434 protein-coding genes, 15 tRNA genes, 3 rRNA genes, 4 other RNA genes, 2 pseudogenes and 1 other annotated feature (1 of these 459 cut by a window edge) are annotated in these 461373 nt (G+C 55.5%); of the genes and pseudogenes, 268 read left to right on the forward strand and 190 right to left on the reverse strand.

Translation table 11 applies throughout. The annotated features are described in order from the left end of the window. Positions 1-61: 61 nt before the first annotated feature. Positions 62-145, reverse strand: a complete 84-nt coding sequence (gene leuL, locus AC6I8J_RS03205) for a leu operon leader peptide (RefSeq protein WP_099257765.1) — start codon at positions 143-145, stop codon at positions 62-64. 730 nt (positions 146-875) lie between these two features. On the opposite strand from leuL, the gene ilvI reads away from it, so the two are divergent. The 22 genes from ilvI (at position 876) to mutT (ending at position 26730) form a co-directional block, all read left to right on the forward strand. Further along, positions 876-2600 carry an acetolactate synthase 3 large subunit gene (ilvI, locus tag AC6I8J_RS03210; protein WP_497825083.1) on the forward strand — a complete coding sequence of 575 codons (1725 nt, stop codon included), beginning with the start codon at positions 876-878 and terminating at the stop codon, positions 2598-2600. 2 nt (positions 2601-2602) lie between these two features. Next, positions 2603-3094: an acetolactate synthase small subunit gene (gene ilvN, locus AC6I8J_RS03215; RefSeq protein WP_009092152.1), complete on the forward strand. Its 492-nt coding sequence runs from the start codon at positions 2603-2605 to the stop codon at positions 3092-3094. A 196-nt stretch (positions 3095-3290) separates the two neighbouring features. Next, positions 3291-4301, forward strand: coding sequence for a catabolite repressor/activator (gene cra, locus AC6I8J_RS03220; RefSeq protein ID WP_013356758.1), 1011 nt, complete (start codon positions 3291-3293; stop codon positions 4299-4301). Between the two features lie 494 nt (positions 4302-4795). After that, positions 4796-5254 (forward strand): division/cell wall cluster transcriptional repressor MraZ, encoded by a 459-nt coding sequence (gene mraZ / locus AC6I8J_RS03225; protein ID WP_009092149.1) that lies wholly within the window; start codon positions 4796-4798, stop codon positions 5252-5254. Positions 5255-5256: 2 nt separating this feature from the next. After that, complete coding sequence (rsmH, locus tag AC6I8J_RS03230; RefSeq protein WP_222924567.1) at positions 5257-6198, forward strand: 16S rRNA (cytosine(1402)-N(4))-methyltransferase RsmH; 942 nt, start codon at positions 5257-5259, stop codon at positions 6196-6198. Further along, complete coding sequence (gene ftsL / locus AC6I8J_RS03235) at positions 6195-6515, forward strand: cell division protein FtsL (protein ID WP_003854764.1); 321 nt, start codon at positions 6195-6197, stop codon at positions 6513-6515. The genes rsmH and ftsL overlap by 4 nt, the downstream gene beginning before the upstream one ends. Positions 6516-6531: 16 nt before the next feature. After that, positions 6532-8301 (forward strand): peptidoglycan glycosyltransferase FtsI, encoded by a 1770-nt coding sequence (locus AC6I8J_RS03240; RefSeq protein WP_013356760.1) that lies wholly within the window; start codon positions 6532-6534, stop codon positions 8299-8301. After that, entirely contained in the window at positions 8288-9775 is a 1488-nt protein-coding gene (gene murE / locus AC6I8J_RS03245) for a UDP-N-acetylmuramoyl-L-alanyl-D-glutamate--2,6-diaminopimelate ligase (RefSeq protein WP_497825084.1), read from the forward strand. The genes AC6I8J_RS03240 and murE overlap by 14 nt, the downstream gene beginning before the upstream one ends. After that, the gene (gene murF / locus AC6I8J_RS03250) at positions 9772-11130 is read left to right on the forward strand and encodes a UDP-N-acetylmuramoyl-tripeptide--D-alanyl-D-alanine ligase (protein ID WP_497825085.1); all 1359 of its coding nucleotides are present in this window, start codon (positions 9772-9774) and stop codon (positions 11128-11130) included. The genes murE and murF overlap by 4 nt, the downstream gene beginning before the upstream one ends. Continuing rightward, a complete protein-coding gene (gene mraY / locus AC6I8J_RS03255; protein ID WP_013356763.1) occupies positions 11124-12206 on the forward strand; it encodes a phospho-N-acetylmuramoyl-pentapeptide-transferase in 1083 nt (360 codons plus the stop codon). Before murF ends, mraY begins: the two co-directional genes overlap by 7 nt. Positions 12207-12208: 2 nt before the next feature. Continuing rightward, positions 12209-13525, forward strand: a complete 1317-nt coding sequence (murD, locus tag AC6I8J_RS03260; RefSeq protein WP_497825086.1) for a UDP-N-acetylmuramoyl-L-alanine--D-glutamate ligase — start codon at positions 12209-12211, stop codon at positions 13523-13525. Continuing rightward, entirely contained in the window at positions 13525-14739 is a 1215-nt protein-coding gene (gene ftsW, locus AC6I8J_RS03265) for a cell division protein FtsW (protein ID WP_222924564.1), read from the forward strand. The genes murD and ftsW overlap by 1 nt, the downstream gene beginning before the upstream one ends. Further along, positions 14736-15794 (forward strand): undecaprenyldiphospho-muramoylpentapeptide beta-N-acetylglucosaminyltransferase, encoded by a 1059-nt coding sequence (murG, locus tag AC6I8J_RS03270; RefSeq protein ID WP_161731624.1) that lies wholly within the window; start codon positions 14736-14738, stop codon positions 15792-15794. The genes ftsW and murG overlap by 4 nt, the downstream gene beginning before the upstream one ends. A gap of 70 nt (positions 15795-15864) precedes the next feature. Continuing rightward, a complete protein-coding gene (murC, locus tag AC6I8J_RS03275; protein ID WP_161731622.1) occupies positions 15865-17343 on the forward strand; it encodes a UDP-N-acetylmuramate--L-alanine ligase in 1479 nt (492 codons plus the stop codon). Beyond that, positions 17333-18253: a D-alanine--D-alanine ligase gene (locus AC6I8J_RS03280; RefSeq protein ID WP_161731620.1), complete on the forward strand. Its 921-nt coding sequence runs from the start codon at positions 17333-17335 to the stop codon at positions 18251-18253. Before murC ends, AC6I8J_RS03280 begins: the two co-directional genes overlap by 11 nt. Position 18254: 1 nt before the next feature. After that, positions 18255-19094, forward strand: coding sequence for a cell division protein FtsQ (gene ftsQ / locus AC6I8J_RS03285; protein ID WP_161731618.1), 840 nt, complete (start codon positions 18255-18257; stop codon positions 19092-19094). Further along, positions 19091-20347, forward strand: a complete 1257-nt coding sequence (gene ftsA / locus AC6I8J_RS03290) for a cell division protein FtsA (protein ID WP_010253890.1) — start codon at positions 19091-19093, stop codon at positions 20345-20347. Before ftsQ ends, ftsA begins: the two co-directional genes overlap by 4 nt. A 71-nt stretch (positions 20348-20418) precedes the next feature. After that, the gene (gene ftsZ, locus AC6I8J_RS03295; RefSeq protein WP_003854738.1) at positions 20419-21573 is read left to right on the forward strand and encodes a cell division protein FtsZ; all 1155 of its coding nucleotides are present in this window, start codon (positions 20419-20421) and stop codon (positions 21571-21573) included. Positions 21574-21674: 101 nt separating this feature from the next. Then, entirely contained in the window at positions 21675-22592 is a 918-nt protein-coding gene (lpxC, locus tag AC6I8J_RS03300; RefSeq protein WP_031376704.1) for a UDP-3-O-acyl-N-acetylglucosamine deacetylase, read from the forward strand. A gap of 301 nt (positions 22593-22893) precedes the next feature. Beyond that, positions 22894-23400 (forward strand): secA translation cis-regulator SecM, encoded by a 507-nt coding sequence (secM, locus tag AC6I8J_RS03305; protein ID WP_374206929.1) that lies wholly within the window; start codon positions 22894-22896, stop codon positions 23398-23400. A 74-nt stretch (positions 23401-23474) separates the two neighbouring features. Further along, positions 23475-26180 carry a preprotein translocase subunit SecA gene (gene secA, locus AC6I8J_RS03310; protein ID WP_222924558.1) on the forward strand — a complete coding sequence of 902 codons (2706 nt, stop codon included), beginning with the start codon at positions 23475-23477 and terminating at the stop codon, positions 26178-26180. Positions 26181-26334: 154 nt separating this feature from the next. Further along, positions 26335-26730 (forward strand): 8-oxo-dGTP diphosphatase MutT, encoded by a 396-nt coding sequence (gene mutT / locus AC6I8J_RS03315; RefSeq protein WP_497825087.1) that lies wholly within the window; start codon positions 26335-26337, stop codon positions 26728-26730. Between the two features lie 27 nt (positions 26731-26757). On the opposite strand, the gene yacG is transcribed toward mutT, so the two are convergent. Genes yacG through coaE form a run of 3 tightly spaced genes read right to left on the reverse strand, consistent with a single transcriptional unit; the run spans position 26758 to position 28320 of the window. Beyond that, positions 26758-26955 (reverse strand): DNA gyrase inhibitor YacG, encoded by a 198-nt coding sequence (gene yacG, locus AC6I8J_RS03320; RefSeq protein WP_497825088.1) that lies wholly within the window; start codon positions 26953-26955, stop codon positions 26758-26760. An 8-nt stretch (positions 26956-26963) separates the two neighbouring features. Next, a complete protein-coding gene (gene zapD, locus AC6I8J_RS03325) occupies positions 26964-27707 on the reverse strand; it encodes a cell division protein ZapD (RefSeq protein ID WP_161731607.1) in 744 nt (247 codons plus the stop codon). A 4-nt stretch (positions 27708-27711) separates the two neighbouring features. After that, positions 27712-28320 carry a dephospho-CoA kinase gene (gene coaE, locus AC6I8J_RS03330; protein ID WP_161731605.1) on the reverse strand — a complete coding sequence of 203 codons (609 nt, stop codon included), beginning with the start codon at positions 28318-28320 and terminating at the stop codon, positions 27712-27714. 234 nt (positions 28321-28554) lie between these two features. On the opposite strand from coaE, the gene AC6I8J_RS03335 reads away from it, so the two are divergent. After that, complete coding sequence (locus AC6I8J_RS03335) at positions 28555-29595, forward strand: GMP reductase (RefSeq protein WP_161731603.1); 1041 nt, start codon at positions 28555-28557, stop codon at positions 29593-29595. Between the two features lie 25 nt (positions 29596-29620). On the opposite strand, the gene hofC is transcribed toward AC6I8J_RS03335, so the two are convergent. The 4 genes from hofC to nadC form a co-directional block, all read right to left on the reverse strand. After that, on the reverse strand, positions 29621-30820 hold the full coding sequence (gene hofC / locus AC6I8J_RS03340; RefSeq protein WP_285086442.1) for a protein transport protein HofC: 1200 nt from the start codon (positions 30818-30820) through the stop codon (positions 29621-29623). Then, positions 30813-32198 (reverse strand): type II secretion system protein GspE, encoded by a 1386-nt coding sequence (gspE, locus tag AC6I8J_RS03345; RefSeq protein ID WP_497825089.1) that lies wholly within the window; start codon positions 32196-32198, stop codon positions 30813-30815. Before gspE ends, hofC begins: the two co-directional genes overlap by 8 nt. After that, positions 32185-32640: a prepilin peptidase-dependent pilin gene (ppdD, locus tag AC6I8J_RS03350; protein ID WP_260059191.1), complete on the reverse strand. Its 456-nt coding sequence runs from the start codon at positions 32638-32640 to the stop codon at positions 32185-32187. The genes gspE and ppdD overlap by 14 nt, the downstream gene beginning before the upstream one ends. Before the next feature lie 174 nt (positions 32641-32814). Further along, positions 32815-33711 carry a carboxylating nicotinate-nucleotide diphosphorylase gene (nadC, locus tag AC6I8J_RS03355; RefSeq protein ID WP_222925501.1) on the reverse strand — a complete coding sequence of 299 codons (897 nt, stop codon included), beginning with the start codon at positions 33709-33711 and terminating at the stop codon, positions 32815-32817. A 197-nt stretch (positions 33712-33908) separates the two neighbouring features. On the opposite strand from nadC, the gene ampD reads away from it, so the two are divergent. Next, positions 33909-34460: a 1,6-anhydro-N-acetylmuramyl-L-alanine amidase AmpD gene (gene ampD, locus AC6I8J_RS03360; RefSeq protein WP_161731595.1), complete on the forward strand. Its 552-nt coding sequence runs from the start codon at positions 33909-33911 to the stop codon at positions 34458-34460. Positions 34461-34476: 16 nt separating this feature from the next. Further along, complete coding sequence (ampE, locus tag AC6I8J_RS03365; protein WP_161731593.1) at positions 34477-35331, forward strand: beta-lactamase regulator AmpE; 855 nt, start codon at positions 34477-34479, stop codon at positions 35329-35331. On the opposite strand, the gene AC6I8J_RS03370 is transcribed toward ampE, so the two are convergent. The 4 genes from AC6I8J_RS03370 to aroP all read right to left on the reverse strand — a co-directional run bounded on the left by AC6I8J_RS03370 (position 35313) and on the right by aroP (position 39584). Beyond that, positions 35313-36272, reverse strand: a complete 960-nt coding sequence (locus AC6I8J_RS03370) for a glycoside hydrolase family 43 protein (RefSeq protein ID WP_161731591.1) — start codon at positions 36270-36272, stop codon at positions 35313-35315. The two genes, ampE and AC6I8J_RS03370, sit on opposite strands and share 19 nt — an antisense overlap. Further along, positions 36269-37681 carry a glycoside-pentoside-hexuronide (GPH):cation symporter gene (locus AC6I8J_RS03375; RefSeq protein ID WP_161731589.1) on the reverse strand — a complete coding sequence of 471 codons (1413 nt, stop codon included), beginning with the start codon at positions 37679-37681 and terminating at the stop codon, positions 36269-36271. Before AC6I8J_RS03375 ends, AC6I8J_RS03370 begins: the two co-directional genes overlap by 4 nt. Positions 37682-37858: 177 nt before the next feature. Next, a complete protein-coding gene (locus tag AC6I8J_RS03380) occupies positions 37859-38104 on the reverse strand; it encodes a hypothetical protein (protein WP_222924547.1) in 246 nt (81 codons plus the stop codon). 124 nt (positions 38105-38228) lie between these two features. Continuing rightward, the gene (gene aroP / locus AC6I8J_RS03385; RefSeq protein ID WP_161731585.1) at positions 38229-39584 is read right to left on the reverse strand and encodes an aromatic amino acid transporter AroP; all 1356 of its coding nucleotides are present in this window, start codon (positions 39582-39584) and stop codon (positions 38229-38231) included. 515 nt (positions 39585-40099) lie between these two features. Here aroP and pdhR point away from each other — a divergent pair. From pdhR to lpdA, 4 genes are all read left to right on the forward strand, one after another. Continuing rightward, positions 40100-40864, forward strand: coding sequence for a pyruvate dehydrogenase complex transcriptional repressor PdhR (gene pdhR, locus AC6I8J_RS03390; RefSeq protein WP_033731582.1), 765 nt, complete (start codon positions 40100-40102; stop codon positions 40862-40864). Between the two features lie 101 nt (positions 40865-40965). Then, on the forward strand, positions 40966-43632 hold the full coding sequence (aceE, locus tag AC6I8J_RS03395; protein ID WP_497825090.1) for a pyruvate dehydrogenase (acetyl-transferring), homodimeric type: 2667 nt from the start codon (positions 40966-40968) through the stop codon (positions 43630-43632). Positions 43633-43646: 14 nt separating this feature from the next. Then, on the forward strand, positions 43647-45551 hold the full coding sequence (gene aceF, locus AC6I8J_RS03400; protein ID WP_161731581.1) for a pyruvate dehydrogenase complex dihydrolipoyllysine-residue acetyltransferase: 1905 nt from the start codon (positions 43647-43649) through the stop codon (positions 45549-45551). A 160-nt stretch (positions 45552-45711) separates the two neighbouring features. Continuing rightward, entirely contained in the window at positions 45712-47136 is a 1425-nt protein-coding gene (gene lpdA, locus AC6I8J_RS03405; protein WP_010253950.1) for a dihydrolipoyl dehydrogenase, read from the forward strand. Positions 47137-47397: 261 nt separating this feature from the next. On the opposite strand, the gene AC6I8J_RS03410 is transcribed toward lpdA, so the two are convergent. Together AC6I8J_RS03410 and AC6I8J_RS03415 are read right to left on the reverse strand one after the other, a co-directional pair. Continuing rightward, positions 47398-48033: a hypothetical protein gene (locus AC6I8J_RS03410; protein WP_222924545.1), complete on the reverse strand. Its 636-nt coding sequence runs from the start codon at positions 48031-48033 to the stop codon at positions 47398-47400. A 142-nt stretch (positions 48034-48175) separates the two neighbouring features. Continuing rightward, positions 48176-49075, reverse strand: a complete 900-nt coding sequence (locus tag AC6I8J_RS03415; RefSeq protein ID WP_253421093.1) for a LysR family transcriptional regulator — start codon at positions 49073-49075, stop codon at positions 48176-48178. Positions 49076-49180: 105 nt separating this feature from the next. On the opposite strand from AC6I8J_RS03415, the gene AC6I8J_RS03420 reads away from it, so the two are divergent. From AC6I8J_RS03420 to yacL, 4 genes are all read left to right on the forward strand, one after another. Further along, positions 49181-49690: a phenolic acid decarboxylase gene (locus AC6I8J_RS03420; protein WP_010253965.1), complete on the forward strand. Its 510-nt coding sequence runs from the start codon at positions 49181-49183 to the stop codon at positions 49688-49690. Between the two features lie 86 nt (positions 49691-49776). After that, positions 49777-50622, forward strand: a complete 846-nt coding sequence (locus AC6I8J_RS03425; RefSeq protein ID WP_497825091.1) for an MBL fold metallo-hydrolase — start codon at positions 49777-49779, stop codon at positions 50620-50622. A gap of 424 nt (positions 50623-51046) precedes the next feature. Continuing rightward, a complete protein-coding gene (gene acnB, locus AC6I8J_RS03430; RefSeq protein WP_161731573.1) occupies positions 51047-53644 on the forward strand; it encodes a bifunctional aconitate hydratase 2/2-methylisocitrate dehydratase in 2598 nt (865 codons plus the stop codon). Between the two features lie 190 nt (positions 53645-53834). After that, positions 53835-54212, forward strand: a complete 378-nt coding sequence (gene yacL / locus AC6I8J_RS03435; RefSeq protein ID WP_013356797.1) for a protein YacL — start codon at positions 53835-53837, stop codon at positions 54210-54212. Positions 54213-54260: 48 nt separating this feature from the next. Here the strand turns inward: yacL and AC6I8J_RS03440 are convergent, their stop codons facing one another. From AC6I8J_RS03440 to AC6I8J_RS03460, 5 genes are all read right to left on the reverse strand, one after another. Further along, the gene (locus AC6I8J_RS03440) at positions 54261-54932 is read right to left on the reverse strand and encodes an SDR family NAD(P)-dependent oxidoreductase (protein ID WP_222925500.1); all 672 of its coding nucleotides are present in this window, start codon (positions 54930-54932) and stop codon (positions 54261-54263) included. Positions 54933-54940: 8 nt separating this feature from the next. After that, a complete protein-coding gene (locus tag AC6I8J_RS03445; RefSeq protein WP_222924544.1) occupies positions 54941-56137 on the reverse strand; it encodes a sialidase family protein in 1197 nt (398 codons plus the stop codon). 1 nt (position 56138) lies between these two features. Beyond that, positions 56139-57554, reverse strand: coding sequence for a sodium:solute symporter family protein (locus tag AC6I8J_RS03450; RefSeq protein WP_161731567.1), 1416 nt, complete (start codon positions 57552-57554; stop codon positions 56139-56141). A gap of 79 nt (positions 57555-57633) precedes the next feature. Then, on the reverse strand, positions 57634-58518 hold the full coding sequence (locus tag AC6I8J_RS03455) for a dihydrodipicolinate synthase family protein (protein WP_497825092.1): 885 nt from the start codon (positions 58516-58518) through the stop codon (positions 57634-57636). Positions 58519-58529: 11 nt separating this feature from the next. After that, positions 58530-59678 carry an iron-containing alcohol dehydrogenase gene (locus AC6I8J_RS03460; protein WP_161731563.1) on the reverse strand — a complete coding sequence of 383 codons (1149 nt, stop codon included), beginning with the start codon at positions 59676-59678 and terminating at the stop codon, positions 58530-58532. A gap of 187 nt (positions 59679-59865) precedes the next feature. On the opposite strand from AC6I8J_RS03460, the gene dtnK reads away from it, so the two are divergent. Genes dtnK through AC6I8J_RS03475 form a run of 3 tightly spaced genes read left to right on the forward strand, consistent with a single transcriptional unit; the run spans position 59866 to position 62869 of the window. Next, the gene (gene dtnK / locus AC6I8J_RS03465; protein WP_497825093.1) at positions 59866-61125 is read left to right on the forward strand and encodes a D-threonate kinase; all 1260 of its coding nucleotides are present in this window, start codon (positions 59866-59868) and stop codon (positions 61123-61125) included. After that, the gene (locus AC6I8J_RS03470) at positions 61118-62098 is read left to right on the forward strand and encodes a D-threonate 4-phosphate dehydrogenase (protein WP_497825094.1); all 981 of its coding nucleotides are present in this window, start codon (positions 61118-61120) and stop codon (positions 62096-62098) included. The genes dtnK and AC6I8J_RS03470 overlap by 8 nt, the downstream gene beginning before the upstream one ends. Positions 62099-62104: 6 nt before the next feature. Beyond that, a complete protein-coding gene (locus AC6I8J_RS03475) occupies positions 62105-62869 on the forward strand; it encodes a DeoR/GlpR family DNA-binding transcription regulator (RefSeq protein ID WP_222924537.1) in 765 nt (254 codons plus the stop codon). Positions 62870-62949: 80 nt separating this feature from the next. Here the strand turns inward: AC6I8J_RS03475 and AC6I8J_RS03480 are convergent, their stop codons facing one another. The 4 genes from AC6I8J_RS03480 to AC6I8J_RS03495 form a co-directional block, all read right to left on the reverse strand. Then, positions 62950-64242: a glycoside hydrolase family 28 protein gene (locus tag AC6I8J_RS03480; protein WP_161731555.1), complete on the reverse strand. Its 1293-nt coding sequence runs from the start codon at positions 64240-64242 to the stop codon at positions 62950-62952. Positions 64243-64416: 174 nt separating this feature from the next. Then, positions 64417-65226: an adenosylmethionine decarboxylase gene (gene speD / locus AC6I8J_RS03485; RefSeq protein ID WP_003854677.1), complete on the reverse strand. Its 810-nt coding sequence runs from the start codon at positions 65224-65226 to the stop codon at positions 64417-64419. A 28-nt stretch (positions 65227-65254) separates the two neighbouring features. Beyond that, positions 65255-66118: a polyamine aminopropyltransferase gene (gene speE, locus AC6I8J_RS03490; protein ID WP_161731553.1), complete on the reverse strand. Its 864-nt coding sequence runs from the start codon at positions 66116-66118 to the stop codon at positions 65255-65257. Positions 66119-66220: 102 nt separating this feature from the next. Beyond that, a complete protein-coding gene (locus AC6I8J_RS03495) occupies positions 66221-66568 on the reverse strand; it encodes a YacC family pilotin-like protein (protein ID WP_150010759.1) in 348 nt (115 codons plus the stop codon). A 181-nt stretch (positions 66569-66749) separates the two neighbouring features. On the opposite strand from AC6I8J_RS03495, the gene cueO reads away from it, so the two are divergent. After that, positions 66750-68345 (forward strand): multicopper oxidase CueO, encoded by a 1596-nt coding sequence (gene cueO / locus AC6I8J_RS03500; RefSeq protein ID WP_497825095.1) that lies wholly within the window; start codon positions 66750-66752, stop codon positions 68343-68345. On the opposite strand, the gene AC6I8J_RS03505 is transcribed toward cueO, so the two are convergent. After that, positions 68346-69629 (reverse strand): cystathionine gamma-synthase family protein, encoded by a 1284-nt coding sequence (locus tag AC6I8J_RS03505; RefSeq protein ID WP_253421104.1) that lies wholly within the window; start codon positions 69627-69629, stop codon positions 68346-68348. A gap of 235 nt (positions 69630-69864) precedes the next feature. Between AC6I8J_RS03505 and hpt the strand changes: the two genes are divergently transcribed. Next, positions 69865-70401 carry a hypoxanthine phosphoribosyltransferase gene (gene hpt, locus AC6I8J_RS03510; RefSeq protein WP_105099563.1) on the forward strand — a complete coding sequence of 179 codons (537 nt, stop codon included), beginning with the start codon at positions 69865-69867 and terminating at the stop codon, positions 70399-70401. An 81-nt stretch (positions 70402-70482) separates the two neighbouring features. On the opposite strand, the gene can is transcribed toward hpt, so the two are convergent. After that, entirely contained in the window at positions 70483-71139 is a 657-nt protein-coding gene (gene can / locus AC6I8J_RS03515; RefSeq protein ID WP_033784496.1) for a carbonate dehydratase, read from the reverse strand. 108 nt (positions 71140-71247) lie between these two features. On the opposite strand from can, the gene AC6I8J_RS03520 reads away from it, so the two are divergent. Next, positions 71248-72177 (forward strand): ABC transporter ATP-binding protein, encoded by a 930-nt coding sequence (locus AC6I8J_RS03520; RefSeq protein WP_161731547.1) that lies wholly within the window; start codon positions 71248-71250, stop codon positions 72175-72177. Next, positions 72174-72944 (forward strand): ABC transporter permease, encoded by a 771-nt coding sequence (locus AC6I8J_RS03525; RefSeq protein ID WP_161731545.1) that lies wholly within the window; start codon positions 72174-72176, stop codon positions 72942-72944. The genes AC6I8J_RS03520 and AC6I8J_RS03525 overlap by 4 nt, the downstream gene beginning before the upstream one ends. Before the next feature lie 230 nt (positions 72945-73174). Here AC6I8J_RS03525 and panD read toward each other — a convergent pair whose 3' ends face one another. The 9 genes from panD to thpR form a co-directional block, all read right to left on the reverse strand. Then, a complete protein-coding gene (gene panD, locus AC6I8J_RS03530; RefSeq protein ID WP_497825096.1) occupies positions 73175-73555 on the reverse strand; it encodes an aspartate 1-decarboxylase in 381 nt (126 codons plus the stop codon). Positions 73556-73602: 47 nt separating this feature from the next. Further along, positions 73603-74457, reverse strand: a complete 855-nt coding sequence (gene panC / locus AC6I8J_RS03535) for a pantoate--beta-alanine ligase (RefSeq protein ID WP_497825097.1) — start codon at positions 74455-74457, stop codon at positions 73603-73605. A 15-nt stretch (positions 74458-74472) separates the two neighbouring features. Continuing rightward, a complete protein-coding gene (gene panB, locus AC6I8J_RS03540; RefSeq protein WP_253421108.1) occupies positions 74473-75267 on the reverse strand; it encodes a 3-methyl-2-oxobutanoate hydroxymethyltransferase in 795 nt (264 codons plus the stop codon). 83 nt (positions 75268-75350) lie between these two features. Continuing rightward, positions 75351-75836, reverse strand: a complete 486-nt coding sequence (gene folK, locus AC6I8J_RS03545; RefSeq protein ID WP_161731539.1) for a 2-amino-4-hydroxy-6-hydroxymethyldihydropteridine diphosphokinase — start codon at positions 75834-75836, stop codon at positions 75351-75353. Next, positions 75833-77251: a polynucleotide adenylyltransferase PcnB gene (gene pcnB, locus AC6I8J_RS03550; RefSeq protein ID WP_222925499.1), complete on the reverse strand. Its 1419-nt coding sequence runs from the start codon at positions 77249-77251 to the stop codon at positions 75833-75835. The genes folK and pcnB overlap by 4 nt, the downstream gene beginning before the upstream one ends. 86 nt (positions 77252-77337) lie before the next feature. Further along, the gene (gene gluQRS / locus AC6I8J_RS03555; protein ID WP_161731535.1) at positions 77338-78216 is read right to left on the reverse strand and encodes a tRNA glutamyl-Q(34) synthetase GluQRS; all 879 of its coding nucleotides are present in this window, start codon (positions 78214-78216) and stop codon (positions 77338-77340) included. Between the two features lie 73 nt (positions 78217-78289). Next, the gene (dksA, locus tag AC6I8J_RS03560) at positions 78290-78745 is read right to left on the reverse strand and encodes an RNA polymerase-binding protein DksA (protein ID WP_008925615.1); all 456 of its coding nucleotides are present in this window, start codon (positions 78743-78745) and stop codon (positions 78290-78292) included. A gap of 247 nt (positions 78746-78992) precedes the next feature. Then, a complete protein-coding gene (gene sfsA / locus AC6I8J_RS03565) occupies positions 78993-79697 on the reverse strand; it encodes a DNA/RNA nuclease SfsA (RefSeq protein WP_222924527.1) in 705 nt (234 codons plus the stop codon). Beyond that, positions 79675-80232, reverse strand: a complete 558-nt coding sequence (gene thpR, locus AC6I8J_RS03570; protein ID WP_161731531.1) for an RNA 2',3'-cyclic phosphodiesterase — start codon at positions 80230-80232, stop codon at positions 79675-79677. The genes sfsA and thpR overlap by 23 nt, the downstream gene beginning before the upstream one ends. A 30-nt stretch (positions 80233-80262) precedes the next feature. On the opposite strand from thpR, the gene hrpB reads away from it, so the two are divergent. From hrpB to fhuB, 6 genes are all read left to right on the forward strand, one after another. After that, positions 80263-82746, forward strand: a complete 2484-nt coding sequence (hrpB, locus tag AC6I8J_RS03575; RefSeq protein WP_497825098.1) for an ATP-dependent helicase HrpB — start codon at positions 80263-80265, stop codon at positions 82744-82746. A 98-nt stretch (positions 82747-82844) separates the two neighbouring features. Then, a complete protein-coding gene (mrcB, locus tag AC6I8J_RS03580; RefSeq protein WP_497825099.1) occupies positions 82845-85391 on the forward strand; it encodes a bifunctional glycosyl transferase/transpeptidase in 2547 nt (848 codons plus the stop codon). A gap of 201 nt (positions 85392-85592) precedes the next feature. After that, positions 85593-87815: a ferrichrome porin FhuA gene (gene fhuA / locus AC6I8J_RS03585; RefSeq protein ID WP_161731525.1), complete on the forward strand. Its 2223-nt coding sequence runs from the start codon at positions 85593-85595 to the stop codon at positions 87813-87815. Positions 87816-87854: 39 nt separating this feature from the next. Continuing rightward, a complete protein-coding gene (gene fhuC / locus AC6I8J_RS03590) occupies positions 87855-88649 on the forward strand; it encodes a Fe3+-hydroxamate ABC transporter ATP-binding protein FhuC (protein WP_497825100.1) in 795 nt (264 codons plus the stop codon). 10 nt (positions 88650-88659) lie between these two features. Beyond that, the gene (gene fhuD / locus AC6I8J_RS03595) at positions 88660-89538 is read left to right on the forward strand and encodes a Fe(3+)-hydroxamate ABC transporter substrate-binding protein FhuD (RefSeq protein WP_285088444.1); all 879 of its coding nucleotides are present in this window, start codon (positions 88660-88662) and stop codon (positions 89536-89538) included. Next, positions 89538-91517, forward strand: a complete 1980-nt coding sequence (gene fhuB / locus AC6I8J_RS03600) for a Fe(3+)-hydroxamate ABC transporter permease FhuB (protein ID WP_161731521.1) — start codon at positions 89538-89540, stop codon at positions 91515-91517. The genes fhuD and fhuB overlap by 1 nt, the downstream gene beginning before the upstream one ends. 331 nt (positions 91518-91848) lie before the next feature. On the opposite strand, the gene hemL is transcribed toward fhuB, so the two are convergent. After that, positions 91849-93129: a glutamate-1-semialdehyde 2,1-aminomutase gene (gene hemL / locus AC6I8J_RS03605; protein WP_161735470.1), complete on the reverse strand. Its 1281-nt coding sequence runs from the start codon at positions 93127-93129 to the stop codon at positions 91849-91851. A gap of 203 nt (positions 93130-93332) precedes the next feature. On the opposite strand from hemL, the gene erpA reads away from it, so the two are divergent. After that, positions 93333-93680, forward strand: a complete 348-nt coding sequence (gene erpA / locus AC6I8J_RS03610; protein ID WP_008925625.1) for an iron-sulfur cluster insertion protein ErpA — start codon at positions 93333-93335, stop codon at positions 93678-93680. 30 nt (positions 93681-93710) lie between these two features. Here erpA and AC6I8J_RS03615 read toward each other — a convergent pair whose 3' ends face one another. From AC6I8J_RS03615 to mtnN, 3 genes are all read right to left on the reverse strand, one after another. Beyond that, positions 93711-93962, reverse strand: a complete 252-nt coding sequence (locus AC6I8J_RS03615; protein WP_285086405.1) for a hypothetical protein — start codon at positions 93960-93962, stop codon at positions 93711-93713. Between the two features lie 123 nt (positions 93963-94085). Then, positions 94086-94880, reverse strand: coding sequence for a vitamin B12 ABC transporter substrate-binding protein BtuF (btuF, locus tag AC6I8J_RS03620; RefSeq protein ID WP_260059228.1), 795 nt, complete (start codon positions 94878-94880; stop codon positions 94086-94088). Then, positions 94873-95571 carry a 5'-methylthioadenosine/S-adenosylhomocysteine nucleosidase gene (mtnN, locus tag AC6I8J_RS03625; protein WP_161735476.1) on the reverse strand — a complete coding sequence of 233 codons (699 nt, stop codon included), beginning with the start codon at positions 95569-95571 and terminating at the stop codon, positions 94873-94875. The genes btuF and mtnN overlap by 8 nt, the downstream gene beginning before the upstream one ends. 92 nt (positions 95572-95663) lie before the next feature. On the opposite strand from mtnN, the gene dgt reads away from it, so the two are divergent. The 3 genes from dgt (at position 95664) to AC6I8J_RS03640 (ending at position 100076) form a co-directional block, all read left to right on the forward strand. Next, complete coding sequence (gene dgt / locus AC6I8J_RS03630) at positions 95664-97154, forward strand: dGTPase (RefSeq protein ID WP_161735478.1); 1491 nt, start codon at positions 95664-95666, stop codon at positions 97152-97154. 134 nt (positions 97155-97288) lie between these two features. Next, positions 97289-98734: a serine endoprotease DegP gene (gene degP / locus AC6I8J_RS03635; protein ID WP_161735480.1), complete on the forward strand. Its 1446-nt coding sequence runs from the start codon at positions 97289-97291 to the stop codon at positions 98732-98734. A 184-nt stretch (positions 98735-98918) separates the two neighbouring features. Further along, positions 98919-100076 carry a CdaR family transcriptional regulator gene (locus tag AC6I8J_RS03640; RefSeq protein WP_013356833.1) on the forward strand — a complete coding sequence of 386 codons (1158 nt, stop codon included), beginning with the start codon at positions 98919-98921 and terminating at the stop codon, positions 100074-100076. A gap of 60 nt (positions 100077-100136) precedes the next feature. On the opposite strand, the gene AC6I8J_RS03645 is transcribed toward AC6I8J_RS03640, so the two are convergent. The 4 genes from AC6I8J_RS03645 to map all read right to left on the reverse strand — a co-directional run bounded on the left by AC6I8J_RS03645 (position 100137) and on the right by map (position 105177). Then, positions 100137-100529, reverse strand: a complete 393-nt coding sequence (locus AC6I8J_RS03645; RefSeq protein WP_033731626.1) for a DUF3461 family protein — start codon at positions 100527-100529, stop codon at positions 100137-100139. A gap of 224 nt (positions 100530-100753) precedes the next feature. Further along, positions 100754-101578, reverse strand: a complete 825-nt coding sequence (dapD, locus tag AC6I8J_RS03650; protein ID WP_161735481.1) for a 2,3,4,5-tetrahydropyridine-2,6-dicarboxylate N-succinyltransferase — start codon at positions 101576-101578, stop codon at positions 100754-100756. Between the two features lie 83 nt (positions 101579-101661). Then, complete coding sequence (gene glnD, locus AC6I8J_RS03655) at positions 101662-104316, reverse strand: bifunctional uridylyltransferase/uridylyl-removing protein GlnD (RefSeq protein ID WP_260059230.1); 2655 nt, start codon at positions 104314-104316, stop codon at positions 101662-101664. Positions 104317-104382: 66 nt separating this feature from the next. Beyond that, a complete protein-coding gene (gene map, locus AC6I8J_RS03660) occupies positions 104383-105177 on the reverse strand; it encodes a type I methionyl aminopeptidase (RefSeq protein WP_161735485.1) in 795 nt (264 codons plus the stop codon). Positions 105178-105495: 318 nt separating this feature from the next. Here map and rpsB point away from each other — a divergent pair, with 318 nt between their 5' ends. The 21 genes from rpsB (at position 105496) to AC6I8J_RS03765 (ending at position 129522) form a co-directional block, all read left to right on the forward strand. Beyond that, entirely contained in the window at positions 105496-106221 is a 726-nt protein-coding gene (gene rpsB / locus AC6I8J_RS03665; protein ID WP_031375276.1) for a 30S ribosomal protein S2, read from the forward strand. A gap of 181 nt (positions 106222-106402) precedes the next feature. Beyond that, positions 106403-107254, forward strand: coding sequence for a translation elongation factor Ts (gene tsf / locus AC6I8J_RS03670; RefSeq protein WP_497825101.1), 852 nt, complete (start codon positions 106403-106405; stop codon positions 107252-107254). A gap of 157 nt (positions 107255-107411) precedes the next feature. Continuing rightward, the gene (gene pyrH / locus AC6I8J_RS03675; RefSeq protein ID WP_013356840.1) at positions 107412-108137 is read left to right on the forward strand and encodes a UMP kinase; all 726 of its coding nucleotides are present in this window, start codon (positions 107412-107414) and stop codon (positions 108135-108137) included. Positions 108138-108280: 143 nt separating this feature from the next. Continuing rightward, positions 108281-108838: a ribosome recycling factor gene (gene frr / locus AC6I8J_RS03680; protein WP_161735487.1), complete on the forward strand. Its 558-nt coding sequence runs from the start codon at positions 108281-108283 to the stop codon at positions 108836-108838. 111 nt (positions 108839-108949) lie between these two features. Continuing rightward, positions 108950-110146, forward strand: a complete 1197-nt coding sequence (gene ispC / locus AC6I8J_RS03685) for a 1-deoxy-D-xylulose-5-phosphate reductoisomerase (protein WP_161735489.1) — start codon at positions 108950-108952, stop codon at positions 110144-110146. Between the two features lie 181 nt (positions 110147-110327). Then, positions 110328-111080, forward strand: a complete 753-nt coding sequence (gene ispU, locus AC6I8J_RS03690) for a (2E,6E)-farnesyl-diphosphate-specific ditrans,polycis-undecaprenyl-diphosphate synthase (RefSeq protein ID WP_009091989.1) — start codon at positions 110328-110330, stop codon at positions 111078-111080. An 18-nt stretch (positions 111081-111098) separates the two neighbouring features. After that, on the forward strand, positions 111099-111956 hold the full coding sequence (gene cdsA, locus AC6I8J_RS03695; protein ID WP_161735491.1) for a phosphatidate cytidylyltransferase: 858 nt from the start codon (positions 111099-111101) through the stop codon (positions 111954-111956). Between the two features lie 12 nt (positions 111957-111968). Continuing rightward, complete coding sequence (rseP, locus tag AC6I8J_RS03700) at positions 111969-113315, forward strand: sigma E protease regulator RseP (RefSeq protein ID WP_161735492.1); 1347 nt, start codon at positions 111969-111971, stop codon at positions 113313-113315. 51 nt (positions 113316-113366) lie between these two features. Then, on the forward strand, positions 113367-115778 hold the full coding sequence (gene bamA, locus AC6I8J_RS03705; protein WP_222924509.1) for an outer membrane protein assembly factor BamA: 2412 nt from the start codon (positions 113367-113369) through the stop codon (positions 115776-115778). A gap of 110 nt (positions 115779-115888) precedes the next feature. Beyond that, positions 115889-116386 (forward strand): molecular chaperone Skp, encoded by a 498-nt coding sequence (gene skp / locus AC6I8J_RS03710; RefSeq protein ID WP_003852644.1) that lies wholly within the window; start codon positions 115889-115891, stop codon positions 116384-116386. 3 nt (positions 116387-116389) lie between these two features. Beyond that, positions 116390-117415 carry a UDP-3-O-(3-hydroxymyristoyl)glucosamine N-acyltransferase gene (gene lpxD, locus AC6I8J_RS03715; RefSeq protein ID WP_013356846.1) on the forward strand — a complete coding sequence of 342 codons (1026 nt, stop codon included), beginning with the start codon at positions 116390-116392 and terminating at the stop codon, positions 117413-117415. Positions 117416-117567: 152 nt separating this feature from the next. Beyond that, entirely contained in the window at positions 117568-118023 is a 456-nt protein-coding gene (gene fabZ, locus AC6I8J_RS03720) for a 3-hydroxyacyl-ACP dehydratase FabZ (RefSeq protein ID WP_003852639.1), read from the forward strand. A 3-nt stretch (positions 118024-118026) separates the two neighbouring features. Next, on the forward strand, positions 118027-118815 hold the full coding sequence (gene lpxA / locus AC6I8J_RS03725; RefSeq protein ID WP_013356847.1) for an acyl-ACP--UDP-N-acetylglucosamine O-acyltransferase: 789 nt from the start codon (positions 118027-118029) through the stop codon (positions 118813-118815). Positions 118816-118818: 3 nt separating this feature from the next. After that, positions 118819-119967, forward strand: coding sequence for a lipid-A-disaccharide synthase (lpxB, locus tag AC6I8J_RS03730; RefSeq protein ID WP_497825102.1), 1149 nt, complete (start codon positions 118819-118821; stop codon positions 119965-119967). After that, entirely contained in the window at positions 119960-120586 is a 627-nt protein-coding gene (gene rnhB, locus AC6I8J_RS03735; protein ID WP_497825103.1) for a ribonuclease HII, read from the forward strand. The genes lpxB and rnhB overlap by 8 nt, the downstream gene beginning before the upstream one ends. A 31-nt stretch (positions 120587-120617) precedes the next feature. After that, positions 120618-124100, forward strand: coding sequence for a DNA polymerase III subunit alpha (gene dnaE, locus AC6I8J_RS03740; RefSeq protein WP_161735500.1), 3483 nt, complete (start codon positions 120618-120620; stop codon positions 124098-124100). Between the two features lie 12 nt (positions 124101-124112). Then, positions 124113-125069 (forward strand): acetyl-CoA carboxylase carboxyl transferase subunit alpha, encoded by a 957-nt coding sequence (accA, locus tag AC6I8J_RS03745; protein WP_013356851.1) that lies wholly within the window; start codon positions 124113-124115, stop codon positions 125067-125069. A 169-nt stretch (positions 125070-125238) separates the two neighbouring features. Then, positions 125239-127389 (forward strand): lysine decarboxylase LdcC, encoded by a 2151-nt coding sequence (locus AC6I8J_RS03750; protein ID WP_161735502.1) that lies wholly within the window; start codon positions 125239-125241, stop codon positions 127387-127389. A gap of 64 nt (positions 127390-127453) precedes the next feature. Continuing rightward, a complete protein-coding gene (locus AC6I8J_RS03755) occupies positions 127454-127843 on the forward strand; it encodes a VOC family protein (RefSeq protein WP_161735504.1) in 390 nt (129 codons plus the stop codon). Between the two features lie 52 nt (positions 127844-127895). Further along, positions 127896-129275 (forward strand): tRNA lysidine(34) synthetase TilS, encoded by a 1380-nt coding sequence (tilS, locus tag AC6I8J_RS03760; protein ID WP_497825104.1) that lies wholly within the window; start codon positions 127896-127898, stop codon positions 129273-129275. Next, entirely contained in the window at positions 129214-129522 is a 309-nt protein-coding gene (locus AC6I8J_RS03765; RefSeq protein WP_161735506.1) for a c-type cytochrome, read from the forward strand. The genes tilS and AC6I8J_RS03765 overlap by 62 nt, the downstream gene beginning before the upstream one ends. 40 nt (positions 129523-129562) lie before the next feature. Here AC6I8J_RS03765 and rof read toward each other — a convergent pair whose 3' ends face one another. Both rof and AC6I8J_RS03775 read right to left on the reverse strand, forming a co-directional pair. Further along, the gene (rof, locus tag AC6I8J_RS03770) at positions 129563-129823 is read right to left on the reverse strand and encodes a Rho-binding antiterminator (RefSeq protein ID WP_150010675.1); all 261 of its coding nucleotides are present in this window, start codon (positions 129821-129823) and stop codon (positions 129563-129565) included. Then, entirely contained in the window at positions 129810-130010 is a 201-nt protein-coding gene (locus AC6I8J_RS03775) for a YaeP family protein (RefSeq protein WP_003852623.1), read from the reverse strand. The genes rof and AC6I8J_RS03775 overlap by 14 nt, the downstream gene beginning before the upstream one ends. A 217-nt stretch (positions 130011-130227) precedes the next feature. On the opposite strand from AC6I8J_RS03775, the gene arfB reads away from it, so the two are divergent. Further along, a complete protein-coding gene (gene arfB, locus AC6I8J_RS03780) occupies positions 130228-130638 on the forward strand; it encodes an alternative ribosome rescue aminoacyl-tRNA hydrolase ArfB (protein WP_003852622.1) in 411 nt (136 codons plus the stop codon). A 204-nt stretch (positions 130639-130842) separates the two neighbouring features. Here the strand turns inward: arfB and proS are convergent, their stop codons facing one another. The 6 genes from proS to metN all read right to left on the reverse strand — a co-directional run bounded on the left by proS (position 130843) and on the right by metN (position 136406). Continuing rightward, positions 130843-132561 carry a proline--tRNA ligase gene (proS, locus tag AC6I8J_RS03785; protein ID WP_161735508.1) on the reverse strand — a complete coding sequence of 573 codons (1719 nt, stop codon included), beginning with the start codon at positions 132559-132561 and terminating at the stop codon, positions 130843-130845. An 89-nt stretch (positions 132562-132650) separates the two neighbouring features. Next, positions 132651-133355: a tRNA (N6-threonylcarbamoyladenosine(37)-N6)-methyltransferase TrmO gene (gene tsaA / locus AC6I8J_RS03790; RefSeq protein ID WP_161735510.1), complete on the reverse strand. Its 705-nt coding sequence runs from the start codon at positions 133353-133355 to the stop codon at positions 132651-132653. Next, positions 133352-133750, reverse strand: a complete 399-nt coding sequence (rcsF, locus tag AC6I8J_RS03795; RefSeq protein ID WP_013356860.1) for an envelope stress sensor lipoprotein RcsF — start codon at positions 133748-133750, stop codon at positions 133352-133354. Before rcsF ends, tsaA begins: the two co-directional genes overlap by 4 nt. A 128-nt stretch (positions 133751-133878) precedes the next feature. Next, positions 133879-134694, reverse strand: coding sequence for a MetQ/NlpA family lipoprotein (locus tag AC6I8J_RS03800; protein ID WP_161735512.1), 816 nt, complete (start codon positions 134692-134694; stop codon positions 133879-133881). Positions 134695-134728: 34 nt separating this feature from the next. Then, positions 134729-135382 carry a methionine ABC transporter permease MetI gene (locus AC6I8J_RS03805; RefSeq protein ID WP_031375299.1) on the reverse strand — a complete coding sequence of 218 codons (654 nt, stop codon included), beginning with the start codon at positions 135380-135382 and terminating at the stop codon, positions 134729-134731. Next, positions 135375-136406, reverse strand: coding sequence for a methionine ABC transporter ATP-binding protein MetN (gene metN / locus AC6I8J_RS03810; protein ID WP_150010669.1), 1032 nt, complete (start codon positions 136404-136406; stop codon positions 135375-135377). Before metN ends, AC6I8J_RS03805 begins: the two co-directional genes overlap by 8 nt. A gap of 189 nt (positions 136407-136595) precedes the next feature. Here metN and gmhB point away from each other — a divergent pair, with 189 nt between their 5' ends. The 7 genes from gmhB (at position 136596) to AC6I8J_RS03845 (ending at position 143062) form a co-directional block, all read left to right on the forward strand. Beyond that, a complete protein-coding gene (gmhB, locus tag AC6I8J_RS03815) occupies positions 136596-137156 on the forward strand; it encodes a D-glycero-beta-D-manno-heptose 1,7-bisphosphate 7-phosphatase (protein ID WP_260059237.1) in 561 nt (186 codons plus the stop codon). 407 nt (positions 137157-137563) lie between these two features. After that, positions 137564-139103 (forward strand): 16S ribosomal RNA (locus AC6I8J_RS03820). 73 nt (positions 139104-139176) lie between these two features. Next, positions 139177-139253: transfer RNA gene (locus tag AC6I8J_RS03825), tRNA-Ile, on the forward strand. A gap of 141 nt (positions 139254-139394) precedes the next feature. Then, positions 139395-139470 (forward strand) — tRNA-Ala (locus AC6I8J_RS03830). A gap of 207 nt (positions 139471-139677) precedes the next feature. Beyond that, positions 139678-142585, forward strand: a 23S ribosomal RNA gene (locus AC6I8J_RS03835). A 197-nt stretch (positions 142586-142782) separates the two neighbouring features. Continuing rightward, positions 142783-142898: ribosomal RNA gene (rrf, locus tag AC6I8J_RS03840) — 5S ribosomal RNA — on the forward strand. Together the 16S, 23S and 5S rRNA genes with 3 tRNA genes alongside form the textbook arrangement of a ribosomal RNA operon. Positions 142899-142985: 87 nt before the next feature. Then, positions 142986-143062: transfer RNA gene (locus AC6I8J_RS03845), tRNA-Asp, on the forward strand. 144 nt (positions 143063-143206) lie between these two features. Here AC6I8J_RS03845 and yafC read toward each other — a convergent pair. Then, a complete protein-coding gene (gene yafC / locus AC6I8J_RS03850) occupies positions 143207-144109 on the reverse strand; it encodes a DNA-binding transcriptional regulator YafC (protein WP_161734554.1) in 903 nt (300 codons plus the stop codon). A gap of 263 nt (positions 144110-144372) precedes the next feature. Here yafC and AC6I8J_RS03855 point away from each other — a divergent pair, with 263 nt between their 5' ends. Further along, positions 144373-145164, forward strand: coding sequence for an endonuclease/exonuclease/phosphatase family protein (locus AC6I8J_RS03855; RefSeq protein ID WP_161734552.1), 792 nt, complete (start codon positions 144373-144375; stop codon positions 145162-145164). 108 nt (positions 145165-145272) lie between these two features. Here the strand turns inward: AC6I8J_RS03855 and mltD are convergent, their stop codons facing one another. Next, entirely contained in the window at positions 145273-146649 is a 1377-nt protein-coding gene (gene mltD / locus AC6I8J_RS03860; RefSeq protein ID WP_013356866.1) for a murein transglycosylase D, read from the reverse strand. 71 nt (positions 146650-146720) lie between these two features. Continuing rightward, entirely contained in the window at positions 146721-147476 is a 756-nt protein-coding gene (gloB, locus tag AC6I8J_RS03865) for a hydroxyacylglutathione hydrolase (RefSeq protein ID WP_161734558.1), read from the reverse strand. A gap of 42 nt (positions 147477-147518) precedes the next feature. Here gloB and AC6I8J_RS03870 point away from each other — a divergent pair, with 42 nt between their 5' ends. Then, a complete protein-coding gene (locus AC6I8J_RS03870) occupies positions 147519-148256 on the forward strand; it encodes a class I SAM-dependent methyltransferase (protein WP_150012952.1) in 738 nt (245 codons plus the stop codon). Here the strand turns inward: AC6I8J_RS03870 and rnhA are convergent. Beyond that, a complete protein-coding gene (gene rnhA / locus AC6I8J_RS03875; RefSeq protein ID WP_161734560.1) occupies positions 148238-148804 on the reverse strand; it encodes a ribonuclease HI in 567 nt (188 codons plus the stop codon). The genes AC6I8J_RS03870 and rnhA overlap by 19 nt on opposite strands. On the opposite strand from rnhA, the gene dnaQ reads away from it, so the two are divergent. Continuing rightward, the gene (gene dnaQ / locus AC6I8J_RS03880) at positions 148758-149489 is read left to right on the forward strand and encodes a DNA polymerase III subunit epsilon (RefSeq protein ID WP_013356870.1); all 732 of its coding nucleotides are present in this window, start codon (positions 148758-148760) and stop codon (positions 149487-149489) included. The genes rnhA and dnaQ overlap by 47 nt on opposite strands. Positions 149490-149623: 134 nt before the next feature. Further along, positions 149624-149700, forward strand: a tRNA-Asp gene (locus AC6I8J_RS03885). 49 nt (positions 149701-149749) lie between these two features. Here the strand turns inward: AC6I8J_RS03885 and AC6I8J_RS03890 are convergent. Then, positions 149750-151258 (reverse strand): NCS1 family nucleobase:cation symporter-1, encoded by a 1509-nt coding sequence (locus AC6I8J_RS03890; RefSeq protein ID WP_161734550.1) that lies wholly within the window; start codon positions 151256-151258, stop codon positions 149750-149752. A gap of 144 nt (positions 151259-151402) precedes the next feature. On the opposite strand from AC6I8J_RS03890, the gene AC6I8J_RS03895 reads away from it, so the two are divergent. From AC6I8J_RS03895 to puuE, 3 genes are read left to right on the forward strand one after another with little or no spacing between them, the layout of a single operon-like run. Next, the gene (locus tag AC6I8J_RS03895; RefSeq protein ID WP_222924499.1) at positions 151403-152125 is read left to right on the forward strand and encodes a GntR family transcriptional regulator; all 723 of its coding nucleotides are present in this window, start codon (positions 151403-151405) and stop codon (positions 152123-152125) included. Beyond that, a complete protein-coding gene (gene hpxA, locus AC6I8J_RS03900) occupies positions 152122-152853 on the forward strand; it encodes an allantoin racemase (protein WP_161734546.1) in 732 nt (243 codons plus the stop codon). Before AC6I8J_RS03895 ends, hpxA begins: the two co-directional genes overlap by 4 nt. Positions 152854-152887: 34 nt before the next feature. Continuing rightward, on the forward strand, positions 152888-153841 hold the full coding sequence (puuE, locus tag AC6I8J_RS03905; protein ID WP_161734544.1) for an allantoinase PuuE: 954 nt from the start codon (positions 152888-152890) through the stop codon (positions 153839-153841). 49 nt (positions 153842-153890) lie between these two features. On the opposite strand, the gene hpxZ is transcribed toward puuE, so the two are convergent. From hpxZ to AC6I8J_RS03925, 4 genes are read right to left on the reverse strand one after another with little or no spacing between them, the layout of a single operon-like run. Beyond that, positions 153891-154271, reverse strand: a complete 381-nt coding sequence (gene hpxZ / locus AC6I8J_RS03910) for an oxalurate catabolism protein HpxZ (RefSeq protein ID WP_161734541.1) — start codon at positions 154269-154271, stop codon at positions 153891-153893. Continuing rightward, positions 154271-155668: an AtzE family amidohydrolase gene (locus AC6I8J_RS03915; protein ID WP_222924497.1), complete on the reverse strand. Its 1398-nt coding sequence runs from the start codon at positions 155666-155668 to the stop codon at positions 154271-154273. Before AC6I8J_RS03915 ends, hpxZ begins: the two co-directional genes overlap by 1 nt. Beyond that, positions 155665-155847, reverse strand: a complete 183-nt coding sequence (hpxX, locus tag AC6I8J_RS03920; RefSeq protein ID WP_222924495.1) for an oxalurate catabolism protein HpxX — start codon at positions 155845-155847, stop codon at positions 155665-155667. The genes AC6I8J_RS03915 and hpxX overlap by 4 nt, the downstream gene beginning before the upstream one ends. A gap of 12 nt (positions 155848-155859) precedes the next feature. After that, complete coding sequence (locus AC6I8J_RS03925) at positions 155860-157446, reverse strand: gamma-glutamyltransferase family protein (protein ID WP_497825105.1); 1587 nt, start codon at positions 157444-157446, stop codon at positions 155860-155862. Positions 157447-157584: 138 nt separating this feature from the next. On the opposite strand from AC6I8J_RS03925, the gene hpxU reads away from it, so the two are divergent. The 9 genes from hpxU (at position 157585) to uraH (ending at position 164783) form a co-directional block, all read left to right on the forward strand. Continuing rightward, a complete protein-coding gene (hpxU, locus tag AC6I8J_RS03930; RefSeq protein ID WP_222924491.1) occupies positions 157585-158424 on the forward strand; it encodes a MurR/RpiR family transcriptional regulator HpxU in 840 nt (279 codons plus the stop codon). A 191-nt stretch (positions 158425-158615) separates the two neighbouring features. Continuing rightward, complete coding sequence (locus AC6I8J_RS03935) at positions 158616-159401, forward strand: transporter substrate-binding domain-containing protein (protein ID WP_161734531.1); 786 nt, start codon at positions 158616-158618, stop codon at positions 159399-159401. A 10-nt stretch (positions 159402-159411) separates the two neighbouring features. After that, a complete protein-coding gene (locus tag AC6I8J_RS03940; RefSeq protein WP_161734529.1) occupies positions 159412-160080 on the forward strand; it encodes an amino acid ABC transporter permease in 669 nt (222 codons plus the stop codon). Next, complete coding sequence (locus AC6I8J_RS03945) at positions 160080-160736, forward strand: amino acid ABC transporter permease (protein ID WP_161734556.1); 657 nt, start codon at positions 160080-160082, stop codon at positions 160734-160736. Before AC6I8J_RS03940 ends, AC6I8J_RS03945 begins: the two co-directional genes overlap by 1 nt. Next, a complete protein-coding gene (locus AC6I8J_RS03950; protein WP_061061686.1) occupies positions 160717-161448 on the forward strand; it encodes an amino acid ABC transporter ATP-binding protein in 732 nt (243 codons plus the stop codon). Before AC6I8J_RS03945 ends, AC6I8J_RS03950 begins: the two co-directional genes overlap by 20 nt. 20 nt (positions 161449-161468) lie before the next feature. Then, entirely contained in the window at positions 161469-162704 is a 1236-nt protein-coding gene (locus AC6I8J_RS03955; protein ID WP_260057563.1) for a pyridoxal-phosphate-dependent aminotransferase family protein, read from the forward strand. After that, complete coding sequence (gene hpxK, locus AC6I8J_RS03960; protein WP_161734525.1) at positions 162701-163954, forward strand: allantoate amidohydrolase; 1254 nt, start codon at positions 162701-162703, stop codon at positions 163952-163954. Before AC6I8J_RS03955 ends, hpxK begins: the two co-directional genes overlap by 4 nt. Positions 163955-163956: 2 nt before the next feature. After that, positions 163957-164451, forward strand: a complete 495-nt coding sequence (uraD, locus tag AC6I8J_RS03965) for a 2-oxo-4-hydroxy-4-carboxy-5-ureidoimidazoline decarboxylase (protein ID WP_161734523.1) — start codon at positions 163957-163959, stop codon at positions 164449-164451. Next, positions 164448-164783 (forward strand): hydroxyisourate hydrolase, encoded by a 336-nt coding sequence (uraH, locus tag AC6I8J_RS03970; RefSeq protein WP_161734521.1) that lies wholly within the window; start codon positions 164448-164450, stop codon positions 164781-164783. Before uraD ends, uraH begins: the two co-directional genes overlap by 4 nt. A 23-nt stretch (positions 164784-164806) precedes the next feature. Here the strand turns inward: uraH and AC6I8J_RS03975 are convergent, their stop codons facing one another. Further along, a complete protein-coding gene (locus tag AC6I8J_RS03975) occupies positions 164807-165574 on the reverse strand; it encodes an amidohydrolase (protein ID WP_161734519.1) in 768 nt (255 codons plus the stop codon). Continuing rightward, on the reverse strand, positions 165562-166722 hold the full coding sequence (locus AC6I8J_RS03980; protein ID WP_497825106.1) for a pyridoxal phosphate-dependent aminotransferase: 1161 nt from the start codon (positions 166720-166722) through the stop codon (positions 165562-165564). The genes AC6I8J_RS03975 and AC6I8J_RS03980 overlap by 13 nt, the downstream gene beginning before the upstream one ends. A gap of 341 nt (positions 166723-167063) precedes the next feature. Here AC6I8J_RS03980 and AC6I8J_RS03985 point away from each other — a divergent pair, with 341 nt between their 5' ends. Genes AC6I8J_RS03985 through AC6I8J_RS03995 form a run of 3 tightly spaced genes read left to right on the forward strand, consistent with a single transcriptional unit; the run spans position 167064 to position 168902 of the window. Continuing rightward, entirely contained in the window at positions 167064-167678 is a 615-nt protein-coding gene (locus AC6I8J_RS03985; RefSeq protein ID WP_161734515.1) for a methylthioribulose 1-phosphate dehydratase, read from the forward strand. Then, positions 167675-168358, forward strand: coding sequence for an acireductone synthase (mtnC, locus tag AC6I8J_RS03990; RefSeq protein ID WP_253421141.1), 684 nt, complete (start codon positions 167675-167677; stop codon positions 168356-168358). Before AC6I8J_RS03985 ends, mtnC begins: the two co-directional genes overlap by 4 nt. Before the next feature lies 1 nt (position 168359). Then, a complete protein-coding gene (locus AC6I8J_RS03995) occupies positions 168360-168902 on the forward strand; it encodes a 1,2-dihydroxy-3-keto-5-methylthiopentene dioxygenase (protein WP_061061694.1) in 543 nt (180 codons plus the stop codon). 56 nt (positions 168903-168958) lie between these two features. Here the strand turns inward: AC6I8J_RS03995 and mtnA are convergent, their stop codons facing one another. Beyond that, positions 168959-169981, reverse strand: coding sequence for an S-methyl-5-thioribose-1-phosphate isomerase (gene mtnA / locus AC6I8J_RS04000; protein WP_222924480.1), 1023 nt, complete (start codon positions 169979-169981; stop codon positions 168959-168961). Positions 169982-170102: 121 nt separating this feature from the next. Between mtnA and mtnK the strand changes: the two genes are divergently transcribed. Continuing rightward, the gene (gene mtnK / locus AC6I8J_RS04005; protein ID WP_161734507.1) at positions 170103-171302 is read left to right on the forward strand and encodes an S-methyl-5-thioribose kinase; all 1200 of its coding nucleotides are present in this window, start codon (positions 170103-170105) and stop codon (positions 171300-171302) included. 395 nt (positions 171303-171697) lie between these two features. On the opposite strand, the gene fadE is transcribed toward mtnK, so the two are convergent. Further along, positions 171698-174148, reverse strand: coding sequence for an acyl-CoA dehydrogenase FadE (fadE, locus tag AC6I8J_RS04010; protein WP_161734505.1), 2451 nt, complete (start codon positions 174146-174148; stop codon positions 171698-171700). Between the two features lie 253 nt (positions 174149-174401). Here fadE and lpcA point away from each other — a divergent pair, with 253 nt between their 5' ends. Together lpcA and AC6I8J_RS04020 are read left to right on the forward strand one after the other, a co-directional pair. Continuing rightward, on the forward strand, positions 174402-174980 hold the full coding sequence (lpcA, locus tag AC6I8J_RS04015) for a D-sedoheptulose 7-phosphate isomerase (protein ID WP_013356896.1): 579 nt from the start codon (positions 174402-174404) through the stop codon (positions 174978-174980). A 51-nt stretch (positions 174981-175031) separates the two neighbouring features. Further along, positions 175032-175799 carry a class II glutamine amidotransferase gene (locus AC6I8J_RS04020; RefSeq protein ID WP_013356897.1) on the forward strand — a complete coding sequence of 256 codons (768 nt, stop codon included), beginning with the start codon at positions 175032-175034 and terminating at the stop codon, positions 175797-175799. Here the strand turns inward: AC6I8J_RS04020 and dpaA are convergent. After that, positions 175770-176513, reverse strand: a complete 744-nt coding sequence (dpaA, locus tag AC6I8J_RS04025; protein WP_161734503.1) for a peptidoglycan meso-diaminopimelic acid protein amidase — start codon at positions 176511-176513, stop codon at positions 175770-175772. The genes AC6I8J_RS04020 and dpaA overlap by 30 nt on opposite strands. A 244-nt stretch (positions 176514-176757) precedes the next feature. Between dpaA and dinB the strand changes: the two genes are divergently transcribed. Then, a complete protein-coding gene (dinB, locus tag AC6I8J_RS04030) occupies positions 176758-177813 on the forward strand; it encodes a DNA polymerase IV (RefSeq protein WP_161734500.1) in 1056 nt (351 codons plus the stop codon). A gap of 36 nt (positions 177814-177849) precedes the next feature. Here the strand turns inward: dinB and AC6I8J_RS04035 are convergent, their stop codons facing one another. The 4 genes from AC6I8J_RS04035 to pepD all read right to left on the reverse strand — a co-directional run bounded on the left by AC6I8J_RS04035 (position 177850) and on the right by pepD (position 183164). Further along, on the reverse strand, positions 177850-178917 hold the full coding sequence (locus AC6I8J_RS04035; RefSeq protein ID WP_497825107.1) for a sugar ABC transporter substrate-binding protein: 1068 nt from the start codon (positions 178915-178917) through the stop codon (positions 177850-177852). A gap of 25 nt (positions 178918-178942) precedes the next feature. After that, a complete protein-coding gene (locus AC6I8J_RS04040; protein WP_161734495.1) occupies positions 178943-179944 on the reverse strand; it encodes an ABC transporter permease in 1002 nt (333 codons plus the stop codon). Continuing rightward, the gene (locus AC6I8J_RS04045; protein ID WP_497825108.1) at positions 179941-181446 is read right to left on the reverse strand and encodes a sugar ABC transporter ATP-binding protein; all 1506 of its coding nucleotides are present in this window, start codon (positions 181444-181446) and stop codon (positions 179941-179943) included. The genes AC6I8J_RS04040 and AC6I8J_RS04045 overlap by 4 nt, the downstream gene beginning before the upstream one ends. Before the next feature lie 260 nt (positions 181447-181706). After that, positions 181707-183164 (reverse strand): beta-Ala-His dipeptidase, encoded by a 1458-nt coding sequence (gene pepD / locus AC6I8J_RS04050; protein WP_497825109.1) that lies wholly within the window; start codon positions 183162-183164, stop codon positions 181707-181709. Between the two features lie 254 nt (positions 183165-183418). Between pepD and gpt the strand changes: the two genes are divergently transcribed. The 3 genes from gpt (at position 183419) to crl (ending at position 185773) form a co-directional block, all read left to right on the forward strand. Beyond that, positions 183419-183877 carry a xanthine phosphoribosyltransferase gene (gpt, locus tag AC6I8J_RS04055; RefSeq protein WP_003851171.1) on the forward strand — a complete coding sequence of 153 codons (459 nt, stop codon included), beginning with the start codon at positions 183419-183421 and terminating at the stop codon, positions 183875-183877. Between the two features lie 115 nt (positions 183878-183992). After that, entirely contained in the window at positions 183993-185240 is a 1248-nt protein-coding gene (frsA, locus tag AC6I8J_RS04060) for an esterase FrsA (RefSeq protein ID WP_497825110.1), read from the forward strand. Between the two features lie 131 nt (positions 185241-185371). Beyond that, positions 185372-185773, forward strand: coding sequence for a sigma factor-binding protein Crl (crl, locus tag AC6I8J_RS04065; protein WP_161734487.1), 402 nt, complete (start codon positions 185372-185374; stop codon positions 185771-185773). Between the two features lie 408 nt (positions 185774-186181). On the opposite strand, the gene ompC is transcribed toward crl, so the two are convergent. Continuing rightward, a complete protein-coding gene (ompC, locus tag AC6I8J_RS04070; RefSeq protein WP_161734485.1) occupies positions 186182-187294 on the reverse strand; it encodes a porin OmpC in 1113 nt (370 codons plus the stop codon). A gap of 238 nt (positions 187295-187532) precedes the next feature. On the opposite strand from ompC, the gene proB reads away from it, so the two are divergent. The 11 genes from proB to ymcF all read left to right on the forward strand — a co-directional run bounded on the left by proB (position 187533) and on the right by ymcF (position 196225). Continuing rightward, positions 187533-188636: a glutamate 5-kinase gene (gene proB, locus AC6I8J_RS04075; protein ID WP_497825111.1), complete on the forward strand. Its 1104-nt coding sequence runs from the start codon at positions 187533-187535 to the stop codon at positions 188634-188636. 10 nt (positions 188637-188646) lie between these two features. Then, entirely contained in the window at positions 188647-189900 is a 1254-nt protein-coding gene (proA, locus tag AC6I8J_RS04080) for a glutamate-5-semialdehyde dehydrogenase (protein WP_497825112.1), read from the forward strand. Between the two features lie 360 nt (positions 189901-190260). Further along, positions 190261-190992 (forward strand): S24 family peptidase, encoded by a 732-nt coding sequence (locus tag AC6I8J_RS04085; protein WP_161734481.1) that lies wholly within the window; start codon positions 190261-190263, stop codon positions 190990-190992. A 423-nt stretch (positions 190993-191415) separates the two neighbouring features. Continuing rightward, positions 191416-191694 (forward strand): transcriptional antitermination N peptide, encoded by a 279-nt coding sequence (locus tag AC6I8J_RS04090; protein WP_161734479.1) that lies wholly within the window; start codon positions 191416-191418, stop codon positions 191692-191694. 204 nt (positions 191695-191898) lie between these two features. Then, positions 191899-192366, forward strand: coding sequence for a glycoside hydrolase family protein (locus AC6I8J_RS04095; protein WP_013356911.1), 468 nt, complete (start codon positions 191899-191901; stop codon positions 192364-192366). Continuing rightward, on the forward strand, positions 192363-192710 hold the full coding sequence (locus AC6I8J_RS04100; protein WP_497825113.1) for a DUF7940 domain-containing protein: 348 nt from the start codon (positions 192363-192365) through the stop codon (positions 192708-192710). The genes AC6I8J_RS04095 and AC6I8J_RS04100 overlap by 4 nt, the downstream gene beginning before the upstream one ends. Further along, on the forward strand, positions 192707-193000 hold the full coding sequence (locus tag AC6I8J_RS04105) for a hypothetical protein (RefSeq protein WP_161734475.1): 294 nt from the start codon (positions 192707-192709) through the stop codon (positions 192998-193000). The genes AC6I8J_RS04100 and AC6I8J_RS04105 overlap by 4 nt, the downstream gene beginning before the upstream one ends. Before the next feature lie 204 nt (positions 193001-193204). Continuing rightward, on the forward strand, positions 193205-194959 hold the full coding sequence (locus AC6I8J_RS04110; protein ID WP_161734474.1) for a putative phage tail protein: 1755 nt from the start codon (positions 193205-193207) through the stop codon (positions 194957-194959). 243 nt (positions 194960-195202) lie between these two features. Next, entirely contained in the window at positions 195203-195538 is a 336-nt protein-coding gene (locus AC6I8J_RS04115) for an Ivy family c-type lysozyme inhibitor (RefSeq protein ID WP_237566711.1), read from the forward strand. A 300-nt stretch (positions 195539-195838) separates the two neighbouring features. Further along, complete coding sequence (gene cspE / locus AC6I8J_RS04120; protein WP_003854408.1) at positions 195839-196051, forward strand: transcription antiterminator/RNA stability regulator CspE; 213 nt, start codon at positions 195839-195841, stop codon at positions 196049-196051. A gap of 3 nt (positions 196052-196054) precedes the next feature. Further along, positions 196055-196225 carry a cold shock small protein YmcF gene (ymcF, locus tag AC6I8J_RS04125; RefSeq protein WP_098053076.1) on the forward strand — a complete coding sequence of 57 codons (171 nt, stop codon included), beginning with the start codon at positions 196055-196057 and terminating at the stop codon, positions 196223-196225. 226 nt (positions 196226-196451) lie between these two features. Here ymcF and AC6I8J_RS04130 read toward each other — a convergent pair whose 3' ends face one another. The 3 genes from AC6I8J_RS04130 to AC6I8J_RS04140 all read right to left on the reverse strand — a co-directional run bounded on the left by AC6I8J_RS04130 (position 196452) and on the right by AC6I8J_RS04140 (position 199524). Next, the gene (locus tag AC6I8J_RS04130; RefSeq protein WP_497825114.1) at positions 196452-198029 is read right to left on the reverse strand and encodes a methyl-accepting chemotaxis protein; all 1578 of its coding nucleotides are present in this window, start codon (positions 198027-198029) and stop codon (positions 196452-196454) included. Between the two features lie 302 nt (positions 198030-198331). After that, complete coding sequence (locus AC6I8J_RS04135) at positions 198332-198481, reverse strand: hypothetical protein (RefSeq protein WP_202604978.1); 150 nt, start codon at positions 198479-198481, stop codon at positions 198332-198334. Between the two features lie 80 nt (positions 198482-198561). Then, complete coding sequence (locus tag AC6I8J_RS04140; protein ID WP_013356916.1) at positions 198562-199524, reverse strand: chemotaxis protein; 963 nt, start codon at positions 199522-199524, stop codon at positions 198562-198564. A 167-nt stretch (positions 199525-199691) separates the two neighbouring features. Between AC6I8J_RS04140 and AC6I8J_RS04145 the strand changes: the two genes are divergently transcribed. Continuing rightward, positions 199692-200084, forward strand: coding sequence for a YgiW/YdeI family stress tolerance OB fold protein (locus AC6I8J_RS04145; protein ID WP_161734468.1), 393 nt, complete (start codon positions 199692-199694; stop codon positions 200082-200084). Between the two features lie 35 nt (positions 200085-200119). Here AC6I8J_RS04145 and dbpA read toward each other — a convergent pair whose 3' ends face one another. From dbpA to AC6I8J_RS04160, 3 genes are all read right to left on the reverse strand, one after another. Further along, a complete protein-coding gene (dbpA, locus tag AC6I8J_RS04150; RefSeq protein ID WP_161734465.1) occupies positions 200120-201502 on the reverse strand; it encodes an ATP-dependent RNA helicase DbpA in 1383 nt (460 codons plus the stop codon). A gap of 1061 nt (positions 201503-202563) precedes the next feature. Beyond that, the gene (locus AC6I8J_RS04155) at positions 202564-203952 is read right to left on the reverse strand and encodes an amidohydrolase (RefSeq protein ID WP_497825115.1); all 1389 of its coding nucleotides are present in this window, start codon (positions 203950-203952) and stop codon (positions 202564-202566) included. Between the two features lie 90 nt (positions 203953-204042). Next, positions 204043-204903 (reverse strand): LysR family transcriptional regulator, encoded by an 861-nt coding sequence (locus AC6I8J_RS04160; protein WP_497825116.1) that lies wholly within the window; start codon positions 204901-204903, stop codon positions 204043-204045. 87 nt (positions 204904-204990) lie between these two features. On the opposite strand from AC6I8J_RS04160, the gene AC6I8J_RS04165 reads away from it, so the two are divergent. The 6 genes from AC6I8J_RS04165 to yniD all read left to right on the forward strand — a co-directional run bounded on the left by AC6I8J_RS04165 (position 204991) and on the right by yniD (position 210693). Continuing rightward, the gene (locus AC6I8J_RS04165) at positions 204991-206160 is read left to right on the forward strand and encodes a cyanate transporter (protein WP_222924460.1); all 1170 of its coding nucleotides are present in this window, start codon (positions 204991-204993) and stop codon (positions 206158-206160) included. 205 nt (positions 206161-206365) lie between these two features. Beyond that, complete coding sequence (gene lldP, locus AC6I8J_RS04170; RefSeq protein ID WP_161736670.1) at positions 206366-208021, forward strand: L-lactate permease; 1656 nt, start codon at positions 206366-206368, stop codon at positions 208019-208021. After that, positions 208018-208791: a transcriptional regulator LldR gene (gene lldR / locus AC6I8J_RS04175; protein ID WP_497825117.1), complete on the forward strand. Its 774-nt coding sequence runs from the start codon at positions 208018-208020 to the stop codon at positions 208789-208791. Before lldP ends, lldR begins: the two co-directional genes overlap by 4 nt. After that, positions 208791-209978: an FMN-dependent L-lactate dehydrogenase LldD gene (gene lldD, locus AC6I8J_RS04180; protein ID WP_150037845.1), complete on the forward strand. Its 1188-nt coding sequence runs from the start codon at positions 208791-208793 to the stop codon at positions 209976-209978. The genes lldR and lldD overlap by 1 nt, the downstream gene beginning before the upstream one ends. A gap of 57 nt (positions 209979-210035) precedes the next feature. Beyond that, on the forward strand, positions 210036-210464 hold the full coding sequence (locus AC6I8J_RS04185) for an OsmC family protein (protein WP_161736668.1): 429 nt from the start codon (positions 210036-210038) through the stop codon (positions 210462-210464). A gap of 121 nt (positions 210465-210585) precedes the next feature. Then, complete coding sequence (gene yniD, locus AC6I8J_RS04190) at positions 210586-210693, forward strand: small membrane protein YniD (RefSeq protein ID WP_022625163.1); 108 nt, start codon at positions 210586-210588, stop codon at positions 210691-210693. Between the two features lie 115 nt (positions 210694-210808). On the opposite strand, the gene AC6I8J_RS04195 is transcribed toward yniD, so the two are convergent. From AC6I8J_RS04195 to AC6I8J_RS04205, 3 genes are all read right to left on the reverse strand, one after another. Beyond that, positions 210809-211039 (reverse strand): hypothetical protein, encoded by a 231-nt coding sequence (locus AC6I8J_RS04195; protein ID WP_497825118.1) that lies wholly within the window; start codon positions 211037-211039, stop codon positions 210809-210811. A 99-nt stretch (positions 211040-211138) separates the two neighbouring features. Continuing rightward, a complete protein-coding gene (locus AC6I8J_RS04200) occupies positions 211139-211309 on the reverse strand; it encodes a hypothetical protein (protein ID WP_003850083.1) in 171 nt (56 codons plus the stop codon). A 174-nt stretch (positions 211310-211483) separates the two neighbouring features. Then, complete coding sequence (locus tag AC6I8J_RS04205; RefSeq protein ID WP_161736666.1) at positions 211484-212134, reverse strand: CPBP family intramembrane glutamic endopeptidase; 651 nt, start codon at positions 212132-212134, stop codon at positions 211484-211486. A 213-nt stretch (positions 212135-212347) separates the two neighbouring features. On the opposite strand from AC6I8J_RS04205, the gene AC6I8J_RS04210 reads away from it, so the two are divergent. The 3 genes from AC6I8J_RS04210 (at position 212348) to AC6I8J_RS04220 (ending at position 215996) form a co-directional block, all read left to right on the forward strand. Beyond that, positions 212348-214951, forward strand: a complete 2604-nt coding sequence (locus AC6I8J_RS04210; RefSeq protein ID WP_222924459.1) for a bifunctional diguanylate cyclase/phosphodiesterase — start codon at positions 212348-212350, stop codon at positions 214949-214951. Positions 214952-215226: 275 nt separating this feature from the next. Then, positions 215227-215523: an I78 family peptidase inhibitor gene (locus AC6I8J_RS04215; protein WP_013356930.1), complete on the forward strand. Its 297-nt coding sequence runs from the start codon at positions 215227-215229 to the stop codon at positions 215521-215523. A 155-nt stretch (positions 215524-215678) separates the two neighbouring features. Continuing rightward, a complete protein-coding gene (locus tag AC6I8J_RS04220) occupies positions 215679-215996 on the forward strand; it encodes a hypothetical protein (RefSeq protein WP_161736664.1) in 318 nt (105 codons plus the stop codon). A 9-nt stretch (positions 215997-216005) separates the two neighbouring features. Here the strand turns inward: AC6I8J_RS04220 and AC6I8J_RS04225 are convergent, their stop codons facing one another. Continuing rightward, positions 216006-216257: a biofilm development regulator YmgB/AriR family protein gene (locus tag AC6I8J_RS04225; RefSeq protein WP_161736663.1), complete on the reverse strand. Its 252-nt coding sequence runs from the start codon at positions 216255-216257 to the stop codon at positions 216006-216008. 434 nt (positions 216258-216691) lie between these two features. Here AC6I8J_RS04225 and AC6I8J_RS04230 point away from each other — a divergent pair, with 434 nt between their 5' ends. After that, the gene (locus AC6I8J_RS04230; protein WP_497825119.1) at positions 216692-217966 is read left to right on the forward strand and encodes a multidrug efflux MFS transporter; all 1275 of its coding nucleotides are present in this window, start codon (positions 216692-216694) and stop codon (positions 217964-217966) included. Here the strand turns inward: AC6I8J_RS04230 and AC6I8J_RS04235 are convergent. Then, entirely contained in the window at positions 217848-220985 is a 3138-nt protein-coding gene (locus AC6I8J_RS04235; protein ID WP_497825120.1) for a beta-galactosidase, read from the reverse strand. The two genes, AC6I8J_RS04230 and AC6I8J_RS04235, sit on opposite strands and share 119 nt — an antisense overlap. 253 nt (positions 220986-221238) lie before the next feature. Between AC6I8J_RS04235 and AC6I8J_RS04240 the strand changes: the two genes are divergently transcribed. The 3 genes from AC6I8J_RS04240 (at position 221239) to AC6I8J_RS04250 (ending at position 223634) form a co-directional block, all read left to right on the forward strand. Continuing rightward, the gene (locus tag AC6I8J_RS04240) at positions 221239-221385 is read left to right on the forward strand and encodes a hypothetical protein (RefSeq protein WP_253421186.1); all 147 of its coding nucleotides are present in this window, start codon (positions 221239-221241) and stop codon (positions 221383-221385) included. A 201-nt stretch (positions 221386-221586) separates the two neighbouring features. Further along, positions 221587-221889, forward strand: coding sequence for a PsiF family protein (locus AC6I8J_RS04245; protein WP_161735318.1), 303 nt, complete (start codon positions 221587-221589; stop codon positions 221887-221889). 218 nt (positions 221890-222107) lie between these two features. After that, a complete protein-coding gene (locus tag AC6I8J_RS04250) occupies positions 222108-223634 on the forward strand; it encodes an FAD-dependent oxidoreductase (RefSeq protein ID WP_497825121.1) in 1527 nt (508 codons plus the stop codon). 52 nt (positions 223635-223686) lie between these two features. Here the strand turns inward: AC6I8J_RS04250 and proC are convergent, their stop codons facing one another. Continuing rightward, positions 223687-224499: a pyrroline-5-carboxylate reductase gene (proC, locus tag AC6I8J_RS04255; RefSeq protein WP_497825122.1), complete on the reverse strand. Its 813-nt coding sequence runs from the start codon at positions 224497-224499 to the stop codon at positions 223687-223689. 168 nt (positions 224500-224667) lie between these two features. Between proC and AC6I8J_RS04260 the strand changes: the two genes are divergently transcribed. Further along, complete coding sequence (locus AC6I8J_RS04260) at positions 224668-225123, forward strand: YaiI/YqxD family protein (RefSeq protein WP_003850071.1); 456 nt, start codon at positions 224668-224670, stop codon at positions 225121-225123. Here AC6I8J_RS04260 and AC6I8J_RS04265 read toward each other — a convergent pair. Then, positions 225120-225848, reverse strand: coding sequence for a DUF2076 domain-containing protein (locus tag AC6I8J_RS04265; RefSeq protein ID WP_285086329.1), 729 nt, complete (start codon positions 225846-225848; stop codon positions 225120-225122). The two genes, AC6I8J_RS04260 and AC6I8J_RS04265, sit on opposite strands and share 4 nt — an antisense overlap. 316 nt (positions 225849-226164) lie before the next feature. Between AC6I8J_RS04265 and aroL the strand changes: the two genes are divergently transcribed. The 3 genes from aroL (at position 226165) to ppnP (ending at position 227536) form a co-directional block, all read left to right on the forward strand. Beyond that, the gene (aroL, locus tag AC6I8J_RS04270) at positions 226165-226689 is read left to right on the forward strand and encodes a shikimate kinase AroL (protein WP_161735310.1); all 525 of its coding nucleotides are present in this window, start codon (positions 226165-226167) and stop codon (positions 226687-226689) included. Positions 226690-226800: 111 nt separating this feature from the next. Beyond that, positions 226801-226992, forward strand: a complete 192-nt coding sequence (locus AC6I8J_RS04275; protein WP_161735308.1) for a YaiA family protein — start codon at positions 226801-226803, stop codon at positions 226990-226992. 247 nt (positions 226993-227239) lie between these two features. Further along, positions 227240-227536 (forward strand): pyrimidine/purine nucleoside phosphorylase, encoded by a 297-nt coding sequence (gene ppnP / locus AC6I8J_RS04280; RefSeq protein WP_003850060.1) that lies wholly within the window; start codon positions 227240-227242, stop codon positions 227534-227536. A 60-nt stretch (positions 227537-227596) separates the two neighbouring features. Here the strand turns inward: ppnP and rdgC are convergent, their stop codons facing one another. After that, positions 227597-228508 carry a recombination-associated protein RdgC gene (rdgC, locus tag AC6I8J_RS04285; RefSeq protein ID WP_150013087.1) on the reverse strand — a complete coding sequence of 304 codons (912 nt, stop codon included), beginning with the start codon at positions 228506-228508 and terminating at the stop codon, positions 227597-227599. A gap of 146 nt (positions 228509-228654) precedes the next feature. Here rdgC and mak point away from each other — a divergent pair, with 146 nt between their 5' ends. After that, positions 228655-229566, forward strand: coding sequence for a fructokinase (mak, locus tag AC6I8J_RS04290; RefSeq protein ID WP_161735307.1), 912 nt, complete (start codon positions 228655-228657; stop codon positions 229564-229566). An 84-nt stretch (positions 229567-229650) separates the two neighbouring features. On the opposite strand, the gene eat is transcribed toward mak, so the two are convergent. Continuing rightward, positions 229651-231015 carry an ethanolamine permease gene (gene eat / locus AC6I8J_RS04295; protein ID WP_497825123.1) on the reverse strand — a complete coding sequence of 455 codons (1365 nt, stop codon included), beginning with the start codon at positions 231013-231015 and terminating at the stop codon, positions 229651-229653. Positions 231016-231264: 249 nt separating this feature from the next. On the opposite strand from eat, the gene AC6I8J_RS04300 reads away from it, so the two are divergent. Both AC6I8J_RS04300 and qhpR read left to right on the forward strand, forming a co-directional pair. Further along, positions 231265-232269 carry a phosphotransferase enzyme family protein gene (locus AC6I8J_RS04300; RefSeq protein ID WP_222925496.1) on the forward strand — a complete coding sequence of 335 codons (1005 nt, stop codon included), beginning with the start codon at positions 231265-231267 and terminating at the stop codon, positions 232267-232269. A gap of 162 nt (positions 232270-232431) precedes the next feature. Then, entirely contained in the window at positions 232432-233499 is a 1068-nt protein-coding gene (gene qhpR, locus AC6I8J_RS04305) for an AraC-like transcriptional regulator QhpR (protein ID WP_161735303.1), read from the forward strand. On the opposite strand, the gene AC6I8J_RS04310 is transcribed toward qhpR, so the two are convergent. After that, positions 233496-233888 (reverse strand): cell envelope integrity TolA C-terminal domain-containing protein, encoded by a 393-nt coding sequence (locus AC6I8J_RS04310; protein ID WP_161735301.1) that lies wholly within the window; start codon positions 233886-233888, stop codon positions 233496-233498. The genes qhpR and AC6I8J_RS04310 overlap by 4 nt on opposite strands. A 154-nt stretch (positions 233889-234042) precedes the next feature. On the opposite strand from AC6I8J_RS04310, the gene AC6I8J_RS04315 reads away from it, so the two are divergent. The 3 genes from AC6I8J_RS04315 to AC6I8J_RS04325 are packed head-to-tail and all read left to right on the forward strand — an operon-like array spanning position 234043 to position 235744. Then, the gene (locus AC6I8J_RS04315) at positions 234043-234720 is read left to right on the forward strand and encodes a CsgG/HfaB family protein (RefSeq protein ID WP_161735299.1); all 678 of its coding nucleotides are present in this window, start codon (positions 234043-234045) and stop codon (positions 234718-234720) included. 11 nt (positions 234721-234731) lie between these two features. Further along, positions 234732-235091 (forward strand): DUF4810 domain-containing protein, encoded by a 360-nt coding sequence (locus AC6I8J_RS04320; protein WP_161735297.1) that lies wholly within the window; start codon positions 234732-234734, stop codon positions 235089-235091. Continuing rightward, positions 235088-235744, forward strand: a complete 657-nt coding sequence (locus AC6I8J_RS04325; protein ID WP_161735295.1) for a DUF799 domain-containing protein — start codon at positions 235088-235090, stop codon at positions 235742-235744. Before AC6I8J_RS04320 ends, AC6I8J_RS04325 begins: the two co-directional genes overlap by 4 nt. A 29-nt stretch (positions 235745-235773) precedes the next feature. On the opposite strand, the gene AC6I8J_RS04330 is transcribed toward AC6I8J_RS04325, so the two are convergent. Next, entirely contained in the window at positions 235774-239448 is a 3675-nt protein-coding gene (locus AC6I8J_RS04330; RefSeq protein ID WP_497825124.1) for an AAA family ATPase, read from the reverse strand. Then, positions 239445-240644: an exonuclease subunit SbcD gene (gene sbcD, locus AC6I8J_RS04335; protein WP_161735292.1), complete on the reverse strand. Its 1200-nt coding sequence runs from the start codon at positions 240642-240644 to the stop codon at positions 239445-239447. Before sbcD ends, AC6I8J_RS04330 begins: the two co-directional genes overlap by 4 nt. A gap of 197 nt (positions 240645-240841) precedes the next feature. Between sbcD and phoB the strand changes: the two genes are divergently transcribed. The 6 genes from phoB to proY all read left to right on the forward strand — a co-directional run bounded on the left by phoB (position 240842) and on the right by proY (position 248203). Continuing rightward, complete coding sequence (gene phoB / locus AC6I8J_RS04340; RefSeq protein ID WP_003852491.1) at positions 240842-241531, forward strand: phosphate response regulator transcription factor PhoB; 690 nt, start codon at positions 240842-240844, stop codon at positions 241529-241531. A gap of 14 nt (positions 241532-241545) precedes the next feature. After that, positions 241546-242859: a phosphate regulon sensor histidine kinase PhoR gene (gene phoR, locus AC6I8J_RS04345; protein ID WP_222924441.1), complete on the forward strand. Its 1314-nt coding sequence runs from the start codon at positions 241546-241548 to the stop codon at positions 242857-242859. A gap of 19 nt (positions 242860-242878) precedes the next feature. Continuing rightward, positions 242879-243799 carry a PstS family phosphate ABC transporter substrate-binding protein gene (locus AC6I8J_RS04350; protein ID WP_222924440.1) on the forward strand — a complete coding sequence of 307 codons (921 nt, stop codon included), beginning with the start codon at positions 242879-242881 and terminating at the stop codon, positions 243797-243799. Between the two features lie 163 nt (positions 243800-243962). After that, positions 243963-245069, forward strand: a complete 1107-nt coding sequence (locus AC6I8J_RS04355; protein WP_260057607.1) for a cobalamin-independent methionine synthase II family protein — start codon at positions 243963-243965, stop codon at positions 245067-245069. A 391-nt stretch (positions 245070-245460) separates the two neighbouring features. Continuing rightward, entirely contained in the window at positions 245461-246780 is a 1320-nt protein-coding gene (gene brnQ / locus AC6I8J_RS04360) for a branched-chain amino acid transporter carrier protein BrnQ (RefSeq protein WP_222924439.1), read from the forward strand. Positions 246781-246850: 70 nt separating this feature from the next. Further along, positions 246851-248203, forward strand: a complete 1353-nt coding sequence (proY, locus tag AC6I8J_RS04365) for a proline-specific permease ProY (RefSeq protein WP_033731734.1) — start codon at positions 246851-246853, stop codon at positions 248201-248203. 522 nt (positions 248204-248725) lie between these two features. Here proY and AC6I8J_RS04370 read toward each other — a convergent pair. The 3 genes from AC6I8J_RS04370 to AC6I8J_RS04380 form a co-directional block, all read right to left on the reverse strand. Beyond that, on the reverse strand, positions 248726-249982 hold the full coding sequence (locus AC6I8J_RS04370; protein WP_222924438.1) for a histidine-type phosphatase: 1257 nt from the start codon (positions 249980-249982) through the stop codon (positions 248726-248728). After that, on the reverse strand, positions 249983-250795 hold the full coding sequence (locus tag AC6I8J_RS04375) for an inositol monophosphatase family protein (RefSeq protein ID WP_161735280.1): 813 nt from the start codon (positions 250793-250795) through the stop codon (positions 249983-249985). 207 nt (positions 250796-251002) lie between these two features. After that, complete coding sequence (locus AC6I8J_RS04380; RefSeq protein WP_161735276.1) at positions 251003-251584, reverse strand: ACP phosphodiesterase; 582 nt, start codon at positions 251582-251584, stop codon at positions 251003-251005. Between the two features lie 103 nt (positions 251585-251687). On the opposite strand from AC6I8J_RS04380, the gene queA reads away from it, so the two are divergent. The 5 genes from queA (at position 251688) to secF (ending at position 257170) form a co-directional block, all read left to right on the forward strand. Beyond that, positions 251688-252758 carry a tRNA preQ1(34) S-adenosylmethionine ribosyltransferase-isomerase QueA gene (gene queA / locus AC6I8J_RS04385; protein ID WP_222925495.1) on the forward strand — a complete coding sequence of 357 codons (1071 nt, stop codon included), beginning with the start codon at positions 251688-251690 and terminating at the stop codon, positions 252756-252758. A 79-nt stretch (positions 252759-252837) separates the two neighbouring features. After that, on the forward strand, positions 252838-253986 hold the full coding sequence (gene tgt / locus AC6I8J_RS04390; RefSeq protein ID WP_033731739.1) for a tRNA guanosine(34) transglycosylase Tgt: 1149 nt from the start codon (positions 252838-252840) through the stop codon (positions 253984-253986). Continuing rightward, on the forward strand, positions 253986-254318 hold the full coding sequence (yajC, locus tag AC6I8J_RS04395; protein ID WP_009091760.1) for a preprotein translocase subunit YajC: 333 nt from the start codon (positions 253986-253988) through the stop codon (positions 254316-254318). Before tgt ends, yajC begins: the two co-directional genes overlap by 1 nt. Positions 254319-254343: 25 nt before the next feature. After that, the gene (gene secD, locus AC6I8J_RS04400) at positions 254344-256191 is read left to right on the forward strand and encodes a protein translocase subunit SecD (protein ID WP_222924435.1); all 1848 of its coding nucleotides are present in this window, start codon (positions 254344-254346) and stop codon (positions 256189-256191) included. A gap of 10 nt (positions 256192-256201) precedes the next feature. Beyond that, positions 256202-257170: a protein translocase subunit SecF gene (secF, locus tag AC6I8J_RS04405; RefSeq protein WP_497825125.1), complete on the forward strand. Its 969-nt coding sequence runs from the start codon at positions 256202-256204 to the stop codon at positions 257168-257170. Between the two features lie 59 nt (positions 257171-257229). Here secF and AC6I8J_RS04410 read toward each other — a convergent pair whose 3' ends face one another. Next, positions 257230-257808 carry a SadB/YajI family lipoprotein gene (locus AC6I8J_RS04410; protein WP_161735270.1) on the reverse strand — a complete coding sequence of 193 codons (579 nt, stop codon included), beginning with the start codon at positions 257806-257808 and terminating at the stop codon, positions 257230-257232. Positions 257809-257824: 16 nt separating this feature from the next. Further along, on the reverse strand, positions 257825-258262 hold the full coding sequence (gene lysM / locus AC6I8J_RS04415) for a peptidoglycan-binding protein LysM (protein WP_161735268.1): 438 nt from the start codon (positions 258260-258262) through the stop codon (positions 257825-257827). A 186-nt stretch (positions 258263-258448) separates the two neighbouring features. Between lysM and nrdR the strand changes: the two genes are divergently transcribed. The 6 genes from nrdR (at position 258449) to pgpA (ending at position 262519) form a co-directional block, all read left to right on the forward strand. Beyond that, positions 258449-258898, forward strand: coding sequence for a transcriptional regulator NrdR (nrdR, locus tag AC6I8J_RS04420; RefSeq protein ID WP_009091750.1), 450 nt, complete (start codon positions 258449-258451; stop codon positions 258896-258898). Positions 258899-258901: 3 nt separating this feature from the next. Further along, positions 258902-260002: a bifunctional diaminohydroxyphosphoribosylaminopyrimidine deaminase/5-amino-6-(5-phosphoribosylamino)uracil reductase RibD gene (gene ribD / locus AC6I8J_RS04425; protein ID WP_161735267.1), complete on the forward strand. Its 1101-nt coding sequence runs from the start codon at positions 258902-258904 to the stop codon at positions 260000-260002. Between the two features lie 90 nt (positions 260003-260092). Continuing rightward, positions 260093-260563, forward strand: coding sequence for a 6,7-dimethyl-8-ribityllumazine synthase (gene ribH / locus AC6I8J_RS04430; RefSeq protein WP_161735265.1), 471 nt, complete (start codon positions 260093-260095; stop codon positions 260561-260563). Positions 260564-260582: 19 nt separating this feature from the next. Further along, a complete protein-coding gene (gene nusB / locus AC6I8J_RS04435; protein ID WP_009091744.1) occupies positions 260583-261002 on the forward strand; it encodes a transcription antitermination factor NusB in 420 nt (139 codons plus the stop codon). Positions 261003-261057: 55 nt separating this feature from the next. Continuing rightward, complete coding sequence (thiL, locus tag AC6I8J_RS04440) at positions 261058-262035, forward strand: thiamine-phosphate kinase (protein ID WP_497825126.1); 978 nt, start codon at positions 261058-261060, stop codon at positions 262033-262035. Further along, complete coding sequence (pgpA, locus tag AC6I8J_RS04445) at positions 261980-262519, forward strand: phosphatidylglycerophosphatase A (RefSeq protein WP_161735261.1); 540 nt, start codon at positions 261980-261982, stop codon at positions 262517-262519. The genes thiL and pgpA overlap by 56 nt, the downstream gene beginning before the upstream one ends. Before the next feature lie 59 nt (positions 262520-262578). Here the strand turns inward: pgpA and AC6I8J_RS04450 are convergent, their stop codons facing one another. From AC6I8J_RS04450 to xseB, 4 genes are all read right to left on the reverse strand, one after another. Then, positions 262579-263553: an aldo/keto reductase gene (locus AC6I8J_RS04450; RefSeq protein ID WP_161735259.1), complete on the reverse strand. Its 975-nt coding sequence runs from the start codon at positions 263551-263553 to the stop codon at positions 262579-262581. Between the two features lie 81 nt (positions 263554-263634). Then, positions 263635-265500: a 1-deoxy-D-xylulose-5-phosphate synthase gene (gene dxs / locus AC6I8J_RS04455; RefSeq protein ID WP_161735257.1), complete on the reverse strand. Its 1866-nt coding sequence runs from the start codon at positions 265498-265500 to the stop codon at positions 263635-263637. Between the two features lie 19 nt (positions 265501-265519). Then, entirely contained in the window at positions 265520-266419 is a 900-nt protein-coding gene (ispA, locus tag AC6I8J_RS04460; protein WP_161735255.1) for a (2E,6E)-farnesyl diphosphate synthase, read from the reverse strand. Next, complete coding sequence (xseB, locus tag AC6I8J_RS04465) at positions 266419-266661, reverse strand: exodeoxyribonuclease VII small subunit (RefSeq protein ID WP_161735253.1); 243 nt, start codon at positions 266659-266661, stop codon at positions 266419-266421. Before xseB ends, ispA begins: the two co-directional genes overlap by 1 nt. Before the next feature lie 232 nt (positions 266662-266893). Here xseB and thiI point away from each other — a divergent pair, with 232 nt between their 5' ends. Beyond that, positions 266894-268342 carry a tRNA uracil 4-sulfurtransferase ThiI gene (gene thiI / locus AC6I8J_RS04470; RefSeq protein WP_222924433.1) on the forward strand — a complete coding sequence of 483 codons (1449 nt, stop codon included), beginning with the start codon at positions 266894-266896 and terminating at the stop codon, positions 268340-268342. Positions 268343-268422: 80 nt separating this feature from the next. On the opposite strand, the gene yajL is transcribed toward thiI, so the two are convergent. Both yajL and panE read right to left on the reverse strand, forming a co-directional pair. Next, positions 268423-269019, reverse strand: coding sequence for a protein deglycase YajL (gene yajL, locus AC6I8J_RS04475; RefSeq protein ID WP_033731753.1), 597 nt, complete (start codon positions 269017-269019; stop codon positions 268423-268425). After that, positions 268973-269893: a 2-dehydropantoate 2-reductase gene (panE, locus tag AC6I8J_RS04480; protein ID WP_033731754.1), complete on the reverse strand. Its 921-nt coding sequence runs from the start codon at positions 269891-269893 to the stop codon at positions 268973-268975. The genes yajL and panE overlap by 47 nt, the downstream gene beginning before the upstream one ends. Positions 269894-270028: 135 nt before the next feature. Between panE and AC6I8J_RS04485 the strand changes: the two genes are divergently transcribed. Then, positions 270029-270520 (forward strand): YajQ family cyclic di-GMP-binding protein, encoded by a 492-nt coding sequence (locus AC6I8J_RS04485; protein ID WP_003852530.1) that lies wholly within the window; start codon positions 270029-270031, stop codon positions 270518-270520. 498 nt (positions 270521-271018) lie between these two features. Here AC6I8J_RS04485 and AC6I8J_RS04490 read toward each other — a convergent pair whose 3' ends face one another. The 8 genes from AC6I8J_RS04490 to AC6I8J_RS04525 all read right to left on the reverse strand — a co-directional run bounded on the left by AC6I8J_RS04490 (position 271019) and on the right by AC6I8J_RS04525 (position 279847). After that, positions 271019-272383, reverse strand: coding sequence for an MFS transporter (locus tag AC6I8J_RS04490; protein ID WP_222924431.1), 1365 nt, complete (start codon positions 272381-272383; stop codon positions 271019-271021). 132 nt (positions 272384-272515) lie between these two features. Next, entirely contained in the window at positions 272516-273403 is an 888-nt protein-coding gene (cyoE, locus tag AC6I8J_RS04495; RefSeq protein WP_010255394.1) for a heme o synthase, read from the reverse strand. A gap of 13 nt (positions 273404-273416) precedes the next feature. Beyond that, positions 273417-273746, reverse strand: coding sequence for a cytochrome o ubiquinol oxidase subunit IV (locus tag AC6I8J_RS04500; protein WP_008924889.1), 330 nt, complete (start codon positions 273744-273746; stop codon positions 273417-273419). Continuing rightward, positions 273746-274363 carry a cytochrome o ubiquinol oxidase subunit III gene (locus AC6I8J_RS04505; RefSeq protein ID WP_009091720.1) on the reverse strand — a complete coding sequence of 206 codons (618 nt, stop codon included), beginning with the start codon at positions 274361-274363 and terminating at the stop codon, positions 273746-273748. The genes AC6I8J_RS04500 and AC6I8J_RS04505 overlap by 1 nt, the downstream gene beginning before the upstream one ends. Further along, a complete protein-coding gene (gene cyoB, locus AC6I8J_RS04510) occupies positions 274363-276345 on the reverse strand; it encodes a cytochrome o ubiquinol oxidase subunit I (RefSeq protein WP_013356988.1) in 1983 nt (660 codons plus the stop codon). The genes AC6I8J_RS04505 and cyoB overlap by 1 nt, the downstream gene beginning before the upstream one ends. A gap of 4 nt (positions 276346-276349) precedes the next feature. Continuing rightward, positions 276350-277276 (reverse strand): cytochrome o ubiquinol oxidase subunit II, encoded by a 927-nt coding sequence (cyoA, locus tag AC6I8J_RS04515; protein ID WP_150037820.1) that lies wholly within the window; start codon positions 277274-277276, stop codon positions 276350-276352. Positions 277277-277720: 444 nt separating this feature from the next. Further along, positions 277721-279211: a muropeptide MFS transporter AmpG gene (ampG, locus tag AC6I8J_RS04520; protein ID WP_253421214.1), complete on the reverse strand. Its 1491-nt coding sequence runs from the start codon at positions 279209-279211 to the stop codon at positions 277721-277723. Between the two features lie 57 nt (positions 279212-279268). After that, positions 279269-279847, reverse strand: coding sequence for a lipoprotein (locus tag AC6I8J_RS04525; protein ID WP_161736019.1), 579 nt, complete (start codon positions 279845-279847; stop codon positions 279269-279271). Between the two features lie 286 nt (positions 279848-280133). Between AC6I8J_RS04525 and bolA the strand changes: the two genes are divergently transcribed. From bolA to AC6I8J_RS04570, 9 genes are all read left to right on the forward strand, one after another. Continuing rightward, positions 280134-280448 (forward strand): transcriptional regulator BolA, encoded by a 315-nt coding sequence (gene bolA, locus AC6I8J_RS04530; protein WP_033731761.1) that lies wholly within the window; start codon positions 280134-280136, stop codon positions 280446-280448. A 293-nt stretch (positions 280449-280741) separates the two neighbouring features. Next, entirely contained in the window at positions 280742-282046 is a 1305-nt protein-coding gene (gene tig / locus AC6I8J_RS04535; RefSeq protein WP_161736020.1) for a trigger factor, read from the forward strand. A gap of 335 nt (positions 282047-282381) precedes the next feature. Continuing rightward, on the forward strand, positions 282382-283005 hold the full coding sequence (gene clpP / locus AC6I8J_RS04540) for an ATP-dependent Clp endopeptidase proteolytic subunit ClpP (RefSeq protein WP_010255410.1): 624 nt from the start codon (positions 282382-282384) through the stop codon (positions 283003-283005). A 136-nt stretch (positions 283006-283141) separates the two neighbouring features. Further along, a complete protein-coding gene (gene clpX / locus AC6I8J_RS04545; protein WP_003850494.1) occupies positions 283142-284413 on the forward strand; it encodes an ATP-dependent protease ATP-binding subunit ClpX in 1272 nt (423 codons plus the stop codon). 186 nt (positions 284414-284599) lie between these two features. After that, positions 284600-286954, forward strand: a complete 2355-nt coding sequence (gene lon / locus AC6I8J_RS04550; RefSeq protein WP_497825127.1) for an endopeptidase La — start codon at positions 284600-284602, stop codon at positions 286952-286954. Positions 286955-287168: 214 nt separating this feature from the next. Next, complete coding sequence (gene hupB, locus AC6I8J_RS04555; protein WP_033731763.1) at positions 287169-287441, forward strand: nucleoid-associated protein HU-beta; 273 nt, start codon at positions 287169-287171, stop codon at positions 287439-287441. A 247-nt stretch (positions 287442-287688) separates the two neighbouring features. After that, positions 287689-289557, forward strand: coding sequence for a peptidylprolyl isomerase (ppiD, locus tag AC6I8J_RS04560; RefSeq protein ID WP_497825128.1), 1869 nt, complete (start codon positions 287689-287691; stop codon positions 289555-289557). A gap of 140 nt (positions 289558-289697) precedes the next feature. Beyond that, the gene (locus AC6I8J_RS04565; RefSeq protein ID WP_161736023.1) at positions 289698-290057 is read left to right on the forward strand and encodes a helix-hairpin-helix domain-containing protein; all 360 of its coding nucleotides are present in this window, start codon (positions 289698-289700) and stop codon (positions 290055-290057) included. 100 nt (positions 290058-290157) lie between these two features. Beyond that, positions 290158-290556, forward strand: coding sequence for a YbgC/FadM family acyl-CoA thioesterase (locus AC6I8J_RS04570; protein ID WP_150013161.1), 399 nt, complete (start codon positions 290158-290160; stop codon positions 290554-290556). A gap of 50 nt (positions 290557-290606) precedes the next feature. Here the strand turns inward: AC6I8J_RS04570 and queC are convergent, their stop codons facing one another. Together queC and AC6I8J_RS04580 are read right to left on the reverse strand one after the other, a co-directional pair. After that, positions 290607-291302: a 7-cyano-7-deazaguanine synthase QueC gene (gene queC, locus AC6I8J_RS04575; protein WP_161736024.1), complete on the reverse strand. Its 696-nt coding sequence runs from the start codon at positions 291300-291302 to the stop codon at positions 290607-290609. A gap of 41 nt (positions 291303-291343) precedes the next feature. Further along, positions 291344-293062, reverse strand: coding sequence for an SgrR family transcriptional regulator (locus tag AC6I8J_RS04580; protein WP_440829486.1), 1719 nt, complete (start codon positions 293060-293062; stop codon positions 291344-291346). 92 nt (positions 293063-293154) lie between these two features. Here AC6I8J_RS04580 and cof point away from each other — a divergent pair, with 92 nt between their 5' ends. Further along, positions 293155-293976 carry an HMP-PP phosphatase gene (gene cof / locus AC6I8J_RS04585; RefSeq protein ID WP_440829522.1) on the forward strand — a complete coding sequence of 274 codons (822 nt, stop codon included), beginning with the start codon at positions 293155-293157 and terminating at the stop codon, positions 293974-293976. 34 nt (positions 293977-294010) lie between these two features. Here cof and AC6I8J_RS04590 read toward each other — a convergent pair whose 3' ends face one another. Continuing rightward, positions 294011-295045, reverse strand: coding sequence for a PLP-dependent cysteine synthase family protein (locus AC6I8J_RS04590; RefSeq protein WP_161736026.1), 1035 nt, complete (start codon positions 295043-295045; stop codon positions 294011-294013). A gap of 117 nt (positions 295046-295162) precedes the next feature. Here AC6I8J_RS04590 and AC6I8J_RS04595 point away from each other — a divergent pair, with 117 nt between their 5' ends. The 5 genes from AC6I8J_RS04595 to amtB all read left to right on the forward strand — a co-directional run bounded on the left by AC6I8J_RS04595 (position 295163) and on the right by amtB (position 301103). Further along, entirely contained in the window at positions 295163-295624 is a 462-nt protein-coding gene (locus AC6I8J_RS04595; RefSeq protein WP_033782182.1) for an Lrp/AsnC family transcriptional regulator, read from the forward strand. Between the two features lie 24 nt (positions 295625-295648). Beyond that, complete coding sequence (locus AC6I8J_RS04600) at positions 295649-297418, forward strand: SmdA family multidrug ABC transporter permease/ATP-binding protein (RefSeq protein ID WP_161736027.1); 1770 nt, start codon at positions 295649-295651, stop codon at positions 297416-297418. Continuing rightward, positions 297411-299186, forward strand: a complete 1776-nt coding sequence (locus AC6I8J_RS04605; RefSeq protein WP_161736028.1) for a SmdB family multidrug efflux ABC transporter permease/ATP-binding protein — start codon at positions 297411-297413, stop codon at positions 299184-299186. The genes AC6I8J_RS04600 and AC6I8J_RS04605 overlap by 8 nt, the downstream gene beginning before the upstream one ends. 257 nt (positions 299187-299443) lie before the next feature. After that, positions 299444-299782, forward strand: coding sequence for a P-II family nitrogen regulator (gene glnK / locus AC6I8J_RS04610; RefSeq protein ID WP_003850469.1), 339 nt, complete (start codon positions 299444-299446; stop codon positions 299780-299782). Between the two features lie 34 nt (positions 299783-299816). Continuing rightward, positions 299817-301103, forward strand: a complete 1287-nt coding sequence (gene amtB / locus AC6I8J_RS04615; protein ID WP_161736029.1) for an ammonium transporter AmtB — start codon at positions 299817-299819, stop codon at positions 301101-301103. Between the two features lie 58 nt (positions 301104-301161). Here amtB and tesB read toward each other — a convergent pair whose 3' ends face one another. After that, the gene (gene tesB, locus AC6I8J_RS04620; RefSeq protein WP_161736030.1) at positions 301162-302025 is read right to left on the reverse strand and encodes an acyl-CoA thioesterase II; all 864 of its coding nucleotides are present in this window, start codon (positions 302023-302025) and stop codon (positions 301162-301164) included. Positions 302026-302215: 190 nt separating this feature from the next. Between tesB and AC6I8J_RS04625 the strand changes: the two genes are divergently transcribed. Continuing rightward, on the forward strand, positions 302216-302773 hold the full coding sequence (locus AC6I8J_RS04625) for a YbaY family lipoprotein (RefSeq protein ID WP_033731772.1): 558 nt from the start codon (positions 302216-302218) through the stop codon (positions 302771-302773). A gap of 29 nt (positions 302774-302802) precedes the next feature. Here AC6I8J_RS04625 and AC6I8J_RS04630 read toward each other — a convergent pair whose 3' ends face one another. Further along, a complete protein-coding gene (locus tag AC6I8J_RS04630) occupies positions 302803-303123 on the reverse strand; it encodes an MGMT family protein (protein WP_161736031.1) in 321 nt (106 codons plus the stop codon). Between the two features lie 187 nt (positions 303124-303310). Here AC6I8J_RS04630 and ffs point away from each other — a divergent pair. Then, an RNA gene (ffs, locus tag AC6I8J_RS04635) (signal recognition particle sRNA small type) lies at positions 303311-303407 on the forward strand. A 138-nt stretch (positions 303408-303545) separates the two neighbouring features. Here ffs and hha read toward each other — a convergent pair. The 3 genes from hha to AC6I8J_RS04650 form a co-directional block, all read right to left on the reverse strand. After that, entirely contained in the window at positions 303546-303761 is a 216-nt protein-coding gene (gene hha / locus AC6I8J_RS04640) for a hemolysin expression-modulating protein Hha (protein WP_003850458.1), read from the reverse strand. A 24-nt stretch (positions 303762-303785) separates the two neighbouring features. Beyond that, the gene (tomB, locus tag AC6I8J_RS04645; protein WP_161736034.1) at positions 303786-304163 is read right to left on the reverse strand and encodes an Hha toxicity modulator TomB; all 378 of its coding nucleotides are present in this window, start codon (positions 304161-304163) and stop codon (positions 303786-303788) included. A 147-nt stretch (positions 304164-304310) separates the two neighbouring features. Continuing rightward, the gene (locus AC6I8J_RS04650; protein ID WP_222924426.1) at positions 304311-304664 is read right to left on the reverse strand and encodes a hypothetical protein; all 354 of its coding nucleotides are present in this window, start codon (positions 304662-304664) and stop codon (positions 304311-304313) included. Between the two features lie 326 nt (positions 304665-304990). Between AC6I8J_RS04650 and AC6I8J_RS04655 the strand changes: the two genes are divergently transcribed. From AC6I8J_RS04655 to AC6I8J_RS04665, 3 genes are read left to right on the forward strand one after another with little or no spacing between them, the layout of a single operon-like run. Beyond that, a complete protein-coding gene (locus AC6I8J_RS04655; protein WP_222924425.1) occupies positions 304991-305659 on the forward strand; it encodes a metal ABC transporter ATP-binding protein in 669 nt (222 codons plus the stop codon). Then, complete coding sequence (locus tag AC6I8J_RS04660; RefSeq protein ID WP_260057635.1) at positions 305656-306495, forward strand: metal ABC transporter permease; 840 nt, start codon at positions 305656-305658, stop codon at positions 306493-306495. The genes AC6I8J_RS04655 and AC6I8J_RS04660 overlap by 4 nt, the downstream gene beginning before the upstream one ends. 15 nt (positions 306496-306510) lie before the next feature. Further along, a complete protein-coding gene (locus AC6I8J_RS04665; protein ID WP_497825129.1) occupies positions 306511-307389 on the forward strand; it encodes a metal ABC transporter substrate-binding protein in 879 nt (292 codons plus the stop codon). Between the two features lie 47 nt (positions 307390-307436). Here the strand turns inward: AC6I8J_RS04665 and ykgO are convergent, their stop codons facing one another. From ykgO to AC6I8J_RS04685, 4 genes are all read right to left on the reverse strand, one after another. Further along, the gene (ykgO, locus tag AC6I8J_RS04670) at positions 307437-307577 is read right to left on the reverse strand and encodes a type B 50S ribosomal protein L36 (RefSeq protein ID WP_009091664.1); all 141 of its coding nucleotides are present in this window, start codon (positions 307575-307577) and stop codon (positions 307437-307439) included. An 11-nt stretch (positions 307578-307588) separates the two neighbouring features. Beyond that, complete coding sequence (locus AC6I8J_RS04675; protein ID WP_033782196.1) at positions 307589-307843, reverse strand: type B 50S ribosomal protein L31; 255 nt, start codon at positions 307841-307843, stop codon at positions 307589-307591. 161 nt (positions 307844-308004) lie between these two features. Beyond that, complete coding sequence (locus tag AC6I8J_RS04680) at positions 308005-311160, reverse strand: efflux RND transporter permease subunit (protein WP_222924419.1); 3156 nt, start codon at positions 311158-311160, stop codon at positions 308005-308007. A 16-nt stretch (positions 311161-311176) separates the two neighbouring features. Continuing rightward, on the reverse strand, positions 311177-312370 hold the full coding sequence (locus AC6I8J_RS04685) for an efflux RND transporter periplasmic adaptor subunit (RefSeq protein ID WP_161731955.1): 1194 nt from the start codon (positions 312368-312370) through the stop codon (positions 311177-311179). A gap of 142 nt (positions 312371-312512) precedes the next feature. On the opposite strand from AC6I8J_RS04685, the gene acrR reads away from it, so the two are divergent. After that, entirely contained in the window at positions 312513-313151 is a 639-nt protein-coding gene (acrR, locus tag AC6I8J_RS04690; protein ID WP_497825130.1) for a multidrug efflux transporter transcriptional repressor AcrR, read from the forward strand. Here acrR and rsmS read toward each other — a convergent pair. From rsmS to priC, 3 genes are read right to left on the reverse strand one after another with little or no spacing between them, the layout of a single operon-like run. Beyond that, positions 313148-313300, reverse strand: coding sequence for a pleiotropic regulatory protein RsmS (gene rsmS / locus AC6I8J_RS04695; protein WP_161731957.1), 153 nt, complete (start codon positions 313298-313300; stop codon positions 313148-313150). The genes acrR and rsmS overlap by 4 nt on opposite strands. Positions 313301-313308: 8 nt before the next feature. Next, entirely contained in the window at positions 313309-313554 is a 246-nt protein-coding gene (locus tag AC6I8J_RS04700) for a GlsB/YeaQ/YmgE family stress response membrane protein (protein ID WP_161731959.1), read from the reverse strand. A 57-nt stretch (positions 313555-313611) separates the two neighbouring features. Then, on the reverse strand, positions 313612-314142 hold the full coding sequence (priC, locus tag AC6I8J_RS04705; protein ID WP_253421227.1) for a primosomal replication protein PriC: 531 nt from the start codon (positions 314140-314142) through the stop codon (positions 313612-313614). A gap of 57 nt (positions 314143-314199) precedes the next feature. Here priC and AC6I8J_RS04710 point away from each other — a divergent pair, with 57 nt between their 5' ends. The 6 genes from AC6I8J_RS04710 to htpG all read left to right on the forward strand — a co-directional run bounded on the left by AC6I8J_RS04710 (position 314200) and on the right by htpG (position 320477). After that, complete coding sequence (locus tag AC6I8J_RS04710) at positions 314200-314589, forward strand: DUF454 family protein (protein ID WP_161731963.1); 390 nt, start codon at positions 314200-314202, stop codon at positions 314587-314589. Positions 314590-314733: 144 nt separating this feature from the next. Beyond that, the gene (gene apt, locus AC6I8J_RS04715) at positions 314734-315285 is read left to right on the forward strand and encodes an adenine phosphoribosyltransferase (RefSeq protein WP_013357022.1); all 552 of its coding nucleotides are present in this window, start codon (positions 314734-314736) and stop codon (positions 315283-315285) included. 157 nt (positions 315286-315442) lie between these two features. Further along, a complete protein-coding gene (dnaX, locus tag AC6I8J_RS04720; protein WP_285086243.1) occupies positions 315443-317512 on the forward strand; it encodes a DNA polymerase III subunit gamma/tau in 2070 nt (689 codons plus the stop codon). Continuing rightward, positions 316854-316915 (forward strand) — a sequence feature (DnaX frameshifting element). It overlaps the preceding gene by 62 nt. A 55-nt stretch (positions 317513-317567) precedes the next feature. Continuing rightward, on the forward strand, positions 317568-317900 hold the full coding sequence (locus AC6I8J_RS04725; RefSeq protein ID WP_003850423.1) for a YbaB/EbfC family nucleoid-associated protein: 333 nt from the start codon (positions 317568-317570) through the stop codon (positions 317898-317900). Continuing rightward, entirely contained in the window at positions 317900-318505 is a 606-nt protein-coding gene (gene recR / locus AC6I8J_RS04730) for a recombination mediator RecR (RefSeq protein WP_222924412.1), read from the forward strand. Before AC6I8J_RS04725 ends, recR begins: the two co-directional genes overlap by 1 nt. Before the next feature lie 97 nt (positions 318506-318602). After that, on the forward strand, positions 318603-320477 hold the full coding sequence (htpG, locus tag AC6I8J_RS04735) for a molecular chaperone HtpG (RefSeq protein WP_161731969.1): 1875 nt from the start codon (positions 318603-318605) through the stop codon (positions 320475-320477). 345 nt (positions 320478-320822) lie between these two features. Here the strand turns inward: htpG and AC6I8J_RS04740 are convergent, their stop codons facing one another. Beyond that, positions 320823-321692, reverse strand: coding sequence for a LysR substrate-binding domain-containing protein (locus AC6I8J_RS04740; protein ID WP_497825131.1), 870 nt, complete (start codon positions 321690-321692; stop codon positions 320823-320825). Between the two features lie 187 nt (positions 321693-321879). Between AC6I8J_RS04740 and AC6I8J_RS04745 the strand changes: the two genes are divergently transcribed. From AC6I8J_RS04745 to AC6I8J_RS04760, 4 genes are all read left to right on the forward strand, one after another. Further along, positions 321880-322755 carry a DUF6024 family protein gene (locus AC6I8J_RS04745; protein WP_161731973.1) on the forward strand — a complete coding sequence of 292 codons (876 nt, stop codon included), beginning with the start codon at positions 321880-321882 and terminating at the stop codon, positions 322753-322755. A 114-nt stretch (positions 322756-322869) separates the two neighbouring features. Next, positions 322870-323514, forward strand: coding sequence for an adenylate kinase (gene adk / locus AC6I8J_RS04750; protein ID WP_013357027.1), 645 nt, complete (start codon positions 322870-322872; stop codon positions 323512-323514). A 113-nt stretch (positions 323515-323627) separates the two neighbouring features. Continuing rightward, positions 323628-324587, forward strand: a complete 960-nt coding sequence (gene hemH, locus AC6I8J_RS04755; protein ID WP_222924409.1) for a ferrochelatase — start codon at positions 323628-323630, stop codon at positions 324585-324587. Positions 324588-324644: 57 nt separating this feature from the next. Then, positions 324645-325946, forward strand: a complete 1302-nt coding sequence (locus AC6I8J_RS04760) for an inosine/guanosine kinase (RefSeq protein ID WP_497825132.1) — start codon at positions 324645-324647, stop codon at positions 325944-325946. Positions 325947-326246: 300 nt separating this feature from the next. On the opposite strand, the gene ybaL is transcribed toward AC6I8J_RS04760, so the two are convergent. After that, entirely contained in the window at positions 326247-327941 is a 1695-nt protein-coding gene (ybaL, locus tag AC6I8J_RS04765) for a YbaL family putative K(+) efflux transporter (protein WP_161731981.1), read from the reverse strand. Between the two features lie 555 nt (positions 327942-328496). Here ybaL and ushA point away from each other — a divergent pair. Continuing rightward, positions 328497-330263, forward strand: a complete 1767-nt coding sequence (gene ushA / locus AC6I8J_RS04770) for a bifunctional UDP-sugar hydrolase/5'-nucleotidase UshA (RefSeq protein ID WP_497825133.1) — start codon at positions 328497-328499, stop codon at positions 330261-330263. Between the two features lie 34 nt (positions 330264-330297). Here the strand turns inward: ushA and AC6I8J_RS04775 are convergent, their stop codons facing one another. Beyond that, entirely contained in the window at positions 330298-330729 is a 432-nt protein-coding gene (locus AC6I8J_RS04775) for a multidrug/biocide efflux PACE transporter (protein WP_161731985.1), read from the reverse strand. Positions 330730-330818: 89 nt separating this feature from the next. Here AC6I8J_RS04775 and AC6I8J_RS04780 point away from each other — a divergent pair, with 89 nt between their 5' ends. After that, positions 330819-331688 (forward strand): LysR family transcriptional regulator, encoded by an 870-nt coding sequence (locus AC6I8J_RS04780; RefSeq protein WP_161731987.1) that lies wholly within the window; start codon positions 330819-330821, stop codon positions 331686-331688. Here the strand turns inward: AC6I8J_RS04780 and ybaK are convergent. The 3 genes from ybaK to copA form a co-directional block, all read right to left on the reverse strand. Beyond that, positions 331685-332164, reverse strand: coding sequence for a Cys-tRNA(Pro)/Cys-tRNA(Cys) deacylase YbaK (gene ybaK, locus AC6I8J_RS04785; protein ID WP_161731989.1), 480 nt, complete (start codon positions 332162-332164; stop codon positions 331685-331687). The genes AC6I8J_RS04780 and ybaK overlap by 4 nt on opposite strands. Positions 332165-332337: 173 nt before the next feature. Continuing rightward, a complete protein-coding gene (locus AC6I8J_RS04790; RefSeq protein WP_161731991.1) occupies positions 332338-333141 on the reverse strand; it encodes a TraB/GumN family protein in 804 nt (267 codons plus the stop codon). A gap of 71 nt (positions 333142-333212) precedes the next feature. Then, positions 333213-335726, reverse strand: coding sequence for a copper-exporting P-type ATPase CopA (copA, locus tag AC6I8J_RS04795; protein ID WP_253421239.1), 2514 nt, complete (start codon positions 335724-335726; stop codon positions 333213-333215). A 97-nt stretch (positions 335727-335823) separates the two neighbouring features. On the opposite strand from copA, the gene cueR reads away from it, so the two are divergent. Further along, the gene (cueR, locus tag AC6I8J_RS04800; RefSeq protein ID WP_161731995.1) at positions 335824-336228 is read left to right on the forward strand and encodes a Cu(I)-responsive transcriptional regulator; all 405 of its coding nucleotides are present in this window, start codon (positions 335824-335826) and stop codon (positions 336226-336228) included. Here the strand turns inward: cueR and AC6I8J_RS04805 are convergent. The 5 genes from AC6I8J_RS04805 to tesA form a co-directional block, all read right to left on the reverse strand. Then, entirely contained in the window at positions 336216-336662 is a 447-nt protein-coding gene (locus AC6I8J_RS04805; protein WP_222924402.1) for an NfeD family protein, read from the reverse strand. The two genes, cueR and AC6I8J_RS04805, sit on opposite strands and share 13 nt — an antisense overlap. After that, the gene (locus tag AC6I8J_RS04810) at positions 336662-337576 is read right to left on the reverse strand and encodes an SPFH domain-containing protein (RefSeq protein WP_260057646.1); all 915 of its coding nucleotides are present in this window, start codon (positions 337574-337576) and stop codon (positions 336662-336664) included. Before AC6I8J_RS04810 ends, AC6I8J_RS04805 begins: the two co-directional genes overlap by 1 nt. Positions 337577-337633: 57 nt before the next feature. Continuing rightward, the gene (locus AC6I8J_RS04815) at positions 337634-338491 is read right to left on the reverse strand and encodes a thioredoxin family protein (RefSeq protein WP_161732001.1); all 858 of its coding nucleotides are present in this window, start codon (positions 338489-338491) and stop codon (positions 337634-337636) included. Positions 338492-338570: 79 nt separating this feature from the next. Continuing rightward, on the reverse strand, positions 338571-339344 hold the full coding sequence (locus AC6I8J_RS04820) for an SDR family oxidoreductase (protein ID WP_497825134.1): 774 nt from the start codon (positions 339342-339344) through the stop codon (positions 338571-338573). A 30-nt stretch (positions 339345-339374) separates the two neighbouring features. Continuing rightward, complete coding sequence (gene tesA / locus AC6I8J_RS04825) at positions 339375-340001, reverse strand: multifunctional acyl-CoA thioesterase I/protease I/lysophospholipase L1 (RefSeq protein WP_202604849.1); 627 nt, start codon at positions 339999-340001, stop codon at positions 339375-339377. Between tesA and ybbA the strand changes: the two genes are divergently transcribed. After that, positions 339969-340655 carry a putative ABC transporter ATP-binding protein YbbA gene (ybbA, locus tag AC6I8J_RS04830; protein WP_010259059.1) on the forward strand — a complete coding sequence of 229 codons (687 nt, stop codon included), beginning with the start codon at positions 339969-339971 and terminating at the stop codon, positions 340653-340655. The two genes, tesA and ybbA, sit on opposite strands and share 33 nt — an antisense overlap. Next, on the forward strand, positions 340652-343069 hold the full coding sequence (gene ybbP / locus AC6I8J_RS04835) for a putative ABC transporter permease subunit YbbP (RefSeq protein ID WP_497825631.1): 2418 nt from the start codon (positions 340652-340654) through the stop codon (positions 343067-343069). The genes ybbA and ybbP overlap by 4 nt, the downstream gene beginning before the upstream one ends. A gap of 84 nt (positions 343070-343153) precedes the next feature. On the opposite strand, the gene purK is transcribed toward ybbP, so the two are convergent. From purK to ppiB, 4 genes are all read right to left on the reverse strand, one after another. Further along, the gene (gene purK / locus AC6I8J_RS04840) at positions 343154-344218 is read right to left on the reverse strand and encodes a 5-(carboxyamino)imidazole ribonucleotide synthase (protein ID WP_497825135.1); all 1065 of its coding nucleotides are present in this window, start codon (positions 344216-344218) and stop codon (positions 343154-343156) included. Beyond that, complete coding sequence (purE, locus tag AC6I8J_RS04845; protein ID WP_161732007.1) at positions 344215-344721, reverse strand: 5-(carboxyamino)imidazole ribonucleotide mutase; 507 nt, start codon at positions 344719-344721, stop codon at positions 344215-344217. The genes purK and purE overlap by 4 nt, the downstream gene beginning before the upstream one ends. A gap of 130 nt (positions 344722-344851) precedes the next feature. After that, the gene (gene lpxH, locus AC6I8J_RS04850) at positions 344852-345568 is read right to left on the reverse strand and encodes a UDP-2,3-diacylglucosamine diphosphatase (protein ID WP_497825136.1); all 717 of its coding nucleotides are present in this window, start codon (positions 345566-345568) and stop codon (positions 344852-344854) included. Then, on the reverse strand, positions 345568-346062 hold the full coding sequence (ppiB, locus tag AC6I8J_RS04855; protein ID WP_013357047.1) for a peptidylprolyl isomerase B: 495 nt from the start codon (positions 346060-346062) through the stop codon (positions 345568-345570). Before ppiB ends, lpxH begins: the two co-directional genes overlap by 1 nt. A gap of 212 nt (positions 346063-346274) precedes the next feature. Here ppiB and cysS point away from each other — a divergent pair, with 212 nt between their 5' ends. Continuing rightward, entirely contained in the window at positions 346275-347660 is a 1386-nt protein-coding gene (gene cysS / locus AC6I8J_RS04860) for a cysteine--tRNA ligase (RefSeq protein WP_033782242.1), read from the forward strand. Between the two features lie 33 nt (positions 347661-347693). Next, positions 347694-348800, forward strand: a complete 1107-nt coding sequence (locus AC6I8J_RS04865) for an AAA family ATPase (protein ID WP_497825137.1) — start codon at positions 347694-347696, stop codon at positions 348798-348800. 27 nt (positions 348801-348827) lie between these two features. On the opposite strand, the gene ybcJ is transcribed toward AC6I8J_RS04865, so the two are convergent. Continuing rightward, a complete protein-coding gene (gene ybcJ, locus AC6I8J_RS04870) occupies positions 348828-349040 on the reverse strand; it encodes a ribosome-associated protein YbcJ (RefSeq protein ID WP_013357050.1) in 213 nt (70 codons plus the stop codon). Next, positions 349041-349907, reverse strand: a complete 867-nt coding sequence (folD, locus tag AC6I8J_RS04875) for a bifunctional methylenetetrahydrofolate dehydrogenase/methenyltetrahydrofolate cyclohydrolase FolD (protein WP_161732013.1) — start codon at positions 349905-349907, stop codon at positions 349041-349043. Positions 349908-350080: 173 nt separating this feature from the next. On the opposite strand from folD, the gene AC6I8J_RS04880 reads away from it, so the two are divergent. Beyond that, positions 350081-350584, forward strand: coding sequence for a DUF1198 family protein (locus AC6I8J_RS04880; RefSeq protein ID WP_497825138.1), 504 nt, complete (start codon positions 350081-350083; stop codon positions 350582-350584). Between the two features lie 94 nt (positions 350585-350678). Further along, positions 350679-350755, forward strand: a tRNA-Arg gene (locus AC6I8J_RS04885). An 18-nt stretch (positions 350756-350773) separates the two neighbouring features. On the opposite strand, the pseudogene AC6I8J_RS04890 reads toward AC6I8J_RS04885, so the two are convergent. Beyond that, positions 350774-351082: pseudogene (locus AC6I8J_RS04890) on the reverse strand (tyrosine-type recombinase/integrase); the annotation flags it as partial. Between AC6I8J_RS04890 and AC6I8J_RS04895 the strand changes: the two are divergent. Both AC6I8J_RS04895 and AC6I8J_RS04900 read left to right on the forward strand, forming a co-directional pair. Beyond that, positions 351078-351278 (forward strand): annotated as a pseudogene (locus AC6I8J_RS04895) (tyrosine-type recombinase/integrase); the annotation flags it as partial. The pseudogenes AC6I8J_RS04890 and AC6I8J_RS04895 sit on opposite strands and share 5 nt — an antisense overlap. A 328-nt stretch (positions 351279-351606) precedes the next feature. Then, positions 351607-354858 (forward strand): hypothetical protein, encoded by a 3252-nt coding sequence (locus tag AC6I8J_RS04900; protein ID WP_497825139.1) that lies wholly within the window; start codon positions 351607-351609, stop codon positions 354856-354858. 666 nt (positions 354859-355524) lie between these two features. Here AC6I8J_RS04900 and AC6I8J_RS04905 read toward each other — a convergent pair. After that, positions 355525-355851 (reverse strand): SymE family type I addiction module toxin, encoded by a 327-nt coding sequence (locus AC6I8J_RS04905; RefSeq protein WP_497825140.1) that lies wholly within the window; start codon positions 355849-355851, stop codon positions 355525-355527. A 514-nt stretch (positions 355852-356365) separates the two neighbouring features. Here AC6I8J_RS04905 and ddpX point away from each other — a divergent pair. Continuing rightward, complete coding sequence (gene ddpX, locus AC6I8J_RS04910) at positions 356366-356947, forward strand: D-alanyl-D-alanine dipeptidase (RefSeq protein WP_497825141.1); 582 nt, start codon at positions 356366-356368, stop codon at positions 356945-356947. A gap of 169 nt (positions 356948-357116) precedes the next feature. On the opposite strand, the gene AC6I8J_RS04915 is transcribed toward ddpX, so the two are convergent. Beyond that, entirely contained in the window at positions 357117-357353 is a 237-nt protein-coding gene (locus AC6I8J_RS04915) for a DUF2171 domain-containing protein (RefSeq protein WP_305820004.1), read from the reverse strand. A gap of 355 nt (positions 357354-357708) precedes the next feature. Here AC6I8J_RS04915 and AC6I8J_RS04920 point away from each other — a divergent pair, with 355 nt between their 5' ends. The 4 genes from AC6I8J_RS04920 to AC6I8J_RS04935 all read left to right on the forward strand — a co-directional run bounded on the left by AC6I8J_RS04920 (position 357709) and on the right by AC6I8J_RS04935 (position 361219). After that, a complete protein-coding gene (locus AC6I8J_RS04920) occupies positions 357709-358305 on the forward strand; it encodes a DUF1349 domain-containing protein (protein ID WP_497825142.1) in 597 nt (198 codons plus the stop codon). Between the two features lie 96 nt (positions 358306-358401). Continuing rightward, positions 358402-359421 carry a DUF481 domain-containing protein gene (locus AC6I8J_RS04925; RefSeq protein ID WP_497825143.1) on the forward strand — a complete coding sequence of 340 codons (1020 nt, stop codon included), beginning with the start codon at positions 358402-358404 and terminating at the stop codon, positions 359419-359421. Positions 359422-359522: 101 nt separating this feature from the next. After that, entirely contained in the window at positions 359523-360488 is a 966-nt protein-coding gene (locus tag AC6I8J_RS04930; protein ID WP_161732028.1) for a magnesium and cobalt transport protein CorA, read from the forward strand. A gap of 497 nt (positions 360489-360985) precedes the next feature. Next, entirely contained in the window at positions 360986-361219 is a 234-nt protein-coding gene (locus AC6I8J_RS04935) for a BssS family protein (RefSeq protein WP_222924380.1), read from the forward strand. Positions 361220-361226: 7 nt separating this feature from the next. Here the strand turns inward: AC6I8J_RS04935 and AC6I8J_RS04940 are convergent, their stop codons facing one another. Next, a complete protein-coding gene (locus tag AC6I8J_RS04940) occupies positions 361227-362156 on the reverse strand; it encodes a lipid kinase (protein WP_497825144.1) in 930 nt (309 codons plus the stop codon). A gap of 168 nt (positions 362157-362324) precedes the next feature. Between AC6I8J_RS04940 and AC6I8J_RS04945 the strand changes: the two genes are divergently transcribed. The 3 genes from AC6I8J_RS04945 (at position 362325) to AC6I8J_RS04955 (ending at position 363491) form a co-directional block, all read left to right on the forward strand. Continuing rightward, complete coding sequence (locus AC6I8J_RS04945) at positions 362325-362597, forward strand: cupin domain-containing protein (RefSeq protein ID WP_253421259.1); 273 nt, start codon at positions 362325-362327, stop codon at positions 362595-362597. 12 nt (positions 362598-362609) lie between these two features. Then, positions 362610-363035, forward strand: coding sequence for a DUF4186 domain-containing protein (locus AC6I8J_RS04950; protein WP_161732037.1), 426 nt, complete (start codon positions 362610-362612; stop codon positions 363033-363035). 138 nt (positions 363036-363173) lie between these two features. Further along, positions 363174-363491, forward strand: a complete 318-nt coding sequence (locus AC6I8J_RS04955; protein WP_161732039.1) for a KPN_00521 family repetitive protein — start codon at positions 363174-363176, stop codon at positions 363489-363491. A 64-nt stretch (positions 363492-363555) separates the two neighbouring features. Here AC6I8J_RS04955 and AC6I8J_RS04960 read toward each other — a convergent pair whose 3' ends face one another. Next, entirely contained in the window at positions 363556-364794 is a 1239-nt protein-coding gene (locus AC6I8J_RS04960; protein WP_161732041.1) for an AI-2E family transporter, read from the reverse strand. 352 nt (positions 364795-365146) lie between these two features. On the opposite strand from AC6I8J_RS04960, the gene AC6I8J_RS04965 reads away from it, so the two are divergent. After that, positions 365147-365476 carry a hypothetical protein gene (locus tag AC6I8J_RS04965; protein WP_222924375.1) on the forward strand — a complete coding sequence of 110 codons (330 nt, stop codon included), beginning with the start codon at positions 365147-365149 and terminating at the stop codon, positions 365474-365476. Between the two features lie 14 nt (positions 365477-365490). Here AC6I8J_RS04965 and AC6I8J_RS04970 read toward each other — a convergent pair whose 3' ends face one another. Continuing rightward, positions 365491-369252, reverse strand: a complete 3762-nt coding sequence (locus AC6I8J_RS04970; RefSeq protein WP_285086210.1) for an NAD(P)-binding protein — start codon at positions 369250-369252, stop codon at positions 365491-365493. A gap of 579 nt (positions 369253-369831) precedes the next feature. Here AC6I8J_RS04970 and AC6I8J_RS04975 point away from each other — a divergent pair. After that, on the forward strand, positions 369832-370524 hold the full coding sequence (locus AC6I8J_RS04975; RefSeq protein WP_161732047.1) for a DUF421 domain-containing protein: 693 nt from the start codon (positions 369832-369834) through the stop codon (positions 370522-370524). Here AC6I8J_RS04975 and AC6I8J_RS04980 read toward each other — a convergent pair. Next, positions 370521-371273: a GNAT family N-acetyltransferase gene (locus AC6I8J_RS04980; protein ID WP_260057659.1), complete on the reverse strand. Its 753-nt coding sequence runs from the start codon at positions 371271-371273 to the stop codon at positions 370521-370523. The genes AC6I8J_RS04975 and AC6I8J_RS04980 overlap by 4 nt on opposite strands. A gap of 188 nt (positions 371274-371461) precedes the next feature. Here AC6I8J_RS04980 and AC6I8J_RS04985 point away from each other — a divergent pair, with 188 nt between their 5' ends. Beyond that, positions 371462-371668 (forward strand): hypothetical protein, encoded by a 207-nt coding sequence (locus AC6I8J_RS04985; protein WP_161732051.1) that lies wholly within the window; start codon positions 371462-371464, stop codon positions 371666-371668. A 65-nt stretch (positions 371669-371733) separates the two neighbouring features. Here AC6I8J_RS04985 and AC6I8J_RS04990 read toward each other — a convergent pair whose 3' ends face one another. After that, a complete protein-coding gene (locus AC6I8J_RS04990; RefSeq protein ID WP_161732053.1) occupies positions 371734-372927 on the reverse strand; it encodes a zinc-dependent alcohol dehydrogenase in 1194 nt (397 codons plus the stop codon). A 150-nt stretch (positions 372928-373077) separates the two neighbouring features. Next, on the reverse strand, positions 373078-373668 hold the full coding sequence (locus AC6I8J_RS04995) for a hypothetical protein (RefSeq protein WP_161732055.1): 591 nt from the start codon (positions 373666-373668) through the stop codon (positions 373078-373080). A 363-nt stretch (positions 373669-374031) separates the two neighbouring features. On the opposite strand from AC6I8J_RS04995, the gene AC6I8J_RS05000 reads away from it, so the two are divergent. From AC6I8J_RS05000 to AC6I8J_RS05015, 4 genes are all read left to right on the forward strand, one after another. Beyond that, on the forward strand, positions 374032-375318 hold the full coding sequence (locus tag AC6I8J_RS05000; RefSeq protein ID WP_497825145.1) for an HAAAP family serine/threonine permease: 1287 nt from the start codon (positions 374032-374034) through the stop codon (positions 375316-375318). A gap of 221 nt (positions 375319-375539) precedes the next feature. Beyond that, positions 375540-376637, forward strand: a complete 1098-nt coding sequence (locus tag AC6I8J_RS05005) for an ABC transporter substrate-binding protein (RefSeq protein ID WP_440829466.1) — start codon at positions 375540-375542, stop codon at positions 376635-376637. 271 nt (positions 376638-376908) lie between these two features. After that, positions 376909-377391 (forward strand): RcnB family protein, encoded by a 483-nt coding sequence (locus AC6I8J_RS05010; RefSeq protein ID WP_497825146.1) that lies wholly within the window; start codon positions 376909-376911, stop codon positions 377389-377391. 102 nt (positions 377392-377493) lie between these two features. Further along, complete coding sequence (locus AC6I8J_RS05015; protein ID WP_497825632.1) at positions 377494-378330, forward strand: Cof-type HAD-IIB family hydrolase; 837 nt, start codon at positions 377494-377496, stop codon at positions 378328-378330. Positions 378331-378409: 79 nt separating this feature from the next. Here AC6I8J_RS05015 and AC6I8J_RS05020 read toward each other — a convergent pair whose 3' ends face one another. Next, positions 378410-379558, reverse strand: coding sequence for an iron-containing alcohol dehydrogenase (locus AC6I8J_RS05020; protein WP_161732063.1), 1149 nt, complete (start codon positions 379556-379558; stop codon positions 378410-378412). Between the two features lie 291 nt (positions 379559-379849). Between AC6I8J_RS05020 and gntT the strand changes: the two genes are divergently transcribed. Further along, a complete protein-coding gene (gene gntT, locus AC6I8J_RS05025) occupies positions 379850-381166 on the forward strand; it encodes a gluconate transporter (protein ID WP_013357083.1) in 1317 nt (438 codons plus the stop codon). Between the two features lie 173 nt (positions 381167-381339). Here gntT and AC6I8J_RS05030 read toward each other — a convergent pair whose 3' ends face one another. Next, on the reverse strand, positions 381340-381585 hold the full coding sequence (locus AC6I8J_RS05030; protein WP_013357084.1) for a hypothetical protein: 246 nt from the start codon (positions 381583-381585) through the stop codon (positions 381340-381342). Between the two features lie 257 nt (positions 381586-381842). On the opposite strand from AC6I8J_RS05030, the gene AC6I8J_RS05035 reads away from it, so the two are divergent. The 7 genes from AC6I8J_RS05035 (at position 381843) to tatE (ending at position 385354) form a co-directional block, all read left to right on the forward strand. Next, entirely contained in the window at positions 381843-381926 is an 84-nt protein-coding gene (locus AC6I8J_RS05035) for a small membrane protein YohP (RefSeq protein WP_441339522.1), read from the forward strand. A gap of 160 nt (positions 381927-382086) precedes the next feature. Further along, positions 382087-382299, forward strand: a complete 213-nt coding sequence (locus AC6I8J_RS05040) for a hypothetical protein (protein ID WP_497825147.1) — start codon at positions 382087-382089, stop codon at positions 382297-382299. Positions 382300-382890: 591 nt separating this feature from the next. After that, on the forward strand, positions 382891-383100 hold the full coding sequence (gene cspE / locus AC6I8J_RS05045) for a transcription antiterminator/RNA stability regulator CspE (protein ID WP_006118399.1): 210 nt from the start codon (positions 382891-382893) through the stop codon (positions 383098-383100). A 227-nt stretch (positions 383101-383327) separates the two neighbouring features. Continuing rightward, positions 383328-383759 (forward strand): GNAT family N-acetyltransferase, encoded by a 432-nt coding sequence (locus AC6I8J_RS05050; protein WP_161732067.1) that lies wholly within the window; start codon positions 383328-383330, stop codon positions 383757-383759. 265 nt (positions 383760-384024) lie between these two features. Next, positions 384025-384183: a hypothetical protein gene (locus tag AC6I8J_RS05055; RefSeq protein ID WP_161732069.1), complete on the forward strand. Its 159-nt coding sequence runs from the start codon at positions 384025-384027 to the stop codon at positions 384181-384183. 46 nt (positions 384184-384229) lie between these two features. Continuing rightward, positions 384230-385018 (forward strand): deaminated glutathione amidase, encoded by a 789-nt coding sequence (locus AC6I8J_RS05060; protein WP_161732163.1) that lies wholly within the window; start codon positions 384230-384232, stop codon positions 385016-385018. Between the two features lie 132 nt (positions 385019-385150). Continuing rightward, positions 385151-385354, forward strand: coding sequence for a twin-arginine translocase subunit TatE (tatE, locus tag AC6I8J_RS05065; protein WP_003854033.1), 204 nt, complete (start codon positions 385151-385153; stop codon positions 385352-385354). Between the two features lie 110 nt (positions 385355-385464). Here tatE and lipA read toward each other — a convergent pair whose 3' ends face one another. From lipA to leuS, 13 genes are all read right to left on the reverse strand, one after another. Then, positions 385465-386430: a lipoyl synthase gene (lipA, locus tag AC6I8J_RS05070; RefSeq protein WP_161732071.1), complete on the reverse strand. Its 966-nt coding sequence runs from the start codon at positions 386428-386430 to the stop codon at positions 385465-385467. A 169-nt stretch (positions 386431-386599) separates the two neighbouring features. After that, on the reverse strand, positions 386600-387259 hold the full coding sequence (gene lipB / locus AC6I8J_RS05075) for a lipoyl(octanoyl) transferase LipB (RefSeq protein ID WP_161732073.1): 660 nt from the start codon (positions 387257-387259) through the stop codon (positions 386600-386602). Positions 387260-387338: 79 nt separating this feature from the next. Next, positions 387339-387602, reverse strand: coding sequence for a DUF493 family protein YbeD (gene ybeD / locus AC6I8J_RS05080; protein WP_013357093.1), 264 nt, complete (start codon positions 387600-387602; stop codon positions 387339-387341). 100 nt (positions 387603-387702) lie between these two features. Further along, positions 387703-388914 carry a D-alanyl-D-alanine carboxypeptidase DacA gene (gene dacA, locus AC6I8J_RS05085; protein WP_033732040.1) on the reverse strand — a complete coding sequence of 404 codons (1212 nt, stop codon included), beginning with the start codon at positions 388912-388914 and terminating at the stop codon, positions 387703-387705. A gap of 131 nt (positions 388915-389045) precedes the next feature. Beyond that, positions 389046-390140, reverse strand: coding sequence for an endolytic peptidoglycan transglycosylase RlpA (gene rlpA, locus AC6I8J_RS05090; protein WP_253421294.1), 1095 nt, complete (start codon positions 390138-390140; stop codon positions 389046-389048). Between the two features lie 10 nt (positions 390141-390150). Then, the gene (mrdB, locus tag AC6I8J_RS05095; RefSeq protein WP_033743010.1) at positions 390151-391263 is read right to left on the reverse strand and encodes a peptidoglycan glycosyltransferase MrdB; all 1113 of its coding nucleotides are present in this window, start codon (positions 391261-391263) and stop codon (positions 390151-390153) included. Positions 391264-391271: 8 nt separating this feature from the next. After that, positions 391272-393176, reverse strand: coding sequence for a peptidoglycan DD-transpeptidase MrdA (mrdA, locus tag AC6I8J_RS05100; RefSeq protein WP_161732077.1), 1905 nt, complete (start codon positions 393174-393176; stop codon positions 391272-391274). Positions 393177-393210: 34 nt separating this feature from the next. Next, the gene (gene rlmH / locus AC6I8J_RS05105) at positions 393211-393681 is read right to left on the reverse strand and encodes a 23S rRNA (pseudouridine(1915)-N(3))-methyltransferase RlmH (protein WP_013357098.1); all 471 of its coding nucleotides are present in this window, start codon (positions 393679-393681) and stop codon (positions 393211-393213) included. Between the two features lie 3 nt (positions 393682-393684). Continuing rightward, on the reverse strand, positions 393685-394002 hold the full coding sequence (gene rsfS / locus AC6I8J_RS05110; protein WP_111139027.1) for a ribosome silencing factor: 318 nt from the start codon (positions 394000-394002) through the stop codon (positions 393685-393687). A gap of 92 nt (positions 394003-394094) precedes the next feature. Beyond that, positions 394095-394739, reverse strand: a complete 645-nt coding sequence (nadD, locus tag AC6I8J_RS05115; RefSeq protein WP_161732079.1) for a nicotinate-nucleotide adenylyltransferase — start codon at positions 394737-394739, stop codon at positions 394095-394097. Continuing rightward, the gene (gene holA / locus AC6I8J_RS05120; protein WP_161732081.1) at positions 394732-395763 is read right to left on the reverse strand and encodes a DNA polymerase III subunit delta; all 1032 of its coding nucleotides are present in this window, start codon (positions 395761-395763) and stop codon (positions 394732-394734) included. Before holA ends, nadD begins: the two co-directional genes overlap by 8 nt. Beyond that, on the reverse strand, positions 395760-396359 hold the full coding sequence (gene lptE, locus AC6I8J_RS05125) for an LPS assembly lipoprotein LptE (protein WP_161732083.1): 600 nt from the start codon (positions 396357-396359) through the stop codon (positions 395760-395762). Before lptE ends, holA begins: the two co-directional genes overlap by 4 nt. Positions 396360-396373: 14 nt before the next feature. Then, a complete protein-coding gene (gene leuS / locus AC6I8J_RS05130; protein ID WP_161732085.1) occupies positions 396374-398956 on the reverse strand; it encodes a leucine--tRNA ligase in 2583 nt (860 codons plus the stop codon). A 222-nt stretch (positions 398957-399178) separates the two neighbouring features. Between leuS and AC6I8J_RS05135 the strand changes: the two genes are divergently transcribed. Further along, positions 399179-399661 (forward strand): zinc ribbon-containing protein, encoded by a 483-nt coding sequence (locus AC6I8J_RS05135; RefSeq protein ID WP_033731844.1) that lies wholly within the window; start codon positions 399179-399181, stop codon positions 399659-399661. A gap of 45 nt (positions 399662-399706) precedes the next feature. On the opposite strand, the gene AC6I8J_RS05140 is transcribed toward AC6I8J_RS05135, so the two are convergent. From AC6I8J_RS05140 to AC6I8J_RS05155, 4 genes are all read right to left on the reverse strand, one after another. Then, on the reverse strand, positions 399707-400432 hold the full coding sequence (locus AC6I8J_RS05140; RefSeq protein ID WP_161732087.1) for an amino acid ABC transporter ATP-binding protein: 726 nt from the start codon (positions 400430-400432) through the stop codon (positions 399707-399709). Continuing rightward, positions 400433-401110 carry a glutamate/aspartate ABC transporter permease GltK gene (gltK, locus tag AC6I8J_RS05145; RefSeq protein WP_013357106.1) on the reverse strand — a complete coding sequence of 226 codons (678 nt, stop codon included), beginning with the start codon at positions 401108-401110 and terminating at the stop codon, positions 400433-400435. Continuing rightward, positions 401110-401850 carry an amino acid ABC transporter permease gene (locus AC6I8J_RS05150; protein WP_161732091.1) on the reverse strand — a complete coding sequence of 247 codons (741 nt, stop codon included), beginning with the start codon at positions 401848-401850 and terminating at the stop codon, positions 401110-401112. Before AC6I8J_RS05150 ends, gltK begins: the two co-directional genes overlap by 1 nt. Before the next feature lie 280 nt (positions 401851-402130). Then, positions 402131-403027 (reverse strand): amino acid ABC transporter substrate-binding protein, encoded by an 897-nt coding sequence (locus AC6I8J_RS05155; RefSeq protein ID WP_013357108.1) that lies wholly within the window; start codon positions 403025-403027, stop codon positions 402131-402133. Between the two features lie 142 nt (positions 403028-403169). Here AC6I8J_RS05155 and AC6I8J_RS05160 point away from each other — a divergent pair, with 142 nt between their 5' ends. After that, on the forward strand, positions 403170-403298 hold the full coding sequence (locus tag AC6I8J_RS05160; protein ID WP_256497707.1) for a hypothetical protein: 129 nt from the start codon (positions 403170-403172) through the stop codon (positions 403296-403298). Positions 403299-403463: 165 nt separating this feature from the next. Here the strand turns inward: AC6I8J_RS05160 and lnt are convergent, their stop codons facing one another. From lnt to miaB, 5 genes are all read right to left on the reverse strand, one after another. Next, positions 403464-404987, reverse strand: a complete 1524-nt coding sequence (lnt, locus tag AC6I8J_RS05165) for an apolipoprotein N-acyltransferase (protein WP_260057672.1) — start codon at positions 404985-404987, stop codon at positions 403464-403466. A gap of 4 nt (positions 404988-404991) precedes the next feature. Continuing rightward, positions 404992-405873 (reverse strand): CNNM family magnesium/cobalt transport protein CorC, encoded by an 882-nt coding sequence (gene corC / locus AC6I8J_RS05170; RefSeq protein WP_013357111.1) that lies wholly within the window; start codon positions 405871-405873, stop codon positions 404992-404994. An 82-nt stretch (positions 405874-405955) separates the two neighbouring features. Beyond that, positions 405956-406429 (reverse strand): rRNA maturation RNase YbeY, encoded by a 474-nt coding sequence (gene ybeY / locus AC6I8J_RS05175; protein ID WP_222924366.1) that lies wholly within the window; start codon positions 406427-406429, stop codon positions 405956-405958. Then, entirely contained in the window at positions 406426-407487 is a 1062-nt protein-coding gene (locus AC6I8J_RS05180; RefSeq protein ID WP_161732097.1) for a PhoH family protein, read from the reverse strand. The genes ybeY and AC6I8J_RS05180 overlap by 4 nt, the downstream gene beginning before the upstream one ends. Positions 407488-407696: 209 nt before the next feature. Beyond that, positions 407697-409121, reverse strand: a complete 1425-nt coding sequence (gene miaB, locus AC6I8J_RS05185) for a tRNA (N6-isopentenyl adenosine(37)-C2)-methylthiotransferase MiaB (RefSeq protein ID WP_161732099.1) — start codon at positions 409119-409121, stop codon at positions 407697-407699. A 172-nt stretch (positions 409122-409293) separates the two neighbouring features. Between miaB and ubiF the strand changes: the two genes are divergently transcribed. Further along, a complete protein-coding gene (gene ubiF, locus AC6I8J_RS05190; protein ID WP_497825148.1) occupies positions 409294-410466 on the forward strand; it encodes a 3-demethoxyubiquinol 3-hydroxylase in 1173 nt (390 codons plus the stop codon). A gap of 103 nt (positions 410467-410569) precedes the next feature. Here the strand turns inward: ubiF and AC6I8J_RS05195 are convergent. The 12 genes from AC6I8J_RS05195 to nagB form a co-directional block, all read right to left on the reverse strand. Continuing rightward, positions 410570-410644: transfer RNA gene (locus AC6I8J_RS05195), tRNA-Gln, on the reverse strand. Between the two features lie 28 nt (positions 410645-410672). Next, positions 410673-410747: transfer RNA gene (locus tag AC6I8J_RS05200), tRNA-Gln, on the reverse strand. A gap of 6 nt (positions 410748-410753) precedes the next feature. Continuing rightward, positions 410754-410830, reverse strand: a tRNA-Met gene (locus tag AC6I8J_RS05205). Positions 410831-410852: 22 nt separating this feature from the next. After that, positions 410853-410927 (reverse strand) — tRNA-Gln (locus AC6I8J_RS05210). A 35-nt stretch (positions 410928-410962) separates the two neighbouring features. Continuing rightward, positions 410963-411037 (reverse strand) — tRNA-Gln (locus AC6I8J_RS05215). 22 nt (positions 411038-411059) lie between these two features. Beyond that, positions 411060-411144: transfer RNA gene (locus AC6I8J_RS05220), tRNA-Leu, on the reverse strand. A 9-nt stretch (positions 411145-411153) separates the two neighbouring features. Further along, positions 411154-411230: transfer RNA gene (locus tag AC6I8J_RS05225), tRNA-Met, on the reverse strand. A 218-nt stretch (positions 411231-411448) separates the two neighbouring features. Beyond that, entirely contained in the window at positions 411449-413116 is a 1668-nt protein-coding gene (gene asnB / locus AC6I8J_RS05230; protein ID WP_013357116.1) for an asparagine synthase B, read from the reverse strand. Between the two features lie 308 nt (positions 413117-413424). Next, positions 413425-414177: an HAD-IIA family hydrolase gene (locus AC6I8J_RS05235; protein WP_013357117.1), complete on the reverse strand. Its 753-nt coding sequence runs from the start codon at positions 414175-414177 to the stop codon at positions 413425-413427. A 39-nt stretch (positions 414178-414216) separates the two neighbouring features. Next, positions 414217-415437, reverse strand: a complete 1221-nt coding sequence (gene nagC / locus AC6I8J_RS05240) for a DNA-binding transcriptional regulator NagC (protein ID WP_161732104.1) — start codon at positions 415435-415437, stop codon at positions 414217-414219. A gap of 7 nt (positions 415438-415444) precedes the next feature. Continuing rightward, entirely contained in the window at positions 415445-416593 is a 1149-nt protein-coding gene (nagA, locus tag AC6I8J_RS05245) for an N-acetylglucosamine-6-phosphate deacetylase (protein WP_497825149.1), read from the reverse strand. Between the two features lie 62 nt (positions 416594-416655). Then, the gene (gene nagB, locus AC6I8J_RS05250) at positions 416656-417456 is read right to left on the reverse strand and encodes a glucosamine-6-phosphate deaminase (protein ID WP_013357120.1); all 801 of its coding nucleotides are present in this window, start codon (positions 417454-417456) and stop codon (positions 416656-416658) included. A 328-nt stretch (positions 417457-417784) separates the two neighbouring features. On the opposite strand from nagB, the gene nagE reads away from it, so the two are divergent. The 3 genes from nagE to AC6I8J_RS05265 all read left to right on the forward strand — a co-directional run bounded on the left by nagE (position 417785) and on the right by AC6I8J_RS05265 (position 422264). Beyond that, on the forward strand, positions 417785-419812 hold the full coding sequence (nagE, locus tag AC6I8J_RS05255; protein ID WP_161732108.1) for an N-acetylglucosamine-specific PTS transporter subunit IIBC: 2028 nt from the start codon (positions 417785-417787) through the stop codon (positions 419810-419812). 152 nt (positions 419813-419964) lie between these two features. After that, on the forward strand, positions 419965-421632 hold the full coding sequence (glnS, locus tag AC6I8J_RS05260) for a glutamine--tRNA ligase (RefSeq protein WP_253421323.1): 1668 nt from the start codon (positions 419965-419967) through the stop codon (positions 421630-421632). A 236-nt stretch (positions 421633-421868) separates the two neighbouring features. Beyond that, complete coding sequence (locus AC6I8J_RS05265) at positions 421869-422264, forward strand: hypothetical protein (RefSeq protein ID WP_260057678.1); 396 nt, start codon at positions 421869-421871, stop codon at positions 422262-422264. A gap of 65 nt (positions 422265-422329) precedes the next feature. On the opposite strand, the gene fur is transcribed toward AC6I8J_RS05265, so the two are convergent. From fur to ybfF, 4 genes are all read right to left on the reverse strand, one after another. Beyond that, a complete protein-coding gene (gene fur, locus AC6I8J_RS05270; protein WP_009091454.1) occupies positions 422330-422773 on the reverse strand; it encodes a ferric iron uptake transcriptional regulator in 444 nt (147 codons plus the stop codon). Between the two features lie 347 nt (positions 422774-423120). Next, on the reverse strand, positions 423121-423651 hold the full coding sequence (gene fldA, locus AC6I8J_RS05275; protein ID WP_013357124.1) for a flavodoxin FldA: 531 nt from the start codon (positions 423649-423651) through the stop codon (positions 423121-423123). Between the two features lie 132 nt (positions 423652-423783). Continuing rightward, positions 423784-424059 carry a LexA regulated protein gene (ybfE, locus tag AC6I8J_RS05280; RefSeq protein WP_161732113.1) on the reverse strand — a complete coding sequence of 92 codons (276 nt, stop codon included), beginning with the start codon at positions 424057-424059 and terminating at the stop codon, positions 423784-423786. A gap of 168 nt (positions 424060-424227) precedes the next feature. Next, on the reverse strand, positions 424228-424992 hold the full coding sequence (gene ybfF, locus AC6I8J_RS05285) for an esterase (RefSeq protein ID WP_033782330.1): 765 nt from the start codon (positions 424990-424992) through the stop codon (positions 424228-424230). Positions 424993-425242: 250 nt separating this feature from the next. Between ybfF and seqA the strand changes: the two genes are divergently transcribed. After that, positions 425243-425791 (forward strand): replication initiation negative regulator SeqA, encoded by a 549-nt coding sequence (gene seqA, locus AC6I8J_RS05290; protein WP_497825150.1) that lies wholly within the window; start codon positions 425243-425245, stop codon positions 425789-425791. A gap of 26 nt (positions 425792-425817) precedes the next feature. Next, positions 425818-427458: a phosphoglucomutase (alpha-D-glucose-1,6-bisphosphate-dependent) gene (gene pgm / locus AC6I8J_RS05295; RefSeq protein ID WP_033731859.1), complete on the forward strand. Its 1641-nt coding sequence runs from the start codon at positions 425818-425820 to the stop codon at positions 427456-427458. Positions 427459-427806: 348 nt separating this feature from the next. On the opposite strand, the gene kdpE is transcribed toward pgm, so the two are convergent. After that, positions 427807-428481, reverse strand: a complete 675-nt coding sequence (gene kdpE, locus AC6I8J_RS05300) for a two-component system response regulator KdpE (protein WP_222924359.1) — start codon at positions 428479-428481, stop codon at positions 427807-427809. Between the two features lie 257 nt (positions 428482-428738). Here kdpE and AC6I8J_RS05305 point away from each other — a divergent pair, with 257 nt between their 5' ends. The 11 genes from AC6I8J_RS05305 (at position 428739) to nei (ending at position 437966) form a co-directional block, all read left to right on the forward strand. Beyond that, a complete protein-coding gene (locus tag AC6I8J_RS05305) occupies positions 428739-428939 on the forward strand; it encodes a DUF2517 family protein (RefSeq protein ID WP_013357130.1) in 201 nt (66 codons plus the stop codon). A gap of 154 nt (positions 428940-429093) precedes the next feature. After that, positions 429094-430050 carry a YbgA family protein gene (locus tag AC6I8J_RS05310; RefSeq protein ID WP_161732118.1) on the forward strand — a complete coding sequence of 319 codons (957 nt, stop codon included), beginning with the start codon at positions 429094-429096 and terminating at the stop codon, positions 430048-430050. Positions 430051-430062: 12 nt separating this feature from the next. Then, on the forward strand, positions 430063-431487 hold the full coding sequence (gene phrB / locus AC6I8J_RS05315; protein WP_497825151.1) for a deoxyribodipyrimidine photo-lyase: 1425 nt from the start codon (positions 430063-430065) through the stop codon (positions 431485-431487). A gap of 18 nt (positions 431488-431505) precedes the next feature. Continuing rightward, positions 431506-432249: a type 2 GTP cyclohydrolase I gene (locus AC6I8J_RS05320; protein WP_161732122.1), complete on the forward strand. Its 744-nt coding sequence runs from the start codon at positions 431506-431508 to the stop codon at positions 432247-432249. A 159-nt stretch (positions 432250-432408) separates the two neighbouring features. After that, a complete protein-coding gene (gene pxpB, locus AC6I8J_RS05325) occupies positions 432409-433065 on the forward strand; it encodes a 5-oxoprolinase subunit PxpB (RefSeq protein WP_161732124.1) in 657 nt (218 codons plus the stop codon). Further along, positions 433059-433988, forward strand: coding sequence for a 5-oxoprolinase subunit PxpC (gene pxpC, locus AC6I8J_RS05330; RefSeq protein ID WP_497825152.1), 930 nt, complete (start codon positions 433059-433061; stop codon positions 433986-433988). Before pxpB ends, pxpC begins: the two co-directional genes overlap by 7 nt. Beyond that, positions 433978-434715: a 5-oxoprolinase subunit PxpA gene (pxpA, locus tag AC6I8J_RS05335; RefSeq protein WP_161732129.1), complete on the forward strand. Its 738-nt coding sequence runs from the start codon at positions 433978-433980 to the stop codon at positions 434713-434715. Before pxpC ends, pxpA begins: the two co-directional genes overlap by 11 nt. 52 nt (positions 434716-434767) lie before the next feature. Continuing rightward, positions 434768-435496, forward strand: a complete 729-nt coding sequence (locus tag AC6I8J_RS05340) for a DUF969 domain-containing protein (RefSeq protein WP_161732131.1) — start codon at positions 434768-434770, stop codon at positions 435494-435496. Beyond that, positions 435496-436512 carry a DUF979 domain-containing protein gene (locus AC6I8J_RS05345; protein WP_161732133.1) on the forward strand — a complete coding sequence of 339 codons (1017 nt, stop codon included), beginning with the start codon at positions 435496-435498 and terminating at the stop codon, positions 436510-436512. Before AC6I8J_RS05340 ends, AC6I8J_RS05345 begins: the two co-directional genes overlap by 1 nt. 6 nt (positions 436513-436518) lie before the next feature. Then, positions 436519-437166 carry a pyroglutamyl-peptidase I gene (pcp, locus tag AC6I8J_RS05350; RefSeq protein WP_161732135.1) on the forward strand — a complete coding sequence of 216 codons (648 nt, stop codon included), beginning with the start codon at positions 436519-436521 and terminating at the stop codon, positions 437164-437166. Between the two features lie 11 nt (positions 437167-437177). After that, positions 437178-437966: an endonuclease VIII gene (gene nei / locus AC6I8J_RS05355; RefSeq protein ID WP_161732137.1), complete on the forward strand. Its 789-nt coding sequence runs from the start codon at positions 437178-437180 to the stop codon at positions 437964-437966. 367 nt (positions 437967-438333) lie between these two features. Here nei and AC6I8J_RS05360 read toward each other — a convergent pair whose 3' ends face one another. Continuing rightward, positions 438334-439617 (reverse strand): citrate synthase, encoded by a 1284-nt coding sequence (locus AC6I8J_RS05360; protein ID WP_497825153.1) that lies wholly within the window; start codon positions 439615-439617, stop codon positions 438334-438336. Positions 439618-440249: 632 nt separating this feature from the next. On the opposite strand from AC6I8J_RS05360, the gene sdhC reads away from it, so the two are divergent. From sdhC to AC6I8J_RS05485, 25 genes are all read left to right on the forward strand, one after another. After that, positions 440250-440639 (forward strand): succinate dehydrogenase cytochrome b556 subunit, encoded by a 390-nt coding sequence (sdhC, locus tag AC6I8J_RS05365; RefSeq protein ID WP_029519433.1) that lies wholly within the window; start codon positions 440250-440252, stop codon positions 440637-440639. Further along, the gene (gene sdhD, locus AC6I8J_RS05370) at positions 440633-440980 is read left to right on the forward strand and encodes a succinate dehydrogenase membrane anchor subunit (RefSeq protein WP_009091417.1); all 348 of its coding nucleotides are present in this window, start codon (positions 440633-440635) and stop codon (positions 440978-440980) included. Before sdhC ends, sdhD begins: the two co-directional genes overlap by 7 nt. Beyond that, on the forward strand, positions 440981-442747 hold the full coding sequence (gene sdhA, locus AC6I8J_RS05375; protein WP_161732139.1) for a succinate dehydrogenase flavoprotein subunit: 1767 nt from the start codon (positions 440981-440983) through the stop codon (positions 442745-442747). It begins immediately after the preceding gene. 14 nt (positions 442748-442761) lie between these two features. Next, positions 442762-443478, forward strand: coding sequence for a succinate dehydrogenase iron-sulfur subunit (locus AC6I8J_RS05380; RefSeq protein ID WP_090962958.1), 717 nt, complete (start codon positions 442762-442764; stop codon positions 443476-443478). A gap of 200 nt (positions 443479-443678) precedes the next feature. Continuing rightward, on the forward strand, positions 443679-446486 hold the full coding sequence (gene sucA, locus AC6I8J_RS05385; RefSeq protein ID WP_161732141.1) for a 2-oxoglutarate dehydrogenase E1 component: 2808 nt from the start codon (positions 443679-443681) through the stop codon (positions 446484-446486). Positions 446487-446501: 15 nt separating this feature from the next. After that, positions 446502-447725, forward strand: coding sequence for a 2-oxoglutarate dehydrogenase complex dihydrolipoyllysine-residue succinyltransferase (odhB, locus tag AC6I8J_RS05390; protein ID WP_497825154.1), 1224 nt, complete (start codon positions 446502-446504; stop codon positions 447723-447725). Between the two features lie 67 nt (positions 447726-447792). Next, the gene (sucC, locus tag AC6I8J_RS05395; protein ID WP_003853151.1) at positions 447793-448959 is read left to right on the forward strand and encodes an ADP-forming succinate--CoA ligase subunit beta; all 1167 of its coding nucleotides are present in this window, start codon (positions 447793-447795) and stop codon (positions 448957-448959) included. After that, complete coding sequence (gene sucD / locus AC6I8J_RS05400) at positions 448959-449834, forward strand: succinate--CoA ligase subunit alpha (RefSeq protein ID WP_161732145.1); 876 nt, start codon at positions 448959-448961, stop codon at positions 449832-449834. The genes sucC and sucD overlap by 1 nt, the downstream gene beginning before the upstream one ends. Before the next feature lie 576 nt (positions 449835-450410). Next, the gene (gene cydA, locus AC6I8J_RS05405; RefSeq protein ID WP_161732147.1) at positions 450411-451982 is read left to right on the forward strand and encodes a cytochrome ubiquinol oxidase subunit I; all 1572 of its coding nucleotides are present in this window, start codon (positions 450411-450413) and stop codon (positions 451980-451982) included. A gap of 11 nt (positions 451983-451993) precedes the next feature. Continuing rightward, positions 451994-453133 carry a cytochrome d ubiquinol oxidase subunit II gene (cydB, locus tag AC6I8J_RS05410; protein WP_161732149.1) on the forward strand — a complete coding sequence of 380 codons (1140 nt, stop codon included), beginning with the start codon at positions 451994-451996 and terminating at the stop codon, positions 453131-453133. 15 nt (positions 453134-453148) lie between these two features. Further along, on the forward strand, positions 453149-453253 hold the full coding sequence (gene cydX / locus AC6I8J_RS05415) for a cytochrome bd-I oxidase subunit CydX (RefSeq protein WP_013357150.1): 105 nt from the start codon (positions 453149-453151) through the stop codon (positions 453251-453253). Then, positions 453253-453546 (forward strand): cyd operon protein YbgE, encoded by a 294-nt coding sequence (gene ybgE / locus AC6I8J_RS05420; RefSeq protein ID WP_161732151.1) that lies wholly within the window; start codon positions 453253-453255, stop codon positions 453544-453546. Before cydX ends, ybgE begins: the two co-directional genes overlap by 1 nt. 177 nt (positions 453547-453723) lie before the next feature. Further along, positions 453724-454128, forward strand: a complete 405-nt coding sequence (ybgC, locus tag AC6I8J_RS05425; protein WP_010260759.1) for a tol-pal system-associated acyl-CoA thioesterase — start codon at positions 453724-453726, stop codon at positions 454126-454128. After that, positions 454125-454811 carry a Tol-Pal system protein TolQ gene (gene tolQ / locus AC6I8J_RS05430; RefSeq protein WP_003853142.1) on the forward strand — a complete coding sequence of 229 codons (687 nt, stop codon included), beginning with the start codon at positions 454125-454127 and terminating at the stop codon, positions 454809-454811. Before ybgC ends, tolQ begins: the two co-directional genes overlap by 4 nt. 13 nt (positions 454812-454824) lie before the next feature. After that, complete coding sequence (gene tolR / locus AC6I8J_RS05435; RefSeq protein WP_013357153.1) at positions 454825-455253, forward strand: colicin uptake protein TolR; 429 nt, start codon at positions 454825-454827, stop codon at positions 455251-455253. Between the two features lie 27 nt (positions 455254-455280). Further along, positions 455281-456606 carry a cell envelope integrity protein TolA gene (tolA, locus tag AC6I8J_RS05440; protein ID WP_222924350.1) on the forward strand — a complete coding sequence of 442 codons (1326 nt, stop codon included), beginning with the start codon at positions 455281-455283 and terminating at the stop codon, positions 456604-456606. A 115-nt stretch (positions 456607-456721) separates the two neighbouring features. Further along, complete coding sequence (tolB, locus tag AC6I8J_RS05445; protein WP_013357155.1) at positions 456722-458017, forward strand: Tol-Pal system beta propeller repeat protein TolB; 1296 nt, start codon at positions 456722-456724, stop codon at positions 458015-458017. A gap of 51 nt (positions 458018-458068) precedes the next feature. After that, complete coding sequence (gene pal, locus AC6I8J_RS05450; RefSeq protein ID WP_003853135.1) at positions 458069-458596, forward strand: peptidoglycan-associated lipoprotein Pal; 528 nt, start codon at positions 458069-458071, stop codon at positions 458594-458596. 9 nt (positions 458597-458605) lie between these two features. Continuing rightward, complete coding sequence (gene cpoB / locus AC6I8J_RS05455; protein WP_161732155.1) at positions 458606-459400, forward strand: cell division protein CpoB; 795 nt, start codon at positions 458606-458608, stop codon at positions 459398-459400. Between the two features lie 164 nt (positions 459401-459564). After that, a tRNA-Lys gene (locus tag AC6I8J_RS05460) sits at positions 459565-459640 on the forward strand. A gap of 70 nt (positions 459641-459710) precedes the next feature. Next, positions 459711-459786, forward strand: a tRNA-Lys gene (locus AC6I8J_RS05465). 46 nt (positions 459787-459832) lie between these two features. Further along, positions 459833-459908, forward strand: a tRNA-Lys gene (locus tag AC6I8J_RS05470). A 43-nt stretch (positions 459909-459951) separates the two neighbouring features. Continuing rightward, a non-coding RNA gene (locus tag AC6I8J_RS05475) (RtT sRNA) lies at positions 459952-460085 on the forward strand. Positions 460086-460128: 43 nt separating this feature from the next. After that, a non-coding RNA gene (locus AC6I8J_RS05480) (RtT sRNA) lies at positions 460129-460262 on the forward strand. 43 nt (positions 460263-460305) lie between these two features. Then, positions 460306-460439, forward strand: a non-coding RNA gene (locus AC6I8J_RS05485) — RtT sRNA. Between the two features lie 397 nt (positions 460440-460836). Here the strand turns inward: AC6I8J_RS05485 and AC6I8J_RS05490 are convergent. Further along, positions 460837-461373 carry the 3' portion of an AlkA N-terminal domain-containing protein gene (locus tag AC6I8J_RS05490; protein WP_161736260.1) on the reverse strand. Its footprint extends 939 nt past the window's final position, so the window shows 537 of its 1476 coding nt (coding positions 940-1476); the start codon falls outside the window, past its right edge; the stop codon is at positions 460837-460839.

Raw genomic sequence — 461373 nt, forward strand, 5'->3', positions numbered from 1 at the left:
TGGCAACGAGCATAAAAAAACCCGCGACAGGCGCGGGTTTTTAACTTTCAGCAGGTTTGAATCAGTGTTTGATTCCGCCCACAAGTCTACCGCGCAAGCTGAGTGCGTTTAGTAGTAGACCGAGAAGGCGAACAGAACGAAACATGGATTCAAACCTTATAAAATGTTGTGCTGTACATATTGGTACTGGAATCGCTCAGGGATGTCAACCTTCAATGCAGGGGTATTATCCGGGACGATGAAGAAAGATATTCTGTTATTTAACGGTCCGGCAGCGTAATGAACAGCGCGTCAGTTGCGGCGGAAGCGAACATTGTCAGAATGCACTCTTTTACGGGCTGGTTGATGATTTATTTAATTGAAAGTAAAAGATTTTATTGGTCTTGTGTCCAGCGGCGTCACAGGATTTATCACCTGCCGGTTAGCATAATCGAATGCGCTTGCGTGATTTACTGGTTAATTACGCCAGAAAAGAAAAGTGTCAGGCGATTGTGGGCTATTGCAGGCGGTAATAAGTTTTCGTTATTTCTTATATCACGCTGAAAATAATTTCTTACTTAGCATTTTCGTCTGCGGTTCTGCGACGTAATTAGTTTAATCCGCGCAGCCAATTCTTATCAGGCAGAGCCTTTACGTCCCGGCCTTTTAATTTACGCGGGTTTGTGGTTTGCCTGCCCGGTTAACTGCGGTTATGGTAATTGACCTACTCTCATAACAATGAACTCAACAGATTTCTCTGTAACAGGACAGCGGCACATGTTTTCGCTGTCGTGCATAAACATAAGATTTTGATTGGCAAAGCAGGCACCAGGGCAACGTGTTACGCACCAACGGGCGTAGTAACCGGGCCGGGTCCTCAAGCCTGGAGGCAGAAGATGGAGATGTTGTCAGGAGCCGAAATGGTCGTCCGTTCGTTAATCGATCAGGGCGTTAAGCAGGTATTCGGTTATCCGGGTGGCGCAGTCCTGGATATCTATGATGCGCTGCAAACCGTCGGGGGTATCGATCATATTCTGGTGCGCCATGAGCAGGGCGCAGTGCATATGGCTGACGGCCTGGCACGCGCCACTGGCGAAGTCGGCGTGGTGCTGGTCACCTCAGGACCGGGTGCAACCAATGCGATTACCGGTATCGCTACCGCCTATATGGACTCGATTCCGCTGGTGATTCTGTCGGGTCAGGTTCCTTCGTCGCTGATTGGCTATGACGCCTTTCAGGAGTGCGACATGGTCGGCATCTCTCGTCCGGTGGTGAAGCACAGCTTCCTGGTGAAAAGCACCGAAGAGATCCCAACCGTGCTGAAAAAGGCGTTCTGGCTGGCCTCCAGCGGACGTCCGGGACCAGTGGTGATCGACCTGCCAAAAGATATTCTGAATCCGGCCAATAAACTGCCTTATCACTGGCCAGAGTCAGTGAGCATGCGCTCTTATAACCCGACTATTCAGGGTCACAAAGGGCAGATTAAGCGTGCGCTGACGACGCTGCTGGCTGCGAAAAAGCCGGTGATCTACGCGGGTGGCGGTGCCATTACCGCAGGCTGCGAAGCGGAACTGTTACAGCTGGCTGAGAGCCTGAATATTCCGGTAACGACCTCGCTGATGGGCCTGGGCGCTTTCCCGGGTACCCATCGTCAGTGCGTTGGTATGCTGGGTATGCACGGTACCTATGAAGCCAACATGACGATGCACAATACCGACCTGATTTTTGGTATTGGTGTTCGCTTCGATGACCGCACCACCAACAATCTGGCGAAATATTGTCCCAACGCCACGGTGATGCATATCGATATCGACCCGACCTCTATCTCCAAGACGGTATCGGCGGATGTCCCGATTGTGGGTGATGCAAAACAGGTGCTGCAGCAGATGCTGGAGTTGCTGGCGCAAAGCGACACTCTATCGCGCGCTGAGAGCCTGCACGAGTGGTGGCAGGCAATTGAGGGCTGGCGCAGTCGTCACTGTCTGGCGTTTGATCGCACCAGCGACAAAATCAAGCCGCAGGCCGTGATTGAAACTATCAGCCGTCTGACCAAAGGCGATGCGTACGTCACGTCGGATGTGGGACAGCATCAGATGTTTGCGGCGCTCTATTATCCTTTCGACAAACCGCGCCGCTGGATCAACTCTGGCGGTCTCGGCACCATGGGCTTCGGTCTGCCCGCAGCACTTGGCGTGAAGATGGCGCTGCCAGAAGAGACCGTCATCTGTGTAACGGGCGATGGCAGTATCCAGATGAACATTCAGGAGCTCTCTACCGCGCTGCAGTACGATCTGCAGGTGCTGGTGCTGAACCTGAATAACCGGGTGCTGGGCATGGTGAAGCAGTGGCAGGATATGATCTATTCCGGTCGTCACTCCCAGTCTTATATGGAATCGCTGCCTGACTTCGTGCGTCTGGCGGAAGCTTATGGACATGTCGGCATCGCGATTGAGCACCCGGCTGAGCTGGAAGAGAAGCTGACGCTGGCGCTGGAAACGCTGGCGAAAGGACGTCTGGTGTTTGTGGATGTCACCGTTGACGGTAGCGAGCATGTTTACCCGATGCAGATTCGCGGTGGCAGCATGGATGAGATGTGGTTAAGCAAAACGGAGAGGACATAATTATGCGTCGCATTTTATCAGTTCTGCTGGAGAACGAATCCGGCGCATTATCCCGTGTCGTCGGTCTGTTTTCGCAGCGCGGCTATAACATTGAAAGCCTGACCGTGGCACCGACCGACGATCCGACACTGTCGCGGATGACCATTCAGACAGTGGGCGATCAGAAGGTGCTGGAGCAGATTGAAAAGCAGCTGCACAAGCTGGTGGATGTGTTGCGTGTCACCGAGCTGGGGCAGGGCGCCTATGTTGAGCGCGAAATCATGCTGGTGAAGATTCAGGCCAGCGGTTATGGCCGTGAAGAGGTGAAGCGTAACGCCGAGATCTTCCGCGGTCAGATTATCGACGTGACGCCGACGCTGTACACGGTTCAGCTGGCAGGCACCAGTGACAAACTGGACGCCTTCCTGAATAGCGTTCGCGAGGTTGCCGAAATTGTTGAAGTGGCACGCTCCGGTATCGTGGGCGTTTCACGTGGCGATCGCATCATGCGTTAATCACGCTGCGTCACCATCGATCCTCACCTAACCCGGCGAAATGCCGGGTTTTTTTATTTTTTATGCGCCAGGCGGGTTACATTCAGAAAAGCGGTTGCTCCGCGCACTTTTCTGCTGTTAGATGATAGTCATAAGTTATCCATAGCTTAACTGCGGCTATTTTTGCCGTTAAAGCGGATTTGATGGTGGGGTTATCGTGAAACTGGATGAAATTGCGCGTCTGGCAGGCGTATCGCGCACCACGGCCAGTTATGTGATCAATGGCAAAGCGCGGCAGTATCGTGTCAGCGACAAAACCGTTGAGAAAGTCATGGCGGTGGTACGTGAGCATAATTATCACCCTAATGCGGTGGCTGCCGGGCTGCGCGCCGGGCGAACGCGCTCTATTGGGTTAGTCATTCCCGATCTGGAAAATACCAGCTATACCCGTATTGCGAACTATCTGGAGCGACAGGCGCGTCAGCGCGGCTATCAGCTGCTGATTGCCTGTTCTGAAGATCAGCCTGATAACGAAATGCGCTGCATTGAACATCTGTTACAGCGGCAGGTCGATGCGATAATCGTCTCTACCTCGTTACCGCCAGAGCATCCCTTTTATCAGCGGTGGATCAACGATCCCCTGCCGATTATCGCGTTAGACCGCGCGCTGGATCGTGAACATTTCACCAGCGTAGTGGGTGCCGATCAGGATGATGCACAGACGCTGGCCGCTGAATTGCGTCAGCTTGAGGTTAAAAATGTGCTGTTCCTTGGCGCGTTACCTGAGCTCTCAGTGAGTTTTCTGCGGGAGATGGGGTTCCGCGATGCCTGGAAAGACGATCCCCGCCCGATTGACTATATCTACTGCAACAGCTTCGAACGTACAGCCGCTGCGGCGCTGTTTGAAAAATACCTGGAAGATCACCCGATGCCGGAGGCGCTGTTTACCACCTCATTTGGTCTGCTGCAGGGTGTCATGGATGTGACGCTGAAACGTGACGGAAGACTGCCGACCGAGCTGGCCATTGCCACGTTTGGCGACCACGAATTACTGGACTTTCTTGAGTGTCCGGTCCTGGCGGTAGGGCAGCGTCATCGTGACGTAGCAGAGCGCGTACTGGAATTAGTTTTAGCCTCTTTAGATGAACCCAGAAAACCGAAACCGGGTTTAACCCGCATTCGTCGTAATTTATACCGTCGCGGACAATTAAGCAGAAAAGTTAAATGAGTAACGGGCAGTATTACGCTGCCCGCCCATTTTATTTCCGTAATGTACTGATTAAATAAACAGGTCGACGTAAAAAAGCGTAAATTCTGCTCATCAAATCTAACAAAGTCGAAAGGCTTATTTTTATTATCTGCTTACAACTTCAACAAACTTCCTGCCCCGTCTGGCCTGAAGCTGCTGTGCTTCCTTTCGGAAATCCCCTAAAATGCCGCCGCTGTCTCAGAAACTACGATAAATATTCAGCGCTTCACATTGTTTCATTTTTAGTCATTTTTACCCGGATCCTTATTTTTATTCAGGTATTCATTGGCTTAATTTTTATATTCCTTTTTTATTCGTTTATATCGTCGCCAGAAATTAATTTTGCGCTCTGTAAAGAGTGATATTCAACTACCGCTCCGGCTTGACAAGGATTTCATGGGATCCTTAAACTCGTTTCGTGGTAAAAAGTGGGATAAAGTGGCGTAAATGGGTGACCAGGAGGAGAGACTGGCATGTTCCGCGGAGCAACGTTAGTCAATCTCGACAGCAAAGGGCGGCTCGCCGTACCCACGCGATATCGCGATTTGCTGATTGGGGAGTCTCAGGGGCAGATGGTCTGTACCATCGACCTCCACCAGCCATGCCTGTTGCTTTATACCCTGCCCGAATGGGAAATCATTGAAAAAAAGCTGGCACGCCTTTCCAGTATGAATCCACTTGAGCGTCGCGTGCAGCGTTTGCTGCTGGGACATGCCAGTGAATGTCAGATGGACAATGCAGGCCGCCTGCTGCTGGCAAATACGCTTCGGCAGCATGCAAAATTAACCAAAGAAGTGATGCTGGTTGGACAGTTCAACAAGTTTGAGCTGTGGGATGAACAGACCTGGTATCAACAAGTCAGGGACGATATTGACGCAGAACAGTCGGCTCAGGAGCCTTTATCTGAGCGGTTGCAGGACTTGTCGCTATAGCTATGCAGGAAAATTTTAAACATACCACCGTACTGTTGGATGAGGCGGTTAACGGCCTCAATATCAGGGAAGACGGTATTTACATCGACGGTACTTTTGGCCGTGGTGGTCACTCACGCCTGATTCTTTCGCAACTGGGAGAGAAGGGAAGGCTGATCGCTATCGATCGCGATCCGCAAGCTATCGCCGCTGCTGCGGAGATCACCGACCCGCGTTTTTCAATTATTCATGGCCCTTTTTCCGCACTGGCAGAGTATGCCGCTGAACGGGATTTAGTCGGAAAAATTGACGGCATTTTACTCGATCTGGGGGTTTCATCACCGCAGCTGGATGATGCCGAACGCGGCTTCTCCTTTATGCGTGACGGACCGCTGGATATGCGCATGGATCCTTCGCGCGGTCACTCCGCCGCAGAATGGTTGCTGCACGCGGAAGAAGCGGATATCGCTTTCGTCCTGAAGACCTACGGTGAAGAACGATTCTCTAAACGTATTGCCCGGGCCATTGTCGAGCGCAATCGTGAACAGCCGATGACTCGCACCCGTGAGCTGGCTGAAGTCATCTCTGTCGCCATGCCCGTGAAAGATAAGTTTAAGCATCCGGCTACACGCAGCTTCCAGGCAATTCGTATCTGGATTAACAGCGAACTGGAAGAGATCGATATTGCGCTGAAAGGGGCGGTTGAGGTGCTGGCACCACAAGGTCGCCTCTCTGTCATCAGCTTCCATTCACTGGAAGATCGGCTGGTGAAGCGCTTCATGCGCGATCAGAGTCGCGGGCCACAGGTGCCTGCCGGGATACCGATGACTGAACAGCAGCTGCGAGCCCTGGGCGGGCGTGAACTGAAGCTGCTTGGCAAGATGTCGCCAGGTGACGCTGAAGTCTCTGAAAATCCACGTGCGCGCAGTTCGGTATTACGTATCGCGGAGAAAACCGACGCATGATCGGCAATGAGCGCCACAGTCTGCCCGCCGTCATCGGCGGGGATTTGCTGCGAAAAGGCAAGATTCCGGTGCTGTTGCTGATCGCTGTGGTGGTGTCTGCCGTGCTGGTGGTCACCACCACCCATAAAACACGCCTGCTTACCGCGCAGCGCGAACAGCTGGTGCTGGAGCGTGATGCGCTGGATATTGAGTGGCGCAACCTGATTCTGGAAGAGAATGCGCTGGGCGACCATAGCCGGGTTGAACGCATCGCCACCGAGAAGCTGCAGCTGCAGCACGTTGATCCTTCACAAGAAAATATCGTGGTGCAGAAATAAGGATTTCAGATAGCGAATGAGCGGCACAGGCAGAACGCTGAAGTTAAAGAAACCGGAAGATAAAGCCAGCTTTGTAAGCTGGCGTTTTGCGTTGCTGTGCGGCTGTATTTTACTGGCGCTGGGCGGTTTGCTGTCGCGTGTGGCCTGGCTGCAGGTGATCAATCCGGGCAAGCTGGTGAAAGAGGGCGATCTGCGCTCGCTGCGTGTTCAGGCTGTGCCGACTTCACGCGGGATGATCAGCGATCGCGCTGGCCGCCCATTGGCAGTCAGTGTACCGGTTAATGCCATCTGGGCTGATCCAAAAGAGCTGCATGCCGGTGGTGGCGTAACGCTGGACAGCCGCTGGAAAGCGCTGTCTGATGCGCTCTCTATTCCGCTTGATCAACTGGCGGCCCGCGTCAATGCCAATCCTAAAGGCCGCTTTGTCTATCTGGCGCGCCAGGTCAATCCCGCCATCGGTGAATACGTCAAAAAACTCAAACTTCCCGGTATTCATCTGCGCGAAGAGTCGCGTCGTTACTACCCTGCCGGGCAGGTGACCTCCCATCTGATTGGCTTTACCAATATCGACGGCCAGGGCATTGAAGGCATTGAAAAGAGCTTTGATAAATGGCTGACCGGTGCGCCGGGCGAGCGGACGGTACGCAAAGACCGTTATGGTCGCGTTATTGAAGATATCTCGTCAGTGGACAGCCGCGCCGCCCATAACCTGACTCTGAGTATTGATGAGCGCTTACAGGCGCTGGTCTACCGGGAACTGAATAATGCGGTGGCCTTTAACAAAGCGGAATCGGGCACCGCGGTGCTGGTGGATGTGAATACCGGTGAAGTGCTGGCGATGGCCAACAGTCCGGCTTACAACCCAAATAATCTCACCAACACGCCTAAAGATCTGATGCGTAACCGCGCAATTACCGACATCTTCGAGCCGGGTTCTACCGTGAAGCCGATGGTGGTGATGACCGCGCTGCAGCGCGGCGTGGTCAGAGAGAATAGCGTCCTGAATACCGTGCCGTACCGGGTCAATGGTCATGAGATCAAAGATGTGGCGCGCTACAACGAATTGACCCTGACAGGGGTTTTACAGAAGTCGAGTAACGTCGGTGTTTCACGTCTGGCGTTAGCGATGCCTTCCTCAGCGCTGGTAGAAACTTACGCGCGCTTTGGACTGGGCAAACCGACCAATTTGGGGCTGGTCGGGGAAAGCAGTGGCTTATACCCTAAAAAACAACGGTGGTCTGACATAGAGAGGGCCACCTTCTCTTTCGGCTACGGGCTAATGGTAACGCCGTTACAGTTAGCGCGAGTCTACGCAACGATTGGCAGCTATGGCATTAATCGCCCGCTGTCGATTACCAAAGTGGATCCGCCCGTCGCGGGACAACGCGTTTTCGATGAGTCACTGGTGAAAACCGTGATGCACATGATGGAAAGCGTGGCGCTGCCCGGTGGCGGTGGCGTTAAAGCGGCAATCAAGGGTTATCGCATTGCGATAAAAACCGGTACGGCGAAAAAAGTCGGGCCGGATGGACGCTACGTCAATAAATATATTGCTTATACCGCAGGCGTGGCGCCTGCCAGTCATCCCCGATTCGCGCTGGTGGTGGTGATCAACGATCCCCAGGCCGGCAAGTATTACGGCGGTGCGGTTTCTGCACCGGTGTTTGGTGCCATCATGGGCGGCGTACTGCGCACCATGAACATCGAGCCGGACGCATTACCGACGACCAATGACAGGAATGAGTTGGTGACTAACAGAAGTGAGGAATCAAGTGACAGATCGTAACCTGCGCGACTTACTCGGCCCCTGGGTGCCAGGTGCGCCGGCGCGCCCACTGCGCGACATGACCCTGGATAGCCGCATGGCGGCGTCTGGCGATCTGTTTGTCGCGGTTGCAGGCCATCAGGTCGATGGACGCCGTTTCATTCCGCAGGCGATTGCGCAGGGCGTCGCCGCCGTAGTGGCTGAAGCTGAGGATGAAGCGACCGACGGCGAAATCCGTGAGATGCACGGCGTACCGGTTATCTATCTGGCGCAGTTGAATCAGCGCCTTTCAGCCTTAGCAGGCCGCTTTTACCAGCAGCCGGGCGAGAAGCAGACGCTGATTGGCGTCACCGGCACCAACGGTAAAACCACGACTACCCAACTGCTGGCGCAGTGGGCGACGCTGCTGGGTGAGGCCAGTGCGGTGATGGGCACCGTCGGCAACGGGCTGGTGGGGCACTTAGTCGCCGCAGAAAATACGACCGGTTCAGCAGTGGACGTTCAGCATACGCTGCACGAACTCGCTGAAAAAGGAGCGACCCTGACCGCGATGGAAGTCTCGTCACACGGTCTGGTGCAGCATCGCGTTGCAGCACTGCCGTTTGCCGCTGCGGTCTTCACCAACCTCAGTCGCGATCACCTCGATTACCACGGTGACATGCCGGGCTATGAGTCGGCCAAATGGCTGCTGTTTTCTGAGCATCAGGTTGGACAGGCGATTCTTAACGCTGATGATGAAGTTGGTCGTCGCTGGCTGGCGCGCTTACCTGATGCGGTTGCCGTCACCATGGAGGATAACCTTCAGCCGGGCTGCCATGGCCGCTGGCTGAAAGCCGATGCGGTGGAGTATCACGACAACGGTGCGCATATCCGTTTCAGCTCAAGCTGGGGCAACGGTGAAATCGACAGCCCGCTGATGGGCGCGTTCAACGTCAGTAATCTGCTGCTGGCACTGGCGACCCTGCTGTCACTGGATTATCCACTGGCGACGCTGGTCAGTGTTGCACCACGGTTACAGCCGGTTAACGGGCGTATGGAAGTCTTCAGCGCTGCAGGAAAACCGACGGTCGTAGTGGATTATGCCCACACGCCGGATGCGCTGGAAAAAGCGCTGGAAGCGGCACGTCTGCACTGCAAAGGAAAACTCTGGTGCCTGTTTGGCTGCGGCGGGGACCGTGACAAAGGCAAACGCCCGTTAATGGGTGCGATTGCTGAGCAATATGCGGATGTGGTGGTGATCACCGACGACAATCCGCGTAGCGAAGATCCGCAGGCGATAGTAAAAGACATTCTGACTGGTTTGCTCGAACCGGGCCGCGCCCGCGTGGTATCGGGTCGTGCGCAAGCGGTCACTAACGCCATTATGCAGGCACAGCCTGACGATATCGTGCTGGTGGCGGGTAAAGGCCATGAAGATTATCAGATCATCGGCAACCGTCGTCTCGACTACTCCGATCGTGCCACAGTAGCGGCACTGCTTGGAGGCGCAGCATGATTCCGGTTTCATTAAAGATCCTGGCGGAAATTACCGGCGGCACGCTGCACGGCAGCGATTTAACCCTGAATGATGTGACCACCGATACCCGCAAAGTGACGGCGGGCAGCCTGTTTGTCGCGCTGGTGGGCGAACGCTTTGATGCCCATGACTTCGCCGTAGATGCCATTGCTAGTGGCGCACAGGCGCTGCTGGTAAGTAAGCATTTACCTGTCGCCGTGCCTCAGGTGGTGGTTGAGGATACCCGGGTTGCCTTTGGCCGACTGGGTGCCTGGGTTCGTCAGCAGTCGACCGCCCGCGTAGTCGCGCTGACCGGCTCTTCCGGCAAAACCTCGGTTAAAGAGATGACCGCAGCTATTCTGCGTCAGTGTGGCGAGACGCTCTACACCTCGGGCAATCTCAACAACGATTATGGCGTACCGATGACGCTGCTCCGCCTGACCGCAGAACATCAGTACGCGGTTATCGAGCTGGGTGCTAATCATCAGGGCGAAATCGCCTACACCACTGACCTGGTTAAACCGGAAAGTGCACTGGTGAATAATCTGGCCGCGGCACACCTGGAGGGCTTTGGCTCACTGGCCGGTGTCGCTAAAGCGAAAGGTGAGATCTTTCAGGGTCTGCCGGCTCACGGCATTGCAATTCTCAACGAGGAGAGCAACGACTGGCCAAACTGGCAGACCACGCTGCAGGACAAAACCGTGTGGCGCTTCTCGCCGCAGGCGGCTGAGTGTGATTTCTCCGCCCGGGATATCCGCATTGCGCAGGATGGCACCCATTTTGTGATGAACACACCGCGTGGCACAGCTGAGATCGTATTACCGTTGCCGGGTCGTCATAACATCGCTAACGCTCTGGCGGCGGCGGCACTGGCTCTGTCGGTAGATGCGCCGCTTAGCGCCGTTCAGCAGGGACTGAAAAACCTGCAGTCGGTGCCAGGTCGCCTGTTCCCGGTACGTCTCTCTGCGCATCAACTGCTGCTGGATGACAGCTACAACGCTAACGTCGGATCGATGACCGCCGCCGTCCAGGTCCTGTCAGAGATGCCTGGTTACCAGGTGCTGGTCGCGGGTGATATGGCGGAACTGGGTGAAGAGACTGAAAAATGCCACCGCGAAATTGGCGAAGCGGCACGCGAAGCAGGCCTTGACCGCGTACTGACCTGTGGAAAATTCAGCCAATTCATCAGTGAAAGCAGTGGCGTTGGTGAACATTTCAGCGATAAGACGGCGCTGACTGAACGTTTACGAGAATTGTTGTCCCAACACTCAGAAATTACCGTCCTGATAAAAGGTTCACGTAGTGCCGCCATGGAGCAGGTAGTACAGAGCTTAAAGGAGAAAGGAACATGTTAGTTTGGCTGGCCGAGCATCTGGTCGCTTTTTATTCGGGCTTTAACGTCTTTTCCTATCTGACGTTTCGCGCCATTGTCAGCCTGCTGACCGCACTATTTATCTCACTCTGGATGGGGCCGCGCCTGATCGCCTGGCTGCAGAAATTACAGATTGGCCAGGTCGTCCGTAACGATGGCCCGGAATCGCACTTCAGTAAGCGCGGGACGCCTACCATGGGCGGCATCATGATTCTGACCTCCATCACCATTTCGGTGCTGATGTGGGCCTATCCGTCGAACCCCTATGTCTGGTGCGTGCTGTTCGTGCTGGTCGGCTTTGGCATCATCGGCTTTGTCGATGACTACCGTAAAGTGGTGCGCAAAGACACCAAAGGCCTGATCGCCCGCTGGAAATATTTCTGGATGTCGGTGATTTCGCTGGGTGTGGCGTTCGGACTCTATGCGGCGGGCAAAGATACCCCCGCGACTCAACTGGTCGTGCCGTTTTTCAAAGACATCATGCCGCAGCTTGGCCTTTTTTATGTGCTGCTTGCCTACTTTGTGATCGTCGGAACGGGTAACGCGGTCAATCTGACCGATGGCCTGGATGGGCTGGCGATTATGCCAACCGTCTTTGTCGCTGCGGGCTTCGCGCTGGTTGCCTGGGCAACCGGTAATGTGAAGTTTGCTGAATACCTTCATATTCCCTATCTGCGTCACGCCGGTGAGCTGGTGATTGTCTGTACCGCTATCGTCGGGGCAGGGCTGGGCTTCCTGTGGTTCAACACCTATCCGGCTCAGGTCTTTATGGGCGACGTCGGCTCGCTGGCTTTAGGCGGCGCGCTGGGCACTATCGCGGTGTTACTGCGTCAGGAATTTTTACTGGTGATCATGGGCGGCGTATTTGTGGTTGAAACGCTGTCGGTGATCCTGCAGGTGGGATCGTTCAAGTTGCGCGGCCAGCGTATTTTCCGCATGGCGCCGATCCATCACCACTATGAACTTAAGGGCTGGCCGGAACCGCGCGTTATCGTGCGCTTCTGGATTATTTCGCTAATGCTGGTGCTGATTGGCCTGGCCACGCTGAAGGTGCGTTAATCATGGCTGACTATCGGGGTAGAAAAGTCGTCATCATCGGACTGGGCCTTACCGGGCTCTCCTGTGTTGATTTCTTTTTAGCGCAGGGCGTCACGCCTCGCGTGATGGATACCCGTGTCTCGCCGCCGGGACTGGATAAATTACCCGGGCAGGTTGAACGCCATCTGGGCGGCATTAATAGTGACTGGTTACTGGCGGCCGATCTGATTGTTGCCAGCCCAGGCGTCGCGCTGGCGCATCCGATTCTCAGCGAAGCGGTTGAAGCCGGAATTGAAATCGTCGGTGACATTGAGCTGTTCTGCCGCGAGGCGCAGGCACCCATCGTGGCAATTACCGGTTCCAACGGCAAAAGCACCGTGACCACGCTGGTGGGTGAGATGGCGAAAGCCGCAGGCTGGCAGGCCGGCGTCGGCGGCAATATTGGTCTGCCCGCGCTGAGTCTGCTGCAATCACCGGCCCAACTCTATGTACTGGAACTTTCCAGCTTCCAGCTTGAGACTACGCACAGCCTGAAAGCGGCTGCGGCAACCGTGCTTAACGTTACCGAAGATCATATGGATCGCTATCCGCTGGGTATGCAGCAGTATCGTGCTGCCAAGCTGCGGGTCTATGAGAATGCGCAGATCTGCATCGTTAACGCCGATGATGCGCTGACGATGCCAGTACGTGGTGCGGATAAGCGCTGCGTCAGTTTTGGTGTCGATTTCGGCGACTACCACCTCAACAAGCAGCAGGGCAGTATCTGGCTGCGGGTAAAAGGCGAGAAAGTCCTGAACACCGCTGAAATGAAGATGGTGGGACAGCACAACTACACCAACGCGCTGGCGGCGCTGGCGCTGGCTGATGCGGTGGGTCTGCCACGCGCCTCCAGCCTCGCGGCTTTAACGCACTTTAACGGTCTGGCGCATCGCTTCCAGCTGGTCCATGAACACCAGGGTGTGCGCTGGATTAATGACTCCAAAGCGACCAACGTCGGCAGCACCGAAGCGGCGCTGAATGGTCTGCAGGTAGAGGGAACGCTATGGCTGCTGATGGGCGGTGATGGTAAGTCAGCCGACTTTACGCCGCTGATCCCCTGGCTGCAGGGCGACAATGTGCGTATCTACTGTTTTGGCCGCGACGGCGATGCGCTGGCAGCGCTGCGTCCTGAGATCGCCGTACGCACGGAGACGATGCGTCAGGCGATGGAGCAGATCGCGCCGCAGGTCAAAGCAGGCGATATGGTTCTGCTGTCGCCGGCCTGCGCCAGCCTTGACCAGTTCCGTAACTTTGAGCAGCGCGGTGAGCAGTTCGCGCAACTGGCGAAGGAGCTGAGCTGATGCGTATTCCTGGCGCCGGACTGGCGGGTTACTTCTCAGGACGCCTGAAAGACTGGGTGATGGGCGCTCGCGAAAGTGATGACTCATCGCTGGTGCTTTATGACCGCACACTGTTATGGCTGACGCTGGGCCTGGCGGTAATTGGTTTTGTGATGGTGACGTCGGCGTCAATGCCGGTAGGTCAGCGTCTGAATGACGATCTTTTCTACTTCGCCAAACGTGATGCGTTTTACATCGTGCTGGCTTTAGGTATGGCGCTGGTCACGCTGCGGGTGCCGATGGATTTCTGGCAGCGCTACAGCAACGTGATGCTGATGGTCACGGTGGCGATGCTGCTGATTGTTCTGGTCGTCGGCAGCTCGGTTAACGGTGCCTCGCGCTGGATCGCGCTCGGGCCGCTGCGTATCCAGCCTGCGGAGCTGTCGAAGCTCTCCCTGTTCTGCTATCTCGCCAGCTACCTGGTGCGCAAAGTGGAAGAGGTGCGAAACAACTTCTGGGGCTTCTGTAAGCCGATGGGCGTGATGGTCGTGCTGGCTGTGTTACTGCTGGCGCAGCCGGACCTGGGTACGGTGGTGGTGCTGTTTGTCACTACGCTGGCGATGCTGTTCCTGGCCGGTGCCAAACTGTGGCAGTTCATGGCGATTATCGGCTCCGGTATTTTTGCGGTAATTCTGCTGATTATTGCCGAACCTTACCGTATGCGTCGTGTGACCTCGTTCTGGAACCCGTGGGAAGATCCGTTTGGTAGCGGCTACCAGCTGACGCAGTCTCTGATGGCATTTGGTCGCGGGGAATTCTGGGGGCAGGGGCTCGGTAACTCGGTGCAAAAGCTGGAATATCTGCCGGAAGCGCATACCGACTTTATTTTCGCCATCATCGGGGAAGAACTCGGCTATGTCGGTGTGGTAATGGCACTTTTAATGGTATTCTTCGTCGCTTTTCGTGCGATGTCGATTGGCCGTCGTGCTCTGGAACTGGATCAGCGTTTTTCCGGGTTTTTAGCCTGTTCAATCGGTGTCTGGTTCAGCTTCCAGGCGCTGGTTAACGTCGGGGCTGCAGCCGGTATGTTACCGACCAAAGGCCTGACCTTACCGCTGATCAGTTACGGTGGTTCGAGTCTGATCATTATGTCGACCGCCATCGTCTTTTTATTACGCATAGATTATGAAACGCGCCTGGCGAAAGCGCAGGCGTTTACCCGAGGTGGTCGATGAGCGGTAAGCGATTGATGGTGATGGCAGGCGGAACCGGTGGACATGTCTTTCCCGGTCTGGCTGTCGCCCATCATCTGATGGAACAGGGCTGGCAGGTTCGCTGGTTAGGCACCGCCGACCGTATGGAAGCCGATCTGGTGCCAAAACATGGCATTGACATCGACTTCATCCGCATCAGCGGGTTACGCGGGAAAGGCATGAAAGCGCTGCTGCTGGCACCGCTGCGCATCTTCAATGCATGGCGTCAGGCGCGTCGCATCATGAAAGCCTGGCAGCCGGATGTGGTGCTGGGCATGGGCGGCTACGTTTCTGGTCCTGGCGGCTTAGCGGCGTGGAGCTGTGGTATTCCTGTGGTGCTGCATGAGCAGAATGGGATCGCCGGGCTGACCAACAAATGGCTGGCGAAAATCGCCACCAAAGTTTTGCAGGCGTTTCCGGGCGCGTTTCCCGCCGCCGATGTGGTGGGAAATCCGGTTCGTACTGATGTTCTGGCTCTGCCTTTGCCCGCGCAACGTCTGGCGGATCGTCATGGCCCGATTCGGGTACTGGTGATTGGCGGCAGTCAGGGTGCGCGGATTCTGAACCAGACGCTACCGCAGGTTGCGGCGCTGGTGGGTGATGAGATCACCCTGTGGCATCAGACGGGTAAAGGGGCACAGCCCGAAACAGAGAAAGCGTATCAGCAGGTCGGACAGACGCAGCATAAGGTCACTGAGTTTATTGATGACATGGCTGCCGCCTACGCCTGGGCTGATGTGGTGGTATGTCGCTCCGGCGCATTAACCGTGAGCGAAGTCGCTGCCGCCGGATTACCGGCGATTTTCGTGCCGTTTCAGCACAAAGATCGCCAGCAGTACTGGAACGCGCTGCCGCTGGAGAAAGCGGGCGCCGCCAGAATTTTTGAGCAGCCGCAGTTTACTGCGGAGGCTGTAGCGGATCTGCTACGCCACTGGGATCGCGTAACACTGCTGACGATGGCTGAGCAGGCCCGTCAGGTGGCGATTCCCGATGCGACTGAACGAGTCGCTCAGGAAGTGGCTCGCGCCGCAAAGTAATCATTCCGGTCAGCGTGTCTGACCTGTACCCCGAGTGGGTACAAACTGAAATAGCAGGTAACTGAGAGCGATGAATACACAACAATTGGCAAAACTGCGTTCTATCGTGCCTGAGATGCGTCGCGTCCGGCACATCCACTTTGTCGGCATCGGTGGTGCTGGCATGGGCGGTATTGCCGAAGTGTTAGCAAATGAAGGCTACCATATCAGCGGTTCAGATCTGGCCCCTAACCCGGTGACACAGAACCTGATTGCGCTGGGGGCCACCATTTATTTTAACCATCGCCCCGAAAATGTGACCGATGCCAGCGTCGTAGTCGTCTCCAGCGCCGTATCGCAGGATAACCCGGAACTGGTGGCAGCACGTGAGCAGCGTATCCCGGTGATCCGTCGCGCGGAGATGCTGGCTGAACTGATGCGTTTCCGTCACGGCATCGCCGTTGCGGGTACGCATGGCAAAACGACCACCACGGCGATGGTGTCGAGTATTTATGCGGAAGCGGGTCTTGATCCAACCTTCGTTAACGGCGGTCTGGTTAAAGCAGCGGGTACTCATGCGCGTCTGGGTCACAGCCGCTATCTGATTGCCGAAGCAGATGAGAGCGATGCGTCGTTCCTCCATCTGCAGCCGATGGTGGCGATTGTGACCAACATCGAAGCTGACCATATGGACACCTATCAGGGCGATTTTGAGAACCTGAAGCAGACGTTTATTAACTTCCTGCATAACCTGCCGTTTTACGGTCGTGCGGTGATGTGTGTGGACGATGCGGTCATCCGTGATCTGATACCGCGTGTGGGACGTCATATCACCACGTACGGTTTCAGTGACGATGCTGATCTGCGCATTGAAAATTATGAGCAGAGTGGCGCGCAGGGGCATTTCACCCTGATCCGTCAGGACAAGGCGCCACTGCAGATTACGCTGAACGCGCCGGGTCGCCATAACGCCCTGAACGCGGCGGCAGCGGTCGCCGTCGCCACTGAAGAGGGCATTGAAGACAATGCCATACTGGCTGCGCTGGAGAGTTTCCAGGGTACGGGGCGTCGCTTTGATCTGCTGGGTGAATTCCCGACAGAGCCGGTCAATGGACAGCCGGGCAGCGCGATGCTGGTAGATGATTACGGTCATCATCCCACCGAAGTGGACGCGACGATTAAAGCCGCGCGCGCAGGCTGGCCGGATAAAAAACTGGTGATGGTGTTTCAGCCGCACCGTTACAGCCGCACCCGCGATCTGTTTGATGATTTCGCCAACGTGCTGTCGCATGTCGATGTGTTGCTGATGCTGGATGTGTACTCCGCCGGTGAAACCGCGATTCCGGGTGCCGACAGCCGTTCGCTGTGCCGTGCCATTCGTAACCGGGGCAAGGTTGATCCGATTCTGGTGCCGGAACATGACGCGCTGCCGGAGATGCTGGCACCGCTGCTGTCAGGCAATGACCTGATTCTGGTACAGGGCGCCGGTAACGTCGGCAAGGTTGCCCGCAAGCTGGCGGAGACTAAGCTTCAGCCGGAACGCAAAGCGGAGGATCGTCATGGCGGATAAAGTTGCCGTATTAATGGGCGGCACCTCAGCAGAGCGTGAGGTTTCGCTGAACTCGGGTCAGGCCGTCGTCGCCGGACTGCGTGAAATGGGCATCGATGCGCATGGCATTGATACCCGCGATGTGTCGGTGCTGACGCTGAAAGAGCAGGGCTTTACCAAAGCCTTTATCGCGCTGCATGGCCGGGGCGGAGAAGATGGCACGATGCAGGCGGTACTGGAGTTTCTGCAACTGCCTTACACCGGCAGCGGCGTAATGGCATCGGCTGTGACCATGGATAAGCTGCGCACCAAACTGCTGTGGCAGGGTCGCGGATTACCGTCAGGAAAATTTGTCTGGCTGACGCGGCAGCAGTTCGATGCCGGGCTGGATGCCGAGAGCAACGCGGCGATTACAGCGCTGGGTCTGCCACTGTTTGTTAAGCCAGCCTGTGAAGGCTCCAGCGTGGGTATCAGCCGGGTTAACGAGCTGAGCGCGCTGTCTGCCGCACTGGAAATGGCGTTTAAGTACGACAATGACGTACTGGTCGAGGCGTTTCTCAGCGGCGCGGAGTATACCGTCGCGATTGTGGGCGATCATATTCTGCCCTCAATTGAAATAAAGAGCGCCAGTGAGTTCTATGACTATGAAGCTAAATACATTTCTGACGATACTCAGTACGTCTGTCCGGCCGGGTTAAGCGCTGAACGTGAAGCTGAATTACAGCAGCTGGTGCTGGCGGCCTGGCGTGCACTGGGCTGTCGTGGCTGGGGACGGGTTGATGTGATGACGGATGGGGCAGGGAATTTCCAGCTACTGGAAGCCAATACCTCGCCGGGCATGACCAGTCACAGTCTGGTTCCTATGGCAGCGAAACAGGCGGGCATGAGTTTCCCGCAGCTGGTTGCCCATATTCTGGAGCTGGCCGACTGATATGTCACAGGCGGCGATGAGAGTTCGAAACCGTGAACCGCAGGAGCGTATTCGCACCGGGCGCAGTAACGGAGCCCGACTGTTCGGCATTGTTTTTCTGCTGATCGTTATCGGGATTATGGTTGCTGGCGGGCTGGTAGTGTTGAAGTGGATGAACGATGCGTCCCGGCTGCCGCTTTCAAAGCTGGTGGTAACAGGACAGACGCACTACACGACTCACGACGATATCCGTCAGGCGATTCTATCGCTGGGTCCGCCTGGCACGTTTATGTCTCAGGATGTGGATATCCTGCAGCAGCAGATTGAGCGACTGCCGTGGATTAAGCAGGTCAGCGTACGTAAGCAGTGGCCAGACGAACTGAAAATCCATCTGGTGGAGTATACGCCAGTGGCGCGCTGGAACGATTTGCATATGGTGGATGCTGAAGGTGTCTCCTTCAGCGTACCCGCCAGTCATGCCGGCAAAGAGACAATGCCGATGTTGTATGGGCCTGAAGGGAGTGAGAAAGAGGTCCTGGCGGGCTATCACAGCATGGATGATGTGCTGAAAGCCCGGAAGTTTACTCTGAAGGTGGCGTCGATGACGGCCCGTCGTTCATGGCAGCTGGTTACCAGTGATGATGTACGCATCGAACTGGGGCGCAGCGACACTATGAAACGACTGAATCGCTTTATTGAGCTCTACCCGGTGCTGCAACAGCAAGGTCAGAACGAGAGCAAACGTATCAGCTACGTGGATTTGCGATACGACTCTGGCGCTTCTGTTGGCTGGACACCGGTCGTGATGGAGCCACAGGACAGTAATCAGCAACAGAACCAGGCACAGGCTAAACAACAATGATCAAGGCAACGGACAGAAAACTGGTAGTTGGACTCGAAATCGGCACTGCAAAGGTTGCCGCCCTGGTTGGGGAAGTTCTGCCCGATGGTATGGTCAACATTATTGGGGTGGGCAGTTGCCCTTCCCGCGGTATGGATAAAGGTGGCGTAAACGACCTTGAGTCGGTGGTGAAATGCGTTCAGCGCGCCATCGATCAGGCTGAGCTGATGGCAGATTGCCAGATCTCCTCCGTCTACCTTGCTTTATCGGGCAAACATATCAGTTGTCAGAACGAAATCGGGATGGTTCCGATTTCGGAAGAGGAAGTGACTCAGGATGATGTAGAGAACGTTGTACATACTGCCAAATCGGTAAGAGTACGTGACGAGCACCGCATCCTGCACGTGATTCCTCAGGAATACGCAATTGATTATCAGGAAGGGATTAAGAATCCGGTCGGACTGTCCGGCGTGCGCATGCAGGCAAAAGTGCACCTGATCACCTGCCACAACGATATGGCGAAGAACATCGTTAAAGCCGTTGAGCGTTGCGGACTGAAAGTGGATCAGCTGATTTTTGCCGGCCTCGCCTCCAGTTTTGCGGTTCTGACTGAAGACGAACGTGAGCTGGGCGTCTGTGTTGTCGATATTGGTGGCGGTACAATGGACATAGCCGTATATACCGGCGGCGCTTTACGGCACACTAAGGTGATTCCGTATGCAGGCAACGTTGTCACCAGCGATATCGCGTATGCGTTTGGTACACCACCAACGGATGCTGAGGCGATTAAAGTGCGCCATGGTTGCGCGCTGGGCTCGATTGTCGGCAAAGATGAGAACGTTGAAGTGCCGAGCGTAGGCGGACGTCCACCGCGCAGCCTGCAACGTCAGACGCTGGCGGAAGTGATTGAGCCGCGTTATACCGAACTTTTGAATCTGGTCAATGACGAGATTCTGCAGTTACAGGAACAACTGCGTCAGCAGGGCGTGAAACATCATCTGGCCGCAGGCATTGTCCTGACCGGTGGTGCAGCGCAAATCGAAGGACTGGCGGCCTGTGCGCAACGCGTATTCCATACGCAGGTGCGTATCGGACAGCCGCTGAATATTACCGGCCTGACTGACTATGCGCAGGAATCGTACTACTCCACCGCCGTGGGACTGTTGCATTACGGCAAAGAGTCGCACATGAACGGTGATGCAGAGACCGAAAAACGGGTTTCAGTAGGTAACTGGTTCAAGCGTATTAACAGTTGGTTAAAAAAAGAGTTTTAATTTTTGTGAAAGGGGATCATGCTGTTTTCTTTAGTGATCTCCAGGCGACAGGCACATAACGGAGAGAAATCATGTTTGAACCTATGGAATTAACCAACGACGCGGTGATTAAAGTCATCGGCGTCGGTGGCGGCGGCGGTAACGCCGTAGAGCACATGGTACGCGAACGTATCGAAGGTGTGGAATTCTTTGCTGTGAATACCGACGCGCAAGCGCTGCGTAAAACAGCTGTCGGCCAGACCATCCAGATCGGTAATAACATTACCAAAGGTCTGGGTGCGGGTGCGAACCCGGAAGTGGGCCGTAACTCTGCAGAAGAAGATCGCGAAGCACTGCGGGCTGCGCTGGAAGGGGCAGACATGGTCTTCATCGCAGCAGGCATGGGCGGCGGTACCGGTACCGGTGCAGCGCCTGTGGTCGCTGAAGTGGCCAAGGATCTCGGTATCCTGACGGTGGCAGTTGTCACCAAGCCATTCAACTTCGAAGGCAAGAAACGCATGGCGTTTGCCGAGCAGGGGATCGCTGAACTCTCCAAGCATGTCGATTCACTGATCACCATTCCAAACGACAAGCTGCTGAAAGTGCTGGGTCGTGGCATTTCCCTGCTGGATGCGTTTGGCGCGGCCAATGACGTGCTGAAAGGCGCAGTACAGGGTATCGCCGAACTGATCACCCGTCCGGGCCTGATGAACGTCGACTTTGCTGACGTGCGTACAGTGATGTCCGAAATGGGCTATGCAATGATGGGTTCAGGCGTGGCGTGCGGTGAAGATCGTGCGGAAGAAGCGGCTGAAATGGCGATCTCCAGCCCGCTGCTGGAAGATATCGACCTGTCAGGTGCCCGTGGCGTGCTGGTCAACATTACTGCGGGCTTCGACCTGCGTCTGGATGAGTTCGAAACCGTGGGTAACACTATCCGCGCCTTCGCTTCTGACAACGCGACCGTGGTAATCGGTACGTCGCTGGATCCGGAAATGAACGATGAACTGCGCGTTACCGTGGTGGCAACCGGTATCGGTATGGACAAGCGTCCGGAAATCACCCTGGTGACGAACAAGCCAGCCAGTCAGCCTGTGATGGATCATCGCTATCAGCAGCACGGTATGTCACCGCTGCCGCAGGAGCAGAAGCCTGCTGCCAAAGTCGTTAACGACCAGGCTGCGCAGTCGAATAAAGAGCCAGACTATCTTGATATTCCGGCCTTTTTACGTAAACAGGCCGACTAGGATTAACCCTATAATTGGGATTCTCCGCTCTTTGTGCTAAAGTGTCTGTCCGCTGGTAAAGTATACTGGCGGTCGGAAAGGTGATACTGCGAGATAATGCGATGATCAAACAAAGGACATTAAAACGTATTGTTCAGGCGACTGGTGTCGGTTTACATACCGGCAAAAAAGTCACACTGACATTACGCCCTGCGTCGGCTAATACCGGGGTCATCTATCGTCGCACCGACTTGAATCCACCGGTAGATTTTCCGGCTGATGCAAAATACGTGCGCGACACCATGCTGAGTACCTGCCTGGTGAACGATGAAGGCGTGCGTATTTCAACGGTTGAACACCTTAATGCCGCCCTGGCGGGTCTGGGTATTGACAACATTATTGTTGAAGTCGATGCACCAGAAATCCCGATCATGGATGGCAGCGCAGCACCGTTTATCTATCTGCTGATGGATGCGGGCATCGAGCAGCTCAACAGCGCGAAGAAATTTGTGCGTGTTAAGCAGACCGTGCGTGTGGAAGAGGGTGACAAATGGGCTGAGATCAAACCGTATAACGGTTTCTCACTCGATTTCACCATCGACTTCAAACACCCGGCTATCGATTCCAGCTCACAGCGCTATGCGATGAACTTCTCTGCTGACGCCTTTGTTCGTCAAATCAGCCGGGCGCGTACATTTGGCTTTATGCGTGAAATCGAATATCTGCAGTCTAAAGGCCTGTGCCTGGGCGGTAGCTTAGATTGTGCGATAGGTCTGGATGATTTCCGCGTACTGAATGAAGAAGGTCTGCGTTTTGAAGACGAGTTTGTCCGTCACAAAATGCTGGACGCGATTGGCGACTTGTTTATGTGTGGTCACAACATCATTGGCGCATTCACTGCGTTCAAATCGGGCCACGCGCTGAACAACAAGCTGCTGCAAGCAGTTCTGGCTAAGCAGGAAGCCTGGGAATGGGCAACCTTCGAAGACGAAGCCGAACTGCCGCTGGCATTCAAAGCACCGAACCTGGTTCTGGCTTAATTACCCCAGAACGAGAAACGGCTGGTTATGCTGACACCCTCTCCGGTCAGCGGCACCAGCCGTTTTTTTATTGCCTTCCATAACACACCTGATAACGGCGACCTCGCCCGCAAAGCGTTGTCTGTTCTGCTGAATTGCTGAACAATTACACGCGTTTTCTCTCGCCGCCTCTTTAATCCCAGGTGTGGATGCCCCACATTAATGTTACTATCTGTGGCGCTTTTACAGGCCGAAATCCGTTGCGGCTCGCGGCGGGTACCAGAAAACAAGAGCGCAACAGAGCATGCGCGATGGAAAGGTTGTGATCGGGATTCTTCTGCGCTGGCGACAATTAGGTAGACGCTACTTCTGGCCCCATCTCCTGTTAGGGATGGTAGCGGCCAGCTTTGGCCTGCCAGCCTGTGCGCAAAGCTCCGAACTCAACGCCTCGTCTGAATCGCCGGCCAGCAGTCTCTTTCTGGGCAATGCTACCCGCTTTGATCATTTAATCCGGCTTCAGGAAGTATCCCGGCGACCGAGCTTCAGCGTGGATTACTGGCATCAGCACGCCATCCGCACCGTTATCCGTCACCTCTCTTTCACGCTGGCACCTCAGGTGCAGGCGGAGCAACAGCAATTACCGCTGGCGGCACAAAAGCTGGCGCTGATCGACTCACTGCATAATTTACTGACATCACATTCTGCGCTGCACACTGCACCGCAGCAGATATCTGCCCCCCCTCTTTTCATGGCCGCTACCCGCTCATGGGTAGAATGGCATGCCAGTGTGCATGGCATTCGCGCCGGACCCGCCCGATTGTTCTGCTAATATTTTTGGTTTTATTCACTCTGTTTAGATTTCGCAGTCCGGAATGCGCCGGCTGAATTGAGAATATATTTACTATGTTAAGCAAAATATTGACCAAGGTTTTTGGTAGCAGTAACGATCGTACGCTGCGCCGTATGCGCAAAGTGGTGGACGTCATCAATAAGATGGAGCCCGATTTTGAGAAGCTCACTGACGATGAACTGAAAGCGAAAACCGACGAGTTCCGCGAGCGCCTGAAAAAAGGTGAATCGCTGGAAAGCCTGATCCCTGAAGCGTTCGCGACCGTGCGTGAAGCGAGTAAACGTGTGTTCGGTATGCGTCACTTCGACGTGCAGCTGATCGGCGGCATGGTGCTGAACGACCGCTGCATCGCTGAGATGCGTACCGGTGAAGGTAAAACCCTGACCGCAACGCTGCCAGCCTATCTGAATGCACTCTCTGGCAAAGGCGTTCACGTCGTGACCGTCAACGACTATCTGGCACAGCGTGATGCGGAAAACAACCGTCCACTGTTTGAGTTCCTGGGGTTAAGCATCGGTATCAACATGTCGGGCCTGCCAGCGGTGGCGAAGCGTGAAGCTTACGCTGCTGATATTACCTACGGCACCAACAACGAATATGGCTTTGATTACCTGCGCGACAACATGGCTTTCAGCCCGGAAGAGCGCGTGCAGCGTAAACTGCACTATGCGCTGGTGGATGAGGTCGACTCCATCCTGATCGATGAAGCGCGTACGCCGCTGATTATCTCCGGTCCGGCAGAAGACAGTTCTGAGCTTTATACCAAAGTGAACAAAATCATCCCTCATCTGGTACGCCAGGATAAAGAAGATACCGAAACCCATCAGGGTGAAGGCGACTTCTGGGTTGATGAGAAAGCGCGTCAGGCTCATATGTCTGAGCGTGGTCTGGTGAAAGTGGAGGAGCTGCTGGTCAGCCAGGGCATCATGGAAGCAGGCGAGTCTCTCTACTCACCGACCAACATCATGCTGATGCACCACGTCACTGCGGCGCTGCGTGCGCACGCACTCTTTACCCGCGATGTTGATTACATCGTGAAAGATGGCGAAGTGGTGATTGTTGATGAGCACACCGGCCGTACCATGCAGGGCCGTCGCTGGTCCGATGGTCTGCATCAGGCGATTGAAGCGAAAGAAGGCGTTGAGATTCAGAACGAGAACCAGACGCTGGCCTCTATCACCTTCCAGAACTACTTCCGTATTTACGAGAAGCTGGCCGGTATGACCGGTACTGCCGATACTGAAGCGTTTGAATTCAGCTCTATTTACAAGCTCGACACCATTGTGGTGCCGACTAACCGTCCGATGGTGCGTAAAGATCTGGCCGATCTGGTCTACATGACCGAGAAAGAGAAGATCGATGCCATTATCGAAGATATCCGTGAGCGTACTGCCAACGGTCAGCCAGTGCTGGTGGGAACCATCTCGATTGAAAAATCAGAAGTGGTTTCTAACGAACTGACCCGTGCCGGTATCAAACATAACGTCCTGAACGCCAAATTCCACGCCCGCGAAGCGGATATCGTGGCGCAGGCCGGTCAGCCGGGTGCGGTCACTATTGCCACCAACATGGCCGGACGTGGTACGGATATTATGCTGGGCGGTAGCTGGCATGCCGAGGTGGCTGAACTGGAAGAGCCAACTGAAGCGCAAATCGAAGAGATCAAAGCGGCATGGCAGATTCGTCATGATGCGGTGCTGGCGTCAGGTGGTTTGCACATCGTCGGTACTGAGCGTCACGAATCACGTCGTATCGATAATCAGCTGCGCGGTCGTGCCGGCCGTCAGGGTGATGCCGGTTCTTCGCGTTTCTACCTGTCGATGGAAGATGCGCTGATGCGTATTTTCGCCTCAGACCGCGTCTCCAACATGATGCGTAAACTGGGCATGAAGCCAGGCGAAGCGATTGAGCATCCATGGGTCACCAAAGCGATTGCCAATGCACAGCGCAAAGTTGAAAGCCGTAACTTCGATATTCGTAAGCAACTGCTGGAATATGATGATGTGGCGAATGACCAGCGTCGCGCAATCTACAGTCAGCGTAATGAGCTGCTGGATGTGTCTGATGTTAGCGAAACCATTAACAGCATTCGTCACGATGTTTACAAAGTGACGATTGATACCTACATTCCGCCACAGTCGCTGGAAGAAATGTGGGACGTGCCAGGCCTGGAAGAGCGTCTGCGTGCTGACTTCGATCTGAACCTGCCGATTGCAGAGTGGCTGGATAAAGAGCCTGACCTGCACGAAGAAGTGCTGCGTGAGCGCATCATGACCCACGCCACGGAAAGCTACGCTGAGAAAGAGCAGATCGTTGGCGCAGAGATGATGCGCAACTTCGAAAAAGGCGTGATGCTGCAGACGCTGGATTCATTGTGGAAAGAGCATCTGGCTGCGATGGACTACCTGCGTCAGGGTATTCATCTGCGCGGCTATGCGCAGAAAGATCCTAAGCAGGAGTACAAGCGTGAATCCTTCGCCATGTTTGCTGCGATGCTTGAATCACTGAAATATGAAGTGATCAGTACGCTGAGCAAAGTGCAGGTGCGTATGCCAGAAGAAGTTGAAGCGATGGAGCAACAGCGTCGTGAGGAAGCTGAACGTCTGGCGCAGCAACAGCAGCTAAGCCATGTAGAAGAAGATCTGCTGGCAGCCGAGCCTGTGGCGGAGCAGAGTGGTGAACGCAAAGTCGGCCGCAACGACCCCTGCCCATGTGGTTCCGGCAAAAAGTACAAACAGTGCCATGGCCGTATTGCCTGAGACTGAATGCTGATGAAAAAGGAGCCAATGGCTCCTTTTTTTATGCGCTCTGCTAACGTAATCTCTGCGCCAGCGCTGAGCTAAAGCGGTTAACTTCCGCTCCGGCATGCTCTAGAATCAGCCTTCATTCACCTATGACGACCGGATAGTTTCCATGAAGCACCTGCAGGTTGCAGTTGGCATCATTCGCAATGCCAATAAACAGATTTTCCTTGCCCAGCGCGCGGCAAGCTCTTACATGGCGAACAAGTGGGAGTTTCCTGGCGGTAAGATTGAAGCGGGCGAAAGCGCCGAACAGGGACTGATCAGGGAGCTACACGAAGAGACCGGGATTGACGTCACTGAGGCGCGCCCGATTGGTCATGCAGACCACAGCTATAACGATCTGCGCGTAACGCTGCATTTCTTTCTGGTTGAAGGGTGGAACGGCGAGCCGTGGGGCAAAGAGGGTCAGCCACAGCGTTGGGTTGATCAGCATGCGCTGGTGGCGGAGGAGTTTCCACCCGCGAATCACCAGCTGATTGCGCGACTGGTCGCGGGCGAACTCTGACTGAATGGGGCAGTGCGCCCCATCTTATCAACGATGTTCTTCACTCCAGTTGTCACTGTCGTTCATGTCGTTGCTGCTGGGAATGCGTTTTTCTTCTGCGGCCCATTCCCCTAAATCGATGAGCTGGCAGCGCTTACTGCAAAAAGGGCGCCACGGGCTGAGCTCATCCCAGATCACATCTTTGCCGCACTGCGGACAGGAAACGGTCATCACTTCTTGCTGCATTTTTACCTCTAACAACAGGCCAGTTGAAAATTAAGGCGGGCCGGAACTTCACCACGCTCACTATCAAGCGGCATAAAACGAATGGCGTAGCGGCTTTTATGTCCGGACACCTGTGGATAGAGCGCATCCTCCAGCGACAACTGCAGTCGCAGCAGATCGGCGCCTTCGGCATTATCCTGATAAAAACCATTAAGGCTGGTCTGCACATGAAACGCGCCAGACTGGCGGATCAGATCCAGTATCATCGCCAGCGCATGATGCAGTGGCTCCAGCGTCAACATCCAGGCTTCGACCTGCGCATCGCGTGCTTCCTGCGGCAGATGGAGCCAGATGTGCAGGCCCGGTAAATCAAAGCTGCAGCATCCACCGGGGATGCTCAGACGCTGCCGCACCAGGGCAATCAGACGATCCTCGCGGAGTTGCTGGCCCATACGTGGGGCATTCATCAACTGCGTTGACTGAATTTTGATCTTATCGCGCAGGGCATCCACCAGCGTCATATCGACGCCGGGCACGTCAGCCCACGCCCGTAATTTTTGCTGCTGGCGCTCAAGCTCTTTCAACAGTTCTGTCCGCATATCGCCGCGCTCAAAAATATCGAGCAGCTCGCTAATCAGGCGAAAAAAGGTCAGCGCATTAACGGTTTTATCCAGTGGTGTCGTTTCATCTAACTGATTAATCAAAAACTCAACCCGTAACCAGGTTCGCATTTTTTCATTCAGTGGGTGTTCAAACAGAACGGGTGTGCTCATGGTATTAATCCTGTTTCGTTGCCGCCAGCCTGAGATAGCGCTGATGGAGTTCGGCAACCTGTGGCAAGGCGTCGTCGGGCTCGCCACTGTTATCAATAATGTCGTCGGCACAGGCGAGGCGCTGCTGGCGCGTGGCCTGTGCGGCAAGAATACGTTTCGCCTGTTCGACGGAAAGATGGTCACGTTGCTGGGTGCGCGCTAACTGCGTTGCCTCATCAACATCGACTACCAGCACCCGATCAGCCTGGTGCTGTAACTGATTTTCCACCAGTAATGGCACCACCCAGAGCACATAAGGTGAGGTGGCCTGGGCGATCAGTTCTCGTGTCCGGGCGTTAATCAGCGGATGGAGCAGCGCGTTTAACCAGCTTTTCTCTTCCGGCTGCTGAAAAATAATGTCGCGAAGCTGTTTACGATCAAGCATTCCCTGATCCGTCACGATTGACGCGCCATAGCGTGCCTGAAGAGCCTGCAAAGCGGGCGTGCCAGGTTCAACAACTTCTCGGGCGATCAGGTCAGCGTCAATAATTTCCACACCAGACGCGGCGAATGCCTGGGCAATCGTACTCTTTCCACTGCCGATTCCCCCTGTAAGCGCGACGATATAGGGCATGTTTCTCACCTGACTTCATATTCCGACATAGGTTCAGGGTAATGATCTGGCTAAAAAAGGCAAAAATGCGCGGCAGATCACACCGATAAAGCACAACTAAATTTAACGGATTGTAGCGTAAATAAAGTGTAATTCGCAGTCTTGTCGCGCAGCGAGAGGCGCGTATCATAACGTCACTGGAGCTGTGCTTACTTCGTGAACGACGATTCATTGCCACTTACCAGGACACTGTTTATGCGTATTGAAGAAGATTTGAAACTGGGCTTTAAAGATGTCTTGATCCGCCCCAAACGTTCAACGCTGCAAAGTCGCTCACAGGTTGAGCTTGAGCGCAGCTTTACCTTCAGACATTCAGGTCTCAGCTGGAGCGGCGTACCGATCATCGCCGCCAACATGGATACCGTCGGCACATTTTCAATGGCTGAGGCGCTGGCCAGCTTCAATATCCTCACTGCCGTCCATAAGCATTACAGCGCAGACGACTGGCGGGCGTTTATTCAGCGCGTCCCCGCGACGGTATTGAAACATGTGATGGTTTCAACCGGCACGTCAGAAGCCGACCTCACTAAACTGGTCGCGATTATGGCGCTGTCTGACGATCTGCAGTTTATCTGCATTGACGTGGCCAACGGCTACTCACAGCATTTTGTCGATTTCCTGCAGCGTGCACGTGAAACCTTCCCGACTAAAACTATCTGTGCCGGAAACGTGGTCACAGGCGAAATGGTAGAGGAGCTCATCCTCTCCGGCGCGGATATCGTCAAAGTCGGTATTGGCCCGGGTTCGGTCTGTACAACCCGGGTGAAAACCGGCGTGGGCTATCCGCAGCTTTCTGCAGTCATTGAGTGTGCCGATGCGGCGCATGGCTTAAGCGGACAGATTGTCAGTGATGGCGGTTGTTCCGTGCCGGGTGATATTGCCAAAGCCTTTGGCGGCGGCGCTGACTTTGTGATGCTGGGTGGCATGCTGGCAGCACATGATGAGTGTGAAGGGCAGGTCGTCGAAGAGAATGGCGAAAGCTTTATGCTCTTTTACGGCATGAGTTCCGAATCAGCGATGAAGCGTCACGTTGGTGGTGTCGCCCAGTACCGTGCCGCCGAAGGTAAAACGGTGAAACTGCCATTGCGGGGGCCGGTCGCTGACACCGCGCGCGATATTCTGGGTGGACTGCGTTCTGCCTGTACTTACGTCGGAGCGGAGCGCCTGAAAGAGCTGACCAAGCGCACGACCTTTATCCGCGTTAACGAGCAGGAGAACCGGGTCTTCAACCGATAGGCATCCGGGGCGCAGCCCGCGCCCCTTAATGCATTACATCCCCCAGCCCGAACACCGGCAGATACATTGCAATCACCAGCGTGCCGACAATGCCGCCAATCACCACCATCATTATCGGTTCCAGCGACGCCGCCAGTGTGTCAGCGCGCTCTCGTGTTTCTGCCTCATGCCATTCCGCCAGCCGGGCCAGCATCAAATCCAGTGCGCCCGCCTCTTCCCCAACCCGAACCAGCTGACCACATAAGGGCGTGAACAGCGGATGCTGCATCAGCGCCTGATGCAGAGGACTCCCCTGGGCAATATGCTGCTGCAGTCCGGCCATCGCTTCCCGCCAGAGTAATGAGGAGAGCGTGACTTCAACAGCAGCCAGTCCCTGTAACAGCGTTAACCCGGCTCGCTGTGTCAGATTCAGAATGGTGTAGATCTGCGTCAGCTGCGTGCCACGCCATAACCCGGAAAGCAGCGGGATGCGCAGGAAAATCGCCTGCTCACGGCGTTGCCAGCCCACAGAGCGTCGTCGTAACTGATGCCAGGCCACCAGCATCAGCGATACGCCGATGGCTAACACCGCTCCCCACTCCTGAAGTGCGGCAGATAACTGCATGACCGTGGCTGTAAAAGCGGGCAGAGGCGCGTCAAAAGAGTCATACACCGCAACGAACTCTGGCAGCACGAACAGCAACATGCCGCAGGTGACAGCGATTGCCACCAGCAGAATGAAGAGCGGATAGCGTAACGCCTTTGCCACCTGATGCCATAACTGCTGCTGGCGGATCTGCTGCTGAGCCAACTCACTGCAGCAAACATCCAGCTGCCCCGTCAGTTCGCCCACTTCCATCAGCGCCGGGTAGAGCGGCGGAAAAATCTGCGGCCATTCACGCAAAGCCTGTGAAAAAGGGGCACCGCTGAGTACCCGATGATGAAGGGCGAGCATCAGAGCCCGCCAGCCTGCATGAGGATGCCCCTCAGCCAGTAAAGCCAGACTTTCTGCCAGTGGCAGGCCCGCTTTGAGCAGGGTAGCCAGCTGACGAATCAGATCGGTTTTGTGCTGCCACGTCCAGTCCCTCTGACGCCAGATTTTTTCCCGCTTCCAGCTCACCGGCAGAAGATCGCGCTGCTCCAGGATGAGTAGCAGGTTGTCAGTGTCGACAGCCAGTAGCTGACCACTGAGTAACTGGCCCTGGCTGTCGACCGCCTGCCAGCTGAATAAAGCTGCGTTAGCCATCGTCCAGCCCAATCACCCGTTGCATCTCTTCCAGCGAGGTATCGCCCCGGCTTACCGCTTCCAGGCCGGAAACCAGTAAAGTGCGCAATCCTTGTTGTTTCGCCAGATTGAGGAGATTCTCCAGCGGCATCTCGGCTGCAATCGCATTCTGCAGCCTGGCATTGATCGGCAGAAGTTCAAACAGCGCCAGCCGACCAAAATAACCGGAAAAGCAGTGGTCGCAGCCGGACGCCCGCCAGGTTTGCAGGGTGCCGGGCCAGAGTTCCGCAGGATAGTGCGCCACCGCCTCAGCGGGTTGACGGCAATGGGGGCACAGGCGCCGCACCAGACGCTGCGCAACAATCAGTTTCAGCGCCGACCCCAGCAGATAACCGGGAATCCCCATCTGTCGCAGCCGGGTCAGCGTCTCGGCGGTGGAGTTAGTGTGCAGCGTTGACAGTACCAGATGCCCGGTCTGCGCCGCTTTCACCGCAATCTCCGCTGTTTCGGCATCGCGGATCTCGCCCACCATGATCACATCCGGATCCTGTCTCAGCAGCGCCCGCAGCACACGGTTAAAATCAAGACCGTTTTTAGTGTGGATCTGTGTCTGGTTAATGCCGGGCAGCGGAATCTCAATCGGATCTTCAACGCTGCACAGATTTTTTTCTGGTTTATTCAGGGCACTGAGTCCGCTATAAAGCGTAAACGTCTTGCCGCTGCCGGTGGGGCCGGTGACCAGGATCAGTCCCTGCGGCTGGGCCAGTGCGTCACAGAACCGACGCAACTGGGCAGCCGGTAAGCCGAGCTTATCCAGAGACAGCGCCGCGCTTTCACTCTGCAGCAGCCGGACCACCGCTTTCTCGCCACCATAGATGGGTAAGGTCGCCAGGCGAAAAGAGGCGGGTTTACCTGCAATCTCCATGCTGAACTGACCATCCTGCGGTAACCGGCGTTCGGCGATATCCAGCCCGCCAAGGATCTTCAGTCGTGCCAGCAACGCCGCAGGCTGAGTGAAAGGCAGTGAAGAGAGCGGATGCAGTACGCCATCAATACGCAGTCGCACACGCAGACCCTCGCGGCAGGGTTCGATATGCACATCGGAGGCCCGTCGCTCCAGTGCCTGACGCAGGATGAGCTGTGTCGCTTCTATTGCTGACTCGGTGGGTGTCTCTTCGCGCGCCACCAGCCCTTTATCAGCGTGCTGGAGCTGGTCAAGCCGGGCCTGCGGCCAGCATTCGATCTCAATCTGACACTGGCTGGCAAAATTGAGCGCTTCAGCCAGTCCGGGCGGCACGCTCTCCGCAACGGCAACGCGCAGCAGACTGGCATCATGGTGCAGAACCAGAGCGCGATAGCGCTGGCATAATGCCATAATCGTCTCATCAGGCTTGCTCATCGCTGGCTCCTTTATCCGCAAAGCGGAATTGTTCCCGGCAATTGTCCCGCAGGCTGGTGTTATTGCTGGTGCAGCTGCGTTGCCAGCTGATGCCGCCCTCTATGCTGTCCCAGATTGGCAACATTTCAACACTCAGGCCATTCAGACTCTCCTGGCCAGTCAGCGTAATCACCCCGTTGGTTACGCTCAGTGCCGAGACATAGCGCGATCCTCTGGCGGCAGGAATACCCGCTTCTCCGGCCTGGCACTGCGTCGGGCCGCCGCGCTCCATGGCGCAAAGCTCTACGGCGGTCTTAAAGGGCACCATGGTTTGCAGCATGTCGGTAAGGGCAGCACGCTGCAGATAATTTTGATAAGCGGGCAGGCCGATGGCACTTAAGATTGCCACAATACCCACCACAATCATCAGTTCAACCAGCGTAAATCCACGTTGATAATTCATCACATCGTCTCCGTATTAAGAAGGCGACAGGGTAAAAATCGGGGACGGTGAAAGACAGTCAGAGATCGGCGAACTGGAAAGCATGATGTGAAGAGATTTCAGACTTACAGCGCAGTCGAAACTGCGCCGGAAGCGGGATCGCAAAATCGCTGTGTTGAGTGACGGCGAGGCAGGCTATTTTTGTTTAAAGCGCATCGAGAGATCCAGCGCCCGCACATGCTTGGTCAGCGCACCGACCGAGACGTAGTCCACGCCGGTCAGGGCGATCTGTGGCAGGGTGGTTTCGGTGACGTTGCCGGAGACCTCCAGCAGCGTCCGCCCCTGGTTGAGTTCGACGGCTTCACGCATCGCTTCCAGGCTGAAGTTATCCAGCATCACGATATCGGCTTCCGCTTCCAGCGCCTGACATAACTCCTCCAGCGATTCCACCTCAACTTCAACCGGCACATCGGGCTGCAGCCATTGCGCTCTTTCCACTGCCTGCTGAATCGAGCCGCTGGCAATAATATGGTTCTCTTTGATGAGATAAGCGTCAGAGAGACCCAGGCGATGATTGCTGCCTCCGCCGCACAGTACCGCATATTTCAGCGCAGTCCGCAGTCCGGGCAGGGTTTTACGCGTGTCCAGCAGTTGCGTCTGGCTTCCCGCCAGCAGCGCGACATAGCGGCTGACTTCGGTGGCAACGCCTGAGAGCGTCTGCACAAAATTAAGCGCCGTTCGCTCGGCGGTCAGCAGCAGCCGGGCAGGCCCCTCGATTTCAAACAGCAACTGGTCAGCCTCGATCTGATCACCATCTTCAACATGCCAGATCAGGGTCGCGTGCGAGCCGAGCTGAATGAAGACCTCTTCAACCCAGCGTTTACCACAGAAAACACCGGCTTCACGGGTGATGACCTGCGCATGGGCCTGGGTTTCAGCAGGTAACAGCTGCGCAGTAATGTCGCGTTCAGCGTCGATTTCACCACCGAGATCCTCTTTTAACGCCAGCGCAACCGCATCCGGAATGTCACTTTCACTACGTTTAATCAGTGCGTGACGGCGATTGTCGGGATCATAACCACGGGATGACATAGGCATTTTACTCCAGAAACAGAAAGGACAGAGGCGGTCACAATAGCCTGAACCGGCATCAGGTTCCAGCAACGGATGCTATTTTGTTTAGTATCCTTAACAATGGGCTATTTAATGTCACCGGACCTACACACTAAGAGGCAAGAATCCTTTATTATTCATGCTATTCTCAGCCTGGTGATATAAGGAAAAGCGGTATGAAAATCAAACAGGGCTGGCTGACCGGTGTGCGTCACGTGCCGTCAACACACTGCAATGAACGCCCTGACAATGAGGTGCCTTCACTGCTGGTGATCCACAATATCAGCCTGCCACCCGGTGAATTTGGCGGACCCTGGATCGACAGACTGTTTACCGGCACATTACCGCCTGATGCCCATCCCTATTTTGCGGATATCGCCGCGCTGAAAGTGGCAGCACACTGCCTGATTCGTCGTGACGGGGAGATCGTGCAGTATGTCCCTTTTGACAAACGCGCCTGGCATGCAGGCATTTCGCAGTTCGAAGGACGTGAGAACTGCAACGACTTCTCCATCGGTATTGAGCTGGAAGGAACTGACAGCGAGCCGTATAGCGAGGCGCAATATCGGGCCTTGCAGCAGGTCACGCAGTTACTGCTGCAACACTATCCGGTAACGCCTGCACGTATCACGGGGCACAGCGATATCGCGCCGGTACGCAAAACCGATCCCGGGCCTGCTTTTGACTGGGACTACTACAAACAGCTGTTAACGCAGCAAAAATCCTGATTTTTGCGGAGTCAGTATGACGTTGTTTACCTTGTTGTTGGTTTTAGGCTGGGAGCGCCTGTTTAAACTGGGCGAGCACTGGCAGCTCGAACACCGGCTGGAGCCGATTTTTCGCCATCGTCGCCATTACTCCATGATGCGTACTTTGCTGATGACCCTACTGGCAATGGCGCTGACCGCACTGGTGGTCTGGAGTCTGAAAGGATTGCTGTTTGGCGTGCTGCAGTTGCTGTTCTGGATTGTTGCCGGACTGCTCTGTATCGGTGCCGGCTCAGTGCGTCAGCACTACCATAACTATCTGAAGGCGGCCAGCCATGACGACGACGCGGCACATCAAGCGATGGCGGCTGAGCTGACGCTGATCCATGGTGTGCCGGTGGAGTGCAGCGAGCGTGAGTTTCTGCGCGAGCTGCAGAATGCGCTGATCTGGATAAACTTCCGTTTCTATCTCGCCCCGATGTTCTGGCTGGTGGTGGGTGGCCCGTGGGGGCCGGTGCTGCTGGTGGGTTACGCGTTTCTGCGCGCCTGGCAAGGCTGGCTGGCAAAATTCGGCACACCAATGGCGCGAGCGCAATCAGGCGTGGATGCGATTCTGCATTTGCTCGACTGGATCCCGGTGCGGCTGGCGGGTGTCGCTTACGCGCTGCTGGGCCATGGCGAAAAAGCGCTGCCCGCCTGGTTTGCCTCGCTGACCGATCGTCACCGTTCTCAGTATCACGTGCTGACGACGCTGGCGCAGTTCTCACTGTCGCGCGATCCGCACACCGATAAAGTTGAAACGCCACGGGTGGCCGTGGCGTTAGCGAAACGGACTTCGCTGGTGCTGGTTGTTGCCGTCGCGTTGCTGACGATTTACGGCACGCTGGTGTAATCAGCAGGTGGCACGCCGAAATCAGGCGTGCCATCTTCCCGCCAGCTGAAATATTTCAGTCGGGTATGGCGGTTCGGATCCCATAACGGATCGCCTTCAATTTCAGTGTAGTTACGCGCGTGGTACACCAGTACGTCGCGTCCTGCCTCATCCTGGGTAAAACTGTTGTGGCCCGGCCCGTACTGGTGGTTGTCCCAGCTGGTCACAAATACCGGACGCGCTGATTTCTGCCAGGCTGCGACATCAAGCGGGTTGGCATTCGCGGCAATCGACAGTATCCCCAGACAGTAATTTTCATCGGTGGCGCTGGCGGAATAGGTCACAAACAGCCGATCGCCGTGACGGATAACCGCCGGTCCTTCATTAACGCTGAACCCTGCACACTCCCACTCATATTCCGGCCGGCTCAGCATTACGGGCGTACCTTTTAGCGTCCAGGGATTCAGCAGCTCATCCAGGTAGAGGTTAGAGTTGCCGGGAATCAGGGGATCTTTCTGCGCCCAGAGATACCAGTTTTTGCCCTGATGCACGAAGTGGGTTGCATCCAGTGAGAAGCTGTCCAGGTGGGTGAAGACCCTGCGGCAGGGCTGCCATTCGCCCTGCAACGGATCTGCCGCCTCACACACCAGCGCATACATCCGGTGCTGAAACAGTCCCTCTTTGATTTCGCGTGTGGGTGCTGCTGCGAAATAGATGACCCACTGTCCGTTAATGTAGTGCAGCTCAGGTGCCCAGATTAACTCGCTAAAGGGGCCGCTCTCGGGCTTGCGCCAGACGACCACCGGCTCGGCGCTGCGCAGGCCGGCCAGCGTCGTGGCGCGACGGATCTCCAGCCGGTCATACTCAGGCACCGATGCCACAAAGTAATAGTACTGTTCATGACGCAAAATAAAGGGGTCGGCACGCTGCTCGATAAAAGGATTCGGCAAGATTGCGGTCATTTAACATCTCCGGTTGGCGTGACAACACCGTCGCGCAGGCGAACAGTGTGTAACTCATGGAAGTTTTCGCGGCGCAGCGCGAGATCCTGCTGGATGGTAATCATCATTTTGCGGTCGACCTTCATCAGTCGTACCACACCTGCGGTAATCAGATAGCCGACGCCAGGAATAATGGTGAAGAGCAGCATGATGCCGTTAATCGCCTCAGGTGACTGCTGCTTAGCGCCCGCATTGTAGCCATAGATCGACAGCAGAAAGCCGACCATCGCACCGGCCACTGCCAGCCCTACCTTAAGGAAAAAGAGGTTGCCGGAAAAGCTGATACCGGTAATGCGTTTGCCGGTTTTCCATTCGCCGTAGTCATCCACATCGGCCATCAGTGACCAGTGCAGCGGAGAGGGGATTTGATGCAGAATGTTCAGCACAAAATAGGCGACCACCACCATCACGGTAGCGTGGGGATCGATCCAGTAGAAGGCGCTGGAAAAAAGGGCCAGTGCGATATTGGTCCAGAAGAAGACTTTGAGTTTGCACCAGCGATCGGTGAGCAGTTTTGCCAGCGTGCTGCCGACCATCATGCCAATGACTCCCAGGCTGATAAACAGCGTGGCAAAGTGCGTTGACTGGCCCATGACCCAGGTCACGTAATACATGGTGGCCGCCATGCGGATGAAGCCAGGGCAGACGTTACAGAAGGTGAGCAGCAGAATGCGCACCCACTGGTCATTTTTCCAGACATCACGCAGATCTTTCTTCAGATCATCATTACTCGGCACGGCCGGGCGGATACGTTCACGTACCGTGGCAAAGCAGAACAGAAACATTGCCAGGCCAATGGTTGCCAGTACCGCCATCGCCATCTGGTAGCCGCGCGCTTTGTCTTCGCCACCGAACCACTCTGCCATCGGCAGCAGGGACAGAGAGAGTATCAGCGTGGCGATGCCGACCATGACAAAGCGATAAGACTGACAGGAGACACGCTCACCGGGGTCGTTGGTAATCACGCCGCCCAGAGAACAGTAAGGAATGTTAATCGCTGTGTAAGTTAGCGACATCAGGAAATAGGTGACGAAGGCCCAGATCACCTTGTTGTGGTAAGTCCAGTCTGGCGTGGTGAACATCAGTACGCTGAAGACCACATAGGGCACGGAAACCCACAGCAGCCAGGGACGAAAACGGCCCCAGCGACTCTGGGTGCGATCGGCGATGGCACCCATAATCGGATCGGTGACTGCATCGAGCACCCTGACCGAGAGCAACAGAGTTCCCACCAGCGCCGGAGCCAGCCCGAAAACATCGGTATAGAAGTAGTTCAGGAACAACATGATGGCACCGCCAATCATGTTGCATCCGGCATCGCCCATGCCATAACCCAGCTTTTCTTTAAATGAGAGTGCTGCGGGCTTCATTTTGCTTCTCCTGCAAACCGTGAAGCCAGTGATTATTAGGGTCGAAGCCGTCTGTGACGCAGCAGCAATTGGTTACAAAGATGGACAAAACAGGCGGGCGCAAAAAAATGTGAACTGGTACGCACCAGCGAGCCAGTTCACATTAGTTTATAGAGGGTATTTTTAACGAAAGGGTGTTTACGCAGCGCTTTTGTTCTGGCCTTCAACCAGTCCGCCAACGAAGCTGCCGAGCCAGCCACCAATATTGCCAAAGAGAGTGCTGGCAACAGAACCTACTAAACCGGAAATAAATGGCACCGGGATCAGGGAGCCGAGTATGTTACCGATTAATGAACCGGCCTGCTTACCCACGGTGGTAGTAATATCCTGAATCATGCCACAGCCACTTACGGCCAAAATTTCTGATGGTGCGAGTTCCCGCATAATAATTTTTTCCTTAATCAGGTTAGAAGCAGGAAAAAATTACCATCTCAAGCCAGTAATAAAAATAGTAATAGAGCTAAAGTGGCCGGTGCGCCTGACAGCGCGCACCGGATGAGCAAAAAGATCAGGCTTTCTGCGTCTGGTTCTTAATAAAGTAACCAATACCCAGAATGACCAGCCAGACCGGGATAAGCCAGACAGAGATCGCCATGCCCGGCGTGGTCACCATCAGCACCAGAATCGCCGCCAGGAAGACCAGGCAAATCCAGTTACCCGCCGGATAGAGCAGCGCTTTGAAGCGGGTGGTGACGCCCTGCTGATCTTTCTTACGACGGAACTTGAGGTGCGCCAGGCTGATCATTGCCCAGTTGATGACCAGCGCGGAGACGACCAGCGACATCAGCAGGCCAAACGCTTCGCCCGGCATCAGGTAGTTGATCAGCACGCACAGTGCAGTGGCAACAGCCGAGACCAGAATCGTTAACACCGGCACACCGCGACGATCGACTTTCAGCAGCGCTTTCGGCGCATTGCCCTGCTGTGCCAGACCAAACAGCATACGGCTGTTGCAGTAAACGCAGCTGTTATAGACCGACAGGGCCGCCGTCAGGATCACCACGTTCAGCGCATTCGCCACCATGGCATCGCCCAGCTCGTGGAAGATAAAGACAAACGGGCTGACTTCTGACGTGACACGACTCCACGGCATCAGAGACAGCAGCACTGCCAACGAACCAATGTAGAAAATCAGGATACGCCACAGCACCTGGTTAGTTGCTTTTGGAATGCTCACTTCCGGGTTATCAGCCTCTGCTGCGGTGATACCTACCAGCTCCAGTCCGCCGAACGAGAACATGATAATTGCCATGACCGCGACGAGACCGCCGATGCCATGCGGGAAAAAGCCGCCCTGTTCCCACAGGTTGCGCACGGTCGCCTGCGGACCCGCGTGACCGCCGAACAGCAGCCAGCCACCGAACAGAATCATGCCGATGACCGCAACCACTTTAATGATGGCGAACCAGAACTCCATCTCACCGAACACTTTCACGTTGGTCAGGTTGATGGCGTTGATCATCACGAAGAAGATGGCGGCTGAGGCCCAGGTAGGAAAGTCTGGCCACCAGAACTGGATATATTTACCAACGGCAGTAAGTTCTGCCATGGCAACCAGTACGTAAAGGACCCAGTAGTTCCAGCCTGAGGCGAACCCGGCAAAGTTGCCCCAGTATTTATACGCGAAGTGGCTGAAGCTGCCGGCGACCGGCTCTTCCACCACCATTTCACCCAGCTGACGCATGATTAAAAAGGCAATAAAACCGGCAATCGCATAGCCCAGAATAACGGCCGGTCCGGCGGATTCAATGACCGATGCGCTGCCCAGAAACAGCCCGGTTCCCACTGCACCACCCAGCGCGATGAGCTGAATATGGCGGTTCTTAAGACCACGTTTCAGCGCTTCGCCTTGCTGTTGTTCCATACAAACCTCGTGATGTTTTTATTCTTCGTTCGCAGCGCAGTCCGCTGTAATGAAGTAGTTACAATAACGTATTGATTATTTTACGGTATCCGGCGTGCTGAATGCTGCCATCTGCTACCCTGGCGACAAGAATAGTGATAAGCGAATCGCTTTGCACCTGCTTTCGCCTTTCGTGCTGAGAGTTGACTGAAAAAACGCCGTCCTGGTCACGTCTGCCCACAGCAACTTCTGCCATGAAATGCCGTTAATGACGAATAGGTTTCACTTATGCCTGCCGCTGCGCTAACGCGCTAAGCGGGTGTAAGGTTTGGTAAAAGTGAAATTATTTAACATTTGTGGCAACGCGAATTTTTCATTTTTTTAACCGCAAGTTAGCGCCAGCACAGGCTTTGGGGGCAGGTGAATGTCGCAGACACCATATAGACACAAGGTGAATACTTTGTTACTTTACCGGCACCTCTTTGCAATTGGTATTACCAATTTACTCCGGACGATTGGCTTAATAAGAAGGGACGATGGCTTACAGTAAGATTCGCCAACCTAAGCTCTCCGACGCTATCGAGCAACAGCTCGAATCGCTGATTATGGAAGGGACCCTGCGTCCGGGAGAGAAGCTGCTGCCTGAGCGCGAACTCGCTAAACAATTCGATGTCTCACGTCCGTCCCTCCGCGAAGCGATCCAGCGCTTAGAAGCCAAAGGATTATTGCTGCGCCGACAGGGTGGCGGAACATTTGTACAGGAGCATCTCTGGCAAAGCATGAGCGATCCCCTCGTTGAGCTTCTCGCCGACCATCCGGAATCACAGTTTGATCTGCTGGAAACGCGCCATGCCTTAGAGGGCATCGCGGCCTATTACGCGGCACTGCGCGGCACAGAGGAAGACCTGCTGCGCATTCGCGACTGCCATGTGAATATCCAGCAGGCGCAGGACAGCGGCGACTTAGACGCCGAAGCGGACGCAGTGATGCAGTATCAGATCGCTGTCACAGAAGCGGCCCATAATGTTGTGCTTTTACATTTGCTACGCTCAATGGGCCCTATGCTGGAACAAAACGTCCGTCAGAATTTCGAATTGCTCTACTCGCGCCGGGAAATGCTGGCAAAAGTGAGCGGTCACCGCGCCAGAATCTTTGAGGCGATTGTGGCCCGTGAGCCAGAAAAAGCGCGCGAGGCTTCACACCGTCACCTGGCGTTCATAGAGGAAATCTTGCTGGACAGAAGTCGGGAGCAGAGCCGTCGGGAACGCTCCCTGCGTCGTTTACAGCAACGTAAGGAATAACGTGCGACAAAGATCGTACTGACATCAGACGAGCCTGCCGGCATCTGCTTTAACAGGCTCCCGATTATTCAACGTATTAGACACAGATAAGGAACACACCCATGTCAGAACGTTTACACAATGACGTGGATCCGATTGAAACTCGTGACTGGCTACAGGCGATCGAATCGGTCATCCGTGAAGAAGGTGTTGAACGTGCACAGTATCTGATTGATCAGGTACTGGGTGCAGCCCGCAAAGGCGGCGTAAAAGTGGCTGCAGGTTCGTCTGCAATCAGCAACTATATCAACTCTATTGCCGTTGAAGATGAACCCGATTATCCGGGCAACACCTCTCTTGAACGTCGTATCCGTTCCGCAATCCGCTGGAACGCCATCATGTCGGTGCTGCGCGCGTCGAAGAAAGATCTGGAACTCGGTGGCCACATGTCCTCCTTCCAGTCTTCTGCGACGATTTATGAAGTGTGCTTCAACCACTTCTTCCGCGCGCGAAGTGAGAAGGATGGCGGCGATCTGGTCTATTTCCAGGGCCACATCTCTCCGGGTATCTATGCCCGTGCGTTCCTTGAAGGTCGCCTGACCGAAGATCAGATGAATAACTTCCGTCAGGAAGTTGATGGCAAAGGCCTCTCTTCTTATCCGCACCCGAAATTAATGCCGGAGTTCTGGCAGTTCCCGACCGTATCAATGGGTCTGGGTCCATTGTCAGCGATCTATCAGGCGAAGTTCCTGAAGTATCTGGAACACCGTGGCCTGAAAGACACCTCTGCCCAGACCGTTTACGCCTTCCTGGGTGACGGTGAGATGGATGAGCCGGAATCAAAAGGTGCGATCACCATCGCCACCCGTGAAAAACTGGATAACCTGGTCTTCATTATCAACTGCAACCTGCAGCGTCTGGATGGCCCGGTAACCGGTAATGGCAAGATCATCAACGAGCTGGAAGGCATCTTTGCCGGTGCTGGCTGGGAAGTGATCAAGGTCATCTGGGGCGGTCGCTGGGACGAGCTGCTGCGCAAAGATACCAGCGGTAAGCTGATTCAGCTGATGAACGAAACCGTTGACGGTGACTACCAGACCTTCAAATCCCGTGATGGTGCCTACGTGCGTGAGCACTTCTTTGGCAAGTATCCGGAAACCGCGGCGCTGGTTAAAGATATGTCCGATGATGAAATCTGGGCATTGAACCGTGGCGGCCACGATCCGAAGAAAATCTATGCGGCACTGAAAAAAGCGCAGGATACCAAAGGCAAGCCAGTACTGATCCTGGCGCATACCATCAAAGGTTATGGTATGGGCGACACCGCGGAAGGCAAAAACATTGCCCACCAGGTGAAGAAGATGAACATGGATGGCGTACGCTATATCCGTGATCGCTTTAACGTGCCGGTTGCTGACGATAAAATCGAAGAACTGCCGTACGTCACCTTTGAGAAAGGCTCAGAAGAGCATACTTATCTGCACAGTCAGCGTGAGAAGTTAGGCGGTTACCTGCCAACGCGTCAGCCGAAGTTCACTGAAAAGCTGGAAATGCCAGCACTCGAAGAGTTCAGTGCGCTGCTGGATGAGCAGAACAAAGAGATCTCGACCACTATCGCCTTTGTGCGTGCCCTGAACGTGATGCTGAAGAACAAGTCGATCAAAGATCGTCTGGTTCCGATCCTCGCCGATGAAGCGCGTACCTTTGGTATGGAAGGTCTGTTCCGTCAGATCGGTATCTACAGCCCGAACGGTCAGCAGTATACCCCGCAGGACCGCGAGCAGGTTGCCTACTACAAAGAAGACGAGAAAGGCCAGATTCTGCAGGAAGGGATCAACGAGCTGGGCGCAGGTTCATCCTGGCTGGCTGCGGCGACCTCATACAGCACCAACAACCTGCCGATGATCCCGTTCTACATCTATTACTCGATGTTCGGCTTCCAGCGTATTGGCGATCTGATGTGGCTGGCGGGCGACCAGCAGGCGCGCGGCTTCCTGGTCGGCGGTACCTCAGGCCGTACGACGCTGAACGGCGAAGGTCTGCAGCATGAAGATGGTCACAGCCATATTCAGTCTCTGACTATCCCGAACTGTATCTCTTACGATCCATCTTACGCTTATGAAGTCGCAGTCATCATGCATGACGGTCTGGTGCGTATGTATGGCGAAGCGCAGGAGAACGTTTACTACTACATCACCACGCTGAATGAAAACTACCATATGCCAGCAATGCCGCAGGGCGTTGAAGAAGGTATCCGTAAGGGTATCTATAAGCTGGAAACGGTAGAAGGCAGCAAAGGTAAAGTGCAGCTGCTGGGCTCAGGTTCTATCCTGCGTCACGTGCGTGAAGCTGCGCAGATCCTGGCGAAAGATTACGGTATCGGCTCTGATGTCTACAGCGTGACCTCGTTCACCGAGCTGGCGCGTGATGGCCAGGATTGTGAGCGCTGGAACATGCTGCATCCGACTGAAGAAGCGCGCGTACCTTACATCGCTCAGGTGATGAACGACGCACCCGCTGTTGCTTCAACCGACTACATGAAACTGTTCGCTGAGCAGGTTCGTAGCTATGTCCCGGCCAGCGATTATCGCGTACTGGGTACCGATGGCTTTGGTCGCTCTGACAGCCGTGAGAATCTGCGTCATCACTTCGAAGTGGATGCATCTTATGTGGTGGTTGCCGCGCTGGGTGAGCTGGCTAAACGCGGCGAGATCGAGAAGAAAGTGGTGGCCGATGCGATCACCAAATTCAATATCGATGCCGATAAAGTTAACCCGCGTCTGGCTTAAGAGGTAATAGAGTAATGGCTATCGAAATTAAGGTACCGGATATCGGGTCTGACGAAGTTGAAGTCACCGAGATTCTGGTGAAAGTTGGCGACAAGGTGGAAGCCGAGCAGTCGCTGATCACCGTGGAAGGCGACAAAGCCTCAATGGAAGTGCCGTCGCCACAGGCTGGCGTAGTGAAAGAGATTAAGATCTCTACCGGTGACAAAGTTGAGACCGGCTCACTGATCATGGTGTTTGATGCTGAAGGCGCTGCGGAAGCAGCACCAGCACCGGCCGCAGAGAAAAAAGCGGACGCGGCGCCTGCGCCAGCCGCTGCTGCGGCGACGGCCAGCAAAGAAGTGGCTGTGCCGGATATCGGCGGTGACGAAGTCGAAGTCACTGAGATTCTGGTTAAGGTTGGCGACAAAGTCGAAGCCGAGCAGTCACTGATTGTGGTGGAAGGTGATAAAGCCTCAATGGAAGTTCCGGCTCCGTTCGCGGGTGTGGTCAAAGAGATCACCATTGCGACCGGCGACAAAGTCAGCACCGGTTCAGCCATCATGGTCTTTGAAGCAGAAGGCGCAGCACCGGCCTCTGATGCGAAGCCAGAAGTGAAAGAAGAAGCAGCATCGGCACCCGCTGCTGCTGCAGGCGCAAAAGAGGTCAACGTTCCGGATATCGGCGGTGATGAAGTCGAAGTTACCGAGATCCTGGTCAAAGTTGGCGACAAAGTTGAGGCTGAGCAGTCACTGATCGTGGTTGAAGGCGACAAAGCCTCAATGGAAGTCCCTGCGCCGTTTGCAGGTACTGTCAAAGAGCTGAAAGTCGCCACGGGCGATAAAGTCAGCACCGGCTCACTGATCATGGTGTTCGAAGTCGAAGGTGCTGCTCCGGCCGCCCCTGCGGCCGCGAAACAGGACGCCGCTCCGGCGCCTGCTGCGAAATCTGAGGCTAAGCCAGCCGCCGCGGCGCCAGCAGCCAAAGCCAACAGCAAAGGTGAGTTCGCAGAGAACGACGCTTACGTTCACGCGACCCCGGTGATCCGTCGCCTGGCGCGCGAGTTCGGTGTTAACCTGGCGAAAGTCAAAGGCACCGGCCGTAAAGGTCGCATTCTGAAAGAAGACGTGCAGACTTACGTGAAAGAGGCCGTGAAACGCGCTGAAGCAGCGCCTGCTGCGGCAAGCGGCGGTGGTCTGCCGGGCATGCTGCCATGGCCGAAAGTTGATTTCAGTAAGTTTGGCGAAATCGAAGAAGTCGAACTGGGTCGTATCCAGAAAATTTCTGGCGCGAACCTGAGCCGTAACTGGGTGATGATCCCGCACGTTACGCATTTCGACAAAACCGATATCACCGATCTGGAAGCGTTCCGTAAGCAGCAGAATGCTGAAGCAGAGAAGCGTAAGCTGGATGTGAAATACACGCCTGTCGTGTTCATCATGAAAGCGGTCGCGGCGGCGCTTGAGCAGATGCCACGCTTCAACAGCTCGCTGTCTGAAGATGCGCAGAAACTGACGCTGAAGAAATATATCAACATCGGTGTGGCGGTTGATACGCCAAACGGCCTGGTTGTTCCGGTCTTCAAAGACGTGAACAAGAAAGGCATCACCGAGCTGTCGCGTGAACTGATGGCAATTTCGAAGAAAGCGCGTGACGGTAAGCTGACAGCGGGCGACATGCAGGGCGGATGTTTCACCATCTCCAGCCTGGGCGGCCTGGGTACCACACACTTCGCGCCGATCGTTAACGCGCCGGAAGTGGCTATCCTGGGTGTCTCTAAATCGGCGATGGAGCCGGTGTGGAATGGTAAAGAGTTTACGCCGCGTCTGATGATGCCGATTTCTCTCTCCTTCGACCACCGCGTGATCGACGGTGCTGATGGTGCGCGATTCATCACCATTATCGGCAATATGTTGTCTGACATTCGTCGTTTAGTTATGTAAATGTGAAGAAGGCCGGCGGATGCCGGCCTTCCTTTAACGATTCGTCGCGCCGCTGTTGGCAGTTTGTTAACAATTCTGTAAACTCTTGCGGTGAAAGTCCCGGTGGAATAAGGGCATTATAAGAACGTCTGACCCGCCGGATATCAATTAAGAGGTCATGATGAGTACAGAGATTAAAACCCAGGTCGTGGTACTTGGGGCAGGTCCTGCAGGTTACTCTGCAGCCTTCCGTTGTGCGGATTTAGGTCTGGAAACCGTACTGGTAGAGCGTTACAGCACCCTCGGTGGTGTTTGTCTGAACGTCGGTTGTATCCCATCTAAAGCGCTGCTGCACGTTGCTAAAGTGATTGAAGAGGCAAAAGCCCTTGAAGAGCACGGCATTGTGTTTGGCCAGCCATCTACTGATATCAACAAGATTCGCAGCTGGAAAGAGAAGGTTATCAACCAGTTGACTGGCGGCCTGTCAGGTATGGCAAAAGGTCGTAAAGTCACCGTGGTGAATGGCCTGGGCAAATTCACCGGTGCTAACACCCTGGTGGTTGAAGGAGAAGGCGGCGCGACCACCATCAACTTCGATAATGCTATCATCGCTGCGGGTTCACGCCCAATCGAACTGCCATTCATTCCACATGAAGATCCACGCGTCTGGGACTCTACCGATGCGCTGGAACTGAAAGAAGTGCCGAAGCGTCTGCTGGTCATGGGCGGCGGTATCATCGGTCTGGAAATGGCGACGGTCTATCACGCGCTGGGTTCAGAGATCGATGTGGTTGAGATGTTCGACCAGGTTATCCCGGCTGCGGATAAAGACGTGGTGAAAGTCTTTACCAAGAAAATCAGCAAGAAATTTAACCTGATGCTGGAAACTAAAGTGACCGCCGTTGAAGCAAAAGACGATGGCATTTACGTTTCAATGGAAGGCAAAAAAGCACCAGGCGAAGCGCAGCGTTATGACGCGGTGCTGGTTGCTATCGGTCGTGTGCCGAACGGTAAAGGTCTGGATGCCGGTAAAGCGGGCGTGGAAGTGGACGATCGCGGCTTCATCCGCGTCGATAAACAGATGCGCACCAACGTGCCACACATCTATGCTATCGGCGACATCGTCGGTCAGCCAATGCTGGCGCACAAAGGCGTGCATGAAGGCCACGTAGCGGCTGAAGTGATCTCTGGTCTGAAGCACTACTTCGATCCGAAAGTGATCCCTTCAATTGCCTATACTGAGCCAGAAGTTGCCTGGGTCGGTCTGACCGAGAAAGAAGCGAAAGAGAAGGGCATCAGCTACGAGACCTCCACCTTCCCGTGGGCTGCCTCAGGCCGTGCTATCGCTTCTGATTGTGCAGACGGCATGACCAAGCTGATTTTTGACAAAGAGACGCACCGTATTATCGGTGGCGCGATTGTCGGTACTAACGGCGGCGAGCTGTTAGGCGAAATCGGTCTGGCGATTGAGATGGGTTGTGATGCGGAAGATATTGCGCTGACCATCCATGCTCACCCTACCCTGCATGAGTCAGTCGGTCTGGCTGCAGAAATCTTCGAAGGTAGCATCACCGATCTGCCTAACGCGAAAGCGAAGAAGAAGTAAGTTTCTGCTGCTGCAAAGAGAAAGCTCCCGTTATGGGGGCTTTTTTTTCGCTGTCATTTTGATCATAAGTGTCAGTAGATTCTGCCATTCATTCCTCTGACAGACACGTTAGGCCGAGGGAAAATCGCCCGGAATCGCACTTCAATATTACTGATATTCAGCCTTTGTGCTGCCGGACTAGCAATGACAGTAAGCCGTTAACCCCTAACCGTGAAGCGGTGTGTCAAAAAGCCCGGCAGGGGATGTGGGGCATCAGAACGGCTATATAGATTTAAGAGAAGGCATGTTACCTGCCAGAAATGTGCGGATGGCATTATCGATGACTTCACGCGTCAGCTCTGACTCTGCGACGATAATTTGCAGACCAATACCACTACGATAGCCGTGCTGGATGCGATAACCAGGGGTGATTACGGGTGGGGTGTCGCGGAGAATATCTGCCACGCGCTTGTTAATGTAATCATGATATGTCATCCCGCCGAACTGGGGATAAGCAACGCGGGTGCGTTTGACCTGCTTATAGCTGACAATCTTTCCTTTCGCGTCATAGCTGGACACTGTCTCTAAACGGAATTCATCCTCCAGTTGGGTCTGGTCAAGCATTGCAGTGGCCTCATTGAGTACCCGGTTTTCGATGATATCCATGCGAGCGACATCAGCAGTAACGATCTCAGCGTTCCAATAGATGGTGGGATCTTGATCATCCAGGAAAAGTACATCACTCCAGGTCCAGACCCAGCCCGCCGCAATAGCCTCTGCGTTTTCAGAATCACAATCATCGTAATGTAGCCCACCGCAGCGCTCACGCTCGCGATGGATAAGATTTTTGATGTGCTGAACACGCGTGCGACGGTGGCGGCGGGAAAGTGAGGTGAAAGGCTTGAATTTGCGGGTCATGGATTACTCTGCGCAATTTATGCTGGGAGGAATCCAGCCCCGCAGTTTAGCGAAAGGAAATGATGAGAGCTAGCGAAATAGCGGGGTTATAAGGAGCGAGCGGCCAGAAAGAGCTGCTGTACGCGTGCCCTTCGATTTACGTTCAGCGACGCACTTCCCACGCCGCCACCCGTTCAACAAACATCTGCGCCAGTTCAGCAATAGCGCTGTTGCCGGGCAGCCTCTCTTCATTGATGTACATCACCAGCGTACTACTGCGCCGGCGACCCTGGAGCAGCGGCAGGGGACGGAGTTCACCGCTCTCTAAGAGCCCCGCGATATTCTGTTCCGGCAGCCAGCCATAGCCTAGCTGGTGCTGGACCGCTTCAATTGCTGCCGACAGGGTAGTGAATGACCAGTTTTCTGCCTGATCGCCACTCACCTCTGACTGCTGCTGTTGCTGGCGATCCAGAATGGTAATACAGGGCCAGCGCGCCAGTGTGGCAGCATTAAGCGGGGCAGGTTCACTGTGCAGCGGGTGATGGCGATGTGCCACGGCAACGAAATCGACGCTCATCAGGCTTTCGCCAGCCAATGGTTCAGCGCCATATTGCGCCACCAGCCAGAGATCGGCCTGTTGTTCCGCCAGCCTGTCTGGCGTTTCGCTGCGGACAATTTCGCTGAACCAGATGCGCACATGTGGATAGCGTTGCTGAAATATACTGAGCACGTCGAACAGCAGAGGTTTAGGAAAAGTAGCATCTACCATTAAATCAATGCGCGAACGTTCACCCCGTCTCAGGGCACTGGCCTTAGCTTCGAGCGCGCTAAATCCTTCCAGCAGTGGACGTACCTGCGCAAGTAACTGATGTCCTTCAGCACTCAGAACGGCACGGCGTCCCACCTGCTCCAGCAGTTCCATGTCCAGCCGTTGTTGAAGCAGACCCAGCTGATAGCTTAATGAGGACTGGCTACGATTATTTTTCTCCGCTGCCAGCGCAAAACTCCCTTCCTTTACGACGGCGTCGAGCAGATACCATTGTTCCAGCGTTGTTTTGTACATGACAACCCATCTAAAAATTGAATTATTTAGTGCTAAAAATAGCGTTATTCATCGCTTTTGTAACGCGCAATAATCACCTCAAGGAAAACAAATGAGGAATTCATTATGAGCACTTTTGATAAACATGACCTGTCTGGCATCGTTGGCAAACATCTGGTTTACACCTATGACAATGGCTGGAATTACGAGCTTTACATTAAAAATGCCAGCACCATCGACTATCGCATTCACAGTGGCATGGTCGGCAATCGCTGGGTTAAAAACCAGCATGTTTATGTGGTTCGCCTGGCACAGGATGTCTATAAAGTTTCCTGGACTGAACCCACCGGCACTGATGTCAGCCTGGCCGTCAATCTGGCGGATAAAATTTTCCACGGCACCATCTTTTTCCCACGCTGGGTCATGAATAATCCGGAAAAAACCGTCTGCTTCCAGAATGATCATCTGGAAGAGATGGCGAAATTCCGCGAAGCGGGCCCGGCTTATCCAACCGAAGTGATTGATGAGTTCGCGACGCTGACCGTAATCCGCGATGTCGGTGAAAACAACGAAAGCGTCATTGACTGTCCGCCTGATCAGCTGCCCGCCAATTTTCCGGAAAACCTGAAAAATTAAGAGTGAACAGAAGAGGTCATCATGACCTCTTCTGCTTAGTTGTTTCTGACGTGCAGCTTCTGATGTGTAACGTATGAGGACGAAAAATGGATTTATCGACGAAGGTTTTTATCAGCAGCGATCAGCACGACGGTTTCGGTGTCAGTTCCACCATCATCATGGGCGAGAAAGAGGCGATGTTAGTCGACGCCCAGTTCACGCTGGCGAATGCGCATCGTTTAGTCGCTGAGATTATCGAAACCGGTCTCGACCTGAAACGCATCTTTATTACCCATCTGCATCCCGATCATTTTCTGGGTCTTGAAGTGATTAAGTCGGTTTTTCCGGCTGCTGAAATTCTCTCTTACAGGCAGGTCGCCGAAGACGTTAATGACGCCTTTGATTTCAAAATTGATTACTGGGGTAAGCAGGTTTTAAAAGAGAACGGTGCCCGCACTAAGTTTGCGATCACCGAACTGGAAGAGGATACGATCTGGCTGGAAGGGCAGGAGATTAAAATCCTGAGCGATCTCAGTGGCGATTGCATCCGGGTGACACCGCTCTGGATCCCCTCGACGAAAACATTGATCGCCTCCGATGTGGTCTTCGCGGATGCACATGTCTGGATTGCCGATATGCGCACGCCGGAGCGCATGGCGAAATGGATGGGCAGTCTGGATAAACTCGAAGCGCTGGCGCCGAAAGTCCTGATCCCTGGCCATTCGCGAACGACGCCATCGCTTAGCCCCTCAGCAATAGGCTTTACCCGCACCTATATCAACGATTTCATTAAGACGCTGCACAAGGTCAAAAACAGCGAAGAGCTGGTGCAGGAGATGGGGCGAATCTATCCCAACCTGCCGGTGAAAATCTGTCTCGACTACAGTGCGCGGATTCTGAAAGATCACTACGTCTGGCCGGTATCACTGCGGGAAATGAAAACCACGTTGTAATCCTCTGACGCGAGAAGAGCACCAGGCTGATTTGCAGCCTGGTGTTGATCTGCTCCCGAACCCTCCTCTACTGTACACCAGACGCCTGCTGTTTCTATTCCTGCCAGTTATCTATTTCACTGAATCATTTCGTTAAAACCGCGGCAAAGCTGACGTCCTCGCGCTGTCATTTGAGCGGAATGCGGTACGCTGCTGAGAGAGCCAATCAGCTGACTTAGCTGGCTGATGCGGGATAATAAGCGGGTAAAATGGGCGCAGTGGATTATGTTGTATTTTTGTAAACAGATTAACAAACAGACGAAATCCTGCTATTCTGCCCTCCGCGAAACCGGGCACCTCAACCTGGACGAGAAAGGGAAGTGTGTTCTCCATAAGTGAGCAAGGTGGTCGGAAAGCCCTACATAATGAGAGCGAGGATAACGTCGTGCTAGAAGAATACCGTAAGCACGTTGCCGAGCGTGCTGCCCAGGGAATTGTACCTAAGCCTTTAGAGGCTTCCCAGATGGCCGCGCTGGTTGAACTGCTGAAAAATCCACCTGCGGGTGAAGAAGAATTTCTGACCGATTTATTGGTCAACCGCGTCCCACCTGGCGTCGATGAAGCGGCGTATGTCAAAGCCGGTTTCCTGGCGGCTGTCGCCAAAGGCGAAGCAACCTCTCCTCTGATATCTCCTGAAAAAGCGGTTGAACTGCTTGGCACCATGCAGGGCGGTTACAATATTCATCCGCTGATTGAGGCGCTGGACGATAGCAAACTGGCTCCGATTGCCGCGAAAGCCCTTTCACACACGCTGCTGATGTTCGACAACTTCTATGATGTCGAAGAGAAAGCGAAAGCGGGTAATGAATACGCGAAGCAGGTGATGCAATCCTGGGCAGATGCGGAATGGTATCTGTCACGGCCTGAACTGGCAGAGAAGATCACGGTTACAGTGTTTAAGGTCACTGGCGAAACCAACACCGACGATCTCTCTCCGGCCCAGGATGCCTGGTCACGTCCAGACATTCCTCTGCACGCCCTGGCGATGCTGAAAAATGCCCGTGAAGGCATTGAGCCTGATGAAGCGGGCAATATCGGCCCGATCAAACAGCTCGAAGCTCTGAAGACCAAAGGCTTCCCGCTGGCCTATGTCGGTGATGTTGTCGGAACCGGTTCTTCACGTAAATCCGCCACCAACTCGGTGCTGTGGTTTATGGGCGACGACATCCCGAACGTGCCAAATAAAAAAGGCGGCGGCGTGGTGCTGGGCAGCAAAATTGCACCCATCTTCTTCAACACCATGGAAGATGCGGGCGCACTGCCCATTGAAGTGGACGTAAACAACCTGAACATGGGCGATGTGATCGACATCTATCCATTCAAAGGCGAAGTCCGCAACCACGAAACCAATGAGCTGCTGGCCAGCTTCGAGCTCAAAACCGAAGTAGTGATTGACGAAGTGCGCGCCGGTGGCCGTATTCCGCTGATCATCGGTCGCGGTCTGACCACCAAAGCGCGCGAGTCGCTGGGTCTGCCGCACAGCACCGTATTCCGTCAGGCGAAAGATGTCGCGGAGAGTACCCGTGGGTTCTCGCTGGCGCAGAAAATGGTTGGCCGCGCCTGTGGCGTAACCGGCGTTCGTCCGGGTGCCTATTGCGAACCTAAAATGACCTCGGTTGGCTCGCAGGATACCACCGGCCCGATGACCCGTGACGAGCTGAAAGATCTGGCTTGCCTGGGCTTCTCGACCGATCTGGTGATGCAGTCCTTCTGTCACACCGCCGCCTATCCGAAGCCTGTGGATGTGAGCACGCACCATACACTGCCAGACTTCATCATGAACCGTGGCGGTGTGTCACTGCGTCCGGGTGACGGCATTATCCACAGCTGGCTGAACCGTATGCTGCTGCCGGATACCGTGGGTACCGGTGGTGACTCCCATACCCGTTTCCCTATCGGCATCTCTTTCCCGGCGGGTTCAGGCCTGGTGGCGTTTGCGGCAGCGACGGGCGTTATGCCGCTCGACATGCCGGAATCAGTGCTGGTGCGCTTCAAAGGTAAGATGGAGCCAGGCATTACCCTGCGCGATCTGGTTCACGCCATTCCGCTGTATGCCATCAAACAGGGTCTGCTGACCGTTGAGAAGAAAGGTAAGAAGAACATCTTCTCTGGCCGCATCCTTGAGATTGAAGGTCTGCCGGATCTGAAAGTCGAGCAGGCGTTTGAGCTGTCCGATGCGTCAGCCGAGCGTTCCGCTGCGGGCTGTACTATCAAGCTGGATAAAGCGCCGATTATCGAATACCTGAACTCCAACATCGTGCTGCTGAAGTGGATGATCGCAGAAGGCTACGGCGATCGTCGTACGCTTGAGCGTCGCGTTGAAAGCATGGAGAAATGGCTGGCCGATCCTCAGTTGCTGGAGCCGGACGCGGATGCTGAATATGCTGCCGTGATCGAAATCGATCTGGCTGAAATCAAAGAGCCGATCCTCTGTGCGCCAAACGATCCGGACGATGCCCGTCTGCTCTCTGACGTTCAGGGCGAGAAGATCGACGAAGTGTTCATCGGTTCGTGCATGACCAACATTGGTCACTTCCGTGCTGCCGGTAAACTGTTGGATAGCCACAAAGGCCAGCTGCCAACCCGTCTGTGGGTGGCTCCGCCAACCAAGATGGATGCGGCACAGCTGACCGAAGAGGGCTACTACAGCGTATTCGGCAAAAGCGGTGCGCGTATCGAGATCCCGGGCTGTTCACTCTGCATGGGTAACCAGGCACGTGTGGCTGATGGTTCGACGGTGGTGTCCACTTCGACCCGTAACTTCCCGAACCGTCTGGGTACCGGTGCTAATGTCTACCTGGCGTCAGCGGAGCTGGCTGCGGTCGCGTCTCTGCTTGGTAAACTGCCAACGCCGGATGAGTATCAGCAATTTATGGCGCAGGTCGATAAAACGGCCAGCGACACGTATCGCTATCTCAACTTCGACCAGCTGACGCAGTACACCGACAAAGCTGATGGCGTGATTTTCCAGACCGCGGTCTGATTCTTCACCTGTCAGTTATGACTAAGGGGCGATGATTCGCCCCTTTTTTACGTCTGTACATGGGGTAGAGAGACGATCAAAAGCTGGCTTTCGGCAGGCAGCCTGTAATAATGCGCGACGTGTCACACTGTGCCGCGAGAGCAGCACGAACACTTACCAGGTGACGCGATGACGTTAAGAGGAACGGGCGATGGAATATGAATTTTTACGCGATGTGACCGGACAGATTAAGGTTCGTATGTCGATGGATCATGAAGCGGTCGGCCACTGGTTCAACGAAGAGGTGAAAAACGATCCAGGATTGCTGGATGAAGTGGAAGCCGCAATCGAAGACGTCAAAGGCAGCGTGCGTCAGTGGCAGCGCATCGGCAGCGAGTACACCATCCTGCTGGATGAGGAAGAGGTGATGATTCGCGCTAATCTGCTGGCACTGGAAGATGACGGCATGGAAGAGGGGATGAATTACTACGACGAAGAGAGCCTCTCCTTCTGCGGTATTGAAGATTTTCAGCTGGTGATTGCCGCTTATCGCCAGTTTGTGAACCAGTATGGTAAACCCGTACGGTAATTTTTACGCTAATACAGGCCGGGCCACCTGAGCTGCCCGGCCTGCTAATTAATTCAGCGACGCACCACCGCACATCACCAGCTGCTGACCGGTGATCGCCGCTGCCGCCGGCGAAAGCAGGAAGCCGACCAGCCCGGCCACTTCCTGCGGCTGAATATAACGCCCGATTGGCGGCAAGCGCGGTGGTGAACTGGCCCGGCCCGGCTGTTGCAGCATCGGCGTTTCGGTGGCGCCTGGCGCTACAATATTTGCCGTAATGCCGAGCGGTGCCAGCTCTGCCGCCCAGCTGCGCACCATGCCGATCATCGCCGATTTGGTGGCCACATACTGACTGCGGCCCGACGCACCGCCTGACGTGCGGCTGCCCAGCAGCACGATTCTGCCACCCGCGCTCATCCGGGGCGCAAAATGATTGGCCAGCTGTTCTGCAGCGGCAACATGCAGTTGCCACAGGCGTGTGCTGGCGTTCAGATCCAGCTCCCCGAGCGGCGCGGCCTGCATCATTCCCGCTGCATGGATCACCGCCTGCGGCACCGGCAGTTTGTCCAGTAAAGCCTGCAATGCTGCGCTGTCGCTGATGTCGACCTGATGGCTCTGCCAGCCCGCGTCTGCCCGATTTATCGCCGAGCGGCTCAGGCCGGTAACCTGCCAGCCCTCATCAAGCAGGCAGTCCACAATCGCCTGACCGATGCCGGAGCTGGCTCCGGTCACCAGCGCCATCTTTTCAATCACGCATCACCCCCCCGCACCCAGGACTCGTCGACCCTCACATACTTGATCGCCTGGCGATACCAGGTGTAGGCGATATGCAGTTCGCCGTTTACGCCCTGTTTGATGCTGGGGTAAGAGAACTCACGGTTTAACTTTTGCTGAGAGTTATTGGTCATGCAGTAGCCATCGCCTTCGTCCAGATTGCGCTGTAGCGGCCAGCTTTTGCCGCCATCCGTTGAGATAGCGAGCGTCATGGGCGCACGTGGCGCGCCCCAGAAGGCGGTCCGCCCGCTGTGCACCACCGGCTCGGCGGCAACCGCAACGTCACTGTCCTCTTCATCATCTTCAATTTCGTCATACAGCGACAACCGGCGCTCGCTGGCACCTTCGGCGCTCATGGCATTGAACACCAGCGCCAGATGACCGTTGCGCAGCGTTGTGACCTGAATGGACGAGTTATTGTTGGGCAGCGACAGCGGCTCAGGCGCACTCCAGCTTTCACCCTGATCAAACGAGCGGCTCTGGTAGATATGGTCGGCCCAGCGACTGCGGTAGAGAGCCAGCAGCGAACCATCATCCAGCAGGGTGACGTTCATATGAACGCAGCCGGTGCTGTCAGGCACGCTGACGTCGCGCCAGCTCTGGCCTTTATCTTCCGAGATTTTTACCGCGCTGACGTCATAACTGCCGACCCACTTTTCGCCGGGCTGCGTCAGGCAGTAGAACACCGGCAGCAACCAGTTGCCGTTGGGCAACACCACAATCGGCTGGCGGATAAAGGTGCCGGGCTTATCCAGCAGCGTTTTGATCTCGCCCCAGTGCTTGCCGAAATCGTGAGACTGGCGATAGCGCACAATCGCGGTGTCCTGATTGCCCGATTTCTGTGCCGTCCACAGCAGCCACAGTATCTGGTCCGGATCGAGAAACAGCACCGGGTTCTGTTCTGAACGACCCGGATCGTCAGACAGCTTCTGCGCGTCACTCCAGCGATCGCTGCCTTTTGTCAGCCGGGAACACCAGACCGAGATATCGGCAATCCCTTCCTGCGTGCCACCAAACCAGACGCAAAGCAGATCGCCATCGGGCAGCGGCAGCAGGTTAGCCGCGTGGTTTTGCGGGCAGGAGGAGGGCAGCATCGCAATCTGCTGGGCGCTATCCTGCGGGTGCGGCGCAACCAGGCCGGTGCGTTCTGCGGTGACGGTTTCCTGAGTCATATTAGGCTCCACTATTTTGTGCATTGTGTTGCGGTTGAGGCTGAGACTGGCGTGACGGGATACAGCGGTCAATTACCATAATGATGGCCGGTGTAATCAGCGCCACATACATATTGTCGATACCGAAGGGGTTACCCATCAGGAACCAGACGGATGTGACCACGCAGGCACCAATCAGACCGGCGTTGGCACCGCGCGTGCTCTTAAACCATGGCAGATAGAACGCCATAATCGCTACCACGGTGATCGACAGGCGAATTGCGCGGGTAAAGAAGGAGAGCTTCAGCACTTCAGGGAAGAACAGGACAAACAGCAGCGGGAAGAAGCCGATGCCAATCGAAATCCAGCGCGTCATTTTGAATTCGCGCTCTGGCGTCGGGTTACGCCAGGGCACGTAAAAGTCTTTTACGACCAGCGAGGCGATGGCCAGCGCAACGGTGCCGACGCTGACGAAAATCGAGGCCACCAGCGAGGTGGTGACAATGCCTGCCAGCCACGGTGACATATCCTGCAGAAACACGGGCAGCGCATAGAGGCTCTTGATATCGGGGTGCGCAAACTTCGCCGCCACACCAATCAGCGCCATCGCCAGACCGATTGGCAGGCAGAAAATGAAGGCAACCCAGGTAGCGCGTTTCGCTGACTTCACATCTTTGGTGGATGAGATCGCCTGGATCACAAACTGCGTACAGAAGATCGAACCCACGGTCCCGATCAGCCAGGCCACAATGGTGCTGGCCCCGACGTGGCCATCCCACGTCCAGTAGAACGCCGGCATTTTCTCGATCATCGGAGCGACGCCGCCGGTCATCTTCAGTGCCACATAGAGGATGATCAGAATCCCCATATACTTGATGGCGCTGTGCAGCAGCGTAACCCACGCAACGCCTTTCATGCCGCCAAATGCAAAGTAGAAAGTACTTACCACTGCGGTAATAAAGGCCGCCTGCGTCAGGTCGATCTTCAGCACGGTTGAGATCGCCGCCGCACCGCTGATGTAGTTCCCGACGTTCACCAGCAGCAGCGCATAGATCATGATCAGCGAGATAATGTTCCTGGTCGAACGGCCATATTTCTCGGCGATAGCACCAGAGATCGTGATCTTCCCGGTGTTATAAATGCGTTTGACCAGAATCAGGCCAAACAGCGGAAAACCTATCGCGGCACCGATGACCGACCAGGAAGCGGCGAAGCCATCCTCAAAGGCTGCCTGCGCCGTGCCGATGGTCGATTTTGCCCCGATATACTCTGACATCAGCATGATGCCGACGATAAAGGCCGGCATGGCGCGGGAGCCTTCCATAAAGTCGCCGCTGGTTTTACTGCGTAAGCGCCATGTCAGCCAGGTGGTGAACAGGATATAGGCGACCACCATGCCGACGATCAGTAAGGTGCTCTCAGTTGAGAATGCTTTCATCGTAACCTCAATTGTTCTGGCAGATGGCGACCATCAGGTTCGTTCTCATCTGACCGATAGGGTGCAAAGGCGATGGACGTTATTGCAGGTAGTGGTTCACAATTTGACGGATCTGCTGCTGTTCGTCGGCGCTGAACTGCACCGCATAGCGGCTTTCACCCACTTCAAAGCCCTGCAGGCTGACCGCTTTTTTCACGGCGGCCGGTGAGAAACCGATGCTGTACAGCGCGGTGCGCAGGCCGGTAACGTTCTCCTGTGCCTGATGCGAACCGGCAATGTCACCGGCACTGAAGCGCGCCCAGATGGCGTTAATTGCTTCCGGTGCCACGTTTGCCAGCCCGGAAATGGAGGCGGAGCAGCCATCAACGAATCCCTGATGAATCAGCGAGTCAGGGCCGTTTAGCACATCAAAGCCCTCACAGTCGGCGGTAGCCTGCAGAAAGCCGCTCAGACTTTCATAGCTGCCTGCGGAGTCTTTAATGCCGATGATGTTCGGGTGCGCGGCCAGCGTACGAACGGTCTCTGGCTGCAGGGTATTGCCGGTTCGCGCCGGAATGTTGTAGAGGAACAGCGGCACCGTCAGCGCGTCAGCCACGCGCTGATAGTGGTCGATCAGCTCCTGCTGCTTCAGCGGCACAAACCATGGCGTGATCGCCGAGACGGCATCCACGCCAAGGCGGGCGATCTGTTTGCCGAGCCGGATCGTTTCACGGGTCGAAATCTCGCCGATATGCGCCACGACGGCCGCACGGCCATTGACTTCATCGACGCAGGTGGTGGTAACGGCAATCTTCTCCTGCTCGTTCAGCACAAAGAACTCGCCGTTGGTGCCGCCACAGAAGATGCCGTTTCCGGCGTTGATCTGGCGTCTGACCTGCTCAAGCTGCCTTACCGGGTCAAAGGCACCTTCACGGTCAAAGGTGGTGACGATGGCGGTCAGTACGCCGTTGATTTTCTTATTCATGACAATCCTCATTACGCCTGGCAGGAAGGGAACAGCGTCAGGTAGACGGCGCGCACATCATCGGCGGTGACCGCCATCGGCACGTTTTTCATGAGGCGCTGCACGTCGAGTGCCGCTTCCACTAAATAAGGCAGGTGATCCGGGCCGATGCCCAGCGCTTCCAGGCTGGCAGGCAACTGCAGCCGCGCAACCAGCGCGGTGAAGTAGTCGACCAGCGCGTGTGATTTCTCTTCATCGCTTAAACGGACGTCAGCGTCGGGCAGCAGGTCATAGGCCTGAGCGAATTTGCTCACTGCGGCCGGACGGACAAAGCGCATGCAGGGGGCCAGCAGAATGGCGTTGGCAACGCCGTGTGGCAGGTGATATTTGCCGCCAAGCGGATAGGACATCGCATGCACCAGATGCGTCCCGGCATGGGCAATCGATGCGCCGCCATAATAAGAGGCCCAGAGCATCTCCAGCCGTGCCTGCAGATTCTCCGGCTCGCGCAGCGTGGTTTCGAGATTCGCGAACAGCTTCTTCATCCCAATCAGCGCATAGTTGTCGCTGACCGGATTGGCAACGTTGGCGGTGAAGCACTCAATCAGGTGACACAGGGCATCAATGCCGGTAGACGAGGCGATGTGCGGCGGCATGCTGGTGGTGAGTTCCGGCACCAGCGCCACCACATCGGGCAGCATCACCGGTGAAATAATGCCGACTTTGGTCTCTTTCTCCGGGATCGCCAGAATCGCATTCGGGGTCGCTTCAGAGCCGGTGCCAGCAGTGGTCGGGATGAGCATTGAACGGGTGCGACGCTGCGGTTTTTCGCCTGCCAGCAGGGCGTCCAGCGACGGTGCGCCGTTGATGCACAGCACCGAGAGCAGCTTCGCCACATCCAGTACGCTGCCACCGCCGATGCCAATCACCATGTCGGCCTGGCGCTGCGAGAGCGTTTCTATAATCGCGGCCACATCATGCTGGCTCGGTTCAGGTGGAACGCTGTTGACCACGCTGATACGCGGGATCTGATCCCGGAGTTGCCCCATCAGCGCCTGTACCGCCGGAATCGCCTCAATGTTCCGGTCAGTGACCACGACTGCCGTCGCTATCCCATCCAGCAGATAGCGCATGTCGTTTAACGCCTGATAACCGCTGATCACCGTGCTGTTAATGTTCATTTCATACCCTTATTTCTGTCATGTCTGAGCAGATGATTAATTTTGCTCAGCGCAATGCGATGTCAGTCACTCTCTGTGGCTAATTTTATAAGGCATATCGATTTCGATTAATTTGAACTTGCTCACATATAATCAATCATGATTGAATATAATCAAATGCAGCGGCAATAGCCTGACAGGAGTGAGGATGGGCTCATCAGTATGGAAAACCCCGGTGCTGGTTATCGCCGATGACTTTACCGGTGCCAACGATGCAGGTAGTGGACTGGCACAGGCCGGTGCCCGTGTAAATGTGCTGTTCGGCTCCGCAGCAACGTTACCCGACGAGGCGGCGGATGTACTGGTAATCAGCACCGACAGCCGGGCTGTCAGTGCCACTCAGGCTGCAGAGCGCGTTACGCAGGTGGTGCAGCATTACGCGGCACAGCTTCAGCAGGGCTGGCTGTTTAAAAAGATAGACTCCACGCTGCGCGGCAATATCGGGGCTGAAACGGTGGCGGCACTGCGCGCCAGCGGCAAAAGGCTGGCGCTGGTGGCACCGGCCGTACCGCGTCTGGGCCGCACCACACGTGAGGGCAGCGTGTGGGTCAATCAGCGGTTACTGACAGACACCGAATTTGCCAGCGATCCTAAAACCCCGATCCGCAGCGCCCGCGTCATTCATCAGATGCAGATCGACGGCATGGAGATCGATCTCGCGACGCTGCATAGCGATCGGCTTGATGCTGTGTTAGCCGAAGCAGATGGCGTCGTGGTAGTGGATGCCGAAACGGAGGCCGACCTGGCGCGACTGATAACCGCTGCGTCGCGGCTGAGTGAGACGCCCCTGCTGGTCGGGGCCGCCGGATTAAGCGATGCGCTGGGCGCTGCGCTCTCCGTTCGCCCGTCGCAACCTGTGCTGGCGATGGTGGGATCGATGAGTCGTCAGGCAGAGCAGCAGATCGCCGCGCTGCGTACTCAGCGCGCCGTTGAGGTCGTCGATGTCGATATCCGTCAGCTGTTTCAGCAGTCCGCCTGGCCTGAGCGGGATCGCTGGATCGAACAGGCGGCCACCGCACTGCGTGCCGGTCGCCATACGGTGATCCGCACCTGCCAGCATGCATCCCAGCGGCACGAGATCGAGGATCTTTGCCAGCAGCACCGCGTGACGCGCCAGCAGCTGGGTGAGGCGATCTGTCAGCTGCTAGGCGAAATCACCCTGAGTCTGTGTCGGGCACGGCTGCCGCATGCGCTCTATCTGTCAGGCGGCGACGTGGCGATTGCCGTCGCGCAGGCGCTGGGGGCCAGCGGCTTTAAAATTCAGGGTCTGGTGGCGGGCTGTGTGCCGCACGGGGTCCTGCTTAACAGTGAATTTACTCTGCCGGTGATGACCAAAGCGGGTGGCTTTGGTGATGAAAATACCCTGGTAGCAGCCATTAGTTTTATTGAGGAGAAGTCGAGTGAGTAAAATTATTGCGATCACCATGGGCGATCCGGCGGGCATCAGCCCGGAAATCATCATCAAAGCGCTCTCTGAAGGTGAGCTGAATGGCATCCCTGCCGTGGTGATTGGCTGTGCCAGTACGCTGCGCCGCATTATGGCGATGAACATCACCCCACAGGCCGAGCTGCGGGTGCTGGATCGGGTAGCCGAGGCGCGCTTTGCGCCCGGCATTATCAATGTGATCGATGAGCCGCTGGCCGATCCCGACGCGCTGAAACCTGGCGTGGTACAGAAAGAGGCGGGTGATCTGGCGTGGCGCTGCGTGAAGCGTGCCACCGAACTGGCACTGGCCGGTGACGTGCATGCGATTGCTACCGCGCCGCTGAATAAAGAGGCGATGCACGCGGCGGGCCACCTCTACCCGGGTCACACCGAACTGCTGGCGCATCTTACCGACACCAAAGATTACGCTATGGTGCTCTATACCGATAAGCTCAAGGTGATTCATGTCACGACCCATATTGCGCTGCGTAAGTTCCTCGATACGCTCAACCAGACACGCATCAAAACGGTGATTGGTATGGCGGACACCTTCCTGCGTCGTGTCGGTTACAGCGCACCACGCATCGCCGTCGCGGGTGTCAATCCGCACGCCGGTGAGAACGGGCTGTTTGGCGATGAGGAGATCACCACCGTTGCTCCCGCGATTGAAGCGATGAAAGCGGAGGGGATTGATGTCTCCGGGCCTTGCCCGCCGGACACGGTATTCCTGCAGTGCCAGGATGGACGCTATGACATGGTGGTGGCGATGTACCACGATCAGGGACACATCCCGCTTAAACTGCTGGGCTTCTATGATGGCGTGAACATTACCGCAGGCCTGCCGTTTATCCGCACCTCTGCTGACCACGGCACGGCATTTGATATCGCCTGGACAGGTAAAGCGAAGTCTGACAGCATGGCGATCTCGATTAAACTCGCGATGCAGCTCGCATAGGGAAATATGAAGGGACAGAGCCGTCTTGACCAGATTATGGATTACCTGAAAAGCCATAATCTGGTGACTGTTGAGCAACTGGTCAGTGCGATTTCCGCCTCACCCGCCACGATTCGACGTGATTTAATTAAGCTGGATAAAGAGGGCGTGATCAGCCGCAGTCATGGCGGCGTCACCCTGAATCGTTTTATTCCTGCCCAGCCGACCACGCTGGAGAAAATGCAGCGGAATTTGGCCGAGAAGCAGGCGATCGCGGAGTGCGCCGCCAGCTTTGTCCGGGCGGGGGATGCGGTGGTACTGGATGCCGGTACGACTATGCTGGAGCTGGCGCGACAGCTCACGCATCTGCCGCTGCGGGTGATTACCGCCGACCTGCACATTGCGCTGTTTCTGTCTGAGTTTAAGCAGATCGAAGTAACGATCATTGGCGGGCGGATTGATGACTCCAGTCAGTCCTGCGTGGGCGAACATGGACGGCGGTTGCTGCGCAGCATCAATCCGGATATCGCCTTTGTCAGCTGTAACTCATGGAGCCTTGAGCGCGGCATTACCACGCCGACTGAAGAGAAAGCGGGGCTGAAACACGATCTGCTGGCCAATGCGGCGCGCCGGGTCCTGCTGGCGGACAGCAGTAAATATGGCTCCTGGTCGCTGTTCTGCGCCTCACCGGTTGATGACCTGACCGATGTGGTGACCGACAGCCGGTTAGATCAGGAGGTGTGCCGCACGCTGCGCGAGCGTGGCATTACGCTGGCGCTGACTTCCACCTGAACTGAACGCGCCATGCTTCTCTGACCTTATCCTGAAGCAGGGCGCGAGCAGCACCGCGCGTTTATCTTCTGCAATTGCCGCTAACGCGCGTAGGCGTCATGCTCTTCGCGCGTCATTGCCGGCGCGTCTACCGTAACCCGTTCAAAACTCAGATTCCTTACGCCCGCTATTTTGCCAAACTCCTGCGCCTGCAGTGTGATGTCGCTGAAACTCAGCCGTTCAATCGGATTTTCCGGCGTGCCTTCAATAAAAAAGGCGCGGGAAAACGCCGCAGGCTCAGTCAGGCTGCTGCTGATATGACTGATACTGATATTCTCAACCCGCGTCAGGCCAGCATCACCTGTGACGCCCGATGCCAGCTTACGCCAGTGTGGCGGCTGTTCGGTGTCGGCGGGCTGCTCACTGTAGCTATACTGCGGGAACCAGTTCAGCTGCAGCATAAACGGATAACAGACATCCTCCATCTTCAGATGGCGAACCACGATGTTTTTGATCCAGCCGCCGCGATTACGGGCTGACTTGATGCGAAAGCCGACACCCGTGCCGGAGAAACGGTTGTGTTCGATGATGACATTTTCGATACCGCCAGAGGTTTCGCTGCCCAGGGTAATGCCCGAGCCTTTCAGCAGAGTGCAGTCGCGAATAATGATATCGCGTGCGGTTCTGCCGAGCTGCTGTGCTTCCGCGCCGCGACCCGATTTCACGCAGATATTGTCGTCATTGCAGGAGACCGTACAGCCTTCAACGCGAACCAACTGGCTGGAATCAATATCAATGCCGTCGGTGCTGGGTCCGGTAGCGTTCATCACACGTAGCCGCTGCAAATTAACCTGTTTCGAATAACAGACGTGCAGGTTCCAGAAGCCGGAATCCTGTGAGGTAAAGTCCTCCAGCGTCACGTATTCACTCTGATAAACCACCACGTTACGTGGACGTTTGCAGTCGTAATCCACCACCCAGCGCAGGCCGCGACGGGTATAGTCCGCCAGCATCCCGCTGTTTTCGTCTTCGCCCCAGAATTTATGCCACCAGACGGCACCGTGTCCGTCGAGCGTGCCATTGCCGCAGACAGTGACGTCGCGGCAATGATTGATGTTAAGCATCGCCGCGGGCCAGACCATATCAATCCCCGCCACGCGCGTAGCGATATCTGGGTAATCCTCCAGCCGCTCGCTGCCGAGCAGCACGGCATCTTTCGCCAGCTCCAGCGTCATCTCACTTTTCAGAAACAGCGCGCCCGTCAGAAAGCGGCCTGCCGGGATCAGCACCGTGTCGCCTGCTGATGCGCTATCAATCGCGCGCTGTATCGCCTGAGTGGAAAGTGAGGTGGCGTCCGGGACGGCAGCGAAATCAATAATGTTAATTCTTGCCATTTTTTTGCCTGTAGTCGATGAAGAAATAAGCGTTCAGCGCTGAAAGTAGCACGCTCTGACAGGCAAATTATTGCTGACGATCAGGGAATGCCGGCGGTTACCGTGATGAGAAGTCGGAGGGATAAGCGGGAAGAGACGCGCAGGTTATGGGGTGTCACGCTGCGCGTCTGATAATCAGAGGGTCTTCAGGCCCACTGAGGGGATATTTCTGCCGTAGTAGATCTCACGCATCTCTTTCCACAGCAGGTCAGTAATACGCTTATGCTCCTGCGGGCTGAGATCTTCCGGGCGGGTGTTAAACAGATAGTGTTTCAGGTCAAACTCTTTCAGCAACATCTTGGTGTGGAAGATGTTCTCCTGATAGACATTCACATCCACCATGTCATACATCGCTTTCATATCGTCGGACATGAAGTTCTGAATCGAATTGATCTCGTGATCGATAAAGTGCTTCATCCCTTTCACGTCACGGGTAAAACCGCGCACCCGGTAATCGACGGTAACAATGTCTGACTCCAGCTGGTGGATCAGGTAGTTCAGCGCCTTGAGCGGTGAGATCACGCCGCAGGTTGAGACTTCAATGTCCGCGCGGAAGGTGCAGAGCCCGCCTTCAGGATGGCTTTCCGGATAGGTGTGCACGCAGATATGGCTTTTATCCAGATGCGCCACCACCGAATTGGGCAGCGGGCCAGGATGCTCGGAGTTATCGATATCTTTGGGATCGATCGGCTCTTCGCTGACCAGAATCGTGACGCTGGCTCCCTGCGGTTCATAATCCTGGCGTGCAATATTAAGCACGTTAGCCCCGATAATGGAGCAGGTTTCGGTCAGGATTTCCGTCAGACGGTTGGCGTTATATTGTTCATCAATGTAGGCGATATAACCATCGCGTTCAGCTTCAGTATTCGCATAGCAGATATCGTAAATACAAAAACTCAGGCTTTTCGTCAGGTTGTTGAAGCCATGTAGTTTTAGCTTTTGCAATTTTGTTCACCCCCTTAAAAATGCACTGTCAGCACGCGGCCGATAGCGCATTTAACAGATATTGCGGCAGGGCAAAGCTGCCGGTATGGATCGCTGGTGTGTAGTAACGACACGCCAGGCCAGCGGCCTCGAAACGCACCTGCAGGGTGGCGGTATCGAGCTGGCGCAGCGCCGGATTATCGCTCGCCCAGGCAAAGGTCATGATGCCGCCGTAATAGGTCGGAATCGCCGCCTGATAGAAACTGACATCCGAAAAGTAATGGCCCAGCTTGCGATGGCTGTTTACGGCCTCATCCTGCTGCAGGAAGCAGACGCCATTCTGCGCCACGAAGATGCCATTTTCATTAAGGGCCGCTTTACAGCCGGCATAAAATTCGGAGGTAAACAGGCTCTCGCCCGGACCAATCGGATCGGTGCAGTCGGAGATGATGACATCGAACTTTTCCTGCGTCTGATTAACGAAGTTAACCCCGTCATCGATCACCAGCGTAAAGCGCGGATCGTCATAGGCACCTGCGCTGTGGTTCGGCAGATACTGGCGACAAAAGGTCACCACGCCTGCATCGATTTCCACCATGGTAATCTTTTCGATTTCCGGATGACGTGACACTTCGCGCAGCATTGCGCCGTCACCGCCGCCGATGATCAGGACGCTCTTCGCCGCGCCGTGCGCCAGCAGCGGAACGTGGGTCATCATTTCATGGTAGATAAATTCGTCGCGTTCGGTGGTCTGCACCACGCCGTCCAGCGCCATTACGCGGCCCATCGCGGCATTTTCGAAAATGATTAAATCCTGATGCGCAGTTTTTTCACGGTACAGCTCTTTATCTACCGTGAAATACTGGCCAAAACCGGCATGAAGGGTTTCATACCACGTTTCATTGTGGGCCATGGTGCTCTCCTCTGATGACATCGCCATGAAGATGGGCGGCACATGATAGCTAACACTGACCGTGGTTGCACGGTCAATGTCCGGCAGCAGAGGGCAGAGTAATTACCTGACGTAGGCCAGCAGGCTCAGTGAATCACGGGCCAGTGACTTGCACTTTTTGTCATTGGTGATGGCGATGCCGCTGAGATCGCGATAGCTGTCTTCACCCAGCGCTTTCATGTTGTAGTTGCTGTAGTTGCTTAAATCCCAGCGGTTCTGCTGAGCAAAAAAGACCAGCGCTTTGCGAATCTGTGCGTCCGGTAAATCCTGATAGCCACAATCATTTTTCAGATAGACGAAAACCGCCGTGAGATCGGCCAGATCTTCCGCTTCGGATTCGCTCAGGGCAAAACTGGTGGAGGAGAAGCCAAGGAGTCCCGTCAGCAGCAGGATCTTGATGCTTTGCTTCATAGTCGTTCTCTTCAATGGATATTGCTCATGACGTTAGCACAGTTATTCTCAGGTTTTCGATTAATTTGGCGCTGTGAGCCGCTGCACCGCCTTTTTTCATCAGATTCTCACGGCTAACACTTGACCTTCCCATAAGGTCAGGGTTTAGGCTGTGCGCTCTGATGTCACAAGGATGATCACCATGCAACGTCGTCACTTCCTGAAACTTACCGCCGCACTGAGTGCAGCCGGAGCCTTGCCGCTCTGGAGCCGTTCGCTGATGGCAGCCTCCCGTCCACTGCTGCCGATTCCATCACTGCTGGAAGCGGATGCCAGGGGCAGCTACAGCCTTACCGCGATGCAGGGCACCTCGCAGTGGAATGGCAAAGCCGTGCCGACCTGGGGCTATAACGGCAGCCTGCTGGGACCGGTGCTGAAGTTGCAGAGTGGCAAACCGGTGACGGTGAACATCCATAATCGACTCAGCGAAGCGACTACCCTGCACTGGCACGGGCTGGAAATCCCCGGCGCGGTAGATGGCGGTCCGCAGGCCGTGATTGCGCCTGGTGCTTCGCGTCAGGTCTCTTTTACCCCTGACCAGCCCGCCGCAACCTGCTGGTATCATCCGCATCTGCATGGCAAAACCGGGCATCAGGTCGCACACGGACTCGCGGGACTGATTTTGCTGGAAGATAAGGAGAGCGGCACACTGCGCCTGCCTGTGCAGTGGGGCGTGGATGATGTGCCACTGATTTTCCAGGATAAGCAGCTGAGTAAAGATGGCGGCCGGATCGATTATCAGCTCGACGTAATGCGCGCAGCCGTGGGCTGGTTTGGCGACATGATGCTGACCAACGGCGTGCAGTATCCGCAGCATGCGGTGCCGCGCGGCTGGCTGCGTCTGCGTCTGCTAAACGGCTGTAATGCCCGTTCGCTGCACGTTGCCGCCAGTGATAAACGTCCTCTTTATGTGATCGCCAGCGACGGTGGCCTGCTGGCTGAGCCGGTGAAGCTCGACGCACTGCCGATGCTGCCGGGCGAGCGTTTTGAGGTGATGATCGATACTTCTGACGGTAAAGCGTTTGATCTGGTGACGCTGCCGACCGAACAGATGGGCATGACGCTGCCGCCGTTTGACCAGCCGCTGCCGCTGGTGCAGATCCTGCCGCTGCGGGTGATGGCCAGCGCCACGCTGCCGGATAAGCTGGCGACGCTGCCTGCGCTTCCCGCCACCGACGGACTGACGACACGCTGGCTGCAGCTGATGATGGACCCGCAGCTGGACCAGCAGGGGATGCAGGCGCTGATGCAGCGCTACGGCGAGAAAGCGATGGGCAAGGGCGGTCATCATTCGATGCCGGAGAAAACGGCTGCCGGGCCGATGCCGCCGATGGAAAACATGGAAGGGATGGATCACAGCATGCACGGCATGGCGAAGCCCGCCAGTTACGATTTCCGCAATGGCAATAAGATCAACGGCCAGGCTTTTGATATGACAAAGCCGTCATTTGCGGTGAAGCTGGGTGATTATGAGAAGTGGACGATTTCAGGAGAAGGCGACGCCATGCTGCATCCCTTCCATATTCACGGCACCCAGTTCCGCATTCTCTCCGAGAACGGCAAACCGCCCGCCCCGCATCGGCAGGGCTGGAAAGATATGGTGAATGTCGACGGCTGGCGCAGTGAAGTGCTGGTGCGCTTCAACTATGTCGCTGCCGCCGAACACGCTTACATGGCCCACTGTCATCTGCTGGAGCATGAAGATACTGGCATGATGCTGGGCTTTACCGTGAGCTGATTACGCCTGATCCAGCGCCAGTCTGATGTCTTCAATCAGGTCACCGGCGTTCTCGATGCCAATCGACAGCCGCACTGTGGCGTCAGTAATACCAATACGCTGACGCACCGCCTGCGGCACGCCGGAGTGGGTGGTGCTGCCAGGATGGCTGGCCAGCGACTCGGTTCCGCCCAGGCTCACCGCCTGTTTGAACAGCGACAGCGCATTGAGAAAACGGAACGCAGCGGGCTGATCGCCGACGATATCGAACGAGAAGGTCGAACCCGCGCCGCTGCACTGCTCGCGATAGGTTTTCCCTTCGGCGCTCTCCGCATCCAGATAGGGCAGCCAGTGCAGCTTCGCCACTTTCGGGTGATCGCGCAGAAAGGCCGCGACCGCTTCTGCATTGTGAAAGGCTTTCTCCATCCGCAGCGACAGCGTTTCCAGCGAGCGGCTGAGCATCCAGCTTGAGTGCGGGTCCAGCTGCGTACCAATGGCGCTGCGCAGGGCGCGCACTTTCGCCATCAGCGCTTTACTGCCCATCGCGGCACCCGCAATCAAGTCAGAGTGACCGCCAACATATTTGGTCAGTGAGTAGAGTGACAGATCCGCGCCCAGCGTCAGCGGCTGCTGGAACAGCGGGCCGAGCAGGGTGTTATCACAGGCGATAATCGGTCGTGAACCCTGTTGCTGGTCAATTTCATCGGCAATGCGCGCCATCAGGCGGATATTGACCAGGCTGTTAGTCGGATTTGCGGGTGTTTCAATCAGGATGACCGCGACCCGACCCTGGGCCATCGCCTGCTGAGCGGCTTCGCGCACCCTGACTTCATCATTCCCGTCGCTGAAACCAACTGCTTTAATATCCAGATTGTGCAGTGTTTTGCTGAGCAGCGTTTCGGTGCCGCCATACAGGGGCTGGGAGTGCAGGATCACCTCGCCCGGGCGGGCAAACGTCAGCAGGGCCGTGGAGATAGCGGCCATCCCGGAAGAGAAGAGTGAACAGCTCTCTGCCTGCTCATAGACCGCCAGCCGGTCTTCAACAATTTCGCTGTTCGGATGGTTAAAGCGCGAATAGACCAGCCCGCCCGATTTGCCTTCCGGCGGCTCACGACGACCAGAGACGTAATCAAAGAAATCCCGTCCCTCTTCGGCGCTGTCAAAGACAAAGGTCGATGTCAGAAACACCGGCGGCTTTACCGCACCTTCAGAGAGGCGGGGATCATAGCCATAGTTCAGCATCTGGGTTTCGGGGTGCAGCGGCCTGTCGCCGATATGCGTCTTTTTGCTTGATGATGAAGTCATTGTGATCTCCGGCCAGTGGCGCGAGTAGGGTAACGATCTGTTGGATAAAGGCTACCACGCAGCGAATCATGCTGGTAAATGCCAGAATGTTCTAAGGTAATGCGCCTTTCAGTGACTTAAAGGCCACAGGTAATAATTTTCGCGACGTAATCGTTTGCATACAGGGTCGCACAGTCGTCGCTGCGGCGTCTGTGATAGACTTCGGGGCTTTTCTGACGTAACCGGGCTGAACGCAATGAAACACACTGTTGAAGTGATGATCCCTGAACAGGCAATCGCCACGCGCATCGCTGAACTGGGGAAAGAGATTAACGAGCACTACCGCGACAGCGGCAGCGATATGGTGCTGGTGGGGCTGCTGCGCGGCTCATTCATGTTCATGGCTGATCTCTGTCGCGCCATTGATGTGCCGCATGAAGTCGACTTTATGACGGCGTCCAGTTACGGCAGCGGCATGTCCAGCACGCGTGATGTGAAAATCCTGAAAGATCTGGATGAAGACATTCGTGGCAAGGATGTGCTGATCGTCGAAGATATCATCGACTCCGGTAACACCCTGAGCAAAGTGCGTGAGATTCTGCAGCTGCGTCAGCCAAAATCACTGGCGATCTGTACTCTGCTGGATAAGCCTGAGCGCCGTGAAGTTGAAGTCAATGTCGAGTATGTCGGCTTTGCGATTCCGGATGAGTTTGTGGTGGGCTTTGGTATCGACTACGCTCAGCACTATCGCCATCTGCCTTACATCGGCAAAGTGGTGCCGCTGGAATCCTGATACTGCTCTGACCGCACATTCTTCCAAGGCCTGCACCGGTTGCCTGGTGTAGGCTATGTCGCGCTTTACGCCGCGATCGGCTCAGGCCTCGCCGTTCATCTGCAGATTAGCAATGCCGTGACGATAGCGCTGTTCAAGGATCTCCCGGCTGTTTGCCGTGACATCCAGGTTACGCAGGCAGCCATCCTGAATGCCGTAAACCCAGCCGTGCAGGGAGACATCCTTGCCACGTTTCCAGGCAGATTGCAGAACGGTCGAGTGCCCCAGGTTATAGACCTGTTCAATAACGTTGATTTCGCACAGTTTGTCCAGGCGCTTATCCGGCGGGAGTTCCCCCAGCAACACGCTATGCTTGTACCAGAGGTCGCGGATGTGCAGCAGCCAGTTGTCGATTAATCCCAGCTCCGGGTTATCCATCGCCGCCTGCACGCCGCCGCAGCCGTAGTGGCCGCATACGATAACGTGTTCCACTTCCAGCACTTCGATAGCGTACTGCACCACGGACAGACAGTTCAGATCGGTGTGGATTACCAGATTGGCGACGTTGCGGTGAACAAAGAGTTCGCCTGGCTCCAGTCCGGTCAGACGTTCGGCAGGGACACGGCTGTCAGAACAGCCAATCCACAGGAAGCGCGGTTTTTGTGCCTGGGCGAGCCGCTCAAAAAAACTGGGATCTTCTTCAACCAGCAGTTTTGACCATTCGCGGTTGTTTCTGATCAGGGTATTGATGTCTGTCATGGCGTTGAGCGACCGGTTACTGCGCAAAGTGCGCGCGCGTACTATATGCCAGGGCCTGATAAATTTAAACGGCATTGCAATGCCATCAAAACAGGGTATGGATGCAGAATGACTTATGCACTGGAACTTTCCCGGCTGACTAAGACCTATCCCGGCGGCGTGCAGGCGCTGAAGGGCATTGATCTTAACGTTGAAGCGGGTGACTTTTATGCGTTGCTGGGGCCAAACGGTGCCGGTAAATCGACCACCATCGGGATTATCAGTTCGCTGGTAAACAAATCCGAAGGCAGCGTGCGGGTGTTTGGCTACGATCTGGAAAAAGATGTGGTGAATGCCAAGCGCCAGCTCGGGCTGGTGCCGCAGGAGTTTAACTTCAACCCGTTTGAGACGGTGATGCAGATCGTCGTGAATCAGGCGGGTTACTACGGCGTTGAGCGTCGTGAAGCCAATGAGCGTGCGGAAAAGTATCTGAAGCAGCTCGACCTGTGGAGCAAACGCACTGAGCGTGCGCGCATGCTCTCCGGCGGGATGAAGCGCCGCCTGATGATCGCCCGTGCACTGATGCACGAGCCAAAACTGTTGATTCTGGATGAGCCAACGGCTGGCGTGGATATCGAACTGCGTCGCTCAATGTGGGTGTTCCTGAAAGATCTCAATGCCAAAGGCACTACCATCATTCTCACTACCCACTATCTGGAAGAAGCCGAGATGCTGTGCCGCAACATCGGCATCATCCAGAGCGGTGAGCTGGTGGAAAACACCTCGATGAAAGAACTGCTGTCCAAGCTCAAATCAGAAACCTTTATCCTGGATCTGGCGCCGCGCAGTCCGCTGCCCAGGCTGGAGGGGTTCCAGTACCGGCTGACCGATACTTCAACGCTGGAAGTGGAAGTGCTGCGTGAGCAGGGCCTTAACAGCGTGTTCAGCCAGTTAAGTGCGCAGGGTGTGCAGGTGCTGAGTATGCGCAATAAAGCCAACCGTCTTGAAGAGCTGTTCGTTGGCCTGACGACGCAGGGAAAAACAGGAGCAAAAGCATGACACATTTGTACTGGGTGGCGCTGAAAAGCATCTGGGCCAAAGAAGTTAACCGTTTCGCCCGTATCTGGATCCAGACGCTGGTGCCGCCGGTCATCACCATGACGCTCTATTTCATCATCTTTGGCAACCTGATCGGGTCGCGCATTGGTGAAATGCACGGCTTCAGCTATATGCAGTTTATTGTGCCGGGATTGATCATGATGGCGGTGATCACCAATGCCTACGCCAATGTGGCATCGTCCTTCTTCAGTGCCAAGTTCCAGCGCAACATTGAAGAACTGCTCGTTGCACCCGTGCCGACCCACATTATCATTGCCGGCTATGTGGGCGGCGGTGTGGCGCGTGGCGTCTGCGTCGGCATTCTGGTGACGGCTATTTCGCTGTTCTTTGTGCCGTTCCACGTGCACTCCTGGTCGATGGTGGCGATTACGCTGCTGCTGACCGCGATTCTGTTTTCACTGGCCGGTTTGCTCAACGCCGTCTTTGCGCGCACCTTTGACGACATCAGCCTGATCCCGACCTTTGTGCTGACGCCACTGACCTATCTGGGCGGCGTATTCTATTCGCTGAGTCTGCTGCCGCCAATCTGGCAGGCTATCTCTAAACTGAATCCAATCGTTTATATGATTAGCGGATTCCGTTATGGCTTCCTGGGCATTAATGATGTGCCACTGGTGTTTACGCTCTCGGTACTGGTGGCCTTTATTCTGGTATTCTACTGGCTGGTCTATGCGCTGATTCAGCGCGGACGCGGACTGCGCACCTGACAATACATTGAATAGTACGGGCCACGCTGCGATAAGGGCGTGGCTTTTTTTTGGTGAGTGAAAAACAACCCGAACGACGGTTCTCCCTGGCCTCGAAATCATCCTGAAACCTGCCTGCGATGAAAAAGTCATCGAAGCCGATGACAACCAAAGCGGTTTAATTGCAGAAGCAGAAATAAAAAGGGCCGCCCATTTTAATGGCGGCCCTTTTTTGTCAGCTGATCGATTACTCAGGCGATTTGTACCGGCACTGCTTTCGCCAGACGCTTCATCTGGTTGTCACCTTCAAAATAGGCGACCTTAGGCTGCCATTGACGCGCGACGGCATCCTCAACCTGCACATACGAGCAGATAATTAAAATATCGCCTTCGCAGGCGCAGCGGGCAGCAGCACCGTTGACCGAAATAATTTTCGAGCCACGCTCAGCCGCGATAGCGTAGGTAGAGAAGCGCTGACCGTTAGTGACGTTATAAATATCGATCGCTTCATATTGCAGAATGCCGGAAGCATCCAGGAAATCCTGATCGATAGCGCAGGAGCCTTCGTAATTGAGGTCCGCCTGCGTCACTTTTACGCGGTGCAATTTGCCTTGCAGAACTGTGCGAATCATAGCCAGAAACCTTATCAGAGAAATAAAATAACCTGCAGCGGGCGTACTTACAGCGTCAGGTCAACAGTTTGATTATCAATCAGTCGGGCTTTACCCAGCCAGGCGGCCATCAGCACCACCGCACGCTGGCTGTCCACCGTCAGCGGCTGCAACGTGTCCGCATCACAGATTGCCAGGCCATCAGGACGCAATCCCTGTGCCAGCAGTGTCTCGCTGGCTGCCTCAATGATCTCTTCAATGTGACGCTCGCCGTTCTCAAGTTGCTGAGCCATCTGATGCATCACCTGGCTCAGCACCGGTGCCAGCTTACGCTCATTGTCTGTCAGGTAGCCGTTGCGCGAACTCAGCGCCAGGCCATCTTTGGCCCGCACTGTTGGCACACCAACAATCTCAATGTCGAAGCCCATATCAGCTACCATCTTACGAATGATAGCCAGCTGCTGAAAATCCTTTTCACCGAAACAGGCAATATCGGGCTGCACCAGATTAAACAGTTTGCTGACGATGGTCGCCACGCCGCGAAAATGGCCTGGACGCGTCGCGCCTTCCAGCAGGGAAGAGAGCACCGGCACCTCAACAAAGGTCTGATTCTGCGCGCCCTGCGGATAGACTTCAGCCGGTGACGGGGCAAAAACCACGTCAACCTGGTGACGGTTCAGCTTTTCACAATCTTCCTGCAGGGTGCGCGGGTAGCGGGCTAAATCATCGGCGCGATCGAACTGCATCGGATTGACGAATATCGAGACAATGACGATGTCCCCGCGCGACCGGGCTTCATCCACCAGCGTCAGATGGCCTTCATGCAGGTTGCCCATGGTCGGCACCAGCGCAATGCGTTTACCCTGCTGACGCCAGCGACGGACTTCCTTGCGCAGCATCAGCAGCGTTTCAATAATCAACACGGTGACTCTCCTGAATTACTGGAAACTGTGCTCTGCCGCCGGATAGGTTCCGGCCTCGACGTCGGCGATATAGTGGCGAATCGCCGCGCGAACATCGCCGGTCTCCGCCAGGAAATTTTTGGCAAATTTGGGAATGTGGCCGCCGGTCACGCCCAGCGCGTCATGCATCACCAGAATCTGACCATCGGTGACGTTACCGGCACCGATGCCGATCACCGGGATAGTGAGCGCCTCGGTGATCCGCTGGGCCAGCGACACCGGGACGCACTCCAGCACCATCAGCTGTGCGCCTGCCGCTTCCAGCGCCAGCGCATCGGCCAGCAGCTGATCGGCACCGGCTTCATCACGGCCCTGCACTTTATAGCCGCCAAAGATATTGACCGATTGCGGGGTCAGGCCAAGATGACCGCACACCGGCACGGCGCGTTCGGTCAGCATCTGTACGGTCTCAGCCAGCCAGCTGCCGCCTTCCAGTTTCACCATATTGGCACCGGCACGCATCAGCTGTGCGGCACTCTCAAAGGTCTGCTGTGGCGTGGCATAACTCATAAAGGGCAGATCGGCGAGCAGCAGGGCCTGTGGCGCACCACGGCGCACGGCAGCGGTGTGATAGGCGATATCGCTGACCGTGACCGGCAGGGTGGAGTCGTGCCCCTGTACCGTCATCCCTAAGGAATCACCAACCAGCAGCACCTGAATGCCTTCATCGGCAAACAGACGGGCAAAACTGAAATCGTAGGCGGTCAGCGTCGCGAATTTTTTACCGCTGGCTTTCGCCTGACGCAGATGTGAAATCGTGGTGGGTTTCATGGCGCTCTCAACTCAGGAATTCTGATGGGCGCAGTTTACTGGATAGCGTGAAAGAGCGGAATCAGAGATGTGCGTTTGTCTGATCAGCCATGCCACAGCGTGATGCTGCGACTGTCCAGGGTGGCCAGAACGGAGCTGAGTGCGCGGCCATCGGGCAGGCGGGCATCGGGCGCAATCGCCAGCAGGGGTACCAGCATAAAGGCGCGATTCAGCAGGTCGTAGTGCGGCACAATCAGCCGCTCAGTGTTGATTGCTGCGTCGCCAAACAGCATCAGATCGATATCCAGCGTGCGCGGCCCCCAGCGTTCCGCCTTACGCACCCGCCCATGATCCCGCTCAATCTGCTGGGTATGGTCAAGCAGGGTTTCTGCGCTGAGATGGGTTTCCAGCGCCACGGCGGCATTGAGAAAATCGGGCTGATCGGGCGGGCCATAAGGCGGTGTACGGTAGAACGGCGAGGTCGCGATACGTTGCGTCTGCGGCAATGCATCCAGTGCCGTCAGCGCTGCATCAACCTGATGCAGCGGGTCGGCCAGATTACTGCCTAATGCGAGGTAAACTCGTGTCATGACACGTTTTGATTGTCACGACGTGGTGCGGAAGAGCGGCGGCGCGGACGGCGTGATTTATTGCGCGGCACCGGATCGTCACCCAGATTATTCAGCATGTTTTTCTGATGCGGCGGTGCAGCCACCTGGAATTCCCCCCACCACTGGCTCAGACGCAGCAGTTCCGGGTTATTTTCCACTTCTGCACGCAACGCCAGCAGATCGTAAGCAGCGCGGAATTTCGGATGCTCCATCAGCTTCCAGGCGCGTTTACCGTGACGGCGTGACATGCGTAACTGCAGCAGCCAGATATCGCGGATCAGCGAGGTAATACGTTTTGGAATTGCCAGCGCACGGCAGGCTTCGTCCAGCGTATCGTTCATCGCCATCGCAAAGGCTTCGAAGTAGGTCAGGCCACTCTCCTGCGCAATGCGTTCGGCCGCTTCAAGCTGCGGATACCAGAACATCGCAGCAAACAGGAACGCCGGATTCACGCGCATATCATTATGAATGCGGTTGTCGGTGTTTTTCAGCACCTGTGCCAGCATCCGCTCCATGTGGCTGTCACTGTTTTCCGTGAAGTTGCGTGCCAGCGTCGGGAAGAGCGGCTGGAACAGCTGATATTCACACAGCTTGAGATAAGTACTGTAGCCATAACCTGCCTGCAATAGCTTCAGCGACTCTTCAAACAGACGCGCGGGCGGAATATCACGCAGCAGCGAGGCCAGACGTGGAATCGGCTCGGCGGTTTCCGGCGCAATGCTCATATTGAGCTTGGCGGCAAAGCGTGCGACGCGCAGCATGCGAACCGGATCTTCGCGGTAGCGGGTTTCCGGATCGCCAATCAGGCGAATGATGCCCTGTTCGAGATCGCTGATGCCACCAACGTAGTCACGTACGCTGAAATCAGCCACGCTGTAGTAGAGGCTGTTGATGGTGAGATCGCGGCGCTGGGCATCATCTTCAATAGAGCCGAAGATATTATCGCGCAGCAGCATACCGCTCTGGGCGCGCTGCGAACTGTTACGATCTTCTGCGATCTCTTCAACCTGATGATGGCCACGGAAGGTAGCGACTTCGATCACTTCCGGGCCAAACATCACGTGAGCCAGACGGAAACGCCGACCCACCAGGCGACAGTTGCGGAACAGCTTACGCATCTGCTCAGGCGTGGCGTTGGTGGTCACATCGAAATCTTTAGGTTTTTGCCCCAGTAGCAAATCGCGCACGCCACCGCCTACCAGATAGGCTTCATAACCGGCTTTATTCAGGCGATAGAGCACTTTGAGGGCATTTTCGCTGATGTCTTTACGTGAGATGTTGTGGCTTTCACGAGGGATAATGGCCATCAGACGTTCTGGTTCAACCTCTGCAGGGGCTTCCTCTTCATCACGCTTCAGGACTTTTCGGCAAAAATTAGCTACTCGGGTAAAAATGGGACACCTCGACAGTGGCAATTAGGGTGTAGGTAAAATCAGCGGCTAATCATAGCCTGTTGAGAACCGTTTGAGAATGCTGTTGTCTATGCATCCGGTTTCAGGGCGTTCTGTTGCGGCATCAAAGCGATATTCCACTGTGCTACCGCATCAGACAGCAGTTTGTCCTGCGTTAAGTCCTGCCAGCCACCTGAAACAGGCTGCCCGAGGAAGCGTAATGCCGCTACCAGCAGGGGTCTGGCATCGCCATCAGGCAGGGAAGGAGCATGATTCTGCTTCGATAACTTATTGCCATCGTGATTAAGCGCCAGCGGCAGGTGCAGCCAGGCCGGCACCGGCCAGCCAAACTGCTGATAAAGTGCAATCTGCCGTACCGTCGGCTCAATCAAATCTGCGCCGCGCACCACTTCGGTAATGCCCTGAAAATGATCGTCGACGACCACCGCCAGGTTGTAGGCAAACAAACCATCGCGACGGTGAATAATAAAGTCTTCCTGTGCCAGACGTCTGTCCGCTTCTACGCACCCGCGTAATCGGTCTTCAAACGCAAAGACCGGCGCATGCTGGCGTAAACGCAGCGCGGCATTCTCTGGTCCGCGTTGCCGTTCACGGCAGTAACCATCATAGAAACCGCCAATCTCCTGAATGCGACGTCGGGGACAGGTGCAGAAATAGCTCTGACGATGCTGCTGCAGCCAGGCGAGCGCGTCACGGTAGGCCTCATGACGTTGCGACTGCCACAGCACTTCGCCATCCCACGTCAAACCATAGTGTTCCAGCTGATGCAGGATGCGGCTGGCGGCACCCGGCACTTCCCGCGGCGGATCGATATCTTCAATTCTCACCCGCCAGATGCCGTTTTGCGCGCGCGCGCTCAGGTAACTGCCCAGGGCAGCAATCAGCGAGCCAAAATGAAGTTCACCAGAGGGAGAAGGGGCGAAGCGACCAATGCAGGAGGATGACATAGGATTCAGAAGTGACCACGCAGTGGACAAAAAAGTCATTGTTCCACCGCGCGGTAACAGGATGGACGCGGCATCAGCCGGCCATTTGTTTCTCACGAATTTCTGCTAACGTCTTACAGTCGATGCAGAGATCGGCAGTAGGACGTGCTTCGAGACGGCGGATACCAATCTCAACGCCACAGGAATCGCAATAGCCGAAGTCGTCATCTTCAACTTTCTTCAGCGTCTTCTCGATCTTTTTAATCAGTTTACGTTCGCGATCGCGGTTACGCAGCTCCAGGCTGAACTCCTCTTCCTGCGCGGCACGGTCAACCGGGTCCGGGAAGTTAGCAGCTTCATCCTGCATATGCGATACGGTACGATCGACTTCGTCCCGCAATTGATTACGCCAGGCTTCCAGAATCTTGCGAAAATGGGTCAGCTGCGCGTCGTTCATATACTCTTCGCCAGGCTTAACCTGATAAGGCTCAACGCCAGCGATAGCGAGAATACTCAGGGACGATGTTTTACGGTTTTGACCTTCTTGCATGTTGCTTCTCCTGGATAACACGCACTATACCCTCTGACTGACGTCCCGCAGGGGCGTTGCTGCCGGCCTGCATCTGACGTCTGCGGGGTACATCGATCCCCCATTGGGGAAAAAAACAGGCCGCTATAAATAACAGAAGCAGTCAGGGTTGGCAATTCTTCATGAACACACCTTGACAAGCCTGTGAGGAACAGCGTAATCAGCCCTTAGCTCAGAACATTCTTACCACATAAAATTGCAAAAGATATTACAAGGTTACGTTGATCGGCGATTTAAGAAACATTCCCTCCGCCGATAAGTCTGCCTGATACGCTAAAACCTCTACACCTTCCCGTTGCGCCTGAGCCAGTTGTTCTGCATACGCCGCATCAATGTGGCGTGCCGGGGAAACGTCCTCAATCCCCGAGTGCAAAACGGCAAACAACAAAACGGCCCGATGACCCTCTGCCGCCACTGTCGCCAGCTCGCGCAGGTGTTTCTGTCCTCGAATCGTCACCGCATCCGGAAAATAGCCTTTACCTTCATGTAAAAGGGTTACGGATTTCACCTCAATATAGCAGTTGCGCCGTGCCTCTGCTTTGAGCAGGAAATCAATTCTGCTTTTTTCACTGCCATATTTTACTTCAGCCTGTCGATGCGAATAACCAGCCAGCAATGGCAACCGATCCTGGTCCAGCGCTTCAGCCACCAGCTGATTCGCGCGCAGGGTATTCACGCAGATCCAGTGGCCCTGTTGCGTTTCGGTCAGCTCCCAGCTGTGGGGATATTTGCGCGTCAGGCTGTCGGACGTGGAATACCAGACCCGATCGCCCGGCGTGGCGCAGCCGGTCATGGCACCGGTGTTGGCGCAATGAATCGTCAGCACCTCGCCCTCAGGCGTCTCGACATCGGCCAGGAAACGTTTGTAACGGGCGATCAGGCGGGCGGATTTAAGGGGCGGAGAGAAGTGCATGCGGATCCTGAGACGTTAACGGCCAGCTGGCCAGAGCGCGATAGCGGGTACGACCTCTGGCATAGTCAGAGGCGAACAGTGAAAAGGTGGAGACGCGAAAACGCCAGTGAAAACCGCGTGGCGGTAATGCAACCGGCTGGGTGGCCTGGCGTAACAGCGTGATGTGCGGATGAAACGGCTGTGGGCTTTGATAACAGCCATGCCGGGCGGCCTGGGCCCGCAGCAGGCTGGCGAGCTGTAACAGATCGCGTGGCGCGCGCTGGCAGCCGAGCCAGACCACGCCGGGGCGCGGCCAGTGCCCGGCATCATCCAGGTCGAGATCGAAACCGGGCTGGACGATACGGGAGGCCAGCGTCTGCAGGCGTTGTGAGGTTTCCGGTGCGACCTCACCCAGAAACGCCAGCGTCAGGTGCAGGTTTGCTGCGACCACTGGCTGGCCGACCTCTGCAGGAAAGGTGTCCGCCCGCCAGCGCACCAGCTGTTGCTGCATTTCGTCAGGCAGGCTGATGGCAAAAAATAAGCGTTGTGTCGCCATGGCGCTCTCCGGCAAATATCACGTGCTACAATGCGCGCCATCTTAGCACAGGCAGAAGCGGAGTTTGCTGTGAGCGATTTACCGGTCAGCGCGGTGCTGCCTGACATCCTGGCGGCGCTGCGTGACGCCTCTCAAATCCTGCTGGCCGCCCCTACCGGCGCGGGCAAATCGACCTGGCTGCCGCTGCAGTTGTTGCAGCAGGCGGCGTTGCCGGGACGCATCATTATGCTGGAGCCACGCCGGCTGGCGGCACGTAATGTGGCGCAGCGGCTGGCAGAACAGCTCGGCGAACAGCCGGGAGCCACAGTGGGATTCCGGATGCGTGGCGAAAGCTGCGTCGGGCCAGAAACCCGGCTGGAAGTGGTCACCGAAGGGATGCTCACGCGCATGCTTCAGCACGATCCGATGCTGGAGGGCGTATCGCTGGTGATCCTCGATGAATTTCACGAGCGCAGCCTGCAGGCCGACCTGGCGCTGGCGCTGCTGCTCGATGTGCAGCAGGGGCTGCGCGACGATCTTAAAATCATGCTGATGTCGGCCACGCTGGATAATGCCCGGCTGGCGGCGCTGCTGCCGGATGCGCCACTGATTATTTCAGAAGGGCGCAGCTATCCGGTTGAACGGCGTTACGCGTCGCTGAATCAGAACGTACGCTTTGAAGAGGCGGTCGCGCGTGAAGTCGCCCAGCTGCTGCGCGACGAAGACGGCTCCCTGCTGCTGTTTCTGCCGGGCGTGGCGGAAATTGAACGCGTGAAACGCGAGCTGGAATCACGCATTAGTGACGATGTGGATCTGACACCGCTCTATGGCGCACTGCCGCTGGCGGCGCAGCGACGGGCGATCCTGCCCGCCGCCGCCGGACGTCGCAAAGTGGTGCTCGCCACCAATATCGCCGAGACCAGCCTGACCATTGAAGGGATTCGTCTGGTAGTCGACAGTGCGCTGGAACGCAGCGCCCTGTTTGACGCCCGCAGCGGCGTAACGCGTCTGCAGACGCAGCGCATCAGCCAGGCATCAATGATCCAGCGCGCAGGTCGCGCCGGGCGACTGATGCCGGGGATCTGTCTGCATCTTCTGCCGCAGGAGCAGGCGTCTCGTGCGGCGGCGCAGAGCGAACCGGAAATGGTTAACAGTGACCTTTCGTCGCTGTGGCTGGACCTGTTGCAGTGGGGCTGTACCGGGCCGCAACAGCTGCAGTGGCTGGATCAGCCGCCCGCCAGAAATCTGATGGCAGCGCAACAACAGCTGACCCGTCTGGGTGCACTGGACAGCAACGGCCTGCTTAACACGCTGGGACGGCGTATGGCAAAGCTGGGTTGCGATCCGCGGCTTGCTGCTATGCTCTGTGCCGCAGGCGATGAGCCGGATGCGGTCGCCAGCGCCGCACTGCTGGTGGCGATTCTGGAAGATCCTCCGCGCAGCGGCAGTGCCGATCTGCGTGATGCGCTGCATCGGCCACAGGCCCAATGGCAGCGGCGGGCGCAGCAGTGGCAGCAGCGGCTTAAAATTCGGGGCGGACGGGTCGATGAAGATCGCTTCGCTGGCCTGCTGGCGGTAGGGTTTGGCGATCGGCTGGCGCGGCGTCGCGACCAGAGCGGTCGCTATCAGCTGGCTAACGGGCTGGGGGCCAGACTCGATGAGCAGGATGGCCTGACGCGCAACGAATGGCTGATTACACCCGCCCTGTTGCAGGGCAGTGCGACGCCGGATGCCCGGATGTTGCTGGCACTGCCGGTCGATATTGAAATGCTATGCCAGCATCAGCCAGCGCTGATTGAGCGTCGGACCGAAGTGGAGTGGGATGAAGAGAAGGGCACGCTGCGTGCGTTCAGACGTGAGCAGATTGGCGCCCTGATCCTGAAGACCCAGCCGATGGCGCGCCCGGAGCCGGACGTGCTTCACGCGGCTATGCTGCGCTGGATCGCCGAAAAAGGTCTGTCGGTATTGGGCTGGACGCCGGATGCCGGGCAGTTGCGCCTGCGCATTCAGTGTGCTGCGCAGTGGCTGCCGGAAGAGAGCTGGCCCGCCATGGATGACGAAAGCCTGCTTGAGAGCCTGCCGCAGTGGCTGTTGCCGCAGATGTCAGCAGTGCGCGATCTGCGCAGCCTGCAGGCGGTGAACCTGACCACGGCGCTCTTACATTTACTCACATGGTCACAACGTCAGCGGCTGGATACTGTGCTGCCAACTCATTACACTGTGCCGACCGGAAGCCGGCTGCCAATCCGCTACGATGCGGATAAGCCGCCCGCGCTGGCAGTCAGGATTCAGGAGATGTTTGGCGAAGCGCAGAATCCCACCGTGGCGGAAGGACGCATCCCGCTGGTGCTCGAGCTGTTATCGCCCGCCCAGCGTCCGTTGCAGATCACCCGAGATCTGGCGGCGTTCTGGCGCGGTGCCTGGCCGGAGGTCAGGAAAGAGATGAAGGGACGCTATCCGAAACACCTCTGGCCAGAGGATCCGGCCACCGCCTTGCCAACAAGGCGAACCAAAAAAATGTCCCCGCAGGGTTGAGTCCGCTGGATCGAATTCAGAGGGTTCTGCCATGCGGCACGCGAGAAAGCAGTTAGAGTAGCGGCGCTGCCGTAAGCACTGCCTGGAGAAGAAAAGTAATGTCTGGGAACGATCGCGAACCAATAGGGCGCAAAGGTAAACCGTTGCCGCCGCGCAGCAGTGCGGGCCGGGGACGACGCAGGGATATCGAACAGGATATCGATCAGGACGATTTTAATGATGACGAGGAGGAAGCGCCGGTGCCACGTAAAGGTAAAGGTGGAAAACCGCCGCGCGGCAAACGCCGTTGGCTGGGATGGTTAATTAAACTGTTCCTGGTGTTTGTGGTGGTAATGGTCGCATGGGGCATCTACCTCGACTCGGAAATTCGCAGCCGGATTGACGGTAAGGTGTGGCAACTGCCTGCCACCGTCTATGGCCGCATGGTCAGCCTGGAACCGGGCATGGCCTACAACAAAAGTGAAATGGTGGCGCTGCTGGAAGGGACTCAGTATCGCGAAGTCTCCCGTATCACCCGCCCTGGCGAGTTTTCGGTGAAGGGCAACACCATTGATCTGCTGCGTCGCCCGTTTGATTTCCCCGACAGTAAAGAGGGGCAAATCCACGCGCGCATGAGCTTTACCAAAGATGAGCTGAGCGAGATTAAAAACCTCGAAACCGGCCGTGATTTTGGCTTTTTCCGCCTCGATCCGCGTCTGATCACCATGCTGCAGTCACCCAATGGTGAACAGCGACTCTTCGTGCCGCGCACCGGTTTCCCTGATTTGCTGGTCGATACGCTGATCGCCACTGAAGATCGCCATTTCTATGAGCATGATGGCATCAGTCCGTACTCCATTGGTCGCGCCTTCCTGGCGAACATCACGGCCGGGAAAGCGGTGCAGGGTGGCAGTACGCTGACGCAGCAGCTGGTTAAGAACCTGTTCCTGACCAATGAGCGTTCGCTGTGGCGTAAAGCGCGTGAAGCCTATATGGCGGTGATCATGGATGCGCGCTACAGCAAAGATCGCATCCTGGAGCTCTACCTGAATGAGGTCTATCTCGGTCAGGCGGGCAGCGATCAGATTCGCGGCTTCCCGCTGGCGAGCCTCTACTACTTTGGCCGTCCGGTTGATGAGCTGAGTCTGGATCAGCAGGCGATGCTGGTTGGCATGGTGAAAGGGGCGTCGCTCTATAACCCGTGGCGTAACCCGAAACTGGCGCTGGAACGCCGCAACCTGGTGCTGCGCCTGTTGCAGCAGCAGAAAGTGATCGACCAGGAGCTGTACGACATGCTGTCGGCGCGTCCATTGGGCGTGCAGCCAAAGGGCGGTGTGATCACGCCACAGCCTGCCTTTATGCAGATGGTGCGTAACGAGCTTCAGGCGAAACTGGGCGACAAGATTAAAGATCTCTCCGGCGTGAAGATCTTTACCACGCTGGATCCGGTCTCGCAGGATGCGGCCGAAAAAGCGGTGGTTGACGGCATTCCGACGCTGAAAAAACAGCGTGGTCTGAAGGATCTGGAAACCGCAATGGTGGTGGTTGACCGCTTCAGCGGCGAAGTCCGTGCTATGGTCGGCGGTGCCGATCCGCAGTATGCCGGTTATAACCGTGCGTTGCAGGCGCGTCGCTCTATTGGTTCCCTGGCGAAACCGGCGACCTACCTCACCGCGCTGAGCCAGCCAAACAGCTATCGCCTGAACAGCTGGATCGCCGATGAGCCGATTGCGCTGAAGCAGCCAAATGGCACCATCTGGAAACCGATGAACGACGACCGTCGCTTCAGCGGCAAAGTGATGCTGGTGGACGCGCTGACCAACTCCATGAACGTGCCGACGGTTAACCTCGGTATGACGCTGGGGCTGGATGCGGTAGTCGATACCTGGAACAAGCTGGGCGTGCCGAAAGAGCAGCTGCATCCGGTTCCGGCGATGCTGCTGGGTGCTTTAAACCTGACGCCGGTTGAAGTGGCACAGGCGTTCCAGTCGATCGCCAGCGGCGGCAATCGCGCGTCGCTGTCAGCGGTGCGTTCGGTGATTGCAGAAGATGGCAGCGTGCTCTATCAGAGCTATCCGCAGGCGCAGCGTGTGGAACCGGCGCAGGCCGCTTATCTGACGCTCTACACCATGCAACAGGTCGCTGACCACGGTACTGCCCGTGCACTGGGCGCGCGTTTCCCGAATGCGCATCTGGCGGGCAAAACCGGTACTACCAACGATCTGGTGGACAGCTGGTTTGCCGGTATTGATGGCAAAGAAGTGGCGATCACCTGGGTAGGACGTGATAACAACCAGCCGACCAAACTCTACGGTGCCAGCGGTGCGATGCAGCTCTATCGTCGCTACCTCGACAATCAGGCACCCATGCCGCTGCAGCTGACGCCGCCGGAAGATGTATCACTGATGAATGTGGATTCGGCCGGTAACTTTGTCTGTGGCACGGGCAGCAGCACCTGGCGTTCTCTGCCGGTGTGGGCGCTGGATCCGAATGCGCTGTGTCAGCAACAGCAGCAGCAGGTTCAGCAGCAGCAACAGCTGTTTGACCAGCAACAGCAGCAACAGCAGCAACAGCCGCAACAGCAACCGGCCCAGCAACCGCAGGAGCAGGAGCAGAAAGACAGCGACGGCGTAGCAGGTTGGATAAAAGATATGTTTGGCAAATAAATCAGTCAGACAGGTTAAAAAGGGCGCTTCGGCGCCCTTTTTTGGTTTTTGATCAATACGGGTAAACGGCTCTGCAAACGGCGTCACTGCTGGGATTTCTGCTTGCAGTCGTCGCTGAAGTTCGCATATTATCTAATCCGTTATAATAATCATTATCGTTTCGATTCGCTCGCCTGAGCCTATTTTAAGAGACACCTTTTTATGAATGCGCGAACGACTTTTGCAGACAACACCAAAAAAACATTTTCCCGGCCGCTTCTGGGCGTCATGATTTCACTGAGCCTGAGCTCCTCGCTTTATGCTGCGCAGACGGAGACCATGGTGGTCTCGGCGGATGGCGGCAGCGGCGTCGAGGCGGAAAGCGCCTGGGGGCCGGCACCGACCGTGGCGGCGAAACGCAGCGCCACGGGCACCAAAACTGACACACCGATTGAAAAAAATCCGCAGTCTGTTTCCGTGGTTACCCGCGAAGAGATGGAGATGCGCAACGTGACCAGCGTGAAAGGGGCGTTTAACTATACGCCTGGCGTGCTGACCGGTAACCGTGGCAGCTCAGATGTGATTGATGCGTTATCCATTCGCGGCTTCAGCGAAACCAATACCAATCAGTATCTGGATGGCCTGAAGCTGCAGGGAGATAATTACTCTGAGTTTGCCATCGACCCCTATTTCCTGGAGCGCGCCGAACTGCTGCGCGGTCCGGTGTCGGTGCTCTATGGCAAAAGCAATCCGGGCGGTGTGGTCTCGCTGGTGAGCAAGCGTCCAACCCAGGAAACGCTGCGCGAAGTACAGTTCCAGATGGGCAACGACAACCTTTTTTCGACCGGCTTTGATTTTGGCGGCGCGCTGGATGATAACGGCGTCTACAGCTATCGCCTGACCGGTCAGGCGCGCAGTCAGGATGCGCAGCAGTCGATGAACAAAGAGAAGCGCTACACTATCGCTCCGTCATTCAGCTGGCGTCCCGACGATCGCACCCGCATTGATCTGCTGACCTATTTCCAGAACGAGCCAGAAACTGGTTATTACGGCTGGCTGCCGCGTCAGGGCACTGTGGTGCCGATCACCCGTGCCGATGGCAGCCAGTACAAACTGCCGACCGACTTCGACGAAGGCGAGCAGAGCAATAAGATTTCACGCACTACCAAAATGGTGGGCTATAACGCCGAGCACAGCCTTAACGACACCTGGACGCTGCGCCAGAACCTGCGTTACGCCGACCTGCGCACCGATTACCGCAGTATCTATGGCAATGGTTTCCTGCCGGAGACTCAGCAAATCACGCGCGGTTCGGCAGTTTCAGAAGAGACGCTCAACCAGTTGGCGGTCGATACCCAGGCGCAGGCGAAATTCGCCACCGGCCAGGTTGATCATACGCTGCTGTTGGGCGTGGACTTCCAGCGTACCCGCAATGATATCGACGCACAGTTTGGCACTGCTTCCAGCCTGAATGCAGTTAATCCGCAATATGGCGATAACGGCGTAACGCCATTTGCCGATCCTTATCAGCATCTGAATAAGCAGCGTCAGACCGGCCTCTATGCACAGGATCAGATGGAATGGAACCGCTGGGTGCTGACACTGGGTGGCCGCTACGACTACGCCATGACCTCGGTTTACGATCGGGTGGCGAATAGCGTTGATCGCCAGAACGATCAGGCCTTTACCTGGCGTGGGGGTCTGAACTATGTGTTTGATAACGGAATCGCGCCTTACTTCAGCTACAGTGAAGCCTTTATTCCGAATGCGGGTTCAACCTATGAGGGTCAGGCATTTGATCCGTCACGCGCTAAGCAGTATGAAGCGGGCGTGAAATATGTACCGAAAGATCGTCCGGTGGTGCTCACCGCAGCGCTTTACCAGCTGACCAAAACCAAAAATCTGACTGCCGATCCCGATCCAGACAGAGCTTTTTTCAGCGTTCAGAGCGGTGAAATCCGGTCACGGGGCGTAGAGCTGGAAGCTAAAGCGGCGCTCAATGCCAACGTTAACCTGACGGCCTCCTACACCTACACCGATGCGGAATATACTGAAGACACGTCGCTTAAAGGCAAAACGCCGGTGCAGGTGCCGAAACATATGGCCTCACTGTGGAGCGACTACACCTTCCACGAGACAGCTTTGTCAGGGGTGACGATCGGCGCTGGGGTCCGTTACGTGGGTGAAAGCCAGGGGCTGTATGCTGAAACCCCAACTAATACCTCTGCTGGACTCTCGAACCAGAACTTTAAGGTAGCCGGTTACACCACGGTGGATGCGGCGCTGAAGTATGATCTGGGTCGTTTCGGTCTGCCAGGCTCGACAGTGGGTGTTAACGTGAACAATCTGTTCAACCGCGAGTATGTCGCCAGCTGCTACCGTGAATACGCCTGCTACTGGGGTGCAGAACGCCAGATTGTCGGCACCGCGACCTTCAGATTCTGATTTAACCGGGCGCTTTGGCGCCCGTTCACAGGGATAACCATGCCGCATCCGCACGCAGAAGAGGCAACCTTCAGGCTGGAGAATGCCAGTTTCGAAGTGCCCGGCCGCACTCTCCTCCAGCCCCTGTCGCTGACTTTTCCACCGGGTAAAATGACCGCGCTGATTGGCCACAATGGCTCGGGCAAATCGACGCTGTTGAAAATGCTGGGTCGCCATCATGCGGCCAGCAGTGGAGAGGTTTTGCTGAATCAGCAGCCGGTCGGGCGCTGGCACAGTAAAGCCTTTGCCCGCGAGGTGGCCTATCTGCCTCAGCAGTTACCGGCCGCCGAAGGGATGACGGTGCGTGAACTGGTGGCGATTGGCCGCTATCCCTGGCACGGGGCGCTGGGGCGCTTTGGTCAGGAGGATCGCGATAGGGTAGAGGATGCGATTGCGCAGGTCGGGCTAAAGCCCTTTGCCGGCCGGCTGGTGGACAGTCTGTCAGGCGGTGAGCGTCAGCGCGCCTGGCTGGCAATGATGGTGGCGCAGAACAGTCGCTGTCTGCTGCTGGATGAACCGACCTCGGCGCTGGATATTGCCCATCAGGTGGAGGTGCTGGCGCTGATCAAAGATCTGAGCCAGCAGCGCGGCCTGACCGTGATTGCGGTGCTGCACGATATCAATATGGCGGCACGCTACTGCGATCATCTGGTTGCGCTGCGTCAGGGCGCGATGATTGCCGAAGGTGACGCCGGAGCGATTATGCAGCCAGAGGTGCTCGGTGCAATTTATGGCATTCCGATGGGCATTTTACCGCACCCGCAGGGCGGCGCGCCGGTTAGTTTTGTCTGTTAAGGAAAGGATGATGCCCGATCTTTATCGCCGCCGACTGTTGCTGGCACTGGCGGCCTCGCCGCTGTTCTGTGCGCTTCCTCTGCGTGCTGCCACGCCGGATCCGGGTCGGATTATTGCACTGGAGTGGTTACCCACCGAACTGCTGATTGCATTGGGCGTTACGCCCTGGGGCGTGGCCGATCTGCACAACTACAACATCTGGGTAGGTGAGCCGAAGCTGCCTGCAGACGTCATCGACGTCGGTCTGCGCACCGAACCCAATCTTGAGCTGATGGCGCAAATGCAGCCTTCGCTGATCCTCTGCTCCAATGGCTACGGCCCGCCCAAAGAGAAACTGACGCGCATCGCACCCATCATGGGCTTCGACCTTCACAGCGGCGACGGAAAACCCTTCACCGCCGCGCGCGCATCACTGCGTCAGCTGGCGGCGCGCCTGGGATTAAGCGAGCGGGCGGAGCAGCATCTGCGTGAGGTCGATGATCAGCTGGCAGCGGCGCGTGAGCGGCTGGCACCCTATGCCGGACGCACGCTTCTGCTGATGTCGCTGCTCGACAGTCGTCACGCCATTACCTTCGGTAAAAATAGCCTGTTCCTGGAAGTGATGACCCTGCTGGGCCTGAAAAATGGCTGGCAGGGCGAAACCAATTTCTGGGGCAGCGCAGTGATCGGCATCGAACAGCTGGCGCAGGCCGGAGAGGTGGATGTCATCTGTTTCGATCACGACAATGACGTGGAGATGCAGCAGCTGATGCGCAGTCCGTTGTGGCAGGCCATGCCGTTTGTCCGCACCGGACGCTTTCAGCGCGTCCCGGCGGTCTGGTATTACGGTGCAACGCTCTCGGCGCTGCACTTTGTTCGCGTGCTGGAACGCGCGCTGGAGACGCACTGATGCGCCATGCTCTGTTTCCCGCAGGCCTCCTCAGCCTGCTGTTTCTGCTCTCACTCAGCCTGACGCTGGTTAATCTGCACCAGGCACTGCCACAGGCTGAATGGTGGCAGGCATTCTGGTCACCAGCCGTCGATAGTCTGCCGCAGATGGTGTTTCACTACAGCCTGCTGCCGCGCACGGCGCTGGCGCTGCTGGTGGGTGCCGGACTGGGTCTTGCCGGTCTGCTGTTTCAGCAGATCCTGCGCAACCCACTGGCGGAGCCGACCACGCTGGGTGTCTCTTCCGGCGCGCAGCTGGGGATTACCGTGGCAACGCTGTGGCATCTGCCCGGCGGGGCCATGACCCAGCAGTTTGCCGCGCTTAGCGGTGCGCTGCTGGTGGGCGCGCTGGTGTTTGGTGTGGCCTGGGGCAAACGTCTGTCGCCGGTGACGCTGATTCTGGCCGGGCTGGTGCTGAGCCTGTACAGCGGCGCGGTGAATCAAATCTTCGCTATCTTCAATCACGATCAGCTGCAGAACATGTTTCTGTGGAGCACCGGCGCGCTGAATCAGATGAGCTGGGAAAACGTACAGCAACTCTGGCCGCGTCTGCTGCTGGCGTTTGTGCTGACACTGGCGCTGCTGCGTCCGCTGACGCTGATGGGGCTGGATGATGGTGTCGCGAAAAACCTGGGTCTGGCGCTCTCTGTGGCGCGTATTGGTGGCCTTGGACTGGCGATTCTGCTCAGCGCACAGCTGGTGAATATCGCCGGTATCATCGGCTTTATCGGGCTGTTTGCGCCGCTGCTGGCAAAGCTGCTGGGTGGACGACGACTCCTCAGCAGGATGCTGCTGGCACCGTTTACCGGCGCGCTGCTGCTGTGGCTGGCGGACAGTTGCGTCTTATGGCTCAGCACGCACTGGCGCGATATTCCGACCGGCACAGCCACGGCCCTGCTTGGCGTACCGATTCTGCTGTGGCTGCTGCCGCGACTGCGCACCGGTTCGGTGCCGCCCGCGCTGAATCAGGGTGACCATGTGCCCGCCGAACGACAGAACCTGCTGCGCTGGGCGCTGATCGGTCTCGCTGTTCTGGCGCTGCTGGGGTGGGGAGCTCTCGCGTTTGGACGTGATGCGCAGGGTTGGATCTGGTCAGCGGGCGAGATGCTGCAATCACTGCTGCCGTGGCGCGCGCCGCGCGTGCTGGCGGCGCTGGTAACCGGTCTGATGCTGGGCGTGGCGGGGAGTCTGATTCAGCGGCTGACCGGCAATCCCATGGCCAGCCCGGAAGTGCTGGGCATCAGTTCCGGAGCTGCCTGCGGCATAGTGGTCATGATGTTCTTTGTGCCAGGCGATGCGATGGCCTGGCTGCTGCCCGCCGGTGCTGTGGGTGCCGCACTGACGCTGCTGGTGATTATAACGGTAGCCAGCCGTGGCGGCTTCTCGCCGGAGCGGATGCTGCTGGCGGGTATGGCGCTTAACAGCGCCTTTGTCACCCTGCTGATGCTGCTGCTGGCCAGCGGCGATCCGCGTATGGGCGGGCTGCTGAGCTGGATCTCCGGCTCGACCTATAACATCAGCGGCAGTCAGGCGATTCTGAGTGCCCTCTGTGCGCTGGTGCTGGTCTCACTGGCCCCGCTGGCCAGTCGCTGGCTGACGCTGCTGCCGCTGGGAAGTGCGACTGCACGCTCGGCGGGCATGGCGTTGACGCCAGCGCGGCTGAGTCTGCTGCTGCTGGCCGCCGCGCTGACCGCCAGCGCGACGCTGACTATCGGTCCGCTGAGTTTTGTCGGACTGATGGCACCGCATATGGCGCGGATGCTGGGGTTCCGGCGGGCCTTGCCGCAACTGCTGCTGTCGGGATTGCTGGGCGGGGGATTGATGATACTGGCTGACTGGTGCGGGCGAATGCTGGCATTCCCGGATCAAATCCCAGCCGGGCTGATGGCGACGTTTTTAGGTGCGCCTTACTTTATCTGGCTGCTGCGGCGTTCAGGTTAAAAAAAGACCAGCGCAAACCGGTCTGAGATTACTAACAAAGTCTGGCCCGATTGGCTGTGAGACTGAGCCTGCGAAGGGAACACGGTCAGATCGGAAAGACGCAAAAGCCGTCATCCCTGACACGCTCGGCCCGCGCGATTACGCACCTCATCCCTGAGGTGCGCCCGTAAACGGGCCAACACGTTGCGTTGTTCAAAAACGCCTGCCGTTTTTGTCCCAGGCGCGGAACGTTTTCCTCCTCTGCCCGTGTTCCCTGCGCGTTGAGTTTTATGTTGCTGTGAGATCCTGGACCGGGTGCTGCTGCCGGTCTTTGCCTCTAACGCTGCCGCAATTACAGCTTCGCGAAACAACGACGCGCGGCGTCGACAGTGCGCTGAATATCCTCTTCGCTGTGCGCCAGCGACATAAAGCCTGCCTCATAAGCTGATGGCGCAAAGTAAACACCTTCCTCCAGCATCAGATGGAAGAAGGTTTTAAAGCGCTCTACATCGCAGCGGGTCACATCGGCATAACAGGTCACGCTATCAGCCTCGGTGAAGAACAGGCCGAACATCCCGCCCACATGATTAATCACCAGCGGGATATTTTGCTGTTGGGCTGCTTCGCGCAGACCCTCAGCCAGCTGGCGGGTCAGGGCATCCAGTTTGTCGTGCGTGCCAGGCTGCGCGATCTGTGTCAGGCAGGCAAAACCGGCGGCCATGGCAATGGGGTTACCGGAAAGCGTACCCGCCTGATAAACCGGACCGGTCGGGGCCAGCGCAGCCATCACGTCGCGACGGCCACCAAATGCGCCAACCGGCATCCCGCCACCGATAATCTTTCCGAGACAGGTCAGGTCAGGACGCACATTGTAGTGAGCCTGCGCGCCGCCCAGCGCCACGCGGAAACCGGTCATCACTTCATCAATAATCAGCAGTGCGCCGAACTCATCGCAGAGCGCACGCAGGCCTGGCAGGAACGCCGGCTGCGGCGGAATGCAGTTCATGTTGCCGGCGACCGGCTCAACGATGATGGCCGCGATGGCGTCAGGATATTGCTCAAAGGCGCTGCGCACCGAGTCGAGGTCGTTAAAGGTGCAGGTCAGGGTGTGTTTAGCGAAATCAGCCGGTACGCCCGGCGAGTTTGGCTGACCCAGCGTTAAGGCACCGGAACCCGCTTTCACCAGCAGATGATCGGCGTGACCGTGATAGCAGCCTTCAAACTTGATAATTTTATCGCGGCCCGTAAAGCCACGCGCCAGACGAATCGCGCTCATGGTTGCTTCGGTGCCGGAGTTGACCATCCGCACCATCTCCATAGACGTCACCAGCTCACACACCAGTTGCGCCATGGTCACTTCCATTTCGGTCGGTGCGCCAAAGCTCAGGCCGCGCTGGGCCGCTTCGATCACGGCATTACGGATCGCCGCGTTGTTATGACCCAGCACCATCGGACCCCATGAGCCAACATAGTCGATATAGACTTTTCCATCGGCGTCATAGAGATACGCGCCATCAGCATGTTCAATAAACAGCGGAACGCCGCCCACACCGGTAAATGCGCGTACTGGCGAGTTTACCCCGCCCGGGATCAGGCGTTGTGCCTCGGCAAACAGTTGTTCGGACTTACTCATTTTCGGCTCCAGCGGTTCATAAAAATATTGCACCATTCTACGGAAGAGGGGCAGCAGACGAAAGGCGGATTCACCCGCGGCGCCCTTAACAGAGGTGAAAGCGGCACAGAGTGCGAAGGGCAGAGCTTGATTGCGCTGAGGTGCTGGCTGATAATAGCGTTATTAAGGTCGTTTTCTGACCTGGGCGTTTACCGGAGTAAAACATGAGTGATGAAGTAGTAGCACTGCCGTTGCAGTTTACCGACGCCGCAGCCACCAAGGTGAAGAACCTGATTGCCGACGAAGAGAACCCGGCGCTGAAACTTCGCGTCTATATCACCGGTGGCGGTTGCAGTGGTTTCCAGTACGGCTTCACCTTTGATGATCAACTGAATGATGGCGACATGACGATCGAAAAGCAGGGCGTCTCGCTGGTGGTTGACCCGATGAGCCTGCAATATCTGGTGGGCGGTTCGGTGGATTACACCGAAGGTCTGGAAGGCTCACGCTTTATCGTGACCAATCCAAATGCCAAAACCACCTGTGGCTGTGGCTCTTCCTTTAGTATCTGATGATGAAGGCCGTCATCGCGACGGCCTCGTTTACCACTCGATTGTGACCAGCCGGTTACTCTGTTTCACACTTCCCTGCGACTGAATCTGACTATGGGTTACGCGTGGCTGCGCGCTTGCCTGTCTGCCGCAGTTGATCTGCGGCGCGGGCTGACCGTTAGCCGTGTTGATTTCACAGCGTGAATAGATGACAAGTCTGGCGCCAATAGAGCCATTTATCGATCCTGCAAGGGCAGAACCGGCGATCGACAGCCCTATGGCCAGCAGCAGTGCTCTGGTCATATAAGGTTCCTGGTGTTTTAAAAAAGCGCCGGGGCGCTAAAAGGACGGCGAGCATACGTGGCGCGTTCGTCTCTGGTATTGATCAACGGCAAAAATCGCAGTGACTTTAATTAATTCGCCGATTTATTCATCGGGATGCAGAGCCGCGCAGAGTTGCTGCGCGGCCAGCAGCAGTCGCGGGCCTGGCCGGCTAAGCCAGTCCTCGTTGATGGCAATCACCGGTACATCCAGCTGCGGTCGCCAGAACACACGGATGTTTTCCGCCTGCTGCGCACTGCCACCCGTCACAACGGCCTGAGGATGGCGCATCAGTACCTGCTCACGGCTGACCTGTGGCCAGCTGACACGACTGTCGGCAAAAATATTCCTGCCACCACATAATGTAATTATCTCATTCTGCAGCGTGGCTCTGGCGGCGGTAAAGAGTGGCTGCTGTCCAAACTGCAAAAAGAGCGGAACCGCAGTCAGGTGAGTATAGCGCTGACGCAATGCGGCTTCCTGCTGCCGTAACGCCTGGGCAGCTCTGCTTGCCTGTTCCGGGCTGGGGCTCCAGCGGCCCAGATCGGCCAGCGCTGTGAACATGTCATCCAGCGTCTGCGGATCAATCCATTTAACCGGTACGCCGAGCTGCTGCAACTGGTCAATCTGTCGCTGCGGATTACCGCCTCGCCAGGCTAAGACCAGATCCGGTTTGAGCTGCAGAATGCGTTCGGCCTTGATGCCCTGCCAGTTGGCAACCTGTTCAATCTGTTTCGCCTGCGGCGGATAGTCAGACCATGCACTGACCGCAATCGGCGTAATCCCGGCAGCAAAGGCGAGTTCGGTAAGGTGGGGAGCGAGGGTGATAACACGGGGCGGGGAGGCAAGCAGGCTGCCGCTCAACAGCAGCAGCCAGCAGAAAAGCAGCGTTTTAGCCACGCGCCAGATGCGCCAGCAGGTTCTCCACCAACAGCGAAGATTGCTTTGCCGCTACGCTTAAGAACTCATCAAAGCTGAGGTGAGATTCCTTATCGGCCACGTCGGAAATCGCACGGACCACCACAAACGGTACCTGGAACTGATGACAGACGTGACCGATAGCGGTTGCTTCCATCTCAACGGCAATCGCCTGCGGGAACAGGTTGCGAATGCGTGCCAGCGGTTCGGCACCATTGATAAAGGCATCACCGCTCACCACCAGACCGCGTACGGCATTCAGGTCCAGTTGCTTAATGCAGGCTTCCGCCGCAGCAATCAGCTTGCTGTCTGCCACAAATGCGGCCGGACAACCCGCCATCTGACCCGGCTCGTAACCAAATGCGGTGACATCCGCATCGTGATAACGCACTTCGTCTGACACCACGATATCGCCGACGCTGAGCGACGGCGATAAACCGCCCGCCGAACCGGTGTTGATCACCACATCGGGTTTGCAGAGCTGCAGCAGCAGCGTGGTGCCCAGCGCCGCAGAGGTTTTACCAATGCCCGATTTCAGCAGTGCCACCTCAACGCCCTGCAGGGTGCCGGTATAGATTTCACAACCCGCCAGCGACAGCGTTTGACGGTTTTCAATTTTGTCGCGCAGCAGTGTGACTTCCTGCTCCATCGCGCCAATAATGCCTGCTTTCATAGTGAGTTCCGCTAATGTAAAGAATCAAAATTTAGGGCATAGTCTACCATGGCATTCAGGGGATTAATTCACGAAAAAGTCAGGGGTAATTCATGTCGGCGATCAATTTCAGGAAGAAGATCAGCTTCTCGCGCCCTTATACCAGTCGAAAAGATCCGGAAGGCGAATATTATATTACCCGCCATTTTGAGAGCGACCGTGGACGGATTATCAACTCCGCCGCCATCCGGCGACTGCAACAGAAAACGCAGGTTTTTCCGCTGGAGCGCAATGCCGCTGTCCGTTCCCGACTGACACACTCGCTGGAGGTGCAGCAGACCGGACGCTACATCACCAAAGAGATCCTGCAAACCCTGAAGATGCAGGGCGGGCTGGCGCAGTATGGTCTGGATGAGCTTGAAGGCGCATTTGAAAGCCTGATCGAAATGGCGTGTCTGCTGCATGACGTGGGCAATCCGCCGTTTGGTCATTTTGGCGAGGCGGCGATTAACGACTGGTTTGAAGAGAACCTCGCTGCCGAGCTGGTCGATCCGCTGGTGGCGGGCGTTGAAGGGGATGCGCAGCGTAAAGCCTTTGATGAGCTGAACGCCATGATACGCCAGGATCTCTGCCATTTTGAGGGCAACGCGCAGGCTATCCGTATGGTGCATACGCTGCTGCAACTCAATCTCAGTTATTCTCAGGTCGCCTGCATCCTGAAATATACCGCGCCTGCCTGGTGGCAGGGGGAAAAGCCCGCCGAATTTAGCGTACTCATGAAGAAACCCGGTTTTTATCTCTCTGAGCAGGATTATATTGCCGACCTGCGTGCTGCCACCAATATGGAAGAACACCACCGATTTCCGCTCACCTATATAATGGAAGCCGCAGATGATATCTCCTATTGTATTGCCGATTTGGACGACGCTGTAGAAAAAGATATTTTTAATGTTGAGAGTTTGTTTGAATTTCTCAGTAAAGCCTGGGGGCCGGTGAAAAATAATGACGCCTTTAGCCGGACTATTGGCGAAGCCTGGCGGGAAGCCTGCAGTAAAAAACGCCGCAGCCGCAGCGATCAATTTTTTATGTCATTACGCGTAAATGTTCAGAGCGTGCTGGTCAGTTACGCGGTGAAACGTTTTGTTGATAATCTGCCTGCAATATTCGAGGGAAGTTTTAACCATGCACTGCTGGAAGATGAGGGTGAAGAAGGGCGTTTACTGCAACTGTTTAAGACCGTTGCGCGCCAGCAGGTGTTTAATCACTCCGAAGTTGAGCAGCTGGAACTGCAGGGTTACCGCGTGATTAAAGGGCTGCTGGAGATCTATCAGCCGCTGATGCGCCTTAATTATGAAGCCTTTACCACGCTGATGAATGAAGACTTCCTGCGCCAGCACCCGATTGAAACGCGGCTTTTCCATAAGCTCTCCGGGAAACACCGTAAAGCCTATTTGCACAAGATGCGTAATCTGGTTGTGGAGCATAAATATCAGCGGCTGTTGTGGGAGCGTTATTATCGCTTCCGGCTTATTCAGGATTATATTAGCGGTATGACCGATCTCTATGCCTGGGATGAGTACCGGCGGCTGATGGCAGTAGAATAAGCCGCCGATTGTAAAGAGCGCGAATAAATTTTTACCTTTGGCTTAAACTTTTAAAGGAACTTCGCGCTAAAACATTTATCTCACCTTTCGACCACAGCAATGGTCTGAACAGTAATCTTATTGAGAAACGAAAAATGAAAAAAAAGACTTTAGTGTTAAGTGCGCTGGCATTGAGCCTGAGCATGGCGCTCGCCCCTGTTACTGTTTCTGCTGCGCAAACGGCCTCTTCCGAAAGCCAGCAACTGCCAAGCCTGGCTCCCATGCTGGAAAAAGTGATGCCGTCTGTGGTCAGTATCAGCGTTGAGGGCACTACCACAGTAAAAACGCCACGCATGCCACAGCAGTTTCAGCAATTTTTTGGCGACAATTCGCCGTTCTGTCAGGACGGTTCACCGTTCCAGGGTTCACCCCTGTGCCAGAACGGTGACGGTGCAGGCGGTAACGGTAGCGGACTTGCCCCTGATACCCAGCAGGAAAAATTCCGTGCGCTGGGATCGGGCGTGATCATCAATGCCGAAAAAGGCTATGTGGTGACCAATAACCACGTCGTAAATAATGCCACCAAAATTCAGGTGCAGCTCAGCGACGGCCGTCGCTATGATGCAAAAGTCATCGGTAAAGATCCCAGCTCTGACATTGCACTGGTTCAGCTACAGGAAGCCAAAAATCTGACCGCCGTGAAAATTGCTGACTCCGACAATCTGCGCGTCGGTGACTACACCGTGGCAATCGGTAACCCGTATGGACTGGGTGAAACCGTGACCTCCGGTATCGTTTCGGCACTGGGACGCAGCGGCCTGAATGTAGAAAATTACGAAAACTTTATCCAGACGGATGCGGCGATTAACCGGGGCAACTCCGGTGGTGCGCTGGTTAACCTCAACGGTGAACTGATTGGGATTAACACCGCTATTCTGGCACCGGATGGCGGCAATATCGGTATCGGCTTTGCAATTCCGAGCAACATGGTGAAAAACCTGACGGCGCAGATGGTTGAGTTTGGACAGGTGAAACGCGGCGAGCTGGGTGTGCAGGGCACGGAACTGAACTCCGAACTGGCAAAAGCGATGAAAGTCGACGCACAGCGTGGTGCGTTTGTCAGCCAGGTACTGCCAGACTCTGCAGCTGCGAAAGCGGGCATCAAAGCGGGTGACGTGATTGTCTCCATGAATGGCAAACCGCTGAGCAGCTTTGCTTCACTGCGTGCAGAAGTCGGTTCACTGCCGGTTGGCACCACCCTGAAACTGGGCCTGCTGCGTGACGGCAAACCGGTCGATGTTTCTGTTCAGTTGCAGCAGAGCAGCCAGGCGAAAGTGCAGTCCGCCACCATCTACAACGGCATTGAAGGGGCTGACCTCAGCAATGTTGAAACCGGCGATAAAGGCGTTCGCGTTGATAATGTGAAAGCCGGCAGTGCCGCAGCGCGTATCGGCCTGAAGAAGGGTGATGTGATTCAGGGCGTTAACCAGCAGCCGGTAACCAACCTCGGCGAGCTGCGCAAAGTTCTCGATACCAAACCAGCTGTTCTGGCACTGAATGTGAAGCGCGGCGACAGCAGTATCTACCTGCTGATGCAGTAACGGAACGACCACTGATGAAGAGGCGGACCAGGGTCCGCCTTTTTTATGCCCGGCATTTGCCCTGGCAGAGTGTGATGCTCACCGCAAATTCGGCAAATGACCGCCTGGCTCTGTGCAAATGCACAATGTTCTGCCTGCTTTCCATGCGTATTCTGTTTCTCCCCCTCTTTTTCAGGAGTAATGGATGGCTACCTATCACCTTGATGCCCGGCTGGCACAGGATATCGTGGCGCGCACCATGAAAATTATTGACAGCAATGTCAATGTGATGGATGCGCGGGGCCGCATTATCGGCAGCGGTGACCGGGAACGCATTGGGGAGTTGCACGAAGGTGCGCTACTGGTGCTTTCGCAGGGCCGCGTAGTCGACATCGATGAAGCCGTGGCTAAACACCTTCATGGCGTACGGCCCGGCATTAACCTGCCGCTGCGCATTGATGGTGACATCGTCGGGGTGATTGGCCTGACCGGCGAGCCGCTGGCATTGCGGCATTATGGCGAGCTGGTCTGCATGACCGCAGAGATGATGCTGGAGCAGGCACGGCTTCTGCATATGCTGGCACAGGACAGCCGTCTGCGTGAAGAGCTGGTGCTGAATCTCATCCGCAGCGATACCCTGTCGCCACAGCTGACCGAATGGGCTCAGCGGCTTGGCATCGATCTCAATCAACCGCGTGTGGTGGCCGTTCTGGAGGTGGATAGCGGTCAGCTTGGCGTCGACAGCGCGATGTCAGAGCTACAGCAGTTGCAAACGCTGCTGACCACACCGGAGCGCGATAATCTGATCGCTATTGTGTCACTGACCGAAATGGTGGTGCTGAAACCGGCCCTGAATGGGCATGGACGTTACGATCAGGATGATCATCGCCGCCGCGTCGAGCAGCTGCTGCAGCGGATGAAAGAGAGTGGTCATCTTCGGATGCGTATCGCGCTGGGTAACTTCTTTACCGGGCCGGGCAGCATTGCACGTTCTTATCGGACGGCGCGCACCACCATGATGGTGGGCAAGCAGCGTATGCCTGAAGTACGCAGCTATTTTTATCAGGATCTGGTGCTGCCGGTGCTGCTCGACAGCCTGCGCGGCGGCTGGCAGGCCAATGAGCTGGCCCGGCCGCTGGCGAAGCTCAAGAGCATGGATAACAACGGTTTGCTGCGCCGCACGTTAATCGCCTGGTTCACCCATAACGTCCAGCCGAGCGCTACCGCACGTGCGCTGTTCATTCATCGTAATACGCTGGAGTACCGCCTGAACCGGATTTCTGAGCTGACCGGACTGAATCTGGGTCATTTTGACGACAGGCTACTGCTCTATGTGGCTTTGCAACTGGATGAGCAGGGGTAGGGAGAAGATTTGCGGCATAAAAAAGGCCAGCAAAGCTGGCCTCTCTTGTCAGACAGGACATTAACGGCTGTTACGGGTTAATTTTTCGAGGTCCGATTCAATTTCTGAGATCTTGTGGGCGACCACGCTTTCCAGATGACGCAGGTCATCCAGAATTTTGCGTTTCAGATCCACTTCAACCTGATCGCGCTGGCAAATCTGGTCCAGTTCATCGATGACATAACGCAGATTCGGGCTGATTTCCTGAACTTCTTTGTAGCCCTGAGTCGCGTGATCGGCAACGACAGTTTTGCGCTGGCGCGGATATTTGAATTTAACGCTCTTCGCGAAAAACTCGCCTTTATCTTTACGGAAGTAGATCTTCAGAATGTCGTTATTGGCTTCCTGACGCAGGCTGTAGCGGTCAATGTCGTCCGGGTTACTGATACCTAAGCTTTTCAGATTGTCATACATAGCGTTGTTTCCATCAAAAGTGAGAAGCGCGCAGACTTGTTCATGACGTCCGTCAACTGTAGACATAAATAAGCGGGATGAACATTGCGCGACAGGATTTAACTGGCGCGGATTATGACCTGGATAAAAACTAAACGCACCAGTTAATTCGCGGCGCGAAGCATGTTATTGGGTAATGAGTGTAAAGAAAAGATGACGGGCTGGTTTCCAGCCCGTCAGTTCAATCAGTCGATGGTGCGCAGCAGTTCGTTGATACCGGTTTTTCCCAGCGTTTTCGCATCCACTTTCTTCACGATCACAGCACAGTAGAGGCTGTAGCTGCCATCTTTGGACGGCAGGTTACCTGAAACTACGACGGAACCAGCAGGCACACGACCATAATGTACTTTGCCTGTTTCGCGGTCATAAATTTTAGTACTCTGACCGATGTAAACGCCCATTGAGATCACTGAGCCTTCTTCAACAATCACGCCTTCAACGATTTCAGAGCGTGCGCCAATGAAGCAGTTGTCTTCGATAATGGTCGGGTTGGCCTGCAGCGGTTCCAGCACGCCACCGATACCCACGCCGCCAGAAAGGTGAACGTTTTTACCAATTTGCGCACAGGAGCCAACAGTCGCCCAGGTGTCTACCATGGTGCCTTCATCCACGAAGGCGCCAATGTTGACGTAAGAAGGCATCAGCACCGTGTTGCGGGCGATATAGGCACCCTGACGCACAGCCGCAGGCGGCACGACGCGGAAGCCTGCGGCTTTGAAACGCGTTTCATCCCAGCCGGCAAACTTCATCGGCACTTTGTCGTAAAAGCGGGTTTCTGCACCTTCCATTACCTGATTGTCATTGATGCGGAAAGAGAGCAGCACTGCTTTCTTCAGCCACTGATGCGTTACCCACTCGCCGTCGATCTTCTCAGCAACGCGCAGCTCACCGCTGTCCAGCAGAGAGATCACCTGGTTGATGGCATCACGGGTTTCGCTGTCAACGCTGGCAGGTGTGATGTCAGCGCGACGTTCGAAGGCGGATTCAATAACGCTCTGTAACTGTTGCATATTTTTTTCCTGATCTGTCATGTGCGATGCCGGGCAATAACCCGACACAAGTAAAGAGATTAATGTTTACAAATCGAGTCTGGTCACACTTTATCGTTTGGATTAAGGGCCTCTGTCAACCGTTGTTGCAACGCTTTACGCATTTCTTCATCCAGCGCCTGACGTTCACTGTTGGCCAGAATAAACAAATCTTCGACCCGCTCGCCGATGGTGCTGATGCGTGCGCCGTGCAGCGACACACCGAGATCGGCAAAGACTTCACCGACTCGCGCCAGCAGACCAGGCTGATCCAGCGCCACCAGCTCCAGGTAGCTGCGACGATCGGTATGCGTCGGCAGGAAATTGACCTCTGTATCCACGCTGAAATGCCGGAGTTTGGCTGACGGACGGCGGGTACGCGGCGGCACCCAGTCAGACTGGGTGATCGCCTGCTCCAGCGCCTGAATGATCATCGGATGGCGATCCGGCGACAGTGGGCTGCCATCCGGTTCCAGCACAATAAAGGTGTCCATGGCCATGCCGTCGCGGCTGGTAAAGATCTGCGCGTCGTGGACGCTGAGGTTGCGGCGGTCGAGTTCTCCAGCTACGGCGGCAAACAGGTGCGGACGATCGGGGCTCCAGATGAAAATTTCGGTTCCGCCGCGCGTGGCCTGCGGGCTGACCAGCACCATCGGTTTCTTCAGATCGTGAACCAGTAAGTGGCGGGCATGCCATGCAATCTGATTAGGCGTGTGGCGCAGGAAATAATCTGCGCGGCAGCGATTCCAGATCTGGTGCAGGCGCTCTTCATCGATATTGTCCATCCGTAGCAGCGCCAGTGCCTGCAGACGATGGTGACGCACCCGCTCACGCAGGTCCGGACTGTTTTCCATGCCGCGTCGCAACTGCTTCTCGGTGGCGAAAAACAGCTCGCGCAGCAGGCTCTGCTTCCAGCTGTTCCACAGGCTTTCGTTGGTGGCGCAGATATCGGCGACGGTCAGGCAAACCAGATAGCGCAGCCGGTTCTCATTCTGCATCATCTCAGCGAACTGCTGGATCACCGTCGGGTCCTGAATATCGCGCCGTTGCGCCGTCACCGACATCAGCAGATGATGGCGAACCAGCCAGGCCACCAACTGCGTTTCACGCGAGTTCAGGCCATGCATTTCAGCGAAATCGAGCGCATCCTGTGCGCCGAGAATAGAGTGATCGCCGCCGCGCCCTTTGGCAATGTCGTGCAGCAGTGCTGCCATCAGCAACAGCTCCTGCTGCGGCAGACGCGGCCATAACTCTACGCACAGCGGATGCTGCGGACGCGTGGTTTCATTGGCAAAGCTTTCCAGCTTCTGCAGCACGCGGATAGTGTGCTCATCCACGGTGTAGGCGTGGAACAGATCGAACTGCATCTGCCCGACGATATGGCCCCACAGCGGCGTGTAAGCCCATAACACGCTGTGACGGTGCATCGGCACCAGCGCCCGGCTGACCGCGCCGGGATGGCGCAGAATCGACATAAAGGTGCGTCGCGCTTCCGGAATCTGACACAGCGGTTGTTTAAGATGACGACGCGCATGGCGCAGATGACGCAGGGTAGTGGAGTAGATCCCTTTAATGCTGTCGTTACGCACCATGACATAGAACATGCGCAGAATTGCCTGCGGTTCGCGGGTGAACAGCGTTTCGTCACGCAGGTCGATCAAATCGCCACGCAGCTGGAAATCGTCATCGACAGGCCTCGGTTTTTCGCTGGTAGAGAGCGCCAGAATCGCCTCATCAAACAGCTGCAGCAGCATCTGATTCAGTTCGCCGATGCGCCGCGTGACGCGATAGAAATCTTTCATCATCCGCTCGACCGGCTCATTGCCTTCACCCTGGTAATTCAGGCGCTGTGCCACGCTGAGCTGGCGATCAAACAGCAGGCGGTTATCATAGCGTGGCAGGGAGAGGTGCAGGGCAAAGCGGATGCGCCAGAGAAATTCCTGGCATTCGTTGAGTTCGCTGCGCTCCGCGTCGGTGAGGAAACCAAAGCCAACCATCTCATCCAGCGTTGTGGCACCAAAATGGCGTCGGGCGACCCACTGCAGCGTATGGATATCGCGCAGACCACCCGGACTACTCTTGATGTCCGGCTCTAGGTTATAGCTGGTACCGTGGTAACGCGTGTGGCGTTCCTGCTGTTCTTCAATTTTGGCGGCAAAGAAGGTGGATGAGGGCCAGAAGCCGTCACTGAAGATGTTTTTCTGCAGCTCCAGAAACAGCGCCACGTCTCCGGTCAGCATCCGCGACTCAATCAGGTTAGTGGCAACGGTAAGGTCTGACAGTCCTTCCAGCAGACACTCTTCCAGCGTGCGGACGCTATGGCCTACTTCCAGCCTGAGGTCCCACATCAGCGTCAGCAGATCGCTGGTGCGCTGTGCGGCCTGTTCGTCCAGCGGCTGTCGACTAAGGATTAGCACATCAATATCAGAGAGCGGATGCAGTTCGGCACGGCCATAGCCGCCCACGGCGACCAGCGCGATAGAGGGCATCGCATCAAAGCCAAAGAAGCGCCACAGGCGACGTAGTAGCCGGTCAATAAACAGGGTACGCGCATCAATCAGCGGCTCAACGGCTTCACCGGTATCAAATGCGGCAGCCAGATGCTGCTGAAACTGCTCCAGCCGCGGCTTCAGAATGTCGCGGGTCAGCTGGTCGTCACCCCATTCGGCCGGCGAATCGACCAGACCGTTTTTTACCTCTTCTGACAGACTCACACTCATGCAGCTCTTCTCTTTTTTAGCCAAAAAAAAGCCGGCTCATCGCCGGCTTGATCTGTGTGAGGAAAATTACCCTTCAGCAACGAGCACGGCAGGGATCGTGTCATCTTTACGCAGGGTTAAAATCTCACAGCCGTTTTCCGTCACCACAATAGTATGCTCATACTGTGCGGACAAGCTGCGATCTTTGGTTTTTACCGTCCAGCCATCTTTCATTGTGCGGATGCGGTAATCACCGGCATTGACCATCGGTTCTACCGTAAAGGTCATGCCCGCCTGCAGTACCACGCCGCTATCATCGGCATCGTAATGCAGCACCTGCGGCTCTTCGTGGAAGCCTTTGCCGATGCCATGACCGCAATATTCACGCACGACAGAGAAGTCGTTCGCTTCCACATACTTCTGGATAGCCCGGCCCAGCTCGCGCAGACGAATGCCAGGCTTAATCAGGCGCAGGGAAAGATAGAGGCTCTCCTGCGTGACGCGGCACAGGCGTTCACCCTGAATGGTCGGCTTGCCGACGATAAACATCTTTGAGGTGTCGCCGTGGTACTCATCTTTAATCACGGTGACATCAATATTGACGATATCGCCATCTTTTAACGGGCGATCATCGCTGGGAATGCCGTGGCACACCACTTCGTTAACGGAGATGCAGACCGACTTTGGAAAGCCGTGATAGCCGAGGCAGGCAGAGATTGCCTGTTGCTTTTGGGTAATATGCTCGTGGCAGATGCGGTCCAGCTCACCGGTGGTCACACCCGGTTTCACGTAAGGTTCGATCATCTCCAGCACTTCAGCGGCCATTCGGCCCGCGACGCGCATTTTTTCGATTTCTTCAGGGGTTTTAATTGAAATTGCCATTAAATTAATCCGCAGTTGTCGAAGTTTTCGACAATAATAAGTTCTGTGCTGCCATGTTAGCAGCCAGCAAATGGGCTGCCAAATAGAGAACGCGCTGGCCTCTGTCAGCGATCATTTATTGGCGTCACTGGGCTGGTTGTGGTATAAAGCGCGCCGACGATTCTCTGTATGGCCGTTTCGGTCAGCAGGAAACGCATAACTCTCATTATGTGTACTAAAACACACATGTATCGACACATACGCCGGGGTGCCTTGAAAGAGGTCGGTCGTATGGGATACATGGAGGCCCAACCCCAATCAAACTTTAGAGGTTTTATCATGGCAACTGTTTCCATGCGCGACATGCTCCAGGCTGGTGTTCACTTCGGTCACCAGACCCGTTACTGGAACCCAAAAATGAAGCCATTCATCTTTGGTGCTCGTAACAAGGTTCACATCATCAACCTGGAAAAAACGGTTCCTATGTTCAACGAAGCTCTGGCTGAACTGAACAAGATCGCTTCCCGTAAAGGTAAGATCCTGATCGTAGGTACTAAGCGCGCTGCTGCTGAAGCGGTAAAAGAGTCTGCACTGAGCTGCGACCAGTTCTTCGTAAACCACCGCTGGTTAGGTGGCATGCTGACTAACTGGAAAACCGTGCGTCAGTCAATCAAACGTCTGAAAGATCTGGAGACTCAGTCTCAGGATGGTACTTTCGACAAACTGACCAAAAAAGAAGCGCTGATGCGTGCGCGTGAGCTGGCCAAGCTGGAAAACAGCCTGGGCGGTATCAAAGACATGGGCGGTCTGCCAGACGCGCTGTTTGTTGTTGATGCTGACCACGAACATATCGCAATCAAAGAAGCAAACAACCTGGGTATCCCGGTATTTGCTATCGTTGATACCAACTCAGATCCAGATGGCGTTGATTTCGTTATCCCAGGTAACGACGATGCGATCCGTGCTGTAAACCTGTACCTGACTGCCGTTGCGACCACCGTTCGCGAAGGCCGCTCTCAGGACCTGGCTGAGCAAGCTGAAGAAGCGTCTTTAGAAAACGCTTAATTAAGGTTTGCTCTGCATAAGAGCCCTTAGCATTCAGATGTGATCTGTAAGGGGCCTATAGTGGCCCCTTTATTTATCTCAGTCTGTTACGCCCCCAACCGGACGGCGGGACAGAGTAAATTTTCCGCAAATAAGTGTCTGCAGGTACCTATGTACACAGGCACGAACCGAGGATTCTGGAATGGCTGACATTACCGCTGCATTGGTAAAAGAACTGCGCGAGCGTACTGGCGCTGGCATGATGGATTGCAAAAAAGCGCTGACTGAAGCGAACGGCGACATTGAGCTGGCGATTGAGAACATGCGTAAGTCTGGCGCAATCAAAGCAGCGAAAAAAGCAGGCAACGTTGCTGCTGATGGCGTAATCAAAACCAAAATCGTTGGCGACTACGGCGTGATTCTGGAAGTGAACTGCCAGACTGACTTCGTAGCAAAAGATGGCGGTTTCCAGACGTTCGCAGACAAAGTTCTGGATGCGGCTGCCGCTGATCGCGTCACTGACGTTGAAGTCCTGAAAGCGCAGTTCGAAGAAGAGCGCGTTGCACTGGTTGCGAAAATCGGTGAGAACATCAACATCCGTCGCGTTGCAATCCTGGAAGGCGCAGAGCTGGGCAGCTACCTGCACGGCGCGCGTATCGGCGTTCTGGTTTCAGCGAAAGGCGCTAACGAAGATCTGATCAAACAGATCGCGATGCACGTTGCAGCGAGCAAGCCTGAATTCGTTAAGCCAGAAGACGTTTCTGCTGACGTGGTTGATAAAGAGTACCAGGTTCAGCTGGACATCGCGATGCAGTCTGGCAAGCCAAAAGAGATCGCAGAGAAGATGGTTGAAGGCCGTATGAAGAAATTCACCGGTGAAGTCTCTCTGACGGGGCAGGCTTTCGTTATCGACCCAAGCAAAACCGTTGGCCAGGCTCTGAAAGAGCAGGGCGCTGACGTCATCAACTTCATCCGCTTCGAAGTGGGCGAAGGCATCGAGAAAGTTGAGTCTGACTTCGCTGCAGAAGTTGCAGCAATGTCCAAACAGTCTTAATGCTCTGAAAGAACCGCCAGATGGCGGTTCTTTTTTGTCTGTGAATCGCAACAGACACGTTTTCAGTTTCATCCCAATAGCATTTTCTTTGCGGTAAGCGGATGATCGATCAGAATTTACTTCTCCTTTACACCCAATCTTCCAGGAAGAACTGACCATGGCGACCAACGCAAAACCTGTTTATCAACGTATCCTGCTTAAACTCAGCGGCGAAGCTCTGCAAGGCGCTGAAGGTTTTGGTATCGACGCGAGTGTGCTTGACCGCATGGCACAAGAGGTAAAAGAGCTGGTTGAGCTGGGCATCCAGGTTGGCGTGGTAATTGGCGGAGGGAACCTGTTCCGCGGCGCGAGCCTGCAGCAGGCAGGGATGAACCGTGTCGTAGGTGACCACATGGGTATGCTGGCGACCGTGATGAACGGCCTGGCGATGCGTGATGCACTGCACCGCGCCTATGTGAATGCACGCCTGATGTCAGCGATTCCACTGAATGGCGTCTGTGACAACTACAGCTGGGCAGAAGCGATCAGCCTGCTGCGTAACAACCGCGTCGTCATCTTCTCCGCCGGTACCGGCAACCCATTCTTTACCACCGACTCTGCGGCGTGTCTGCGCGGCATTGAGATTGAAGCGGACGTGGTACTGAAGGCGACCAAAGTTGACGGCGTCTACTCTGCCGATCCGGTGAAAAGCCCGGATGCGACACTGTATGATCAACTGACCTATGCCGAAGTCCTGGATAAAGAGCTGAAAGTGATGGATCTGGCGGCCTTTACCCTGGCGCGTGACCACAAATTACCTATCCGTGTTTTCAACATGAATAAACCTGGCGCACTGCGTCGCGTAGTGATGGGTGAAAAAGAAGGTACCCTGATTACGCATTAATACCCGAGGCGAGATAAAATAAGGTATATTCTGTCAGCGCGATGAGAATGCATCGCGCACCAGTCAGGATTATCGATGATTATCGATCCCGCTTCCGGTTATGCCGGAACTGGCCAGGTCAAACCGAATCCAAGGGTTTCAACGTGATTAACGACATCAAAAAAGATGCTGACACGCGCATGGAAAAATGCGTTGAAGCATTCAAAACGACCATCAGCAAAGTGCGCACCGGTCGTGCGTCACCTACGCTGCTCGACGGCATCGTCGTCGAATATTACGGCACGCCGACGCCACTGCGTCAGCTGGCTTCTGTCACTGTGGAAGATTCACGCACGCTGAAAATCAACGTGTTTGATCGTTCACTGAGTCCGGCAGTCGAAAAAGCGATCATGAAGTCTGATCTCGGTCTGAACCCAAGTTCAGCCGGTACTGACATCCGTGTTCCGCTGCCAGCGCTGACAGAAGAGCGTCGTAAAGATCTGATTAAAATCGTGCGCGGCGAAGCCGAGCAGGGCCGTGTGTCGGTACGTAACGTCCGTCGCGATGCCAACGATAAAATCAAAGCGCTGCTGAAAGATAAAGAAATCAGTGAAGACGACGAACGTCGTGCGCAGGACGAAGTGCAAAAAATGACCGATGCGTACATCAAGAAAGTTGATGCTGCACTGTCAGAAAAAGAGACGGAGTTGATGGATTTCTGATTCCATCACTGCCGGACAAAACGCCGTACAGAGAGGTATTCATATGAATGCGACATCTGGCGGCGTTTTACATTGTGCCTGCGGGCACGCTGACTTCACACGGATAGCCTCATGAAGCGATTAACTCTGCTGGGATCCACCGGCTCGATCGGCACCAGTACGCTGGCGGTGGTTCGCGCCAACCCAGAGCTTTATCAGATTACGGCGCTGGTTGCCGGCCATAACGTGGCGCTGATGGCCGAACAGTGTGCGGCCTTTACGCCACGCTACGCCTGCATGGCAGACGAGGCTTCTGCCGCTGCGCTACGTGAGCGACTGAGAGCAATCAGGGTCAATACTGAAGTGCTCTCCGGCGTTCAGGCAGCCTGTGAGCTGGCTGCGCTGGATGAGGTGGATCAGGTGATGGCGGCCATTGTCGGTGCATCAGGTTTACTGCCAACGCTGGCCGCCATTCGCGCCGGTAAAACGGTGCTGCTGGCCAACAAAGAATCGCTTGTCACCTGCGGCCGTTTGTTTATGGAGGCGGTGCGTCATCATAACGCGCAGTTACTACCGGTCGACAGCGAGCATAACGCCATTTTTCAGAGTTTACCGGCTACCATCCAGCATCAGTTAGGTTACGCTGACCTGCGGGATAATGGCATTGAGTCAATTATCCTTACGGGATCGGGTGGTCCTTTTCGTGACACAGATTTAGCAGATCTCAGCGCCATGTCGCCAGATCAGGCCTGTGCACATCCGAACTGGTCGATGGGGAGAAAAATCTCCGTCGATTCGGCCACCATGATGAATAAAGGTCTTGAGTACATTGAAGCCCGTTGGTTGTTTAATGCCAGCGCAGCGCAGATGGAAGTAATCCTTCACCCACAGTCGGTGATTCACTCCATGGTGCGATACTGCGATGGCAGCGTGCTGGCTCAGTTAGGTTCTCCCGATATGCGTACGCCCATTGCCCATAGCATGGCGTGGCCTTCGCGCATCAAAGCAGGCGTGACGCCGCTGGATTTTACCCGCATGTCGGCGCTGAGCTTTGCAGAACCTGATTTTAGTCGCTATCCCTGCCTGAAGCTGGCCATTGATGCCTGTGAGGCAGGGCAGGCGGCGACCACCACGCTGAATGCAGCCAACGAGGTTGCCGTCGCGGCTTTCCTGAATCACCAGATCCGCTTCACCGACATCGCGGCGCTTAATAGCGCGGTGATGGCGGCACAAGTGTGTCCGGAGCCGGATTCGGTGGACGCTGTCCTTGAAATTGATCGCTCCTCGCGCGCGCTGGCGGCAGAAATGTTGCCGCGCTTCACGTCGTGAAGCCGATCGTTATGAGGCCATTTGTTCGCTTCAGGTGAAAATGGTATAGTCGCTGGCTCGCGTTTCACGGTCTGTCACCGAATTCGGTGTGGCCCGGCACCAAAAGCGTGTCGGGATTTGAACCGGGCGCAATGTATTCAGAAACCACAGCATTTCTGATGAAAGGAATTGGTTAAGCGTTATGTCGTCTAACAATCACAACAACACTGATGACCAGCAGGGAAACGGTCCGCGCCATGTCGCTATCATCATGGATGGCAACGGTCGCTGGGCCAAAAATCAGGGAAAATTGCGCATTTCAGGCCACAAAGCGGGCGTTAAATCGGTGCGCCGTGCCGTCAGCTTTGCGGTCAGCAACAATCTTGAAGCCCTGACGCTTTACGCCTTCAGCAGTGAAAACTGGAGCCGTCCGGCACAGGAAGTCACCGCGTTAATGGAACTGTTTGTCTGGGCGCTCGACAGCGAAGTTAAAAGCCTGCACAAACACAATGTTCGCTTACGCGTCATTGGCGATACCAGCCGTTTCAGCCCGCGTATTCAGGAACGTATTCGCCGTTCTGAGACGCTGACCGCAAATAATAGTGGCCTGACGCTCAACATTGCTGCCAACTATGGCGGCCGTTGGGATATTATCGAAGGCGTGAAAAAACTGGCTGAGCAGGTGCAGGAAGGATTACTGCGTCCTGACCAGATTACCGAAGAGAGCCTGACGTCGCAGCTCTGTATGCAGGAGCTGGCGCCAGTGGATTTAGTGATAAGGACCGGGGGAGAGCATCGGATTAGCAACTTCCTGCTGTGGCAAATTGCCTATGCTGAATTCTATTTTACCGATGTGCTCTGGCCGGATTTCGATGAACACGTTTTTGAAGGTGCACTGAATGCATTCTCTCTGCGGGAGCGTCGTTTTGGCGGCGCTGCACCAGGCGGCGCCTGAGCAATCTGGGGGTAACCTTTGCTGAAGTCTCGTCTGATTACCGCGTTGATATTAATTCCGCTGGTAATCGCTGCACTGTTCTGGTTACCACCTGTGGGCTTTGCTCTCACTACCATCGTTATCTGTATGCTGGCCGCCTGGGAATGGGGTCAGTTTGCAGGCATGGCATCACGGCAACAGCGCGTCTGGCTGGCTGTACTTTGTGGTCTGCTGCTGGCGCTGATGCAGTTTACGCTGCCACCTTATCAACATACGGTGCATCTGCCACAGATCGCGACATCGCTTTGGGCGTCGCTGGTGTGGTGGGGCGCTGCACTGCTGCTGGTGCTCTCCTATCCCGCTTCTGCGGCCTTCTGGCGCCATTCGCGTCCCCTTCGCTTACTGTTTGGCGTATTAACGCTGGTCCCGTTTTTCTGGGGCATGGTGGCGCTGCGCCAGTATCACTATGACACCGACCACTTCGCCGGTGCCTGGTGGCTGCTGTTTGTGTTGCTGCTGGTGTGGGGAGCGGATTCAGGTGCCTATATGTTTGGCAAGATGTTCGGCAAGCACAAGCTGGCGCCAAAGGTCTCACCAGGCAAAACCTGGGAAGGCTTCCTGGGCGGTCTGGTCACCTCGGCGCTGATTGCAGTGCTGTTTGCGACGCTGGCGCCACTGACGGTTTCCACCGGTACGCTGGTGATTTGCGCGATTATCGCGACGCTGGCCTCCGTGCTGGGCGACCTCACTGAGAGCATGTTTAAACGTGAAGCGGGCATCAAAGACAGTGGTAATCTGATTCCTGGTCACGGCGGCATTCTTGATCGTATTGATAGTCTGACTGCGGCGGTGCCGGTGTTTGCCTGTTTATTGCTGCTGGTGTTCCGCACCCTTTAAGGACAGGCAAAGATGTTGAGCATAATCTGGAGTTTCTTCGCCTTTATCGTTGCGCTGGGCGTGTTGATTACCGTTCATGAGTTTGGCCATTTCTGGGTCGCTCGTCGCTGTGGCGTCAAAGTTGAGCGCTTTTCCATTGGGTTTGGTAAGTCGCTCTGGCAGCGCCGTGACCGCCACGGCACGGAATTTGTCATCGCGCTGATTCCCCTTGGTGGCTACGTTAAAATGCTCGACGAACGTGTCGAAAGCGTACCAGCCGAGCTGCGTCATCAGGCTTTTAATAATAAAGCTGTCTGGCAACGCGCCTCCATCATCGCGGCAGGTCCTGTCGCTAACTTCCTCTTTGCCATCTTTGCTTACTGGGTTGTGTTTATTCACGGCGTGCCGGGTGTGCGCCCGGTGATCGGTGAAATTTTAAACGGTTCGGTGGCTGCGGAAGCGCAAATTGCGCCCGGCATGGAACTTAAGGCCGTTGACGGTATCGAAACGCCTGACTGGGATGCTGTGCGTATGGCGCTGGTGGGTAAAATCGGCGACAGCAGCACCACGTTAACGGTGGCACGATTTGGCGAGGATGCGACTCAGCAGAAGCAGCTGGATTTGCGTAACTGGCAGTTTGAGCCTGATAAGCAGGATCCGGTCGTCGCATTAGGCATTCAGCCTCGCGGTCCGCAAATTGAGACCACACTGGCAGAAGTACAGGCGAATTCGCCAGCCAGTGAAGCCGGTTTGCAAGCAGGCGACAGGATCGTTAAAGTCGATGGTCAGCCATTATCGCAGTGGCAGACATTTGTGACCCAGGTCCGGGACAATCCCGGCAAAAGCATGACGCTTGAGGTGGATCGCGGCGGTGAGTCAATTGCGCTGACGATGACGCCAGAAGCGAAAGCTGGCACGACAGCGGGCTTTGCGGGTGTGATTCCGCGCATTGTTCCGCTGCCCGAAGAGTACAAGACGGTAAGGCAGTATGGCGCGTTTGCGGCTATCGGTGAGGCCAGTGTAAAAACCTGGCAGCTGATGAAGCTCACCGTTTCCATGCTGGGCAAGTTAATAACCGGTGATGTGAAGCTGAACAATCTGAGCGGGCCAATCTCGATTGCGCAGGGTGCAGGGTTGTCAGCAGAATATGGGTTGATTTATTACCTGATGTTCCTGGCGTTGATTAGCGTCAACCTGGGCATTATCAACCTGTTCCCTTTGCCGGTTTTAGATGGTGGGCACCTGCTGTTCCTGGCGATCGAAAAGATCAAAGGTGGACCGGTGTCCGAGCGAGTTCAGGACTTTAGTTATCGCATCGGCTCAATTTTGCTGGTGCTGTTAATGGGGCTTGCACTTTTCAATGATTTCTCACGTTTGTAACCGCTGGAACGCGAACATTCGAGGGATGTGTTAGGAAAACGCATAACAACGATGGCGATGAAAAAGTTGCTCATAGCGTCGCTGCTGTTTAGCAGCGCCACCGTTTACGGTGCAGACGATTTCGTGGTGAAGGATATTCATTTCGAAGGGCTGCAGCGAGTCGCCGTCGGCGCGGCTCTGCTGAGCATGCCAGTACGGGTTGGCGATACGGTGAATGACGATGATGTCAGAAATACCATTCGCTCGCTGTTCGCTACTGGCAACTTTGAGGATGTTCAGGTCCTGCGAGACGGTACAACGCTGATTGTCCAGGTCAAAGAACGTCCTACCATTGCCAGCATTACCTTCACCGGTAACAAAGCGGTGAAAGAGGATCAGCTCAAACAAAATCTGGAAGCTTCAGGCGTCCGTGTCGGCGAAGCGCTGGACCGTACTACTATCTCTTCTATCGAGAAGGGACTTGAAGACTTCTATTACAGCGTCGGTAAATATACCGCTAACGTGAAAGCCGTGGTCACGCCACTGCCGCGTAACCGCGTTGATCTGAAGCTGGTCTTTACGGAAGGTGTCTCTGCCAAAATTCAGCAGATCAACATCGTCGGTAATAAAGCCTTCAGCTCAGATGAACTGATCTCCCGCTTCCAGCTGCGCGATGAAGTGCCATGGTGGAACGTGGTGGGCGATCGTAAATACCAGAAGCAGAAACTGGCGGGCGACCTCGAAACCCTGCGCAGCTTCTATCTGGATCGCGGTTATGCACGCTTCAACATCGATTCGACCCAGGTCAGCCTGACGCCAGATAAAAAAGGCATCTACATCACGGTGAATATCACCGAGGGCGATCAGTACAAAATCGCTGGTGTAATCGTCAATGGCAGCATGGCGGGCCATTCAGCAGAAATTGAACATCTGACCAAAATTCCGGCAGGCGAGCTTTATAACGGTGCCAAAGTCACGAAAATGGAAGATGACATCAAGAAACTGCTGGGCCGCTATGGCTATGCCTATCCGCGCGTAGCCACACAGCCTGAAATCAATGACACCGATAAAACCGTCAAACTGCATATCAACGTGGATGCGGGCAATCGTTACTACGTGCGTAACGTCCGTTTCGAAGGCAATGACACGTCAAAAGATTCGGTGTTACGTCGCGAAATGCGTCAGATGGAAGGTGCATGGCTGGGCAGCGATCTGGTTGAACAGGGTAAAGAGCGTCTGAACCGTACCGGTTACTTTGAAACCGTTGATGTGGATACGCAGCGTGTACCAGGTGCGCCGGACCAGGTTGATGTGGTCTACAAGGTTAAAGAGCGCAACACCGGCACCTTCAACTTCGGCGTCGGTTATGGCACTGAAAGTGGTGTGAGCTTCCAGGTCGGGGTAACGCAGGATAACTGGCTGGGCACCGGTAATACCGTGGGCATCAGCGGGACCAAAAATGATTATCAGACCTATGCTGAATTCTCGCTTACTGACCCTTACTTCACCGTTGATGGTGTGAGTCTGGGTGGTCGTCTGTTCTACAACGACTTCAAAGCGGACAATGCGGACCTTTCTGACTATACCAACAAAAGTTATGGTCTGGATGGCACGCTTGGCTTCCCGGTTAACGAAAACAACACCTTGCGTGTCGGTCTTGGCTATGTCCACAACGACCTGTCAAACATGCAGCCGCAGGTTGCGATGTGGCGTTATCTGGATTCAGTCGACAAGCCGCAACAGCTTAATGATAAAGGCGAATTCTCAGCCGATGACTTCACCTTTAACTACGGCTGGACTTACAACACGCTGGACCGCGGCTTCTTCCCGACATCCGGTAACCGTACCAACCTGAATGGTAAGGTAACGATTCCAGGCTCAGATAACAGCTTCTATAAGGCCACGCTGGACACTCAGCAGTATGTGCCGATTAACCAGGATCGTACCTGGGTGCTGCTGGGCCGTGGTCGTGTCGGTTATGGCGATGGACTCGACGGCAAAGAGATGCCGTTCTATGAGAACTTCTACGCCGGTGGTTCGAGCACCGTGCGTGGCTTCCAGTCCAACACCATTGGACCGAAAGCGGCTTACTACAATAACAACTCGTCGAACTGCCGAATTGCCGATCCGAATGGCGTCTGTAAGTCTGACGATGCGGTGGGCGGTAACGCCATGGCGATTGCCAGTCTTGAGCTGATTACGCCAACGCCGTTCCTGAGCGAAAAGTATGCTAACTCGGTGCGTACCTCGGTGTTTGTCGATGCCGGTACCGCGTGGGATACCCATTGGGAAAATACGGATCAAACGCGCGCAGCGGACATTCCCGACTACAGCGATCCTAACAATATCCGCGTATCAAGCGGTGTGGCGCTGCAGTGGATGTCACCGCTCGGTCCGCTGGTGTTCTCGTACGCCCAGCCGATTAAGAAAGTCGATGGAGACAAGTCAGAGCAGTTCCAGTTTAACATTGGTAAAACCTGGTAATGTTCTGAGCATGGATGCATAGCTGAAGTCTTGCTGCCGGGCAGCACCTGTTGCTGTTCCGGAGCAAACACTGTGTCGCTGACACAAACGTTGATGGTAAGGAGTTTATAGTGAAAAAGTTGTTGTGTGCCGCAGGTCTGGGTCTTGCTTTAGCGGTCTCCGCTGGTGTTCAGGCTGCCGACAAAATTGCAGTGGTAAACGTGTCCAGCATTTTCCAACAGTTACCGCAACGTGCGACTGTTGCTAAACAGCTGGAAAACGAGTTCAAAGGCCGTGCAACTGAGTTGCAGAGCCAGGAGCGCGATCTGCAGACCAAAATGCAGCGTCTGCAGCGTGACGGTTCTACCATGAAGGCCAGCGAACGCAGCCGTATGGAAAAAGATGTCATGTCTCAGCGTGAAGCCTTCTCTTCAAAAGCGCAGGCTTTTGAGCAGGATAATCGCCGTCGTCAGATGGAAGAGCGTAACAAGCTGCTGAGCCGTATTCAGGATGCCGTTAAGAAAGTCGCTGACAGCGATGGTTATGACGTCGTGATCGACGCTAACGCGGTGGCTTATGCATCAAACGCAAAAGACATCACTGCTGACGTGCTGAAACAGGTTAAATAATTCATGTCATCTATTCGACTGGCTGATTTAGCCCAGCAGTTGGATGCAGAATTGCACGGAGATGGCGATATCGTCATCTCCGGCATTGCTTCTATGCAATCCGCCACAACTGGCCAAATCACTTTTCTTGCAAACAGCCGTTACCGCGAGCAACTCGCCCTGATAAAGGCCTCAGCCGTGGTGCTGACGGAAGCGGATCTGGAGTGGTGCAAAACCGCAGCCCTGGTAGTCAAAAACCCCTACCTGACCTATGCGCGTATGGCACAGATACTCGATACCACCCCACAGCCAGCGCAGAATATCGCCCCAAGCGCGGTAATCGATCCCTCAGCCCGACTTGGCAATAACGTTGCCATTGGTGCCAATGCGGTGATCGAAGCGGACGTTGAGCTGGGTGATAACGTGGTCATTGGTGCGGGATGCTTTGTTGGCAAAAAAACCCGTATCGGCAGCGGAACCCGCCTCTGGGCCAACGTCTCGGTTTATCACGAGATCGAAATCGGCCAGGATTGTCTGATTCAGTCAGGTACCGTCATCGGTTCTGATGGTTTTGGCTACGCCAATGATCGCGGTAACTGGGTGAAAATCCCGCAGTTAGGCGCGGTAATTATCGGTGATCGCGTCGAAATAGGTGCCTGCACTACCATCGATCGCGGTGCGCTTGATAACACTCTGATCGGCAATGGTGTTATCATAGACAACCAGTGCCAGATCGCTCACAACGTAGTTATTGGCGACAATACTGCGGTTGCAGGCGGTGTGATCATGGCGGGTAGTCTGAAGATTGGACGTTACTGTATGATTGGCGGTGCCAGCGTCATTAACGGCCATATGGAAATCTGTGACAAAGTAACGGTGACCGGTATGGGTATGGTCATGCGTCCTATCACAGAGCCTGGTGTCTATTCGTCAGGCATTCCGCTGCAACCCAACAAAACCTGGCGCAAAACTGCAGCGCTGGTGATGAACATCGATGATATGAGCAAACGCTTAAAAGCCATCGAGCGCAAGGTCGGCAAAGACGACTAACCGCCATCCCAAAACTGACCGGCTTTCATAATAAAAATGTTAAGCAGGGAAGCCCGGCGCCACAGAACCTATTTGCGGCCTGCGGAAGATCATTTTGATCTGTGCAGGCCGTGTTATTGACGTCATCAGATTTTTAGGACAGGAAGAGTATTTTGACTACTGAAACTCATACTCTGAAAATTGAAGAGATTTTAGAGCTGCTGCCGCACCGCTATCCGTTTCTATTGGTAGACCGCGTGCTGGAATTTGAAGAGCACAAATACCTGCGTGCAGTGAAGAACGTTTCTGTTAATGAACCGTTTTTCCAGGGGCACTTCCCTGGTAAACCGATTTTTCCTGGCGTTCTGATACTGGAAGCGATGGCGCAGGCCACCGGTATTCTGGCGTTTAAAAGCGTAGGTAAACTGGAACCAGGTGAACTCTATTACTTTGCCGGTATCGACAGTGCCCGTTTCAAGCGCCCTGTGGTACCAGGCGATCAGATGATCATGGAAGTCACTTTCGAGAAAACCCGCCGTGGTCTGACCCGCTTTAAAGGCGTGGCGACTGTCGATGGTAAAATCGTTTGTGAAGCGACCATGATGTGTGCCCGTAGCCGGGAGGCATAATTCGTGATTGATCCAACCGCCACTATCCATCCCAGTTCAGTCATCGAAGAGGGCGCTGTTATTGGCGCCCGCGTTCACATTGGCCCTTTTTGCTTTATTGGCGCGAATGTGGAGATCGGTGAAGGGACGGTACTGAAGTCACACGTTGTGGTTAATGGCCACACGCGCATCGGTAAAGATAATCAGATCTATCAGTTCGCCTCGATTGGTGAAGTGAATCAGGATCTGAAATATGCCGGTGAGCCAACGCGGGTTGAGATCGGCGATCGCAACCGCATCCGTGAAAGCGTGACGATTCATCGCGGCACCACGCAGGGGGGCCATGTCACCACCGTGGGCAGCGATAATCTGCTGATGGTAAATGTCCATATTGCGCATGACTGCGTGATTGGCAACCGCTGTATCTTCGCTAACAACGCCACCCTGGGTGGTCACGTGACGGTCGATGATTTCGCCATTATTGGCGGCATGACAGCGGTACATCAGTGGTGCATCATCGGTGCTCACGTGATGGTAGGTGGCTGTTCCGGCGTGGCGCAGGATGTGCCGCCTTACGTTATTGCGCAGGGCAACCACGCGACGCCGTTCGGAATCAATATTGAAGGTCTTAAGCGCCGTGGCTTCAGCAAAGAGTCGTTGCACGCCATTCGCAACGCCTACAAGCTGCTCTACCGCAGCGGCAGAACGCTGGAAGAAGTGAAGCCGGAGATTGAAGCCATCGCGCAGCAGCACAGCGAAGTGCAGCCTTTCTACGACTTCTTCACCCGTTCAACCCGTGGATTAATTCGTTAATCCATGTCAGCGCGTCCTTTAACGATTGCCCTGGTCGCCGGAGAAACCTCCGGCGATATTCTTGGTGCGGGTCTCATTCGTGCCCTGAAAGCCCGTCATCCTGATGCACGCTTTGTCGGCGTGGCGGGCCCACTGATGCAGGCTGAAGGGTGCGAAGCCTGGTATGAGATGGAAGAGCTGGCGGTGATGGGCATTGTCGAGGTGCTGGGTCGCCTGCGACGTCTGCTGACAATCCGCCGCGATCTCACCCGGCGCTTTACCGGACTCAGACCCGATGTCTTTGTCGGCATTGATGCGCCCGATTTCAATATCACGCTGGAAGGCAATCTCAAACGCACGGGCATTCGCACGATCCACTATGTCAGCCCTTCGGTGTGGGCATGGCGGCAAAAGCGCGTGTTTAAGATTGGTCGTAATACCGATCTGGTACTGGCCTTCCTGCCGTTTGAAAAAGCTTTCTACGATCGCTATAACGTTCCCTGTCGCTTTATCGGCCACACCATGGCGGATGCCATGCCGCTGCAACCCGACAAACTGGCTGCGCGCCGTCATCTCGGTATTGCCGATGATGCACTGTGTCTGGCCCTGCTGCCCGGCAGCCGTGGTGCGGAAGTGGAAATGCTCAGCGCTGATTTCCTGAAAACAGCTCAACTGTTGCGTCGTCACTATCCGGCGCTGGAAATCGTGGTGCCGCTGGTTAATGCCCGTCGTCGCGAACAGTTTGAGAAAATCAAAGCCGACGTCGCTCCCGAACTGCCGATGCATCTGCTGGATGGTCAGGGACGTGAAGCGATGATTGCGAGTGATGCCGCACTCCTGGCGTCAGGTACTGCCGCACTGGAGTGCATGCTGGCAAAATGCCCTATGGTCGTCGGTTATCGAATGAAGCCGGCCACGTTCTGGCTGGCGAAACGGCTGGTAAAAACGCCTTACGTCTCGCTGCCAAATTTGCTGGCCGGGCGTGAGCTGGTCAAAGAGTTACTGCAGGATGAGTGTCAGCCAGAAGCCCTGGCCGCGGCCTTAGATCCGCTGCTGCATGCCGGGCCTGAGCGCGAAACCCTGCTGCAGACGTTTCATGAATTACATCAACAGATCCGCTGGAACGCCGATGAGCAGGCAGCGGATGCGGTACTGGAGCTGGTGAATGCCTGATTTTATCTATCCTGTCGCCAGGCTGATTGCCGGTGTGGACGAAGTGGGGCGCGGTCCGCTGGTCGGCGCGGTCGTCACTGCTGCAGTCATCCTCGACCCGGCTAATCCGATTTCCGGCCTGGCTGATTCCAAAAAACTGTCGGAAAAGCGCCGCCTGTCGTTGTATGACGAAATTAAAGAGAAGGCGCTGGCCTGGAGTCTGGGACGTGCAGAGCCGGAAGAGATCGACCAGCTCAACATCCTGCATGCCACCATGCTGGCGATGCAGCGCGCGGTCGCTGGCCTGAGTATCCAGCCCGACTATGTACTGATTGATGGTAATCGTTGCCCGGCGCTGCCCATGCCTTCACAGGCTGTCGTCAAAGGGGATAGCCTGGTGGCCGAAATCAGTGCAGCCTCCATCATCGCCAAAGTATCGCGCGATCGCGAGATGGCCGAGCTGGATCTGCTTTTCCCGCAGTATGGCTTTGCGCAGCACAAAGGTTATCCGACGGCGCTGCATATGGAAAAACTGACGCAGTATGGCGCCACGCCGCACCACCGTCGCAGTTTTGCGCCTGTACGCAACGCGCTGCTCGACGCTGAAGTACTGGCTGCCCGCCAGACCCTTACGCTTTAATAGCCTGACGCTGTTTTAACCGGAAACTGATATGGCTGAACCCCGTTTTATACATCTGCGTGTCCACAGTGACTATTCGATGGTTGATGGCCTGGCGAAAACCGGGCCATTGATCAAGAAGGCAGCTGCCCTTGGCATGCCTGCTATCGCAATTACCGACTTCACTAACCTTTGTGGGCTGGTGAAATTTTACGGTGGCGCACACAGCGCAGGGATAAAGCCGGTCATTGGTGCCGATTTCAACGTTGCCAGCGAGTTGATGGGGGATGAGCTGACCCAACTTACCGTGCTGGCTTCAAGTAATACCGGCTATCAGAATCTGACGCTGCTGATCTCCCGCGCCTATCAGCGTGGTTATGGCGTGGATGGACCGATCATCGATCGCGACTGGCTGATCGAGTTGCAGGAAGGATTAATTCTGCTGTCGGGCGGACGGCGTGGCGATGTGGGCCGCAGCCTGCTGCGTGGCAATAACGCCCTGGTGTCGCAGTGTCTGTCGTTTTACCAGCAGCATTTCCCCGATCGCTACTATCTGGAGCTGATCCGCACCGGTCGTCAGGACGAAGAGAGCTATCTGCATGCCGCCGTTGAGCTGGCCATTGCCGAGGGCATCCCGGTCGTCGCCACCAATGAAGTCTGCTTTATCAACGCAGAAGATTTCGACGCGCACGAAATTCGCGTTGCGATTCACGACGGCTATACGCTGGATGATCCCAAGCGTCCGCGCAACTACAGTCCTCAGCAATATATGCGCAGCGAAGAAGAGATGTGCGAGCTGTTCTCGGACATCCCGGAAGCGCTGGAAAACAGCGTAGAGATTGCTAAGCGTTGTAACGTCACGGTCCGGCTCGGCGAGTACTTCCTGCCGCAGTTCCCGACCGGCGACATGACCACTGAAGATTATCTGGTGGTGAAATCCCGTGAGGGACTGGAAGAGCGTCTGGTGTTCCTGTTCCCGGACGAGGCTGAGCGCGCGGAAAAACGCCCGGAATATGATGAGCGTCTGGAAATTGAACTCAACGTTATCAACCAGATGGGATTCCCGGGCTACTTCCTGATCGTAATGGAGTTCATCCAGTGGTCCAAGGATAACGGCGTGCCGGTCGGACCGGGGCGTGGTTCGGGTGCGGGTTCGCTGGTGGCCTATGCGTTGAAAATCACCGATATCGATCCGCTGGAATTTGACCTGCTGTTCGAACGCTTCCTGAACCCTGAACGTGTCTCAATGCCCGACTTCGACGTCGACTTCTGCATGGAGAAGCGCGATCAGGTGATCGAACATGTCGCCGATATGTACGGACGTGAAGCGGTTTCACAGATCATTACCTTCGGCACCATGGCAGCGAAAGCGGTTATCCGCGATGTGGGCCGCGTGCTGGGTCATCCTTACGGCTTCGTTGACCGTATTTCAAAACTGATCCCGCCCGATCCCGGCATGACGCTGGAAAAAGCGTTTATTGCTGAACCACAACTTCCTGCGATGTATGACGCAGATGAAGAGGTGAAAGCGCTCATCGACATGGCGCGCAAGCTGGAAGGGGTGACGCGTAACGCCGGTAAGCATGCGGGTGGCGTGGTCATTGCGCCAACGAAGATCACCGATTTTGCGCCGCTCTATTGCGATGAGCACGGCCAGTTCCCGGTCACCCAGTTCGATAAAAATGATGTGGAATATGCCGGACTGGTGAAGTTCGACTTCCTGGGGCTGCGTACGCTGACCATCATCGACTGGGCGCTGAAGATGATCAACCCGCGCCGGGAAAAAGAGGGACTCGAGCCGATCGATATCGCCGCGATCCCACTGGATGATAAGAAAAGCTTCGATATGCTGCAGCGCTCGGAAACCACCGCAGTGTTCCAGCTTGAATCGCGCGGCATGAAAGATCTGATTAAGCGTCTTAAGCCCGACTGCTTCGAAGATATGATCGCACTGGTGGCGCTGTTCCGTCCTGGTCCTCTGCAGTCCGGCATGGTAGACAACTTCATTGACCGTAAGCATGGCCGGGAAGCGATCTCCTATCCCGACATCCAGTGGCAGCATGAAAGCCTGAAGCCAGTACTGGAGCCAACGTACGGCATCATCCTCTATCAGGAACAGGTGATGCAGATCGCCCAGGTCCTGTCCGGTTACACCCTGGGCGGTGCAGATATGCTGCGTCGCGCCATGGGTAAAAAGAAACCTGAGGAGATGGCTAAACAGCGTTCAGTCTTCCGCGACGGTGCCGAAAGCATGGGCATCGACGGCGAACTGTCGATGAAGATCTTCGATCTGGTGGAAAAATTTGCAGGGTATGGCTTTAACAAGTCACACTCTGCGGCCTACGCACTGGTCTCCTATCAGACGCTGTGGCTGAAAGCGCACTATCCGGCTGAGTTTATGGCGGCGGTTATGACCGCCGATATGGATAACACCGAGAAAGTAGTCGGCCTGGTCGATGAGTGCTGGCGGATGGGGTTGAAAGTCCTGCCGCCCGATATTAACTCCGGTCTCTATCCGTTCCATGTTAACGAAGCGGGCGAGATCGTGTACGGCATAGGCGCGATCAAAGGCGTGGGCGAAGGTCCGATCGAAGCGATCATCGACGCCCGTAACGAAGGCGGCTATTTCCGCGAGCTGTTTGATCTCTGCGCCCGTACCGATACCAAAAAGATCAACCGTCGGGTGATGGAGAAACTGATTATGTCCGGGGCCTTTGATCGCCTCGGACCGCATCGCGCGGCGCTGATGAGTGCACTCAGCGACGCGCTGAAAGCGGCCGATCAACACGCGAAAGCGGAAGCGATTGGTCAGGCAGATATGTTTGGCGTACTGGCAGAAGAGCCGGAGCAGGTTGAGAAATCGTACGCCAGCGTCACACCCTGGCCTGAGCAGGTGCAGCTGGATGGTGAACGGGAAACGCTGGGCTTGTACCTGACCGGCCACCCGATTAATCAGTATCTGAAAGAAATTGAGCGTTACGTTGGCGGGGTGCGGCTGAAAGATATGCATCCTACCGATCGGGGTAAAATTACCGTGGCGGCCGGTCTGGTGATCGCCGCGCGGGTAATGGTGACCAAACGCGGCAACCGAATTGGTATCTGTACTCTGGACGATCGCTCCGGTCGTCTTGAGGTGATGTTATTTACCGATGCGTTAGATAAATACCAGCAGTTGCTGGAGAAAGACCGAATCCTGATCGTCAGCGGACAGGTCAGCTTTGATGACTTCAGTGGTGGGCTTAAAATGACCGCGCGTGAAGTCATGGACATCGACGAAGCTCGCGAAAAATACGCGCGCGGACTTGCTATCTCGCTGACGGACAGGCAAATTGATGACCAGCTATTAAACCGACTCCGTCAGTCCCTGGAACCCCATCGATCAGGGACTATTCCGGTGCATCTCTACTATCAGAGAGCCGACGCGCGAGCGAAGCTGCGCTTTGGTGCAGCGTGGCGAATTTCGCCCAGCGATCGTTTACTTAACGATCTGCGCTCGTTGATTGGATCGGAGCAGGTGGAACTGGAGTTTGACTAGAACAGGAACATTATGAGTCTTAATTACCTGGATTTTGAACAGCCAATTGCAGAACTGGAAGCGAAGATTGATTCGCTGACCTCGATTGGTCGTCAGGATGATAAACACGTTAATCTGGATGAAGAAGTTCAGCGTCTGCGTGAGAAAAGCGTTGAGCTGACCCGTAAAATCTTCGCCGATTTGGGCGCATGGCAAATTGCCCAACTGGCACGCCATCCTTTACGTCCTTACACCTTTGACTACGTTCGCAACGCCTTCGACGATTTCGATGAGCTGGCGGGCGACCGTGCTTATGCGGACGACAAAGCGATTGTCGGCGGGATTGCGCGTCTTGATGGACGTCCGGTGATGATCATCGGGCACCAGAAAGGCCGTGAAACCAAAGAGAAGATTCGCCGTAACTTCGGCATGCCCGCACCGGAAGGCTACCGCAAAGCGCTGCGCCTGATGGAGATGGCTGAACGTTTCAAAATGCCAATCATCACCTTCATCGACACACCGGGTGCTTATCCGGGCGTGGGCGCGGAAGAGCGTGGGCAGTCTGAAGCGATTGCCCGCAACCTGCGTGAAATGTCTGGTCTGAAAGTACCCGTGATCTGTACGGTCATCGGTGAAGGCGGTTCAGGTGGCGCGCTGGCAATTGGCGTGGGCGATAAAGTGAATATGCTGCAGTACAGCACTTATTCAGTGATCTCGCCGGAAGGCTGTGCTTCCATTCTGTGGAAAAGCGCTGACAAAGCACCGCTTGCCGCCGAAGCGATGGGCATTACTGCACACCGTCTGAAAGAGCTGAAGCTGATTGACTCCGTCATCCCTGAACCGCTGGGTGGCGCGCATCGTCGTCCGGTGGATATGGCGCAGTCACTCAAGCAGCAGCTGCTGGCTGACCTGGCCGACCTCGATGGATTAACCACCGAGGAGCTGCTGGATCGTCGTTATCAGCGTCTGATGAGCTATGGCTACGCCTGATTTTAGCCCATCAATAAAAGCGGACTTCGGTCCGCTTTTTTTATGCCGCCAGTTCAGCCCCCGCACGCGGTCTGACGCCTTTCAGCCTCATCTGATCGTCCCCTTGCTACACCTTCCCTGAGTTAGCGGTTATGCTTGTCCGGTTCCACAACAATCAGGGAGAGGGGCATTGAATATTCTGGCGATCATGGGCGCGCACGGCGTGTTTTATAAAGATGAACCGTTACGCGAACTCGACGCGGCGTTAAATCTGCAAGGCTTCCAGCTGCTTTACCCGAAAAACAGTGATGATCTGCTGAAGCTGATTGAACACAATCCGCGTATCAGCGGCGTCATCTTCGACTGGGATGCACACAACAGTCCTGAACTGTGTGGTGAGATTAATCAGCTCAACGAATACCTGCCGCTGTACGCCTTTATTAATACCCACTCACAGATGGACATCAGCATCAATGAGATGCGCATGCCGCTGCACTTTTTTGAATATGCGCTGAATGCCGCCGACGATATCGCGCTGCATATCCGGCAGTATACCGATGACTATCTCGACCACATTACGCCGCCGCTGACCAAAGCATTGTTCACCTATGTGAAAGAGGGCAAGTACACCTTCTGCACACCGGGCCATATGGCGGGCACCGCATTTCAGAAGAGCCCGGTAGGCTGCCTGTTCTACGATTTCTTCGGGGCCAATACGCTGAAGTCGGACATCTCCATTTCAGTGACCGAGCTGGGTTCGCTGCTGGATCACACCGGCCCGCACCTTGAAGCGGAAGAGTACATCGCACGCACGTTTGGCGCCGAGCAGAGTTATATGGTGACCAATGGCACCTCAACGTCGAACAAAATTGTCGGCATGTATGCGGCCCCGGCGGGCAGCACCGTATTGATCGATCGCAACTGCCACAAGTCTCTGACTCATCTGCTGATGATGAGCGATCTGGTCCCGATCTGGCTGAAGCCGACCCGCAATGCGCTGGGGATTCTCGGCGGTATCCCGAAGCACGAGTTCACCCGTGAGAGCATTACGCAGAAGGTCGCGACCACCGATCGCGCTACCTGGCCGGTGCATGCGGTGATCACCAACTCCACTTACGATGGGCTGCTCTACAATACCCAGTTCATTAAAGAGACGCTGGATGTGCCGTCAATTCATTTCGATTCAGCCTGGGTGCCTTACACCAATTTCCATCCGATTTATGCCGGTAAAAGCGGCATGAGTGGCGATCGTATTCCGGGCAAGGTGATATACGAGACGCAATCGACCCACAAACTGCTGGCGGCGTTCTCGCAGGCCTCCATGATTCACATTAAAGGCGACTACGACGAACAGACGTTTAACGAAGCCTACATGATGCACACCACCACCTCGCCCAATTACGCTATTGTCTCCTCAATTGAAACTGCCGCCGCCATGCTGCGCGGTAACCCCGGTAAGCGGTTAATCAATCGCTCGGTGGAACGCGCGCTGCACTTCCGTCGGGAAATCCAGCGCCTGCGCGAAGAGTCTGACAGCTGGTTCTTCGATATCTGGCAGCCGGAACAGATTGATGAAGCGCAATGCTGGGCGATCCAGCCCGGCGACGAAGAGTGGCACGGATTTACGCAGGCCGATCGTGACCACATGTACCTCGATCCGATCAAGGTCACCATTCTGACGCCAGGTATGAGCGAGCTGGGTGAGATGGCGGAAGAGGGGATCCCGGCCGCGCTGGTAGCGAAGTTTCTCGATGAGCGCGGCATTGTAGTGGAGAAGACCGGCCCCTATAACCTGCTGTTCCTGTTCAGTATCGGCATCGACAAAACCAAAGCGATGAGCGTGCTGCGCGGTCTGACCGAGTTTAAACGCGCCTACGATCTCAATCTGCGGGTGAAAAATATGCTGCCGGATCTCTACGCTGAAGATCCCGACTTTTATCGAAATATGCGTATCCAGACGCTGGCGCAGGGGATCCATCAGCTGATCCGCCATCACGATCTGCCGCGTCTGATGCTGCAGGCATTTGATGTGCTGCCCGAAATGAAAATGACGCCGCATCAGGCGTTTCAGCAGCAGGTGAAGGGCAATATCGAAACGGTGGATCTCAGTGAACTGGTCGGGCGGGTGTCGGCCAACATGATTCTGCCTTATCCGCCAGGCGTTCCACTGGTGATGCCGGGCGAGATGATTACGGAGAAGAGCCGTGCTGTGCTCGACTTCCTGCTAATGCTGTGCAGCATTGGCCGGCATTATCCCGGCTTCGAAACCGATATTCACGGTGCCAGCCTGACGGAAGAGGGCGAGTACCGCGTTCGCGTGCTAAAAAACGATCCCGCGTAAACCCTTAAACCACTCACAGCGGCAGGCGGTCTGCGGGCAGCCTGCCTGAATCAGGACATTCACTATGTTGCAGTTAACCGCTATTCACCACATCGCCATCATCGCGTCCGACTATCAGCGCAGCAAAGCGTTCTATTGTGACGTGCTGGGCTTTCGCCTGATGGGCGAAGTTTACCGCGAGGCGCGCGACTCCTGGAAAGGCGACCTGGCCTTACAGGATCGCTATACCATTGAGCTGTTCTCTTTCCCTGAGCCGCCGGCGCGGGTCAGTCATCCCGAAGCATGTGGCCTGCGCCACCTGGCCTTTACCGTGCCGGATGTGGTCGCTGCTGTCGCCACGCTGGCCGATAAAGGTGTTATCTGCGAGCCGATTCGCATTGATGAACTGACCGGTAAACAGTGTACGTTCTTTACGGATCCGGATGGTTTGCCGCTGGAGCTTTATCAGGCGTAAAATAGCGCGTTCAGCGGGCGACATTCAGTGGCCCGATTTTTCGGATGCCGCTATGTCTTTGCCCGCTTTTGACGCTCTGTTGCAACCTGATGCCGCGCTGGTAGTCGCATTCAGCGGCGGACTCGATTCAACGGTGCTGCTGCATCAGCTTCACGGCTGGCAGCAGCAGCATCCTCAGTCGCGCCTGCGGGCGTTGCATGTGCATCACGGTCTTAGCCCGAATGCCGATGCATGGGCCGCCCATTGCCAGACGATATGCGAACAGTTGCAGCTGACATGTGACGTGCTGCGCGTGACGGTGGATGACAGGGAAACCGGGATTGAAGCAGCCGCCCGCACCGCCCGTTATCAGGCGCTGAGCGCCGCGCTCAAGCCGGGCGAGATATTACTTACCGCGCAGCACCTCGACGATCAGTGTGAAACCTTTCTGCTGGCGCTGAAGCGCGGCAGTGGTCCCGCCGGGCTGGCTGCGATGCCATCATCGCGCATGCTGGGTTCCCATCAGCTGGTGCGTCCGCTGCTGAATCAGTCGCGAAAGTCGCTGGAAGCTTACGCCGACGTACATCAGCTGGTGTGGATAGATGATGAAAGCAATCAGGATCTTCGCTACGATCGTAACTTCTTACGCCAGCGGCTGCTGCCTGAGCTTTATCAGCGCTGGCCCCATTTTGCCGAGGCAACGGCCCGAAGTGCGGCATTGTGCAGTGAACAGGAGCAGTTGCTGGATGAACTGCTCGCCGGGCAACTGGCCGAGCTGATCCAGCCTGACGGCAGCCTCTACTTTCCACCTTTAATGAACATGAGCGCGCTGCGTGCTAACGCGTTATTGCGCCGCTGGATCGCCGGACAGGGTGGGGCGATGCCATCCCGTGATGCGCTGAAGCGTATTTGCGATGAAGTGATGGTAAGCCGGGAAGATGCACAGCCCCGGCTACGCTTCGGTCAGGCTGAATTGCGTCGGTACCGTCAGCAACTCTACTGGCTGCCGTTATTCCCGTCACTGCGAGACACTGAGCTGGCATGGCCCGATATTCGCCAGCCGCTGGATTTACCACAGAATCTCGGCACGCTGCGAGCCAGCCAGTCACAAAGCCTGTTACGCTATCCTCAGCCGGATGAGCAGATCAGCGTGCGGTTCCATGCGCAGGGTCACGTTCATGTGGTGGGTCGCAATGGCGGAAGAGAAATGAAAAAGCTTTGGCAGGAGTTACAGATACCGCCGTGGCAGCGAGAACGGCTGCCGTTAATTTTTTACAACCAGGCGCTGGTCTGTCTACCGAATCTCTTTGTCACCCATGCTGGCGCGGCCAGTGATCAGCAGGGCTGGCAGATAGTCTGGGACATGACACCTGCGCAGGAGAGCAATAACAATGAAGCAATGGCTTATCGCCTGTTTAGTGGCCGCCGTGTTACCGGCATGGGCGGCGGGTGATGCGCACCGCGGCGCAGAAAAAGCGGCCAGTTGCATGGCGTGTCATGGCGCAGCGGGCAAAGCGGCGGTGCCGCTCTACCCAAACCTGGCCGGACAACACGCCCCTTATCTGGAGCATGCGCTGCAGGCCTACAAAAAGGGTGAGCGCAGCGGGGGTCAGGCTGAGGTCATGAAGGCGTTTGTGGCGGGATTAAGCGATAGCGATATGGCGGATCTGGCGGCGTACTACAGTTCGTTACAGCCCTGATGTTTAAACGGGCGGGAAGGTCCCGCCCGGAATGCGTGGATTACTCTGCGCTGACCACGACCGTACCCAGTTCGGGATGGGTAAAGCTGGCGATATGATCGAGACGTAATTCGCGATGCTCACCGGAAAGATCGATAGCCAGATATTCCACATTCTTGCGTGAAAAGATCTCTTTAGCCTTTGCCTTGAGCTGCTCGCCATCTTTCATTTCCAGCGACAGCATCCAGTGGTTCTGGCAGGCGAGCTCCAGATTATCGTAATCATCGCAATTGATAGGTTGGTACGCTTCATTTATCAACATAGTCGCTCACCAATAAGTTAGCAGCGGCGTAAGCCGCCTGTTCCCTGACAGAAGAGTTTAGCTCAGTATTTGCGGCAATATCATTAAGTGCCTTTAATGCGCAGCCAATCGCATCCGGTATGTAACCTAAATCCCCGCTGCCGATTTCGGCATATTTCCGGCGAACTAACTCACAATAATTTTGCACGTGGCCCTCCTCAGCAGAGCGTAAATACTCTGGTTAACTGGCGACTATATCATAGCCATTTGGAGGAAATCAGCCTGTGTAAAGCAGGATCAGTGCGCGAATCACTGCTAAAGTGACAGATTCCGCTGTCTCAGGCGGACTGAATCAGAGCACAAAAGGTTAAATTGATGAACAGGTTATCGGAGGTCAACGTGATTAAGGTATGGGGAGAGCGCTAATGATTATGCTATCCCGTTCGGTTGAGATTCCGGAGAGTGAGATCGAGCTGACGGCGATTCGTGCCCAGGGTGCAGGCGGACAACATGTCAACAAAGCCAGCACCGCCATTCATCTGCGTTTCGATATTGCGGCCTCTTCACTGCCTGCGTTTTATAAAGAGCGACTGCTCACCGCCAGCCATCATCTGATTACCGGTGATGGCGTCGTGGTGATTAAGGCGCAGGAGTATCGTAGTCAGGAGATGAATCGTGAAGCGGCGCTGCAACGTCTGGTCAATCTGATCCAGGAGCTGAGCACCGTCGAAAAAGCCCGGCGCGCCACGCGTCCGACACGCGCCTCGAAAGAACGTCGTCTGGAAGGAAAAGCGCGACGCAGTTCGACTAAATCGATGCGCGGCAAGGTGCAATAAAAAACGCCCCGCAGGCGGGGCGTTTGAGTACTTATAACTTCAGGGGCGAGCCTTGAAGAGATTCCGAGCTTTCTCAGGGAACCGGGTCAGACCGGAAAGTCGCTAAAGCCATCCATGGCCGCTTTCCTCTTCTGACCCGGTTCCTTTCACGTTGAACTCATCAGTTGCGGCCAGATTCAGCCCGCTTTGACTAACGCTAAGAACTTACTTATTCAGAGCCTTCAGCAGGAAATCAACGATTTCATCCTGCTTAATCATCTGCTTCTCACCGGCACGACGTGATTTATATTCAATCTCCTGATTGTCGAGATTGCGGTCGCCGATGACGATGGTGTGCGGCACACCGATCAGTTCCATATCTGCGAACATCACGCCCGGACGCTCTTTACGGTCATCCAGAATAACCTCAACGCCCCTGGCTCGCAGGGTGGCATACAGCTCTTCCGCCAGCTCTTTAACGCGGAACGATTTCTGCATATTCATCGGCAGAATTGCCACTTCGAACGGTGCCAGTGCGGCTGGCCAGATGATGCCGCGATCGTCATGGTTCTGCTCAATGGCTGCGGCAACCACGCGAGTGATGCCGATGCCATAGCAGCCCATGCTCATCACCTGATTACGGCCATCTTCACCCTGAACGGAGGCTTTCAGCGCGTCAGAATACTTGGTGCCGAGCTGGAAGATGTGACCCACTTCGATGCCGCGTTTGATCTGCAGCGTACCTTTGCCATCCGGGCTTAAATCGCCTTCGACCACGTTACGGATATCTGCAACGCTGGCCAGCGGCAGATCGCGCTCCCAGTTAATGCCGAAGTAGTGTTTACCATCGACGTTGGCACCGGCGCTGAAGTCGCTCATCTTCGCCACGGTACGGTCAGCAATGATCGGCATCTGCAGACCAACCGGGCCGATTGAACCCGGTCCGGCACCCACTGCGGCGCGAATCTCTTCTTCGGTCGCGAACACCAGCGGTGACGCAACGATCTCTGACTTCTCCGCTTTGATCTCATTAAGCTGATGATCGCCGCGTACCAGCAGGGCAACCAGCGCGTGGCCGCTCTCTTCGGCACCTTTAACAATCAGCGTTTTCACTGTTTTTTCAACAGGCACACTGAATTGCTCAACCAGCTCGACGATGGTTTTTGCGTCTGGCGTCTCAACCAGCTGCATCTCCTGCGATGGCGCGGCACGTTCACCCGCGGGGGCAACGGCTTCGGCCAGCTCAATGTTGGCGGCGTAATCAGAATCGGTAGAGAAGATCACATCATCTTCACCGCTCTGCGCCAGTACCTGGAACTCATGTGATGCGCTGCCGCCGATAGAGCCAGTGTCGGCCTGCACGGCACGGAAATCCAGGCCCATACGGCTGAAAATCTGGCTATAAGCGCGGTACATCGCGTCATAGGTTTCCTGCAGCGATTCCTGCGACGTATGGAATGAGTAAGCATCTTTCATGATGAACTCGCGTGAACGCATCACGCCAAAGCGCGGACGGACTTCATCACGGAATTTGGTCTGAATCTGATAGAGGTTGAGTGGCAGTTGCTTATAAGAGCTCAGCTCATTGCGGATCAGGTCAGTGACCACCTCTTCATGCGTCGGACCCAGCACGAACGGACGTTCGTGGCGATCGGCAATACGTAACAGTTCCGGGCCATACTCCTCCCAGCGACCGCTCTCCTGCCACAGGTCGGCGGGCTGCACAACCGGCATTAAAATCTCAACCGCGCCCGCGTTGTTCATCTCTTCACGCACGATGTTTTCGACTTTCTTCAGCACGCGAACCCCGGTCGGTAACCAGGTGTACAAGCCAGAAGCCAGTTTGCGGATCATACCGGCGCGCAGCATCAGCTGGTGGCTGATCACTTCAGCGTCGGAAGGCGTCTCTTTCTGAGTAGAGAGCAGATATTGAGTAGTACGCATTGATTACGGTTCCAGTTGATCGGAAAGTCACAGACAGAATTTTGCTGGCGGCTAGTGTACCAGTGAGATCACCGGCTCAAAAGCGGGTTTTAACGCGGGTCGATCGCGATTACTTCAGTACCGGCATCATCAATGCGCCAGCGTACATTAAAATCCATCAGCCAGGCCGCATATTCCCGCGCCTGCGTTTCGCTCTGTCGGTAAGCGGGACGAGGATCCTGTGCCAGCACTTCGCTGATAAAACGTGCCAGATTGGGGTAGCGCGACTGCTGCTGAAGCTGCTGCTGGGCCAAAGCGGAGAAGCGAACCGGCATATCAGCGGCAGGTGCCGCCTGAGCAAAACCTGCCTGTGCATGAGGCAGCGCTTCGGCAAAGGGCAGATAAGGTTTGATATCGACCACCGGCGTGCCATCGACCAGATCCAGACTGCCAAGCTGCAGGATCACCTGCTGTTTTTCAATCCTGATACCTTTTAGCTCAACCAGCGACATGCCAATGGGATTGGGACGGAACGTTGAACGTGTCGCAAATACACCCATGCGCGCATTGCCGCCCAGTCGGGGAGGGCGAACCGTAGGACGCCAGCCGCCGGCCATCGTCTGATGGAAGACAAACAGCAACCAGAGATGGCTGAACGCTTCCAGCCCACGCACCGCTTCCGGCTGATTGTAAGGTGGCTGCAGGTGCAGTTCGCCGCCGCCATCCTGCACCAGCCCTGGCTGGCGCGGCACGGCAAACTTCTCCTTCCACGGTGAGCGGATTACCCCAATTTGCGCAAAGGCGAATTCACTCATTGATTGCTGACTTTCAGCGCTGAACCCTGGCAGACGGCCTGACGATAGCAGCCCGGCGTGCCGGTGACGATTTCACACTGATGCAGCAGCACCGCATTGGCTTTCATCTGTGATGCTTTAATCTGCAGACGTTTTCGTGCTGTGGCGATGTTGGCCGGGGAGTTCTGATTACTGATCTGGCAATCTTCAGCGGAGACTTCACCCAGATCGCGGAACGGTTTACTGACCAGATCGGCGGCATCGGTATAGAGCTTAACCGGCGCCGGTCGTACCACAGGTTTGCGGGTCGGTTGGCTGGATTGCTGCGGCCGGGACGGTGCGCTGCTTATCGGGTGATACTCATGAACACACCCTGTCAGCATCAATGCTAACAAGCAGAGCGGTAAAAAACGCATGGCAACATCCTCAGGTTTCAAAAAGTGGCGTTATTGAAACAAGGACAAGAATAAATAACAAGTCGGGCAGGGCACCCAATAACAGAAAGGGCGGCATAGCGCCGCCCTTAAAGAGATGAACAGCTGAATTACCAGCCTTTAACCGCGCCGCCATTAAAGACTTTGTTAGCTTCTGCGTAAACTTCGTCAGACTGGTAAGCCTTGACGAATTTCTTCACGTTTTCCGCATCTTTATTATCTTCGCGCGCGACAATCAGGTTCACGTAAGGTGAGTCTTTATCTTCGACGAAAATGCCATCTTTGGCTGGTGTCAGGCCAATCTGGCTGGCGTAAGTGGTGTTGATAACCGCGAGCGCGATCTGCTGATCGTCCAGTGAGCGTGGCAGCTGCGGCGCTTCCAGCTCAACAATTTTCAGATGCTTAGGATTCTCAGTGATATCCAGCGAGGTTGGCAGCAAGCCCACGCCATCTTTCAGTTTAATCAGCCCCACTTTCTGCAGCAGCAGCAGTGTACGGCCCAGGTTCGTCGGGTCATTCGGAATGGCAACCTGCGCGCCATCCTGCAGCTCATCCAGTGACTTGATCTTCTTCGAATAGCCTGCAATCGGGTAGACGAAGGAGTTACCTACGGAAACCAGCTTGTAACCACGATCTTTGATCTGCTGATCCAGATACGGTTTGTGCTGGAAAGCATTGACGTCGATATCGCCTTTGCTCAGCGCTTCATTCGGCAGCACGTAGTCGTTAAATGTGACCAGCTCAACATCCAGACCATACTTATCTTTAGCCACTTTCTGTGCGGCTTCAGCAACCTGCTGCTCAGCACCAACAATGACGCCCACTTTGATGTGGTTAGCGTCTTTCTCTTTTTGATCGCATCCTGCCAGCGCAATCGCGCCAATCAGTGCACCCACAGCGGCAATTTTTTTGAATCTGAAAGACATATCCTTTCCTTCTTAATAATGTGAGATTGCTGGCTTACTTATGGGACACTGCACGCACGATGCGGTCGCCACAGAATTGAATGAGATACACCAAAACCACTAACAACACCAATACCGTATTCATCACCGTGGCGTTGTATCCGATATAACCATACTGATAACCGATCTGACCCAGACCACCGGCACCCACTGCGCCACCCATGGCGGAGTAACCGACCAGCGTAATCAGGGTAATGGTTGCCGCATTCACCAGGCCTGGCATCGCTTCCGGCAACAGGACCTTACGGATGATCTGCATTGGCGTTGCACCCATGGCACGCGAGGCTTCGATCAGGCCGGTAGGCAGTTCCAGCAAGGCGTTTTCAACCATACGCGCAATAAACGGTGCAGCGCCGACGGTCAGCGGAACGATAGCTGCCTGCAGTCCAATGGAGGTGCCGACGATAACGCGGGTAAAAGGAATCATCCAGACCAGTAAGATAATGAAAGGTATGGAGCGGAAGATATTCACCAGCGCGGAGAGCACGCGGTACAGCCCCTGATTCTGCAGAATCTGGCCCGGACGGGTGACATAAAGTAAAACGCCGACCGGCAGGCCCAGTACAAAACCGAAAAAGCCAGAGACGAAGGTCATCATCAGCGTTTCCCATACGCCTCGTCCCAGCAACCACATCATCGCTTCAGACATAACCTAACACCTCTACTTTCACATGATTCTCTTTCAGCCAGGCTATCGCCTCGCGCGTATCGCTCTCTGCGCCATGCATTTCGGCCAGCATAATGCCGAACTTCACACCACCGGCGTAATCCATCTGGGCACTGATAATGTTGTTATTCACGTTGTAACGGCGGGCCGCTTCGGAAAGCAGTGGCGCATCAACCGATTTACCGGTGAATTCCAGCCGCAGCAGCGGCACGGTGCCTTCAGTGGCAGTGGCTGAAAGACGCTGCTGGTAATCATCCGGGATATCCAGATGCAGGGTAGACTGAATAAACTGCTGCGCCAGAGGCGTCTTAGGGTGTGAGAACACCTCACTGACGCTGTCTTTCTCGATTAACTCACCGTGACTGATGACCGCAACCTGATCGCAGATGCGTTTCACCACATCCATCTCATGAGTGATCAGGAGAATCGTCAGCCCAAGGCGGCGGTTGATATCTTTCAGCAACTCCAGAATAGAGCGGGTTGTAGCGGGATCCAGTGCGCTGGTGGCTTCATCACACAGCAGAACCTTGGGATTACTGGCCAGCGCACGGGCAATCGCGACACGCTGCTTCTGACCGCCTGAGAGATTTGCAGGCCAGGCATCATGCTTATCAGACAATCCCACCAGTTCCAGCAGCTCAGTGACACGAGCGTTGATCTGGGCGCGGGAGAGATTACCGAGTTCCAGTGGCAGAGAAACGTTGCCCGCAACGGTGCGTGAGTTCATCAGGTTAAAGTGCTGGAATATCATGCCAATCTGGCGGCGCGCCTGGGTTAACTGACGTTCATTAAGTGCAGTCAGATCGGCTCCGTCAACCAGTACGCGACCCGAAGTAGGCCGCTCCAGCAGATTCACGCAACGAATCAATGTACTTTTACCGGCACCGGAAGCGCCGATAACGCCATAAATCTGTCCGGCAGGCACGTGCAGACTGACATCCGTTAATGCCGGAATAGTCCGCGAGCCCTGCTGAAACACTTTAGTAATATTTTCTAGTTTAATCATTATGTTATTAATTATCGTGTTGCGTTGTCCGTGGTGTGGGAAGCCTCGTCACTTTTAGTCGCTATAAAAGCTGGATGGATGTTAAGGCATCCAGACGTCTAAATCAATGGAAGTGATTCAATCTGACATTCTCCCTTTTATAGCAATCATGCGATACTGATCGGCAATTTTTACAGCAGGAGTTTCTACGTGGCGAATAAAGTCCCCGCTATTTTTCTTGATCGTGATGGCACCCTTAATGTCGATAGTGGCTATGTCCATGAGATTGATGACTTCCAGTTTATTGACGGCACAATTGAAGCGCTGCAAAAACTGAAGGCAATGGGATATGCACTGGTGGTCGTGACCAATCAATCTGGCATAGCGCGCGGTATGTTTACCGAAGATACCTTTATGCGTCTGACAGAGTGGATGGACTGGTCGCTGGCCGATCGCGACGTCGATCTTGATGGCATTTATTTCTGTCCTCACCATCCTGAAGCAAAAGTAGAAGAATTCCGTCAGGAATGTGATTGCCGTAAGCCACAGCCAGGCATGCTGCTGACTGCACAGGAAGAGCTGCATATTGATATGGCTGCTTCTTATATGGTGGGTGACAAGCTGGAAGATATGCTGGCAGGAAAGGCTGCGGGCGTTGGCACCAAAGTGCTGGTGCGTAGTGGTAAACCCGTCACGGCCGAAGGCGAAGCTGCAGCAGACTGGGTGATTAATAGCCTGGCAGAGCTGCCAGCACGCATTAAACAGGGCTAAAACGGCGCTTTTGTGCAAATTTCAGACGAACAGCAAAAAAGTCTCAATTTGCACTTGCGCTATCTGAGCCGTTCCCTATAATGCGCCTCCACTGACACGGCAAACCGGCAACGGGATGACGGGTTAAGAGGCACAGGAGACTGCGCCGCCGGAGAAAAACTTCTGAGAAAGAGGTTGACTCTGCAGGAGGAAAGCGTAATATACGCCACCTCGCGACAGGACGCTAACGCACTGTTCGCACTGCTCTTTAACAATTTATCAGACAATCTGTGTGGGCACTCGCAGGATTGATATCAGCGTCTTTGGACGCACAAAAATATCAAAGCCTCACGAGTGAACACATAATGAAATTCATTATGACGTTTTACAGATGAGCACCGCTTAACTTGTTTAAGCAAATCAAACTTAAATTGAAGAGTTTGATCATGGCTCAGATTGAACGCTGGCGGCAGGCCTAACACATGCAAGTCGGACGGTAGCACAGAGAGCTTGCTCTCGGGTGACGAGTGGCGGACGGGTGAGTAATGTCTGGGGATCTGCCCGATAGAGGGGGATAACCACTGGAAACGGTGGCTAATACCGCATAACGTCGCAAGACCAAAGAGGGGGACCTTCGGGCCTCTCACTATCGGATGAACCCAGATGGGATTAGCTAGTAGGCGGGGTAATGGCCCACCTAGGCGACGATCCCTAGCTGGTCTGAGAGGATGACCAGCCACACTGGAACTGAGACACGGTCCAGACTCCTACGGGAGGCAGCAGTGGGGAATATTGCACAATGGGCGCAAGCCTGATGCAGCCATGCCGCGTGTATGAAGAAGGCCTTCGGGTTGTAAAGTACTTTCAGCGGGGAGGAAGGCGGTGCGGTTAATAACCGCGCCGATTGACGTTACCCGCAGAAGAAGCACCGGCTAACTCCGTGCCAGCAGCCGCGGTAATACGGAGGGTGCAAGCGTTAATCGGAATTACTGGGCGTAAAGCGCACGCAGGCGGTCTGTTAAGTCAGATGTGAAATCCCCGGGCTTAACCTGGGAACTGCATTTGAAACTGGCAGGCTTGAGTCTTGTAGAGGGGGGTAGAATTCCAGGTGTAGCGGTGAAATGCGTAGAGATCTGGAGGAATACCGGTGGCGAAGGCGGCCCCCTGGACAAAGACTGACGCTCAGGTGCGAAAGCGTGGGGAGCAAACAGGATTAGATACCCTGGTAGTCCACGCCGTAAACGATGTCGACTTGGAGGTTGTTCCCTTGAGGAGTGGCTTCCGGAGCTAACGCGTTAAGTCGACCGCCTGGGGAGTACGGCCGCAAGGTTAAAACTCAAATGAATTGACGGGGGCCCGCACAAGCGGTGGAGCATGTGGTTTAATTCGATGCAACGCGAAGAACCTTACCTACTCTTGACATCCACGGAATTCGGCAGAGATGCCTTAGTGCCTTCGGGAACCGTGAGACAGGTGCTGCATGGCTGTCGTCAGCTCGTGTTGTGAAATGTTGGGTTAAGTCCCGCAACGAGCGCAACCCTTATCCTTTGTTGCCAGCGATTCGGTCGGGAACTCAAAGGAGACTGCCGGTGATAAACCGGAGGAAGGTGGGGATGACGTCAAGTCATCATGGCCCTTACGAGTAGGGCTACACACGTGCTACAATGGCGCATACAAAGAGAAGCGACCTCGCGAGAGCAAGCGGACCTCACAAAGTGCGTCGTAGTCCGGATCGGAGTCTGCAACTCGACTCCGTGAAGTCGGAATCGCTAGTAATCGTGGATCAGAATGCCACGGTGAATACGTTCCCGGGCCTTGTACACACCGCCCGTCACACCATGGGAGTGGGTTGCAAAAGAAGTAGGTAGCTTAACCTTCGGGAGGGCGCTTACCACTTTGTGATTCATGACTGGGGTGAAGTCGTAACAAGGTAACCGTAGGGGAACCTGCGGTTGGATCACCTCCTTACCTGAAGATACCTTCCGGCGCAGTGTCCACACAGATTGTCTGATAAAAAGTAACGAGCAGAAAAAACCTCTACAGGCTTGTAGCTCAGGTGGTTAGAGCGCACCCCTGATAAGGGTGAGGTCGGTGGTTCAAGTCCACTCAGGCCTACCAGATTTGTCCTCATGCTGCGTTGTGTCGACGGCTCGCATAGTTCACTATGCTTCGCATCGACACGCCTTGCCTGAGAAAAAATCGCATTCTTTACATGAAGAATGTTACTCCTGGTAGTAGTGGTCTCTGCAGTAACTGTATGGGGCTATAGCTCAGCTGGGAGAGCGCCTGCCTTGCACGCAGGAGGTCAGCGGTTCGATCCCGCTTAGCTCCACCATACCGTTTATCTGTTTTTTCTGAATACTTCAGAGCGTACCGGCAACGGTGTGCTGCGAAGTATTATGCTCTTTAACAATCCGGAACAAGCTGAAAATTGAAACGACGTGTCGCTTTCATTCTCCGTAACAAGAATGAAAAACGCGGCACGTTCGAGTCTCTCAAATCCCTGCAGTCTGCAGCGTTGCAAAACGCCTGTGGGTTGTGAGGTTAAGCGACTAAGCGTACACGGTGGATGCCCAGGCAGTCAGAGGCGATGAAGGACGTGCTAATCTGCGTAAAGCGACGGTAAGGTGATATGAACCGCTACAGCCGTCGATGTCCGAATGGGGAAACCCGGTGCACTCTGTGCATCATTGCAGCATGAATACATAGTGCTGCAAGGCGAACCGGGGGAACTGAAACATCTAAGTACCCCGAGGAAAAGAAATCAACCGAGATTCCCCCAGTAGCGGCGAGCGAACGGGGAGCAGCCCAGAGCCTGAATCAGCATGTGTGTTAGTGGAAGCGTCTGGAAAGTCGCAGGGTACAGGGTGATACTCCCGTACACAAAAGCACACGTGCTGTGAGCTCGATGAGTAAGGCGGGACACGTGGTATCCTGTCTGAATATGGGGGGACCATCCTCCAAGGCTAAATACTCCTGACTGACCGATAGTGAACCAGTACCGTGAGGGAAAGGCGAAAAGAACCCCGGCGAGGGGAGTGAAACAGAACCTGAAACCGTGTACGTACAAGCAGTGGGAGCCCTCTTTACGGGGGTGACTGCGTACCTTTTGTATAATGGGTCAGCGACTTATATTCTGTAGCAAGGTTAACCGTATAGGGGAGCCGCAGGGAAACCGAGTCTTAACTGGGCGTTAAGTTGCAGGGTATAGACCCGAAACCCGGTGATCTAGCCATGGGCAGGTTGAAGGTTGGGTAACACTAACTGGAGGACCGAACCGACTAATGTTGAAAAATTAGCGGATGACCTGTGGCTGGGGGTGAAAGGCCAATCAAACCGGGAGATAGCTGGTTCTCCCCGAAAGCTATTTAGGTAGCGCCTCGTGAACTCATCTCCGGGGGTAGAGCACTGTTTCGGCTAGGGGGCCATCCCGGCTTACCAACCCGATGCAAACTGCGAATACCGGAGAATGTTATCACGGGAGACACACGGCGGGTGCTAACGTCCGTCGTGAAGAGGGAAACAACCCAGACCGCCAGCTAAGGTCCCAAAGTCATGGTTAAGTGGGAAACGATGTGGGAAGGCACAGACAGCCAGGATGTTGGCTTAGAAGCAGCCATCATTTAAAGAAAGCGTAATAGCTCACTGGTCGAGTCGGCCTGCGCGGAAGATGTAACGGGGCTAAACCATGCACCGAAGCTGCGGCAGCGACACTATGTGTTGTTGGGTAGGGGAGCGTTCTGTAAGCCGTCGAAGGTGTGCTGTGAGGCATGCTGGAGGTATCAGAAGTGCGAATGCTGACATAAGTAACGATAAAGCGGGTGAAAAGCCCGCTCGCCGGAAGACCAAGGGTTCCTGTTCAACGTTAATCGGAGCAGGGTGAGTCGACCCCTAAGGCGAGGCCGAAAGGCGTAGTCGATGGGAAACAGGTTAATATTCCTGTACTCGGTGTTACTGCGAAGGGGGGACGGAGAAGGCTATATCAGCCGGGCGACGGTTGTCCCGGTTTAAGCGTGTAGGCGGAGGGTCCAGGTAAATCCGGTCCCTTATCAACGCTGAGGCGTGACGACGAGGCACTACGGTGCTGAAGTGATAAATGCCCAGCTTCCAGGAAAAGCCTCTAAGCATCAGGTAACACAGAATCGTACCCCAAACCGACACAGGTGGTCAGGTAGAGAATACCAAGGCGCTTGAGAGAACTCGGGTGAAGGAACTAGGCAAAATGGTGCCGTAACTTCGGGAGAAGGCACGCTGGCGCGTAGGTGGAGGGACTTGCTCCCCGAGCCGAAGCCAGTCGAAGATACCAGCTGGCTGCAACTGTTTATTAAAAACACAGCACTGTGCAAACACGAAAGTGGACGTATACGGTGTGACGCCTGCCCGGTGCCGGAAGGTTAATTGATGGGGTTATCCGCAAGGAGAAGCTCTTGATCGAAGCCCCGGTAAACGGCGGCCGTAACTATAACGGTCCTAAGGTAGCGAAATTCCTTGTCGGGTAAGTTCCGACCTGCACGAATGGCGTAATGATGGCCAGGCTGTCTCCACCCGAGACTCAGTGAAATTGAACTCGCTGTGAAGATGCAGTGTACCCGCGGCAAGACGGAAAGACCCCGTGAACCTTTACTACAGCTTGACACTGAACATTGAGCCTTGATGTGTAGGATAGGTGGGAGGCTTTGAAGCGCGGACGCCAGTCTGCGTGGAGCCAACCTTGAAATACCACCCTTTAATGTTTGATGTTCTAACGTAGGCCCGTTATCCGGGCTGCGGACAGTGTCTGGTGGGTAGTTTGACTGGGGCGGTCTCCTCCTAAAGAGTAACGGAGGAGCACGAAGGTCAGCTAATCACGGTCGGACATCGTGAGGTTAGTGCAATGGCATAAGCTGGCTTGACTGCGAGAGTGACGGCTCGAGCAGGTGCGAAAGCAGGTCATAGTGATCCGGTGGTTCTGAATGGAAGGGCCATCGCTCAACGGATAAAAGGTACTCCGGGGATAACAGGCTGATACCGCCCAAGAGTTCATATCGACGGCGGTGTTTGGCACCTCGATGTCGGCTCATCACATCCTGGGGCTGAAGTAGGTCCCAAGGGTACGGCTGTTCGCCGTTTAAAGTGGTACGCGAGCTGGGTTTAGAACGTCGTGAGACAGTTCGGTCCCTATCTGCCGTGGGCGCTGGAGAATTGAGGGGGGTTGCTCCTAGTACGAGAGGACCGGAGTGAACGCACCACTGGTGTTCGGGTTGTCATGCCAATGGCACTGCCCGGTAGCTAAGTGCGGAAAAGATAAGTGCTGAAAGCATCTAAGCACGAAACTTGCCCCGAGATGAGTTCTCCCTGACTCCTTGAGAGTCCTGAAGGGACGTTGAAGACTACGACGTTGATAGGCCGGGTGTGTAAGCGCAGCGATGCGTTGAGCTAACCGGTACTAATGACCCGTGAGGCTTAACCTTACAACGCCAGAGGCGTTTTTGAGAGACACGATTTTCAGCCTGTACCGGATAAAATTAGCGGAAACGAAAGATTTTGCGGCGTGGCAAGGCGCAGAGCGAAGACATCAGCGGGAGCATACTGAGGTATGTGACCGGTGTGGCTGAGCGATGGCAACGCGGTCATGGCGTAAAAGATTCGTTTCGTGCACCAAGATTTGCCTGGCGGCTTTAGCGCGGTGGTCCCACCTGACCCCATGCCGAACTCAGAAGTGAAACGCCGTAGCGCCGATGGTAGTGTGGGGCCTCCCCATGCGAGAGTAGGGAACTGCCAGGCATCAAATTTGTTCCTTTTCCTCTGACAGGGAAAATAACGGGAACAGGCGGTTATCAGCCGGTTGCTGATAAGCGTGAAAGAATCGGTGGAGCGGTAGTTCAGTTGGTTAGAATACCTGCCTGTCACGCAGGGGGTCGCGGGTTCGAGCCCCGTCCGTTCCGCCACTTAATTGGAAAGCCCTGACTTAACGGTCAGGGCTTTTTCCATTGCAGCAAATTCATCGCGGAAAAAGTATCCGCGCTGATTATCTTCGATCTCCAGGATCATACTGTAGCAACAGACCCCGATAAGGCCTGCTCTTATAGATGTCACGTGCGCCACGGCTGCGCAGCTGTCCACTCACTGAGAAAATCGATAAAAGCCCGCACACGCTGGCTTACTCCGATATCGCTGTAGTAGACCGCATTGAAGGGCATCTCGACCGGCAGACGCTGATCGGCCAGCACTTCCACCAGTGATCCCTCCGCGACCTCACGATCAATCATATAGTCTGACAGGCAGGCAATCCCATTGCCGGTAAGACAGAGCTGCTTAATTGTCTCTCCGCTATTCGAAGAGATAGCCCAGTCGATGTCATAAAGTTCGCCGCTTTCACGTGCAATGGGCCAGCGATTGAGCCTCGGGGACTCTTCGAAGCCAAGACAATGATGGTTATCCAGATCGGTCACCTTTTGTGGGACACCGTGCTCATGGAGATAGGCAGGGGAGGCGACAACTTTGCGAAAACTATTGAACAGTAATCTGGCGCGTAGTGTTGAGTCCGTGAGATTGCCAGCACGAATCGCAATATCCACTTTCCGTTCAATCAGATTGATAAAACTCTCAGATGAGATTAACGAAAGCGTCACCCCGGGATAGCGCTGGCGAAAGGGCTTAACCATCGGCATCAGCAAATGCAGAATAACCGGTGTCGCGGCATCAACGCGCAGTAACCCTTTGGGCTCCTGTAAGCTTTCTATCAAATCGCTTTCTGCGGTCGTCATCTCCTGCAAAAAATGCTGAACATGGCGGAAATAGCGTTCACCTTCCTGCGTAAGTGCCAGCTGTCGCGTGGTACGGGTTAGCAGAGCAATGCCCAGCTTGTTTTCCAGTTTTTTTATGGTTCTGCTGACGGCAGAATTAGCCATCTGCAACTGCTCAGCAGCGCGGCTGAAACTTCCACTCTCGACTACACTGACAAACACTTTGAGTTCGTCAGAAGATGCCTTCATTCTTCCTCCCTGTCATGTCGCAGATATTTAGCTATTTTATGGACGATTATACTGGCATAACTCCAGTACAGGCGTCCTCAATGATGACACCGTTGATGTGGCCAGGTTCTGCCTCGTTTAGCTTAGCGAGCTTAAAGTAACGCCTTATTCTGGAAAAGCGTGATGAATTCTGACATTCACCTGCATCCATTGAAACATCGGTCTAGAATCCCTATAACAGACAGGTGTTAACTGTATTTTTGAATTATCAGCCAGGCGGGAAAGTGCGTAAAAAAACTTATGCAATGCGATATGTAGCAGGACAACCAGTGGAGCAGATTTTTCCACCTGGCGCGATGCTCCATCTCGGCCAGGCACTGCCACCCGGCGCACCGTTGCCCGCGCATCCAAACCTTAAAGTTCTGGTATGGAATATCTTCAAGCAGCAGCGTGCAGACTGGATGTCAGTGCTGGAAGGATTTGGTAAGGATGCCCATCTGGTGTTACTGCAGGAAGCGCAGACCACACCTGAACTGGTGCAGTTTGCCACCAGTAATTATCTGGCTGCCGATCAGGTGCCTGCCTTTGTGCTGCCTCAGCATCCCTCTGGCGTAATGACCCTCGCTTCTGCCCATCCGGTCTATTGTTGCCCCTTACGCGAACGTGAGCCTCTGCTGAGGCTGTCAAAATCGGCGCTGGTTACGGCTTATCCTCTGCCTGCGGGAGAAATGCTGATGGTGGTTAACATCCATGCGGTTAACTTCAGCCTGGGTGTCGACGTCTACAGTAAACAGCTGGGGCCTATCGGCGAGCAGATCATGCATCATCAGGGACCGGTCATCATGGCCGGGGATTTCAATGCCTGGAGCCGTCAGCGCATCAATGCGCTCTATCGGTTTGCACAGCGGATGAAGCTGGAAGAGGTGATGTTTACGGCCGATCATCGCCGCAAAGCGTTTGGTCGCCCGCTGGATTTCGTCTTCTATCGCGATCTCAGAGTGAGTGAGGCATCCGTACTGGTGACGCGCGCTTCCGATCATAACCCGTTACTGGTGGAGTTTAGCTCAGGAAGCTAATCCGGTGCATTGAATGTGCCTGCAGAAGAAGAAGCGGGCAGGGTAATGAGTAAATCGTGGCAGATGGATGAAAGAAAAAGGCTGACAATTGTCAGCCTTTTCAACGTATCAGGTATCAGGTGTAGCGTTATTATTCACAAACAGCGTTAAGTTATCGCCGGGCTGAATATCTTTCGCACTGTCCAGCACACTGTTCCAGCGCATCACGTCTTTGATATTGACGCCGTGATGACGGGCAATACTGTCAAGAGAATCACCCTTACGAACACGATAGGTGATGCTATTGCCGTTATCAGCCAGTCGGGTGCCGTTCGAACCGATGGTCAGCGTCTGACCCGGTCGGATATCAGCACCGCGCAGGTTGTTTTCCTGCTTCAGTGTCGAGACGCTAACGCCAAGTTTAGCGGCGATACCCGAAAGCGTATCACCCCGTCGCACTTTGTACCCGCCACTCGCGCTGGCTTTCGCAAGCTGCACAGGCTGTACCGCTGCGATGTCACCGGAGGCCAGTGAGTTACGCAATTTCGCGACGTTCGACTTTGGCACCATAATGTAGTGCGGGCCGTTTGGCGCTGTTGCACCGCCTTTGTAGCCGGTATTGAAGCTCTTCAGTTTCGTGAGCGACATACCCGCCATTTCGGCAGCCTGCGTCAGCTGTATCTGCTGACCCACTTCCACTCGTGCCAGAGCACGACTTTCATTCGGTGTCGGCAGTTTGATACCGTAACGCTTGTTATTTTTGAGCAGTTCACTCAAGGCTAACATTTTAGGCACATACACGGTGGTTTCGCGTGGCAGCGATAAATGCCAGAAGTCAGTCGGCTTACCGCGCGCCTTATTCTGCTTAATCGCTTTGAGCACCCGTCCTTCACCACTGTTGTAAGCAGCAATGGTCAGTAACCAGTCACCGTCAAACATGGTATTAAGACGCTGCATCATATCCAGCGCAACTTTCGTGGATGCGACTACATCACGTCGCCCATCGTAATACTGGTTTTGTTTCAAACCATAATTTCGACCCGTAGCTGCAACAATCTGCCAGATACCAGCGGCATTGGCGGATGAGGTTGCGCGAGGGTCAAAAGCGCTCTCCACTATGGGTAGCAGTACCAGTTCCATCGGCATTTTACGTTTCTGTATCTGCTCGACTATCCAGTACATGTACGGCTCTGCCCGTAATGTTACATCGTGGAGATAGCTCTTATTTTTTAAAAATTTACTTTTTTGTTCGCGGATTGCCGGGTTTTCCGGAATCCCCATCTTCAACTCGTCACTAATGAAACTCCAGAGATCTGCGTCTGCTGCGAGGCCAGTTCCATCTTCCTGCCATCGCGGCGACAAAAACTCGTCTCCGTACTTTCCATTTTCACCTTGACCAGCTGAAGACAGACTCTGTGCATGCTGTTCGGGGATATTGGCATCGTTCCTGGACGCCTGACATCCTACCAGCAAGACTGAGGCGAGTAAGATCGCTTTAGCCTTCATGTGTGTGTCAATAGTTCGCTTAAAAGACGAGCAACTATACGTGACGACTTTTCACAACACAACCCGAAAAATCAAAAAGCGTCTTTCTTTTCGCGTAGAACGGCAAATGTCCGCCATACTGGTTCATCAGTAATGTTAACGTTTAATGCCCTTTGTAAATCAATATCTTGCGTACGAAGAAATAAATTTATTGACCGTTCGTGCGCCAGTTTTGTTGGCAAAGTAATGCCATTTTCGGCGCGTAAGTCCTTAATTTTCTGATATTCGGCCGTTATTTGCGGGTCATGGGGCAGAATAGCCGCAGCAAACTTCAGATTGGATAAAGTATATTCATGCGCACAGCAGACTAAAGTCTCACCTGGTAGCTGGTTAAGCTTTTGAAAGGAATCATACATCTGCTCTGGAGTGCCTTCAAAAAGGCGTCCGCACCCGCCTGAAAAGAGAGTGTCGCCACAGAAAAGATAAGGCGAGCTGTAATATGAGATATGTCCTAAAGTGTGACCAGGAGTATGGATCACTCTGAAGGTCAGGCCCAGTACGGTGACTTTATCGCCTTCGCTGACTATCGTCCTGGCCCCTTTCGCTTCGGTTTCCCGAGGGCCGTAGACCTCAAGGTCAGGGAAGTGCTCACATAATGTTTTCACGCCGCCCGTATGGTCGTTATGGTGGTGAGTCAACAGAATGGCGACTGGCTGCCAGCCGTTTGACGCCATTTTTTCTAACACTGGCTGAGCTTCGCCGGGATCAACGATCAGGCATTTACCCTCATCATCATTCAGCGTCCAGATGTAGTTGTCCTGCAACGCAGGAATACTGGTAAGATTCATCATCACCTCTCGCAGGTCGTAGGAAAAGGAAGAGCGTAAAGCATGAAGCCCGCTAAATCACGCCAGGTTCTGAACGCACCGCTGTCCTGGCGTAACATGCCGTGGGGAGATTACTTCCGCGACGCGCTAACGCAGCAGCTTCAGCCTTATCTCGGAAAGCTTTATGGCTTTCATATGCTTAAGCTTGGCAACCTCAGCGCAGAAATCAACACCGAAAACTGTGCTATTTCACATCAGGTCAATGTGGGCAGCGAAGGCGAGCTATTACAGGTGCGGGCTGACCCGATGCAATTGCCGTTTGAGTCGAAATCGATTGATGCCTGTCTGCTTGCCCATACGCTTGCCTGGAGTCAGGATCCTCACCGGGTGTTACGCGAAGTAGACAGGGTATTAATCGACGATGGCTGGATGATCATCAGCGGCTTCAATCCTTTCAGCCTGCTCGGCGTCAGTAAAATGGTACCGGGATTAACTCGTAAAGCCCCCTGGAGCGGGCGGATGTTCAGCCAGATGCGATTGCTCGACTGGCTGGGACTACTGAATTATGAGGTGGTCTACCGCACCCGATTTCAGGTGCTGCCATGGCATCAGCAGGGCGGGAAACTGATCAGCGCCCACTTACCGGCGCTGGGGTGTCTGAATATTGTGGTGGCGCGCAAGCGAACCTTCCCGCTGCTGCCGACCCGGGCAAAGAAGAGCCTGAGTACCAGCAAGATTCGTCAGACGGTCAATGCCACACGTCAGTTCCGGAAAGCAGAGGATCAGGACTCGGCTTTATAGCCGATATCCTCAAAAGCAGGATTTTCCGCCGCGCTGCGGGCCAGCACATCGCAGCGCTCGTTTTCCGGGTGTCCGGCATGGCCTTTAACCCACTCCCACTGAATCTTATGGGTACTGAGGGCTAAGTCGAGACGCTGCCAGAGATCGACATTCTTCACCGGCTTTTTATCGGCGGTTTTCCAGCCACGCTTTTTCCAGTTATGGATCCAGCTGGTGATCCCCTGACGCACATACTGACTGTCGGTGCTGAGCACCACATCGCACGGCTGGGTCAGCGCCTCGAGCGAGACAATCGCCGCCATCAGCTCCATCCGGTTGTTAGTGGTAAGGCGATAGCCCGCGCTGAAGGTTTTCTCATGCTGACCGTAACGTAAAATCGCCCCGTAACCGCCGGGACCGGGATTTCCAAGACAGGATCCATCGGTGAATATCTCTACCTGTTTGCGCATCTCTGGTAGACTTCCTCTTAAAAAACGCCAAGTCTGACATAAAACGGGTCTTATGAGCACTGCAAATAACCGCCAGATCGTTCTCGATACTGAAACCACCGGCATGAACATGATCGGGGTACATTATGAGGGGCACCGCATCATTGAGATTGGTGCGGTAGAGGTGATTAACCGTCGCCTGACCGGTAACAATTTCCATATGTATCTCAAGCCCGATCGGCTGGTCGATCCCGAAGCTTTTGGCGTCCACGGCATTGCCGATGAGTTTCTGGCCGACAAGCCCGCCTTCAGCGAAATCGCCGATGAGTTTCTCGACTACATTCGCGGTGCCGAATTAGTCATCCATAACGCGCCGTTTGATATCGGCTTTATGGATTACGAATTTTCAAAGCTGAATCGCGGCATTGAGAAAACCGAAACCTTCTGCAAAATTACCGACAGCCTGGCACTGGCGCGTCGAATGTTTCCCGGCAAGCGTAACAGCCTTGATGCGCTCTGCTCACGTTACGAAATAGACAACACCAAACGAACCCTGCACGGCGCACTGCTCGATGCCGAGATTCTGGCAGAAGTGTTCCTGACCATGACCGGCGGGCAGACCTCTCTCTCCTTTTTATCGGAGAGTGAAAGCGCCCGACAGGCTCAGGGAGAGAGCATCCAGCGCATCGTGCGTCCCGCTTCTGCACTGCGTGTGGTCACGGCCAGCGAAGAAGAGGTGGTTGCTCATGAATCCCGTCTGGATCTGGTGATGAAAAAAGGCGGCAGCTGTTTGTGGCGCGGCTGAATTGCGTGATTTTGTTGAGAAAATCAGCGGCAAGCTGAAAAAAACAGCAAACGATTTGTTCGGTCGGAAAAAGCATTGACGCCGTAACAGGCTGCCATTACTATGCGCCTCGTTCCCGACGGGGAACAAAGCGCGGAGCGGTAGTTCAGTTGGTTAGAATACCTGCCTGTCACGCAGGGGGTCGCGGGTTCGAGCCCCGTCCGTTCCGCCAATCTCTTTAAAAAAGCCGATTCAGAAATGAATCGGCTTTTTGCTGTCTGCTATTCAGCCGCGGCTTGCTTCTTCTGCGCCATTCCCTCGCTATGCCAGCGGGTCACATCCTCCGCCTCGCGATCTTCACGGGCGATAAAGCGATAGCAGCCTGCCGCCAGACCGGCACCAATAAACCAGCTGAAGTTCGCTACCTGATGCAGGGAAGGGATAAAGCTAATCACCAGGCAAATTGCCACCGACGGCAGCAGCGCGCCAATCGCTTTAGGGTTAAAGCCACCGCGATACCAGTAACGGCCTGCAGGTGTGTCGTTAAACAGATCGTCGACCGAAATACGTCCACGTTTAATCAGATAGAAATCGGTCAGCAGAATCCCGAACAGCGGCCCGATAAACGATCCCAGCACATCCAGCGTGTAGTGAATCAGCTCAGGCGACTGGAACAGGTTCCATGGTGTTAACAGCACCGAGCCAACGGCAGCGATCATGCCACCAGTACGGAAGCTGATTTTCTGCGGTGAACAGTTGGAGAAGTCAAAAGCGGGTGAAACGAAATTCGCCACGATATTGATGCCGATAGTGGCAGTAATCATGGTCAGCAGACCGATCGCAACGGCCAGATCGTTGCCAACCATGCTCACGGTTTCGATGGGATCGGTAATCATTTTGCCAAACAGCGACTGCGTGCCTGACACAATCACCACCGTCACCACAGAGAACAGCAGGAAGTTAAACGGCAGGCCCCAGCGGTTGCCGCGGCGAATCTCTGACATGTTCTTGCCGTAGCGTGAAAAGTCACCGAAGTTCAGCAGCGGCCCGGAGAAGTAGGAGACCACCAACGCCGTGGCCGTAATCATCTGCCACGTTTGCTCGCCCGCGGTCAGCGATTTGCTTGCCAGGGTAAAGGAGATCCCGTCAAAGCCGGTCTTGTATACAATCCAGCCCGCCAGCGCGACCATCACCACATAAACCGCTGGTCCAGCGACATCGATAAACCGTTTAATGGCGTTCATGCCGTGCCAGAACACCATCGCCTGCAGTAACCACATCACCCCGAAACAGCACCAGCCCAGCAGCGACAGGCCCAGCCAGTGCGGCACGGTCATCGACGTCAGAGAAGGCACGAACTTCAGCAGCACCAGCATCAGGGCGTTCGCCGCCAGATAAGTCTGGATGCCATACCAGGCGAAGGCGATTAGCCCGCGAATGACTGCTGGAATATTGGCACCAAATACGCCAAACGCCTGACGGCAAATCACCGCATAAGGCACGCCCGCCATCTGGCTCGGTTTCGCCACCAGATTCGCACAGATCTGCACGATGCAGATCCCGGCGAGCAGGCAAAGCAACACCTGCCAGCTGGCTAGTCCCAGCGTGAAGAAACTGGCGGCCACCACATAGCCGCCCATACTGTGCACATCGGACATCCAGAAAGAGAAAATGTTGTACCACGACCAGTTCTGATCGCGTGTCGGTGCCAGGTCGTCGTTACAGAGCCGTGGGCTGTAATGGGCACTGGCTTCAGAGGCCGTGCTGGCCACCGTTGATTGATTTGGCATGAAACCTGCTCCTGTACCTGAAAGTGGAATGAATAATCTGGTAGGACGGTATTGCAGGATTCAGGCCAGATCTCTTTTCTTGTATACAATATTTAATTTTCACGTATACGATATGTAGCACACAGCGAGTGACCGGAGCAGGTAATGACGAGTAAAACAGGCCAGCGAGACGCCACCAGGCTGCAGGATAAGGATGAAGGGATCTATCAGGCGTTAATGAACGCCATTGTTGAACATCAGCTACCGCCGGGCAGCAAATTGCCGGAAGAGGCCCTTTCCGGGGTCTTTGGTGTAAGCCGCACCGGCATCCGTAAAGTGCTGCAACGCCTCGCGGCGGTGCAGATGGTGACGCTGACGCCCAAACGTGGTGCGCAGGTGGCGACACCCGGAGTTGAAGAGGCGCGGGACATCTTCTCAACCCGCAGTTTAATGGAGTGCGCTAATCTGCCCGCGGTACTGGCGCATCTGCAGCCTCCCCATCTGGTGGCGCTGGAGCAGCTCATCGAGCAGGAGAACCAGGCGCTTGCCGATCAGGATGGTCCGGCAGCGATCCGGCTCTCTGCGGCATTTCATATCCAGCTGCAGGCGATCTCCGGCAATCAGGTGCTTACCGGCATGGTGACCAGCCTGACGCAGCGCTCCTCGCTGGTGATCGCCGCCTATGGCGCGCCCTGGCAGCGCGGCTGCCGCTGTGACGATCACGACAATCTGCTGAAGTTACTGCGCGCGCGCGCGCAGGAACCGCTGACGCAGGCGCTACAACATCACTTTGAGCATATCGTCTCCAGCCTGCACTTTGAGCGCAGCGGGGAAACCCTGCCCGATTTCTCCCGACTGTTTGCCGCAAACTCTGGAGCTGCCTCATGAGTCTGATTCAGGTGATTAACCCCAACACCAGCCTGGCGATGACCGAAACCATCGGCCAGGCCGCCCGTGCCGTCGCCGCGCCGGGTACCGAAATTCTGGCGGTTTCGCCTTCGCAGGGTGTGCCCTCCATTGAAGGCCACTTCGATGAGGCGATCGCCGCCATCGGTGTGCTGGAGCAGATCAGGCTCGGCAGGGAACAGGGCGTCAGCGGTCACGTCATCGCCTGCTTTGGCGATCCGGGTTTACTGGCAGCACGTGAGCTGGCCAGCGGACCGGTGATTGGCATTGCGGAAGCGGCGATGCACACCGCCACGCTGCTGGCGACGCGTTTCTCTATTGTCACCACGCTGCCGCGCACCCTGGTGATTGCGCGTCATCTGCTGCAGCAGTATGGCTTTACCCATCACTGTGCCGCGCTGCATGCCATCGATCTGCCAGTACTGGCACTGGAGGATGGCAGCGGCCTGGCGCAGGAAAAAGTGCGGCAGCGCTGCATTCAGGCGAAGCGGGAAGATGGCAGCGGGGCGATTGTGCTGGGCTGTGGCGGAATGGCGACGCTGGCTGCTTCGCTGACCCAGGAACTGGGCCTGCCAGTGATCGATGGTGTCAGTGCAGCAGTAAAAATGGTCGAATCGCTGGTGGCGCTTGGCTTTGGCACCAGCAAACATGGCGATCTGGCCTGGCCTTTGCAGAAACCTCTCTCAGGTGCGTTTCAGCATCTAAACTAACGGAACTTTTCCGAATCCCGAAAGGAAGCCAGTGATGACTGACGCTGCAGAGAAGAAAGAGTACAGCTTTAACAAAAACTATCCGCGCGATTTAATCGGTTATGGCGCTAATCCGCCACACGCCGCCTGGCCCAACAACAGCCGTGTGGCGGTGCAGTTTGTTCTGAACTACGAAGAAGGCGCTGAAAACAGCGTGCTGCATGGCGATGCCGGCTCGGAGCAGTTTCTCTCCGATATCATCGGTGCAGCGAGCTATACCGATCGGCACATGTCGATGGAGTCGCTGTATGAGTACGGCTCCCGCGCCGGATTCTGGCGCATCCACAATGAATTTCAGAAACGCGGTCTGCCATTAACCGTGTTTGGCGTGGCGATGGCGCTGGCACGTCATCCGGAAGTCGTTGAGGCGATTAAACAGGCGGATTACGATGTGGTCAGCCACGGCTGGCGCTGGATCCACTATCAGGGTATGGATGCAAAAACTGAACGTCAGCATATGCAGCAGGCGGTCGATGTGCTGGTGGATCTGTTTGGTAAAGCGCCGACCGGCTGGTACACCGGCCGCGACAGCCCGAACACCCGTCGGCTGGTGGTGGAGCAGGGCGGTTTCAGCTACGACAGCGACTACTACGGCGACGATCTGCCGTTCTGGACCCAGGTCACCTGTCAGGATGGCACGGTGAAACCGCACCTGATTATCCCCTATACCCTGGAGTGCAACGACATGCGCTTTGCCTCGCCGCAGGGGTTTAACACCGCCGAACAGTTCTTTACCTATCTGCGTGATACGTTCGATGTGCTGTATGAAGAGGGTGAAACCGCGCCGAAGATGATGTCGATCGGCATGCATTGTCGCCTGCTGGGCCGTCCTGGCAAATTCCGCGCGCTGCAGAACTTCCTTGATCACATCCAGCAGCATGACGATGTCTGGATCTGTACCCGCCAGCAGATCGCCGACCACTGGATCACCACGCACCCGGCACCGTAAGCCGGTTCCGGCGCTTGCCCCTGTTGAGCGGGCGAAGCGCCGGACAGTGTCAGCTCATCAGACTGACCTGCGCCGCCACGATGCACCAGCCGTGGGGCATTCGCACCCAGGTCTGCTGCTGACGGCCAATTTTATCGCTACCGGTGCGGGTAAATTCAGTGCTGCAGACCGCATAATTCTCACCAAAAGTGGTAATCACGGTGTTGCGCAGTGTCCGGTTCAGCCCGGCTGACGGACGCGCGGCACGGAAGGCCCGAATCTCATCAATGCCATACAGGTTCTCACCCGCGCCAAGGCGCACGGTTCGCGGGTCGTGCCAGAACAGGGCATCCAGTTCGGCCACATCATTGCTGACCAGCGCCTGCTCGTAGCGATAAAACTGCGCCGTCACCTCGGTAAGCACCTGCGGTAAATTAATCTCTCTGTTCATCAGGCTCCTGCCATATTGATTTGCGGCATCGTGATGCCGCATTGTTCCAGTGTCCAGGCGGCACGTAACACCGCCTCTTCGTTAAACGGACGGGCGATAAGCTGTAATCCAATCGGCAGACCACTTCGGGTCGCCAGCGGCACGGTACAGACCGGTAATCCCAGGAAGGAGATCGGCTGCGTCAGCATCCCCATGCTCGCCTTAGCAGGCAGCGATTCGCCCTGAATCGTCAGGGTCTGCTGACCGATAGTGATCGCGCTGCAGGGCGTCGCCGGCGCGATCAGCACATCGAAGCGATCAAACAGCGGTAACACCTGCTGCTGGAAATGACGACGGAAGCGCTGCGCCTGCACGTACCAGGCACCTGGCATCATGGCACCCGCCAGCAGACGCTCACGGGAGTTTGGTTCAAACTGCTCCGGTATCTGACGCAGGGCAGGGAGATAGTGATTGCCACCTTCTGCGGCGGTCATGATAAACGCCGCCGAGCGGGCCACCTCTGCGTCCGGCATCAGCACCTCTTCCTGGGCTTCAAGCGCTGCCGCAACCACCGCGACGGCAGCGCGGGCATCCTCATCGCACCAGCGGGCAAAAAAGCCACCCAGCACGCCGCAGCGTAATCCTTCGCTGCCCAGTGACAGCCCCGGCAGCGTCGCGGCCACCGGACGATCGGCCTGAAACGTATCGGTGTGGTCTGCGCCCTGTAACAGATCATATACCAGCGCCAGGTCTTCAACCCGCCGCGCCAGCGGCCCGATGTGATCGAGGCTGGCAACAAACGGATGACTGCCGCTGCGAGATAACCGGCCAAAGGTCGGCTTAAGACCAAAAATACCGCACAGCGACGCGGGCACCCGAATCGAACCGTTGGTGTCGGTGCCGAGCGAAAAGTGGACCAGCCCGGCGGCTACCGCGGCGGCCGAACCGCCTGACGAACCGCCCGCCACGCGGCTGAGATCGCGCGGATTGTGGGTCGCACCATAATGGCTGTTTTCGGTGGTAAAACCATACGCGTAGGCATCCATGTTCAGCATGCCCGACAGCAGCGCGCCAGCATGCCGCAGTTTTCCGACGGCAAACGCATCGGCCTGTGCCGCAGGGCGATCGCGGAACAGGCTGGCACCGGCCAGCGTGCTGTGACCCGCCACATCAAACAGGTTTTTCACCGCATACGGGATGCCCGCCAGCGGGGGCAGCTTTTCGCCACGCTGCCGCTGCGCATCAATGGCGCTGGCCTCTTTTAACATGCGCGGCCCGGTGACCTCCGTCCAGGCATTCAGCGCCGGATTATGCTGCTCAACTGCCTGCAGCGTGCGCTTCGCCACTTCCAGTGCGCTGATCTCACCCTGCTGGATAGCCTGTTGCAGCGTCTGAATTGAAACGTCACCTAATCTCATGCCTGGTATACTCCTGCCACTTCCAGTCGATCATCCAGCGGAAACGCCATCAGCGGCGCAGCCATCACCGCGATACGCGACAGCTGGATCAGCAGTTCAGCGCGGCGGGCGTCATCCAGTTCCAGTTGCAGGATCTGCTCCATATGGCCGATGTAGCTGGCCCACTCGTGTTGATTCATGATTCGCTCCTGTTAAAAACCGGCGGCGCTGCCGTTACTGCGCGGATCGCTTGCGCCCTCGAACATGCCGTTGCTGTGGCGCACAATCGCGCCCGCATGGCCCACGGATTCGCTGAAATCCGGCAGCATTTCCACCTCATGGCCCCACAGACGCAGCATCAATACCGTTTCATCGTCAAAGCGGCCTTCCAGTTTCAGCGAGTCTGACGATTGCCCCCAGGTACGGCCCAGCAGCCAGCGCGGCGCACTGACCGCCTGTTGCAGCGGCAGGCCCTGAATCACATGGCGGGTGAAAATCGCCGCCTGGGTCTGCGGCTGTCCATCGCCGCCCATCGCGCCATACACCATTGTCCGGCCATCTTTCAGCCGTGCGGCGGCGGGATTCAGGGTATGAAACGGCTGCTTGCCGGGCGCAAGGGCCAGCAGATGCTCAGGGTCGAGGCTGAACGCCGCGCCCCGGTTCTGCCAGGTAACGCCCGTGCCGGGCAGCACCACACCACTGCCAAACTCGTGATAGATGCTCTGAATAAAAGAGACAGCCAGACCGCTGCTGTCCATTACGCCCATCCAGACCGTATCGCCCGGTCCGCGTCCGCTGCCCCAGGCGGCGGCCTCGCCATCGGCGATCTGGCTGGCGAGCGTGGCGAGGTGATCGCTTTCCAGCAGCGCCTGCAAATCTTCGGTGACGTGACGCGGATCGGTGATGTGTTTGTCGCGCAGGGCAAAGGCTTTTTTGGTGGCTTCAACGATGCGGTGCACCGTCTGTGCGTCGTCAGCCTCGGCCATCTCCAGTCGATCGGTGATGCCGAGGATCGCCAGCGACACGACGCCCTGGGTCGGCGGAGCGATATTCCAGATGTCGCCTTCGCTGTGGGCGAGATGCAGCGGAGTCGTGCGACGGGCGCGATGCTGCTGCAGATCGGCCAGCGTCACCGGCATGCCCAGCGTCGCCATCTCGTCGGCCATATGGTGAGCCAGCGGACCGCGATAAAAGCTGTCGAGTCCCTCTTCGGTGAGCTGGCTCAGGGTATTCGCCAGCGCGGGCTGGGTAAAACGGCTGCCCGGCTGCGGCACATCGCCGTCGGGCATAAAATGGGCACTAAAGCCGGGCTGATGCTGCAACTCACTGCGGAAGTTCGTGGTCGCGGCGGTCTGTGAGGCGCTCACCGGAATGCCGTCGGCGGCGTAGCGAATCGCATCCCGCAGCAGACGGGCCAGCGGCAGTGGCGGGGTGCCCATCTCCGCAGAGAGCGTCAGGGCCTCCTGCCAGCCGCTGACCGTACCGGCCACCGTCAGCGCCGCTTTCGGCCCACGATGGGGGATCTTCGGGTGATCGGCGTAAAAATCGCGGTGAGCCAGCGAACCGGCGGCACCGCTGGCGTCGATAGCGACAGGGCCGCCGCCGGGCGGCAGAATCAGCCAGAAGCCATCGCCGCCCAGTCCGTTCATGTGCGGATAGACCACAGCGATAGTCGCGGCAGCGGCTACCATCGCTTCAATGGCATTACCGCCATCACGCAGCACCGCGAGCGCACTTTCACTCGCCAGATGGTGTGGCGTTACCGCCATCCCCTGCGGGGCCATATTGCTTTGAATCATCTTTTTCTCGTTCTTTGGGTGACAGAACCCATAACAAAGCAAGAGCTGTTCCAGTTTTCATGCTCCGCTGACGATGCACCGGTTAACCTGGCGTAAATTGTGCTAGCTTCTGCTGAAACAAAAGTTACAGGACGCCTTATGAAACAGCTTGATGAACGACTCAGAAGTCACTATGCCCAGCTCTCTCCGCAGGAGCAGCGTATTGCCGACTTCGTGTTTGACCACTTCGATGATCTGATCAGCTACAACAGCGCCGAGCTGGCGCGGCTCAGTGGCGTGTCGAAAGCCACAGTCAGTCGACTGTTTAAGCGTCTGGGCTATGAGAAGTACAAGGATATGCGTGATGAGCTTCGCATCCTGCGCCAGAGCGGCATGCCGCTGACCGATAACCGGGATGCGGTGCAGGGCAATACGCTGCTGGCACGTCATTACAAGCAGGAGATGGCTAATCTGACGCAGTGGGTAAACAGCCTGGATGCCCGGCACTTTAACGAGGTGATTCAGCAGCTGGCGCAGGCTAAACGTCTCTTTATCATCGGCATGCGCAACGCCTATCCGGTAGCGCTGCATCTGCGACAGCAGCTGGTACAGGCGCGTTCGCAGGTGCATATTCTGCCGCAGCCGGGCCAGACGCTGGCTGAGGAGCTGGTGGATATCACGCCGGACGATATGGTCATTGTGATGGCGTTTCGTCGTCGTCCGCGCATCATTCGCCCACTGATGCAGCAGCTGCAGACGGCTGGCATCCCGCTGCTGGCGCTGTGTGAGCCACAGGCGCAGACGGTGATTGCGCTGGCACGCTGGCAGCTCTGTACGCCGCTCGACAGCGTTTCCGCCTTCGACAGTTACAGTGCCGCCATGAGCCTGGTTAACCTGATCGCCAATGCGCTGCTGCATGAAATGCTGGCACAGGGACGCCAGCGGATTCATCAGATCGCCGACCTTTACCAGCAGTTTGACGAGCTGGAGCACCGTTAACAGGCACCGTTTTGGTGCTTTGCCCCATTTCAGAACACCCCTTCCGCGGCGTGATTGCCCCGATTACGCCCTATTTCCGTAGAACTCTCTGTCGCTTAACCCTTTTTCTGTTGCCGCCCGGATTGGCACATTAGTTGCAGATTGCTTGTCAAAGAATCTTTTGTTTCACGTTAATCTCACCGGGGTGCATAATGAAAAAAGTTTTGATGGCGGTTGCGACAGCGGCATTACTGATGGCACAAACGGGCAGTGCGCTGGCCGATCAATTGCAGGATATCCAGAAGCGCGGCGTCATCCGCGTCGCCGTGCCGCAGGATTTCCCGCCGTTTGGCTCGGTCGGCACTGACCTGCAGCCGCAGGGATATGACATCGACACGGCGAAATATCTGGCAAAGCAGATGAAACTTAAGTTGCAGCTGGTGCCGGTCAGCAGTGCCAACCGCGTGCCTTATCTGCAAACCGACAAGGTCGATCTGGTTATCTCCAGCATGGGTAAAAACCCCGAGCGTGAAAAGGTGATCGACTTTACCCGCGCCTATGCGCCGTTCTTTCTGGGCGTCTTCGGTCCGAAAGGCGATGAAATTAAAGCGGCGTCGGCTCTGAGCGGCAAGTCGATTGGCGTCACGCGCGGTGCGGTAGAGGACATGGTGCTCAGCGAAGTGGCCCCGAAAGATGCGCAGGTGAAACGCTATGAAGACAACAACACCACCTTGTCTGCGTATCTCTCCGGTCAGGTGCAGTATGTTGCGACCGGCAACCTGGTCGTCGCCGCCATTGCGCGCCAGAATCCGGCCAAAGCGCCCGTCGCGCAGTTTATGCTGAAAGATTCACCCTGCTTTATCGGCCTGAAGAAAGATGAGCCTGCGCTGAAAGCGAAAGTGAATGAACTGATTGAGCAGGGCATTAAAGATGGCACGCTGAATAAACTCTCTGAAGAGTGGCTGAAAGCACCGCTGCCTGCGAACCTCGGCGCCTGAGGACGGATTCATGATCGGGCAACTTAACTTTCCCGCCCTGTGGCCCTACTGGCCGGAGCTGCTCTCCGGTCTGTGGGTCACCATCCAGCTGACGGTGCTGGCGACCACCGGTGGCGTGGCGCTGGGCATTGCGGGCGCCGCGCTGCGCAGCGGCAAACCGAGCTGGATGAGCCGTCTGTGGGGCATCTATGTCGAGCTGATCCGCAATACGCCGTTTGTGGTGCAACTGTTCTTTATTGTTTTTGGTCTGCCTGCGCTGGGGCTGAAACTCACTGCGGGTGAGGCGGCGCTGCTGGCGATGCTGATCAATCTTGGCGCCTACAGCACCGAGATCATCCGCGCCGGGATCCAGGTGACGCCCAAAGGGCAGTGGGAAGCGGGACGGGTACTGGGATTAACCCGCAGCCAGACCTTTCTGCGGGTCGTGCTGCCGCCTGCGCTGCAGCGCATTTATCCGGCGCTGGTGAGTCAGTGCATCATCGTCATGCTGGGCTCGTCGGTGGTGTCGCAGGTCTCCTATGAGGAGCTGACCTTCGCAGCCAACCTGATTCAGTCGCGCACCTTCTTAAGTTTTGAGGTCTATCTGGTGACCACGCTGATCTACCTGGCGTTGTCGATTGCGATGCGCCATCTGCTGCTGGCGATTGGCCGTAAATGGTTTGGAGTGCAGGCATCATGATGACGACCTTTACCGACTGGGACATCCTGCGCAATCTGCTGCTGGCGGCGCGCTGGACTCTGTTGCTGTCGCTGGTGGCCTTTGTCGGCGGCACGCTGGTGACGCTGCCGCTGCTGTTTCTGCGACTGCTGCAGCGTAAGTGGCTGACACGCGCGGTACGCGGTTACACCGCGCTGTTTCAGGGCACGCCGCTATTGATGCAGCTGTTCCTGGCGTTTTTTGGCGTCGGCCTGTTTGGTATTGATGTCGCGCCCTGGACCGCCGCCTCGCTGGCGCTGACCTTTTACACCAGCGCCTTTCTGGTCGACATCTGGTACGGCAGCATCCGCGCCCTGCCGAAAGGGCAGTGGGAAGCGTCGCGCTGCCTCGGCCTGACCTTCGGTCAGACGCTATGGCGGGTGGTGGCACCGCAGGCGATCCGCATCGGTATCGCCCCGACCGTAGGATTCGCGGTCCAGGTGATTAAGGGCACCGCGCTGGCGTCAATTATCGGCTTCATCGAGCTGACTAAAGCCGGCACCATTCTGAACAACGTGACCTATCAGCCGTTTAAAGTCTTTGGGCTGGTGGCGCTGGGCTACTTCCTGATGTGTTATCCGCTGTCTCGCTACAGCCAGTATCTGGAGAAAAAATTCAATGCCGCTCATCACCATTAATCAGGTGCAAAAATATTACGGCGACAACCATGTGTTGAAAGGCGTGGATCTGGATATCGACATGGGCGAAGTGATCTCGATCATCGGTCGCAGCGGATCGGGTAAAAGCACGCTGCTGCGCTGCATGAACGGTCTGGAAGGCTATCAGGAGGGCAGCATCAAGCTCGGCGGGATGACGATCACCGACCGCGATTCGCAGGCGCGTGAAATCAGCCGCTCGGTCGGGATGGTGTTTCAGAGCTTCAACCTGTTCCCGCACATGACGGCGCTGGAGAACGTCATGCTGGCGCCACGCCGTGTGCTGAAGAAAAGCGAGGCCGAGTGCCGGGCGCTGGCTGCGCAGATGCTGGAGAAGGTCGGGCTGGGCGAACGCCTTAACTACTATCCTGCCAGCCTCTCCGGCGGTCAGCAGCAGCGCGTGGCGATTGCCCGTGCGCTGGCGATGACGCCGAAAGTTTTACTCTGTGATGAGATCACCTCCGCGCTCGATCCCGAACTGGTGGGCGAAGTACTCAAAGTTCTTGAGCAGCTGGCGGCAGAGGGAATGACGCTGATCCTCGTCACTCATGAAATGAACTTCGCCCGCGACGTGGGCGATCGTGTGGTCTTTATGCATCAGGGGCGTGTCTGGGAGCAGGGCGACAGTAAAACGCTGTTCGCCCAGCCGCAGACGCCGGAACTTAAGCAGTTTATCTCTTCGGTTCGCCTCTGATTCTGAAAAAGGAAAGGAAGATGGATATCAATCACTACCCGCAACTCAATCCGCCACAGCGTCTGCTGATGGGACCTGGGCCGATCAACGCGGATCCCCGCGTGCTGCGCGCCATGTCGAGTCAGCTGCTGGGGCAGTACGATCCCGCGATGACCCACTACATGAATGAAGTGATGGCGCTCTATCGCGGCGTGTTTCGCACAGAGAACCGCTGGACGCTGCTGATTGACGGCACCTCCCGCGCCGGTATCGAAGCCATTCTGCTGTCATCGATCCGGCCTGGCGACAAAGTGCTGGTGCCGGTGTTTGGCCGCTTCGGTCATCTGCTGTGCGAAATTGCCCGCCGCTGTCGTGCGGAAGTCCACACCATTGAAGTGCCGTGGGGTGAAGTCTTTACCCCGGACCAGATCGAAGATGCGATTAAAAAAGTGCGACCGCGCCTGCTGCTGACCGTGCAGGGTGACACCTCGACCACCATGCTGCAGCCGCTGACGCAGTTAGGCGCAATCTGCAAACAGTATGGCGTGCTGTTCTACACCGATGCTACCGCGTCGCTGGCGGGTAACGCGCTGGAAACGGACGCCTGGGGACTGGATGCCGTCTCGGCGGGGATGCAGAAATGCCTGGGCGGCCCATCGGGTACCTCGCCGATCACCCTGAGCGCAGAGATGGAAGCCGTGATCCGCAAACGCAAATGCGTAGAGCAGGGGATCCGTACCGAAGCGCATCAGGATGGCGAAGAGGAGATGATCTACTCCAACTATTTTGATCTCGGCATGATCATGGATTACTGGGGCCCGGAGCGGCTCAACCATCATACCGAAGCCACCAGTGCGCTGTTTGGCGCGCGCGAGTGCGCCCGTCTGATCCTGCAGGAGGGTCTGGATAACGGCATCGCCCGTCACAAACTGCACGGTGAAGCGATGCTGAAAGGCATTCAGGGGATGGGGCTGGAGACCTTCGGCGACCTGAAAAACAAAATGAACAACGTGCTGGGCGTGATGATCCCGTCTGGCGTGAATGGCGATCAGGTGCGCAAACTGATGCTGGAAGATTTCGGCATTGAGATTGGCACCTCGTTTGGCCCGCTGCATGGCAAGGTGTGGCGCATCGGCACCATGGGCTACAACGCGCGCAAAGACTGCGTGATGCAGACGCTGTCTGCGCTGGAAACGGTGCTGACCTATGTCGGCTATCGCACGCCACAGGGTGCCGCCGCGCAGGCCGCCTGGGATCACTACGGGAGCCACGCATGATGATGAGCGCCAGCGAAGCCCAGGCCGCTGCACAGCGCGTTATGGCGCGCTGCGATGCGCTGGCGGCGATCAGCGAAACGGCTGAGGGGCTGACCCGCGTCTACCTCTCCCCAGAACATTTGCGCGCCAACGCCTGCGTCGGTGAGTGGATGCAGGCGGCGGGGATGCAGGTGTGGCAGGATGCGGTCGGCAATATCTGCGGGCGCTACGAGGCGGCAGAAGCGGGTGCGCCTGCGCTGCTGCTTGGCTCGCATCTCGACACGGTGCGCAACGCCGGTCGCTACGACGGGATGCTGGGCGTACTCAGTGCCATTGAAACCGTGCAGTGGCTTAACGAACATCAGTGCCGCCTGCCGCTGGCGATTGAGGTGATTGGTTTCGGCGACGAAGAGGGCACCCGTTTTGGCATTACGCTGCTCGGCAGTCGTGGCATTACTGGCAGCTGGCCGCAAAGCTGGGTGACCCATCCTGACGGCAACGGCATCACCGTAGCGCAGGCGATGGCCGATGTCGGGCTCGATAGCGACAGAATCGCCTCTGCGGCACGGCGGGTTGAGGATATCGTCGGGTATCTTGAGCTGCACATCGAGCAGGGCCCCTGCCTGGAGCAGGAGGATCTGGCGCTGGGCGTGGTTACGGCGATCAACGGTGCGCGCCGGCTCAACTGCCGTTTTACCGGAGAAGCGGGCCATGCGGGCACCGTGCCGATGACCCATCGCAAAGATGCGCTGGCCGCCGCTGCCGAGTGGATGGTGTTTATCGAGCAGACGACGCGTGAGCAGGACCCGCAGCTGGTCGCCACCGTCGGCACGATTAACTGCGCGCCGGGGGCGGTCAATGTCATTCCGGGTGAGATATCACTGTCGCTGGACGTGCGTGGTCCGCTGGATAATCCGCTGGAGACGCTACTCTCCAGCCTGTTAACCCAGGCCGAGGCGATTGCGCTTCGCCGTGGACTTCGCTTCGAGTCGAACGAATATTATCGCATCGGTGCCACCGCCTGTGACTCTGCGCTGCAACAGGCGCTGAGCCATGCGGTTGAAACGGTGCAGGGTCGCAGCCTGTCGCTGCCGAGCGGCGCCGGGCACGACGCTATCGCCATCGCTGAACGCTGGCCGGTCGGCATGTTATTTGTGCGTAACCATCGCGGCATCAGCCATCATCCGGCGGAGTCGGTGGCGGTGGAAGATGTGGCACCTGCGCTGCAGGCTTATTTACAGGCGGTCTCGCTGATTGCCGGACGGAGCTGAACATGGAATTAGCCGCATTTAATCAGCTTTCCGCTGACGAAGCGCAGGCGGCCATCCGGCACTGTGTGGCGCTCCCGCACTGGCAACAGGCGCTGGTGGCGGCCCGGCCTTTTGCCACCACCGATGCATTACTGGCAACTGCCGATGCGCTGGCGCGTCAGTGGCAGCAGCCTGAACTGGAGGCCGCACTGTCGGCACATCCGCGCATCGGTGAACGCGCAAACGGTGCAGATAAAGAAGCCGCGTTGTCGCGCGGCGAGCAGTCTGCAATGCAGCAGGCCGATCACGCTCTGCAACAGGCGATGCAGCAGGGCAATCAGGCATATGAAGCGCGTTTTGGCCGGGTGTTCCTGATACGCGCCAGAGGGCGCAGCGGCGAGCAGATGCTGGCAGAGTTGCAGCGCCGGTTGCAGAATAGTGAGGTTACCGAGCAGCAGGAGGCGCTGGACCAGCTGCGTGAAATTACTCTGTTACGCCTGAAGGAGACGATGCAATGAGTACCGTGACGACCCATATTCTTGACACGGCGCTGGGCAAACCGGCCAGCGGTGTGGCGATTTCACTGGAGCAGAACAGCCCGGAAGGGTGGTTTCCGATTTCTCAGGGTGAAACGGACAGCGACGGACGTCTGAAAGATCTGACGCCTGAGCCGCTTACGCCGGGTCATTACCGTTTAACGGCGGAAATTGGCGACTATTTTGCCGTCGCCGGTCGGGATGCGCTCTACGTCAGCGCGCAGATCGATTTTGTCATTGCCGAGGCGGGCAGCCACTTTCACCTGCCGTTTCTGATTTCGCCCTGGTCGTGGTCAACTTATCGCGGCAGTTAAAGGCTGATGGCCGCGCCTGCGATTTACAGCGAAAAACGATCCGCATCCTGCCAGGCCGGAAAACGCTCGCGGTAAGCATTAAGTGCGTCCAGCGACAGCTCAGCATCCAGTCGGGCGCGCTGATGCGGCTCGGCTGCGCTAAGGATCTCGCCCTGCGGCGAAATAATCTGGCTGTCGCCACTATAGTGATGCTGATTGCCGTCACTGCCGACGCGGTTACAGCCTGCCACATACGCCTGATTTTCAATCGCCCGCGCTAACAGCAGCGCCTGCCAGTGCAGCGCGCGTGGCGCAGGCCAGTTGGCGACATAGAGCGCCAGATCGTAATCGTTGCGGTTGCGCGAGAAGACCGGGAAGCGCAGGTCGTAACAGATTTGCGGCAGGATGCGCCAGCCGCGCCACTCAAAGACCTGACGCTGCTCACCAGGCAGATAGTGATGATGCTCGTCCGCCATGCGGAACAGGTGACGCTTGTCATACTGATGCAGCGTGCCGTCCGGCTCGACCAGCAGGAAACGATTTACCGCGCCGTTTTCGGTCTGGATTGCCGCGCTGCCGCCGATCAGCGCATCGGTGCGACGGGCATGCTGATGCAGCCATTCAACCACCTGCGCCTCTGGCAGGGAGCTCTTTGCCGCCTCCATCGCAAAGCCGGTAGTAAACATCTCTGGCAGCAGAATCAGATCGCGTCCGGTGAATCCGGCCAGCTGCGCGTCAAAATGGCGCAGGTTGGCCTCGCCATCCATCCAGCTCAGCGTCTCCTGCAAAACGGTAATTTTTAAAGCTGACATAAGCGCTCCGCGGCGGCATCTAATGTCGCCGGCTGTTTGGCAAAACAGAGGCGGATCAGTTTATAGGGGAAAGCATCGGCGCAGAACACCGACAGGGGAATCGCGGCGACGCCCACTTCGCGGGTCAGCCACTGGCAGAAACTGACATCATCCAGATCGGAGATGGCGCTGTAATCGACCAGCAAAAAGTAGGTGCCTTCGCAGGGCAGCACCTTAAAGCGGCTGTTGCTCAGTGCCGTCGCCAGTCGATCGCGGCGATCGCGATAGAACGCCGGCAGCTCAAGATAGTGTTCCGGATGCTCACGCAGCATATCGGCGATCGCCAGCTGCGCCGGGGTATTCACCGAGAAGGTCAGGTACTGATGCACCTTGCGCAGTTCGGCGCTGATTGCCGCAGGGGCAATGCAGTAACCCACTTTCCAGCCGGTCATGTGGAACGTCTTGCCAAACGACGATACCGCAATGGCGCGCTGCCGCAGTTCAGGATGGGCCAGCACGCTGGCGTGGCCCGTCTCATCGAAGCAGATGTGCTCATACACTTCGTCGCTCAGCACATAGATTGGGTGCTGAGCAATTGCCTGCCACAGCGCGGCGAAATCCTGCTGCTGCCAGACGGTGGCCGAAGGATTGTGCGGCGTATTCAGGATCACCAGCCGGGTTTTGTCACTCAGTAGCGCAGCAAACGCCTGCCAGTCCACCCGAAAAGCGTGCGGTTGCAGCGTAATGCGTTTCATCACGCCGCCCGACAGCTCCACCGCAGGGGCATAGCTGTCGTAGCTGGGATCAAAGCAGATCACCTCATCGCCTGGCCGCACCAGCGCGGTAATCGTCGCATAAAGCGCTTCTGTTGCGCCCGCCGTCACCGTGATTTCCGCCTCAACATCCGGACGATAGTCATAAAGTCGCGCGGTTTTCTCTGCAATCGCCTCACGCAACGGCAGCGCACCGGTCATCGGCGCATACTGATTCGCGCCCTGGCTGACGTGATACGCCAGTCGCTGCTGCAGATAGTCCGGGCCGCTGAAATCGGGAAAGCCCTGTGAGAGATTGATGGCGTTGTGCTGCTGCGCCAGCGCACTCATCTGGCTGAAAATCGTGGTGCCGAGCAGAGGGAGTTTACTCTCGGGGATCAGGTTGTGCTGCGTCATGGTGTCAGGCCTTAAGCGCGAAGATTGATGCGGTGTCACCCGGTGTTTGTGCCACTATAAACAGGATGGTAGTATTTGGCAATCAAGACGCTTAGACGGCTAAATGCGTCATGCTCCACACCTCAGCTTCGTTAGCTTCGTTTGCTTACCCCGGTCACTGACAAGTGTCAGCTCACGGGGATGCGCGCACTTGCTGCCTCGCTGAGATGCGGATCATTTCGCATTTACATGCGCCATGTTACACACGGTCCATTTAGCATTTACATGCGTCATGAGCTGCGCGTCGGCGGCGTTGGCTACCCGTACTTATCCGGAATTATATTTCACCGCAAGGAACCTTTATGTCGCAGAGTCTTCCGTTAGATCAACTGGTCGCCGCCTGTCACTGGATTGGGGCGAAAGGCTGGGCACCGGCCACCGGCGGGAATATGTCCGTGCGCCGTGATGAACATGTCTGCCTGCTGAGTGAATCGGGCAAAGATAAAGGCACGCTGACGCGGGATGACTTTATCGAGGTCGATATCGCCACCAGCCAGTCGCTCTCTGGCCGTAAGCCGTCGGCAGAAACCGGGCTGCACACGATGATCTATCGCCTCTTTCCGGAGGCGGGCGCGGTGCTGCACACCCACACGGTCAATTCGACCGTACTGTCGCGGGTGGAGCAGGGTGCGGCGCTGCTGCTGCATGGCTATGAGATGCAAAAATCGTTAAGCGGCCAGCACACCCACCTGGATACCCTGGCGATTCCCGTTTTTGACAACAGCCAGGACATTACGGCGCTGGCGTCAGAAATTGAAGATTACGCTGCCCGCTTTCCGCTGCGTTATGGCTTCCTGCTGCGCGGCCACGGCTTAACCTGCTGGGGCCAGGATGTCAGCGAAGCCCGCCGTCATCTGGAAGGTCTGGAATTTTTATTCGAATGTGAACGTCAACGTCGCCTGCTGGAGAAAGCATGATTCGCGCCATTGTTACTGATATCGAAGGCACCACCAGCGATATCCGCTTTGTACATAACATCCTGTTTCCCTATGCCCGCCAGCACCTGCCGGACTTCGTGCGTAACAATGCGCACCAGCCCGAGGTGGCAGCGGCGCTGCAGTCGGTGCGTGAAGAGGCCGATCAGCCGCAGGCCGATCTGAACGGGGTGACGGACATTCTGCTGAGCTTTATGGACCAGGATCGCAAATCCACCGGCCTGAAAGCGCTGCAGGGGATGATCTGGCGTGACGGCTACGTGAACGGCAGTTTTACCGGTCATCTCTATCCCGATGTCCTGCCTGCGCTGCGCCACTGGAAGGCGCAGGGCATTGAACTTTATGTATATTCCTCCGGCTCGGTTGCGGCGCAGAAATTGTTATTTGGCTACAGCGACGAAGGTGATATTACTGGCCTGTTCAGCGGCTATTTTGATACGCGCGTGGGTGCCAAACGCGAAGTCGCGGCTTATCGCGCCATCGCCGCTGAAATTGGTCGGCCAGCGGCACAGCTGCTGTTTCTCTCCGATATTCATCAGGAGCTGGATGCCGCCGCAGAGGCGGGCTGGCAGACAATGCAATTACTGCGTGGCGAAGCGGACGACGAGAGCCGCCATCGTCAGGTGACTGATTTTACCCAGATTAACCCGGAGTCGATTTAGGATGAGCGCACTGACTATTTTTACCGACCGCGAAGCCAGCCAGCCGGTGTGGCACAGCACTGACGCGGAAGCGATTCGTGACCGCCTGAATGCTAAAGGTGTCCGTTTTGAGCGCTGGGAAGCCGATCGCGATTTGGGTGAGAACCCGGATGCCGAAACGGTGATCAACGCCTATCAGCATGCGATTGATCGGCTGGTGGCGGAGAAGGGCTATCAGAGCTGGGACGTGATCAGCATGCGTGCCGACAATCCGCAGAAAACCGTGCTGCGCGAGAAGTTTCTCAATGAGCATACGCACGGTGAAGATGAGGTGCGTTTCTTTGTCGAGGGGGCCGGGCTGTTCTGCCTGCATCTGGATGGTGAGATCCTGCAGATCCTGTGCGAGAAAAATGATCTGATCTCGGTGCCCGCGGGCACGCCGCACTGGTTTGATATGGGATCGTCACCGCACTTCACGGCTATCCGTATTTTCGATAATCAGGAAGGCTGGGTAGCGAACTTTACCGGCGATAAGATTGCGGATGCCTATCCGCGTCTGGCGTAATCAGCCCGTCGTTTTCGCAAGGCGTTTGCCGCTCACGGTAAACGCCTTGCAGACCGTTACTGCGGCTGGAAGATGCCGTTCTGTACCTGGTCAGGCGTGACCACGCCGGTATCCAGCACCCAGCCGCTGATCAGGGCGGCGGGCGTAACATCAAACGCCGGATTGTAAACCTTTGCCGCTTCCGGTGCCCACTGCACGCTGCCAAAACTGCCGGCTACGCCCGTCACTTCGCTGGCGGCGCGCTGCTCAATGGGAATCGCTGCGCCATCAGGACAGCTGCGATCCAGCGTAGTGTGTGGGGCCGCTACGTAAAACGGAATCTGATGATAATGCGCCAGCACCGCCAGGCTGTAGGTGCCGATTTTATTCGCCACATCGCCGTTGGCGGCAATGCGGTCAGCGCCGACCCACACCGCATCCACTTCTCCACGGGCCATCAGGCTGGCGGCCATGGAATCGGTGATCAGCGTGTAAGGAACCGCCAGTTCGCCCAGCTCCCAGGCGGTTAACCGGCCGCCCTGTAACAGCGGGCGGGTTTCATCCACCCAGACATTCTTAATCAGCCCCTGCTGATGGGCGCGGGCAATCACGCCCAGCGCCGTACCGACGCCAGCGGTGGCCAGCCCGCCGGTATTGCAGTGGGTCAGCAACTGGCTATGGGGTTTCACCAGCGTGCAGCCCGCGTCAGCGATGGCATCACACAGCAGCTTATCCTCCTGCACCAGCCGCCAGGCTTCTTCAGCCAGCGCGGGGGTAAAGTCTGGCTGTGCCAAGGCCACTTTCATCCGATCCAGGTTGTTCATCAGATTGACCGCAGTAGGGCGGGCGGCACGCAGGGTCTCCAGTGCCTGCGCCAGTTCAGCGCGCGTCAGTCCCTGTTCTGCCAGCAGCGCCAGCAGCAGCGAGGCGGAGAGGCCGATCAGCGGCGCACCGCGCACCCGCAGCGCGTGGATATGTTCAATCAGCTGAGGCACGCTGTGCGCGGGCAGCCAGTTCTTCTGCTGCGGCAGCGCCTGCTGATCCAGAATCCAGAGCTGATTGTCACGAATCTGTAAACTGGTGGTTTGAAGTGTCTGCATTGTGGGTGAAATCCATGTTGCGTTAATGATGCGTATTGTGCCAACATGCTGAACGGATGTATAGACGTCTGAACGGCTTATTATCCCTGAGTGACCCCCTTCGAATGATAAGGAACAGGCAATGTCGCAATACCGTACCTTTACTGCTGCTGATGCTGTGGAATATGCCCGACAATTTGGCGGCGTGGACAATCCTGCCGCGCTGAGCAGCGCAGAAGAGATTGGTGATGGCAACCTTAACCTGGTGTTTAAAATTTATGACGATCAGGGCAACAGTCGGGTGGTGGTCAAGCAGGCGCTGCCCTATGTGCGCTGCGTGGGGGAGTCCTGGCCACTGACGCTGGATCGGGCGCGGCTGGAAGCGCAGACCCTGGTCGAACACTACAAATATTGTCCGCAGCATACGGTGAAGATCACCCATTATGATGCGGAGCTGGCAGTGATGGTGATGGAAGATCTCTCCAGCCATCGCATCTGGCGCGGCGAGCTGGTGAAAGGCGCGTATTACCCGCAAGCGGCGCAGCAGTTAGGCGACTATCTGGCGCAGACCCTGTTCCATACTTCCGACTTCATCCTGCATCCGCATCAAAAAAAGGCGGAAGTGGCGCGTTTCATTAATCCGGAAATGTGTGAAATCACCGAAGATCTTTTCTTTAACGATCCTTACACCAACCATGAGCGCAACAGCTATCCCGCTGCGCTTGAACCCCTGGTCGCCAGCCTGCGTGATGACGATGCGTTGCGCATTGCGGTGGGCGGCCTTAAACATCGCTTCTTTGCCCATGCTGAAGCGCTGCTGCATGGCGATATTCACAGCGGCTCGATTTTCGTTGCGGACGGCAGCCTGAAAGCGATTGATGCAGAATTTGGCTATTTTGGCCCTATCGGTTTTGATGTCGGCACCGCCATCGGCAACCTGCTGATTAACTACTGCGGCCTGCCGGGTCTGCTGCCTCCGCGTGAGGCCGCCGATGCACGCGAGCAGCGTCTCAGCGATGTTCACACCCTCTGGACGACCTTTGCGTCAGGCTTCCTGGCGCTGGCGGCAGAGAAGACCCGCGATGAGGCGCTGGCTTATCCAGGCTATTCGCAAGCATTTCTGCGTAAAGTGTGGGCCGATACCATCGGTTACTGCGGCACCGAACTGATTCGCCGCACGGTGGGGATGTCTCACGTGGCGGATATGAAGCTGATTGCCGATCCGGCAATGCGTACCGACTGCATCCGCAATGCGATTAACCTGGGACGTACGCTGATTCTGGCAGCCGATCACGTCGAAGATGTGGATGCGCTGATTGCCCGCATCCGTCAGGCGGGATAAAAAAAGCCGACATGATGTCGGCTTTCAGGTAAATCAAAGGCTGGCTGTAAGAGTGTGACCGCGCCGGTAACAGGGTCAGATCGGAAAGTCGCTAAAGCCATCCCTGGCTCGCTCGTCCCGCGCAATTACGCACCTCATCCCTGAGGTGCGCCCGTAAACGGGCCAACGCTTTGCGTTGTTCAAAAACGCTCCCGGCGTTTTTGTCCGTGGCACGGGACGCTTTCCTCTTCTGACCCTGCTCCCTGCGCCTTAAGCTAATCGATTGTGGTCAGATTCACCTGGATTTGTCATTGTCAGCTCTTTTTGGCCGACGAGGCGTCGACCTCTGAAAACAGTGCTGACTCCCATCGCTTTAAGTTCAGTACCCGATGCTGATATCACGTCGGCCCTGAATCTTATGCCGCCTCACTTGCCCGTGACGCAGGCTGAGGGGCTTTCTCTGGCACCGGTACGGCCAGTGCCTCCGGCTCAAACTCATCGACGTTAATCGAACGCAGACGACTGGCTTCAGCACGCTTCAACACGTCAGCCTCTTTAGCATCAATCCAGCCCTGCTCCAGCGCACGCTTCGCCAGCGCGTCCAGCCGGGTAAAGGAGAGGTGCTGTTTCGTCTGTTTACACAGCCTGTCATGGATCACTTCTGCCGCCATCACATCCTGCAGCGCCTGTTCCAGCTGACCGGCAGGGTTGTGCTCACTCGGCGTCAGATACATGCCACGGCCCAGACGGCTGCGGGTAGCCGACGGCTGTTGCAGCATTTTCGCCAGCTGATGATCCAGGCGATCAGATGGCGCAGGGCAGTGATGACCGCCAGCAAAAATGGTCATCCGCAATGCACCCGCCACCAGACGGTTCGGGAAGTTACGCAGCAAATCGTCGATAGCCACTTCCGCCTGATGCAGCGCATCCTGCACGCCCCAGTGAACCAGCGGCAGATCGGCTTCGTTGCGGCCTTCATCGTCATAGCGTTTCAGCGTCGCAGAGGCAAGATAGAGCTGGCTCAGCACATCGCCCAGACGCGCCGAAATACGCTCGCGGCGTTTCAGGCTGCCGCCCAGTACCGCCATCGACACATCAGAGAGCAACGCCAGATTGGCACTGATGCGGTTCAGGTGCTGGTAATAACGGCGGGTGCCATCCCGGGTCGGACTGGCGCTGGTGCGCCCTGCGGTTAAGCCCAGCCACAGGCTGCGCATAGTGCTGCTGCCCACGTGCCCGATATGGCTGAACAGCGCCCCGTCAAACGCATTAACATCGTTGCTGGCTGCGGCCGCCATCTCCTGCAGCACATAAGGATGGCAGCGAATCGCGCCCTGTCCGAAGATAATCATGCTGCGGGTCAGAATGTTAGCGCCTTCCACCGTGATAGCGATCGGTGCGCCCTGATAGGCACGGGCCAGGAAGTTGCTGTTGCCGAGCATGATGCCTTTACCGCCCGCAATATCCATGGCGTCGATAATGGCGCGCTGACCGCGATGGGTGCAGTGATATTTCACAATCGCCGACAGCACTGCCGGTTTTTCACCCTGCATAATCCCGGCGGTAATCAGCGTGGCCGCCGCATCCATCACGTAAGCGTTACCGGCGATGCGCGCCAGCGGCTCTTCAATCCCTTCCATCTTACCGATTGAAACCCGGAACTGACGGCGGATATGGGCATAGGCACCTGTCGCCAGCGCCACACTTTTCAGGCTGCCGGTTGAGTTCGATGGCAGCGTAATACCGCGGCCTACTGACAGACATTCCACCAGCATCCGCCAGCCCTGGCCGGCCATTTCCGGCCCGCCGATAATATAGTCAATCGGTACAAAGATATTGTTGCCGCGCGTCGGCCCGTTCTGGAACGGTACGTTAAGCGGGAAGTGGCGATGGCCAATTTCCACGCCGGGGGTATTCGTTGGAATCAGCGCACAGGTAATGCCAGGATTCTCATTGTCGCTGAGCAGATGCTCCGGGTCGGAAAGCTTGAATGCCAGGCCCAGCACGGTGGCGATTGGCGCCAGCGTAATGTAGCGCTTGTTCCAGGTCAGGCGCATGCCCAGCACCTGCTGACCCTTCCATTCGCCCATGCAGACGACGCCGGTATCGGGGATCGCACCGGCATCTGAACCCGCTTCCGGACTGGTCAGCGCAAAGCAGGGGATCTCATCGCCGCGTGCCAGCCGCGGTAAATAGTGATTTTTCTGATCTTCGGTGCCGTAGTGCTGCAGCAGTTCGCCCGGACCCAGTGAGTTAGGCACGCCCACGGTAATCGCCAGAATCCCGGAAACGCCTGACAGTTTTTGCAACACGCAGGCCTGTGCATAGGCGGAGAAATCGAGTCCGCCATACTCTTTCTTAATGATCATCGCGAAGAAGCGGTGCTCTTTCAGATAAGCCCAGAGTTCCGGCGGCATATCGGCCAGCTCATGGGTAATCTGGAAATCGTTAGCCATGCGGCACGCTTCTTCAACCGGGCCATCGAGGAAAGCCTGCTCTTCGGCAGTCAGGCGCGGCTGTGGATAGTTGTGCAGCTTCTGCCAGTCCGGTTTGCCCTGGAACAGATCGCCTTCCCACCAGGTGGTGCCCGCATCAATCGCTTCTTTCTCGGTGCGTGACATCGGCGGCATCACCTTCTGGAAGCGCTGAAAGATCGGCTTTGAAAACAGGCTGCGGCGCAGTGACGGCAGGTTAAATGGCAGCAGGATGATCGCCAGCGGCAACAGCAGCCACGGCGTCCAGAGATGAGCAACAGCCATCGCCGCAGTCCACAGCAACAGGATGGCGCTGCTGAGCCGCAACGACAGGCGGTGATAGAACAGGGCGCCAATCAGCGCCACAGTGGCAAGTATCGAAACAACCATCATAATGAACCGCTCCAAGTAGTAAGAGGTCTGACCTGTTATGTAGAGAGGTTTAGAGTAGTTGAAGGGATTTATCAATTTGTTTACATCGCAATTACAACCTGCCTCACAAAAACCGTTTTTAGCCCATTTTTGCATCAACTGTGGCAATGATCATCGCCGCCACTATCTGGCCGGACATGGCATGACGCTTTGCGCTGACCGGCCATTCCGTTAAACTTGCTGCGATTAACCTCTCCTAAAAAAGGACATCCCTATGTACCAGGACATCATCCGCTCTGAGCTTAATGAAGCTGCTGATACGCTGACTAAATTCCTCAGCGATGACGCCAATATTCATGCGATTCAACGTGCTGCGGTGCTGCTGGCTGACAGTTTCAAGGCGGGCGGCAAGGTGCTTTCCTGCGGTAACGGCGGTTCACATTGTGATGCGATGCATTTCGCCGAAGAGCTGACCGGTCGCTATCGTGAAAATCGTCCTGGCTATCCGGCGATTGCTATCTCTGATGTCAGCCATCTCTCCTGCGTCAGTAATGACTTTGGTTATGACTATGTCTTTTCGCGCTATGTGGAAGCGGTAGGACGACCAGGCGATGTGTTGCTGGGCCTCTCAACCTCCGGCAACTCTGCCAATATTATTAAAGCGATTGAAGCTGCGCGTGCGCAGGGGATGAAAGTGATCACCCTGACCGGTAAAGATGGCGGTAAGATGGCAGGCAGTGCCGATATTGAAATCCGCGTGCCGCACTTTGGTTATGCCGATCGCATCCAGGAGATCCACATTAAAGTGATCCACATCCTGATGCTGCTGATCGAAAAAGAGATGGTGAAATAACTGCGCTGGCCTCCTGCCTGACGGGAGGCCGCAAAATCAGAGGTGGTGGCTATGTGCGAATTGCTCGGGATGAGCGCCAATGTTCCCACGGATATCTGTTTCAGCTTTACCGGACTGGTTCAGCGGGGCGGTGGAACCGGGCCTCACAAAGATGGCTGGGGCATTACCTTTTATGAAGATAAAGGTTGTCGTACGTTTAAAGATCCGCTGCCGAGCTTTAACTCGCCGATTGCGCGTCTGGTGCAGGAGTATCCGATCAAATCACATTCGGTGGTGGCGCACATCCGCCAGGCGAATCGTGGTCAGGTGTCGCTGGAAAACACCCACCCATTTACCCGCGAGCTGTGGGGCCGAAACTGGACCTACGCACACAACGGTCAGCTTAAAGGCTATCGTCAACTGGAGACCGGTACATTCCGGCCCGTGGGCGAAACGGACAGTGAGAAGGCGTTCTGCTGGATCCTGCATCAGCTGGCGACACGCTATCCACGCACGCCGGGCAACTGGCCTGCGGTGTTTCGTTTTATCGGAGAGCTGGCCGGTTCGTTACGGCAGAAGGGCGTGTTTAACATGCTGCTGTCAGATGGCCGCTATCTGATGGCCTTCTGCTCCACCAACCTGTTCTGGATAACCCGCCGGGCACCGTTTGGCCGGGCGCAGTTACTGGATCAGGATGTGGAGGTTGATTTTCAGCAGCACACCACGCCGCATGACGTGGTGACGGTGATTGCTACGCAGCCACTGACGGCCAATGAAACCTGGCAACGGATTGCGCCAGGTGAATGGGCGTTATTCTGCCTTGGAGAGCGCCAGGAATGAACGTGAAGCGGCTTCGGGACTGGCTAACACCGGTGCCGGGCTGCTGTTCATCACATATTTCCCGCTGGCGACATTGACCATCGGCGGCTGGTGATATTTCGCAAAGTACGCATAGCCCGGCTGCAACTGTTGCCAGAAACTGGCATCGCTGGAGTAGCGGTGACGCTGCATGTTGCTGTCGGTCATGCGGAACGGATAGATGCTGATGCTGACATCCTGCTGGCCGTTACGCAGCGCCGCGTTCACATAAGTAAAAATCTCATCCATATAGGCGTTGGTCATGGCATAGCAGCCAATCGACTTACAGTCGCCATGAATCATCAGGTAGTTGCCGCTATAGCCCTGATTACGATCGTACTGATTCGGAAAGCCAATATTAATCGCGCGATAAAACCGGCTGTCCGGCTTCAGCTGATTCAGCTTCACGTTGTAAAAACCTTCCGGGCTTTTGAAATCGCCTTCACGACGTTTCGGGCCGAGGCCGCCAGAAAAGTTACAGATGCGATAGGTATCCAGCAGGCGGAATTCATTACCGATTTTGCCGTAGAGTTCGAGCGTGCGTTCTTCCTTGAAAATCTGGATATAGACCGGGGTACCGAGTAACTGCTTCTTTAATTCTTTGCTGACCGGTGCCGCTGAGACGGGTTCGGGTGTCATTGCCATGCTGAGGGCTGGCAGTAAAATCATCGCAAACAGGAGTGCGATTTTGCCCATGCTGTGTATACCTTGAGGTGAAGAGAACATGACGCAAAATGTGCGTCTTTGTTTGCATTATCGGAACTGTCCGCTACCGCAGCGCAACATTAAACATTGTCTGTTTTTTTAGCAAGACGCCGACAGCCAGATTCGCGATTTACTGAAAGATATTCGGCCACAAATTTGTAAACTTTAATTGTGGGCGCGACAAATATTGCAGTTACCCCTGCCAACTGTATACTTATCCAGTGCCGGAGGGGGTATGCGTAAAATCATTCATGTCGATATGGACTGCTTCTATGCCGCGGTGGAGATGCGTGATAATCCCCAGCTGCGCGATATCCCGATCGCTATTGGTGGCAGCCGCGAACGCCGCGGCGTGATCAGCACCGCTAACTATCCGGCCCGCAAATTTGGCGTGCGCAGTGCCATGCCAACCGGCATGGCACTTAAGTTATGTCCGCATCTGCGTCTGCTGCCAGGCCGTTTCGACGCCTATAAAGAAGCCTCCGCACAAATTCGCGATATCTTTACCCGCTACACGCCGCTGATCGAACCGCTCTCCCTCGATGAAGCCTATCTGGATGTCACCGACAGTCCGCACTGTCACGGCTCCGCCACGCTAATGGCGCAGGCGATCCGCGCCACCATCTACCGTGAAACCGGGCTTACCGCGTCAGCGGGTATCGCGCCGATTAAGTTTCTGGCAAAGATCGCCTCGGATCTGAATAAGCCGGACGGACAGTATGTGATTACCCCGCCAGAGATGGCCGGTTTTCTGCTGACCCTGCCGCTGGCGAAAATTCCAGGCGTCGGCAAGGTCTCGGCCAAAAAGCTGGAGGAGATGGGGCTGGTCACCTGTGGCGACGTGCAGAAGGCAGATTTAGCGCTGCTGCTGAAGCGCTTTGGAAAGTTTGGCCGGGTGCTGTGGGAGCGCAGTAACGGCATTGACGATCGCGAAGTTATCGTCGAGCGCGAGCGTAAATCGCTGGGGGTGGAACGCACGCTGGCAGAAGATATCAGCGACTGGGACGCCTGCCTGGAGATTATCGACTTTCTCTATGCTGAACTGGATCGCCGGCTGACGCAGATACGACCTGACAAACAGGTGGCGCGGCAGGGCGTGAAACTGAAATTCAGCGATTTCCAGCAGACGACCCAGGAGCATATCTGGCCGGTACTGAATAAAGAGGACATGATTGCCATCGCCCGGAAAACCTGGGATGAGCGTCGTGCCGGGCGTGGCGTGCGGCTGGTGGGACTGCATGTCACCATGGTGGATCCCCAGCTGGAGCGTCAGCTGCTGCTGGGTCTGTAACGATCAGCCTCACCGCCCGATGAGGCTGACCTCCGATTACTTCTTATATTTCGCCGCCAGAGTCGCAAACCACGGGGCAACGAAATCCTCATTGCTGCCCCAGCCCGGAATAATCCTGTTCAGCGATGCAACGTTCACCGCGCCAGGCTGACTGTTGAGCTGCTGCTGAGAGATTGACGCGGCTTTAAACTGGTAAGTCGCTGGTGTCTCTTCACCGGCAATCTTCTTCGCGACCAGACGCATATTCACCGCGCCGATGGTTTTAGGATCGACCGCCACCGTCTGCACCCACGGGCTGTTTTTCTCGCGCATCAGCTGCAAATCCTGGTTCGAGACATCGATGCTGTAGAGCTTGATCTCAGTACGGCCATTCTCCTGCAGCGCTTTGTAAGCGCCCTGGCTGAAGGCATCCCACGCACCCCAGATCGCGTCGATTTTGCCTTTCGGGTATTTCGCCAGAATCGCACCAATCTTGTTGGCCGTATCGCCCTGAACATCCGTCGACACTGCGCCAATCGACTCCAGCTGATGAATGCCCGGATTCTCTTTCAGCAGTTTTTCATACACCACCTGACGGCGCTCCATCGGCGGGAAACCGGCGACCCACAGCTTGACGATATTCGCCTTGCCGTTGAAATCGTGAATAAGCTGGCCAAGCGACAGCTGTGCCAGTGAAGCATCATCCTGCGCCGTGACGGTGACGCCCGGAATCGGATTATCCACCGGGGTATCAAACACGGATAGTCTGATACCGGCATCGGCAATACGCTTCACCAGTCCGCTGGCGTAAGGCGCTTTACCGTGCGACAGCACGATGCCGTCATATTTCTGGCTGATCGCCTGATTTACGAAATCCTGGAAGCGCGCATCGTCGCCGTTGCTGAGAAAGGTGCTGACTTTAAAGCCCAGCTGGCGACCCTGCTGAATGGCACCGGCAACAAACTGGGTGGTGTTGTCATCGGAGCCGAGATTGCGGATCACCGCAATGCGAATCGGGCCATCATGGCTGGCGATTGCCGCAGGCACCGGGATGACGGTGTCTGCGAAGGCGGCGCTGGCGTTCAGCAGGCTCAGGGCCAGTAGCGAGAGTGTTATTTTTTGCATTGTTATCAACTCCGGTAAACGCGCCTCAGCGGCGCTGGATATAGGTGATCGCCAGTGCTAACGCCAGCACCAGCCCTTTAATAATGTCCATGGCGTAATAGGGCACAGAGAGCATGACCAGGCCGTTCTGCAGCACGCCGAGGATGACCGCGCCAACCAGCGTGCCCAGCGCGTTGGGCTTGCCGGAGCCGGCCAGCGAGAAGCCAATCCACGCCGCCGCGACCGCATCCATCAGATAGCCGCTTCCGGCGTTGACCTGCGATGAACCGATACGCGAGGCGAGCAGGATGCCGCCCAGACCGGCCAGCAGAGAGGCAATCACATAAGCCAGCACCCGGTAGCGGGTGGTGCGGATGCCGGAGAGGCGCGCCGCTTCCGGATTACCGCCCAGCGCATACATCCGGCGACCATGTTTAGTCAGCGACAGCGCCAGCTGTGCGGCGACGGTCACCACCAGCATAATGATGACGATGGTCGGCACCTGGCCGAGCAGGCCAAACGTCGCTGGAATGGTACCTTCCGCCATATCACCGCTCGGCAGCACCATATTCTCGGTGATCGACCCGCCAAAGCTGTAGGTCATTGCCACACCCTGAATCACAAACAGGGTTGCCAGCGTCGCCAGCATGTCGGGAATGCGCAGGATCACAATCAGGAAGGCGTTAAACAGCCCGACCAGGGTGCAGAGCGCCAGGGTGAGCAGGATGGCGGTGGTCGTGCCGAAGCCGTACCAGACAAACAGCGAAATCACTAAGGCATTGGCGAGCGAGGCGGTCGAGCCGACCGACAGATCAAAGCCGCCAACCGTCAGGGAGATGGACACGCCGATCGCAATCACCGTAACAATCGCAATCGAGCGCAGAATGTTGATGATGTTGTTGGGTTCAAGGAAGCTGTCGGAGGCCAGGCCAAAGGCAGCGATCAGGAGCACCACCGTAAGCAACATGCCCCATTTATAGAGAAAGTCGAACAACTGGTGACGCCACGGCGAGGGGGTCAGGTTCAGGCGGGTTTCTTTACTGCTCACGCAGGGGTTCCTCCGGTGGAATAGAGCAAAAGCGTCTCTTCGGTCACGTCGCGTGCAGCCAGCTCGGCCACAATGCGTCCATCCCAGAGCACGCAAATCCGGTCGCATAAGCCGACCAGTTCAGAAAATTCCCCCGACGCGTAGATAATGCCTTTCCCTTCGCGCGCCAGGTTATCGATCAGGGTGAACAGCTCGGTTTTGGCTTTGATATCCACGCCTTTGGTCGGCTCATCAAAAATCAGCACATCAGCGTTGTTGCGCAGCCATTTGCCAATGGCCACTTTCTGCTGGTTGCCGCCGGAGAGACGCCGCAGTGTCTGTGCCGGGCCAGTGGTGCGTACCTGCAACTGCTGGATAACCTGCTCAGCCCAGCGCCACGCCTGACGATGCCCGAACAGGCTCCAGCGCGAAAAGCTGTCGTCCGCGCTGACGCTGAGGTTCATCGCGACCGACTCATCAATAAAGATCCCCTCTTTGCGCCGTTCTTCCGGCACTAGCGCCATGCGGCGACTGACGGAGTCGTACGGCGAGCGGGGCTGCCACGGCTGACCATGCAGTTCCCCGCGACTGACGCGGCTTTTGCTGGCACCAAACAGGGCTTTGCAGAGTTCGGTTTTGCCCGCACCGGCCAGACCGGCGATGCCCAGAATTTCGCCTTTGTGCAGCCTTAGCGAGATATCCTGCAGCAGCTGTTCATCGTGAAGGCCTTCCACCGCCAGCAGCAGTGGTTGTGCCTGCTGTGCACGGCGGGCCGGGAAGATATCGGTGAGCTGATGGCCCAGCATCTTCTCCACGATCTGTTCGCCGCTCAGCGCCGCCATCGGGCCGGTTTCAATCAGGCGGCCATCACGCAGCACCGTCAGCTGGTCGCAGATGGCTTTTAGTTCATGGATGCGGTGAGAGATAAACACTACGCCGATCCCACTGGCCTGCAGACGACGCACCACGGCAAACAGCCGCTCGCTTTCGTGCTGATCCAGCGGGGCGGTGGGTTCATCCAGAATCAGGAAGCGGCAGTGGTGCGACAGCGCCCGCGCCAGCAGAATTTGCTGTTTTTCCGCCAGGGTGCAGCGCTCCACCAGTCGGTTGACGTCCAGTGCCACGTCGAGCTGCGTCAGCAAGGCCTGTGCCTGACGGCGGATCTCGCCCCAGCGATAGCGGTGGCCTGGTTCTGCCAGCCGATCCAGCAGAATGTTTTCCGCCACGCTGAGCTGCGGCACCAGGGCGACATCCACTTCCTGCTGAACCAGATGGATACCCAGCTGTTTTGCATCACGCGGCGTGCGGATGGAGACCGGCTCACCATCCAGCATGATCTCGCCGCTGTAGTGGCTATGCGCGCCGGACAGGATCGCCATCAGCGTTGACTTCCCCGCGCCGTTCGCGCCGGTCAGCGCATGGACTGAATGGCCGTCACTGCGGAAATCCACCGACGATAGCGCGGCAAACCCGCCAAAAGCGATGGAGATGTTACGCATCTCAAGGCGGTTTAACCCTGGCATGTCATTACTCTCCTGAAGAAACACTGGCCGCATTTTTTCCTGAACATTCAGGCGCGGCAACAGCCGAAAGCGCATAAGCTAGCACGAAATCTTATTAGCCATCCAGACATCCGGACATAATGGCGGCTGTGACCAGCGAACCGCGGGAACGTGGCGGAATTGCGGGGTAAAGCGCGGAAAAGGCAGCGGATTATGCTGGGCGTGAATGACAGGCATAAAAAAACCAGGCCGGAGCCTGGTTGACTTTTTCTGTGACAGAATTACTTTTCTGGCACCACATTCAGCAGGGTGGTCAGCAGTTTCCAGTAAAGACCAACGCTTTCGATGTGAACCTGCTCATCCGGCGAGTGTGGCCCGGTGATGGTCGGCCCAATCGAGACCATATCCATATCCGGATAAGGCTTTTTGAACAGACCACACTCCAGACCGGCGTGAATCACCTGAATGTTCGGGGTCTTATCAAACAGCGCGATATAGGTCTGACGGGTCAGCGCCATGATGGCGGAGTCCGCATCCGGCTGCCAGCCTGGGTAGCCGCCTTTCGCTTTGGTCTGCGCGCCAGCCAGCTGGCCCAGCGAGGTCAGCATCTGCACCACATAATCGCGGCCGGTGTCGATCAGCGAACGGATCAGGCAGTTGATCTCTGCGTGATCGTTTTCCATCGTCACCACACCGATATTCAGTGAGGTTTCGACCACGCCTTTCGCCACGTCTGAATTGCGGATCACGCCGTTTGGCGTGCTGTTCAGCAGGTTCAGGAAGCGATCGCGGCTGTCTGTGCTCAGGGCATCACCCTGATGCGCCAGCGGCTCGGTGACCAGAGCGATGTTTGGCTCTTTAATGCCGTGCTCGTTTTTGATGGCGCTAAGGAAGTGCGCCGCCGCGGATTTCAGCGCATCCGCTTTGTGGCTCTCGACCGCCACGGTGGCAAAGGCTTCACGCGGAATTGCGTTGCGCAGCGTACCGCCGCTGAACGCCAGCAGACGCAGATCCAGATCAGCCGCGTGTGCCGCCAGGAAGCGCGCCAGCAGTTTGTTGGCGTTGCCGAGGCCCATATGAATATCAGCGCCGGAGTGACCGCCACGCAGTCCTTTCAGCGTCAGCTTCAGGGTCTGGAACTCAGCAGGCACGGTTTCACGGGTCAGCGGCAGGGTAGAGACGAAGTCGATACCGCCTGCACAACCCATGTAGATCTCACCTTCTTCTTCGGAGTCGGTGTTGATCAGGATTTCAGCCTGCAGCCAGTTGGGTTGCAGACCGAAAGCGCCATCCATGCCGGTCTCTTCGGTCATGGTCAGCAGCACTTCCAGCGGGCCATGCGTCAGGCTGTTGTCAGCCAGCACCGCCAGCGCAGAAGCCATACCGATGCCGTTGTCCGCGCCCAGCGTGGTGCCGCGCGCTTTTACCCACTCGCCGTCAATCCAGGGCTGAATCGGATCTTTGGTGAAGTCATGAACGGTGTCGTTATTTTTCTGCGGCACCATGTCCAGATGCGCCTGCAGCGCAACCGGAGTACGGTTTTCCATACCTGTGGTGGCGGGCTTACGAATCAGGATGTTGCCGACCTGATCGCGCTCACACCAGAAGCCCTGCTCTTTAGCCCAGCCAGTGATGTAGTTCGCCAGCGCTTCTTCGTGAAAAGAGGGATGGGGAATCGAGCAGATCTTAGCGAAAATATCCCACAGTGGCTGTGGAGAGAGTTGAGACAATTCAGACACGACAGGTCTCCTGTGTCAGTGTACCGGCGAGGCCGGACATCGCGAGTTTCCAGTGAAAAATCGCCGTCAGAGAATCTGACGAGCCAGGCCTGAGAATATCACTGTTTTTTACCGGGTGCGCTCTCAGACGCGCTAAAAAGCCGCAACCAGCGCGCGGGTGCTGGTTTTTAGTGCGTCAACTCCTTATAATCTCGCGCAACCTTTTCCCCGTTGCACATTTTTACGCCACTTCGGTTGGCTGGGATTTCTATTCTATGAGCGAAAAATACGTCGTTACCTGGGACATGCTTCAGATTCATGCCCGTAAACTGGCCCAGCGCCTGCTGCCTGTTGAGCAGTGGACAGGCATTATCGCGGTGAGCCGCGGCGGTCTGGTACCGGCTTCGCTGCTGGCACGTGAACTGGGTATCCGCTACGTTGATACCGTCTGCATCTCCAGCTATGACCACGATCATCAGCGCGAAATGAAAGTGCTGAAGCGCGCAGAAGGCGACGGTGAAGGCTTTATCGTGATCGATGACCTGGTAGACACCGGCGGCACCGCTCAGGCGATCCGCGAGATGTACCCGAAAGCGCGTTTCTGCACCATTTTCGCGAAACCGGCTGGTCGCTCACTGGTTGATGATTATATCGTCGATATTCCGCAGGATACCTGGATTGAGCAGCCGTGGGATATGGGTGTGGTCTACATCCCGCCGATTGTAAAAAACTGATTGATACACATCAGACAACGCCCGGTTTTCCGGGCGTTGTGCTTTCTGAGCCTCGCACCCCGAATTGGCGTACAGTACACTTAGCCATCGCCGTTTTGTTGCAGGAGAAGTGAGTATGTCGAGCAAAAATCTCAGCGAGGAGCTATTCAAGCCGCGCTTTAAGCATCCTGAAACCTCTTCCCTGGTTCGCCGCCAGCATCACGCTACCCCGGATGTCCACTCAGCCCTGGACGGTAATAGCCAGCGTGGCTGGTATCGCATGCTGAATAAGCTGATGTGGACATGGCGCGGCCTGACGCCGCAGGAGATCAGTGAAGTGCTGGCGCGTATCGCCATCAGTAACGTTGAACATACTGATGAGATGCTGCTCGACACGGTGATTGGTTTCCGCGGCGGCAACTGGCATTTTGAATGGTGCAGACAGGCAGGCATCTGGCAGCAGAAGGCGCTGGAGGCGACCGAAGACAGTGAGGCGGGCGACTACTGGCTGCACGCGGCGCACCTTTATAGCGTTGCCGCTTATCCCTATATAAAAGGCGATGAGCTGGCTGACCAGGCACAGACGCTGGCCAACCGCGCCTATGAAGAGGCCACTCAGCGGTTGCCAGGCGAACTGAAATCCCTGACGTTTGCCATCACGGGCGGCAGCCCGGTCAGCGGCTTTCTGCACATACCGCCGGATGTTGAAGCGCCTTATCCCACCGTGCTGTTCTGCGGCGCGCTCGACTCGTTACAGAGCGATCATTACCGTCTGTTCCATGACTATCTCGCCCCGCGCGGCATTGCGATGCTGACCATTGATGTGCCGTCGGTGGGTAACTCGGTGAAATGGACGCTGAATCAGGACACCAGTTTTCTGCATCAGCAGGTGCTCCGCGATCTGAAAAATGTGCCCTGGGTTGACCACACCCGCGTGGCGGCGTTTGGCTATCGCTTTGGCGCGAACGTGGCGGTGCGGCTGGCCTATCTGGAATCGCAGCGGCTGCGCGGCGTCGCCTGTCTTGGCCCGATTGTGCATGCGCTGCTGACGCAGACGGCGTTGCAGGATGAGATCCCGGATATGTACATGGATATGCTGGCCAGCCGGTTAGGCATGGCGACCGCTTCCGACAGCGCGCTGCGCACCGAACTCAATCGCTATTCGCTTAAAACTCAGGGATTGCTGGGCCGCCGGACGCCGACGCCGATGCTGTCGGGCTACTGGCAGAACGATCTCTTCAGCCCGGAAGAGGAGAGCAAGCTGATCGCTAACTCGTCGTCTGACGGCAAAGCGTTGCTGATTCCGGTGAAGCCGATGATGGCCAGCTTCGATAAAGCGCTGAATGAGATTTGCGACTGGCTGGAGAAGCGTTTAAAAAGGTAACTGGCAAAATTTACAGTATTTGCTACAACTAGTAGCGGAATTCTTCCGGGCTGCCCTATAAAGGCTTATGACGTAATCAGGCCGCCCGGAAATCAGGGCTGTATAGCGGTCAAAACCTATGGAGAATCAGCATGACGTTACCAAGTGGTCATCCCCGCAGTCGCCTGCTTAAGCGTTTTACCGAGCTTGGGCCTTATATTCGCGATGGGAAATGTGACGAAACCCGGTTCTTCTTCGACTGTCTGGCTGCCTGCGTCAATGTGAAACCGGCACCGGAACTGCGTGAGTTCTGGGGCTGGTGGATGGAGCTGGAAGCGCAGGCTGACCACTTTACCTATGTCTACCATATCGGTCTGTTCGATAAAGAGGGTGACTGGTCGGTGGCAACCATCAAGGGCAAAGAGAACACGGCGCGCGTGGAAGAGACCTTACGGAATTTCCATACCCGCCTGAAGGCGATGCTGAAGGAGTTAGATCTGGACCTTATCCCGGCCAGTGATTTCGATGAGAAACCGGTGAAGCTGAGCGCCTGATAGGGTGTTTAGCGATAAAAGGGTGAGTTAAAACGCTCGCCCACAAACTGCTGACAACTCTCAACCAGGGTGAATCTGGCAGCAACGAATAAGCTCAACGCGCAGGTAATCGGGTCAGAAAAGGAAAGCGTCCCGCGGCAGGGACAAAAACGCCGGGAGCGTTTTTGAACAACGCAGAGCGTTGGCCCGGCAACGGGCGCACCTCAGGGATGAGGTGCGTAATCGCGCGGGCCGAGCAGCCATGGATTGGCGTAATCGCCTTTCCGTTCTGACCCGATTACCTGAGCGGGCTCGATCTCACAGCAAACCGGGCCAGATGGTTGAAATAACAAAAGGGCGAGTTGAAAAACTCGCCCTTTTCGATGCTCACAAATTCTGTCGCTCATGCTATGCGGCATGAGCCTGACATCAGAACTGGTAAGTCACACCCATCGCCACAATGTCGTCGTTGTTGATCGACAGCGCGTTGTCATCATCCAGCTGGTTGATTTTGTAATCCACGAAGGCGGACATGTTTTTGTTGAAGTAGTAGGTTGCACCCACATCGATATATTTCACCAGATCCGCATCGCCGATACCGTTTTCGATATCCTTGCCTTTAGTCTGCACATAACCAATAGAAGGACGCAGGCCGAAATCAAACTGATACTGCGCCACCAGTTCGATATTCTGCGCTTTGTTGGCTGCGCCCGCGACGGCAGCGCCGGTATTACGGTTGGTGCCGCTGATTGGCGTCATGTTGCGGGTATCGGTGTAAATCGCCGCCAGGTAAACGCTGTTGGCATCATACTTCACGCCTGCGCCCCAGGAATCTGCACGGTCACCGCCGCCATAGGCGCGCGCCTGCTGCTGGTTGGTGCGATCAGATGAGGTGATGGCACCCATCAGGCTCACGCCGCTATCACCCAGCGCGTAGCCCAGTGAAGCACCATAGCCGTCGCCGTTCTGGCGGTTAATATCGGTGCGGCTGTTGGCGCTGGTGGCGTCGTTCTTGCCCTGATACTGCAGTGCAAATTTCAGGCCATCGACCAGACCAAAGAAATTGTTATTGCGGTAAGTCGCGACGCCGGTGGCGCGCTGGGTCATAAAGTTATCAGAGCGTGCCGTGCCATCACCACCGAATTCCGGGAACACGTCTGTCCAGGCTTCAACGTCATACAGCACGCCATAGTTACGGCCATAATCCACCGAACCATACTGCGAGAATTTCAGGCCAGCAAAACCAAGGCGGGTTTTGTTGCCGTTATTGGCGTCGCTGCCTTCAGAGTTATTAACGTTGTACTGATATTCCCACTGACCGTAACCGGTCATCAGGTCATTAATCTGCGTCTGGCCTTTAAAGCCGATACGGGTATAAGACTTGTCACCGTCTGTGCTGGCATTATCGCTGATGTAGTGCTCAGCTTTAACTTTGCCATATAAATCCAGTTTATTGCCGTCTTTGTTATAGATTTCGGCAGCGTGCGCGGCAGAAGCCAGCGTCAGCGTGGAGACGATCATGGCCAGTGTGCTTTTCTTCATTTGCTATCAATCCCAATGTGAACGCCGTAAAAAAATGAAAGTTTTTGTAAAACACCGACTTTTTACCCGTCCGTGATGAACTTTTTATGACACTTTTCCGGATTTCTTGTTAATGCTGAACTTTTGGTCTACTGCCTTGTCCGCGTAAATTCGTGCTTTTCCCCCGCTGGCTGTTGGCTTCCGTATCGACTCCTGTTAAAACGTCCTTTCGTAAAAATTTTTCACTACGGCAGGAAATATGAGTGGCAGTCAGACCTTAGTGGTCAAGTTGGGTACCAGCGTTCTTACCGGCGGCTCTCGCCGGTTAAATCGGGCGCACATGGTGGAACTGGTTCGTCAGTGCGCGCAGCAGCACGCAGCCGGCCACCGCATTGTGATTGTTACGTCTGGCGCAATGGCCGCAGGACGCGAACATCTGGGCTACCCCGAACTGCCACCGACCATCGCCTCAAAGCAGCTGCTGGCTGCGGTGGGGCAGAGCCGTCTGATTCAGCTGTGGGAACAGTTATTCTCTATCTACGGCATCCATATTGGTCAGATGCTGCTGACCCGTGCTGACATGGAAGATCGCGAACGTTTCCTTAATGCCCGCGACACGCTGCGCGCGTTGCTGGATAACCACATTGTGCCGGTGATTAACGAGAACGATGCGGTTGCGACTGCCGAAATCAAAGTGGGCGACAACGACAATCTTTCGGCGCTGGCAGCGATGCTTGGCGGTGCCGACAAGCTGCTGCTGCTGACCGATCAGCAGGGACTGTTTACTGCCGATCCGCGTAACAATCCAGAAGCTGAGCTGATCAGCGATGTCCATGTGATTGATGATGCGTTACGCGCGCTCGCGGGTGACAGCGTGTCCGGCCTGGGCACCGGCGGCATGTCGACCAAGCTTCAGGCGGCGGATGTTGCCTGCCGGGCAGGAATAGACGTGATTATCGCCTCGGGCAGTCGCAGCGGTGTGATCAGTGATGTGATTGACGGCAAGCCGGTTGGAACGCGCTTTCATGCGCAGCAATCGCCGCTGGAGAACCGTAAACGCTGGATCTTCGGTGCGCCACCGGCAGGCGAACTCACCGTCGATGACGGTGCGCTGGCTGCCATCATTGAACGCGGCAGTTCGTTGCTGCCCAAGGGCATTCGCGCTATTCAGGGGGATTTCTCGCGCGGTGAAGTGATCCGCATCCGCAGCCTGCAGGGCCGGGATATTGCTCACGGTGTTTCTCGCTACAACAGCGACGCGATGCGCATGATTGCCGGTCATCACAGCCAGCAGATCAGCGAAATTCTGGGATACGAATATGGCCCGGTGGCCGTTCACCGCGACGACATGATCGTCAGTTAAGGAGCGGACAATGCTAGAAGAGATGGGAAAAGCGGCGCGTGCCGCAGCTTACACCGTGGCCGATTTGTCGACGGCTGAGAAGAATCAGGTTCTGATGACCATTGCCGATCGCCTTGAGGCGGAAAGCGCAGACATTCTGGCAGCCAATGAGCTGGATTTAGCTGATGCGCGTCAGAACGGCATGAGCGCCGCATTGTTAGATCGGCTGACACTCAACCCGCAACGCCTCAGCAGCATCGCCAGCGATGTGCGCCAGGTCTGTCAGTTGGCCGATCCGGTGGGACAGTTAATCGACGGCGGTCAGCTCGACAGCGGTCTGCGCATTGAACGCCGTCGCGTGCCGCTGGGGGTGGTGGCCGTAATCTACGAGGCGCGTCCCAATGTTACGGTGGACGTCGCCAGCCTGTGCCTGAAAACCGGTAACGCCGCCATACTGCGCGGTGGCAAAGAGACCTGGCGCACCAATGCGGCCACCGTCCGGGTCATTCAGAACGCGCTGCAGCAGCACGGTTTACCGGCAGCTATCGTACAGGCGATTGAAAATCCGGATCGCGAGCTGGTGAATCAGCTGCTGAAGCTGGATCGCTACGTCGATATGCTCATCCCGCGTGGCGGAGCCGGGCTGCACAAGCTGTGCCGGGAAAACTCCACTATTCCGGTGATTACCGGCGGCATCGGCGTCTGTCACATCTACATTGATGAGACGATGGAGATTGAACCGGCTCTTGATTTGATCGTTAACGCCAAAAAACAGCGTCCCAGCGCCTGTAATTCGCTGGAAACGCTGCTGGTGAATCAGGCGATGACCGAACGCTTCCTGCCCGCCTTCAGCGCGCGTATGGCGCAGGAAGGGATTGCGCTGCATGCGGACAGTAACGTGCTGGCGCAGCTGCAGCAGGGTCCGGCGGCGGTCAGACAGGTCAATCCACAGCAGTACAATGATGAGTGGCTGTCGCTGGATCTTAACGTCAAATTAGTGGCGGATATGGATGAGGCGATCGATCACATCCGCACGCACGGCACGCAGCACTCGGATGCTATCCTGACCCGCGACACCCGCAACGCCGCGCGCTTTGTCCGTCAGGTCGACTCTTCCGCGGTCTATGTTAACGCCAGCACCCGCTTTACCGATGGTGGGCAGTTTGGCCTGGGTGCGGAAGTGGCGGTCAGTACCCAGAAACTGCATGCACGCGGGCCAATGGGATTAGAGGCGCTGACCACCTATAAATGGATTGCCTGGGGCGACGACACACTCAGGTCATAACGACGATAATTTTTAACAAAACGGGAGTCTTTCAGAGACTCCCGTTTTTTTTAGCCCGCTTTTTCGATCCAGTGAAAGGTAGAGTTTTCTCCCTGTCTGATTAAATTTCACTCCGATCCTGTCACCGTCGCCCGTTAAGCTGGCTGAATTTTACGCAATTTATTACGGAACATTCCTGAAAGCCGGGGCTGTATGCGGCCTGAGGCAATATTTTTTGTTCAGATGCAGACCGAAGCGGATAATGATAATTAGAAATGCTTGATAAAGCGGTTAGGTAGTAAACGAGCGGTAATATAAAATGAACTGGTAGCAATAATGAAAATAACATCCAGTATCTCTTCTATGGCTGATTATTAACTAATGGTTAAAAAAGAAAGTACAAGACAAGCTTTCACCACCAGGCTGATAGCGGCCTGTGAGAGTGCCGGCATTGCCGGACATGGACGAAACAAACAGGTTGCCAGAGCCCTGCAGCAGCAAGGCTGCAAGATTTCAACGCCGGGAGTGTGGAAGTGGTTTAACGCGCAGTCAGTGCCTGATGGCGGCAATTTACTGGCGCTCAGCCAGCTGCTGGGAGTCAGGGTAGAGTGGCTGCAATACGGTATGGATCAACCCGCTGACCCGGTAACGCTGAGCACGTTCACCGGCCATAAGAATGTGTTTCGGGTTGATAGCCTCGATATCGGGCAGCGAAGTGCTGCGGGACTGCCCGCGCGTGATGAGTTTGTGGAGACCATCCAGGCGATCGAATATGGTCTGGATGAGGCGCGGGTGCTGTTCAATGGGCGTCCGGCGGAGAACATCCGGTTAATTGCCATCAATAGCGACTCTATGGCTGACACCTTTGCACCGCGCGATCAGCTGTTTGTGGATATCAGCGTGCGGATGTTCGACGGTGATGGCATCTACATTTTTACCCTCGATGAGCAACTCTATCTCAAGCGCCTGCAGCTGCAGCATAAGAAAATTGCTGTGATTTCAGACAATAAACGCTATGAAACCTGGTATCTCAATCATGATGACGTCACCAGCCTGAAGGTCCTGGCAAAAGTGATCATGAGTCAGGCGCGTCACTATCAAATTCTCGGCTAAGGCCGCTTTTGCTGCCTTTCTCAGACGGGCTGCAAAAAAATAATCGACATAAATTCATAAATTTAACCAGCGGTAAATAAAAAATTAACCAACAGTGTTTGATAAAGCATAAGAACCTGTTAATAATTTGGATATGGATGAACGAACCAGTTCTTTCACGGATGAGCCGCTCTTAAACAATTGAGGCGCTGCACAAGCGCGAATCATACCACCCAAAAGTCAGTGAACTTTGGGATGGGGTGGATGCGCAAAATGCAGCGTCGTCAGATGCCGTTTATTTCCCCCTCGCTTACTTTCCACCTGGCTGCTAACGCAGCCGGGCGGCGAGCGTGCGAGCGCGATACACGTCATTCGGGCCCGTTCGGATCACCGAAAGCTCGCGCCTGCCACCCCATCGCCAAAGACTCATTCACAGGAGGAGTTATGGCGATAATTCACTATGGCAAAAGCGTTTTTGTGGGCAACGCACGTACTCGTCGCCATCGGCGGCGCCAACCTCTCAGCAGCCTGACTCAGAGCATCGACCAGGCCCTTAACTTTCCAACTGAACCCCCTGTCCTGAGACGTGCAGAGCAAATCTGCCAGCGTCAGGTCGCCCCGCGTGTTGATCGCGCAATCACCGCACCCCGCGTCACCAGTCAGGAAACACCCAGTTTCGACAATTGCTGTCTTCCCCACGTTCATCTCTACGTCGTGAGCTGAAGCGCGAAGACAGCATGCTTTTCCGTTCCGGCTAACTCTTCGTTATCTCCAGCTCTCACTGGACGCAATGTGCTGAATTACTGTTCAGTTTTGCTGCAGGGTCAGTAAGGCCTCTTGCTGCGCCTGAACGGGTAATGATCAGCAGGCGTTATGTATTTCTTTTCACAATGGTGAATTGCTTTAACCCGTCATTAAGGAGTCGTTATGAGCCAGATAATTGCAGTGCTGAATTTTGAAGAGGGGTATGTCGACACGCCTTACCTCGACACGCTGGGCTTTCCCACGGTGGCAGGCGGTATCCGCATCGGACCTAAGGGGGCATCACTGAGTAATTACACTTTCCGCGTGCCGCGGCGCGTCGGGGACGTCTGGAAGCAGTGCATTCTTGAAAACAAAGTTCAGGAGATGCAGGGCAGGGATCTGCTGCGTAATGCGCTGGCGAAGTGTAATGACGCCCGAACGGATGTGTTGCTGAGCATGACGTATCAACTGGGCGTCGAAGGCGTTATGCAGTTTAAAAACATGCTTACCGCCATCGCGGCTGAACAGTTCAATGAAGCGGCTGACGCGATGATGAACAGCCTTTGGGCCCGCCAGACACCGGGCCGCGCCCGACGTCATGCGGAGATGATGCGCAGCGGAACCTATGCGGTTTACAGGGGGCTGCTATGAGATGGCTTATGTTTCTCGTTGCCGTGCTGGCGGCGATCGTCATCCTGCTGCTCTTACAGCGCTTCACTACCCTGCAGTTTGTCTCTCATGCCCGGCTCCTCTTCAAAACCTGGTCCGTCTGGCTCGCGTCACTGGGTTCGATGCTCAGCGCCTGGGCGCAGTCGTTTCCTTCTGCTGTCGTTGATGCCTGGAGCGTACTGCCGGAGGACGTGAAAACGATTCTGCCGCACGACTACCTGGGGCTGGTGGGCGCATTTATGGTGGCGATGGGGGTGATTGCACAGTTTGTTCGTCAGAAAAACCTGCTCAACGCGAAGGAGCAGGCTGAAGGAGCGAAACCATGACTCTGATTACCACCTTACTGGGCGGCAGCTGGCACTGGCTTGCTGCACTGGCAGGCGTTATTGCTGCACTGGGCGCCACTTATTTCGGCGGCAGGAAAATCGGCAAAGTGCAGCAAAAAGCGCGATCTGACGTCGATAACGCACAACAGGAGGCGTCCCGCGTCAGCGCGGTGGCGCAGCAACAACAACATAACCGCGAGGAGGCTAACCGTGTGGCGACCGATAACCACAGTCTTGATGACGCTGCTGCTCGCGACAAGCTGCAGCAGTCGAAATACCACAAACCCTGAGCCGGTGGCGATCACCGACTCTGCCTGCGTACTTTTTTCCCCTCTTTATACCTACGGCGATGACGCGCAAAAAATGGACGTCAGGACAGTGCGCGCCATCAATACCCACAACGATATGTGGGACACCCTTTGCGGCCATCCGGCTGCGGCTAAGTAGTGCGCTGACAATCAGCGCGATATCACATTGATCCTGAGGAGGATTCTATGATCGAAGTTAACTCTTTTGCTGAACTGCGTACCACGGTCCCGCCAAAATCAGGTGAAGTCGCGAGCCTGAAACGCTATTACGACAAAGACTCCAGCTTCCGTGGCGGTGCTGACTTTGTTGGTTTTCTCTCCACTACTACGCTGAAAGATGATGGCGGTACGGTGGCAGTGGGTAACGGTTTCTACTGGAAGCGCACCATCAATGACCCTACTGAAGTGAATGTTCTGCACTTTGGCGCGAGAGGGGATGGCGTGACCGATGACACTGAAGCCTTTAAGCGGATGCTGGCATGGACGCAGTCCTATAACGCCTATGCGAAAGCGATGCCGGTGCGTTTTCCGGGGGGCCGCTTCCTGATTTCACCCATTGATATCAGCGATACAGAGTTGCCGTTTTTTGGTCTGGCAGGTGATGATATCGAACTCGGATCGTCACCGCGCACCACCATTGTCTCTGATAAAAGCGCGAGTGCGGTGTTTAAGGTTAATGCACGCAAAATCGTCATCAAAGGCATCTGCTGGCACGGACAAGCTAATGCCGGGACTGTCGACACCACTCAAAAAGTCACCGTTACGCCTGAACAGTGCAGCAACGTGCAGCCGTTCTTCGAAAATACGATTGTCGGCGGCCAGATCGTCAATATCTTCTGCTTCAAGGCGCAAAGTACCGGTGGAACCGTCTTTAAGCTGCAGGATACGCTCGACAGTAAGTTCGATCAGATTTACAGCTCCTCGACCTATTCACGGGTGTTTGATATCGGCTGGTCAAACACACCGAAGGGGAACTGGGACCACTCAACCGCCATTGAGCTGTGTAATGCCAACTTCCAGTCGGGCTATGGCGACGCCACACTCTACATGCCGCGCGTCACGCAGGGTATCATGCGAAACGTCTGGATTGAGCACACGACCAACCCGGGAGACCTGTCGGATGGTGGGTGGACCATTGATACGCTCAACATTGAGGATTGTGCCGCACCATTCAATCTTAACAATGCCCGCGTGGTGATGCGTCAGATTAACCTGCAGGCGGGGGCGAAAATTACCAATGATCTGGCCGGAAGTAAGTGGTTATCGACCTTTGAATATGGCTATCGTCGGGATGAGAACTTCGGCACGTTCATGACGGGTTCGCTGCGTGCCGGCTATTACAGCGGCTATAAAGTGGTGAACAACACCGATACCGATAACTGGTATCGGCTGGGGCAGCTCTTTTTCCCGGCGCCTAACCAGCAATGGGTGATGGAGTTGATCGGGAAAGCGGATGCCACTACGCCGTCCGGCACCGCCGCTTCACCCGTAAATATGCCTGCTACCGGTAAAACGCTGATCAACCTGCAGCGGCTGGAAACGGTCTGGGCGGATGCTTACCACATGGGGCAGCCTTCCGTGCTGGACATCCGTTATAGCCGGGTAGGAACCACCTATGCAGCGGTATGGGTCAAGCTGAAAGCCAGCAGTGGCGAGACCATGTTCAACCTGAAGACGACCGGTCCGACCCGCTTCGATACCGGCTCCTGCTCGTTGTTCCAGTCCGATATGTCGGTGGTGACGGACATTACCAAAGTTGGCACTCTGAAACCCGCTGCACGCTTCGGCATGCACAATGGACTGGCGGGCATCGGTGCCAATGAAAAAGGGGTCGTTACGCTCGCTACTGCGGCGGGTACACCGACCAATAAAACCGCGCCAACCGGTTTTGTGCTGATCAATATCAACGGCGTTGACCGCAAGGTTCCTTACTACGATTGATGTTCGGCATGTTTTGGGCGAGGCTCCGGCCTCGCCCTTTTTTTGATTTGCCTCTCTGAAGCTTCAATGGCAAGTGTTCCCCACCTGACAAACAGTGGCAAAGCCGATAATGTCCTGTTTAACACAGGCAAAACTCAGGGGTAAGAGGGGCGCGCGATGAATAAAGGTTTACTGGTAGCAGTATTAGCTGGCATGCCAATGTTAGTAAATGCTGCAAATCAGACTTATCTTTCTGATTTCATAATGAATAAACAGACCAGCCAGGCGTATCACCAGCTTATCGCCGGACATGATTTCCCTGCCTGGGTTAAGCAGGGCGGAACCAGTACACCGGCCAGTACAGTTACCCTCCAGGGTGAAACCTGGCAGCTACTCTCCGGCTGTAAGCCACACAACTGTCCGGCACAATCTATTGCTCTCCTTTACTCTCCGGAGAAAGGGGAGATTCATGGTGTTTACTCTGACTACGATCAGAAAAGAGATCGTCAGACGCTGACCTGGCTTAATCTCACTCCAGCAGATGAGGCAAAGATGCGAAACGTGCTGTTTAGGCGGCTGGAGGGTGACGTAGCAGAGTGATCTTTTCTTTCAGGCCGCAGTGTGGGGCAGAGCAGGCTGTAACATAGCAACGTCGCTGTGCGGCTTTCGGGCAACGCTATTTGAGTTTAATTTTAATTACGGCTTGCGTCGCCTGGTGAAGTGTGGCCTAATGAATTGTCGGTTTGATTAACAGACACTATCAAAGTAAGTAACCAAAGCAGTTCTCATCTCTAAGTTTGTCGCGAGACATCCCTTCTTTTTGAGTCTTCTCTTACGTTCTGATTAAAATCTGTTCTCAGGCCATTATGCCGGAAGGCTCGATATATTAAGGATTTAAGCATGTCTAACAAAATTCGCGGTACCGTTAAATGGTTTAACGCAGAGAAAGGCTTCGGTTTCATCTCTCCTGCAGACGGCAGCAAAGATGTATTCGTACATTTCTCTGCAATCCAGGGCACCGATTTCCGTTCATTAGACGAAGGTCAGCAAGTTGAATTCACAGTAGAAAATGGCGCCAAAGGCCCAGCTGCTGCGAACGTTGTTGGTCTCTAAGGACTGAAAATTACTTTTAAATGTCCTCACTGTAATGGCTCACAGTTTCGTACATCACATTTTGATGTTACAAGAGCCAACCCGCATGGAGCGAAATGCATTTTCTGCAAATCTGTCGTTGTTCAGGTGAACGCGGCGAGGATTGCAATTCAGAGCCAGCTTCGCGCTCTCTGATAAAGGCTAGTGAGCTTTATAGCGTTGTTGCATTTACAGTAATAAAAGGCTGCCTCTGGCAGCCTTTTTTGTTTCTGCTGTTTCCATCCGCAATCCCTAATCCTTTCTTCTATAACCCCCGGAATACCTTAGCTTCCCTGCGCAACTTTTTGGTCAACCATCTGTAACCTGTTCGTTTACTGTCACCGATCTGAAAAGGCCCGCCGGAGCAGGCCATTAAAGGGAATCAGCGAAGCACGGGTTGCAGTGCGAGCTTGCCGGTATTAAACACGCTCATTGCCTGTGCCATACGCTCAGCCTGATCCTGCAGTGCCTGTGAAGCGGCTGACGCTTCCTGAACCAGCGCGGCGTTCTGCTGCGTTACCGCTTCCATCTGGGTAATCGCCTGATTGATCTCATTGATACCGCTGCTCTGCTCGCTGCTGGCAATGGTGATTTCGCTCATGATATTCGCCACGCTCTGCACGCTGTTCACCACCTCACCGATGGTCGAACCCGCATGGGTTACCAGTTTGCTGCCTTCATCGACTTTAGCGACCGAATCTTCAATCAGGACCTTAATCTCTTTGGCCGCGGAGGCTGAGCGCTGTGCCAGATTACGCACTTCACTCGCAACCACCGCAAAGCCGCGACCCTGTTCACCCGCACGCGCAGCTTCAACGGCGGCATTCAGTGACAGAATATTGGTCTGGAAGGCGATGGAGTCGATGACGCTGATGATATCGACAATTTTGCGTGAGGAGAGCGCGATCGCTTCCATCTTCTCGATCACTTTCTCCATGACCACGCCACCTTCACGCGCTACGCTGGACGTCGTCGATACCAGGTGATTAGCTTCACGCGCATTGTCGGCATTGTGTTTCACGGTCGACGTCATCTGCTCCATGGCAGAGGCGGTCTCTTCCAGCGAACTGGCCTGTTGCTCAGTGCGGGTTGAGAGGTCAAGGTTACCGCTGGAGATCTGATTAGAGGCGACCGCGATAGTGTCGGAGCCGGTGCGTACTTCAGTCACAATCGACAGCAGGTTATCGTTCATGCGCTGCAGCGCCTGCATCAGGACGCCGGTTTCATCACGCGAGGTTACCTGCATCTGGGTACTCAGATCGCCCGCGGCAACACGTTCAGCAACGTCAACCGCTGCAACCAGTGGACGGACAATAGAGCGGGTCAGGAAGTAGCCCAGCATAATCGCGGCCAGAATGGCCAGCGCGGAGAAAATCAGGGTGATGGTGATGGCTGACTGTCCATTTTCCACAATACCCTGGCCTTCACTGCGCAGCTGGGAATCCTGTGAGTTGGCAAAATTCACCGCATCCTGAAGAAACTTATTCTGTGTAGCGGTCATCGATTTCAGGACATAGATGCTGGCAGCATCAAAATCGCCTGCTTTAATCAGGGTGATCAACTCAGCTTTAACCTTCTCAAACGCCTGAGAAGAGGCCAGCAGACCGGCGATCTTTTTCTTACCTACGGGCGTGACCTGGATATCCTCAATCTTTTTCATCGCGATGTTAGTGCGTTGCGTCGCTTCATCAAGCTGACCATAACGCTTCACATTCATTTCCGGGCGTGTTGTGTCGATCACCATGCCGCGCAGGTATTTGATCTGATCGTTGACGCCATCGCGCACATCAAATGCCAGTCGTACTTTTACATAGCGATCGTCAACGATCGATGAGATCGCGGTATTAATACTGTTAATTCTGGTAATGGATGTTACGCCAATCACTATCAGTAAGGTCACAATAATACCGAAGGCTGCTGCGAGCCGCATTCCCACCTTCATATTCTTGATACTGAACATGTTTTCTTCCCCGTTTTATTATTAATCAATTTGTTAGCAACGCTCAGGTTCTCTGCTGTTGTGCGCAGTGCCTTGCTGATGTCTGTGGTCACAGCCGCAGGCAAAAAGGTGATCTCGCGCATACAGTTATCGGAATACGAACATGTACCTTTAATAATTTTTAAGTAATAACGGTGCGTGAATAAATAGTCACTGAAAAGCTTCAGAAAAGGTTAACAAATAAACAAAGGGGGAAGCGCAGGCAAAAAAAAGGGCCGTCAGCAGGAGTGCTGACGGCCCGATCCAGACAAGCATGACCGGATTCAGAAAACTAAGAAGTAGAGGCCTGTCCAGAATGCGACACTTAACGTGACGGCGGTAATCCAGGCCAGCTGGCGTAAACGGCCACGCAGTGCTTTCTGAGGAGCAGGGGTAGCAGGTGCCGGTGTAACAGGTAAAGTTTCAATGTGCATAGTCGGTTCCTGGTCAGGCCAGCTATTTTGCTGGCTAAAAAGTAAAAACATACCGGGCATTCTTTGCGGCCCGGATTTGTTTAGCGGGCAGTGTCGAGAACGTTGAAAATCACGTCTGACAGCTCATTCAGTTCAAACTTCGCCACATAACCGTCGGCACCCACTTTGCGCACATGATCTTCGTTGGCGCTGCCAGAGAGTGAGGAGTGAATGACGACCGGCAGAACCTTGAGAATCGGGTCCCGCTTGATGTTGCGGGTCAGCGTAAAGCCATCCATCTCTGGCATCTCCAGATCGGTCAGGACCAGCGCAATTTTGTCGTGAATCGACTCTCCCGCGGCCTGTGCTTCCTGGCTCATCAGCTTAATTTTTTCCCAGGCTTCCAGACCGGTGTTAAACATCAGCGCCGGAATGCCCATGCTCTTCAGGCCCTGTTCCAGCAGCTGACGCGCCACTTTGGAATCTTCTGCCACAATGGCGACCGCACCAGGGCGATAGTTGAAGGCACGCGGTCTGGCCGCTTCCGGTTCAACGCCGCGCACTGAAGGGATGATGTCATACAGAATCTGTTCAACGTCCAGCACCATCGCCAGCTCGTTGCTCTGCTTGTCGCTGTCCAGGCAGGCGATGCTGGTAATATTGCGGCCACCGATACCGGCTTCGGCGGTATGCACCTGGCTCCAGTCGAGGCGCACGATGTTCTCTACTGACTCCACGGCAAACGCCTGGGTGTTACGGGCATACTCGGTCACCAGCAGCAGGTTAAGACCGGTTTCAGGTACACAGCCGGCTACCGCTGGCAGGTCGATCACCGGAATGAACTGACCACGAATACTCGCCATACCCAGCAGCGGCGAACGCATGCCCGCGGCTTTAGTGATGGTCGGCATCGGTACAATTTCACGCAGCTTGAAGACGTTAATGCCAAACAGTTCAGACTTGCCTTTCAGCTGATCGGAACCTAAGCGAAACAGCAGCAGCTCAAACTTGTTCGATAACGCGAGGTTCGCTCTTTCATCGATCTCTTTTTGAAAATTATCCATGGTTGCCTCTGCATTAACGCAGCTGGTGAAATAGGGTGTGAACAGGTTATCGGCAGCAAACGGAAAAAGGTGAGAAGAGAAGGGTGAAATAAAACGGATGCCAATTATTGTGCCAGGCTTAACCCTGAAGGTTCAACATGGACACCTTTCCAATAAAGGAGTGTGAAATGAAAAAAGTGATTTTAGCGTCGTTGCTGGTGATGATGAGCGCGGGCGTTTCAGCTGAAGAGGGCGGATACAAAGCTGGTGATACGCCGCCGCCGCAACACAAGCAGGATGCCGGCTATAAAGGTTCGGAAGATACCGGTCAGACCCACATCGATCAGATCCGCGATTTCCGTCAGGGCGGGTATGTGACGCTGGAAGGTTACATTTTGAAGAAAGAGCAGGGCGAGCGGTATCAGTTCCGTGACAACACCGGCACGTTACCCATTATCGCCCCAAAGAAAACCTTTGATGGTAAAACCTACACCGCTGAAGACAAAGTGCGCGTCAGTGGTAAGGTACAGGGCAAAGGGGATAAAACCACGCTGCATGTGTCCCGCATCGAAGAGCCATAACAAAAAGGGCGAGGTCATAACCTTGCCCTTTTTTCTTAGTCTTTCAGCAGAATCGCCCGACAGGTTTTACCTTTGATTTTGCCCTGCTTAAGTTTCACCAGTGCCGCTTTGGCCTGATTTGCCTCAATCGCTACATAGGCATGGGTCGGGGTCAGAACAATTTTCCCGATCTGCTCAGCGCGATAACCTGCTTCACCGGTCAGTGCACCCAGAATATCTCCCGGACGTATCTTGGCTTTACGGCCACCATCAATGCATAGCGTCATCATGGCGGCAGGCAGTGGCTTGCTGCTGCCCTTTTTCAGCGTGCTGGCCGAGACCCACGGCAGCTTCTGCTGCAGAAAATCTTCCAGCGCGTGCGCGCGCGCCATTTCATCAGCCGCGACCAGGCTGACGGCAACGCCATGTTCGCCTGCCCGCGCCGTACGACCGATGCGGTGGAGATGGACTTCAGGATCCCATGCGAGCTGATAGTTGACTACCATCGCCAGCGATTTGATGTCGAGTCCGCGCGCAGCGACATCGGTAGCGACCAGCACGCGACCGCTGCCGTTCGCGAAGCGGATCAGCACACGTTCACGATCGCGCTGCTCAAGATCACCATGCAGTGGCAGAGCACTGATATCACGCGCGTTAAGCGCCGCGGCGACATCGTCACATTCACGTTTAGTGTTGCAGAAGACCACGCAGGATGAAGGCTGGCGATCGCCGAGCAGTGCGATGAGCAGACCCAGTTTTTCATTGTGACTGGCTTCAAAGAACTGCTGGTCGATTGACGGGAGTTCACTGACATCTTCAGTGACGACGCTCAGCGCATCACGCTGGAAGCGGGTGCTGATGGCTGTGATGCCGTCGGGCCAGGTGGCGGAGAAGAGCAGCGTCTGGCGCGAGGCAGGCGTCGCTTCAATGATGGTTTCCATATCATTGAGGAAACCCATCTCCAGCATCCGATCCGCCTCATCCAGTACCAGCGTGTTGAGCTGGTCGAGCTTGAGGTTCTCACGATTGATGTGGTCGAGGATACGACCCGGCGTGCCAACCACGATATGCGGTGGATGCACCAGTGAATCACGCTGTGCGCTCATCGGCTGTCCGCCACACAGGGTGAGGACTTTGATGTTGCGGGTGAAGCGCGCCAGCTGGCGCAGGACATTGCCTACCTGATCCGCCAGTTCACGGGTCGGACAGAGGATCAGTGCCTGCGTCTGAAAGCGGGTGCTGTCGATATGGTGCAGTAAACCAATACCAAAGGCAGCCGTTTTACCGCTGCCGGTTTTCGCCTGCGCGCGCACGTCGCGTCCCTGCAGAATGGCGGGCAGCGTAGCGGCCTGCACGGGCGTCATGCTGGTGTAGCCCATCTCGCGCAGGTTATCGAGCTGGCTATCGGGAAGCGAATTGAGGGTAGAAAAAGCGGTCACGGGCGCGGCCTCTGAGGCTGAAAGTGTAGGGCATTATTGCGGGGCAAGTCTGGCAGAAAGCACGCCTGACAGCAACGGGAACCTCGATGGTTAGCAGTATGCAACTATATCTGCCGGTACGCTTAGGAATAAGCTGAAGTTTACTGAAAAAAGGTGGTTTATTTTTATAGATTAATGCCGGCTTAACGAAGGTGTTCCGGATTGACGATCGGTTAATACCAATGATTATTTTATAAGTGACCGTTTTTAAAAAAATATTTCATTGTTAATCAGACAAATCCTTAACTATGACTCCAGTAATAGAATTAATCATTAAAAAATATCACCACTAGTGCCGATAAAAATCCTGATCTAATTGCTTTATATTTATCGCGCCATATTCCTGGTACAACGACCGGTAGAGGGTATTTGCATTGAGTAATAGCATCCAGGGACCACATGAAAATGTGCTTAAAATAGTAGGCCGCGCCGTACTGACACTGCATGTTCATGGAGAGAGTTTATCTGCGGATAAAATCGCATCCATGATCGGCTGTTATGCGGAAGATGAGCCCTGTGATCAGGAAGATCGTCGCTTATACGCGCTGGCAATGGAACTAATGTCGAATAATCAATGGGCCAAAAGCGCGTAACCCGCACTCCGCTCAGGTAAATGCAGAGCCTCCCTTGTGGAGGCTCTGTTGTTTTTGGGGGAGTGGGTTTGCGTTGTGGGGCGGGTACTGGCTCCCGGCGCTTTAGGTAAGGTGATCGTCTGTAACCGGGCCGGAGCCGGCTCGATCTCTCCGCATTTGCTGAGAAGGCTCAGCGCGGGCGATTACGCACCTCATCCCTGAGGTGCGCCCGTAGCCGGGCCAACGCGTTGCGTTGTTCAAAAACGCTCCCGGCGTTTTTAGTACGCATCTCATCCCTGAGATGCGCCCTTCCGGGCCAACGCGTTGCGTTGTTCAAAAACGCTCCCGGCGTTTTTAGTACGCATCTCATCCCTGAGATGCGCCCTTCCGGGCCAACGCGTTGCGTTGTTCAAAAACGCTCCCGGCGTTTTTGTCCGCAGCCCTGCTGTTTCAGGTCGATGCCAGCGCAAATACCGGTTTACCGCGCGAGAAGGTCGCGACTACCGGTGACATGCGTGCCACGGCTTCGGCAGAACAGCTCGCTGCTACCAGCATCATGCTCGCTTCATCGCCCGGCGCAGGCCACTGACGTTCGCCCTGAGCAGAGAGCGGCAGCCGATCGTCTGTGGCGATGGCCAGCGCCCGCGACAGCGAGAACTCATCTGAACCGCGATAGAGCTGTGCATAGAGATTCGCTTTTTCCAGCATGCTGCCGGTGCCAAACGGAGACCAGTGATCGATCACGCTGTCGGTGCCGGTCATCACTTTAATTCCCGCCGCCTGCAACTGTGGAACTGGCATAGCGAGCTTGCCAATCGGCAAGGTGGAAGCGACGCTGAACTGCTGCTCCGCCAGCCCTTCAATCATTTTATCCAGCGCACTGCCGGTGAGCGTCGCCAGCGCAAAACCGTGGCTCAGCGTCACTTTGCCTTTCAGCGCCGGAGTCTTCGCAACGGTGTCAACCATATACTGAATCGCCGCCACGCCAGCCGGTGAGGTTTCATGCAGATGAATATCCACGCCGCGCTGATAGTCGAGCGCAATCTGAAACATGGCATCCAGCGACTTCTCCATCGCGCCATCCACGTTAGTAGGATCCAGTCCGCCGACATACTCAACGCCGTGCTGCATCGCCTCACGCATCAAGCCATCAACCTGCGAGTGCAGCAGACCGTGCTGCGGGAAGGCAACGATCTCGCACGCAAAGGCGGGATGACGGGCTAATGCCGCCTGCAGATGTTCCAGACTTTTCAGGCCACTGACCGGGTCGATATTGCAATGGCTACGCGCGCGGGTGGTGCCTTTGGCATGCAGCAGGGCGATCAATCCTTCGGCGCGGGCCTGCGAGTGCGGCAGCAGCTGCGGAATCAGTACCTGCTCGCGCGCAATCATATCCATGATGGTTTTGCCCTGACGTGGACGTGGAGCCTGCCACGGACCGCCGTAGAAGGTTTTATCGAGATGGATATGCATGTCCTGCGTAGCGGGCAGCAGCAGCGCCTCCTGCGCATCCCACGACGGCAGCGTGCTGTCACCCTGGCCCGCAGAGGTCAGCTGGTCAATTTTGCCGTCGCGCACGCTGATGTCGTAAAGACCGGTCCGGGTCGCGACGACGGCGTCATCTTCGCGGATAAAGCCCTCTTCCAGTCGCACATTGCGCAGCAGATAGTGATCCTGCCGGGGCAGAGTGGCGGCCTGGTCGGGATTGATGGCGGACAACGATGGGGGAATGGCGGCACTGACCTGACCGAGACCGGCGGCCAGCAAGCCGCCTGCAGCGGTCCAGCGAACGCTTTGCCCCAGGAAATCACGGCGACTCGGCGAAGAGGAAATAGGCATCAGAGGCTCCTGCAAAGAGAACAAGGCTTTAATCTGACAAACGACGCTTCACTCTGCTGCGTTATTTTCCACTGATGGCTATTCGCTATCTCACTGCCAACGCAGCTTGCCAAACGCCGCCAGTGACGCTGCCAGTTCACGTTGCAGCGGATCATGCGGATGACGGCAGAACAACGCCAGTTCAAAGGTATCAATCACCGGCAGACCCTGTTCAGGACCTAATACCCGATGTGCCGGCAGGCGGCAGCTGGCAGGCAGTAACGTCAGACCCAGCCCCTGTGCACTGGCGGCGGCCAGCGCGACCAGGCTGGCGCTGCTGTAACCTATGCGCCAGCTTCGACCCAGCGCATCAAGCGTCTGACAGACCTCATCGCGATAGAGCCCCAACTGGGGAAACAGCACCAGCGGTACCGGCGTCTGCTCAAAGCAGGGCCATTCTGCGCTATCGAGCCACAGCAGGGGTTCAGGACGCGACGCCAGCGGACGCTCGCCAGCGGGCTGTTTAATCAGCATGATGTCGAGCTCTTCACGCTGCCAGGCGCGACGCAGCTCCACCTGCATGCCGCTCATCACGTCCAGCCGCAGCTGCGGATGGTCGCGACTGAAGTGCGCCAGCAGACCGGCCGTGGGCGCGGCGAAATCTTCCGGCACGCCAAGGCGCAGCACGCCATCGCGCCACTGGTCACTCAGCACATCGTGCGCTTCCCCGTTCAGGGCAATAATTCGCCGGGCGTAGCCTAAAAGTTTTTCGCCCTCCTCGGTGATCTGCACCTGATGCGAGGAGCGGACCAGCAGCTCTTTGCCGACCATCTCCTCCAGCCGCCGCACCTGCTGGCTGACGGTGGACTGCGACAGGTGCACCCGGTCGGCGGCGCGGGTAAAGCTGGCGGTTTCGCACACCGCGACAAAGCTGAGCAGCTGTTGCGGAGTAAACATCGGCTGACGATTCATTTTTCCACTACCTGGCAGAGTAATATTTCATTTCCAGATAGTAACGACTGCTGCCAGGCTGGCAACTTTTAATAGCGTAGATTTTATATGAAGAGAGAGAACAACCTGCTGCTGGCGGCGCTGGTGCTGGCCGGGCTCAATATGCGACCGCTGATGACCTCGGTCAGTCCGTTACTCGGCGAGCTGCGGCAGAGCATCGGTCTGTCGCCACTGGCGGCATCGCTCTTGCCTGCGGTGCCGATGATGATGATGGGTGCCATTGCGTTAGTCAGCGCCCCGCTGATGCAGCGCTTTACGGTGCGTAAACTGCTGCTGGGTGGCCTGTTGCTGCTGTTGCTGGCGCTGGTGAGTCGGCTGTTTGTGGCTGACGGAGGCGGGCTGGTGCTGAGTACTGTGCCGGGAGGAGCGGGCATTGGCATCGTGCAGATGGCGATGCCGGGATTGATCCGTCAGCGATTTGGCGGCCGCAGTGCCGGCGTGACCGGACTGTGGGCAGCGGCGCTGATGGGCGGCGGTGGGATTGGCGCGGCGATCTCGCCGTGGCTGAATGGGCAGCTTGGCTGGCAGGGCGCACTGAGCAGCTGGGCGCTGCCGGTGGTGCTGGCCATCCTGCTCTGGCTGTTTATCACCACCCCACGTGCAGCCCGGACGGAGTCCGCCGCTCTGCCTTCGCTGTGGCGAAAAACCCGCGCCTGGACGCTGGCGTTGAGCTTCGGTCTGGTGAACGGCGGATATGCCATCTGTGTCGCCTGGCTGCCCGATTTTTATCATCAACTCGGCTGGAGCGCGCAGGCGGGCGGTTCACTGCTTGGCATGATGATCGGCTGTCAGGTCACGGGTGCGCTGCTGTTGCCCTTGCTGGCGCGGGGCCGCGATCGCCGTCCGCTGCTGCTGCTGACACTATTGATGCAGTTCAGCGGCATGCTCGGTTTCCTGTTTGCGCCACAACTGGCACCGTGGCTTTGGGCAGGGATGGCGGGCTTCGGGCTGGGCGGGGCATTTCCGCTGACGCTGGTGCTGGCGCTGGATCATCTGGAGCAGCCGCAGGCTGGCGCGCGGCTGGTGGCTTTTATGCAGGGCGTCGGCTTTATTATCGCGGGCAGCATGCCGTTTATCGCCGGTCAGCTGCATGCGCTCACCGGAAATTTCACCAGCGTCTGGATTCTGCAGGCGACGATCACGCTGCTGCTGATTGCGCTTAATCTGCGTTTTCATCCGCACAGCTATCAGCGCGCCTTTCGGGATACCAATCCCTGATTTTGGTCCGACCAATCCCGGCAATATTTTTCTCTGGTTCACACTCCGGGAAAATTCGCGCATCTTTTGTTGCCACAGGTTAACAATGCGTTAACTATCTGTTGCCATAAGCCCCGACACAGCGGTTTGGTCTGACCAATCCGGGGCAGATGGCACCAGCGCTGCGGCTGCGTGCCACGTCACCTTTTCCTCTGGAGATACTGGCATGCAGATCTGGCAACAAAACTACGATCCGCTGGGTAATATCTGGCTTTCAAGCCTGATCGCACTGATCCCGATTCTCTTTTTCTTCTTTGCGCTGATTAAGCTGAAGATGAAAGGCTACCTGGCGGCCACCACCACCGTGGTGCTGGCGCTGCTGGTGGCGCTGTTTCTCTATCAGATGCCGGTTGCACAGGCGCTGGCCGCCGTGGTGTATGGCTTTCTCTATGGCTTGTGGCCGATTGCCTGGATTATTGTCGCCGCGGTGTTCGTCTACAAGATCTCAGTCAAAACCGGCCAGTTCGACATTATCCGTGCCTCTATCCTGTCGATTACGCCCGATCAGCGTCTGCAGATGCTGATTGTCGGCTTCTCGTTCGGGGCGTTTCTGGAGGGGGCTGCGGGCTTTGGTGCGCCGGTGGCGATTACCGCCGCGCTGCTGGTGGGACTCGGCTTTAATCCGCTCTACGCCGCCGGGCTCTGCCTGATTGTGAATACCGCGCCGGTGGCCTTTGGCGCGATGGGAATCCCGATTATTGTGGCGGGGCAGGTAACCGGGCTCGACAGTTTTGCCATCGGCCAGATGGCCGGACGCCAGCTGCCGCTGCTCACCCTGATTGTGCTGTTCTGGATTATGGCGATCATGGATGGCTGGCGCGGCGTGAAAGAGACCTGGCCGGCGGTGGTCGTGGCAGGTGGCTCGTTTGCCCTTGCCCAGTTCCTCAGCTCCAACTTCCTGGGTCCGGAGCTGCCCGATATTATCTCGTCGCTCGCCTCGCTGATTTCGCTGACGCTTTTCCTGAGGGTCTGGAAGCCGGTGCGCATCTTCCGCTTTGCCGATGCAGAGGCGAAACAGGGTGCTCCGTTGCTGCCACCGCAGAAGTATCGGCTGGGGCAGGTGATCCGCGCCTGGATGCCATTCCTGTTTCTCACCGCTACCGTCACGCTCTGGAGTATCCCACCGTTTAAAGCGCTTTTCGCCAAAGGCGGTGCGCTCTATGAGTGGGTGCTGGCTATGCCGGTGCCGATGCTGCATGAACTGGTGGCGCGGATGCCGCCGGTGGTCAGCAGTGCGACCCCTTATCCGGCGATCTATAAGCTGGATCTGGTCTCTGCGACCGGCACCGCGATTTTAATTGCGGCGATTATGGCGATGCTGTTCCTGCGTATGAAGCCAAAGGCGGCGCTGCAGACCTTTGGAGAAACGCTGAAAGAGCTGGCGCTGCCGATCTATTCCATCGGGATGGTACTGGCCTTTGCGTTTATCTCCAACTACTCCGGCCTCTCTGCCACGCTTGCCCTGGCGCTGGCGCATACCGGTCACGCATTTACCTTCTTCTCGCCGTTTCTGGGCTGGCTGGGCGTCTTCCTGACAGGATCAGATACCTCATCAAATGCGCTTTTCGCCGCGTTACAGGCCACCACCGCCCAACAGATCGGCGTTTCCGATATTCTGCTGGTGGCGGCCAACACCACCGGTGGCGTGACGGGTAAGATGATCTCGCCGCAGTCGATCGCTATCGCCTGTGCAGCGGTCGGGCTGGTGGGGAAAGAGTCCGACCTGTTCCGGTTTACGGTTAAACACAGCCTGATTTTCACCTGTATGGTGGGTGTGATTACCACGCTTCAGGCCTATGTCTTCCCCTGGATGATCCCATGAGCAACACTGCCGATCCGCTGGTGACACGCCTGCGGACCTATATCACCGAACATCAGCTTGAGCCGGGCATGCGTCTGCCCGCCGAGCGCCAGCTCTCTGCTGAACTCGGCGTCTCGCGATCTTCGCTGCGTGAAGCGATACAGCAGCTAATCAGCAGCGGCATGCTGATTAGCCGGCGCGGCGGCGGCACCTGGATTCGTCAGCAGCTGGCACCCTGGTCGGAACAGCGCATCGTCGAACCGATTCGGCAGCTGCTGCGCGACGATCCCGACTACCGCTACGACATTCTGGAAGCGCGCCATGCCATTGAGGCCAGCACCGCCTGGCATGCGGCATTGCGGGCTACTGACGCCGACAAAGAGAAGCTGCAGTACGCCTTTGACGCCACCCTGAAGCTGAAAGAGAGTGACGATCCCGACCTCGCTGCCCAGGCAGATGTGCGCTTCCATCTGGCGATTGCCGAGGCGTCGCACAATGTAGTGCTGCTGCAGACCATGCGCGGCTTTTTCGAGCTGCTGCAGTCGTCGGTGATGCAGAGTCGTCAGCGCATGTATACCCAGCCAGATATTTTCGCCCGCCTGACGGAGCAGCATCGGGCACTGCTGGATGCGATCCTCGTGGGCGACGCCGACGCGGCCCGTCAGGCGGCGATGCAGCATCTGGGCTTTGTCCACACCACCCTGAAAAGCCTCCATGAAGATGAAGCGCGCCAGGCGCGCATCACCCGCTTACCGGATAACGACACACGCAACCCAAAGGAATCTGACTGATGATTATCTCAGCTGCCAGTGACTATCGCGCCGCCGCGCAACGTATCCTGCCGCCATTCCTGTTTCACTATCTTGATGGCGGTGCTTACGCCGAGCACACCCTGCGTCGCAACGTGGAGGACCTTTCTGACGTGGCGCTGCGCCAGCGCATTCTGAAGAACATGTCGGAACTGAGCCTCGAAACGAAATTATTTAATGAAACCCTGTCGATGCCGGTTGCGCTGGCACCGGTCGGCCTGTGTGGCATGTATGCCCGTCGCGGCGAAGTGCAGGCGGCGCGCGCGGCCGCCCTGAAAGGCATTCCGTTTACCCTGTCGACGGTTTCGGTCTGCCCGATTGAAGAGGTAGCTCCGCAGATCAACCGTCCGATGTGGTTCCAGCTTTATGTGCTGCGTGACCGCGGCTTTATGCGCAATGCGCTGGAGCGGGCCAAAGCCGCCGGTTGCTCAACGCTGGTGTTTACCGTGGATATGCCGACGCCGGGTGCGCGCTATCGCGATGCGCACTCCGGGATGAGCGGCAATCACGCGGCGCTGCGTCGTTACTGGCAGGCGGTCACCCATCCACAGTGGGCGCTGGATGTGGGTCTGCAGGGCCGTCCGCACGATCTGGGAAACATCTCCGCCTATCTCGGCAAGCCGACCGGGCTGGAAGATTATATTGGCTGGCTGGCGAACAACTTTGATCCTTCCATCAGTTGGAAAGATCTGGAGTGGATCCGCGAGTTCTGGGACGGGCCGATGGTGATCAAGGGCATTCTCGATCCGGAAGATGCACGGGATGCGGTGCGTTTTGGCGCTGATGGCATCGTGGTCTCGAATCACGGTGGACGCCAGCTGGATGGCGTACTCTCCTCAGCCCGTGCGCTGCCAGCGATTGCCGATGCGGTCAAAGGTGACATCACTATTCTGGCGGACAGCGGCATTCGTAACGGACTGGATGTAGTACGGATGATTGCGCTGGGCGCAGACAGCGTGCTGCTGGGACGGGCGTTTATCTATGCGCTGGCGACTCACGGACAGCGTGGCGTGGAAAACCTGCTGAACCTGATTGAGAAAGAGATGCGCGTGGCCATGACGCTGACCGGCGCAAAATCGATAAGTGAAATTACCCGCGATTCGCTGGTGCAGGCGGAGGCGCTGCTGACACCAACAAGCACCGTGTCACGTCCTCGCGCCGTGAGTTAGCCTGCGAAAATGAATGTGTTGTCTATACTTAGCTTCTTTACCCACAGGAGGAATGACATGACTATTCATAAGAAAGGTTCGGCGCACTGGGAAGGCAATATCAAAGGCAAAGGCACCGTTAGCACCGAGAGCGGCGTGCTGAGCCAGCAGCCTTATGGCTTTAATACCCGTTTTGAAGGCGGCAAAGGCACCAACCCGGAAGAGCTGATTGGTGCAGCGCATGCGGCCTGTTTCTCTATGGCACTGTCGCTGATGCTGGGCAATGCAGGTCATACGCCGGAAAGCATTGATACCACGGCTGACGTGTCACTGGATAAAAAAGGCGACGGCTTTGCCATCACTAAAGTGGCGCTGACCAGCACGATTTCTCTGCCTGGCATTGATGAGTCGGCCTTCGACGAAATCATCAACAAAGCCAAAGCGGGCTGCCCGGTTTCTCAGGTACTGAACGCGGAAATTACGCTGGATTACACCCTGAACAATTGATGCCGGCAACGGGTCGCCTTTTGGTGGCCCCGACGTTATGCTATGCCTCCCGGTCCTGTTGCTGACCGGAACAGATGCGCCTTCTGGCGCATCTTCGCTTTCTGACAGAGGGGAAACCGAGGTGACAAGATACCGGGCGGCCAAAAAGTACTGGAAGATGGTGTTGGTTCTGCTGTGCATTTGCGGCGCGCTGCTGCTGATCCGCTGGGCTGCGATGATCTGGGCCTGAGCCGATGAAGTGGATGAGTCGCCACTCGCTGGGCATCTTAGTGATGGTAATTATCGTACTGGAAGCGGTTCATTTTCTGCTCACAGCCTCATGGCTGCCGTGGCGATAATCGCCCTCAGACAAAAGCATCCTCGCGCCGTTTAGTCCGCACATCGCTGCGCGCAATACGATAAGCCTTACGCGGATCACCCACCAAAAACTCAAAGGTTGGCGTGTAGTAAAATGGCAACCAGCCGCCATAGCTGCTCTCCCACTCCCATCGGACGGGGCAGGGCCACAGAATGCCATCATACAAAATATAGTAAACCCAGCGTCCACCAGGACGACGGGGGCGTGATGTTTTCATGGGATTCACTACGGTAAAGGTTAACAACAGCTTATATTTTGTACGTTAAAGCGCCAGCTTGCAATGTTGCAGCCCTGCTTTATTGAATCTGGTCCTGAATCAGCGATGGACCTCACCACAAAGCAGTACCACATTCGGTCTGACTTTATGAATACGGTTTGCCATCGTTTCACAGTCCACCTTCGTCGGATAGATGCGCTCCGAGACCGGCAGCGCTTCGCAGGCATCGTAGCCACACGCGCTCACTAACAACACAAATCCTATCAACATAGATCCTCTCCTTTACACGGTCTGGTGGTCCGGACTGTGGTGCTTTTTATCCCTTTTTAACATCCAGTATAGACAAACGTGACGGGGCGGCATTGTCAGTGTGAGCTATGACGCTGCCAGGCAGCGGCCTGCGGCAGGATGAGGGCTGGGTAAGACGAGGACGCTGGCAGGGAGTCAGCCAGCAAAATACCAGGCGGGCAGCAGCGCAATCAGGTTATTCAGGGTGTGCAGGAAGATGGGCAGCGCCAGACTGTTACTCCGCAGCCGCGCATAGCAGAGCAGCAGCGAAAACAGCGTCAGAGCGATAAGGGTCTGCCAGTGCACATACTGTGTATGCATCACCGCAAACAGCAGTGAGGTCAGCAGCATGCAGGCGAAACGGCTGCGCGGCGCCCACAGCAGAAAACCCTGTAACAGGAAACCGCGGAACAGCACCTCTTCAAACACCGGCGCCAGCAGTACGGCGGTCAGCAGCAGGATCAACAGCGAATTGCGTCCCTGCTGGGCCTGCATCACCAGCCAGCCTTCCGGCTGCATGAACTGCATCTGTGCTGCCATCAACAAAAACAGCGCGCCGGTAAACAGCAGGGTTTGCAGCGTGTAAAGCTCACCCAGCGGCAAATCAGTACGACGCTGGCAGTAAAAGCGATAAAGCGGGTAGATAACAGCAAATTCAAACAGGCAGAGTACGGGCACCAGCAGGCCGTCATTACGCAGCACGCTGTAATTAGGGAACAGCGTGATCAGCATGGTAACCAGGTAATAGACCACAAAGCTGCCGACGTAGAACAGCGTCAGGGTCACTCTGTCGGAATTGGTGTTCATAGGCGACTCAGCCAGCGAAGGTAAGCGCATAGTAGCAATGCACCCGATCGCTGTCGAGTGAGCCTGTTACACATTATTTAAGCGCAAAATGTTAGCCGCAGACTAAACACCGGAGCGCCCGGGCCGATAACTGATGAAACTAATCTGGCCAGCAACGCATGTTGTATTGCAGGCCTGTGATCTTAATCCCTGGCTGTGTAGTGAGCACTCTTAATGACTTTTAACCCTCCGGCGCCGCCGTCGCCACCATTCAGACATGCCGCTGAAGATCGCACTGTCCGCTTTACGCGGCGCAGCCTGCGTACGCTTTCGCTGCTGCTGTCTGGTGTGCTGGTGCTCTCGATGCTGATGGTACTGATGATTGCACAGCGTCAGAACAGCGCATCGGTTGAGCATGACCGCATGCTGATGCAGCAGACGTGGCAAAATCGTCAGGAGGCGATGGTCACCGATATCCGGGATTATGCCTTCTGGGGAGAAGCCTGGCGCAATCTCCATGTCAGGGTGAACAAAGTCTGGGCGTTTGACGAAGAGAACTTCGGACCGGGTCTTTACGAAGAGTATCACTATGAAGGCGTGTTCGTGGTCGACAGCAAAGGTCACACCACCTACAGCGTGATTAATGGGCAGATGGCGGATACGCCACTGGAAGCCTGGCTGGGTCATGAGACACGGACGCTAATTGCGGCAGCGCGTCAGCTCAATAATAAAGCGATGACCCGCAATGCGCTGATCAACCATCTGCCCGCGATTGTGGTGGCCGCACCTATCAGCAGCGGTAAACTGCCGAACGTGCCGCCCATGGCCGGGCCTGCATCAATCATGGTGTTCGTGAATCTGTTTACACCCGCCAAATTACAGGCGCTGGGCGCGACGCTGGATATACGCGAACTGCGTCTGCCCGCCAGTGAAGAGGATGCCCTGCATGAACCGCGAATGGTACTACCGTTGCCAGGCGGCGAGCCGATTGTGCTGCGCTGGACGTCAAAAATGCCGGGCATGGGCCTGATCGGGTTGCTGCTGCCACTGCTGCTGCTGACGGCGATCATCATCGGCATCATTACTCATCGCGTCAGCCGCCATGCGCTCTCCAATGCGATTCTCTCTGACCGCCGCTTTGCCATGCTGGCAATCAGTCAGCAGGAGCTTGCCAACAGTGAAGCGCGGTTTCGCGATCTCGCTGAGGCGGCGTCAGACTGGATCTGGGAAACGGATGAAGAGGGTCGCCTGATCTATCTGTCCGCGCGCTTTCATACCCTTACCGGCCACGACATCACACACTGGCTGGGACGTCACATCGATCACTTGCTGACCCATCCCAGCCATTCACTGGTCGCCTGGCTGCTGCGGCAGGAGGCGGAAGAGCAACAGATGCCGCTGCGCTGTCAGTTTATGTCCGCACAGGGTCACCGCCGCATCGGTCAACTGGTGGCGAAAACCATCTGGCATGATGCGCGACGTATCGGATTTCGCGGCACGGTATCGGACATCACCCAGGGCATGGAAGCAGAGGCACGCATTCAGTTTCTGTCGCGTCACGACGTTTTAACCGGTCTGTCGAACCGCGTGCAGCTGCTGGAGTTTCTGACGCTGCACCTTGCGCTGCCTGATGGCGCTGCGCCGCTGACGCTGATTACCCTCGATCTCGATCAGTTCCGGCCAATTAATGAAACCTGGGGTCATGCGGCGGGCGATGAGGTACTGAGCCAGATAGCGCAGCGTCTGAAGCACTGTATCGGCCCGCAGGAGCTGGTGGCGCGGCTGAGCGGTGATGAATTTGTACTGGTGTTGCGGGAAACGAACCGTGAGCGGATCGATCAGCGTTGTGCTCAGCTGGTGCACGAGGTTCAGCAGCCAGTCAGCACCGGTCAGCATGTCCACTATCTCACCATCAGCATGGGCATTGCCTGTGCGCCACAGGATGCCAGCCATCCGGAAGCGCTGTTGCAGATGGCAGATATCGCACTGAATGAAGCACGCGATGCGGGACGTAATCAGTGGGTCTGGTACGCCAATGAAATGGCGAGCCAGCGCGAAGATAAGCGTGAAATGGCGCGGCGCATTGAGAAAGCACTGACTACTAATGAATTCCGTCTGCACTATCAGCCCCGTTATCAGCTGCTGACCGGTCAGCTGGCCGGCGCTGAAGCGCTGATTCGCTGGCAGATTGCCCCGGATCAGTGGATTACGCCAGACCACTTTATTCCGCTGGCGGAAGAGAGTGGTCTGATCGCCACTATCAGCGACTGGGTTCTGATGCGTGCCTGCCAGGATGCGCTGGGCTGGGGTGGCGATCGCTATGTGTCAGTCAATATTTCGCCGATGGAGTTTCGCACCAGCGATCTGGTGCAACGGGTGGCAGATGCGCTGGCGAAAAGTGGTCTGCCAGCGACAAGGCTGGAGCTGGAGATCACGGAGAATGTCACCTTTGAACATCCACAGCATGCGCTGGAGGTAATGCAGGGCTTACGGTCGCTGGGGGTAAGGTTAACCGTCGACGATTTTGGCACCGGCTATGCCGCGCTGGGCTATCTGAAGACATTCCCGTTTAACGGTCTGAAGATTGATCGCTCCTGGATGAAAGATTTCCCGGAGTCGCAGCAGGCGCAATCGGTGGTGGCGGGCATTATTGCGCTGGCACGCGCCTTCGCCCTGACGATCACGGCGGAGGGAATTGAGACAGAAGCGCAGCTGAACCAGCTAAAACAGCTCTCGTGCGAAGAGGGGCAAGGCTACTTCCTCGGTCGGCCGATGCCGCTGGCTGCATTCAGTACGCTTCTGGAAAGAACAACGCAGAATCAGGCTGAGCCGGTTTAACGGACTTTGACCGCCACGGCGGTCATCAGCATTGCGCAGACAACAAAAATAATCAGTTCCATCATGACCTCCACAGGGGTAAGAATAGTCTTAAGATAGTGTAGCGGCTCACTGTGGTTTTTTTAGGCAGTGAGTGCGATTAATCTTAAAAAGAGAGTCTGTGGGACACCCGGATCCGCGCTCACTGTAACAACTTTACCTTTTCCGGCTTCTGGTCAGCAGGCACGCTTTGCTACTCTTGGGGCAGGTTTTACACGTCCAACAGGAGAACAAACGTGAAATTTTATGGAAAAGGGCTGCTGGTAGTGGGTCTGTTTGCATTAACCGCCTGTCAGTCTGCCAGTAAACCTGACACCGCCAGTGTGCCGCAGGATCCTGAAGCCGACCGCTGCGGTGCCTCTCAGTTTCAGAACTATGTCGGCAAACCGTTAACCGTGCTTCAGGGTCAACACTTTGAACAGCAGGTGCGTCCAATCCCCTATAATTCTGCGGTCACCATGGATTTCAACCTTAACCGGCTTAACTTCCTGGCCGATAAAAATGGCAATATCAGCTCAGTTTATTGTGGCTGACGGCCGGTCTGTCATAGGCTTGTCATAACGGCAGGCGAGGATAGCAGCGCGTTTAAGAAACTTCCTCGTCACACAATAAATAGTGCTCGTCTTGTTTATTCCCGCCCCGGCGGGAATTTTTTTAGCGCCTTCGGGCCGGAACAGGAGCGGAGAAGATGAAATGCATAGGGGCACTGCTGCCCACGTTGTTACTCAGCAGCACACTGGCACAGGCGTCCAGTGAAGAGGCCTGGCAGAAGAGCCGCCAGATCATGACACAGGCGTGTATTAATGCCAGCCATCTGAGTAAAGTAAAGGTGCTGGGCGAGCCGATTGAGTATGACGACAACACAGGTTACAGCGCACTGTTGCTGGAGGGGCGCTATCCCCAGCAGCATATGAAAAACAGGCGTGGACGCGAGCTCTGCCTGTTTCAGCTCAGCAGCGGACGGGCCAGCGTCAGCGAAGCGGATAAACTGCGCTGGGTGAAGTAAACCGACGCTTTACACCTCCGGATGCGTGTCGATGAGCTGTGCCAGCAGGGTGCGATACCGCTGCAACTGCGCCTCATCGCCTTCGACTTCCAGTTTGTCGATCACCCGCGCAATCAGTGCCTTACTGGTCGCGGGTTCTCCCGCCTCCATAATTTCACGCAGAATAACCGCCAGCAGATCGGACTCTGGCGGTATTCGCCAGTTCGGGCTATTGAAATAGTCACTGATAGCGCGGCTGGCACTGCTTGTTTGCACTCTCATTTCCCTACCTCCGCTGAAACGCTACCCCGACCCTTACGCAGGTGTAAGGGCATCTATGCACGTCATAAGCTGAACTGCCTCAGCGTAGCCGGATGGTCTGGACCGTTTTTTAGCGGAGGACGTCGCGCCAGGCAGAATGATCGTCACATCGCCACGACTGGCGATTTTTTAAACATAGAAGCGGCGTGAATCGTTGTCAGTAACAGAATGACATATTTTTCCATATTGATGAGGCATGGTTGAGGAAGAGGGTGCCAGGGCAGGCCATCGGCCACGGGATTCACGCTGTAAACCGCTGGTCAGAGAAAATTTTCGCGGGTAATTGCGCTGAATCAAGAGGAATCCTGTCTTTTGCCGTTTGTGCCATGTTATGTCGGTCACGTTAAGAATCGTCGCGTTAAACTAAGCACTCCCTCTCTTTGAATCATCTGCCCATGCCACGCACTATTGAACCCTGGAAGATAAACCTGATCTCAGTCTGGTTTGGCTGTTTTTTTACTGGCCTGGCCATCAGCCAGATTATCCCGTTTCTGCCGCTCTACCTTGAGCAGCTTGGCGTCACCGGAGGCGAGTCCCTGAGTCTCTGGTCGGGGCTCACCTTCAGTATCACCTTCGTGGTTTCGGCGGCGGTCGCCCCGCTGTGGGGCAGTCTGGCCGATCGCAAAGGGCGTAAACTGATGCTGTTGCGCGCGGCGTTTGGTATGGGCGTGGTGATCCTGCTACAGGCTTTTGTCACCGAAGCCTGGCAGTTACTGCTGCTGCGCGCCCTGATGGGGCTGACCTCTGGCTATATCCCCAACGCGATGGCGCTGGTGGCGGCTCAGGTGCCGCGTGAACGTAGCGGCTGGGCGCTGAGCTGTGTCTCCACCGGGCAGATTGGCGGTGTGATTCTGGGGCCGATGCTGGGTGGGCTGCTGGCTGACTGGGTCGGTTTGCGCACGGTATTTATCGTCACCGCGGCGCTGCTGATGGTCAGCTTTATGGTGACGCTGTTCATGATTAAAGAGACCGGTTACACCCCGGTGAGTAAAAAAGAGAAACTCAGCGGACGCGAGGTTTTTCGTTCGCTGGACAACCCAAAGCTGATGCTCTGCCTGTTTTTCACCACCATGGTCATCCAGATGTGCAACGGATCGGTGAACCCTATCCTGACGCTCTTTGTGCGGGAACTGGCACCCACCGCTGAGAATATCGCTTTTCTTAGCGGGGTCATTGCCGCGCTGCCTGGCGTCTCTGCACTGCTGGCCGCGCCTCGTCTGGGGCGACTCGGCGATCGCATCGGCACGCAGCGTATTCTGCTCGCAACGATGGTTATCTCGCTGCTGCTGTTTATCGCCATGTCTTTTGTCACCAGTGCCACGCAGCTGGGCATCTTACGTTTTCTGCTGGGCTTCGCCGATGGCGCGATGATGCCTGCGGTACAGACGCTGCTGGTGCGTCATTCGCGCGACACTATCACCGGCCGGATCTTCGGTTATAACCAGTCGTTTATGTATCTTGGCAATGTTGCTGGCCCATTACTGGGCGCAGCGGTATCGGCGGTGGCAGGTTTCCGCTGGGTCTTTTGTGCCACCGCCGTTGTAGTGCTGATTAATGTCCTGTTCCTGAAACGCTTTTACCGGCGTCCGAAGACTGTGCTGCCCGCGTCGGCTGACAAATCGTCAGCTCAGCCTGCCAGCGCTGCTGAGTCAGCAAAAACTCAGGACTGACGCTGGGGCTCCAGGAGTCATCGCCGCCGACGCCCATATGGAAGGCATCCAGGTGCAGCCAGCAGCCCGCTTCCGGACGCAGAAGGTGGCGGTGGGAGGCTTCACGCAACTGCTCCAGACTGAAGCGGCTCAGCGAGAAAGCAAAATCGCCGCTGACCTGCCAGCTGCCGCTGTCGAGCTGGCGGGTGCCGCCACGCAGACCATTCTCGCTGGGGAAAACGTAGGGCGTTGAAAGCTGATCCAGCGGCAGTTGCCAGCGTGAGAACTGCGCGGCCAGCTGGCGATCGGGATAGTTTTCATGCGGTCCCAGGCCGAGCCAGCTTACCTGCTGCGGGATTTGCGCCAGCGCGCAGCGCAATCCGATGCGTGCAGGCGGTGGTAAACCGCGAGACTGCACAACGGAAAGCTGTAACTGCAACTCACCCTGCGCATTGATCAGATAACGCTTACGGCTGATAAAGGCGAGCTGGTCATTAGCGATCCAGCTATGCAGCGTCTCAATCTGTATCGCCTGCGGCAACGCATTCGCGGCTATCGACACCAGCTGGCTGCTCATCTGGTCATAACCTGCCGCTTTCCAGCGCTCAACCCACGCATTGGGATCCACCCGCTCTGCTTCGCTGGTGCCGATATCGTTGTCCAGCGGCGCGCGAATAAAGCAGTCCTGAAGCGGGGAGAGCAGCGTCGGTGCCTCATTCACAAACCACTGCGTCAGTTCACCGCTGTGGCGTGAAAAATGCCAGCGCTGTTGCTGGTGAGTGACGACAATCTCACTGGCGTCATCATAGAGGACAGGTACTTCAGCTGTTTCCGGCAGCGGGGGGAGCACCAGCAGCGAAGGCAGCGCCCACTGATGCCAGGCGACACACCAGTCCGCAGTACTCCAGCGGGTCGGGTGAATCTGATGAACCGCAACGTTAAGCCAGCATTCGCCCTGTAACGCGGGCGGTGACGGCAGCGTGATCCGCTGCTGACCCTGCGGGCCGATATCCAGTGAGACTTCACCTTCCGTCACCACCTGGCCCTCCTGCTCAATGCGCCAGCGCAGCACTTCATTGTCACTGTGACGGAATAAGTAGTCGCTGCTGACCGTCAAGCTCAGCGGGTCGCCGGGATCGGGCGTAAACTGCCAGAACTGCTGGGCGCGCTGCGCCTCATACAGCGCCGGATGCGGCGTGCGATCGGCAAACACCAGCCCGTTCATACAGAACTGGCGATCGTTGGGCTTATCGCCAAAATCGCCGCCGTAGGCCTGCCATGGCTGGCCCTGATCGTCATAACGGGTCAGGCTCTGATCAACCCAGTCCCAGACGAAGCCGCCCTGCAGACGCGGAAACTGACGGAATGCCTCCCAGTATTTCGCGAAACCGCCAAAGCTGTTGCCCATCGCATGCGCGTACTCACACAGGATCAGCGGACGGGTTTCGCCCGGCAGACCGATCCACTTTTTCAGCGACCACTTCGGCACCGCCGGGAACGGCTGATCTTCATCGACCCTGGCATACATAGGGCAGATGATATCGGTCGCGGCGGTGTCCGCACCGCCGCCTTCATACTGTACCGGACGGGTAGGATCGCTGCTTTTCACCCAGCGGTAGAGCGCATCATGCGTGGTGCCATGTCCAGACTCATTACCCAGCGACCAGATAATAATGCTGCAGTGATTACGATCGCGCTGCACCATACGCGTCACGCGTTCGCTATAGGCAGCGAACCAGCGGGGATCGTCGGAGAGCCGGTTCATTGGTTGCATGCCGTGAGTTTCGATATTCGCTTCATCCACCACATAAAGCCCATACTGGTCGCACAGCCGATACCAGAGCGGATGATTGGGATAGTGCGAACAGCGCACCGCATTGAAATTGTGCTGCTTCATGAGCTCAATGTCGCGGCGCATCGTCGCCTCATCCACCACCTGACCGCGCTCCGGATGGTGTTCGTGGCGGTTGGTGCCACGGATTAGCAGCGGTTTGCCGTTGAGACAGAGCAAGCCGTTATCGATAGTGACCTGACGGAAGCCGACATCATAGGCTTCCACCTCGACCAGCTGCTGATCCCCATCCAGCAGCGCCAGCGTGGCGCGATAGAGATGGGGCATTTCGGCGCTCCACAGTACAGGCCGTTCCACCGGCAGACTGAGCAGGGCGCGTTCAGGATAGTGGCCCCGCTCGTCAATAATGGCGCTACCCAGCGGCTGTTGACACTGCGCAACCGGCTGTTCACCCTGCCACAGCGTCAGGCGCAGCTGATAGTGCGTGGTGACCTCTGGCGGCAGGGCGACGCGGACCTGGGCGCGCAGCGCGGCACGGGTAAACTCCGGGCTGAGCCGGGTTTCCAGCTGCACGTCGGCCAGATGCACCTGCGGCTTATGCAGTAACGTGACATCGCGGAAAATGCCGCTCATCCGCCACATATCCTGGTCTTCCAGATAGCTGCCGTCGCTCCAGCGCAGCACCATCACCGCCAGCCGGTTTTTGCCTGGTCGCAGATAAGGCGTCAGGTCGAATTCGGCGGGCAGGCGGCTGTCCTGAGAGTAGCCAATCCAGCTTCCGTTGCACCACAGATGAAAGGCTGAATTGACACCGTCAAAGATGATGCGTGTCTGCCCGGAAGTGAGCCAGGCAGCGTCCGTGCTGAATGTGAGCGAGTAACATCCGGTCGGGTTCTCTTTGGGCACAAGCGGAGGATTAACCGGAATCGGATACTGCACGTTAGTGTAAATGGGCGCATCAAAACCGTGCATCTGCCAGTTTGCCGGGACCGGAATCGTGCTGGCATCCGGCAGATCCTGCAGTAACCAGCTGGCCGGGACCGCCTCAGGCTGTACAAAGTAACTGAAACCCCACTCCCCATTCAGGCTCTTTAGTGACGCGGAGGGCGTGTCATCTCGCGCTGCCGCTTCATCCCGCCAGCTGGCAAAAGGCGGGTGCGCATCCAGCCGATGCAGCGAGGTTATGACCGGGTTTTCCCAGTCGCGCCGGGAGAGGATGTCACTGAAAGCAGCCTGTGAGAGAGTCATGGTTATATCCTGTAAATGTGATGCGCTCACAATGCGGAATATTGTTCAGGCTGTAAAGCGTTCGCCATCCCGATTTGCACAAATAGTTTGCCCCGAAAGCGGGCCGCACTGTTGAGAATGTGGCGGCTTACTGACTGTAAAACGTTAAGTCTGGTCAGCAAAGATGAATAGCAGCCGGAAGCGGAGGAATCTCACTTGTCGCCATGCGGGTGCCTTCATACACTCAGCCCGATTTCATCACCCTGAGGTAAATATGGTACGAATCGTTAAGCTGGCTGCCGTTGTGGCATTAGTGACTGCATTAAGTGGATGTCTTTTCCCGCCTCCTGGTGGCGGCGGTGGGGGTGGCTGGGGCGGACATGGCGGCGGGCCGGGCCGCGGATTTGTCGATCCCCGTTAAGCCCTGCCTGATGAATGCTGGCAAATGACGATGTGCGCCTGCTGCGCAGTTACATCGAAAAGCTGTTGCGGCATCCCCGCCAGTAACGCCGTTAGTCCCAGACGGGAATGGGATCTTCACGTCACTTTGACCTGAAACATTTTCCGCTTTGCTTATTCGCTGCCAGAATAACAGGTGACAATCCATTGTGGAGATAACAAGATGAAAGTCAGTTTAATGGCGATGATGATGGCGGGCCTGCTGGTCAGTGGTATGGCGGGTGCGGCGGAAAAAACGCCGCAGCAGGAGAAAATGACGATGTGTAACCAGCACGCCAAATCTCAGGATCTCAAAGGGGAAGCACGTAAAACCTTTATGAGTGAATGCCTGAAAAAGGACAGCAAACTGTCGCACATGACGCCGCAGCAGATGAAAATGAAAAGCTGTAACGGCGAAGCTGGCGATAAAAAGCTGGCAGGCGACGCGCGTAAAACCTTTATGAGCCAGTGCCTGAAAAAAAGCTAATCATCCCTCACGGCCACGCAGGTGGCCGCTTCTCCCTGCCGATTCCTTGCCCGCCTGAAGACGATTAAATTATCTTTCACAACAGCAGGTTAACCTTCTGACAAACATTCGGCGTCAGGCTTCCTGGTTCCTTTGCCACACTTACTGTTTGTGAGGATTTGCGCAGGCCTCGTTTTACCGCGCAGCATCAGTCCAGAAACAGCGAAAGGAGCCATGCCGTGAACTATCAATTTACCACCGACCTGAACGATCTGCCTCAGCGACAGCCGGTTAAAAAAACGCTGGGTGAGGTAGAGGTCTTACTGATTCGCGACGGGGACAACGTACGCGCGTATCAGGCGAAATGTCCACACGCGGGCGCGCCGCTGGAGCAGGGCGCCATCTGCGGCGACCGGCTGGTCTGCCCGTGGCACAAAGCCGCGTTTGATCTTGCCGACGGCAAAATGTGTGAACCGCTGGCGCTAGCCGATCTCAAACAGTATCCGCTGCGCATCGAACAGGGGCGGGTGCTGGTGAATCCTAAAGCGATGTCACCCGCTGCCCCCATTGGCAGCGGGGCAGCCGCGCCGGTCTATGTGGTGCTGGGTGGTGGCGCGGCGGGCAGCGCAGCGCTGTGGCGTCTGCGTCATGACGGTTTCAAAGGCCGCCTGATTCTGGTTGAGCGGGAGGCGGACGCACCTTACGACCGCACCGCGCTGACCAAATTTGTGCCGTCGGGCAAAATGGACATCAGCGAGGTGCCACAGCTGCTGAAAGCGGATGTGATGGATCACGTTGAACGAGTGCAGGCAACCGTGAGCCGCCTCGATGCGCAGCAGCAACGGCTGATCTTCGACGATGGCAAAACGCTTGCCTTCGACAAACTGCTGATCGCCAGCGGCGCGAAGCCTGTCCGTCCCGATTTGCCGGGCAGCGATCTTGACGGGGTCTATCTGCTGCGCAGCAAAGCGCAGACCGATGAGCTGCTTCAGGCGGTGGATGCGACCCATAAAATCGTGATTATCGGTAACAGTTTTATCGGCACCGAGCTGGCGTCGGCACTGCGTAACCGTGACATCGACGTTACAGTGATTGCCCGTCAGGCGCTGCCCTTTGCAAAACGGTTTGGCGATCAGATTGGCCGCTATTTCTACCAGTTGCACGAGCAAAACGGCGTGAAATGGGTGCAGGGTGAGATCGCATCACTGCAGGGCGACCAGCAGGTGAGTGGCGTGCAGCTTAAGGGCGGACGGCAGCTGGACGCGAATGTTGTGCTGTTTGCTACCGGCGTTAAACCGGCTACCGACTTTATCCACGATCTGCCGCTGGCAGAGGATGGCAGTCTGCAGGCAGACGAGCATTTACGGGTCGCTGACAATATCTGGGTGGCGGGTGATATCGCCACGTATCCGTCGGCACAGGAGCCGCTGCGCATTGAGCACTATCGCGTCGCGCATCAGCAGGGACAGACTACCGCATGGAATATGCTGGATCAGAACGTCACCTTTGATCGTGTGCCGTTTTTCTGGACGACGCAGTATGGCACCCGTTATGAGTATGTTGGCCACGCAGCAGAATGGGATAATTTCGAGCTGATCGGCTCGCTGGAGGACAAAAAGTTTATGGCGTTTTATGGTCAGCAGGGGCAACTGGCCGCGATCTGCTCATGCGGTATGTACACGCTGACCGCTGAGCTGGTGGAGCGGATGCAGCAACCGATGACGCTTGCCGACGCGGTAGCGCTCTGTCAGGCGCACATCAGTTAAGCTGCGCGCAGGGCGGGCCGCGAGCTGGTCCGCCCTGCGCAATGCCTGACGCTTAGCTGCGGCTCAGTTTTTCGGACTTCGCCATGCACCGCTGCATTGCTTCAATCACTGCCGACCGCATCCCTTTCTCTTCCAGCACCTTCACGGCTTCAATGGTGGTGCCGCCAGGTGAGCAGACCATATCTTTAAGTTCAGCCGGATGTTTACCGCTGGTCAGCACCATCTCCGCCGCTCCTTTTACCGCCTGTGCAGCAAACTGATAGGCCTGGGCGCGCGGCATGCCGCCCAGTACGGCCGCATCCGCCATCGCTTCGATAAACATAAAGACGTAGGCCGGCGCAGAACCGCTGACGCCGACCACGGAGTGAATCAGATATTCATCCACCACGGCCGCTTTGCCGAAGCTCTCAAAAATCGCAACGACCTCGTCGATCTCCGCCTGCTCAACCAGCACGTTGGGCGTGACCGAGGTCATGCCTTCGCTGACCAGCGAAGGCGTATTCGGCATCGCCCGGATGATTTTACGATCGTAGCCCAGCACCGATGAAAGCGAATCCAGCGTCACGCCCGCCGCAATCGACACCACCAGCGCCTCTTTTTTCAGGCTGCCGGCCAGCTCTTTTAATACTTTCAGGATCACATTGGGTTTTACCGCGCCGAACAGGATGTCCACTTCACGTGCCAGCGCATCCGCGCTCTCAGCCGCGTTGATGCCATACTGTTCTGCCATCGCCTGGTTGGTCTCTGCTTTGCGATCGTAAACGAAGATATCAGACGGGGCGATTTTACCGCTATTGACCAGTCCGCCGATAATGGCTTTCGCCATGTTTCCCCCGCCGATAAACCCGATTTTTTTTGCCAGCATCGCCATCTCCTTAGGACATTATTCGGTTTTCTCAGTGGGCTAGCTTACTTCAGCCAGCCCGAATAACAAGTCAGCCGGGTGCGGGCTGGAAAGCGTGCCGCAAATAAAATTTGCCATTCAGGGAGAACCCGGCAAGATCTCAGGCTTCTCTGACTGTAAGGAATCATGATGTTTATCTGGGTCGATGCCGATGCCTGTCCGAATGTGATCAAAGAGGTGCTCTACCGTGCGGCGGATCGCACCGCCACCACGGTCACTTTTGTGGCAAACCAGTTTCTGCGTGTGCCGCCATCGCCTTACCTGCGCACCCTGCAGGTGCCAGCCGGATTTGATGTGGCGGACAATGAGATTGTCAGACGTTGTCAGCCCGGCGATCTGGTGATCACCGCCGATATTCCGCTGGCGGCTGAGGTGATTGAGAAAGGGGCGGCAGCGTTGAATCCGCGCGGCGAGCGCTACTCACCGGCCACGATACGTGAACGCCTGACGATGCGGGATTTTATGGATACTCTGCGGTCAAGCGGCGTGCAGACCGGCGGCCCCGCGACGATGAGTCCGCGTGACCGCCAGCAGTTTGCCAATGAGCTGGACAGCTGGCTCACTCAGCAGAAACGCTCTACTTAAACGAAGCTATCGTCGTCGTCGAAATCGCCGCCGCCAAAATCGTTCAGATCGCTGTTGTCAGCATAATTACTGTCCCAGCCCGAGTTCTGGTCCAGGAAGGCGTTATCATTACCGCCGTTAAAGGCATCGGCGTTGTCATCGCCACCGTTGAAGGTGTTGAGATTATCATTCACCTCCGGCAATGGCGGCTCATTGATGATGTTCACAATCTCTTCCGGCTGTGAATGGTGGAACATGCTGGTCAGCATGTCGGCCATCACGACCCCCCCAGCCACGCCCACCGCTGTTTGCAGTGCGCCGCCAAGGAAACCGGTGCCGCGTGGCGCGGGTGCCTGGGCAGGAGCATATTGCTGCTGTGCCGGTTGCTGCGGTGCACTGTTCCACGGCGACGATTGTTGCTGCTGCTGAACGGGCTGCTGCTGGCGCGAACCGCTGCCAAACAGTCCCGACAGAAAGCCGCCGCTGCTCTGTGCGGGTTGCTGCTGCTGTTGCTGTTGCAACTGTGCAACCTGGCTTTCCAGCGCTGACACTTTCTCATTAAGTTTTTTCAGTGCCGCTTCCTGAATCAGGATCGCCTGCGCCATGTAGTAAGGCGCGCCCGGCTGCGCCTGAAGATGCTGATTAATCAGTTGTTCGGCTGCGGCATCGCGTGCCACGGTCTGGCTTTCAGCCTGTTTCAGACGGCTGAACAGCCCTTCGATCAGTTGTTGTTCTTCGCGTTGCATGATGACTCTCCTGTGGCAATATTTATCAGTATATGTGGGCGCCAGTGAGAAAAGTAAAATCGCGGCGGTAAGCAAATATTGCCAGCGCATTCCGGACGCTACTTTACGCGTTGTTTTATCGTCCTGTTAGCGCCCTGATGCACAAAACGTGCATGCTTTTCCTGTTGAAAATACGAATGTTATCGCTGTTCAGGTAACGAAAATGCGTAAATCATGCCTGACAGGTGGAGGCCATAATAATTTCCAGTTATCATGCGTCGCATTATTAAGCTCACCATGCAGCCGCATCGCGCGGTCAGGCGGAGGAATGGCCCTGATGTCACTACCCATCTTTTTGATTGGCGCTCGCGGTTGCGGCAAAACCACGGTCGGCGAAGCGTTGTCGCAGGCGCTGGGCTACGCCTTTAGAGATACCGATCACTATCTGCAACTCAGCACGCAGCGCAGCGTGGCTGAGATTGTTGCGGCAGAAGGCTGGGAAGGTTTTCGCGCCCGTGAAACGGAATCGCTTAAAGCGGTAACAGCACCCGGGACCGTGATTGCTACCGGTGGTGGTATGATTCTGGCTGAAGAGAACTGCCGCTTCATGCAGGAGCAGGGCCGGGTGATCTGGCTCAGCGCGTCGCCCGAAGTGCTGGCAGAACGACTGGAAAGCGAACCTGAAGCGGCTCAGCGTCCAACGCTGACCGGACGTCCGATTGCCGATGAGATGAGTGATGTGCTGCGTGAACGTGCGCATCTCTACCAGGCGGCGGCCCATCATCAGGTCAACGCCATGCAATCGCCGGCGTGCGTGGTGGAAGAGATTCTGCTGTCACTTTCCCTGGCGCGCGCCAGCTAACCCTCCGATTTTTCCCGCTTTGATCCCGCTTCGGATGGCATTGTCTATACTTACTCTATGACAGGCAGCGGCCTGTCCTGTGGAATGTTATTCAGACAAGAGGGACACAGTATGCCGACCAGACCACCGTACCCACGTGAAGCGAAAGTTGTGCCCGTTGAAAAGGGCACTGAAGGTAATAAAGTCACTTCTTACGAATTGCGTGCTGATCATCCCAAACCGAATTCATTAATCAGCGAGCACGAGACGGAAGAAGAAGCGCATGATGCTAAAGCGCGCTACGAAGACGTCGAAAAAGAGTAACACGTCACGGCTGGCAGGGACGCCAGCCTGCTGCTCAGCTTTAATCTGCCCGTAAGTTGCCTGATCTTTTCCCTCTATGTTTGACTCCCCAAATCCCCATAGCCGAATCAAAACAGTGCTGCCCGGACCACCTGCTTAACGCGCTCTCCCATCGGAAGAGATCACAAACGACCATCATTTCGCGTGACAGATCAGCGGGTTCCCTTCTACACTTCCAGACACACAACATGTGCTCTGGAGAACTATTATGCTCAACGTAAGTGAGTATTTTGACGGAAAAGTTAAATCTATCGGTTTTGACAGTGCGAGCACCGGTCGTGCCAGCGTGGGCGTGATGTCTGAAGGTGAATACACATTTGGAACCGGCCAGCCGGAAGAGATGACCGTCGTCAGCGGCTCGCTTAAGGTGTTGCTGCCGGGTGAGACTGAGTGGAAATGGTTTGAAGCGGGTTCGGTGTTTAACGTGCCGGGTCACAGTGAATTTCATCTGCAGGTCGGCGAGCCAAGTTCCTATCTCTGCCGCTACCTGAAAGACAAAGATTAAAAAAAGGGCCGCTAAGCGGCCCTTTTTTTGGGCAAACCATGTCTGTCCGGGTGATTCTGATTAACGCTGGGCTTCGCCACCTAAGGCTTCCACCAGATTGCTGGTCAGTGCGGCCAGTTCGCTGGTCATCAGAATAAAGTCAGCATCAAAGCGCTGAGCAAAATCTTCGCGGTCGATATCGTCGTTCTGGTCGCGCAGCGTGTCGCTGAACTTCAGACGTTTCACCGAACCGTCATCCGCCAGCACGAACTGAATGCGCTCCTGCCAGTCGAGTGCCAGTTTGGTCACCAGCTTGCCCGCTTCGATGTGGTTGGCGATCTCATCGCATACCAGATCCTGTTTCTTGCAGCGAATGACGCCGCCATCTTCCAGCAGCGCTTTCAGCTCCGCTTCATCCATCAGCGCAAAACCGGCAGGCAGATCGCCCGAACGAACCCACTCGGTCAGGGTCAGCTCAATCGGGTTTTCCAGCGTCAGCGGCACCACCGGCAGTGAACCCAGGCTTTTGCGCAGCAGCGCCAGGGTATCTTCCGCTTTTTTTGCGCTGGCACAGTCCACCATAATCAGATTGTTGACCGTGTCGATCCACAGATAAGTCTGGCTGAAACGGCTGAAGGCGCGCGGCAGCAGGCTGTGCAGCACTTCATCTTTCAGCGAATCTTTTTCGGTCTTTTTGAGCTTGCGGCTCTGCTCAGATTCCAGCTTGTCGATTTTCGCTTCCAGCGCCTGTTTCACGACCGGCGACGGCAGGATTTTTTCCTCTTTGCGGGCGCAAATCACAATCTGGCCTTTGTTCTCATGGGTCAGCGCGTCGCTGCGGTTACCCATCGGCGGGACCCAGCCGGTCTTGCTCATATCCTGACTGCCACACGGTGAAAACGTGAAGGCGTCGAGCTGTTTTTCCATCTCATCTGCGGACAACGGAATGTCACGATTCAGACGATAAACCATCATATTTTTAAACCACAACATCGGGATTCCTTACCGTGGCGCGATCGGGCGCACAAGTCTGCGAGAGTCAGCGCGCATGATAGCGAAACATCGGAGTGGTTTCATTGCCTTTAAGGCAGCCGCCTTCTACTGTATCTCTCACCTGAACGAATAACGAGGAGGTAACCTTGCGCATAGGCATAGATCTGGGTGGCACCAAGACAGAAGTGATTGCATTGTCGGATAAGGGACAGGAGCTGTTCCGCCATCGGGTGAATACCCCGCGTGATGACTATCAGGCAACGGTGCAGGCGATTGTCGATCTGGTCACACTGGCGGAGCAGAAAACCGGCGAGACCGGCACGGTCGGGCTGGGTATTCCTGGCTCGCTTTCGCCCTTCAGTAAGCGGGTGAAAAATGCCAACTCTACCTGGCTCAACGGCCAGCCGCTGGACAAAGATCTGGCTCAGGCGCTGAACCGGGAAGTGCGTATTGCCAACGACGCCAACTGTCTGGCCGTGTCGGAAGCGGTCGATGGTGCGGGTGCCGGACAGTCGCTGGTGTTTGCCGTGATCATCGGCACCGGGTCGGGCGCGGGTGTAGCGATCAATGGGGAGTCGCGCATCGGTGGCAACGGCAATGCCGGCGAGTGGGGCCACAATCCGCTGCCGTGGATGGATGAAGATGAGCTGCGCTACCGTCAGGAAGTGCCCTGTTATTGCGGGCAGCAGGGCTGCATCGAGACCTTTGTTTCTGGCACCGGTTTTGGTATCGACTATCAGCGGCTGAGTGGCGTGCATCGCAAAGGTGCTGAGATCGTGTCGCTGCTGACGCAGCAGGATCCGATCGCCGAACGGGCGATGAGCCGTTATGAGCTGCGGCTGGCCAAATCGCTGGCGCAGGTGGTGAATCTGATCGATCCCGACGTGATCGTGCTGGGTGGCGGGATGAGCAATGTGGATCGTCTCTATCAGACCGTACCGGTGCTGATGAAGAAATGGGTGTTTGGCGGGGAGTGTGAAACGCCGGTGCTGAAGGCGCAGCATGGCGACTCCAGCGGCGTTCGCGGTGCGGCGTGGCTCTGGCCGCTTAACGGCTGAGTGTCCCGCACATCCGCTGACGTTCAGCGCCTGGGTTTCTGGCGCTGAACTTAAGCCCCGGCGCGGCATCCTGCCGCGCCGCGGTTATTCGCCCACCAGCATCGTGTCCTGCGGAGCCCGGTCGCGCTGCGCTTTGGTGGCGAGGAAGTAGAGATAGCCGACCAGCATAATGGCGAAAAACAGTGCGCCAATCACCGGATTAAACCACAGCATCGCCAGCAGGCAGATGACTGACAGCAGCAGAGCGATGCCCGGTACAATCGGATAGCCCGGCGCGCGGAAACTGCGCACCATCTCCGGCGCGCTGCGGCGTAGTTTAAACAGGCTCAGCATGCTCATGATGTACATCACAATCGCGCCAAACACCGCCATGGTGATCATCGCCGCCGTCAGCGTCATTCCCTGCAGATTAATCACGCCATCGCTGTAAATCGCCGCGATGCCCAGCACGCCGCCGAGAATAATGGCGCGATGTGGGGTCTGGAAACGCGACAGTTTTGCCAGCGAAGGCGGCAGATAGCCCGCGCGGGCCAGGGCAAAAAACTGCCGTGAATAGCCGAGGATGATGCCGTGGAAGCTGGCAATCAGGCCAAACAGCCCAATCCACACCAGCATATGCATCCAGGTAGAGTGTTCGCCAACGATCATTTTCATCGCCTGTGGCAGCGGATCGTTAATGTCGGCCAGTTTACGCCAGTCACCTGCGCCGCCCGCCATCAGCATTACGCCAATTGCCAGCACTACCAGCGTCAGGATCCCGCTGATCCAGGCACGGGGAATGGTCCGGGTAGGATCTTTCGCCTCTTCGGCCGCCATCGCGGCACCTTCAATGGCAAGGAAAAACCAGATAGCGAAGGGAATAGCGGCGAAAATGCCGGAGAAGGCGGGCAGTCCGAAGCTGTCACTGCCCGCCCAGCCGTGTGCGGCAAAGTTTGCCAGGCTGAAGCCAGGTGAGACCACGCCCATAAATACCAGCAGCTCAATGACCGCCAGTACAGTGACAACCAGTTCGAACATCGCCGCCAGTTTTACACCGAGAATATTCAGCGTCATAAACAGCAGGTACGCGCCGACCGCCGCGGTTTTCGGATTGAGTTCGGGATACTGCACATTCAGATAAGCCCCGATCGCCATGGCAATCGCCGGAGGCGCAAAGACAAATTCAATCAGCGTCGCCAGACCAGCAATCAGCCCGCCGGTTTCGCCAAAGGCGCGACGGCTATAGGCAAAGGGTCCGCCTGCATGAGGGATCGCGGTGGTCAGCTCGGTGAAGCTAAAAATAAAGCAGGTGTAGAGCGTGGCGATCAGCGCGGTAGTAACCAGAAATCCCAGCGTGCCCGCCACGGCCCAGCCGTAACTCCAGCCAAAATATTCGCCTGAGATCACCAGGCCAACCGCAATCCCCCACAGATGCAGGGTGCCCAGAGTGGGCTTGAGTCCGTTTGTCATTCTGCTATCCCCGTCGTTGTTGGTCTCACGCGGCCTTACACCGCCATAACTACTAAAGTAAGGGGATAATGCCGTTGCATTACTCACCACGACTTGACGCGGGCGCAGTGACTTCTGTCCTCCACGGTCAACTCACAGGCAACAACCGGGCCGGATGCACGCTGCGGTCAACTTTGTCTCTTCTGAGGTCAAGCAACTCACCTTCTGGCAACACATGCTGAGATAACGCAAGTGAAAAGGAGCCGGATGATGAGCGCAAAACAATATGACAACCTGACTGATTCCCAACTCACCCTGATGGCGCAGCAGGCGCTGGCCTGTTATCCCGCTGCGCTGCAGGGGCAGCTCAGCCTGCTGTGCCGCTCAGAGAACGCCACGTTCCTGGTTAAAGCGGCAGGCCGGCGTTATGCGCTGCGGCTGCATCGCGGCGATTACCATCAGAAAGCGGATATCCTTAGCGAACTGCTGTGGCTCGACGCGCTGCGCGAAACCGGCATTATGGTGCCGGAAGCGGTGCCGGACAACGCGGGCGAAACGGTGCTGACGCTGCGGCTGCCGGATGGCAGTGAGCGCTACGTGGTGCTGTTTCACTGGATCGAGGGGGAGATGCCGACCACCGACGTTGATCCCCGCGCCTTTCAGCAGCTGGGACAGATTACCGCGCGGCTGCATCAGCACAGTAAGCAGTGGCAGCCACCCGCGGGTTTCCAGCGCATCATCTGGGATCACCACACCATGACCAGCGCTGAGAGTCACTGGGGACGCTGGCAGGATGCGCCCACTCTGCCTCCCGCCGATCACGGCGTCGTCGAACAGACGATCGCGCAGGTCGGCGCGGCGATGGCGCAGTTTGGTAAGGGATCGGATCGCTATGGTCTGATCCACGCCGATCTGCGGCTGACCAATCTGCTGCTGCACAAGGGCGAAACGCGGGTGATCGACTTCGATGACTGCGGACTTGGCTGGTATCTGCACGATCTGGCGGCGGCGATCAGTTTTGTTGAGCATCATCCGCGCGCACCAGAGTGGATCGATCACTGGATACGCGGTTATGAGCAGGTGGCGCATATCAGCGATGCCGAGATGGCCATGCTGCCCGCGCTGCTGATCCAGCGTCGTATCCAGCTCACCGCCTGGATAGGATCGCATGCTGAAACCGAAATGGCGCGCAGTCTCGGCCCGGAGTGGGCCAGTCACTCGGTCCGCCTCTGCCGCGATTATCTGGCGGGTAAACCGCTGCCGGTCGGCGTCTGATGCACCAGCGGCGGGCGTAGCTGCGCCGCCGCAGTGCCGGATGCCGTGTCCGGGCGCAGTCTGGACCACCCGCAGGCGGTGCGGCGGGGCCTGGGAACCTGGTATGGAATTTGCTCTGATCTCAGGAACGGGTGATCCACCTGACTTCTGACTGAGGCGACCATGAATCCGACACTGATCAAGCCTGATGCATTTGCGGCCTGCTCTGCAGCGGCGGGGGCAGGCAATCACGGCGTGCTGGCTGCGGCGGCGACCGGTTTAAGCGAGTTTATTCATTCTCAGGGCGGCGATGTTGATCGCATTTTTGGCATCAGCGGCATCGATCCGGAGCGCCTGGCCAGCCCGACGCTGAGCCTGGGGCTGGTTAACTATTGTCGGGTACTGGAAGAGGCGGCGCGTCACTCCGGTTTTGATAACTTCGGTTTGCACTACGGCAGGCAGTTTAAACCGCAGTCATTAGGTCTGATCGGCTACATTGGCTTGTGCTCCGATACGCTGGAACAGGCGCTGCACAATGTGGTTAACGCATTTCCCTGGCATCAGCACGACACCTTAACCCGGCTGGTGGATAAGGGAGAGTGCTGGCGGCTCGACTATCAGGTACGGCACGGCGCGATCCTGTCGCGCCGTCAGGATGCCGAGCTGACGCTGGGAATGTTTATGAATCTGATCCGCCACGTCGCTGGCAGACACTGGGCACCACGTGAAGTCCATTTCGAACACCCCCGTCCCGGCCAGTGGCACGATCACTGCAAAGTATTTGATGCGCCGGTCTGGTTCGATCAGCCGTTTAATTCGCTGGTGATCCCGAAACGCGATCTGCTGCGCGCGATGCCGGAGAGCGATCCGATCCTGTTGATGGTGATGCAGGATGCGATCCGGCGGCTGAACCGTGGGACGTCTCAACAGAGCATGATTGAGCAGGCGCGTTCGCAGGTTAATTTATCGCTGATGCAGGGCGAGCCGGTACTGGAAGAGGTGGCGGATAAACTCGGGCTGTCGAGCTGGTCACTGCAGCGACGGCTGCGCGAAGAGGGCAGCAGCTTTACTGCGCTGGTGGATCAGGTGCGCTGCGAGATGGCGACGCACTATCTGCAGCAGAAGCAGCTGCCGATCTCGGAGATGGCGTTGCTGCTGGGCTACTCGGAAGTCAGCGCGTTCTCACGCGCATTTCGCCGCTGGTTTGGCATCAGTCCGCGCCAGTGGCGTCAGGAAGGTCTGGCCAGCTAACCACGCGGCGCAAAGCCAAACCACGCCGGTTGTCCAGGCTCCGGTGGCGGTGGCAGATCGCGCGTTTGTGCCACCAGCTGCCAGGCACGCAGGCAGAGCGCCTCATCCCCCTGAGTCTGCGTCACCGCATAATGTCTGCTATGTTGCTGCCACTCCATCCGTACCAGACATTGCTGACCCGTATAACGTACCGCATCAGTAAACTGCCGATTCAGTACCGGCTGCATTTGATTAGTCCAGTGACAGGATTTACTGTCCGGATCCTTCGCAGGCTCACACAGGTTTGCCACGCTATCACGTTGCTTTGACAAAGGTTGCTGACAGGCACTGAGCGAAAAAGCAATAATCACACCCGGCAACATTCTCACTATTGTATTAATTAAATTCATTAAATTAGCCACTTTTTTCTAAAGATCTTCCGGTCTGCTGCCGACAGTCTACAGACCGGCATGCTGAATGCTATGGCATTCCTCCGACTGTCGGCAGAACCAGAATTTACCGCCCCTGTGCGGATGATGTCTCTTTTCACTTCATGGATTAGAAATGCAGAAAAAATATGCCTTTGCGGCACTCTCCTTGTTAACCACCTCGCTGATCAGCGGCTGTGCCACCGAATCTTCCCGTGCAATTCAGGCGCCGCAGGTTCGCGCAGCCAGCCAGCCGGTTTATCAGGGCGTGCGCAGCCCGATTGCGGTAGGTCAGTTTGATAACCGTTCCTCGTACATGAACGGCATCTTCTCTGATGGCGTCGATCGGCTGGGTAATCAATCGAAAACCATTCTGATTACCCATCTGCAGCAGACCAATCGCTTCAGCGTGCTGGATCGCAGCAACCTGAAAGAGTTGCAGCAGGAGTCAGACTTCAAACGCAGCCAGCAGAATATCAAAGGCGCGAACTTCATCATCACCGGTGATATCACCGAGTTTGGCCGCAAAGAAGTAGGCGATCAGCAGCTGTGGGGCATTCTGGGCCGCGGCAAAACTCAGATCGCCTATGCCAAAGTGAATCTCAACGTGGTGGATGTCGCCACCTCTGAAGTGGTTTACAGCACCCAGGGTGCGGGCGAGTACCAGCTTTCGGCACGCGAAGTGATCGGCTTTGGCGGCACCAGCAGCTATGACTCGACGCTGAACGGTAAAGTGATGGATCTGGCGATTCGCGAAGCGGTTGATCATTTAGTGGATGGAATCAACAACGGCGCATGGCGCCCGGCTAAATAAGGAAGCAGTAAATGAAAATGATGACACTGAGCAGCCTGCTGATGGCAGCAGCGCTGTTGGCCGGCTGTGCGCCAAAAGCGCCGAAAACGATCTACTACTGGGGCGACTATCAGGAACAGATTTATAGCTACTATCAGCAAAGCGGCGATCCGCTGAAGCAGATCGATGCGCTGAATCTGGATGTGGAAAAAGCCCGTGCTGCGGGTCAGCCAGTGCCGCCAGGCCTGCATGCGCAGCTCGGCCTGCTCTACGCTAAAACCGGTGATACCAATAAAGCGTTTGGTCAGTTCGCCACCGAGAAGCAGCTGTTTCCCGAATCGGCACCTTACATGGATTTTCTGATGAGTAAAAAACAAGGAGGGGTACAGTGAAAAAATGGATTGCTCTGAGCGGCGCGCTGATCGTGCTGTTACTGACTGGCTGTGCGCAGCCGAAAAAACCGTATGACTACACGGCGTTTCATGCCAGCAAGCCTGCCTCGATTCTGGTGCTGCCTGCCGCTAACACCTCGCCGGATATCAACGCTGCGCACAGCCTGAACTCGCTGGTGACGCGTCCGCTGGCCGAGGCCGGTTACTACGTCTTCCCGGTAGCGGTGGTTGAAGAGACCTTTCAGCAGAACGGCCTGTCCAGCGCCAGCGACGCCCAGGCGGTCAGCGCGAAGCGTCTGAATGAGATTTTCCACGCCGACAGCGCGCTCTATATCTCGATCAGCGACTATGGCAGCAGCTATCGTGTCATTGACAGCGTGACCACGGTGACCGCCAAAGCACGGCTGGTGGATTTACGCAGCGGCAAAGAGATCTGGCAGGGTTCCGCCACCGCTACCGACAATGATCAGGGCAACAATAACAATAACGGCGTGATCGGTATTCTGGTCAGCGCGGCGATCAAGCAGATCTCCGACAACGTCAGTGACAAAGCCCATACCGTGGCCGGACTGACCAGCAATCGTCTGCTGGCACAGAACGAGCAGGGCGGATTACTCACCGGCCCTCGCTACAAGGTCGTCAGCGCCCGCTGATCAGACTCAGACGGGCGCTCTGGCGCCCGTTATCCCTGCGGCAGCTCCAGCTGGCTGTAACCCAGGCCATTCATTTTGCGCACTTTAATCTGCACCGGGATGCGCTCTTTCATCGCTTCCACGTGGCTGATCACCCCAATGGTTTTGCCGCTGGCGTTCAGCGCGTCCAGGGCATCCAGCGCGGTGTCGAGCGTCTGCGCATCCAGCGTGCCGAACCCCTCATCCAGAAACAGCGATTCGATGCGCGTTTTGTGGCTGACCAGATCTGATAACGCCAGTGCCAGCGCCAGACTGACCAGGAAGCTCTCGCCACCTGATAACGTGCGGGTATCGCGCGCCGCATCGGCCTGCCAGGTATCGACGACATCCAGCTCCAGCAGATCCTGCGCCCGGCGCTGCAGCAGATAACGGCCATGTAGCCGATCAAGCTGGCGATTAGCGAGCGCGACCAGATGATCCAGCGTTAACCCTTGCGCGAAGCGCCTGAACTTGTCGCCGCTGGCGGAGCCGATCAGATCGTTGAGCAGGCTCCACTGCGCCAGTATCACACCATCCTGTTCAATCTGCGTCATCAGGCTCTGCTGTCGGGCGCGGAGACTGGCGTCGCTGTACAGCTGCTGCTGAATCTGACCCTGCTGGCTGGCGTTGTCGCGCAGGGCCAGCCGCAACTGCTCCAGCTGCTGCGCCAGCGCTTCCGCAGATTCCGGCATCGCGTCGGGCTTCGCCTGCTGATGCGCGCTGAGCCGCTGATGCAGATCCGCCAGTCGCGCCTGCTGCTGCTGGCATTGCTGATCGAGCTGCTGCAGCTGCTGGCGCAGTTGCAGTGCAGTCTGCTCATCCAGCAGCGCCTCGCGCAGGCTGGCTTCATCGGCAAATCCGGCGCTCTCCAGTGCCTGCTGCAGTGCGCTTTCCGCCTCTGCCAGTTTGCCGCTGAGGGTCTGACGCTGATTTTCCAGCCCCGACAGCTCACCCTGCAGGCGACTGACCTCGGCGTGCGCCTGTTGCAGGGCGGTGAGCTGCTGTGCCAGCTGTTCATCAGCGTGCTGAACGCGGGTCTGCATCTGCTGACGGGCGAGGGTAACCTCGCGATCGCCGAACAGCGCCAGACGGGCACGGCGCATCTCGCTGAGCTGCGTCTGGCTCTGCTGCTGCTGCTGCTGACGGGTCGTGAGCTGCTGCTGTTCCTGTTCAGCCTGCTGCTGCAGGGCAGTGAGCTGAGTTTCCCCTTTTAACAGCTGCGGCTGCAGGTTAGCGAGCAACTGCTCACTTTCCTGCCAGCGCTGCCAGCGCCGCTGTTGCTCCGCCAGCCACGCATCGCGATGGGCGGCATCGGGCAGGGCAAGACTATGTGCAGTGAACTGCTGCTCCAGACGGCTCTGCAACTGCGCCCAGGCCTGCTGTTCCTGCTGCTGACGCTGTTGCAGCGCATCCAGCGCCTGTTGCAGGCTGGTCAGCGACTGCTGCGCCAGCTGTCCGGCCTGCTGGTGCTGCTGCCAGGCCTGCAATTGCTGAAGATGGTGATCTTTCGCAGCCTGACGCGCCTGTTCAGCGGCCTCCTGAGCCTGTCGCTGCTGCTCAAGCTGACTTTCACGGTCGCTTTGTTGCTGCTGCCACGTGGCTAAGGACTCGCGATCGGCAAGCGGGAAGGTAAGTGCCAGCTCACCGCTCAGCGCCTGCCATTGCTGCTCAAGCTGATCAAGCTGTTGCTGCATCCCGGCGATTTCCTCGCGCAGAGTCTGCTGCTGCACCGTTGATTGCTTCAGCTGTTCGTTTTTTGCCGTGCCCGCTTCGCGCAGTGCCTCGGTTTGTTGTTGCAGCGCAGCCCTGCGCTGCTGGTTAGCACTTACTTCCAGTGTACTGTAGGCCTCGACCGCAGGATGGGTGCAGGAGCCGCACAGCGGACAGGGCTGATCGGCGGTGAGCCGGGCGCGGTAATCGCTGAGGTCGACAATCTGCTGCTCCAGCGCGCAGATTTTTTCGACGTCATCCAGCTGCTGCTTTTCGCGTTTCCACGTCTCGCGCAGGGTCTGAAGTTCCGCTTCACTCTGCTGATGCGCTTTTACCAGCGCGCTCAGCTTTTGCTGGTGCTGGTCCAGCTGCTGGTGCAGCGGCTGCCACTGCGTTGAGAGCAGCAGCAGTTGCTGACGCGCCGGACGACTGTTCTGCAACTGGCTTAATGCCTGGCGCAGTGCAGCCGGTGGATGCTGTTCATGAAGCGAAGTGAGTACCTGCTCCGCCTGCAACAGCGCCTGGCGGGCCTGTTGCTCCGCCTGCTGGCGCGGCAGTGCCTGTTGTGCCTGCTGCTGCTGTTTCGCCTGTTGCGCATCAATCTGTTGCTGCTGCTGCTCGCGCTGTTGTGTCAGTTCCGCTAGCGTCGCCTCACGCTGTGCCAGCAAAGCAAAATTCTCCTGCCATACCGGCAGCGAAGCGCCCCAGTGCGCCAGATCGGCAAGCTGCTCGCGTAACTGATGCTGTTCTGTAATCGCCTGCTGCCAGCCCGCGACCTGCTGCATCTGCTGCGTCAGGCTGGCCTGGGTCTGATCGGCATGCTGCTGCAGACGACTGTTCTCCTGCTGCTGCTCCGCAAGGTGCTGCTGCAGCGTACTCATCCGCTGATCCAGCGGCAGCACCTGTTCCGTCAGCAGGTTTTCCTGCTGCTGCTGTTCCTGCTGCGCCTGCTGGCGGGCCGTCTGAGCGGCTGCGTAGTGCTGCTGATGCTGCTGCTGCTGGTTCTGCGCCAGCGCCGTCGCTGACGTGAGCTGCTGATAGCGGCTCTCAGCCTGCTGCTGTTCGCTGCGCAACGCGTCGCGCTGCTGCAGTTTTATCCGCAGCTTTTCAGCCGGTTCGCTGCGAGCCAGCCGCTGGCGATCCGTCTCTGCCGCCTGTGCGACGGCCTGAGCCTGCTGCAGCGCGGCTTCAGCCTGCGCACTGTCCTGCAGTAACTGCTGTGCCTGCTGCTGCCATTGCTGCTGTTGCTGCGCCAGTTGATAGTGTGCACTGAGCTGCTGTTCCGCGTCAGTCAGAGCGGTGAGCTGCTGTTGCAGGGCGTCACGGGCGTCGCTATCCAGCAGGGCCATCGCCCCCGCCTGGCTGCGCAGCAGATCCAGCTGAGTTTTCGCCTCTTTGTGGCGCTCGTAGATGGCAGCGGAAATCAGGCCGTAAATTTCGGTGCCGGTTAGCTCCTCCAGCAGTTCGGCGCGTTCACTGGCTTTAGCATTGAGGAAGGCGGCAAACTGGCCCTGTGACAGCATCATCGAGCGGGTAAAGCGTTCGAAATCAAGACCTGAGAGGGTTTCGATCAGCTTCAGCTTGTCACCGACTTTATCGGCAACAATGAGGTTGTCGTCACAGCGCGCCAGCTCAACGCGCGGTGCCTGCAGTTTGCCGTCGGCGGTGCCGCGTGCGCGGTTCTGGCTCCAGAAGGCGCGCCAGGCTTCACCTTTGATCTCAAACTCGACCTCAGCCAGACATTCTGCGCAGTCGCGGGTCATCAGGGCATTCTGGCTCTGGGAAATCGCCCCCAGGCGCGGCGTCTGGTGATAGAGCGCCAGGCAGATCGCGTCCAGCAGGGTGGTTTTACCGGCCCCGGTGGCCCCGGTTATGGCAAACAGGCCGTTGCTGGCAAAGGGTTCGGCGCGGAAGTCGATGAACCATTCACCGCGCAGGGCGTTGAGGTTTTTAAACCGTAGCGTAAGAATCTTCATCGGGTCTCTTCCATAGCCGCCAGCGTCTGGCGAAACAGCGTGGTCATCTCGTCAATTTGCGCCGGTTGCAGCGCCTCATCCAGCGCCAGGCGGCGCGCGAAGACCTCTTCCACCTTCAGCTCACTCAGCGTTTCGTTGTCGAGCCGCGCCAGGCTCTGCTGACGCTGTTCACGACTGCGGCGTAACAGCAATACCTCGACCGGCAGCGTAGCGGTCAGTGTTTCGACCTGGCGCTGCAGATCGCTGAGGTACTCCTGGGTGGTAACCTCGATGTCGAGCCAGGTCGGTTTTTCCTGCTCTGTCGTACTAAAGGCGTTTAGCTGCTCCGCAATCTGCGCCAGCGAACCTTTCAGCACCTGCATCGGCTGCGTCTGTGGCACCACCAGCGGCGTAACTGACTGCAGGCCACTGACCGCCAGTTCCAGCAGGAAGACGCTCTTTTCACTCCCCAGCTCATCAAAGCTCAGCGGAATCGGAGAGCCGCTATAGCGGATATGCTCGCTGCCGGCCACGCGCTGGGCGCGATGAATATGGCCGAGCGCAATATAGTCAACAGCCGGAAACGCGCTGGCCGGAAACGCGTCCAGCGTGCCGATGTAGATGTCGCGCACCGAATCGCTCTGGCTGACGCCGACAGTGGTGAGGTGACCGGTAGCAATGATTGGCAGCGCATAGCCCAGCGCCTGGGCAGCGGCGAAACGCTGCTGATAGTGGTGGGCAATCGCCTCCAGCAGCGAGGTCTGTTTGTCGCGGCCCGACTGACCCGCCCGGCTGCGCAGGATATCGCGCGGGCGCAGATAGGGAATGGCGCACAGCAGCGCACCCGGCTCGCCCTGGCGGGTGTTGAGCAGTAGCACATCATCCTGCTCCTGCGGTGTAGCGATCACCCGGGTATTGAGACAGGCCAGCAGCTCGCGTGACTCGTTCAGCGTTGCCACGGAATCGTGGTTACCCGCCAGCACAATCAGCTGACAGCCGGTGGGCTGCAGCGCCACCACAAAACGGTTAAACATCTCGCGGGCGTAGCTGGGCGGCGTGCCGGTATCAAACAGGTCGCCTGCAATAATCAGCGCATCCACCTGATGCTGTTCAATCTGGATCAACAGCCAGTCGAGAAACGCCTGATGTTCGGCTGCCCGACTTTTGTTGTAAAAGAACTGCCCCAGATGCCAGTCCGCAGTATGAATAATGCGCATGATGAGTCCCTGCCGTTGTGATTCGCCGGGCGATTATACTGGCTCTGCGGCCAAAGCAAAAAAATGTCGCTGCGCTGTCATAAATGATTACCAGTGAGGTTACAGGCAGGTTATGTTTTTCATAAAAGTGTCACAAATCTGACGCATAATGGCGCCGCGAATCTCAGTGACAGCCGTCATAATCAGCAGGAGTAATAATGGCTAAGCGCATTTTGGTTGTGGAGGATGAAGCCCCCATCCGTGAAATGTTGTGTTTTGTTCTGGAGCAGAACGACTATCAGCCAATCGAGGCGGAAGATTATGACAGCGCCGTTGGCAAGCTGATTGAACCCTGGCCCGATCTGATTTTGCTGGACTGGATGTTACCCGGTGGCAGCGGTATTCAGTTTATTAAGCATCTGAAGCGCGAGGCGATGACCCGCGATATCCCGGTGATGATGCTGACCGCGCGTGGCGAAGAGGAAGATCGGGTACGTGGCCTGGAAGTGGGCGCCGATGATTACATTACCAAGCCGTTTTCACCCAAAGAGCTGATGGCGCGGATCAAAGCGGTGATGCGCCGCATTTCGCCGATGGCGGTGGAAGAGGTGATTGAGATGCAGGGGCTGAGTCTGGATCCCTCCTCACATCGCGTGATGTCCGAAACCACGCCGCTGGAGATGGGCCCCACCGAATATAAGCTGCTGCACTTCTTTATGACTCACCCGGAACGCGTCTACAGCCGCGAACAGCTGCTGAACCACGTCTGGGGCACCAATGTGTATGTGGAGGATCGCACTGTCGATGTTCACATTCGCCGTTTACGTAAAGCGCTGGAAGTCTCCGGCCACGATCGCATGGTACAAACCGTCCGTGGAACAGGGTATCGTTTCTCTGCCCGCTACTGAACGGAGCCTTTACCGTGCTGGAACGCCTCTCCTGGAAGAGATTACTGACAGAACTGCTGCTGGCCAGTCTGCCTGCTGCGCTGCTGGGCCTGCTGTTTGGCAGCCTGCCCTGGTGGCTGCTGGTGAGCGTGCTGGTGGTGCTGTTGTGGCATTTCCACAATCTGATGCGGCTGTCGCACTGGCTGTGGCTCGACCGCACCATGACGCCACCGACCGGGCGTGCCAGCTGGGAACCGCTGTTTTATGGGCTTTACCAGATGCAACTGCGCAACCGGCGGCGGCGGCGTGAACTGGGCAATCTCATTAAACGCTTCCGCAGCGGGGCCGAATCGCTGCCGGATGCGGTGATCCTGACCACGGAAGAGGGCACTATTTTCTGGTGTAACGGCCTGGCGCAACAGCATCTGGGGCTGCGCTGGCCGGAAGATAATGGCCAGAATATCCTCAATCTGCTGCGTTACCCGGAGTTCTCCCGCTATCTTCGCCAGCGCGATTTTGACAAGCCGCTGACGCTGGTGCTGAACAACAAACTTCATATGGAATTCCGCGTCATGCCCTACAGCGAGGGGCAATGGCTGCTGGTAGCCCGTGATGTGACGCAGATGCATCAGCTGGAAGGGGCGCGCCGTAACTTCTTTGCCAACGTCAGCCATGAGTTACGGACGCCGCTCACCGTGCTGCAGGGCTATCTGGAGATGATGAACGACTCGGTGATGAGCGAGCCTTCGCGCAGCAAAGCGCTGCACACCATGTCGGAGCAGACGCGCCGCATGGACAGCCTGGTGAAACAGCTGCTGACGCTGTCGCGTATTGAAGCCGCCCCCGCGATCGATCTCAAAGAGAAGGTCGATGTGCCGGTGATGCTGAAACTGCTGCAGCATGAGGCGGCGACACTGAGTGGCGGTCGGCACGATATCCATTTTCATACCGATCCCCATCTGAAAGTGTTCGGCAACGACGAACAGCTGCGCAGCGCGATCTCCAACCTGGTTTACAACGCGGTCAATCACACCCCGGAGGGCACGCGGATCGATATCAGCTGGCTGCGTGGCAAGCAGGGCGCAACCTTCCGGGTATGCGACAACGGGCCGGGTATCGCCTCAGAACATATTCCGCGTCTGACCGAGCGCTTCTACCGGGTTGATAAAGCGCGTTCACGCGCCACCGGCGGCAGCGGGCTGGGGCTGGCGATTGTGAAACATGCGCTGAGCCACCACAACGCGCGGCTCGATATCACCAGCGTGCCGCATAAAGAGACCTGTTTTACTTTTACGCTGCCCGCGAGGTTGATTGTCAGCAGCGTGATGCAGGAGAATGCCGTTCATTAATCGCTGCCGGATCTCTCTGATGCGCCTCCTTCTTTTGTTAATCGTCTCTCTGCTGCCGGGCATGGCGCTGGCCCAGCCCGGCGCGCTCTCCGGCAATCTCAGCAGCGTCGGATCCGACACGCTTGGCTATCTGATGACCCTGTGGGGCGAAGATTTCAGCCGCCAGGCACCGGGCGTTAATGTGCAGGTTCAGGCCTCTGGTTCGTCTACCGCGCCGACCGCGCTGGCAGCGGGTGCCGCTCAGCTCGGGCCGATGAGCCGACCGATGCAGGCCGACGAACGCCAGGCCTTTGAGGCGCGCTACGGCTATCCGCCGCTGGCAGTGCCGGTGGCGATGGATGCGCTGGTGGTGGTGGTGAATCAGCGCAATCCGCTGCAGCAGATTGAACCGCGTCAGCTCGATGCTATTTTCTCCATTACCCGCCTGTGTGGCGCGCACGGTGTGCCGCTGCGCTGGGGCGATCTCGGTTTAACCGGCGACCAGTGGCGTAAACGGCCGATTCAGCGTTATGGCCGCAACTCCGCCTCCGGCACGTGGGGTTTCTTCAAGCAGCAGGTGCTGTGCAAAGGCGATTTCCGCAGCGACGTGGCAGAGTTTCCCGGCTCGGCCGCCGTGGTGCAGGCGGTGGCCGGTAATTCGCGCAGCATCGGTTACGCCAGTTTCGGCTTTCATCTCAGCGGTGTAAAAATGCTGGCGGTGATGAACGATCAGGGGCAGGCGATTGTTCCGGATGCCGATGCTATCCGCAGTGGCCGCTATCCCTGGGCGCGTCCGCTCTATCTCTACGTCAACAAAGCGCCCGGCAAACCGTTGCCACCGCTGGTCGCCGCCTTTTTGCAGCAGGTACTTTCTCCTCAAGGCCAGCGGCGGGTCAGCGAAGCAGGCTACCTGCCGCTCTCTGACAGCCAGATGGCACAGGCACGCGCAGCGCTGCAATAATTTCCAACCTGAATTTTTTTCATCATCGCTGAATTTTCTTCAGTTGCAGACAGAGGTTACTCATGTCACTCTGCATTCAGACATATAGCCATCCAGATGGCTATTCATATCAGAATGTAATTATTTCCTGCCGCAATCATTTGCAGGAGAGACAGGAGTGATCATGCAAAGAGAAACCGCCCCGTTCCGCGCCGACACCGTTGGCAGCTTCCTGCGTCCTGCTGCGATTAAGCAGGCGCGCGAACAGTTTTCAGCGGGCGAGATTGATGCCGCAGCCCTGCGTCAGGTTGAAGATGCGGCAATCCGCGATGTAGTCGCGAAACAGCGCGAAAATGGCCTGAAAGTGGTGACAGACGGCGAGTTCCGTCGTGGCTGGTGGCATTTCGACTTCTTCTATGGCCTTGACGGCGTCGAGAGCTATGAAGCGGAGCAGGGCATCCAGTTTAATGGCGTTCAGACTAAAGCGCATGGCGTGAAAGTGGTGAGCAAACTCGGTTTCCCGGCGGATCACCCGATGCTCGGCCATTTTCGCTTCCTGCAGAGTATTGCCGGTGATGCGGTGCCGAAGATGACCATTCCCAGCCCCAGCGTGCTGCACTTCCGCGGTGGACGCAAAGTGATTGATTCGGAAGTCTATCCCGATCTGGCGGACTACTTCGACGATCTGGCGCAGACTTACAAACAGGCGATCAAGGCCTTTTATGACGCGGGCTGTCGCTATCTGCAGCTGGATGACACCGTCTGGGCGTATCTCTGTTCCGAAGATCAGAAGCGTGATATCCGCGCACGTGGCGACGATCCGGACCAGCTGGCCCAGACGTATGCTCAGGTGTTGAATAAAGCGCTGGCGGATAAACCTGCCGATCTGACCGTGGGTCTGCATGTCTGTCGCGGTAATTTCCGCTCAACCTGGATTTCTGAAGGCGGCTATGGACCCGTGGCAGAAATCCTGTTCGGCAGCGTCAACGTGGATGCGTTCTTCCTGGAGTATGACAATGCCCGTTCTGGCGGCTTTGAGCCACTGCGTTACGTCAGGCCGGGCCATCAGCAGGTCGTTCTGGGCCTGATCACCACCAAAGTAGGTGAGCTGGAAGATCCGGCGCAGGTGAAAGCCCGACTGGAAGAGGCGACGCAGTATGTCAGCCTGGACCAGATCTGCCTCAGCCCGCAGTGCGGCTTTGCTTCTACCGAAGAGGGCAATAGCCTGAGCGAAGCGGAGCAATGGCAGAAGATTTGTTTAGTGGTCGATATCGCTAATCAGGTCTGGTAATGCTGTAACGTTGTGCAGACAGGCGCGTAAAACGCGCCTTTTGTGTATCTTCTGGCCCATTTATGCGGGGTTTTCTCACGCTCTGTCTGTTATTTAAGCACATCATCTTGTGTGCCTACGGCAAAAATTAACGCTATCCACTGCCTTTTGAAAAAATGGTGGCATAACCTTCTGGTTTTCCGATCCCGTATTGCCTTTTACCGCTATAAACGTTTTACTTAGCGCCGTTGTCGATCCATCCCTCTGTGAACAGAATAAAAGCAGCTTAAATCACCTGCGCTTTACCCTGCGATGAGCATAATGCGCTGACATTGTCAGCCAGGTCGCGGTTTGCACGCAGCGAGGGGACAACACTAACCCAACTTCCACCGCAACATCAGTGACAGGCCGTATGACACATCGTTTAACTTCGAAGGACATTCTCGCGCTGGGCTTTATGACATTTGCCCTGTTTGTTGGCGCGGGTAACATCATTTTTCCGCCAATGGTCGGCATTCAGTCTGGCGAACACGTCTGGACAGCCGCGATTGGTTTTCTGATTACCGCAGTCGGTCTGCCCGTGATGACCGTGATCGCGCTGGCCCGCGTCGGCGGCGGCGTGGATGCGCTCAGCAGCCCGATAGGCAAGGTCGCTGGTATCGTGCTGGCCACCGTGTGCTATCTGGCTGTCGGGCCGCTGTTTGCTACCCCGCGCACGGCAACGGTCTCGTTTGAGATGGGCATTGCACCGCTGACCGGCGATGGCGCGCTGCCGCTGTTCATCTATAGCCTGATCTACTTCGCGCTGGTGATTGGCGTGTCGCTCTATCCGGGCAAGTTGCTCGACACGGTAGGGCACTTCCTTGCGCCACTAAAAATTATCGCGCTGACCGTGCTGGGCGTTGCTGCGCTGGTCTGGCCTGCAGGCGGGACCATTCCGGCGACGGCTGATTATCAGCGGGCGGCGTTCTCCAGCGGTTTTGTTAATGGCTATCTGACCATGGATACGCTGGGCGCGCTGGTGTTTGGCATCGTGATTGTTAATGCCGCCCGTTCACGTGGTGTTGATAATGCCGCGCTGCTGACCCGCTATACCGTGCTGGCAGGATTGATTGCCGGTCTGGGCCTGACGCTGGTCTACCTCTGCCTGTTTAAACTGGGCGCGGGCAGCGGGGCGCTGGTGGATCAAAATGCCAATGGTGCAGCGATTCTGCACGCGTATGTTCAGCATACCTTTGGCAACATGGGCAGCTTCTTCCTGGCCGCGCTGATCTTCGTCGCTTGTATGGTGACCGCTGTCGGCCTGACCTGTGCCTGTGCGGAATTTTTTGCGCAATACCTGCCGTTGTCGTATAAAACGCTGGTGTTTATTCTGGGTCTGTTCTCGATGGTGGTGTCGAATCTCGGCCTGAGCCACCTGATTCAGATCTCCATCCCGGTACTGACGGCGATCTATCCGCCCTGTATCGTGCTGGTGGTGCTGAGTTTCACCCTCAACTGGTGGAATAAGAGCAGCCGGATTATCGCGCCAGCGATGCTGGTAAGCCTGCTGTTTGGCATTGTTGATGCGATTAAAACTACCGGGTTTAAAGATTTGCTGCCGGCATTCAGTCAGCATCTGCCGCTGGCCGATCAGGGTCTCGCCTGGTTGCCACCGTCGCTGGTAATGCTGCTGATTGCCGCTGTTGTGGATCGGGTGAAAGGACCGGAACAGGTGACGGTTCACTCGTAACAGAGCGCACTGATTCTTCTTTAACCACGGGCTTGCCCGTGGTTTTTTCATTTCACAGGTACAGGTTGTTATGCAAGAAACCAATAAGCTCAAACGCGGACTGAGCACGCGCCACATCCGTTTTATGGCGCTGGGATCGGCGATTGGCACCGGGCTGTTTTACGGTTCCGCCGACGCGATAAAAATGGCCGGACCGAGCGTGCTGCTCGCCTATATCATCGGCGGGGCAGTAGCCTACATCATCATGCGCGCGCTGGGTGAGATGTCCGTTAACAATCCTCAGGCCAGCTCTTTCTCCCGCTACGCGCAGGACTATCTTGGGCCGATGGCGGGCTACATCACCGGCTGGACCTACTGTTTTGAAATCCTGATTGTGGCGATTGCGGATGTCACCGCGTTCGGCATCTATATGGGCGTCTGGTTCCCCGAGGTGCCGCACTGGATTTGGGTGCTGAGCGTGGTACTGATTATCGGTGCCGTCAATCTGATGAGCGTTAAGGTGTTCGGCGAAGTGGAGTTCTGGTTCTCCTTTTTCAAAGTCGCCACCATCATCGTGATGATTCTGGCTGGTTTCGGCATGATTATCTGGGGGATTGGCAACGGCGGTCAGCCGACCGGTATCCATAACCTCTGGACCAACGGCGGCTTCTTCGCCCACGGCGTCGTCGGCATGCTGCTGTCGCTACAGATGGTGATGTTCGCCTATGGCGGCATCGAAATCATCGGTATCACTGCGGGTGAAGCGAAAGATCCGGAGAAGTCGATTCCGCGCGCGATTAACTCGGTGCCGTGGCGCATTCTGGTGTTCTATGTGGGCACGCTGTTTGTGATTATGTCGATCTATCCGTGGAATCAGGTAGGAACCTCGGGCAGCCCGTTTGTGCTGACCTTCCAGCATCTGGGGATCGCGGCAGCCGCCTCTATCCTCAATTTCGTCGTGCTGACCGCGTCGCTCTCGGCGATTAACAGCGATGTGTTTGGCGTGGGTCGCATGCTGCACGGGATGGCGCAGCAGGGTCATGCGCCGAAAGTCTTTATGAAGGTCTCGTCGCGGGGCATTCCGTGGGTGACGGTGGTGGTGATGATGTTCGCCATGCTGATTGCGGTTTATCTCAACTACCTGATGCCGGAAAAAGTTTTCCTGGTGATCGCTTCGCTGGCGACCTTTGCAACGGTGTGGGTCTGGATCATGATTCTGCTGTCGCAGATCGCCTTCCGTCGCAAAATTGGCAAAGAGGCGGCGAGTAAGCTGCAGTTTGCGCTGCCAGGTGGCAGCTGGACGGCTGGCGTTGGCGTTGCGTTCCTCTGCTTTATTATCGGTCTGATTGGTTATTTCCCCGATACCCGCATTTCACTCTATGTTGGCATGGTGTGGATTGTGGTGCTGCTGCTGGGCTATAAACTGGTGCGTAAACCACGCTAATCTCCAGTTCTGCTCTCCCTGTTTTTGGGGGAGCAGAACCCGCAATATTCCTCTTTTATTTTCTCACATCGCTGCTTATTTGCGTGATCTTCGCCACAACGCTGAATTCTTTTATTACGCGTTAACGCTCTGTCAGCGAAATAAGACGCTGCGCCGGTTTATTACGGCGAATGTATCCCGAAAAGATTATTCAAACGGGCAGTGAATATCGCTGAAGGTTACAGGCGGGAAAAATTGTTGATGGGGCTTCATGCGCAGGAATGTGCAGCTATACGGGCAGTGGTGCGCTAAAAAAGCAGAGAGGCGGAAATAAAAAACGGCGAAACCAGTCGCCGAAATACGCAAGAATTACAGGAAAATAGATAATAAAGGGATGATTGACAGGACTATCGTAAATCAAAATGTGTGGCGCTGATAGTCAGATGAATTAAATAAGAAAAGGTCTGAGTGGCGTTAATTAACAGCGGTTAACATTATTAAGGCCGCATTGCGGCTGCGGCCTTAATTTGATTAGCGACAGACTCAGGGCAATATAACCGAAACCGGCAGCACAGCGCTGTTATCCAGGTTTTTCCGGAGCTGAGTCAGTGTGGATTGATAAGGGCAGAGCAGGCCGACATCGGTAACTCTGCAGTCAGGCTGATGCCATTCCTGTTGTAATAACGGATATTTATCATCAATGAGTTGCAACTGGCGGATGCCATCCAGACTCTGCGCCTGAAAATAGATCCGTAAAAAACGCTCGCCGCTGCGGGTGTCGCGCCAGCGCTCCAGCACCAGACTGCTGCCCGGCGGAATGTTACCGCGCGAGTAACCGGGTAACTGCCAGTTAAAGTCCATCAGGGTGCGCACCATCGCAATATTGGTGTCATGCGCGACAAGAATCAGCCAGCGGCTCGGCGAGCTATTGGCAGCGATCGCCTCCAGCATCGTGTTGAGCAGTATCGAGCCACGGCGCTGTGCCAGGTAGAGTACATCGTTGCTGAGATCGTAGTTTGCGGTCAGCAGCGGCAGCAGGGAGGTGATTTGCGCGGCCGAGGTGATATGCCCCCAGGCGAGCTGATCAAACGGCAGATTTTCGCTGTAGCCCAGTCGCAGCGTCTCCACCATGCTCGCCATGACGCTCAGCCCGTAAACGTAACTATTTCCGTTGCGGGTTTGCCGGAACGTCCAGGGCGCATCAAACAGGGGACAAGCCGTTGCGGGGGGACAGACGGCGGTTTTCAGCTGCTGAATCGCCGGTTGCAGTTGCTGTTGCAGATGTGCCAGATTGCCCGCTTTCTGCTGTTTAGCAGTCAGTTCCTGCACGGGGTCGGTCCGGGTGACCGTCAGCTTTTCATTCTGAAACAGGGGATCAACATCGCCCGCGACGTGATGCACGGTTACGCCGCAGCCGGGAAAGGCGCCGTCCGTCAGCGCCGCAGCCGTGGCACGGGTGCGCTGCAGCGGGCTGGCGCGCACGTAGACCTGAGCCGCATCCGGACAGCCCGTGCCCAGCAGGCCGAGCTGGCGATAGTGCTCGCCTTCCCAGCGTCCTTTATTCACCACGGCACTGTAGCCGTGACCCGTCAGCTCGCCATCGGCAGTGGTCCACTGTGTCCAGGGTTGCTGGCTGGCGGCTTCAATCTCTTTTCGATTGCCTGGCGTGGGTGGACGTACGCCGTGACGGCTCAGTTCAACCACTTTCTCCAGCTGGTAATCCGCCGCCTGTGTCGCCGGGCTTAACAGCCAGAGAGAACCGAGGATCAGCGCACAGCGGCACAGGGTTGGCAGCGTCATTTACTCTTCCAGTGCGCCGTTGCCGGTCAGCGCTTTAATTTTTGGATACAGAGCCGCATTGGCCAGCAACACAGGGTTACCGTTTTTCAGGCCTTCATTACGCAGATAATCATTGGTGACACCGCCTGCTTCGCGCATAAGAACGATGCCCGGCAGACTATCCCACGGATGCATATGCGCTTCGTAGTAACCAATCAGCCGACCGGCTGCCGCCCAGGCGCTGGTCAGCGCACCCGAACCGATGCGAATAAACATACCACCCTGTTCAATTAAGCCGCTGATAAGGCGTGAGACGCTTTCGCCCGGCGTCCGGCTGGAGTTGCTGATGCCAAGTAAACCCTCATTGAGATGCGCTGCGTCATGAACCTGCAGGCGACTTTCATTCAGCCATGCCCCCTGGCCTGCCCGTGCGTGGAACAGCTCCTGATGATTAGGATCGCAGACGACGCCGATCACCGGCTGGCCCTCGCAGACCACCGCCAGCGAAACGCACCAGTTAGGCAAACCGTTGACGAAACAGGCGGTGCCATCGATCGGATCGACAACCCAGATAAACGGCGCACCCTCAACCTCGCCGCCGCTCTCTTCGCCATAGACGCTATCCTCAGGAAAACGTTCAGCGATTAAGGTCTTAATTAATGCCTCAACGTTACGATCAGCCTCGCTGACCACGTCCTGCAAATCCCTTTTGTGTTCCACGACCAGAGTCTGACGCTGCTGATACCATGATAAGGCCCGGCTGCCCGCTGCACGGGCGATGTCGCAGGCGTAACGGTAACGCGCGTCTATTTCAGAATGCGAAGCGGATGACATCTTTTCCTCTTATGATTTTTTGCCATAACGAACGGAAGGCGCGCCTGAACAGGCGGTCTGGCTGTGATGTTTACTTCAGTATTGTTAAGAAAGGCTTCATTAAGCCGCAGATAAGCAGCAATGGCAAGATAGTGCTGGGCCGGGTGGCCGGCTTTTTTCATCTGGCAAAAGCGCGTGTCCGTCAGCCCGGCAGCAGAGGATCGGGTTTTACAGGGTTCTGCTGGTCGCCAGCGCCATTAAACGCGGATAAAAAACAAAAAACAGCGCTTCCAGCTGATCATAATGTTGGATGAAATCGTGGTAGGAGTCGCGCAGTGCCGACAGGCGGGGACGGCGACTGGCCATGCCGTGCAGCACCCGCTCCAGCCGGGCAGGCTGGGCATAATGCTCGAACCAGCGCTCGCGCCACATCACCGCGTTGAGTGCCTGAAACTCTACGGGCGTGTCGGCCAGCTGCGGCAGGATTTCGCGCTCGGCGGTGGCAGAAAACTGCACCAGCGTCTGGTCGGGCGTAAATTGCTGCCAGTGACGGGCCAGAAAATGGTCCCAGATGACGTCCAGCGTAATCGGGGCCACACGATAGGTTTCCGCACGGAACAGCTGACGGGCGCTGCGTACTTCCGGCAGTGCATCGGTCATCACATCCAGACGACGATGCATCAGAATGCCGTCTGCGACAGGCGCGGACCAGTGCTGGTGCGGGTTGCCACGCACAAAATCGGCCATTAAATTGCCGAGAAGGGAGCTGTCGGCCAGCTTAGCCAGATGGAGATGAGCAAGAAAGTTCATGCCGCATTATAGGCAGAACTGCCTTTGCGCAGCCAGTTGTTCAGAATTGGTCGGTTTTCCGCTAAACTGTGCCGCCTGTTTTTGCCTGAGAAAGAACATGTCAATGCGTGTCGCCGATTTTGCTTTTGAACTGCCCGAATCCCTGATTGCTCACTATCCCCAGGCGCAGCGCAGCGGCTGTCGTCTGCTGTCGCTCGACGGTCCCAGCGGTGCGCTGTCGCACGGTGTTTTCACCGACGTGCTGGATAAGCTGAATCCAGGCGATCTGCTGGTGTTCAACAACACCCGCGTGATTCCGGCGCGCGTCTTTGGCCGTAAAGCCAGCGGCGGCAAAATCGAGATGCTGGTGGAGCGGATGCTCGACGACAAGCGCGTGCTGGCACATGTGCGCGCCTCAAAAGCGCCAAAACCGGGGGCAGAACTGCTGCTGGGCGAAGATGAGAGCGTGAAAGCGACCATGGTGGCACGTCACGATGCCCTGTTTGAGATCGCGTTTGATGATGAGCGCGCGGTGCTCGACATCCTCAACAGCGTCGGCCACATGCCTTTGCCGCCGTATATTGACCGTCCGGATGAAGAGGCGGATCGCGAACTTTACCAGACGGTTTACAGCGCCCGTCCGGGTGCTGTGGCGGCGCCGACCGCCGGTCTGCACTTCGATGAACCGCTGCTGCAGGCACTGAAAGAGAAGGGCATTGATATGGCCTTTGTGACGCTGCATGTCGGTGCTGGCACCTTCCAGCCGGTGCGTGTCGAGACCATCGAAGAGCATCACATGCATGCGGAGTATGCCGAAGTGCCGCAGGAGGTTGTCGACGCCGTGCTGGCCTGTAAAGCGCGCGGCAATAAGGTGGTTGCTGTCGGCACCACCTCCGTTCGTTCGCTGGAGAGCGCCGCCAAAGCGAGTCAGGATGCCCTGATTGCGCCGTTCTTCGACGATACCCAGATTTTCATCTATCCGGGCTATGAGTATCAGGTGATCGATGCACTGATCACCAACTTCCACCTGCCCGAATCGACTCTGATTATGCTGGTCTCGGCGTTTGCCGGTTATCAGCACACCATGGCCGCGTACCGCGCAGCCGTGGCTGAGCAATATCGTTTCTTCAGTTATGGCGACGCGATGTTTATCAGCAAAAATCCGCAGGCGCCGCTGGAAAAAGTGGGCGACTGATTTATTAACCGATAGCCGGAATCGCCTGTCGTGCGAATGAAGGTTATCTGCATCGGACTGTTTCTCCGATGGAGGCTTTGTGAAATTTGAACTTGATACCACAGACGGGCGCGCACGCCGTGGCCGTCTGATTTTTGATCGCGGTGTGGTGGAAACCCCTGCGTTTATGCCTGTTGGCACCTATGGCACTGTTAAAGGCATGACGCCGGAAGAAGTGCAGGAGACCGGCGCGCAGATCATTCTGGGCAATACCTTCCACCTCTGGCTGCGTCCCGGCCAGGAGATCATGAAACTGCATGGCGATCTGCATGACTTTATGCAGTGGAAAGGGCCGATCCTGACCGACTCCGGCGGCTTCCAGGTCTTCAGCCTGGGCGACATCCGTAAAATCACCGAAGCGGGCGTGCATTTCCGTAACCCGATCAACGGCGACCCAATCTTCCTCGATCCGGAAAAATCGATGGAGATTCAGTATGACCTCGGTTCCGACATCGTGATGATTTTCGATGAATGTACGCCCTATCCGGCGGACTGGGACTACGCCAAACGCTCCATGGAGATGTCGCTGCGCTGGGCGCGACGCAGCCGTGACCGTTTCGACAGCCTGGGAAATAAAAATGCCTTATTTGGCATTATTCAGGGCTCGGTTTACGAAGATTTACGAGATGTCTCGGTGAAAGGTCTGGTAGAGATTGGCTTTGATGGGTACGCTGTGGGCGGCCTGGCGGTGGGTGAGCCTAAGCAGGACATGCACCGTATTCTTGAGCACGTCTGTCCGCAGCTTCCGCAGGATAAACCGCGTTATCTGATGGGTGTCGGCAAGCCAGAAGATCTGGTTGAAGGCGTCCGTCGCGGCGTCGATATGTTTGACTGCGTGATGCCAACCCGTAATGCGCGAAATGGTCACCTGTTTGTAACCGAAGGTGTAGTGAAGATTCGCAACGCCCGCTACAAAGATGACACTGCGCCGCTGGATGCGGAGTGTGATTGTTACACCTGTCGCAATTATAGCCGTGCCTACTTGTATCATCTCGACCGTTGTAACGAAATACTGGGCGCGCGTCTGAATACTATTCACAATTTGCGCTACTACCAGCGTCTGATGGCTGGTTTACGCCAGGCCATCGAAGAGGGTAAATTAGAGCGCTTTGTAACTGAGTTTTACCAACGGACGGGCAAAGAAGTTCCGCCATTAACGTCTGATAATTCATCAATGAGGGAAATTTAATGAGCTTATTCATTTCTGACGCCGTGGCCGCAGCAGGCGCTCCGTCTCAGGGAAGTCCGTATTCTCTGGTGATCATGCTGGTGGTGTTTGGTCTGATTTTCTATTTCATGATCCTGCGTCCGCAGCAGAAACGTGCGAAAGAGCACAAGAAGCTGATGGATTCCATCTCTAAGGGTGATGAAGTGCTGACCAGCGGTGGCCTGGTAGGCCGCGTAACGAAAGTCTCTGACACGGGCTACGTAGCTATTGCGCTGAATGACACCAATGAAGTCGTCATTAAACGTGATTTCGTCGCCGCCGTGCTGCCGAAGGGCACTATCAAGGCGCTGTAATTCTTTCTTCCCTAAGGGAACTGCCGTGTTAAATCGTTATCCTTTGTGGAAGTACGTAATGCTGGTCGTCGTGATTCTCGTCGGCCTGCTCTATGCGCTTCCCAACCTGTATGGTGAGGATCCGGCCGTTCAAATCACTGGTGCGCGCGGAAGCGCCGCCAGTGAGCAGACGTTGGATCAAATTCAGTCCGTATTGAAACAAGACAATATCCAGAGCAAATCTGTTGCGCTGGAAAATGGTGCGATTACCGCGCGCTTCAATAATACGGATGTGCAGTTACGCGCCCGTGAAGCGATCATGAAAGCGCTGGGTGAAAACTACGTTGTCGCGCTGAACCTTGCGCCCGCCACGCCGCGCTGGCTGACGATGCTGTCAGCAGAGCCGATGAAACTCGGTCTCGATTTGCGTGGTGGTGTGCACTTCCTGATGGAAGTGGACATGGACACCGCGCTCAGTAAGCTGCAGGAGCAGAATGCTGACACGCTGCGTAGCGACCTGCGCACTAAAAATATCCCCTACACCAACGTCAATAAAATCGCGAACTACGGCGTGGAAATTCGTTTCCGTGACGCTGCCAGTCGTGATGCGGCGATCTCCTGGCTGAGTTCCCGTCATCAGGATCTGGTGATCAACAGCAGCGGCAGTGATGCGCTGCGTGCCACCATGAGCGATGCCCGTCTCAGCGAAGCGCGTGAATATGCGGTTCAGCAGAACATTACGATTCTGCGTAACCGTGTAAACCAGCTGGGCGTAGCTGAACCACTGGTTCAGCGTCAGGGTTCCGATCGTATTGTGGTTGAGCTACCGGGTATTCAGGATACGGCGCGCGCCAAAGAGATTCTGGGTGCCACCGCGACGCTGGAATTCCGTCTGGTTAACACCAGCGTGGATCCTACCGCGGCGGCCAGTGGGCGTGTACCGGGTGACTCTGAAGTGAAAGATATGCGCGATGGCCAGCCGGTCGTGCTCTACAAGCGGGTAATTCTGACCGGTGACCATATCACCGACTCAACCTCCAGCATGGATGAGTACAACCAGCCACAGGTGAACATTTCACTGGATGGCGCAGGCGGTAACATCATGTCCAACTTCACTAAGGACAACATCGGCAAGCCGATGGCGACCCTGTTTGTGGAGTACAAGGACAGCGGTAAAAAAGATGCCAACGGTCGTTCAGTTCTGGTGAAACAGGAAGAGGTGATTAACGTCGCTAATATCCAGTCTCGCCTGGGGAACAGCTTCCGCATCACCGGTATCAATAACCCGAACGAAGCGCGTCAGCTGTCGCTGCTGCTGCGTGCCGGTGCGTTGATTGCGCCCATCCAGATTGTGGAAGAGCGTACTATCGGGCCGACCATGGGTCAGCAGAACATTACTCAGGGTCTGGAAGCCTGCCTGTGGGGTCTGCTCGCCTCGATCCTCTTTATGGTGGTGTTCTATAAAAAGTTTGGTCTGATTGCGACGAGTGCGCTGCTGGTTAACCTGGTGCTGATTGTCGGCATCATGTCCCTGCTGCCTGGCGCGACCCTGACCATGCCCGGTATTGCCGGTATCGTGTTAACGCTGGCGGTGGCAGTTGATGCCAACGTACTGATTAACGAACGTATTAAAGAAGAGCTGCGAAACGGGCGCTCGGTTCAGCAGGCAATTCATGAAGGCTACAAAGGCGCCTTCTCCAGTATCGTCGATGCGAACGTGACCACCCTGATCAAAGTTATCATTCTTTACGCGGTCGGCACCGGTTCGATCAAAGGCTTTGCGATTACCACCGCAATTGGTATCGCGACCTCAATGTTCACCGCGATTATCGGTACCCGTGCCATTGTTAACCTGGTTTACGGTGGCAAACGCATCAACAAGCTGTCTATCTGAGGAGTGCGTTGTGGCACAGGAATATAACATTGAGCAGTTAAACCACGGGCGTAAAGTCGTCGACTTTATGCGCTGGGATAAGCTGGCCTTCATCATTTCGGGACTGCTGATTGTGGCCGCGATTGCGATCGTGGGCGTGCGTGGTTTTAACTGGGGCCTTGATTTCACCGGGGGTACGGTGATTGAGATCGCGCTGGAGAAACCCGCCGATCTGGACACGCTGCGTAGCGAACTGGTGAAAGCGGGCTTTGACGAGCCGCTGGTGCAGAACTTTGGCAGCAGCCGTGACGTCATGGTGCGTATGGCACCGGTTACCGGCCCGGCAGGTACCGAGTTAGGCAATAAAGTGGTGTCGGTGATCAACCAGACTACGCAGCAAAACGCCACCGTTAAGCGCATTGAGTTCGTGGGGCCGAGTGTGGGCAGCGACCTGGCGCAGGCGGGTGCGATGGCCCTGCTATCGGCGCTGATTGCGATTCTGATCTATATCGGTTTCCGCTTTGAGTGGCGTCTGGCACTGGGCACCGTGCTGGCGCTGGCGCATGACGTGATTATCACCTGCGGCCTGCTGGCGCTGTTCCGCATTGAAATCGACCTGACGATTGTTGCCTCGCTGATGTCGGTAATTGGCTACTCGCTTAACGATAAAATCGTGGTCTCTGACCGTATTCGCGAAAACTTCCGCAAGATCCGTCGCGGCAGTTCTTACGATATTACGAACGTATCACTGACCCAGACGTTAAGCCGTACCCTGATTACCTCACTGACGACGCTGGCGATGATCCTCATCCTCTTCATATTTGGTGGTGCGCTGCTGAAAGGCTTCTCACTGACCATGCTGATTGGTGTGACGATTGGTACGATCTCATCCATTTATGTCTCTTCGGCGCTGGCGCTGAAACTGGGCATGAAGCGTGAACATATGCTGGTGCAGAAAGTCGAGAAAGAGGGCGCCGATCAGCCTTCTATCCTGCCTTAATCGCGCGTCAGTAATAAAAACGGGCAGCCTTTTGGCTGCCCGTTTTTTTTGCACCACGGTTAAGGGTTAGCAGGTGCCGCAGGGGAGGTCTGGGACGGGGTGGCAGCGGACACGTTATGCACGCGGACATAACCCAGTTGCTCCGGGGTCAGGCCACTGAGACGCAACGGGATCGTCGCCGAATGCTGCGGCAGCAGCGAGGCAGGCACCGCGACCGTCTGAGTCAGACTGTCACTGCTCAGCGGTTTACCGGTCGCCGGGTCGAGTTCACCCCAGATCACCGTCGCATGCAGGGCGGGCAAAGGCCGATCGTCCATTGAGCGTACGGTCAGGGTTGCCCGCGAGCCGCTGGCTTCTGCAGTGACAGGGGAGAGCGTCAGTCTCAGCGTGCCGAGCTGAGTCTGCAACGCCACTGGCGTGTTCGCCTGTGGCACCAGCCAGGCACCTTGCTGCAACTGGCTGTTAAGCTGCCCCTGAATCTCCAGCGCGCTGGCCTGTGTGGTCAGATGCTGCATCTGCTGATTGAGCTGACTCACTTCCTGGTGCAGCTCTCTGACCTGCGGGTTACCTGCACTGCTACTGCAGCCGCTCAGCGCCACCAGTGAGAACGCCACCGGAACCCAAACCATCCTGCTCATAAGTGATCCTTGTCCGTTATTTTGGAATACGTAAAACCTGGCCAGGATAGATCTTATCAGGATGGGTGAGCATTGGCTTATTCGCTTCGAAAATCTTGTTATATTCGTTAGCGTTGCCATAAACCTGTTTAGAAATAGCGCTCAGCGTGTCGCCTTTTTTTACGGTATAAAGCTCTGACTCGGCCGCGCTGTCTGTCACGGTGACCTTGTCTTCCACTTTCGTGATGCCTGCCACATTACCTGCCGCGATCAGAATCTTCTCTTTCAGTTCCTGAGAAAGGCCATCGCCGGTCACGGTGACGGTATCACCATTAACTTTTACGTCCACCTTGTCGCTGTCTGGCAAGCCGAGCTTGTTGATGTGATCCTGCAGCTTTTTATTCTGGTCCTCACCGCCATGTACGGCGTCCCAGAGTTTTTCACCGGCTTCTTTCACAAAGTTAAACAGACCCATACAACCTCCAATGTGTTAGTGGAAAATTTTAATTGCCGCTCTTAAAGCGTAGTCCCTTTTGCCGCAGACGAAATTTAGCATCGTTTATCCTGCGATGAGAAGCCCACGAAAGACACGGAAGAGATTTTGTTGATTCACAGTTCGCGCTACACTGTGTGGCCCATCACTCTCGCGTCAGGAAACGTCATGCATTGCCCATTCTGCTCCGCTGTCGACACCAAAGTGATTGATTCTCGTCTGGTTAGTGAAGGCTCCTCGGTGCGACGCCGTCGCCAGTGTCTGATGTGTCATGAACGCTTCACCACCTTTGAGGTGGCGGAACTGGTGATGCCCCGCGTGGTGAAAAGCAATGATGTGCGCGAGCCTTTCAATGAAGACAAAATGGCCAGCGGGATGATGAAAGCGCTTGAGAAGCGTCCGGTCAGCGCTGACGCGGTGGAAAGCGCCGTAAACCATATTAAAACGCAGCTGCGCGCCACTGGCGAACGTGAGATCCCCAGTAAGCTGATTGGCAATCTGGTGATGGATGAGCTTAAGAAGCTCGATAAAGTCGCCTATATTCGCTTCGCCTCGGTTTACCGCAGCTTTGAAGATATTCGCGATTTTGGCGAAGAGATCGCCCGGTTACAGGATTAAAGTATGGACGAACGCTACATGGCGCGTGCGCTGGAACTGGCGCGACGCGGCCGTTTTACGACCATGCCGAACCCGAATGTCGGCTGTGTGATTGTGCGCGATGGCGAAGTCGTGGGTGAGGGCTGGCATCAGCGTGCCGGTGAACCCCATGCTGAGGTCTACGCGCTGCGCATGGCTGGCGAGAAAGCGCGTGGCGCAACTGCCTATGTCACGCTGGAGCCGTGCAGCCATCATGGCCGCACGCCGCCCTGCTGTGATGCGCTGATCGCCGCAGGTGTAACCCGTGTCGTCGCCGCTATGCAGGACCCGAATCCGCAGGTCGCGGGGCGCGGACTGCACCGTCTGCATCAGGCGGGCATTGACGTCAGCCATGGTCTGATGATGCAGGAAGCAGAAGCACTGAATCGCGGCTTCCTCAAGCGCATGCGCACCGGCTTTCCCTGGATTCAGCTTAAGCTGGGCGCATCGCTGGATGGCCGCACGGCCATGGCCAGTGGCGAAAGTCAGTGGATCACCTCTGAGGCTGCACGCCGTGATGTGCAGCGTCTGCGGGCGCAAAGCGCCGCCATTCTCAGCAGCAGCGCCACGGTGCTGGCGGACGATCCCTCTCTGACAGTGCGCTGGTCTGAACTCAATACCGACAGCCAGGCTCTGGTTGATGAACAGCAACTGCGTCAGCCGGTACGTGTGATTATCGACAGCCAGAATCGCGTGACGCCGCAGCATCGGCTCATCTCCCAGCCGGGCGAAACCTGGCTGATGCGTCATCAGCCGGATCAGCAGCACTGGCCCGCCAGCGTGACGCAAATCGCCGTTCCGCTGCGCGAACAGCACCTGGATCGGGTGGCGATGATGATGCTGCTGGGACAGCGACAGATTAACAGCGTCTGGGTTGAAGCGGGTGCCACGCTGGCTGGTGCCCTGTTACAGGCCGGGCTGGTGGATGAACTGATCGTTTATCTGGCACCTAAGCTATTAGGCCATGAAGGACGCGGCTTGTGTCAGCTGCCGGGGCTCAGCCAGCTGGCTGACGCGCCTGCGTTCCGTTTCAGCGATGTCCGGCAGGTCGGTGACGATTTACGTCTGACCCTGACACCGCAATAGCATGCCCGGAAAAGCGAGAGCACGCCGCCTAAGAGTATGATAGAATCCGCCCCCCTGCGCGGGGCCAACCAAACCCCTGAAAGGATAAGTATGAAAGTTATCGAAGCTGCTGTTGCAACGCCTGAGGCCAATGTTGCCATCGTCATCGCGCGTTTTAACAACTTCATTAATGACAGCCTGCTGGATGGCGCAGTTGATGCCCTGAAACGTATCGGCCAGGTCAAAGATGACAATATCACCGTAGTCTGGGTGCCGGGTGCCTACGAACTGCCGCTGGCAGCCCGTGCCCTGGCAAACACCGGCAAATATGATGCGATTATCGCACTCGGCACCGTTATTCGTGGTGGCACTGCGCACTTCGAATATGTGGCGGGTGAAGCCAGCTCCGGTATCGCCAGCGTTGCCATGAACAGCGACATTCCTGTCGCGTTCGGCGTGCTGACCACTGAAAGCATCGAGCAGGCCATTGAGCGTGCCGGCACCAAAGCGGGTAATAAAGGTGCTGAAGCGGCGCTGACTGCGCTCGAAATGATTAACGTATTGAAAGCCATTAAAGCCTGATTTTTGTAAGGGGAATTTTGTGAAACCTGCTGCTCGTCGTCGCGCCCGTGAGTGCGCTGTTCAGGCGCTTTACTCCTGGCAGTTGTCGAATAACGACATTGCCGATGTGGAATACCAGTTTCTGGCGGAACAGGACGTCAAAGACGTCGACATTACCTACTTCCGCGAACTGCTGTCCGGTGTGGCGACCAACAGTGCGTATCTGGATGGATTGATGAAGCCTTATCTGTCGCGTCAGCTCGAAGAGCTGGGCCAGGTAGAAAAAGCTATCCTGCGCATCTCGCTGTATGAGCTGAGCAAACGTGATGATGTGCCCTATAAAGTGGCCATCAACGAAGGCATTGAGCTGGCGAAAGTCTTCGGTGCCGAAGACAGTCATAAATTTGTCAACGGCGTGCTGGATAAAGCCGGTCCACAAATTCGACCCCATCGCAAATAAACAAAAAGGCCGGCTTGCCGGCCTTTTTTCATGAAGAGTTAAGCGGAACGCAATTATGTCTTGTGGTGAATTTGAACTCATCGCACGCTACTTCAACCGCAGAACACGCAGCCGCCGTGATGTCGAACTCGGCATCGGTGACGATTGTGCGTTACTTAGCGTGCCGGAAAAACAGACGCTGGCGATCAGCACCGATACCCTGGTCGCGGGTATGCACTTCTTACGGGATATCCATCCTGCCGATCTGGGCTACAAAGCGCTGGCTGTGAATCTTAGCGACCTTGCTGCCATGGGTGCCGATCCCGCGTGGCTGACGCTGGCCTTAACGCTGCCGCAGGTCGATGAGAGCTGGCTCTCCGCCTTTAGCGAAAGCCTGTTTGAACTGCTGGAATATTACGACATGCAACTGGTGGGTGGCGACACGACCCGTGGCCCGCTGAGCCTGACGCTGGCGATTCACGGTCTGGTGCCGCAGGGCCGCGCCCTGAAACGCTCCGGTGCGAAGCCGGGCGACTGGATCTACGTGACCGGCACGCTGGGTGACAGCGCGGCGGGTCTGGCGCTGTTGCAGCATCACTGTCGCATCAGCGATCCGGCGGTGCATGAAGCGTTGATTAAACGGCATCTGCGCCCAATGCCACGCATTCTGCAGGGCCAGGCACTGCGTTCGCTGGCCTCTTCAGCCGTGGACCTTTCCGATGGCCTGATTTCCGATCTCGGCCACGTACTGAAAGCCAGCGGCTGTGGTGCAAGGCTTAACCTGGATGCGTTGCCGCTGTCGGCGGCGCTGCGTGACCATTTCGACCCTGAGCAGGTATTGCGCTGGGCGCTGAGTGGCGGAGAAGATTACGAACTCTGCTTCACCGTGCCGGAAGTGAATCGCGGTGCGCTTGATGTGGCGCTGGGGCATCTGGGCGTGCCTTATACCTGCATCGGACAGATAGCACCGGAATCAGAAGGCTTAACGCTGCTGGATAATGGCAAGCCCGCCACGTTCCATCATAAAGGGTTTGATCACTTTGATACTAAATAACGACGTGGCGAAGAGCCGCCTGCGGATGAGCAATCCCTGGCATCTGCTGGCCACCGGTTTCGGCAGCGGATTAAGCCCGGTCGTGCCTGGTACCATGGGATCGCTGGCGGCCATTCCATTCTGGTGGCTGATGACCTTTCTGCCGCAGGATCTCTATTCGCTGGTTGTGCTGGTGGGTATCTGCGTCGGTGTCTATCTCTGCCATCGCACCGCCAAAGATATGGGCGTACACGATCACGGCAGTATTGTCTGGGATGAGTTCATCGGCATGTGGATTACGCTGATGGCGATTCCGGTTAACAACTGGCAATGGGTACTGGGCGGCTTTGTCGTGTTCCGTATTCTTGATATGTGGAAACCCTGGCCGATTCGCTGGTTTGACCGCAATGTACATGGCGGCATGGGCATTATGGTGGATGACATTATTGCTGGCGTGATTTCTGCGGCGATGCTCTATGGCTTTGGGGTCTGGCTGGCGGGTTAAACGTCGATGCTAAACGCATGATAAGAGGTGACGCCCGGGCAGGGCGTCACATTCTGGTTTTATTCAAATCCCACCGCCTGATGCGGCTGATAGACCTCTTCCAGCAGGGTAATCTCTTCGTCACTCAGCGTGACATCCACTGCCTTCACCAGATCCTCAAACTGCTCTGCGCGCGATGCACCAATAATCGGTGCCGTAACGGCAGGCTTGCTCAGAAGCCAGGCCAGCGCCACCTGCGCCCGCGTCACGCCTTTGCTTTCCGCTACCTGTGCCAGCCGCTCTGCAATCACGGCATCATTCGCTTCGGTATTGTCATAGAGCTTCGCCATCACCTGGTCGGAGGCGGAACGCGCGGTGTTTTCCCCCCACGGGCGGGTCAGCTTACCGCGCGCCAGCGGACTCCAGGGCAGCACGGCGATTTGTTCTTTCAGGCAGAGCGGATGCATTTCACGCTCCTCTTCGCGCTGAATCAGGTTGTACTGATCCTGCATGCTGACAAAGCGATGCCAGCCCTGTTCCGACTGCATCTGCAACGCCTGAGCAAACTGGCTGGCGTGCATTGACGAGGCACCGATATAACGGGCTTTGCCAGACTGCACTACCTCATGCAGCGCTTCCAGCGTCTCTTCCAGCGGCGTGTCATAATCCCAGCGGTGAATCTGCAGCAGGTCCACATACTCCATGCCAAGACGCTGCAGGCTGTCATCAATCGATTGCAGAATATTTTTGCGCGAGAGTCCCTGTGAGAGATTGGTCAGCGGAAAATAGACTTTGGTGGCGACCACGATCTCTTCACGGTGGGCGAAATCTTTCAGCGCCCGGCCCAGGATCTCTTCACTGCTGCCATCGGAGTAGCTGTTGGCGGTATCAAAGAAGTTGATGCCCGCGTTCAGCGCCTGCTGGATCAGCGGACGGCTGCTCGCTTCAGGCAGCGTCCAGGCATGATTACCGCGCGTTGGCTCGCCATAGGTCATACAGCCAAGACAGAGACGCGACACCTGCAGATCGGTAGTACCCAGTTGAATCGTTTTCATGGTGGAGGCTCCTGCGAAAGTGCAAAGGTTACAGCATAGCAGGATGTTGCGCTCCCCAGGGGGGAGCGCAGAGAGGAGAAGTTACTGCGCCAGCCAGCGGGCGATCTGTTGCTGAATGCCTTCGGCGTCCAGCAGATAGTCATGACGCACTTCATCCTGCGTGCCCTGCGGGATGAACTCATCGGGCAGGCCAATGTTCAGTACCGGAACGGCCAGCCGTTTCGCCATCACAAACTCATTTACGCCGCTGCCCGCACCGCCTTTGATTGCGCCTTCTTCCAGCGTAATCAGCGAGTCGTGGGTTTTAGCGAGCTCGGCGATCAGCGCCTCATCCAGCGGCTTCACAAAGCGCATATCAACCAAAGTTGCATTCAGCACTTCCGCCGTGGCGGCTGCTTCTGGCAGCAGAGTACCGAAGTTCAGAATCGCCAGCTTTTCACCCTGACGTTTCACGACTGCTTTACCCAGCGGCAGACTCTGCAGCGGAGCCAGCGGCGTGCCGATACCGGTGCCGCGCGGATAGCGCACTGCACTTGGGCCAGCCTGATGGTGATAGCCGGTGTAAAGCATCTGCCGACACTCATTCTCATCGCTCGGCGTCATGATCACCATATCCGGCACGCAGCGGAGATAGGCGAGATCAAACGCGCCCTGGTGAGTCTGACCATCCGCGCCAACAATACCACCGCGATCGATAGCAAACAGGACCGGCAATTTCTGGATAGCGACGTCGTGGATCAGCTGATCGTAGGCGCGTTGCAGGAAGGTCGAGTAGATGGCCACAATGGGTTTATAGCCGCCAATCGCCATACCGGCCGCGAAAGTCACCGCATGCTGCTCGGCGATCGCCACGTCAAAATATTGCTTCGGGAATTCACGTGAGAAGGCCACCATGCCGGAGCCTTCACGCATCGCTGGCGTAATCGCCATCAGCTTCGGATCGTCGGCGGCCATTTCACACAGCCAGTTGCCGAAGATTTTAGAGTAGCTCGGCAGACCTTCTGCGCTTTTCGGCAGTTCGCCAATCGCCGGGTCAAATTTAGGAACGGCGTGCCAGGCAATCGGATCTTCCTCTGCCGGGGCGTAGCCTTTACCTTTCTTCGTCATGATATGCAGGAACTGCGGCCCTTTCAGGCTGCGCATGTTGCTCAGCGTATTGACCAGCGTCAGCACATCGTGACCATCAACCGGGCCGATGTAGTTAAAGCCCAGCTCTTCAAAGAGCGTGCCCGGCACGACCATGCCTTTGAGATGCTCTTCGGTGCGTTTGACCAGCTCTTTGATTGGCGGCAGATTTGTCAGCACCCGTTTACTGCCTTCGCGCAGTCGTGCGTATGTTTTACCCGACAGGATCTGCGCCAGGCGATTATTCAGCGCGCCGACGTTTTCGGAGATCGACATCTCGTTGTCATTGAGGATGACCAGCATGTCCGGCTTAATATCACCAGCATGGTTCATCGCTTCAAACGCCATGCCTGCGGTAATCGCACCATCGCCAATAATACAGGCGGTACGACGGCCCTGACCTTCACGTTCTGCCGCAGCGGCCATGCCCAGACCGGCACTGATTGAGGTCGACGAGTGACCGACGCTCAGGACGTCATATTCACTTTCACCGCGCCACGGAAACGGGTGTACGCCGTTTTTCTGACGGATAGTGCCGATGCGATCGCGGCGACCCGTCAGAATTTTATGCGGATAAGCCTGATGACCTACATCCCAGACCAGATGGTCAAACGGGGTGTTATAGACATAATGCAGCGCGACCGTCAGTTCAACCACGCCCAGACCCGATGCAAAATGGCCGCTGGAGCGGCTCACACTGTCTAACAGATACTGACGCAGTTCATCACACAGCGCAGGCAACTTCTCTTTCGGCAGGGCGCGTAGCGCCTGAACGGTGTCTGCCAGCGCCAGTGTCGGGTATTTAGCAATATCAAAACTCATCAGAGACTCATTATGGAAGTTATTTGTCGCGTTCAATTATGAAGCTCGCCAGCGCCTGCAGTGCTGTGGTGTTATAGGAGTGCGCAGCGAGCAATTCTAAAGCATCAAGAGCTTCCTGATACAAATCCCGCGCCTTGGCACGAGCATTTTCAAGGCCTAACAGTGAAGGATAGGTGCTTTTCCCCAGATCCTGATCGGCACCCTGGCGTTTTCCGATCACCGCTGTGTCACCGATCACATCCAGAATGTCGTCCTGCACCTGAAATGCGAGACCAATCGCCTCTGCATAGCGGTCGAGCAGCGGCAGCGCTTCGCGGCCCGCATCGCCTGCCGTTAATGCGCCTAAGCGCACCGCTGAGCGGATCAGCGCGCCAGTTTTATGGCGATGGATCTGTTCCAGCTGATCAAGATCGACGGATTTGCCTTCCGCCGCTAAATCCAGTGCCTGCCCGCCACACATCCCGGCTACGCCGCTGGCTTTTGCCAGTTCGGAGAGCATCAGCAGACGGTATTCGGCGCTGACACCGGGCATTGCTTCATCGGCCAGAATGGAGAAAGCCAGCGTCTGCAGGGCGTCACCCGCCAGAATCGCAGTGTCTTCGCCATATTTAATGTGACAGGTTGGCTGCCCGCGACGCAATGCATCATCGTCCATCGCAGGGAGATCGTCATGAATCAGAGAGTACGCATGAATGCATTCAACTGCGGCGGCAGGGGCATCCAGACTCGCCGGATTGGCGTGGAGCATTTCGCCGGTCGCGTAGACCAGAAAAGGACGCAGACGTTTACCGCCTAATAATGCCCCATAATGCATGGCATTCACCAGAGGAGAACTCTGAAAAGGAAGTGGCTCTATAAAACGCGTCAGCGCGGCGTTGACCTGCTGCTGATAGGCATCGAGTAAGCGGGCAAAATCCATTAGTCGTTTTCCGGCATGAAAGCAGTGAGGTCGGCATCTTTATCATCGTTCAGCAGAATGCGGACCCGCTGTTCAGCCTGCTGCAGCGTCTGCTGACCATTCCGCGCCAGCTGCACGCCGCGTTCAAATTCGTTCAGGGCTTCTTCCAGCGGCAGTTCACCACTTTCCAGACGGCTGACAATCTGCTCCAGCTGCTGCAATGACGTTTCAAAGCTGGCTGGCTGTTCGGCTTTTTTCGGCATATTTCGTGTCGACTCACGGTTGGGACATTATCTCGCAATCGGTCATGGTAGCTGAGACCCTATGATTAGCAAAATAATCAATGCGGCGGCTGATGAAGAAGCAGTCACCTGACAAAGGTGATATACTCCCGCGCCTCGGATGCGGTTGCGCCTTGCAGCCCGCAATTTTGTGATTTTACCAGCTAAGTGCCGCCTGTTTTAGCACTTATTTGCCCAACGAAGCTGTATCGCCATGAAGTTTATCATCAAGTTATTTCCTGAAATCACCATCAAGAGTCCGTCGGTGCGTTTGCGCTTTATCAAGATTCTTGCCAGCAATATCCGCAACGTCCTGAAAACCGTCAGCGACGACATCGCCGTTGTGCGCTTCTGGGATCACATTGAAGTGCGGTCAAAAAATGCGGCGCTGGCTGACATTATTCCCGATGAGCTTTCCCGCATTCCCGGTATCCATCACGTTTTAGCGGTTGAAGATCGTGAGTACACCGATATACATCACATCTTTGAGCAGACGTTAACGCAGTATCGCGACAGTCTTGAAGGCAAGAGCTTCTGCGTACGTGTGAAACGTCGCGGTAAGCATAGCTTCAGTTCACAGGATGTAGAGCGCTATGTGGGCGGCGGCCTGAATCAGCATATTGAAAGCGCCCGCGTGCAGCTTAAAAACCCTGACGTGACGGTGAACCTTGAAGTTGAAGAGAATCGCCTGACACTGGTGACTGCACGTTACGAAGGTCTGGGTGGTTTCCCAATCGGCACGCAGGAAGATGTGCTGTCGCTGATTTCCGGCGGTTTCGATTCCGGCGTATCCAGTTATATGCTGCTGCGTCGTGGCAGTCGCGTACATTACTGCTTCTTTAACCTTGGCGGTGCCGCGCATGAGATTGGCGTGCGTCAGGTTGCGCACTATCTGTGGAATCGTTTTGGTCGTTCACACCGCGTGCGCTTCGTGGCGATCAATTTTGAGCCGGTCGTCGGTGAGATCCTCGAAAAAGTGGATGACGGCCAGATGGGCGTGGTGCTGAAGCGCATGATGGTGCGCGCTGCTTCGACGATTGCTGAACGCTACGGCGTGCAGGCGCTGGTCACGGGTGAAGCGGTGGGGCAGGTGTCGAGCCAGACGCTGACCAACCTGCGACTGATTGATAATGCATCCGATACGCTGATTCTGCGTCCGCTGATTTCTCATGACAAAGAGCACATCATCAGAGTTGCCCGGGAGATCGGCACCGAAGATTTCGCCAGCACGATGCCGGAATATTGTGGTGTGATCTCAAAAAGCCCAACGGTGAAGGCGGTGAAGGCGAAGATTGAAGCGGAAGAGCAGAATTTCGACTTTGCGATTCTGGATCGGGTGGTGGAAGAAGCGACCAATGTCGATATCCGTACTATTGCTGAGCAGACAGAAGAGGAGGTGGTTGAAGTTGAGACCGTCGCGCTTCTGAGTGACAACGACGTCGTGCTGGATATCCGCTCTATTGATGAGCAGGAAGAGAAGCCACTGACGCTGAACGCTACAGAAGTGAAATCACTCCCATTCTATAAACTCAGCACGCAGTTTGGCGATCTCGATCAGAACCGGACCTGGCTGCTCTACTGCGATCGCGGTGTGATGAGCCGTCTGCAGGCGCTTTATCTGCATGAGCAGGGCTTTAAGAACGTTAAAGTTTACCGCCCGTAGTCACCATGTTGAGCCAGTCAGTGCCTGTTCAGGCCTGACTGGCTTTCTCGTTTTAAGCCTTTCTATCAAAGACTGAGTCTTTACGCCTGATAGTCATAAATGCCGGGAGCCAGCACCAGCTGTGCAGCTACCTCACGCGCCATCTCTTTTCCCACCAGCAGATCGATTAACTTCAGCGCAAAATCCATTGCCGTACCTGGCCCCTGGCTGGTCAGCAGATTGACGCGCGGATCCCAGACGACACGCCGCTCCATCCACTTTTCCTCCGGAATTGTCTCTTTCAGACCAGGAAAGCCAGTCATATTGCCGACCGGAAAGAGATCGTGAGGGATCAAAACCGTGCCTGCGGCTGCGCATATTGCCGCGACAATCTTCTCATTGAGGTGAAACTGACGCACCGTTTCGACTAACAGCGGACTGTCACGGAAGGTCTCAGCCCCTTTGAGGCCACCGGGCAGCACAATGGCGGCGAAATCATTGTCGGCGACTTCAACCAGCGTGACATCAGTCAGCAGACGAACACCGCGCGAGCAGACAATCTCACGGCTGCCATCGCTTTCGACGCTGGCGGTAACAACCTTCAGCCCGGCCCGAACCAGCAGGTCGATGGTGGTGACAGCTTCTGTTTCTTCACTGCCATGTGCCAGGCAAACCAGCACCGATGCGTTCGCGGTCATAATGGGACTCCTTGCGTTTTACAATGTCATACAGACGGGTATTCTCCGTGAGCACCAGGCCGTGCGTCCGGGCGCGGCGTAGCAGAAAGCCGCTGATATAGTCGATTTCGGTGAGCCGCTGGGCGCGAACGTCCTGCAGCATGGAAGAGGTGTTGGCCGCAGTGCTTTCGATCACGTCGAAGATGATGTCCTGCAAACTGTCACTGGCCACGTTCTGGCCTTCACGCTCCATGACCCAGCTGATCTCTTCGCACAGCTGCGCGATCTGCTCCGGATACGCGCGTAATGCCCCGTTCTGGCACTCATACTCCACGCTGAGCGGGTTGATGACACAGTTGACGGCCAGTTTGCGCCAGCAGGCCGCCCGGATATTGTCATGCCAGGCAACGTCGGGCAGGGCAGGGTGCAGTATATCGGCGAGATCACTGTAAGCGGCACTTTTGCGGTTACCGGGACCAATGTGGGTGATGCCACTGGCGATGTGCTTGATGACGGTGCCATCACGCATCGCCGCATGCGTGGTGACGCCACGCAGGAGTGGCTGAGTCAGCCCTTTCAGTTCCTCCAGCGTGCCCATACCGTTGTGCAGCAGCAGCACCGGGCAGTTTTCTGGCAGCACACTTTCCAGATTCTTCACGGCGGGTGAGACCTGTGGCGCTTTGAGTGTGACCAGCAGCAGCTGACTTTCCGCCAGAAACAGCGGATCGTTGGCGATAAATGTGCGATTCGAAATGTTGCCCTGTGGATCAATCACATTGGCTGAGCAGTAAGGCTGCGGCACGCGCAGCCATCCCTGTACTTCATGTCCCTGGCGGGCAAGCGCTGTCAGCCAGACCTGACCCAATGCACCGCAACCTAACACGGTAATTTTCATGCTGCCTCCCGCTGGCGGGCTAGCCATCTGTTATTTACTGTCACACTTACATTATAGCGTTGTGTGCAGCCTGATTTTATTTAGCACCTTAAGACGCGTATTATGCATGTCACTTTAGCGTCAGGAGAAGAAGAGATGCCATCTTTCGATATCGTTTCAGAAGTCGATCTGCAGGAAATTCGCAATGCGGTGGAGAATGCCAACCGTGAAGTGTCTACCCGCTTCGATTTCCGCAACGTGAGCGCCGAGTTTGAGCTCAACGAAAAGAATGAAACCATCAAAATCACCAGCGAGTCCGATTTTCAGGTTAAGCAACTGGTCGATATTTTGCGAGAGAAGTTGCTGAAGCGTGGGATTGAAGGCGGTGCTTTAGAGGTGCCGGAAGAGATTGAGCACAGCGGCAAGAGCTGGGCGGTCGATGCCAAACTGAAGAAAGGCATTGAAAGCGACGTGGCGAAGAAGCTGGTGAAGCTGATCAAAGACAGCAAGCTGAAGGTGCAGACCCAGATTCAGGGTGAAGCGTTGCGTGTGACCGGTAAAGCGCGTGACGATTTGCAGGGTGCGATGGCGATCGTGCGCGGCAGCAATCTGGGCCAGCCGTTCCAGTTTAAAAACTTCCGCGATTAAGTGGGGGAGGCTGTTTTTTTGGCCTGAATGCAGTGATAAAAAACCCGGCTCAGGCCGGGTTTTTTGTTAGCACCTTGCTTATATCGCTTTGTGAGATGGATGTCGTCTGGAACATCGCGTTCAGGCTCAGGAAGCCTGTGCCTTTCGCAAAGACGCAAAAGCGCCATCCATGGCTGGCTCAGCGCGGGCCATCCCTGGCCCGCGATGCTTTGCTACAGGCACAGGCTCCCATCGCTTTAAGCTGATTAGTGGTCTGTAAGAAGGATTGTGCTGGGTGATATTTACTCAGAAATTTAAATGCGGCTGAACCTGGCAGCAACGCAAAAGCTAAGGGGCGCAGGGGACACGGTCAGAGGAGGAAAGCGTCCCGCGCCAGGACGGCGCGGGCCGAGCATGCCACGGATGGCGGCTTTTGCGTCTTTCCGATCTGAACGTGTTCCCTGAGCCAGCTCGATCCTGAAGCGAAACGAGCTGACGTTATCACTAAACTTTTTAAAGCTAGCAACTCCCCAGCAGCGCTTCCAGCTCAGGCCGGCTGGTGACCTTACTATCAATTTTGATATACGCGCTTTTCTCTTCCGGCACGATAAACACGGAATTAACGCCTTTCTGAGCCTTCAGACGCTGCTCCAGATTCGGCACAGCCAGTGCAGCATCACTCAGCACAATGCGAAGGCTGCTGACATAAGGCGGCTCCTGCATCGTCATGCTGACAAACAGCCAGGCTGCGGCCACCATCGCGCCCACCAGGAATACGGTCTGTGCATCGAAATGACCAAACACCCAGCCACCCATGCTGCCGCCAACAGCCACACCCAGGAACTGGCTGGTAGAATAAATCCCCATCGCCGTACCTTTGTATCCTGCAGGCGACTCTTTACTGATCAGCGAAGGCAGAATCGCTTCCATCAGGTTGAAGGCGAAGAAGAAGAGCTGAACACCCACCACCAGCGTCCAGAAGTGGCCTTCTGCACCCCAGAGCACGATCTCCGCAATCACAATCATTCCGACACAGCCGACAAAGACACGCTTCATGCGGCGCTTCACTTCGGCATAAATGATGAAGGGGACTACGCCAGCAAAAGCGATCAGCATGGTGGAGAGATAGACTTTCCAGTGTTCGGGTGCCGGGAAACCGGCCTGTTCAAACTGCCCTGGCAACGCAACAAAGCTCGACATTAGCAGGACGTGCAGGCAGAAAATACCAATATTGAGTTTCACCAGACGCGGGTTAGCCATCACTTTGCGGAAGCTGCCTTTCACCATGCCCGATTCACGGTTCAGGACATGATTGGAGGCAGATGGCACTACCAGCAGGGTAATCACGATGCCCAGCGATGCCAGGATCGCAATCATCCAGAACAACGCATGCAGACCCAATGCATGAGTCACAACCGGACCGACCACCATCGCAATCGCGAAGGTCACACCAAAACTGATGCCGATAAACGCCATCGCTTTGGTGCGGTTCTGCTCGCGGGTTAAATCGGATAACAGTGCCATCACGGCAGCGGCAATCGCGCCCGAGCCCTGTAATGCCCGGCCCAGTATAATGCCCCAGATGGAGTCGGTGCAGGCTGCGATAATACTGCCCAGAACAAACAGCAACAGTCCGCCGACGATCAACGGCTTGCGGCCGATGCGATCAGAGAGCAGACCAAAAGGAATCTGAAATATTGCCTGGGCAAGGCCATAGATGCCAATCGCCAGACCAATTAAGGTTTCACTCGCGCCCTGTAATGCCATGCCATAAGTGGTCAGTACCGGCAGGACCATAAACATTCCAAGCATTCGCAGGGAAAAGACCGTACCGAGGCCCCATGTGGCGCGCAGCTCCACCGGAGTCATTTTATTATCGTTCATTCCAACCTCTGTTAATGTGCTGCTTTTATTCTAGGGGGCGGGGCAGGGCGGGTAAAACAATAGTTTTTAAGCAGTGGTAACAAAAAGAAAGGGCGCGAAAATCGCGCCCTTTTCATGCTGTATTGGTGCCGGTTACCAGACGTAGGTCAGCAGGTCCTTCGAAGCCGGAGCCATCGAATCTACTGACATCATCACGCTCAGTGCGGTGATGGTCACGATAGAGAAGACAAACAGCTTACGCGCCCAGACACGGTCATCTGCGGTTTTATAACCCGATAATGCCATGCCCAGCCACCAGACGCTGACCGCAGCGGCCACCACCAGATATTTGTAGCCTGCGTAACCGCCCAGCGTCAGCATCAGCGTGGCAATCATAAACGCCAGGATATAGAGCGTAATATGATTCTTCGCGACGGAAATGCCTTTCACCACCGGCAGAACCGGGATGTTCGCTGCCTGGTAATCTTTAAAGCGGAAGATAGCAATCGCGTACGAATGCGGCATCTGCCACAGGCTAAAGATCGCCAGCAGGATCAACGCGCCAGCATCAAACTGGTTAGAGACCGCGCAGTAGCCGATAACTGGCGGCGCAGCACCTGACAGACTGCCAATCAGCGTTCCGTAAACGGAATTACGCTTCATGTACAGGCTGTAGATGCCCACGTACACCACGAAGCCCATCACCGCCAGCCACATGGCCAGCGGATTAGCACCGAAGTAGAGCAACGCAAAGCCAGCAATACCCAGCACAGTGGCATAAACCAGGCTTACTTTCGCGGAGATAAGGCCTTTTACCAGCACCCGATTCCTGGTTCTCTCCATCTTGATGTCGATGTCGCGGTCAATCACGTTGTTGAAAACACAACCCGATGCAACCACCAGTGACACGCCCACCAGGGTGATGAGAAACAGGGCGTAATCCGTGTTGCCTTTGGAGGCCAACAGGAATCCGCCGATCACAGAAATTAAATTCCCGAAAATAATTCCTGGTTTTGTAACTTGCAGGTATTGCTTAAACATTACGCGTGACTCTTTAGTGAGGCATCATGTTGTAGTTGAGGTTCCACATGATCCACAGTGAGCCTACTACGACAATCAGGATGATGATGGCCGAGAAAACAATGGCTACCATGTTCCAGCCACCCTCAGATTTGCTGTCTAAGTGCAGGAAGTACACCAGGTGAACCAGCACCTGAATGACCGCACACACCAGAACAACACCGAGGATAGTACCGTGAGATGCACTGCCATCCATTACCATCCAGAACGGGATCGCCGTCAGAATGATAGAGAGGATGAAGCCGATCATGTAGGACTTCACGCTACCGTGTGAAGCGCCATGTTCGTTAACAGAATGACTCATTACATGGCTCCCATCAGGTAAACAACGGTGAAGACGCAAATCCAGACCACGTCCAGGAAGTGCCAGAACAGGCTCAGACACATGATACGGGTACGGTTAGTCGCGTTCAGGCCACGTTTGGAAATCTGGAACATCAGGACCAGCATCCAGATCAGACCGGAGGTCACGTGCAGACCGTGGGTACCGACCAGCGTAAAGAAGCCAGACAGGAAGCCACTGCGATCCGGACCAAAGCCTTCAGCAATCAGGTGATGGAATTCATAGATTTCCATCCCGATGAAGCCCAGACCGAACAGGAAGGTCAGCGCCAGCCAGCCGATAACGGCACCTTTTTGCTCCTTGTTCATGGAGATAACAGCCATGCCGTAAGTGATCGAACTCAACAGCAGCAGGGCGGTTTCTACCAGAACAAACGGCAGCTCAAAGATATCTTTACCTGCCGGGCCACCGGCAGTGTTGTTGACCATGACGGCATAGGTCGCAAACAGGGTTGCGAAGATAATGCAGTCACTCATCAGGTAGATCCAGAAGCCAAAGACTTTATTGGCTCCTGCATCGTGATGCCCATGCTCCGCATGGGCGTCGTGGTGATGTTTAATCAGAGTTTCAGTTGACATTATTTCAGACCTGCTTTGCTGATTTCGTCAAAGTGCTGGTTCTCAATCTTCTGAACTTCGGCAACCGGAACGTAGTAATCCACGTCTTCGTCGAAGCTCTTCACGATCCAGGTAACGATCATGCCGAGGAATGAAAGACCCGCCATCCACCAGATATGCCAGATCAGCGCAAAGCCCATCACAGTAGCGAATGCACAGATGACGATTGCCGCACCACTGTTTTTCGGCATATGAATCTCTTCATACGATGCCGGCTGCTTATACGCTTCGCCTTTCTCTTTCATTTCCCAGAACGCATCACGCTCGTGGACATGTGGGATCACAGCAAAGTTATAGAACGGTGGTGGTGAAGAGGTTGCCCACTCCAGCGTACGACCGCCCCACGGGTCACCTGTCACATCACGGTTCTGGTCGCGGTCACGTACCGAGACGTAGAACATGGTCAGCTGACACAGGATACCCAGCGCAATCAGACCCGCACCAACCGCAGCAACCACCAGCAGAGGATGGAACTGTGGATCGATATCCTGGCTCAGACGACGGGTCATACCCATGAAGCCCAGTGCGTACAGCGGCATAAAGGCAACGAAGAAGCCAATGATCCAGAACCAGAATGCGCGCTTACCCCAGGTTTCGTTCAGGGTGAAGCCGAATGCTTTCGGGAACCAGTAGGTCACGCCCGCCATACAACCGAAGACTACACCACCGATGATTACGTTGTGGAAGTGTGCAATCAGGAACAGGCTGTTGTGCAGAATGAAGTCAGCGCCCGGAACGGCCAGCAGTACGCCGGTCATACCCCCTACAGAGAAGGTTACCAGGAAGCCAACGGTCCACAGCATGGCAGAGTGCATCTGAATGCGGCCCTGATACATGGTGAACAGCCAGTTAAAGATTTTAACCCCGGTCGGAATCGCGATGATCATCGTCATAATACCGAAGAAGGCGTTAACGTTGGCACCCGCACCCATGGTGAAGAAGTGGTGCAACCAGACGATGAACGACAGCACGGTAATGGCGATGGTCGCCCACACCAGTGAGGTATAACCAAACAGACGTTTTTTGGAGAAGGTCGCGGTAATTTCTGCGAACACACCAAACACCGGCAGTACCAGGATATACACTTCCGGATGGCCCCAGACCCAGATCAGGTTGACATACATCATCATGTTGCCGCCCATTTCATTGGTGAAGAAATGGAAGCCGAGATAACGATCAAGGGTCAACAGCGCCAGGGTCACGGTCAGAACCGGGAACGCAGCGATGATCAGGACGTTGGTGCACAGCGCAGTCCAGGTAAATACCGGCATTTTGAACAGGCTCATGCCCGGTGCGCGCATCTTCAGAATGGTCACAAAGAAGTTAATACCGGTTAAGGTCGTACCAATACCTGAAAGCTGAAGGCTCCAGATCCAGTAATCGACCCCGACGCCGGGACTATACTCCGCGCCGGAAAGCGGCGGATAAGCCAGCCAGCCGGTCTGTGCGAACTCGCCCACACCCAGAGACAGGTTAACCAGGATCACACCGACCGCGGTAAACCAGAAACTCAGGTTGTTCAGGAAGGGGAACGCAACGTCACGTGCACCAATCTGCAACGGAACGGCGATGTTCATCAGGCCAACCACGAAAGGCATCGCCACGAAGAAGATCATAATCACGCCGTGCGCGGTAAAGATCTGGTCGTAGTGGTGCGGTGGCAGGATGCCCGCTTCACCGGCCGAAGCCATCACCTGCTGGGTACGCATCATAATGGCATCAGCGAAACCACGAATCAGCATGACGAACGCCATGATGATATACATGATACCCAGACGTTTGTGGTCAACTGACGTCAGCCATTCAGACCACAGGTATTTCCACTTACCAAAATAGGTAAGCGCAGCGACCAGCGCAGCACCACCTATCAGGATAGCGGCAACCGTAACCATGATAATCGGCTCATGGTACGGCACTGCATCAAGTGTTAATTTTCCTAACATCGTATTATTCCTCGGCTCCCGCGGAAGCGGCGTGACTCATGTCCATACCTTCATGCTGTGGCATGTCCATTTTCCCGTGGCTCATCTTGAACTTGTCGATGACTTGCATGAACAGTTTCGGATCAGCTGAAGAGAAATATTCCACCGGATGATTTTCGCTTGGCACAGCCACTTTCTCGAAATCTTCCATGGTGGTCAGCGTGTTAGGGGCTGCTTTAACTTTAGCCACCCACTGCTGGAATTCCGCATCGTCTTTGGTTGCAATGGCTTTAAACTTCATGCCAGAGAAACCACGACCACTAAAGTTCGCAGAGATACCGTCGAACGTGCCTGGCTCATTCGCAATCAGATGCAGTTTGGTCTGCATACCCGCCATCGCATAAATCTGGCTGCCGAGTGTTGGAATGAAGAAAGAGTTCATGACGGAGTTAGAGGTGATTTTGAAGTTCACCGGAGTATTTGCCGGGAAGGCAATCTGGTTCACAGTCGCAATACCCTGTTCCGGGTAAATGAACAACCATTTCCAGTCCAGTGCAACCACATCGATCTCAACCGGTTTCACATCAGATTGCAGCGGTTTGCTGGGCTCCAGTGCGTGGGTTGATTTCCAGGTCAGTACGCTGAGGAAGAGAATGATCAGGATCGGAATGGTCCAGACCACGGCTTCCACTTTGTTAGAGTGTGACCAGTTAGGGCTGTACTTCGCATTCGTGTTGGACGCCCGATACTTCCAGGCAAACACCACGGCCATCAGGACTGCGGGAATCACGACGATCAACATCAGGCCAAAGGCAGTCAGTATCAGCGAACGTTGCTCCAGTGCAATCTGTCCTTTGGGATTTAACAATGCACTATCGCAGCCACTCATTAATAAAGTGCCTGCAATTAATGACAAAATCCCCAAACTTTTATTGTATTTACTGAGTCTCATTTAACGACCTCAATGACAAAGGGCTCTATTGTCGTTTAAGTGTGCGCGCATTTTACGGGAAGGTTTATGCAGTGTAAACCAGCTTAAGGATGTGTCAGATACGTGTTGACACCTTTTGCTAAGGGTGTCACAGATGTTGCGCCAGGTGACAAATAATTAACGCAGACAAGCAGTTGGCATCAATATAACAAAAACCAATGGAAGTAACCGTAAAAAAATCAGGGAAAGGAATAACCCTTACTTTTAACTCCCAAATATTTAACAAGTCTGCATCATTTGCGCGATGAAATTTAACTAAAGTAATTGCTAACCGGTTTTTAGTATTTCCGCTACGCCTCCTCAGGATCTATTCTTATTTTTTAAAAATAACACGCGATGATAAATGACGGCGACTTATCCGGATGTCAAAAAATAAGCCGCACCCCGTTAACCTATCGATTTCACTTAAGCATCTGACGCGGGCAACACCGGCGTTCTCTTCAGTGCCCGATAGTCCAGCAAGACCCCGGCAAACACCGCCAGCAGGGAGAGGCTCATGCCCAGCTCAAACAGGCGGGTCAGCAGCGGTGCCAGCGCAGTCAGCCCCAGTGCATTCAGTGCCAGCACGACCAGCCAGAGAGCCAGCACGCCGCAGCCAGCTGCAAACAGACGATTAGTCCAGCGATAGCCATGAGGATAGTAGCTACGTGTGAGGAAATTGCCACTCTGCTCGACCTGATTCAATGTTTGCCGGCAAAAAGCCAGCAGCACCAGGCCTGGCAGACCCGCCATCACCGTGAAAGCATAGAATGTCGGCCAGCCCCAGAGTTCCACCAGCCAGCCCGCCGCCGGGCCGACATAGACCCGGCCGACTGCGGAGAGCGCCGATAACAGGGCAAACTGGGTGGCTGAGAACGACTTATTGCACAGCGTCATTAATAATGCGACAAAGGCCGCGGTGCCCATGCCGCCGCAGAGGTTTTCGACAAAGACTGCACTGGCCATGCTCCACAACTGTTTGTCGGTCACTGCCAGCAGCCAGTAACCAAAGTTCGAGACAGCCTGCAGCAGACCGAAAATCATTAGCGCCCGGAACAGGCTCAGACGCTGCATCAGTACGCCGCCATAAAGCGCGCCGATAATGGTCGCCAGCAGACCCAGCGTCTTATTGACCAGGCCGACGTCACCGGCATTGAACCCGACGCCGCGGATCAGAAAGGTAGTCGTCAGTGAGGCGGCAAAGGCATCGCCCAGCTTGTAGAGAATAATCAGCGTAATGAGTAGCCAGGCGTTGTTGCGCTGAAAGAAATCCTTGAGCGGATCGACAACTGCCTGTCGCAGTGAATGCGGGGTGGAAGTCCGTGTGTCCGGCTCGCTCGCCATCAGTGTGGCAATAATGCCCGGCACCATCATCAGCGCCATCAACCAGTAGGTCGCCTGCCAGCCCAGATAACGGTCAGCCAGCCACAAGGCCAGCCCGCCTGAAATCAGCATCGCCAGCCGATAGCCCAGCACGGTAATGGCTGCGCCGCTGCCGCGCTCTTCAGGTGGCAGAATATCCGTTTTCCAGGCGTCAAAAACGATGTCCTGGGAGGCGGAGCAGAAAGCGATCAGCACTGCCAGCGCCGCCATCAGGGTCAGATCGCGTTCTGGCTGCAGAAATCCCATCGCGACAATCCCGCCTGCCAGCGCCAGCTGACTCAGCAGTAACCAGCCGCGACGCCGGCCCAGAAACGGCGGCGTATAGCGGTCCATCATCGGCGACCAGAGAAATTTAAAGACATAGGCCTGGCCGACCAGCGAAAAGAAGCCGATAGTTTTCAGATCAACATTTTCCACCGTCATCCACGCCTGCAACGTGCCCGAAGTCAGTGCCAGCGGCAGTCCGGAAGCAAAACCAAGTAGCAGTAGTACGGCGGCATTTTTCTGGCTGAAGAGGCGAAGATAGTGGTTCATGCGGATCCTGCAGATAACAAAAAGCCCTGCACGAGGCAGGGCAGAGGTGAGACGATATTAACGGGCGTTCTGCTTGATGAAGTCGTTAACGCTGGTGTCCTGTGCCATATCCGCAATCACATCGCTCATGGTGGCGTTCACCGCGTCAGTAATCTTCTGGTTATTGGCGTTGAATGCGCCTTCTACGCTGTAAGTCTGGCGGTAGTTTTTAACCTGCTTGTTGCCATTTTTCGCGGTCGCAATAATAGAGATGTCCGCTTTGGTAGTGATGCTGTAGCGCACATTGCCCTGCGTCACGTCAGCGTAGAGATTGTTAACCACAATCTGCAGATCGACCGCGCCATCAGGACCAATCATATAACCACGTGCGGTCATCTGCTTCTCCAGCACTTCCTGCAGCAGGAAACGGAGATCGCGCGAAGGCGTCAGGGTCACTAACTGACCATCACGGTTAACTTTTGCCAGCGCCTGATCTTTACGCTGGTCGGCACCGTTGATGCTCACGGTCACGCCCATCAGGCCGGGATCCTGCTGCGGCAGCTGAATTTTAGGCTGGATAGTGAGGGTATTATTGCTGGTTGCACAGCCGGCTAAAATGAACGCAGCCAACAGTGGGAATAACAGTTTTTTCAACATACTTTTTCTCGTTGGTGTCAGGGGGTTGGTTTGCAAAAACTGCGGCCATCATAGCATTGCCCGGCAGTGAAAAAAGCCCTGTTGCGGGTGAAATTGTCTCTGAAACCGTTTTAAGCCTCTTCTCTGACAGGCAGGTTTGCTGATGGTTTCGACTGCGTTATGATGCACACCAGAAGCGGGCTGACATAAAATGCAATATTTAGCGTCCGCCGGCGGGTAAGCGCACTAAAAGCGACTAAGATTGAATGAGATGGGGCACCGCGCTCGCCATTGAGGAGTAATAGCCATGATCCGCGAACAAATAGAAGAAAAGCTGCGTGTGGCGTTTCAGCCAGCTCATCTGGAAGTGCATGACGAAAGTTACCGGCACAACGTGCCTGCCGGATCGGAAAGTCACTTCAAAGTGGTGATTGTCAGCGACTGCTTTGCAGGCCAGCGCTTCCTGGCGCGTCATCGTCTGATTTATAGCGAACTGGCGGCTGAATTAGCGGGCAGTGTCCATGCCTTAGCCCTGCATACTTACACCCTGAAAGAGTGGGAAGGGTTGCAGGATACCGTTCTGGCTTCGCCTAACTGTCGTGGTGCCGGAAGTCTCGCCTGATCTCCCTCCTCTGAAACGGCCTGCTGGCCGTTTTTTCTGTAATTTAGCGAAAAACGCGATCCCTGGCTCAAAAAAGCAGCAAACCTGCTGAAAAGTGGTGAGTTAGCGTCCTCGACTCATTCCAGCGATGCCGCTATAATGCTGCGTCTATTTTTCCGGAATGTCTTCGGGACGCTTCTGGTAACAGGGATCAGGTTCTCTTCACGGAAGCCGTCCCGGTTGTTGGATACGGCGCATTTCACTATGTGTGGTGTCTGAAGTTGACCGAGCACGTGATTTTTTGAGGTAACAAGATGCAAGTTTCTGTAGAGACCACTCAGGGCCTGGGCCGTCGCATTACGATTACTGTTGCAGCTGACAGCATCGAAAGCGCAGTAAAAAAAGAACTGGTTGACGTTGCCAGGAAAGTTCGCATCGATGGTTTCCGTAAAGGCAAAGTGCCGATGAACATCGTGGCGCAGCGTTACGGCGCTTCTGTCCGTCAGGACGTGCTGGGCGAGCTGATGACGCGCAACTTTGTTGACGCCATCATCAAAGAAAAAATTAATCCGGCTGGCGCACCAAACTATGTGCCGGGCGAATACAAAGAAGGCCAGGATTTCACCTACGCGGTTGAATTCGAAGTCTATCCGGAAGTTGAGCTGAAAGGCCTGGAAAACATCGAAGTCGAAAAACCTGTCGTTGAAGTAACTGATGCTGATGTTGATGCCATGCTGGATACTCTGCGCAAGCAGCAGGCCAACTGGATCGAAAGCGACGCAGCTGCAGGCCCGGAAGATCGTGCAACTATCGATTTCAACGGTTCTGTTGACGGTGAAGAGTTCGAAGGCGGCAAAGCCACTGATTTCGTTCTGGCCATGGGCCAGGGCCGCATGATCCCAGGCTTTGAAGAAGGCGTTGTGGGTCACAAAGCGGGCGAAACGTTCACTATCGACGTGAAATTCCCGGACGACTACCACGCAGAAACCCTGAAAGGGAAAGATGCGAAGTTCGAGATCGTGCTGAAGAAAGTTGAAACGCGTGAGCTGCCAGAGCTGACTGAAGAGTTCATCAAACGTTTCGGCGTTGAAGATGGTTCAGTAGCCGGTCTGCGTACTGAAGTGCGTAAGAACATGGATCGCGAGCTGAAAGGCGCTATCCGTAACCGCATCAAAACTCAGGCGATCGACGGCCTGGTTGAAGCGAACGAAATCGACGTGCCAGCTGCGCTGGTTGACAGCGAAATCGATGTTCTGCGTCGTCAGGCTGCACAGCGTTTCGGTGGCAACGAACAGCAGGCGCTGGAACTGCCACGCGAACTGTTTGAAGAGCAGGCTAAACGCCGTGTTGTTGTCGGTCTGCTGCTGGGCGAAGTGATTCGTACCCACGAGCTGAAAGCTGACGAAGCGCGCGTGAACACCATGATCGAAGAGATGGCTTCTGCGTATGAAGATCCGAAAGAAGTCATCGAGTTCTACAGCAAGAATAACGAGCTGATGAACAATATGCGCAACGTCGCGCTGGAAGAGCAAGCGGTTGAAGCGGTCCTGGCGAAAGCTAAAGTGACCGAGAAAGAGACCAACTTCCAGGATCTGATGAATCAGACCGCTCAGGCCTGATCACGCAGTTAACCGTCTGTGCTAAGCCCGTGACTGAAAAGTCGCGGGCTTTTTTGTATTTTGCGTACAGAACGCGACGCTTCGCCGCTATTTGCTTAATTAATCGGCAAATTATTCACGCATCGCTTTTTCCGGGTTAGCGAACAGGGAAAAGATTGTTATGCTTGAAACATGCGTGCAGCATCCCCAGATAGTGGGAGTATGCAGAAATGAGAGTGAGGCTGGCTGATTAACCGTCCTGAAGGTGTCGGAAAAGGTGCGACGTGGAGTTTCCCGAGCGTCTTACGTAGAATCGGTACAGAATGTTGCCAATGAAATTTATCCAGGAGACGGTAATGTCATACAGTGGCGATCGTGAATATACTGCACCGCACAATGCGCTGGTGCCAATGGTGGTTGAACAAACTTCGCGTGGTGAGCGTTCTTACGACATCTACTCCCGTCTGCTGAAAGAGCGCGTCATTTTTCTGACCGGTCAGGTTGAAGACCACATGGCTAATCTGATCGTGGCGCAGATGCTGTTTCTGGAAGCTGAGAACCCGGAAAAAGATATCTATCTCTACATCAACTCGCCAGGCGGTGTGATCACGGCCGGTATGTCGATTTACGACACCATGAAATTTATCAAACCGGATGTCAGCACCATCTGTATGGGACAGGCCTGTTCAATGGGGGCGTTTCTGCTGACAGCGGGCACTAAAGGGAAGCGTTTCTGTCTGCCAAACTCGCGCGTGATGATCCACCAGCCGCTGGGCGGCTATCAGGGCCAGGCGTCAGACATTGAAATCCATGCGCGTGAAATCCTTAAAGTTAAACAGCGCATGAATGAGCTGATGGCTGAGCATACCGGTAAAACGCTGGAAGAAATTGAGCGTGATACCGAGCGTGATCGTTTCCTCTCTGCAAATGAAGCGGTAGAGTATGGATTAGTCGATTCAATTCTGACGCATCGCCAATAAGACCCCGACTTACCGTTGTCACTGGTCTATAGTTAACAGGACAACGGTACTATTTATGGGTTGAATGAATTTCGGCCGTCCCTGTACGGCCTGAGCCGTACGCGGGTATGGCCTGAGAACAAGAAGAGGTTAACTGATGACAGATAAGCGCAAAGACGGTTCAGGAAAGTTGCTGTACTGCTCTTTTTGCGGCAAAAGCCAGCATGAAGTGCGTAAGCTGATTGCCGGGCCGTCAGTGTATATCTGCGATGAGTGTGTTGACCTGTGCAACGACATCATTCGCGAAGAGATTAAAGAAGTTGCCCCGCATCGTGAACGCAGTGCGTTGCCAACCCCACATGAAATTCGCCATCACCTCGATGATTATGTTATCGGTCAGGAAAGAGCGAAGAAAGTGCTGGCGGTTGCGGTTTACAACCACTACAAGCGTTTGCGTAACGGCGATACCAGCAATGGCATCGAACTGGGCAAAAGTAACATTCTGCTGATTGGCCCGACCGGTAGTGGTAAAACGCTGCTGGCAGAAACGCTGGCGCGCCTGCTGGATGTGCCATTCACTATGGCTGACGCCACCACGCTGACTGAAGCCGGTTACGTGGGTGAAGACGTTGAAAACATCATCCAGAAACTGCTGCAGAAATGTGATTACGACGTACAGAAAGCACAGCGCGGCATCGTTTATATCGATGAAATCGATAAAATCTCTCGCAAGTCTGATAACCCGTCGATTACCCGTGACGTGTCAGGCGAAGGTGTACAGCAGGCTCTGCTTAAACTGATTGAAGGCACCGTGGCTGCCGTTCCGCCGCAGGGTGGACGTAAGCATCCGCAACAGGAATTCTTGCAGGTTGATACCTCGAAAATTCTGTTTATCTGCGGCGGCGCATTCGCCGGCCTGGACAAAGTGATCTCCCAGCGCGTGGAAACCGGATCTGGTATTGGTTTTGGTGCCACCGTGAAAGGGAAGTCACAGAAAGCCAGCGAAGGTGAACTGCTTTCACAGTGTGAACCTGAAGATTTGATCAAGTTTGGTCTGATCCCTGAGTTCATCGGTCGTCTGCCTGTGGTCGCGACCCTGAGCGAGCTGAGTGAAGAAGCGCTGATTCAGATTCTGCGTGAGCCGAAAAACGCTCTGACCAAACAGTACCAGGCGCTGTTTAACCTGGAAGGAGTTGAACTGGAGTTCCGTGACGAGGCATTAACCGCTATCGCGAAGAAAGCGATGTCACGTAAAACCGGTGCTCGTGGTCTGCGTTCTATTGTTGAAGGTGCGCTGCTGGAAACCATGTATGACCTGCCTTCCATGGATGACGTGGAAAAAGTAGTGATTGATGAATCAGTTATTGAAGGTCAGTCTGAGCCCATGTTGATCTACGGCAAGCATGAAGCGCAGGCATCTGGCGAATAATTAAACAGATCGTCCATGTTGTTCAATTAAAAAAGGGGAAAATGTTTCCCCTTTTGCTTTTCTCGCCTCTGTGACGTTGAATGTCGGACAATCATCCCCATATACTCAGATACCTGTGGGTTTAACTGCATACCTGCCTGATGCGGTTCCCATCACCTGGCGGACATTAAACAAAGAGAGAGCTCTATGAATCCTGAGCGTTCTGAACGCATTGAAATCCCCGTGTTGCCGCTGCGCGACGTGGTGGTTTATCCGCACATGGTAATTCCGTTGTTTGTTGGCCGGGAAAAATCAATTCGGTGCCTTGAAGCCGCAATGGATCATGATAAAAAAATCATGCTGGTCGCACAGAAAGAGGCTTCAACGGATGAACCTGGCATTAACGATCTCTTTTCAGTAGGGACCGTTGCATCAGTATTGCAAATGCTGAAACTGCCGGATGGCACTGTCAAAGTCCTGGTAGAAGGTTTACAGCGCGCCCATATTACGACGCTGGCCGACAACGGTGACCATTTTGTTGCACAAGCTGAATATCTGGTTTCGCCAGAGATTGAAGAGCGCGAGCAGGAAGTGCTGGTGCGTACGGCGATCAATCAGTTTGAAGGCTACATCAAACTCAATAAAAAGATCCCACCCGAGGTTTTAACCTCACTGAATAACATTGACGATGCGGCCCGCCTTGCTGACACCGTTGCAGCGCATATGCCACTGAAACTGGCAGACAAACAGTCTGTGCTGGAGATGTCCGACGTTAATGAGCGTCTGGAATATCTGATGGCGATGATGGAATCTGAAATCGATCTGCTGCAGGTTGAGAAGCGCATTCGCAACCGTGTTAAGAAGCAGATGGAGAAGAGCCAGCGCGAGTATTATCTGAATGAGCAGATGAAGGCGATTCAGAAAGAGCTCGGTGAGATGGACGACGCGCCTGACGAGTACGAAGCGTTAAAACGCAAAATCGACGCGGCAAAAATGCCGGAAGAAGCGCGTGAAAAAGCAGAAGCTGAGCTACAGAAGCTGAAAATGATGTCCCCGATGTCCGCTGAAGCGACCGTGGTTCGCGGCTACATCGACTGGATGGTGCAGGTTCCGTGGAACACGCGCAGCAAAGTGAAGAAAGATCTGCGTAAAGCGCAGGAGACGCTGGACACTGACCATTACGGCCTGGAGCGCGTGAAGGATCGTATTCTTGAGTATCTTGCGGTTCAGAGTCGTGTCAGCAAAATCAAAGGGCCGATTCTGTGCCTGGTCGGACCGCCAGGGGTAGGTAAAACGTCCCTCGGTCAGTCGATCGCCAAAGCGACCGGACGTAAATATGTGCGTATGGCGCTGGGTGGCGTGCGTGATGAAGCGGAAATCCGTGGTCACCGTCGTACTTACATCGGCTCTATGCCGGGTAAACTCATCCAGAAAATGGCGAAAGTCGGGGTTAAAAACCCGCTGTTCCTGCTGGATGAGATCGACAAAATGTCTTCGGACATGCGCGGCGATCCTGCTTCAGCGCTGCTGGAAGTGCTTGATCCTGAGCAGAACATTGCGTTCAACGACCACTATCTGGAAGTCGACTATGACCTCTCTGATGTCATGTTCGTGGCAACGTCGAACTCAATGAACATCCCGGCACCGCTGCTGGACCGTATGGAAGTGATTCGTCTGTCGGGTTATACCGAAGATGAGAAACTGAACATCGCTAAGCAGCATCTGCTGACCAAGCAGATTGAGCGCAACGCGCTGAAAGTCAGTGAAATTACGGTTGAAGACAGCGCGATTGTCGGCATTATCCGTTACTACACCCGTGAAGCTGGCGTGCGTAGTCTTGAGCGTGAGCTGTCGAAATTGTGCCGTAAAGCGGTGAAATCACTGCTGATGGACAAGACGAAAAAGCACATCACCATCAACGGTGAAAACCTCAAGGACTTCCTGGGCGTACAGCGCTTCGACTACGGCCGTGCTGACAGTGAAAACCGTGTGGGTCAGGTCACTGGCCTGGCGTGGACGGAAGTGGGCGGCGATCTGCTGACCATCGAAACTGCGTGTGTACCGGGTAAAGGCAAGCTGACTTACACCGGCTCCCTGGGTGAAGTGATGCAGGAGTCGATTCAGGCTGCGCTGACCGTGGTGCGTGCCCGTGCCGAGAAACTGGGCATTAATGGTGACTTCTACGAAAAACGTGATATTCACGTTCACGTGCCAGAAGGCGCCACACCGAAAGATGGCCCGAGTGCCGGTATCGCAATGTGTACCGCGCTGGTCTCTTGTCTGACCGGTAACCCGGTGCGTGCGGATGTCGCTATGACCGGTGAAATCACCCTGCGTGGTCAGGTTCTGCCGATTGGCGGTCTGAAAGAGAAACTGCTGGCAGCACACCGTGGTGGCATTAAAACCGTGCTGATCCCGGACGACAACAAGCGTGATCTGGAAGAGATTCCACAGAACGTGATTGCCGATCTGGAGATCCATCCGGTGAAACGCATTGAAGAGGTGCTGAATCTGGCACTGGAAAATGCGCCTTACGGCATGCAGGTCGCAACAGCAAAATAGTGATTAACGGCATAAACCGTTAAAAAGCGGAGCTGGCAAGGCAATTGGCGCTTGCCAGCTTTTTTTTGTGCCGCTAATTTAGGTGGCTGTCGATGCGACGTTCTCAGAGAAATTCCGTTGTTTCGGCTCCACAGGCTTGATATAACTTGCTGCGCGTTCGTACCCGGCCGGAAGCCCGGTACGATGTGAAATAATAAAAGAGGGGATGAAGAGAGTGAATAAGTCACAATTGATCGACAAAATTGCTGCCGATGCTGATATTTCTAAAGCTGCAGCAGGACGTGTTTTAGATGCATTTATGGGCTCAGTTTCAGATGCGCTGAAAGAGGGTGATGAAGTGGCTCTGGTGGGTTTCGGCACATTCTCTGTGCGTGACCGCGCTGCACGTACCGGCCGCAATCCGCAAACCGGTAAAGAAATCACCATCCCGGCTGGTAAAGTACCGGGTTTCCGTGCTGGTAAAGCATTGAAAGACGCTGTCAATTAATAACAACGAATAGATTCATTGACGCATTTTCTTCAGTGGATTAGAGGACGATTAACCCGTTCTCATGTAACATACGGGCACATCAATGAGATGTGCCTTTTTTGTTTTAACCGGTGAGAATCGGGTCGTAAGATGGACCTGGACCGTATTGAGACTGCCAGCCAAGCCAGCAGTTACGTGAGTCGCCAGCCAGTGGCGAGTTGCGACCGAGCTTTACATTCACACTACAGCGGAGCGTTGCCATACCATGATGGACAATTTACGCGCGGCGTCGAACCATGTCGTGCTCAAGATTATTCTGGGACTGATTATCGTCTCTTTTGTGCTGACAGGCGTTGGCAACTATCTGATTGGCGGCAATAACGACTATGCGGCCAAAGTTAACGGTCAGGAGATTAGCCGGGGACAGCTGGAGCAGGCTTTCAACAGTGAACGCAGTCGTCAGCAGCAGATGCTGGGTGACCAGTTCTCGCAGCTGGCCAGCAACGATGGCTTCATGCAGCAGATGCGTCAGCAGGCACTGTCTCAGTTAATCGACCAGGCACTGCTCGACAGCTACATCAAAGATCTCCACCTCAGCATCAGTGACGATCAGGTTAAGCAGGCTATCTTCAATCAGCAGGCTTTCCAGACCAACGGCAAATTCGATAATGCTAAATATCTGGCGCTGATCGGCAACATGGGTTTCAGTGCCGACCAGTATGCTGAAGCGCTGCGTAAGCAACTCTCCAATCAGCAGCTGATCAATGCTGTGGCCAACACAGACTTCACGCTGAAAGGCGAAGCCAGCAAACTGGTGGATCTGGTTTCACAGCAACGTGATATTCGTCAGGCGACGCTGGACGTCAATGCCCTGATGGCGAAACAAACCGTCACCGACGACGAAATCAGTCAGTATTATCAGCAGCATAAAACCAGCTTTATGGCACCGGAGCAGTTCCGTGTCAGCTACATCCTGATGGATGCTGCCAGCATGCAGCAGGATGCCAGCGAAGCGGATATTCAGGCCTGGTACGACCAGCATAAAGCGGACTATTCGCAGCCACAGCGTACGCGCTACAGCGTCATTCAGACCAAAACTGAAGCCGATGCCAATGCGGTACTGGCTCAGCTGAAGGGTGGCGCTAACTTCGCGGATGTGGCGAAAGCCAAATCCATCGACCCAATCTCTGCGCGTAAGGGCGGTGATATGGGCTGGCTGGAACCGTCAACGACCCCTGATGAGCTGAAAAATGCCGGTCTGACGGAGAAAGGCCAGATGTCAGGCGTGATTAAATCTTCAGTGGGCTTCCTGGTGGTTCGTCTCGACGATATTCAGCCAGAGCAGGTTAAGCCACTGGATGACGTTCGCAGCGCTGTTGCCGCGAAAGTGAAGCAGGAGAAGGGCGTTGATGCCTTCTACAAACTGCAGCAGAAAGTCAGTGAAGCGGCCAGCAATGACAATGAGTCACTGGCGGGTGCTGAGCAGGCTTCGGGTCTGAAAGCGAAAGAGACCGGCTGGTTCAGTCAGGACACGCTGCCAGACGCGCTTAACTTTGATGCTGTGAAGCAGGCAATCTTTAACGGCGGTCTGGTGGGTCAGAACGGTGCGCCGGGCAACAACTCCGACATTATTACCGTCGACGGCGATCGTGCCTTTGTGCTGCGTATCAGCGAGCACAAACCGGAAGCGGTAAAACCGCTGGAGCAGGTTAAGGCGCAGATTACGGATACGCTTAAGCATGACAAAGCGACACAGCAGGCGAAAACACAGGCCGATAAACTGCTGACCGATCTCAAAGCGGGCAAGCTGGAAGCACTGACTGCAGCAGGCCTGACGCTGAGCGCCAGCAAAACCGTTGACCGCAATGCGCAGGATCCGGTGGCACAGGCCGCCTTTAATCTGCCTCAGCCTGCTGACAATAAGCCTTCATGGGGTGTCAGCGAAGTTATGCAGGGTAATGTGGTGCTGGTGGCGGTAGATAAAGTTAAAACCGGCAGCATGCCACAGGCGCAGATTGACGAAATGGTTAAGGGCGTCACGCAGAACAATGCGCAGCTGACGTTTGAAGCCTTACTGCAAAACCTCCGTAAAGAGGCGAAAATCAAGTACGGCGCTGCCGCACAAATGCAGTAAGCCTCGCAAAAGCTACGCAACGACTGTAACAATCAAAGGCCGCATTCGCGGCCTTTTCCATTTCTGAAATCCCGCTTTTGAGCCTTGTGCGGTGTAGTGCCACTCTGTCACTGCTGTTTACACACAAGGAGAAACACAGCATGGCTAAACATAAACTTGTTGCCTTTTATCTCTCACTCGCACTGGGCGGTACACTCTGTCACGGCAGCGTCTCTGCGGCACCTGAACCTGCCAGTCCGGCTGTGTCGCAGAACGCACATCCTGCACCTAAGCCGGAGACAGCCGCGCAGCTGCAGCCAAAGCAGGAACAGGTCAGCATCAATGAAGCGACAGCGGAACAGCTCTCTGCTGCTATGAATGGTGTGGGGCTGAAGAAAGCGCAGGCGATTGTGAACTATCGCGAACAGTACGGACCCTTTAGCGCGATTCAGCAACTCAGTGAAGTACCGGGTATCGGTAACGCGCTGATAGAGCGAAATGCGTCCCGGCTGAAATTGTGAGGCAGTACACATCTGTGATGCTTAACCCACGCTAATCAGGTGACTCTGCTAAAGTGAACAGGTCCAACCAGTTAACTTACAGTAGCAGGAGAGCATGATCATGCAGACCACCATAAAAGTGCGTGGCTATCATCTGGATGTCTATCAGCACGTCAACAATGCGCGCTATCTTGAGTTTCTTGAGGAGGCGCGCTGGCAATGGCTGGAAGAGGTTGAAGCGTTCCACTGGTTGCTGGAACAGAAACTGGCTTTTGTGGTGGTCAATATCAACATTAACTACCGTCGCCCGGCCGTGCTGGGCGACGTACTGGCTATCGACAGTGAGATTACGCAGTTAAATGGCAAAAGCGGCATTATTGCCCAGCGGGTGTTGCTGGCAGGTCAGGAGACCGTGGTGGCGGATGCCGCACTCACGTTTGTCTGTATTGATTTGCGGACCCAAAAGGCGGTTGCGCTGGAAGGGGAGTTACGTGAGCGGCTGATGCGTCTGATGGCATGAGCTGATAAAAAGCGGCAAACCTGACTGCTTTGCCGCCATGTCATACCGTCTTAGTTAAGGCCGCTTTTAGCTTTCATGGCAGACATTACGCCCGCCCGATCGCTGAGATAACCCTGCAGGCCATTGGCCCGTAAATGACAGGCAGCACACTCACCACATCCGTCGCCTTTTACGCCGTTATAGCAGGTCAGCGTCTGCTCGCGTACCAGCGAAAGTTGCTGCCAGTAATCTGCCAGCGCCCAGGTTTCCGCTTTATTGAGCCACATCAGCGGCGTCTCAAAACGCACCTCGCGAGCCATGCCAAGCGACACCGCATGGTTCAGCGCTTTGACAAACTCATCGCGGCAGTCGGGATAGCCGGAAAAATCGGTTTCGCAGACGCCGGTGATGACCGCTTCCGCTTCGACCTGATACGCGTAAACTGAGGCCAGCGTCAGAAAGAGAATATTGCGTCCTGGTACAAACGTACTGGGTAATCCACTGGCCTCAGGATTATAAGCCGGCACCGGAATGTTATCCCGCGTCAGGCTGCTGACAGCGAGTTCGTTCAGCATGGTCACGTCCAGCACTTTATGTGCGCGCGCACCCAGTGTCATCGCCAGATCGCGGGCGACATCGATCTCTTCCCGGTGGCGTTGTCCATAGTCGAAAGTGACACAGTGAACTTCATCATAAAGCTGTACAGCCTGAATCAGGCAGGTAGTGGAGTCTTGTCCACCGCTGAAAACTACAACCGCGCGTTTCATGGTGTTTCCCTGATAATTAATTTTGCGCTTATGGTAATGCCTCAGTCCGCTGCTGAACAGCTGCAAGGCGGATCAATGGGCGGTGGAATCCATGCGCGGCTGAAATCAAACCAGCCCAGCGTGTTCAGTTCAATCCCTTCTACGGCAGGGGGCGCATAAATCTGGTAGCGATAATTGAACAGAGGCAGCAGGATGCCGTCCCTCATCAGTTGATGATAAAGCTGCTGTAGCGCACGGGTACGGCTGTCGCTATCTGCTATCTGCTGGATAGCCAGCAGTTGCGCCTGGAGTTCTTCGCCATGCGGTGCAGACCACAGCCGACGCCATAGCGGGTCAATCTGTAACCAGCTCGCCAGTGTGAAGATCGGCGCATCGCCAATCAGCCGATCGCCCATCACGATATCCGCCTCATCAGGCGGGTCGATATGATGCCAGCTTTTCACCGGGTGAAAAACGACGTTCAGAGTACAACCGTGCTGTTTTAACAGGGCGACCAGTGCCTGTGACATCTGATGCAGCTCAACCGGCAGCTGATAATGCAGTGTCAGGGTGGTGGGCAAGGGGACCGGAACATTATCAATCAGCGGCACTTCCCAGCCAGGTAACAGCTCTTTGCTGGGGGTAATTAATCCCTCATCCAGTGGTAATCGGCTGACGATGCCGCTTTGCTGAATCAGCTGGAAAAGCGTGCGCGCCTGATCAGGGGTAAATCCGGCTCGCGGCCGGCAGACCAGATAACAGAAGCCGAGACTGATGCTACTGCTGACCGGCTTCAATGTCCTGAGTTCTGCGGCATCCCCTATCGCAATCTGCACCGGATGACGACAGCTGCTGCCGAGAGCGGGATCAAACAGCTGAGGAGTAATCCAGTACTCCACCGCCTGCAGCAGAGGACGCTGCAGATGCCAGCGCGCATGGCTTTCAATCCTCACCAGCTCAGCGCTGAAATGCCTCAGTTTCCACGGCCCGCTGCCTGTCTTCATATCAGCGGGATGGGGCAGCAGACACAAAAGATGGGCAAGTCGGTGAGGCAACCAGAAATCAGGTCGTCGCAGGGTAAACCGCAGCGCCAGCGGGTGAGGCGCATCCACGCTGACCACATCGGCAAGCAATATCCTGACACGCGTATCCCGCAACAGCTGGCGGAACTGCGTCACCAGTTGTGCGGCCTGCACCGGCTCGTCGTTATGCCACATCAGCTGAGGCCGTAACCAGAATAACCAGCTACATGACGCCTCATCGTGCTGCCAGTGATGCGCCAGGTCGCCGACCGGCGCATCCTGCTCAAAACGGGTCAGACCGGAATAGATCTGACGAACCAGGTGCTGTTCAGCCCGTCCGGTAATCTGGCGCGGCTCGGTACTCTCCATCGGACGATAGTAGGGGATACGCAGAACCGGCGTGTCGTTCTGCCATTGTCCGCCCATTAACGGCCGCAGCATATTGATCAGCCTTTCCGGCGGCAGATCCAGCAGCTGTAAGGCATCCGCCGCATCTCCGGCATCAAGCTGTTTTTGCAACAACTGCTGCCGTAACTGTTCAGGCGTGCGCAGAAACACTAACTGACCCTGTTTGCCACGGCCCGGCTCGCCGTGCCAGCTAAGCCAGCCAGCGTGCTGCCACTGTGACAGTAACGTGCGCAGATGACGCTCGCTGCAGATGCAGTGGCGCGCCATCTCTGCCACGCAGGTCTGCTGAGGGATGCCCTGGCTCTGCTGCCACAGGCGCTGAAACTGATTAAGGCGGTTAAGCTGACGCATCGTAAACCCGGAACAGTTTTTTAAAAGTATTCACTATTAGTTCCGCGATTAACAGGCAATAGTAAGCTCATCTTTTCAGCAGGAGGGTAACCATAATGCGTTTAGCCGCATTCGATATGGATGGCACATTATTGCTGCCGGATCATCAGCTGGGTCAGCAGACGCTGGATAGCCTGCAGGCGTTGCATCTGCGTGGCGTAAATCTGGCGCTGGCGACGGGCCGCCATCTGCTGGAGATGCAGATTCTGAGGGAGAAATTAATGCTGCCTGCGTGGCTGATTACCGGGAACGGCACTCGTGTACACGACAGGCAGGGCAATCTGATCTTTGCGCGTGATCTGCCCTCTGAGGTAGCCGAAGAGGTCATCCATCGCCACTGGGAAACATCCGCGTCGATCCACATTTTCAACGATCAGGGGTGGTTTACCGATCGCCCCCAGCCTGAGCTGCTGGTGGCCCATCAGATGAGCGGGTTTAGCTATCAGCTGTGCGATTTGAAAAGGCTTCCCGCGCATCAGGTAACAAAAATCTGCTTTATCGATCAGCATCAGCATCTGTGCCAGCTGAAAACGGAACTGGGTGCGGCGCTGGGTGAGCAGGCGAATATCTGCTTCTCTGCGGTGGACTGTCTGGAAGTGTTGCCCGCCAGTTGCAACAAAGGCAGCGCGCTGGCGCTGTTGTGCGACCATCTGTCACTGACGCTGGCGGAGTGCATGGCGTTCGGGGATGCAATGAATGACAGAGAAATGCTGTCGCAGGTTGGGCGGGGCTTCATCATGGGCAATGCGATGGCGCAACTGAAAGCTGCGCTACCGCATCTGCCGGTATTAGGGCATTGCGAGACACAGGCGGTGTCTCACTATTTAAATCACTGGCTGGCAACACCCGACCTCGCGTATTCCCCCGAATGCTGAGGATTGCCGTGAACCGGACTGGATGTCCGGTTTTTTATTCGAGTTCGCACTGCCACGGCGTGATATCGCCAATATGTTTTGCCACCCATTCCGGCTGATAGTAGCTATCGGGATAACGTTCGCCACTGTCGCACAGCAGTGTCACCAGGGATCCCTGCTGATTTGCTGCCCGTAAGCGTTTCGCCACCTGCATCATGCCCCAGAAATTGGTGCCCGTAGAGGCGCCCGGTTTGCGTCCCAGGATCTTTTCCAGCTTCAGCATGGCGGCCAACGTCGCACCATCCGGTACTTTGATCATTTCATCAATCACGTCAGGCATAAATGACGGCTCTACGCGCGGACGGCCAATTCCCTCGATCATGCTGCCGCGCGTGCTGGTCAGTGTTGCATCACGCTGTTGCCAGTAATCGAAAAACACGGAATGCTGGGGATCCACCACCAGCAGTTTCGTTTCCAGGCCCTGATAACGAATATAGCGGCCCAGCGTCGCCGAGGTGCCGCCAGTGCCCGCGCTCATAATCACCGTATGCGGAATCGGATAGGGTTCATGCTGCATCTGACGGAAAATGCTCTCAGCAATATTGTTATTACCGCGCCAGTCAGTAGCGCGTTCAGCGTAGGTAAACTGATCCATAAAATGGCCATTCAGCTCACGTGCCAGCCGTTCAGATTCTGCGTAAAGCTGGCAGGGATCCTCGACAAAATGGCACTGTCCACCATAAAAGGTGATCTGCTCAATTTTACGTTTCGCCGTGCTGGCGGGCATCACCGCAATAAAGGGCAGACCAAGCAGCCTTGCGAAGTACGCCTCTGAAACGGCCGTGCTGCCTGACGAGGCTTCGATAATCGGCGTATTCTCTTTAATCCAGCCGTTGGAGAGACCGTAGAGAAACAGGGATCGTGCCAGCCGATGTTTAAGACTGCCACTGGGATGGGTGCTCTCATCTTTCAGATAGAACCAGATGCCGGGAAAATCCGCCAGATCGAAACGGATCAAATGGGTTTCAGCCGATCGTTGAAAATCAGCGTTAATTTCGTTGATAGCGTGGCGAATCCAGCAGGTCTGCATTTCAGGCATCCGGTAAAGAAGTGATGCGGCTATTTTATGGCACGTGCAGGAAAAAGAGATTGCAAAAATACCGCTAAAATCGCGGTAATGGAGAAAATGATTCTCCGGGAGTCCCATATGCTAGATAAAACTGACCTTAAACTGCTCTCACTGCTGCAGCAGGATTGCACGCTGTCGCTGCAGGCGCTGGCGGATGCCGTCAACCTCACCACCACACCCTGCTGGAAGCGCCTGAAAAAGCTGGAAGATGATGGCATTATTCGCGCCCGGGTGGCACTGCTGGATGGGGATAAAATCGGACTGTCACTGACGGCGTTTATGTTTGTGAAAACCCAGCAGCATAGCCGCGACTGGTATCAGGCCTTTGTCTCGGTGGTAAGCAGCATGCCCGAGGTGATGGCCTTTTACCGGATGGCAGGCGAGTATGATTACCTGCTGCGCATTCAGGTGGCCGACATGAAGAGCTATGATGCTTTCTACAAGCGATTAGTGAACGGTGTGCCCGGCCTGATTGATGTGACATCCAGCTTCGCCATGGAAGAGATTAAATACACCACGGCTTTACCTGTCGCCCCCTGAGGGCCTGAGATTGAGAGCAGCGTTGTGCGATTATTCAGTCAATTAAGTTGGTATTTTCTGAGGGAGTGGCGGCGCTATCTGGGCGCGGTTATCCTGCTGATTGTTATTGCTATTCTGCAGTTGCTGCCGCCGCATGTGGTCGGTGTCATTGTTGATGGTGTCACACGTGACAACATGAGTACCAGTCGCATCATGATGTGGATTGGCATCATGCTGGCAACCGCAGTGGTGGTCTATCTGCTGCGCTACGTCTGGCGCGTACTGCTGTTTGGTGCCTCCTACCAGCTGGCGGTTGAGCTGCGCGAAGATTTTTATCGCCAGCTGAGTCGGCAGCAACCGGCATTTTATCTGCGTCACCGCACAGGTGACCTGATTGCGCGCGCCACTAACGATGTGGATCGGGTAGTGTTTGCAGCCGGGGAAGGGGTGCTGACGCTGGTCGACTCGCTGGTGATGGGCTGCGTGGTGCTGCTGGTGATGAGTACGCAAATCAGCTGGCAGCTGACGCTGCTGGCGCTGGTGCCGATGCCCATTATGGCGATCGTCATCCATCGCTACGGTAATCAGCTGCATCATCGCTTTAAACTGGCCCAGGCGGCCTTCTCCAGCCTTAACGACCAGACGCAGGAGAGCCTGACCAGCATCCGGATGATTAAATCCTTCGGTCTTGAACAGCATCAGTCGCAGCAATTCTCCGACATCGCCCGCGATACCGGTGAAAAGAACCTGCGCGTGGCGCGGGTCGATGCCCGTTTCGATCCCACTATCTACATCGCTATTGGTTTCTCAAACCTGCTGGCGATTGGCGGCGGAAGCTGGCTGGTGTGGCATGACCAGATGACGCTGGGGCAGCTTACCAGCTTTGTGATGTATCTCGGCCTGATGATCTGGCCGATGCTGGCGCTGGCGTGGATGTTCAATATCGTCGAACGCGGCAGCGCCGCCTGGAGCCGCATCGGTGCATTACTGGCGGAAGCGCCAGCGGTGGAAGATGGTGATAAGTCACTGCCACCTGACCCGGGCACGCTGCAGGTCGCGATTCGCGCCTTTCACTATCCGGCCAGCGCGGCTCCGGTGTTAAGTGATGTCAGCTTCCAACTGAAGCCCGGCGAAATGCTGGGACTGTGTGGGCCAACCGGCAGCGGAAAAAGTACCTTACTGAGCCTGATCCAGCGCCATTTTGATATTCAGCAGGGCGACATCCGTTATCACCAGATCCCGCTGCCGCAGTTACGGCTGGACAGCTGGCGCAGTCGTCTCGCCGTGGTCAGCCAGACACCATTCCTGTTTTCGGACAGCGTAGCGAACAATATTGCGCTGGGGAAACCGGGCGCAACCCAGCAGGAGATTGAACAGGCCGCCACCCTGGCCTGCGTGCATGACGATATCCTGCGGCTGCCGCAGGGTTATGAAACCGAAGTCGGGGAGCGAGGTGTGATGCTGTCCGGTGGACAGAAGCAGCGTCTTTCGATTGCCCGGGCACTGCTGCTGAACGCAGAAATCCTGATTCTGGACGACGCACTCTCTGCGGTGGATGGTCGTACCGAGCACGAAATCCTGCATAACCTGCGCATCTGGGGGCAGGGAAAAACACTGATTATCAGCGCGCATCGCCTGTCAGCGCTGACGGAAGCCAGTGAAATTCTGGTGTTACAACAGGGCAGCGTGGCACAGCGTGGCAATCATGACGCGCTGACCGCCAGCGCTGGCTGGTATCGTGACATGTATCGTTACCAGCAACTGGAAGCGGCGCTGGATGATGATGAAAATGAGAAAGGAGTGCCGCATGGCTAAGTCTGCCCGCTTGTGGCCAACCCTGAAGCGCCTGCTGAGTTACGGTAAGCCCTGGCGTAAATCCCTGTCGCTGGCGGTAGGCATGCTGTGGATCGCTGCCGCGGCGGAAGTAACCGGTCCGGTGCTGGTCAGCTACTTTATTGATAACCTGGTGGCGAAGCATCAGATGCCCTGGGGACTGGTGGCCGGTCTGGTCATCAGCTTTGTCCTGCTTCAGCTACTGGCCGCCGGGCTGCACTACTGGCAGGCGCTGCTGTTTAATCGCGCTGCGATTGGTGTGGTGCAGCGGTTACGCAGTGACGTGATGAATGCTGCGCTTTGTCAGCCGCTGAGCGCCTTTGATACTCAGCCGGTCGGGCAGATTATTTCGCGCGTGACGAATGACACCGAAGTGATCCGCGATCTTTATGTCACAGTGGTTTCAACCGTACTGCGTAGCGCTGCGCTGGTCGGCGCCATGATGGTGGCCATGTTCAGTCTTGACTGGCGCATGGCGCTGGTAGCAATGATGATCTTCCCGCTGGTACTGATAGTGATGTTCATCTATCAGCGTTACAGCACGCCGATTGCCCGACGGGTTCGCAGCTATCTGGCTGACATCAACAACGGCTTCAATGAAGTGATCAGCGGCATGAGTGTGATTCAGCAGTTTCGTCAGCAGGCACGATTTGGTGAGCGCATGGGCGAAGCGAGCCGCTCTCACTATCTGGCGCGAATGGAGACGCTGCGCCTCGATGGCTTTCTGCTGCGTCCGCTGTTGAGCCTGTTTTCAGCGATGGTCTTGTGCGGGCTGCTGATTCTGTTCAGTTTCTCTGTGCCTGGCGTGTTTGAAGTGGGGGTGCTCTATGCCTTTATTACTTACCTGGGCCGTCTGAATGAGCCACTGATTGAGCTGACCACCCAGCAGTCGATGCTGCAGCAGGCGGTGGTTTCCGGTGAGCGTATTTTCGAGCTGATGGATGCCGCCCAGCAGCAGTATGGGGCCGATCAGCAGCCACTGGCTTCAGGTCGTATTGCCCTGAACAATCTCAGTTTTGCCTACCGTGAAAATCGTGATGTGCTGAGTGATATCAATCTTGAAGTCGCACCGCGTGAGTTTGTGGCGCTGGTGGGCCATACCGGCAGTGGCAAAAGTACCCTGGCTAATCTGTTAATGGGTTATTACCCGGTGACGCGTGGCGAAATCCGTATTGATGATCGCCCGATTGGCGGCTTGAGCCACGCCGTGCTGCGACGCGGTATCGCGATGGTGCAGCAGGATCCGGTGGTGCTGGCCGATACGCTGCTGGCCAATGTGCGGCTGGGCCGCGACATCAGCGAAGAGGCTGTCTGGACAGTGCTGGAACAGGTGCAACTGGCACCGCTGGCGCATGCCCTGCCGGAGGGGATTCACACCCGACTGGGCGAGCAGGGCAATAACCTGTCGGTCGGGCAGAAACAGCTGCTGGCGCTGGCCCGGGTACTGGTTGATCTGCCGCAGATTCTGATCCTCGACGAGGCAACCGCTAACATCGACTCCGGCACCGAGCAGGCGATTCAGCAGACGCTTGCGACACTAAGGCAACACAGCACGCTGGTGGTGATCGCTCACCGCCTCTCAACGATTATCGATGCGGATAAGATTCTGGTGCTGCATCGTGGTCGTGTGGTTGAGCAGGGCACCCATCAGCAACTGCTGGCGCTGCAAGGACGCTACTGGCAGATGTATCAGCTGCAACAGGCAGGGGAAGATCTGGCGTCGGGCGTACCTGTAACATCTGAAAGCTGACTTGCACCTTTTTTGCGCAGCTTTATCGGAATAATCTGTATAAATGCACTCCTTTGACGCCTGGAGCACCAAAGGAGTGCAGTCTCAGTCTGCGATCCCTGTCACACACCCATTCTCATTCATATCTTCCCTGAAGCATCCCTTGCTCTGTCTCGCCTGACTCACTGATTAAGGGCACTTTTACACTCTGGCACAGGCTTTGCTTATATCCCTGCGTGTCCGTAAACGTTACCTATTTACTCGCTGGAGGGGATCCAATGAAGCTGGTTACCGTCGTAATTAAGCCATTCAAACTGGAGGATGTACGTGAAGCTTTATCCTCTATCGGCATTCAGGGACTGACCGTCTCCGAAGTGAAAGGTTTTGGTCGTCAGAAAGGCCATGCAGAGCTCTATCGTGGCGCAGAGTACAGCGTGAACTTCCTGCCAAAGGTCAAAATTGATATCGCCATTGCCGACGATCAGTTAGACGAAGTGGTGGATGTCATCAGTAAAGCGGCTTACACCGGCAAAATTGGCGACGGTAAAATTTTCGTGGCTGAACTGCAGCGCGTCATCCGTATTCGTACCGGCGAAACCGACGAAGCCGCTCTGTAATTAAGACTCAGTACTGTGATGGGATGGAATAAAAATGAATAAAATTTTCACTAAGCTGGGCCTCACCAGTCTGGCACTGTTACCCTCACTCGCAATGGCTGCGCCTGCCGTTGCGGACAAGGCTGATAACGCATTTATGATGATTTGCACCGCGCTGGTGCTCTTTATGTCAATTCCAGGTATTGCGCTGTTTTACGGCGGTCTGATTCGTGGCAAAAACGTTCTGTCGATGCTGACGCAGGTTGCTGTCACCTTCTCGCTGGTGTGCGTGCTGTGGGTGGTCTACGGCTACTCCCTGGCATTCAGTGAAGGTAACGCCTTTTTCGGCGGCTTTGGCTGGGCCATGCTGAAAAACATTCAGCTTACCGCCGTTATGGGCAGTTTCTATCAGTATATCCATGTAGCATTCCAGGCCTCGTTTGCCTGTATTACCGTGGGCCTGATTGTTGGTGCCATTGCAGAGCGTATCCGTTTCTCTGCCGTATTGATCTTCGTCGGTGTCTGGCTGACGCTTTCATATTTACCTATTGCACACATGGTCTGGGCGGGCGGTTTCCTGGCACAGGATGGCGCACTGGATTTCGCTGGCGGTACCGTGGTGCATATTAACGCCGCTATAGCGGGTCTGGTTGGTGCATATCTGGTGGGCAAACGTGCGGGATTTGGTAAAGAGGCATTCAAACCCCACAACCTGCCGATGGTCTTTACCGGCACCGCTATTCTGTACGTTGGCTGGTTTGGCTTTAATGCCGGTTCAGCTTCAGCAGCGAACGAAATCGCCGCGCTGGCTTTCCTTAACACCGTGGTTGCAACAGCAGGTGCGGTACTGGCATGGACCTTTGGTGAGTGGGCGGTACGGGGTAAGCCTTCACTGCTGGGTGCCTGCTCAGGCTTTATTGCCGGTCTGGTCGCGATTACCCCAGCCTGTGGCTATGTCGGTGTGGGCGGTGCGTTAATCATCGGCCTGGTCGGCGGACTGGCGGGACTGTGGGGCGTCACCACCCTCAAAAAATGGCTGCGCGTTGATGATCCGTGCGATGTGTTCGGCGTGCATGGCGTGTGCGGTATCGTGGGCTGTATCCTGACGGGCGTGTTTGCTTCCTCTTCACTGGGCGGCGTCGGTTATGCTCAGGGTGTAACCATGGGCCATCAGGTCTGGGTGCAGCTCTTCAGTGTGGGTCTGACGATTGTCTGGTCGGGCGTTGTTGCCTTCATTGGCTTCAAGCTGGCCGATCTGATTGTCGGACTGCGCGTACCGGAAGAGCATGAACGTGAAGGTCTGGATGTAAACAGCCACGGCGAGAATGCTTACAACCAGTAATGGACAGGCACTGAAATGAATAATCGGGGGCGAGCAATCGCCCCTTTTTTATTTCTCTTTATTCGCTGCGCTGGCGCATTACCCCTTCCTGAACTGTTGAGGCTACCAGCACACCCTGTTGATTGTAGAACTCGCCGCGGACAAAACCGCGTGCCCCGGAAGCTGAGGTACTGACCACGCTGTAGAGCAGCCATTCAGTGAAGTCGAACGGGCGGTGGAACCACATAGAGTGGTCGATCGTGGCGACCTGCATATCCGGCTCTAAAAAGCCTTTACCGTGCGGCTGCAGCGCAACCGGCAGGAAGTTGAGGTCGGACGCATAGCCGAGCAGGTACTGATGGATACGCAGGTCATCGGGCAGGGGGCCGGTGGCACGGATCCAGACCTGACGCTCCGGTTTATCCACATGTCCACGAAGCGGGTTATGGATCTGTACCGGGCGAATCTCCAGCGGACGTTCAGCAATGAATTTCTCGCGTAACTTTTCTGGCAGCAGATGCGCCATTTTCTGCGCCATCGCCTGTTCGGTTAACAGGTTCTCCGGCCCCGGCACCTGTGGCATCGGATTCTGATGTTCAAATCCGCTTTCAGGTGACTGAAAAGAGGCCGTCATATAAAAAATGGGCTGGCCATTCTGAATGGCGCTGACCCTGCGTGCGCTGAAACTTTTGCCATCACGCAGCGTTTCAACATCATAGATAATCGCTTTCTGGCTATCGCCGGGCCGCAAAAAATAGCTGTGAAATGAGTGAATAATGCGATCTTCCGCGACGGTTTGCTTTGCAGCATACAGCGCCTGACCCACCACCTGACCGCCAAACACCTGGCGCAGTCCCAGATCTTCGCTCTGGCCGCGATATAAACCCTCCTCCAGTTTTTCCAGATTCAATAAATTCAGCAGATTTTGCAGTGCCTGACTCATGGCGCATTCCTCAATATAGTGACCCGCTCAGTGTGAAAGATCGGACCAGTTGACGTCAATCAGACTTTCCGCTTTGCCTGTGCCAGGCAAAATTTCATTTTTGTGCCAATATTAAGCCCATACGGCGAGTGAAGCGCTGTAAGCAGGATTCGCTGCCGACAATCATTTTGATCAAATGGAGACGACATCAATGAAACTCAGGCATGTGTTCAGTGGGGTAGTTATTGCGGTTGCTGTTGCGGGATGTGCCGACAAGAGTAAACCAGTTCCAACGCCAACGCTGGGTTCTGCAGTGGCAGGACAAACGGCCGCGATTGCGCAGCCAAACGTAAGTGGTTCAGTCTTTATCCGCCAGCGCATTGCGCTGCCGCCGGATGCGGTATTAACCGTGACGCTTTCTGATGCCTCCGTATCTGATGCTCCATCAAAAGTGCTGTCGCAGCGCGTGGTGCGTACTGAAGGTAAACAGGCACCGTTCCAGTTTGTATTACCGTTTAACCCTGCCGACATTCAGCCCAATGCACGCATTCTGTTAAGCGCAGCCATCTCAATCGACGGCAAGCTGGCCTTTGTCACTGAAGGCGTGAAGCCGGTCATCAACCAGGGTGGCACCAAAGCTGAACTGCTGCTGGTACCGGTACCGTCAGTAGCGATGCCAACCCAGCCGGGCGCAGCGACAACTGTTCCGTCGACTTCACCCACTCAGGTGACGCCATCTGCTGCTGTTCCGGCACCCACACGTATTTAATTCTCTGCCGGGGCGACCTTGTCGCCCCTTCATCCTGCCTGAAATTGCCAGCGACAGGTCGAAAGATCGAGTTGTCCGTCATCACTGACCTCTATGCCTTCCGCTTCCAGCGCATCCCGCTGCCGCATCAGACGGTCGCCCTGTAGTGAAATTGTGCCATGGCGATTAACAACGCGATGCCAGGGTAGAGTAGTGCCTTCTGGTAACCGGCTCAGCACGCCGCCCACCTGACGTGCCGCGCGCGGGGAGCCCGCCAGTCGCGCAACGTCGCCATAAGTCGCGACGTGGCCATAGGGTATTGCGGCAACAATTTGCCAGATGCGTTGCTGGAAAGAGTCAGGCTGATCCATGTGCTTATTTATTCTGCTTTTTTCATCAGGAATTGGGTTTTAACTTTAGCATGAGGAGGATGAGGAAGCAGTGTCAGCACGGCGATTGTTCAAGAAAACAACGGTTGTCCCGACTACGCTTGCAATTGCCATCTCCTTCCCAGATAATGCCCCCGCTCTCGTAAAGAGGGCTTGTCAATGGGGGCCCTGTTGGTTCTCCCGCAATGCTAGCTTGTGAACTCGGTCAGATCCGGAAGGAAGCAGCCGCAGCAGGTGACGCGTGTGCCGGGATGTAGCTGGCAGGGCCCCCACCATTTTCCCTCTCTGAATATCTCTTCTCCCGAAACTGCAGACAGGCAAAACCCGCCTGGGCCGATCCTTTGCCGGCAGGCAGGAATATCCGGTACTAAAGAAGAGATTAAACGCAGCAACAATCCGTCAGATTAACGGACAAATTTCCATACTGAACCTGGGACTTTATCGTAGAGCTTGTTCATCGTCAGTTCCGCCAGGCGATGGTCGGCTGCGGAGTAAAATACCGCTAATTCATCCTCGGGTAATTCATACTTATTTTTTTCAATGACCCTTTCCAGGGTATCCAGAGAGCGGCAACGCCGCAGTCGCATCAAATAATCGGTTTTAGTCAGGGTTTTGTTCATAAATAAACCGTTCTCATGTCTGTACTATAATGAATGGCTTGGTTGGTGCAGAAAAGCGCACTCTTCAGTGAACAGATTAAATAAGCGTTTCGCTGAACGTTGCCACCGTTGAAGATCCGGACTGTTGATACCATAGTTGCTGAATAGCATAAAAGTATCATCAAGATATTCATCGATTTGCGAAATCAGCGCTTCATCTTCGACGTGCTTAATTTTGTAATTCATAGTGAAAGAGGCAATGTGTTCAATCAAATCGTTAAGCTGCAGATTGCTTTCAGAAGTGGGGTCATTCACCCAGCCGTGATGGCTGTCGGTTAATGTTGCCATGCTGTCGTCAAACAGGCTCTCACACAGATATTTAAGCTGGGCAATATCATGCCGTTTCGGTGAGTATTCGTCCATCTTTTTCCCCTCCATAGCTAGCTCAGTTGCCGCAGGGCAGCGATAGTGGATAACGCAGCCAGGAAGCGATTATTCGGGCAGTTATTAAACGGGATACCTTAAAGATAGTGTAAAACCATTAGTTCTGCTCACCTCCATTACTAAATATTACAATTCATCGCCAGGGGAGGGCTGCTGATTGTCGACCACATCAAACTCAAGTGCTCCGGGCTTAATGTGAAAGTTTACCTGCTCAGATTGCGTCACGGTTTCATTTAGATCCAGACAGGGATTAAATAAATTCCAGTCAAAATCGTAAAGTAATTTAAAACTATTCATATCCAGGTATTCAACCGAAACAATTTTTAAACTGCCTGGAACTAACTGCGCATTCTGTGAGTACCAGCGTAAATCACCTACCAGCAAATCTGTTATTTTGAGAATATTCCGCTGAACAATCTCTGCTATTTTTTCGCAGTCTGCTTCGCCCAGGGCAATATCACATTCAATACGTGACAGCATATCTGATCCACTAATAACCGTTAATAAACCTATCATTGGTTTTCTGCAACTGGTTTGCAAGCCAGCAGAGCACAAAACTGTCAGCATCTGCGCTTCAGCAGGCGGCAGTGCCTGCCAGCATCCTGCCGTAAGTCCTGTTGGTGTTTATCTTTTGATACACAATCACGCGTTTCCCTGACGGGAATATCCGGTATCTTATTTGTTATGTTATAACATATTGGTGAAGCGATGCGTCAGAGTGGATTACTTATGTCATTGGGTGGGAGGCTGAGTGTAGCCGTGCTATTCATCGCGCTGCTTGCCGTGGCCATAAAATGGGGGATCACATGATCCGGTTCAACACGCTTCGTGCTGGCTATCAGGGACAGAGCGTCACCCCGTTGGTTACCGGGCAGATTGCAGCTGGCTCGATGACAGCCTTAGTCGGTGCTAACGGCAGTGGCAAATCAACCCTGCTGAAAACTATTGCGGGTTTATTGCCACCGATAACCGGACGTTGTGAATTGCAGGTTTCGCGTCGGGATATCGGCTGGATGCCGCAGCGAACAGAACTTGAAACCCGTTTTCCCCTGACAGTATTTGAACTGGTCTCAATAGGCTGCTGGCCGCGCTGCGGCTGGTTCGGCGGTATTAACCGGGTACTACGCCGTGAAATCTGGCAGGCGCTGGAGGCCGTTCAGATGCATGATTATGCAGATGTGCAGCCCGCGACTTTATCAGGCGGACAACTTCAGCGCGTTTTGTTTGCACGACTGATGTTGCAGCGCAGCCAGCTCTGGCTGCTGGATGAGCCTTTTAACGGCATTGACAGCCAGACCGTGACATTACTGATGTCGATTCTTGAGCAGCAACAGCAGGCCGGCACAACCCTGCTGGTGGTGCTGCACGATCGTCCGCTGGTGGCGCGCTACTTCAGTAACGTCATGTCGATGGATGACAGTGAGGTCAGCTGCACCAGTCAGCCTGCTATCCCTTTGCGGAGTTGTGCGCCGTGACCCTGATGCAGCCTTTTATTGAGTTTGGTTTTATGCGGCGCGCGCTGGTGGCCTGTTTTGCACTGGCGGTCAGCGCTACGCCACTCGGCGTGTTCCTTTCGCTGCGCCGGATGAGCCTGATTGGTGATGCCTTATCGCATGCAGTGCTGCCCGGTGCCGCTATTGGTTATCTGATCTCCGGCCTGTCGCTGGTTGCGATGGGTATCGGCGGCCTGATCGCCGGTTTAGCCGTGGCGCTGCTTTCTGGCGCGGTCAGTCGCTATACGCCCCTGAAAGAGGATGCCAGTTTTGCCGGGTTCTATCTTGGATCCCTGGCGCTGGGCGTCACGCTGGTCTCATTACGCGGCTCAAGCGTGGATCTGCTGCACGTTCTGTTTGGCTCGCTGCTGGCGGTGGATAACGGCGCGCTGCTGCTGGTCGGCGGCATCGCCGCCTTTACGCTGATTCTGCTGGCGATCATCTATCGTCCGCTGGTCATCGACGCATTTGACGGTGACTTTCTGCGGGCGCAGGGGAAATGGAGCGCGCCGCTGGTGCATGGTCTGTTTTTAATGCTGGTGGTGCTGAATCTGGTCGCGGGCTTTCAGGTACTGGGCACGCTGATGTCGGTGGGACTGATGATGCTACCCGCCGCCAGCGCCCGTTTCTGGAGCCGTCATCTTGCCGCCATGCTGGTGATTGCCATTTTCATGGCAATGATTTCAGCGCTGGCGGGACTGATGCTCTCCTGGCACTTTTCATTGCCGGCCGGCCCCGCTGTGGTGCTGAGCGCCGCCATGCTGTTTTTTCTCTCCATTCTTGCAGGGCCATGCGGCGGGATTTTTCGTCGCCATTAATCTAAAGGGGTATCTATGAAGAAATTACCGGTTAGCCTGGCGCTCGCAGCGCTGTTTGCCACGCCTTTTGCGATGGCAAAAACGGTGGATGTGGTGGCCAGCTTTACCGTGCTGGCAGACATCGTTAAGCAGGTCGGCGGCGACCATGTCAACGTGAAAAGCCTGGTGGGGCCGAATGGCGATCCTCATACATTTGAACCCACGCCGCAGGACAGTCAGGCACTTGCAAAGGCCGATCTGGTCTTTGTCAGTGGACTGGGACTGGAAGGGTGGATGGATCGGCTGGTCAGCGCCTCCGGATATCGCGGCCAGTCCGTTGTGGCCTCGGCGGGTGTCACCACCCGCAGCATGGAGGAGGAGGGCAAAACCGTTACCGATCCTCACGCCTGGAACAGCATGCAGAACGGCGTGATCTATGCCACTAACGTAATGAATGCGCTGGTCAAAGCCGATCCTGAAGATGCCACCGCCATTCGTCAGCGTGGTCAGAATTACATTCAGCAGCTGGAGGCGCTGGATAGCTGGGCAAAAACGGCCTTTGATGCTGTGCCTGCCGACAAGCGAAAAGTGCTGACCAGTCATGATGCGTTTGGTTACTTTGGACAGCGCTATGGCGTGACGTTTCTTGCGCCGGTAGGGTTCTCTACTGAAGCGGAAGCAAGTGCCAGTGACGTGGGTAGTTTAATCACCCAACTAAAGCAGCAGCATATCAACCGCTATTTTATAGAGAACCAGACTGATCCGCGCCTGGTAAAACAGATTGCCAGCGCCACGGGAGCCGAGCCGGGTGGTGAGCTCTATCCGGAAGCGTTGTCCACAGCCTCTGGCCCGGCAGCCACTTATGAGGCGGCCTTTAGACATAACGTGAATGCGATGCTGAAGAGCATGCGCTAAGCATAAAAAAGGCCGGGCAAGCCCGGCCAGTCATCACGACACACATACTAGCGTTTTTTCTTTCTTCCCTGTACGGCTTTAAAGCGTGGATTCGTTTTACAGATCACGTAAATCCGCCCCTTGCGGCGCACTACCCTGCAATCCCGATGGCGATTTTTTGCTGAGCGCAGCGAACTCAATACCTGCATGAATCTTTTCCTTATTTACGGCCAAGAAAGCGCCCGAAACGCTGATTAAAGCGCGCGGTGCTGCCCTCTTTGGCGAAATCTTTCTGTTTGCCGGTATAGAAAACGTGTGAGGCTGACGACACATCCAGTGTGACGTAGGGCAGCGTTTCACCTTCAAACTCTACGGTGCGATCGGTTTTGATGGTCGAACCGATTTTGAAATAAACGTCAGCTGATGTGTCATGGAAGACCACGTGACGATAGTGAGGATGGATATTCGCTTTCAAAATGCTCTCCTATGTAATGTTATAATATAACATTATTATGCGCCGCACTGTTCAGGATTGCAACTGCCAGGACGTCAGCTCGCGTGAAGTGTCAGGAAGGGAGAAGGGCTGAATCGCAGGCATAAAAAAGGCCGCTTGCGCGGCCTCAGATGATTTACAGCTTAGTGAGTCTGGTCAGCCTCAACCGGATGACTTCTGGATGATTCGTCTTTTTTCTTGCCAAAGCGGCGGCGTACCACCACAAAGAACACAGGAACGAAGAAGATCGCCAGTATGGTCGCGGTGACCATGCCCCCGATAACGCCAGTACCTACGGCGTTTTGTGAACCGGAGCCAGCACCCGTACTGATCGCCAGCGGCAGTACCCCGAGAATAAACGCCAGCGACGTCATCAGGATAGGACGCAGACGCATACGACAGGCTTCCAGTGCTGCTTCAATCAGCCCTTTACCCTCTTTATCCATCAAATCCTTGGCAAATTCGACGATAAGGATGGCGTTCTTGGTCGAGAGGCCGATGGTTGTCAATAACCCCACCACGAAGTAGACGTCATTACTCAGGCCACGCAGCGTGGTAAAGATCAGCGCACCTATGACCCCAAGTGGAACAACCAGCATGACCGAGAAGGGAATCGACCAGCTCTCGTACAGTGCGGCAAGACACAGGAAGACCACAATTAGCGAGATGGCATAGAGCGCAGGAGCCTGGTTGCCTGACAGACGTTCCTGATAGGACATACCGGTCCAGTCATAGCCGATGCCCGCAGGCAGCTTCGCCGCCAGCTCTTCCATCAGGTCCATTGCTGCCCCGGAGCTTTTGCCTGGTGCGGCCTGTCCCAGAATTTCCATCGCAGGCAGACCGTTGTAACGTTCGAGACGCGGTGAACCATATTGCCACTTCGCTGACGAGAAGGCAGAGAAGGGCACCATAGTTCCACTGCTGTTACGCACGTACCATTTACCAATGTCGTCCGGCAGCATACGGGAATCCGCATTACCCATGACGTAAACTTTCTTCACACGACCGCGGTCGATAAAGTCGTTTACGTAAGAGCCGCCCCAGGAGGCTGCCAGCGTGGTATTGATATCACTCAGTGATACGCCCAGCGCCTGCGCTTTTTCCTGATCGATAGTCAGTTTGTACTGCGGTGTATCTTCCATCCCGTTAGGGCGAACACCCACCAGCGTATCAGGATGCTGCGCAATCATACCGAACAGCTGATTACGTGCTTCTGTCAGCTTATCGTGGCCAAGGTTGTTCTGATCAATCAGCTCAAAGTCAAAGCCGGTCGCATTACCCAGTTCGATAATTGCTGGCAGGTTGAAAGGAATGACCATCGCATCTTTGATCGCCCCCAGCGCCTGCATGGCACGGCCAGCAATCGCCGGAACTTTCATGTCGCTACCGGCACGCTCATCCCACGGCTTAAGACTGACAAAGGCGATACCGGTGTTCTGTCCACGACCAGCAAAGCCGAAGCCGTTAACGGTGAACACCGATTTAACCGTATCTTTCTCTTGCGTCAGGAAGTAATCCGACACCTGATCCAGCACTTTCTGGGTACGTTCCTGAGTAGCACCCGCTGGCAGCTGTGCCTGAGCGAGCAGCAGACCCTGATCCTCTTCCGGTAAGAATGAAGAGGGCAGTCGCATAAACAGAAACGCCATACCGACCACGATCAGCAGGTAGATCACCATATAGCGACCCGTACTGCGGATCATGTGGCCGACGCTGTCGACATAGTGGTGGGTGCTTTTGTCGAACATGCGGTTGAACCAGCCAAAGAAACCGGTGGTTTTACCGTGCTCGCCTTTTTTAACCGGCTTCAGCATGGTGGCACAGAGTGCCGGCGTCAGAATAAAGGCGACCAGCACCGACAACGCCATCGCTGAAACGATAGTGATTGAGAACTGACGATAAATAACGCCGGTCGAACCACCAAAGAACGCCATCGGAATAAATACGGCGGCAAGCACCAGCGCGATACCGACCAGCGCGCCCTGAATCTGCTCCATAGAACGCTTGGTCGCTTCTTTTGGCGGCAATCCTTCTTCCGCCATGACGCGCTCGACGTTCTCGACCACCACGATGGCGTCATCCACCAGCAAGCCGATGGCCAGCACCATCCCGAACATCGTCAGGGTATTTATCGAATAACCAAACGCGCTGATAACGGCAAACGTACCCAGCAATACCACGGGCACGGCGATGGTAGGAATCAACGTGGCACGGAAGTTTTGCAGGAACAGGTACATGACCAGGAACACCAGCACAATCGCTTCGATCAGCGTTTTCACTACTTCGAAAATCGAGATCTTAACGAATGGGGTGGTGTCATACGGATAGACTACTTTTAACCCGGCCGGGAACGTTGGCTGCAATTTGGCCAGTTCGGCTTTCACCGCATTGGCGGTATCCAGCGCATTCGCACCTGTGGCCAGCTTGATACCGATACCGGACGCAGGCTTGCCGTTATAACGGGCAATGATCTCGTAGTTTTCTGCGCCGAGTTCAATTCTGGCCACATCACGCAGACGAACCTGAGAACCATCCTCGTTCACTTTGAGCAGAATTTTACCGAACTCATCCGTTGAGGTCAGACGGGTTTGCGCAATGATTGAGGCGTTAAGCTGCTGGCCCGGAACCGGAGGCGTACCACCTAACTGACCGGCAGCGACCTGGGTGTTCTGAGTGTTCAGCGCGCTGATCACATCGACCGGTGTCAGGTTGTAGTTGTTCAGCTTGTGCGGATCCATCCAGATACGCATCGCGTACTGCGCACCAAATACCTGGGTATCACCCACGCCTTTAGTACGGCTGATGGGATCTTTGATTGACGACGAAATGAAATCAGAAATATCATTCTGCGTCATATTGTCATCGTCGCTGATGAAGCCCGCAACCATCAGGAAGCTGCTGGAGGATTTTTTAACCTGAATCCCCTGTTGCTGCACTTCCTGCGGCAGCAGCGGCGTCGCCAGCTGCAGTTTGTTCTGCACCTGAACCTGCGCGATGTCCGCATCTGTTCCTGACTCAAAAGAGATAGTCAGGGTCAGCGTACCGGATGAGTCGCTGCTCGAGGACATATACATCAGTCCATCGATACCGTTCATGTTTTGCTCAATGACCTGCGTCACCGAGTCCTGCAGCGTTTTTGCATCCGCACCAGGGTAGGTCGCCTGAATCTCAATTGCCGGCGGCGCAACATTGGGATATTGCTCGATCGGAAGTTTGAGAATCGATAGCGCACCGACCAGCATGATGATGATGGCGAGCACCCACGCAAAGATGGGGCGATCGATAAAGAACTTAGCCATGAATCAACGGCTCCTGTTATGACGATGACTTGTCAGACTGCGGTTTTGAATCGGGTGCCGCTTTCGCATCGTCTGAGACTTCTTGTGGAGTAACCTGTGCGCCTGGCTTGGCACGCTGCAGTCCGGTGCTGATCACACGTTCGCCTGCTTTAACGCCGTCGGTCACTAACCACTTGTCGCCAATCGCCTGAGAGGTGGTGACCTGACGTGATTCGACTTTGTTATCTGCACCTACGACCATCACGGTTGCCTGACCCGTTGGCGTGCGGGTAACTGCCTGTTGGGGCACCAGCATTGCATTCGGGTTGATCCCCTCATCCAGACGCGCACGAACAAACATGCCCGGTAACAGCGTGTGGTTCGGGTTCGGGACAATGGCGCGTAGGGTGATGGAACCGGTGGTTTCATCAACGGTCACGTCAGAGAACTCCAGCGTACCGGTCTGTGCATAGCTGCTGCCGTTCTGCATCAGCAGCGTCACGTTGGCTTTGCCATCGTTCTGCTTCAGCTGACCCGACTCCAGTTCTGAACGTAAGCGCATGAAATCTTCGCTCGACTGGGTCACGTCGACATACATTGGATCAAGCTGCTGCACGGTAGCGAGCGCGTTGGTTTGTGCGCTTTGTACCAATGCACCTTCGGTAACAGAGGATTTACCGATGCGGCCACTGATAGGCGAGGTCACTTTGGTGTAAGCCAGGTTAATACGGGCCGTTTCAACATTGGCTTTTGCCACCTGCACGGCAGCATCGTTTTGCGCGGCAGTAGCAACGGCGGTGTCATAATCCTGCTGACTGATATATTTGGTGCCGAGCAGCGGTTTATAGCGCTTGACGGTCAGCTGAGCGATGCGAGCATTCGCCTGAGCCTGTGTCAAATCGCCTTTAGCGCTGTCGTAAGCAGCCTGATAAGTCGCCGGATCGATCTGATAAAGAGACTGACCTGCTTTGACATCGCTGCCTTCAACAAAATTACGCTTCAGAATGATACCGGAAACCTGCGGACGGACTTCAGCCACACGATATGCTGAGGTGCGGCCAGGGAGTTCAGTCGAAATTTTCAGGGGTTCAGTTTTAAGTGTCACAACACCCACTGCTGGCGGTTGCTGGGCGGCTTGTTCGGATTTATTGTTGTCACATCCTGTTAACAAAAAGCTGCCTGATAGCATCAGGACGGCCGCCAGAGGCGATAATCCTCTGATTTTATTCATAAATAAACCTCTAGTGTCCGATATCAATTGGTCAATGGATCACAAACTGAAAAACCCATTGCTGTGTCAAGTCGCAGGTCATGCTATGGTACATACATTCACAAATGTATGTAAACTTACCCGTTTGTAAAAAAAGCCCCTTATGGCACGAAAAACCAAAGCGCAAGCACTTGAAACGCGACATCAAATTCTTGATGCCGCCATTGTTCTGTTTTCGCAGCAGGGCGTCTCAGCCACTTCTCTTGCAGAGATTGCCACCGCGGCCAGTGTCACGCGTGGGGCTATCTACTGGCACTTCAAAAATAAAGCCGATGTGTTACATGAAATATGGCTTCATTGTGATGCTGGTCTGGACGATGTGGAACTTGAGTATCAGACAAAATACCCTGGCGATCCACTCTCTGTGTTGCGCGCAATGCTGGTCTATATCTTTGATGCAACAGCAAAGGATCCACAGCGCCGCGCTTTGATGGAGATCATTTTCCATAAATGTGAATTTGTGGGCGAAATGTCGGCGCTGAAAAATATTCAACAAAGCCTGCTGCTGGAGTGCTATGACAAAATAGAAGATGTTCTGCGTCAGTGTATTGAAGCCGGACAACTTCCGGGTAGTCTCAGTACGCGACAGGCCGCACTTATCCTGCGTGGTTACGTTAATGGCATGATGGAAAGCTGGCTTTTTGCGCCTGAAAGTTTTGATTTAGCCGCTGACGCGCCAACGCTGGTCAATGCCTTTATTGATATGCTGCGTCTTAGCCCGACGCTGACTGCTCAGCGCTAAGCAGGTTGCCCATCGCGCTTGTTCTCGAAATCGCGCTGCACGATGGCCAGCGCTGAAAGCACCGTTTCCACCGGTAACTGATGCTCTTCCAGAAGCTGGATCAAATCCACTGCCAGTTTGACGTCGTCAGGGGCATTTTCCAGTGACATTTTTTCTCCTAAATACGTAAGCGGGCCGCGACCAGCAGCATCAGCACTGCGCCGAGGATCGCCATGCCCAGCGCGCCAGCATGCAACGTTGCCAGCGAGCCCAGTTCAAAATAGGTGGCGATATAGCCGCCAATCAGTGCGCCGATCATCGACAGCGTCAGGGTTGCCATCAGGCCGCCGGGTCGTCCCGGCATCAGCAGACGCTTCAGCAATCCCAGTAGCAGCCCGCATAGCAGCCAGCTCAGTAAGCCCATTTTTCGTCTCCGCGCCGAATTACACCCAGTATAGAAGCGCTTTTATCTCGTTGCGCTTTATTCGCCGTCTTCACTGCCGCGCAATGACGAGGCCCACTCAACCGAGCGAATCGCCTGTCGACAGCGTGCCAGTCGTCCCTCTAACGTTTCCAGATCCTGCTTAAGCTGATGCTGTACCGCCAGGGTTTCAGCGAGTGCCAGCCGCTGCTCACGCTGATCGATCATCGCCAGTAAACGCCGTTCAAATTCACGGTACTCCTGATATCTGGTCGCGCGTGGGTTCTTTATTGGCTGTTCGCGTCGGGTACGCAGCTGTTGGGTACTCGCCTCGCGTTGCAGGGCGGCAATCTGATCGACCAGGCGTTCAGCCAGCCAGGCACTGCGGGCCAGGTCATGGCTGACATCGCATAATCGGGCGAAGTTCTGTTCCACCTCCTGCAGATAATCCGCCAGTCGCGTGCCTTTGGTCTGGAATAGCTGCGTATCAAAACGTGGCAGACGGCAAACGCCATCGGGATGGCGGGCTATCTCCTGACGCAGGGCGATAAGGAGCTGGTGCAGGCGCTGTTGTACACCGATCGCACTCATCGTGTGGCCCTGAGTTGTGCTAACTTACGCTGATGAGGAAAGAGCTGGGCGAGATTCATGCAACGCATTCTGTTATTAACCCTCGGCTGGCTGGCGATTGTGCTGGGGACGCTGGGCATTGTATTACCATTATTACCCACCACGCCATTCATGCTGCTGGCGGCCTGGTGTTTTGCCCGTTCATCGCCGCGTTTCCATCACTGGCTGCTGTGGACATCGCCTTTTGGCCGCTATCTGCGTCACTGGCAACAGCATCGCGCCATGCCACCGGGTGCCAAAGTGCGCGCGATCTTCCTGATAGTCGCGACCTTTAGTCTCTCACTTTTTCTGGTGCATCAGCTCTGGGTTCGCATCGTGCTCCTGATCATGCTGGCGGCGCTGCTGCTGTTTATGTGGCGTATTCCGGTGGTGGCAGAAACAGCGGACGCACCGCCGCCGCCGCGATAAAGTTGCATTTAGCCGGTCATTTGCTTAGATTTGGGCGTCTTCGTGCGTGGCTTCCCTTTGTGAATTGACTTCCGCTGAGCCTTTTATCAGGTATTAGCGCTTTTGAAGCTGCGCGAAACAGAATTTTTTACCAGGCGTATCATTATGACCGACACTGCGCAGCAGCTTGAATTCATTAAAAACAGCATTAAAAGTATCCCCGATTATCCTAAGCCAGGCATCCTGTTCCGCGATGTCACCAGCCTGCTGGAAGATCCGAAAGCCTATGCTGCGTCGATTGCGCTGCTGGTTGAGCGTTACCGTAATAAAGGCATCACCAAAGTGGTAGGCACGGAAGCGCGCGGTTTTCTGTTTGGTGCACCCGTGGCATTAGGTCTGGGTGTCGGTTTTGTTCCGGTTCGTAAACCTGGCAAACTGCCGCGTGAGGTTTACAGCGAATCCTATGAGCTGGAATACGGCACCGATAAGCTGGAATTGCACAAAGATGCCATCCAGCCAGGCGATCTGGTGCTGGTGGTTGACGATCTGCTGGCGACCGGCGGGACTATTGAAGCGACGGTTAAACTGATTCGCCGTGCTGGCGGTGAAGTGAAAGACGCAGCCTTCATTATTAACCTGTTCGATCTGACTGGTGAATCGCGTCTCAATGCCCTGGGCGTTGAAAGCTATAGCCTGGTCAAATTCCCCGGCCACTAAGCCACGCTTTTGGCCTCGCCACCCGGCGAGGCCGTCACGCCTCCGGCGTCAAGATAACGAGTGCCAGCCAAAAGCGTAGCTGATAGACTACTGCAATCTTATACAGGGGTTGCAGAGCGTCTGCGCTCATCTTTCCATCCAACTTCGTCGAATCCACATGAGCTATCAGGTACTTGCGCGAAAATGGCGTCCCCAGGCTTTTGCTGATGTTGTCGGTCAGGAACATGTTCTGACGGCGCTGGCGAATGGATTGTCTCTGGGACGCATCCATCATGCTTATCTCTTCTCCGGCACCCGCGGCGTAGGGAAAACCACTATTGCGCGTCTGCTGGCCAAAGGCCTTAACTGCGAAACCGGTATCACCGCCACGCCCTGTGGTCAGTGCGATAATTGCCGTGAAATCGAGCAGGGCCGCTTTGTCGATCTGATTGAGATTGACGCCGCATCACGCACCAAAGTTGAAGACACCCGCGATCTGCTCGACAACGTGCAGTACGCGCCGGCGCGTGGCCGTTTCAAAGTCTATCTGATCGATGAAGTGCACATGCTGTCGCGTCACAGCTTTAATGCGCTGTTAAAGACGCTGGAAGAGCCACCTTCACACGTTAAATTTCTGCTGGCGACCACCGATCCGCAGAAACTGCCGGTGACCATTCTCTCGCGCTGCCTGCAGTTCCACCTCAAAGCGCTGGATGTTGATCAAATCCGTCAGCAGCTTGAGCATGTGCTGAAGCAGGAACAGATTGAGAGCGAAACCCGGGCACTGCAGCTGCTGGCGCGCGCCGCCGATGGCAGTATGCGCGATGCGCTGAGCCTCACCGACCAGGCGATTGCCATGGGGCAGGGCGCGGTGACCAGCAGCACGGTCAGCGTTATGCTCGGCACGCTGGATGATGAACAGCCGCTGGGGCTGCTTGAAGCGCTGGTTGACGGTAACGGTCAGCAGGTAATGAACCTGCTGAGCCAGGCCGCGTCACGCGGGGTGGAGTGGGAGGCGCTGCTGGTCGAGATGCTGCGCCTGCTGCACCAGATTGCGATGGTGCAACTGCTGCCGGCCTCGCTTAATGACGACGACGAAAGCAATGCGATCCGGCTGCGTGAACTGGCCCGCGTCGTACCACCCGCCGATTTGCAGCTCTATTATCAGACACTGCTGATGGGCCGCAAGGATCTGCCGATTGCACCCGATCGCCGCATGGGCGTTGAGATGACGCTGCTGCGCGCCCTGGCGTTTCATCCTAAAGCGGCGGTGGCAGAACCCATTGCGCGTCCCGTGTTAACGGAACAGATGGCATCTGTTGCTCCTGCGCCGACGTCACTGACACCATCCGGTCCTTCGCCTGTAGCACGACACACGACAGCACAGCCAGCCACACCGTCACCTGCTCAGACAAGGTCGCCCGTAGCTCAGCAGCCGATGCCTGCGTCGCAACAGCAGGTTGCCGCTCAGCCACAGATGGCCGCGCCCGATCCGGCTCTGCAGCCTGCGCCGCCACCGGATGCGGCACCTGACACTGCACTCTCCAGCTCCACCAGCCAGCTCCTGCAGGCGCGCACGCAGTTGCTGCGTCAGGGAGCGAACAAGCCAAAAAAGAGTGAGCCGGCGGCGCCAGGTGCGCGGCCGGCCAACTCCGCGCTGGAGCGGCTGGCCTCGGTCACCGAGCGCAGTCAGCAGCGTATCCGCGATCGTGAGCCTGCCGTCCCGGTAAAAGAGGAAGCATACCGCTGGAAAGCGGTTAATCAGCCGGTTGAAGTAGCGGAGCCGGTGGCGACGCCTAAGGCCTTGCGTTCCGCGCTGGAGCATGAGAAAACCCCTGAGCTGGCGGCGCGTCTGGCGGAAGAAGCCCAGCAGCGCGATTCCTGGGCCGCAGAGATTGCAACCCTGCCGTTGCCGAAGCTGGTGCAGCAGCTGGCATTAAATGCCTGGAAAGAGACAACCGAAAATGGCGTCTGCCTGCACCTGCGCAGCAGCCAGCGTCACCTTAATTCACCGTCGGCGCAGCAGGTCTTAAGCGATGCGCTTAGCCAGAGTGCAGGGCAGAAAGTTGAACTCTCTGTCGTTGAAGACGATAATTCATCGGTGTTGACGCCACTGGAGTGGCGTCAGGCCATTTACGAAGAGAAACTGGCGCAGGCGCGTCAGTCGATCACCTGTGATACCCACATCCAGACGCTGCAGCGATTTTTTGATGCCGATCTGGATGAGGAGAGTATCCGACCTGTTTAGACACGCTGCTGCTATCGTAACGATAGCGTTGTAGCCTTAGCTGAGAGAGAAAACTATGTTTGGTGGTAAAGGCGGATTGGGCAACCTGATGAAACAGGCCCAGCAGATGCAGGACAAAATGGCCAAGGTTCAGGAAGAGATCGCCGCGATTGAAGTGACCGGTGAATCGGGTGCTGGCCTGGTAAAAGTCACCATTAACGGCGCGCACAACTGCCGTCGCGTGGAAGTCGATCCCAGCCTGCTGGAAGATGACAAAGATATGCTGGAAGATTTGATTGCCGCCGCGTTCAACGATGCGGCACGTCGCATTGATGAAACCCAGAAAGAGAAGATGGCGTCTGTTTCCTCAGGCATGCAGCTGCCACCAGGCTTTAAGATGCCGTTCTGATGCAAACCAGTCCACTGCTTGAATCATTGATGGAGTCGCTGCGCTGTCTGCCTGGCGTTGGGCCGAAGTCGGCACAGCGCATGGCTTTTCAGCTGCTGCAGCGCGATCGCAGCGGTGGCATGCGGCTGGCACAGGCGCTGACCCGCGCGATGTCGGAGATCGGACACTGTGCCGACTGCCGGACATTTACCGAGCAGGAAATTTGCACCATCTGCGCCAATCCACGGCGTCAGCAGAATGGTCAAATCTGCGTGGTGGAAAGCCCGGCAGATATCCACGCCATTGAGCAAACCGGCCAGTTTGGCGGTCGCTATTTTGTGCTGATGGGGCATCTCTCGCCGCTCGACGGCATCGGTCCGGCGGATATCGGCCTGGACCGTCTGGAGCAGCGGCTGGAGAATGAAACGCTGCAGGAAGTAATTCTCGCCACCAACCCGACGGTAGAAGGCGAGGCAACCGCAAACTACATCGCGGAGCTCTGTGGTCAGTATGGCGTTGACGCCAGCCGTATCGCGCACGGTGTGCCGGTAGGCGGAGAGCTGGAGATGGTGGATGGCACCACGCTGTCCCACTCGCTGGCAGGCCGCCAGAAGTTTAAATTTTAATCACTTGCCGGTGTTGTGACAGACACCGGCTTGAAATTCCTTCTGTCATCCCCACATCAACCTCAACGTTTGTTCAACCTGTTTTGTTGAGGTAGCAATGACCATGAAAGGACAAGAGACCCGTGGCTTTCAGTCGGAAGTAAAACAACTTCTGCACCTGATGATCCATTCTCTCTATTCAAACAAAGAGATTTTCCTGCGTGAGCTGATCTCCAACGCCTCGGATGCGGCAGACAAACTGCGCTTCCGCGCCCTGTCAGATTCCAGCCTCTATGAAGGTGATGGCGAGCTGCGTGTCCGTCTCTCTGTTGATAAGGACAACCGTACCCTCACGCTCAGTGATAACGGCATCGGTATGCGTCGCGATGAGGTCATTGAGAACCTCGGGACTATTGCCAAATCAGGCACCAAATCTTTCCTGGAATCCCTGGGCTCCGATCAGGCGAAAGACAGCCAGCTGATCGGTCAGTTCGGTGTCGGTTTCTACTCTGCCTTTATCGTGGCGGATAAAGTCACGGTGCGTACCCGTGCCGCGGGCGCATCAGCCGATGAAGGCGTGTTCTGGGAATCCGCGGGCGAGGGCGAATATACCCTGGCTGAGATCGAGAAAGCCGATCGCGGTACTGAGATCACCCTGCATCTGCGCGAAGGCGAGGATGAGTTCCTGGACGCATGGCGCGTGCGCAGCATCATCAGCAAATATTCCGATCACATCGCGCTGCCGGTTGAGATTGAGAGCAAAGACGAAGAGGGCGAAGGAACGCACTGGGAGAAGATCAACAAAGCCCAGGCGCTGTGGACCCGCAACAAGTCTGAGATCAGCGACGATGAGTACAACGAGTTCTACAAGCATATCGCCCATGACTATAGCGACCCTGTCGCCTGGAGCCACAATCGGGTGGAAGGTAAGCAGGAATATACCAGCCTGCTCTACATCCCGGCGCGTGCGCCATTCGATATGTGGAACCGCGATCAGAAACATGGCCTGAAACTCTACGTGCAGCGCGTCTTTATCATGGATGACGCTGAGCAGTTTATGCCGAACTATCTGCGCTTTGTGCGTGGTCTGATTGACTCCAACGATCTGCCGCTGAACGTCTCCCGTGAGATCCTGCAGGACAGCCGCGTGACCCAGAGCCTGCGCGCTGCGCTGACGAAGCGGACCCTGCAGATGCTGGAAAAACTGGCGAAAGAGGACAACGAGAAATATCAGACCTTCTGGAATGAGTTCGGTCTGGTGCTGAAAGAAGGTCCGGCAGAAGATCACGCCAACCAGGAAACGATCGCTAAGCTGCTGCGCTTCGCCACCACCCAGAGCGAAGGTTCAGCACAGACCATTTCGCTGGAAGACTACGTCAGCCGCATGGTGGAAGGTCAGGAGAAGATATATTACATCACTGCTGACAGCTATGCCGCTGCGAAGAGCAGCCCGCATCTGGAGCTGTTCCGCAAGAAAGGCATTGAGGTGCTGCTGCTCTCCGATCGCATCGACGAATGGATGATGAGCTACCTCACTGAGTTCGACGGTAAAACCTTCCAGTCGGTCAGCAAAGCGGATGAGTCGCTGAGCAAGCTGGCTGATGAAGAGACCGAAGAGCAGAAAGAGGCGGAAAAAGCGCTGGAGCCGTTTGTTGAGCGTGTGAAAAATCTGCTGGGCGAACGCGTGAAAGAGGTGCGTCTGACGCATCGTCTGACCGACACGCCAGCGATTGTGACTACCGATGCCAATGAGATGACCACGCAGATGGCGAAGCTGTTTGCGGCGGCCGGGCAGGACGTGCCGGAAGTGAAGTACCTGTTTGAAATCAACCCGGATCACCCGCTGGTTAAACGTGTTGCCGATACGCAGGATGAAGCACGCTTCGGTGAGTGGATTGAGCTGCTGCTGGATCAGGCGTTGCTGGCCGAGCGCGGCACGCTGGACGATCCTAACCAGTTTATCCGTCGCATGAACCAGTTGCTGACGGCATAATGCTTACAGGCCGGTGGTTTTCACCGGCCTCAGACGGCTGATAAAGTCAAAGCAGGGGCTGGATTGCTGTCAGATCGAGCCAGCGCAGAAAACACGGTCAGATCGAAAAGACGCAAAAGCCGTCATCCATGACCCGCTCGGCCCGCGCGATTACGCACCTCATCCCTGAGGTGCGCCCGTTACCGGGCCAACGCTCTGCGTTGTTCAAAAACGCCTGGCGTGTTTGTCCATGGCGCGGGACGCTTTCCTCTTCTGACCGTGTTCCCTGCGAACCGGATTCATTCGATGCGGCCAGAGGCCAGGCGCACTCATAAAAATCAAGCCGGTGATCATCACCGGCTTTTTTTAGGGTTGTGCGGCATCCCGCAGCCAGTCACGAAACAGACTAATCTCCGTATCATGACGCCGGCTCTGCTTCGTCATCATCCAGGTTGCCCGCTCGACGGGGACAAAGCCAAGCGGCGCAAGCAACGTACCATCCTCCAGCTCTTTGCGTACCAGCAGATGCGGTGCCATCAACACGCCAAGGCCGCTTCGTGCAGCCTGAATAGCCAGCGTCAGCGACTCAAAATGCTTACCGCGATTAAAATGGCCACTGTACCCCGTTTTTGCCGCCCACTCTGACCATGCGTGTAGTCGGGTATCCGCGTGCAGCAAGGGCAGGGTAGCCAGATCCTCGCCGACCCGCAGCTGAGAAGCAAAATGCGGTGCGCAGAGCGGTCCGGTCTCATCTTCGCTGACCAGCGTTGCGTCTAAATCAGCTTCAGGTGGCTCACCATGACTGAGGATCAGCACATCCACATGTTCACTGCGCAGTTCCGAAACCTGCGTCAGCGGCTGGAAGTGAACCTCAATCTCCGGATAGCGTTGATAAAAGCTGGCGATACGGGGGATCAGCCATTGTGACAAAAAGCTGGGCGTACAGGAGATCCGAATCTGCTGAAGCAGACCGGTACGAATGTTCTCACAGCTGCTGCGTAACTCACTAAATGCCTGCTGACAGCTCAGCAACAGGCGGTCGCCATGTGAGGTCAGTTTCACCCGGCCATTACTGCGGACAAAAAGTGGTTTGCCCATCCAGCTCTCCAGCTGACGAATCTGGTGGCTAATGGCGCTGTGCGTAACATGCAGATGGTCGGCCGCCACACTAAAGCTGCTGTGTAAGGCTGCCTGGTGAAAATAGTGCAGCGCTCTTAGTGGCGGCAGTCCGTTCATCCTCATCTCCTGTGCAAAAAACTAACAGAGATTGTCAGTTTATATCATTTTAAAGTCCAGACGCATTGACCTACTCTGAATGGCAAATTCTGGCGGGTTGACTCAGCCTGATATCTGTGGTTTTTCACCGATATTCCGCCTCGCTTCTCCTGCGCTTACGCCGCATCATCACTAAAGCGAGACACACATGGCACACAGCCTTTTATCCTCTGAAACGTCAGCAGAGGCGCGCCATCGGTTACGCCTGGCGCTCTCCCGTTTTTACAGGCTGGAGCAGTTCGATCTCTTCTTTGCGCCTTCACTGCATCTGACGCAGGTGCTGCTTTCTCAGCTGTTTCTGCGGCAGGAGCAGGCACGCAATCAGAGCCGTTATGCGTCTCACTTTCCGGTCACCGAACTCAACATGCTGCCCGCGGTGCCGCTGATAGCGGGCAGCATTATGCTGGTGCCGCATGTCGAAGTGCCCAATGGCCGCGTCCGTTCATTGCGGGAATGCCGGAATCAGGGCGTGACAGAGGCGAGCGAGAGTTTCGCCAGCGTGCTGCATCAGAAGCTGATCGATGAAGCCAATCTGTTTGTTACCCGGCTGGATCGCCACGCCGGGATCTGCAGCGATCTGGTGCTGGTAGCATTGCGGACCCACGACTTCAGTACGTTGGTGCGCAGCGAACTGCGGCTGTTTGAACAGGGGCTGAGCCTGAACGGCACGCACGAGGCACTACGCTGCTTCGCCGATCCCGAGTGGCGACCCTACAACGCCGCCACCGTTGATGCGCTTTCCCTGTCAGCACCACTGCCGCTGAGTTCCTGCCATCAGCCCGGTTTGCCGTTTGCCAGTTTTAATGTTCCGGCCTCGCTGATCGCTGCGCTGTCAGATGCGGAAGATGTGGTGAAGTGGCCCCAGCAGGCACGGCTGCAGCTGAATGCTAACGTGCGCGGCAGTGGCAAAAAAAGCGTGAATATGACACATCATCTGAGCCGGCGACTGCAATTCCTGCTCAGCACAGGCGGTAAATCTGAAAAAGCGGCAGGCCAGCCAGCCGGGCCGGGTTCAGGGCCATAAAGAGAGTAAAGTCATCCTGAGCGATCCTCGCCCTTCCTTGTGATGAGCGGGTCATAATGGTATGTTCTTCCGCTTCTAAGATAGATCAATGCGATTCGCAAGGGGATTTACGCAATGCGTATTATTCTGCTCGGAGCTCCGGGCGCAGGTAAGGGGACTCAGGCCCAATTCATCATGGAGAAGTACGGCATTCCGCAAATCTCCACTGGCGACATGTTGCGTGCAGCAGTAAAAGCAGGCAGCGAGCTGGGTAACCAGGCGAAAGCCATCATGGATGCTGGCAAACTGGTAACCGATGAGCTGGTGATTGCGCTGGTTAAAGAGCGTATCACTCAGGAAGACTGCAAAAACGGTTTCCTGCTGGACGGTTTCCCGCGCACCATCCCTCAGGCAGATGCAATGAAAGAAGCCGGGATCACTGTTGATCACGTGCTGGAGTTCGCCGTACCGGACGAGCTGATTGTTGAACGTATCGTGGGCCGTCGCGTTCACGCGCCATCTGGCCGTGTTTATCACGTCACCTTTAATCCACCGAAAGTAGAAGGTAAAGATGATGTGACAGGCGAGGAGCTGACCACGCGTAAAGACGATCAGGAAGAGACCGTGCGTAAGCGCCTGGTGGAATACCATCAGATGACCGCCCCGCTGATTGCTTACTACAGCAAAGAAGCGGAAGCGGGCAACACCGCCTATCACAAAATCGACGGCACCCGTAAAGTGACCGAAGTGAGTGCCGAGCTGGCTAAGATCCTCGGCTAAGCTCAATGGGGCCGGTATCACTGGCCCCTTTTGCAGTAATTGCTTTTACCTCCCACTAATTCCGCTACAATTTCCCTGTTTTCACGCATCCCCGTTGTCATCAAGGAACTCAAATGAGGCAAGATAAGCCCGGCGTGTTATTGGTTAATTTAGGTACGCCAGACGCTCCAACCACACCTGCAGTTAAACGCTATCTGAAGCAGTTTTTAAGCGATCCGCGCGTGGTCGATGCACCGCGCTGGCTCTGGTGGCCGGTTCTCAATGCTGTCATTCTGCCGTTTCGCTCACCGCGCGTGTCGAAGCTCTACGCATCGGTCTGGATGGAAGGCGGTTCTCCGTTGCTGGTCTACAGCATGCGTCAGCGCGATGCCCTGGCGGCACGGGTTGATATGCCCGTCGAACTGGGTATGAGCTATGGCAATCCGAGCCTGAAAAGCGCAGTCGATAAGCTGATGGCGCAGGGCGTCACCCGCCTGATTGTGCTGCCACTCTATCCGCAATTCTCCTGCTCCACCGTAGCCGCGGTATGGGATGGCCTGACCGCCGTCTTCAAAGGGTATCGTTCGCTGCCCGATGTGCAGTTTATCCGTGACTACGCCGAACATCCGGCCTATATCGCCGCGCTGAAAGCGACGGTAGAGCGCTCGTTTGAGCGGCACGGTCAGCCCGAACTGCTGGTGTTGTCGTTCCACGGCATTCCGCAACGTTTTGCTAACGAAGGCGATGACTATCCGCAGCGCTGTGCGGATACCACCGCCGCACTGGTCAAAGCGCTGGGTCTGCGTGAGGATCAGTACATGATGACCTTCCAGTCGCGTTTTGGTCGTGAGCCCTGGCTGATGCCCTACACCGACAAAACCATGGAAGGCCTGCCTGCCAAAGGGATCAAACATGTTCAGGTCATGAGTCCGGGCTTCTCGTCTGACTGCCTGGAAACGCTGGAGGAGATCAGTGGTGAAAACTGCGAAATCTTTATGCATGCCGGCGGTGAAAAGTTTGAGTATATCCCTGCGCTGAACGCCGATGAGGCGCATATCGACATGATGGTGCAACTGGTCGACGCACGCCGTTAAAGCGAAGGCGGAGAGTGTGATATCATTCTCCGCCTGTTTTTCCAGACGGCATTCCCGATGAAATTTCCCGGCAAACGTAAATCCAAACACTACTTTCCCGTCAGCGCACGCGATCCCCTGTTACAGCCCGCTCAACACGATGTTGATGCAGGCAGCTGGGTAGTGGGTATCGACCAGACGCTGGTGGATATCGAAGCCAAAGTCGATGACGACTTTCTCGCCCGTTACGGTCTGAGTGCCGGGCACTCGCTGGTAATCGATAATGCTGTCGCGGAAGCGTTGTACAACGAGCTGATGCGCGATGCGCTAATCACTCATCAGTTTGCCGGAGGCACCATCGGTAACACGCTGCACAACTTCTCGGTGCTGGCCGATGACCGCTCCGTGCTGCTCGGCGTGATGTGCAACAATATCCAGATTGGCGGCTACGCCTATCGCTATCTCTGTAACACCTCAAGCCGGGTCGATCTTAACTATCTGCAGGGTGTTGATGGCGCTATTGGCCGCTGCTTTACGCTGATTGGCGAACATGGCGAGCGAACCTTCGCGATCAGCCCCGGCCAGATGAACCAGCTGCATCCGGAGAAGGTGCCAGAAGAGGTGATCGCCGGAGCTTCTGCGCTGGTGCTGACCTCCTATCTGGTGCGCTGTGCCGAAGGTGAACCGATGCCGCAGGCAACGTTACAGGCGATTGAATATGCCAAACGCCACAATGTGCCGGTGGTGCTGACGCTGGGTACCAAACATGTGATTGGCGATAATCCTCAGTTCTGGCGGGACTTCCTGCGCGAGCACGTCAGCATCGTGGCGATGAACGAGGAGGAAGCGCTGGCGCTGACCGGCGAAGCCGATCCGCTGCTTGCTTCCAATATGGCGCTGGACTGGGTGGATCTGGTGCTCTGCACCGCTGGCCCGATTGGGCTCTATATGGCGGGCTACACCGAAGACGAGTTCAAACGCAAAACCAACCATCCGCTGCTGCCTGGCGCGATTGCGGAATTCAACCAGTATGAGTTCAGCCGCGTGATGCGCCAGCAGGATTGCCAGCAGCCGCTGCGTATCTTCTCGCACATCGCGCCTTATATGGGCGGACCTGAAAAGATCATGAACACCAACGGCGCCGGAGATGGTGCGCTGGCGGCGTTGCTGCATGACATCACTGCCAACAACTATCACAGCCTGAATGTGCCGAACTCCAGTAAACATGCGCGTCCGTATCTGACCTATTCGTCACTGGCGCAGGTGTGTAAGTATGCCAATCGCGTCAGCTATCAGGTGCTGAATCAGCATTCGCCGCGTTTAACCCGCGGCCTGCCGGAGCGTGAAGACAGTCTGGAAGAGGCTTACTGGGATCGGTAAAGCGGGTTGCCACAGGACGGCAGACAGTTTGCAAACTTAAATGAGGGTGAATCTGGCAGCAATGGATTAACTCAACGCGCAGGGAACAGGGTCAGAAGAGGAGAGCGTCCCGCGCCATGGACAAAAACGCCAGGCGTTTTTGAACAACGCAGAGCGCTGGCCCGGTAACGGGCGCACCTCAGGGATGAGGTGCGTAATCGCGCGGGCCAGGCGTGTCATGGATGTCGGCTTTTGCGTCTTTCCGATCTGACCCTGTTCCCTGTGCCGTTTCGATATCACAGCTATACGGGCCAGACTGAATCAGCGCACGACATCGCAGGGCTTTAAATCTTCGCCCTGCTTCATCTCATCCTGCAGGATTTGCAGCATACTGCTGGCAATCTCACGCTCACCCATCACGACGCGGGTGGCACCACGCTCCATGATGTACTCCACCTCGTCGTCATAGTGGGCACGGGCGATAATCTCGATATTCTGATGCTTTTCACGCGCCGCCGTCACCACTTCACCCGCTTCATAGCCATTCGGGATGGTCAGTAACAGCCAGCGGGCGCAGTCGAGTCGTGCCAGTTCCATGGTATCCGCGCGGGCAGCATTACCGAGCACCGCCTTGATGCCCTGTTCGCGCAGCGCTTCGACCCGGGTACGGGAGTTTTCAACCACCACCAGCGGAACATTAGCCTCAAGAAGCTTCTGACCAATCAGGCTGCCAACCCGGCCATAGCCCACAATCACGGCGTGATTACAGAAATCCACCGGGATCTGCTTCTCTTCTTCAATGGCTTCTTCCAGCGTCTGCTCTTCCATCGTCTCTGTTTTTGCCAGAAAACGCTCCAGCAGGGTAAACAGAATCGGGTTAAGCATAATCGACAGGATGGCGGCGGCCAGCACCAGGTTGCGGCCCTCATCACTCAGCAGGCCCAGCGAGATACCCAGACCGGCCAGAATAAAGGCGAACTCACCAATCTGTGCCAGGCTGACCGAAATGGTCAGTGCCGTACGACGCGAATGGCCGAGCAGCGTTACCAGCAGCCACGCGGCGACCGACTTACCCACCACGATAATCACCAGCGCGCCCAGCACTGCCAGCGGCTGCGTCACCAGAATCGACGGGTCGAACAGCATGCCGACCGAAACAAAGAACAGCACGGCAAACGCATCACGCAACGGCAGAGTATCCCGTGCGGCACGATGGCTCAGTTCCGACTCATTCAGCACCATACCGGCGAAGAAAGCACCTAATGCAAACGAAACATCAAAGAATTCAACGGCCCCAAAAGCGATGCCCAATGCCAGCGCTAACACCGCCAGCGTAAACAATTCGCGTGAGCCGGTGGCGGCGCTGCGGGCGAGGATCCAGGGCACGGCACGGCGTCCCACCACCATCATCAGCACCATAAAGGCAGCCACCTTACCGATGGTCCACAGCAGATCCCAGGCCAGCAGTCCGGCGCTGGCGTTGCCCTGTTCCATCATGCCCGCAATGGCGGGCAGCAGTACCAGCGTCAGCACCATCACCAGATCTTCAACAATCAGCCAGCCAATGGCTATCTGTCCGCGCTGGCTATCAATCAGCTGTCGTTCCTCTAACGCACGCAGTAACACCACGGTACTGGCGGTAGAGAGGCAGAGACCAAACACCAGGCCGGTCAACCACGACCATCCCAGCGTCCATGACAATCCCATTCCCAGTAACGTCGCGACTGCGATTTGCGCGATGGCACCGGGAATGGCGATCGACTTTACCGACATGAGATCTTTCATTGAGAAGTGGAGGCCGACACCAAACATCAGCAGGATAACGCCGAGTTCTGCCAGTTCAGGGGCCAGATTGGTATCTGCGACAAAGCCGGGCGTAAAAGGACCCGCCAGCACGCCTGCCATCAGGTAACCGACGAGGGGCGAAATACGCAGGCGGTTTGCCAGCATCCCAAGGAGAAATGCCAGAACCAGTGCTCCGACAATGGTAGTGATCAACGGTGTGGTGTGATGCATGCCTGTCTCCTTGTATACAAATGTATCCGCTTGTAACAAATGAGTTTAAAACAAAATCACTTCTTTCGCTGAGCAATTTGCGGGAATACCTTAAAAAACCATGAAAAAAAGTCAAAACCACAATCGAAAGGGTGTTTTTGTCCATTATCCATAATATTGGCTGATTTGACGCTTTAAACAGGGCCGGATAAATAAAAATTCGCATCAGTAAATAACGTCGGTCTGGCACGAATAAGGGAGAAATGTGCATGCAGAGGGGGTAAAGCCTGCCAGCGGCACTTTTGCAGCAGTAAACAATCGGTTAACAACACGCTTTATGGCCTCTTTCTGCTCAGTCGGGAGAAACCGGACCCGGGCTGGAACGAGAGCCCGCTATTGTATAGGTGTCACTCCGGAGCCACTTTCTTACTCTGCAAACACGGAGCAGAAATAAAAAGCGTAAGCTCATGCATGCACGCAGATGTGCATTGGCCTTGAGTTCGCCGGGGGAATATGCGACACAGTGGGGCAAAGCGGCAGATAATCGGGCCAGAAAGTAAATTAAGGAGAATCACCGTGTTGTTATCAAAATGGACAGGAGCAGGTGTGGCGCTACTGGTGGCCCTGATGCCGCTGTTTTCACAGGCCGCTGAGGCCGATCACACCTATCGTTTCAGCCTGCTGCACACCAACGATGAGCATGGCCACTTCTGGTTTAATGCGCAGGGCGAATATGGTCTGGCGGCGCAGAAAACGTTGATGGATACCCTGCGCTACGATGTCCAGGCCAGAGGCGGCGGCGCACTGATTCTCTCTGCCGGTGATATCAATACCGGCGTGCCGGAGTCCGACGAGCTGGATGCTGAACCCGATTTTCGTGCGATGAACCTGATTGGCTATGACGCGATGGCGCTGGGCAATCATGAGTTCGACAAGCCGATTGCGGTTCTGCGCAAGCAGGAGAAGTGGGCGCGATTCCCGCTGCTGGCCGCCAACGTTTATCAGAAAGGCACCGATCAGCGCCTGTTTAAACCCTGGGCGGTATTTAACCGTCTCGGGCTGAAAATCGCAGTCGTCGGGTTAATTACCCCGGATACCGCAAAACTGGCCAATCCGGCTGGGCTGACAGATACCGAGTTCCGCGATCCTATTGCAGAAACGGTGAAGGCGGTTGCTGAACTGCGTGCCGCGGAGAAGCCGGACGTGATTGTTGCGCTGACCCACCTTGGCCACTATGACGACGGTAAGCACGGCAGCAACGGCATCGATGACGTCACTCTGGCCCGCAGCCTGCCTGCCGGCACAATCGATCTGATCGTGGGTGGGCATTCCCATGATGCGGTCTGCATGGAAAAAGAGAACGTCAGCGTCAAAAATTATCAGCCCGGCCAGCCCTGCAAACCCGATCAGCAGAACGGCATCTGGATTATGCAGGCCGATAAGTGGGGCAAATATGTCGGACGTGGCGACTTCACCTTCCGTAATGGAGAAGTGTCACTGGAGGCTTATCAGCTGGTGCCGGTCAACCTCAAACATCAGGTGAAGAATGCCGATGGCAGTGAAACCTGGCTCACCTGGCAGGAAGAGATCCCGAAAAATACCGCAATGATGAAGCTGCTGATGCCGTTTCAGAAGCGGGCAGAGGCGAAGCTGACCCTGAATGTCGGCAGCGTTGACGGCGACTTCAGCGGTGAAAAAGAGCAGGTTCGGTTTGAGCAGACAAATCTCGGCCAGCTGATTCTGCGCGCTCAGATGGCGCATACTAAAGCCGATTTTGCGGTGATGAGCGGCGGCGGTATTCGCACCTCGCTGAAATCGGGCAAGCTGAGCTGGCGTGACCTGCTACAGGTCCAGCCGTTCAGCAACCAGGTGGTCTCGGTCAGCCTGACTGGCGCAGAGGTCAAAAAATATCTGGATGTGGTCGCCAATATTCAGCCTGACTCAGGTGGCTATGCCCAGTTTGCCGGTATCAGCCTGACCGCCGATGGTAAGCATGTCAGTAACGTCCGTATTAACGGCAAACCGATTGAAGATACGCAGCATTATCGCATGGTGACAAACAGCTTTAATGCGGCGGGCGGCGACGGCTATCCGCGTCTGGATAATCATGCCGGGTACGTCAACAGCGGAGCAGTGGATGCGCAGGTGCTGCGCGACTTCATCAAGGCGCATTCACCGGTTAAAGCCAGTGACTATGAGCCGAAAGGGCAGATCGTGCATCTTACCGATGAGCAGATTCGGGCGCGGGATGAGGCAGCAGAGAAAGCGCGGAAGCGTAACTATCCCAAAATGATTCTGGCGTGGATCTGGCCGTGGGGGAACGAAACAGCCGCCACGCATTGAACTGACCGGGAGGCGCTTGCGCCTCCCGTTTTTCTTATGCCCGGCAGGGGTGACGTCTGATCCAGCGCTCGCGCAGTTTGTCCCATCCCCAGTTGTAAGCCATGGTGAAGGGCAGGAAGAAGAGGAAAAAGGCCACTTCAACCAGGAAAGCTTCCCACAGGGTGATATCCAGCATCAGGGCGGCGATCGGCAGACCAATCAGGATAAATCCGCCTTCAAAGCCCAGCGCATGTAACACACGCACGCCCGGACCGCGTTTCTGGCCTGGCGCATAAATCCGATCAAACCCGCTGTTGTAAATCATATTCCATAGCATCGCGGCCGTAGAGAGCATAATCGCCAGCGATCCCATCTGAAACAGCGGTTTATTCATTGCCCATGCCGCCAGCGGCGAAACGGTCAGAATCGCCAGTGTTTCAAAGCAGACAGCATGAAGAATACGTTCTTTAAGTGAGCGGGTACGCATTTTTTGTTCTCCTTCAATAATACGGCGCATTTTCACATGTCAGAATGCTAAGATAAAATGAACACCTATCGAAAAAAGCGATGGAAAAAATGCGATACTCCCCGGAATCCCTTGAGGCTTTTATGCAGACCGTGGCGAGTGGCTCCTTTTCGGCGGCTGCGCGTGCGCTGGGTAAAAGTCAGTCCACCATCAGCGCAGCGGTGGCTAATTTAGAAGACGATCTCGGCTTTGCGCTGTTTGATCGAACGGGCCGTCAGCCGATCCTCTCCGAGCAGGGACGTCGCGTTGTTCCTCAGGTTCAGCAGATTCTGTCGGCCAGCGAGCGGCTGGATGCGCTGGCGATACGTCTGTCGCAGGGCGTTGAACCCCGGCTCAGTTTTGCCATGTCCGATTTCTGGCAAACCGATCATCATGAACATCTGCTCAGGCAATTTGATGCGCGTTATCCGGAGATTGAACTGGAAGTCATGATTGCTGAAGATGGTGATGTCCTTGATCTGCTGCAGGCCGGGCGGGTACATCTGGGCGTCGTGCGGGCGCAGCCCAATCTGCCGGTAGATATCGCAGTGGCGCGGCTGCAGGTTGAAGCGCAGATGGCGGTCTTTTTACATCGCGATCACCCGCTGGCACAGCCTGATACCCTGAGCGAAAGCGAACTGGAAGGCGTGCGACATCTGCGGCTTAACACCTGGGTTGAGGCGCATGAACCCGCGCCCATGGGTCGCATCTGGTCAGCGCCCACCTATTTACTGCTGCTGGAGATGGCGGAGCAGGGATTTGGCTGGACGATTCTGCCACGCTGGCTGGTGAAACAGTTTGGGCATGGCGTGCTGAAAGAGTTGTCGATGTCGGGCTGGCCACAGCACATCGCCGTTGAAGTTGTCTGGTCACGACGAACGCCGCCCGGTCCGGCGGGGCGCTGGATGATCGATCAGCTGTGCGCCCAGCCGCGTGTTTAGTCGTGGCGGGCGATATCCGCAAACGGTGCGTCCAGCAGGCGTGAAAGATCCTGAGGTGCCAGTTCAATATCCAGGCCTCGTTTGCCGCCAGAGATAAACATGGCGTCAAACGCGCTGGCTGAGTCATCGATTACCGTGGGCAGCCGTTTTTTCTGTCCAAGCGGACTGATACCGCCCACCAGATAGCCGGTCACACGCTGTGCCAGCTGCGGATCGGCCATATCGGCTTTCTTCGCGCCCAGCGCTTTTGCCACCTTTTTCAGGTCGAGCTGCGTCGATACCGGCGTAATCGCTACCGCCAGCTGTTTCGCTTCACCATTCAGCGCCACCAGCAGCGTTTTATAGACCTGGCGCGCATCAAGATTAAGCCTGCGGACCGCTTCGTCACCAAAATGCGTTTCGTTACTGTCATGTTCATAAGGATGCAGCGTAAAGCTGACCTTTTGTTTTTCAAGTAATTTTACGGCGGGTGTCATACGTATTCCTTACTAAGAAAAATCTTATTACGCAGAATCATGGAAAAAGGTGGCGAAATTTTGTTCTTTGCGTAAAATTGGCCGCGCGCCAGCAATCTGATTGCTGAGCGATAACCAAAATCATAAACAAATTCCTCTTTGACGGGCCGATAAACTTATCGGCTCTCTTTTTTTCAGGGCTTCTTCAGCATCTCAGGCAGATTATCTTCGCCGTAAAGATGCAAAGCACCCACGGCCACCACATAGTTTCCCGCCGCTAACCCCTGCAGCCTGTCACACCACTGCGCATTACGCTGACCGATCAACGTATCATTCAGCGCCTGACTGAACGTCGCGGGCAGAGTGATTTCAGGCTGGCGTGGCGGTGTATCAAGCCACCAGCTCACCATCATCTGCAGCAGTCGTGCATTAGTGTGCCAGTGCAGCAGCGTATCCTGTAACAGCGCCATGCCATCATCCGGTAGCGCGGTTAGCAGGGCGATCTGCGCATCGGCACCTTCCAGTTCAATCACGGGTTTGTTCAGGCCTTTCGCTGCCTGCAACAGCTGATAATCAATGCCGTAGTCAGGCCGTAATCCCAGCCTCTGTGCCTGTTGCGCCTGTAACATCAGCGCCACCTGCCAGGCGGGCAGGTTATCCAGCAGGCTAAGCGTGAGACTCATCTCCTGACACAGTGCGGTAAGCGTTTGCATCGCGCTGCTCTCCAGTCGCTCTGAGAGCGCAGGACGATCGCCTCGGTGATCGAAGGGTGAGCCACCCTGCGTAATATCCGCTTCCACAATCAGCGCATCAGCCTGCTGCAACTGATGCAGCAGGCGAGCGGGCAACGGCTGCATATCGCGCGTTCCCATATGAATACTGCCCACCAGATGCAGTTGACGATTGCCAAGCCGGACATCTATCGCAGGCCAGCGGTAACTGGCGGGAAAAAGTTGGCTGATAAAGCCGCGCAGTGAGCGCCAGATGTTGCCTGTCATTCCCGGTCCTTTGCGATTCAAAACCCCATGCTAGCGACTTCAGAGCGTTAAAAACAGCGCTGAAACGGCGATTACTGGCGCGGTGGCCGGTAACGCAGCAGGCGGTTAGCATTGCTGACCACGGTAATGGAGGAGAGCGCCATCGCCGCACCTGCAACAATCGGGCTGAGCAGGGTGCCGGTCAGCGGATAGAGCACGCCCGCGGCTACCGGAATACCGATACTGTTATAGATAAATGCGCCAAACAGGTTCTGCCGGATATTGCGCAGCGTCGCGGAAGAGAGCGCTAACGCATCTGCCACGCTGTTGAGATCGGCGCGCATCAGCGTAATTCCCGCAGTTTCTACCGCCACATCGCTGCCACCACCCATCGCAATGCCCACATCGGCCTGCGCCAGTGCAGGCGCGTCATTGATGCCATCACCGACCATCGCGACGCGACGACCCTGCTGCTGTAGCTGTTCAATGGCCGCCGCTTTGCCTTCAGGCAATACGCCTGCAATCACTTCATCAATGCCGGTTTCGGCAGCGATGGCGCGTGCGGTATCTTCATGGTCGCCGGTCAGCATAATCAGGCGATAACCCTGCTGATGCAGTCGCTTAAGGGCTGCACTGCTTTCAGGACGTAGCTGATCGCGCAGCGCGATCAGCCCGGAGAGCTGACCCTGTTCAGCCAGCAACACCGGGGTGGCACCCTGTTGTGTCAGGCGCATAATCGCTGCTTCTGCCGCCCGGCAATCGACGCCGTTATCCTGCAACAGTGCAGCGTTACCCAGCAGCAGCGCTCTGCCATCCAGACTACCGCTGACCCCTCTGCCGCGTATTGTACGAAATTGCGCTAACGACGCTGGCTGAGTCAGTTTCGCTTCGGCGACAATCGCTTTTGCCAGCGGATGACCCGAGGCGAACTCCAGCGCAGCCGCGGTCGCTAATACCGATTCACGGCTGGCGTTCCCCCAGACCAGCACCTCACTGACCTGCGGCTTTCCGGCCGTCAGGGTGCCGGTTTTATCAAACACCAGGGTGTCGATCTGGCTGGCGCGCTGCAGCGCATCGGCGTCGCGGACCAGCACCCCCAGCTCGGCGGCACGGCCAACACCGGCAATAATCGACATCGGCGTCGCCAGTCCCAGTGCACAGGGGCAGGCGATAATCAGGACGGTTGTCGCAATCACCAGCATGTAGGCAATCTGCGGCTGCGGGCCGAACAGATACCACACCGCGCCGCTGAGCAGCGCAATCAATACCACCACCGGGACAAAAACGGCGGAGATGCGATCCGCCAGACGGCCCACATCGGGTTTGCTGCTCTGCGCCTGACGTACCAGCCGGATAATGCGCGACAGGGTGGTGTGATTCCCGGTTGCCCGGGCGATAAATTCTACTGAGCCGTCCTGCACCAGGGTTCCGGCAAAGATCGCCACACCCGGATTTTTGCTTTGCGGCACCGCTTCGCCGGTGAGCATCGCTTCATCAAACCAGGCTTCACCCGTGATGATTTCGCCATCGACCGGCACCCGATCGCCGGTGACCAGGCGCAGCGTCATGCCGGGCTGGACGTCACTGACCGGGATCAGTCGGTCGCCCTGTTGATCGACCAGCCGCGCCTGGGCCGGTGTCAGATCAAGCAGTCGCTCCAGTGCCTTAGACGATCGCTGACGCGCCCGCTGCTCCAGTGCATGGCCCAGATTGATCAGGCCCAGAATCATCACGCTGGCTTCGAAATAAAGATGGCGCGCCTGCGGCGGGAAAAAGTCGGGCCACAACACCACGCTAAAGGAATAAATCCAGGCCGCGCCGGTGCCGAGTGCTACCAGCGTATCCATGGTAGCGCTGCCATTACATAAACTGCGCCAGGCGCTGCGATAAAAGTGGCTGCCGGTCACGACCATGATCAGCAGGGTCACGAGGCCCAGCGTCAGCCAGATGCCGTGGTTATGGTCGGTGAGCATCATGTTGTCGCCAACCATGCCCCAGATCATCAGCGGTACGCCAAAGGCTAAGGCGACAGCCGCCTGCCAGCTGAAACGCCGCATCGCGCTGCGGGCGCTGTGCTGCTGCTTTTCACGTCGCTCCTGCTCGTCATCCACCACCTGCGCGCCATAACCCGCGGCATCAACGGCAGCCACCAGCTGCTCAGGGTCAGCATCACCCAGCACCAGCGCACTGCGCTCGCCGAGATTGACCCGCGCCTGGCTGACGCCTGCGACCTGCTGCAGCGCTTTTTCCACCCGGCTCACGCAGCTGGCGCAGGTCATGCCTTCAATCAGCAGCATATGAGTGGGTAATGTTTTTTCTGCCGGATGAGAAGCGGTCTCCGTTGTCAGCGCCTCCGGCGGCGGCTCCGATGCTGTCAACGGTTCAGACTTTGGGGACGCGTCCGCCGTTTTCAGCGTCGCGTGATAGCCCGCCTGCTCAACAGTGGCGATCAGTGCAGCCGCATCCGCGTGACCGGAAACCTGCGCTTCCTGTTGGGTAACCTCGGCCTGGTCAACATCGTCGCGCTGCTCAAGTGCCTCTTTGACGCGTTTGACACAGTGGCCGCAGGACAAGCCGTCCAGTGCCAGAGAAATAGTGTGTGACATAATCAACTCCTCTTGTGATCCCATTTGACCAACTGGTCAGTTTCGATTCATGCTTAAGCATAAACCTTCCATCAAGGGGAAGGTCAAGGGGACGAAAATGAACATCAGCGATGTGGCGAAAAAGACCGGGCTGACCAGCAAGGCGATTCGTTTCTACGAAGAGAAAGGGGTGGTGACGCCGCCGTTGCGCAGTGAAAATGGTTACCGCCATTACGACGGTCACCATCTGGATGAACTGAACCTGTTACGTCAGGCGCGACAGGTAGGCTTTACGCTGGATGAGTGCCGCGAGCTGGTGGCGCTATTTAACAATCCGTCGCGACACAGTGCCGATGTAAAAGCCCGCACTCTGCAGAAAGCCGATGAAATTGCAGCGCACATTGAAGAGCTGCATGCCATGCGCGCTCGTCTGCTGGCGCTGGCGGACGCCTGCCCGGGCGATGAGAGCGCAGAGTGCCCGATTATCAATAATCTGGCCGGGTGCTGCATTCAGCGTGGCTGAATTCGCAGCGTAATCCCCTCAATGCCGACCACGACGACCGGTGTGCCGGCAGGCAGATCCTGTTCTGCCTCAACCCGCCAGCTGCTATCCCCGATGCGTATGTGACCGGTGCGGTTATGCAGCGCGGTATCCAGCGTCAGCTGCAACCCGATCATCTGGCTACCGCGCTGGTTCAGGGCATTGGGCGTCTGATGCGTTTCACGGTGGCGCATCCAGCGATACCACAGAAAGACGCAAATCAGTGTCAGCACGGCAAATAGTGACCCCTGTGTCGTCCAGCTCACTGGCACCAGCCACTCAAAGATGCCGACAATAACTGCCGCCAGTCCGCTCCACAGCAGATAACCGCTGGTGCCCAGCATCTCAGCCGCCAGCAGTAATCCACCCAGCGTCAGCCAGAACCAGTGCGGATGCGCGATGATTTCCATCAGCATCAGCGTGTCGACTCGGTACGCGATTCCTTCAGCAGTTCACCGATGCCCGCGATCGACCCCAGCAGACTGCTCGCTTCCAGCGGCATCATCACGACTTTGCTGTTAGTGCCTTCACCGATTTTTTGCAGCGCATCGGTGTATTTCTGCGCCACGAAGTAGTTGATAGCCTGAATATCACCCGCCGCGATCGCTTCCGAGACCATTTTAGTGGCGCTAGCTTCCGCTTCAGCCTGACGTTCACGGGCTTCTGCCTGCAGAAACGCCGAGGTACGTTCACCTTCCGCTTTGAGGATCTGCGACTGCTTCTCCCCTTCAGCGCGCAGGATAGCCGCCTGTCGTACCCCTTCGGCCGTCAGAATATCGGCGCGCTTGGTTCGCTCTGCTTTCATCTGTGCATTCATCGCGCCGATAAGCTCCTGCGGTGGACGCACGTCGCGAATCTCGATACGGGTGATCTTAACGCCCCACGGGTTGGTCGCTTCATCCACGATATGCAGCAGACGGGTATTAATGCTGTCACGCTGTGACAGCATTTCGTCCAGCTCCATGCTGCCCAGCACGGTGCGCATATTGGTCATAGTGAGGTTCAGAATCGCCTGCTCAAGATTGCTGACTTCATAGGCGGCACGCGCCGGATCAACGACCTGAATAAAACAGACCGCATCGATGGTGACGTTGGCGTTATCTTTGGAGATGATCTCCTGCGAGGGAATATCCAGTACCTGTTCCATCATGTTGATCTTGCGACCGACGCGATCCATGAACGGCACGACCAGACTTAATCCTGGCTGTAGCGTGCGGGTATAACGGCCAAAGCGCTCAACCGTCCATTGAAAACCTTGTGGCACGATCTTGACGGTTGCCCAGACCGCTACCAGTGCCAGAATAATCAGGGCAGGAATGACAGTTATCATACAACCTCCGCATTGTCTGATTAACGGGCCGAGTCGCTTCGGCCCGTGGTGCTGCTGTTAGTACAACAGGGAATAGAGCTGGCGACGATAACGCGCAGCCAGTGCATCGCCGGTTCCCAGCGCCGCCAGAATCTCCTGCAGCATTTTACGCGCCTGGCCATCTGCGGCATTGAGATCGGATTTCAGAAAGCTGAACAGCAGTTCCAGTGCTTCTTCATTGCGACCCACCTGATGCAGTTGTAACGAGAGTTTAGCAGCCAGCCCGGCGTTAGTCGGGTCCGCTTCCAGCTCGGATTGCAACTGCTGAATCTCCGGCGTATCCGCAGCCTGTTTCAGCAGATCGATCTGCGCCATCAGGCTCTGATAACGGGTATCCTGATCCTGCAAAGGTACGACTTTTAGCACTGCTTCTGCTTCATCGCTGCGGTTCAGGGTAATCAGTACTTCTGCCAGCAGGAAACCGATCTCACTGGACTGGTTGCTCAGCTGCCACGCATCTTTTAACAGCGGCAGCGCCTCCAGCGGTTTATCTTCCTGCATCAGCACCATCGCCTGCTGCGCTTTCAGCTCTTCTTCACGCGGCAGGACTTTTTCCAGCAGGGCGCGGATCGCCTCTTCCGGCTGCGGTCCCTGGAAACCGTCAACCGGCTGACCATCCTGGAACAGGTAGACGGTCGGGATTGAACGCAGACCAAACTGCGACGCGACTCTTTGCTCTTTGTCGCAATCGAGTTTTGCGAGAATAAACTGACCCGCGTACTCCTGCGCCAGACGCTCCAGCACAGGTGTCAGCTCCTGACAGTGCTGACTGCGCTCAGACCAGAAGTAGAACAGCACCGGCAGCTGCATCGACTGCTCAAGGGTCTGCTGCAGGTTAGATTCGTTGATGTCGATGATAGAAGCGTGTGGTGACATGGATAAGTCTCTTTGCAAAAAGTGTTCTAAGAATATGGGGCCAACTGGCCCGGCTTCAAGCGCTATTGCGCATGGCTGATTAATGGCTGCGCAAAATGCGATCCAGCATCCAGCCTGGCAGTAACCGTTTCAGCAGGCTCATGACGTGTGCGATCAGCGTCACCGGATAGCGCAAACGTGGATGTTTACTCTCGAGTGCGTGACGAAGCTTAGGCAGAATGGCTTCCGCTGGCAGGGTAAAGCGTGTCGCGATGCCCGGGTTACGCACCGGGTTATGCTGTTCCCCCTGCGTCACATTGTCGGTAAAGCGAGTCTCAATCGGGCCAGGTTCAATCAGGCTGACCCGGATGCCGCTATTGCGCACTTCGAGCCGCAGCGCATCGCTCCAGGCTTCCAGTGCATATTTGCTGGCGGCATAGGCACCCCGGCCAGGCGTGGAGATCAGTCCCAGTACCGAGCTGGTATTCACAATGCGGCCATCGCCGCTGGCCTGCAGCGCCGGCAACAGTCGCAGCGTCAGCTGATGGACGCCAAAAAAGTTGCTGGAAAACTGCTGCTCCAGCTGCTGACGGGTGAGGGTTCGCAACGGGCCATACAGACCAAATCCGGCGTTGTTGAATAGCGCGGCCAGACGGTTATCGCAGAGCGCGAGCACCGTGTCCGCTGCCCGATCGACACTCTGCGGATCGTCGAGATCGAGCTGCAGGCCCGTATAACCCAGCGTGTTCATGCGGGCGACATCGTCGGCTTTTCGGCAGGCGGCGATCACCTTATAACCGCGCGCCAGCAGATCGTGCGCGGCGACCAGGCCAATCCCGCTGGAACAACCTGTAATCAGAATGGTTTTTTGCATTTCTTTACCCTTTTTGCGCATCCAGGCGCGCTACGGCTGCTTAACTAAGGGAGCCAGTTCTTTTGCCATTAATCCGGCGATAAATGGCTGTGCATCAGGATTGGGATGTATGCCATCCTGCTGCATCCACTCGGGTTTCAGATAGACCTGCTCCATGAAAAAGGGCACCAGAGGAATATCATGCTGCTGCGCGAGTCCAGGGTAGATGCCGCTGAACGCCTCGGTGTAGCGGCGGCCATAGTTGGCGGGCAGACGGATCTGCATCAGCAGCGGCTTTGCATCGGCAGCTTTGACATCGTCGATGACTTTACTCAGATTCTGCGCGATAGCGTCAGGCGGAAAACCGCGCAGACCATCGTTACCGCCCAGTTCGATTAACACCCATTGCGGCTGATGCTGTTTTAATAGTGCAGGCAGGCGCGCCAGTCCCTGTGCGGCAGTGTCGCCGCTGATGCTGGCGTTGACTACTTTTGGTTTCTGCTGCCACTGCTTATCAAGCAGGCTGGGCCAGGCAGCGGTGGCAGACATGCGATAGCCTGCGCTCAGGCTGTCGCCCAGCACCATCAGGGTATCTGCAGCAGCAAGACGCGACACCATCAGAAGAATCAATAACAGGAAGGGATAATGCCAGCGGAAAACATTGTTGAAGTTCATCATCTTACTAAGTCCGTCGGTCAGGGAGAGCATCAGTTAACCATCCTTACCGGAGTTGAGTTGGTTGTCAAACCAGCCGAGACCATTGCGCTGATTGGCGAGTCCGGCTCCGGCAAGTCAACCCTGCTGGGAATTCTGGCCGGGCTGGACGATGGCAGCAGCGGCGAAGTTCATCTGCTGGGGCAGCCGCTGCACCAGATGAACGAAGAACAGCGTGCGGCTCTGCGTGCCCGTCAGGTCGGCTTTGTGTTTCAGTCATTTATGCTGGTGCCGACACTGAATGCACAGGAGAACGTCCAGCTGCCATCACTCCTGCGCGGTGACAGCGACCGCCAGAGTCGCGAACAGGCACGGGAACTTTTGACGCTTCTCGGGCTGGGTGAACGTCTGCATCATCTGCCCGCTCAGCTGTCAGGCGGCGAACAGCAGCGTGTCGCGCTGGCTCGCGCCTTCAGTGGTCGTCCGGGTCTGCTGTTTGCCGATGAGCCGACCGGCAACCTTGACCGCAAAACCGGTGATCGCATCGCCGATTTGCTCTTTTCCCTTAATCGCGACTTCGCCACCACGCTGATTCTGGTGACGCATGACGAGCAACTGGCGGCGCGCTGCGATCGTCGCCTGCGGCTGCGCGACGGAAAATTGTGGGAGGAGCAATGATCTGGCGCTGGTTCTGGCGCGAGTGGCGTTCGCCCTCGCTGCTGATTGTCTGGCTGGCCCTGACGCTGGCGGTGGCCTGCGTGCTGGCGCTGGGGTCGATCAGCGATCGCATGGAAAAAGGGCTGAATCAGCAGAGCCGTGATTTTATGGCTGGTGACCGCACGCTGCGTAGCACCGATGCTGCGCCCGAAGCCTGGCTGGAAAAGGCGCGGGAAACCGGCCTGACGGTCAGTCGTCAGCTCACCTTCATGACCATGACCTTTGCCGACCAATCACCGCAGCTCGCCTCGGTAAAAGCAGTGGATGACCGCTACCCGATGTTTGGCACGCTGCAGACGCAGCCGCCGGGACTGAGGCCGCAGGCGGGTACTGCGCTGGCGGCACCGCGCCTGATGGCGTTGCTGAATCTGAAAGTGGGCGATACGCTGGAAGTCGGCGATACCCAGCTGCGCATCAGCGGGGAGATAATCCAGGAGCCGGATGGTGGCTTTAACCCGTTTGAGATGGCACCGCGTCTGCTGGTCAATCTGGCGGATGCTGGCAAAACCGGTGCGATTCAGCCAGGCAGCCGTATTACGTGGCGCTATAAATTCTCCGGTAATTCCGAACAGCTGGCCCGCTATGACCGCTGGATTGAACCGCAGCTGAAGACGGACCAGCGCTGGATCAGCGTGGAGAACTCGGAAGATGCGCTGGGCCGTTCGATGCAGCGCGCGCAGCAGTTCCTGCTGCTCTCGGCCTTACTGACGCTGATGCTGGCGATTGCGGCCGTGGCGGTTGCCATGAGTCACTATTGCCGCAGCCGTTACGATCTGGTGGCGGTGCTGAAAACCCTGGGCGCGACGCAGGGTGCGTTGCAGCGGTTGATCATCGGCCAGTGGCTGGCGGTGCTGCTGCTGGCGGCGATTGCCGGAGGCGTTGTGGGGCAGGGCGTGGAAGCGATCCTGATGGCCATGCTGAAACCCGTGTTGCCCGCCAGCTTACCGGCGGCCAGCGTCTGGCCGTGGATCTGGGCGGTGGGATCGCTGTTTGTCATTTCGCTGCTGGTGGGTTTGCGTCCCTATCGTCTGCTGCTGGCAACGCAGCCGCTGCGCGTGCTGCGGCGCGATGCAGTGGCAAATCTCTGGCCGCTGAAAATCTATATCCCGGTGATGATCGCGGTGGTCGTCACGCTGTTAGCGTTGCTGATCGGGGGCAGTAAAATGCTCTGGGCGCTGCTGGCAGGTGTGGTGGTGCTGGCGGGATTACTGGCGTTACTCGGCTTGGGAACCCTGTTGCTGCTGCGTCGGCTGGTGGTGCGCAATCTGGCGCTGCGACTGGCGATCAACCGGCTGCTGCGCCAGCCCGGCATGACGCTGAGCCAGCTCGCGGCCTTTTCGCTGTCGTTTATGCTGCTGGCGCTGTTGCTGGTGATGCGCGGCGATCTACTGGATCGCTGGCAGCAGCAGTTACCGGCAGACAGCCCGAATTTCTTCCTGCTCAATATGACGGCGGATCAGGTGCCGCAGGTGCGCGATTTCCTGCAAGCGCACCAGATCAAACCCGAAACCTTCTATCCGATTGCGCGGGTGCGGCTTAGCGAACTCAACGGCAAACCGGCCGATCCGAAACGGGATAATGCCCTGAATCGCGAACTCAACCTGACAGAGCTGGCCGAGCGCCCGGATTACAATCCGCTGGTCGCTGGCAACTGGCCGCCGAAGGCCGGTGAAGTGTCGATGGAGGTAGAACTGGCGGATCGTCTGGGGCTGAAGCTCGGTGATACGCTGACGTTCGACGGCGATACGCAGACCTTCAGCGCCCATATTACCAGTCTGCGTAAAGTGGACTGGGAAAGCCTGAAGCCGAATTTCTTCTTTATCTTTCCGCCAGGTGCGCTCGACAGTCAGCCCCAGACCTGGCTCACCAGCTTCCGCATGGAGGCGAATCCTGTACTGCTGGCGCAGCTGAACCGTGCTTTCCCGGCGCTGAGTCTGCTGGATATCGGCAGCATTATGCGGCAGATCGGTCAGGTGCTGACGCAGGTCAGCCGGGCGCTGGAGATCATGGTGGTGCTGGTCACGGCCTGCGGTGTGTTGCTGCTGCTGGCGCAGATTCAGGTCGGGATGCACCAGCGTCGGCAGGAGCTGGTGGTCTATCGCACGCTGGGTGCCGGTAAACGCCTGCTACGCACGACGCTGTGGTGTGAGTTTGCGCTGCTCGGCGTGGTTTCCGGCGTGGCGGCTGCGATGGGGGCAGAAGCGGCGCTGTGGGGATTACAGACGAAGATTTTCGATTTCCCATGGCAGCCTGACTGGACACTGTGGCTGGCATTGCCGTTGTGTGGCGCGCTGCTGCTGTCGCTGTGCGGCGGCTGGCTGGGGATACGGTTACTGAAAGGAAAGGCGCTGTTCAGGAAGTTTGATGCGGCGTAAAGCAGGGCTGGAATAAGGCGGCACCAGGCCGCCTTTGACCTTTATTCAGACTGCACCCGTAACCTGCAGGCGCGTTACGGGAAACTACAGCTTTTCAACGGCCCAGGCGATACCGCTGGCGTACTCTTCCGGTAGCTGAGGTACCAGAGCATTTAGCGCGGCGCTGAGCCGCTCTGCATCGCTGTCGTTCAGATTGAGGTGGCCCACCTTACGACCCGGACGCACCTCTTTGTCATACCAGTGCAGATGCACCAGCGGCTGTTGCAGCCAGCTGAGATTCACGGCAGTGCCGATCAGATTCACCATGACCGACGGCGCAAACACCACCGGCTGCGGTAAGGCCAGGCCAAGAATGGCGCGCAGATGCAGGTCAAATTGGCTGATAGACGCGCCGTTCTGCGTCCAGTGACCACTGTTATGCACACGCGGTGCCAGCTCATTGATCAGCAACCCGGCTGGCGTCACAAAACACTCCATCGCCATCACGCCAACGTAATTCAGCGCCTGCATGATCGCGCTCAGCATCGTTTCGGCCTGCTGCTGCTGTGCCGGATCCGCCTGCGGAAACGCCACGCTGGTGCGCAGAATGCCGTCCTGATGCAGGTTATGCGTCAGTGGATAGAACACGACCTTGCCATCGTGACCGCGCGCGCCGACCAGTGACACTTCACCGGCAAAGTTGATGCCCTGCTCAACGATACACTCGCCATAACACGCATCCGGCAACTGGTCAGTTTCATCAGCACGCAGACGCCACTGACCCCGTCCGTCATAACCACCCGTGCGGCTTTTCACAATTGCCAGCTCGCCCAGTGAATCAAACACCGCTGGCCATTCGCTTTTGTCCGCCAGCAACTGCCACGGCGCGGTAGCGAGCCCCAGTTGATCCAGTAGCTGTTTCTGCGTCAGGCGATCGGCCAGACGTGGGAAAATATCACGGTTAACAAAAGCCGGATGGCTCGCCAGTTCACGCGTCAGCGCGGTCTCCGGCCAGCGTTCGATTTCGGCGGTAATCACGCTATCGGCGATCGGCAGGGCGGCAGGATCGGCATCCAGGCCTACCGGATAGACCGCAATGCCCAGCGGTTCACCCGCCTGACGCAGCATACGACCTAACTGGCCGTTGCCCAGTACGCAAACCGGCTTCATGCATCCACCCGCGGATCGGGATGGTTCAGCACCTCATCGGTCTGAGTCTGACGCCAGGTATTCAGGCGTGACGCCAGCGCGCTGTCATGCAGTGCCAGAATCTGCGCGGCCAGCAGGGCGGCATTAGCTGCACCCGCTTTACCAATTGCCAGCGTACCGACCGGAATACCGCGCGGCATCTGCACAATCGAATAGAGGCTATCGACGCCGCTCAGGGCCGCACTCTGCACCGGCACACCCAGCACCGGCACCAGGGTTTTTGCTGCCAGCATTCCCGGCAGATGCGCCGCGCCACCTGCGCCAGCAATAATCACCTGATAACCGTTGCCGGCTGCCGTTTCGGCAAAACTGAACAGTTTATCCGGGGTACGGTGCGCAGAGACCACTTCAACATCAAAAGGGACGTCCAGGCTGGAAAGGATTTCAGCGGCGAACTGCATGGTGGCCCAGTCACTTCTGGAACCCATAACAATGGCGATGCGGGCCGGGGCGTTGGATGACATGCGGTCAACTCCTGTGAATAAACAAACAGACCTGGCCGGGCGGACAGGTTTTGAAGGGCACCGAGAATAGCATGAGACGCACGCAAGGAAAACGGTTGCGTCAGGCTAAGGTTGGGGAGTTAACCGCAGACTAAAAGTCGAAATGGATAAGCTGAATGCCGCTGGCGTCGAGCTGAATCATTGAGCCACGGCTGTGCCAGGCACCCAGCACTGCGCGTTGTGCTGTTTCACCTTTTAAGTTCAGCGTATGAATCGCCGGGCGATGCGTATGGCCATGGATCAGCAAAGGCACCTGCTGGCGCAGCATTGCGTCGGCCACAGCATCCTGATTCACATCCATAATGGTCTGGGATTTATGCTGGTTGGCCTGTTTACTGTCGGCGCGCATCCGGGCGGCGATGCGTTTACGTATCCACAACGGCAGCGCCAGGAAGAGCCGCTGAATCCAGGGATTGTGTACGTTGGCCCGAAAACGCAGGTAACCCGCGTCGTCAGTGCAGAGCGTATCGCCGTGCATGATCAGCAACCGATGGCCGTAGAGCGTCAGCACCTGCTCTTCCGGCAGCAGCGTCATGCCGCAGGCCTGCGCGAAGCGTCGGCCAATCAGGAAGTCGCGATTGCCATGAATAAAGTAGACGGGAACCGGCAGGGCGCGCAGGGCGCGGGCAATCTGCTGATGCAGCGGATTGGGGTCGTCGTCGCCAATCCAGGCTTCAAACAGATCGCCGAGAATATAGAGCGCGTCGCAGTGGGGCGCTTCGCGCTGTAAAAAATGCAGAAAACCGGCGGTAATCGCCGGTTCTTCCTGACACAGATGGAGATCTGCGATAAACAGCGTGCGGGACATTACTCGCTGACGGTCACTTTCTGGATAACGACGTCATCTTTTGGCACATCCTGATGCATGCCGCTGCGGCCGGTAGAAACGGCTTTGATCTTCTCGACCACGTCCATACCTTCAACCACTTCAGCGAATACGCAGTAGCCCCAGCCCTGAACGCTTTCGTCACGGAAGTTCAGGAAGTCATTGTCAGCCACGTTGATGAAGAACTGTGCGGTCGCAGAGTGCGGCGCAGAGGTACGTGCCATTGCCAGCGTACCTTTAGTGTTTTTCAGACCGTTGTTCGCTTCGTTCTGGATTTCATCTTTGGTCGCTTTCTGCTTCATGCCCGGCTCGAAGCCGCCGCCCTGAATCATAAAGCCGTTGATGACACGGTGGAAAATGGTGTTGTCGTAAAAACCTTCACGGCAGTAATCCAGGAAGTTCTGTACGGTTGCCGGCGCTTTATCATCGAAAGTTTTGATTACGATATCGCCATGGTTCGTCTGGAAAGTTACCATTTTTGTTGTCCTGTAAAGGTTGTGATCAGTTGCCGGGATCGCGCTGTTAACTGGCGTACCCCTTTTAGTCGACCGTTCTTATATCATAATTTCCAATGACGCGTCAGCAGCACGGCGCAGTTGGCTTGCTTTGCGTCGCGCGAGCGATAAAAATACGGCACAATGTCTGGATACTTAAAAAAGCCAACCACACGCGAAAACGGAACCGTTCAATGCTTAAGATTTATAACACCCTGAGTCGACAGAAAGAGGAATTCAAACCCATTCATGCCGGTAAAATCGGGATGTATGTTTGCGGCATCACGGTGTATGACCTCTGTCACATTGGTCATGGGCGGACGTTCGTGGCGTTTGACGTGGTGGCGCGCTACCTGCGTTACCTCGGTTATCAGCTTAACTATGTACGTAACATCACCGACATTGATGACAAAATCATCAAACGCGCCAATGAGAATGGCGAGAGCATCGAAACGCTGACCAACCGTATGATCGGCGAGATGCACAACGACTTCGCCGCGCTGGGCATTCTGCCACCTGATGAGGAACCGCGCGCCACCCGTCACATCGCTGAAATCATCGAGCTGGTGGAAACATTGATCGCTCGCGGTCATGCCTATGTGGCAGATAACGGCGACGTGATGTTTGATGTACTGAGCGACACCGATTATGGCGCGCTGTCGCGTCAGGATCTGGAGCAGCTGCAGGCGGGCGCACGCGTTGAAGTCGCTGATGTGAAGCGCAATCCGATGGACTTCGTGCTGTGGAAGATGTCTAAAGCGGATGAGCCCGCCTGGTCATCACCGTGGGGCAACGGCCGTCCTGGCTGGCACATCGAGTGCTCGGCGATGAACTGCAAACAGCTGGGCACCCATTTCGATATCCACGGCGGCGGTTCAGACCTGATGTTCCCGCACCATGAAAACGAAATCGCCCAGTCGAGCTGCGCTCATGACGGTCCTTACGTTAACTACTGGATGCACTCCGGCATGGTGATGGTTGACCGCGAGAAGATGTCGAAATCGCTCGGCAACTTCTTCACCGTACGAGACGTGCTGCAACATTATGATGCGGAGACGGTGCGTTACTTCCTGATGTCCGGTCACTATCGCAGCCAGCTTAACTACGGCGAAGATAACCTGAATCAGGCGCGCGCGGCGCTGGAACGCCTTTATACCGCGCTGCGTCACACCGACAGCAGCGTTAAAGCGCACGGCGGCGAAGCGTTTGAAGCGCGTTTCCGCAGCGCTATGGATGATGATTTCAATACCCCGGAAGCCTACTCGGTGCTGTTTGATATGGCGCGTGAAGTGAACCGTCTGAAAAGCGAAGACGGCGCGTCAGCGCATGGTCTGGCGTCGAAGCTGCGCGAGATGGCTAACGTGCTGGGTATTCTGCAGCAGGATCCTGAGCTGTTCCTGCAAAGCGGCGCGCAGGTTAATGATGAAGAGGTTGCCGAGATTGAGCATTGGGTGAAGGCCCGTGCCGATGCGCGTGCTGCGAAAGCCTGGGCAGAAGCGGATATCGCGCGCGACAAGCTTAACGCGCTGGGGGTCATCGTCGAGGATGGGCCACAGGGCTCCAGCTGGCGTCGAAAATAAACCGGAGAGGGCGAGCAATCGCCCTTTTTTATTATGGCGATTGAACAGATTCAGATCCGCGGTTTCCGCTCAATACGTAACCTGACGCTGTCACTGCAACAGCTGAATGTGGTGAGCGGTCCCAACGGCTACGGTAAATCCAACCTCTACAAAGCGGTGCGACTGCTGCACGAGGCGGCCAGCGGTCGTCTCGCGCTGGCACTGGCTGACGAAGGCGGCATTCAGAAAGCGATGTGGGCAGGCGGATTGCGCCGGGGCGATCGCCGACACGATCCGAAGCGGCTGGAGCTGGCCGTGGTGATGGATGATATGGATTACCAGCTGGAGATTGGCTTTCCCGAGCCGCTGTCGACCAGCCTGTTCAATCTTGATCCGCTGGTGAAGCAGGAGCGGCTCTGGCTCAGCGGCCAGCGTCGTCGTCATTCTGCCTGCCTCATGCAGCGTGAAAATCAGACCGCCTTTCTGCATAACGTTGAGGGCGATCGCGTCGCCTGGCCGGCGGTGCTGCATCCGGAAGAGTCGCTGTTTGGTCAGCTTAGCGAACCCCATCGCTACCCGGAGCTTTCCCAGCTGCGCGAACGGCTGCTGCAGTGGCGCTTCTACCATGAGTTCGCCGTCTGGCCTGGCTCACCGATTCGTGCGCCGCAGATTGGCGTGCGTGCGCCCGTGCTGAGCCATGATGGCAGTAATCTGGCCGCGGCCTGGGCAACCATCGTGGAGCGCGGTCATTCAGAGCTGTTGTTTGAGGTGATGGCGCAGGCGTTTCCTGACAGCCAGTTTGACGTCGAAGTGCAGAACGGCCGCTTTCAGATGCTGATGTCCCGCCATGGCATTCTGCGTTCGCTGGAGAGTGCAGAGTTTTCAGATGGCACGCTGCGTTTTCTGTGTCTGGTTGTGGCGCTGCTCAGCCCGCGCCCGCCCGCCTTTATGGCGCTGAATGAGCCGGAAAACAGTCTGCATGAAGATCTGTTGCCTGCGCTGGCGCGCTTAATCGCCGAAGCCAGTCAGTACAGTCAGCTCTGGATCACCAGCCATTCAGCCCGGCTTGCAACGCTGATTGCGCGGCATACGGCGGTGAATCATATTGCACTGGAACAGCGGGAAGGAGAGACGCGTGTGGCGGGGGAAGCACTGCTGTGACAGCGTCCCCGCAGGGACGCCTGAAAATTACTCGACGACAGTGATGCGAAAACCAGCAAATTCCACAGTCTGACCGGCAACGATCTTGCAGCGCTTACGGGTCTCTACCGCGCCATTGACCTTCACTTCACCCTCGGCAATCACGACTTTCGCCTGTGCGCCGCTCTGAACCCAGCCTTCCAGCTTCAGCAGGTCACACAGATCGACGTGCGGGAATTTACCCAGTGAAAAACTTGCCATTTAAACGTCCTCTTTATCGTGAAACTCTTCGCACGCCTGCAGCGTGTTTTGAATCAGTGTTGCGACTGTCATCGGTCCGACACCGCCCGGTACCGGGGTAATGTAGGATGCGCGCTCTGATGCGCTGTCAAAATCAACGTCGCCCACCACTTTGCCGCTGTCCAGACGGTTAATGCCCACGTCGATGACGATGGCACCCGGTTTAATCCAGTCGCCCGGAATAAAGCCTGGCTTGCCCACCGCAACGACAAGCAGATCGGCATGCTCAACGTGATGGCGCAGATCTTTGGTAAAGCGATGGGTCACGGTGGTGGTGCAGCCCGCAAGCAGCAGCTCCATGCTCATCGGACGACCAACAATGTTAGACGCACCGACCACCACAGCATTCAGGCCATAGGTGTCGATGTTGTAGCGCTCCAGCAGCGTCACGATACCGCGCGGGGTGCAGGGACGCAGGGTTGGCGCACGCTGGCACAGGCGGCCAACGTTATAAGGGTGGAAGCCATCAACATCCTTATCTGGCGTGATGCGCTCCAGCACCTTCACATTATCGATGCCCGCTGGCAGCGGCAGCTGCACCAGGATGCCATCGATTTCAGCGTCCTGATTGAGCTTATCGATCAGCTCCAGAAGCTCAGCTTCGCGGGTGGTGGCAGGCAGATCGTAAGAGCGGGAGTGGAAACCGACCTCTTCACAGGCGCGGCGTTTGCTGGCCACATAGATCTGCGATGCCGGGTTTTCACCCACCAGAACCACGGCCAGACCTGGCGCACGTTTTCCGGCGGCCAGACGCTGCTTTACTTTTTCCGCAACCTCAACGCGCACCTGCTGCGCAATCGTTTTACCGTCAATAATTTTTGCTGCCATCAGAGAGGAAATCCACTGTGTTGTATTGAATCGGGGAAGGGGGCTATTTTGTCAGAAGCGTGGGCTGCTGTCAGTCACAGTTTCAGCCGCGTATGCGCTTTCCGGCTTTTTCGTCGCGACGAGTACCTGCCTCCATGCGTATGATATCTGCAGGACAATCCGGGGACGATGTAATGATTTGGATAATGCTTGCTACGCTGGCGGTGGTGTTTGTCGCTGGATTTCAGCTGCTCACCGCTGGCTCACGCCATGCCGCTCAGCGGCTCAGCAAACGGCTGCAGCTGCCACCGGTACAGGTGGAATCAATGATCTCTATGATGGGGAAAGAGGCGGCGAAAGAGTTTACCGACTATCTCAGCAGCGATAATGAAACGCATCTGCACAACGGCGCAGCGGTACTGCTGATCTGGCAGGTGTTGATTGTTGATGGCAGCGAAGAGAACAGCCAGCGCTGGCATGCGATTCTCAGTCGTGCCGGTTTTCCACCGCTTATCAGCCGCCAGCAGTTGCTGCTCGCGCTGGGCTTTCTGCGCCAGCTGGAGCCGGACAGCCAGGTGCTGCACGCACTTCGTGAGCAATACAATGCGCGTTTCACCTCACAAGGGATTGAGCTGGAAGGAGAATTTACCGGCACCAGTAAACTTGTGTCGCTCAGCGAATGGCGCAGGCGCCACTGACGTCAATTGGTCATTACCGCAGCACTTCGCTGCGGAGAAACGGCAAAAACGTTGACGTACCCGCTTCCCGACGTATAATCCGTGCCATCTCCATGCGCCCTTAGCTCAGTTGGATAGAGCACCGGCCTTCTAAGCCGTAGGTCACAGGTTCGAATCCTGTAGGGCGTGCCAAATAAAATCAACGAGTTATCACCTCCCTCCGACTACCAGATTTTCCACATGGGACAGATTTGGGACACGACTGCCAAAAATCGCATCAATTTGCCGCGCATGCTTGGTCAGATGGTCTGATGCCAGGCGAGCCTACCGGCGCACCAATTCAATATTTTCCCACCCACCCATTTCCTGCAGCGCAGATAATGGAACGCCGGACTGGACTAACCAGCTAGCCCATGTATGCCGGAGGTCGTTAAAACGGAAGTCCTCAATGCCAGCCCGTTTCAGTGCTGCGCGCCACGCAGTGTTAGAATCGACCCGCATCTTCCTGATGCTTGCCGTAGGGCACGGTTTTAGGCACACGATGAGTACTATATTGCATGAACAAGGCTATAGCACGGCGTGGATCGAGTCACAGATGTCACATGTGGATAAGAACACCATTCGTGGCATATACAACCATGCGTAGTACCTGAAGCAGCTTAGGGAGATGTTGCTGTGGTATGGGGATTATGTGGATGAGCTGGCGGCTAAGTGAATCACGGTAAAAATTCGTAAAAAGGCATAGATTTTCTGTAGCTGCAGGATAAGCATCTATCGTTGTAAGTAATGCTATAGCTAGACGTAAATTGGGTCAAAGCTCTAACATGTGGATTAAAACGCGGTTCGTGGGGCTAACAAGCATGTGCCGTATTTGATAATAATTACAGTGAAGCGAGAAATGATACAGTGGTATAGTGATTATATAGTTAGCTTGTCTGAAAATAGCATACTATGGGTTTTTTATTCAAAAAAACGGTATGAATAATAATTCCAGTGAATAAATATAAGGGTTTGATGCAGGTAAAAAATGGAGCATAACAATCATGAAAGTACAGGAAGCCAAATTTTCATCTAAAGAATTCCTAAAGCGTCGTCGTCCCGAAAAATTTTCTGATTCAACGATCAAAGAGACAGGGTCTTTAGATAGAGTTGTACTTGAGCATTTTATTTCTACTCTAAATACAAGAAATCAAGAATTACAATTCGAAGATTTTGCTAAAAGAATATGTGAGAAAATAATTTGCCCTAATCTCCTTGAGCAGACTGGCCCTGTAGCTGGAGGTGATGGTAAAACTGACACGCAGACCTTTCCTGTTTCGGAGCAAAGTAAGATTCTTTGGTTCGAAGGAGTTAATGATACATCAGATAAAGAGCGCTGGGCCTTTGCGGTGAGTACACGTAAAGACTGGAAGAAAAAATGCCATGAAGATGTACTTAAGATAAAAGAAACAAATCGTGGGTATACTAAAGTATTTTGCATAACGAATCAATCTGCAAAGTCCAATATTCGTTCAGCGGTTGAGGATACACTAAAAACAAAAACTGAAATAGATGTCCGTATATTAGATATTAATTGGCTATTAGATCAAATTTACAAAAACCATTTTGAGCAATTGGTCATTGATTCATTGTCAGTTCCAACACAATATAAAAGAGAAGTTATTTTTGGAGAAAATGATTATAAGAAGCATAAAAAATATGAAGAATTAGCCGAGTATATTAGAGAGAAAATAAATCCTGCTGAAATTTCATATGAACAAGTGGATATATTTTTAGAAATTGCAGAATTAAGCGCTGAACTCGAGAAACCATTAATAGAAACACAAGGTCTATTTGAAAGAGCGATAAAAATCTCAAAAAAATTCGGGACTAATCAACAATTGTTAGATGCGTATTATCAATACGCTTGGAAATCGCAGTTTTGGATGGAAGATTTTAATCTCTTCGAAGAAAACCTTCAATTAGCCTATGAAAGTATAGCGTCCTCCACTAATTCCTCAAAATGGGAGAAGGTTTTAAACTTAGTAACAGTTCATAAAAGTTATATTAGAATTAACAACGCAACATCTACGATCGACATTGAGAATATCGAACGTAACATGCTCGTTAAACTAGATGAGATAGCTGACGATGAATCACGTCCTAGTAATGCGCTCACAGCGAGAACTCATAAAGCTATTTATAAATTGACAACTTTTTCAGATGTAGCAGATGCTTCGGTTGTATTTGAAGAGTTACATGAAATTTTTAAAAATAGTGGTAGTTTAATAGGGTATCCCTTTGAGAAAAACTTCCAGCTTTTGAACGAACTGGATGACATTTTTTTCGATTTAGATGCATATGAAAATTTATTAGACTACATGACTGAGCAATCTGCTATTAGAGGTGGCGAAGTTAAAGGGGCATTGTTAAATCTACGAAGAGGTATAAAGAGCATTCAAAATGGTCGCCATTATCAGGCTATCAAATATTTAGGGAAATCTTTTATTCCACTCTATAAAGAGGAGTCACGAGATAAATTTATATTAGCATTAAAAGCTATTGCCTATGCTTACGAATCCATTGGGTTGCTATGGAGTTCACGTTCATGCTTGCTTTTATCCGCTTCTTTGATTACAGATAACTACTGGAAGTATGATGAGATATCATTAAAACAGGCTGAGAATTATTATAGTTTATGCTTAACAGAAATAAAACTGGGGAGATTAGCACATGCCCTTTTATGGTATGAATTGTTTTTAATAATTAACCAGAATATCAGCGATAGATCGTTAGGTGATAAAGAAAATCATCAGGTCGATTTTTACATAAGTCAACTTATTTTGAATGCTGGTTTAAAGGAAATAAATCGACAGATTAATATTCCTGATGAACTCGATAGATTAGGACTGTTTGTATCATCAGGATGTCTTAAATATGCTTTAGGTTATATTGAAGATTTTGAGCGTGAGTACGAAGTTGTTGCAGATAATGATAATAATGATTTTTTGCAAAAAACACGTGACTTTGATGCTGGATTTAATACTCAAGGTATAAATGATAACCATGACAAACGAGGAGTACATTTATCTTTTATTCTTGGATGCACAATAGAAATTAACTTCCCGAATCGGTCACCATTTATAGAGTTTTCAACTAATGTCTTATCACTTTTAGAGAGTGCTTTTGCAACTTGTACGATTGATAACATCCATTTGAAAGAAGCGTTTTTAATTATTGAAGTAATAGCAGATGACGATGATGCCTTATCTTTATCTTATGAAATAAGTAGCAATGGTGGGAAATTAAACCTTACAATAAGCTGCGCTGGTTTTGATACAAGTGATTTTAGAATCAGTGATCAACAAAAGGTCACCAATGAATTCAAGAAAATATTATTTCATCTTCTTCCTGAATTATTTTTTATAAAAAAAACTGAATACATTAAAAAGATGATTTTCGAAGATGCTGCATTCGACAGAGCAATAAGTTTCAGTGGCTGTATAAAAGCTATTGAAAATGTTCTTGGAAATGATATTGATCAACAAATTAAGAAAATCTATTCCACTAGTGCTGAAAAGAAAGCTTACCCGCTTCTCAGAGATAAACCCTGGGATAGCGAATTTCCTAAGACGTTGGAAAAGGTGGATATAAATGTTCCAATATTTGGAAAAGGAAGGATGCCTAAAGATGAACTTAATTCCGAAAACATTACACATAAAGATTATTCCATACAAAGTCTAATCAAACCTCGTCTGTGGGATAGAACACGCTGGAAAGGAGTAGGATTCGTTCAATTAAAATCTTGTCACCCAGGATTATATCTATTATTTGAAGACGGCAGTGTAGGTGAAGATATTTTTAAAGATCTTATATTATCAGTAGGCTTGCTTGATACTAAAGAAAGATTGCGGGTTTGTATTGTCAAGGGTATTTCAGTTAAAAACCCAAGTTATTACAGAGTACTGATATCTGAAAATATGAAGTCAACCCCATTGACTAAAAGAATGATTATGATCAGTAGAGTTAATACAATGACTCCTGATAACAATGTCAATCTAGAAATGTTTCTTGCTGCGTATCATGCTTGTGGGAAATTCTATCTAGGGTGCGATGCGATGTTAAAAAATATTGTTCCTGAGCATCCCAAAAAAGATGGTTTAGGGATAGAAATGAGTACGTTAGACGTTAGGTGGGCTTGGGAAATTGGATTAAATGATGTTGATTGTGTTGGGGTTAATTTAGAAGAAGATGATCCCTACATTCCTAATGATGTAGCCGACGTCCCATTATTGGAATTGATAAACAGTAAGTAGAATTGTTCGCTAAGTATACCGCCTCTTAAGGAGGCGGGTTCTAAATAAATTATTGAAAACTGCGCCTCTAATCTGAATGATATCACCTCTGTTCAGGTGGCCAAATTTTGTGTGGCGCTATAGTATCGCTGTCTGGAATGCTGTCAGGAATGGTATATTGAGTGTTCTCCGAAACAGACACCTTTTCCAGAGTTTGCCTTTAAGGTAAACGAATTAATGCGGCTACCTTCAGAGAACGAGGTACAGGCGGCCAAACAGAATCTACGCATACTTGCGCATGGTGGATTTAGTTCAGAAAAGTGCAGGATGGCTGGGTGCAAAAATCATAAGGATCTGGGGCGCGAATTATGTCATTTACATATTGCATTTCCATAGGAATGCTTAATAGGTTCAAATGTGGTTCATCGACAGGGCGATAAAAATCTCCCTGCAAAATGCCTGGTATACTGTTGGGAAATCGACGAGGTAGGGTTATTTTTCTTAACTGATTTAAAAAATCCTGGCCAGGGTATACAGAGATGATGAGCTTAATCCAGAACACCTGACTAAAGAAAAAGGATTTAAATAACGGATTATTAGCATGCAGGCTTCATCATTATTTGTGACACTAGCGTCCTCAATCTGCCGCTCCCCAACCAGAAGCGGCATCCTTTCACCTCAACACCGCTAACCCGCAGTCACACCCGACAATGCCAGCACCTGCTTCTGTTTCTTTGCAGGCAGCTTATTCAGCTGCGCCAACGCGTTAACCAGTTGCTCATCGACCGGCTCTGGTGGTTTCACGGTCAGCACAATACGGCCTTCTGTAACGTTCACCTCGACTTCGGTGCCGGTAGTAAATCCGGCGGCTGCCAGCCACTGGCCTTTCATAATGATCGAGGGAATACGGATATAACTGGGATACCGGCTGGCATAACTCACTGTTAATTTACGCCGGGTAACGGAAGGGGCTTCTGGATTTAAACCAACTGCATTACACTCTGACTCAGTCATAATCTCTATTCTCGCTAAATAGTGGTTGTGATTAGCGATCCAGGGGTGCTCCAACACCTCTGTATCGCGCTAAATACCTGTACATATAATCAACTAATACGAATAAAGTCCAGCTGAAAATCGATGTAAATCAGCAAGTTTCCTCACAGTTAAAGGGTTGTTTTTTGCGGCGAAGATCGCAGGTTAAAGTAATTAATTGCAACAATACAGTCCATGTAAAACAGGCAGTCGCTTCTATTTAGCGTAAATGAAATAACGATTTTCATCCGACCACACTTTTTTATAAAGCGCAGTCTATCCTGACGTCACCGGACTAATTATCTCGCTCATACCGATCCCTGAAGCCATAAACGCTGCCAGCCAGCATCCTGAGTAAACAAACTGCCACACCACGAACAGACTCAGAAAACCATCACACCTTTTTTTCCTCCCGCCGCAGTGCCATGATAACCGCCTCATAACTATCTTCTCCGGCCAGCCCGCCACAGAGCACATAAACAGGGAGCACTTCATCATGGAAAGTAAAAATCTTGTTGATATTGCTGAGGCCTTTCCTCAGTTAGCCATCGATCTGAAATACGCTACCGCCGACAACCTTACCGGACAGCCAATCTACCGCGATGCGCGCTGTCTGCTGCACGTTGATGCGGCAAGAGCGCTGGCGAAAAGCATCGGGATTGCAAACGTGGCGGGCTATTCACTGCTGATCCTCGATGCGTACCGGCCACCTGCCGCGCAGGCAATCCTGTGGCAGGCCTGCCCGAATCAGGACTATGTCGCACCGCTGACGCGCGGATCAAACCACAGCCGCGGCACCGCAGTAGACGTGACGCTTATCGACGAGCAGGGCGAAATCGTTGATATGGGTACCGGCTTCGATGAGATGAGTGAGCACTCCCATCCTTATCACCCTGCGGTGCCCGTTCAGGCACAGCGTAACCGTCTGATGCTTAATGCCATCATGCTGGGTGGTGGCTTCACCGGCATTGCGACCGAATGGTGGCATTTTGAATTGCCCGGTTCCGAAAGTTACCTGCTGATCGACGGTGTATTTGGCTGTTATTCCTTACCGCAACCAGAAAATATCAGCCTCTGAGAAAACAGAACAATTTGAGTATATTCAGGGGAAATGCAGAAAGCGTTGTTTCTTCATCAAATGCAGAAGGGCAGAGCGATAAAATGAGCGGGTTCGGGCAGGGTGATAAGCAAAAATAGCGTAACGCGAAGAAAATAAATAAGCCGTGGCAGATGCCACGGCTAATGTTTTATGCAGACTGCCACTCACTTTCAACATCCGCTTTGGCTTTAAAAAGGATGACTTTATTATCATCAACCTCTTTCACCCAGCTGAATGGAATAATGTGGTGTTTGCCGCCCGCTTCAGGATCGCTTTTCGCCAGCTTAATTTTGTCGTCGCCTTCGAAGTGGTCGACAATCCCGACATGTTCGCCATTCACATCAACAACCTGCGCGTGATCTAAAATTTCTGATTTATCTACCATGGTGGCTTAATCCTTATATTTAATGAGTTCAGTTGCCCTCAGACAAAACAAGTCTGGTTGTTAAATGCGATTTGCGCCAGGCTATTAACAAAATGAAATAGTTGAGTGAGCTGGACCTGGTCGCTGTTATTTATTTCCGGCAGAAGAATAAAAGGTATATAAGCGAAACCGCTAACGGAACCGGCGTGTCTGCCGCCACGGGTCTGCTGACCTCACTGCCTGCCACATCGGCATCATCAGATTTGCCGCAATCGTCTGCCGCCCGTTCACCAATCAACGCTATGATAATCAGGTCAATCGCCACGCCGCAGATCGGCCAGAACGCGGGCGGTTTAACTTACCCAAAGGAGTGCCTATGACAGCAGTCAGTTCCATTACCGCTGAAGGTAGCGTCTGGATTAATCAGCCGCCGGTACACAGTCTGGATGGCGATACGCTGAGGTTTGAAACCGCGCTGAACAGCGATTTCTGGCAGCGTACCTGGTACGGCTTCGAACGGCACAGCGGCCACGCTTTTGGCTTCTGGGTGGAAAACGATTTTACCGTTCAGGTGCAGGTGAGGGCGGATTTCAGTCAGCTCTACGATCAGGCTGGTCTGTTTATTCAGGATAGCGAAACGCACTGGGTTAAGGCGGGCATTGAGTTTAACGATGATCAGCCTGCCATTGGCAGCGTAGTCACGCGTGAGTTTTCCGACTGGTCTACAGGTGTTTTTCCCGGTGATGCGCGTCAGTTCTGGCTGCGTGCCACGCTGGAAAAGGCGGTATTACGAATCCAGTACTCCACCGACGGCCTGACCTGGCCACTGTTGCGGCTCTGCCCGTGGCCGGGTCAGACGCGGCGTTTTGTCGGCGTGATGGGCTGTTCGCCTGAACGCGAGGGGCTGGCGATCCGTTTCAGCGATTTCACGCTGGGTCCGCCGCTCGGTAAAGCACTGCACGACCTTTCCTGACCTCATTGCATATCATCGCGGAATCCGCTTAATTGTCAGGTCCGAATTTACGGTGACGCGTCGTCCGAACCGAACGACGCCTTTACAGGGAAAGCTATGCGTTGCGCCACCTTATTGACCCGGCTGCTGGTCATCTTCTGCTGTGCCGGATGGGCAGAGCAGGCCGCAGCCGATACCGTCTGGCTGAATAATGGCGATCGACTGACTGGCACGATCCGCTACCTCAGCGACGGCAAGCTGGCGATAGAGACACACTACGCGGGCACCGTCACCCTGGCGTGGAATGCGGTCAGTACGCTTGCCAGCGACAATCCGGTCAATGTCGAAAATAAAAAGACCGGCGAACATTATCAGGTGCGGCTCTCTTCGTCCGATCCCGGCTATGTCTGGGTGGAACGCAATGAGCAGGAGCAGCAGGTCTCCGTCAGGCGCATCGATGAGTTTATGAAAGCCAAAGTGCGCAGCGATCAGCTTGCCTGGACCGGCAATATCGATGCCGGTGTGAAGGTCAAAAAAGCCTCGACGAAAACTGACGACTACAGCTTTGCGCTCAACACCAAACTGAACAAGGGAAAATGGCGGCACGACATCGGCGCGACCTATAACCGTGAGCAGGAAAATGCGAGCGTTAACACAGATAACTACAGCCTGCGCTACGCCTTCGACTATCTGGTCAGTGAGCAGTTCTTCTGGCAGACCCGCGCGACCTACAAGCGCGACTGGGTGGAGAACCTCTCACGCCAGGCGCTGCTCGGCACCGGCCCCGGTTATCAGCTGTGGGACACCGAACTTAGCGCGTTCTCTCTCTCCGTGCTGGGCGGAGCCTTTGAATATGGCTACAGCGACGATCGCGAAGAACGGCACTTTGGCGGCTCGCTGCGCTGGAACTATCAGCGCTATCTGCTGGGTAAATCGGTCACGCTTTACAGCAACGGCGATGTCGGTCATTCACTGGATGATGACGGGGTGTTTATGCTGGATGCGGAAGTCGGGATGCGCTATAGCCTGACCTCCTGGTCAACCCTGCACCTTGGCTATCATCGCAATCTGGTCAGCGGCATTCCTGATACCCTGAACGAAGGCATCTTTTCCACCGGATTAGGCCTGAAGTGGTAACCCGCTGATAGTGGAGTCGCAGCAAATCCTTACGGTTTTTATCCGGTTACAGGCCCGGCTTTGGCTAAGCTGCATGTACTGGCACAACGGGAATGCAAAAGATGATCGTAAGCAGCAGGGTATATCGTCCGGGAAGTGCGGGCGAAGAGGTCGACGTCGAAGATATCAGTGAAGTGATTAAAGAGCCGGAAGCGTTTATCTGGCTCGGGCTGTGGCAGCCAGATGCTGAATTTATGGCGAAAATTAAAGAGGAGTTCGGCCTGCACGAACTGGCGGTTGAAGATGCGCTTAATGCCCACCAGCGCCCTAAAATTGAACATTACGGTGACTCACTCTTTATCGTGGTCAAGACGGTATGTGCGAAGGATGACAGCTGCGAACTGGGCGAAACCCATTTCTTTGTCGGAAAAAAATTCCTGATCAGCATCCGTCACGGCGCATCTGAAAGCTATACCCCGGTGCGGCAGCGGGCGTGTGAAAATCCGGCGCTGCTGAAGTTTGGCCCAGCCTGGCCGCTCTACTGCCTGCTCGACTTCATTGTCGATCGCTATGCCGCGCTCTCTACCTCGCTGAATGAGCGGGTGGGGCAGATGGAGAACGATCTCTTCACCAGCGAATTTGACCGTAAGTCGGTTCAGTCGGTCTACACCATGCGACGTCATCTGCTGTCACTACGCAATGCAGCGCTGCCGGTGGAAGAGATCTGTAACCAGCTTATCCACCTGCATGAAGATCTGATCCCGCGTCCGCTGCGCGCCTATATCCGCGACGTGCAGGATCACGCCCGTCATGTGGTGACCGACGCGGAAGATATGCGGGAGATGCTGACCAGCGCCATGCAGGTCAACCTGGCGCTGGTGACGGTGCAGCAGAATGAGGTGGTCAAAAAGCTGGCGGGCTGGGGCGCGATCCTGGTGATTCCGACCGTGGTGTTCAGCATGTATGGCATGAACTTCGAACATATGCCAGAGCTGAAGTCGCTGTATGGCTATCCGCTGGCGGTTGGGCTGACGCTGCTGGCCTGTGGCGGTCTGTGGGCTAAACTGCGACGCTCTGGCTGGCTGTGATTGTCGTCTGGCAGGGGGGGATGCCGGGGCGCCTCATCCAATCCTGATACGGCGTCATCTCGCATGCTAAATGCAGCTGCCCGTGTGTGTACCTGATGTGCGCAAAGACGACCATCATTAATTCTGACGACGTGCTGGAAGCGTCACAATCCTGGCGTGATTTGAACGGATGAAACAGGCTGCGATGACATTAAAACGTTCAACGTTCTGTTATTCCGAAGACAGAAGCGCCGGGGATTGATTACAGCGTCTGAGTTGAATGGATTACGTCAGACCAGTGCCTCCGGTAACAGAAGCGCGGGCGTCATTTACCGACATTTGCCTGTCAGGCAAGGCTCCAGACGCCGCAACGATGCTAACCGGTTGACGCTGCGCTTGTTCTGCCGCTTCCCTTGTAATCCTGTGAATTTGGTTCAGACTCAGCACTCTATTCATGTTTTATCATCAGAGCTGGCCTGACTCCCAATCAGCGTTATGCTTTCACAGTCAGGATCAAAGTGAATGAATTTACGAGTTTTACCTTCTATCCGGTTACCGGCTGGCATATTGGTCCCCTGAAATCACATCGGGCACTGGTACTGAAATTCGGTTATATCGACCCCGACGCCCCGCGAGAACAGGGCCCGCAGGAGACGTTGTTTCTGGGGCTGACCCTTGAAATGGCGAAGAAGCTGGCCACCAGTCTTTCTGAGCATATCGACTACGCTGAAAAAAACGGCATCGGACACTAGTTTCTTATTACTCACGCTGGTTACAACGCCTGCTGGCGGGCTGGTATATCGCGCCGTCGCCTGGGGCATAAACCTGTAGCGCACGGGCGATTAGACGGAAATGTGCCGGTGTCTGGCCGATAATCTCGCCGTCTGCATTGATGTAATGAGGACGGCGCGTTTCAATGGTCAGTTCCGTGGTGCTGAACGCCCGCACATCGCGCCAGCGGCCATGCGTGCCGCGCCGCAGAAAGGGCAGCAGCGCAATCAATTGCCAGCTGTGCTGCAACTCCAGGCTGTAGACATCCAGTAGCCCATCGTCGGGTGCTGCGCACTGTTCCACCGTCATGCCACCCCCGTAGAAGCGCCCGTTGCCTACCGATACCTGAACCGTTTTGATCGGTATCCGCTGACCCTGATGCACCAGCGTGGCGCTGAACGGACGGCTCTGCCGCAGCAGCCGCAACGCTGCCAGGGCATACCCGCCGACACCCCAGCGTTTTTTCGATTCCGCCGTAAGGTTACGCGCCAGCTCTGCCGAAAAGCCGATGCTGCAGACGTTGAGAAACAGGTGCTGATTCACTTCCCCCAGATCTACAGCGCGCCACTGCCCGTCTGCGATAATTTTCACCGCCTGTTCAAGGCTGGCGGGAATGCCCAGCGTACGGGCAAAATCGTTGGCGGTGCCCAGCGGTAAAATGCCCAGTGGCAGGCCAGTCTGCATCAGTCCCGGCGCGGCCGCGTTAAGCGTACCGTCGCCACCGCCGACGATCACGGCATCGACGCGACCGGCATACGCCGCGATGAGCTGGCTGTAGGTGCGGGTCTCATCCTCGTCCGGTTGTAGCAGGGTGAAACCAGCCTGAACCAGCAGCGTCTGCGCCCGACTGGCCTCAATGCGTCCTTTTCGTGAGCGCTGATTAATCAGCAGCAGAGCCGTTCTCTGAGGGTTAGACATACTTTTACGTTATCCTGATGTCAAAATGGGGAATGAGACGGCAAGTACAGCATCGGCCTGACCCGTGAACAACCCTGTTTGCGCGACTTTACGTACCCGCTCCGTGCCATAAGCGGCGATAAAGATCGTCTACACTGCTTAGGGTCAGTTCCATATTGAGGAGTTGCAATGACCGAACACGAATTCAGAAATTTGTTAGCCGAACAGGGTTTTGATGAGCCACTGCTGATTGAGCGTGCCGCATCAGCCCAGCTTGATAATCACGTCCATCCTTTTGAAGCGCTGGCCCTGATTCTCAGTGGTGACATCACCATCAGTACCGAGCAGGGCGACACGACCTATCATCCCGGCGAGACGTTTCACCTGCAGCCGAATGAACTGCATCGCGAAGCGTTCGGACCACAGGGCGTCAGCTATCTGGCGGGGCGTAAATATGAGTAACTGGCAATCAGTATGAACGTGTCTGACGATCTGTTTACCCGACTGGCACGTTCGCCGTTTCGTCAGCGCTTTCGACTGGGACGCGCTGAGTACGATTATGCGAGCAGCAAAGGCGAGCCGGTTTTACGACAGCACGCCGCAGAGTTTGTTGCACAGCGGCTGGCGCCTGCTCAGCCAGAAAATGATGGCAAACAGACGCCGATGCGCGGCCATCCGGTGTTTATCGCCCAGCACGCCACCGCGACCTGCTGTCGTGGCTGTCTGAACAAGTGGCACAACATCGGGCAGCATCAGCCGCTGAGCGCTGAGCAGCAGGATTATGTCGTGACGGTATTACTGGCGTGGATCACCCATCAGATGCAGCAGCCAGCACCGCCCGCCCGCGTGAGCCGGAATAAGCCGAAACCGGACGACGATCCGCAGCTGGCGCTCTGGTAATGGATGAAAAAGCTACAGTCAGCGGCTTTTTCTGGTAAAAACTGGCCCTTTTTCATTCCTGGTTTATTCTTAAATCTTTCCTGGAAAGACTATGCCAGGATTAAAACCTACACGGCAACGATGAATACAGAGGGAATTATGAAGAAATCAATTATTGCACTGTCTGCTATTTTGCTGGCCTCGCCAGTATTTGCTGCTACCACCACAGATAACACCGTTGCGGAAGCGCATAAAGGCGCTGATACTGCGAAAGAAAAACTGCATCAGACCCAGAACGAAGGCAAAGAGCTGAAGCTGAAGTCTGAGCATGCCGCTGAAGGCAAAAGCCACACTACCGGTAGCAAGATCACCGAAGGTGCTCAGCAAGGCTGGCACAAAACCAAAGAAGGCACTGAAAAAGGCTGGGATAAAACCAAGCAGGGTGCTGAAGATCTGAAAAACAAAGCGACCAACTAAGACGCTGGTTTTCAGGTTAAAAAAGAACCCACCGGAAGGTGGGTTTTTTTATGGCTGATCCAGGTTACGCTTTGTTGTCCGCTGCCTTTCTTTTTGCGGCTTCTCTTTCCGCCGCGGCTAACGCTGACACTTTGATTTCCGCTTCAGCGGCCGCATCGGCTGCAGCAGAAGCGGCTTCCGCTGCGGCTTCTGCCGCTGTCTCTGACTGTTTCTTGCCTTCTTCGATCACTTCTTCGTCAATGACTTCAATATTTTCGCGGTTGTCGCGGCCGGAGAGCAGATTCCAGCAGGCGATAAACAGAGCAGCAATGACCGGACCGATCACGAAACCATTAATGCCGTATATTTCCATGCCGCCCAGCGTGGCGATCAAAATCATATAGTCAGGCATTTTAGTGTCTTTACCGACCAGCAACGGACGAAGGATGTTATCCACCAGACCGACAATCACCACGAAGAAACCAACCAGGAACAGCCCTTTCCACAGTGCGCCGGTGGCGAAGAAGAAGATTGCCGCAGGCACCCAGATGATAGCGGAACCGACCGCCGGAATCAGGGAGAGGAACGCCATCAGCGCGCCCCACAGCAGGCTGCCATCGATGCCGGTAAACCAGAACGCCAGCCCGCCGAGAATACCCTGCACGATACCGACCACCACAGTGCCTTTCACCGTCGCGCGCGCCACGGCAGCAAACTTTACCATCAGGTGGTGCTTCACGTAGGTGGAAAGCGGCAGCGCTTCCAGAATCAGATGCACCAGATAGGAGCCATCTTTCAGCAGGAAGAACAGCAGATAGAGCATGATGCCAAAGCCGACGGTGAAGCTGAACGTCCCTTTACCGATGATAAAGGCACTGCCCGCCACATACTGACCGCCCTTAAGCGCAAACGAGGAGAGCTTCTGCTGAATCTGTGCGGCGTTATCCAGATTATTTTCAGCCAGGAAATGCCTTGCCCAGCGCGGCAGATGCTGCAGCAGATCGGCGAACACGGCCGGGAACTGCGACGAGTTGGTCTGCAGCTTGTGATAGACCGCGTTGGTTTCAACCACCAGTGAGGAGGCAATAATCGCCAGTGGCGTGAAGACAATCAGGCAGATGCAGAACAGGGTAATTAAGGCGGCCACGCCGTTGCGGTCACCCAGTCGGTTGCGCAACCAGGTTTTCAGCGGATGGAAAATCACCGCCAGAATCGCCGCCCATAAAATTGGCGAGAAATAGGGCGAAAGCACCTCGAAAAACGCGACGGTGGCGATAGCCAGAATTAAAATGAAAAACCCGATGTTCAATCCTTTAAAACGCATGGAGAAACCTCATCTGGAACAAACTCTGATAAACCCGACGCGCAAATTTGCTGTGTCCGGCTTCGCTTGCGCGGCTGCCTTGTCACAAATTAACGCTCAGGCTTTGCTCGTTAAATACTGCTGATGGCAGCATCATGCTGGCTAACTCTCTGAAAGGTCTGGCAGAAGTGATGAACGGGCAATGTGCGTTCGCTGCGTGACTTCCGGTTGGTAGCGGGCTGCCTCTGACTGCAGCGCGCTGAATCCTACATTAGCGTAGCGGTTTCGACCATTATTGGTAGCTCAGAGACTCATGATCTCTGTGTATGTTGCCGATAACCCTGTTAATCGGGCAAAAAACAGGCAATGAAAAATGTGTAAACAGAAAGTCTTAATGGGACTACTGGTGCTGGTGTTAACCGGCTGCGCAACCAAACACTATCCACAAGCGGCTGCGGTGACGCCGCAAGAGACAGCGACGCTGAACTGCAACGTCCTGGATCAGGAGCTGAGTAAAGCGTACAGCGTGCAGAGTGATATTGAGCAGACCGGCCAGTTTAATGCTCTGACCGTGCTGGGCTTTGTCGGGGATTTCGGACTGGGCAATGGCATTGCAAAATACAATGCCACCCGGAAAGTGGAAAAGCGGGTCACTGCGTTGCAGTCGCTGAAAGCCGCAAAGTGCAGCCAGCGTCTTTCATAACGGTCGGCGTCAGATCAGCCAAGCGTCCCTGCGCTGACATGTTGCAACTGGACATTTTCGGCCGCGCGTTTACCGGCCAGGAAGGCGTGATCCGAGTTGTAATATTCCCACTCGCTGTAACGACCCGACAGATGGATATCCTGGGTCAGCAGCCACTGGCGGATCAGCGCCACGTTATCGCTGCGCGCATGGTCATAGACCACGTAGGCGTAAGGCATATCAACCTCAGATGCGCAGAGCAGCGGATCGTCCGCGGTGATCATGCCGACCCGGATGCAATCCTGACGGCAGCGCTCAATCAGCGCATCGCCCTGAAGCGGCAGCGGATTAGCCGCGTTGTAAGTGATTTCACAGGTTAAGCCGAAGCCGCCCGGCGGATTGCAGTGCGGACTGGCATTACCCTGCACAAAAATGCGATGAAACAGCGTATCGCCAGGATAGTAAATCCAGTGTTTTTCAGTCAGGTCAGCCCGGCCAATGCCCAGATTCACACAGCGCACCGACACAAACTGCAGCTGCTGCGCCGCCAGCCGGACGCTCTCCGGCACTTCATCACCCATCAGCTTAATCAGCTCCGGCAGCGGCATGGTGCTGATCAACTGTTCATACCGGTAGTGGCGACCATCCGCCAGCAGGGCGACATGCGCCTGCGGGTAAATGCGGGTCAGGGTGGTGTCCGTTTCCAGCGTACATTTCAGGTGCGGTAAAAAGCCCGACATCAGTGCCTGGAAGCCACCGCGCAGCGGATAGCCGAAACGGGCATTTGGGCCGACCGGTTTCGCCAGCGGTTGCAGCGCACCATCAATGATCTGTGACAGATCGGGCAGCGGCACGCGTCCGCCCAGCCACGACGTTTCCATGTCGGTCAGCGGCACTTTCCACAGTTTCTGGTTATAGGGCAGGGCGAAGTGACGCGCGATGCCTTTACCCCAGGTGCGCATAATGAAATGCTGGAAATCCTCTTTGCCCTCCACGGCAGCGAGACTGCTACCCTCATCGGGGATCGCGCCATCTGCACAGCAATCCCGCCGCGCCCGCGCCCGATCCAGTGGCACGGCAGCCGCCGCGGTTTCGCCGTAACGCGCTTCGATAGCGCCCAGCACGCACTCTTTTACCACCCCGACCGGCAAGCCGTGCAGCGCTGACTGGAAGGGATAACGGGTATAAACACCGTCGCTGTAAACCCAGGCTTCGCGCGCCTGCCAGTGCAGATTGTCGCCCAGCAGCAGCTCATAGAGCTGCAACACGTAGGGATCCTGCGAGAACATGATGTGACCGGCATAGTCGAAGGTGAACCCCTGATCGTCAATCGATCGGCACCAGCCGCCGGGCGTGCTATTTTTCTCCAGCAGCACCGCGCCTTCGCCATAGTGATACCCGGCGCTCAGACCCGTCGGTCCGGCGCCAATAATCAGGCAGGGCACCGCATCGCTCTCCAGCATCGCTGGTGTGAGTGGCATGACATCAGCCTGCGCGCGGGCCTGACTGGCAGACTTCAGTGCGGGCTGACGCTGCGTCAGCGCCTGCTGGATCAGGCCATGTATCTGCTCTGCGGTGCGATCCCAGGAAGTAACATCCACTTTGGCCTGCATCCGTCCCGCCAGCGCCAGCCGTTCTGCGGCACCGATCGCCATTGCCTGTTCACAGGCGGCAATAAATTCCGCGTGCGTCTCTGCTACCGCCACTTCCTCAGCGTAGTGGCGCGCCACATCGACAATGGCAGTACTGACAATCGGCAGCTGCGCCGCCATATACTCCAGCACCTTGGTCGGGGAGATGTAGCGGGTCGAAGCATTAATGGCAAATGGCATCAGACAGACATCCCAGCCCGCCAGAAACTGCGGCAGAGCCTGATAGGGCTGCTGACCGAGCCAGTGAATATTGTCGCGCTGCGGCAGGCTGGCAGGATCAATTTTCACCACCGGTCCGACCATAATGATCTGCCATTCGGGATGGCTGTCTGCCAGCACGGCTATCAGCGGCAGGTCGATACGCTCATCCAGCACGCCGTAATAACCCAGACGCTGCGACGGAATGGCATCCTGTAACGGATGACGATTCGTGCGATCGCGCGCCTGTTCAAAATGAATGGCATCAACGCTGCTGGGGAAGCAGTAAACCTGAGCGTGTTTATCACGCTTCGCTTCATAGAGGCTGGAGCCGCCGGTAAAGACCAGATCGGCGCGGGTCATCAGCGCCGATTCACGCTGCTGCAGCTGGCGCGGCGCATTCTGAAAGGCCGAAAGCTCATCCATACAGTCGTAAATCACCAGTGCCGGATCAAACGGCGTCAGCAGCGGCAGTGCCATTGGCGTATAGAACCAGATCAGCGGTTGTTCGTCCTCCTCCAGCAGCGGCGTCAGCAGCAACAGCAGCGGGGCGATCTGGCTGTCGTGAAAGCCGGGCGCGTCGCTGTCGGTGTGCGGCTGGATCACCGTAATGTTGGCGGCAGGCGAACTCTGATGCAGACCTGGTGGCCCCGCCTGCCAGACCGGCTCCTCGACAAACAGCACGCGATAGTGCTGCGCCAGGCGTGTCAATAGCTGCTGCGGACGCTGAAAAACAAAGCCCCAGCGTAAATGGCTGAAAACGATAAGAACAGGTGGTTTCATGGTGTGCTCCTGGCTGGGATGTAATGGGGACTGGATGTGCTGCAAAAAGCGCTGCGCCTGGCGCAAGGCGTCAGCATAGGGCTGCTGTAACTGGCGGGCGTAAGGATCGGTGCCGAGTAGGTCAAGATCCCACAGGCCGCTGCGGGTCCAGAAGGTGGTCTCTTCCCACAAGGGACGATCAAGAATCGGATAGAGGCAGATGCCGAGCAGGTCCGCGCCCGCCAGCTGCGCCTGTGCAACCTGTGTGGCGATCTCACGGATCCAGGCGCCGCGGCCGCTGCCGACGTGGCTGGTTTCTGCGAGCAGCAGCGGCCGCTGATAGCGCTGCCAGACCTGCAGCAGCAGCTGATGCAGCGGCTGGCGTCGGCGGTCGCCCAGATGCCAGTAAAGCCGCCGGTTGGAACCCTGTTCCCACTGGTTGTCGTGGTAGTAATTCACGCCAATCAGATCGAGATAGCGGGGTGCGCCGCCCAACTCCGGATTGCGGCGACCACTGAGCATGTCCCACGCCTGATACTGGGTGTCACACATCTCACGCGCCAGACGGTCGCTGTCGGAATCGGCGGGATCGGGCGCGATATGGATCAGCGGATCGCAGTGCAGCACACGGGCGCGCGGATCGGCCTGCCAGATCGCATCACAGCCAGCCAGGGTAGCGCGCACCAGTTGCTGCTTGGCGGCATCGGCCCGGGCCGGCTCCGGGATCGCCTCACAGGCGAACAGCCCGACCGAGATGCCCCAGCTGACAAAGGAGATCTCATTCATCGGGGAGTAGATCGGTGCCTGCTGATACCAGGGCGCCAGGAAGCGGGCCAGTGCGCCACAGAAGGCAGCGAAACGGGGGACAAAGTCGTGATCAAACAGGCTGACACCCGCGGGCCAGCCGTAGTGGCAGATTGTCCAGCTCAGCTGAATACCCTGCTGCTCTGCTGCCTGAATCCGTGCAGCGACCGTGGAGAAATCATAGCGGCCGTCGCGTTCACATAGCCGCCAGCCGACGCTTTCGCGCACCGTGCGAATGGCAAAGGGCCCCAGCGCGGCATAATCCTCTGCCGCGCGCGCCTGATGCTGGTTCAGATCGTTCATCGACAGCGCAACACCAGCCGGATTAATATGATCAGCTCCTTCGTAGCCGGCCTGCCAGAAACTGGAAAAGGGCGTCATGGCATCTCCCGAAAAAAAAGCAACACGCTTCCCGCTGACGAGCCGTCGCGAAACGGGTCAGGGCGTTACAGGTATGCAAAGCAGACTGGCGATCCTTGCCATAAGTCACAGACGCTAAATTGCAGGCAACAGAGCCTGTGACGGTTTGGATGCGTGAGATAGCAGAACTAAACGTGCGGCGCTATCGGCAGGAAAAAGAGTGGCTTCTCTGAATGTTAACGAATTTTGCGGAAGCCTTACTGGAAAGTATAGGCAGGGAGGGGTTATTCGCAACTTATTGAAGTGAAAAGAAAAAAGCGCAGCGGCAAAAGTCATCCATTCAGAAACAGGAATTTTTAACTTTTGTTTATGCTGTCGGATTGATAAGCGAGGCGTGAAGAGAGTCAACACTATTTTCAGCTTTGTTAACCTTTTCCTCAACATGCAGAGCAGACAGACTTACCTGTTTTAGCGTTACTGCTTCGCTTGCCTTTTAACGGACTGGCGACAAGATTTACTTATTGCTGGCCTGAATCTGCGGGCTATTAACGGGCGGCTGGTTAAGCGGCGCGCCGCTTAAAACAGGATGTTTAACCGACTATGTTCTCATTCGACTGGCACCGTTTCTTACTTAACGACCAACCGGCCACCTTTTTGTTTGAGGTGGTGGCGCGGGTCCTGATCGCTTATCTGGTGGTTTTTACGTTTCTGAAAGTCTCAGGACGACGCGGCGTGCGTCAGCTGTCGCTGTTCGAACTGGTGGTGATCCTGACGCTGGGTTCCGCGTCCGGTGACGTCACTTTTTATGATGATGTGCCGGTGCTACCGGTCATTATGGTGTTTGTGGTCCTGCTGACGCTCTACCGCTTCACCACCTGGCTGACGTCACACAGCCCACGCTTTTCGCGGCTGATTCAGGGCGACGTCATTACCCTGATTAAAGACGGATTGTATGTGCTGGAGAGCCTGGATCGGCTGAATATTTCTGAAGATGAGTTCTTTATGGAGTTGCGGCAGAGCGGTGTGGAACATCTGGGGCAGATCAGGCTGGCGCTGGTGGAGGTCGATGGTCAGCTCAGCCTCTATTTCTACGATGACGATGAGATGCGCGCCGGGTTAAGCGTACTGCCCCCAGAGCACCGGCAGGATTACAGCACTGTACCGATCAGCACGCTCTATGCCTGCACCCATTGCGGCCAGACGCAGATCATTAAGGCTGAGCAGCAGGCAGTCTGCCCGCGCTGTCAGCGACAGCGCTGGTCTGCAGCACTGACCGTGCGTCGGCTGCATTAATCGCCCGTATCCGCTCCGCGCTCAGAACTTGTCGCGTTTGCATCCGCCGGGTTAACGTCGGCGAAGCAGGCGCTGAGCGGGCGCTTTTGCTGTCCCCCGGCAGCGAAATTATCCGCACTCAGCCAGGCACTCAGGGCGCGCTGAACATCCGGCCATTCACGGTCAATAATTGATAGCCAGTCGGTATCGCGATTACGCTGTTTACGCGTCATCACCTGACGAAAACGGCCCTCAAAGCGGAACCCCAGCCGTTCTGCTGCGCGTCGTGATGCGATATTGGTCGAATCACAGCGCCATGCTACCCGCCGATAGCCGCGCGAGAAAGCCTGTTGCAGCAGCAGATAAATCGCCTCGCTGCCGATGACACTGCGCTGCATCAGCGGCGACCAGGTGACGTGACCGATTTCAAGCGTGCCATGTCCCGGCTCAATGCTGGCGAAGCAGACCACCCCACAGGGCTGCTGATTTGGCGAGCAGACCGTGAAGGGCACCAGGGCCTTATCCGCCACTTTATCTGCAATCCATTGCTGCATCTGCGGCAGGGAGGCGGGCCGCTCCGCGCTCAGCCAGGTCCAGTCGCGATCATCCGGTGCCAGCATAAATGCCTGCAATAGCGGTTCTGCATGATCGATGCTCAGCGGCAGGAGAAGGCAGTACTGACCCGTGAGTGGCATACAGGGGGGTCTTGTGACCGGTTGCCAGTCGGGCAGGGCCTCACCGACCGGCTGATCAAACTGATTGATGTTCAACAACATTCTCCTCAAAGAATACGGTCGGTATTCCGGAAAACGTATGATGCCGGGCTGACTGGCTATCCTGAACCGCGGTTAAACCCGTCGCAGCTTGTTCCCGCTTAACACATAACTTTGCCTGTTACTGACAGAAAATGAAAACCCTTCGGGCAGCATAGCGACACCGTTACTAAAGAGGTGTGCGTATGAAAGTGAGGGCGGCCAGTGCATTACTGTTTTTACTGTTGTCATTTGGTGCATTTTCACAACAGGTGATCAGCGAAAGTCATCCTCATTCACGCAGTGCGCGACTGCTGGAACAGGGGAGTCAGGTGGATACGGCGGACTCGCCGGATGAACATCTGCTGGAGAGGCGGGAGTGGCGAAGCAGCCTGCAACGCAAGCCGTTCTGAGACGAGAGCCCCGGCGTAAAACAGCCGGGGAGCCAGGGGTTAAGCGTTACAGACCCGTTGTGAAATTATATTGTGGCCTGTGTCGCTGCCATGCCTGGCACCAGAATCACCTTGCGGCACTCCTCTTCGCGTTTGGCAAAAATATCGTAGCCGCGTGCGGCATCTTCCAGCGGCAGATGATGGGTTACAATCTCTTCCGGCGTCAGATGCCCCTGCTCAATCAGCTTCAGCAGATCCGGCAGATAAGCATGCACATGCGTCTGTCCCATTTTAAAGGTCAGCCCTTTGTCGAAGGCATCACCAAACAGGAAGCCATGAATGAATCCGGCGTAGACGCCTGGTACGCTGACGATACCGCCACGCCGCACTGCAGCAATACACTGACGCAACGCTTTACCACTGCTGCCTTCCAGCTTTAGATTGGTGAGCACGGTTTCAGTCAGGCTCCCTTTCGCCTCGAACCCGACGGCATCGATCACGGCATCCACACCGCGATTGCCGGTGCTGTGCTCGATAATCCAGCCAGCCGGGTCATCGATCTCATCGAAGTTAATCGGGATGACGCCGTAGCGATCGCGGGCAAAGTTTAAGCGGTAGTTGTTGTGGTCAATCATGTAGATCTGCTCGGCGCCCTGCTGCCGGGCGCAGGCGGCACTGAGCAGGCCAACCGGTCCGGCACCGAAAATCGCCAGGCTGGAGCCGGGTTTAACTTCGGCATTTTTGACCGCCTGCCACGCGGTGGGCAGAATGTCCGACAGGAACAGCACTTTCTCATCTGACAGTACCGACGGCACTTTAAACGGGCCGGTATTGGCTTTCGGCACCCTGACATACTCCGCCTGTCCGCCGGGCACACCGCCATAGAGCTTGCTGAAACCAAACAGCGCCGCGGGCGGCGTGATGTTCTTGCGGTTCAGAATAGCGCCCCGTCCGCTGTTGGTATTTTCACAGGCGGCATACTGGCTCATCAGGCAGAAAAAGCAGTCGCCACAGGCGATCACAAACGGAATGACTACCCGATCGCCTTTGGCGACGGCAGTCACTGCGCTGCCCGCCTCAACCACTTCGCCCATAAACTCATGACCAAAAATATCGCCATGCCCGGTGCCGGGAATTTTGCCGCGGTATAAGTGCAGGTCTGAACCGCAAATGGCGGTGGCGGTCACGCGCAGGATAATGTCATCGGCCGCTTCCAGACCCGGGTCGGGCACATTATCCACGCTGACTTTATGGGGGCCATGATACGTTAATGCTTTCATCTGTTGATCTCCTACTGACGAGGAAAGGGCAGCCAGACCAGAAGGTATGGCTACCTGCGAGGAAGACTCAGGGAATCTGAAATCGAAACCTGCCTGAAGTGTAGTAATCCTTTGAAGAGTAAGCAGAGCGGTGCTGAAGGCGGGGCGCTTTCAGACCGGCGGGCTGGGGGACGGCATCTGAGCTGTGGCGGTGTTGACGGGCAACGCATCCGGTTGCCAGCCGGTAAGATCAGCCAGTGCGCGCCGGTAAGCGGTATCGATTTGCGCCGGAACCTGTTCAATGTAGTGAAACGCGTGCTCACGTGTTTCGCCGGTAAGATTCTGCAGGTAATGTCGCGCGTCATCCAGTGTGGGGGTCAGGCCTTCGACACGCGCCATGCGGGCAGGCAGATCGGTCCAGATCAGACCTTCAATGCCTTTGGCCTGCGCCCACGTTGCCAGCGGTCCGGCTGAGCTTTCTGTCACCGTCATCATGCCGACGCCATCGACGCGGCTGTCCGGTATCCCTTCCCGAATGCGCAACGCGCGGCAGGCGCTCTCCAGAGAAGCGGTGTTCAGCCAGGCCCAGAACACCGGCACCGGGCGGGCGTTGAGACAGATCGCCGTTGATAGTTCCCCGCCGTCAGCGATGCGCACAAACTCAATTGGTACGGCAGGTCCATCATGATGCCACTGACTGGCCACCGGCAGTGCGCCAGGTTTCCAGATTAACGATCCCCATCCCAGACAGGCAATTTTCATTCTTTTCTCCTGTGTACCTGTCGGCATAATCGCGACAGCGTCAGTTAAAGCGTAGTCCGTTACGCTTAATCGTTACAGGGATCACCTTTTCAGGGGCAGTAAAACGGGCGCAAAAATGGCATGATCGCCGCGCAGTCACTTTGCACAACCTGACGGTTTTTTCAGCAATCCATGCGTGTTTATCTTCGCGGCTTGAACTTTTATCGTCAGGTAGTGTAAAAAGTGGCGCACGCAATCGATTACCTATGCGCGGGTGGATCACTTTTACGCTTCACCGATCCGTCTGCAGCTGAGGCTGAGCGGGGCATACGTTTATCTGCCTGACGGCTCAGGTTACTGGCGGCTTTTAACACGGACTATCTGATGAAAACCACGCAAACTGGCACGCTGGGCGCGCTTGAGAGTGACGTCGATACGGGATGGCGTAAAACCGACACGATGTGGATGCTGGGTTTATACGGCACCGCAATTGGAGCCGGTGTGCTGTTCCTGCCCATCAATGCCGGTGTCGGCGGGCTGATCCCACTGATCATTATGGCGGTGCTGGCCTTTCCGCTGACCTTCTTCGCGCACCGCGCCCTGACACGCTTTGTCCTTTCCGGCAAAAATCCGGCGGGTGATATTACCGAAGTGGTCGAAGAGCATTTCGGCGTCGGCGCGGGCAAGCTGATTACACTGCTCTATTTCTTCGCCATCTACCCGATTCTGCTGATGTACAGCGTAGCGATTACAAACACGGTTGAGAGCCTGATGGTGAACCAACTCGGTCTGGTGCCGCCGCCACGTGTGCTGCTGTCGCTGCTGCTGATTGTCGGCCTGATGACCATTGTGCGCTTCGGCGAGAAGATGATCGTTAAAGCGATGAGCGTGCTGGTCTATCCCTTTGTGGCGGTGCTGATGCTGATGGCCTGCTATCTGATCCCGCACTGGCATGGCGCTGCACTCTCTACCCTGAACGTTCAGCCTGCGGGCAGCAGCCTATGGATGACGCTGTGGCTGGCGATACCGGTTATGGTCTTTTCGTTTAACCACTCACCGATCATCTCCTCCTTTGCACTGGCAAAGCGCGAAGAGTATGGCGACGCGGCTGAGAAAAAATGCTCGCGCATTCTGGCCTGCTCACACCTGATGATGGTGGTAACGGTGATGTTCTTTGTATTCAGCTGCGTGCTGAGCCTGTCGCCTGATGATCTGCACGCCGCCAAGGCGCAAAACATTACCATTCTCTCCTATCTGGCGAACCATTTTCAGGTGCCGATGATTGCCTGGCTCGGGCCGCTGATTGCCATTGTGGCGATCACCAAATCGTTCCTCGGCCACTATCTGGGAGCGCGTGAAGGGTTTAACGGTATGGTCAATAAGGCGCTGCGCAGTCGCGGTAAAACCATCGCGCCCGCCAGACTGAATCGCCTGACGTCACTCTTTATGTTGCTCACCACCTGGCTGGTGGCAACACTGGACCCGAATATTCTCGGCATGATTGAGACGCTGGGCGGGCCGGTGATTGCGATGATCCTGTTCCTGATGCCGATGTATGCGATTCAGAAAGTCCCGGCAATGCGCAGGTACAGGGGTAAAATCAGTAACCTGTTTGTGGTGCTGACAGGTCTGATTGCTATCTCCGCGATTTTCTATTCGCTGGTGAAGTAACCGATCACTCAACAGGCGCTTCTCAGCGGTATTGAGAGGCGTCTGCTGTTCGGCCCGCTACCCGTCATTTTCTCCCTGTATCGCCTTCCTGTTTTAGCCTGCCGCCACACAGCAAACCCTCTCCGTCAGACGCATCTCGTCAGCAATATTTACATTTGTTACTTTTTCACATGGTAGAGTTAACGCGAATAATTATTATTCCTTTAAAGGACAGGAGAAAAATGAAAATCGGGATTGTTGCTGCCACCACGCTGTTGCTGTCAACCGCCTGCGCGGCGACCACCTATCCGGTCACGGTGACCGACATGGATGGTCAGAAAATTACGCTGCAAAAGGAGCCGCAGCATGTGATTTTGCAGGATGGACGCGACGTGATGGCGCTGGCCTTACTGGATCGACAAAACCCGTTTCAACGGGTGGTCGCCTGGAACAACCTGCCGAAAAAGCAGGATACCCAGACCTGGGACCTGCTGAAGCAGCGCTGGCCGCAGGCGGCATCGATTGTTGATATGGGCTTTAACGATCAGGGGCAGGTCAATCTGGAGAGCGTGCTGGCGAAGCAACCCGATCTGATGATTGCGCAGCTGCGCGCTAAACCGGCACTGGCGCAGTCGGGCGTGCTCGCGACCCTGAAAAATCTGCATATTCCGGTGCTGTTTCTGGATGATGAGCTTCATCCTAAAGAGAACACCCTGAAGAGCGTGAAAGTGTTGGGTACCGTTCTGAATCGCGAAACCGAAGCGAAAGCCTACGCTGATTTTTATCAGCAGCGCTGGCAGATGATTCAGCAAAAGATTGCCCAGGTGCCGCACAAGCCGACGGTATTTATTGAACCGATTGCCGGTAACAGCGATAACTGCTGCTTTACCCATGGTCATAACGGCTGGGGCGCGCTGGTGGAAGCGGTCGGCGGGAAAAATATTGGCTCAGCGCTGCTGCCCGGCAGTTCAGGTTTTGTGTCGCTGGAGAAGATTATTGCCATGAAGCCGGACGTGTACATCATGACCGGCTCGAAGCGTCCGAACAGTAACGTGCTGCCGTTTGGTTACGGTGCCAGTCAGACCGACGTGACCGCCACTTTTAATCGCCTGCAGAGTCGCACCGGCCTGGAGCAGATCGAACCGGTGAAACAGAAACGGGTCTATGGCGTTTATCATCATTTCTATAATCACCCATACAACATCATCGGTATGGAAATTCTGGCAAAAGATCTCTATCCGGAACTGTTCCGCGATCTGGATCCGACGGCCGATTTCCACCACATCGTAAAACAATTCACGGGATTGCCGGATGCGCCAGTGATCCTCAGCACGCCATAACCGGGTAAAGCGTCGGGGTGCGTTTCAGCACCCTGACGTTGAACAGGTTTTAACGGGGCAGCCTGAGGCGCGATGCTCAGGCTGCGCGGTTGAAATCTGAATTGCGTCAGGAAAGTTGTAAGGATATGACCCGTGTTAAGAAAGCGCTAAGCAAGCGTAATAGTGTGTAAGTTACCGGATTTTAAGACTTTTACAGATGTCCCCCGCCAGGATTATTGCCATGATGCCGGGCAACGGTGCCTGAACAGCCGTTATTTCCGGAGGCAGTATCATGAAAAAAACAACACTCACGCTTATCGCTTCACTTTTAACCTGCAGCACGCTCTTCTCTCAGGTTTCACTGGCAGACGATCATGATGACGGACACCGCATGCCTGTGCCGCATCAGAACAGTGATAAACGTCCTGAAAATCGCGGTCCTGACCAGAAGCGAGACCGCGGCAACAATCGCCATGATGATAAAAAGCCTCACGACATGGGCAATAACCGGCATGATGAGGATAATAACCATCGTGGCAGAGAATCCCGCAATGACCGTGACCATTTCGCCTGGCAGGGCCACGATTTCCGTCGCGGCCATCCTGTCCCGCAGGAATTTCGCGGCGACCGTTACCGTGTAGCCGACTGGCATGAACGCGGTCTGCGTGAACCGCCGCGTGGTTATCACTGGGCAAACATCGACGGCAACTATGTGCTGATTGCTGCTGCGACCGGAGTGATTACCGCGCTGGTGCTGAACAGCGCTCTGAATTAATCCCCCCGGGGATGGCTGCGGCCATCCCTGTTTCTTTCCGTTTTGCTGCGCCAGCGGCTATCCTGAGACTCCACGCTGAAATTTCCTGTGTAAGGAGTCATGATGACGACGGTTAAGATGGTTGCGGTAGATATGGATGGCACGTTTCTGGACGATAACAAGCAGTACAACCGATCCCGCTTTCTCGCCTGCTATCAGCAACTCACCGCCCGCGACATCAAATTTGTGGTGGCCAGCGGCAATCAGTATTACCAGCTCAAATCCTTTTTCCCGGAGATCGCCAGCGATATCGCGTTTGTGGCGGAAAATGGTGCATGGATTATTGACCGTGATGAGGAGCTGTTTTGCGGTGCCTTTGAACGCTGCGATGTTGAAGCGGTAATCGGCACCCTGCAAAACGGCAACTATCCCGGCCTGCGTTACCTGCTGTGTGGTCGTAACAGCGCGTATTACTTCGACGGCATGGAAGAGAGCTGGCTGAAGAAGATGCGCCATTACTGTCACCGGCTGAAGCCGATTCATCATCTGGATGAGGTGCAGGATGACCGGCTGTTTAAGTTCGCGCTGAATCTCTCTGACGACTACATCGAGCCATTGATGGCGGATATTGAGCGACTGCACCAGGGACGCGTGGCCGCGACGTCAAGCGGTCATGGCTCGGTGGATCTGATCGTGCCGGGAAATCACAAAGCGCACGGTCTGGATCTGCTGGCAAAACGCTGGGGGATCACGCATGGCCAGGTGCTGGCCTTTGGCGATGGCGGTAACGATCTGGAGATGCTGAAACAGTCCGGCTTCAGTTTTGCCATGGACAATGCGCCGCAGCGGGTGAAGCAGGCGGCACGTTATGCCGCGCCGTCTAATAATGAGCAGGGCGTGTTGCAGATCATTGAGCAGATGCTGGCAGGCGAGGGGCCTTTTGCCGCCCTGAGCCGCTGAGACTGAAGGCGCCAGAATAGCGCTGAGCTGCTGCATGACCTGCCAGCCTGGCAGGTCGAAAGGCCAGCGCGCCCCTGGATCACGCCGTGATTTGCCAGGCCTGCGCAATCATTGTCCGCATCTGTTCGCGGCTGTAATTCACCAGCGAATTTTTGCTGTTGGCACGCGCCAGAATCCACTCCACCTCAGTGCGGCTCAGCGACGGGCCATCCTGCCAGAATGGCGTGATAGCCTGCTGCTGCAGCCACTGTTTCAGAAACTGTGCCGGTGAATCTGTGGATTCGCTGAAGAGCTGCGGGTGCAGTTCCGCCATCAGCGTATGCTGCAGCGGTTGCTGGCTGTCAGACAGCAGATCCAGGAACGGAAACAGCAGGCGTCCGCACACTTCACCGTGATGGTACGGTTTAATCGCGCCCACTTCCCCGGCAATACCGTGGATCACCCCCAGACCCGCGCTGCTGAGAGTGACGCCCCCCAGCCACGATGCCATCATCATTGCTTCACGTGCCGCATCACCCGCCGCATCCTCGCGATTGAGTGCAGGCCACGCCTGAACAAACTGACGCAGACCGGTCAGCGCCAGCTGGCGGGTGAACAAGTTGCCTTTGCCGGAGAGATACGCTTCAAACAGGTGGGTAAAAGCATCGATGCCGCAGGTCGCCAGCACGTGATCAGGCGCGCCTTTCAGCAAATCCGGGTCAAGAATCGCTACCTCCGGCACAAAGACCGGATGACGCAGTGACGCTTTGATCTGAATATCCTGCTGGTCGGTTACTACCGCATTTTGCGTGACTTCGCTGCCGGTCCCGGCAGTCGTCGGGACCGCAATCAGCGGCAGCGTGATGGGCTGAACTGCGGTATCACCCACCTTCTCCAGATAGCGAGCGGTGGGCAGCGGGTGTTGGATCATGGCGCTAAAGGCTTTCGCCGCATCCAGCACGCTGCCTCCGCCAATCGCTAATACCCGATCAACATGACCACGCCAGCGGGCAACCCAGCCATCGATCTCAGCGGGCGAAGCTTCATGGCTGACAATTTCGTAGCCGAGGATGTGATCGTTGAGTTCAGCTTTTATCCGGGCATAGGCCGCCCCCTGGAGGAAAGATTGTCCGCAAAACAGCAGGGTAGGTTGTGGCCGGGCGGCCAGCAGCGGCACCAGTTTATCCAGACTGCCGCGGCCAAAGAGGGTTCGTTGATTACTGTACAGCTCACTCAGGTTCTCACTCACCAGCGCATCCTTTTTACATTTCGCTAAAATCTGAGTGTAACGAAAAGCGCGGCGCCAGCATGGGCAAACTTTCTGATAACACGCTGGCAAAAAGTTGATCATCTTCGCAAAACAGAAATTCACCGTCGGCAGGGTGGTGCTTTCCTGCGGATGTTACCCTTAACATGTTATCGGTAACAGCGTTTGTCGGGATGTGTAAGCATCTTACAGCGCACTGTTTTGTAGCCCTCAGGGGATCATGATAATAAACCGACACTGAATACCCTTCAGTGTGCAAGGTGGAGAAAACCTATGCCATTACTCTATGTGGCGATCGGCGTCGCGTTACTGCTGCTGCTGATGATTCGCTTTAAGCTTAATGGATTTATCGCGCTGATCCTGGTGGCGCTGGCGGTCGGTGTGATGCAGGGCATGCCGGTTAATAAAGTCATTACCTCAATCAAAGCGGGTGTGGGTGGCACGCTTGGCAGCCTCGCGCTGATCATGGGCTTTGGTGCCATGCTCGGTAAGTTGCTGGCCGATTGCGGCGGCGCGCAGCGTATTGCCACCACTCTGATTGAAAAATTCGGCACTAAGCATATTCAGTGGGCGCTGGTGCTGACCGGTTTTATCGTCGGCTTCGCGCTGTTCTACGAAGTTGGCTTTGTCCTGATGCTGCCGCTGGTGTTCAGCGTGGCGGCGTCTGCGCGTGTACCGCTTCTCTATGTCGGGGTACCGATGGCGGCGGCTCTTTCAGTGACGCACGGTTTTCTTCCGCCACACCCCGGCCCGACGGCTATTGCCACGCTGTTTAATGCTGACATGGGTAAAACGCTGCTGTTCGGTACGCTGCTGGGTATCCCTACGGTGATTCTGGCAGGTCCGGTTTATGCCCGTTTCCTGAAGAATATCGACAAACCGATTCCGCAGGGGCTTTACAACCCGAAAACCTTTACCGAAGCGGAAATGCCCAGCTTTGGCGTTAGCGTCTGGACGGCCCTGGTTCCGGTGGTGCTGATGGCGCTGCGTGCCGTGGCGGAGATGCTGTTGCCTAAAGGGCACGTACTGCTGCCCTATGCGGAGTTCTTTGGTGACCCGGTAATGGCAACGCTGATTGCGGTGCTGATTGCGATCTTCACCTTTGGTCTGAATCGCGGTCGTACGATGGAACAGGTGATGGACACCCTGACCGACTCGATTAAAATCATTGCCATGATGCTGCTGATCATTGGCGGTGGCGGTGCTTTCAAACAGGTGCTGGTGGACAGCGGCGTGGATAAATATATCGCCAGCATGATGCACTCTACCCAGCTCTCACCCATCTTTATGGCCTGGTCGATTGCTGCCGTGCTGCGTATTGCCCTGGGGTCTGCCACGGTAGCGGCGATTACCGCTGGTGGCATCGTGGCACCGTTGATTGTCACAAGTGGTGCCAGTCCGGAACTGATGGTGATCGCTGTGGGGTCCGGCAGCGTGATCTTCTCACACGTTAATGACCCTGGCTTCTGGCTGTTCAAAGAGTATTTCAACCTGACGATTGGCGAAACCATTCGCTCCTGGTCGGCACTGGAGACCATTATTTCGGTCTGTGGTCTGGTAGGTTGCCTGCTGCTCTCCTGGGCGATTTAACCTCTGGCCGCTGGCAGGCCTGCCAGCGGCACTCCGCTTTTGCTTCTCTCCAAGCCGTTTGCTTGTTTATCGCGGACGGCATCGTTGGCCATTTATTCGCAGCCCGTAACCACGACGATAAAAAGGGCCGCAAAGCGCGGCCCACAGGTCTGTAACCGTGTAAATCTGGCCCCTTAATGAGGCGGTTCAAATCCGGCTTTGACCATCTGTTCCCGCAGCGCACGCGCAATTTCACGGTTGCCGCCGGTGACCGGATAGATAACGTTGTTTACCACATCATCAAGATAGTGCTCGTCAAACTCCTGCATAGAGAGCTGTGTGCCGCCTTCATCGTTGATGGCGAAAGAACCTTTGATGTGGTTACCGCTGTTTTTTGCCTTGAGGCTGTAGCGGCCCATGCTGGTATTAATCGTGCTCATAAGATCTCCTCGCGACTCATTTTCAATCTCATCACTACTAAGGCATGCCTTACCGCCTGAATTTTAGCCAGGAGTAGTCTGTAAAACGAAGAAAGAGGGCCGGTAAAAAGTGGTGTTGCGATCGTTATCTCAGAACATAAATAAAAGCGAAATCTGCTGAACTTATGAGCAGTTGAACCCTGAGTGAAGCAGCATGACATATTTTTCTGTCTATACTGCTTACAGGAAAAATGTTTAATCAGTGAGGGGAAAAGGAAATGAAAATTATTCTGTGGATTATCGCGATCATATTCGTCGTGGGCTTGCTGACCCTGACAGGGGTGTTCAAACTGATTTTCTGATGTCATATTTTTTTAAAGCTTCAGCGACAGCGGGCACCTAATCAGGTGCCCGCGCTGTTTTCTGGCTGGCCAGCAGATAGTGCGTAATGGGATCTATCGGCGTATTGGGCAGCAGATCCTGCGACCCCAGCGGCTTTTTACAGCTTGCGCAGCAGGCACCATGAAAGTTGCGATCACCTTCTCTGTAATCAGTAAATATGAACCTGGCGCTTCCACACTGGGTACAGCGTATTTTCATCACCATCTTAGGTTTATCCTCCATTTCACTGAGCATTCACCCATGCCCGTCCCTGACATCTTAAGAAAAATTTATCTATTGCAGCGCGATATTATTCCAGCCTGCAGTGAGGAAAGTAGTGGCTTATCAGGTTAATTGTTTGTTGCCAAATGCGAATTTATTCTCTAAAAGGCAGTTCATTGATCCTGCTCAATGTTTATGGTTTTTTGTCTGACTTATCCGCGAATAGCCTGCTCTGACTGGGCTGAACAGCGCTCAGAATTAAATTTTCCCGAAAAAACCGGCTTCGGGGTGCGGAAAAAATGCGCTGTTGTGATCATTAAAAGGTCAGAATTACAGCGGTGCCCGGTAACGCCTGAAAAAACATGCGTGTTTCAGGTTTTTTACATGCCTGATAAAAGTGGAAAATAGTGCTGTTTTGCCAGCTAAAGTGTCAGGAAAAGCAGGTGCAACTCTTAATGAGATTTTTCTTTTTAACGTGAATGGCATATCTGTATGAAATGAAAAAGATATGCCTTTCCAGCGGGTTAGCGTGTGGGAACAGCCCCATCCGCGTTACCCGTTCAGGCGGGTTTCACAAGTTGAAAAGCAGGAAAGTGTGATGGATGCACAGAAAGTCGATATTTATCACTTTTTCATCAAATCATGCTGGACAAATCCCTCCACAATTGCTGTACTAGACAGCGACACAGTTTAGTGTCCATTTTTCATGTAAAGGTAATATAGATGTCTAAGATCAAAGGTAACGTTAAGTGGTTTAATGAATCTAAAGGATTCGGTTTCATTACTCCTGAAGATGGCAGCAAAGATGTATTCGTACATTTCTCTGCAATCCAGAGCAACGGCTTCAAAACTCTGGCTGAAGGTCAGCGCGTAGAGTTTGAAATCACCGACGGTGCTAAAGGCCCATCTGCTGCTAACGTTATCAGTCTGTAAGTTAACAGTCAGAATTCTAAAAACCCGCCTTATGGCGGGTTTTTTTATGCCTGTCATCTGCACTTCATCCTCTTCATCGTACCCTCTGCATCGTCCCTGAGGCCGCACAAACTGCGCGGCGGCTCACAATAAATCCTCGTAACATATTCATAACAACCCGGCATACAGCTTTTTAGCGTGTGACGCTATATAACTGAGCGACAGAATCTGGTGAGTGAGGAGGCAGGATGAAGATACGTCAGGCGGAGTTAAAAGACAGTTTTGCGTTGAGTGCCCTGTTAAGCGAGTTAGGCTACGGCGGTACCGAAAGCTTTATTGAACAGCGCCTGGCACAGTTATGCAGCGATCCCAGTGAAGTATTGCTGGTGGCTGAACATGGCAGCCAGGTGCTGGGTTTCCTTTCCCTCCATTTTATCCCTCAGCTTGCCCTGGCCGGCGATTTCGCCCGCATCAGCTATTTCTGCATTGCAGAAGGTGAGCGCAGTAAAGGCGTCGGCCAGCAGCTGCTTCAGCACGCTGAAACGCTGGCTGCGCGTCATGGCTGCGACCGTATGGAAGTTCATTGCCATCAGTCACGTCTTAAGGCGAATCAGTTCTACGCTCGCGAAGGCTATACTGAGTCACCCTGTTATCTCATCAAAGATCTGCAAGTGGGTTAACTTCCCGACCAGAGTGACGACCCGCACGTCGGCGATATTTTTCCGCAGTGCCTTCCTGAGGCTGGCGACAGAAATGATGACTGATCGCTGCATCCTGTGCCTGTCAGCACTTTCTGCTTTCACGGTGGCAACCGGACAGCAGAAACGGTTGCCGTGAGGGTTCGCTCTCTGGCGGACAGCAGGCCTCTGCAAACCGGTGGCACGCTGTCGAAGGTAAAGCCATACACAGGCCGCCAGCACTATTAAGCTGGGGGGGCGAGCATACATGAATAAGGACGATACGTTGCCGTGGCTGGCTAAGGATTTGCGGTGCATGACGCAGGAATGTCTGCTTTGCTGGCAGCACAATGGTTTTAGCGCCAATGAGAAGATGATGGCTCACGCCGAATACGGGCACTATCAGCAGGGGCTGATCCACCGATAACTGACGCCGGGAGTAATATTGCCGGCGCTGCAGGAGAAGAACAATGATGAAAGTGGCGTTAGGGCAATTTGCAGTGAGCCGTGAATGGCAGGAGAACGCTGATACCTGTCTGGACTTAATGCAGCGGGCGGCAGAAGGCGGCGCCGATTTGCTGGTGCTGCCGGAAGCGGTGCTGGCGCGCGATAATGCCGATCCCGATTTAGTGGTGAAGGCGGCGCAGCCACTGGATGGCCCTTTCCTCAGCCAGTTGCTGGCCGCCAGTGAACACAATGCGCTGACTACCATAATGAGCGTTCATGTTCCCACCGGGCAGCATAAAGCGCTCAACGTGCTGGTGGCTATTCGTAAGGGTAAAATCATCGCCGCCTATGAAAAGCTGCATCTGTACGATGCCTTTGCGATGCAGGAGTCACAGCGGGTCAATCCGGGCCACATCATTCCGCCGCTGATTGACGTCGCGGGAATGACAGTCGGATTGATGACCTGCTATGACGTGCGCTTCCCGGAACTGGCGCGTCGGCTGGCGCTGGATGGTGCGCAAGTGCTGGTGCTCCCTGCTGCATGGGTAAAAGGTCCGCTTAAAGAGATGCACTGGGAGCTGTTGACCCGTGCCCGTGCGCTGGAGAACACCTGTTATATGGTGGCGGTAGGTGAGTGTGGTCCACGCAATATTGGTAATAGTCTGGTCGTCGATCCACTGGGCGTGGCGGTGGCAAATGCGGCTGAGTCTCCGGCACTGCTGTTTGCCGATCTTGATCCTGAGCGTATTGCCTATGCCCGCCGGGTATTACCGGTTCTTGAAAACCGGCGTTTTGAACGGCCTGAGCTGAAGTGATTGCCTGAACCGGGAAACACCACATATTCGCTACAGCAAAGATCTTACTCTGTTACAGATTCCAGTTGTCGTCACAGGCAAACTGCGCGTAAATAACAGTCACCGTGATTCAATAAAGTCGAAAGGTTAAATATGGAAGGTATCAGTATTGCCAAGCTGCTGATTATCGGTGCGCTTATCGTACTGCTTTTTGGTACCAACAAGTTGCGCTCACTGGGCGGCGATCTGGGCTCTGCAATCAAAGGCTTCAAAAAAGCCATGAAAGATGAAGATACCAGCGCAACCCGAACGACGGCAGAAGACGTGCCAGCAGAACGCGTCGTTCATAAAGATTAATCGGTTATTTGCTGCAAATAACTGTTACTTTTTATTTCAGGCACACCTAAAAAAACCAGGCTGTTTCCAGTCTGGTTTTTTGTTTTCACTCTTCTGACCGCAAAGGCTACTTATTTCACTTCTTCGCCTTTAGCCTGCATATCCGCATGATAGGAGGAGCGGACAAACGGACCGCACGCGGCATGGGTAAAGCCCATCGCCATCGCTTCTGCTTTCATCTCATCGAATTCGGCCGGGCTGACGTAGCGCTGAACCGGCAGGTGATGGCGGCTCGGCTGCAGATACTGTCCCAGCGTCAGCATGGTGACGCCGTGGCGACGCAGATCGCGCATTACCTCAACGATTTCGGCATTGGTTTCACCCAGGCCCACCATCAGACCCGATTTGGTCGGAACATCAGGATGAGCTTCTTTAAAACGCTCCAGCAGCTTCAGTGACCACTCGTAGTTCGCGCCTGGACGCACCTGACGGTAGACGCGCGGTACGTTTTCCAGGTTGTGGTTAAACACATCTGGTGGCGTCGCGGTGAGAATCTCCAGCGCACGATCCATACGGCCACGGAAGTCCGGCACCAGCGTTTCAATTTTAATGGTAGGATTTTTTTCACGAATCGCGCTGATGCAGTCGGCAAAGTGCTGAGCGCCGCCATCACGCAAATCATCGCGGTCCACCGAGGTGATCACCACGTAGCGCAGGCCCATATCGGCAATCGTCTGTGCCAGTTTTGCGGGTTCGTTGGCATCAGGCGCATTAGGACGGCCATGAGCCACATCGCAGAACGGACAACGACGGGTGCAGATTGCGCCAAGAATCATAAAGGTGGCGGTGCCGTGGTTAAAGCATTCGGCCAGGTTAGGGCAGGACGCCTCTTCACAGACCGAGTGCAGGCCGTTTTTGCGCATCGCGGCTTTGATGCCCTGAATACGACTGGAGTCGGCTGGCAGCTTGATTTTCATCCATTCCGGCTTACGCAACATCTCCTGCCGTTCAACAGCCACGGTTTTTACCGGGATCAGCGCCATTTTGTCTGCGTCACGATATTTGACGCCGCGTTCCATCTGAATTGGTTTACTCATAAATCAGCAGGTTCCGGTCGGATTGCGATTTGAAAGCGTTCCCACTCAAACCGGGAAGGGGGCTTTCAACTTTATTTGAAAAAAGTGCAAAAATTATATCATCACATCGCCTGCGAAGCAGCCATAGTCAGCGCGGATACGTTACATATTTGTAAATTCGCATTCTGCGTTAAGGCTTAACAGGGAGTTCGCCTGCGATCCATTCAACATTTTCATAACCTGCCAGCCGCGCAAACGCACTGACCAGTGGGGAACGCACCTGCTCTGTGGTCACGTCGGGCTGAAAATGTTTCAACTGGGTCATGCTCATCCCGGCATAACCACAGGGGTTGATGCGCAGAAAAGGAGATAAATCCATGGCAACATTCAGCGCCAGGCCGTGAAACGAGCAGCCTTTGCGAATGCGTAATCCCAGCGAGCAGATCTTCTCTTCACCGACATAGACGCCGGGTGCATCTGCGCGGGCGCGGGCGCTGACGCCGAACTCTGCCAGAGTGGCGATCACCGTCTCTTCCAGAATAGTCACCAGCTGGCGCACGCCGAGCTTACGGCGTTTTACATCAATCAGGACATACATGACCTGTTGTCCCGGCCCGTGATAGGTGACCTGACCGCCACGATCGCTCTGCACCACAGGAATATCGCCTGGCATCAGAAGATGTTCTGCTTTTCCCGCCTGACCCTGAGTAAAGACCGGAGGATGTTCGACCAGCCAGATTTCATCACGACTCTGGTCGTCGCGCTGGTCAGTATACTGGTGCATGGCGTCGGAGACAGGTTGCCAGTCACGCAGACCGGACTGACGGACAAAGAGGGTTTCAACTGACAAAGCGATAGCCCGCTAAAGGAAAAACGCTGAGGATAACGTCGGCAAACCGTCAGGCAGAGGCGCCTTGCCGACCCGTAAATTACAGTACCATCCGCACAATTTCGATCTGGCCCAGCTCTTCGTACAGGCGTTCGACCTGCTCGATGTGAGTGGCGTTGATAGTGATGTTTACGGAGTGATAGTTGCCTTTGCTGCTCGGCTTAACTTCAGGGCTGTAATCGCCGGGCGCATGACGTTGCACCACTTCAACCACTTGATCAACCAGCTCCGGTTGCGCCAGACCCATTACTTTGTAGGTAAACGGGGTAGGAAATTCGAGCAGCTCATTCAGTTTGGTTTTCATATTAACTCCGGTGCATAAAAAACAGGCTCCCGCCTGAGCGGGAGCATCATAATATCTGGTAATGGGGACGAAAGGGTGATTTTTCAATCACCCTTTACGCTTAACCAAACCAGTGATGGAACATCAGTTTGATGTAATCCACGATACGGCCAAAGAAACCACCCTCTGAGATTTCGTTCAGCACCACCAGTGGACGCTGTTCGATAGTCTTGCCATCCAGCTGGAAGTTGATGCTGCCGACAACCTGGTTTTTCTTCAGTGGGGCATGCAGTTCCGTGTTGGTCAGCACATAGCTGGCTTTCAGATCTTTCATACGGCCACGTGGAATGGTCAGGTAAGCATCTTTTTCCACGCCCAGCTGCACACGGTCATTATCACCGAACCAGACCGGCTCAGAGGCGAACTCTTTACCCGCTTTCAGTGGCGCAACGGTTTCAAAGAAACGGAAGCCCCAGGTGAGCAGTTTTTTGCTCTCGGTTTCACGGCCTTTAAAGGTATGACCGCCCATGACGGCAGAAATCAGGCGCATCTGGCCTTCAGTCGCGGACGCCACCAGGTTGTAACCGGCAGAGTTAGTGTGGCCGGTTTTAATACCGTCCACATTCAGGTTGGTATCCCACAGCAGACCGTTACGGTTCATCTGACGGATGTTGTTGAAGGTGAACTCTTTCTCTTTATAGACAGCGTACTCTTCCGGCACGTCGCGGATCAGCGCCTGACCGATCAACGCCATGTCGCGCGCGGAGCTGTACTGACCTTCAGCGTCCAGGCCATGCACTGTCCCGAAATGGGTATTCTGCAGGCCAATTGCTTTGACGTAGTTGTTCATCAGATTAACGAACGCATCCTGGCTGCCGGCGACATAGTCAGCCATCGCAACACAGGCGTCATTACCCGACTGCAGTACAATTCCACGAGTCAGCTGAGAGACCGGTACGCGGTCGCCTGGCTTCAGGAACATCAGGGAGGAACCTTTGAACACCGGGTTGCCGGTCGCCCAGGCATCCGGACCCACAGTGACCATATCGTCCTGATGAATTTTGCCCGCTTTCACGGCCTGACCAATGACATAGCTGGTCATCATCTTGGTCAGACTGGCAGGATCGCGGCGTGCATCGGCGTTTTTCTCTGCCAGCACTTTACCCGAGTTGTAGTCGATAAGGACATACGCTTCGGCATCAATGTCCGGCACGCCCGGAATCATGGTCTTGAGATTGACGTCATCAGCAATAGCAGCATGGCTGAGAGAGAAAGCGATCAGTGATCCCACTGTCAGGCGTTTCAGCAAACGAGATGATTTCAGCGTGTTCATGTGTAGGACTACAACATCCGTGAGTTTGAGGTTAAAAATGTCACTCATCATACCCAATGCCAGTGAGTCTGGCACCGGGCGTGATGATTGGGTTGTTAGCAGACGTAACGTGTCGCTGTCCGAGAAACCGATCAGCGACGCGTATTAGTAATAAATGAGGCTGTCTGGCCTTCACTGCTCAGGCGCTGTTGCAGCGCAGCCGCTTCGGCACGGGAGCTGTAACCGCCGAGCTGAACGCGATAAACGTTGTTGCCCGCGTCTTCGACCTTGCCGGGCACACCATAACGCTGGCTCAGGCTTTTCATCATCTGCTGAGCACGCGCCGGGTCATTCAGTGCACCAACCTGCACGACATAGCCGGCTGCGGCACCACTGCTGGCTGCCGGCGCGGCGCTGGCGGCGACCGGAGTAGCACTGCTGGCGACCGGTGCAGTGACGGGCACCGTGGTGGATGGTTCATTACCTTCCAGCACGCCGTTCGCTAATGGCTGAGGTGCGCCAAGAAAGCCGCTGCTCTGTACCGGCGCGCCCATGTTGTCACCGCCCTGCAGCGTGCTGTTACTGATGGCTTCTACGTTTTGGGCAGGGGGTTCAGCGTTTGCGGCGCTGCCGCCATTCATCACCGCGCCCCCACTCAGGTCCGGACGGGCAGGCAGTGAGTAGCTCTGTTTGGCTACCACAGTTCCGATGGTGCCTGGGCCAGAGAGCGTACCGTCGGGAGCCACCTTGATATAGTCGACCCGCACCCGTGAATTATTGGAAATGTTCAGTCGGTCACCGGCTGCCCGCGACAGGTCGATAATGCGTCCTGGCGTGTAAGGGCCGCGATCGTTAACGCGCACCACAATCTGACGACCGTTCGCGATATTGGTTACGCGCACATAGCTCGGGAGCGGCAGAGTAGGGTGGGCGGCCGTCAGCGCATCGGGATCGTAGGCTTCGCCGGTAGCGGTGCGGTTGCCCTGCGCCTCTTCGCCGTACCAGGTGGCCAGGCCGACTTCGCTGTAGTTCGACGGATCTTTGATGATGCGATAGTTTTTGCCGTTAACGCTGTAATCCTGGCTGGTGCCCGGATTGATCGGCTCATAACGAGGCTCAACGCCTGGAATCTCTACTACCGGCCCATTGTAAGCCGGTTGCGGCGGTGCCGTATTTTGGGGTTCGGGCGTGGTACAGGCCGCCAGAACCAGTGATGCCAGTGCAACGCCAAGCCATTCCTTACGCATCTGCAGCCTCTTAGACACTTTTAGATAACATTTTTCGGTGAGTGTGGATCGACATCACAATGCCGAATCCCGCCATAAGCACGATAAGCGCGGAGCCGCCATAACTGACCAGCGGCAGCGGCACGCCAACTACCGGTAAGATACCACTAACCATGCCAATGTTAACGAAAACATAAACGAATAAAATCAGCATTAAACCGCCCGCCATGACGCGGCCAAAGGTGGTCTGCGCGCGGGCTGCTACCACCAGTCCCCGCATGATCAGCAGAAGATAGAGGGCCAGCAGCAGCAGTACGCCGACCAGCCCTAACTCTTCGGCCAGAACCGCGAAGATAAAGTCAGTATGACGTTCCGGCAAAAACTCCAGCTGAGACTGGGTGCCCTGCAGCCAGCCCTTGCCGCGCAGTCCGCCCGACCCGATGGCGATTTTCGACTGGATAATGTGATAACCCGCGCCCAGCGGATCCGTTTCCGGGTCGAGCAGCATCATGACGCGGTCACGCTGATAGTCGTGCATCAGGAAGAACCACAGAATCGGGATAAACGCGGCGACCAACAGTACCGCCACGCTAATCAGTTTCCAGCTCATCCCTGAGAGGAACAGCACAAACAGGCCTGAGGCGGCAATCAGAATCGAGGTGCCGAGATCGGGCTGTGCGGCCACCAGCAGGGTAGGCAGGAAGATCAGAATCAGTGCAATACCGGTATTTTTCAGCGTCGGCGGACAGACATCGCGATTAATAAAGCGCGCCACCATCAGTGGCACCGCGATTTTGGCAATCTCAGAAGGCTGAAAGCGAACAAAGCCAAGATCGAGCCAGCGCTGTGCGCCTTTACTGATCTGACCAAAAGCATCCACCGCCACCAGCAGAATGACGCAGACAATATAGAGATAGGGTGCCCAGCCTTCATAAACGCGCGGCGGCACCTGCGCCAGCACAATCATGATGACCAGACCCATCGCGATCTGACCGAGTTTACGCTCCATCATGCCGGGATCCTGTCCGCTGGCACTCCAGATCACCACGGCGCTGTAAGTCAGCAGCGCGAGAATGATCAGCATAAACATCGGATCGATGTGGATGCGCATCCAGATCGATCGTTTCTGCGGACTATCTTGCATCGACATGTTTATTCACCTTCATAACCGGGCGGCACAGGGGCGGCGTCCGGCAGAACTGTATTGTTATCACCCAACATAATGTGATCCAGAATCTGGCGCATCACGGTGCCGACAGCCGGACCGGCGCCACCGTTCTCCAGAATGATGGTCACAGCCACCCGAGGTTTGTCATAAGGGGCAAACGCGGTCATTAATTTATGGTCGCGCAATCGTTCAGCAATTCTATGGGCGTTATAGGTTTCGTTCTCTTTCAGGCCAAAAACCTGTGCCGTACCGGATTTGGCGGCGATTTTATAAGGGGCATCAGCAAAGCTTTTGTGCGCGGTGCCGTTGGGGCGATTCGCCACGCCGTACATGCCATCTTTGGCGATTTCCCAGTAGCCGGAATGGATATCACCAATCGGGGCCCCAGGCGGCTGGCGATAGGGCACCAGAGTTCGGCCTTCGCGGGTGGCGCGCAGCATGTGTGGCACCTTGACGACGCCATCGTTGATCAGAATCATCATCGCTTTGTTCATCTGCAGCGGGGTCGCCGTCCAGTAACCCTGGCCGATTCCCACCGGAATGGTGTCACCCTGATACCACGGCTTTTTAAAGCGCTTCTGCTTCCACTCGCGGGTCGGCATGTTACCGGCGCTCTCCTGCGGTAAGTCAATGCCGGTACGGCTGCCGTAACCAAATTTATTCATCCATTCTGACAGGCGGTCAATACCCATGTCGTAGGCGACCTGATAGAAGAAGGTATCGGCAGACTCCTCCAGCGCTTTGGTGACGTTAAGACGACCATGACCCCACTTTTTCCAGTCGCGGAAGCGCTTCTCTGAACCGGGAAGCTGCCACCAGCCAGGATCAAACAGGCTGGTATTACGGTTAATCACGCCAGCACTCAGCGCAGAAACTGCTACATAGGGTTTAACCGTCGAGGCCGGTGGATAAGCCGCCTGAATTGCACGGTTATAGAGAGGGCGATTTTCATCTTCCAGCAGGCCGCGATAATCCTTGCTGGAAATACCGTCGACAAATAAGTTTGCATCGTAACTGGGTGTGGAGACCATGGCGAGAATTTCGCCGGTGCGCGGATCGCTGACGACAACAGCGGCGCGACTGCCCGCCAGCAGGGTCTCGACATACTGCTGCAGTTTGAGATCGATAGTCAGATAGATATCACGGCCTGCCTGAGGTGACTCCTCATGCAACTGGCGAATGACACGGCCACGGTTGTTGACCTCAACCTCTTCAAAGCCCGTTTTGCCGTGCAGCAGACTCTCGTAATACGCTTCGATGCCCAGCTTGCCGATATCGTGCGTCGCGGCGTAGTTAGGCCATATGCCTTCTTTGTCGAGGCGTGCAACGTCACGATCGTTAATTTTTGAGACGTAACCGACCACATGCGTCAGCGTGGCACCGTAGGGGTAGTAGCGGCGCTGATAACCTTTAACTTCCACGCCGGGAAAGCGGTACTGATTGACCGCAAAGCGTGCCACCTGAACTTCATTCAGACCGGTTTTAACCGGAATGGAGGTAAAGCGACGCGAGCGTTTTCGCTCTTTCTGGAAGTTTTCCAGGTCTTCGTCCGTCAGCTCAAGCACCGGGCGTAAGTTTTCCAGCGTCTGCTGCAGGTTATCGACTTTCTCCGGCACCAGTTCTGCCTGATAGATGGTGCGGTTCAGTGCGAGCGGCGTGCCGGTGCGATCGTAAATAATGCCGCGGCTGGGTGCGACAGGCACCAGTTTAATGCGGTTCTGATTGGAACGGGTGCTGTAATCATCGAAGCGAAGAATCTGCAGGTGGTAAAGGTTAACCACCAGGATTGAAGAGAGCAGTAAGATACCGACGAAGGCGATGAACGCCCGACGGACAAAGAGTTTCTGTTCGGCGCTGTAATCGCGAAAGGCGTTGCTTTGTAATTTCATCCGCTACTTGTCATGTCTGATGTGGGCTGATCGGTCATTCACGATGATAAGGATGATTAGTCGTTATACTCCAGGCCCGATACAGACTTTCGGCCACCAGCACGCGCACCAGCGGATGAGGCAACGTCAATGCTGACAGTGACCAGCTCTGCTCTGCCGCCGCTTTACAGGCGGGGGCCAGGCCTTCAGGCCCGCCGATCAGCAGGCTGACATCGCGACCATCCAGCTTCCAGCGTTCAAGCTGCTGCGCCAGCTGTGGGGTTTCCCACGGTTGACCCGGAATATCCAGCGTGACGATGCGATTGCCTTTGCCGACCGCCGCTAACATCGCTTCACCCTCTTTTTCAAGGATGCGTTTGATATCAGCATTTTTGCCGCGTTTACCTGCGGTCACTTCGGTCAGCTCAAACGGCATATCTTTCGGGAAGCGGCGCAAATACTCCATGAAACCGGTCTGCACCCAGTCGGGCATTTTTGTGCCGACGGCAACAAGTTGCAGTTTCACCGATTAGCTCCAGAGTTTTTCCAGCTCATACAGCTGGCGACTCTCTTCCTGCATCACATGCACGATGACATCACCCAGATCAACCACAACCCAGTCTGCCGCGCTTTTACCTTCAATGCCTAATGGCATCAGGCCTGCTAAACGGGACTCCTGCTCAACGTGTTCTGCGATCGACGTCACATGACGCGTGGAGGTGCCGGTGCAGATGATCATGAAATCGGTGATGCTGGATTTGCCCTGAACGTCGATGGTGACAATGTCCTGGCCTTTGAGATCATCAATCTTATCAATAACGAACTCTTGGAGTGCTTTACCTTGCAAAAGGTTCCCCTTGGAATCTGGTGGTATCGGGCCGGCTGTAAGCCCGGAGAGTGCAGCCAAAAATTTAAGCGGCGCAGTATAGCATGCCCGGATCAGTCGCGATATAAGCCTTCGCGGTCGATATAGTCGATCACCGCCGCAGGCAACAGGTCGTCGCAGGGCTGGTTCTGATGGCGACGGCGGCGAATTTCGGTCGCCGAAATGTCATAGAGTGGGGTTTCCGCCAGCCAGATATGGCCTGCGGGCTGCTGATGCAGCTGCCGGATATCCTGAGCGAGATGCTGATTAAGCCAGTGCTGCATCTCCGGCGAGTCGAACCGGGTCGCATAGCCGGGACGCTGGCATACCAGCAGATGGCAGAGTGACAACAGATCCTGCCAGCGATGCCATTTCGATAAGCTCAGCAGGGAATCCTGACCGATGATAAAAGCCAGCGGCTGCGCTGCACCGCGTTCGGCGCGCCAGGCTTCCAGGGTGGTTACGGTCCAGGAGGGCGTGTCGCGTTCCAGCTCCCGGGTATCAATCTCAAACAGCGGTAAGTCACGGATAGCACAGCGCAGCATAGCAACCCGCTGGGTCGCGCTGGCTTCCGGTTGTGGACGATGCGGTGGCACATTGTTGGGCAGCAGCGTCACACGCTGTAAGCTGGTCTGTTGAGCCAGTGCTTCGACCGGGCGCAGATGGCCAAAATGAATCGGATCGAAGGTGCCACCAAACAGCGCGTGTAACTCAGACATGGGCAAAACTCGTCGGAAAAGCACGACTGCTGAGCAGCAGCGTCAGGGTCTGTAACTGCGGCCATACCGGCTGCCCATAATCCTGCTTCAGGGTGATCTCAATCTGACTGAGCAGATGAATCGCGCGTTGAAGACGCGTGGCGTCCAGGCGTTGCAGTGCGTCAGTGAACAGCGCGCGGCGGTTCTGCCAGATACGCTGTTGATCCATCAGCGTACGCAACGGCTGCTGCGCCTGATGGCGATGCAGATGCAGCAGCGTCAGCAGATCGCGCTGTAGCGTACGCAGCAGAATCACGACTTCGCTCTCTTCTTTCTCCAGCTGATGCAGGATGTGCAGCGCGCGACGGCTCTTACCCGCCAGCAGAGCATCGACCCAGTGGAACGGTGTGAAGTGAGCCGCATCGCTGACCGCCTCTTCAACCCGGGGCAGGGTCAGCTTGCCGTCAGGCCACTGCAGCGAGAGACGCTCCAGCGCCTGGGCCAGCGCCAGCAGATTGCCTTCATAGCAGTAACACAACAGCTGCACGGCCGCGTCATCGACCGAGAGTTTCAGCGCCTGAGCCCGATTCGCGACCCAGCGTGGCAGTTGTGCCTGTTCGGGCGTCTGGCAGGGCACGAAAACTGCGGAGGCGGACAGGGCTTTAAACCATGCACTGTTTTCCTGCGCGCGGGTCAGCTTTGGCATCCGGCAGATCAGCAGAATATCGGCGTGCAGCAGCTGCGACAGCTTAACCAACTGCTCGGCCATTGCGGCATTGGGGCCATTCTCGGGGAATTGCAGCGTCATCGTCTGACGCTGGGCAAACAGACTCAGTGACTGGCAACTGACAAACAGGCTCTCCCAGTCGGTCTGGGCGTCCAGCGTAAAACTAAAATGTTCTTCAAATTGCTGCGCGGTTGCGGCGGCACGGATGGCATCCGCACTCTCCTGCAACAGCAGCGGTTCGTTTCCGGCTAACAGATAACAGGCGCGCAGCCCCTCACGGAGCTGCGCGCTGAGTTGCTCAGGATAAATCCTGATCATTGCAGGCTGGTAGCAGAGGAAGAGGGTGCTTCCTGTGAACCCTGACCCGGAACCGGAATCACTGACGCCGGTAAGGTCTCTTTATTGTTGATCTGTGCAGCATGCACGGTCAGCAGCTTACGTACCAGCTGTTCGGCAGCACGCTGACGCATCTCCTGCGTAATCAGATCCTGCTCGGCATCTTTTGCCAGCGCAGCATTCGGGTTATCGAAGAATGAACGATAAACCGTGGTGCTGATTGGGTAGATTCCTTTGCCCGGCAACAGGACCTGCGCCGTCAGCGTCATGACCAGCTGATACTCAGCAGAGGTGCCGCTGATAAAGACCGATGCGGTGTTACGTCCCGACACTTCAGGACCCAGACGCAGCGTCGGAATATCGGTGCGCTTCTGTTTAGTGTCTTCAACAATAGTGACATCGTTGATACGCAGTTGCTGGCGCACAGTACGCGCCAGCGGTCCATAAGGATCGCCGGTTGAAACAATCAGGGTTTTCAGTTCGCTGGGCACCTGTGTGGTGCCGCGCGGATGAAAACCGCAGCCAGCGGTGATAACCACCGCCAGCATGACAAACAGCCTGATAATCGGATGTCGCACAGTTCCTCCTGAACTTAACCTACGACCAGGTTAAGCAGTTTGCCCGGTACATAAATGACTTTACGGATAGTCACGCCGTCCAGATACTTCGCCACCAGATGCTCCTGAGCCGCGCGTGCCTGAACCTGTTCCTGCGTTGCCTCGGCGGGTACGGTAATTTTGCCACGCACTTTACCGTTCACCTGCACCACGACCAGCAGTGAATCTTCAACCATAGCGGCTTCATCAGCCACCGGCCAGCTCGCTTCATCGATGGTGCCTTCGCCACCCAGCGTCTGCCACAGAACATAGCAGGCGTGCGGGGTAAACGGATAGAGAAGACGGACGATAGCCAGCAGTGCTTCCTGCATCAGAGCGCGATCCTGCTCGCTTTCCTGCGGGGCACGCGCCAGTTTGTTCATCAGCTCCATAATCGCTGCAATGGCGGTGTTAAAAGTCTGACGACGGCCAATATCATCCGCCACTTTGGCGATGGTTTTGTGCAGGTCACGACGCAGCGATTTCTGCTCGTCATTCAGGCTATCCACATCCAGCGCCACGGTCGCACCCTGTGAGGTGTGCTCGTAGACCAGCTTCCAGACACGCTTCAGGAAGCGGTTCGCTCCTTCAACGCCCGATTCCTGCCACTCCAGCGTCATATCGGCCGGTGAAGCAAACATCATGAACAGACGCACGGTATCCGCGCCGTAACGCTCAACCATCAGCTGTGGGTCGATGCCATTGTTTTTCGACTTCGACATTTTACTCATGCCCGCGTAAATCACCTCGCGGCCCTGCGTATCGGTGGCTTTTACAATGCGGCCTTTCTCATCACGCTCAACCTCAACGTCAACCGGTGAAACCCAGTTACGCTCGCCGTTGTTACCGAGATAGTAGAAGGCATCAGCCAGCACCATGCCCTGGCACAGCAGACGTTTGGCTGGTTCATTCGAGTTGACCAGGCCCGCGTCACGCAGCAGCTTGTGGAAGAAGCGGAAATACATCAGGTGCATGATGGCGTGTTCAATACCCCCCACATACTGATCGACCGGCAGCCAGTAGTTTGCGGCGGCCGGATCCAGCATGCCTTCCTTGTAGCTGGCGCAGGTATAGCGCGCGTAGTACCAGGAGGACTCCATGAAGGTGTCAAAGGTGTCGGTTTCACGCAGAGCAGGCTGGCCATTTACGGTGGTCTTCGCCCACTCCGGATCCGCTTTGATCGGGCTGGTAATGCCATCCATTACCACATCTTCCGGCAGGATCACCGGCAGCTGGTCTTCAGGTGTCGGCATTACGGTGCCATCTTCCAGCGTGACCATTGGGATCGGTGCACCCCAGTAACGCTGACGGGAAACACCCCAGTCGCGCAGACGGTAGTTCACTTTACGAACGCCCACGCCTTTTGCCGCCAGAGAATCTGCAATGGCGGTAAACCCTGCGGCGTGATCCAGACCGTTGAACTCACCTGAATTAAACAGCGCGCCTTTGTCGGTCATTGCCGCAGCGCTGACGTCAGGAATAGAGCCATCCAGGTTGAGTACTACCGGCTTGATCGCCAGATCGTATTTAGTGGCAAATTCCCAGTCGCGCTGGTCGTGCGCCGGGACCGCCATGACGGCACCGGTGCCATATTCCATCAGCACGAAGTTAGCGACCCAGACCGGGAGAAGCTCGCCGGTCAGCGGATGAATAACAGACAGGCCGGTCGCCATGCCTTTCTTCTCCATGGTCGCCATATCGGCTTCGGCCACTTTGGTATTGCGGCATTCAGCGATAAAGTCAGCCAGTGCCGGGTTATTCACCGACGCCTGGGTTGCCAGCGGATGACCCGCCGCAACGGCAACATAGGTTGCGCCGATAAAGGTATCCGGGCGGGTGGTATAGACGGTAACTTTCTCTTCGCTGCCAGCAACGTCGAAAGTGATTTCGACGCCTTCAGAACGGCCAATCCAGTTACGCTGCATGGTTTTGACCTGCTCAGGCCACTCTTCCAGCGTATCCAGATCGTTCAGCAGCTCTTCCGCATAATCGGTGATTTTGATAAACCACTGAGGGATCTCTTTGCGCTCAACTTTGGTGTCACAGCGCCAGCAGCAGCCATCGATCACCTGCTCGTTCGCCAGCACCGTCTGATCGTTCGGACACCAGTTGACGGCAGAGGTCTTTTTATAGACCAGACCTTTTTCATACAGTTTGGTGAAGAACCACTGTTCCCAGCGATAGTACTCTGGCTGGCAGGTCGCCAGTTCACGACTCCAGTCATAGCCAAAGCCCAGCAATTTAAGCTGGTTTTTCATGTAGGCGATGTTGTCGTATGTCCAGGGGGCCGGTGCGGTGTTATTTTTAACCGCAGCGCCTTCCGCAGGCAGGCCGAAAGCATCCCAGCCAATCGGCTGTAGTACGTTTTTGCCGAGCATACGCTGATAACGCGCGATTACGTCGCCGATGGTGTAGTTACGAACGTGGCCCATATGCAGGCGGCCAGAAGGATAGGGCAACATGGAGAGGCAATAGTATTTCTCTTTACCTTCCTGCTCAGTCACTTTAAACGTTTCGTTTTCATCCCAGTGTTGCTGCACACGGGATTCAATCTCTTCCGGGCGGTATTGCTCTTGCATGGCTGCCTGTGGTCCTTTATGAATAACATTTTTCGGGCTCTACGATCCGCATAGCATACCCATAAGGCCGCGTATCAACAACACTTCCCACTTTTGCTGGCACGATTTCTGCTGAAAGCGACAGCCTCTTCACCCTTTTGTAATTCACTGTACAGACGACACGGCAAAAGTCGCATTGCGACTAAACTTAATTCAGCGAGGGTCTGCATAAAGGAGAATAAAATGAATAAAGTAGCTCAGGAATATCGCGAGTCGTTAGCCGTACTGACCGAACGTCTCCGTCAGGGCGATCGGAACCTTGATGAGCTGATTGCCGGGCGACGCAGCCAGTTACGGGTTCGCGATGATATGACGGAAGAAGAGATTGATCAGGCGCTTAGCTCAGTGCGCCGTGATTTAGGCGAATTTGCACGCAGTTATACCGATGTGGAGGAGCCGCTGGCGGATTCACTGTTTATGCGCATTATTCGCGAGAGCGTCTGGAAAGAGCTGGCGGATATCACCGATAAAAGTCAGCTGGAGTGGCGCGAAGTTTTTCAGGATCTGCATCATCACGGTGTATATCAGAGCGGCGAAGTGGTGGGGCTGGGCAATCTGGTATGTGAGAAGTGTCAGTTTACCCGGGCGATCTATACGCCGGAAACCCTGTCGCGCTGTCCGGAATGCGGCAATGACCAGTTTCAGCGTCAGCCTTTTGAACCCTGATAATAAAATCTGTGCGGGCCACTCTGCGTGACCCGCACAGGTTGTTTAGTGCAGAATTTTAGCGAGGAAATCTTTCGCGCGGTCAGACTGTGGATTATTAAAGAAGTCATCTTTGTTGGTGTCTTCGATAATTTTCCCTTCATCCATGAAGATCACACGATTGGCGACTTTACGGGCGAAGCCCATCTCGTGTGTCACCACCATCATCGTCATCCCCTCCTGTGCCAGTTCAACCATCACATCCAGCACTTCGTTGATCATTTCCGGATCCAGCGCGGACGTTGGTTCATCAAACAGCATCGCGATGGGGTCCATGCAGAGCGCACGCGCAATGGCTACACGCTGCTGCTGCCCACCAGAGAGCTGGCCAGGGAACTTGTCGGCATGGGCTGAGAGACCCACACGCTTCAGCAGCTTCAGTCCTTTATCGCGGGCTGCTGCCTTGTCACGTTTCAGCACTTTCACCTGCGCCAGCACCAGATTGTTGATAATGCTCAGATGCGGGAACAGCTCGAAGTGCTGGAACACCATACCGACCTGACTGCGAAGCTGCGCAAGGTTGGTTTTTTTGTTGTTCACCTCGGTGCCGTTGACCGCAATCACACCCTGCTGAACCGGCTCGAGTCCGTTCACCGTTTTGATCAGCGTTGATTTACCGGAGCCGGACGGCCCGCAGACCACCACTACCTCACCGGTTTTGACCTCGGTTGAGCAGTCGGTCAGCACCTGAAAGTGACCATACCACTTAGAAACATTTTTCAGGCTAATCATTTAAACCGTCCTTTTTCTTTTCAGATAGCTGACCAACAGCGATGCGCTCAGGCTGATAACGAAGTAGACCAGACCTGCAAACAGAACCATTTCAACCTGGGTGCCGTCGCGCTCACCAATGGTGGACGCGGTACGGAAGAAGTCCGCCAGGCTTAAGACATAGACCAGCGAGGTATCCTGGAACAGCACGATACCCTGCGTCAGTAACAGCGGAACCATGGCGCGGAACGCCTGCGGCAGGATGATCAGGCGCATTGCCTGCCACTGTGTCATACCCAGCGCCAGCGCGGCATTGCCCTGTCCACGCGAAATACTGATGATGCCGGCACGAATGATTTCGGAGTAGTAGGCCGCTTCAAACAGCGAAAAGGCAACCATGGCGGAAATCAGCCGGATATCGGTTTTCGGCGACAGGCCCAGGACCTGCTGCAGGAAACTCGGCACCACCAGATAGAACCACAGCAGCACCATGACCAGCGGCACCGAACGGAACAGGTTGACGTAGATTTTGGCGAACCAGCTGACGGGCTTAAAGCTCGACAGACGCATCACCGCCAGCAGGGTTCCCCACAAAATACCGAAAACCACGGCAGTAATGGTGATCTTGAAGGTAATCACTAAGCCGTTAAGCAGGTAGGGCAGGCTGGGTGTAATCGAACTCCAGTCAAAGTCGTACATTACTTGCCTCCCGCATTGCCTGGCAGCCGGACTTTGCGCTCGACCAGACTCATCAACAGCATAATCACCAGGTTAATCGCGACATAGGCCAGCGTAATGGCGGTAAAGGATTCATAGGCGTGAGCAGAATAGTCGAGCAGTTTGCCCGCCTGCGCCGCCATATCGACCAGACCGATGGTGGAGGCGATAGCGGAGTTCTTTACCAGGTTCAGCATTTCCGAGGTCATCGGCGGAACAATCACACGATACGCATTCGGCAGCAGGACATAGCGATAGGTCTGCGGCAGGGTTAATCCCATCGCCAGACCGGCATTTTTCTGTCCTGTCGGCAGTGACTGAATGGCTGCGCGCACCTGCTCGCAGACGCGGGCGGCGGTAAAAAGGCCAAGACAGATCATTGAAGAGAGGAAGAACTGAATGTTGGGGTCCAGCTCAGACTTAAACCACATGCCGAGCTTTTCGCCCACCAGTTCGGGCGCCACCAGATACCAGAAGAAGAACTGGACGATCAGCGGGATGTTACGAAACAGTTCCACATAGCAGGTGCCAATGGTCGACAGCAGGCGATTAGGCACGGTGCGCAGAATGCCGAAAAATGAACCCACGCAGAAGGCGATAATCCAGGCGCAGCAGGAGACGGCTATCGTCACCTGAAAACCGGACCACAGCCAGCCGAGGTAGGTTGTGTTACCGAACGGGGCCTGTTCGAGGAAAATGCCCCAGTTCCAATCGATACCCATAACGAGCTCCGGAAAAAAAGGGTAGCTAAGCTACCCTGAAGATTGATGAACGGCGTTTTATTTCCTGACTCAGGGGAACGACCCGTGTCAGTCTGTCTGTCCATGCCGCGGTTTCAGCAATCGAGAGGGCAGCCAGGCTGCCCTTGTTATACCCGCCGTCTTTCAGGCTGCATTTTTGTTGGCCAGGTTCACTCATCCAAATGACTTACCTGAGTAAGCTCACCGGGATGCATTCTCTTGCCGTCTCAATGCAATCTGAGATCCATTGGGTATTTTTTTGTTAATTCAGTGCTTTGTCATTTGGCGTTTTGAACAGGGCTTTCATGTCATCAGAGAGTTCAAAGTTCATGTTCAGATTCTTTGGCGGAATCGGCTGTTTAAACCAGGTATCGAACCATTTTTCTGCCTGGCCAGAGGTCTGGGCTTTAGCAATAGTTTCATCGACCAGCGCTTTAAACTGCGGATCATCTTTACGCAGCATGCAGCCATAGGCCTCTTTTGACTGCGGCGTACCTAAGATTTCCCAGTTATCTGGCTTTTTAGCTTTGGCGCGTTCGCCAGCCAGCAGAGCATCATCCATCATGAAAGCCACGGCACGACCGGTTTCCAGCGTACGGAAAGAGTCACCGTGATCTTTGGCGCTGATGATGCGCATATCCAGTTTCTGTTCGTCGTTGAGTTTATGAAGCAGCACTTCAGAGGTGGTTCCTGAAGTCACCACCACCGTTTTGCCTTTCAGATCAGCGAAATCTTTGATCGGGCCATCTTTCTTAACCAGCAGACGGGTGCCGATGACAAAAATGGTGTCAGAGAACGCGGCCTGTTTCTGGCGCTCAAGGTTGTTGGTGGTAGAGCCACACTCATAATCGTAGGTGCCGTTTTGCAGCAGCGGAATACGGTTTTGTGAGGTGATCGGGATCATTTTGACCTGCAAATCCGGCTTGTTCAGCTTCGCTTTGATGGCTTCCACGATGGCGTTTGAGTAAGCCTGTGAATAGCCGACGACTTTTTGCTGGTTGTCATAGTAAGAAAAGGGAACTGATGATTCGCGATGCCCGACCACAATGACGCCGTTGTCATTGATCTTCTTCAGGGTGCCGCTGAGATCTTCCGCCTGGGCCGCTCCCGCCGCTGCGCTGATCAGCAGAAGAGATAATGCCACTTTGCGTAGTTGCATGTTCCAACTCCTTCGTATGAAAAAGGCCCAGGCTGATACCTGTGCTGATTATGATGTTGTGTCTGTTTTTTGCTGCGTTTCTGCTCATTCTGCGGGCTAAATGGGCGCAGAAGAGTCACTAACATAGCGGATTGTTAACGCAATGAAACAAAAAAGTTTCTTTTTTGCGAGGCAATCCGCACCAAAAAAAGGCAAATATCTTGCTCTGCGCATTAACGGTGCAGCAGAGGCGACTGTTTTGGTGCAAACGGCCAGGCATCAGCGCCTGTAATCCGCCTGTCGGCGAAAAACAGTGAAACATTCTGCAATCATCGTGCCAGAAAGCGGTGCATGGTGAGAAAGGCAGCAGAGTATGTGGTCAGGGGAGTGAGATATACCGCAGAGCGAGCAAAGAAAAAAGGCGAAGCCTGCGCTTCGCCTTGAAGGATCGGATAGGTTACCGGCGTCGACGCAGCAGAGCTATCAATGCCGCCAGTAGCGTCAGTGACCAGACTGGCCAGATGCCCGCCCGCGCATACGGGGTTTCCCCCTGTGTCGGCGTGACTTTGCTGGTCAGCACGTCGCGGGTAAACTGCGGCAGCATCGCCTCCACATCACCACTGGCATTTACTACTGCCGTCACGCCGTTGTTGGTACTGCGCAACAGCGGACGTCCCAGCTCCAGCGCCCGCATTCTCGCCATCTGGAAGTGCTGCCACGGTCCGATAGAGTGACCAAACCAGGCATCGTTCGAAACGGTCAGCAGGAAACTGGTGTCGGGATGGAAGTTAGCCCGCACCTGCTCACCGAGCACGATCTCATAACAGATGGCGCTGGTCAGGTTATAGCCTGCGACGCTGAGTTGCGGCTGGAGATAGTTGCCACGGCTGAAAGCCGACATCGGCAGATCAAAGAACGGGGCCAGCGGACGCAGCAGGTCGGCCAGCGGCACAAATTCGCCAAACGGCACCAGATGATTCTTCTGGTAACGATTGCCGCTGAAGTAGTTATAAGGCGTTTTGCCGCCCAGCACGATCACGGTGTTGTAGTCGTGATAACGATTCTGCTCCAGTCGGGAGTCCACGATACCGGTGACCAGTGAGCTGCCACGTTCACGCAGTTCATCATCCAGCGAACGCAGGAACGGCTGCTGATTACTTTCCAGATCGGTAATTGCCGATTCTGGCCAGATAATGATTGGCGCCTTACCCATCAGCGGCTGGCTCAGACCGTTATAGATGCGCAGAGTAGTGAGCAGTTGCTGAGGATCCCACTTCATCGACTGCGGGATGTTTCCCTGAACCAGCGCCACTTCTACGGCACGCTCTGGCATTGGCTGAACCCACTGGATGTAGCGCAGTGGCCACGGCAGGGCCAGCAGCAGCAACGCCGCCACCAGACTTCTGACGTTGCGCTGCTGCAGAGCATAAGCCAGCAGGCCAGCAATGACCATCAGCAGGAAGGTCAGGGTCTCAACACCCGCCAGCGGAGCCAGCCCTTTTAACGGTCCGTCAATCTGGCTGTAACCAAACTGCAGCCACGGGAAGCCAGTCAGCACCCAGCCGCGCAGGAACTCGGTCATCTGCCACAATGCCGGTGCCGCCAGCGCCAGGCGCCATAGCGTCGTGCATGGCCAGAGTCGATTGAGTACACCGGCAAACAGCGCCGGGTAAACCGCCAGATACGCCGCCAGCAGCGCCACGATAAAGACATTGACCGGACCAGGCATGCCGCCAAAGGTGGCAACACTGACATAGACCCAGTTAATACCGCTGCCGAACAGACCTACTCCCCACACAAAGCCGATCGCAGTGGCCTGCGGGCTTGAGCGGTTCAGGGTCAGCAACTGTAAGCCGCACAGCGAGAGCAGAGCGGCAGGCCAGAAATCGTAAGGAGAGAAGGCGAGGGTACCCAGTGCACCCGTTATTAAAGCCAGCAGCAGGCGAACCCGCTGGCGCGGGTAGAGTGAGGCTAAAGCCATAGACTTATTCGTCTTCCAGTTGGGGTTGTGGCGAATTTTCCGGGATAGTCACGTGAACCTGGATGATGCGGCGGCTGTCCGCCATCGCCACCTTGAACTGGTAACCTTCAATCTCAATGCTTTCACCACGTGCGGGGAGATGGCCGAAGCCCTGCATGACCAGACCACCAATGGTATCGACTTCATCATCACTGAACTGCGTGCCAAACACCTCATTGAAATCTTCAATGGCGGTCAGTGCGCGCACCGTGAAGGTGTGGCGATTGAGCTGACGGATATCACGATCTTCTTCATCATCATACTCATCTTCAATCTCACCTACGATCAGCTCAAGAATATCTTCGATTGTGACCAGACCGGAGACACCACCAAACTCATCAATAACAATCGCCATGTGATAACGCTGGGAACGGAACTCTTTCAGCATCCGGTCGACACGCTTACTTTCAGGCACCACCACCGCAGGACGCAGCACTTTCTCGATACTGAACGGCTCTGATTCACTGCTCATAAACGGCAGCAGGTCTTTCGCCATCAGAATCCCTTCCACATGATCTTTGTCTTCGCTGATCACCGGGAAGCGGGAGTGCGCGGAGTCGATAATGACATCCAGACACTCTTCGAGGCTCTGATTACGTTTCAGGGTGATCATTTGCGAGCGCGGGATCATGATGTCACGCACGCGCTGCTCCGCAATATCCAGAACCCCTTCAAGCATGTCGCGGGTGTCCTGGTCAATCAGCTCTTTATTATTCGAGTCGCGGATCAGCTCCAGTAGCTCATCACGGTTTTTAGGTTCACCGTGAAAGAGTTGGTTGATTAACAGGGAGAAAAATCCCTTTTTACTACTGGGTGCATCGCTGTTTTGAGAATGGTCGTCGCTCATGGCGGTTTTTAAAGATCTCTCTGGTGAGGAATAGGTGCTGTCAGCAAACCGTGCTGACAGCCGGATAGCCTGAATTCAGGATTCAGGCGTCTTCTTTCTCCGAAATGTACGGATCAGGATACCCAAGAGCAAGCATTATCTCGGTCTCCAGCCCTTCCATCTCGTCCGCTTCGTCGTCTTCAATATGGTCGTAACCCAGCAGATGCAGCGTGCCGTGCACCACCATATGTGCCCAGTGGGCTTCAACGCTTTTACCCTGTTCAGCGGCTTCCTGCTCAACGACCTGGCGGCAGATGATCAGATCGCCCAGCAGCGGCAGCTCAATGCCCGGCGGTGCTTCAAACGGGAAAGAGAGGACGTTGGTCGGCTTGTCTTTGCCGCGATAAGTCAGATTAAGCTCATGACTTTCCGCTTCGTCAACCAGACGTACTGTGACTTCGCTTTCGGGCTGGAAAGGGGTAACAGCCGCTGAGAGCCAGCGGTGAAACTGGCTTTCATCAGGCAAATCAGCGGTGTTATCACAGGCGACCTGCAGGTCGAGAATCACCTGGCTCATTTGCTCTCCTGCGTGGCATTCTGTGCTGCCAGCGCTTCACGTTTACGCTCTTCAGCCTGCTGGTCACGGCGGGTCTGATCGGCGGCTTCCCAGGCTTCATAAGCGGTGACAATGCGGGCAACGACCGGATGGCGCACCACATCTTCGCTGTGGAAGAAGTTAAAGCTGATTTCTTCCACGTCTGCCAGCACCTCAATGGCATGGCGCAGGCCCGACTTGACGTGACGCGGCAGGTCAATCTGGGTAACGTCACCGGTAATCACCGCTTTGGAGTTGAAGCCAATGCGCGTCAGGAACATCTTCATCTGCTCGATGGTGGTGTTCTGACTCTCATCAAGAATGATAAACGCATCGTTCAGCGTTCGACCGCGCATATAGGCCAGTGGGGCAACCTCAATAACGTTGCGCTCCATCAGCTTTTCAACGCGCTCGAAGCCGAGCATTTCAAACAGCGCATCGTAGAGCGGACGCAGATAAGGGTCGACTTTCTGACTCAGGTCGCCTGGCAGGAAGCCGAGCTTTTCACCCGCTTCGACGGCAGGGCGGGTCAGCATGATGCGGCGAATCTCCTGACGCTCCAATGCATCCACGGCCGCAGCCACCGCCAGATAGGTTTTACCGGTACCGGCCGGGCCGACACCAAAGGTAATGTCGTGGTCGAGCACATTCGCGATGTACTGCGCCTGGTTTGGCGTACGCGGTTTGATGACACCACGCTTGGTCTTGATATTAACCGCTTTACCGTATTCCGGCACGCTTTCGGCGGTTTGCTCCAGTACCCGGCTCTCTTTGATCGCCAGGTGAATCTGGTCTGGCTCGATATCCGGGATCTCGCCACGCATTGGCGCGGTATCGACATACAGGGTCTTCAGAATATCTGCGGCGGCATTGACGCAAAGTGGGCGTCCTGACAGCTTAAAGACGTTGTCGCGACGATTGATCTCAATGCCCAGACGACGCTCAAGCTGTTTTACATTATCGTCGAAAGGCCCACACAGGCTCATCAGACGACGGTTATCAGCCGGTTCAAGGGCGATTTCACGAGTTTCGATATTCAAACGAATCCTTTGGGTCACTCAGGGCCAGTTATGGGATGTGTCTGACGCACCGTTGGGCTTAACCGGATGCACCATAACGAAATTATTTATGCCGTAACGCCTGGGCGCAAGCTTAAGGAGAGATATTTGGGCGACACTTTCAGAAACCAAGTGTCGTGGCGTGAAATTGGCGGCAACGCAATGCGCGCTGCCGCACAATATAGCAGGTATCACGGCTGGAACAGACCCACGCCGATGTCGTTTTCTTTGCGGGTACGGGCAATCACGGATGCCGGGCTTTGCGCCATACGCAGGCCCATCTCTTCTTCAGTACGCACCAGCCTGCCGCGCAGCGAGTTGGTGTAGACATCAACAATTTCAACATCCACAAAGCGGCCAATCATCTCAGGCGTGCCTTCAAAATTGACTACGCGGTTATTTTCGGTGCGGCCAGAGACTTCCATGACGTTCTTGCGGGAGATGCCTTCCACCAGAATACGCTGCACGGTGCCGAGCATGCGGCGACTGATCGCCTGCGCCTGCTGGTTAATGCGGTCCTGCAGGATCCACAGACGCTGCTTTTTCTCCTCTTCACTGACATCATCCGGCAGGTCAGCAGCGGGCGTGCCGGGACGGGCAGAGTAGACAAAGCTGAAGCTGACGTCGAAATTGATGTCGGCGATGAGGTTCATGGTCTGCTCGAAATCCTGCTGGGTTTCACCCGGGAAGCCGATGATGAAGTCAGAGCTGATCTCAATATCCGGGCGCGCCGCGCGCAGCTTGCGGATAATCGCCTTATACTCCAGTGCGGTATGCGCGCGCTTCATCAGCGTCAGAATACGGTCTGCACCACTCTGAACCGGCAGATGCAGGAAACTCACCAGCTCCGGGGTATCGCGATAGACATCAATGATGTCATCAGTGAACTCAATCGGGTGGCTGGTGGTGAATCGAATGCGGTCGATGCCGTCGATAGCGGCGACCAGGCGCAGCAGCTCAGCAAAGGTACAGATCTCACCATCAAAGGTGGCACCACGATAAGCGTTGACGTTCTGACCCAACAGGTTAACTTCACGCACGCCCTGCGCCGCCAGTTGGGCGATCTCCAGCAGAATATCATCGCTGGGACGGCTCACTTCCTCACCACGGGTGTAAGGCACCACGCAGAAAGTACAATATTTGTTGCAGCCTTCCATAATAGAGACAAAGGCTGTCGGACCTTCTGCACGCGGTTCCGGCAGACGGTCAAATTTCTCAATTTCCGGGAAGCTGATGTCGACTACCGGGCTTTTGGTGCCGCGCACAGTGTTGATCATCTCCGGCAGGCGGTGCAGCGTCTGCGGACCAAACACAATATCCACGCAGGGAGCACGCTGACGAATATGATCGCCTTCCTGCGACGCCACACAGCCACCCACGCCGATAATCACATCCGGGTTGCGCTCTTTAAGTTTTCTCCAGCGTCCCAGCAGATGAAACACCTTCTCCTGCGCTTTCTCACGAATGGAGCAGGTGTTAAGCAGCAGAATATCTGCCTCTTCAGGGACCTCGGTCAGCGTATAGCCGTGCGTACTATTCAGCAGATCAGACATCTTGGATGAATCATACTCATTCATCTGACATCCCCAGGTTTTGATATGCAGTTTTTTTGTCATCGCGCTAGCCATTGATTCAGTGCAGTGAAGTGAGGGGCGCGTATTGTAATGCTTTGATGCTGTGGTGACCAGCCTGAGGGCTTTTCTGCCAGCCATCGGGTTTTCCGGTACACTTTGCTCTATTCAGACCCGCAATGCGCAGGCTGGCAGGAATAAGAGAGGGAGTTAAGCAATGCAGGATAATCAGTTTGATGTCGTGATTGTCGGCGGTGGCATGGTCGGTGCTGCGCTGGCCTGTGGACTGACACAACACCATTTTCGCGTGGCGGTGATTGAGCGTGCCGAACCCGCGCCGTTTGATGCCGACAGCGATCCCGATCTGCGAATTTCAGCAATCGGATCTTCCTCGGTGGCGTTGCTGAAGCAGCTCAATGTCTGGCCGCGGGTCGAAGCGATGCGCAGTGCGCCCTATCGCAGGCTGGAAACCTGGGAGTGGCAGACCGCGCAGGTGAGTTTTGATGCTGCCTCGCTGAACTTGCCTGAACTGGGCTTTATGGTCGAGAACAGCGTGCTTCAGCGGGCATTATGGGAGGAGATGCAGTCGCTGGGCGTGACCTGCTATTGCCCGGCCACGCTGGAAAACCTGCAGCCAGAAAATGGCGGCTGGCGCATCGACCTTAACGACGGCATGGCCTTGCATACCCGGCTGGTGATTGGTGCAGATGGCGCAAACTCGCAGGTGCGGCAGATGGCCGGAATCGGGATTCATGGCTGGAGCTATGCGCAGTCCTGCCTGCTGATAAGCGTGACCTGCGAACATCCGGCAGGGGATGCGACCTGGCAGCACTTTACACCTCAGGGACCACGAGCCTTTTTACCGCTGTATGGCAACCGGGCCTCGCTGGTCTGGTATGACGCGCCCGCAAGAGTGCGTCAGCTTCAGGCGATGCCGATAGCCCAGCTGGAAAAAGAGATTGCCAGCCACTTCCCGGCGCGGTTGGGACGGTTTAAAGCCCATGCGGCGGGTGGCTTCCCGCTGGTGCGACGTCATGCTTCACGTTATGTCCTGCCTGGGCTGGCGCTGGTCGGTGATGCGGCGCATACCATTAATCCGCTGGCCGGGCAGGGCGTGAATCTGGGGTATCGCGATAGTGATGCGTTGATAGATGTACTGGTGAGCGCACGCGGTGCTGCGGAGGACTGGGCCTCAGAGCGGGTATTACAGCGCTATCACCGGCAGCGTCGCAAAGACAATCTGCTGATGCAGGGCGGGATGGATCTCTTTTATTTTGCCTTCAGCAATCAGCTGGCACCGCTGCGGTTTGCGCGAAATCTTGGACTGATTGCTGCCGAACATTCTGGCGTACTGAAGCGGCAGGTATTGCGTTACGCGCTGGGGCTATAGCCGCTTACGTGTTCAGGCTCGCCGCAGGGCGGGCCTGTAATCAGGATGGTGGAGAAGGGATAAAAACAACAAAGCCCGCAAAAGCGGGCCTGGTTGTGCAATTTGGCTGGGGTGCAGGGATTCGAACCCCGGAATGCTGGTATCAGAAACCAGTGCCTTACCGCTTGGCGACACCCCAATAATGGGCTTTTCAAATTGTCTTTGTATGGCTGGGGTGCAGGGATTCGAACCCCGGAATGCTGGTATCAGAAACCAGTGCCTTACCGCTTGGCGACACCCCAATTATATGGTGGCTACGACGGGAATCGAACCTGTGACCCCAGCATTATGAGTGCTGTGCTCTAACCAGCTGAGCTACGTAGCCAAATTGTACTGCATTTCAATGATGGCTGGGATACCTGGATTCGAACCAGGGAATGCCGGTATCAAAAACCGGTGCCTTACCGCTTGGCGATATCCCATTCGTCCGTTCTCAGCATACAAGAATCATCGAAATTGGCTGGGATACCTGGATTCGAACCAGGGAATGCCGGTATCAAAAACCGGTGCCTTACCGCTTGGCGATATCCCATCCACGCTGCCGAATAATGAAATGGTGCGGGAGGCGAGACTTGAACTCGCACACCTTGCGGCGCCAGAACCTAAATCTGGTGCGTCTACCAATTTCGCCACTCCCGCAAAAAAAGATGGTGGCTACGACGGGAATCGAACCTGTGACCCCAGCATTATGAGTGCTGTGCTCTAACCAGCTGAGCTACGTAGCCATCTTTTTTTCGCGTTACCTTCATCGGCGTTGCGGGGCGCATTATGCGGAGTTGACCAGACAGCGTCAACAAGTTTTTTACCGTTTTTTGCCAGATAATCGCTGTTTGACTGGCTTATAACCAGCCTGGCGGTTTATTCGGCAATTTTTCAGTGAATACAACGCTCATCGTAAAAAAAATGGGCCATAACAGGCCCATTCCGGTGGCTTTCTGTCAGGTTATTTATAGGCTGACTGATGCACACCCACGGCACGTCCGGAAGGATCGTCCATGTTTTTAAACGCTTCATCCCACTCAATCGCTTTGGCGGAAGAACAGGCAACGGATGGACCGCCAGGCACACACTCTGCCGCACTCGCTAACGGGAACAGCTCTTCGAAGATCTCACGATAGAGATAAGCTTCTTTCGAACCCGGCGTGTTGAACGGGAAGCGGAAATGGGCGGTTGCCAGCTGCTGGTCGCTGATTTGCTTCGCGGCCACTTCCTTGAGTGAGTCGATCCAGCTGTAACCCACACCATCAGAGAACTGCTCTTTCTGACGCCACGCTACGCTCTCTGGCAGGTAAGAGGAGAAACATTCACGCAGAATGTGTTTCTCCATTTTACCGTTGCTGCCACACATTTTGTCGGCAGGGTTGATACGCATTGCCACATCCAGGAATTTTTTATCCAGGAAGGGTACGCGGGCTTCAACGCCCCAGGCGGACATCGCTTTGTTGGCACGAGCGCAGTCGAACATATGCAGCGCCTGCAGTTTACGCACGTTTTCTTCGTGGAACTCTTTGGCGTTTGGCGCTTTATGGAAGTAGAGATAGCCGCCAAAGACTTCGTCTGCACCTTCGCCTGACAGCACCATCTTAATGCCCATTGCTTTGATTTTACGCGACATTAAGTACATCGGCGTAGAGGCGCGAATGGTAGTGACGTCATAGGTTTCAATGTGATAAATCACATCGCGAATCGCATCCAGACCTTCCTGCACGGTGAAATGAATTTCGTGGTGCACGGTGCCCAGATGTTCAGCGACAGATTTTGCTGCTTTTAAATCAGGTGAACCTTCCAGCCCGACCGCAAAGGAGTGTAGCTGCGGCCACCACGCATCACTTTTATCCTGATCTTCAACCCGTTTCGCCGCAAAACGCTTGGTCACGGCTGAAATGATGGAGGAGTCCAGACCGCCTGACAGCAGCACGCCATAAGGGACGTCTGACATCAGGTGGCTTTTCACGGACTCTTCAAGCGCATGTTTCAGGCCTGCCGCATCAGTGGTGTTGTGTTCAACGTTTTTGTATTCCATCCAGTCACGCTGCCAGTAACGACGGATTTCGCCATCGGTGCTGGAGAGATAGCTTCCCGGCGGGAACTCTTTGATCGAACGACACGCCGGTACCAGCGCTTTCATTTCTGACGCAACAAACAGGTTGCCGTGTTCATCGTTACCCATATAAAGCGGGATGATACCGATATGGTCGCGGCCAATCAGATACGATTTCTTAACGCTGTCATAGAGGATAAAGGCGAACATGCCTTCCAGCTCATCAAGGAAATCGACACCTTTCTCCTGATAGAGCGCCAGAATCACTTCACAGTCAGAACCGGTCTGAAATTCATAGCGATCGCTGAGCTCAGCGCGCAGCGCCTGATGGTTGTAAATTTCGCCGTTAACGGCCAGTACGTGGGTGTGATCGGCGTTGTACAGGGGCTGTGCGCCGTTGTTAACGTCAACAATTGAGAGGCGTTCATGCGCCAGAATAGCCTTGTCATCTGCATAGACGCCTGACCAGTCCGGGCCGCGATGACGCATTAGGCGCGAACATTCCAGCGCTTTCTTGCGCAGCTCAACAGGATCGGTTTTCAGATCCAGCACACCAAAAATTGAACACATAACTGACTCCTGATCTCACCCTACGGCGATGTTATCTTTTGCGTTTGTCCGGCAGCCTGACGCTGCGTGATAGATAAGAAAATGCGCTATTTGGTGCATTCAATGCAAGAGGAATCGTGATTTACTGATAAAAATATTGCTCACATGGCAATAAAATTGAATGAACGATAATTTTAATGTTGTTTTGTTGTTGGATCGGCAATGAAATGGCGTTTGTGAGTAAAAAACAGGCAGTGAAAGTAGGCGGGAACATGCAAAAAAAGGGGGACGCATCACAGATTAACCGGATGCGTCATAAGAAAAATGAATCAGAACAGATCAATATCGGCAACAGAAGGGTAGATCCAGTCCGGACGGAACGGCATGGCATCGATATCACTCAGCGTCGAGACGCCTGACAGCACCAGTACTGTCTCCAGACCTGCCTGGAAACCGGCGAGAATATCGGTTCGCAGGTTATCACCCACAATGACCGTCTCTTCCGAGTGGGCCTGCATTTTATTCAGCGCGGCACGCATGATGTAAGGGCTGGGTTTGCCCACCACAAACGGGCTACGACCTGAGATCTTCTCAATACCGGCGCAGAGCGCGCCACAGGCGGGTATAAAGCCGCGCGCGTGCGTATCGGGGTTAGTGGCGATGAAGCGCGCGCCGTTAGCGACGAAGAAGGCGGCTTTGTGCATCATGTCCCAGTTGAACGAACGCGTCTCCCCGACAATGACAAAATCGGGATTCACATCCGTAATGGTAAAGCCCGCTTTATAGAGCTCATGAATCAACGCGCCTTCACCAATGACATAGGCCTTTTTACCCTCCTGACGACGCAGGAAGTCTGCTGTAGCCATGGCAGAGGTATAGAAAACGGATTCAGGGACCTCGACACCAGCCGAAGCAAAGCGGTTAGCCAGATCCTGCTCGGTCTGCGAGGGATAGTTCGTCAGCACCACCAGCGGCATCTCTTTGGCCAGAATGCGCTGTAAAAATTCCTGTGCGCCAGGAACGGCCGTGTTGTCGTGCATCAGCACGCCATCGATATCACAAATTACGCTTTTAATGGTCATAGTCAGATCCGATGTGGCCCGCCACAACAGCGGGTTAGCTTAGTCTTCCAGAAGATGTTGCAGCAGAATGCCGTTAAGCATGGCACGTTTAGCCAGCGCAAACGCGCCAATCGCAGAACGGTGATCCAGGGTAGAACGCACCACCGGCAGATTTTTACGGAAAGCTTCTAATGCCTGGGTGTTGATGCAGCCTTCAATCGCGGGCAGCAGCACTTTTTCTGCTTCCGTAATCTCGCCCGCCAGCACAACTTTTTGTGGATTAAACAGGTTAATCGCGATGGCAATCGCTTTGCCGAGATACCGGCCTACCTGTTCGACCACTTCACAGGCCAGCGGATCACCCTGATTGGCCGCTTTGCAGATGTGGGACATCTGGCACGCCTCCAGCGTCAGTACACTGGGGTAGCCCTGATTCAGCAGATGCCGCACCCGATTTTCAATGGCGCCGTTAGCGGCAATGGTTTCAAGGCAGCCAAAGTTGCCGCAGTGACAGCGCTCGCCAAGCGGGTCAACCTGGATATGGCCGATTTCGCCGACGTTGCCGTTGCTGCCGAGGAAAATATGACCGTTAGCAATAATGCCGGCACCCGTGCCACGGTGTAAGCGCACCAGGATTGAGTCAGCACAGTCGCGACTTGCACCGAAATAGTGCTCGGCCAGCGCCAGACTGCGAATATCGTGCCCCACAAAACTGGTGACGTTGAACCGTTTCTTCAGACTGGCGACCAGCGGCCAGTGGCTGACAGAGATGTGTGGCATATAACGGATCACGCCGTTAATCGGGTCAACCAGGCCCGGCAGGATGACGGAAATCGCGATCAGCTCGCGTATTTTACGCTGGTGCTGCTCGATAAAGCCGTTGATGGCGTTAAACAGCGCATGCTCCAGCGTCTCCTGGGTGCGTTCCGGCAGCGCATAATCTTCCTGCGCCAGCGATTTACCGCTGAGGTCGAACAGGGTCAGGGTGGCATCGTTGCGGCCGAGGCGAACCCCGATGGTATGGAAGTGGCGGGTTTCAGTGATAATCGAGATAGCGCGGCGACCACCGGTAGACGCCTGCTGGTCTACCTCTTTGATCAGGCCGCGCTCAATCAACTGGCGGGTAATTTTGGTGACGCTGGCGGGGGCGAGCTGGCTGAGTTCGGCAATCTGAATGCGCGATATCGGCCCCTGTTGATCAATCAGCCGGTAAACCGCTGCGCTATTAAGTTGCTTAACAAGATCGACATTTCCTATTTGTGACTGGCCGCCAGTGGTCATTCAGTGCTTACTCGCTCAGGACGTCGTCTCCGTTGACTAACGTCTTAATGATTTTAAAGTCGCGCGTAAACACAGTCAGGTTCGCGATTTTTCCTGCTTCGATCGAGCCCAACTGTCTTTCCACGCCCATCGCCCGTGCCGGGTAGAGTGATGCCATGCGTAACGCTTCGTCCAGTGCGATACCGACATGCTCGACGCTGTTTTGTACCGCTTCAATCATCGTCAGGGCCGAACCACTGAGTGTGCCGTTTTCGTCAACACAGAGGCCGTCACGATAATAGATTGTTTTTCCAGCAAAAATAAACTCGCTGATTTCAGCGCCAGCCGGTGCTGTGGCATCCGTTACCAGCACCAGTTTGTCGCCTTTGATGCGTTTTGCATTGCGCACGTTAGCGTAATGTACATGTAAACCATCCGCAATAATGCCGCAGTATACATCAGGCGAATCAAACAGCGCACCGATAAGCCCGGGTTCACGTCCGGCAAACGCCGGCATAGCATTGTAGAGGTGGGTCGCGAAACTCACGCCCGCAGCAAAGCCCGCTTTCGCCTCTTCATAGGTCGCATTCGAGTGACCTGCTGAGACAATGATTCCGGCATCGGTCAACTGACGAATCACGTCGCTGCCTGCGTTTTCCGGTGCCAGGGTGACTTTGGTAATGACGTCTGCGTTGTCGCAAAGATACTGCACCATCGCCGCATCCGGCAGGCGAATCAGTGCCGGATCGTGTGTGCCTTTTTTCGCTTTGCTCAGCCACGGGCCTTCCAGATGCAGACCCAGCGCCTGATGCTGATGTTTCTGCAGGTAAGCGCGCATGGTTTCAATCGCCCGCTTCATCAGCGCGTCGCTGCTGGTGATCAGCGTCGGTAAAAAGCTGGTGCAGCCAGACTTTTCATTGGCGCGCTGCATCGTTTCCAGCGTCTCAATGCTGAGCGCATCCAGGCTGTCATTGAACTGCACGCCACCGCAGCCATTAAGCTGGAGATCGATAAAGCCCGGCGCAATAATCGCACCCGCCATATCCCGCTGCTCAATATCAGCCGCGAGCGATTCACGCGGGCAGACGCGCGCAATGTACCCGTCTGCCACCACGACGGCGTGATTATCCAGAATCTCATGGCCGCTGTAGATCCGGCCGTTTACTAATGCGTACATCTCTCTTCTCCCGTCCTGGCCTGCTGTCACTCAGCGTAACAGCAGGGCAAGGCACTATTCTGTTACACGCCTTTCATATTTTCCGCTTCCATTTCGCGGAAATATTTCACGGTTTTCACTTTCAGTTCCATGGTGGCTGGCTCATCACAGACCACAACCGATTTCGCATGCAGCTGCAGACAGCTGATGGTCCACATATGATTCACGTTACCTTCAACTGCTGCCTGCAGTGCCTGCGCTTTGACATGACCGGTAACCAGAATCATGACTTCTTCGGCATCCAGCAGCGTGCCGACGCCGACCGTCAGCGCATATTTAGGTACCTGATCAACGTCCCCGTTAAAGAAGCGCGAGTTCGCCACGCGGGTGTCATGGGTCAGGGTTTTAATACGGGTACGCGAAGCCAGTGACGAAGCCGGTTCGTTAAAGGCGATATGACCGTCGTTGCCAACGCCGCCCATAAACAGGTGAATTTTACCCAGTGCGCGAATTTTCTCTTCGTACTGACGACATTCTGCGTCAATATCAGGCGCATTACCATTCAGCAGGTTGATATTTTCCGGTTGAATATCAACGTGATCGAAGAAGTTACGATACATAAAGCTGTGATAGCTTTCAGGATGCTCTTTTGGCAGACCGACATATTCATCCATATTGAAAGTCACGACATGTTTAAAACTGACCTGGCCCGCTTTGTGCATATCTATCAGGTGCTTGTACGCCTCCAGTGGCGTGCCGCCGGTTGGCAGACCCAGAACAAAAGGCCTGTCCGCCGTCGGGTTAAACGCATTGATGCGGTTAACAATATGTCGGGCGGCCCATTTACCTACCTGGGTTGGCGTCGCTAATGGAATCAGTCTCATGTTTCACCTCAATTAAAAATGGAAAGGGGATCGCTAAACCGCTGCGTTAGTCATCAGCCAGAGCAGATGATCTATTCTCGCCACGGGCGGAGCACAATTCAATATTTCGGATCATAAAATAAGTTTGTGGTGATAGCCAGATGTTGCCGTGTGACACGATGTTTTTTAGTGATAAAAATCACATTTACCAGGGTTTTAATTTGCGAGGCGAATTAATTTATCATTACACTTCGCTGCGTGATATGAAGTGTATTAACGATCTTTGCAGCTGACATAACAACATTAAGCAGCGCAAAGCGACAAGTCAGGCTCATAGGGGGAAGGGGATATGTTAGGTTACTTACAAAAGGTGGGGCGCGCACTGATGGTGCCGGTAGCAACCCTGCCAGCAGCAGCGATATTAATGGGGGTCGGTTACTGGATTGATCCAGACAGTTGGGGGGCAGGTAATGCGCTGGCGGCATTACTGATCAAGTCGGGTGCGGCAATCATTGAGCACATGTCGGTGCTGTTTGCGATCGGTATTGCCTACGGCATGTCAAAAGATAAAGATGGTGCCGCAGCGCTGACTGGCTATGTCGGCTTTCTGGTGGTCACCACGCTCTGCTCACCCGCTGCAGTGTCGATGATTCAGAAAATTCCTTTGGATCAGGTGCCAGCAGCCTTTGGCAAAATTGAAAACCAGTTTGTCGGCATCCTTGTCGGTATTCTGTCGGCAGAGGTCTATAACCGCTTCAGCCACGTTGAACTGCCTAAGGCACTCTCTTTCTTCAGCGGACGCCGGCTGGTGCCGATTCTCGTTTCGTTCCTGATGATCTTTGTCGCTTTTATCCTGATGTATATCTGGCCCGTGGTGTTTAATGGTCTGGTTAACTTTGGTGAACATATCCAGAAGCTCGGCTCTGCCGGTGCCGGTATCTACGCCTTCTTTAACCGCCTGCTGATTCCGGTCGGTCTGCATCACGCCCTGAACTCCGTGTTCTGGTTTGATGTTGCGGGCATTAATGACATTCCTAAATTCCTGGGCGGTGCACAGTCACTGGCTGATGGGTCGGCAACCGTGGGCATTACCGGTCGTTATCAGGCAGGCTTCTTCCCGATTATGATGTTTGGTCTGCCGGGTGCTGCGTTGGCCATCTATCACTGTGCGCGTCCAGAGAACCGTGTCAAAGTCGGTAGTATCATGCTGGCTGCCGCGTTTGCTGCCTTCTTTACCGGTATCACCGAACCGCTGGAATTCTCCTTCATGTTCGTGGCGCCAGTACTCTATCTGATTCACGCCGTCCTGACCGGCATCTCGGTCTTTATCGCTGCCAGCATGCACTGGATTGCCGGATTTGGTTTCAGCGCCGGGCTGGTGGATATGGTGCTGTCGACCCGTAACCCGCTGGCAACACACTGGTACATGCTGATTCCGCAGGGCCTGGTCTTCTTCGTTATCTACTACGTGGTATTCCGCTTCACCATCAAAAAATTCAACCTGATGACGCCGGGCCGCGAGCTGGCAGTTGCGGGTGATGAAAGTGATGGTTATGACGTCAACGTGGATAAAACTGACAATGGCGAAACGGCCACTGAATCGCTGGCGCGTCGTTATATTGGTGCCGTGGGCGGCTCAGCCAACTTAACCAGCATCGATGCCTGCATTACCCGCCTGCGTCTTAACGTGAATGATTCGGCGCAGGTTAATGAAGGCGTTGCGAAGCATCTGGGTGCATCCGGGGTGATCCGCCTTAATAAGCAGAGCGTGCAGATCATCGTGGGTACCCAGGCCGAAAGCATTGCCTCGGCGATGAAAAAAGTCCTGACCAAGGGGCCGGTCGCAGCCGCGGCTACCAGCAGTGCGCCAGTGGAGCCTGACATTAAACCGCAGGCCGTGCTGAACAGTGAGAAGCGTGTTATTGCGACATTGCTGGCACCGGTATCGGGCGAAGTGGTCGCGCTGGATGATGTGCCGGATGAAGCCTTTGCCAGCAAAGCAGTTGGCGATGGTCTGGCGATCAAACCCAGCGACAAATGGGTCGTGGCACCGATTGACGGTACGCTGGTGAAAATCTTCAACACCAATCACGCCTTCTGTCTGGAAACGGAGAATGGTGTAGAGATAGTGGTGCACATGGGACTGGATACCGTGGCGCTGGAAGGTAAAGGCTTTACCCGTCTGGCTGAAGAGGGGGCCACGGTGGTCGCCGGTCAGCCTGTGCTGGAAATGGACCTTGAATTCCTCAATGCCAATGCCCGCTCAATGGTGAGTCCGGTCGTGGTCAGCAACAGCGATGATTTTGCCGGTCTGACATTACTGGCCCGCGGTCAGGTGGTGGCAGGTGAAACTCCGCTGTATGAAGTGAAAGGCTAATCCCCGCAACATAACCCCACAGGCAGGAAGCGATTCCTGCCTTTTTTGTTTTAAAGGCTTAACAAACGGTTGTTTCCCTCAGACGCTTTGTGGATCATACTCCGTTACTTCGTGGTACAAATCACCCGTTATTCGTATTGAGGATTTTTGAGATGAGTGAGGCTGAAGCCCGCCCAACTAACTTTATTCGTCAGATCATTGACGAAGATTTGGCGAGCGGTAAGCACAGCAGCGTGCATACCCGTTTCCCGCCAGAGCCCAATGGTTATCTGCATATTGGTCATGCGAAATCGATCTGTCTGAATTTTGGCATCGCCCAGGATTATCAGGGGCAATGCAACCTGCGTTTCGACGATACCAATCCGGTTAAAGAGGATATGGAATTTGTTGAATCCATCAAGCGTGACGTCCAGTGGCTGGGTTTTGAGTGGAGCGGTGAGGTCTGTTACTCATCAAACTATTTTGATCAGCTTTATGACTATGCTATCGAGCTGATTTCTAAAGGTCTCGCCTACGTTGATGAGCTGAGTCCGGATCAGATTCGCGAATATCGCGGCACCCTGAAAGAGCCGGGCAAAAACAGCCCTTATCGCGATCGCAGCGTGGAAGAGAACCTGGCGCTGTTTGAGAAGATGCGAAACGGTGAGTTTGCCGAAGGCACTGCCTGTCTGCGCGCGAAAATCGACATGGCCTCTAATTTTATCGTGATGCGTGATCCAGTGCTTTACCGCATCAAGTTCGCGGAACACCACCAGACCGGCAACAAGTGGTGCATCTACCCGATGTATGACTTTACCCACTGCATCTCCGATGCGCTGGAAGGCATTACGCACTCGCTGTGTACGCTGGAGTTCCAGGATAACCGCCGTCTCTATGACTGGGTGCTGGATAACATCACCATTCCGGTTCATCCGCGCCAGTATGAGTTCTCGCGCCTGAATCTGGAGTATGCGGTAATGTCGAAACGCAAACTCACTCAGCTGGTGACCGAGAAGCACGTTGAAGGCTGGGACGATCCGCGCATGCTGACCGTTTCAGGTCTGCGTCGTCGTGGTTACACCGCCGCCTCTATCCGCGAGTTCTGCCGTCGTATCGGCGTGACCAAGCAGGATAACATCGTGGAGATGGCCTCGCTGGAGTCCTGTATCCGTGATGACCTGAATGAGAATGCGCCACGTGCTATGGCTGTGCTGGATCCGCTGAAAGTGGTGATCGAAAACCTGCCAGCAGGCCATAACGAAATCATCACCATGCCAAATCATCCGGGTAAACCGGAGATGGGTACGCGTGAAGTGCCGTTCAGCCGCGAGATCTGGATTGACCGTGCCGATTTCCGCGAAGAGGCGAACAAGCAATATAAGCGCCTGGTGCTGGGCAAAGAAGTCCGCCTGCGCAATGCCTATGTGATTCGTGCTGAGCGCGTCGCTAAAGATGAAGCGGGCAACATCACCTGCATCTACTGCACCAGCGACGTAGACACGCTGAGCAAAGATCCTGCCGATGGCCGTAAGGTCAAAGGGGTCATTCACTGGGTGTCTGCGGATCACGCGCAGCCAGCAGAGTTCCGCCTGTATGATCGTCTGTTCAGTGTGCCAAATCCGGGCGCGGCAGAGGACTTCCTGGCGGTGATCAACCCTGAGTCACTGGCGATCAAACAGGGCTTTGTGGAACCGAGCCTGCGCGATGTGGAACCGACCACTCCGTTCCAGTTTGAACGTGAAGGTTATTTCTGCGCCGACAGCGTTTACTCTACGCCATCGCAACTGGTGTTTAACCGCACTGTCGGTCTTCGTGATACCTGGGCGAAAACTGGCGAATAAATTTTTTTGAGGCTGACCTCATAAAATGACAAAAGGGCGATTTATCGCCCTTTTTTGTTGCCCTGATTTTACTCATTGCCGACATTTATTCTGATCTAACCGCAACCGATTAAATGCCGCATTGTGAGAGAAATCTGAGTTTAAAAAAATTAATCAATTTCCAGATGTGAATTATCCGCTTTCAGGTAGGCTATGCGCTCTCAAAGGTTGCAAAGCGGGTTACAGAAGGAAAAAAAATGACAGTTCTCGCCCAGGAAGCCAGAAACAGTGTGGTCGTTTTACATCAGCTCATTGAACGTATTTTTAACCAGCCTGCCGGATCTGACGACAGTTTTGAGCTGCTGATGTCCTATTTTCATCCTGAATTCCGCATGGTCACCCCAAAGGGCAGAGAGTGCAATCTGAACGAGGTCGAGGCGCTTTTCCGGCAGCTGCAGGGACAGCGCGAAGGGATGCGCATTGTCACCTGCGAACACGTCATCCTCTCTCATCATGAAAAAGAGATCACCGTACAGTATCGCGAAATGCAGATGATGAATGGCAATAATCAGATCCGTATCTCGCTGGCGATACTGGACTGCAGCAGCTCTATTCCACGCTGGCGCTATCTGCAGGAGACGCTGGTCGCCTGATACAACAGCCGAAGACAGACGAAAAAAAACCGGTGAATTCACCGGTTTTTTTATTTCAGGTCGCGTTACTGGTCGTGCAGGGTTTCGTCTTCCCGGCAATCACCCAGCGTACAGTGTCCATAGAGATAGAGGCTGTGGTTGGTCAGCTTGATGCCATGACGGGTGGCGATTTCACGCTGACGCGTTTCGATCGACTCATCGCTGAACTCAATAACCTTGCCGCAATCCAGGCAGATCAGATGATCGTGGTGATGCTGCTGCGTCAGTTCAAAGACAGATTTACCGCCTTCAAAGTTGTGACGGGTCACGATACCGGCGTCATCGAACTGGTTCAGAACACGGTAAACGGTAGCCAGGCCAATCTCTTCGCCGATGTCGATCAGGCGTTTGTACAAATCTTCCGCACTGACGTGATGGCACTCAGGTTCCTGAAGCACTTCCAGAATTTTCAGTCTGGGCAGCGTCACTTTCAGGCCAGCCTTCTTTAATGCGGTGTTATTGTCAGTCATGCGGATTTTGTCCTGTCACTATATTCACTTTTGTGGCTTATCGCCTTGAATGTCGATCTGCGCTCATTCTCATTTGCGTCTCATTATAGAACTGAAGCGATGAAATGAAAACCAGAGGGCGTGCCTGAATCATCACGGGCTGTGGGGGATAGGTCACCGGGCCGGGGAGGATTCTGGCAGATGTCTGTTGGTACATCGCTTAGTCTTACCGCCTGAAAAAATAAGCGGAAGATCGATGCGGGTATTCTACAGATTAAACGGAGAAAGTTAAAAAAATGTGGCTATTATTTCTATAGGAATTTCCATTGCCTCAATGTGAGCTGGCGCTCACATTGAGGCGGGCAGGATCAGGCTTCAAGGATATCTTTCAGCTGCAGTTCATCAGAAATCTGCTTAACCCACTGCTCTACGCGCTGGTTGGTCAGTTCAGGCTGACGATCTTCATCGATGGCCAGACCCAGGAAGTGGGTATCATCGGCCAGCCCTTTTGAGGCTTCGAAGTGATAGCCTTCAGTTGGCCAGTGGCCCACTATTACGGCACCGTGCGGCTCAATGATGTCACGGATCGTGCCCATCGCATCACAGAAGTACTCCGCGTAATCTTCCTGATCGCCGCAGCCAAACAGCGCAACCAGCTTGCCGTTGAAATCGATCTCTTCCAGCGTCGGGAAAAAGTCATCCCAGTCGCACTGCGCTTCACCATAGTACCAGGTCGGAATGCCCAGCAGCAGGATATCAAACGCTTCCAGATCTTCTTTTGTGCTTTTCGCGATGTCATGCACTTCTGCAACGTCTGTACCCAGCTGTTTCTGGATCATTTTTGCAATGTTTTCGGTATTGCCGGTATCGCTGCCAAAGAAGATGCCTACGAGTGCCATGAGTAAAATAACCTCTTAAATCCTGATAATGAGATGTGTGCCGCAGCACATTTCAGCGAATAATAGCAGACGAGAGAAAACCGGTGAACGGTTAAAGCCCCGACATTTGCTCCTGCGTGCGTTTTGCCCGCATTAATCCAGTTGGAGCTGTGCCAGCAGCATCTGTTCAATCAGTTCGCTGCGGCTGAGATTGCGCTGTTCTGCCAGCGTGTTGAGCGCATCGACGGCTTCACTGTTCATTTTCAGTTCGACACGACGAAGTCCGCGTCCTTTGTCACGTTTGAGTTGATTGCGCTTGTTAATGCGCAGCTGTTCATCACGCGAAAGCGGGCTGGTTTTGGGTCGACCAGGGCGGCGCTCATCAGCAAAGAGATCGAGCGTCGTGCGGTCAGTCTGTTCTTTTGCCATGGCTTAGTAAAACTGAATGGGGGCGGGCGCCAGTCACTCACCGCGCAGATTATAAATTATTGGCCATTGCCGCAGCAAAACGGACGCGCGGCAAAATTTTAGCGCGCCATCATACTTCACGCTTACTCCGGACGCCAATCCTAAACCTTTGCCGCCATCTATTTGCTTTTAAAGCGCAAAAAAGCGACGGACACTGCGCAAAACGGCATCGGGTTTCTCTGCATGAACCCAGTGTCCCGCGCCTCCAATGACATGGGCCTGCGCGGCAGGGAACTGCTGCAGTAGCGCATCGCGGTAGCGGTTGTCCAGATAGCTGGAGTCGCCGCCGCGAATAAACAGCGCCGGATGATCCCAGGCCGGAACCGGCTGCCAGCCCGAGATCGTGGTGTAGTTATCCCACAGCACCGGGACGTTAAAGCGCCACTCGCCCGCCTGAAATGACTTCAGCAGGAACTGAATCACCCCTTCTTCATCGATAAGCGTACGCATAATCTTCGCCGCCTCACTGCGTGACGAGACGCCTGCGTCGGTTACAGCTCGAATGCCGGCAAAGATCTCGTCATGGCGGCGGGTCTGGTAGTCGACCGGGGCGATATCGATCATCACCAGCCGCTCAATGCGGTCCGGCACCAGCGCGCTCATGGTCATGGCGATCTTGCCGCCCATTGAGTGACCGATCACCGCGACGCGTTCAATGCCGTGCGCATCCAGCGTATCGACCATGTCCTGCGCCATTACAGCGTAGTTCATCTCGTCAGATCGTGGAGAGAGTCCGTGGTTACGGACATCAACCTGCAGCAGAGGACCGGCATCTTTCAGTCCGCGCGCCAGCACGCCAAGGTTATCCAGACTGCCAAAAAGGCCATGGATAAGCAGGACAGGTAAGGAATCAGCAGGGGATTGTTCAGTTTGCAGACGGGCGTTCAAAATCATAGCAAAGTTCTTAAGTTTGAGACCTGTGCTTAGGTTATCATGGTTTCACCTTTTCAGGCGCGCCGGTTCCGGCGGCATTAGGACATATTCTGACTTTTGCCCGTAAACCGTTTGATTGCTAACAACCCGCCTGAATTTAACTTTATAATCCTGATGTTAGAACCCGCACATCCTTTGAATTGCCTGACTATACTCAGAGCTTTTCAGGAAACAGGTGGTTCTGTCATGAGAAAGAACCGTACGGAATAAGATGAAAACGATCGAAGTTGACGAAGAGCTCTACCGTTATATTGCCAGCCACACGCAACACATTGGTGAAAGCGCATCCGACATTCTGCGTCGTATGCTGAAGTTCACTGCCGGTCAGACTGCACCCGCTTCGCCTGCTCAGCCAGCCTCAAAAGAGGCAGCGAAAGAGTCTCAGCCTGCGTCTGTCGGTTCGCGCCTGCAGGATCGTGTCCGCGCGGTGCGAGAGCTGCTGCTTTCCGATGAATATGCGGAGCAGAAGCGGGCGGTGAATCGCTTTATGCTTATCTTGTCAACGCTCTATCGTCTTGATACTGCAGCTTTTGCTGAAGCTACTGCATCTTTGCAGGGCCGCACCCGCGTCTACTTTGCCGGTGATGAGCATACGCTGTTACAGAATGGCACCCATACTAAGCCGAAGCATGTGCCCGGCACGCCGTACTGGGTGATCACCAACACCAATACCGGTCGTAAATGCAGCATGGTCGAACACATCATGCTCTCGATGCAGTTCCCTGCGGAACTGACCGAGAAAGTTTGCGGCACCATCTAAAACTTAAGCGTCAGGGAGCAGCGCCAATGGCCAATCACCCACGTGCCGGGCAACCCGCCCAGCAGAGCGATTTGATTAACGTTGCACAATTAACGTCACAATATTATGTCCTGCAGCCCGATGTGGCGAACCCGGAACACGCGGTGAAATTTGGCACCTCTGGCCATCGTGGCAGTGCAGGGCGTCAGAGCTTCAACGAGATGCACATTCTGGCTATCGCTCAGGCGATTGCTGAAGAGCGTAAAAAGAACGGTATCACCGGGCCTTGCTACGTTGGTAAAGACACCCATGCGCTATCAGAGCCGGCGATCCTGTCGGTGCTGGAAGTGCTGGCGGCGAACGGCGTTGATGTGATTGTGCAGCAGGACAATGGCTATACGCCGACCCCTGCAATCTCGAACGCGATTCTTGAGCACAACAAAGCGGGTGGACCGCTGGCTGACGGTATCGTCATCACACCATCGCACAACCCACCGGAAGATGGCGGCATCAAGTACAATCCACCTAACGGGGGACCGGCTGATACCAACGTCACCAAAGTGGTGGAAGATCGCGCCAATCAGCTGATCAAAGATGGGCTGAAAGAGGTGAAACGTCTGCCGCTGGAACAGGCGATGGCGAGTGGCCACGTGGTCGAGAAAGATCTCATCCAGCCTTACGTTGAAGGTCTGGCAGAGATTATCGACTTTCCGGCGATCCAGAAAGCGGGTCTGAAGCTGGGTGTTGATCCCCTGGGTGGTTCCGGTATTGCTTACTGGCAGCGTATTGCTGAGCATTATAAGCTGGATCTGACGCTGGTGAACGACGCAGTCGATCAGACCTTCCGCTTTATGCATCTGGATAAAGATGGTGTTGTGCGCATGGACTGCTCGTCTGAAAGCGCAATGGCAGGTCTGCTGGCCTACCGTGACAAGTTTGATCTGGCGTTCGGCAACGATCCCGATTATGACCGTCACGGCATTGTGACTCCGGCGGGTCTGATGAATCCAAACCACTATCTGGCGGTCGCGATCAACTATCTGTTCCAGCATCGTCCACAATGGGGCCAGGATGTTGCCGTGGGTAAAACCCTGGTGTCCAGCGCCATGATTGACCGTGTCGTCAACGACATTGGCCGCAAGCTGGTGGAAGTGCCGGTTGGCTTCAAATGGTTTGTTGATGGTCTGTATGACGGCAGTTTTGGTTTCGGCGGCGAAGAGAGCGCGGGTGCTTCATTCCTGCGTTTCGACGGCACGCCATGGTCAACGGACAAAGATGGCATCATCATGTGTCTGCTGGCGGCTGAAATTACCGCCGTGACCGGTAAAAACCCGCAGCAGCACTATGATGAGCTGGCCGCGCGCTTCGGCGCACCAAGCTACAACCGTCTGCAGGCATCCGCCACTTCGGCGCAGAAAGCTGCGCTGTCGAAGCTGTCACCAGAGATGGTGAGCGCAGATACGCTGGCGGGTGATCCCATCACCGCGCGCCTGACGGCAGCACCAGGTAACGGTGCTTCAATCGGCGGTCTGAAAGTGATGACGGAGAATGGCTGGTTTGCGGCCCGTCCATCAGGCACCGAAGACGCTTATAAAATCTACTGTGAAAGCTTCCTGGGCGCAGAACATCGCGCGCAGATTGAGAAAGAAGCCGTAGAGATTGTTAGTGAAGTGCTGAAAAACGCCTGATTAGTCGGTCAGATAAAGAGGCGCATCGCGCGCCTCAGAGCTGCTGACAAACTCACATCAGGGTAAATCTGACCGCAACGGATTTATTTAACGCGCAGGGAGCAGGGTCAGAAGAGGAAAGCGTCACACGCCATGGACAAAAACGCCGGGAGCGTTTTTGAATAACGCAAAGCGTTAGCCCGGCAACGGTCGCACCTCACGGATGAGGTGCGTAATCGCGTGGGCCGAGCTGGTCATGGATTGGCTTTAGCGTCTTTCCGATCTGACCCTGTTTCCTGAGCAAGCTCGGTCTCACAGCGAACCGGGCCAGAATTTGTTGACAGTCTCAGGCGCCTCTGGCGCCTTTTTTTATGGCATAAAGCGATAGCCGATCCCGGTTTCGGTCAGCAGATGCGCCGGTTGGGTTGGATTCGCTTCCAGCTTCTGGCGCAGATGACCCATATAGATGCGCAGATAATGGCTGTGCTCAACCGCATTGGGTCCCCAGACCTGGCTCAGCAGCTGCCGCTGCGTCAGCACCTTGCCGGCATTATTCAGTAGAATACTCAACAGACGAAACTCAATCGGGGTGAGGTGAATCTCACTGCCGCCGCGCTGTACCCGCCGTGCGGCAAAATCGACACTCACGTCGGCAAAGTGAATCCTGGCATCAGGCTGCTGGCCACTGTGCCGGCGCAGCGCCACCCGCACGCGCGCCAGCAGTTCGCCCACGCCGAACGGTTTGGTCAGATAGTCATCGGCCCCTGCATCCAGTGCGGCGATCTTATCCTGCTCATCACTGCGCGCCGATAGTACAATCACCGGGATAGCGCTCCACTGGCGCAGGTCGCGAATAAAATCGGTGCCATCTCCATCAGGCAGGCCAAGATCGAGGATCACAAGGTCTGGCTTGCGGGTCGCCGCTTCAATTAGTCCGCGCTGCAGCGTATCGGCATCAAACACCTTCAGATCTTCATTTTCCAGCGCCAGCCGGACAAAGCGGCGGATCTCTTTTTCATCTTCAACGATCAAAACCGTGGTCACGCAATACCTGCCTTGAGTGAGGGCCGAAGCGCTACTTTATCAATATTTTATGCTGCCGTCCGCGCACTTCATCTTTCGGATATTCAAACCCTCCTGTAACCTGGCGGTAACTTATCTGTAACTAAATTACAGGTTAATTCTTAAACAGCAAAAATAGCGACAATTAAGTGGTCAGATGAGTAGTAAAATTACACTATCTGGCGTAAAGTTGAACACAGATCACATTCGCACACTTTAACTTACCGGGAGGAGAAACCATGTATCAGGCTTATCCACGTTATAAAATACTCGCACGCCGTACGCTGGTGGTTCTTCTCGGCGTTCTGGCTCTGCCTGTCATGTTGTTCCGACAGGATCGGGCGCGTTTCTACAGCTATCTGCATCGCGTCTGGTGTAAGACCAGTGCAAAGCCGGTCTGGCTGGCGCAGTCTGAAGCCGGTGGTGGCGCATTCTGGTAATGCGTCCTGCCACAGAACAGGCCTGGTCATCTGACCGGGCTTTTTTTTGCGTTTTTTCTGAGAATAAGCGGTCCGGAACCGCGTTTTACCCCTTTATTCCTGGCCATTTTGCGCTACACTTAAACCTCTACAAGATTTTAGAGGTTGTACAAGTATGAGCAAAAAAATCCCCGTTGGAATCAGTGCATGCCTGCTCGGCGATAGCGTGAGGTTTGATGGTGGCCATAAGCGTCTTACTTTTGCGACTGAGGATCTTACGCCATTTGTCCGCTTTGAGCCGATCTGTCCTGAAATGGCGATTGGACTGCCTACGCCGCGTCCGGCATTGCGTCTGGTAAAGCAGGGCGATGATGAGTTGCATCTTTGCTTCAGCAAAGACGGCGGCGAAGAAGTCACTGCTCAGATGCGTAACTGGTCTGCCGAGCGGGTCAAATCGCTGCATCATCTCTCCGGTTATATCCTGTGCGCCAAATCGCCCAGCTGTGGGATGGAGCGCGTGCGGGTCTACGAGCCTGACAACAACAACAACCGAAAAGTGGGCACCGGTATTTTTGCGGAGTTCCTGCAGCGTGAAATGCCCTGGCTGCCGCTGGAAGAAGATGGACGCCTGCACGATCCCGCCCTGCGTGAAAACTTTATTGGTCGTATCTGCGCACTGCACGAATTTAATCAGATGTGGGAAAACGGCCTGACCCGTCAGGGACTGATCGGCTTCCACAGTCGTTACAAACTGATGATGCTGGCGCACTCGCAGGAGAAATATCGCGAACTGGGGCCCTTTGTCGCCTCGATGAGCGAGTGGGACTCGCTGGATGCCTTTGCCTTTGAGTACCGTAATCGCATGATGGAACTGATGTCACGTCCCGCCTCACGTCGCAATCACACCAATGTGCTGATGCATGTGCAGGGCTACTTCCGCACGCATCTGAGTTCACCGCAGCGCCAGGAGCTGGCAACGCTGATTGACCGCTATCGTCAGGGCACACAGCCGCTGCTGGTACCGATTACCATTCTTAAGCACTACATGGCCGAGTTCCCACATCCGTGGCTGGCACAGCAGCGCTATTTCGATCCCTATCCCGAAGCCTTGCGCTTACGCTACGGACAGTAATTCAGGAGGCGTATGACCACCCATCTGGTCTGGCTGCGTAATGATTTACGCATCAATGATAATCTGGCGCTCCACGCTGCCTGCAGCGACAGCAAAGCGAAAGTGATGGCGCTCTTCCTCGCTACGCCAGAACAGTGGCAGCAGCATGATATGTCCCCCAGGCAGGCGGCGTTTATTCACGCCAGTCTGTTGCAGGTGCAAAGTGCGCTGGCTGAGCGGGGCATTGAGTTGCACTATCAGGCGTGTCACGCCTTCAGCGACAGTATTGATGTGCTGGCAGAATTCTGTGAGAAGCATCAGGTCGATCAGCTCTTCTACAACTATCAGTATGAGGTTAACGAGCGTCAACGCGATGCAGAGGCGGAAAAGCGTCTTGACGATGCGGGCGTGATTTGTCAGGGCTTTGATGACACCCTGCTGCTGCCACCAGGCAGTGTACAGAGTGGCGATCGCACGATGTATAAGGTCTTTACTCCCTTCAGCAAAGCCTTTGTCCGCCGTTTGCAGCAGAGTCTGCCGGAGTGCGTGCCTGCACCTAAGCCGCGCGACGGTGCGCCGCTGAAAACCGCCCCAATCCCTGCGTTTGACTATCTGACCGAAGCCTTTGATGAGGACCTGTTTCCCGCAGGCGAAGCGGCCGCCCTGAAGCGGTTGCGTCATTTCGCCACTCAACCCGTTATCGATTATCCCGCGAAGCGCGATCTTCCGGCGCTGGACGCCACCAGCCGCCTGTCGGTCTATCTGTCAACCGGCGTGCTGTCGCCACGTCAGTGCCTGCATCGCGTGCTGCATGAACATCCCGATGCGCTGGACAACAGTCGCGCATTTACCTGGCTGAACGAGCTGATCTGGCGTGAGTTCTACCGTCATCTGCTGGTGGCTTACCCGGCACTGTGTCGTCACAAGCCCTTTATCGACTGGACGCGTCACGTTGAATGGCAGCGTGACGACGCGCATTTCGAAGCCTGGAAAGCGGGAAAAACCGGCTATCCGATCGTCGATGCTGCAATGCGTCAGATGAAGGCGCTGGGCTGGATGCACAACCGTTTACGTATGATCACCGCCAGTTTCCTGGTCAAAGATCTGCTGATCGACTGGCGCGAAGGCGAACGCTATTTCATGCAGCAGCTGATTGATGGTGACCTGGCCGCAAACAATGGTGGCTGGCAGTGGGCGGCTTCCACTGGTACAGACTCAGCACCTTATTTCCGCATTTTTAACCCGACCACGCAGGGTGAGCGCTTTGATGAGCAGGGTGAGTTTATCCGTCACTATCTGCCGGAGCTGGCGGACGTCCCGGACAGCCATATTCACCAGCCTCATCTCTGGGCGGAAAAGAACAACAGGAAACTCGATTATCCGGCACCAATCGTGGATCATAAGGCAGCCCGTAAAAAGACATTAGACGCCTTTGAGCGCGCCAAAAGCGCCGCCTGAGGCCTCGAAGGAGCCTGAATGAATCATTACGAATTAGAGACATTGATCAATAAGCACCTCGATAGCCATAGCTTCAGTGATTATGCCCCCAACGGTTTGCAGGTTGAGGGACGTAACGAAGTCAGAACGATTATTACCGGTGTGACGGCCTGTCAGGCCCTGCTGGATGAGGCAGTCACACGTCAGGCCGATGCAATAATCGTCCATCATGGCTACTTCTGGAAAAGTGAACCGGCCGCGATTAAAGGCATGAAGCGCCGCCGTCTGCGGACGCTGCTGGCTAACGATATAAATCTCTATGGCTGGCACCTGCCGCTTGATGCGCATTCAGAACTGGGCAACAACGCCCAGCTGGCCAGACTGCTGGATATTGACGTACGTGGCGAAATCATGCCGCTGGTGTTCTGGGGTGAGCTGGCTGAGCCGATCTCGGGTGAACAGCTGGCCCGCCGAATCGGCGATAAGCTGGGGCGTGAACCGCTGTATTGTGGTGATAACGCACCCGCGCTGATTCGTCGTATCGCCTGGTGCAGCGGTGGCGGACAGGGCTTTATCGACCAGGCTGCCGCTGCGGGCGTTGATGCCTACATCACCGGTGAAGTCTCTGAACAGACCATTCATAGTGCACGCGAGCAGGGGGTGCATTTCTTTGCCGCAGGCCATCACGCCACCGAGCGTGGCGGCGTAAAAGCGCTGGGTGAGTGGCTGGCACAACACCACAATCTTGACGTGACCTTCATCGATATACCTAATCCTGCCTGATTGTTTCTTCTGTCCTGCGCGCCTGCGCAGGACCTAAATCTGTTGACACATCCCTGCCACTTTCGCATAACTATTTGCTTTAAGTAGATAAGCCATCGGCTGATCGGGGCATCCGGTCAGGTCGGCCAGGCACGATCTCAATCAGGCAGGAGGTAGCTGTTGCAACGAGCACGGTGTTATTTATTGGGTGAACGCGCTGTCGTGCTGGAGCTGGAGCCGCCGGTCTCACTGGAGAGTCAGCAACGTATCTGGGGACTGAACCAGCGACTGCAGTCGTTTGCGGACGTGCTGGAGGTCATTCCCGGCATGAACAACATCACCCTGATCCTGCGTGATCCCCAGCAGAGTGCACTGGATGCGATAGAGCGGCTTCAGCGCTGGTGGGAAGAGAGTGAAGCGCAGTTGCCGGAGTCACGTCTGGTAGAGATCCCGGTGATTTACGGCGGCGAACATGGCCCCGATCTGACTGTGGTGGCGGAACATGCCGCGCTGACGCCCGGTCAGGTAGTTGAGCTGCACAGCAGCAGCGAGTATGTGGTGTTTTTTGTCGGTTTTCAGCCCGGTTTTCCCTATCTGGGCGGCCTGGATCCGCGCCTTCACATACCGCGTCGTGCGGAACCGAGAGTTGCGGTACCCGCCGGATCGGTTGGCATCGGCGGCAGCCAGACGGGCGTCTATCCGCTCGCTTCGCCCGGCGGCTGGCAACTGATCGGCCAGACGCGCACCGCGCTGTTTAATCCCCTGCAGCAGCCGCCCACACTGCTCCGTCCCGGTGACAGGGTTCGCTTTGTGCCGCAACAGGAGGGCATATGTTAAACATTCTGCGAGCCGGGCTGACCGCCACCATCCAGGATGCAGGCCGCTACGGCTGGCGTCAGTATGGCATCAGCCCCGGCGGCGTGCTGGATCATCCCGCGATGTTCACCGCTAACGTGCTGGTGGGCAATGCGCCTGATAGCGCGGTGCTGGAGCTGGTGCTCGGCCAGTTTAAAGCGGAGTTTACCCGCGACGGCTGGTTCGCGCTGACTGGCGCAGGCTGCCATGCGGAGCTGGATGGTCAGCCGGTCTGGACGGGCTGGCGTACCCCGGTGAAACGCGGGCAGGTCCTGTCGCTGGCGATGCCGCAGCGCGGCATGCGCAGCTATCTGGCAGTGCAGGGCGGTTTTGACATCCCTGAGGTGCTCGGCTCAGCCAGCACCGATCTGAAAGCAAAATTTGGCGGATTTCAGGGGCGTACCTTACGGGATGGCGATCAGATCCCGCTGGGTAAACCGACGCGTCAGTTCGATCGCAAAGTCGGGGTGCGGCAACTGCTGTGGGGCAACCGCATCCGCGCACTGCCTGGCCCGGAGTATCACGAGTTCAGTCCCGACGCGCAGCAGGCGTTCTGGCGCACCGCATGGAAACTCAGCCCGCAAAGCAACCGGATGGGATACCGGCTTGAGGGACGTGAGCTTAAACGTGAAAGTCCGCGTGAGCTGCTGTCACATGGTGTGATGCCGGGTGTGATTCAGGTGCCGCCGAACGGACAGCCTATCGTGCTGATGGCGGATGCCCAGACCACCGGCGGCTATCCGCGTATCGCCTCCGTCATCGAAGCCGATCTCTACCATCTGGCGCAAATCCGCCTCGGTGAGCCGATTCACTTTATTCACTGCACGCTGCCGGAAGCGATGCTGGCACGCCAGCATCAGCAACGCGCGCTGGACCAGATGAAATGGGGACTCCATGAAAATTGATTTAAACGCCGACCTGGGCGAGGGCTGTGCCAGCGATCAGGCGTTGCTGGAGCTGGTGAGTTCCGCCAACATCGCCTGTGGCTTTCACGCAGGGGATGCGCAGACCATGCTGCAGTCGGTGCGCTGGGCGCACGCATGCGGCGTCGCTATCGGCGCGCATCCTGCTTTCCCCGATCGGGAGAACTTTGGCCGCAGTGCCATGCAACTGCCACCTGAAACGGTCTATGCCCAGATGATCTACCAGATTGGCGCGCTGAAAAGCCTGGCAGAGAGCGAAGGTGCGCGGCTGGTTCACGTTAAGCCGCACGGCATGCTCTATAACCAGGCCGCGGCTGATCCGGTGCTGGCAGACGCCATTGCCCGCGCCATCCGTGCTGTCGACAGTCAGCTGATTGTGGTGGGACTGGCGAACAGCGAATCGATACGTGCCGCGTCGCACTACGACTTACGCACGCGGGAAGAGGTCTTTGCCGATCGTGGCTATCTCAGCAGCGGTGCGCTGGTGCCGCGCAGCGAGCCCGGCGCACTGATTGACGATGAGCAGCAGGCTATCGATCAGACGCTGACGATGGTGCAGCAGGGCAAAGTGAAAAGTATTACAGGAGAATGGGTGGCAGTGAATGCGCAGACCGTCTGCTTACATGGCGACGGCGCACACGCCCTGCAGTTTGCCCAGCGGTTGCGTGATGCGTTTGCCAAACAGCAGATCCGTGTCACCAGCGCCTGAAAACAACACTTAGCCCGGCTTATGTCGGGTTTTTTAACTCTGGGGGAAATCCATGGAAAGTGCAGTGAATCTCTGGCCTTTACTGGGCATTGCCGCGATCGTTGTCGGCTTCGTATTACGTTTTAACCCGGTGCTGGTGGTAATTGTCGCCGGATTTGTGACCGGTCTGGCGGCGATGATGCCGCTGGCTGACATTCTGGAAAAGCTTGGCGCGGGGTTTCTTAACACCCGTAACCTGCCGCTGATTCTGCTGCTGCCACTGGCGGTCATTGGGCTGCTGGAGCGTCACGGGCTGAAGGAGCGGGCACAGGCGTGGATTGCTCAGATCAAAACCGCCACCGCCGGACGTCTGCTGATTGTCTACCTGTTTGTGCGTGAAATCACGGCGGCACTGGGGTTAACCAGTCTCGGCGGACATCCGCAGATGGTGCGTCCATTGCTCGCACCGATGGCAGAAGGCGCCACTGAAAACCGCTACGGCGAAATCACACCTGAGCTGCGGCACAAGCTGCGTGCCATGTCAGCAGCCACCGACAACGTCGGCCTGTTCTTTGGTGAGGATATCTTCGTGGCGTTTGGTGCGATTATTTTTATGCACAACTTCATGCAGGAGTCGGCCGGGATTCAGACCGAACCGCTGCACATTGCGTTATGGGGCATTCCGACCGCTGTAGCCGCGTTCCTGATCCACTCGGCACGTCTGGTGCGACTCGATCGTCAGCTGGCGCGTGAGCTGCAACAGCTCAACAGCCAGGCGCTGAAAGCCAAAGGAGGTCAGTAATGTTCCAGCAACAATATCTGATGTGGCTGGCAGGCATTATCTTGCTGGTAGTAGCCATCCTCTCCTGGCGTGACAGCGCTAATCCGCGTCGCTTTACCACCGGACTGTTCTGGGCCTTGTATGGCCTGGTATTCCTGGTGGGTGACTGGACGACGCAGCTGATGAGCAGCCTGATGGGCTCGGACGCGGCGGGCACCCGAATGCTGCACATCACTATCGGTGTCATTGTGGTGATAATGGCGCTGATTGCCGGTCTGGGTGGGGTCCGGCTGGGGCGCTATCATCAGCGCAGCGATGAAGAGAAGCAGGCCAGTGCGCTGCGTCTGCGCAACAAACTGTTTCTGCCTGCGCTGGCCATTCCGGTCGTGACCGTGGTCGGCGTGCTGGCGTTTAATCATATTCCCGGTCTGCAGGATGTGGTGTTCGGTCCCGGGAATCACGCCACGCTGGTGACATTGTTTTCAATGATGGTCGGCTGTGTCATTGGCTGGCTGGTGGCGTTGAAACTGACCCATGAAAAACCGGTGCAGTCGATGCAGGAGACCCGTCGCCTGCTGGATTCGATTGGCTGGGCCTTTATCCTGCCGCAGATCCTCGCCACCCTGGGACTGCTGTTTACCAGTGCGGGCGTGGGCAGTGCCATTTCGCATCTGACCGAAACCTGGCTGGCGGTGGATAATCGCTTTATCGCGGTAACGGTCTATGCCGTCGGAATGGCGCTGTTAACCATGATCATGGGTAACGCGTTTGCGGCGTTTCCGATTATCACCGCAGGCGTTGGCATCCCGATTCTGGTGCTGCAGCACGGCGGAAATCCGGCAGTGATGGCGGCGATTGGTATGTTTTCCGGCTACTGCGGTACGCTGATGACGCCGATGGCGGCCAACTTCAATATTGTCCCGGCGGCGCTGCTGGAGCTGCCCGATCGTAACGCGGTGATCAAAGCTCAGATTCCAACCGGTGTGCTACTGTTAATCGTTAACATTTTCCTGCTCTATTTCCTGATGTTCCTGTGAGGCTGCATGAAAACTGTCCTGATGACCGCCTTTGAACCCTTTGGCGGTGAAACGATTAATCCCTCCTGGGAAGCGGTGCGCGCACTGGAAGGCAAACAGATTGGCGGGGCGATGATAGTGATCCGTCAGCTGCCGGTGGTGTTCAGTGAGGTACTCCACGTGCTGAACCAGGCGCTGGAAGAGGTCAAACCGGATGCGGTGCTGTCCGTCGGGCAAGCGGGCGGCCGCAGCGACATTACCGTTGAACGTATCGGTATCAATGTCGATGACGCCCGCATCCCGGACAACGCTGGTCATCAGCCGGTGGATGAACCGATTGTGGCTGGCGGCCCGGCAGCCTATTTTTCCCGTCTGCCAATCAAAGCGATTGTTGCCGCGGTGCGTAAAGCGGGCATTCCCGCATCGGTTTCGCAGACGGCGGGCACCTTCACCTGTAACCGGGTGATGTATGGCCTGCTGCACTGGCTGGAGCAGCAGAAGAGCCCGGCGCGCGGTGGCTTTATTCATATTCCTTATTTGCCTGAACAGGCGGCGCTCCATCCTGGTGCGCCGAGCATGGCGGTCGCGACCATTATTCAGGCGCTGGAGATTGCGGTAAACGTCACGCTGGAGACCGGCGACGATATCAAACAGGCTGGCGGCGCCACCCATTAAGAGGAAGAACGATGCCTGAAGGACCGGAAATTCGCCGCGTGGCGGATAAGCTTGAAACTGCCATCGTGGGTCAGCCGTTAACCGAAGCGTGGTTTGCGTTTCCTCAGCTTAAAACTTACGAACCCTCGCTGATTGGTGAGCAGGTGCAGGCGATTGAGACGCGGGGAAAAGCGCTGCTGACACATTTCAGCAATGGCCTGACGCTTTACAGTCATAACCAGCTTTATGGTGTCTGGCGCATCGTGAAACCCGATACTGAACTGAATACCACACGCCAGTTGCGGGTGCGGCTGGCGACGGCGAGCAAAGCAATTCTGCTTTATAGTGCCTCCGATATTGAACTGCTCAACGCAGATACGCTGGCGGCGCATCCGTTTCTGACCCGCATCGGACCGGATGTGCTGAACAGCCAGCTTAGCGTGGAAGAAGTGAAAGAGCGGCTGCTGTCACCCCGTTTCCGGCGGCGGCAGTTCAGTGGTCTGCTGCTGGATCAGGCTTTTCTGGCCGGGCTGGGAAACTACCTGCGCGCCGAGATTCTCTGGCTGGCGCAGCTGCTGCCCAATCATCGGGCGCAGGATCTCACTGAAGATCAGCTGACTGCTTTCAGCGAGGCGCTGCTGTCGGTGCCGCGTCATGCCTATCGGATGCGTGGAACCATGAAGAAATATCATGAGGAAGCAGCGTTTCAGTTTGAGGTTTTTCATCGTCAGGGCAAAAAATGCCGGCGCTGTGGCACAGTGATTGAGAAGGGCACGCTTTCATCACGGCCTTTTTACTGGTGTCCGGGTTGCCAGAGATAGAGGCGGCCGCATTGGGGAACAAAACAGGAAAAGGTTCTTACTGCAAACAGCTGACAAACCCGAATCCGGGAGAGTCCAGCCGCTACGAAGAAGTCTGACGCGCAGGGAATACGGTCAGAGGAGGAAAGCGTCCCGCCGCCCGGATAAAAACGTCGGGAGCGTTTTTGAACAACGCAATGCGTTGGCCCGGCTACGGGCGCACCTCAGGAATGAGGTGCGTAATCGCGCGGGCCGAGCGTGTCATGGATGACGGCTTTTGCGTCTTTCCAATCTGACCATGTTCTCTACGCAGGCGCGGTATCACAGCCAACCGCCCCGGCTTTAAAGCAACATCAGGCGGAGATCCCTCTCCGCTATCCACTGAGCCTTACTTTTTCAGCTGTGAGCTGAATTCGCGCTCGGTATAACCGGTGTAGAGCTGACGTGGACGGGCAATCTTCATGCCTTCGTCGTGCATCTCTTTCCAGTGGGCAATCCAGCCAACCGTACGGGCCATCGCGAAGATCACCGTAAACATGGACGAAGGAATACCCATCGCTTTCAGAATGATACCGGAGTAGAAATCCACGTTTGGATAAAGTTTACGCTCGATGAAGTACGGGTCGTTCAGCGCAATGTGTTCCAGCTCCATCGCCACTTCCAGCAGATCATCCTTCATACCCAGTTCATTCAGAACCTCATGGCAGGTATCGCGCATCACGGTCGCGCGTGGATCGTAATTTTTGTAAACGCGGTGACCAAAGCCCATCAGACGGAATGAATCATTCTTGTCTTTAGCGCGTTTAACAAATTCCGGGATGTGCTCAACGGTGCTGATCTCTTCCAGCATACGCAGAGTCGCTTCGTTGGCACCGCCGTGCGCCGGTCCCCACAGGGAGGCGATCCCGGCGGCGATACAGGCAAACGGATTCGCGCCGCTTGAACCGGCGGTACGTACGGTAGAGGTTGAAGCGTTCTGCTCATGGTCAGCATGCAGAATCAGGATACGGTCCATAGCGCGTTCCAGCACCGGATTCACTTTGTACTCTTCGCACGGCGTAGCAAACATCATATGCAGGAAGTTACCGGCGTAAGAGAGGTCATTGCGTGGATAGACAAACGGCTGGCCGATTGAATATTTGTAACACATCGCTGCCATGGTCGGCATCTTAGAGAGCAGACGGAATGCCGCGATTTCGCGGTGGCGCTCAATGTTTACATCCAGTGAATCGTGGTAAAACGCAGCCAGTGCGCCGGTCACGCCGCACATTACCGCCATAGGATGCGAGTCACGACGGAAGCCGTTGAACAGACGGGTAATCTGCTCATGAATCATGGTGTGGCGGGTAACCGTGGTTCGGAACTCATCAAACTGTTTCTGGTCCGGCGCTTCGCCATTCAGCAGGATGTAGCAGACTTCCAGGTAGTTAGAGTGGGTCGCCAGCTGAGAAATCGGGAAACCACGGTGCAGCAGGATACCTTCATCACCATCGATAAAAGTGATAGCAGATTCACAGGACGCTGTAGACGTAAAACCGGGATCGAAGGTGAACAGGCCACTTGAACCCAGAGCGCGGACATCAACCACATCCTGACCCAGCGTGCCTTTAAGCACGTCCAGTTCAATAGATGTTCCATCTTGCAGGGTTAGCGTTACTTTTTTATCTGTCATTTTCGTCTCCATAGCGCCTTATGTAGGTAAGGATCTTTAGACACCTGAAACGCGTTCATGTTGCGGTTGGCAAAACTACACAGTATCACTCTGCGGGTATAAAGCGGGTGCAGGGTACAGAGTGAGCGACGCGTTCCCAGCGGGAACCGGTGAGCCATGGACATGCTGCATATCGCGGTTGTTAAAGATCCGGTCAGGATATAACTTCTTGGTAACCAATAACCTGATGCTTTTTAATGCTCATTATCGCAATGTTACATAACTTGCGCTTAGGGGAAAGTGTATCCCCATAACTTTTGTGCATCATAGGAATTTACATGCTTAGTTTGTAACTGAATTGTTGAACTATTGTCAAATCAGATAATTAAAATTGTATCAATTGTGAAAATCGTGAGTAGGATCACTGTTCCACCTAAAATATACCAAAGAGTTTGTAGGGGAATTGTAATCAGAATGTGATCCTCCTATACTCCTGGCAGGTCTCCGGAACACCCTGACACCAGGAGCCACCCAGCGTTTACTACCGCGTCAATTAACACTGGATGTTGCTTGTTTGGTGACGGTTAAGTCTGCCACACGTTGTGATTAGACTCCGCCTCAGGTCCGGAGGAAGCAAAATAAAAAAGAGCTGTGTGGGCAAAACCGTGAAAAAACAAAGACCTGTCAACTTGGATCTCTCGACGATCCGGTTTCCCGTTACTGCAATATCGTCCATTCTTCACCGCGTCTCCGGCGTAATCACTCTGGTTGCCATTGGCATCCTGCTGTGGCTGCTCGGTCTCTCTCTCTCTTCTCCTGAAGGTTTCCAGCACGCTGCATCCATCATGGATGGCTTCTTCGCGAAGTTCATCATGTGGGGCATCTTAACCGCGCTGGCCTATCACGCGGTGAGCGGGATTCGTCATATGTTGATGGATTTTGGTTATCTGGCTGAAACGCTGCAGGTTGGTAAGCGTTCTGCTCATATGACTTTTGTGATCACTGTCGTGCTGGCAATTCTGGCGGGAGTCCTCGTATGGTAAGCAATGCATCCGCATTGGGTCGCAACGGCATTCAGGACTGGCTGCTGCTGCGGGCAACTGCAATTCTCATTACGCTCTACATCGTCTACATCCTCGGTTTCGTTGTGATGACAGACACGCTGACTTATGACCTGTGGCGTGGCTTCTTCGCTTCCGCATTCACTAAAGTGTTCACGCTGCTGACGCTGTTCTCCATTCTGATTCATGGCTGGATCGGCATGTGGCAGGTGTTAACAGACTACGTCAAATCACTGCCAACGCGCTTGTTGTTGCAGTTTGTGATTGTCGTGGCGCTGCTGTGGTATGCGATTTATGGATTTGTTGTGGTGTGGGGTGTGTAAATGAGTTTGCCAATCAGAGAGTTTGATGCCGTGGTGATCGGCGCAGGTGGCGCAGGTATGCGGGCCGCACTGCAAATCTCCCAGGCCGGTCAGAGCTGTGCCCTGTTATCTAAAGTTTTCCCGACCCGTTCCCACACTGTATCTGCGCAGGGCGGTATTACCGTTGCGCTGGGTAATACCCATGAAGATAACTGGGAATGGCATATGTACGACACCGTCAAAGGTTCCGACTACATCGGTGACCAGGACGCGATTGAATATATGTGTAAAACCGGCCCGGAAGCAATTCTGGAACTGGAACACATGGGCCTGCCGTTCTCGCGTCTGGAAGATGGTCGTGTCTATCAGCGTCCGTTTGGTGGTCAGTCGAAGAACTTCGGCGGCGAGCAGGCGGCACGTACCGCTGCAGCAGCTGACCGTACCGGCCACGCCCTGTTGCATACTCTTTACCAGCAGAACCTGAAAAACAAAACCACCATCTTCTCTGAGTGGTATGCACTGGATCTGGTGAAAAACGCCGAGGGCGCAGTGGTGGGTTGTACCGCTATCTGCATCGAAACCGGCGAAACCGTCTATTTCAAAGCAAAAGCGACCATTCTGGCCACCGGCGGCGCGGGCCGTATCTATCAGTCCACCACCAATGCACACATCAACACCGGCGACGGCGTGGGTATGGCACTGCGTGCGGGCGTGCCGGTGCAGGATATGGAGATGTGGCAGTTCCACCCAACCGGTATTGCTGGTGCGGGCGTGCTGGTCACCGAGGGCTGCCGTGGTGAAGGCGGTTATCTGCTGAACAAACATGGCGAACGCTTCATGGAGCGTTATGCGCCAAACGCTAAAGATCTGGCGGGCCGCGACGTGGTTGCGCGCTCAATGATGATTGAAATCCGTGAAGGTCGCGGCTGTGACGGTCCGTGGGGCCCGCACATCAAACTGAAACTCGATCACCTGGGTAAAGAGGTGCTTGAGTCACGTCTGCCTGGCATCCTCGAGCTGTCACGCACCTTTGCTCACGCCGATCCAGTCAAAGAACCTATCCCGGTCATTCCGACCTGCCACTACATGATGGGCGGTATTCCGACTAAAGTGACCGGTCAGGCACTGCGTGTGAATGAGCAGGGTGAAGATGTGGTAATTCCTGGCCTGTTCGCTGTCGGCGAAATTGCCTGCGTATCGGTACACGGTGCCAACCGTCTGGGCGGTAACTCACTGCTCGACCTGGTGGTCTTTGGCCGCGCAGCGGGTCTGCATCTGCTGGAGAGTATTCAGGAGCAGGGCGAACTGCGTGACGCTACGGAAGATGAGATTGCCGTTGCGATGGCGCGCTTCAACCGCTGGGAAAACAATACCACGGGTGAAGACCCGGTTGAGATTCGTAAAGCGCTGCAACGCTGCATGCAGAATAACTTCTCTGTATTCCGCGAAGGCGACGCGATGGCGCAGGGTCTGGAAGAGCTGAAAGAGATTCGCCAGCGTCTGAAATCAGCGCGTCTGGATGACCGCTCACCGGATTTCAACACCCAGCGTATTGAGTGTCTGGAACTGGATAACCTGATGGAAACGGCCTTTGCCACGGCGGTCGCGGCTAACTACCGCACCGAGAGCCGCGGTGCGCACAGTCGCTTCGACTTCCCGGATCGTGATGATGAAAACTGGCTGTGCCACAGTCTTTATGTCCCGGAAACCGAAAGCATGACGCGCCGTGAGGTGAACATGCAGCCGAAACTGCGCGCGGCGTTCCCGCCGAAAGTGCGTACCTACTAATTTCGGAGACGATCATGAGACTCGAGTTTTCAATTTATCGCTACAATCCGGACGTCGATGACAAGCCGCGCATGCAGGATTACACCCTGGAGTCGGAAGATGGTCGCGACATGATGCTGCTGGACGCGCTGATTCGCCTGAAAGAGAAAGATCCGACGCTGGCGTTTCGTCGCTCCTGTCGTGAAGGCGTCTGCGGCTCGGATGGCCTCAACATGAACGGTAAAAACGGACTGGCCTGCATTACGCCGGTCTCGGCACTGGGCAACGGCAAACAGAAAATCGTTATCCGTCCATTGCCAGGTTTACCGGTTGTGCGTGACCTGGTCGTAGACATGAGCCAGTTTTATGCTCAGTATGAGAAAATTAAGCCTTTCCTGTTGAATAATGGGGAAAATCCGCCAGCACGTGAACATCTGCAGATGCCGGAAGAACGTGAACACCTGGATGGCCTGTACGAGTGTATTCTCTGTGCCTGCTGCTCAACCTCATGCCCATCATTCTGGTGGAACCCTGAGAAGTTCATTGGTCCTGCCGGCCTGCTGGCGGCATACCGTTTCCTGATTGACAGCCGCGACACCGAAACGGATGCGCGTCTCGACAATCTGAATGATGCTTTCAGCGTATTCCGCTGTCACAGTATCATGAACTGTGTGAGCGTCTGTCCGAAAGGACTGAACCCGACGCGCGCCATCGGCCATATCAAGTCGATGCTGCTGCAGCGCGGCGCATAAGCAGTCTTCGCCGGGAACCTCAGGTTCCCGGTGTTTTACGGAAGCCTCTGTAAGCGCGGTGATGACCACGTTTACAAAGGTTCCCTTACGGGCCACGCGCGCTGCGCAGAGTGCTCGTATCGCTGAACTCACTACGGCAAACCGCGAAAGCGGCAACAAATGAAACCTCAAAAAAGCATAGCAATGCTTAAGGGATCACAATGCAGAACAGCGCGATGAAGCCCTGGCTGGACTCTTCCTGGCTGGCCGGCGCGAATCAGTCTTACATAGAGCAGCTCTATGAGGATTTCCTGACCGATCCTGACTCTGTCGATGCAGTGTGGCGCTCGATGTTCCAACAGTTACCGGGCACCGGAATGAAACCTGAGCAGTTTCACTCCACCACACGTGAGTACTTCCGTCGCCTGGCGAAAGACGCATCTCGTTACACCTCATCTGTCTCCGATCCGGAAACCAACTCCAAGCAAGTAAAAGTGCTGCAGCTGATCAACGCGTTTCGTTTTCGCGGTCACCAGCATGCGAATCTCGATCCGCTTGGCCTGTGGAAACAGGATCGGGTGGCCGATCTTGATCCGGCTTTTCATGACCTGACCGAGGCCGATTTTCAGGAAAGCTTTAACGTCGGCTCTTTTGCCATCGGTAAAGAGACCATGAAGCTGGCCGATCTCTTCGACGCGCTGACGCAGACGTACTGTGGCTCAATCGGTGCGGAATATATGCACATCAACAACACGGATGAGAAACGCTGGATCCAGCAGCGTCTTGAGTCTGTAGCGGGCCGTGCAGCGTTCAGCAACGAAGAGAAAAAAGGTTTCCTGAAAGAGCTGACCGCGGCAGAAGGGCTGGAAAAATATCTCGGGGCGAAATTCCCGGGTGCCAAACGCTTCTCGCTGGAAGGCGGCGATGCGCTGGTGCCCATGCTGCGCGAAATGATCCGTCACGCCGGTAAGAGCGGTACCCGTGAAGTCGTGCTGGGTATGGCGCACCGTGGTCGTCTCAACGTGCTGATCAACGTGCTGGGTAAAAAGCCACAGGATCTGTTCGACGAGTTCGCCGGTAAGCATAAAGAGCATCTGGGCACCGGTGACGTGAAGTACCACATGGGCTTCTCTTCTGATGTGGAAACCGAAGGCGGTCTGGTTCACCTGGCGCTGGCGTTTAACCCGTCACACCTGGAGATCGTCAGCCCGGTCGTCATGGGTTCTGTGCGTGCCCGTCTGGACCGTCTGGACGAGCCTGCCAGCAATAAAGTCTTACCGATCACCATTCATGGTGACGCGGCGGTGATTGGCCAGGGTGTGGTTCAGGAAACCCTGAACATGTCACAGGCACGCGGTTATGAAGTGGGCGGTACCGTTCGCATCGTCATCAACAACCAGGTTGGCTTCACCACCTCCAATCCGAAAGATGCGCGTTCGACCCCTTACTGCACCGACATCGGCAAAATGGTGCTGGCACCGATTTTCCACGTGAACGCAGATGATCCGGAAGCGGTCGCCTTTGTGACCCGTCTGGCGCTCGACTATCGCAATACCTTTAAGCGTGATGTGTTTATCGATCTGGTCTGCTATCGCCGTCATGGTCACAACGAGGCGGATGAGCCAAGTGCGACCCAGCCGCTGATGTATCAGAAAATCAAAAAACACCCGACGCCGCGTAAAATCTACGCCGACCGTCTGGAAGGTGAAGCCGTCGCCACGCAGGAAGATGCGACCGAAATGGTCAATCTTTATCGTGATGCGCTGGATGCGGGCGAGTGTGTGGTGCCGGAATGGCGTCCGATGAGCCTGCACTCCTTTACCTGGTCACCTTACCTGAATCATGAGTGGGATGAACCTTACCCGGCTCAGGTCGACATGAAACGTCTGAAGGAACTGGCGCTGCGTATCAGCCAGGTGCCTGAAGAGGTGGAAGTGCAGTCGCGTGTTGCCAAGATTTATAACGACCGTCGCCTGATGGCTGAAGGCGAGAAAGCCTTTGACTGGGGCGGCGCGGAAAACCTGGCCTATGCCACGCTGGTTGATGAAGGCATTCCGGTGCGTCTGTCGGGTGAAGATACCGGTCGCGGAACCTTCTTCCATCGTCACGCGGTAGTCCATAACCAGGCGAACGGCTCGACCTATACCCCTCTGCACCACGTGCACAGCGGACAGGGTCAGTTCAAAGTCTGGGACTCCGTGCTGTCAGAAGAGGCGGTACTGGCCTTTGAATATGGTTATGCCACCGCAGAGCCGCGCATCCTGACCATCTGGGAAGCGCAGTTTGGTGACTTCGCCAACGGCGCACAGGTGGTTATCGACCAGTTCATCAGCTCCGGTGAGCAGAAATGGGGCCGGATGTGTGGCCTGGTGATGCTGCTGCCGCACGGTTATGAAGGTCAGGGGCCAGAGCACTCCTCTGCGCGCCTGGAACGTTATCTGCAACTCTGTGCTGAGCAGAACATGCAGGTCTGCGTGCCGTCTACCCCTGCGCAGGTTTACCATATGCTGCGTCGTCAGGCGCTGCGCGGTATGCGCCGTCCGCTGATTGTGATGTCGCCGAAATCACTGCTGCGTCATCCGCTGGCCATCTCCACGCTGGATGAACTGGCTAACGGCAGCTTCCAGCCGGCGATTGGCGAAGTCGATGATCTGGATCCGCAGGGCGTGAAACGCGTCGTGCTGTGCTCCGGTAAAGTCTATTACGACCTGCTTGAGCAGCGTCGTAAAAATGAGCAGACCGATGTGGCTATCGTGCGCATCGAGCAGCTCTATCCGTTCCCGCATCACGCGGTACAGGAAGCATTAAAAGCGTATGCTCACGTGCAGGATTTTGTCTGGTGTCAGGAAGAGCCGCTGAATCAGGGCGCCTGGTATTGCAGTCAGCATCATTTCCGTGAAGTTGTGCCGTTTGGTGCCACTTTACGTTATGCAGGCCGCCCGGCATCCGCCTCACCGGCCGTGGGTTACATGTCCGTACACCAACAACAGCAGCAAGACCTGGTTAATGACGCGCTGAACGTTAATTAATTAAAAGGAAAGATAATGAGTAGCGTAGATATTCTCGTTCCCGACCTGCCTGAATCGGTTGCCGATGCCTCTGTGGCAACCTGGCATAAAAAACCAGGCGATGCAGTCACTCGCGATGAAGTGCTGGTCGAAATCGAAACTGACAAAGTTGTACTGGAAGTGCCAGCCTCTGCTGACGGTATCCTGGAAGCGGTTCTGGAAGAAGAGGGCGCCACCGTCACTTCCCGCCAGATCCTGGGTCGTCTGAAAGAGGGCAACAGCGCCGGTAAAGAGAGCAGCGCGAAGTCTGAAAGCAAAGAGTCTACCCCGGCTCAGCGTCAGACTGCGTCACTGGAAGAAGAGAGCAACGATGCGCTCAGCCCGGCTATCCGCCGTCTGATTGCAGAGCACAATCTTGATGCCTCGCAGATCAAAGGCAGCGGTGTGGGTGGTCGTCTGACCCGTGACGATGTTGAAAAACATCTGGCCAACAAACCGCAGGCTGCCAAAGCCGCCGCACCAGCGGCAGAAACTGCAGCCGTGCAGCAATCCGTGGCGAATCGCAGCGAAAAACGCGTGCCGATGACCCGTCTGCGTAAGCGCGTTGCCGAGCGTCTGCTGGAAGCGAAAAACAGCACGGCGATGCTGACGACCTTCAATGAAATTAACATGAAGCCCATCATGGATCTGCGTAAGCAGTATGGTGAGGCCTTCGAGAAGCGTCACGGTGTACGTCTGGGCTTTATGTCCTTCTACATCAAAGCGGTTGTTGAAGCACTGAAACGCTATCCGGAAGTGAATGCGTCCATCGATGGCGAAGATGTGGTTTACCACAACTACTTCGACGTCAGCATCGCGGTCTCTACGCCACGCGGTCTGGTGACCCCCGTTCTGCGTGACGTTGATGCGCTGAGCATGGCGGACATTGAGAAGAAAATCAAAGAGCTGGCAGTGAAAGGCCGTGACGGCAAGCTGACAGTTGACGATCTGACCGGCGGTAACTTCACCATTACCAACGGCGGCGTCTTTGGTTCCCTGATGTCCACCCCAATCATCAACCCACCGCAGAGCGCCATCCTGGGCATGCACGCTATCAAAGATCGCCCTATGGCGGTCAATGGTCAGGTCGTGGTGCTGCCAATGATGTACCTGGCGCTCTCTTATGACCACCGTCTGATCGATGGCCGTGAATCAGTGGGTTATCTGGTTGCAGTGAAAGAGATGCTGGAAGATCCGGCGCGTCTGCTGCTGGATGTCTGATTTTCACCGGGCGCGCCTCGCGCGCCCAACCTCAATACTCTTTTCAGACCTGAATGGATAGAACATCATGAACTTACACGAATACCAGGCGAAACAACTGTTTGCACGGTATGGCATGCCGGCACCAACGGGTTACGCCTGTACTACACCACGTGAAGCGGAAGAAGCAGCCTCTAAAATTGGCGCAGGCCCGTGGGTAGTTAAATGTCAGGTTCATGCCGGTGGCCGCGGTAAAGCGGGCGGTGTGAAAGTGGTTAACAGCAAAGAAGAGATTCGCGCATTTGCTGAAAACTGGCTGGGCAAACGTCTGGTGACCTATCAGACAGACGCAAACGGCCAGCCGGTAAACCAGATTCTGGTTGAAGCGGCAACCGACATCGATCAGGAGCTCTACCTGGGCGCGGTGGTCGATCGCGCAACGCGTCGCGTGATTTTCATGGCCTCTACCGAAGGCGGCGTGGAAATCGAAAAAGTGGCGGAAGAGACCCCGCACCTGATCCACAAAATGGCGCTGGATCCCCTGACCGGCCCGCAGCCTTATCAGGGCCGTGAGCTGGCGTTCAAACTTGGCCTGACCGGCAAGCTGGTAGGACAGTTCACCAAGATCTTCATGGGTCTGGCGACCCTGTTCCTGGAGCGCGATCTGGCGATGGTTGAGATCAACCCGCTGGTCATCACTAAACAGGGCGATCTGATCTGCCTGGATGGCAAACTGGGTGCCGATGGCAATGCCCTGTTCCGTCAGCCAGAGCTGCGCGAAATGCGCGATCCAAGCCAGGAAGATCCACGTGAAGCGCATGCGACACAGTGGGAACTGAACTATGTTGCGCTGGAAGGCAACATCGGTTGTATGGTTAACGGCGCAGGTCTGGCGATGGGCACCATGGACATCGTTAAGCACCATGGCGGTCAGCCAGCCAACTTCCTTGATGTCGGCGGTGGCGCAACGAAAGAGCGCGTGACCGAAGCCTTCAAAATCATCCTGTCTGACGATGCGGTTAAAGCCGTCTTCGTTAACATCTTCGGCGGTATCGTACGCTGTGATCTGATTGCCGATGGCATCATTGGCGCAGTCGCTGAAGTGGGTGTGAACGTGCCAGTGGTGGTACGTCTGGAAGGTAACAACGCCGAGCTGGGCGCACAGAAACTGGCGGACAGCGGTCTGAACATCATTGCAGCAACCAGCCTGACAGACGCCGCACAGCGTGTTGTTGCTGCCGCGGAGGGTAAATAATGTCCATTCTGATCGACAAAAACACCAAAGTCATTTGCCAGGGTTTCACCGGTGGCCAGGGGACTTTCCATTCTGAGCAGGCGCTGGCATACGGCACCCAGCTGGTTGGCGGCGTAACGCCAGGCAAAGGCGGCACGACTCACCTTGGCCTGCCGGTGTTCAACACCGTACGCGAAGCGGTAGAAGCGACCGGCGCAACCGCCACCGTGATCTACGTTCCGGCGCCTTTCTGTAAAGATGGCATCCTGGAAGCGATTGAAGCAGGTATCAAACTGATCATCACCATCACCGAAGGTATCCCGACCCTGGATATGCTGACTGTGAAAGTGAAGCTGGATGAAGCGGGCGTGCGGATGATCGGTCCAAACTGCCCGGGCGTGATCACCCCAGGCGAATGTAAGATCGGCATCATGCCGGGCCACATTCATCAGCCGGGCCGCGTCGGTATCGTTTCCCGTTCAGGCACCCTGACCTATGAAGCGGTTAAGCAGACCACTGACATCGGCTACGGCCAGTCAACCTGCGTCGGCATCGGTGGTGACCCGATCCCTGGCTCTAACTTCATCGACATCCTGAAAATGTTCCAGGACGATCCACAGACTGAAGCGATCGTGATGATCGGTGAAATCGGTGGTAGCGCAGAAGAAGAAGCCGCCGCCTTCATCAAAGAGCACGTGACCAAACCGGTTGTGGGCTACATTGCTGGCGTAACCGCGCCGAAAGGCAAGCGCATGGGCCATGCTGGCGCCATCATTGCCGGTGGTAAAGGTACAGCAGATGAGAAATTTGCTGCGCTGGAAGCCGCAGGTGTGAAGACCGTTCGCAGCCTGGCTGACATCGGTGACGCGGTTAAAGCCGTATTACCGGCAAATTAAGTCGGCGTCATCTGAGACTAAGCCACCTCCGGGTGGCTTTTTTTATGCCGGTAACGCACAGTCTTAACTCAGACAATTAAAAAGAAGAGGGCAGAGTCAGATAACCATTCAGGTATTGGTTGCGTTAAAAAAAAGTATCAAAGGTAAACTATTTTTTCCCCGCCTTATTTCATTAATGACATCTCATTAACAAGAAACCCACCTGACTTTATCTGGAAACTTATTGCGTTAATCCAGATCAATTAATCACGATTTAAATCCAACTATATCGCTGGCAAAGCGCAACGCTAAGAGCGTAAATTGCGCTGCATCAATCCAGCCTTTTACACAAATTTTCAAACGTCTGCTCAACCCGGGATGACACCCGCTTTCCTCCTGTTAAAGCACGCGTTAATGAAAGCGCGGATTGACAATTTTCAGAGCTGCTTCATTCGCTACTCGCCTGTTCGGGCAGCTCACAGATCTGTTCTGCTGGTAATAAAAAAACTGGAATCAATAAACAGCCGTTCCTGACTCTGATTACGTTCGTTCTGATCGCGCGCGTGACAGAGACAAAGCGAGGAGCAAGGAGTCCTTATGTTAGATATCGTCGAACTGTCGCGGTTACAGTTTGCCTTAACAGCGATGTACCATTTTCTGTTCGTCCCTTTAACGCTGGGTATGGCGTTTTTGCTGGCGATCATGGAGACGGTTTATGTCCTGAGCGGCAAACAAATTTATAAAGATATGACGAAGTTCTGGGGCAAGTTATTTGGTATTAACTTTGCGCTGGGTGTCGCCACAGGCCTGACCATGGAATTTCAGTTCGGGACAAACTGGTCATATTACTCTCACTACGTCGGCGATATCTTCGGTGCGCCGCTCGCCATTGAAGGTCTGATGGCGTTCTTCCTGGAATCGACCTTTGTCGGCCTGTTCTTTTTTGGCTGGGATCGGCTGGGTAAAGTGCAGCACATGGCGGTGACCTGGCTGGTGGCGCTGGGCTCGAATATGTCTGCGCTGTGGATTCTGGTTGCCAACGGCTGGATGCAGAATCCCATCGCCTCGGAATTCAACTTCGAAACCATGCGCATGGAAATGGTCAGCTTCTCTGAACTGGTACTGAACCCGGTGGCGCAGGTTAAATTTGTTCACACCGTTGCGGCCGGTTACACCACCGGCGCGATGTTCATTCTGGGTATCAGCGCGTGGTACATGCTGAAAGGGCGTGACATTGCTTTTGCTAAACGCTCGTTCGCTATCGCGGCCAGCTTTGGTATGGCGGCGGTGCTCTCCGTGATTCTGCTGGGCGATGAGTCAGGCTACGAAATGGGCGACGTGCAGAAAACCAAGCTGGCCGCTATCGAAGCGGAGTGGGAAACCCAGCCAGCCCCGGCGTCATTTACGCTGTTTGGCCTGCCCGATCAGGCAACGCAGGAGAACCGGTATGCCGTGCAGATCCCGTGGCTGCTGGGCCTTATCGCGACCCGGTCCATCGATAAGCCGGTCACCGGTCTGAAAGATCTGATGGCTCAGCATGAAGTGCGTATCCGTAATGGCATGAAAGCCTACACCCTGCTGAATGAACTGCGCAGCGGCAGTCAGGATCCCGCAGTACGTGACGCGTTCAACAGCCACAAGCAGGATCTCGGTTATGGTCTGCTGCTGAAGCGCTATACCGACAACGTAGCGGATGCGACCGAAGCACAGATCAAACAGGCCACGCAGGACTCTATCCCACGTGTGGCGCCGCTCTACTTCGCCTTCCGCATCATGGTGCTGTGTGGCGTACTGCTGCTGGGTATCATCGCGCTCTCCTTCTGGAGCGTAATACGCAATCGCGTCGGCAAAAACCGCTGGTTACTGAAAGCGGCGCTGTTTGGTATTCCCTTACCCTGGATTGCTGTCGAATCAGGCTGGTTCGTGGCGGAGTATGGTCGTCAGCCCTGGGCTATCGGTGAAATCCTGCCGACAGCAGTGGCCAACTCCTCGCTGACTGTTGGCGATCTGCTGTTCTCGATGATCCTGATCTGCGGACTCTACACGCTGTTCCTGGTGGCAGAGATGTACCTGATGTTCAAATTCGCCCGCCTTGGACCGAGCAGCCTGAAAACCGGGCGTTATCATCATGAGCAGATCACGGCAACCACTCAGCCGGTTCAGGGATAAGGAGAGCGACCATGTTTGATTATGAAGTTCTGCGCTTTGTCTGGTGGCTGCTGATCGGCGTGCTGCTGATTGGCTTTGCTGTCGCAGATGGTTTTGATATGGGCGTCGGGATGCTGACGCGCATGCTGGGCCGCACTGATACTGAACGTCGCATCATGATTAACAGTATCGCTCCGCACTGGGACGGTAACCAGGTCTGGCTGATCACCGCGGGTGGCGCGCTATTTGCTGCCTGGCCGATGGTTTACGCGGCAGCCTTCTCCGGCTTCTATGTGGCGATGATTCTGGTGCTCGCGTCGCTGTTCTTCCGTCCGGTCGGTTTCGATTACCGCTCGAAGATTGAAGATAACCGCTGGCGCGGTGCCTGGGACTGGGGCATTTTTATTGGCAGCTTCGTGCCGCCGCTGGTGATTGGCGTGGCCTTTGGCAACCTGTTACAGGGCGTGCCATTCCATGCCGATGCGTATCTGCGCCTGTTCTATACCGGCAACTTCTTCCAGCTGCTGAATCCGTTTGGCCTGCTGGCGGGTGTGGTCAGTGTGGCGATGATTCTGGCGCAGGGCGCAACCTACCTGCAGATGCGCACTACTGGCGAACTGCATCTGCGTTCGCGTACCGCTGCACAACTTGCCGCGCTGGTGATGATGGTCTGCTTCATCCTGGCGGGTGTCTGGGTGAAATACGGTATCGATGGTTATGTGGTGACCAGCACAGTGGATCACTTCGCCGCCTCGAATCCACTGGGAAAAACTGTCGTACGCGAAGCGGGTGCCTGGATGGTCAACTTCCAGAACCATCCTGTACTGTGGCTGTTCCCGCTGCTCGGTTCAGTGCTGCCGCTGCTTACCGTACTCTGCTCGCGGGTTGAGAAGGGCGCCTGGGCGTTCCTGTTCTCCTCACTGACCCTGGCCTGCGTCATCATGACCGCCGGCATTGCGATGTTTCCGTTCATTATGCCATCCAGCACCGTGCCGGGGACCAGCCTGACAATGTGGGACGCAACGTCCAGTCTGCTGACGCTGCAAACCATGACCGTGGCCGCCGCTATCTTTGTCCCAATCATTCTGATTTACACCACCTGGTGCTACTGGAAGATGTTTGGCCGTATTACCAAAGAGCAGATTGAAAGCAACAGTCACTCACTCTATTAATAAAGGAGATGTCGCATGTGGTATTTTGCCTGGATTCTCGGCACGTTGCTGGCCTGTGCCTTTGGTATCGTGACCGCTCTGGCGATTGAACACGTTGAAGCGCAGGATGAGACTCACTGATGCGCACGCCAATTCGGATGCTCTATGATCTGATGGATAAGGGCCCGTTACGGGCCCTTTCACTGCTGCTGGCGCTGCTGACGGCGGGCGGCGTGATGTGGGATCCGACCCGTTTTGCTAATCAGGCGGGCCAGCTTCCTGCTCTGCAGGGGCTGGTGCTGATCTGGGCGGTCTGCTGCGGCGTAATTCACGGTGTGGGTTTCCGGCCACGGAAAACCCGATGGCAGGCGCTGTTTACGCCGTTACCGGCTCTGCTGGTGTTATTGATTGCGCTTTACCGTTTTTACCTTTAATCCCCGCCTCACCCGCGCTGTCAGTGAATATTTGTCAGCGCCGGGTCAATAAATCTCTCTGAAATCGTTCCGTTTGTTACGGAGCGATAATTATTTTCGCCTGGCTCTGGCGACCCATTCCCAACCCCAATTCTCTTGCGTATAGTAGCAACGTTTAAAACGAGGCCGGGATGTAGAGTGAGTACAACGCTGTTTCGCTGGCCGGTTCGGGTCTACTACGAAGATACTGATGCCGGTGGTGTGGTTTATCACGCCAGCTATATCGCTTTTTATGAACGAGCACGTACCGAAATGTTGCGACAGCACCATTTCAATCAGCAGACGCTGTTAGAACAGCAGATCGCTTTTGTGGTACGGCGCATATCGGTGGACTATCTGGCGGCGGCGCGTCTTGATGACCTTCTGGAGATCCAGAGTGAGGTCACATCAATGACACGGGCTACCATGACGTTCACGCAGCGTATCGTGAATACTGAAGGCAAAGTGCTCAATGAGGCAGAAGTCCTGATTGCCTGCATTAATCCACACCTGATGAAGCCGATTGCGCTTCCCAAGTCTATTGTCGCGGAGTTCAAGCAGTGACTGACATGAACATTCTTGATTTGTTCCTGAAGGCGAGCCTTCTGGTCAAACTTATCATGTTGATTTTGATCGGCTTTTCTATTGCCTCCTGGGCCATCATTATTCAGCGCACACGTATTCTGAATGCGGCGGGAAGAGAAGCGGAGGCGTTTGAAGACAAATTCTGGTCCGGCATCGAACTCTCGCGCCTGTATCAGGAGAGCCAGGAGCGCCGGGAAGAACTGGGCGGCTCAGAGCAGATTTTCTATTCCGGCTTCAAAGAGTTTGCCCGCCTGCATCGCGCCAATAATCATGCGCCGGAAGCGGTCATTGACGGAGCGAGTCGTGCTATGCGCATCTCAATGAACCGTGAGCTGGAAGCGCTGGAAAACCACATTCCGTTCCTGGGAACGGTCGGCTCTATCAGTCCTTACATCGGGCTGTTCGGTACCGTCTGGGGAATTATGCACGCCTTTATCGCGCTGGGCGCGGTGAAGCAGGCGACGCTGCAGATGGTGGCACCGGGTATTGCTGAAGCACTGATTGCGACCGCAATCGGCCTGTTTGCCGCGATTCCGGCGGTCATGGCGTACAACCGTCTGAACCAGCGGGTAAACAAACTGGAGCAGGGCTACGACAATTTTATGGAAGAGTTCACTGCCATCCTGCATCGCCAGGCTTTCTCCAGCGATAGCGCTAAGTAAATAGAGGTTAATGATGGCCAGAGTACGTGGTCGCAAAAGCCGCGACCTGAAGTCGGAAATCAACATCGTTCCGCTACTGGACGTCCTGCTGGTGCTGTTGCTGATCTTCATGGCGACGGCACCCATTATTACCCAGAGCGTGGAAGTGGATCTGCCGGATGCGACCGATTCTAAAACGGTTTCCAGCGACGATAATCCGCCGGTAATTGTCGAAGTAGCGGGCGTGGGGCAGTACAGCCTGGTCGTGGATCACGATCGTATGGACCAACTCCCCCCTGAGCAGGTCATCAGCGAAGCGCAGCGTCGACTGGAAGCGAATCCTAAGACGGTCTTTTTGATCGGGGGCGCGAAAGAGGTGCCTTACGATGAAATTATTAAAGCGCTCAACCTGCTGCATCAGGCGGGTGTTAAATCTGTCGGTTTGATGACGCAGCCGATTTAAAATCGAACCGTTTTTTGGGAACCGAGTGTGTCGAAGGCAACCGAGCAAAACGAGAAGTTAAAGCGCGCGATAATCATTTCGGTGATTCTGCACATCGTGCTGATCGCGCTGCTGATTTGGAGCTCGTTTAATGAGCATGTTGACCCCAGCAGTGCGGGTGGTGGTGGCAGTGATATTGATGCAGTGATGGTCGATCCTGGTGCCGTCGTAAGTCAATACAATCGTCAGCAGAACCAGCAGAGTGACAGCCAGCGGGCTGAGCAGCAGCGTAAAAAGCAGGCGCAGCAGCAGGCTGAAGAGCTGCAACAGAAACAGGCCGCTGAACAGCAGCGTCTGAAAGCGCTGGAAAAAGAGCGTCTGGCCGCGCAGGAAACGGCGAAAGAAGAGGCTAAACAGCAGGCTGAGCAACAGAAAGCAGCTGAAGAGGCCGCTAAGCAGGCTCAGGAACAGCAGAAAACCGCTGAAGCAGCGGCAGCCAAAGCTAAAGCGGATGCGAAAGCCCAGGCGGATGCACAGGCAAAAGCCGCCGCCGAGCAGGCGAAGCAGGCCGCTGCCGACGCAAAGAAGCAGGCTGATCAGCAGGCGAAAGCCGCGGCGGCGGCCGCGGCAAAAGAGAAAGCCGTTGCGGAAGCCAAAGCAAAGTCTGAAGCGGATGCCAAAGCGGCGGCTGAGGCCAAAGTGAAAGCGGCGGCGGATGCCAAAGCCAAAGCGGCCGAAGAAGCGAAAGAGAAAGCTGCAGAAGCCAAAGAAAAAGCCGCAGAGGCGGCGAAAGAGAAGGCCGCTGAAGCCGCGAAAGAGAAAGCTGAGGCGGCCAAAGAAGCCGCAAAAGAGAAGGCAGAAGCGGCTGCCAAGGCGAAAGCCGATGCCGCGGCAAAAGCCAAAGCCGATGCGGCAGCCAAAGCAAAAGCGGATGCCGCTGCTAAAGCCAAAGCAGATGCCAAAGCGAAAGCGGCCGCTGATGCGGCTAACGACAGCGATGTCGATGATTTACTGGGTGGACTCGCTTCCGGCAAAAATGCACCGAAAAGCGGCACCTCAGGTGGCGCAGCAGGGCAGGGCAACCAGAAGAAAGCGGGCGCATCAGGCGCGGAGATCAACTCCTACATGGGGCAGGTCGTGAGCGCGATTCAGAGCCGATTCTACGATGCCGATCTGTATCGCGGAAAAACCTGTGATTTGCGGATTAAACTTGCGCCTGACGGCTTGTTGATTGATGTTAAGTCAGAGGGGGGCGATCCCGCGCTCTGTCAGGCCGCGATTGCTGCCGCCAAACAGGCACGTATTCCGAAGCCGCCTTCGCAGGCGGTCTACGAAGTGTTTAAAAACGCCCCAATGCGTTTTAAACCGCAATAATGCAGTCACGGTCGGCAAGTTGATCTATGTTTAGCTTGCCGTACTTAAGTTGTACTCGTGGTTTCCAGGAACAGTGCCAATTATCGTGGACTGAGGTTCAGATAAGGGAGATAAAATGAAGCAAGCTCTTCGCGTTACGTTAGGCTTTTTTATCCTGCTGTGGGCAGCCATGCTGCATGCAGAAGTTCGAATTGAGATCACCCAGGGTGTTAACACCGCGCGCCCGATTGGTGTGGTGCCGTTTAAATGGGCCGGTGCGGGTGCCGCGCCAGAAGATGTCGGCGGTATCGTGGCGGCTGACCTGCGCAACAGTGGCAAATTTAATCCACTGGATCGCTCGCGTCTGCCACAGCAGCCTGCCAGCGCGCAGGAAGTTCAGCCTGCCGCCTGGAGCGCGCTCGGCATTGATGCCGTTGTCGTCGGTCAGGTTGCTTCTAACCCGGATGGCAGCTATCAGGTTTCTTACCAGTTGGTTGATACCGGCGGTGCGCCAGGTACCGTACTGGCACAGAACTCGTATAAAGTGACTAAACAGTGGCTGCGTTATGCTGCCCACACGGCCAGTGATGAGACGTTCCAGAAGCTGACCGGCATTAAAGGTGCTTTCCGTACCCGTATCGCCTATGTCGTGCAGACCAACGGCGGTCAGTTCCCGTATGAGCTGCGCGTCGCTGACTACGATGGTTACAATCAGTTTGTGGTACATCGTTCACCACAGCCACTGATGTCGCCAGCCTGGTCTCCGGATGGCAGCAAAGTTGCCTACGTGACCTTTGAAAGCGGCAAATCTGCGCTGGTGGTTCAGACGCTGTCTAACGGTGCTATCCGTCAGGTCGCCTCTTATCCACGTCATAACGGTGCACCGGCGTTTTCGCCAGATGGCTCTAAGCTCGCTTTCGCGCTCTCTAAAACCGGCAGTCTGAACCTCTATGTGATGGATCTGGCGTCAGGTCAGACGCGTCAGGTGACAGATGGCCGCTATAACAGCACTGAACCAACCTGGTTCCCGGACAGCCAGACGCTGGCTTATACCTCGGATCAGGCGGGTGCGCCTCAGATCTATAAAGTCGGCCTTAACGGCGGCACGCCACAGCGTATTACCTGGGAAGGTGGTCAGAACCAGGATGCGGATGTCGCAACAGATGGTAAATCTATGGTGATGATTAGCACCAGCGGTGGTGCTCAACACGTCGCCAAACAGGATCTGGAAACGGGAGCCGTTCAAACGTTAACGGACACGTTCCTGGATGAAACGCCGAGCCTGGCACCAAACGGCACAATGGTAATCTATAGCTCTACTCAGGGGATGGGTTCCGTGCTGCAGTTGGTTTCAACCGACGGTCGTTTCAAAGCGCGTCTTCCGGCAACTGATGGACAGGTCAAATTTCCTGCCTGGTCGCCGTATCTGTAATGTCTGACAGTTCAGACATCGCAAACAATAAACAATAATGGGATTTTTGAAATGCAACTGAACAAAGTGCTGAAGGGTTTGATGCTGGCTCTGCCGGTTCTGGCAGTAGCGGCTTGTAGCTCACACAAAAACAACAACAATGACCAGACTGGCATGGGCGCTGATGGCGCTTACGGTGCAAACTCTGGCATGAACGGTAACGGCGGCAACATGTCTTCTGACGAGCAGGCTCGTCTGCAGATGCAGCAGCTGCAGCAGAACAACATCGTGTACTTCGGCCTGGACAAGTATGACGTTCAGTCTGATTACGCACAGATGCTGGATCAGCACGCGACCTTCCTGCGCAGCAACCCATCATACAAAGTGACCATTGAAGGTCACGCGGATGAGCGCGGTACGCCGGAATACAACATCGCCCTGGGCGAACGTCGTGCTAACGCCGTCAAAATGTACCTGCAGGGTAAAGGCGTGTCGGCTGATCAGATGTCTATCGTTTCTTACGGTAAAGAGAAGCCAGCCGTTCTGGGTCATGACGAAGCAGCGTATTCTAAAAACCGTCGTGCCGTACTGGTCTACTAAGAGAATCACATGGTTAGTAACTTCAGACGTCATCTGTTGAGTCTGTCGTTACTGATTGGCGTAGCGGCCCCCTGGGCCGCTAATGCCCAAGCGTCAATCAGTAACGTTGGCTCCGGCTCGGTCGAAGACCGTGTCACCACTCTTGAACGAATCTCTAATGCCCAGGCACAGCTGATGCAGCAACTGCAGCAGCAGATGAGTGATAACCAGCGTGATATTGATGCGCTGCGTGGGCAAATCCAGCAAAACACGTATCAGTTGAATCAGGTGGTTGAGCGGCAGAAGCAGCTCTACCAGCAGATTGACACGCTAAGCAGCGCCAGCAGCAGCGGCGGGCAGCAGGCTGCCGGCAGCGACGCCGCAGCGGATACAGGCGCAGCAGCAACCGCAGGCGCGGCAGCATCCACGGGGAGCGCACCCGCGCAGACCGGCGATGCCAACAGCGATTACAATGCGGCTGTGGCGCTGATTCTGGAGAAGAAACAGTATGACCAGGCGATCAGCGCGCTTCAGGCGTGGGTAAAACGTTACCCTGATTCGACCTATCAGCCGAATGCGAATTACTGGCTGGGTCAGCTGAACTACAACAAAGGCAAAAAGGACGACGCGGCTTATTATTACGCCACGGTGGTGAAGAATTATCCGAAGTCGCCGAAAGCTGCAGAAGCGTTGTTGAAAGTGGGTGTCATCATGCAGGAGAAGAAAGATACGGCGAAAGCCAAAGCGGTCTTCCAGCAGGTGATCAAACTTTATCCAGACACCGAATCTGCTAAACAGGCGCAGAAACGTCTGGCAGGCCTGTAATTTGTCCGGTTCAGACCAGATATCGTGTGATTTCTGGTCTTGCCGTATGAAAGGTAAGCAACTGAAGCATTTAGCAGAAATAAGAGTTGCGCTACCCCGCTAAATCAGTAATATATGCCGCCGTTGCCGGGACACATTGAAAAGTGTCTGGTCAGCCTGAAGATGGGTCGTTAGCTCAGTTGGTAGAGCAGTTGACTTTTAATCAATTGGTCGCAGGTTCGAATCCTGCACGACCCACCATCTCCTTCAGACGCGCTTTTACCGCGCTGTTTTAAGAAGAACACTTCAGCATTGCTTCACAACCTAAGATGGGTCGTTAGCTCAGTTGGTAGAGCAGTTGACTTTTAATCAATTGGTCGCAGGTTCGAATCCTGCACGACCCACCATCTTATCTCAGCTGCCTGGCGCGCTGAACGGTTGTAAGCCCCCAGCGGGTCGTTAGCTCAGTTGGTAGAGCAGTTGACTTTTAATCAATTGGTCGCAGGTTCGAATCCTGCACGACCCACCAATTAAGAAAGAAGCGCCTTTAAGGCGCTTTTTTCGTTTCCGGGGCACGGACTTTATCGTGCAGGGTGAGAACCTGCAGCAGGTTCGACTGAATCGCCCGGCGATTCAGGCTGATGCGTTAGCATCACCCGGAGGGTGAGGCCCTGGAAGGGCCGAGGCAATCCTGCACGACCCACCAATTAAGAAAGAAGCGCCTTTAAGGCGCTTTTTTCGTTTCCGGGGCACGGACTTTATCGTGCAGGGTGAGAACCTGCAGCAGGTTCGACTGAATCGCCCGGCGATTCAGGCTGATGCGTCAGCATCACCCGGAGGGTGAGGCCCTGGAAGGGCCGAGGCAATCCTGCACGACCCACCCATTAAGAAAGAAGCGCCGTTAAGGCGCTTTTTTCGTTTCCGGGGCACGGACTTTATCGTGCAGGGTGAGAACCTGCAGCAGGTTCGACTGAATCGCCCGGCGATTCAGGCTGATGCGTTAGCATCACCCGGAGGGTGAGGCCCTGGAAGGGCCGAGGCAATCCTGCACGACCCACCCATTAAGAAAGAAGCGCCCTCAGGGCGCTTTTTTCGTTTCTGCGGCACTAACTCACTTTGAAGAAGCAAAACACCTCAAGTGCTTGAGGTTGTCGCTGCCCGCTGTTTGATCGAGCCTGCGCAGAGAACAGGGTCAGATCGGAAAGACGCAAAAACCGTCATCCCTGACCTGCTCGTCCCGCGCCGTCCCTGGCGCGGGACGCTTTCCTCTTCTGACCCTGTTCCCTGCGCGTTGAGCATCTGTATTGTTGGGAAAATTACCCTGGTTTGCTTTCCTCAACAGTCTGAAAGCATCACTGGCGTTTTTGTCCCTGGCGCGGGACGCTTTCCTCTTCTGACCTTGTTCGCTGCGCGTTGAGCTTCTGTATTGTTGGCAGAGTTGCCCCCAAATCTCGCCCTCACGCCTTTTTCTTCACCTTTGCCACCGCCAGGCTCTCCCAGATATGCATCACCGCATAGCTGCGCCAGGGACGCCAGGATTGCGAGCGCGCTTCCGCTTCTTTGGATGACAGGCCGCCCAGGTTGTTACGGATGGCGATATCCTCTTTGGGAAAAGCATCCGGCCAGCGCAGGGCGCGCATCGCGATATAATGCGCTGTCCAGGGGCCAATGCCCGGCAGGCTGACCAGCTTTTTTATCACCTCGTCAGGCTGCTGAGCGGCGCTAAGACGCAGGTCACCGCTGGCGCAGGCGCTGGCAAAGGCGATGATGGCGCGGGAGCGCGCGGCGCTGACAATGCCCATCGGTGCAACATCGTCCACCGTCAGTCCGGCGATACGTTCAGGAAGCGCGGTATAACGGGTGAGATCGGCAAAAGGCGTCTCGCAGGGCTCACCGAAGGCGGCGGCAAAGCGGCTGCTGACCGTGGTGGCTGCTTTGACCGTTACCTGCTGGCCGATAATGGCGCGCACGCCCAGCTCAAAAGCGTCAAACGC

The organism is Pantoea sp. X-Soil-ISGK-355 (genome assembly GCF_059730805.1).

Bases quoted from the DNA above. Each gene is read 5' to 3' on its own strand.
- ispA (WP_161735255.1), bottom strand. From the start codon at position 266,419: ATGGATTTTGCCCGCTTACTCGATGCCTATCAGCAGCAGGTCAACGCC.
- yacL (WP_013356797.1), top strand. From the start codon at position 53,835: ATGGAATATGAATTTTTACGCGATGTGACCGGACAGATTAAGGTTCGT.
- sucD (WP_161732145.1), top strand. From the start codon at position 448,959: ATGTCCATTCTGATCGACAAAAACACCAAAGTCATTTGCCAGGGTTTC.
- ybcJ (WP_013357050.1), bottom strand. From the start codon at position 349,040: ATGGCAAGTTTTTCACTGGGTAAATTCCCGCACGTCGATCTGTGTGAC.
- mraZ (WP_009092149.1), top strand. From the start codon at position 4,796: ATGTTCCGCGGAGCAACGTTAGTCAATCTCGACAGCAAAGGGCGGCTC.
- mutT (WP_497825087.1), top strand. From the start codon at position 26,335: ATGAAGCACCTGCAGGTTGCAGTTGGCATCATTCGCAATGCCAATAAA.
- ubiF (WP_497825148.1), top strand. From the start codon at position 409,294: ATGCAGGATAATCAGTTTGATGTCGTGATTGTCGGCGGTGGCATGGTC.
- panB (WP_253421108.1), bottom strand. From the start codon at position 75,267: ATGAAACCCACCACGATTTCACATCTGCGTCAGGCGAAAGCCAGCGGT.
- yajL (WP_033731753.1), bottom strand. From the start codon at position 269,019: ATGACCGCGAACGCATCGGTGCTGGTTTGCCTGGCACATGGCAGTGAA.
- AC6I8J_RS03645 (WP_033731626.1), bottom strand. From the start codon at position 100,529: ATGTATGACAATCTGAAAAGCTTAGGTATCAGTAACCCGGACGACATT.
- ybaL (WP_161731981.1), bottom strand. From the start codon at position 327,941: ATGCATCACACCACACCGTTGATCACTACCATTGTCGGAGCACTGGTT.
- AC6I8J_RS04110 (WP_161734474.1), top strand. From the start codon at position 193,205: ATGATCGAAGTTAACTCTTTTGCTGAACTGCGTACCACGGTCCCGCCA.
- ftsW (WP_222924564.1), top strand. From the start codon at position 13,525: ATGCGTATTCCTGGCGCCGGACTGGCGGGTTACTTCTCAGGACGCCTG.
- AC6I8J_RS04225 (WP_161736663.1), bottom strand. From the start codon at position 216,257: ATGAGAGTGCAAACAAGCAGTGCCAGCCGCGCTATCAGTGACTATTTC.
- AC6I8J_RS04685 (WP_161731955.1), bottom strand. From the start codon at position 312,370: ATGAATAAAATCAGAGGATTATCGCCTCTGGCGGCCGTCCTGATGCTA.
- AC6I8J_RS04410 (WP_161735270.1), bottom strand. From the start codon at position 257,808: ATGAGCAGGATGGTTTGGGTTCCGGTGGCGTTCTCACTGGTGGCGCTG.
- aroP (WP_161731585.1), bottom strand. From the start codon at position 39,584: ATGGAACAACAGCAAGGCGAAGCGCTGAAACGTGGTCTTAAGAACCGC.
- hrpB (WP_497825098.1), top strand. From the start codon at position 80,263: ATGCGCGCCATCTTAGCACAGGCAGAAGCGGAGTTTGCTGTGAGCGAT.
- uraH (WP_161734521.1), top strand. From the start codon at position 164,448: ATGAGTACCGTGACGACCCATATTCTTGACACGGCGCTGGGCAAACCG.
- leuS (WP_161732085.1), bottom strand. From the start codon at position 398,956: ATGCAAGAGCAATACCGCCCGGAAGAGATTGAATCCCGTGTGCAGCAA.
- mtnA (WP_222924480.1), bottom strand. From the start codon at position 169,981: ATGCAGACACTTCAAACCACCAGTTTACAGATTCGTGACAATCAGCTC.
- AC6I8J_RS03445 (WP_222924544.1), bottom strand. From the start codon at position 56,137: ATGACTCAGGAAACCGTCACCGCAGAACGCACCGGCCTGGTTGCGCCG.
- AC6I8J_RS04925 (WP_497825143.1), top strand. From the start codon at position 358,402: ATGCGTTGCGCCACCTTATTGACCCGGCTGCTGGTCATCTTCTGCTGT.
- AC6I8J_RS04590 (WP_161736026.1), bottom strand. From the start codon at position 295,045: ATGCAGACCTGCTGGATTCGCCACGCTATCAACGAAATTAACGCTGAT.
- lpxD (WP_013356846.1), top strand. From the start codon at position 116,390: ATGTCATCTATTCGACTGGCTGATTTAGCCCAGCAGTTGGATGCAGAA.
- tolR (WP_013357153.1), top strand. From the start codon at position 454,825: ATGGCCAGAGTACGTGGTCGCAAAAGCCGCGACCTGAAGTCGGAAATC.
- AC6I8J_RS03805 (WP_031375299.1), bottom strand. From the start codon at position 135,382: ATGTCTGAAGCGATGATGTGGTTGCTGGGACGAGGCGTATGGGAAACG.
- sucA (WP_161732141.1), top strand. From the start codon at position 443,679: ATGCAGAACAGCGCGATGAAGCCCTGGCTGGACTCTTCCTGGCTGGCC.
- sbcD (WP_161735292.1), bottom strand. From the start codon at position 240,644: ATGCGCATTATTCATACTGCGGACTGGCATCTGGGGCAGTTCTTTTAC.
- AC6I8J_RS04605 (WP_161736028.1), top strand. From the start codon at position 297,411: ATGGCTAAGTCTGCCCGCTTGTGGCCAACCCTGAAGCGCCTGCTGAGT.
- AC6I8J_RS04155 (WP_497825115.1), bottom strand. From the start codon at position 203,952: ATGCCTATTTCCTCTTCGCCGAGTCGCCGTGATTTCCTGGGGCAAAGC.
- fur (WP_009091454.1), bottom strand. From the start codon at position 422,773: ATGACTGACAATAACACCGCATTAAAGAAGGCTGGCCTGAAAGTGACG.
- AC6I8J_RS05040 (WP_497825147.1), top strand. From the start codon at position 382,087: ATGAAAGTTGCGATCACCTTCTCTGTAATCAGTAAATATGAACCTGGC.
- AC6I8J_RS05010 (WP_497825146.1), top strand. From the start codon at position 376,909: ATGAAAAAAACAACACTCACGCTTATCGCTTCACTTTTAACCTGCAGC.
- AC6I8J_RS05265 (WP_260057678.1), top strand. From the start codon at position 421,869: ATGACAGTTCTCGCCCAGGAAGCCAGAAACAGTGTGGTCGTTTTACAT.
- erpA (WP_008925625.1), top strand. From the start codon at position 93,333: ATGAGTGATGAAGTAGTAGCACTGCCGTTGCAGTTTACCGACGCCGCA.
- AC6I8J_RS04105 (WP_161734475.1), top strand. From the start codon at position 192,707: ATGACTCTGATTACCACCTTACTGGGCGGCAGCTGGCACTGGCTTGCT.
- AC6I8J_RS04805 (WP_222924402.1), bottom strand. From the start codon at position 336,662: ATGCTGATGGAAATCATCGCGCATCCGCACTGGTTCTGGCTGACGCTG.
- sucC (WP_003853151.1), top strand. From the start codon at position 447,793: ATGAACTTACACGAATACCAGGCGAAACAACTGTTTGCACGGTATGGC.
- gluQRS (WP_161731535.1), bottom strand. From the start codon at position 78,216: ATGTCATCCTCCTGCATTGGTCGCTTCGCCCCTTCTCCCTCTGGTGAA.
- lpxH (WP_497825136.1), bottom strand. From the start codon at position 345,568: ATGTCCCGCACGCTGTTTATCGCAGATCTCCATCTGTGTCAGGAAGAA.
- dnaQ (WP_013356870.1), top strand. From the start codon at position 148,758: ATGAGCACTGCAAATAACCGCCAGATCGTTCTCGATACTGAAACCACC.
- AC6I8J_RS04375 (WP_161735280.1), bottom strand. From the start codon at position 250,795: ATGTCATCCGCTTCGCATTCTGAAATAGACGCGCGTTACCGTTACGCC.
- AC6I8J_RS04945 (WP_253421259.1), top strand. From the start codon at position 362,325: ATGACCGAACACGAATTCAGAAATTTGTTAGCCGAACAGGGTTTTGAT.
- AC6I8J_RS04035 (WP_497825107.1), bottom strand. From the start codon at position 178,917: ATGCAAAAAATAACACTCTCGCTACTGGCCCTGAGCCTGCTGAACGCC.
- ispU (WP_009091989.1), top strand. From the start codon at position 110,328: ATGTCGTCTAACAATCACAACAACACTGATGACCAGCAGGGAAACGGT.
- lldR (WP_497825117.1), top strand. From the start codon at position 208,018: ATGAGCAACACTGCCGATCCGCTGGTGACACGCCTGCGGACCTATATC.
- folK (WP_161731539.1), bottom strand. From the start codon at position 75,836: ATGACACGAGTTTACCTCGCATTAGGCAGTAATCTGGCCGACCCGCTG.
- AC6I8J_RS03945 (WP_161734556.1), top strand. From the start codon at position 160,080: ATGACGACCTTTACCGACTGGGACATCCTGCGCAATCTGCTGCTGGCG.
- mrdA (WP_161732077.1), bottom strand. From the start codon at position 393,176: ATGAAATTACAAAGCAACGCCTTTCGCGATTACAGCGCCGAACAGAAA.
- AC6I8J_RS03420 (WP_010253965.1), top strand. From the start codon at position 49,181: ATGAGCACTTTTGATAAACATGACCTGTCTGGCATCGTTGGCAAACAT.
- AC6I8J_RS05305 (WP_013357130.1), top strand. From the start codon at position 428,739: ATGTATCAGGCTTATCCACGTTATAAAATACTCGCACGCCGTACGCTG.
- AC6I8J_RS04045 (WP_497825108.1), bottom strand. From the start codon at position 181,446: ATGCCAGGGTTAAACCGCCTTGAGATGCGTAACATCTCCATCGCTTTT.
- lldP (WP_161736670.1), top strand. From the start codon at position 206,366: ATGCAGATCTGGCAACAAAACTACGATCCGCTGGGTAATATCTGGCTT.
- AC6I8J_RS04580 (WP_440829486.1), bottom strand. From the start codon at position 293,062: ATGCGTCAGCTTAACCGCCTTAATCAGTTTCAGCGCCTGTGGCAGCAG.
- AC6I8J_RS05135 (WP_033731844.1), top strand. From the start codon at position 399,179: ATGAATAAAGTAGCTCAGGAATATCGCGAGTCGTTAGCCGTACTGACC.
- AC6I8J_RS03800 (WP_161735512.1), bottom strand. From the start codon at position 134,694: ATGTCTTTCAGATTCAAAAAAATTGCCGCTGTGGGTGCACTGATTGGC.
- hpt (WP_105099563.1), top strand. From the start codon at position 69,865: ATGAAACACACTGTTGAAGTGATGATCCCTGAACAGGCAATCGCCACG.
- AC6I8J_RS03475 (WP_222924537.1), top strand. From the start codon at position 62,105: ATGAAGGGACAGAGCCGTCTTGACCAGATTATGGATTACCTGAAAAGC.
- AC6I8J_RS04195 (WP_497825118.1), bottom strand. From the start codon at position 211,039: ATGAAAACATCACGCCCCCGTCGTCCTGGTGGACGCTGGGTTTACTAT.
- AC6I8J_RS04240 (WP_253421186.1), top strand. From the start codon at position 221,239: ATGGTACGAATCGTTAAGCTGGCTGCCGTTGTGGCATTAGTGACTGCA.
- ilvI (WP_497825083.1), top strand. From the start codon at position 876: ATGGAGATGTTGTCAGGAGCCGAAATGGTCGTCCGTTCGTTAATCGAT.
- AC6I8J_RS03440 (WP_222925500.1), bottom strand. From the start codon at position 54,932: ATGGCGCTGGTGACCGGAGCCAGCTCCGGCATCGGTCAGGCGATTGTG.
- odhB (WP_497825154.1), top strand. From the start codon at position 446,502: ATGAGTAGCGTAGATATTCTCGTTCCCGACCTGCCTGAATCGGTTGCC.
- AC6I8J_RS04665 (WP_497825129.1), top strand. From the start codon at position 306,511: ATGAAGAAATTACCGGTTAGCCTGGCGCTCGCAGCGCTGTTTGCCACG.
- AC6I8J_RS04975 (WP_161732047.1), top strand. From the start codon at position 369,832: ATGTTCTCATTCGACTGGCACCGTTTCTTACTTAACGACCAACCGGCC.
- nagE (WP_161732108.1), top strand. From the start codon at position 417,785: ATGTTAGGTTACTTACAAAAGGTGGGGCGCGCACTGATGGTGCCGGTA.
- AC6I8J_RS05360 (WP_497825153.1), bottom strand. From the start codon at position 439,617: ATGACAGATAAAAAAGTAACGCTAACCCTGCAAGATGGAACATCTATT.
- AC6I8J_RS03975 (WP_161734519.1), bottom strand. From the start codon at position 165,574: ATGTCAGCTTTAAAAATTACCGTTTTGCAGGAGACGCTGAGCTGGATG.
- AC6I8J_RS03525 (WP_161731545.1), top strand. From the start codon at position 72,174: ATGACACATTTGTACTGGGTGGCGCTGAAAAGCATCTGGGCCAAAGAA.
- ppiD (WP_497825128.1), top strand. From the start codon at position 287,689: ATGATGGACAATTTACGCGCGGCGTCGAACCATGTCGTGCTCAAGATT.
- ampG (WP_253421214.1), bottom strand. From the start codon at position 279,211: ATGAACCACTATCTTCGCCTCTTCAGCCAGAAAAATGCCGCCGTACTA.
- sdhD (WP_009091417.1), top strand. From the start codon at position 440,633: ATGGTAAGCAATGCATCCGCATTGGGTCGCAACGGCATTCAGGACTGG.
- AC6I8J_RS04165 (WP_222924460.1), top strand. From the start codon at position 204,991: ATGAAGAGAGAGAACAACCTGCTGCTGGCGGCGCTGGTGCTGGCCGGG.
- AC6I8J_RS04820 (WP_497825134.1), bottom strand. From the start codon at position 339,344: ATGCAAAAAACCATTCTGATTACAGGTTGTTCCAGCGGGATTGGCCTG.
- purE (WP_161732007.1), bottom strand. From the start codon at position 344,721: ATGTCATCCAACGCCCCGGCCCGCATCGCCATTGTTATGGGTTCCAGA.
- AC6I8J_RS03950 (WP_061061686.1), top strand. From the start codon at position 160,717: ATGCCGCTCATCACCATTAATCAGGTGCAAAAATATTACGGCGACAAC.
- hemL (WP_161735470.1), bottom strand. From the start codon at position 93,129: ATGAGTAAGTCCGAACAACTGTTTGCCGAGGCACAACGCCTGATCCCG.
- ybeD (WP_013357093.1), bottom strand. From the start codon at position 387,602: ATGAAAACCAAACTGAATGAGCTGCTCGAATTTCCTACCCCGTTTACC.
- AC6I8J_RS03375 (WP_161731589.1), bottom strand. From the start codon at position 37,681: ATGAAGCCCGCAGCACTCTCATTTAAAGAAAAGCTGGGTTATGGCATG.
- AC6I8J_RS04230 (WP_497825119.1), top strand. From the start codon at position 216,692: ATGCCACGCACTATTGAACCCTGGAAGATAAACCTGATCTCAGTCTGG.
- AC6I8J_RS04330 (WP_497825124.1), bottom strand. From the start codon at position 239,448: ATGAAGATTCTTACGCTACGGTTTAAAAACCTCAACGCCCTGCGCGGT.
- AC6I8J_RS03995 (WP_061061694.1), top strand. From the start codon at position 168,360: ATGAGCGCACTGACTATTTTTACCGACCGCGAAGCCAGCCAGCCGGTG.
- AC6I8J_RS05155 (WP_013357108.1), bottom strand. From the start codon at position 403,027: ATGCAACTACGCAAAGTGGCATTATCTCTTCTGCTGATCAGCGCAGCG.
- rpsB (WP_031375276.1), top strand. From the start codon at position 105,496: ATGGCAACTGTTTCCATGCGCGACATGCTCCAGGCTGGTGTTCACTTC.
- AC6I8J_RS04960 (WP_161732041.1), bottom strand. From the start codon at position 364,794: ATGCGTTTTAAAGGATTGAACATCGGGTTTTTCATTTTAATTCTGGCT.
- ppdD (WP_260059191.1), bottom strand. From the start codon at position 32,640: ATGAATTATCAACGTGGATTTACGCTGGTTGAACTGATGATTGTGGTG.
- ribD (WP_161735267.1), top strand. From the start codon at position 258,902: ATGGACGAACGCTACATGGCGCGTGCGCTGGAACTGGCGCGACGCGGC.
- AC6I8J_RS04370 (WP_222924438.1), bottom strand. From the start codon at position 249,982: ATGACGCTGCCAACCCTGTGCCGCTGTGCGCTGATCCTCGGTTCTCTC.
- metN (WP_150010669.1), bottom strand. From the start codon at position 136,406: ATGATTAAACTAGAAAATATTACTAAAGTGTTTCAGCAGGGCTCGCGG.
- asnB (WP_013357116.1), bottom strand. From the start codon at position 413,116: ATGTGTTCAATTTTTGGTGTGCTGGATCTGAAAACCGATCCTGTTGAG.
- AC6I8J_RS03240 (WP_013356760.1), top strand. From the start codon at position 6,532: ATGAGCGGCACAGGCAGAACGCTGAAGTTAAAGAAACCGGAAGATAAA.
- thpR (WP_161731531.1), bottom strand. From the start codon at position 80,232: ATGGCGACACAACGCTTATTTTTTGCCATCAGCCTGCCTGACGAAATG.
- mrcB (WP_497825099.1), top strand. From the start codon at position 82,845: ATGTCTGGGAACGATCGCGAACCAATAGGGCGCAAAGGTAAACCGTTG.
- lpdA (WP_010253950.1), top strand. From the start codon at position 45,712: ATGAGTACAGAGATTAAAACCCAGGTCGTGGTACTTGGGGCAGGTCCT.
- aceF (WP_161731581.1), top strand. From the start codon at position 43,647: ATGGCTATCGAAATTAAGGTACCGGATATCGGGTCTGACGAAGTTGAA.
- lnt (WP_260057672.1), bottom strand. From the start codon at position 404,987: ATGGCTTTAGCCTCACTCTACCCGCGCCAGCGGGTTCGCCTGCTGCTG.
- copA (WP_253421239.1), bottom strand. From the start codon at position 335,726: ATGTCACACACTATTTCTCTGGCACTGGACGGCTTGTCCTGCGGCCAC.
- coaE (WP_161731605.1), bottom strand. From the start codon at position 28,320: ATGCCCTATATCGTCGCGCTTACAGGGGGAATCGGCAGTGGAAAGAGT.
- AC6I8J_RS04380 (WP_161735276.1), bottom strand. From the start codon at position 251,584: ATGAACTTTCTTGCTCATCTCCATCTGGCTAAGCTGGCCGACAGCTCC.
- pdhR (WP_033731582.1), top strand. From the start codon at position 40,100: ATGGCTTACAGTAAGATTCGCCAACCTAAGCTCTCCGACGCTATCGAG.
- AC6I8J_RS04865 (WP_497825137.1), top strand. From the start codon at position 347,694: ATGGCGATTGAACAGATTCAGATCCGCGGTTTCCGCTCAATACGTAAC.
- clpX (WP_003850494.1), top strand. From the start codon at position 283,142: ATGACAGATAAGCGCAAAGACGGTTCAGGAAAGTTGCTGTACTGCTCT.
- AC6I8J_RS03765 (WP_161735506.1), top strand. From the start codon at position 129,214: ATGAAGCAATGGCTTATCGCCTGTTTAGTGGCCGCCGTGTTACCGGCA.
- mtnN (WP_161735476.1), bottom strand. From the start codon at position 95,571: ATGAAAGCAGGCATTATTGGCGCGATGGAGCAGGAAGTCACACTGCTG.
- crl (WP_161734487.1), top strand. From the start codon at position 185,372: ATGACGTTACCAAGTGGTCATCCCCGCAGTCGCCTGCTTAAGCGTTTT.
- miaB (WP_161732099.1), bottom strand. From the start codon at position 409,121: ATGACAAAAAAACTGCATATCAAAACCTGGGGATGTCAGATGAATGAG.
- AC6I8J_RS04810 (WP_260057646.1), bottom strand. From the start codon at position 337,576: ATGATAACTGTCATTCCTGCCCTGATTATTCTGGCACTGGTAGCGGTC.
- AC6I8J_RS03495 (WP_150010759.1), bottom strand. From the start codon at position 66,568: ATGAAGCAAAGCATCAAGATCCTGCTGCTGACGGGACTCCTTGGCTTC.
- rlpA (WP_253421294.1), bottom strand. From the start codon at position 390,140: ATGCGTAAGGAATGGCTTGGCGTTGCACTGGCATCACTGGTTCTGGCG.
- ppiB (WP_013357047.1), bottom strand. From the start codon at position 346,062: ATGGTAACTTTCCAGACGAACCATGGCGATATCGTAATCAAAACTTTC.
- purK (WP_497825135.1), bottom strand. From the start codon at position 344,218: ATGAAGCCGGTTTGCGTACTGGGCAACGGCCAGTTAGGTCGTATGCTG.
- AC6I8J_RS05030 (WP_013357084.1), bottom strand. From the start codon at position 381,585: ATGAGCACGATTAATACCAGCATGGGCCGCTACAGCCTCAAGGCAAAA.
- pal (WP_003853135.1), top strand. From the start codon at position 458,069: ATGCAACTGAACAAAGTGCTGAAGGGTTTGATGCTGGCTCTGCCGGTT.
- AC6I8J_RS04085 (WP_161734481.1), top strand. From the start codon at position 190,261: ATGGTTAAAAAAGAAAGTACAAGACAAGCTTTCACCACCAGGCTGATA.
- AC6I8J_RS03410 (WP_222924545.1), bottom strand. From the start codon at position 48,033: ATGACCCGCAAATTCAAGCCTTTCACCTCACTTTCCCGCCGCCACCGT.
- AC6I8J_RS04565 (WP_161736023.1), top strand. From the start codon at position 289,698: ATGGCTAAACATAAACTTGTTGCCTTTTATCTCTCACTCGCACTGGGC.
- cydA (WP_161732147.1), top strand. From the start codon at position 450,411: ATGTTAGATATCGTCGAACTGTCGCGGTTACAGTTTGCCTTAACAGCG.
- hpxK (WP_161734525.1), top strand. From the start codon at position 162,701: ATGATGATGAGCGCCAGCGAAGCCCAGGCCGCTGCACAGCGCGTTATG.
- ybfF (WP_033782330.1), bottom strand. From the start codon at position 424,992: ATGATTTTGAACGCCCGTCTGCAAACTGAACAATCCCCTGCTGATTCC.
- AC6I8J_RS05160 (WP_256497707.1), top strand. From the start codon at position 403,170: ATGAAACAAAAAAGTTTCTTTTTTGCGAGGCAATCCGCACCAAAAAAA.
- dnaE (WP_161735500.1), top strand. From the start codon at position 120,618: ATGGCTGAACCCCGTTTTATACATCTGCGTGTCCACAGTGACTATTCG.
- acrR (WP_497825130.1), top strand. From the start codon at position 312,513: ATGGCACGAAAAACCAAAGCGCAAGCACTTGAAACGCGACATCAAATT.
- lpcA (WP_013356896.1), top strand. From the start codon at position 174,402: ATGTACCAGGACATCATCCGCTCTGAGCTTAATGAAGCTGCTGATACG.
- AC6I8J_RS04955 (WP_161732039.1), top strand. From the start codon at position 363,174: ATGAAGAAATCAATTATTGCACTGTCTGCTATTTTGCTGGCCTCGCCA.
- AC6I8J_RS04920 (WP_497825142.1), top strand. From the start codon at position 357,709: ATGACAGCAGTCAGTTCCATTACCGCTGAAGGTAGCGTCTGGATTAAT.
- AC6I8J_RS04205 (WP_161736666.1), bottom strand. From the start codon at position 212,134: ATGAACACCAATTCCGACAGAGTGACCCTGACGCTGTTCTACGTCGGC.
- AC6I8J_RS03450 (WP_161731567.1), bottom strand. From the start codon at position 57,554: ATGAAAGCATTCTCAACTGAGAGCACCTTACTGATCGTCGGCATGGTG.
- proS (WP_161735508.1), bottom strand. From the start codon at position 132,561: ATGCGTACTACTCAATATCTGCTCTCTACTCAGAAAGAGACGCCTTCC.
- speE (WP_161731553.1), bottom strand. From the start codon at position 66,118: ATGGCCCACAATGAAACGTGGTATGAAACCCTTCATGCCGGTTTTGGC.
- AC6I8J_RS03370 (WP_161731591.1), bottom strand. From the start codon at position 36,272: ATGACCGCAATCTTGCCGAATCCTTTTATCGAGCAGCGTGCCGACCCC.
- AC6I8J_RS05005 (WP_440829466.1), top strand. From the start codon at position 375,540: ATGAAAATCGGGATTGTTGCTGCCACCACGCTGTTGCTGTCAACCGCC.
- AC6I8J_RS05015 (WP_497825632.1), top strand. From the start codon at position 377,494: ATGACGACGGTTAAGATGGTTGCGGTAGATATGGATGGCACGTTTCTG.
- adk (WP_013357027.1), top strand. From the start codon at position 322,870: ATGCGTATTATTCTGCTCGGAGCTCCGGGCGCAGGTAAGGGGACTCAG.
- AC6I8J_RS03415 (WP_253421093.1), bottom strand. From the start codon at position 49,075: ATGTACAAAACAACGCTGGAACAATGGTATCTGCTCGACGCCGTCGTA.
- sdhA (WP_161732139.1), top strand. From the start codon at position 440,981: ATGAGTTTGCCAATCAGAGAGTTTGATGCCGTGGTGATCGGCGCAGGT.
- AC6I8J_RS04970 (WP_285086210.1), bottom strand. From the start codon at position 369,252: ATGACGCCCTTTTCCAGTTTCTGGCAGGCCGGCTACGAAGGAGCTGAT.
- lpxB (WP_497825102.1), top strand. From the start codon at position 118,819: ATGTCAGCGCGTCCTTTAACGATTGCCCTGGTCGCCGGAGAAACCTCC.
- AC6I8J_RS04130 (WP_497825114.1), bottom strand. From the start codon at position 198,029: ATGTTCAGTATCAAGAATATGAAGGTGGGAATGCGGCTCGCAGCAGCC.
- AC6I8J_RS05150 (WP_161732091.1), bottom strand. From the start codon at position 401,850: ATGGGTATCGATTGGAACTGGGGCATTTTCCTCGAACAGGCCCCGTTC.
- nadD (WP_161732079.1), bottom strand. From the start codon at position 394,739: ATGTCTGAGTTACACGCGCTGTTTGGTGGCACCTTCGATCCGATTCAT.
- AC6I8J_RS05055 (WP_161732069.1), top strand. From the start codon at position 384,025: ATGAATAAGGACGATACGTTGCCGTGGCTGGCTAAGGATTTGCGGTGC.
- glnS (WP_253421323.1), top strand. From the start codon at position 419,965: ATGAGTGAGGCTGAAGCCCGCCCAACTAACTTTATTCGTCAGATCATT.
- can (WP_033784496.1), bottom strand. From the start codon at position 71,139: ATGACAGACATCAATACCCTGATCAGAAACAACCGCGAATGGTCAAAA.
- AC6I8J_RS03985 (WP_161734515.1), top strand. From the start codon at position 167,064: ATGTCGCAGAGTCTTCCGTTAGATCAACTGGTCGCCGCCTGTCACTGG.
- fhuA (WP_161731525.1), top strand. From the start codon at position 85,593: ATGAATGCGCGAACGACTTTTGCAGACAACACCAAAAAAACATTTTCC.
- AC6I8J_RS03955 (WP_260057563.1), top strand. From the start codon at position 161,469: ATGGATATCAATCACTACCCGCAACTCAATCCGCCACAGCGTCTGCTG.
- hpxX (WP_222924495.1), bottom strand. From the start codon at position 155,847: ATGAATCAACACGAGTGGGCCAGCTACATCGGCCATATGGAGCAGATC.
- dnaX (WP_285086243.1), top strand. From the start codon at position 315,443: ATGAGCTATCAGGTACTTGCGCGAAAATGGCGTCCCCAGGCTTTTGCT.
- cydX (WP_013357150.1), top strand. From the start codon at position 453,149: ATGTGGTATTTTGCCTGGATTCTCGGCACGTTGCTGGCCTGTGCCTTT.
- AC6I8J_RS04745 (WP_161731973.1), top strand. From the start codon at position 321,880: ATGGCACACAGCCTTTTATCCTCTGAAACGTCAGCAGAGGCGCGCCAT.
- rseP (WP_161735492.1), top strand. From the start codon at position 111,969: ATGTTGAGCATAATCTGGAGTTTCTTCGCCTTTATCGTTGCGCTGGGC.
- AC6I8J_RS03640 (WP_013356833.1), top strand. From the start codon at position 98,919: ATGGCTACCTATCACCTTGATGCCCGGCTGGCACAGGATATCGTGGCG.
- AC6I8J_RS05060 (WP_161732163.1), top strand. From the start codon at position 384,230: ATGAAAGTGGCGTTAGGGCAATTTGCAGTGAGCCGTGAATGGCAGGAG.
- rcsF (WP_013356860.1), bottom strand. From the start codon at position 133,750: ATGCGTTTTTTACCGCTCTGCTTGTTAGCATTGATGCTGACAGGGTGT.
- tatE (WP_003854033.1), top strand. From the start codon at position 385,151: ATGGAAGGTATCAGTATTGCCAAGCTGCTGATTATCGGTGCGCTTATC.
- AC6I8J_RS04630 (WP_161736031.1), bottom strand. From the start codon at position 303,123: ATGGATCAGCCTGACTCTTTCCAGCAACGCATCTGGCAAATTGTTGCC.
- AC6I8J_RS04350 (WP_222924440.1), top strand. From the start codon at position 242,879: ATGCGCCTCCTTCTTTTGTTAATCGTCTCTCTGCTGCCGGGCATGGCG.
- uraD (WP_161734523.1), top strand. From the start codon at position 163,957: ATGGAATTAGCCGCATTTAATCAGCTTTCCGCTGACGAAGCGCAGGCG.
- yafC (WP_161734554.1), bottom strand. From the start codon at position 144,109: ATGAAGGCATCTTCTGACGAACTCAAAGTGTTTGTCAGTGTAGTCGAG.
- aroL (WP_161735310.1), top strand. From the start codon at position 226,165: ATGTCACTACCCATCTTTTTGATTGGCGCTCGCGGTTGCGGCAAAACC.
- AC6I8J_RS05140 (WP_161732087.1), bottom strand. From the start codon at position 400,432: ATGATTAGCCTGAAAAATGTTTCTAAGTGGTATGGTCACTTTCAGGTG.
- AC6I8J_RS04930 (WP_161732028.1), top strand. From the start codon at position 359,523: ATGATCGTAAGCAGCAGGGTATATCGTCCGGGAAGTGCGGGCGAAGAG.
- AC6I8J_RS03460 (WP_161731563.1), bottom strand. From the start codon at position 59,678: ATGAACATTAACAGCACGGTGATCAGCGGTTATCAGGCGTTAAACGAC.
- AC6I8J_RS05345 (WP_161732133.1), top strand. From the start codon at position 435,496: ATGTTCCAGCAACAATATCTGATGTGGCTGGCAGGCATTATCTTGCTG.
- ilvN (WP_009092152.1), top strand. From the start codon at position 2,603: ATGCGTCGCATTTTATCAGTTCTGCTGGAGAACGAATCCGGCGCATTA.
- fadE (WP_161734505.1), bottom strand. From the start codon at position 174,148: ATGATGGTTGTTTCGATACTTGCCACTGTGGCGCTGATTGGCGCCCTG.
- AC6I8J_RS04990 (WP_161732053.1), bottom strand. From the start codon at position 372,927: ATGAAAGCATTAACGTATCATGGCCCCCATAAAGTCAGCGTGGATAAT.
- cyoE (WP_010255394.1), bottom strand. From the start codon at position 273,403: ATGTTTAAGCAATACCTGCAAGTTACAAAACCAGGAATTATTTTCGGG.
- AC6I8J_RS04260 (WP_003850071.1), top strand. From the start codon at position 224,668: ATGTTTATCTGGGTCGATGCCGATGCCTGTCCGAATGTGATCAAAGAG.
- ompC (WP_161734485.1), bottom strand. From the start codon at position 187,294: ATGAAGAAAAGCACACTGGCCATGATCGTCTCCACGCTGACGCTGGCT.
- mtnK (WP_161734507.1), top strand. From the start codon at position 170,103: ATGTCGCAATACCGTACCTTTACTGCTGCTGATGCTGTGGAATATGCC.
- secA (WP_222924558.1), top strand. From the start codon at position 23,475: ATGTTAAGCAAAATATTGACCAAGGTTTTTGGTAGCAGTAACGATCGT.
- pcp (WP_161732135.1), top strand. From the start codon at position 436,519: ATGAAAACTGTCCTGATGACCGCCTTTGAACCCTTTGGCGGTGAAACG.
- pxpA (WP_161732129.1), top strand. From the start codon at position 433,978: ATGAAAATTGATTTAAACGCCGACCTGGGCGAGGGCTGTGCCAGCGAT.
- proC (WP_497825122.1), bottom strand. From the start codon at position 224,499: ATGCTGGCAAAAAAAATCGGGTTTATCGGCGGGGGAAACATGGCGAAA.
- AC6I8J_RS04595 (WP_033782182.1), top strand. From the start codon at position 295,163: ATGCTAGATAAAACTGACCTTAAACTGCTCTCACTGCTGCAGCAGGAT.
- panE (WP_033731754.1), bottom strand. From the start codon at position 269,893: ATGAAAATTACCGTGTTAGGTTGCGGTGCATTGGGTCAGGTCTGGCTG.
- lon (WP_497825127.1), top strand. From the start codon at position 284,600: ATGAATCCTGAGCGTTCTGAACGCATTGAAATCCCCGTGTTGCCGCTG.
- htpG (WP_161731969.1), top strand. From the start codon at position 318,603: ATGACCATGAAAGGACAAGAGACCCGTGGCTTTCAGTCGGAAGTAAAA.
- ybbP (WP_497825631.1), top strand. From the start codon at position 340,652: ATGATCTGGCGCTGGTTCTGGCGCGAGTGGCGTTCGCCCTCGCTGCTG.
- dapD (WP_161735481.1), bottom strand. From the start codon at position 101,578: ATGCAACAGTTACAGAGCGTTATTGAATCCGCCTTCGAACGTCGCGCT.
- holA (WP_161732081.1), bottom strand. From the start codon at position 395,763: ATGATCAGGATTTATCCTGAGCAACTCAGCGCGCAGCTCCGTGAGGGG.
- gntT (WP_013357083.1), top strand. From the start codon at position 379,850: ATGCCATTACTCTATGTGGCGATCGGCGTCGCGTTACTGCTGCTGCTG.
- AC6I8J_RS03895 (WP_222924499.1), top strand. From the start codon at position 151,403: ATGACGAGTAAAACAGGCCAGCGAGACGCCACCAGGCTGCAGGATAAG.
- AC6I8J_RS04315 (WP_161735299.1), top strand. From the start codon at position 234,043: ATGCAGAAAAAATATGCCTTTGCGGCACTCTCCTTGTTAACCACCTCG.
- fhuB (WP_161731521.1), top strand. From the start codon at position 89,538: ATGCGCCATGCTCTGTTTCCCGCAGGCCTCCTCAGCCTGCTGTTTCTG.
- qhpR (WP_161735303.1), top strand. From the start codon at position 232,432: ATGAATCCGACACTGATCAAGCCTGATGCATTTGCGGCCTGCTCTGCA.
- AC6I8J_RS04965 (WP_222924375.1), top strand. From the start codon at position 365,147: ATGTGTAAACAGAAAGTCTTAATGGGACTACTGGTGCTGGTGTTAACC.
- AC6I8J_RS04160 (WP_497825116.1), bottom strand. From the start codon at position 204,903: ATGAATCGTCAGCCGATGTTTACTCCGCAACAGCTGCTCAGCTTTGTC.
- AC6I8J_RS04450 (WP_161735259.1), bottom strand. From the start codon at position 263,553: ATGAAAACGATTCAACTGGGTACTACCGATCTGCAGGTGTCGCGTCTC.
- dksA (WP_008925615.1), bottom strand. From the start codon at position 78,745: ATGCAAGAAGGTCAAAACCGTAAAACATCGTCCCTGAGTATTCTCGCT.
- pyrH (WP_013356840.1), top strand. From the start codon at position 107,412: ATGGCGACCAACGCAAAACCTGTTTATCAACGTATCCTGCTTAAACTC.
- AC6I8J_RS03380 (WP_222924547.1), bottom strand. From the start codon at position 38,104: ATGCGGGAACTCGCACCATCAGAAATTTTGGCCGTAAGTGGCTGTGGC.
- AC6I8J_RS04490 (WP_222924431.1), bottom strand. From the start codon at position 272,383: ATGAACGATAATAAAATGACTCCGGTGGAGCTGCGCGCCACATGGGGC.
- pgpA (WP_161735261.1), top strand. From the start codon at position 261,980: ATGGCAAGCCCGCCACGTTCCATCATAAAGGGTTTGATCACTTTGATA.
- hemH (WP_222924409.1), top strand. From the start codon at position 323,628: ATGAGGCAAGATAAGCCCGGCGTGTTATTGGTTAATTTAGGTACGCCA.
- tsf (WP_497825101.1), top strand. From the start codon at position 106,403: ATGGCTGACATTACCGCTGCATTGGTAAAAGAACTGCGCGAGCGTACT.
- aceE (WP_497825090.1), top strand. From the start codon at position 40,966: ATGTCAGAACGTTTACACAATGACGTGGATCCGATTGAAACTCGTGAC.
- AC6I8J_RS04815 (WP_161732001.1), bottom strand. From the start codon at position 338,491: ATGTCACCACACGCTTCTATCATCGACATCAACGAATCTAACCTGCAG.
- rof (WP_150010675.1), bottom strand. From the start codon at position 129,823: ATGTTGATAAATGAAGCGTACCAACCTATCAATTGCGATGATTACGAT.
- cyoB (WP_013356988.1), bottom strand. From the start codon at position 276,345: ATGTTAGGAAAATTAACACTTGATGCAGTGCCGTACCATGAGCCGATT.
- AC6I8J_RS04655 (WP_222924425.1), top strand. From the start codon at position 304,991: ATGATCCGGTTCAACACGCTTCGTGCTGGCTATCAGGGACAGAGCGTC.
- AC6I8J_RS04090 (WP_161734479.1), top strand. From the start codon at position 191,416: ATGGCGATAATTCACTATGGCAAAAGCGTTTTTGTGGGCAACGCACGT.
- folD (WP_161732013.1), bottom strand. From the start codon at position 349,907: ATGGCAGCAAAAATTATTGACGGTAAAACGATTGCGCAGCAGGTGCGC.
- AC6I8J_RS03890 (WP_161734550.1), bottom strand. From the start codon at position 151,258: ATGCCAAATCAATCAACGGTGGCCAGCACGGCCTCTGAAGCCAGTGCC.
- ybeY (WP_222924366.1), bottom strand. From the start codon at position 406,429: ATGAGCCAGGTGATTCTCGACCTGCAGGTCGCCTGTGATAACACCGCT.
- rsmS (WP_161731957.1), bottom strand. From the start codon at position 313,300: ATGTCACTGGAAAATGCCCCTGACGACGTCAAACTGGCAGTGGATTTG.
- AC6I8J_RS04710 (WP_161731963.1), top strand. From the start codon at position 314,200: ATGCAACGCATTCTGTTATTAACCCTCGGCTGGCTGGCGATTGTGCTG.
- ribH (WP_161735265.1), top strand. From the start codon at position 260,093: ATGAAAGTTATCGAAGCTGCTGTTGCAACGCCTGAGGCCAATGTTGCC.
- AC6I8J_RS05000 (WP_497825145.1), top strand. From the start codon at position 374,032: ATGAAAACCACGCAAACTGGCACGCTGGGCGCGCTTGAGAGTGACGTC.
- sfsA (WP_222924527.1), bottom strand. From the start codon at position 79,697: ATGCACTTCTCTCCGCCCCTTAAATCCGCCCGCCTGATCGCCCGTTAC.
- ftsA (WP_010253890.1), top strand. From the start codon at position 19,091: ATGATCAAGGCAACGGACAGAAAACTGGTAGTTGGACTCGAAATCGGC.
- degP (WP_161735480.1), top strand. From the start codon at position 97,289: ATGAAAAAAAAGACTTTAGTGTTAAGTGCGCTGGCATTGAGCCTGAGC.
- AC6I8J_RS04235 (WP_497825120.1), bottom strand. From the start codon at position 220,985: ATGACTCTCTCACAGGCTGCTTTCAGTGACATCCTCTCCCGGCGCGAC.
- ybbA (WP_010259059.1), top strand. From the start codon at position 339,969: ATGCCAGCGGAAAACATTGTTGAAGTTCATCATCTTACTAAGTCCGTC.
- AC6I8J_RS04650 (WP_222924426.1), bottom strand. From the start codon at position 304,664: ATGCTGTCACGTATTGAATGTGATATTGCCCTGGGCGAAGCAGACTGC.
- AC6I8J_RS04500 (WP_008924889.1), bottom strand. From the start codon at position 273,746: ATGAGTCATTCTGTTAACGAACATGGCGCTTCACACGGTAGCGTGAAG.
- xseB (WP_161735253.1), bottom strand. From the start codon at position 266,661: ATGCCGAAAAAAGCCGAACAGCCAGCCAGCTTTGAAACGTCATTGCAG.
- arfB (WP_003852622.1), top strand. From the start codon at position 130,228: ATGATTATGCTATCCCGTTCGGTTGAGATTCCGGAGAGTGAGATCGAG.
- gltK (WP_013357106.1), bottom strand. From the start codon at position 401,110: ATGTACGACTTTGACTGGAGTTCGATTACACCCAGCCTGCCCTACCTG.
- AC6I8J_RS03870 (WP_150012952.1), top strand. From the start codon at position 147,519: ATGAAGCCCGCTAAATCACGCCAGGTTCTGAACGCACCGCTGTCCTGG.
- panD (WP_497825096.1), bottom strand. From the start codon at position 73,555: ATGATTCGCACAGTTCTGCAAGGCAAATTGCACCGCGTAAAAGTGACG.
- nagA (WP_497825149.1), bottom strand. From the start codon at position 416,593: ATGTACGCATTAGTAAACGGCCGGATCTACAGCGGCCATGAGATTCTG.
- murG (WP_161731624.1), top strand. From the start codon at position 14,736: ATGAGCGGTAAGCGATTGATGGTGATGGCAGGCGGAACCGGTGGACAT.
- glnD (WP_260059230.1), bottom strand. From the start codon at position 104,316: ATGAGTGTGAGTCTGTCAGAAGAGGTAAAAAACGGTCTGGTCGATTCG.
- seqA (WP_497825150.1), top strand. From the start codon at position 425,243: ATGAAAACGATCGAAGTTGACGAAGAGCTCTACCGTTATATTGCCAGC.
- AC6I8J_RS04900 (WP_497825139.1), top strand. From the start codon at position 351,607: ATGAAAGTACAGGAAGCCAAATTTTCATCTAAAGAATTCCTAAAGCGT.
- hpxU (WP_222924491.1), top strand. From the start codon at position 157,585: ATGAAACAGCTTGATGAACGACTCAGAAGTCACTATGCCCAGCTCTCT.
- cspE (WP_003854408.1), top strand. From the start codon at position 195,839: ATGTCTAACAAAATTCGCGGTACCGTTAAATGGTTTAACGCAGAGAAA.
- mtnC (WP_253421141.1), top strand. From the start codon at position 167,675: ATGATTCGCGCCATTGTTACTGATATCGAAGGCACCACCAGCGATATC.
- thiI (WP_222924433.1), top strand. From the start codon at position 266,894: ATGAAGTTTATCATCAAGTTATTTCCTGAAATCACCATCAAGAGTCCG.
- dxs (WP_161735257.1), bottom strand. From the start codon at position 265,500: ATGAGTTTTGATATTGCTAAATACCCGACACTGGCGCTGGCAGACACC.
- pxpC (WP_497825152.1), top strand. From the start codon at position 433,059: ATGTTAAACATTCTGCGAGCCGGGCTGACCGCCACCATCCAGGATGCA.
- nagB (WP_013357120.1), bottom strand. From the start codon at position 417,456: ATGAGACTGATTCCATTAGCGACGCCAACCCAGGTAGGTAAATGGGCC.
- nadC (WP_222925501.1), bottom strand. From the start codon at position 33,711: ATGTCATCCCGTGGTTATGATCCCGACAATCGCCGTCACGCACTGATT.
- ftsL (WP_003854764.1), top strand. From the start codon at position 6,195: ATGATCGGCAATGAGCGCCACAGTCTGCCCGCCGTCATCGGCGGGGAT.
- yacG (WP_497825088.1), bottom strand. From the start codon at position 26,955: ATGCAGCAAGAAGTGATGACCGTTTCCTGTCCGCAGTGCGGCAAAGAT.
- ybgE (WP_161732151.1), top strand. From the start codon at position 453,253: ATGCGCACGCCAATTCGGATGCTCTATGATCTGATGGATAAGGGCCCG.
- dpaA (WP_161734503.1), bottom strand. From the start codon at position 176,513: ATGGGCAAAATCGCACTCCTGTTTGCGATGATTTTACTGCCAGCCCTC.
- mraY (WP_013356763.1), top strand. From the start codon at position 11,124: ATGTTAGTTTGGCTGGCCGAGCATCTGGTCGCTTTTTATTCGGGCTTT.
- gspE (WP_497825089.1), bottom strand. From the start codon at position 32,198: ATGAGCAAGCCTGATGAGACGATTATGGCATTATGCCAGCGCTATCGC.
- tesB (WP_161736030.1), bottom strand. From the start codon at position 302,025: ATGAGTCAGGCACTGCAAAATCTGCTGAATTTATTGAATCTGGAAAAA.
- murF (WP_497825085.1), top strand. From the start codon at position 9,772: ATGATTCCGGTTTCATTAAAGATCCTGGCGGAAATTACCGGCGGCACG.
- yajC (WP_009091760.1), top strand. From the start codon at position 253,986: ATGAGCTTATTCATTTCTGACGCCGTGGCCGCAGCAGGCGCTCCGTCT.
- gpt (WP_003851171.1), top strand. From the start codon at position 183,419: ATGAGCGAAAAATACGTCGTTACCTGGGACATGCTTCAGATTCATGCC.
- AC6I8J_RS04950 (WP_161732037.1), top strand. From the start codon at position 362,610: ATGAACGTGTCTGACGATCTGTTTACCCGACTGGCACGTTCGCCGTTT.
- ftsZ (WP_003854738.1), top strand. From the start codon at position 20,419: ATGTTTGAACCTATGGAATTAACCAACGACGCGGTGATTAAAGTCATC.
- phoB (WP_003852491.1), top strand. From the start codon at position 240,842: ATGGCTAAGCGCATTTTGGTTGTGGAGGATGAAGCCCCCATCCGTGAA.
- AC6I8J_RS05310 (WP_161732118.1), top strand. From the start codon at position 429,094: ATGAGCAAAAAAATCCCCGTTGGAATCAGTGCATGCCTGCTCGGCGAT.
- AC6I8J_RS04185 (WP_161736668.1), top strand. From the start codon at position 210,036: ATGACTATTCATAAGAAAGGTTCGGCGCACTGGGAAGGCAATATCAAA.
- AC6I8J_RS04505 (WP_009091720.1), bottom strand. From the start codon at position 274,363: ATGTCAACTGAAACTCTGATTAAACATCACCACGACGCCCATGCGGAG.
- AC6I8J_RS04200 (WP_003850083.1), bottom strand. From the start codon at position 211,309: ATGTTGATAGGATTTGTGTTGTTAGTGAGCGCGTGTGGCTACGATGCC.
- AC6I8J_RS05050 (WP_161732067.1), top strand. From the start codon at position 383,328: ATGAAGATACGTCAGGCGGAGTTAAAAGACAGTTTTGCGTTGAGTGCC.
- murC (WP_161731622.1), top strand. From the start codon at position 15,865: ATGAATACACAACAATTGGCAAAACTGCGTTCTATCGTGCCTGAGATG.
- ampD (WP_161731595.1), top strand. From the start codon at position 33,909: ATGAAAATCAAACAGGGCTGGCTGACCGGTGTGCGTCACGTGCCGTCA.
- AC6I8J_RS04355 (WP_260057607.1), top strand. From the start codon at position 243,963: ATGCAAAGAGAAACCGCCCCGTTCCGCGCCGACACCGTTGGCAGCTTC.
- dacA (WP_033732040.1), bottom strand. From the start codon at position 388,914: ATGAACACGCTGAAATCATCTCGTTTGCTGAAACGCCTGACAGTGGGA.
- lpxC (WP_031376704.1), top strand. From the start codon at position 21,675: ATGATCAAACAAAGGACATTAAAACGTATTGTTCAGGCGACTGGTGTC.
- AC6I8J_RS05235 (WP_013357117.1), bottom strand. From the start codon at position 414,177: ATGACCATTAAAAGCGTAATTTGTGATATCGATGGCGTGCTGATGCAC.
- eat (WP_497825123.1), bottom strand. From the start codon at position 231,015: ATGACAAACGGACTCAAGCCCACTCTGGGCACCCTGCATCTGTGGGGG.
- clpP (WP_010255410.1), top strand. From the start codon at position 282,382: ATGTCATACAGTGGCGATCGTGAATATACTGCACCGCACAATGCGCTG.
- AC6I8J_RS03335 (WP_161731603.1), top strand. From the start codon at position 28,555: ATGCGTATTGAAGAAGATTTGAAACTGGGCTTTAAAGATGTCTTGATC.
- rsmH (WP_222924567.1), top strand. From the start codon at position 5,257: ATGCAGGAAAATTTTAAACATACCACCGTACTGTTGGATGAGGCGGTT.
- AC6I8J_RS04115 (WP_237566711.1), top strand. From the start codon at position 195,203: ATGAATAAACAGACCAGCCAGGCGTATCACCAGCTTATCGCCGGACAT.
- AC6I8J_RS03425 (WP_497825091.1), top strand. From the start codon at position 49,777: ATGGATTTATCGACGAAGGTTTTTATCAGCAGCGATCAGCACGACGGT.
- AC6I8J_RS04145 (WP_161734468.1), top strand. From the start codon at position 199,692: ATGAAAAAAGTGATTTTAGCGTCGTTGCTGGTGATGATGAGCGCGGGC.
- phrB (WP_497825151.1), top strand. From the start codon at position 430,063: ATGACCACCCATCTGGTCTGGCTGCGTAATGATTTACGCATCAATGAT.
- cueR (WP_161731995.1), top strand. From the start codon at position 335,824: ATGAACATCAGCGATGTGGCGAAAAAGACCGGGCTGACCAGCAAGGCG.
- amtB (WP_161736029.1), top strand. From the start codon at position 299,817: ATGAATAAAATTTTCACTAAGCTGGGCCTCACCAGTCTGGCACTGTTA.
- AC6I8J_RS04210 (WP_222924459.1), top strand. From the start codon at position 212,348: ATGACTTTTAACCCTCCGGCGCCGCCGTCGCCACCATTCAGACATGCC.
- tolB (WP_013357155.1), top strand. From the start codon at position 456,722: ATGAAGCAAGCTCTTCGCGTTACGTTAGGCTTTTTTATCCTGCTGTGG.
- ykgO (WP_009091664.1), bottom strand. From the start codon at position 307,577: ATGCAGGTATTGAGTTCGCTGCGCTCAGCAAAAAATCGCCATCGGGAT.
- queC (WP_161736024.1), bottom strand. From the start codon at position 291,302: ATGAAACGCGCGGTTGTAGTTTTCAGCGGTGGACAAGACTCCACTACC.
- AC6I8J_RS03615 (WP_285086405.1), bottom strand. From the start codon at position 93,962: ATGACCAGAGCACTGCTGCTGGCCATAGGGCTGTCGATCGCCGGTTCT.
- ppnP (WP_003850060.1), top strand. From the start codon at position 227,240: ATGCTCAACGTAAGTGAGTATTTTGACGGAAAAGTTAAATCTATCGGT.
- tsaA (WP_161735510.1), bottom strand. From the start codon at position 133,355: ATGAGTGAATTCGCCTTTGCGCAAATTGGGGTAATCCGCTCACCGTGG.
- murD (WP_497825086.1), top strand. From the start codon at position 12,209: ATGGCTGACTATCGGGGTAGAAAAGTCGTCATCATCGGACTGGGCCTT.
- thiL (WP_497825126.1), top strand. From the start codon at position 261,058: ATGTCTTGTGGTGAATTTGAACTCATCGCACGCTACTTCAACCGCAGA.
- AC6I8J_RS04220 (WP_161736664.1), top strand. From the start codon at position 215,679: ATGAAATGCATAGGGGCACTGCTGCCCACGTTGTTACTCAGCAGCACA.
- AC6I8J_RS04880 (WP_497825138.1), top strand. From the start codon at position 350,081: ATGATTTGGATAATGCTTGCTACGCTGGCGGTGGTGTTTGTCGCTGGA.
- AC6I8J_RS04905 (WP_497825140.1), bottom strand. From the start codon at position 355,851: ATGACTGAGTCAGAGTGTAATGCAGTTGGTTTAAATCCAGAAGCCCCT.
- queA (WP_222925495.1), top strand. From the start codon at position 251,688: ATGCGTGTCGCCGATTTTGCTTTTGAACTGCCCGAATCCCTGATTGCT.
- map (WP_161735485.1), bottom strand. From the start codon at position 105,177: ATGGCAATTTCAATTAAAACCCCTGAAGAAATCGAAAAAATGCGCGTC.
- AC6I8J_RS04020 (WP_013356897.1), top strand. From the start codon at position 175,032: ATGTGCGAATTGCTCGGGATGAGCGCCAATGTTCCCACGGATATCTGT.
- AC6I8J_RS04300 (WP_222925496.1), top strand. From the start codon at position 231,265: ATGAGCGCAAAACAATATGACAACCTGACTGATTCCCAACTCACCCTG.
- ampE (WP_161731593.1), top strand. From the start codon at position 34,477: ATGACGTTGTTTACCTTGTTGTTGGTTTTAGGCTGGGAGCGCCTGTTT.
- nei (WP_161732137.1), top strand. From the start codon at position 437,178: ATGCCTGAAGGACCGGAAATTCGCCGCGTGGCGGATAAGCTTGAAACT.
- cysS (WP_033782242.1), top strand. From the start codon at position 346,275: ATGCTTAAGATTTATAACACCCTGAGTCGACAGAAAGAGGAATTCAAA.
- accA (WP_013356851.1), top strand. From the start codon at position 124,113: ATGAGTCTTAATTACCTGGATTTTGAACAGCCAATTGCAGAACTGGAA.
- tomB (WP_161736034.1), bottom strand. From the start codon at position 304,163: ATGGACGAATACTCACCGAAACGGCATGATATTGCCCAGCTTAAATAT.
- cpoB (WP_161732155.1), top strand. From the start codon at position 458,606: ATGGTTAGTAACTTCAGACGTCATCTGTTGAGTCTGTCGTTACTGATT.
- hha (WP_003850458.1), bottom strand. From the start codon at position 303,761: ATGAACAAAACCCTGACTAAAACCGATTATTTGATGCGACTGCGGCGT.
- zapD (WP_161731607.1), bottom strand. From the start codon at position 27,707: ATGAGCACACCCGTTCTGTTTGAACACCCACTGAATGAAAAAATGCGA.
- AC6I8J_RS03755 (WP_161735504.1), top strand. From the start codon at position 127,454: ATGTTGCAGTTAACCGCTATTCACCACATCGCCATCATCGCGTCCGAC.
- puuE (WP_161734544.1), top strand. From the start codon at position 152,888: ATGACTGACGCTGCAGAGAAGAAAGAGTACAGCTTTAACAAAAACTAT.
- ybfE (WP_161732113.1), bottom strand. From the start codon at position 424,059: ATGGCAAAAGAACAGACTGACCGCACGACGCTCGATCTCTTTGCTGAT.
- AC6I8J_RS04485 (WP_003852530.1), top strand. From the start codon at position 270,029: ATGCCATCTTTCGATATCGTTTCAGAAGTCGATCTGCAGGAAATTCGC.
- AC6I8J_RS03980 (WP_497825106.1), bottom strand. From the start codon at position 166,722: ATGACGCAGCACAACCTGATCCCCGAGAGTAAACTCCCTCTGCTCGGC.
- cyoA (WP_150037820.1), bottom strand. From the start codon at position 277,276: ATGAGACTCAGTAAATACAATAAAAGTTTGGGGATTTTGTCATTAATT.
- proB (WP_497825111.1), top strand. From the start codon at position 187,533: ATGAGTGGCAGTCAGACCTTAGTGGTCAAGTTGGGTACCAGCGTTCTT.
- AC6I8J_RS04625 (WP_033731772.1), top strand. From the start codon at position 302,216: ATGAAACTCAGGCATGTGTTCAGTGGGGTAGTTATTGCGGTTGCTGTT.
- ftsQ (WP_161731618.1), top strand. From the start codon at position 18,255: ATGTCACAGGCGGCGATGAGAGTTCGAAACCGTGAACCGCAGGAGCGT.
- priC (WP_253421227.1), bottom strand. From the start codon at position 314,142: ATGAGTGCGATCGGTGTACAACAGCGCCTGCACCAGCTCCTTATCGCC.
- AC6I8J_RS03935 (WP_161734531.1), top strand. From the start codon at position 158,616: ATGAAAAAAGTTTTGATGGCGGTTGCGACAGCGGCATTACTGATGGCA.
- bolA (WP_033731761.1), top strand. From the start codon at position 280,134: ATGATCCGCGAACAAATAGAAGAAAAGCTGCGTGTGGCGTTTCAGCCA.
- AC6I8J_RS05035 (WP_441339522.1), top strand. From the start codon at position 381,843: ATGAAAATTATTCTGTGGATTATCGCGATCATATTCGTCGTGGGCTTG.
- tesA (WP_202604849.1), bottom strand. From the start codon at position 340,001: ATGATGAACTTCAACAATGTTTTCCGCTGGCATTATCCCTTCCTGTTA.
- AC6I8J_RS03280 (WP_161731620.1), top strand. From the start codon at position 17,333: ATGGCGGATAAAGTTGCCGTATTAATGGGCGGCACCTCAGCAGAGCGT.
- AC6I8J_RS03940 (WP_161734529.1), top strand. From the start codon at position 159,412: ATGATCGGGCAACTTAACTTTCCCGCCCTGTGGCCCTACTGGCCGGAG.
- nagC (WP_161732104.1), bottom strand. From the start codon at position 415,437: ATGACCACTGGCGGCCAGTCACAAATAGGAAATGTCGATCTTGTTAAG.
- AC6I8J_RS04095 (WP_013356911.1), top strand. From the start codon at position 191,899: ATGAGCCAGATAATTGCAGTGCTGAATTTTGAAGAGGGGTATGTCGAC.
- mrdB (WP_033743010.1), bottom strand. From the start codon at position 391,263: ATGCAAGATAGTCCGCAGAAACGATCGATCTGGATGCGCATCCACATC.
- ddpX (WP_497825141.1), top strand. From the start codon at position 356,366: ATGGAAAGTAAAAATCTTGTTGATATTGCTGAGGCCTTTCCTCAGTTA.
- hpxA (WP_161734546.1), top strand. From the start codon at position 152,122: ATGAGTCTGATTCAGGTGATTAACCCCAACACCAGCCTGGCGATGACC.
- AC6I8J_RS03520 (WP_161731547.1), top strand. From the start codon at position 71,248: ATGACTTATGCACTGGAACTTTCCCGGCTGACTAAGACCTATCCCGGC.
- proA (WP_497825112.1), top strand. From the start codon at position 188,647: ATGCTAGAAGAGATGGGAAAAGCGGCGCGTGCCGCAGCTTACACCGTG.
- AC6I8J_RS04525 (WP_161736019.1), bottom strand. From the start codon at position 279,847: ATGTTGAAAAAACTGTTATTCCCACTGTTGGCTGCGTTCATTTTAGCC.
- lldD (WP_150037845.1), top strand. From the start codon at position 208,791: ATGATTATCTCAGCTGCCAGTGACTATCGCGCCGCCGCGCAACGTATC.
- apt (WP_013357022.1), top strand. From the start codon at position 314,734: ATGACCGACACTGCGCAGCAGCTTGAATTCATTAAAAACAGCATTAAA.
- AC6I8J_RS04995 (WP_161732055.1), bottom strand. From the start codon at position 373,668: ATGAAAATTGCCTGTCTGGGATGGGGATCGTTAATCTGGAAACCTGGC.
- tilS (WP_497825104.1), top strand. From the start codon at position 127,896: ATGTCTTTGCCCGCTTTTGACGCTCTGTTGCAACCTGATGCCGCGCTG.
- lysM (WP_161735268.1), bottom strand. From the start codon at position 258,262: ATGGGTCTGTTTAACTTTGTGAAAGAAGCCGGTGAAAAACTCTGGGAC.
- fhuC (WP_497825100.1), top strand. From the start codon at position 87,855: ATGCCGCATCCGCACGCAGAAGAGGCAACCTTCAGGCTGGAGAATGCC.
- AC6I8J_RS03505 (WP_253421104.1), bottom strand. From the start codon at position 69,629: ATGACTTCATCATCAAGCAAAAAGACGCATATCGGCGACAGGCCGCTG.
- AC6I8J_RS04245 (WP_161735318.1), top strand. From the start codon at position 221,587: ATGAAAGTCAGTTTAATGGCGATGATGATGGCGGGCCTGCTGGTCAGT.
- rdgC (WP_150013087.1), bottom strand. From the start codon at position 228,508: ATGTTGTGGTTTAAAAATATGATGGTTTATCGTCTGAATCGTGACATT.
- leuL (WP_099257765.1), bottom strand. From the start codon at position 145: ATGTTTCGTTCTGTTCGCCTTCTCGGTCTACTACTAAACGCACTCAGC.
- AC6I8J_RS04775 (WP_161731985.1), bottom strand. From the start codon at position 330,729: ATGCGTACCCGCTCACTTAAAGAACGTATTCTTCATGCTGTCTGCTTT.
- AC6I8J_RS04940 (WP_497825144.1), bottom strand. From the start codon at position 362,156: ATGTCTAACCCTCAGAGAACGGCTCTGCTGCTGATTAATCAGCGCTCA.
- rnhB (WP_497825103.1), top strand. From the start codon at position 119,960: ATGCCTGATTTTATCTATCCTGTCGCCAGGCTGATTGCCGGTGTGGAC.
- brnQ (WP_222924439.1), top strand. From the start codon at position 245,461: ATGACACATCGTTTAACTTCGAAGGACATTCTCGCGCTGGGCTTTATG.
- pgm (WP_033731859.1), top strand. From the start codon at position 425,818: ATGGCCAATCACCCACGTGCCGGGCAACCCGCCCAGCAGAGCGATTTG.
- AC6I8J_RS03480 (WP_161731555.1), bottom strand. From the start codon at position 64,242: ATGGCAAGAATTAACATTATTGATTTCGCTGCCGTCCCGGACGCCACC.
- bamA (WP_222924509.1), top strand. From the start codon at position 113,367: ATGGCGATGAAAAAGTTGCTCATAGCGTCGCTGCTGTTTAGCAGCGCC.
- AC6I8J_RS04310 (WP_161735301.1), bottom strand. From the start codon at position 233,888: ATGAATTTAATTAATACAATAGTGAGAATGTTGCCGGGTGTGATTATT.
- AC6I8J_RS03915 (WP_222924497.1), bottom strand. From the start codon at position 155,668: ATGAGATTAGGTGACGTTTCAATTCAGACGCTGCAACAGGCTATCCAG.
- recR (WP_222924412.1), top strand. From the start codon at position 317,900: ATGCAAACCAGTCCACTGCTTGAATCATTGATGGAGTCGCTGCGCTGT.
- gloB (WP_161734558.1), bottom strand. From the start codon at position 147,476: ATGAATCTTACCAGTATTCCTGCGTTGCAGGACAACTACATCTGGACG.
- AC6I8J_RS04740 (WP_497825131.1), bottom strand. From the start codon at position 321,692: ATGAACGGACTGCCGCCACTAAGAGCGCTGCACTATTTTCACCAGGCA.
- cspE (WP_006118399.1), top strand. From the start codon at position 382,891: ATGTCTAAGATCAAAGGTAACGTTAAGTGGTTTAATGAATCTAAAGGA.
- dtnK (WP_497825093.1), top strand. From the start codon at position 59,866: ATGGGCTCATCAGTATGGAAAACCCCGGTGCTGGTTATCGCCGATGAC.
- AC6I8J_RS04680 (WP_222924419.1), bottom strand. From the start codon at position 311,160: ATGGCTAAGTTCTTTATCGATCGCCCCATCTTTGCGTGGGTGCTCGCC.
- cueO (WP_497825095.1), top strand. From the start codon at position 66,750: ATGCAACGTCGTCACTTCCTGAAACTTACCGCCGCACTGAGTGCAGCC.
- AC6I8J_RS05320 (WP_161732122.1), top strand. From the start codon at position 431,506: ATGAATCATTACGAATTAGAGACATTGATCAATAAGCACCTCGATAGC.
- dinB (WP_161734500.1), top strand. From the start codon at position 176,758: ATGCGTAAAATCATTCATGTCGATATGGACTGCTTCTATGCCGCGGTG.
- AC6I8J_RS04100 (WP_497825113.1), top strand. From the start codon at position 192,363: ATGAGATGGCTTATGTTTCTCGTTGCCGTGCTGGCGGCGATCGTCATC.
- AC6I8J_RS03925 (WP_497825105.1), bottom strand. From the start codon at position 157,446: ATGATTCAAAGCAATATGGCCCCGCAGGGGATGGCGGTAACGCCACAC.
- AC6I8J_RS05380 (WP_090962958.1), top strand. From the start codon at position 442,762: ATGAGACTCGAGTTTTCAATTTATCGCTACAATCCGGACGTCGATGAC.
- fhuD (WP_285088444.1), top strand. From the start codon at position 88,660: ATGCCCGATCTTTATCGCCGCCGACTGTTGCTGGCACTGGCGGCCTCG.
- AC6I8J_RS04725 (WP_003850423.1), top strand. From the start codon at position 317,568: ATGTTTGGTGGTAAAGGCGGATTGGGCAACCTGATGAAACAGGCCCAG.
- AC6I8J_RS04700 (WP_161731959.1), bottom strand. From the start codon at position 313,554: ATGGGCTTACTGAGCTGGCTGCTATGCGGGCTGCTACTGGGATTGCTG.
- AC6I8J_RS04275 (WP_161735308.1), top strand. From the start codon at position 226,801: ATGCCGACCAGACCACCGTACCCACGTGAAGCGAAAGTTGTGCCCGTT.
- AC6I8J_RS04790 (WP_161731991.1), bottom strand. From the start codon at position 333,141: ATGACAGGCAACATCTGGCGCTCACTGCGCGGCTTTATCAGCCAACTT.
- fldA (WP_013357124.1), bottom strand. From the start codon at position 423,651: ATGGCACTCGTAGGCATCTTCTTTGGCAGCGATACCGGCAATACCGAA.
- corC (WP_013357111.1), bottom strand. From the start codon at position 405,873: ATGAGCGACGACCATTCTCAAAACAGCGATGCACCCAGTAGTAAAAAG.
- nrdR (WP_009091750.1), top strand. From the start codon at position 258,449: ATGCATTGCCCATTCTGCTCCGCTGTCGACACCAAAGTGATTGATTCT.
- ybaK (WP_161731989.1), bottom strand. From the start codon at position 332,164: ATGACACCCGCCGTAAAATTACTTGAAAAACAAAAGGTCAGCTTTACG.
- AC6I8J_RS04140 (WP_013356916.1), bottom strand. From the start codon at position 199,524: ATGGATAATTTTCAAAAAGAGATCGATGAAAGAGCGAACCTCGCGTTA.
- AC6I8J_RS04780 (WP_161731987.1), top strand. From the start codon at position 330,819: ATGCGATACTCCCCGGAATCCCTTGAGGCTTTTATGCAGACCGTGGCG.
- mltD (WP_013356866.1), bottom strand. From the start codon at position 146,649: ATGAAGGCTAAAGCGATCTTACTCGCCTCAGTCTTGCTGGTAGGATGT.
- ispC (WP_161735489.1), top strand. From the start codon at position 108,950: ATGAAGCGATTAACTCTGCTGGGATCCACCGGCTCGATCGGCACCAGT.
- cydB (WP_161732149.1), top strand. From the start codon at position 451,994: ATGTTTGATTATGAAGTTCTGCGCTTTGTCTGGTGGCTGCTGATCGGC.
- AC6I8J_RS04985 (WP_161732051.1), top strand. From the start codon at position 371,462: ATGAAAGTGAGGGCGGCCAGTGCATTACTGTTTTTACTGTTGTCATTT.
- lipA (WP_161732071.1), bottom strand. From the start codon at position 386,430: ATGAGTAAACCAATTCAGATGGAACGCGGCGTCAAATATCGTGACGCA.
- dgt (WP_161735478.1), top strand. From the start codon at position 95,664: ATGTCGGCGATCAATTTCAGGAAGAAGATCAGCTTCTCGCGCCCTTAT.
- frsA (WP_497825110.1), top strand. From the start codon at position 183,993: ATGTCGAGCAAAAATCTCAGCGAGGAGCTATTCAAGCCGCGCTTTAAG.
- AC6I8J_RS03455 (WP_497825092.1), bottom strand. From the start codon at position 58,518: ATGAATAAGAAAATCAACGGCGTACTGACCGCCATCGTCACCACCTTT.
- AC6I8J_RS04760 (WP_497825132.1), top strand. From the start codon at position 324,645: ATGAAATTTCCCGGCAAACGTAAATCCAAACACTACTTTCCCGTCAGC.
- AC6I8J_RS04265 (WP_285086329.1), bottom strand. From the start codon at position 225,848: ATGCAACGCGAAGAACAACAACTGATCGAAGGGCTGTTCAGCCGTCTG.
- proY (WP_033731734.1), top strand. From the start codon at position 246,851: ATGCAAGAAACCAATAAGCTCAAACGCGGACTGAGCACGCGCCACATC.
- hofC (WP_285086442.1), bottom strand. From the start codon at position 30,820: ATGGCTAACGCAGCTTTATTCAGCTGGCAGGCGGTCGACAGCCAGGGC.
- AC6I8J_RS05340 (WP_161732131.1), top strand. From the start codon at position 434,768: ATGGAAAGTGCAGTGAATCTCTGGCCTTTACTGGGCATTGCCGCGATC.
- AC6I8J_RS04570 (WP_150013161.1), top strand. From the start codon at position 290,158: ATGCAGACCACCATAAAAGTGCGTGGCTATCATCTGGATGTCTATCAG.
- AC6I8J_RS04915 (WP_305820004.1), bottom strand. From the start codon at position 357,353: ATGGTAGATAAATCAGAAATTTTAGATCACGCGCAGGTTGTTGATGTG.
- AC6I8J_RS04135 (WP_202604978.1), bottom strand. From the start codon at position 198,481: ATGCACATTGAAACTTTACCTGTTACACCGGCACCTGCTACCCCTGCT.
- AC6I8J_RS04320 (WP_161735297.1), top strand. From the start codon at position 234,732: ATGAAAATGATGACACTGAGCAGCCTGCTGATGGCAGCAGCGCTGTTG.
- tig (WP_161736020.1), top strand. From the start codon at position 280,742: ATGCAAGTTTCTGTAGAGACCACTCAGGGCCTGGGCCGTCGCATTACG.
- hpxZ (WP_161734541.1), bottom strand. From the start codon at position 154,271: ATGAACAGAGAGATTAATTTACCGCAGGTGCTTACCGAGGTGACGGCG.
- glnK (WP_003850469.1), top strand. From the start codon at position 299,444: ATGAAGCTGGTTACCGTCGTAATTAAGCCATTCAAACTGGAGGATGTA.